Below are 461,373 nucleotides of genomic sequence, written 5' to 3'. Positions count from 1 at the left end.
CACCGGGACACGCCCCTCGGTGTCCGAACTGCACTGGTGGGAAGCCTTCGGAACGCTGAGATGGTTGGTACTGAGCAGGTTTCAGGCCGAACGTCACTTCGGTGGGGCGGAGCCGTCCCTGGAGTTGGCGGCAATCGGACGGCGGGTCTGCGAATCCGAGTACGACTTGCTCGATGTGCTGGGTTTGCTCGACGACTCCGTGCCTACTCCACCGCCCACCCCGCCCGGACCCACCGTGCACGGGCGGCCCAGCGTCACCGAGATCGTCGATCTGGTCACCGACACGCTGGCGACCGACATCGGCCCCACCCTCGAGGGCACGCACGAACGGCAGCGGTATCTCCTGCGGATCTGCGTCAACCTGCTGCGCACCGCGGGACGCGAACTCGACGCCGGGAACGGCATCGATTCCGTTCTCGGTGACGCCCTCGGTGCACTCGGGTGCGCCTCCGAGGCCGAGCTCGCCGCCCGGCTGCGCGAGGGAGCGGTGGACTGTTCGAACGACGAAGTGCGCCGGGCGATCTCGATTGCGGTGCTGGCCCGTCTGCGTGTGGCCGCTCCCCGGCACCTGAACCGATAGAACGCGAACAACAGGCAGTGCCCGGCGGATCCGTCCGCCGGGCACTGCCTGTTTTCGACGAAGCCGATGTCGGTCGTCAGTGGGAGACTGCCAGTTCCCGTGGATCCTCGTCGGCCGTCGTCGCCGGCCGGGTGTGTCGACGGGTTCCGGGAATCCTGCTCACCAGCGGCCCCAGCGCCCATCGGACCAGGCTGATCACCCCGTACGGGAGGACGAAGATGAAGACGATCAGCGCCGCCCCATAGGTCATACCCGCCGCCGATTGATTGATCTCCGCTGTCCACTGCGGCACGTACTGCACGAAGAACGCACCGAACACGACGCCAGGAACGGTGCCGAGGCCGCCGATGACGATCATGGTGATGAAGGCGATCGCCAACGGCAGCCCGAATGCCTCGGGGCCGACATACTGGACCACGAAGCTGTACAGCACGCCGCCCACACCGGCGAGGGCCGCGCTGAGCGCGAACACCGTCGTCTTCGTGCGGGTGGCCGGGACACCGAGGGTGGTGGCCACGGCTTCGTATTCTCGGATTCCGATCAGTGATCGCCCGATCCGGCCCGTGGAGAGCCGTCGCACGACGAGGTAGGCGATCAGCGCCACCGCCAGGCACAGGTAGTACACCCACTGGTCGCGTTCGAGCCCGCTGAATCCGGGCGGTTCGGCGCCGGCGATGTTGATTCCCGCCTGCCCGTCGGTGACGTGTTCGAACCGCTTGATCACCGCGGGGGTCACCAGCGCCAGACCCAGCGTGGCAAGCGCCAACTGGAGTCCGTACAGGCGAAGGGCGGGCAGACCGAACAGGTACCCGATGACGTAGCAGACCGCGAACGCGATCGGAAGGAGCAGCAGGTACGGGACGCCGTGGTTCTCGACCAGCACCGCGCTGAGGTAGGCGCCGACGGCGAAGAAGAAGCCGTGGCCGAGCGAGATCTGACCGGTGTTGCCGGTCAGCAGGTTCAGCCCCAACCCGACCACCACGTACACCAGCACCATGGAGCGGTCGAAGTTGACGTACGGCGCCGACACCAGCGGTGCCACCGCCGCTACGAGGACCACCAGTGCGACTGTGGCCCTTGCCAGCCACCGCGGTGGTTCGAGTTCGGCGCGGGGCCGGCGAAGCAGTTCGATAATTCTCATACCCGGGCCACCTTCCGCGCACCGAACAGGCCCTCGGGTTTGAGGAGCAGCACCCCGAGGATGAGGGCCAACGCCACGGCCTGTTTGAAATCGTGTCCGATCCAGGAAACGTAGGTTCCGGCAAGATTTTCCGCGACACCTACGCACAACCCGCCGACAAGAGCGCCGACCGGGCTGTCGAGGCCGCCGAGGACGGCGGCGGCGAATGCGTAGATCAGCGAGGCGACGAGCATGTTCGGTTGCAGGAACAGTTGCGGCGCCGCGAGGGTGGCGGCGAGGGCCCCGACGGCCGCGGCGAGGCCCCAGCCGATCATCAGCATGCGGCCGACGGGGACCCCGATCAGTTGCGCGGAGTCGGGGTTGGCGGCCGCCGCCCGCATCGCCAATCCGACCTTGGTGCGTTGGAACAGGACGAACAGCAGCGCCGCGACCACGCTGACGGCGCCGACGATCACCAGTGACTGCTGGGAGACCGCGACCGGACCGAGGGTGAGCACCCGTCCGGCGGCGATCGCCGGGAACTCCTTGCTCTGCACACCCCAGATCCACCCTGCGGCACTGTTGAGTACCAGCATCAGGCCGAGTGTGATGATGACCAACGGCATGTGGTTCGGTGAGGACGCCAGCGGCCGGATCAGTACTCGTTCGGCGGCGGCGCCACCGATGAAGGCCACCACCATCGAGCCGAGGACAGCGAGGAGCAGTGGCGCACCCCACTGGTGGAACTGCCACGCGAAGAAAGCCGAGAACATCGCCATCTCGCCCTGCGCGAAGTTGACGATCCCGGAGGCTCGGTAGACCAGGACGATGCTCAACGCGAACGCGCCGTACAGTGCGCCCCACGTGAGCCCGTCCACCAACTGTTGAAGAAATACATCCATGACCACTCTCCTGTGCTCAGTAGCCGAGGTAGGCGCGTCGCACCGACTCGTCGTGGGCCAATCCGGCGGCGGCGCGTTGGGTGACGACACGACCTGCGTCGACGAGCACCGCGGACGTCCCGATGTCGAGGGCCAGATGCGCGTTCTGTTCGACGACGAGGATCGTCGTGTCGGTTTCCTCGCTGATCCGGCCGAGCACGCGAAATACCTCCTGGGTGATGCGTGGTGCCAGGCCGAGGGACGGCTCGTCGAGGAGCAGCAACCGCGGGCCTGCCACGAGGGCCCGGGCGATCGCGAGCATCTGTTGTTCACCGCCGCTGAGCCCGCCCGCCTGTTGCCGACGTCGTTCCCGTAGCCGCGGGAAGAAGTCGTACCAGTGCTCGATCGCCCGGTCGGTGGCGGCGACCGAAGTGGTGTATCCACCGACGCGGAGGTTTTCCTCCACCGTCAGATCTCCGAACGTGCCTCGTCCCTGGGGGACGTGGGCCACGCCGAGTCGGGCGATCCGGTCGGTGCGCATGCCGGTGACGTCGCGGCCGTCGAGGGTGATGCGCCCTGTGGTACGCACCAACTGGCAGATCGATCGCAGAATGGTGGTCTTCCCGGCGCCGTTCGCGCCGAGTACCACGGTCACCTGCCCTGCCGGCACCTGGAAGTCGATGCCGTGCAGCACTTCCGCGCGCCCGTACCGGGCATGCAGGTTTTCGACGGTGAGCATGTTCATGCGGCACCGCCCAGGTATGCCTCGATGACCTCGGGATGGGCAGCGACCTCGGCCGGTTCGCCCTCGGTGACCTTCTGCCCGAAGTTCAGCACCACCACGCGGTCGGAGATCGACATCACCATGGCCATGTGGTGCTCGACGAGCAGCACCGAGAATCCCCGTTCGTCGCGCAGGCGTCGGACCGTGTCGGCGAGTTCGAGGACCTCCTCGTGGATCAGGCCGTTCGCCGGTTCGTCGAGCATCAGAAGTCGGGGTCGTTGCATCAGTGCGCGTGCGAGCTCGACCCGTTTGAGCGTGCCGTAGGGCAGGTTGCCTGCCAGTTCGCGGCCGACGTGCTCGAGATTCATCGATTCGAGCAGCGCCCAGGCCTCCTGCTGTTCGTCGGCCTCCTCCCGGCGGGTGCGCGGCAGTCCCAACGCGGTGGCGAGGAAACCTGCCCGGGTGCGTGAGTACGCCCCGGTAAGGATGTTGTCGAGCACCGAGAGCGTCGGGAACAAGCCGATGTTCTGGAACGTGCGCGCGATTCCGGCGTCGGCGACAGCGTCCGCCGACAGCGCGAGCAGATCGGTGGACCCGAAGGTGATCTGTCCCGAATCCGGTTGGTACAGCCTGCTGATGCAGTTGAACAAGGTGGTCTTCCCGGCGCCGTTCGGGCCGATCAGCCCGACGATCTGTCCGGGCTCGATCGTGAACGACGGTCCATCGAGGGCGACGACTCCGCCGAACCGCAGGCGAACGTCGCTCACCTGCAGCGCGGGCACATCCGGGGGCCCGGCGCTCATCGGTCGGTGCTGCGGGTGACCACAGCGTCGTAGTGCCAGCTGCCATCGCGGAAGGTCATCGGAGCCATCGAGGTGATCGCGTACGGGTAGTCCGCGCTGGTATCGAAGGTGACGCCGTCGATGGACAGGTCCGTGGTGACTCCGTGCAGGTTCTGGACGGAGTCGAGCAGATCGGCGCGGGTGCACCCCTTCATCTGTTCGAGGGCGGCGACCAGCAGCTGAGCTGTGTTGTACCCGGTCGCCGCGATGGTGTCGGTGGACTTGATCGCATCGGCGTGCCGCTCGGCGAATGCCCGCCAGTTGCGCATGCCCGGTCGCTGGTCGTGGTCGGTGCTGCTGGCGTCGTAGATCCAGGAGAAGGAGTGCACATCTTCGGCGGCGTCGAGACCGGCCGGGGCCAGGACGAAGTTGGTGTCGGTGGCACCGGAGTAGATGTAGGTCTCCGGCTTCCAGCTCAGCTCGTGAGTTTTCTTCAGGGACTGTGTCACGAAGCTGGCGGTGGCGAAGTTGACGAACACGTCGGCCCCGGAGTTCGCGAGGTTGACGACCTGGGAATCCACGGACGGTGTGGTCTGTTCAAACGACTGCTGCGCGACGATTCGCGCACCGCTGCCGTCGAGGGCGGATGTCAAGGCCGCGAGGCTGCCGTTGCCCATGCTGTCGTTCGGATACAGCACCCCGACTTTCGCTTGCGGGTGATCTCGCAGGATCTGCTCGGCGCGCTCGGCGACCTCCCAGCCGGTCTGCGGGTTGACCGCACCGGCGACCACGGGCCGTGTGTCGAGGGTGGCGAGCAGTTCGTCGGTGCCGGTCATGGGGAACACCAGCGGGACGTTCTTCTGCGCGAGATAGTCGACGACGGCGAGGGTCGACGCGGTGCCGATCAGGTTCTGGATCGCGAACACCTGCTGCTGTTCGACCAGCGACCGGACGTTGCCGACCGTGCGCGCCGGGTCGTACCCGTCGTCGAGTGCGGTGTAGACGATCTTGCGGGACTTGCCATCACCCATGGCGACGCCGCCCGTAGCGTTCAACTCGTCGAACAGGGCCGATGCCGCGGTCGCCTGAGGCCCGGCGATCGATTGCACCAAGCTGGTGCCGAAATGGATCTCGGTGTCGGTGATGCCCGGGTCGCAGTCACCTGCGGCGGTCGCAGTGTCGCGGCCCGAGCATGCGCTCAGGGACGCGGTGGCGCACAGGGCTGTCAGGCCCACGGCGAGGATGCGTTTCATGGTCGCTCCATGGTGGAAGGCGTGGAAGCCCGAAGTAAGTCGGGCTCAGGTATTTTCGGCAGGGCGCAGCGACGGCGACCGGGAGTCGTCGCCGCCGTGCGCTGTGTGGGGCCTAGACAGTTACGTGAGAGAAGCGTTCACGCAGGTCTCGTTTGAGGACTTTTCCGGTGACGTTCCTGGGCAGGGTGTCGATGAAGACGACCCGCCGGGGTACTTGGAATCCGCCGAGTTGCTCTCGGCAGGTGGTGATGATGTCGTCGGCGGTGGCGGTGGCGCCTTCACGGAGAACGACGACCGCACAGACTAGCTCTCCCCAGGTCTCGTCCTCGACGCCGATCGCCGCGGCCTCGGCGACGGCGGGGTGACGGTAGAGAGCCTGCTCGACGGTCAGAGACGCGACATTCTCCCCGCCGCTGATGATCAGATCCTTCTTTCTGTCGATGATGTAGACGAAGCCCTCGTCGTCTCGGCGGACCAGGTCGCCGGTGTGGAACCATCCGTCGGTGAATGCGGAGGCGGTCGCGTCCTCGTCGTGCCAGTAGCCGGTCATCACCTGGTCGCCGCGGATCACCATCTCCCCCACCTGACCGGTGGGCACGTCGCGCATCGTGTCGTCGACGATGCGGATGTCGACCAGGCGCATGGGTTTGCCTGCGGCGGAGAGTAGTTCGCTCTCACCACTTGCGGCACGCCGGTGCGCGTCGTAGTCGAGGTGCAGCACGTTGCCGGCGAGCTCCGTCATGCCCATGCCCTGGTAGAAGTCGCAGCGGAGGCGTTCGAGCCCCTGACGCAGTACCGGGGCTGGGATTGCCGACGAGCCGTAGCCGATTGCCTGTAGGGAGCTGAGGTCGTGGTCGTCGAGCGCGGGATCCTGGAGCAGAAAGTTGATCATGGTCGGTGCCAGGCCCGTCTGCGTGACCTGCCACCGTTCCACGAGACTCAGGAACGTCGCATTGTCGTACGTGCGGAGAATGCCGACGGTGCAGCCCATCAGGTGGTTGAGCAACGTCACGTACCCGCCGACGTGGCACAGCGGGAAGCAGAACAGGAAGACCGTGTCCTCCGGCAGTGCCCACTGCAGCGCCGACGACGTGATCCCGCTGACCAGGTTGCGATGACTGATCATCACACCTTTCGGCGTGCCGGTGGTGCCCGACGTGTACACCAGCCACGCAATGTCGTCCGGTGCCGGCCGCACCGCCGGCGCCGGCGCCGGCCCGTCGCCCACGAACTCGTCCCAGCCGAGGGTTCCCGGGGCGGTTCCGATGGAGACCACGGTGTGCACGGACGGGATTCGATCGCGAATCTGTGCGATAGTGCCGGCGAACTCCGCGGCCATGATCAGCACGGTCGCACCGGAGTGCTCGATCAGCACGGCGATCTGGTCGGGATGCAAGCGGAAGTTGAGGATGGTCAAGGCCATCCCGGCCATCGGCACACCGTAGTAGCAGTCGAAGTATTCGGTGCAGTTCGTGGACAAGATTGCGACCCGGTCCCCCGGAGCCGCGACGCCGAGCAACGCGCCTGCAAGCCTTCTGCTGCGGTCACACAGCTCGGAGTAGGTCACTGCCTCGTCCTCGAATCGCACCGCGATCCGGCCGGGATGTTTGCGCGCGCCGTACTCGACGATGTCGCTGACCAGCATTCAGTTTCTCCTAGGTACTGGTGAGGTGGCGGTGGAATCGGTGCTCACCGGATCGCGAGGGGGTTGATCGGCGATCCCACACCGCGAGTGAACTGTAGGGGCGGTCCGGCGTAGAAGAAGTCGTAGATGCCGTCGGCAGCGCAGGAGGCGGACAGCTCCTCGAAGTCGAGCAACTCGGCAAGGGTCATGCCCATGTCCCGGATGAGCACCATGTGAAGCTCGAACAACGCCCCGGGGTTCTCACCGGGCATCACCTCGACCGCCCAGTTGTCCGAGCCCACCACCGCGACGTCGCGCTCGCGCAACCAGGACGCGCACGACAGACTCAGACCCGGTTCACCGGCCATGAAACCCGCCGGGTCGTGATCGGCGAGAAACTTTGCGCGCCAACCTGTGCGGATCATCACGATGTCGCCCGAACCGATCTCGACGTTCTGAGCGGCGGCGACGGCGTCGAGTTCGTCCGGAGTGATAGCGGTCCCGGCCTCGAGCCAGTCCACACCGCGCGCCCGGGCCACGTCGAGCAGTACGCCGCGCCCGGCGATCCCCTTCGCCTGAGTATGAATTCCGCACTTGTCGGCACCCTTGACGGTGACGCCGGATCCCGGATGCCCGTTGTAGAGCTGATCGTCGTAGTGCACATGGGACAGCGAGTCGTACTGCGAGCCCGCCTGCAGCGGCATGAAGACATAGTCGTCGGCCCATTTGAAGCCGCCGGGAAGCACCTGCTCCTGCCCGTTCTCGGCCATCAGCCGGATCGGATTGATCCGATTGCCTCCCGGCTGCGGCCCGTCACCGTCGAGTGGGATGCCCAGTTCGAAGATCGTGCCGGTCCGAATCAACGCTGCGGCGGCCGCGACACACTCGGGCGTGATGAGGTTCGTGGTCCCCCGCTCGTCGTCGACGCCCCAGCGACCCCAGTTGCTCACCTGTCGGCCCAGCTCTCGCATATCGGATACGGACGTGGTCATCCTGCCTCCTCGGCAATCGAACAAAGTATGACGTGACAGTCATGTCAACTATGCGAATTGTGACCTCCAGCACCCCCGGTGTCAACACCGGAACTACGGAAGGGTCCGAGCCTGCCGGCCATGGAAACACGATGCGAGGAAGATGAGCTCATGGATGTGCCCCACCGTGTCGGCGTGCTCGTGTTCGACGGCGTGAAGATGCTCGACGTCGCCGGTCCATCCGAGGTCTTCACGGAGGCCAATCGACTCGGCGCCACGTACGAGTTGGTGCTGTGCTCTGTCGGGGCGGTCGACGTGACCGCGTCCACCGGGATGCGGATTTCCGTCGATGCCGATGCCGCGGACACAGGTCATCTGTCAACCGCGCTGGTGATGGGCGGCGATATTTTTCCGTCGACGCCGGTGAGCCCGGAACTCGCCGGTGCGGCCACCACACTGGCCGGCGATGCCGACCGGATGGCCTCGATCTGCACTGGTGCGTTCATCCTGGCAGCGGCAGGGCTCCTCGACGGCCGGCGCGCGACCACCCACTGGCAGCACGCCGCTACCCTTGCGCGCGGGTATCCCCGGATCACCGTGGAACCCGACGCCATCTTCGTCGAGGACGGCACCATCTTCTCCTCGGCAGGGGTCACAGCCGGCATCGACTTGGCCCTGGCTCTCGTCGAACGCGATCACGGCACCGAACTGGCACGAGCGGTAGCCCAGTCGCTCGTGGTGTTCCTGCAGCGACCCGGCGGTCAGTCTCAGTTCTCCCCCAGCTTGCGCGGGCCGCGGCCCCGCACCGGACAGCTCCGCAAGGTGGTCGATGCCGTGGCCGCAGACCCCACCGGTGACCACTCCATCACCCGACTCGCCGCGCGCGCCAACGTCAGCCCCCGGCATCTCACCAGGCTGTTCCAGGACGAGCTGGGCACCACCCCGGCCAAGTACGTGGAGCTGATCCGATTCGACACCGCCAAAGCCATGCTGGATGCAGGACACACGGTGACTTCCGCGGCTCAGCGCAGCGGGTTCGGCAGCCCGGAGACCTTACGACGCAGTTTCATCCAGCATCTCGGTGTGTCGCCCCGGGCGTATCGGCAGCGATTCCACTCCACCCAGCGCTGAAAGCAGCCGCCAGGGCATGTCCCGATCTGTGCGGAAGTGGGCCGGAATGCCGGTTTCCGCCGCGGTTGACGATGCCACTGTGAAGTAGAGCAGCCGCACCCCGCGGACCACTACTCCGGAAGCGAGAAACGCATGACCGACACTGTCGCAGGCATCGACATTCCCGACACCGCCCTGGTCACCGAGGCAACCGAACTGGTGCGGGAGGCCGCGAACCCGTTGATCTACCACCATTCCCGCCGCGTGTTCCTGTTCGGTTCCCTCCGAGCCCGTCACCAGAAGGTCACGTTCGATCCCGAGCTGCTTTACGTCGGAGCGATGTTCCACGACCTCGGCCTCACGACGAAATACCGCCGCACGGATCAGCGATTCGAGATCGACGGCGCCGACGAGGCCCGCAATTTCCTCCGCTCCCACGGAATCGGCGAAGACGAGGCAGACACCGTGTGGACGAGCATCGCACTTCACACCACGCCCGAGATTCCACTGCATATGGCACCGGAGATCGCGCTGCTCACCCGGGGAGTCGAACTCGACGTACTCGGTATCGGCTACGACGCGATCACCGACGAGGAACGCGCCGCCGTCGTTGCCTCCCACCCGCGGCCGAACTTCAAGAACGAGATCCTCGCTGCCTTCACGGGCGGTCTCGAAGACCGCCCGGACACCACGTTCGGCAACGTGAAGGCCGATGTGCTGGCACACTTCGTACCCGGCTTCGTTCGGGGTGACTTCGTCGATGTGATTCTGAATTCTGCTTGGACTGAATGATTTCCGTCCCGGTTCCTCAGTTGACACCGCCCGGCAGAAGACGTTGCAGCATTGCTGCTGCCGAAATCCAGTCCAGCTCCGCTATCTCGGCTGCGCGTTCGTCACCGACACACCCTCGAACTTTGGCTTCGAAATCTGTGACGGATGCCGGCCGGCCCGGATGGCCCGTGGGCAGTTCAACCACGGCCTCGAGATGTGATCCGTCACGGAGTTCGACGATTACCGTGCAGTCTCCATCGAGCACACCCTCCCCCACGGGCTCGGCAACCACGCTGACGCTGTCGAGGATGTTCCGAACTTCCGGCCGCTGCACGGCAGCGTCGGTGAAGCTCCCGATATCGGGGAACCCGTCCAGCAGGGCGGCCGCTATACCGTAGTTCAGCGAGAACTTGCCTTCCAGACCCGAACTCGGATAGTTGTGGATCAACGGCAGTACCGCGCTGCGCGGAGTGTGCAGCCGTATGCGGGCGATGTCGTCGATCGACAACCTACCCAGCGACCGGATCGCAGCGATCGGACGCTGGAGCGCGTAGCAACACGGGTGAAGCTTCAGCCCGAGACCATCCGGAATGATGGGACCTTCGACCTGCGGTGATCTCCGCCCTCCGACGAGCCGGAACCATTCACCGACTGCACGAGGGTCGGCGGTCGCGCCGGCTGCGGCGAGTCTGGCCGCTCGCACACCGGCCTGGGCAGCGAATCCGACCTGCATCGACTTGCCTGCGGTACCGAAGGCCTGGCGGACGCCACCTGCGCCGGGGACAGCGTGCGCCATCGCGATAGCGATACCGTCAGAATCGAGCCCCAGCGACAGCCCCGCCGCAACAGCAGCCGCGATGGCACCGACCGTCGCGGTGGTGTGCCATCCCTGCGTGTAGTGGTTCCAACCGAGCGCAGTACCCAGACGCGCCATCACGCCCGCCGCCGCCAGATACTCCCGCGCACCGCCGCCCGCCGCCAACGTGGCAGGAACGCAGACCACACTGATGTGCGTCGTGGATGGTATGTGCAGATCATCGAAATCGAGCACGTGTCCGACCGCTGCCCAACGCAACGCAGCAGGCAGACCGTCCGTCCACGCTGCTACCGGATCATCCATTGCAGCAAGGGTCACTGCAACGGTATCGACAAGCGCACGTCGAGCGAGTTCGAGTTCCGCGGGCCCCGGCTCGATGCCGGCGGCCCACCTTGCGAGATCGTGCGCGCTGACACTGGTTGATTCGTGCGGCGCAATCGCCATAGCCCACTCCTTTTCCGCACCGGAGCGCCCGGTGCGCTAGCTGAGCATTCAATGGCACACCATACCGTTGAACGGCACACGGGACAAGCAATCGTTCCTCGGTTCGGCATGAAGCCGCCCTTGCGTATCCGCGCCCGCCATCCCGTCTACCTGGCTTGTAGGCCAACACACTTCACCGCAGATGATCCTCGTGAACCAACCTTGACAGAGTGTGATCCGAGGCACGATACTCATTTTTCGAAACACTGTGCCGTTATGTAGCACACCAGGGTCGTTGCAGAGATCGAATCAATCGCGGAGCTTCCCCGATTCGGGGTTCGACGCCTCGGGCCCTGGACGGTCAGTGCCTCAAAACTTCGCCCACGACGTGAACCTCATCGAGCCACAGGCAGCCAGAAGCCCTGCGGAACCACGCGCAACGCCTTCAGAGAAAGACACTTCGCAATGAGAATAGAGACATCCGATAAACCGGCCATCTTGAACCCGAGGCGACAGCTGATTGCCGGCACCATCGGGCACTCGGTCGAGTTTTTCGATTTCCTCGCGTACTCGTACCTCGCGGTCTACTTCGCAACTTCCTTCTTTCCCTCTTCCGAATCCTCGGGATTGGTCCCGCTCCTGAGCGCCTTCGGCGTTTTTGCCGTCGGGTTCCTCGCCCGTCCGCTGGCAGGGCTCTTCATCGGACTCTTTGCAGATCGGTACGGCCGCCGGCGAGCCTTGAGTCTCACCATCAGCCTCATGGCCGGCGGCAGCCTGCTCGTCGCGGTCTGCCCCACGTACAGCCAGATCGGTGTCGCCGCGCCCATAATTCTCACTGTTGCCCGCATTCTGCAGGGGTTGTCCGCTGGCGGCGAGTACACGACTGCGGGTGCCTTCATCGTCGAATCCGCCCCCGACGGTCGACGCGGTTTCTATTCGAGCTTCATGTTCGTCGCGTCGGGCATGGGGAAATTGGCATGTCTGGCCTTCATCACCGCGTTCGTCGCGCTCATCGGTGAAGATGCGATGCGCGACTACGGTTGGCGAATCCCCTTCGCCGTTGGCGCCTTGGCCGCGGTCGTGGCCTGGTACATCCGCCGCGGAACTCAGGAGACGCTCGGAACTACCGTCTCCGACGACGGCGCGGCACCGGTGAGCCGCAACCCGCTCAATGCTCTGCAGCGTTACCCCAAACAGTCCCTCATCGTGTTTGCCATCGCAACCGGAATGGGTGTTGGACAATATTTTTGGGCTACGTACCTGACTACGTACTTCCAGATCCAGAACGGCGCCTCCGCCACCACCGCAATGACGGTCGGCATTATCACGCTGATTCTCTACACGATCGCACAGCCGGTGGCCGGGCTCATCTCCGACAGGTACGGGCGTAAACCATGCATGTACGCATTCGGCATCGGCACCATCATTGTGACGCCTTTCCTGCTGTCGATCACGAGTTCGAACTTTGCGGTACTCATATGCATTCAGCTCGTCGGGCTTCTGTTGCTCAGCTTCTGCACGTCGATCACGTCAGCTGTGATGGTCGAAAACTTCCCACCGCACGTGCGAGTGAGCGGCCTAGGCTTTCCCTACTCGCTCTCGGTGGCAATCTTTGGTGGAACGGTCCCGCTTGTGGCCACCGCACTGGCCAATTCCGGTTATTCCCAGTACTTTCCGTGGTACATCGTGGCCACTGCGGTTGTTACGCTCGTGGGCGCCATATCGGTACCGGAAACGTTTCGCAGCGACATTTCGGGCGAAGAATCCTGATCGGCATTCTCCCCTGCCCGCATAGCTGACGTTCGCGCAGACATGCGGTCGAAGTCCTCGGGAGATATTACGGATTCGCTCCTCCTCGGGCCCGCCGCACGGCCCGAGAAGGAGCCGTCGTAGTCCAGGCGTACATGGACGGCGGGGCGAGTCGTCTTCACTCCCAGCCACCCGTCCTCAACTTCTGCCGATGGTGTTTCGGTAGGTGTAGTGCTCGGGCAAGTAGTAGCTGACCGCCAGCTCGACTGCCCGACTGTCCGAATCGAAGTAGACGCGATCGGCGCGCAACAGGGGATGCTCGGCGGGGCAGTCGAGGTGATGGGCGATCTCCTCGGCTGCCGGCGCCACGGTGATCGACTGCACGAGTTCGACAACGGGAGACGCCAGGTGAGGTTCCAAGAGACCGATGATCGTGTGCACTCCGATCGCGCCCGGCTCCGTCCCCGCGCCGCCGCACAGGTGCTGCGCGTGAAGATCCGGCAGATGGACGGTCGTCATCGCGAACAGGATTCCCGCGTGGCGGCGTACATACGCGATCGTGGAGACGAGGTCACTGTCGAGGCGTAGACGGCTTGCGGCTTCGATGTCGGCCCTCCGTCGCAGAGGCGCAACGATTTCTGTTGTGGTACCAGCGGGAAGATTGGTCAGTTCTTCAATCGGTCCGAGCCGCCGGAGGCGTCTACTCCCCAGTTCGGAGACATAAGTGCCCCTCCCCGGAACGCGATACACCAGGCCATCCGCCACGAGATCGTAGAATGCTCGCCGCACGGTCTGCCGACTCAATCCATACTTTCCGGCAAGTTCGAGCTCTGTGGGAAGCTGTCGACCACCGTGGAACTGGCCCGCAGCGATTTGCTCGCGCAGCGCGTGGGACAACCGCCGATGCGCCGGCGCCTCTTCGTTGTCGCGGCCCATGAGCCCACACCGATCCGTTCCTGTCGCCCTTCGGCATCATTCATTGCCGCGACGCGCTGTCTTCCATGCCGATCCAGGGGGATCGTCCGCGAACCATCGTAGTGGAAGTTGGCACGTTATGCCATATATCGGCACACTCCGTCGAGTCCCGGCACGCCCATCCTCCCCACTCACGCCAGGGTCCCGGCCGACATCGGAGTACGCAGACCGGGCCGACGTCGATGCACCGACACCTCGCACCAGTACGGACGACAATTCCGCGGACGCTCACCGGACCGAGGGTTGACCAACACGGCTTCAGTACGGCATCCTGATTCATATCGGAACACTGTGCCGCATAGAGGCACGGATGAAGGGTTGAAGCCTCATGACTGCTGTAGTTGACGACCTCGGGTCGTCAGGAGCCGGATATCTCACCGACGAGCGGCTCGCGATCCAGGCGATGGCGCGGGAGTTCGCCGCCAAGGAAGTGCTGCCCGTGGCGAACGAACTCGATCCGGTCAAGGGCGAGATTCCGATGGAACTGCGCCGGAAGATGGCCGACCTCGGCTTCTTCGGTGTTCTGATTCCCGAGGAATACGGCGGGCTGGGCCTCGGGGTCTTCGAATACGCCCTGATCGTCGAGGAACTTGCCCGCGCGTGGATGAGCGTGTCGAGCCTTATCGCTCGCGGACAACAATTCACCGCGGGCTTCACCGAGGAACAGCGCCGACAGTACCTCCCGCGGATGGCCACGGGCGACTTCCTCAGCGCCTTTGCCTTGTCCGAGCCCGATGCAGGATCCGATGTGGCGGCGCTGTCGACTCGGGCCCGCAGGGAAGCTGACGGGTGGCGGATCAGCGGCCAGAAGATGTGGTGCACGTTTGCCGACGGAGCCGACTACCTCCAGGTATTCGCCCGTACGTCACCCATTGACCGCGACCACCGATCGCGCGGTATCAGCTGTTTCATCATGCCGAAGCCTCGCGGTGAGCTGCCCGCGGGAGTGACGGGCACACCGGTACGCAAGATCGGATATCACGGATGGCAGACCTGGGAGTTGTCGTTCGACAACGCCTACGCAGCGGGTGACTCCATGGTCGGCCCCGAAGGCGAGGGCTTCAAGGTCGCCATGGGCGATCTCGAGACCGCCCGGATTCATACCGCCGCCCGCGCCATCGGCGTGGCACGCGGAGCGCTCGAGGACTCCGTTGCGTATGCGCGGCAACGCGTCCAGTTCGGCCGTCCGATCGGTGACAACCAGGCGATTCGGTTCAAGATCGCGCACATGGCCACCGAACTGGAGGCGGCCCGATCGCTGATGTACCGGGTGTGCACCGAAGTCGATGCCGGCCGGCGCAACACCGTGGAAGCGTCGATGGTCAAGTACCTCGCTACCGAGATGGCCGAACGAGTGACCAGTGAGGCTCTGCAAATTCACGGCGGTGCCGGATACACCACCGATTTCGCTGTCGAACGGTACTGGCGGGATGCCAAGCTCACCAAGATCTTCGAGGGCACGTCCGAAATTCAGCTGAAGATCATTTCGGATTCGATCCTCGGAAGGCAGGCAAGATGAAAGAGCCGCCCGCCGGGCCACTGAGCGATGTCGTGGTGATCGACCTGACCACCATGCTGGCGGGGCCCTTCGCCACCATGGTCCTCGGCGATCTGGGTGCCGACGTGATCAAGATCGAACCCCCTCATGGAGATTTCATCCGAGAGCAGGGACCGTTCGCACCGGATGACGAACTACGCGCATTCGGTGGGTATTTCCAGAGCGTCAATCGCAACAAACGCAGCGTCGTTCTCGACCTCACCACCGAAGAGGGACGCACCTCGCTGCTCGAACTGGTCGCGCACGCCGATGTCGTCGTAGAGAACTTCCGCCACGGCGTCATGGACCGGCTCGGGCTGTCCTACGAGCGACTCCAGGAGAAGAATCCCCACCTGGTGTACGCGGCGATCCGCGGATTCGGCGACGAACGCACCGGTAGCAGCCCGATGCGGGACTGGCCTGCGTACGACATCACCGTCCAGGCCCTCAGCGGCTTGATGGAGATCACCGGCGAGCCCGACCGCCCCCCGATCAAGACCGGTCCCGGTCTCGGTGACACCGTGCCTGCGCTCTTCGCGGTGATAGGCCTGCTGTCGGCCGTGCACCGTGCTCGCCGCGACGGCGTCGGTGGCTTCGTCGATGTGTCGATGTACGACGCCATGCTGGCAATGTGCGAACGCACCGTGTACCAGCACTCCTACAACGGCGATGTGCCGACCCGGCAAGGAAACAGCCATCCCCTGCTCTGCCCGTTCGATGTCGTGCCCGCGGCGGACGGGTGGGTCAGTATCGCCGCGCCGGGCAACAATCACTGGCAGCAACTCTGCGCGGTAATCGGACGCCCCGAGTTGGCGACGGACGAACGCACGAGGGACAACGTCAGCCGACTGGCCAATCGTGACTTCACCATGTCTGCGGTGACCGCGTGGACGACCACGCGGACCAAGGACCAGATCGTGGAAATACTCGGCGGCAAGGTCCCGGTGGCACCGGTCAATACCATCGAGGACATCTATGCGGATCCCCACGTGCGTGCCCGCAACATGCTGGTCGAGGTCGATCATCCCGGCGTATCCCACCCGCTGACGATCGCCAACACTCCGATCAAATTCGCGGATGCGCCCCCGACCCACCTCCGGCGAGCACCGCTACTCGGCGAACATACCGATGAAGTGCTGGCCCAGTTCGAAACCACCACAGCTGCCTTCCAGCTCGAAGAAACAAGATAGGGAGATCATGTCCAGAACACAACGACCGCGGCGTTCCTGCCTCGCGGTGCCCGGTTCGAGTCCGAAGATGATCGAGAAGGCGAAGGGCCTCGATTCCGACCAGGTCTTCCTGGACCTCGAGGACGCGTGTGCTCCACTCGCGAAACCTGGTGCGCGCAAGACCATCGTGTCGGCACTCAACGAAGGCGGGTGGGGATCGAAGATTCGCGTGGTGCGGGTCAACGATCTCACCACCCATTGGACCTATCGTGACGTGGTCGAGGTCGTCGAAGGTGCCGGTGAGAATCTCGACTGCATCATGCTTCCGAAGGTGCAGTCGGCTGCCCAGATCGCCTGGCTCGACTTCACTCTGACCCAGATCGAGAAGACCATGGGTTTCGAGGTAGGCCGAATCGGAATCGAGGCCCAGATCGAGGACGCCGCCGGATTGATCAACGTTGACGAGATCGCAGCCGCGTCGCCGCGTACCGAGACGATCATCTTCGGCCCCGGCGATTTCATGGCGAGCATCAACATGAAGTCGCTCGTGATCGGTGAGCAGCCACCGGGATATGGGGTCGGTGACGCATTCCACTACCCGCTGATGCGGATCCTGATGGCCGCCCGGGCGAACGGGTTGCAGGCAATCGACGGACCGTATGTGCAGGTCCGGAACGTCGAGGGCTTCCGCCGAGTTGCCGGACAGGCCGCCGCACTCGGCTACGACGGGAAATGGGTGCTGCATCCGGCCCAGATCGACGCCGCCAACGACACCTTCAGTCCAGCTCAGGCCGACTACGACCACGCCGAGAACATCCTCGCCGCGTACGAGTGGTTCACCTCCGACCGGGGCGGCCGCAAGGGCGCCGTGATGCTCGGCGACGAAATGATCGACGAGGCGTCCCGCAAGATGGCGTTGGTCATCGCCGGCCAGGGCCGCGCCGCCGCCATGGAACGCCTCGACGTGTGGAAGCCGGAAATCGAAACCGTAGAGAGCGGTGTGTGAACAGTGACGACCACGGAAAAAGAGCAGAACATGCAGTTCGGCCGGTACTTCGAGGATTTCGAAGTCGGAGCAATCTACAAGCATTGGCCAGGCAAGACCGTCACCGAGTATGACGACCACCTGTTCTGCCTGCTGACGATGAACCACCACCCGTTGCACCTCAACTCCCACTTTGCCGAGGAAACAACAGAATTCGGCCGCAATGTGGTCGTCGGCAACTACGTCTACTCGCTACTGCTCGGAATGTCCGTACAGGATGTGTCCGGCAAGGCGATCGCCAACCTCGAAATCGAGTCGTTGCGGCACGTCAAGCCGACGTTCCACGGTGACACGATCTATGGCGAAACCGAGGTCCTGGAAGTCACGCCCTCGAAGTCCAAGGACGACCGGGGCGTCGTGTACGTCGAGACCCGCGGCTACAAGCAGGACGGGCAGATCGTCTGCATCTTCCGACGGAAAGTTCTCGTTCCCAAGCGAAGCTACGGCGACGTGCGCGGCGGCGAACAACCCGCTCGACCGCTGCCACACGCGTAGTCGACTCCGGTGGGAGCGCTCCCACCCGCAAGACAAGCGGCCGCCCTCACCGAGAGACCGGATGAGAGCTGCTGGGCGGCTGCGTGATACGCGGATCGAGGTTTTCGTCCCGCCGAGCTCCCATGCGGGCTGGATGTTCACCCGATGCAGGGAGGACCCTCAGCCCGCACGCCGGAGTTTCGACACCCCACCTCCGGGATGTCGCGATCCGGCGGCCCTTGACAGCGATCGCGGGAACGAACCAAGCTATCAACAGAAACACTGTGCCGTATATCGGCACAACCGCGGTGCGGCCGGACACCCGGGTGCACCACTCGGAATAGGAAGCACTATGCGAGAGCGTTACGAAACGTTCGTCGGCGGACAGGACGAGCGCAGTAAGAGTGGGCAGTACTTCTCCACTCGTGATCCCGCCACAGGCGACGTCATCGCCGAAGTCGCGCTCGGCGGGGCGGAGGATATCGAGGCAGCAGTTGCCGTAGCGCAGAGCGCCTTCCGCTCGTGGCGTGACACCCCGGCCGCCGCTCGCGGTCGCATTCTCCTCGAGGTAGCCCGCACACTGCGTGAACACGCGGACGAACTGGCCCGAATCGAAACACTGGACACGGGTCAGACGCTGTCGCAGTCGAAGGTGGATATCGAGACCGCCGCACGATACTTCGAGTACTACGGCGGGGCGGCAGACAAGGTCCACGGCGAAACGATTCCGTTGGGACCCGACTACCTCTCGTACACCCGCAACGAACCGTTCGGCGTGATCGGTGTCGTCACACCCTGGAATGCGCCGATCAACCAGGCCGCACGGGCCATCGCACCCGCATTGGCGATGGGCAACGTGGTGGTCCTCAAACCCGCCGAGGACACACCGCTCTCGGCACTCGAGATGAGCCGTCTCGCCGTCGAAGCGGGACTGCCCGCGGGGATTCTCAACGTCGTCCCCGGATTCGGCGCCGACGCGGGCGCTGCCCTGACCGGCCACGACAAGGTCCGCAAGATCGTCTTCACCGGCTCGGTGGAGACCGGCCGGGCGATCATGCGGGCGGCCGCCCAACGACTGATTCCGCTGACTCTCGAGTTGGGCGGAAAGTCCCCCAACATCGTCTTCGACGACGCCGACCTCGACGCCGCCGCCGCGGGCGCCTGGACCGCCTTCACCACCAAAGCGGGTCAGGTGTGTTCGGCCGGCAGCCGGTTGCTGGTGCATTCGTCGGTGCACGACGACCTGGTCGACCGGCTCGTTCAGCACGCCAGGACAACGGTCATCGCCCCGGGGATCGAGGACCCGGACATCGGATCCTTGGCCACGCGAGGGCAGTTCGACAAGGTCCGCTCGTATCTCGAACTCGGACCCAGCGAAGGTGCACGTGTCGCTACCGGTGGACACGTCGCCGACACCGGGCGGCTGAGCCGCGGGCTGTTCATCGAGCCGACCATCTTCGTCGACGTCGACAACACCATGCGCGTGGCACGCGAGGAGATCTTCGGCCCCGTGCTGACGGTGCTCCGATTCGATTCCGATGAGGAGGCGGTCGAGATCGCCAACGACAGCGACTACGGACTCGTCGCGGGGGTCTGGACCCGGGACCACGGCCGGGCTCATCGCGTGGCCGGCGCCATCGAGGCGGGGCAGGTCTTCATCAACCAGTACTTCGCCGGTGGTGTCGAAACCCCGTTCGGTGGCTACAAGTTGAGCGGTTTCGGCAGGGAGAAGGGCTTCGAGGCGCTCAAGCACTACTGCCAGCTCAAGACGGTCACCGCCCGCCTGTGACGGCGCTGCAACTGTGCCCGAGAGGAACGGACGTTCCTCTCGGGCACAGTTGCCGACACAGGGAACCGCAAATCCAGCCGACGAATCGCCGGACCTGCGAGGGGCACCACAGTCGACGCCCCCGTGCCGCTTGTGAGGCACGGGGGCGTTTCCGGGAAACACGGCAAACGAAGTTCGTCTCCACGGGTTAGATAAGGGCGTCCCGACCGGCTCCAGACGGGATCAGAGCAATGAACTCACATTCGCTGCAGTGTCGGAGACCTGCTTTCCCCACCAGGGCACACGATGCTCGTCGAAACGGGTCTCCGGCATCGAGATCCCGATGCCACCGACGGGGCATCCCCCCTCCCCCAGCACAGCCGCCCCGACGGCACACACTCCCATCCGGTTCTGATTGACGTTCACCGCATATCCGACGCTGCGGATCTCCTCGATCTTCTTTCGGATCGATTCGGGGTCGGTGTCTGTCTGCGGCGTCAGTTGCTGGATGGGACTGGAAAGAATTCGGTCGACCTCGTCGTCCGGCAGCCGCGCCATGATCGCCATTCCCCCCGACGTGTGCGGTAGCTGCCAGGTGCTGCCGACCTTGATGAAGGTGCGAACCGCCTGATGGGAATCCATGCGTTCGATCTGAACCACCCGCTCCGCACCATCGCGGACCTGGAGTGTGATGGTTTCGTTCGTCAGATCCCGCAGCTCACGCATCGGCTCGAGCGCCACCGTTCGCAAGTCGCCCTTGTCCCAGCCACGCCGGCCAACGGCCAGTGCGCGCGACGTGAGCTTCCATCTTGTGTACTCGCTCCCATCGCTGCGGATCCAGCCGGCGGATGCGAGCGCCTGAAGAGTCCGTTGCACGGTCGATTTCGGCAACTGAAGGGTGCGTGACAGTTCGCCTACCCCGACCGGCTGGCTCTCCGCCACAGCTTCGAGTACGCGCAAACCTCGTTCGATGCCCTGCACCTACTGTTCCTCTCCCTCGACCGCCGCTCCGCCGCGGTGCAACATTCCGTACTGTGCCGATTATCGGCACAGTATGTCGAAATGTCCAGCCTTGGTGTCCGCTACGGATTCACCGAAGCCGACTCTCGGCGGCCCCGCCGACGCCGACAGGCGGCGAACTGTCCGCGAGGATCTTGAAGACGCCCGTCGCCGTGGCCACCACCGAGTCGTTCACCCGCAGGTCGGAGTCCGCGAAGACGATCGATGCCGTGCGCCGCACGATACGGGGTGAGCTCGTCAAGAGGTCGCCGACCCGGACGATACCGAGGAAACTGACATTCAGCTGCACGGTCGCCATGTTCTGCGTGCCGGTTTCGGCGAGGGCAGTCGATCCGAGAGCGCGGTCGGCGAAGGCCATGATCAGTCCCCCTTGCACGACTCCTCGAAGGTTTCGATGCTTGACCTCGCACCGCAGTCCGTACTCCCGTGCACCGCCTTCACCGTGACGCAGCAGCAGTGGACCGATCAGCCCGATGAACCCGCCGTCGTAGACCTCGTCCCATACGACTTCGTTCACGCCGAACCTCTACTTCCATCCTGGCTTCGATCTCTCGTGCCCATCGACGCGAGTCGAGAGCTGATGGGCGGTGCGGAGCCGCCGACGGCGAGGTTGGAGGAACTCGCTCGCCGGCGGCCCCGCGAGGGTTGCGCCGGCCGCGCGCCCGTGACCACCACGAGCAAACGCAGGCCGCGCAACCGGTCAGTGGGTTACTGGGTAGCCGACAGCACCTTCGACGGCACAGCCGAGTCACGGATTTCCCACAGCACCGGCTTGATGCAGCGGAAGAACTGGGCGGCGTCCTCGCTCATCGGGAAGTGCCCGAGGCCCGCCATCGGGACGACCTTCGCACCCTCGATCTGCGCACCGAGTTCCTCGGCTTCCTCCGGTCCCGTCGCGAAATCGTATTCGCCGTTGAGGATGTACACCGCGGTCTTCGAGGTATCGATGTTCTGTGCCGTTTCCCGAAGATCATGCTCGACGCTGTAGTAGTGGAGATCACCCTTGAACACCGGCGGGGACCCCTGACTGTAGACCCAGGTCGTTTCCCTGCGGCCGACTTCTGGAGCCGTCGGCGAGGTGAGCGCGTACATCGCCGCCGGCTTGGAGTCGTTGCTGATCTCGGGGTGGAACCAGTAGTCGAGGTAGTAGCCGGGCGAATGCAGCGCCGCTTCGAGCCCGATCACGGCACGGAACACGCCGGGGTAGTGCAGGGCCAGATCGGGAGCGAGATTGCCGCCCATCGAGCTACCCATGTAGACCGCGTCCTCGCAGTCGAGCGCCTCGGCGAGGGCCACGACGAACTTCATGAAGAAGTCCTGGGTCAGGTTGTACTCCTGCTCCCACCATCGCACCGAGAGCGGCGGCAGCGACCGCCCGTGATACGGCAGATCCCAGGTGATCACGCGGAAGTGTGACGTGATCTCCTCGTCTTCGAGCAGATGACGATACTGGCGCCCGTCACAGCCGGCGGTGTGCTGGAGAAGTAGCGGGATTCCAGAGCCGCTCTCCTCGTAGTAGACCCGGTACTCGATGTCGTCGATCGTGAGATGGACATACCGCCCGACCGCCTTGTCGAACTTCGTCGTGGTCATTTCGCCTCCTCGGCGACGTTGGTGTAGGAACGCATGAGATCGAACAGTCGCCTGAGCGCGGCGTAGTAGGCGAAGAACATCTTCATGTCTCCGCCGTAACGGAAGTTGTGTCGGGTGACCGCCGAAAAGAGGTCCTGGTAGAACGGGCGAGGCACCCGCTGGAAGAACTTGCCCCATTCTTCGATCGGCGCCGAGATCTCGATGTCGTAGTTCCGCGCAACGGTCATGAGGTTGTTGCCCTCGGGCGGCGCGATGGAATCGAGTCGACCGTCACGGATCACCAGCACGTAGGTTTCATCGCCGATCTCCAACCGGACAATGGCATTCCAGAAGCGCGCCGCAATCTTGAATTCGGGATCCAAGTTGAGCGCCTCCGTGAACCTCTCCGTGTCCACAAATGGCATGGCCTTTCCCTTTCTAGGAAGTCGCTATTCGACCTGCGATCACACGCGGGCGGCGTGGGGTTCGCGAGACATGGCGCCCACAGACTCTCGTCGATCTGTGCCGTTGAGCGGTACGCCGTGTCACTTTCGAGTATGTGCACTGCCTCACAATTTGTCAATAAGGCTGGACGGCACCCCGGTGCCCGAACCGCCCGCTCCATAGCGGACCGAGCGAGCTTTCCGCACAGCGCAATCCGGGGCGGTCGGTTTGCGATGTCGCGGACTGGATGTAAGCCTTCTGCGACTGCCCGTTCACCCGAGGCGGAAGGTCCGGAGGGTTCGACATCAGAACGTCCATCTCATTATGCGGAACGACTGTTCCAGCATGTGGATCAGAGCGGTAGCGTCAGGACCGACGCCCACGTCCGCCCGCCGCACGCCTGCACCCGGGCTGGACGACTCATCCCACGCGGAATCCATCCCGCGTTCGAAGTTCGGAGATCTGATGAAAATCGCAGTCATTCCCGGGGACGGGATCGGACCCGAAGTCATCGACCAGGCAGTCAGGACCTTGCACGAGGTTGCCCCTGCCATCGAAACCAGCTACTTCGACCTGGGCGCCCGAAACTACCGGGCAACAGGTCGCCTGCTCGACCGGGAAACACTCCACGAGATCCGGCATCACGATGCGATCCTGCTCGGCGCGATCGGCGACCCGACCGTTCCCGCCGGCACGCTCGAACGTGGCATCTTGCTCGAAATGCGCTTCGCGCTAGATCATCACATCAACCTACGTCCGACGAAGACGATGCCCGGCGCGCCTCGAGTGCTTGCAGGAAATGCGAATCTCGACCTGCTGGTGGTTCGGGAAGGAACCGAAGGCCCGTACACCGGCAACGGGGGCGCACTCCGCGTCGGAACTCCCCACGAAGTCGCTACGGAAGTCAGCGTCAACACACGTTTCGGCGTCGATCGACTTCTCCGCGAGGCGTTCGAACGCGCCGCGGTCCGGCGGCAGCGGGTGACGATCGTGCACAAACCGAACGTTCTCGCGTTCGCCGGCTCCTTGTGGACGCGCGCTGCCGACGAACTGGCGACGCTGTATCCAGAAGTCGAGGTCGATCACATGCTCGTCGATGCTGCCATGCTGCATCTCGTCACAAACCCTGCCCGATTCGACGTCATCGCCACCGACAACCTGTTCGGCGACCTCATCACCGACCTCACTTCCGCCCTGGGCGGGGGTGTCGGGCTGGCGGCAAGCGCGAACATCGACGGCTCACGAAGGAATCCCGCCATGTTCGAACCAGTACACGGGAGTGCCCCGGATATCGCGGGTCGAGGTGTCGCCGATCCCACGGCCGCGATCCTCTCGACAGCGTTGATGCTGCATCACCTCGGGCTGTCGCATGAGGCGAACACCATCGACCAGGCAGTTCGGGACCACGTCGCATCCCGCGGACAACAATCCTGCTCCACCGAGGAAATCGGTGAGCAGATCAGGAGCCGAGTAGGTTCCGAATCACTCACACCGCCTCAGCGTCGGCCGGCTGCCAGTTCGCAATAAGTGCCACGAGACCGGGAAAGCGGTCGTCGAGGTCTTCCGTGCGGACTCGGCTGCGCCGCTCGAGCCCGTGCTGCCGCTGTCGGATGACGCCGGCTTCCCTGAGCGCTTTGAAGTGATGGGTGAGGCTCGACTTCGGCCGGTCGAATCCGAACCAACCGCAGGTGTGGTCGTATTCCTCCGAGCCGGTCAAGAGCCGATTGACGATTGTCAGTCGCAGCGGGTCGGCGAGAACGCCCATGACCCGCTCCAGACGTATCTCCGATGCCGCCGGTTCAGGCAGCGGCATCGGCAGGGAAAGCTCTTCGCTGTCGCTCATGCGATAGGTCGGCGCAAGATCAGTCATAGATCCAGCATAGCGCCAGTACGAATTTTGTCGTACCATCATGTACGACATTTCTCGTACTAGTACGACCGGTATCGAACCGGGTGCGGAAGAGGAGACAGCGATGGCACAGAGTTCGGCCGGCCCGAAGGAACTGAGGTGGTCCCTGGCCGCCGCAAGCACGGTGACAGCCGTATTCGTGCTGTCCAACGCACCCACACCGCTGTACACGCGCTGGCAAGCGGAATGGGGATTCAGTTCGGGAACCTTGACGATCGTGTTCGGGGCGTACATGGTCGGGTTGATCGGGACCCTTCTCGTCGCAGGGAAGCTCGCCGATCGATACGGGCGGAAGATTGTGCTCGTCCCAGGCCTGATCGCCGCGGTCACCGCAGCGGGGCTCTTCCTGTCGGCGACGAACGTACTGTGGTTGCTGGCGGCCAGGCTGCTCGCGGGGGCCGCAGTCGGCGCGGCCGTCACCGCGGGCATGTCGGCGACGATCGATCTCGCCCCCGATCACCGGCGCCGGACCGGATCCATGATCGCCTCCGCTGCAATGGTATTCGGTGCCGGACTCGGCCCCCTTCTGTCCGGGACGTTCTCCCAGCTCATCGACACACCCCAGTCCTGGATATTTGGAACCGTGCTGACAGTGACGGCGCTGACACTGGTCGTCGCGATACGGCTGCCACTCCACCGCGGATTCGCACCGGACGGTCCTGTCGAGCGTCTCTGGTCGTGGCCTTCCGTTCCGCGCCCGAATCGCCGTGAACTCGTCTGGGGAGCAGCTGCATTCGCCCCGGGTATTACCTCGACCTCCTTCTTCCTCTCCCTCGGCCCCTCGGTCCTCGCGACCGGCATCAACGCCCCCAGCCCGCTACTCGCGGGTGCGGCGGCATGCGGGATGTTTCTGGTAGCAACCGGAATCCAGTTCGCCCTTGCGCACCTGCGTACCAGAACCCATCTCGCGCTGAGTTCCTCCGCAGCGTTCGTCTCGATGGTGACGCTGACGGCGAGCGTCACCATCGCCGCGACACCGGCGTTGTTCGTCATCGCCGCACTTCTTGCCGGTGCCGCACAGGGCCTCGGCCAGCTTGCGGCACTGACGCTGATCGGCACCCGAATCCCCTCGAACCATCGCGCCGAAGCAAACGCGGCATTGAACATTGCCGGCTACATTCCTGCGGCTCTGCTACCTGTGGGAACGGGCTATCTGATCCAATTCATACCCTTCAGCGCAGCCGTCATCACGTTCGCGGCAGCCGTCATGGCATTCTCCCTCGCCGCCCTGATCACCGTACGAATCAGCACAGCCGGACACCTGCGTCCCGCCGCCTCGGACGAGCACGTGATGCGCGGGGAGACGAATGCCACCGCCGAGGAAGCACTACTCGGAGGGGCGCGGCCATGACACGGACGGTCGCGTCGCCGAGCGCCTCGTGTCTTCCGGTCGATGGGTCGGACCCGTCAACCCTTGTCAGGAGCTCGGCTGAGGGGCTTGACTGAAACCTGGGTCTCGATCGCCCCAGGTCGAACAGACAGGGAGGATGCACATGCCAACCCATCAGGCAGTTCACGTCCAGGCCCCCGGTGAGCCGCTGACACTCGTCGACGTCGAAACCGGGTCGCCCCCGCGCGACCACGTACGCATCGCGGTGTCGGCGTGCGGAGTGTGCGGCACCGACCACGCCTTCGTCAACGGCGCGTTCCCGGACATGTCTTGGCCCCTGACACCTGGACACGAGATCGCCGGAACCATCGCCGAACTCGGCGACGGCGTCGACAACTACGCCGTCGGCGACCGCGTCGCTGTGGGTTGGTTCGGTGGACACTGTAACCAGTGCATCCCCTGCCGTCAGGGCTCCTTCATTCATTGCGAGAAGTTGCAGGTGCCGAGCTGGCAGTACCCGGGCGGTTACGCCGAGTCGGTGACAGTTCCGGCCAACGCACTGGCCCGGATTCCGAATGAGCTGTCCTTCGCGGAAGCCGCACCCATGAGCTGTGCCGGGGTCACCACGTTCGACGCACTGCGCAAAACCAGGGCCGTCCCAGGCGACCGCGTCGCCATCCTCGGCATCGGCGGACTCGGCCACCTCGGTGTGCAGTTCGCCCGGGCGATGGGCTTCGAGACGATTGCCATCGCGCGCGGCGCCGACAAAGGCGACGACGCCCGTCAGCTCGGCGCCCACCACTACATCGATTCCACCGCCGGCGACGTCAGCGAAGCGTTGCGGGCACTTGGTGGTGTGTCAGTGGTTCTGGGGACCGCGGCGAACTCGAAAGCGATGGGTGATGTGGTCGGTGGACTGCTTCCGCTCGGTGAACTCACCGTCGTCGGTGTTACGCCCGACCCATTGCCGATCAGTCCCCTGCAGCTGATCACTCCCGGCCTCGATGTCACCGGGCACCCCTCCGGCACCGCCCGCGACGTCGAGGAGACGATGCACTTCGCGGTCCTGTCAGGTGTGCGGGCCCGAATCGAGGAACGGCCCCTGACTCGGGCGGCGGAGGCCTACGCGGCGATGGAGGAAGGACGTGCACGCTATCGGATGGTCCTCACCATGTGATCCTTCTCGGCAGGGTTGATCGCCTGCCTTCAGCGGAGTTCGTTGCCGCTCCGCCGTTCGATGCCCCAGGTGCCGGAAGGGCCGTGGAGCTTCTCGTATGCTGCCTTCTCGGCGTCATGACGTGACGCCTTCCTCGGGTTCTCCAGATCGGGCGGCAGCCCGTGCCTCTCGAGGCGTCGAGATCGGTTCTGCGCCATATACGACACTGCGTAGAACACGGCGAGGAGCACTCCGAGCAGAACCATGGAGGCTCGCAGTCCGAGCGGTCCCGGAAACAGGAAGAACGCGGCGAAGACCGGAACGAACGGGACCATGCTGCGAACGAGGTGCCGGGGAACCGCCCAGTCACCGACCAGGTCGTTGCGGACCCAGTCCTGCATGGAGTCGGGAAGTTTGCGGCCTACCGCGTAGCCCAGCCACTGTATGGGGCCGGGCCGGGTTCGTTGCGTGGTTCGCGACATGACGACTACCTGTTCACGTTGTGCTGAAGTCGAATTCGACATGATTGTCCTCATTGATCGAGCGCGCCCGCTCTGAGCGCAGCCTGATTGACGCGGGTGAGAACGTCGTGAAGTTCTTCGAGTTCGGCCAGGCTGACACCGAGCTTCTCGATCACGGCGGGCGGAATCTTCTCGGCTTCCGCACGTAGTGCAGCACCGGCTGCGGTCAGTTCGACATCCAATTGCCTCTCGTCGGCCCGGCTGCGGGTGCGCGTGATCAGCCCGGACGCCTCGAGACGCTTGAGGAGCGGCGAGAGGGTGGGTGAATCGAGTTGCAGCGCGGTCCCGATCTCCTTGACCGCCATCGGGGCCTTGCCCCAGAGCGCGAGCATGACGAGGTACTGCGGATGCGTCAGCCCCATCGGTTCGAGCAATGGGCGGTAGACGGCGAGCACCGCCCGGTTCGCGATCGCGAGCGCGAAACACACCTGCCGGTCGAGAGCGAGCAGATCGTCGCCGGCCTTCCCTTGCTGGATGTCTGCGGTCATGTCACCAGACTACCAGAATGATTCGTGCAATAACTAATATCGCACGAATCATTCTGGAGGTAGTCGACGATCGTCACGGTAGACGCGCAACGAGGGCATCCAGGTCGGTTCGCGGACCGGAGAAGAACGGCGTCTCCAGCCGAACGTGCCGGCGCGCGTCGGTCGCGCGAAGGTCGCGCATCATGTCGACGATCCGGGTCGGGTCCGGAGCCTCGAAGGCGAGGATCCACTCGTAGTCGCTCAACCCGAAGGAACTGACAGTGTTGGCCCGCACGTCCGGGTAGGCGCGAGCCGCTCGGCCGTGCTCGGCGAGCTGCCGTCGCCGTTCGGCGTCCGGCAGCAGATACCACTCGAGCGACCGGTTGAACGGGTACACGCACACGAATTGCCCCGGCTCCTCATCGGCCACGTACGCCGCGATGTGGCTACGGTTGAATTCGGCCGGCCGGTGGAGCGCGGCCGCACTCCACACCGTCGTACACGCTCGACCGAGTCGGCAGCGCCGGAAACCGGAGTAGGCGGCCTGCAATCCTTCGACGGTGTCGGCATGCGTCCAGATCATGAAGTCGGCATCTCCGCGTAGCCCTGCGACGTCGTAGATTCCGCGGATCGCGACACCGGACTCGGCGACCTCCTCGAAATAGGTCTGCATATCCTCCACGACCTCGTCACGCGCGTCCGGCAACGCGCCGGGGACCACCTGGAACACGGTGAACATCATGAACCGCACGCGTTGATTGAGTTCGGTGAAGCGATAACCGGTCAAGGCGGGCTACCTCTCGACCGGGACGCCGACCAACGAGCCGTACTCCACCCAGGAGCCGTCGTAGTTCCGAACCTCGGGGTAACCGAGCAGTTCGTGCAGAACGAACCAACTGTGCGCCGATCTTTCGCCGATCCGGCAATAGACGATGATGTCCTTCGTCTCGTCGAGGCCGGCGTCGGCGTACAGCGCGCGGAGTTCGTCCTCGCTGCGGAAGGTGCCGTCGTCAGCGGCAGCCTTGGACCACGGCACGTTGACAGCAGTCGGGACGTGCCCCGGAACCTGGGGTTGTTCCTGCGGGAACTGCGCCGGGGCGAGGATCCTCCCGGAGAATTCGTCGGGAGACCGGACGTCGACGATATTCTTCTTCCCGATCTGCTCGATCACCTCGTCGCGGTGCGCCCGGATTCCCGACACGGGCTCGGACGCCACGTAATCGGTAGCCGGTCGGGTGACCTTCTCGCTCGACAAAGGCCGACCGTCGAGCTCCCACTTCTTACGTCCGCCGTCGAGCAGCCGGACGTCCCGGTGGCCGTAGAGCTTGAAGTACCAGTACGCGTACGCCGCGAACCAGTTGTTGTTTCCGCCGTACAGGATCACCGTGTCGCCGTTGGCAATTCCTCTCCCGGACAGCAGCTTCTCGAACGATCGCCGGTCGATGAAGTCACGGCGCACCGGGTCTTGAAGATCGCGCTTCCAGTCGATGCGGACGGCACCGTCGATGTGGTTCTTCTCGTACTGCGCGGTGTCCTCGTCCACCTCGACAAGGACGACGTCGGGGTCCTTGCCGTGTTCGACAACCCAATCGGCGTCGACCAGAAAATTGCTTCTACTCATCGTTCATCCTTCGCATGGTTGGCAACTGTAGCGTGCACGTATCATTAATGCACGATCTATTCGTCTACGCTACAGTTTCGGGCACACAGTTTCGGAGGAGCACCGATGACAACAGCGAAGACCCGCCCCGCCCAGGCGAAGGCCCCGCGCGCGGAGGGGCAATGGGCCCAGGGCGACCGTGAGCCGCTCAACGTGAACGAGCAGGTCAAACAGGATGATGACGGTCTCAACGTGCGCAAGCGGATCGAAGACGTGTACTGCCACACCGGTGTCGCCGGCATCGACCCGACCGATCGGCGAAGCCGGTTCCGCTGGTGGGGGCTCTACACCCAGCGCGCACCTGGCATCGAGGGCGGCCGAACCGCCACGCTGCCGCCGGAAGAACTCGAGGACGAGCACTTCATGCTCCGCATCCGCATCGACGGAGGGGCTCTGACCACCGAACAGCTGCGCGTCGTCGGTGAGGTCTCCCGACTGTTCGCCCGCGACACCGCGGATCTCACCGACCGCCAGAACATTCAGCTGCACTGGATCAGGGTCGAGGACCTACCCGAAATCTGGCGGAGGCTCGAAGGGGTAGGCCTCACGACCGCCGAATCCGCAGGCGACACCCCGCGCGTCGTCCTCGGCTCGCCGATGGCCGGCATCGCCGTCGACGAGGTCCTCGACGCCACACCCGCTCTGCACGAGATCACCCGCCGATTGATCGCAAACCCCGACTACTCCAACCTGCCGCGCAAATTCAAAACCGCCATCTCCGGTCTCCAGGACGTGGTCCACGAGATCAACGATGTGGCATTCATCGGCGTCGAGCACCCGGAACACGGCCCCGGACTGGATGTCTGGGTCGGCGGCGGTCTCTCGACGAATCCGCGGATCGGCGAGCGCCTGGGCGCGTGGGTACCGCTGGAAGACGTGCCCGACGTATGGATCGGTATCGTCTCCCTCTTCCGCGACTACGGGTACCGGAGACTGCGGGCGAAGGCACGCCTGAAGTTCCTCGTCGCGGACTGGGGTGTCGAGAAGTTCCGCGACGTGCTCGAAACGGAGTACCTCGGACGCGCGATGCTCGATGGACCAGCACCCGAACCGCTCGACGAACCACGTGATCACGTCGGTATCCAGCGCCAGAAGAACGGTCTCAACGCCGTGGGAATCGCACCCGTCGTCGGCAGGGTCGGCGGCACCGTGCTGACCGATTTGGCGCGAGTAGCGGAAGCATCCGGATCCCGACGGGTCCGGATCACCCCGATGCAGAAGCTCGTCATCCTCGACGTGCCCGACGAACAGGTCGACTCGCTTCGATCGAGTCTCGAAACTCTCGGGTTCCCGTCGCGCCCGTCACCGTGGCGACGGAGCACCATGGCATGCACTGGCATCGAATTCTGCAAGTTCGGGATCGTCGAGACCAAGGCGCGAGCCGCCGCACTCATCGCAGAGGTCGAGGAACGACTGGCCGACGTGCAGGATCAGCTCGAGCACCCGATCACATTGCACCTCAATGGGTGCCCCAACTCGTGCGCACGTATTCAGGTCGCCGACATCGGCCTCAAGGGCATGATCGTGACCGACGTCGATTCCAACCAGGTCGAGGGATTCCAGGTTCATCTCGGCGGCAGCCTCGGGCTGGACACGAGCTTCGGGCGCAAATTGCGCGGCCACAAGCTTCCCGCCACCGAGGTGCCCGACTACGTCGAGCGGATCGTTCGACGGTACGTGGCCGGCCGCGAGGGCTCCGAGAAATTCGCGGCCTGGGTCCAACGCGCCGCCGAAGCCGATCTCGCGTGATCGGCTCGCACTGCCGGGCACCACGCAGTCGAAGCTGAGGGAAGTCCCGGAGCACCCGACCGTCGCGGTCTGCTACTTGCCGGCGTCGGTGAGGGGCTCGCGCTCGGGGACTGCGGCCGCATGGTCGTTGACCACGTGCTTCCACCACGAGTCGAGCGGGCTCGGTTCCGGCCACACGATCGCGTCGGCCGGGAGCGGCCCTGTACTTTCACGCGGGTGGCTCGATTCCTGTCGCATCAACTCGCCTGAGCGTGTCGGCGGGGCGGAAGCTGGTTGACCAGTTGCTCCCACTCTTCGAATCGGGTGGCTTCGGGCGAGCGACGACGGGGCGAGGGTCCGGCAGCGAGGTCGACCAGGCTCCGGGCAGCGCCGAGGACGGTGAGGTGATGACGCCGGGCGACGTCGAGGAGTTCGTCGAACGCCTGGGCGTCGCTGCAGCCGCGACCGGCTATCAGGATTCCCTTCGCCGTGCCGAGCAGTTCGCGTCCGTCGGGACGCCTACGAGGGATCAGGCGTGTCGGGCCGGGAGTCGGAGTGAGTGGTTCGGTGCTGTCCTCGATCATTCCGCGATGCTCCTTCGCTCTCGTGCATCGGCTGCCGGCCCGCCGGTGTGCCGACGATCCCGTCCGGACGCAAAATGTGAGTCACGTCACTGTCGATGCCTCAACAGTTGTAGCCGACGGCGCCGCGCCTGTCATCTAGACAAATGTCCAGCTGTGCCGTCACATGACAAAGCGCTCAGGTAGTGGCCACCAACAGATCTTCTCCACTCGACGGGCGCAGGCCGTCGGATCGACCGGCGAAGTAGCGCTCGGCGAGTGAAGTTCCCGCCACATGCTGCGCGCCGTCGAAGCCGGCCTAGCGGGCCAGGGTCAGCATTTCCTGCGGGGTGTAGAAACTGATGAACGGTGTTCCGGCCGCTCGTGCACCGCGCTCGGACGCCTGGAGTCCGGGGCGATCGGCGACGTCGAGAAGTTCGGTCGGCAGAAGGAACGTCATCGCCAGCGTCGAGCCGGCAGTGAGACCGGCGAGCTGGCGCAGGGTGGCCGCGGTGGCGTCTTTCGTGAGGTACATCGTGACGCCGGTCGAGACGACGACCGCAGGCAGGCGAGGATCGAAGCCCGCCGCAGCCAGCTGCTCCGACCAGGACTCGCTCGCCTCGAAGTCGACCGGCACCAGCCGCAGCCAGTCGGGAACACCCAAGCCGAGCTCGATCAGCCGTTTCCGCTTCCAGGTTTGGGGGCCGGGCTGGTCGACCTCGAACACCCGCATCCGGGAGGCGATCTCCGGCCTACGCTGGGCAAACGTGTCCAGGCCCGCCCCCAGGATGACGTATTGGACGACACCGCGGCCGGCCTGCTCGACAACCATCTCCTCGATGAAACGAGCACGCGCGACGATCGCCGCCCGAAACCCGCTGGTGCCGGCCGGGTCCATGTCCGGGCGAGCCCGCCAGCCCTCGTCCGGCGCCGCGAGCTGCAGGCCGATCTCGTCGACGAGAACGTGCGGTGGAGCGTCGACCTGTAGGTGCATCGCCCGCCACAGGGCAACTCGCACGGCCGTACTGTCCGGTCCGTCCGTCTGCTCGCCTGCCGTCGCCATGACGTTCTCGCTCCTCACGGTCAGTTCTCCGCCGGCCGACGCCGCGCCCAGCTAACGCCCGCCCCACTCTCAGCGTATATACCTCGTATGAAGCCTTCAGTGAAGCGAGCCATCGGCCTGTTCACGGCCACAGCAGCTGCGTTCCTCGCGTTCGCGACACCCGCGCAGGCGACCTCCCCCACCCCGGTCTACTTCCGCGTGGGAAACTTCAACTGCTCGATCGCACCCGACGACGTCGTGGGATGCGATCTGCCACAACCATTGCCGATGGACTTTCCGATCCTCGGCGAGTTCGGTTTGCCGTGGCTGGGACCCGTCCAGCATGTCGTCATCGATCGTCCCTGGCTTCCAGCTCACCCCATCTACCCGCCCGGCACCCCGTTCACCCTCCCCGGCGGCAACCCCGACATCTCCGAGGTTGCGACCAGCCAGAGCATGTACCAGAAGACGATCACCCACGGCGGAACCACCTGTCTCGCAGGCTTCATGGGCGACCTCACCTGCACCGCCAAGGGGCACAGCTTCGTCGTCACCGTCTACGGAATCCACGCGCATTGAACCGGTTCCACACCGAGCGGATGTCGACTACGTCCTACGCAACGTCACACGGCGAGGTGCCGGGCGAGGTAGGCGGCGGTGGCGGAGCCGGCCGTCTCGGCCACGACCGTCGGTGGCCCCGAGGCGATGATCCGGCCGCCGTTTTCTCCGCCGCCCGGCCCGAGGTCGATCATCCAGTCCGCCGAGGCAATGACCGGCATGTCGTGTTCGACGAGTACCACGGTATTTCCCGCCGCGACGAGACGTCGCAACACCGTCATGAGGCGGTCCACGTCGGCGGGGTGCAATCCAGTGGTCGGTTCGTCGAGTACGTAGAGGGTGTGCCCGGATCGGATGCGCTGCAGTTCGCTGGCGAGCTTCACACGTTGGGCCTCCCCACCGGACAGGGTGGTTGCCGATTGGCCGAGTCGCAGGTATCCGAGACCGACTTCGACCAACATGTCAAGGCTTTTCGCCGCTGCCGGAACGTGACTCAGGAACGCGCGGGCGTCGTCGACTGTCATGGCGAGAACGTCGGCGATCGTCCGGTCGTCGACGAGAATCTCGAGGGTCTCTGCGTTGTATCGTGCGCCCGCGCAGGCCGGGCAGGGAGCGGAGGCCTCGGGCAGGAACAGCATGCCGATGGTGATCGAACCGGCGCCCTCGCATTCTTCGCAACGGCCGCCCCTGACATTGAATGAGAATCGGCCCGGGTTGTATCCCCGTTCGCGGGCAACGGGGTTCGCAGCGAAGAGTCGCCGGATCACATCGAAGAGGCCGGTGTAGGTCGCGAGATTCGAGCGTGGAGTCCGCCCGATGGGAGCCTGGTCCACGCGCACCAGCCGGGTGACGTGCCCGAGCCCATGAGCGGCCACGACCGTCGGCCCGGTGTCGTTCTCGCGCTCGTCGGCCAGTACGACCGTGGAGTCGTCGGCTTCGTCTGCCCCGGCGTCGGTGCCGGCTTCGCTGTCGACACCGAGGTGTTGGGCGACGACGTCGGTGAGCACACGGCTCACGAGTGTGGATTTTCCGGATCCGGACACGCCCGTGACCGCGGTGAGCACCCCGAGCGGAATCCGCACGGTCAGATCACGCAGGTTGTGCATCGTGATACCGGCGAGTTCGATCCACCTGCCCGGACGTCCGGGCTCGGGGCAACTCTCGGGGGTTCCGAAAAGGAATCGGCGAGTCACGGATTCGGGGACGTGAGCGAGACCGTCCACCGTGCCGCTGTAGAGCACTCGGCCACCATGCTCCCCGGCACCGGGACCGACGTCGACGATCCAATCTGCCGCCCGGACGACATCGAGGTTGTGTTCGATGACGAAGACGGAGTTACCCGCCGCGCGTAGTCGCCGCACGGCGGCGACCAGCGCCTCGGTGTCGGCGGGATGCAGGCCTGCGGACGGTTCGTCGAGGACGTACAGCACTCCGAACAGACCCGATTGGAGCTGGGTGGCCAGCCGCAGGCGCTGAAGTTCGCCCGGCGAGAGGGTGGTGGTCGATCGGCTGAGACTCAGGTATCCCAGCCCGAGCTCGGTCAAACCCTCGAGGCGGCCGAGAAGATTGTCCACCAATGCCGCTGATGCTCGATCTGTTGCGTCACTTGCGGCGGATTCGCGGGATGCGACGACGGCGTCGAGGACGGCTGCCAGATCGGCCAGTGACAGATCCGTGGCGTCGGCTATGTCGAGGCCGGCGAACCGTACGGCCAACGCCTCCGGGCGTAGCCGTTTGCCATTGCATGCACTGCAGGGGCGGGACACCAGGTATCGGGCGACCTTTGCCCGCTGGGTTGCGCTCTTCGTCGTCGCGAAGGTGTGCAGAACGTAGGTGCGGGCACTCGAGAACGTTCCCTGGTAATCGCGCACCATCTTGCCCGGATCGCGCACGGGTGACACCGTGACCGTGGGTTGCTCATCGGTGGTGAGGATCCACTCGCGCTGGTCCTCCGGCAGCTCGGACCAGGGGCGGTCCACGTCGATGCCGAGTGTGTCCAGGATGTCACGGTAGTTCTTCCCCAGCCAGGCGCCGGGCCATGCGGCGACGGCGCCGCCGCGGATACTTCGGCTCGGGTCCGGCACCAGGGCATCGATGTCGACATCGTGGGTGCGGCCGAGCCCGTGACAGGCCGGGCATCCACCTTCGGGTGTGTTGGACGAGAAGGCGTTCGAGTCGAGGACGGGAGCGCCCGGCGGGTAGGTTCCGACTCGGGAGAACAGCATCCGCAGCACGTTTGAGATGTGGGTGAGGGTGCCGACCGACGATCTGGCGGAGGTGTGACCGCGGGCCTGCTGCAATGCAACCGCCGGTGGAAGCCCGGTGATGTCCCCTACCCTGGGTGCTCCGATCTGATCCATCAGCCGTCGCGCGTACGGGGTCACGGACTCGAGGAAGCGTCGTTGCGCTTCGGCGTAGATGGTGCCGAAGGCCAACGAAGACTTACCCGATCCCGAGACTCCCGTGAACGCGACGATGCAGTCCCGGGGAATGAACACATCGACGTGGGCAAGGTTGTGTTCGCTGGCGTCGAACACTTCGATTCCGCCGAATGCCTGGGCACGTAACGGTTCAGCCTGCGGTACGGGATCGAAGGTGGGCACAACTGCTCCAGGTGTCGGTTCGTGCTCGGACAGGTTACGTGCCAGTCTTCCTCGAGGGGTGGAACCATGTGTACCGGCGGCGCTCCCGCGGGGAGAGTCCGCCCAAATTCCATCGGCTTGCGCTGCGTGCGAACCCAATCGGCGGGATGCCTCGTGTCCTCGGGCCACTCGGCAGGTGATTGTCTGGCGGTGTAGTGGGTGGAGGTCAGACGATGTTCGTCTCACCTGCGCCGATACCGGCCTGCGCGAAGCGTCCCAGGGCGAAGGAGCTGATGTCGTATCCGGGCTCCTTGCCGTGGTAGAGGTCGCACACGATTTCACCGGTCGCCGGTCCCATCAGGAAGCCGTGGCCGGAGTAGCCGGTGGCGATGAGCAGGCCCTCGACCTCGGTGGAGCGGTCGATGATCTGGTTGCGGTCGGGGGTGACCTCGTAGAGGCCGGCCCACCCGGTGCTGATGCCGTAATCCAGTACGGCCGGCACCCGGGTCTCGGCGATCGCGCCCAGTCCCATCAGCCAGTCCTCGAGTTCGAACTTGAGGTTGAATCCCTCGCGCTCGTTCGGGTCGGACCAGCCGAGAAGCAGACCCTTGCCTTCCGGGTGGAAGTAGAAGTTCGACGGGAAGTCGATGGTCAGCGACGGCGAGGACTCGGGCAGCTCGGAGAGCGGCTCGGTGAAGGCGATCTGTCGACGGACGGGAACGACGGGGATGTTCACCCCGAGCATGTCGCCGATGCCGGCCGACCAGGCTCCGGCGGCGCAGACCACGGTGTCGGTCTTGATGCGTCCGTGTTCGGTCACCACAGCGGTGATCGTGCCACCTGTGCTCTCGATGTCGGTGACCGCGCAATGACGGATGATGCGGGCGCCGTGTCGTCGGGCAGCGGCGGCGTATCCCATCACGACCGATTCGGGGGTGGCCTTGCCGTCCTGGGGCGACCAGGACGCGGCGAGGAGTCCGTCTGTACTGATGAGCGGCGAAATCTCCTGCGCTTCTTCGGGGGTGACCATGCGGCTCGGAACGCCGTGTCGGTTCTGCAACGCGACGCTCTCGGTGAAGATGTCGATGTTCGTCTGGTCCGAGAGGAGGTAGAGGTAGCCGTCGCGGCTGAAGTCGATCTCCTGGTGGTACTCCTGCGCGAACCGCGAATACACGTCGAGGCCGCGCAGACCGATCGCGATGTTGGCCTCGTTGCTGAAGGAGGCGCGAACACCGCCGGCGGCCTTGCAGGTCGAGCCGCACGCCAACTCGTCCTTCTCCAGGAGGACGACGTCGGAGACCCCGGATTCGGCGAGGTGGAACGCAATGCTGGCGCCGATGACGCCGCCGCCGATCACGACGACGGATGCCTGCTCGGGGAGTTCCTTGCTCATGTCGTCCTCTTCTTTCCTTCGAGAATAGAGATGTAATGCCCGGGTCGGTCAGAATGCGGCGTTCTGCGGGGCACGCCCGCGGAGCAGCATGGCTTCGCGAACGCGCTCCTGGGCGGTGGCGCGGGCCACCTCGTGGGTGGTCCGACCCTGAGCCTTCGACGCATCGAGGGTGTCGATGGTGCTGGCGCGCAGCTTGTTCGAGATGTTGTCGAACACAGCTGCCGGTTCGGGACGGATTCCGGAGAAGCGGGCATCCATCGCCACGGCTGCGGCCACCACACCGCCGGCGTTGGCGATGAAGTCCGGAACCACGGTCACGCCGCGGTCGAACAGCACCGACTGCGCCTCGGGGCTGCTCGGCAGGTTCGCGCCTTCGACGACGATCTTGGCCGGCAACGTGCGAGCGAGATCGGCGTCGATGACGTCCTGCAACGCTGCCGGGATCAGGATGTCCGCCGTCACCGAGAGTTCTTCCCCGGCAGCGAGAGGCTTGGCGTCGGAGTACTGGTCGACGAGTCCGTCACCGTACTGATCGCGCAGGTCGAGCAAGGTGGCGACGTCGAGCCCGTCCGGGTTGTGGATGCCGCCCTGCGAGGTGGACACAGCGACGACGGTCGCCCCGAGTTCCGCGAGGCGCTTCGCGGACGCAGCTCCGACCGCTCCGAAGCCCTGAATGGACACGCTCAGCGAACCGGTGGACAGGCCGAGGGCTTGCGCAGCGGCGTCGGCCGACTCCGCGACACCGTGGCCGGTGACCCCGAGCTGGTCGTACGGGAGCCCGCCGAGCGCGTGGGGGGTGCCCACCGCGCCGCCGCGACCGCCGACCTCGTCGAGCATGATCGCGGCGTCCTTCTCGGTCAATCCCACGTCGAGTCCGAAAACGTACTCCTCGGGGACCTCGTTGCGCAGTGCCCGGACGAAGGCACGCAGGACCGCTTCCTTGGAGGAGGCGGTCGGGTCGGCCCAGATGCCGGCCTTGGCGCCGCCGTAGAACAGGTCGACCCCCGCCCACTTCCAGGTCATGTTGCGGGCCAGCCTGGCGACCTCGCCGACACTGACCGTGGTGGACATGCGGGTGCCGCCCTTGCCCATTCCGCGGGCGGTGTTGTCGATGACCAGAACGCCGCGCATGCCGGTGCGTGCATCGGAGACACACACGACCTTCTCCGGGCCCCATTCGTCGATCAATTCGAACATCGTCGTTGCTCCTCGTGCGATTCGAAAGGGGGGATGTCAGCCGAAGTTGACGCCCTGAGCCAGGGGCAGCTCGCGGGAGTAGTTGATGGTGTTGGTCGCGCGGCGCATGTAGGCGCGCCAGGCGTCCGAGCCGGATTCGCGGCCGCCGCCGGTGGTCTTCTCGCCGCCGAACGCGCCGCCGATCTCGGCGCCGGACGTGCCGATGTTGACGTTGACGATGCCGCAGTCCGAACCGTCGGCGGCGATGAACCGCTCCGCCTCACGCTGGTCGGTGGTGAAGATCGACGACGACAAACCCTGCGGGACGTCGTTGTGCAGGGCGATCGCTTCCTCGAACGTGTCGTAGGTCAGCACGTAGAGGATCGGGGCGAAGGTTTCGTCCTTGACGATCTCACTCTGGGTCGGCATCCGCACGATCGCCGGCTCGACGTAGTACGAGTTTTCGCTGCTCGGGCGGCGCTTGCCGCCGACGAGGATCTCGCCGCCCTGTTCGACAGCCTTGTCGAGAGCTGCGGTCATGTTGGCGTGGGACTTGCCGTCGATCAGCGGGCCCACCAGGGTGCTGTCGACGAACGGGTCGCCGATCGGGAGGCGGCCGTAGACCTGGGAGATCCGGTCGATCAGCTCGTCGGCGATGTCCTGGTGGACGATGATGCGGCGCATCGAGGTGCAGCGTTGGCCGGCGGTGCCGGCGGCGGCGAAGACGATTCCGCGGGTGGCGATGTCGAGGTCCGCGGACGGGGTGACGATCGCAGCGTTGTTTCCGCCGAGCTCGAGGATGGCGCGGCCGAAGCGGGCGGCGACGCGGGGAGCGATCTGCTCACCCATCCGCTCGGAACCGGTGGCACTGATCAACGGCACCTTCGGGCTGTCGATCAGGGCCTGGGTGTCGGCGGCGCTCGCCGAGACGAGGACGTTCAGGTTGGCCGGGGCGCCGGATTCTCTTGCGGCACGGTCGAACAGCGCCGAGCAGGCGGCGGCGGTGAGGGTGGTCAGCTGCGCGGGCTTCCAGATCACCGAGTCACCGCAGACGATGGCAAGAGCCAGGTTCCAGGACCATACAGCGGCCGGGAAGTTGAACGCCGAGACGACACCGACGACACCGAGCGGGTGCCAGGTCTCCATCAGTCGGTGTCCGGGACGCTCCGAGGGCATGGTGCGGCCGTCGAGCTGCCGGGACAGACCGACCGCGAAGTCGCAGATGTCGATCATTTCCTGAACCTCGCCGAGGGCCTCCGAGCGGATCTTGCCGACCTCGATGCTGATCAGGCTGGCGACGTCTTCCTTGTGCTCGGTGAGCAGTTCGCCGAGGCGTTTGATCAGGAATCCGCGGACCGGGCCGGGAACGGTGCGCCACTGCAGGAAGGCCTCGTGGGCGGCATCGATCGCGGCCTCGACGTCGGCGGCGTCTGCGGCGGGATAGTCGAAGAGGCTCTCCCCCGTGACCGGGGAGCGGGTGGTGATGGTGTTGTCGACCCCTGCGGTATCGAGTACGGCCGGGTCGACCCCACATCGCTGCAGGCTGGTGCGTGCGAGCGTGCGCAGTTCGTCGGTGGTGGGCAGGGCGATGGTCTCGGCGACAGCGGTGCTCATTTACTTGACTCCTTGGGTAGCGATGGGTGCCGGTTCTTCGATGGGTCCGCGGATTCCCAATTGGTTGGCAACGTGATCGAGGGATGCGCGGCGGATCCCGTCGTAGAGCGTGTACTGGTCGTGCAGTGTGCGGCCCAGAACTCCTTCCATCCAGGCGGCGTCGATATCGGTCGTCGACTGCGTGGTGTCCTTGTGTCCGTCCGAGGTCAGATTGGACTGGAAGATCCCGGCCGCGGATTTCGGCAGAAAATCCTCGTAGACGATCGGCTCCGGGCGGACCCAGCCCTGATCGATCAGATCCTGTAGTGATCGTCCGGGCACCGTGCCGTTGCGTTGCTTGTCGGTGTCGACCCGGTAGGTGAAGTACGCCAGATCGTGGAGCGCGAGCCCCTGTTCGGTGGCGGGCACCTGCTGGTTCCACAGCGCCGCAGCGATCTCGTTGCGTACCTCGGCCGACACCGGCGCGGTCGCGGCCGCCTCCCTGACGGCCTGCTCGATCTCGCAGGTCAAGCGGTCGTATACCTCGCGGCCGCGGACGGTGGCGGCGATGCCGCGGGCCTCGACCTCACCGAAACGCACTCGCAGTGAACCCTTCTGGACACTGCCGTCGGCCTCGCGGAACACCCGTGGTTCCGCGAGAGCCCGGAACGAGGTCTGCCGCAACAGCAGATCCGGACCGGCCCATCGCGGCGGACCCTGGATCGTGTCGATCATGTCGATCCGGCGACGCTCCATGCGGGCGTAGAGACCGTCGATGTCGAGCACACGCGGGGTCAGGTGGTTGATGTGTGTGCTGGCGACACCACCGATATCGGCGGCCACCGAGGAAACCTGCTCGAGTTCGCGGTACCAGGCGCGGTCGACGGCCTCGGTGGACAGCGTGAATGCCGCAGTGGCCAACGTCAGGAACATCTCGGCGTCACCGGAATTCAGCCCCCGGTACTCGGTGGCCCGGTCGGCGAGTACCAGCAGTTCGGCGGTGAACAGCCTGCGCTTGGCGAGGAAGCTTTCGAGGCGTTGCTGCAGATCGGCGCTGAAGAAGCGGCGATCCGAGGGCACCAGCATGGAGGTGAACACCCGGAAGGGGTTGCGCGCCAGTTCGTCCGGGCTCGTCGGACGGAAAGCCGTCGAGACGACCGGAACCGAACTGGCAGCGGCCTCGCGCAGGTCGTAGAACCCCACCGGGTACATGCCCATTGCCGCGAACACGCGGGCGACCTGGGCCATCTCCTGGGGGGTGCCCACTCGGATGGCTCCGTGACGTTCGGCGGTGATCCGGGCGATGGAACCCAGACGTTGTGCGCCCGCACCGAGATTCGACAGCACGGTGTCGTTGACCGCCTGCGATACCTCGAGCAACGTGGTGTATGCGGGAACTTCCTTCCCGTACATGTGCGAGAGACGGCGAGCGAACTCGGCGCGCAGTTCCCACTGCTGGGTGATCGGCATGGCGTGCAACTCCAGGGTCGACGAGGATCGGGTGAGATCGAGATCGTGGTCGCCGGCCGGCTCCGAAGAGCCCCGACGTGTCCGACGTTTCGTTCCGCACGTTCATCGTGGTCCGCGGAAATCAATAGCACCAGCGAAGAAAGTTAGCCACAACCGTTTAGAATCTCTATATGAATATGAGCTTGGCGCACCTCGTCGCACTTCGAGAGCTGGCCCGGCGCGGAACGATGGTCGCGGTCGCCGAGGAACTCGGGTACACCGCGGGCGCCGTATCGCAGCAGATCGCAGCCTTGGAGAAAGCCGTCGGCTCCCGGCTCGTCACCAGGGTGGGTCGCAATGTCGTGCTCACCGATTCCGGCACCGTCCTGGCCGAGCATGCAGTGAAGATCTTGAGCGCGGAACAGAGTGCCCTCGACGCGCTGCGCGCGGTGCACGACGACGTCGCTGCGCCCCTTCTTCTCGGCACCTTCGGTAGTACCGCTGCAGCGTTGTTGCCACCGGTGGTCGCCGCAGCGCAGCGCAAATACCCGCATCTCGCCCTGAGCAGCCGTGAACTCGACGTCGACGAGGCCGCCACCGCGGTCCAACGCGGTCAGGTCGACGTCGCCTTCGGGTTGGACTACCCCAATTCACCGATGCCCCGCACACCGGATATCGAGATGATCACCCTGCGCAGCGAGCGATTCGGGCTCGCCGTCTCCTCCGGCGCCTACGGCATCCGCACCGAAGAAACCATCGATCTGCGCGAGGCCGCGGAGTGGAACTGGATTCTGCCGCCTGCGGAGACTCAGTTCGGTCGCGCTGTCCGCATCGCCTGCCGCCAGGAGGGTTTCGAGCCGATCGTGCGGCACGAGATCGTCGATACCGCGGTATCTCTGGCACTGGCCGGGAAGGGGCTGGGGGCCGCTCCGGTCACCGACATGATGATCAGGCTCAACAGTTCGGTGCCGATCATCCGCGTCGACCTCGAGCAGGAGATCGGTCGGCGGATCGTCCTCATACGCCTCGCCGGCTCGGAGACCAGGCCTACGGTGCGGGCCATCACCGACATCGTTCGCGCCGCGGTCGACCCGGCGTCGACGGCGGCCGAGAAGATCTGATCGCCTGATCGGACATAGCAGTCAGCTCTGCTCGCCGTTGCGGCCCTCCTCGGTGCCGAGGTGCTCGAAGATGAAGCGCCCGAGGGTGAGGCCGACATGCAACTCGAGGCGCTGTGCACCCACCGAGAGATCGAGGCCCGTGATTTCCTCGATCTTCGCGAGGCGGTAGTACAGCGTCTGACGGTGAATGCCGAGGACACCGGCCGTTGCGCCGGTGTCACCGGCCTGGTCCAGGTAAGTCTGCGCGGTGACGAGCAGGTCGACGTTGCGGTGGTCGAGCAGGGCCCGCACGGACGGCGTGAGGACTGCATCGGCGACGACGCCGGTGGGCCCGCACGAGGACAGCCGGTAGACGCCGAGTTCCTCCCAGTACGCGATCGGTCCCATCGATCCGTCGTGCCGGGCGACCCGGACGCCGAGTTTGGCTTGCTGCCAGCTTCGGCGGGCAGATCGCAACCCCTGGTACGAACCCCCCACCCCGACCAGGGCTCCGGCACCCGCACCGCTTTCGGCAACCGACCGAACGGGGTCGACGGCGCCGTCGACGGCGGGAACCATGACCGCGGTCAGGGATCCGATCGGTGCCAGCAGAGTGCGTGTGCCGGGGGCGGGCAGGAGACCGTCGACGGCCAGCACGGTCAAAGCGCCACCGTCCGGAAAGAGCCCGGAGTCTTCGATGCGAGTAATCGCACGGGCGAAGGCCTTTCGGTCGCCTTCGAGGAGGTCTGCGACGGCGACCGCCATATCGTCACGGCCCCGGGCGGTGTGTGCGAGTTGAGCCCCGGCCTGGCCGGCCAGGGACATTGCGGCGGTGAGATCGCCGTCGGACACGGCGCTGTTCTCATCCGGCAGAACGAACAGATATCCGTACGCCGCGCCTGCGTAGCGAGCCGGAAGACAGATCCGCGGCGACGCTTCGATATCCGGATTCTCTGGCGTGATCACCGGGCGCGTGGTATCAGCAATCCCGAAGCTTTCGTACCACGCGCGCGCCTCCGGCGGGCAACTGCGGGTGAGGATCGACTGCACCCGATCCTTGTCGACGTCCGGCGACTGGGTGCTGTAGGCGATCAGCGAAAAGGCCCGGTCGACCAGGACGACCGATGCCGACAGGCGTTCGGCCACCTCGGTGACCACTTCATCGAGATTCACTTCACCATCTCCGTGAACAGCGTATTTCGTGAGCGATAACTATGGCGATCATTCGGAGTCGGCCATACATGTGTCTGACTGACGGGGCGAAAAGTTCTGGCACATGTCCCTAGCATGCTACGTGGTGGGCCGTTACGTTGATCACACACGAACGGAAGTTCGCCATCTCGCCGGGCCCTGGACGGCATTTCCGTCCTCGGCCCGTCACGGTATCGCGGCGTCCGATCACGCCTGCGACCACCGGGGCACAGTTCGCGCTTTCGATCTCGTGTCCGACTCGACCTTTGGAGCGTTTGATGTCCACTCTCGAACAACCGCCCGAGACGTTGCAGAAGTCTCTGAAACAACGACACCTCACCATGATCGCGATCGGGGGTGTCATCGGCGCCGGCCTCTTCGTGGGCTCGAGCGCCCTGCTACACACCTCCGGCCCCGCCGCATTCGTGTCCTACGCCATCACCGGTGTCGTCATCGTCCTCGTGATGCGCATGCTCGGCGAAATGGCCACCACCAACCCGTCGACCGGGTCGTTCGCCGGCTATGCGCGCAAGGCCTTCGGGGGGTGGGCCGGCTTCACGACCGGCTGGCTGTACTGGTTCTTCTGGGTCGTCGCGGTCGGCGCCGAAGCCGTCATCGGCGGCAAACTGCTGCAGCGCTGGATCGACCTGCCCTCCTGGGTGATGGCGGTCGTCCTGCTGTTGGCCATGGTCGCCACGAACCTCCGCTCGGTCCGCAACTTCGGCGAGTTCGAATACTGGTTCGCAGGAATCAAGGTCGCCGCGATCCTGCTGTTCCTCGCCCTCGGTGCCGCCTACGTCTTCGGGCTGTGGCCCAGCCATTCCGCCGATTTCTCCAACCTCACCGATCACGGCGGCTTCACCCCCAACGGCTGGACCGTCATTCTCTCCGGCGTCGTCGTCGCCGTCTTCTCCATGGTCGGCCCCGAAATCGCCACCATCGCCGCCGCCGAATCCGCCGAGCCGGAAAAGGCCGTCGCCAAGGCCACCAACTCCGTGATCGCCCGCATCGGCTTCTTCTACATCGGCTCCGTGCTGCTGCTCGCCATCATCGTCCCCTGGACCGACGTCGAGGTCGGCCAGTCGCCGTTCGTCGACGCCCTCACCCACATGGGCATCCCCGGCGGACCCGACATCATGAACGCCGTGGTGCTCGTCGCCGTACTCTCCTGCCTGAACTCCGGCCTCTACACCTCCTCGCGGATGCTCTTCACCCTCGCGCACAAAGGCGATGCGCCACAGAGCATCGCAAAGCTGGACAAGCACGGCGTCCCCCGCAACTCGCTGCTCCTTGCCACCCTCGTCGGCTTCGCCTGCATCGGTCTCGACTACCTCTCCCCCGACACCGTCTTCGCCTTCCTGCTCAACGCATCCGGCGCCACCATCCTGATGGTCTACCTCATGATCGCGATGTCGCAGATCAAACTGCGCGGCCTGATGACCCGCGAAGAGGTCGCGCAACTCCGCCTGAAGATGTGGCTGTTCCCCTACCTGTCGATCCTCGCCGCCGGCGGCATCCTCGCCGTGCTGGTGTCGATGTTCTACGTCGAATCGTCCCGCTCGCAGATCTCCCTGAGCGTCGGAGCCCTCATCGCGACGTTGATCGCCTACCGGCTTCGCCGGCGCATCAACCCGCAGAGCCCGCTCGCGAACAACATCTCCGCTCCCGCTCCCGGGCCGATCACCAGGCCCGCCTCGAAGTAAGACCCGAGAGGGGTGCTCCCGCACATGCTGTGCGGGAGCACCCCTCTCGAAGTTCGTCGTCGGAGGGACCACCGAGCGTCAGTCCTGTCTTCGCGCAGCATCGGCGTCGAGCTGCGCGGCGAGCAATTGCGCCAAGTGGTCACCGCGGCGATCGGTCAGATCCGACAACTGGGTCCGGCAGGAGTAACCGTCGGCCAGGATCGTGGTGTCCGCATCCGCCCCGGCCACGGCGGGCAGGAGCTGCTGCTCGGCGACCGCCACCGACACCTCGTAATGCCCCTTCTCCACCCCGAAGTTGCCGGCCAACCCGCAGCATCCGCCCAGCCGCTGAACCTGTGCACCGGCCCTCTCCAGAAGCTGCGCGTCCGGACTCCACCCCATCACCGAATGATGGTGGCAGTGCGGCTGTGCGACAACGGACTTGCCTTCGAGAGACGGCGGTTCCCACCCTCGGTCCGTCAACAGTTCCGCGAGGGTGCGGGTTGCGTCGGCGACCGGTTCGGCCGCCGACCTACCGAGCAGTTCCGCGGCGTCCGAGCGCAGCACACCCGTGCAGGACGGCTCCATTCCGACGATCGGAATTCCGGCCGCGGCGCTACCGGCCAGTGCGTCCACGGTGCGGCCGAGGATCTTCTTCGCCGCGGTGAGCTGCCCGGTGGAGATCCAGGTGAGCCCGCAGCACTGCTGCTTGTCGGTCAATTGCGGCCGGTAGCCGGCGGCCTCGAGAACCCGCACCGTGGCGTGTCCGACCTCGGGGGTGAAGTAGTTGGTGAACGAGTCCACGAACAGCAGCACCGGGTCGCCGGTGGTGGCGCGGTCGTGCTCCGTGGTCTTGAACCAGGACCGGAACGTCTGCTTCGCGAACGGTGGGATGGTGCGGCGCTTGTCCACCCCAGCCGACGACAACGCCAGCGGTCCGATGCCGGGAACCCGCATCGCGGCGTTGACCAGACCGGGTGCGTGGCCGGCGATCTTCGCCCAGCGCGGAAGCCATCCCAGCGAGTAGTGCGAGGCGGGGCGGATGCGGCCCTTGTAGCTCTGGTGCAGCACTTCGGATTTGAACGCGGCCATGTCGACACCGGTCGGGCAGTCCGAGGAGCAGCCCTTGCAGGACAGACACAGGTCGAGGGCGTCGTGCACCTCGGGCGAGCGCCAGCCACCGTCGATGTCGGTGCCGTTGATCATCTCCTGGAGCACGCGCGCACGGCCGCGGGTGGAGTCCTTCTCCTCGCGGGTCGCCTGATACGACGGGCACATCACTCCCCCGGTGGCGGTGTTGTCGGCCCGGCATTTTCCGACGCCGGTGCAGCGGTGCACCGCCTGGGTGAAATCTCCGTCGTCGTGGTGGTAGGCCAGGGCCAGGTTGCGGCGCAGGAGTGGGGCTGCGGGAATGCGCAGGTCCGCGTCGACCGGGCGCGGGTCGACCACAACACCGGGGTTGAGGATGTTGTCCGGGTCGAAGACGTGCTTGACGGCAGCAAAGAGGTTCATCGCGTCCGGTGAGTACATCAGCGGCAGGAGTTCGCTGCGGGCGCGGCCGTCCCCGTGCTCACCGGACAGGGATCCGCCGTAGCCGGCAACGAGTGTGCTGGCCGCGATCAGGAAGTCCCGGAAGATGCCGTCGCCGCCGGGCTTGTCGAGCTGCCAATCTATGCGCACGTGCATACAGCCGTCACCGAAGTGCCCGTACGGCAGTCCGGTGACATCGAATTCGTCCATCAGGGCGTCGAAGTCGCGTAGGTAGTTGCCCAGCATGGCCGGTGGCACGGCCGCGTCCTCCCATCCCGCGTGTGCGGGAAGGCCGGCAGGACTGCGGCCGGCGAGTCCGGCACCATCGGCGCGGATCCGCCACAGCTGGGCGGTGCGGCCCTCGTCGGTGACCACGAGGCTGTCCACGGCTCCGCAGTCGCGTCCGACCTGCCGGGCCCTGGCGATGGTCTCGTCGAGGTCGTCGCCGACGACCTCGACGAACAACCAGGCCGCCCCCGCGGGCAACGGCGGAACCGCATCCGGGCCGCGGCGCTCACGCACCACCTCGACGATCCGGGAATCGATACCCTCGCAGGCGGTCGGATCGAACTTCAGCACCAGCGGGGTCGCGTCACCCGCCGACGCGATGTCGGCGTACCCCAGCACGACCAGGACGCGGTGGGCGGGCTCGGACACCAAGCGGACTGTCGCGCGGGTTGCCACCGCGAGGGTGCCCTCCGTGCCGACCAGCATGCGAGTCACATCGAACCGATTCTCCGGCAGCAGGTGTTCGAGGGCGTATCCGGACACCTGACGGCCGAATTGTCCGAGCTCGGTGCGGATGGTCGCCAAACCGGCGCGGGTGACCTGCTGTAGTGCACTCAGCGCCGGGGAGGCTGTCACCTCACCGGCCGAACCCAGTTGCAACGACTCCCCCGTTCCGGTCAGAACGTGCAAGCCCTTCACATTGTCCGAGGTCCGGCCGTATCCGAGCGTGCGTGAGCCGCAGGCATTGTTTCCGATCATGCCGCCGATGGTGCACCGGGTGAACGTCGATGGGTCGGGCCCGAATCGGAGGCCGTACGGTGCGACAGCCTGCTGCAGCACCGTCTGAATCGTGCCCGGCTCGACGGTGGCGGTCTGTGCGTCGCTGTCGATCGAGAGCACCCGGTTCATGTGCCGGCTGAAGTCGATAATCAGTCCCGTCCCGACGGCGTTACCTGCAACGGACGTGCCGCCACCGCGAGAGGTCAGCGGCACGCCCTCTCGGCGGCACACCGCGAGGGCGGCAGCGACCTCGTCGGCATGGCGCGGCCGCGCAACGACCAGCGGTCGCACCCGGTACAGGGACGCATCGGACGAATAGGCAGCGCGGGTGGTGCCGTCGGAGAGAACGTCGCTCACTCCCGAACTGCGCAGCTCAGCGGCCAGTGTTTCAGCGGAGATCATTCGTAGCATGCTACAACTTCTAGCATGCTACGAACAGCCCCGTGTTGTTACAGTGGTCGGGTGGCAGACGAAGCGCTCGAACTCGAACCGCTCACCCCGTTCGCGGGACGACGGATGGAGCAGGCGATCGCGGCGGTGCGGGCGGCCATCGACGACGGCCGCATGAAACCGGGAGTGAAGTACTCGGTGTACCAACTCGCCGAGGGTCTGGGCATCTCCCGAACCCCGGTGCGGGACGCTTTACTGCGCCTGGAAGAAGTGGGAGTCATCAAGTTCGAAGCACGCCAGGGCTTCCGCATTCTCCTCCCCCAGCCGAAGGAGATCGCGGAGATCTTCGCAGTCCGGTTGGCCCTGGAACTACCCGCGGTCCGCAAGGCCGCAGCCGTCGCCGACCCCGCGCTCTCGGATGCACTGCAGCGGCAACGACGCCTGATGCAGGACGCCGCCGCCGGCGGCGACGAACACGAGTTCGCCCATCATGATCTCGGGCTTCACGACCTGATTCTCGACGCCGCCGACAACGCCCGAGCCCGCGCGATCGTCAAGACCCTTCGCGAGACCACCCGGCTACTCGGGGCCAACACCGCCGACAAGACCAGAACACTCACCGACATCGACGACGAGCATGCGCCCATCATCGATGCCATCATCACCGGGGACCCCGACGGAGCCGAAGCCGCCATGCGCGTTCATCTGGTCAACACCGGGAAACTCCTTGTCGCCCAAGCTGTTCTCAGCGACGACTCCGGCCTCTCCGTCGACGAGATCTGGTCCGCCGTCATCTCCTGACCAACGCATCAACCCTGCGGCGGCTTCTCCGGTGTCGCGCGCCGGTGCACGGCAAGTTGCAGTTCGAACAGCAGCCGGTCGGCGGCGTCCTGCAGACCGATCCCGATGATCTCTTCCACTCGGCGGATCCGGTACCGCAGCGTGTTGGGATGCACGCTCAGTACGGTGGCGGCATTACGAACGTCCCCGTGCTCGGCGAGGTAGGTCTCGGCGCTCTCGCACAGGTTGGAACCATGCTTGCGGTCGTACTCGTACAGCGCATCGACGCGCGGATCGTGCAGTTCCGGGTGTTCGCCGACGAGGTCGAGGATCTCCCCGAGCAGCACCGCGGTGCGGGATTCGGCGAGGGTGGTCACCCTCCCCTCCGGGAACGTCGCGGCAGTGCCGTCGAGGACCCTGTCGACCTCGATGCGCGCGGCGGCCACCTGCGCGAGATCGGGAACCGGAACGGCGATGGCGGCCCGCAGCACGATCGACCGCTTGGCCTCGAACTGGTCGACGAGCTGCCGCGTCCACGCGGTGACCCCTGCCGCGGACTTGTAGCGGGGAAGGAGCACGTAGGCGCGATCATCGATCACGGTGGCGACCGAATGGCGGCTGAACGAGCTCGCGTGCAGGCGGAGCATGCTGCCCATTCCGGCGAACTCGCCGGTGGCCGTCGACTTCTCCGAGCTGGTCGGCACGAAGCCCACGACAGCGGCCGCGCCGCTCATCGGCAAGTTCAGGGCGCTGGCCACGGAGGGAACGTCGACGCCCCCACCACGCGCACCGAACAACCGCTGGACCAGCAGCCCCTCGGTGGAGGGGGCGTTGAGACTTCGGGAGATGATCCGGGCTGCGATTGCCGAAGCGCCGCGCAACACGTCCACCGCATCGGGGTTGAACGGTGCGTCGCCCTGTTGCACCCAGATCGAACCGAGAAGCCGGGGTGCGGTCGAGGTGTCCTCGGTGGACTGGCGGATGCTGACCACCAGGCGTCGCTTGGTGGCGAGTTCCTCGTGCGCGGGCACGTCGATGACCTCGTCGCTTTCACGGAGCCGGTCGAATACTCCCCACTTCTGCAGTGTCCGCAGGTAGTCGCGCGGGCCCTCGCGGCCGAGGATCGACAAGGCTCGCAGTTCGTCTGCCGCTTCGTCGGACGCAGAGTATGCGAGCACCTTCGACTGGGCGTCCTCGATCGAGACCATCCCTCCGGCATTCTGGGCGACGATCTGCGCGAGGCCGAACAGGTCGGTGTCCGTGGCGAGCAGATCCGAGTCTGCCGGCGCGCCACGCCCGCGGCGAGAGCGGTCGAGCATGCGCTGGACCAGCGGGAACACGTGATCCCATCGGGCCTTCGGATGCACCGCCACGAGGGCGACGCCGGCGCGGCGCGCCGCCGCTTGCACTGCGCGCGACTCGTGCGCCGTCTTCGACATCACCGCTTGCGGCCGGTGCTCGCGCGCACGACCGGAGACGTCGTCGAACCAGCGCACGGCGTCGGCGTCGGCAACCCCCACATGGAGATACAAATCCTGCATCGGAGATTGCGATTCGGTTTCGACCGTCAGGTCGGAGCTGTCGACGAGCGCCACCGATGCGATGAGGACGTCATCGCCCGCGGGAGCGTCGATCAGTTCGACGACTGCGGTGTCGAGAGCACGGAGAAGCTCACGCAGCGTGATGGTTTCGGCAGAGGTAACGGGCGCCGCGGCTGCCGCGGCTGGGTTTCGATTTCCGGGAGTCACCGACATCGCTCCGTCCGAAAGGGGAGAACAGGTTTAGCCAACAGTACAACCATCAGAACTATTTCTTGTTCTCCTGGCTCATTATCTGAGCCCTGGCCCGGTGTTGACTACGTCTAGTTCGAGCGGCGGTCCCCTCGCCGCCACACCCCCGTAGGAGGTTCCATGGACGCCGTCACCACCACGCCCCAGCCGATCAACGAGCCGGTGGGCTCCTTCGCACCGGGCAGCGCCGAGCGTGCCCGCCTGCAGGCGAAGCTGGCCGAGCTGGGTTCGAACCCCACCGAGATCCACAACGTCATCGGCGGTGCGCACCGGCGCGGCAACGGCCCCGCGATCGACGTAGTGCAACCGCACCGGCACGCCGCGGTCCTGGGCACCTTCACCAATGCCGGCGCCCAGGACATCCAGGACGCCGTCACCGCCGCCACCGCCGCCGCCCCGGGCTGGCGGGCACTGTCGTTCGAGGACCGCGCCGCGGTGTTCCTGCGCGCGGCCGACCTGCTGTCCGGACCGTGGCGTGAAACCCTCGCCGCCGCAACGATGCTCGGCCAGTCCAAGACCGCGTACCAGGCCGAGATCGACACCCCGTGCGAACTGATCGACTTCTGGCGCTTCAACGTCCAGTTCGCCCGGCAGATCCTCGCCGACCAGCCGATCTCCTCCCCCGGCGTGTGGAACAAGCTCGAATACCGCTCCCTCGAGGGCTTCGTCTACGCCATCACCCCGTTCAACTTCACCGCCATCGCCGGCAACCTGCCCACCGCACCCGCCCTGATGGGCAACACCGTGGTGTGGAAGCCGTCGCAGACCCAGGCCGTCGCCGCGTACTGGACGATGAAGCTGCTCGAGGCCGCCGGCCTGCCACCCGGCGTGATCAACCTCGTCAACGGCGCCGGCGCCGCCGTCTCCGACATCGTTCTCACCGACCCGCGCCTGGCCGGAATCCACTTCACCGGGTCCACCGCCACCTTCCAGCACCTGTGGCGCCAGGTCGGCAACAACATCTCGAACTACAACAGCTACCCGCGACTGGTCGGCGAAACCGGCGGAAAGGACTTCGTCCTCGCCCACAGCTCCGCCAACCCCGACACCCTCACCACCGCCCTGCTCCGCGGCGCGTTCGACTACCAGGGCCAGAAGTGCTCCGCGGCCTCCCGCGCGTTCGTCCCGAAGTCCGTGTGGGCGAAGATGGGCAACGACTTCATCGAGAAGGCGTCGACGCTGAAATACGGCGATGTCACCGACTTCTCGAACTTCGGTGGCGCCGTCATCGACCAGCGAGCCTTCGACCGCAACGCCGACGCCATCGCCCGCGCCAAGGCCACCCCCAGCCTCACCATCGCCGCCGGCGGCCACGTCGACGACAGCATCGGCTACTTCGTCGACCCCACCGTCCTGCTCGGTGACGACCCCACCGACGAGGCCTTCCGCACCGAATACTTCGGACCGATCCTGTCCGTCCACGTCTACGACGACTCCGCGACCGGATCGTTCGAGAAGGTCCTCGACCTGGTCGACACGGGGTCCGCCTACGCGCTGACCGGGTCGATCATCGCCGACGACCGCACCGCAATCGCCCAGGCCACCGACGACCTGCGATTCGCGGCCGGCAACTTCTACATCAACGACAAGCCCACCGGCGCCGTCGTCGGACAGCAACCCTTCGGAGGAGCCCGTGCGTCGGGCACCAACGACAAGGCCGGCTCCCCGCAGAACCTCCTGCGCTGGGCCTCCGCCCGCACCATCAAGGAAACATTCGTCCCGGCCACCGACCACCACTACCCCCACCAGGACATCTGATGGCACCCTCCGATCTGCTCCGGCCCGCCCTGCTCGCCGCCGCCCGCTCCCCTCGCATGGAACGCACGGTCAGTCGCATTCCGATGACCAAGAGCCTCGTCGACCGGTTCGTCGCCGGCGAAACCGAGAATCAAGCGGTGGCCGCCACCACCGACATCCTCGACTCCGGCCGCTACATCAGCATCGACTATCTCGGCGAGGACACCACCGATCTCGGGCAGGCTTCCGGAACCGTGTCGCATTACCTGACGCTGCTGTCCTCGCTGGCGCAACTGGCCCCGGCCACCGACAACGGCAATGGGCCGCGCAACATCGAGATATCCCTGAAGTTGTCCGCCCTCGGACAGTTCCTGCCCCGCGACGGTCACGACGTGGCACTCGAGAACGCCCACAAGATCTGCACCGCCGCCGAGGAAGCCGGCGTCTGGGTCACGGTCGACGCCGAGGACCACACCACCACCGACTCGACCCTGTCGATCGTAGGCGAGCTCCGCGAGGACTTTCCCACTCTCGGCACCGTGCTGCAGGCCTACCTCAAGCGCACCGAAGCGGACTGCCGGGACCTCTCCGGACCCGGATCGCGAATCAGGTTGTGCAAGGGTGCATACAAGGAACCGGCATCTGTTGCCTACCAAGGCAAGCCCGCGGTCGACGACGCGTACCTGCGGTGCCTGCGGATCCTGATGAACGGCCAGGGCTACCCGATGGTCGCCTCCCACGATCCGGCCATGGTCGACGCCGCACTGGCGCAGGCGAAGGCCACGGGTCGCACCACCGACGAGTTCGAGATCCAGATGCTCCACGGCATCCGGGACACCGAGCAGTTGCGTCTGGTCACGCAGCAGCAACACGTGCGGGTCTATCTGCCCTACGGTGAGCAGTGGTACGGCTATTTCATGCGTCGTCTCGCCGAGCGCCCCGCCAATCTGGCATTCTTTCTCAGGTCATTGACCTCGAAGAATTAATCAGGCACGGGACGCCGTCGCGGTGCGGCCCTGATTGACCCTCGCGCTCGAACCCTGGTTCGCCCACAGCACCGACACAATCATCTACGACGATGACGGTCCTCCCAAAAACCAACCCGGCCGTATCAGCCTTCCTCGGCCGGTCGAAATTGCTCCGCCGTCGTTTGGGTTCCCTCTGACACGGGTAGGCGAAGCAAGTGTGCACTCTGCTGAGGAATACACAAGCTCGCCGACGACGCCCTGTCACCGATGATGCAGCACCGTCGATCGTGCTGGATGGGAGGACACGAGATGGCACGCAAAGATTCGCAACCCCAACTCAAAGACCAGGAAATGTACGAAGAACTCCGCGAGAAGGGCGATTCCAAAGAGAAGGCTGCACGAATCTCCAACGCCGCGGCCAGTCGTGGTCGCGAGAACGTCGGAAAGTCGGGCGGGAAGTCACCGTCGTATGAGGACTGGACGGTTGACGAGCTCCAGAAACGTGCCAAAGGACTGGGTTTGCAGGGCTATTCGACACTGAACAAGAAGGAACTCATCGACGAGCTCCGCAATCATTAGCCGTGCAGCTGCCCATTTGCGAGCCCACACGGTCCTGCGCGGCCTCACCAATTGCACACAGGAGGACAGGAGAACATCGTGCTGCTCGATGGGGTCAACCACATTGCCTGGATCTCGAAGGATGCCGCCCGGTTGGGCCGGTTCTACGCCGATGTGTTCGACGCCGACGTCGGACCCACACGCACCCACGGCGACGACGGCAAAGAAACGATGACCATCATCCGCATCGGCCCGCACACCGAGTTGAACATCTTCGTGATCGAAGGCAACACCGAGCCTGAGCGCCAAACACCCATGTGGGGACGGGGACGCATCGACCATGTCGGCCTGCAGGCCGCCTCACGCGAAGCATTCGCCACGATTCGGCAACGACTGATCGACAAGGCTGCCAGCGACGGAACCGTCAACGACTTCGGCGCCGTCCAGAGCATCTTCTTCCGCGACCCCGACGGACTCGAAGGGGAAGTACTGATCGCCAAGTCCTCCCAGTAGTACGCCGTGGACGGTGGCCGAAGGTCGACCCCCACGCCGATGACCCAGATTCCGACCTCGATCGCTGCAGCCCGTCGTAACGTGGGATCTCCACCGATCTGCCTGACCGACGCGAGGAGTGCTGAAGATGTTCGATCTCCAACCCGCCACCGACGTGATGGCCGCTCTCGTCGAGTCCGTGCGCGACGAGCAACTCACCGCACCGACACCGTGCCCGGAGCTCACCGTCGGTGATCTCCTCGACCACATCGACGGGCTGTCACTCGCGTTCACCGCCGCTGCGACGAAGACCCCGCCGGCCGGGGGCAGCCAGCCGCCCTCCGCCGACGTCGCTCGCCTCGGCACCGACTGGCGCACCCGGCTCCCGCAGCGACTCACCGCTCTCGCCGGAGCCTGGCGTGAGGAGACGGCATGGCACGGGATGACCCAGGCGGGTGGACTCGACCTACCGGCCGACATCGCAGGCGCGGTCGCGGTGGACGAGATCGTCGTGCACGGCTGGGACCTCGCCGTCGCCACCGGCCAGAACTTCCACTGCACACCGGAACTACTCGGCGCCGCATACGGGTTCGCGAAGTCGTCGGCCGACCAGAACCCCCACGGCACACCTGGACTGTTCGGGCCGCCGGTGACCGTTCCAGACTCCGCGCCACTGCTCGAACAACTGCTCGGCCTCACCGGACGCGACCCACAATGGGTTCCCGCCGCCACATAGCCGAGGGTATCGACCCCGAACGCGGCCGCTGCTCGAACTCGGCGATGGCGCCGAGGATCTGAAAGGACACCCGGCACACGTGGCCCGAGCCTGTTCCTCGGTGCTCACTGACGGTTTCCACGTCGTCTCGATCGACATGCTTGGACACGGCGACCGGCCGCGAAACGCACAGGACCAACGCTGGGTCGCCGATTCCGCCTGACCGGGGCGGAAGGCAGTCCGTCGTTCGACCGGATCCTCGCCGGCACAGCGCATCAGTGGCCGAACGCGCCGTCCCGGAATGCCAGGCGACCGTCGACGCCTTGCTGGCCCTGCCCGGAAATCGGCGAGCGCAAGCGCAGAGCTCGACGTGAAAGATGAGCTGAGGAATGTGTCATCCCACCTGACTCCAGATCTGTGCCAACGACTGCGCGACGTGTTCGTTCCGGATCTCGCCGTTCCCGTCTACCGCGTCCCGTCCGACCGGTACGGCGATGCATGCCGACCGGAGCAGTCGCGCTCCGACGTAACCCAATACGGTTTCCAGAGTGCTCGCCGCACCGTGGCCGCGCCCCGGCGCGGCGACGTTGATCCACGCCACCGGTTTGTCAGTCATCTCGGTTCCACCGACTATCCAGTCCAACAGGTTCTTGAAGCTGCCCGGCAGTGTGCCTGCGTACTCGGGTGTACAGAACAGCACGATGCCGGCATCCCGTATGAGCTGCCTCAGGGCGAACACTTCGTCGGGAAGCGGATCGTGGTCGTCGTCGGGGTTGAGCGCAGGAAGTGTCGACAATCCGCGGTAGATGGTCGTTGTCGCCGTCGGCGGAGCCGATTCGGCGATTGACGCGAGAGCGGCAGCATTGGTCGAGGTCGCTCTGGTGCTCCCTGAGACAAGCAGAATGTTCACGAGGTCGATGTTCGCACGATCAGGAAGATGGATGAACGACTCCACGGCGGGGTTTCGATGACTCTCGCAAATGCGTTGCAGCGCAAGCCGTCGAGTCAGCGAACCACATCTCGTATTCCTGTTGTATCCGCCCCCGACGGCATCCACCTCGACGTTTTTCACGCTCTTCGTTGCAGTGCGCAATGCAACAGTGTTGTGCGAGCCGCTGGTTCCGAGCCGACCACGTCCGACGGCCCCGTCGGGTGGCGTTTCCTGCACATGATCAGACACCGCCCACCCCGGACGGCCATGACCCACTCGATACAGGCAAGCCTCCGCTTCGAATGATAGATTCCTGGCATGCGGAGTGATCGCTCCGCTTTGTTGGGAGTATTTATGAGACCCGCTTCGCTGCGGACGCACTATCAGCTGACGTTTGCCGTTCTCACTCTGGGTGTAGGCGCCTTTGCGCTTCTGCAGTCACTGGTGATGCCGGTGCTGCCCACCCTCGAGTCGGAGCTGGGCACGACACAAGCCGATGTCACGTGGGTGCTGACTGCCTACCTGCTGTCGGCGTCGATCTTCACCCCGGTCGTGGGACGCCTCGGTGACATGCACGGCAAGAAGCGCCTGTTCGTGGTTGCACTCGTCGCGCTGGCGGTCGGGTCTCTGCTCGCAGCCCTCGCGACGTCGCTGTCGGTGATGATCGCCGCCCGGGTGATCCAGGGAATCGGTGGCGGTGTGCTGCCCTTGGCGTTCGGCATCATCCGCGACGAGTTCCCCGAGGAGAAGGTGGTGGGAGCAGTCGGCATCATCGCCGCTCTCACCGCTGTCGGCGCCGGTCTCGGCATCGTCCTTGCTGGTCCTATCGTGACCGTGCTGAGTTACCACTGGCTCTTTTGGATTCCGCTGATCATGGTCGTCCTGGCCGGGCTGGCCGCGCAGATTCTGGTCCCCGAGTCTCGCGTTCGCACCGCCGGGAGGATCAACTGGCTCACCGCCCTGCTGCTGTCCGGATGGCTCGTTACGTTGTTGCTCGGCGTGAGCAGGGCGCCCGCATGGGGTTGGGATTCTCCGATCGTCATTGGGCTACTAGTGGCTGCCGCGGTCATCGTGGTCACCTGGGTGGCCGCAGAATCGCGATCCGCCAACCCGCTGATCGACATGAAGATGATGCGAATCCGAAGTGTGTGGGCCGCCAACCTGTTGGCTCTGCTGATGGGGGTCGGAATGTACGCCGCATTCGGCTTCCTTCCGCAGTTTCTGCAGACTCCGGTGTCAGCCGGATACGGCTTCGGTGCTTCGGTCACCGAGTCGGGCCTGATGCTGCTGCCCGTGAGCGTGGGAATGTTCCTGCTCGGGCTCGCCTCCGGCCGCCTGGCGGCTCGATTGGGTTCGAAAAACCTGTTGATCGCGGGGTCGATCGTCAGTGCGATCGGCTACTTCGCGGTGGCGCTTCTGCATGAGACCGAAATAGACATCTACGTCGCCATGTCATTGGTCGGGATCGGTTTCGGCCTGGCCTTCTCAGCGATGTCGAACGTTGTCGTCGCAGCGGTGCCACCGGAACAGACCGGTGTCGCGAGCGGCATGAACGCCAACATCCGCACAATCGGCGGCTCGCTGGGCGCTGCATTCATGGCCAGCATCGTCACCGCCGGGGCGTCCTCCTCGGGGGTCCCGCAGGAATCCGGCTACACGAACGGATTCATCATGCTGGGTGTGGCAGTCGGCCTCGGCGCCGTTGCTGCCCTGTTCATCCCGGCAATGAAGCGGGACAAGATCACGCAACTCGAAGAGTCGACCGAGTTGCGACACCCGGAGCTCGCGATGGTCGCGGGAGGCACGCTGGTAGGCGACGAATCCGAGTGAGGTCCAACGTGAGCAGTCAGGCAGACGGCAAGGCACTGCGTCGCGACGCCGCGGAGAATCGGCAGCGGTTACTCGACGCGGCAGCGACCGTGTTCAGTGCGCGTGGCCTGGATGTGGGTGTCGACGAGATCGCCCGGGTCGCCGGCGTCGGCATCGGCACCCTCTACCGCCGGTTCCCCACCAAGGATGCGCTGATCAGTGAGCTCGTTCGACAGGTGCTCGAAGAGTTCGTGGCCCTGGCCAATGAGGCGCTTTCCGCGCCGGATGGTGAGGGCCTGGAGCAGATGCTCTACGGCAGCGGGACTCTCCTGGCCTCGAACCGCGGGTGTTTGTCTCGCATGTGGAGCGACGACGAGACCACGATCCTGAGGGACGAGTATCGACGGATCCTGTTCGAGCTCTTGGCGCGAGCCAAGCAGCACGGCCGCATCCGCGAGGATGCCACCGACGCCGACCTGGATCTCATCTTCTGGTCCGTACGCGGCGTCATCGCGACAACACGCGGGGTTACCGACACAGGTTGGCGTCGGATCATGGCAGTGATGATCGCGGGATTGCGACCCGGCGCGGACAATCTCGACGCGATCCCGATGAGCGCCCAGCACGTCGCGCAAATCATGGACCACTTGTGGGCTCGATAGGTGAGTGGGCACCGTTGCGTTCCCGCCACCACTGCGGCGCATCGAAGAAGTGGTCCGGCCATCCTGCTCAGTGCGGACGGATACACCCCATTCGGTGGAGTTGTCGGTCATCGCATTCTCGTCATGTCGTTTCCGTCAGACGGACAGCAGGACAACGGCCACGATCAGTGCTGGTGCCGTAGCCCCGTGGATCGCGAACGCCCCCTTCCGGTCGCCACCGTTCGACAGCACGATCCACATCTCGCCCCGCGGGGTCACGGCAAGTAGAGTTGGTCGCGGGCCGCGAAGGTGAAGACGATCGTCGATTGCGCCCGCGACATCGCCGAAACGACGGTCGGGCCGCCGAAACGACTCGTCGTCTCGCCAACGAGATCGAATACAGCCCACCGGTGCTCTACAGCCACTTCCCGGACTGCAGAGACGGCATCGTCAGCGCGGTCGCGCTTCCGAGACTTCACGTACGTCATGCTTCGCCGCGGTGAGTTTTCCCGCCGCCTCTGGTCTGTACAGGTATGAGTCGACACGAAGCGTGCGGAGCGGCCACCGTGTCCGCCGTGCGCCGACGGGCAGGTGCCACAGGCCAGCGGTGTACAGCTTCATGAACAGCAAGGAGAAAGTCTCATGACATCGACACCACCCTCCACGGGAGCCTCCAACGCGACACCGGCGCCGACGGACGGAACCACGAAGAAGACCCGAGTCGCCGGACTTGTCGTCAGCGTCCTCGTGGTGCTGTTCCTCCTGTTCGACTCGCTCATCCACATCGCGAACACCCAAATGGTGCGCGAGGCGATGGCCGATCTGGGTTTTGCCGAGAATCTCAACCGTGTCATCGGGGTGGTTCTGTTGGTGTGCCTGATCCTCTACCTCGTGCCCGCTACGTCGATCCTCGGTGCCGTACTGCTGACCGGATACCTCGGTGGAGCGGTCGCCACCAACATGCTCACCGAGCAGCCGATCATCAGCACCACCCTGTTCCCGATCTACGTCGGCATCTTCGTGTGGGGCGGGCTGTACCTGCGTGACGCGCGGGTGCGATCGATCATGCCCGTCCGGCGCACCTGACGACCTACCTGCATCCGGAGGCGTCTCGCAATTCGGCGTATGAATCTTCCATCGCCTCCGCCAGCCGGGCAACGTCGGGCAGCGCCTCAGGGTCGGTGCAGAGCCCGATACCGACGATCCCGGCGCAGGAGATCGCCGAGATCCGCAGTGCGTGGTGAGCGGCGGGTTCCGACGAGGAGAAGAGTCGCTCGACCCGGCGTCCGGAAACGCTGACCGGCACGCGCGGACCGGGGACGTTCGAGATCGACAGGCTGAACTCGCGCGCGCTGCCGGCGAGTCGCTGTGCGGCTTCCTCGACGCGCTTCACGCGGCCGAGTGCATGGAAAAGGTCGAAGAGCTCTCCGGCATCGTCGAGCAGTTTGCGCTTGCTGGTCTCGGCGTTGATCCGGTCGAGTCGGGTGAGCGGATCCGCCTCGCCCAGAGGGAGATCGACGTTCATGAAGGAATCACGGTTTCCGAGCTCACCCGCTCCCTCATCCCGGTGGTGAAGGCTGACCGGAACTTGAGCTCGAAGATGCGGGAGCGCCGCCTCGCCGGCGCCGAGCCAGCTGCGCAGGCCGCCGGCGACGATCGCGAGGAGCACGTCGTTGACGGTTGCGCGGGTGGGACGCGAGGCGCCGATTGCCTTCAGCTCCGGGAGCGGGGCGACGGTGAAGGCAAGCTCGCGGGCGGCACTGATCGGGCGGTCGAAGGGCGAGCGTGAGCCGCGATGGCCGAGCTCACGATGCACAGCCGCGGGCATCCGCAGCGCCTCGTCGACCCGCGAATGCTGCGGCGAAGCGGCGCGAAGGCCGGGTCGCTTTCCTCGCGGGGGCGGCTCGAGGTGTGGATCCCAGAGCACGTCGTCCAGGAAGCGAACCGCGCTGATCCCGTCGGCCATCGCGTGATGGATCCGGGCCGCGATCGCTTCGCGTCCGTCGCCGAGTGGGCCGATCAGATCGAACGTCCACAGTGGACGCTCGTGATCGAGGTGCTCGGACATCAGCTTGCTGACGACCTGCCACAGATCGCCGCGCGAGGCGCACCCGGGCCCTTCCCGGCGCCGGACGTGGTCGCTGATCTCGAACGCGGTCGCCTCGACCCAGCGCGGCTCCGGTCCCGAGGTGTCGATCCGCTGCATCGCCCGCGGCTGGCTCGAAAGCCGCTCCGCCACCGCGGTTCGCAGGGTCTCGAGGTCGAGCGGACCCGAGCCCGGCTCGAGAACGACGAGCTTGAGCGTGTGGCCGGTTATCACCGCCGATTCGAGCCCCAGGATGGTCGCATCGTCGGCGGAGAGCCGATCAGGATCCTCGCGGGTCACCTGGGCAAGTCTATTCGGGTGTGCACCTATCGGAACCCGGAATGCCGGTCTCGTAGCCCGGCATGGCCGCCGCCACCTGGCCGGCGGTGCGCTTGTCGCCGGTCGCGGCGGGGAACCAGACGGGTGTCACAACGGTGCGGTGATCGGTGCTTCGGGGGCGTGCGTGACGGTGGTGTGTCCATCCTCGAGGTACTCGGTGACGGCCTGGTCGATGACGGTGTTTCCACCCTGGATCCCCGCACCGTGATCGCCGCCGTCGACGGTGACGAGGTGCGCCCCCATGTCGCGGGCCAGTTGGACTCCGCCCTGATAGGGGGTCTGGGGGTCGCGCATCCCCTGCAGGACGAGCGGCGCCGTCGCCAGTCCCCGATTGCTCAAAGCGGGCAGCGCGGCGACGGGCGGCGCACCGGCACACGCGGGTCCGGCGCTGTAGCTGTACCCGATGAGGTCGAAGAGATCTCCGGTGACGAATGTGGAGAAGAGCCATCCCGGGATGCGGTCCGGCCGGGCCGCCACACTGTTCTCGTTGCACAGGACGAGTGTCTGCATCATCTGGGACTGGGCGATCCGCTCGTACTCCTGCTCCGTCAGGTCGTCCATCGCGGTACCGTCGGGAATCGCGTCCGGGCCGTCGCGGATCACCCGGGCCATGAGCGGCCAACTGTTCCGGGCGGGAAGCACCTGGCGCGTCATCACGTAGATGCCGGACGACATCTGGGTGCGCGACGGGTCGGCGAGGCTACGAACGAAGGCCTCGAACTGAACGCGTGCCGGTCCGGTGAGATCGACCCCGCCGCGGTAGGCATCCGCAAGGGCTTCCAGGCCGGGCGGTACGTCACCGACCTGGGCGGGTGGCGGCGCGAGCGTCGGGTTCCCGCCGGCCTCCTCGACGATCCGGTCCGACCACCGCTGATACACCTTCAGTGGCGTGTCACCGAGCCCGTAGGTGTCGTCGTGGGCGGAGATCCAGTTCATGAGGTCGTAGAAGCGATCCTTGTAGCCGCCGTTCTGCTGCCACAGCACGTCGTTCCACAGCCAGTTCTGGTCGACCGCGGAATCGAGGACCATGCGACCGGTGTGCTGCGGGAAGAGCGTCGCGTAGGTGGATCCGAGGATCGTGCCGTAAGAGAGGCCGTAGATGTCGATGACGTCCTCGCCGAGTGCGAGCCTGACCTGCTCCCAATCCTTCGCGGTGTTCTCGGTCGTCAGGTGCGCCGTGCTGCCCGGTGCAGCAGACTCGCAGGCGGTACGGATCGCTGCACCACCGAACCCGAGGCTCATCGCCGTCGTGTGTTCGGGGGCCAGCACACACTCGACGGCGCCGGCATAGGGAAGCCCGCGCGGTTGGACACCGATCACATCCCACTGTGCGCGGACCGCGTCGGGCAGGATCTCGACGAACATGCTGTTCGAGCCGATCGCATCGCCGCCGGGCCCACCGGGATTGGTGAACAGCACGCCACGGCGCGAGCCGGGATCCTCGGCGCGGTGGCGGGTGACGAGCACGTCGATCGTGCCGGCGGCGGGGTCCGCGTAGTTACGGGGAACGGTGACCGAGGCGCACTGATCGGATGCCGGATCAAGCTCGTATTCGGCCGGGCAGGACTCCCAGCGAAGGCCGGCACTCGGTGCCGGTTGCGCGGTGGCGAGCGGTACCGCCCCCACGGCGACTGTGGCGGTGAGGCCGCCGACGAGGGCGACAAATCGTGTACGCCGTGAGTACCTCGCGCCCGCGCGCTGCCTCGAGTCCAAGTGCCCGTCGATCCCCGACATACTTTCGCGGTCCCCCTCGTAGTCCCGTGTCGTGACGACAGTGGCGCCTGGGCCGCTCCGCAGCCAGTGCGCTCGCTATCGCTCAGCACCCAGTGTCTCAGACGCACCATCGCGTCGACCTGTTTGTCCTGTACACCGATCCCACCCGGGTCCGCGTGGTGTGGGCGCTCACCGCCGGCGAGCGACAAGTGAACGAGATCGCCGAGACTGTCGGGGCACCGTATCGACCGTCTCGCGGCACCTGGCCAAGCTCCGCGCCGCACACCTGGTGACCGCCCGCCAAGCCGGAACCCGAAAGCTCTACCGACTCGTCAACGACTATGCCGGAAGGTTATCGCCGACACCCTGGCCACCAGCGCGCAGCCACACGAGAATCCCCGTGAGACCCCGGCGGACATATTCGCGCGAAGCGTCCGAACCTGTGTGATTCCGCAGGCGCCCTACCCGCCCCTCCTGTTCCGATCTGCTCGAGAGAGAAGACCCGATGCCGCTCCCACCCGCCACGCGGGAAGAACATGACCTCCTCGGGACCCGCACTGTTCCCGGGACCGCCTATTACGGGGTGCACACCCTGTGGGCGGTCGAGAACTTTGCGATCACCGGAACCCCATCAGCGCCTACCCCGAATTGATCACCGCACTCGCCAGCGCCAAAGAGGCCGCAGCGCCGGCGAATCATCACCTAGGACTGCTCGACACCCGACGGATGACAGCAATCGTGCAGGCCTGCACAGACATCCGCAATGGGGCAGCTGCACGAGCAGTTCGTCGTCGATGTCATCCAAGGCGGCGCGGGCACGTCGACGAATATGAACGCCAATGTCCAGGGTGAAGCACCGTGTGACAAGCAGGTACCCAGGGCCGAACCCGTTCCAGTACGGGGGCAGACGCGTCTTCGGGGGTTGTGCTTGGCGTATCTCATGACTTTCTTTCCGCGGTCGGACAACCCCCCGACCGGTTCCGGAACGAGGGCGCACACGTGTGGTGGCAGGTGCGTGGCCGATCGCGACGAAAGGAGGCGCCGGCGAGGCAGTTATTCGGCGGCCGCGACGGTGAAGCCGGCGCGCGCGTTCCGAGCCCGGTGGCGTCCATCGTTGGCGGGGACGGGTCGATGCCCTCGGCCGGGCCGCCCGGTTGCCGCTGCGGCGAGTTGGGTCTCGAAATAGCCGGTGCCGCAGCCTACATCGAGGATGTGGGCGGCCGAGAATCCGCCCGATTGATTATATGCGCATATGACAATACGATCCGTGCTGACGCTGCAAAGAAAGGACACGCTGTCATGGGCCAGGGACACGGACACGGGATCTCGCCCGCGGACGCGACGAGCGCGTCCGGTAAACATCTGCGCAAGCTCTGGATCGCCGTCGCCCTCGGACTGGTCACCTTCGTCACCCAGGTCGTGGTGGGACTGTCGACGTCCTCGCTGGCGCTGCTGTCGGATTCGGCGCACGTGTTCACCGACGTGCTCGGCAGGACGTAAACTCGGCATCGTGAAGGCACCCATTGCCGACCTCGCGGACTTCACCGCACTGGAACCATTCTTTCGGATCATCGAACAGGGTCTGGACGGACTGATCGAGCCCGGACACTTCTTCGACCTCCTCGCAGAGGACATCGCCGTCGACTACGTGATCACCGTTCCCGGGTATCCGCGGCACATCGAGGGCCGTTCCGCGGTCGCCGAGCTATACCGTCCCTACGGCACCACCATCGTTCTCGACCGCTGCTTCGATCTGACCGTCCACCACGACGCCACCACCGGAGTCGTGGTGCTCGAGTACGCCTCCGAAGGTCACGTGGTCGGCACCGGGCATCGATATGCCAACCGATACATCTCCGTACTCACACTCCGCGACGGCGAAATCGCGCACTGGCGGGACTACCTCGACCCCATCGCCGTCTTCGACGCCCTCGGCTGGCCACCACACTGACCAGCCGCCCGGGCATCCTCAGACACTCGCCCCACCCCGCACCACGTCGCCGGCACGCACCACACCCAACGAGACTTACCCCGGAGAAACAATCTGGGGCCATGTCATCACACCAGGTCACAGCACTATTGCGCCCCAGAACCCATCGCCTCGATCCCCCATTCCATAACCACCTACGCATCGGCACAGGACCCCAGAATGAACAGCAGGGAACTCAGCAGCGGTTCGCGTCGTTTGGCGACGCCCGGGCAGGAGCGTGTCATCGTGTTCGAGAGATCCTCCGATCAAACCCGCCACGTGGTCACCCCTCGCCGCCAACGCCGTCCACACACACCATCACCACAACCTGCGTCGGCACCGAACACCTGCGCGCCCCAGATCCTCGACGCCGGCGGCCCCGGAGCGGCCGCACCGACCTCATGGGATGTCACCGCCGACCCTCCACAACAAACTCGACGACGAGACCGCGAAATCAGCCTGCCCCAGACATCCCTGCTCGGACACGGGGAGGGCGGCACCCACCACCTATTCCTGGCCCTCCTCACAGACCCCACCTCCGCCGGCGTACAGATCCTCTCCGACATCGCACACCTCAGCATCAGCGAGATTCGCGAGCACCTCCAGCGCGAAGCTGCCCACGCGCCAACCCAGTCGAGACCCCGCCCACCGCATCCCCATCCGGCTCAGCGACGACGAATACACCGGCGACCACAACGCCGCCGGCACAGCCGGCCAACCCCTCGAAACCTCCGATCCACGACCGCATCATCGACACCCTCAACCAATCCGAATAGCAGTATGTCAAGAGAAGGGGACCCCACATGTCACTCAATTCCGCGAGCCGTGTCGTTGTCCTCGGCGGCACCAGCGGCATCGGACTCGCAATCGCCCAAGCGGCTTCGGAAGCCGGGGCGGCCGTCGTCGTCGCTTCGCGCAACCCCGACTCGGTCACAGCCGCACTGAAGGAGCTGCCCGACAACGCGGTCGGGCACGCTGTGGATGCGTCGTCCACCAAATCCTTGCGCGCCTTCTTCCACGAGATCGGCCAGTTCGACCACCTCGCCTACACCGCAGCAGACACCCTCATCAGCACACCGCTCGAGGACTACACACCACAGAGTGCTCTCACCTTCTTCAACCTGAGGGTCGTCTACGCGTTCGAGGCCGTCCGGCTGGCCGTGCCACACCTGCGCCCCGGCGGATCGATCACCCTGACGAGCGGCACCGCCGCCTTCAAAGGCGGACCAGGCTGGTTGCTCGGATGCGCTGCCGCCGGCGCTATCGCGTCCAGTGCGCGGTCCTTAGCCGTCGAGCTGGCGCCGCTGCGAGTCAACGCCGTAGCCCCCGGCGTGATCCGAAGCCCATTGTGGTCCGGCATGACCGAAACTGAACAGCAGCAGATGTACGCCGACACCGGCGCCGCCCTCCCCCTCGGACGAGTCGGGGAGGTACAGGACGCCGCCAAAGCGTATATCCAACTCATGGATCAGGACTACGCCACCGGCGTCGTCAGCGTCATCGACGGTGGCACGTTGCTCGCGTGACTACGGCACCACCATCGTTCTCGACCGTTACTTCGATCTGGCCGCCCACCACGGCGCGACCACCGGGTTGTCTTGCGCGAATATGCCTCCGAGAGCACTTGGTGGGCAACGGAAGTCGATACTACAACCGATACATCTCCGGGCTCGCACTCCAGACTGCGAAATCTCGCACTCGCGAGACTACCTCGACCCGACCGCTGTCTTCGACGCCGTCGGTTGGCCACCACACTGACCTCCCGCCCGGGCACCCCACGCCTGGCCGCGGCAAAGCGCAGGATGCCCGCCCAGACAATCTCGCAACAACCGTCGCCAGATTGCGCCGGTAGGTATCGCCGGTGAAACGCTGCTCGTGTCGCGCCAGCCATCAGCGGCGAACGTCGTGTCCGTGGTGAGAGTTCCGGTCAGCATGCCGTGTGCCAACGGCCCGTACACCAGCACCTGGATGTCGCGGGCACGACAGTGGGGCAGCAACCCCTCCTCATTATCTCGCCGGAGCAGGTGGTACGGCGGCTGACCCTCTCCACCGGCAGGGCCTCACTGAACTCCTCCATCTGCGCGGTGTCATAGTTGAACACCCCGGCGTGCCCGATCTTGCCGTCGGCGACTAGTTCGGCCAACGCACCCGCCGTCTCGGCGGCCGGCACAGCCTGGTCGGGCCGATGCACCCCAAGCGCCGCCAGGCTGGCATCCACACCTCGGCGGAGCGAATCGGGCTCGCGTCGCGAACCAGCCCGGAGTCGGTCCTGCGCAAGCCGCCATTCGTGGCGATCACGAACTCGTCGCGCTCGGTGTTCAGTTCGTGGCGAAGTGCCTTGCCGAGGATCCGCTCGGACGCGCCGAAGCCATAGGCCTGCGCGGTGTCGAAGAAGTTGACCCCGGCGCGCGGGCACGGTGGATCGCCGCATCCTCGTCGAACCGGCCCCATTCACCGCCGAGCTGCCAGGTACCGAAGGCAATGCGCGAGACGTGCAGCCCGCTTCGTCCCAATGTCGTGGTCTTCATGTCGCTCTCCAAGTTTCGGTGAACACCGTCCCTGCCACGATTGCGCGCCGGCGAGCACTTGTCGCCACGGCCGGCACCCAAGCAGCCCTTCCTGCTAGCGGGAATACGTACCACTTCGTCAGCTCCCGAAACCCGGTCCCGGCGGGGTCTCTGGCGGCAGCGGATCCGATCGGGTGTGGCAGGATGCGTCGGTGCTGCGCTTTGGCGGCACAGAATTCCCGGTAGCGGGGATGCGTACCGGTAGCGTCCTAGGGCACACTGACGTCATGGTGCCGCGAATTACGCTGTTGCGCTGCTTCATCGTCGACGACAGCCCGACTTTCCGTGACGCCGCCCGGAATCTCCTCGAACTGGAGGGGATCACCGTAGTCGGCGTGGCGTCGACGAGCGCCGAGGCGCTCCGGCGCGTCGAGGAACTACGACCGGACGTCACGTTGGTCGACGTCAACCTCGGCGGGGAGAGCGGCTTCACCCTCGCCGAGCAGCTTCACCAAGACGCGCGATTTGCACCGTCACCGGTGATACTGATCTCCACCCACGACGAGCAGGACCTCGCCGACCTGATCGACGCCAGCCCGGCGGTGGGATTCGTATCCAAGTCCGCACTGTCGGCCGGCGCCATCTATGACCTGCTCGCTAGCCGAGACGGCGACGACGACGATCCCGCCGTGTCGGTCAGCGAGCCTCCAGGAAGGTGACCACCGCCAGGACCCGGCGGTGATCGTCACCGGTCCCCGGGAGACTCAACTTGGTGAGAATGCTGCGCACATGCTTCTCGACGGTCCCCTCCGCTACCCACAAACGGCGGGCGATGCCCGCGTTGGAACGTCCCTCAGCCATCAACGCCAGCACCTCCCGCTCCCGCACGCTGAGCACTGCTAGCGGATCGTCGCGCCGTTGGGCGGAGACCAATTCCTGAACCAGTGCCGGGTCGACTACCGATGCCCCCTTGGCGATCCGCTGCAGGGTGTCGACAAAATCCTCCACGTCAGTGACCCGACTCTTGAGGAGGTAGCCGATCCCGCGGCCACTGGCCAGCAGTTCCATCGCATGCTCGAGGTAGGCGTGCGCCGACAGGACCAGGATGCCGATCTCGGGGAACTCCTCACGGACCACCCGAGCCGCGTCCAGCCCCTCGGTGGTATGGGTCGGCGGCATCCGAATGTCGACCACCACCAGGTCCGCCGCCGTGGCGCGGACCAGATCGAGGAGTTGAACGGCGTCGCCGGCCTGCCCTACGACCTCGAACCCCGAGCGTGTGAGCAGACTTGCCACGCCCTCGCGGAGCAGGACGTCATCGTCGGCCAGAATTACCCGCAGCTGAGTCGTCACTGGACCCTCACCACCTTCCAACTGGGCGGTCCGGTGCCCGCCATCGGCATGATCACCACCGATGTGTGCGGGAACGGCCATGTCATCGACGGTCAGGCCCTGGCGGCGTTGCGCTTGTCTGAGCTCGCCCGAGTTCTGCGGCGGCCCCGGGCCGCCCCACAGGACTGCCTCCATCGCATGCTCGATGGCGGATCGAACGTCGTCGGGAATGCGTCTTCGCTCCAGGTCCAGATGGGGTGCGTCGGTGGTGCGCAGGAACTGGGTATCCACTTGCTCACCGACGCGGCGCTCGAAGGCCGCGTCCCCTGTGACGGCGCAAAACAGCGTGGCGCCGAGACTGTAGACATCCGGCGCCGGCGACGGGGCCTGGCCCTCGAGTACCTCAGGTGTCGTGAACCCGTGATGACACCAGTTGTGGTCTCGAAGCCCCCGGCGATTCGGGCATTCCGAAGACGGTGAGCTGCGGATCGCCGTAGTCGGTGAGCAGGATATTCCCGGGCTTGATGTCGCGACGGAGCGTGGCGAGGCGGGGCGCCGTCTCGAGAGCGCCGGCCATCCTGACCCCCAGGCGCAGCGTATCCTGCCAACCCAGTGGACCCTCTTTGCGGATCAGTGCGCCCAGGGAGTCGTGCGAGTGATACCGCATCACGATGTAGGGCAACCCCGATGTGGTGACGCCGACCTGAAAAACGTTGACGATATTCGGATGTCCGAACAATTTGCCCACGGCGCGACGCTCGCGGAAGAATCGTTCGAGGTTGTCCGGATCGGGCGCAGCTGAGGACCTCGATGGCCACGGCGCGGTCGAGTGAGCGCTGCCGGCACCGGCAGACGGTCCCGAAGTCCCGCCCGACCTCGTGGGCATCATCGAACCCGACCGCGGCCAGTTCCGCCGCGACCGATGGCGCGAGATCACCCCGAGTGTCCGGTGGGTCCAACTCGGCCATCGGCGACCTCAGGCCCGGTACTCGATGTCCGCAATCGCACACCCATGCACTCACCTCTCGAAGCGACGAAGGGCGGCCCTCCCCGCCTCGTGGTTCCAAGCCAAAGCTGGGGGCCTCGACGGTCCCGTCACGACGGCAGAGCCCTATGAACAAGTATGACGCAAAACTGGCCGCCACGATCATGAAGTCAGTCCTGTTCAGCTCGGATCGCGGCCGGGTTGTCCCAGAACAACCGCGCGGCGAGCCGAGCCTAGCGACGACGCCTGTATGGTCGCCCCGCCACGATCACCAGGACAGTGATCACGAGCGGCAGTAGAGGGGCGTAGCCGCGCGCGTACACGAAGAGCAGCCCTCCCCCGATAGCACCTGCGAGCAACCCCACGAGCACGCCGACCAGGCGCGGAATCTCGGACCTCGGCCGCGATCCTGCGAGAGTTTCTGCGAACGCGACCAACGTGAAGGTCCCGGCTGTCGTGAACACCCCCTGGACGCCGAGAGAACGGACCGCCGCGGTCTGGATCCCCATAGCCAGTGAGAACAGGACGATGAGAACATCGGTGATGACAGTCGACGGTTGCCCGGCCGTGGCAACCCACACGGCGAGGAATCCGGCCTCGGCGATCGCCACCACCGCTAACAACACCGACATACGTCGGGGCCACTCCCCAGCTTCCGGGAGCGCCAAGCCGTGATCCGCCAGCCCAGATAGGCCCCCGTAGCGTACGAAAACGACAGGCACGCAGGGCCCCTCGAGGTTCGCTATTCCGAACCCCAGAAACACCATGTTCCCGGTCATGAACGCCGAGAATATCTTTCCCAAGCCGAAATAGCTGATGGCGTCGACCGCTCCCGACGCGACGGTCAATGCTACGAGCAGCACGTCGCGACGGTGGAGACCGTTCTCGGTCGTTTCGGCTTCGACGCCCTGTGCGATAGTCGCTGACCGAGCACAAATCGTTTGCGACGCAGCATAGGTGGGCACACCGGCACATCGCACTGACTTGGTCATACTCGTCTGTCCGCTCTGTCGATGGGTCGCGGGAGTCCTCGTCATTCCGGTCGTCGCGAGTGCCCCGACAGCAGAATCTCGTTTCGGCGCCCCCATGTCGTCACCGCTGGCGCCCATTCGCGCCTCCGGCCAGCCGGAATGTGTCCATACCTGCTCGCATCCAGGCCAAGTTGTGGTGGGCGGCGAGGCCGCAGCCATCGATAGAAGCCGGTTATCGAACGTTCGCCAGCACGTATTGGACGTGCCCACCGACGCTCCGGCAGGCTCACAGGTAGCGACTGCATCGAAAGCATGCAAGGAGGTGGTTGTCATGGCCGATCCAGCCAGCGGAACCGTTCGCGAGTCGAATCGGTATCGGCGCCCGGCAATTTCGGGACTGTTCGATGTTCTCGATCAGCACGTGCGTGATCGTCCGGACGCGCGGGCTCTGGTGGTCACCGGAGATCGGATACCCGTGTCCTGTAGTGCCCTCGCCGCCTTGGTCGACGACGTGGCCGCACGCCTGGGCAGCACAGGGCTGCGCCGAGGAGATGCGGTTGGCCTTGTCTGTGCCAACACTGCCGAGTTCGTCGTCGCACTCCTGGGGGCGGGACGCGCGGGGCTGGTGGTCGCTCCGATCGACCCCACAATTCCTCGCCCACAGATGTCCACCCGGCTCGAGGGGCTGGGGGAACGGGCAATCCTCACCGGCCCACCCGCGGTCGACGCCGCTCCGGTCGCACAGTTCGACATCCCCACATGGGAACTCCGTGTGGACATCCCCGTCGCCGGGAACGCGATGGCCACCCTCGAACCGGCGCGGGTGTCGTGCGACACCCTCCGGGGACGGCATCCGGACTCTCGGACCACGACGCCCTCGTCCTGTTCACCTCGGGCAGCGCCAACCGGGCCAAAATGGTCCCGCTGACGCACACCAACGTGGCGTTCTCGGTGCGAGGCATCTGCGCGAACTACGAGCTGGGACCCGAAGACGCGACGGTCGCAGTCATGCCGTTGTTCCATGGTCACGGTTTGCTCGCGGTGCTGCTGGCCTCCCTGGCCAGCGGCGGATGCGTGCTGCTGCCGGCGCAGGGACGGTTCTCGGCCCGCACGCCCTGGGACGACTTGCGGGCCGTAGCCGCCACGTGGTTCACAGCGGTTCCCACCATCCATGAGATCCTTGTACAGCTGTCGGCGCGCGAGTACCCGGGCCCACTGGTCGTGCCGTTGAGGTTCGTGCGCAGCTGCAGCGCCCCGCTCAACTCGGCCACGGCGAAGATGATGGGGCGCACGTTCGGAGCACCGGTGCTGGCGGCCTACGGGATGACCGAAACCTCACATCAGGCGACCAGCGAGCCGCTGCCCCGGCGCGGGCTCGTCAAGCTCGGATCGGTTGGCCGGGCAACCGGGGTGGATCTTCGCGTCGTCGACCACGACGGGCACACGTGCCCAGCGGGCACCATGGGCGAGGTGTGGGTGCGCGGTCCGACAGTCGCCCGCGGTCATCTCGCCGACCCGGTCGAGACCGCACGCAGTTTCGTCGACGGGTGGTTTCGCACTGGTGATCTCGGCGCACTGGACGAGGACGGGTACCTGTTTCTGACCGGGCGCATCAAGAATCTCGTCAACCACGGGGGCGAGAAGATCTCGCCCGAGCATGTCGAGGCAATTCTCGCCGGGTGTAGCGGTGTCACCGAGGCTGCCGTGTTCGCCATCCCCGACGCCATCTACGGGGAACGCGTCGGCGCCGCCGTGGTCGTATCCCGGGCAGCGGGCGTCGGGGCGGAAGAGATACTGCGGTACTGCCGAAATCTGCTCTCCCCCTTCGAAATACCCGACCGCGTCGAGGTCGTTACTGCGCTGCCTCATACCGCAAAGGGCGCGCTCGACCGGCGGGCCGTACGGGACCAATTCGCGCTCTGACGCAAGGGGTGTCACCTGACGGGGGATTCGGTCGTCAGCGGTTGGTCGAAGAACTCGTCCAGCGACAGGCCCTGTGCCGCGGTCACGAACGCCCGGGCCGTCACCGAACCGGGCGTGGCCGCGTGGGTCGCCACCGAGATCTGCGCCCGGGCATCCGGGGCGACCAGGCGGACAGCTGTGGTCCTGCCGATCACCGGCATGGCCCGCAACCATGTGTGCGGCACGATGCTCGCCCAACCGCCGAGGCCCACCTGCGCATAGAGGGATGCGACCGAGTCCGTCTCCACCTGCGGGGTCACCCCGACGCCGGCTTCCGCGAACGCGCCGTCGATAACCTGACGAATCCGCATGTCAGGCGTCAGCAACGCCAGCGGGAGCTGCGCCGCCTCCGCCCAGGTCATGTGGGGGCCCTGGGGCATCGGCTGGTCGGCGGAGGCCAGCACGACGTACCTCTCTTCGTACAGCGGAATCACGTGCAAGCCCGCCCGGTCCTCGGGAGCGAAATGGGCGATCGCAGCGTCGAGGTCGAAGTCGAGCAACCGGCGACGCAGCTCTGTCGTCGACACCCGGGAGTCGACCAGCACTGTGGCCAGCGGGTGCGCCGAGCAGAACGCGGCCACGGGAAGCGACAGGGTCGTCGAGGCCGTGGGTTCCGCACCGAGCCGCAGCCGCCCGCCAATACCCGACTGCACAGCGGCCACCTCGGCCTTGAACGCCTCCTGCTCGGCGAGGATCCGCTTGGCCCACACCACGAGTCGTTCACCTTCCGGGGTCAGGCCCTGATAGTCGTGTCCCCGGCTGATCAGGGTGACGTTCAGCTCCCGCTCCAGCTTGGCGACCGACGCCGAGAGCGCGGGTTACGACACATAACAGGCGTCCGCCGCGCGCGCGAAGTGCCTCTCGCGCGCCACCGCCACGAAGTACTCCAGCTGACGGAACAGCATGTGCCACTATCCTTTTCCTGATCGTCTCGCCGGGGCCGAATCGCTGGTTCAGTGTCCCTGGGGTGCGGTGGTGCGTAGCGGGGTGCGGTAGAGGTCGGTGACGGCGGCGATGTCGGCGCCCTCCAGTCCGGACGATGCTGCTGTGTCGTATAGGTGCCGCACCACTGTGGCCGTCGGAAGCTCGAGGTCGGCGTCGCGGGCGATGTCGAGTGCCAATCCGGCGTCCTTGGCGCCGAGCATCGTTGTCCACCACCCGTCCGGTGAGCCGGTCAGCACCCCCTCGAACCGATTCTTCAGCCCGGGTGCCATCAGGGGGCTGGTGCCGAGCAGCTCCCGCAGCTGGTCGTCCTGCAGGCCGCCCGAACGCCCCACAGCGATCGACTCGGCCAGTGCGACCACCTCCGAGAGCAGCAAGAGGTTGGTCGCCAGCTTGGCGGTGACGGCCAGCGGCGCCGTGTCGTATCGCCGGACGTTGTCGGTCAGCGACGAGATCACTGCGCTCAGGCGGTCCGCGATGCCGGTGTCGCCGCCGACGAGGAACGTCGCCTGCCCCGCGCTCACTGCGGCGGGGCTGCCGACGACGGGCATGGCGAGGAACCGGGGGGAGAACACCTCGGCGAGTTCCTCGCTGAGCCTTCGTGACACCGTCGAGCAGTCGACGTAGATGGTCTGCGCACCGATCGACGACAGTAGCTCGCCGAACGCCACGGCCCTGATCGCGGCGTCGTCGGCCAGCATGGTGACCACGACATCGGCACCGTCGACCGCGTCGGCGACGCTCTGCGCTTCACTGGCGCCGGCGGACACGATCTCCCGGGCCTTGCCTGTCAAGCGGTTCCACACCGTCACGCGGTGTCCGCCTTCGAGCAGCCTCCCGGCGAGCGCACGCCCCATCCGTCCCATGCCCAACACTGCGATGTTCATCGGGGCTCCTGTGTCGCTGTCGTATCGAGTTCCCGAGCGCGCCGGTTCTGTGCCGGCGCACCGCCACAGCCTCTCCCACACCGCACGGCCACGTAATCGCTACTACCTGGAAGATCGGGATTCCTGCTAGCTGCACCCGAGGTGTCCTGCTGGCGGTGCAGACGTCGCGCCCGGTGTGGCGAACGATCGACTCGAATGATTGATCGGCCTTAGCCGACCTCGCTCGGTGACAAACCATCAGAACGAAAGGTGAGAACGATGAAGAGGATCACTGCCCGCGCGGCGGTTGCCGCTGCCGCAGTCGCAGCCTTGACTGCCCTCGGCGCCGGGACCGCCGCCGCCGCATCAACCGTCGATCGCGGGGCGGTGCCGGCGACCCGAGTCGTCCCCGGCTCTACCGGGCCTGTCACGGATGTTGCGGACACCGGCTTCCCGTGGGCCTGGCCCTGGCCGTCCGGACCTTTTGAGCCCGGCCGTCCGTATGCCAATCATTGGCACGGTGATTTCGGCGGCCACCGTGGGTGGTGACCGGCAGGCCCGTTGGGGCCGGCGACTATTCGCTGACAGTCGATTTTGACAGTCCCGCAGAGTAATTCGAGGAGCTTCGATATGGCCACCTCCCAAGAAGCCACCGCAGTCCCCACTCGTGCCGCATCGGAGGACGGCAGAGCGACCACCGCCCCACGGCCGGGTACGAAGTATGCGGTCGAGGCGATCGGAACATTCTTTCTGGTGTTCACGGTGGGGACGGCAGCCGGCAGCGGCAGCCCGTTCGCCCCGCTGGCAATCGGTGCGGCCCTGATGGTGATGATCTACGCCGGGGGACACGTCTCCGGTGGGCACTACAACCCGGCCGTGACATTGGCGGTGCTGGTGCGCCACCGGATCGGGCTGCGCGATGCCGCCGGATACTGGGTCGCGCAACTCGCCGCCGGCGTATTCGCCGCAGTGGTGGTACGCGAGGTCGTCGATCCCGCGCAGCCCACCCTCTCGGCGACGCTGCACCTGTCCGGTCACACAGTGGTGGCCGCGTTCGCGGTGGAGCTGTTGTTCACCTTCGCCCTCTGCTTCGTGATGCTCAACGTCGCCACCAGCAAGAGCCACCCGGACAACTCGTTCTATGGGTTGGCGATCGGATTCACTGTCGTGGCAGGGGCATTCGCGGTCGGCGCGATCTCCGGCGGGGCGTTCAACCCATCGGTCGCATTCGGCGCGGCGGTGATGGGAATGTTCGCCTGGCCGACCCTGTGGGTGTACCTGGTGGCCCAACTCGTCGCGGGCGCCGCCGCCGGCGCCGCCTTCCTCGCCATCAACCCCGACGACACATGATCTCCCCGCGACCGGGGCCCTCCCCGCTTCCCCGTTCCACAACCAGCCGAAAGACAGAACAATGACCAACACAGAATTCACACCGACGACGACCGATCCCGGTGGAGAGCGACGAGCACTCGCTTACCGTCGGCCCGGACGGACCGATCCTGCTGCACGATCACTACCTGATCGAGCAGATCGCGCAGTTCAACCGCGAACGCGTCCCCGAGCGCCAACCACATGCCAAGGGCAGCGGCGCCTTCGGCCGCTTCGAGGTCACCCACGACGTCAGCGCCTACACCAAGGCCGCATTGTTCCAGCCGGGCGTCGCCACCGACCTGGTGATCAGGTTCTCCACGGTGGCCGGCGAGCGCGGCAGCCCCGACACCTGGCGTGACCCGCGCGGCTTCGCGCTGAAGTTCTACACCAGCGAGGGCAACTACGACATGGTCGGCAACAACACCCCGGTTTTCTTCCTCCGCGACCCGTTGAAATTCCAGCACTTCATCCGCTCGCAGAAGCGCCGCGCCGACAACAACCTGCGCGACCACGACATGCAGTGGGACTTCTGGACCCTCTCGCCCGAGTCGGCGCACCAGGTGACCTGGCTGATGGGTGACCGCGGGATTCCCCGCACCTGGCGGCACATGAACGGGTACAGCTCTCACACGTACATGTGGGTCAACGCGGCGGGTGAGAGGTTCTGGGTGAAGTACCACTTCATCAGCGATCAGGGCGTCGAGTGCCTCACGCAGGCCGAGGCCGACACACTGGCCTCCACAGACGGGGACTATCACACCCGCGACCTGTTCGAAGCGATCGAGCGGGGTGATCACCCCCGCTGGACACTGAAGGTGCAGGTCATGCCGTTCGAGGACGCCAAGACCTACCGGTTCAACCCGTTCGACCTGACCAAGGTGTGGCCGCACGCCGACTACCCGCTCATCGACGTCGGCCGGATGACCCTGGACCGAAACCCAACCGACTACCACTCCCAGATCGAGCAGTTGGCCGTCGAACCCAGCAACCTCGTACCCGGCATCGGGGCGAGCCCCGACAAGATGCTGCTGGGCCGGATGTTCGCCTACCCCGACGCGCACCGGGCCCGGATCGGCGCGAACTACAACCAACTGCCGGTGAACGCACCCACCACGCCCGTACACAGTTACAGCAAGGACGGCGCGATGCGATACCACACCGTCTCGGACCCGGTATACGCGCCGAACTCCAAGGGGGGACCGAAAGCCGACACCCGGCGTTACGGCGAACCCGCGGGCTGGCACACCGACGGCGACATGGTGCGCAGCGCCTACACCCTCCGCGCCGAGGACGACGACTGGGGACAGGCCGGCACCCTCGTCCGCGACGTCTTCGACGACGCCGACCGAGAGCGACTGGTGAACAACATCGTCGGACACCTCCAGGACGGCGTCACCGAGCCGGTCCTGCAACGCGCCTACGAGTACTGGCGCAACGTCGACCAGGACCTGGGCGACCGGGTCGAGAAGGGCGTCCGCGGAGGATAGCCCAGATCGGACCGACAACGGATCGGCGTCGTCACCACAGCTCACCCGCCGCCGGATTGCGATCCACCAAGCGAATCCCCACCCCCACCACAACCCCTGGCGCGGAACGCGCTCGTACCGATCCGCGGCAGAACACAAGCGCCCACGAATCACTCGCCAGCGCGCATTTCAACCAAAAACATGGTGCAACGCCGCATCAGACGGTTGCACCCGAAGAAAGGAAACGTCATGACCACGTCACTCCGCCGGCCCGACACCGAGATGCGAGAGTTCAGTGCCCCGCCCAGCCTGCCGCAGAACCTGCAGAAGATCCTCGTTGACCTCATCGAACTGCACCTGCAGGGCAAACAGGCCCACTGGAATCTCGTCGGCGCCAACTTCCGCGATCTGCACCTCCAACTCGACGAAATCGTCGACACCGCACGCGAAGCAAGCGACACCATCGCCGAACGCATGCGCGCCCTCAACGCGCTCCCCGACGGACGATCCGACACCGTCACAGCGTCCACGACACTGCCCGCCCTACCGCCGGCCGACCTCAGCACCACCGACACGGTCGACCTCGTCACCTCCCGGATCTACGCCGCGGTCGACACCATCCGCTCGGTCCACGACGAGGTCGACGCCGCCGACCCCTCCAGCGCCGACCTGCTACACAGCATCGTCAACGACCTGGAAAAGTCCGCGTGGATGCTCAAATCCGAGAACCGGAAAATCTGAAGGTCACCCATGGCCAACCAAGGGAGGCGTGCGAACCCATCGGTAGGCGGTTCGCGGACTACGATTCCTAAAGTGCGTACAGTTCAGGAAGATTGACCACAATTGCTTCTTGAGTGCTACGTGCGATCACGATCACCGCGGGAGTCTCGGAATCCGGATTCTCTTCGCGATGCGGAACATACGGCGGGACGAAGATGTAGTCGCCGGGACTCGTGGCGATCCGCACTTCCCCGACGCCGTCGTGGAACACGAACTGCGGATGCCCGCTCCGCACGAAGATCGCCGTTTCGGACTCCCCATGATGGTGGTTGTCCGACACCGTCTCCGGCGACACCACGGTCTCCCCCATCCAGATCTTCTCCGACCCGACCGAGCGGCCACTGATCGCTGCGAATCTCTGCATTCCCGCGGTCTGGGCCGTCCCGGAACTCAGCTCAGAAGCCTTGATGTGATGCACCCGTGTACGCAGCGACGAATCGACGTACTCGTCGCTCGTCGACTGCAAGTCCGGATGGAACTCGTCACCGCTGCTCATAATCCTCGACCCCACGCGTCTACGAAGATGAAGCCGTTCCGAGTTTACCCGCCGCGGCACCCCGGACAAACCCCACCTCGGGCGCACCGCAGCGTTCTCGATACGCCGGCCGCTGAGTCACGAGGATCGTGCCAGATCCGCGTCCCGTCGGCGATCACCGCACCTGAGAACAGTAGTGCGTGGCCCAGATCTGTAGACCGTGTGGCCGGAAACCGGCAGCGCCAGCCGGGGCCACACCAGAAGAACTGATACCAACAAAACCCAGGAGGTCGTCATGACCGAAGTAATCGCCGAAATCGCAATTCCCGATTCGCCCCTGGCGAACGAAGCTACCGAACTGGTGCGGGAAACGGCCCCGACGCTGCTCTTTCACCATTCGCGTCGCGTCTTCCTGTTCGGATCGCTCCAGGGCCGACGGCTCGGGCGTACAGCCGATCCCGAATTACTGTACGTGGGTGCGATGTTCCACGATCTCGGCCTGACAGAGAAGTTCCGCGGCCACACCCAGCGATTCGAACTCGACGGTGCCGACGAAGCGGAGCGGTTCCTTACAGCACACGGCATCGCCGCAGTCGACGTCCGCACGGTGTGGGAGGCGATCGCATTGCACACGACCCCGGAAGTGCCGTACCGGCTCGCGCCGGAGGTTGCACTGGTCACCGCGGGGGTGGAGACCGACGTCCTCGGAATCGGACGAGACGACCTACCCGAAGAACTGATCGCGGAGGTCACTCGGGCGCACCCGCGGCCCAACTTCAAGCGGGAGATCCTTCAGGCCTTCACCGACGGCTTCAAACATCGCCCGAACAGCACCTTCGGCACCGTCAATGCCGATGTTCTCGAGCACTTCGTTCCGGGCTACCGCCACATCGATTTCGTCGAGGTAATCCAAGACTCGAACTGGACCGAATAGGTCGATCCCGGCGAGAAGAACCGGTGCCACGGGTGCGACTCGTTCCGGCCGCTCGGGGCACGGCAGCCCAGCGGCTCGCCCACCATGCCGGTACCGGTCGCGTGGACCGGGGCATTGCAGCTAGCAGGTACGGGAGGGGTGGTGCTGACCGGCAGCGCAGATGGGTATCAGCGGTGACGACATCGGCCCGCCAGGCGGCGATTCTGAAGGTCCCCGAAAGCAATTGCAGGAGTGCGGACATGATTCCATCCGGGCAGTCCACCGAGATCACCGGCGAGGAGGCCACCGCGGCCCCCGCCCCACGGCCGAGTAGGGGGTATGCGGTCGCATCGATCGGCACGTTCTTCCTGGTGTTCGCCGTCTTCGCCACCGAAGGCAGCGGCAGCCCACTTCCCTCACTGGCCCTCGGCGCGGTCCTGATGGTGATGATCTACACCTGGGGGCACCGTTCCGCCCGCCACTACAACCCCGCTGCGACGATGGTGGCACTCGCGCGGCACCGAATCGGCCTGCGCGATGCCGCCGGTTACTGGCTCGCACAGCTCGGTGCCGGCCTGCTCGCGGTGGTGGCGATGACCCACGACCGGTCACACCCCGGCGCCCGCGTCGGTGGTGGAACTGGTGTTCACCTTCGTCCTCTGCTGCCTCGTGATCGAAGTAACCCCCCCCGCACCCGACCGGACCACTCGTTCTTCGATCTGGCGATCGGGTTCACCGTGGTCGCGGGTGCGTTCACCGCCGGCGCGCTCGCTGGTGGCGCGTTCGACCCCGCGGTCACCCTCGCTGCCGGCGCAGGAACCGCCCCGCGGGATTCGCGCTCCCCACCCTCAACCCGTCGACACATGATTCTCCGTCGGTCCATCACAGGAATGGGTCTCGGCCTCGGCACCGCAGCCCCGGCCAACAACCCGTACCGGCAAGCCGTCACCAACCGGTGAACACCGACGCAGACCCCGACGTTTCGTGCGCCAGTAGCCGCAAGAAACGACAGAGCCGAGCAAGGTCCACCCGTGCCGGCACACCGAACCCGCCCGGGTTCGACTCACCACAGGAGTCAGGGCAATGACCACCACGCAACCCGATCCCACAACCACTGAGGCCAACATTCCGGTGCGGTGCGAGGACCGCCCGCCCGACCGTGCCCGACTTGTCACCGCCGCCGGCGTTACCGCAGCGACCGCGGAGCTGACCGCGGTAATCGGTAGCCACACACCTCGGGGACCGGTTACCGCCGTCCCACCGGGAATAGAGCGACGGACCTCGCCGCTGGATCCGAAGGCCGCGCGGTTGCTGGTCGGGCTCGCGCACCTTCCGACCATCGTCGCGGTCGGCCCATTCGACGACCCCGAGCACACCGAGCAGTTGGCCGCCGCGTTCACCGTGGTGCGGCGGCAATGCGAGGCGCAGCTCGTCCTCGTCGGGACCGGCGTGCACCGCGGCGCCGCCGTGCAGCGGGCCATCACCCACGACGCAAGGAATGGGATGCACCTGGTCGAGGTCTCCTCGGGGCATCGCTGGACGGAACTACTCGCCGCCGCCGATCTCGTGGTGCCCAGCACCACTTCGGGCGCGACGAGACTGCTGGAGGTACTCGCGTCAGGCCGGGCGGTGGTCACACCCGAACATCCGGACACCGTAGGGCTGGTGGTACCCACCAGCGCGGGACTGATCTACCGCCGCGGGGACGTGCACGGGATGACCCACGCGATACTGCGGCTCCTCACCACACCCGCGCTCCGTGACGGCATGGCCGCTCGTGCCCGTGAGGTCGCCCACCGGCACCACTTCAGCATATGAGGCAGCGACACTTCGACTACGAGATCAACTGCGCGGGGCCGCAGGACGTGGACGAATGAAGCGGCCGGACCCATCCACCGCTGAGCGGGGTACTGATGAACCGCATTGAACGAGCCCGCCTCTGCTACACCGACGGGGAAGGTCGTGAGCGTCAGCTGACATTGTCTGCAGACACTCGGCGGGTGACGGTAGGGCGCTCTCACCGATCGGGCCTCGCGTTGACCTGGGATCGTACGGTCTCCCGGCTGCACGCGGCTATCGAGTGGATAGGCACAGGCTGGTCGGTCATCGACGACGGACTGTCCCGCAACGGCACCTTCGTCAACGGGGAACGACTGGCCGGACGGAGACGGCTCCGATCGGGTGACATCATTCAAATCGGTGTCACCGCGGTCACCTTCGCCGGCCAGCACCACCCCGGTCCCGGCACTCCGCAGGTGCGGGCCTTCATCGCAGCACTAGCGAAACACCGCCTCATCTTCGACGAGGACGTGGCCCTCGCGTATCTGTCCGCCCTGGACGGTGCCGCGTCCGAGAACAATCAATTTCGGTATACCGACGAACGGCTCGAGCAGGAGGCGCACGACCTGGCCGATCGCGTTCGCCAGTCAATGCCTGACAGCGCCGCAGAACGCGACCACTACGCGTTCACACTGACCTCGACGGGAGACCTACTCGAGAAACTGTCCCGGTCGATGATGATCATGCTGGAGGCCCAAGCGGCCGGCGCTCTGCCCGCCGCACTCCCCTTCGCCGACCTCGCGAACATATACATCACCACGGTGCAGGAGCTGAGCAAGGCAATCACAGTGGACCCGCTCCCGGCCTGGACACCCGGAGGCGCCCGGTACCCGCTTATCGGCAGCGTCGTGATAGAGGGCATGGCAACACTATTCGAGGCTCTTGGATCCCTGCTACTCGACCACGGCTATCTGCCGACGCACGCACTCTGCGGTGAGGACCCCCTGGCACTTGCGACGAAGGCAATCGCACGTGCCTCCGCACTGCGGGAGCCTCGACGCTAGGGCTACCTGCTCTCGATCGACGGCCCGCCGACCGCACATCAGCCCACGATGCGGTCGCCTGCGGTCCACTGCCGCTACCGGCCACGCTCACCTCGCCGACACCAGCGACACCCTCGACGACATCGAAACCCCAGGCGACCGGTGTGCGAAAAGCGCCGGACGCGGTGACGGGGGCCTTACAGGTGGTGATGCCGATCGCCCTACTTTGTCGGCACCGCCACAAATCTGGAAACGGAAACCAAAGACCGATCCCCAATTTGGGACGAGTGCGTGCCGAAGGGCATTTTCAGCCTGATGCTACGAAGATCTCATCCTTCCACTCACTGCCCGCTCGTTGCCGTCCCATTGAACGGCGCGGGCCACGGCCCGCCGCTCGGGCACTGGAAGCGAGGACCCAGACCTTCCTATCGCTGCCCACACCTCAATTGCATTGCATAGTCCGGTATTTAGAACTTCGTGACGACCCCGCGAACGCCCGATCGAACGACGATACTCTGCTATTGCGACATAACAGCGCCAGCAGCATGAACCCCGACGCGGTCAGCAGGGCATCAGAGACCGCTGTCGCGTTGTCGTGACTGCCGAGGATGAGGTCGCGCGAACGGCGCCACGGCGACCCGAGCTCAGCGGCGAGTACCCCAGCCCTTCTTGGAAGTACAGCGCCTACGCCAGCCAGATGCCGATGAACCCGACGAAGTAAACGAGGGCGTCTAGGACGCGCACTTCGAAGACGAAGAGACTCCGCTCGAGGAAACGCTGCACGCCTTTGACTCGTTCGTCCTAGAGGACATGGTGCGCCACCTCGGCGCCTCCCACTACACGCGGGAGCGGCTCAACTCCGCCTTCGGCCTCCAGCGCACACACGGGCTCGCCTAGTTCACCCTCCTGTAACCGCACTACAACCTCGCCGAACGGGACTTCGAGCGCACGCTACTGCCCGTCGCCGATTCCTGGGACCTCGCCGTGCTGCCCTACTACGCACTGGCGAAGGGATTCTTGACCGGCAAGTACCGGCCGGGCAGGGAGTCGGCGAGTCCCCGCGCGCCGAGAAAACTTGCAACGAACGGGATGTTCACCGCCACGGGGCGGCACCATCGTCAAGGTTGCGACCACCTCCTTGATCGTCTGCACTGCCCTGGTTCCGGCGGACACACAGCCGTAGCTGACGAATCCAACAGGCTTGTAGGCCCTCTCGGTGTTCAGGTAATCCAACGCGTTTTTCAGCACCGCGTTGAATCCGTGGTTGTACTCGGGAGTGACGTACACGAACACATCGGCACGGTCGACGGTCGCACTCCAGTCCTTCGCGTGCTGATGGACGTACCGGCGATGTCGTGGATGATTCGTTTCGTCCATCATCGAGAGGTTCCCGTCACCCAAGTCGACCAGCTCCACCCTGAACCCGCGAGCTCGACCGCACACGAGGTCAACCGCTGTGTGTCGGGCCGCCGATCCATCCGGGACGGGTGCTGGCGATCACCACTTGACACGTCGGATTCGTTGCGTCTGACTCGACCATTACTGTCCATCCGGTCGAATCGAGGTCGTGCGGCTCGGATGAGACCCCTTGCCTATACCTAATCGGCGGAGGCCACTCCTCGGATCACGACAAATCGACAGGACTGTAACCACTCGGGCCAACAGGGACGCGACGACGAACACCAGAAAGAACACCGCCGACTCGACGGCGTTCTTCACCGTACTTGGCAGGTTTACTCGGCCAATCTGCGGGGATATGGACATGTTGCTTCTCCTGAATCCTCTCGGACACTTAGCAGATGGTTGTTGTGCAAAACGGGCGCCGAAAGTTCGCGGCGCGCCAGCGAAGTGGAGGACGGTGGCCCGCCGTGCAGCGAGGACGCGCGGCGCGGCGGACCAGCGAAAGGGACCACGGTAATTGACGTATGGCGCACCAGGCGCTGGTGCGTAGTTACCAGCTCCCGGTGCCCCAGCCTCCACCCCAGGCCGGGCCCCAGCCCCAGGCCGGCCCCCGGTCCCAACCCCCGTGATCGCCCCACCCGCCGTGATGCCCCCAGCCGCCGAAACGGGCCTGGCCGAAATGACCGGCCACGGCCGTCGGTGCAGTGGCAACCGCTGCCGGCTGAGCCGGCAGCGGATCCGCCGCGGCCGTCGGGGCGGCGGCGATGGCTACCGCGGCAGCGCCCGCCACCACTACCGGTGTGATGTAAGTCAGTTTGATTCGCATGGTGGCTCTCCTTCGATAGCTCCGCCTGAACGCTTTCCAGCATTGCGCCAAAGCGAACCCCTGTCGTCACCGCTGACACCCATCACTGCTCCCCACCAGCTGTAATTGCTGTTTACCTGCCAGCATGCAATGGCGCCACAGCGCGAAATGGTCTGTCCAGTCGAGTCCGTGTACTACGTAACCCGGTACCCGAACAGTGGAGCCACTACACCCGAGTCAACGCTGACTTTTTCGAAGAGCTCGGCTCGTCGGGCCGCGCATCCAAAGTCGGTATGCCGGTCAATGATCCGACGGCCGCCAAAGAATTGCCACCCATGGATGCCATCAATCGTGGCCGCACCCGTCGTCTGAACCGGTGATAATTCGCGTGAGCAGTGATGCAGTGAGGGACACACCATTCGGCATGTGCGGTCCTGACATGCCGAATGCCGCCGTCTGTGACGCCAGATGGTCGGACGGCTCCGGTTGCTGGCCACCAACTGGACACCGATCACATGGAGGTGTCGGCGTTCGATTCGGTCGTCGGCTCTCGCCTCGTCGTTCACGAGGCCAGTGTGTTCGGTCACGGTGGACTTTCGGATGGTGGGAGCTTCTACACCGTCAACGCCGACCAGTCGCCGATACCGCGCTCGCGCAACTCGACCGCCGCAGCCTCCAACGCGTCCCGGTTCGGCCAGGACCGCGGTAGATCGAGCACCAGGCGAGAAAGTCCCATGCGCCCCCGCCCTAGAGGGGCCACCGACCCCCGCCGCCGCCCGAACCACACGACGGTGTCTACGCGCCGCGGGCGCCCTCGACCACGGACTGCCGCAGCACGAGGCCATCGGCAGCCTCCGCACCGACACCAGCGGCGGCAGGTCCATGGCGTCGGCGAAGCGGTCGAAATCGGCTGTGATGCGCACCCTCAGCGACCGCAGCGGCCACGGGTAGGCCCCCAAGGACCCGCCAGGGCCGTGAGGTGGCCTGATCGCGCCTGCACGTGCACCCGGGGTAGGGCAATCTATCAAGAAGAGCCTGCGCGGACGATCCTGGGGGCTGACCGCCTGCTCGATGCCGGTGGATCGCCCTGACCGAGGTCCGCGATCAATTCGACAAGCCGATCGGCGCACCTAGTGGGCTCCGGCAGACGCCCCAATCCGAAACCGTCGATGATCACCACGTTGCCCTGTGTGAGTCCGGGGACTCCGAGAAACCACCCGAAGTGGCGATTCCAGGCCAGAACAGCCTTCCGTCCCAGGTAGTGGGGGATCTCGCAGGACAGCGTCAGGACGGCGTCGAAGGCGGGGATCTCGCACCAACAGACCGATTCGGCGTCCACCGTCGCAGCCACAGAACTTATGTATGCACAGACATCTGCTGAACCGGTGACCCGGACCTGACTGTTCACAATTCGACCCACTCTCGACAATCGCAGAACTCGGAGGCGGACGCGGTGCGCGGTAGCCGCGCTCTTACCCGCTGTTCGATGGCCCTATCTGAACTCGTTCCAGCATTGCGCTCGAGCGAACCCATGTCGTCACCGCTGACACCCATCACTTCTCCCCACCAGCCGGAATCCGTCCGTACCTGCCAGCATGCAGCGGCACTGAGCTCGACCGGCAACTATGCAGTCGGCGACCAGATGGCATCCGCATGCCGAGACGGCGCCATGCCTCGTCGGCGCCCGCGACGATCCGGGCACGGGATGCGGTGAGTTTGGCGCGGGTCTCGGCGTTCGCGATCGCGGCCGCGACGAGGTCCGCGAAGCCGGCGATGCGCGCCTCGGTGTCGGGTGGCAGGGGCTCGCGTCGCGTGGATCCGGCCGTGGCCGCGCCCACAGGTGGCCGTCGACGACGATCGGCGCTCCGACCCGACCGGTGCGGAATATTATCGCGGCGCGTTCTCCGTCATCCGGTTCAGTGTCGAATGATCAGCACCCAGGAATCGGGTCAACTCGCCTGCCGCTCCCGCAAACACCCCACCCGGATCGGATCCCAGGGCGACCAATGGCGCCACCCGCCGAAACGCGGACTGTAGCTCCGCGAGCACGCCCATCTCGTCGCGGTTGGCCTCAACCTCCCGACGGCGTTGATCTGCCTCGGTCGCGCGCGTTCGGACCAACCCCGCCACGGTGTTCGCGACAAGCGCGACGATCAGGACGACCGCGATGGCCACCCAGTTCTGCGCCCCGCTCGCACCAAGGTCCACGGGCCAGAGACCGAAGTAGTCGAAGGCGATGGCGCTCAAGCCCCCACACCGTCGAGACCACCAAGGCACCCAGAGGGAGACCACACCGGGCGTGCAATCGGCACCAAGCTTTTCGGAGGTGACGGGGCTGGAATCCTGCTGGCTAGAAGTGTTGATATCCGATGCCCCCAGCGAGGCATTCCACGCGCAGCCGATCCAGAAGGGCAGGCAACCAAGACTGAACCACCCTTGGCGATTCGCTGAAGAGTGACGACGAAATCCTCCACGTCGGTGACCCGACTCTCGAGGATACCCGCTCCCCGGCCACTGGCCAGCAACTCAATCGCGTGCTCGACGTCCGCCTGCCGTGGCCGGGTTGCAGCTAGCAGGTACACGAGCAGTGGGGCTGGCAGGGCGCCCTGATGGAGGCCAGCGCTGACGACACCGGCGTGCGGTCAGGAGATTCTGGAACTGCGCCAGATGACAAGCCGAGGAGGCTCGACATGGCCACATTCCCAGATGCCACTGCGGTCCCCGCGCTACGGCCGAAGATTAGATACGCGGTCGAATCGATCGGCGCGTTCTCCCTGGTGTTCACGGTCGGCGCCGCCGAAAGCGGCGGCAGCCCGATCCCCCCTCTGGCCCTCGGCGCGGTCCTGATGGTGATGATCTACGCCGAGGCGTACCGGTCCGGCGGCCATTACAGCCCGGCCACGACGATGCTGGCCCTGGTGCGAGGCCGGATCGGGCTGCGTGATGCCGCCGGGTACTGGATCGCGCAGCTCAGTGCCGGCCTGCTCGCCGTGGTGGCGGTGACCATGACCGGTCACACCCCGGCGGCCGCGTCGATGGTGGAACTGGTGTTCACCTTCGTCCTCTGCTACGTCGCGCTCGACGCCGCCACCCGCAGCCAGCCGGACAACTCGTTCTGCGGTCTGGCGATCGGGTTCATCGTGGTGGCGGGCACGTTCGCTGGCAACGCGATCTCCGGTGGCGCGTTCCACCCTGCGGTCACCGTCGCTGCCGGCGCAGGCACCGCCGCCGGATTCGCCCTCCTCACACTCAATCCCCCAACACATGATCCGGCCCCGCCGGACAGTGAGAAGAACCTGGCTATCCAACTTCGCCACCGCAGCCCCGGCCAACCCACACTCCGAACCGTCACCGACCGGTGACACCGACACAGACCCCGTGTTGAGCGTCGCTAGGAATGCCGAGGAGCGGGTCCGTCTCCGTCAGTGATGCTGCCGATCTGGGTGTCGGCGTCAGTGTGGGGTTGATCTTGGTGGTCTGCACCGTCAGTGTGACGAGGAACTGACGGGTGCACGGCGCCCCCGCTGAATTCTTGGCGGAGCTCACGGGGGCACCGTGCGTAGTGCGGAAGGCACTGATGGTCACGGTAGAGGTCGATCCTGTCCGCGTCGAGTCCCGCCTGTCGAGCGGAGAGATGTCCTGCCCGTCGTGCTCGGACGGGGTGTTGGCGGGGTGGGGTTTCGCCCGATCCCGCCCGGTGGCGGGCCTGGTCACCCCGGTGCGCCCACGGCGGGCCCGCTGTCGGGGGTGCGCGGTGACGCACGTGCTGCTGCCGGTGACGTTGCTGCTGCGCAGGGCATATCTCGCGGAGGTGATCTGGGCGGCGTTGGCGGCGAGGGCCCGCGGGAGCGGGCATCGCCCGATCGCACAGCGGTTCGGCATCCCGGACTCGACGGTTCGCGGCTGGTTGCGGGCGGCCGCGGCCCGCGCGGGTGCGGTGCGCAGCTGGTTCCTCGCGGTCGCGGTCACGGCGGGTGTCGATGTCACGGTGCCGAGGGCATCGGAGTCGGTGTGGGGCGACGTTCTCGCGGCGGTGGACGCGGCGCGAGCCGCGATCACCGCCCGGTTCGGGAGTGCCGCGGTCCTCGGCGCCGTGACGGCCGCGCAGGTCGCGGTCGCGGCCAGTGCTGGTCGGCTCCTCTCGCCCGGATGGCCGCTGGCCCCGGCATCGGATCCTGCAACACCAGTTGACCCTGCTGCGGAAGGAACCGATGCGTCATCGTCGCGGGTGTGACTGCCCGGCAACAGGTCCGGGCGGAACGAGCACCGGACGAAGGGAAGAAACTCCTTGCCTACCGACGATGAGAAGCGACGTGAGCGAAGCCAAGCGGTCGGGTTGTTCCGCTACCAATTGATCTGCCCGGCGCTCGATACCGGGTTGTCGACGAAGGCCCGGGGCCGGCTGGTGCGGGAGATCGCGAGCCGCGAACACACCGACCCGTTCGGGGCACGGGTGCGGTATTCGCGGGACACGCTCGACCGCTGGATCCGCCGCTACCGGGCCGGCGGCTTCGAAGAACTGATTCCCTCCCCGCGGGCGCGGTCGCCGCGGACCGACACCGCGACACTCGCGTTGGCGGCCTCGCTGAAACGGGAGAACCCGGCCCGCACCGCCGCCCAGGTGGGTCGGATCCTGCGGGCCTCGGCCGGCTGGGCGCCGTCGGAATCGACACTGCTGCGCCACTTTCACCGGCTGGAGTTGATCGGCCCCGCCGCCGGGAACGCCCCGACGGTATTCGGGCGGTTCGAAGCGGAAAACCCCAACGATCGGTGGACCGGGGACGCCCTGCACGGGCCGAGGATCGGCGGCCGCAAAACGTATCTGTTCGCCTTCCTCGACGATCATTCCCGGTTGATCACCGGCTACCGGTTCGGCTTCTCCGAGGACACGGTCCGTCTCGGGGTCGCGTTGGAACCGGCGCTGGCGGCGCGTGGCGTCCCGGGATCGGTCTACGTGGACAACGGATCGGCGTTCGTGGATGCGTGGTTGCTGCGAGCCTGCGCGAAACTGGGTATCCGGTTGGTGCATTCGACCCCGCACCGCCCCCAGGGGCGCGGGAAGATCGAACGGTTCTTCCGCACCGTGCGGGAGCAATTCCTCGTCGAGGTCGCCGACACCACCGCCGAGGACCTCACCGCCGCGGGTATCGATCACCGAACCGCATTGTTGGAGCTCAATCGGTTGCTGACCGGGTGGATCGAAACCGAATACCACCGGCGGGCGCACTCGGAGACCGGGCAGAGTCCGCTCGTGCGCTGGGAGTCCGGCTGGTCACGGCTGGGGCGGACACCGGCGATGCCGACGGCCGCCGATCTGACCGAGGCGTTCCTGTGGTCGGAGTACCGGACGGTGACCAAGACAGCGACGGTGTCGTTGCACGGCAACACCTACCAGGTCGATCAGGCCCTGGTCGGGAGGAAGGTGGAGTTGGTGTTCTCTCCGTTCGACCTGGAGACCGTCGAGGTCCGCTACCGCGACGCCTCGCACGGGCGGGCGGTGCCGCACACCATCACCCGGCACGTGCACCCGAAAGCCCGACCCGAAACACCGGAACCGCCGACACCGGTTGCGACCGGCATCGACTATCTCGCGCTGACCGCGAACCTGCACCACGAGCAGGTACGCAGCGATCGGCGGATCGGATATCACGCCCTCTACGGGCCCACCCACGACGACGGTGCCGGTGCCGGTGCCGATGAGAGCGGGTGGCCGGCATGAGTATCCAACGCCTGCAGTCGTACTACGGGTTCACGACGATGCCGTTCGGCCGCGGTCTGGCACCGGCGATGTTGCACCGGCACCCCGGCCACGCCGAAGCCGTCGCCCGGATCTCCTGGTGCGTTGACCAACACGCGCTCGGGGTGATCACCGGGGAGGTCGGCGCCGGGAAAACCGTCGCCATCCGCGCAGCGACCTCCGCGCTGGACCCGGCCCGGCACGTGGTCATCTACCTGCCGAACCCGTCGGTGGGAGTGCGGGGAATGTTGCATCACATCGTCACTGCACTGGGCCGGGTGCCGAGTTTCTACACCGCGACGCTGGCGCCGCAAGCCGCCGAGGCGTTAGCCGCCGAATACGCTGAGCGGGGTCGGGTGCCCGTAGTCGTGATCGACGAGGCGCATCTACTCGACAACGCGCAGATGGAAGCGATCCGGATGCTGACCAACCACGACATGGATTCGGGATCCCCATTCGCGGCGCTGCTGGTCGGGCAGCCGACCTTGCGGCACCGACTGCGACTCGGAGTGCTCGCCGCACTGGATCAGCGGATCGCGGTGCGTTACGCGCTGGCCGGGATGAGCCCGCCGGATTCGGCGGACTACATCACCCATCACTGCAAGATCGCCGGCCGGACGGATCCGTTGTTCTCCGACGACGCAGTCACGTTGATTCACAATGCGGCACGGGGATATCCGCGGGCGGTGAACAACCTGGCGGTGCAGGCGTTGACGGCAGCGTTCGCCGCGAAAGCATCCATCGTCGATGAGAAGTCCGCACGGGTGGCCGTCACCGAAAGTGGCCACGACTGAGTCACTGATTGTGCGACGTCACCACGCCGACGATGCCGTCACCATTCCGACGAAGGCCCTCCCCGCAACCGCGGGAAGGGCCCTTCTCATATCGGCATCATCGGCATCGACAGTGACGCCTTCCTCGGCACGTTCAGCGACGGACAACACCCCGACGTTCCGCGCGCCGAGGTGCCGCGAAAAGCGACAGAGACGAGCAGTGTCCACCCACGCCCAGCGCACTCAACTGATATGGACGCAGATTTGTCAAGAGGGCAGCAGGAGGCGGACGTCCAGGACCGTCGTCGTGGACGTCCGCCTCGGTGGCCCCGGATGAATCTGGTGGTTGGTGGCGAGCGTGTCGGTTATCGACGCGTTGTCGAAGTCTGATATGCGCGGGTTGGCTACCGCAAAGACAGTTGTTCGGCTGGAGTGGATCGCTGGTCTAACCTCGAGCGTGATCCCAACGTGCAGTTGAGGATTGCTCATAGTTGTCTCGCGGGTCACTCCCAGGCGCTGTTGTCACCAACCGTGTGATCATCCGGGACGTTCGTGGGGTCCTGCCGGCCCCCCGGTCAGTGCCTCATCGGTCGTCGCCGAGGAGCGGGGGCGAGGTTGGAGTCCCCGCAGCGCAAGCGAGGAGTACCGACCTTGCCGCCCGACGAGCAACGACCAGAATGGCCGCGGCGGGGGAAGGCGCCCCGTGGGTCAGTCGTCGAGCACGGCCAACGACCAGCACCACCCGGCGAGCTCGCGCGCGATGGCGGTGTTGGCCAGCACGGGACGCTTGCGGCGGGCGTCGAACCCGGCCCAGCGCTCGTGCAGGCGCCGGTTGCCCCGTTGCCCGCGGGCTCGGGCCGCCGGTGAGGCCTTGTCCCAGCGGCGCCGCAGATCCACCCCGGCACGATAGGGCTGTCGGTGATGCCAGGCGGCCTCGATCAGCAACCGGCGCGCGTGCCCGTTGCCGGTCTTGGTGATCGCCCCCTGCGAGCGGGAGGCGCCCGAGGACGACTCGGTGGGCACCAGTCCCAGGTAGGCGCCGATCGAGCGGCCGGTCAGCCGGTGCCAGTCCCCGATCTCGACCGCCAGCCCGAAGGCGGTCAAGGTGGACACCCCGCGCAGGCACCCGAGCCGGGTCACCACCGGGGTGTAGGCGCTGTCGGCGGCCATCCGGGTGATCGCGGCATCCAAACGGTCGCGCCGGCCGAGGGCGGCGAGCATGGTGTCGTACGCGGTCTCGTAGGCCAGTTGCAGCCCGGGCTCATCGAAACGCTGGCTGCGCAGCCAGGTGTCGTGCACCTGCGTCCACGCGTGCCCGCCGTAGTAGACGATTCCCTGCCGCAGAAGAAGTTTCGACAGCCGGTGCCGAGCCGCCATCAGATCCCGGCGCACGTCCTCACGGGCCCGCACCAGATCCCGGGCCGCCTCCTGCGCCACGCTCGGCACTGTGACCGGGGTGATCTGATCGAGGTGCAGCAATCTCGCCAGATGTCGCGCATCTCGCACGTCGGTCTTGACCCGATCTCCGGACGGGCGCTGCAGCTTCGAGGGCGCGGCCACCAGACACTCGATGCCGACAGTGTCCAGGAAACGGGCCAGCCCGAACCCGGTGGGCCCGGCCTCGTACGTCGCCTTCACCGGATCCGGCAAGGACCGGATCCACTCGAGTATGTCGCGATGATCGGGCGTCAATCGGCGCTCGAACAGCTCACCGGTCCGCCCGTCGAGGCCGCACGCGACGACCGATCGTGCGTGCACATCCAATCCGACGCTCGTACGCTGATTCATTGCTGGGGCCTCCCACATCTTGTGGCTCTACCGGCCAGGACCCGTTTCCTGTCGGCAACCCACGTTCACATGTGGAGTGGGCCCCAGCCCATACCCTCATACTGTCTAACCCGCCCGGGTTCGACCCCACCAACGCAGGCAGGGCAAATGACCAATACACAACCCGATCCCACAACCCCTGAGGCCGGTACTCCCGTGCGGTGCGAAGACCACCCGCCCGACCTAGCCCGTTTTGGCGCCGCCACCGGCGTCACCGCAGCGACCGCGAGGCTGACCGCGGTAATCGGTGACCACATCTTGTGCTGCGAGCTCCCCGCGGGCCGCGACACCGTGCCGTCGGCGTCCCCGTGATCCGCAATGGACGGGGCCGTTCGACACTGGCGCAGGCACTCGGGCTCCTGTCCGCGGCGCGCGAGCTCGCGGCGATTCCCTCGGATGAACACCACACCGCGATCCCGCTAAGCAACGAGTTTGGTCGCGCCGTCTCCCTGCACAGATGCCTGCAGAGCCGAGTGGTGCCGCCCCTGGGGCGGAATCCTACCGGCATCGGCCGTCCATCGGCCGCTCCAACTGGAACAGCCGTTTCAGCATGAAACCGGTTCTCAGATCGATACATGTATCTCATGTCATTGGGTGTCTCATATCTCTAGGAGCTGGTCGCCACCAGCTCGGCCAGTCCGTTCACCACACCCGAATGCTGGCAAAACACCCACCCCCACCCACCCACAACCGGCCCACTCGAGTCACAGCACAACGTGACCGAACGAAGTCGAACGGATACCCACCACCGGCATACCCACGCCAGGAGATACACGTTGAGCCAACAAAGTTCGAACAAAGCTCACGAGAAGATCACCGAACTGTCCTGGGAACCTACATTCGCCGACAGACACATCAACAACGGCGTCTGGGGTCCACGGGATGACGAAGCCGCGTTGCGTCGGGTTGCGACGCTGGTCGCGCGGGGGTTCACACCAACCGAGGTGTTCTCAGCGGTGGCGGAGGAGCTGGCCCGGGTGCCGGGTGTGGACAACACCGGCCTGTTCCGCTACGAGCCCGACAGCTCGGCCATCCTCGTCGCGAACCGCACCGAGTCCGGCGTGACGAAGGTGCCGGTCGGCACCCGCCTTTCGCTCGAGGACGAGCACGTCGCGGCGATGGTGTTACGTACCGGCCGCGCCGCCCGGATAAACACTGACGAGAACGCCGCCGGTTCCATCGCCGCGCACATGAGCAACTTGGGCATCCGCTCGGCGGTCGGCGCGCCGATCGCCGTCGACGGCTGCCTGTGGGGCGCGGCAGTCGTCGGGTCCACCCGAACCGAGCCCCTGCCACCCGACACCGAGGCGCGTATCGCAGACTTCACGGACCTCGTCGCGACCGCGATCGCAAACGCCCAGACCCGCGCGGAGCTCACCGCGTCCAGCGCCCGGATCGCCGCCGCCGACGCCCGAGCCGAGCAGGAACTGCGCGAACTCGCGGAAATTCAGGCCGCACTGCGGCGCCTGGCCATGCTGGTCGCGCGAGGGGAACCGCCCGAGGCGGTGTTCGCGGCCGCGACCAGGGAGGCTCTCCGGCATTTCGGTGGCGGCACCGCCAGGATGATCCGCTACGAGCTCGACGGAACGGCGACGCTCCTCGCCAACGAAGGCACGACGGGCCCCCACGTGCGGGTGGGGGAACGCTGGGAGGACTATCCGCCGACCGGGCTGACAGCAACCGTGCTGAGTACCGGCCGGGCCGCCCGTGTCGATGACTACGGCGACATTCCGGGCGGGGAGCCCTATCTCCGCGAGGGGCTACGGTCCGCGGTCGCCATGCCGATACACGTCAACGGCCGGCTGTGGGGGGCGATCGCCGTCGGGTCCGGGCAGGGGCCACTGCCGCCCGACACCGAGCACCGAATGACGGAGTTCACCGACCTGGTCGCCACCGCAGTCGCGAACGCACAAACCTTGGGCGCGCTGGAGGCGAGCCGTGACGAGCTGGCCCGCCTCCTGGACGAGCAGGCCGCGCTGCGCCGGGTTGCCACACTCGTCGCCCGCGGAATCCACCCGGTAGAGATCTTCTTGGCGGTCGCCGAGGAAGTGCGTCGGCTGCTTGGCGCGGACAGCGCGGGCATAGCCCGCTTCGAGCCGGACGGGGCCTCTGTCGTGGTCGTCGGCGGTGTCGGGGAGGTCCCGGTCACGTTGCCGACCGGGACGCGCGTGAAACTCCGCGACTACGTCGCCCCGGCGGTGGTCTGGCGGACCGGCCGTTCCGCCCTGGTCAACGAGAACCTGTGGAGCAATGCATCGGGCCGGATCGCCGAGGGCCTGCGCGGGTTGGGAATCCGGTCGATGGTGGCCAGTCCGATCATCGTAGAAGGCCGCATGTGGGGCGTGGTGAACGCGGTATCGACACGAGGACCTTTTCCTTCCGACACCGCCGACCGCATGGCGGACTTCACTGAGCTAGCGGGAACGGCGGTCGGAAACGCCGAGGGCCGAGCAGAGGTTGCCGCCTCGCGGACACGGATCGTCGCAGCCGCGGACGAGGCCCGGCGACGGATCGAGCGGGACCTGCACGACGGCGCACAGCAACACCTCCTCGCGCTGGCACTCCGGCTGCGTTCGGCGGCGACAGCACCCCACGAGAGCAACGAGATCCGTACCGAGATCACGAACGTCGCCGCGGGGCTCACGGACGTGATCGAGGAGCTGCGGGAAATCTCCCGTGGCATACATCCGGCCATCCTGTCCAGCGCCGGGCTGCGGCCGGCGCTGCGCGCGCTCGGGCGGCGCTCCACCATCCCGGTGCATATGGACGTGCGGATCGATGGCCGGCTTCCCGAACAAGTTGAGGTGGGCGCCTACTACGTCGTCTCGGAGATGCTCACCAACGCGACAAAACATGCGCGCGCCTCGGTTGTCGAGGTCGACGCGGAAGCGTCCGGAGGCACACTCCGGGTGCGCGTGCGTGACGACGGTGTCGGCGGTGCCGACCCCCAACGGGGCTCGGGGCTGGTCGGGCTGAAGGACCGTATCGAGGCGCTGGGCGGCACTTTCTCCCTGCACAGCCCGCCAGGCGGCGGCACGACGGTGTCCTGCGACCTACCCGGTCATGGCCGGCGGCGGTCAGCCGGATGCGGACCCTGACCCGTAACCGACAATCGTCGACCGCTGCCGCCGACCGGATGCACAGCGTGTGCAGGAGCGGATTCCCAGATTGCTGGATGTCCGGGCACACCTCCCGGGCGATGAGGATCAGCCGCTGATCTCCCTTATGGCATATCCCCCGTATATGCTCATCGGTGGCGCGGCGAAACCAACGGCACACCGTCGTCTCCGGGAGGTCCGTCGGCTCGGCGATACGGCGGAATCCCAATCCTTTCGCCTTGTAGGACAACGAGTTCCCGATGACTTCGGTGGCATTTGCGCAACGGGCCTGTAAGGCGTGGGCTGCAGGATGCGGGTGGTGCCCCGTCGCGGCCCCGGACACGCTGGGGGCGCACCGTCACCGTGGAGGCGCCCAGGGCGCGGACGGTGCCCACCCACCTGTGCTCCCATCGGCCACCGTGCCCAGGCAGGACGGGCACCACATGGCGCCCGCGTCGAGGTGCACGCCGGCATCCTCGGGCCGGCGAACGACGATCACAGCCGATGACTCCGCTCATCGTGGGATCAGCGTTTGGCTACCACACAGGATCGCTTAGGGCCAGTTCGTGTTGGGGTCAGCGCTTCTCGCGGAGCGCCGTCACAGCCGACGTCGAGGACGATGACGCCATCACGGCGCGATCCCGCCCGCCCGCCCGCTCCGACCGGTCTTGTCAAGGTGCTCCCGTTCGTCGACGCCATGATGGTGCAGACGACCAAGCGGAAGCCGGATACTCGTCTGCATCTGCGATGACGTTTCGCCCCCTGTGGTTGGCATACACAGAGACGTCAAACAGCAGGCCGACGAAACCCTATCCCGGGCCCAGGGCAAGCCGGCTGGGCCCGGTTCGGTGCCCCGATCCTGACCGAGATCGCCGACCACGCCATAATTCTGGCGGAAACACTGTGCAACAACAGCATACAGAAGCGTGAGCAAATTCCGACCACGGGAGGACCCTTCTCGTGGCCACCGGACCACCGGCCACGCTACCGTTGCCGGCCGACCTGCCTCCCTGCCTACCGGCTGCGGCTGCCGCACATCCGCCGCGCCGCCGCAGCGTTTCCCCGGCAAGCCTTCGACGCGTGGAAACCTGACGCCGTCTATGACAAACGCGCCCTTGCGATTTCATCGAATTCGCCACCCACAGGATTCGACGAACTGATGCCCCTTGGCCACAGCCACAGCCGATCAGCTCGTGCACCACGACGCCCACCTCTGCCAGACCAGCGGTGAGCCGATCCGGATGAGCCAAGCGCTCGCCGGCACAAGACCACCACTCATCTGAACAACACGGTGGGCAGCTTCGTGTCCGCTCATGGGCACATTCATACCGCCCGCGGACAGGTTCCATTTCCGCCCATGGGCAGGAAGAAGTCCCTTGACGCGGAGAAATACGTGTGATCTTCTGAGAGGGAGCGACGCTGTAGGCGCGAGACGCCGCGTGCTCGGCCTCTTCGTGCGTCAAGGTACCGGACTTCCGATGCGTCGGAGGTTGCGGGCTAAGGGGATCGCTCCTCCGGCAGTTCGGTAAGCGTTTGGGCGGTGGCACCCGATGTCGACGGCGACGAGGACAGGCTTCCCTCGAGGCGGGTCAAGATGCGGGCTGGATTGACTACGCAACTGCTGCTTGCTACTGGCGTTGTCGTGCTCGTCGTCACGGCGGCATACGTGGCGCTGGGCGTCGCACTTGCGGACTTGAGCCGGGCGAGGGCAGATGCCACCCATTCAGTGCAGGAGGTCAACGTGACCCGTGACGTGCGACGTCTGCTAATCGACATGGAGACAGGCCAGCGCGGGTTCATCATCACGGGCGAGCCCAGCTTCCTCGAACCGTGGGAAATCGGACGGCTGACGCTTCCGGAAAGGGTCGCAACACTGCGGGACATCGTGGACGATCCAGAGCAGGCGAAGCGAGCCGAACAATTGGAGACGGACTCCCTTGCCTACATCAGGGATTACTCGGTACCGCTGGTGGATGCTGCACGCCGCGGAGAGGGTTGGGTGCGAGGAATCCCGGCCAGCGAGGATGGCAAACGTCGAATCGACTCGCTGCGGCGCCAGCTTGAAGCATATGTCACAACTGAGTTCGCGCTGAGCGCGGCGGAACAGGCCGACGCCGACAACGATTACCGGCGAGCGACCGTCATCGTGGCAAGCGGACTCGCGGCCTCGGTGCTCGTGACTTTACTGATGTCGATCTACCTCTCCCGAAGGGTGGTTCGTCCGGTTCGCCGGACGGCCCTGACGGCTGAGCGGATCGCCGCCGGGAAGTTGGACGCACGCGTGCCAGAGACAAGCATGGCCGAGGTCGGTGTGCTGGAACGTGCGTTCAATTCGATGGCCGAGTCGCTGCAGCACCACGTGAGCGAGCTAGCCGCGCTTCGGCGCGTAGCAATGCTCGTCGCGCGCGGGGGGCCGTCGGATGAGGTGTTCGCCGCGGTCGCGCAAGAAGTCGGGCGGGTTCTGGGTGCCGAGATCACAAGGATCCTGCGCTTCGAAGCCGACGGCACCGCCACTGTCATGGCCACGTGGCTGCTCGCGGGCGAGCGCGTGCCAACCGGAAGGCGCATCCCGATCACCAACACCGTTGCTGCGCCGGTGCGGGAGACTGGCAAGGCGGCAAGGATCACTGAGGAGTCGCCCCCGGAATTACCTGGTTTTGTGTATTCAGCGGTGGGTGCCCCCATCATGGTCGGTGGGTCGGTTTGGGGGGCGATGACCGCCTTGTCCCGAGCCGACCGCCCCTTGCCCGACGTGGCCGCGGCCCGCATCGCGGAATTCACCGATCTGGTCGGCACCGCCGTGGCCAACGCGCAAGCTCGAGCCGATCTCGTGGCGTCGCGCGCCAGGATAGTCGCCGCGTCCGACGAGGCGCGAAGGCGCATCGAGCGCAATCTTCACGACGGCGCCCAGCAACGGCTGGTCGCGCTGGGGCTGCAAATACGGCTGGCAGAGGCGTCGGTGCCGCCTGAACAATCGTCGCTCAGGGAGCAGCTTAGTGACATCGTGTCCGGATTGAACGGCGTCTCAGCAGATCTGCAAGCGATATCCCGCGGAATTCATCCCGCGATCCTGTCCAAGGGGGGACTCGGTCCTGCGCTCAAGATACTGGCCCGCCGCTCGGCCGTCCCGGTCGAGCTCGACCTTGATGTTGACCGACGGTTGTCCGACTCAGTCGAAGTCGGCTCCTATTACGTCGTCTCCGAAGCACTGACCAACGCGGGCAAACACGCCCGAGCCTCCGTGGTGGAGATAGGCGTGGAAACCAAGGGCGCTAACCTCCACCTCTCGATTCGCGACGACGGCATCGGGGGAGCCGACGCCGCTAAGGGGTCCGGCCTGATCGGCCTAACCGACCGGGTGGAGACACTCGGCGGCACACTGGAGATCTCGAGTCCCCCGGGAGGTGGGACCTCACTGCTCGTCACGATCCCACTCGAAATCCAGTGATCGACGGCCGTTTAAGGGACGCGATGGCCTAAATGTGGTCTTCACACAAAGCTTGATGAGACCCCCCGATGCCGCACCGGGGGTCATCCGCCACCGCTGCTGCGGCGACGGCCCCCTGATCACCGACACCAAACCCGGCACCGACGATCTGCCAGCCTCGGCGCTGGCCTGGCCCGAGCGACACGGGTGGGCAGTGACCCCAGACCCGCTGTGCCCCAACCACTCCTGATTTCTGGGTTCGCGAGCGTCCCGTTCGGCCGTCCCAGCACGGTATCGGCACGGCCCGCATGGTGACGTCGGTTGAGGAGATGCCAGGGAATTGAGACAGATTGCGGTGGCATTTCCCAGACGGATGGGAAATCCGCAGGTCACAACTTTCTCGAGATGTCATCGGCAGCGAGACCTTGATATGGAGCCTAGTTCGTCACGCGGACAGGAAGACAGGAAGAGGGAGCGCCCATGACCTTCGTCATGGACGCCGCCTCTCATTGACCGGGGGTCGACCTGCGCTGGCGGTGGCGAGCGTGTAGATGTCGACGCGTTGTCACTCGGATGGTGGGTGGGCAGGCCGAAGGGGCCTAGTGGAGCCAGATCATGTCGTTGTGCTACTGGCCGCACCGTCGATGCCGAAGCAGAAGAAGAGGTCGCGGCACTTCGCCGGCGACTTCCCGTTCGAGCCGTCGCGGAGGCCGCGATCGGATCGGATGAAGGAACACCCACTCGTGGGGCAATCGTCGAGACTCTGAACCGCCTGAGCACCGACCAACGCGGCCTACGCGTCGTTGGGGGTTCGGCGTCATGACTTCCTGCAGAGCAACTGGCCACTGCATCACCGCGAGCTTGACCGACGCGGCGCTGTTCGTACGCGAAGCGGTCCGCCAGTGGAACACGGTCGGTGCTGTCGCTCCGAGCAGTGCCGCATTGGCCCGTGCACTGATCAACCCTGTCGGCCTACGACAGTGATCGGGCACTGTCTGTGCTGGAAGTCGGCGCCGGGACCGGTGCCGTCACCAGTGTGCTGATCCCACGCCCTGCCGGACCGTATTGCCTGAACATCGTGGAATCCAACCCACACTTCACCGATCGTCTCCGTGACCTGGTCAACAACTTGGCCGCACCTGACCTGCGGGCCATAGTGCACCCGACGTTCCTCGAGGATTTCGAGACCGCTGAATGCTCCGATGTGGTCGTCTCAGGGCTACCGTTGACCAACTTCAGTCCTACGCAGGTCGACCAGATCATGACCCGCTCGCTGGAGCGGGCGGATTCCCCACGTAGCATCGCAGGCGTGGCCGCAGCACTCAGATCGGTGACGGCGGGCGAGGAGCGCAGCCGACGCAAGACGATCATCGTACCTTCCGACATCGACTGGGCTGCAATCACACTCGCTCAGCGACCCACTGACGGATACCGAACGACGTCACCGCCACTGAAATCCCACCGCATAAGATGCCCGCGAGACACGGAACTCGCGACGGCGGCGAGACTCGCGCGCCTGGTCTAGTACCAACCCAGAATGCGCCGCGATACCCCGGCCACCGAAACCACTGGCAAAGGAATCAGAGATGAAGACGTACGACCTCCCCAACACCACCCTGCAAGCCTCGAGCATCATCCTTGGGTTCATGCGGATCGAGGCGCTCGACGACGAGCAGATTCGCACCCTCGTCGCGACCGCGCGCGATGCAGGCGTGACGGTATTCGATCACGCCGACATATACGGCAGCGAGTTGCACGCCTGCGAGCGGCGGTTCAGTGAGACGGTGTCGTTCTCGTCGTCCGAACGCGAGCAAGTGATCATTCAGAGCAAGGTCGGAATCCGTGCCGGCTTCTTCGACTTCTCTGCGGAGCACATCCTGCATGAGGTTGATAAGTCGCTCGCCGCCCTACACACGGACTACCTCGATCTGCTCCTGCTGCACCGACCAGACACGCTGGTGGAACCGGCGGAGGTTGCCGCAGCCTTCGACGCACTGCATTCGGCAGGCAAAGTACGGAACTTCGGCGTCTCCAACCACACACCGGGCCAGATCGAACTCCTGAAAACCGCAGTCACCCGGCCACTTGTCGTTAACCAGGTGCAGCTGAGCGTCACCCACGCGCCACTCATCGCCACAGGGCTCGCCGCGAACATCGGCGGACTCGACCAGTCCGTTGTCCGAGACAACGGACTGCTTGACTACGCCCGCATCAACGGCATCACCTTGCAGGCATGGTCCCCTTTCCAGAAAGGATTCTCCGATGGCGTCTTCCTCGGAGACCGCGAGAACTACGCAGAATTGAACAACGTGCTCGACGAACTCGCAACACAGTTTGGAGTCACACCGACCGGCATCGCCACAGCCTGGATTACCCGGCACCCGGCGAACATTCAGGTGGTACTCGGAACGACCAACCCGTCCCGCGTGGCCGAAGCCGCCGCCGGGTCGAACATCAAACTCAACCGCGAACTCAGTGGTACTCACGGATCTACACGTCGCGCCGGCCCATACACGTCCACCCTGCCCAAGCCCTGACCGGTCACCGGCAGCCGGCAGGAAGCACTGCTCTCACTCGCGCATGCCAGCATGCCCGCACCTGCGCTCATCACGACCCTCCGGTGCGCGGTCCCAGACGCACGCGCGGCTTCTACTGTCATACCACTCCTGCCCTTACCCGCCGCAGCGTGCTCACAACGCCTCCTCTCGTCACCTCTCGGCGTGCTGCTGCGGCCCAGCGCTGGCAAGGGCACCCGCACGTCACACTATACCAAACCGGACGCGCACCGCACAGCGTAGCACAGAGGACGAACGCGCCTTCATTGACACGCGCTGCCGGTCTGACAAAGCAGGCCACTCTGCTGGCATGATCACCAACGACACTCTCCCGCCCCACGCGTAGCCCAGTCATTCGATAGCGACTTCCGCATTCCGAAGTCTACGCGTCAATGAGCAACTCGACGCCGCCGCCCGGCACACCAGATCCCGTCGGCACCGCCGTCCCCGTCGACGTGTGCGCCCCGCCACACATAGAGCACCCAGACCCACCGGCCACGATCTCGATGACTTTGCGCGGCTCGACGCCCTCGACCATGGGCACGATCGACATACCTCGCCCCGCGGTCACACGCTGGTCCTTACCCCGGATCGTCGATCTCCATGGACAGACACCGTTCCCCACACCGGCGCATTCGCTCGCGCGAGAACCTCACTACGGACGGCCGCGCTCTCGCGCCCACATCGTCACCCGGGCCGCCCTATACACGCGCACACCGCGCCGACTGTCAGAGAGACCACTGCCGCCGCGCTGCAGCACAGCTAGGCACGTTCCACGACGCACGTGCACACAGCCTCGCGCGTCGTGCGTGGTCATGGACGACACCGTGCCTGAATACTCCGCTTGCCACCCGCACGTCCCAAAGCCACGACTCATGCGCAGCCTCGCCCGAAGCTGCCGCATCGCGCTCCGCGTCGCGCAGGTCGCATGCCATGGCCACGCTCGCGCACCGCCCGCACTTCACACACACGCCTGCTTCTGCGCCGCTTGACACGCACCAGCACGGGCCGCTGCACCTCTGCACGTCGCGCTGACTGGCCCCGCCGACTCAGTGGTCCGCTACCGATCCGTCGCCTGGCACCCGACACACAGCTGGCCGCGCTCCGCCGTCGGTCAGTAGCGGGGCGCGCGCTTGCGACTCCCACTGCACTCGTCCAGCGGCCCGGCCGCACAATCGCATCACGCGCGGGCGCCGTCCACCGGTTCCGCGCTCCACGCGCGAACCTCCACTAGCTCACGCACTCCCTTTGCGCGTGGCGCTCTGCACACAGCGTTCGTTGCTCGTCAGTGGACAGCGCGCCAACCGCGGCAAGCCGACATCGGGGCTCACGCAACCACCCTGCATCCTCCAGCGTGCGGCCTCGCCTAGCTGGCGGCACCGGCGATCTCAGCGCGTCTCACGCTCGCCACCGCAGCCTCCGACACGCATGGCGTCGCAAACCTGGTCATCGCGGACGCGCGCCTAACCAGCGCGCTGGAGGTGTGATCCCGCGAACGTCCCGGCCCTCACGCACACACACATCGCAGCAGCCACACTGCGGCGCGCAAAGCTGACGCCCACTCACCTCACGGCGCGACTGGCCGCTTCGAGCCGCGTCTGAGCTCACAATCACAACCCACAGTGCCAGTCGGCCAGCGACTGCGGCCGCCCCACCCAGCCGGCAGCCTCACTCGCTCACACTTTGGTCGCTCGAGACGCCCCAGCCGTCCCCGCGGCGTCAGCACACCGGGCCCGCGCGCCGGGCGCATAAACTGCCGGAGCCCACGCGTCACTTGCCCGACAAGACCCCGCTCCTCAGCGGCTCCACGCAGCACGGCCATGCCCATCGGCTGTGCCCTCGGAATGACCTCTCTTCCGCAGGTCACCCGACCTTCGCTAGGACGCCGCGAGTGTAATCCCTCGACGTCGCGCAGCTGCCACGACCTTCGATCCGCCGCTAGCCCATCCACGCGATCTAGCGCACGCTGCACGAGCCTCGCGGCTGGCCGCAGCACACACGCCTCTCACTCGCACTCGTACGCCCCTCACACGCCGGGACGTCGGACCGGAGCAGCCGACATAACGGCATCGTCGCTCCCGGCTCATCGCGTCGCTGACACATGCGCGCACTCTCACCCTGGCGCCACGGAGGGTCGCACTCGCTCCAGTGCTGACGGCTCGGTCGCAAGCTTGTGCAGCACAGCTAGACTCGCTCGAGCGCTAGTCTCGGTCCGCACTTCGTCGCAGTGACGAGTCGCACTCAGCTCGCGCTGCAATGCATCTGCACGTTTACGGCCTCCGGCCCGTACAGCACCTCCCGTGGGGTCGTTCCATCGCTAGTAAGATGCTCGCACACACCGATCCTAGAACTTGGCATGCCGATCTCACGTACCACCACCACCGCGGTCACTCTCGCTGCGCACCGCGCGCTGCCCGCGACAGACTCATGGCATCGATGATCGCCTCATCGCCCCACGTGGGCCGTTGCGCGAGTACGATGCTTGGCCGAGTCGAGCGACGTCTAGACCCACGCCGCGCTAGCGCTACCAGGCGTAGCCACAGCGCCTCGCACGACTATGCCGCCTTGGTACTCCTCTGGGCTGCTACACCAGTACGTGCATATGACCCACTATCGCACGCCCAGCCGTCAGTCACGCGAGCTCCAGCCCGTGCCATAAAGCAACGGATCTGCATTCACGACACCCCATCGCGTCCACCGACCACGGCCCGAGTGTGAACATCACGCAGATCATCGACCCCGCGACATGATTGAACCCTCAGTTCTTCGATCTTCGAGACGCTGCGGAGGCCGTCCCCACTGCTCCTCCAAGTAAAGCCCGACGCGTCGCAATCTCCTAGACAGATACGGCCGGATCGTTGCATGATCCGATCAATATTGCTCGGATCATGCCTAGAAATCCGCATCCATGGTTCACTCAGGAAATGCATCGCCTAGAAGAATTGCGATACCGGATCGCGCGACTCGCTGCGAGCAGCCCCGGCCCGTTGTGGATCGAGGGATTCACGGTGTTCTCCACCGAGTGTGTGACGGAACCACTGGGCACCGTCACCGAGCCGGTGTTCGCTCTGATCGCCCAAGGAGCGAAACGCTCGGCTCTCGGTGACCGCATCTTCGACTATCACGCCGGCCAGTACCTCGTCGTGACTGTCGACCTTCCCCTGACCTCACAAATTACCCATGCGACACCCACCGAGCCGTTCCTAGCGTTCGGGCTTCCGCTCGAACCCGCTCTCATTGCGCAACTGCTGATGGAAGCCGGCCCCGTCGGCGCCCGGCCGCACGACGGACCCGCCATCGCGACCAGCGACGCCGACGACAAGCTGCTCGACGCCGTCGTTCGACTGCTCTGCCTTCTCGACGACCCACGCGACATCCCGGTGCTGGCCCGCGATGTGCGGCGTGAAATCCACTGGCGACTACTCAACGGACCCCAGGCCGCACTCGTCAGACAGATCGGCCTGGCCGATAGCCGCCTGACCCTCGTCGCCCACGCGATCGAGTGGATCAAGACCCACTACGACCAGGTGATTCGCATCGACGATCTCGCCAGCGGTGTCGGCGTGAGCGTCTCCTCCCTCAACCGGCATTTCAGGGCGGCGACCGCCATGAGTCCGCTGCAGTACCAAAAACAGCTTCGACTCCAAAAGGCCCGCATCCAACTCATTGCGGCACCAGGCGACGTCGCCGCGATCGGCCACACCGTCGGCTACGACAGTCCCTCGCAGTTCAGCCGCGAGTACCGACGCATGTTCGGAGCCCCGCCCGGCCAGGACGCAGCACGCCTGCAAACCGTGGCATCCATTCAAGAGTAGATCCACTAAATCGTGCCAGCCCAGACGACGCCCGAGGACACCACAACCGAAGTGCAGGGGCGGCATTCGGGTCGACGACGTCGTGGTCGTCGATGATGTCGATGGCGCTGCTCACGCAGTGGTCTCCCTTGGTGATCCGATGGTTGCCGCGCACAGTAACCAGCCCGTTCTCCAGCAACGGCGATGATTGTCTTCTCACAGCCACCCACCACCACTAGGGTGTGTCTCCCAATGATTTGTGGTGTTGTGCTGCAGACTCTTCGGTGTGGCAGACGTTGTTGATCGGTTTGAGGTGTTGACGGACAAGCAGTGGGAGTTGCTCGCGCTGCTGTTGCCCAGTTCCGATGGGCTCCGGGGGCGGAAGTTCCGGAACAATCGTGTGGTGGTCGAGGGGATGCTGTATCGACTGCGGACCGGGTTGCCCTGGCGAGATCTCCCGTCGCATTTCGGGCCGTGGAAGACGGTGTGGAAGCGACATCGCCGATACGCCGGAGACGGAACCTGGGATCGGGTGCTGACGGCTCTGGTCGCGATGGCCGACGCCGGCGGGAACCTGGACTGGGCGGTATCGGTCGATTCCACAGTGGTCCGTGTCCATCAGCACGGTGCGAACGCCGCCCGCCACACAGGGGGATCTACCGAATTACACGAACCTGCGTGACGAGCCTGCCGATCACGGCATCGGCCGGTCGAGGGGCGGGTTGACCAGCAAGGCGCACCTGGCGTGCGACGGTCACGGGCGCCCGCTGTCGGTGCTGGTCGGCCCAGGCCAAGCCGGTGACAGTCCGATGTTCGCCCACGTGCTGGAGGGCATCTGCGTGCCGCGGCTCGCGGGCGGAGCGCACCGCACGCGCCCCGTCGAGGTCCGGGCCGACAAGGCGTACTCATCACGGGCAAACCGGGAACTGCTGCGAAGCAGAGGCATCAAGGCGGTGATCCCCGAGAAGACCGATCAGGCAGCGAACCGGGTGAACAAGGGCCGCGCGGGCGGGCGGCCACCGAACTTCGACCCGGAGTCCTACAAGGGGCGCAACGTGGTCGAACGGGCCTTCAACAAGGCGAAACAGTGGCGTGCGGTGGCCACTCGCTACGACAAACTCGCCCTCACCTACCGCGCCGGATTCCTGCTCGCCGGCATCGTCGAGTGGCTCAAGTTATTGGGAGACATGCCCTAGTACTCGACGCCGCCGGGAAGGTTCCGGTCAGTTGGGGAGGGTGAGTCTCGATACGATGCGTCGCTGCCGCCGCGCGCACGCCCGTGGGTCGAGGATCGACGACATCGCCACCGAGCCACCAGCCGCCGCCGTCGGCCGTTGCCGTCACCTTCGAGGATCGGGGTCCGTCATTTCTCGTCTGTTTCGATCCCGGAGGGTTCACTGTCCGCCGCGGACAAACGCTGGGGCGAACTCGAGCCCCGCGGAATATGTCGGACCACACTTCCCGCGCTCAGTGTCATGGATCACACGGCGAAGTGAAGGGGATCGAAACAGTGTCCGACATCGGCTATTTCACCTGGGACCTCGCGACGGCACACGGTGACGCACCGTGCCTGCGCGACGACCACATCGACCTCACGTACCGGCAGTTCGCCGATCGTGTGGATGCGTTCGCGACACAACTGAGCGAACACGGGGTCGGCGAGGGTGACGTCGTCGCGGTGATGCTGCCGAACCGGGTGGAGCTGCTCGTCGTCCTGATGGCGGCCTGGCGGCTCGGTGCGGCCGCGACACCCGTCGACCCCTCCTTCACCGCCGTCGAAGCGGAGTACCAGATCACCGACGCCGACGCCGCCCTCGTCGTGAACGAGGGATCGGACGCCGCGACCGCCGGTCGTCCCTCGATCGCGGTCGACGAGATGATCGCGTCCCAGCCTTCGGGCCCGACCCCGGGCTTTCGCCCGGCGGGGAGCGACGTCGCATTACTGATCTACACGTCGGGGTCGACGGGGCGACCCAAGGGCGTCATGCTCACCCACGAAAACCTGCATTTCATGAGTTCTTCTTTGGCCGAGCATCTTTCACTGACCACCGACGACCACTGCCTACTCATCCTGCCGCTGTTCCACGTCAACGCAATCTGCGTCAGCTTTCTCGCGCCGATGCTGGCGGGAGGGCAACTGAGCGTCACCGGACGGTTCTCCCCGGCCCGATTCTTCGACGATGTCGCCCGGTTGCGGCCGACCTACTTCTCCGCGGTCCCGACGATCTATGCGCTGCTCGCCTCGCAACCCGACGAGATTGTCTCCGACACGTCCTCGTTGCGGTTCGCCGTATGCGGCGCCGCGCCGATCTCCAAGGAACTGCTCGACCGCGCCGAACATCGCTTCGGCCTGGTGATTGTCGAAGGGTACGGGCTCACCGAGGGCACCTGCGCATCGGCGTGCAATCCGCCTGCCGGCGTCCGCATACCGGGCTCCGTGGGACCCGCACTGCCGGGACAGACTCTCGCGATCATGGACGATTTCGGCGCCCTGCTCCCACCGGGAGCGATCGGCGAGGTCGTCGTCCGCGGCGCCAACGTGATGCACGGCTATCTGGGGCGTCCCGAGGAGACCGACCGGACCATTGTCGATGGCTGGCTCCACACGGGCGACGTCGGCCGACTCGACGAGGACGGCTACCTCACCCTCGTCGACCGCATCAAGGACATGATCATCCGCGGCGGAGAGAACATCTACCCCAAGGAGATCGAAAACGCACTCGCCACCCACGACGGAGTCCTCGAGGCGGCCGTGGTCGGAGCGCCCCACGAGGTGTACGGCGAGGTTCCCGTCGCGTATGTCGTCGCCTATCCCGAAAGCCCAGTTACCGAGGGCGAGCTCATCGAACACCTCCGCGGCCGGCTCACGAAGGTGAAACTGCCCGCAGCCGTCCACGTCGTCGGCGCCTTGCCCCGCAACCCCGTCGGCAAGATCGACAAGCCGGGGCTCCGTAGCCGTCACCGACAGCAACCCCTCGCCACAGGCGGATGAGCAACCGGCTCTAGCCGCCACCACAACGAACATCGCAACTCGGGACGCCCCCGAGGCGATGACCCCTACCCTCCGCCCGCCCTATCCAGGAGCATCCGATGGGATTCAAAACCGGGAACTTTCCCGAAGTAGACCCCGCAACATTCCTCGATCGCCCCTTCTTCGACCGGATCCGAGCCATGTCGACCCACTGGGTCGACTACGGCTTCGGCACCCCGAAGATGGTGCACACCATCTACATTCTGAAACTGCTCGTCCTCTACCTCGCCGCCGGACTGTCGATTGCGACGTTCACGTCCGGATACAACGTGCTCGACGTCGGCGCGTGGTGGAAGGCACCGATCGTGTACCAGAAGCTCATCCTGTGGACACTGCTGGTCGAGACCGTCGGTCTGGGCGGTTCGTGGGGTCCGCTCGCCGGCCACTTCAAGCCGATGATGGGCGGCGCCCTGTTCTGGCTCCGGCCCGGCACCATCCGCCTGCCACCCTGGCCGGGGAAGGTGCCGCTGACATCCGGTGACACTCGCACCATCTTCGATGTTCTCGTCTACGCCGCAATCTTGGTCGACATCGTCCTCGCGCTCGGATTCGCCGGCGTGCACACACCGTCTGTCGACGCGGCACTGCCCGGCAACCACGGCCTGGTGAACCCCACCCTTCTGTTGCCGCTGATCGCACTGCTGGTCGTGATCGGCCTGCGCGACAAGGTCATCTTCATCGCTGCCCGAGGCGAGCAGTACTTCCCGGCCGTCGTCTTCTTCGGTGTCCTTCCGTTCGTGGACATGATCGTCGCGCTCAAGCTGCTCATCGTGTCGGTGTGGGTCGGCGCCGGCATCTCGAAACTCGGCCACCACTTCTCGATGGTCGTGCCGCCGATGCTGTCCAACACCCCCTGGTTGCCGTCGAAGACGATCAAGCGCGCCCACTACCGCAGCTTCCCGAACGACTTGCGGCCGTCCATCGTCGCCGGCGGCGTCGCCCACGTTCTGGGCACCGTCGTCGAGGTGGTCACGCCACTGGTGTTGCTGTTCACCACGAATGGCACCATCACCCTGCTCGCGGTTGCGTTGATGGTGGCATTCCACCTGTTCATCCTGTCCACCTTCCCGCTCGCAGTACCCCTCGAATGGAACCTGCTGTTCGCGTACGCGGCAGTCTTCCTGTTCCTCGGGTTCCCGAACGCCGCCGGCTTCGGGCTGGGGGATTTTTCCTCACCGCTCCTGCTCGCTGCGATCGTCGCCGCGCTGGTGTTCTTCCCGATCCTCGGCAATCTGCGCCCCGATCTCGTGTCGTTCCTGCCCTCGATGCGTCAGTACGCCGGCAACTGGGCGTCCGCCACCTGGGCGTTCGCCCCGGGTGCGGAGGACAAGCTCGACGAGTTCATCACGCGGCCCAGTCAGAACACCCGCACCCAGTTGCTGGCGACCTACCCGCCCGCGGTGGCCGACGTGGTGATGCACCAACTGCTCGGCTGGCGGTCGATGCACAGCCAGGGCCGCGCCCTGTTGTCGCTGATGAGCCGCCATCTCGGGGACGACATCGACACCTACTCGCTGCGTGAGGCCGAGTTCAGCTGCAACTCGCTGGTGGCCTTCAACTTCGGTGACGGCCACCTGCACAACGAGTTCCTGATCGCCGCACTCCAGCGGCGCTGCAACTTCGCGCCCGGCGAGTTCGTCGTCGCCTGGATCGAATCGCAGCCCATCCACAAGGGCATCCAGGAGTACAAGGTGATCGACGCGGCCCTCGGTGTCATCGAGCGGGGAACGTACAAGGTGTCCGATGCCATCGCCGAACAGCCGTGGCTGCCGAACGGTCCCATTCCGTTCGATGTGCAGTGGACGTTGGACATCGACGCCGATCGGGCGATCACCGATCCCGGCTCACTGTCGGAACCGAGGATGCGCAGCAAGCACGCCACCGATTCGTCACTCCATGGTGACGAGGGCAGCGGAGTGCGGCGGTGACCACGGCAGTTGTCGTCGGCAGCGGGCCCAACGGGCTCGCCGCCGCGGTCCACCTCGCCCGGCACGGCGTCGACGTCCAGGTCCTCGAGGCCGCCGACACCATCGGCGGCGGCACCCGCTCCGGCGAACTCACCGTCCCCGGCCTGCTGCACGACGAGTGCTCGGCGTTCCACCCGATGGGCGCCGGATCGCCGTACCTGCAGACCCTCGACCTCGGCCGATACGGCTTGACCTGGAAGTGGGCCGACATCGACTGCGCGCATCCCCTCGACAGCGGGAAAGCCGGTCTCCTGCATCGTTCCGTCGACGCGACCGCCGCCGGACTCGGCGAGGACGGCGGACGCTGGCAGCGCATGTTCGGCGGGCTCGCCGACGGCTTCGACGACCTCGCCGCCGACCTGATGCGTCCGATCGCGAACGTGCCCCGGCACCCGCTGAAGCTCGCGAGCTTCGGGCCCCGAGCCCTCCTGCCTGCCGCCGTGACGGCCCGCTGGTGGCGCACCGACAAGGCCCGCGCACTGTTCGGCGGTGCCGCCGCGCACGCCTATTACCGCTTGGACCGCCCCGCGACATCGGCGGTCGGCATGATGATCATCGCCGCCGGTCACCGATACGGCTGGCCGGTCGCCGAGGGCGGATCGCAGTCGATCACCGGTGCACTGGCGGCCATGCTCACCGACTGGGGCGGGAAGATCTCCACTGGCGTCCGGGTGGACGCTATCGCTGATATCCCTCCGGCGGACGTCGTCCTGCTCGACCTGGCACCGTCCGCTGCACTGCGCATCCTCGGTGAACATGTCCCCGAAAGGGTCGCACGGGCGTATCGCCGGTTCCGGCACGGGCCGGCGGCGTTCAAGGTCGACTTCGCGATCGAGGGCGGGGTGCCGTGGGCCGATCCCGACTGCGGACGCGCCGGGACCGTCCACCTGGGTGGCACTTTCGCCGAGATCGCGGCCGCCGAACGCGATGTCGCATCCGGGCGGATGCCGCAGCGGCCGTTCGTCCTCGTCGGCCAGCAGTATGTCGCCGACCCCGGACGATCGAACGGAGATCTGCATCCGCTGTACGCGTACGCCCATGTCCCGCACGGCTACACGGGAGACGCGACGGAGGCGATCACCGCGCAGATCGAACGGTTCGCGCCCGGGTTCCGGGACCGCATCGTCGCCACGGTCAGCAGCGGACCGGCGCGACTGGCCGCGTCGAATCCCAATTACATCGGCGGCGACATCATCGGCGGCGCCAACACCGAGACCCAGGTGGTGCTGCGGCCGCGCATCGCCCTCGACCCGTACAGCACCGGCGTTCCGGGAACCTACCTGTGCTCGGCCTCCACGCCGCCGGGCGCCGGCGCCCATGGGATGAGCGGATTCAATGCCGCCCAATCCGCAATGCGTTACCTGCGCAGACACGGTGGTGATGTGCTGTGACGGTGGAAGAGTCCGAGAAAAGGGATCGCCGTGGTGCGGCTTTTCTCGAGCGGCACGGTCCGCTCGCAGTGATCACTCTCAATCGTCCCGAGGTCCGCAACGTCGTCGACTCGGCCGTCTCCGCCGCGGTCGGCGCGGCTATGGAGACGTTGGCCGCCTCGCCCGACCTTCGGGTCGGCATCATCACAGGAGCAGGAGACACCTTCTGTGCTGGTGCGGATCTGGCCGCATTGACTGCCGGGCACCGCATCGACGCGCCCGGACACCCGGGATGGGGGTTCGCCGGCTTCGTCGGGCATGACGTAGGCAAACCGCTCATTGCAGCCGTGAACGGTTCGGCCTCGGGTGGAGGACTCGATCTCATCTTGGCGTGTGACGCAGTCATCGTCAGTTCTCACGCCTCTCTCGGGTCCCGGGAAATGGGACGATATGCGGACGGGCATCCCGACTCTGTAGGACTCGGCCGCCGAGTCCAGGCCGGGGCGGTGTTCCCTCGCGACCCGCTCGAGCCGGAGACGGCACTGCGATGCGGAATGATCGACAGGGTCGTCCATCCACATGAAGTACTGCCGGAGGCCATGCGGCTGGCGCGTGCGCTCGCAACGACACCTCCACCCCTGGATGGGATCGGCGCAGCGGTCATGCGTCGTCGCGCCGGCAGGAACACCTCCCGGCACCGCAGCGATCCTGTGGTGCCGGGCCCGCCGCCCACCCCACGACGAAGACGAACCGAGGAATCATGCTGGAACGACTGTACGCAGCCCTACTGGCCGCAGCCGGACTGTCATTCGGCGACTACATCGCCCTCGAGGACGCGGTGAGCGATCCAGACGAACTGCCGCGGACCGCCATCATCGCCCACCCCCACCTTTGACCGTCGGCTCACCCTTTGCCTGATCCGGTGTCAGGACCACCGGTCCCAGCCATTGGCACACGAGCAGGGCGAGTTCGACGGCCAGGCGATCCCCGGTGAAGTCTTCCCCTCGTTCCTCCGCGGCCCGCTTCACCCGATACTTGACCGAATTGTAGTGCAGATCCAGCTTTTTCGAAGCAGCGACGTTACTGAGGTTGCTTGCGAGGTAGACCTGCACGGTCTCACGTAGGCGGGCCGCGTTCTCATTGTCCACCGCCAGGCCGCGCAAGACGCTGCGCACCCACGTCCGGGTGGCCGCGAGGTCCTCTATCAGCAGTGCGACCGTCGACACTCCTGGGTCGTCGTACGCGGTCACGACGGGGGCATTCTTTCCTGCAGCGATAGCGAGCGCTCGTGCGCGTTGAGCACGCGTGTACGACTGCCGAAATCCTTCCGGGCCGTTGGTGACCCCGCCGACCGCCATGACAAGCCCCGGATGGCGGGCCTCGAGGAACTCGCGCAGTTCGCCGTAACCTCGCCGGGGAGCCGAGCGCGTACCGAGTGGGACCCATACCCATCCGGTGACGCGGTCGGCCGCCACGAACAACGGATCGGTCGCTGCGCCCATGAACCCTGAGAAGTCGTGTGCCGCCGACTCGATTCTGGCCAGCATGTCTCCCGGACCGGTATCGGGAACCCAGATGATGGCCGCCAGGTGATTCTGATGCAGCACATAGTTGAGGGCGGCGCTGGCCCCAGCGTCCGGGTGTTCGTTGCCCGCCAGGATTTCCTGGACTCGGACGGCACGAACGCTGCTCTGGTGGGCCAGCCACCGTTCGCGTTCACGCTCGTAGACTTCGACCACCTGCTGCGACACCCTGTCGATGTACACCGACATCACCGTGATGATGCGCTCGAGCACCGGAACACCCAGCTCCGGCTCGACCGCTTCCCCACCCAGCTCGTCGAACACCAACTCGAGAAGGTTGGTCTGTCCGAGTCGGTATGCGCGCACGAGCGCGTTCACGGGAACCCCTTGCTGAGCAAGACGTCTCGCGTATTCCATCGCGGCAGCCGGCGCTTCCAGATTTTCCGGTGCGATGTTGTGCTGCAGCGTGTGGAAGATGGTGTCGAGGTTTCCTTCGACACTCGCACCGAGCAGGTCGAACAGCTGCCGATCGGCACGCAGATCGGGAATCTCGCTGTACAGAACATCTGTGATATCGGCCGTCAACGTCACCAACCGCTGGTTGAGCGAGCCCGCGATCCGTGCGACCAACAGCGCGGCGCGCTCGTCGTGTGAAGCCATGCGAAGACAATAGAGCAGTCGACACCCCAGCATGACGATTTATCCAGAACGTCATGCTCAGCGTCTCTACCTGCACACTTCCGCCCATCCGACTGTCCACCTCCTCACCGACACGACATGAGCATGTCCCCATAGGACAAACGGCCCACGTTTCTTGATGCTTCGCGGACGTGGTCACCATCACAGGACTCTCCTATCGTGGAGAGCGCTCGGCCAACGCCTGCGAACTGCTCGGTGAGCGACGCACGGCACCCCGAGACTCCGTCGTACGGGATTGGTTCGAGCGTTACCGTCCAAGTTCGACAGGCGCGGAACGGCTTCTCACCCACAGCGTCAACTACGAAGGGATTACAGTGAACAACACGAGCTTCCGCGGGAGAACCGCCGTCATGTCCGGAGGAAGTCGTGGCATCGGACTTGCCATCGCCCGCGCGATCGCGAGCCGCGGTGGGAACGTCGTCCTGCTTGCCAAGACCGATACCCCCGACCCTCGACTGCCCGGGACGATTCACACCGCCGTCGCAGAACTGAACGAACTGGGCGGACACGCCGTACCCGTTGTCGGTGACGTCCGAAGCGATGGCGATATCGCCCGGGTCGTCGACGCCGCTCTCGACAACTTCGGCGGCATCGACATCGTGGTCAACAACGCCAGCGTGCTGGATATCTCGAAGACCGAGGACCTGCCGCTCAAGCGGTTCGATCTGATGCAACAGGTCAACGTGCGCGGCACTTTCGCGCTGACCCGGGCGTGCCTTCCGTACCTGCAGAGATCTTCCGCCCCGCACGTACTGACGCTCTCACCGCCACTGAACATGTCGCAGCATTGGCTGGGCACCCATCCGGGCTACATGCTGGCAAAATACGGGATGACGCTGGCCGCGTTGGGCATCGCCGCCGAGTACGCGAATCAACCCGTCTCCAGCAACTGCCTGTGGCCGCAGACGATGATCGCGACGGCAGCGGTCGGGAACCTACTCGGCGGCCACGACAGCCTGGAACACTCCCGCTCCCCCGAGATCATGGCCGACGCCGCGATCGAACTGCTCGGCCGTCCCGCCGGCACCGACAACGGTCGCACGGTCCTCGACGTCGAAGTACTCACCGAAGCCGGTGTCACCGATTTCACGTCCTACGGTGGAACCGCCCCGTTGACGATCGACATCTTCGTCGACGCTGCAGCGGAATGACGTCGCATTCTTCCACGTCAGGCGTCGTAACCGCCGCGGGTGTCGGCGTATCCCTGGCGCTCGCGTGCGACCTCACCGTCGCTACGGAGTCCAGCTACTCCTTCTTGCGTTCGGCAAGGTCGGTCTCATACCGGACGGCGTAGGCACCGCCCTCGTCGCCGCGTCGATCGGCCGCGCCCGTGCCATGAAGATGACTCTCCTCGCAGAACGACTCCCATCATGGACACGAACAGCAGACCGTACCAATCCATTTCAACCCGGGACTGGAAGGTGTGGTCGCGTTCACCAGCGACATCGCCGAACCCGACAAGGACGGCGGCGCCCTGCGCTACCGCGGCGTCGACATCGAAGAACTCGTCGAGGGGCACGTCACCTTCGGCAACGTGTGGGCCCTGCTCGTCGACGGCCGCTTCGGCCCCGGACTGCCCCCGGCCGAACCGTTCCCCTGCCCGTGCACACCGGCGACGTCCGCGTCGACGTCCAGGCGGGCCTGGCCATGCTCGCCCCCATCTGGGGATACCAGCCCCTCCTCGACATCGACGACGACACCGCCCACGTCCTGCCGATGATCGAGGACACCGAAAAGACCGGCGACGCCCGCACCCTGGTCAAGGGCATCCTCGACCGCAAGGAAAAGCTGATGGGCTTCGGGCACCGCGTCTACCGCGCCGAAGACCCCCGCACCCGGGTGCTGCGCGCCACCGCCCAACGCCTGAACGCCCCCCGCTACGAGGCGGCCGCCGCCCTCGAACAGAAACGCCTCGGCAAACTCGTCCGCCCCGCCGCCATCTACACCGGACCCGCACCCCGCACCCCCGAGTCCGTCGAGGGCTGGGACCAGATCGCCTCGACGTAGGGGTCGACAGCACTGACTGAGGCGCCTACTGGCGGCGGATGGGCCTTCGGGCCTCGATCATCGGTGCTGTTCCCGGTAGCGGCTCGGACTGATGCCGTAGGTCGCCGTGAATGCTCTGCTGAAGACGGACAGATCGATGAACCCGAACTGGGCAGCGATGTCGGTCAGGGATCGGGGGATGTTGCGTGGGGCCACCATCGCTTGGCGGCAGGCCTCGAGTCGGTGTTCGCGAATCGTGGCAGCAGCGGTTGCGTCGAAGCGCGCGAACACTCTGTGGACGGTTCTGGTGGAGACGAAGAAGGCCTGAGCGATGCCGGACGGGGACAGGTCCGGGTCGTCGAGGTGCTGTCCGATGTACTGCACCATGTTCGCGTACAACTCCCGCATGGCGGCATCTGGATCGTCGGGCTGACACTCCTCCTGCGCCGCGGTGATGGCCAGGTCGGCCAAACCGCCGGCGAGCCCGATCGCGCCTCCGGAGGAGACCTCCCCGTCGGCGACGAGAAGGCTGGACAACATTGGTGACAGTAACTGTCCTACCGGGGAAGTGGAGCTGACGGTCCGCGCTGTCAACTGCTGTGACTGGCTCTCGGTGAGCGACACCGAGGCGCGCGGCCAGGTGAACACGCGCAGGTGCCAGTCCGGATGCAGGTTCCAGGTAAAGGGCCGTGACGTCTCGTAGAGGGCGAAATCACCCGGACCGAGAATGCAGGTACGCCCGTCCTGGATGAGCTGTCCCTCACCTGCGACCACCATGCCGATCTGCATCAACTCGAGTGGGTGGCGGTTGGCAAGCCTCGCCGTTCGGCGGAAGGATTGCGATGTCGCGGTGACGTCGGCAGCCATCAGGTGCGCGAAATGCCGGGTGTGGACCGCGCCGGTGAACTGCGTGGGCTCGGCGGGATCGATGTCCAGCGCGACGAAGGTGTCGCGGATCGTGTCGATCCAGGTGCCGAGCGTACTGGTCCGAACCACCTCGCGGCGCTGCTGAGGTGTCGACCCGGCGCGCGACAGTGGCGGTTGCGGCACTGGTGTGTTCACGGGCCGGGAATCCGAGCAGTCCCCATCCACGAGGTCGCCATCAGGCGGTGGCAACGACGTCATGGACAGCTCCTTCTCCTCGCGTGAACCTCACGCTATGAGCGGCGAAACCGCATGTCAACGCGCGCTCGCCCATTTACGCGGAAGAAACACGATTTCCAACCCGTGACAAAGCCGAATACCTGTCGGGGTGTGACTCACGAACCTTGTCAGTTCCGGCGCCAGTGGCTCCGCCCCCGCGATGACGATGTCGCGGAGCGCAAAGCGGGCAGTCGCTGAGCGTCAAACATCACGCCTCGGAAACTCCTACCGTTCGAGTACGCCGGAAATCCCGGACGGGACCGATTGCCGGTTCCTCGTCCTGACCGCCGGCGGGTCGCCGGTGTAGACAGGAGGACAACATGAAGGCATCGCCGTTCGTCACTCGGTGGACCTCGACCGAGCAATCACGGTGGCCGTGATCTTCCAATCGCCGCCGCCGACGTCGTCGTATCAGTGTTGGTGGCCATCAGTTTCATCGCATCCGCAGCGATTCTCCAACGCCATCGGCACCGTCGGGCCTGTGCGGCCGGGCCCGAACGAAGAGACACAGCATGCCGCTACTACTGCTCGACGCTGCCATTGCACTTCTCCGAATGCTGATCCGCCCTTACCGTTGGCCGGCCGACCTGAAGGAGGGTGTCACCAGACTTGCGACGGCGCGCGCTGATCGACGGTCGATGGCCCTGCACGCATACTTCGCGGGTGCACACGACGAGCGCATGTGCGCCGATGATTTCGGCGGCACAGCTACGTCCCGCGGGGAATCCAGACTGAACACTCCGCCCGGTAGCACGTTCTGCGCCGAGTGTCGCTGATCGTCGAACTACCTGTCGCTCGTCGTCAAATTCACACCGGCACACGAAGGTAACGTCAATTTCGATCCGAGTTGCCGAGCGTTCTCGGCAAGCCCCAACTCGATGACTCAGGAGTCCTCATGGAATCTGCAATCAGCGACCACCTCACATGTCCGCGGAGTTTGACCCGGCGTGTGCCCGACGACTACCAACCCCCCTTCCCCATGTGGGTGGGACGTGCCGACGAGCGCTTGCAGCAGGTGGTGATGGCGTATCTCGGCGTGCAGTTCCGCGGCGACGAGCAACGCCCGGCCGCGCTTGCTGCCATGCGCGACATCGTCGCCAGTTTCGATCTGGGCGACGGCCCGCTGCACCACGACCTGACCCATCATGCGGACAATCAGGGTTACGAGAATCTGATGATCGTGGGCTACTGGAAAGACGTTTCTTCCCACACACGTTGGCTCCACAACCCTGCGGTGGCCGACTGGTGGGCATCGGATCAACGACTGGCCGAGGGACTTGGCTACTTCCGCGAGATCGTGGCCCCACGGGCCGAGCAATTCGAAACGCTCTACGCCTTTCAGGACCACCTCCCTGGTGTCGGCGCTGTGATGGACGGGATCAGCGGCGAGATCAACGAACACGGGTACTGGGGTTCGATGCGCGAACGCTTCCCGATCTCCCAGAATGACTGGATGCAGCCCTCGGGCGACCTGCGGGTGCTCAGCGGCGATCCCGCTGCCGGTGGCCGTGTCGTGGTACAGGGCCACGACAATATCGCGCTGATTCGGTCCGGCCAGGATTGGAAGGATGCCGAATCCGAAGAACGCGCCCTGTATCTCGAGGAAATCCTCCCGACCTTGCAGCAGGGCATGGATTTTCTTCGCGACAACGGCGAGTCGGTGGGCTGCTACAGCAACAGGTTCGTGCGCAACATCGATGTGGAAGGGAACTACCTCGATCTGAGCTACAACATCGGCCACTGGGGTTCGCTCGACAAACTCGAGCGCTGGGCAGAATCCCATCCGACCCACCTGCGAATCTTCACCACCTTCTTCCGCGTCGCCGCCGGCCTGTCAAAACTTCGGCTCTATCACGAGGTCTCGGTGTTCGACGGGTGCGACCAGCTGTACGAGTACATCAACTGCCACCCCCAGACCGGCATGATGCGCGACGCCCAACCGGTCAAGCACGTGAGGAGCACCACCTGATGACAGTCATCCGACCGAACGCCGATGCAATCGGCTCTGCCGCAGATCATTACGGCCTCCATTTCGACGCCGCGACTCGTCAGGAGTTCGCAAGCTTGGTCGATGGCGCGCTCGGCTCGTACGACGTGGTCGACGCCCTGTATGCGGACGAGAGCGTCTCGGCACCGTCCCGCAATCATGCGACACCTGATGCAAGCGACAATCCCTTGGGCGCATGGTATGTCACCACGAGCATCTCGACGACGACAGAAGGTCCGCTGACCGGCCGGCGTGTGGCGATCAAAGACAATGTGACCGTGGCCGGCGTGCCCATGATGAATGGATCGCGGTCGCTGGAGGGGTTCGTTCCCACCCGCGATGCAACCGTGGTCACCCGACTGCTCGATGCCGGCGCCACGTTGGCGGGCAAGGCGGTATGTGAGGATCTGTGCTTTTCCGGTTCGAGCTTCACCCCGGCCACCGGTCCGGTACGCAACCCGTGGGACCCTGACCGCGAGGCCGGTGGATCCTCCGGTGGCAGCGCCGCCCTCGTCGCAGCCGGTGATGTCGATTTCGCGATCGGCGGCGACCAGGGCGGGTCGATCCGCATTCCGGCCGCATTCTGCGGCGTGGTCGGCCACAAACCCACGTTCGGGCTGGTTCCCTACACCGGCGCCTTCCCCATCGAGCGCACGGTCGATCATCTCGGGCCCATCACCCGCACGGTCGAAGACGCCGCCCTGCTTCTGTCGGTGATCGCGGGCCGAGACGGCCACGATCCCCGCCAACCAGACGACCTCGTGGTGGATGACTATGCGTCGACCCTCGACTCCGGCATCGAGGGCCTGCGGGTCGGGGTCGTGAGTGAGGGCTTCGGGCACGCGGTCTCGCAGCCGGAGGTCGATGATGCGGTCCGCGCGGCCGCACACCGGTTCACCGACGCCGGCGGTGTGGTCGACGAGGTGAGCATTCCGTGGCACCTGCACGCGTTCCATGTGTGGAACGTGATCGCCACCGACGGCGGCGCCTATCAGATGCTCGACGGCAACGGTTACGGCCTCAACGCAGACGGCCTCTACGACCCCGAACTGATGGCGTACTTTGCACAGCGCCGAATCCAGCACGCTGATGCCCTGTCCGAAACCGTCAAACTCGTCGCCTTGTGCGGCCATCACGGTGTCACCGCATTGGGCGGATCGAGCTACGGCAAGGCCCGCAACCTGGTACCGCGCGCTCGCGCCGCCTACGATGCGGCGCTGGAAAGCTTCGACGTCCTGGTCATGCCGACCCTGCCCTACGTTGCCTCCGAACTACCGGCGCAGGATGTGGACCGAGTCACGTACGTCACCAAAGCCCTCGGAATGATCGCGAACACCGCCCCATTCGATGTCACCGGCCACCCCGCCCTGTCAGTGCCGGCAGGTCTGGTGAACGACCTTCCCGTCGGAATGATGATCATCGGGAAACGATTCGACGACGCCACGGTATTACGCGCCGGCCACGCATTCGAACAGATCCGCGGCGCCTTTCCCACGGCGACCGGCCAACCGGCTACCAGTGCACGTCTGAGTCTCGCCTGAGACGAGGCGCGTCCTACCCGCCCACTCACACCACCACTTCACAAGTATCAGCCCCTACAGAAAGTGGAAACAATGTCGGCAACGATCGAACACACACCAGACAACGCGGCACCACCGCAAGCGCCGGCGTCGGATCGCGCGTGGGCCCTGTTCCGTGCGCTCGACGGAAAGGGCCTGGTCCCAGAGGGTTACACCGAAGGGTGGAAGAAGACCTTCGAGGAGGACTTCAGCCCGAAACGCGGCGCCGAACTCGTCGCGCGAGCCTGGACCGACCCGGAATTCCGCAACCTGCTCCTCACCGACGGCACCGCCGCCGTCGACCAGTACGGCTATCTCGGACCGCAGGGCGAATACATCGTGGCGCTCGAAGACACCCCCACCCTCAAGAACGTGATCGTATGCTCCCTGTGCTCGTGCACCGCGTGGCCCATCCTCGGGTTGCCGCCGACCTGGTACAAGAGCTTCGAGTACCGTGCCCGCGTCGTCCGTGAACCTCGAAAAGTTCTGTCGGAGATGGGCACCGACATCCCGAAGAATGTCGAGATCCGCGTGTACGACACCACCGCCGAGACCCGCTACATCGTGCTCCCCCAACGGCCGGCCGGCACCGAAGGCTGGAGCCGAGAGCAACTGCAGCAGATCGTGACCAAGGACTGCCTGATCGGGGTCGCAGTCCCACAGGTCCCGGCCAACTGAACCACCGAACCAAAGGAGAGAGACCATGGATGGAGTACACGATCTCGCCGGTGTTCAAGGATTCGGCAAGGTGCCCCACACCGTCGACGCCGATATCGGCCCTACCTTCCACGCCGACTGGGAACACCTGCCCTACAGCCTGCTGTTCCTCGGAGCGGCGGACCTGGGGGCATTCAGTGTCGACGAGGTTCGCCACGTCGTCGAACGGATGGAACCCCGCCACTACATGATGACGCCCTATTACGAGAGGTACGTCATCGGCGTTGCCACCCTCATGGTCGAGAAGGGCATTCTCACCCACGACGAACTCGAAGTCCTCGCCGGTGGCCCGTTCCCGCTGTCCCGTCCCGCCGACTCGGCGGGACGTCCAGCCCGCACCGACACCATCACCTTCGAAGTCGGTCAACGCGTCCGGGTGCGCGACGAATACGTTCCCGGGCATATTCGCATGCCCGCCTACTGCCGCGGCAGGGTCGGGACCGTCACCCACCGCACCAACGACCAATGGCCGTTCCCGGACGCCATCGGCCACGGCCGCACCGACGCAGGCGAGGAACCGACCTACCACGTCGAGTTCGCGGCCGAGGACCTCTTCGGAGAAGACACCGACGCCGGCAGCGTCGTAGTCGACCTGTTCGAGGGGTACCTCGAACCGGCGGCCTGACCCTCTGCCCACACTGTCCCCAGCGGGCGTCGGCGGGCACGCACCTCGACTGCGCGTACCCGCCGACGCCCACGTAGCCGGGATCTCCCCGACCCCGCGGAAGGATTCAAAAGCCATGGCCGACACTCGACTTCCCGTGACCGTGCTGTCAGGGTTCCTGGGTGCAGGAAAAACGACCCTCCTCAACCAGATCCTGCGCAACCGTGAGGGCCGACGGGTGGCCGTCATCGTCAACGACATGAGCGAGATCAATATCGACAGCGCCGAAGTCGAACGGGAGATCTCGCTGAGCCGCTCACAAGAGAAGCTCGTCGAGATGACCAACGGCTGTATCTGCTGCACCCTGCGCGAAGACCTTCTCGCAGAAATCAGTGCATTGGCCGCCGATGGACGATTCGACTACCTCCTGATCGAATCGTCCGGCATCTCCGAGCCGTTGCCGGTCGCTGAAACGTTCACCTTCATCGACACCGACGGACATGCTCTGGCAGACATCGCCCGCCTGGACACCATGGTGACCGTCGTCGACGCCCACAGCTTCCTTCACGACTACCAGACCGGCGGCCGCGTCGAGGCCGACGCACCCGACGACGAACGCGACATCTCCGACCTTTTGGTCGATCAGATCGAGTTCGCCGATGTCATCTTGGTCAGCAAAGCCGACCTCGTCACCGTAGAGCACCTGACCGAACTGACCGCGGTCCTGCGCTCACTCAACCCCACTGCCCGCATACAGTCGATGTCTCACGGCGACATCCCGCTCGAGAGCATTTTGGACACCGGCCTGTTCTCCCTGGAGAAGGCCGCCCAGGCACCCGGATGGCTCCACGAACTCCAAGGCGAACACACTCCCGAGACGGAGGAATACGGAATCAGTTCCGTGGTCTACCGTGAACGCGCCCCCTTCCACCCCGGCCGGCTGCACCATTTCCTCACCAGCGAATGGTCGAATGGGCGTCTCCTGCGCGCCAAAGGCTACTTCTGGAACGCGCACCGATTCACCGAGATCGGCAGCATTTCCCAGGCCGGCCACGTGATCCGACACGGCTATATCGGACGGTGGTGGAAATTCCTGCCCGAGGCCTACTGGCCTGAGGACGAGTACCGCAGGGCGGGGATTCTCGACAAATGGGAAGAACCAGTTGGTGACTGCCGGCAGGAACTGGTCTTCATCGGCCAAGGAATCGACCCCGACGCACTGCGCCACCAACTCGACGCGTGTCTGCTGACCACCGCCGAGATCGAACTCGGCCCCGACACCTGGACGACATGGCCCGACCCCCTCGGTGACGGCCACAGCGACCAGGTCACCAGCACCGTTGCCCAGACACGCACCGCCTGACCCCAACCGGCAACATCTCGGGCGCGGCTCGGAGCGTCGATCCTGTGCCGAGGGAACGTCACGTCGTTCCTTCCGATCGCGCGGAGTTACCGGACAGCGCGAGCCGGCGCTCGGCGAGCGTCACGTGGTGCGCGAGGACGGGGCCGATGTCGGCGAGCCCTTCCGGGCTCGTCATCTGCTGGTGCGACACGGGAATGGCGTGTTCGTGGATCTCGCCGCTGATGTGCGGCCTCCACCCGGCGACGCCGGTGGGGGCATCCACAGAATCTGCCGCACCGAAATACAGCAGATCGAGACCGATCGGTGTCGACGGGCGATGCGCGAGGGCGAGGTCGACCGTGTGGGTGAACACCCGGTGGACGGCCTCGAGATCGTCCGCGGTCACAGCGGCGAACAGTCCGCCGGTGCGGCGCAGCGCTTCCACGGCACGATCCGTGGTCGGCGCCGCATCCTCGCCACCCGCGACCACCGCGCCGAACTCCGCCAGAAGTGCTGCCACGGTGGGCTTCTCCATCGGGCGACCGTATCCTCCGGTCAGGTGCGTGTCGAGCATCGCGAGGGTGGCCACTTCGTCGCCGTCACCCGCGAGTTGCACCGCCATCTCATGGGCGATCTGACCACCGACCGAATAGCCGACCAGGTGGTACGGGCCGTGCGGCTGCACCGAGCGGATCCGTTGGACGTACCCCGCGGCGAGATCCTTCAAGGAATCGACACGCAGGTCCGGGTCGGTGAGCGCCGGGGATTGCAGCCCGAAGACCGGACGATCGCCGAGATACTGCACCAGTCCGGTGAAGCACCAGGCCAACCCGATCGCGGGATGGATGCAGAATACCGGGCTGCCGGTTCCGGAGGTCCGCAGCGGCAGCAGCACGTCGAGCGACCGGTCCGCTGCGTCCTCCGCCCCGGGGTCCTCCGGCGCCGTGGCGATCATGTGCGCCAGGGCTTCCGGCGTCGGATGGGTGAAGATCCACTGCACCGGCACGGCGCGCGCAGACGATTCGGCAATCCGGGCGATCACGCTGGTCGCGGTGAGCGACGTGCCACCGAGCGTGAAGTAGTTGTCGTCGAGGCCGACCCGGTCCAGGCCGAGCCCCTCGGCGAACGCGGCGGCCACCACTCCCTCGGTCACGTTGCGCGGCGCCCGGTACGCGGCGCGCGCCGCAGTGAAGTCGGGCTCCGGCAGGGCGGCGCGGTCGAGTTTCCCGTTCGCGGTGACCGGCACGGCGTCGAGCACCGTGACGGTCGTGGGGACCATGTGCGGGGCCAACCGTGCGCGGGCGTGAGCCAGGACCGCGGCCGTGTCCAGTAGTGAACCCGCTGCGGGGACGACGTAGCCGGCCAGCCGGTCGCCGCTGGTGTTCACGACGGCGCGATCGATACCGGGGTATCCGAGGAGTGCCGATTCGATTTCGCCGAGTTCGACCCGGAAACCACGAATCTTGACCTGAAAATCCGAGCGACCCACATACTCGAGCACCGGCCCACCCACCGAACGCCGCCACCGCACCACATCCCCCGTCCGATACATCCGCTCCCCCGGCCCACCGAACGGATCCGCAACAAACCGCCCCGCCGTCAACCCGGACCGATTCCGATACCCCCGAGCAAGCGCCGGACCCGACAAATACAACTCCCCCGCCGCCCCGAACGGCACCGGCCGCAACCGCCCATCCAACACCAACTCACCGAACCCACGAACCGGACCACCGACCGTGACCGACTCCCCCACCACCAAACCGCCGCTCGCATTCGACATGATCGTCGCCTCCGTCGGCCCATACGCATTGAACATCCGCCGACCCGGAGCCCACCTCGCAACCAACTCCGGCGGGCACGCCTCACCCGCCACCACCAGAGCACCCAACGCCTCCAGCCCGACCGGATCGACCGACGACAACGCCGTCGGCGTCAACACCGCATGCGTCACACACTCCCGAACCAAGATCTGCGCCAACTCCTCCCCACCGTAAACCGTCGGCGGAACCACCACCAACCGCGCACCCATCCCCAACGCCCACACCAACTCGAACACCGAAGCATCGAAACTCGGTGACGCACAATGCAACACCCCAGCACCCACACCAACCCCGAAACCCGAACGCTGCGCAGCCACCACATTCGCCAACCCCCGATGCGTCACCACCACCCCCTTCGGCACACCCGTCGACCCCGACGTATAAATCACATACGCAGCCTGACCCACCCGCACCGGCGCACCCCGATCCACATCGGTCACCGCCCCCGCCGACACCGACACAACCCGCGACACGACCTCCGCATCATCGAGCACCACCCACCGCACCGAACCCGGCAACCGATCCCGCACATCCGAGACCGTCACCCCCACAACCACACCCGAATCCACCAACATATGCTCGATCCGCCCCACCGGATACAACGGATCCACCGGCAAAAACGCCGCCCCCGTCTTCGCCACCGCCCACACCGACAACACCGACTCGACCGACCGCGCCACCGCCACAGCCACCACCGACTCGGCACCCACCCCCGCCTCCAGCAACACCCGCGCCAACCGATTCGACGCCTCATCCAACTCCCGATACGTCACACGCCGATCCCCACACACCACCGCCACCGCATCCGGATCCACCCCCACCGCCGCAGCCAACAACTCCGGCAACGACACCTCCGACACCGACACCTCACCCACCACCGGAGTCAAGCACTCCAACTCCGCCACCCCGATCACGGCGATGTCGCCGATCGGGCGGTCGGGTGACGCCGTGACCGCGTCGAGGATGCGGACGAACTGGTCCGCGAACCCGCGCACGGTGCTCGCGTCCAGGATGTCGGTGGCGAAACCGAACGACGCGGACATTCCGGCGGGTTCGCCGGTTCCGTCGACGTTCTCACTCAGGGTCAGGTACAGGTCGCATTTGGCGACCTCGACACCGGCGTCGACGACCTCGACGGTGAGCCCGGGAAGTTCGAGGCGGCTCTCTTCGGTGTTCTGGAATTCGAGCAGCACCTGGAACAGCGGGGTGTGCGCGGTCGACCGCACCGGGTCGACCGCCTGCACCACCCGGTCGAACGGCACCTCCGCGTGCCCGAATGCCCCGAGGTCGGTCTCGCGGACGTGCGCCATCAGGTCGGTGAAGGAGCGCTCGGGTGCGACGCGGGTCCGCAGCACCACGGTGTTGACGAACATGCCGACCATCTCGTCCAGTGCCGCGTCGCCGCGACCGGCGACGGGTGTGCCCACCGCGATGTCCGCCTCGCCGCTCAACCGGCCGAGAAGGACGGCGAGTGCGGCGTGCGCGACCATGAACAGCGTCGAATCGTGGTCCCGGGCGAGGTCGGACAGCTTCCTGTGGAGGTCCGCGCTGATCGCGAACGGCACGGCGGCGCCGTGTGAGGACCGCTGCAGTGGGCGCCTGCGGTCGGTCGGCAGCTCGAGCAGCTCCGGCATCCCGTCGAGGGTCCGGCGCCAGTAGTCCAGCTGCTCCGAGATCGGCGAGTCCGGGTCGGTGTCGCTGCCCAGGGTGCGGCGTTGCCACAGCGCGAAGTCCGCGTACTGCACCGGCATCGGTGCCCACCCGGGCGGACGTCCGTGCGTGCGTGCGGTGTACGCGACCATCACGTCGCGGGCGAGCGGCGCCATCGACGATCCGTCCGCCGCGATATGGTGCAGCACCAGGACCACCACGTGCTCGTCCGGTCCGGTCTGCAACACCGCGATGCGCATCGGGACGTCGCGGCTCACGTTGAATTCGGCCGACGCCAGAGGCACCAGCTCGGTGTGCAGCGCCGCCTCGTCGGACACGATGACCGGGGTGAGGTCGAGGGCCACCCGATCCGCGGACAGCACCACCTGGTGCGGGCCGTCTGCGGACCCGGGATAGACGGTGCGGAGCGGCTCGTGTCGTTCGACGACGTCGCCGAACGCGGCGCGCAGAGCTTCGATGTCGAGTTCACCGGTCAGGCGCAGCGCGATCGGAACGTTGTACGCGGGCGAGGTGGTGTCGACCTGGTTGACGATCCACATCCGCTGCTGCGCGAGGGACAGCGGCACCCGGTCGGGGCGCGGGGCCGCAGTGAGGGCGGGACGCGCCGCGGTGCGGCGATCCGCGGAAGCGGCGCGGGCGGCGAGCCCCGCCACCGTGGGCGCCTCGAACAGTTCCCGGACCCCCAAGCCGACACCGAGCGCGGAGTTGATGCGGGCGACGACGCGTGTCGCGCTCAGCGAATTACCGCCCAGGTCGAAGAAGTTGTCGTCGAGCCCGGCCCGGTCGAGTCCCAGCACTTCGGCAAAGACACCTGCCACGGTGTGCTCGGTCTCGCTGGTCGTCGCGCGGAAAACGGTGCGGACGATCGCGAAATCCGGTGCGGGCAAACCCTGCCGGTCCAGCTTGCCCACCGGGGTGAGCGGCAGCTCGTCGAGGATCACGATCGTCACGGGAACCATGTGGGCGGGCACGAAGCCGCGTACATGGTCGGTCAGTTCGGCGACGTCGGGTTCACCGTCGCCGGACGGGAGCACGTAGGACACCAGGACGGTGTCCCCGGACGGGGCGGTCCGGCCGAGGGTCACCGCGAACGCGACGCGGGGATGCCGTGTGAGCGCTGCGTCGATTTCGCCGAGTTCGACGCGGAAACCACGAATCTTGACCTGAAAATCCGAGCGACCCACATACTCGAGCACCGGCCCACCCACCGAACGCCGCCACCGCACCACATCCCCCGTCCGATACATCCGCTCCCCCGGCCCACCGAACGGATCCGCAACAAACCGCCCCGCCGTCAACCCGGACCGATTCCGATACCCCCGAGCAAGCGCCGGACCCGACAAATACAACTCCCCCGCCGCCCCGAACGGCACCGGCCGCAACCGCCCATCCAACACCAACTCACCGAACCCACGAACCGGACCACCGACCGTGACCGACTCCCCCACCACCAAACCGCCGCTCGCATTCGACATGATCGTCGCCTCCGTCGGCCCATACGCATTGAACATCCGCCGACCCGGAGCCCACCTCGCAACCAACTCCGGCGGGCACGCCTCACCCGCCACCACCAGAGCACCCAACGCCTCCAGCCCGACCGGATCGACCGACGACAACGCCGTCGGCGTCAACACCGCATGCGTCACACACTCCCGAACCAAGATCTGCGCCAACTCCTCCCCACCGTAAACCGTCGGCGGAACCACCACCAACCGCGCACCCATCCCCAACGCCCACACCAACTCGAACACCGAAGCATCGAAACTCGGTGACGCACAATGCAACACCCCAGCACCCACACCAACCCCGAAACCCGAACGCTGCGCAGCCACCACATTCGCCAACCCCCGATGCGTCACCACCACCCCCTTCGGCACACCCGTCGACCCCGACGTATAAATCACATACGCAGCCTGACCCACCCGCACCGGCGCACCCCGATCCACATCGGTCACCGCCCCCGCCGACACCGACACAACCCGCGACACGACCTCCGCATCATCGAGCACCACCCACCGCACCGAACCCGGCAACCGATCCCGCACATCCGAGACCGTCACCCCCACAACCACACCCGAATCCACCAACATATGCTCGATCCGCCCCACCGGATACAACGGATCCACCGGCAAAAACGCCGCCCCCGTCTTCGCCACCGCCCACACCGACAACACCGACTCGACCGACCGCGCCACCGCCACAGCCACCACCGACTCGGCACCCACCCCCGCCTCCAGCAACACCCGCGCCAACCGATTCGACGCCTCATCCAACTCCCGATACGTCACACGCCGATCCCCACACACCACCGCCACCGCATCCGGATCCACCCCCACCGCCGCAGCCAACAACTCCGGCAACGACACCTCCGACACCGACACCTCACCCACCACCGGAGTCAAGCACTCCAACTCCGCCACCCCGATCACGGCGAGCGGAGTACCGGGGTCGGCGGCGAGCAGTTCGTCGATCAATCCGACGACGCCGGCGTGATGCGACCGTAGGTCGTCGTCGCGGTAGCGGTACGGGTTGGCCTCGAACTCGACGATCGTCGACGCCGGAGTGCCGCTCCGGTACACGTTCACGGACAGGTCCGGGACAGGACCGGTGGTGAGGATCCGGAAGTCACCGGTCAGCGACCCGAAGGTGAGATCCTGGTCGAAGAGCATCACGTTGATCATCGGTCCCGAGATCCTGCGGGCCTCGGCGGACACACCCAGCTCACGCAGAATGTCCTCGACGTTGCCGCGCTGGTGCCGCATTGCCCCCATCAGTTCGTGCTGCACCCGGGTCACGAGGTCGCCGACGGTGTCGTCGGATCGGACCTGCACCCGCAGGGGCGCGACGTTGGCGAGCATTCCGCCGGATCGTCGCAGTACAGCGGTGGTGCGCGCGGACAGGGGAATGTCCACGAGCACGTCCTGCCGTCCCGTCCGCCGCGAGAGGTAGCAGGCGAAGGCGGCGATCAATGCGGCTGCTGCCGTCGCGCCCGGCCGGCCGTCGGTGTCCTCGAGTCGTGCGACGGTATCGGCGGACAGCGCCGTGCGCACGGTCAGGCTGTGTGCGGCAGGCGGAGCCTCGATGTCGGTCAGGGAGGCGCCGTTCGTGCGTGTGTGGAGACGTTCGGCCCAATAGTCACGGTCGGACGAGAACCGGTGGGACGCCCGGTAGTCGCTTTCGAGGCGGTGCAGGGTGTGCAGGTCGGCTGCACGGTTCGGTTCGAGCTCGAGGCCTTGGACTGCCGCGGTGTACAGGGCGGCGACACGGTTGACCATCGTCATCGCCCCGTATCCGTCGAGGGCGACGTGGTGGATCCTGCTGTACCACAGGTGCCGCTCGTCACCGACCCGCAACAGCGACGATTCGCACAGATAGTCGTGCTCGAAATCGACTCGTGCCGTGTAATTCTCCCGCATCCACGCCTCCGCGGCGGCCATCGGGTCGGATGCACTGCGGAAGTCGACGATTCCCATGGCCGCGTCGGCAGGCGGATCGACCACCTGCTGCGGCTCACCGTCGACGACGACCAGACGCAGGAACACCGACTCGTATTCGTGGCCGGCAACGAGCGCTACCTCACGAAACAGATCGACGTCCAGCTGCCCGCGGATGTCGACGTACTGCGCGATGCAGATCGGGACGTCCGGGGCGAGTTGCTGCGCAAACCACAGCCCGTGCTGCGCCGCGGACAGCGGGAACGGATCGGATCGATGCTCTCGGTAGTTCGCTCGCGCAGCGTGTTCCATCAAATCACCAACCAGGGTGCTTGCGCCGCTGGATCGACGGCGGGACGCTCGGTCCTTGTGGGCAGGGGCAGCCGGATATACCGACGCCACTACGGTCCCGCGGATCGCCATGCGCGGAAACACACCCTAGGTGTGTGGTGTGGACACCCTGCACCGCCCGCACAACCCCACGACGAGGATGCCGGAGAACTATGCTTGGCCGTGAGCTTGTTCGAGGCGCGACGACCTGGAACGCCGCCGAGGAGGTCTGCGATAAGGCGATCATCCACACTCGGTTCGGCGGACCCGAAGTACTCGAACTCGCGCAGGTCCCGAAGCCGACACCCAAGGACGGCGAAGTCCTGGTGAAGGTCCACGCGACAACGGTGACAACAGCCGAATGCAAGATGCGCCGCGGCGAGCCGCTGTGGGGCCGGTTGATCCTCGGGCTGCGAAGGCCACGAAGGAAACTGCGGACTCTGGGCCTGGAGCTTGCCGGAGAGATCGAGGCCGTCGGCAAGGACGTCCGCCGGTTCCAGCCGGGCGATCAGGTATTCGGGTTCACCGGGTTCGACATCGGCGCCTATGCCGAGTACAAGTGCCTACCGGAAACCGCCTCGCTCGCACTCAAGCCGGTCAACAAGACCTACGAGGAGGCCGTCGCCGCCGTCGACGGTGCCACCACCGCACTGTTCTTCCTTCGGGACAAGGCGAAGGTGCGAACCGGCCAGAAGGTCCTCGTCAACGGCGCCTCCGGCAGCGTCGGCACCTACGCGGTGCAACTCGCCAAGTCGTTCGGCGCGGAGGTCACCGGAGTGTGCGGTCCGCACCACACGGATTTGGTGAAATCCCTGGGCGCCGACGACGTCATCGACTACACCACGGAGGATTTCACCGCCAACACCGCCGCATACGACGTCGTCTTCGACACGATCGGCAGGAACTCGTTCGCGCGGTGCAAGGGCTCGCTCACCGAGCACGGGTGCTACGTTCCCACGTCCGGGCTGAACAACAACGTGCTGCAACTCTGGACGTCGATCCGAGGCGGACGGAAAGTCGTCACCGGTATGTCCGTCCGCAAGAACGACGCTTTGGCGTACATCAAGCAGCTCCTCGAAGCGGACACATTGCGGATCGTCATCGACCGTAGCTATCCCCTGGAACGCATCGTCGAGGCGCATCGGTATGTCGACACCGGGCACAAGAGTGGCAACGTCGTCATAACCGTGGCCCAGACGGGCCTCCCCGGAGGTCGCGATCCCACCCTCACGCGTCCGACCACATGAACCAGCACTCGGGTACGCACGTTTACGAGATCGCGACCTGGGGGAATCTCGTAGACAAAGGACGGTGCCAGATGTTGAAATCCGAGAACCCCAACCCCGTGCGGCCCACCCGAAGCTTCCTCGACCGGCGCCGCGGGCCCTCCGACCGTGAACTCTTGACCACTGCCAAGGCGCTGCTGATCACCAGCCGCGGCTACAGTGATGCGCAGGCGTTCGACGAACTGCTCGACGTGGCACGACGGCACCACCTCTCCGTGCAGGGCGCCGCTCGGTGCCTGATCGACCTCACCAGCAACACCCGGCACCTCACCAGTCGCCGTCCGGGCACGTTCCCCGAGTGGGAAGGACTCCGCGGACAACCTTCGGGGCACCACCGGCCTTCGCAGCGCATGGCCAGCCTGCACGGGCGACACCATCCCCACCTCGCTACACAGATACGACCGTGACCAGCGCGGCTGTCGGCGCGCCGGGGTCGCCGGCAGCCCACCATGTTCCCGCGGCAGATCGCCGCCCGGCCTCTAGGCCGGCCTGTGTGGGACGGCGACCGTTGATCCCACCCACCGTCGGAGATACGCACGCAGTTCGTCCTGGCTACGCGGCGGGTTTCCGGGCGAGATGAAGAACGACTGCATCGTCCGCAGCTGATATTCGACGAGCTCACGCAGGTCGGCCTCGTCGTAGCCGTGCCGCTCCCAGTCGACGTCGAAGCGTCTGATCATCGTCATCCCGAAGGAGAGGGCTTCGTCGGACGTGATCCCCTCGGTGTGGGAATGAGAACCGGACAGCATGATGCCGAGCTGCGGAATGCGGGGCGCTTCGTTGAGCGTGTAGATCACGGCCTCGACCACAGCGTCAGCGGGGTCCTCGATACCCACGAGATGTTCTGTGAGGCGGTCGAGGAATCCGGCGACGGCGGCGATGGCTGCGGCTCGCAGGAGGGCGTCGGTGCTGGGAAAGTACCGGTACACCGTCTGCCGGATGACGCCGAGGGATTCCGCAACGTCGGCGATGCTGATCGCCGTATCTTTCCGGCTGATGAGCTCGACTGCGGCGGCGACGATTCGCCGGGACGCTTCCTCGTCACTTCCAGGCGGACTGCCACCCCACCCACGCCTGCCAGCCACTTCTTTCCCTACCTCTCACAACGCGCCGTTGGGCCCGAACGTCGTGCAAGGGCTGTCGGCGCACCGTCCGACCCGGACTCAGAGGTTACCGCGCACACATTCCCCTCCGCTCCGAAGCCCTGCTTCGCGGACGCTCTCGAGGGATTCGCCGAAACGTAATCATACAAGTTCATCGATGTGTGTATGTTGTTAAACGCTCGGGTCTCTACCTACCCAGAGGCTGCAGCCCACTCATGCCGCACGAGACGAGGTATCCCACATGACCGACCTGCACCCCCGAAAGATGGATTTCGCGTTCGACGAGCAGGACGTCCCGTTCCTGTGGAACCCCGACAACCCGGCCTGGTCGAGCATGTCGAACGCGATCTCGTTCCTGGCCGTCGGCTTCGAGAAGATGATCGTCAAGGCGATCATGCAGGCCAAACCACGGATGACCGATCCCGAGGTCGCAGAAGAGGCCATGGCGTTCATGCGTCAGGAGGGCCACCACTCGACCGCGCATCGCCAGCACGTCAAAGCGCTGATCAAGCGATACCCGGGGCTCCAGAACACCCTCGACGCCGTGATCGGCGAATACGACCTGCTCACCGAGGCGACCACTCTGAACTACCGACTCGCCTACACCGCGGATCTGGAAGCGACCTTCACGCCGGTGTTCAAACTGATGCTCGACAACGACGCGACCCTCTTCCGCCCGGGAGACGACCGGGTTGCGTCCCTGTTCATCTGGCACTTCGTCGAGGAGGTCGAACACCGGAGTTCAGCAATGATCATCTTCAATTCACTTGTCGGGGAAGAGCTGTACCGGATGCGGATGGCACCGTCGATCTTCACACATGTGATGAAGGTGATGCGGATCGCCTGCGCCGGCTTCAACCAGCATGTGCCGATCAAGGAGCGGAAGGTCGATTCGATGTCGATGTTCGCCACGCACCGCACGAAGCAGAAAGTGCTCACCTCGTTCGCGCCCTACCTGAGCAAAGGCGTCATGCCTCGTGCGTTCGACGACCTCCCGCGCGGTGAACAGCTGACCGCCCTCGCCGGCATCGTCCGTAGTCAGATGCCGAACCACGACCCCACCCACGCAAAGCTGCCCACGCTTGCCGACAAGTGGTTCACCCGTTACGACGCAGGCTACGACTGCACCCGCTGGTACACCGCAGAATCGCGCGAACGCCGCACCGATCCCGTCCCGGCGGTGGTCAACTGATGGCCGATCTCTGCTCCCCCACCTTCGATCAACTCTCGACAGCGCTCGGCTTCTCCTGCGCCGAGGCCGGCGGGCTCGTCGAGGTCCGTAACCCGTTGGCACTGGAGAACTGGACCCTGCCGGTTCTCGAGCTCACCATCGTGGTCGGGTCGGTGCTCGCGCTCGTTTTCGCGATCCTGCGCTGGCGCCGCAACGGCGACCCGACCACGATGGTGCTCTGGTTCGGGGCCACGGCGTACCTGTTCGTCATCGAGCCGCCGCTGTACTTTCCGGCGGCCTTCGGAATCGAAGAGCACGTAGACACGATGTTCGCGCACAACGTGTTCACCGTGGACTTCCTGTGGGGCCGACTGCCGCTGTACATCATCGCGATCTATCCGCTGATGGCGACGCTGGCCTTCGAGCTCGTCCGGATGCTCGGCGTCTTCCGGAAGCACGGCGTACTCGCCGGCGCGGTCTGCGTCGGCTTCGTGCACCACGCGTTCTACGAGATCTTCGACCAGCTCGGACCGCAGCTGAGGTGGTGGGAATGGTCGACGACCAACCCGGTCAACCAGCCCATGTTCGACTCGGTCCCACTGCCCAGCGTGGTGGTATTCGCGGCCCTGTGGCCGATGTCGCTGGCCCTGTGCGTTCAGTTCTTCGTGGGTCGCTACGCCGACCGGGGTCGGGACTTCGCCGGACTCGAACTGGTGTGGCGCACGATCGTGATCGGTCTCCTGGCGTCGGCGGGCACGTTCATCCTCCCGATCCCGGCGACGGTCCTCGGAATGGAGAGCACCACGGTCCGGGGAATTCTGTACGCGACCGAACTGGTCGTCGTCGTGCTCGTCGCGATCCCGATCCTGGTCCGGCAGTGGTCGCGGCTGCGCCGGGGGACGTCCGACATTCCCACTTACTCCAACGACTTCGTCCGTGTCTACAGCGTGGTCTACCTCGGCGTGATGGGCGTTCTGTGGGTGACCGCGTTGCCCAGCTACTTCGGCGCTGTCGACGGCGTCACGAGCAATGGCGATCCCATCGGAAATCTCTGGTATACCCTCGCCTGCTTCGCGATTGCGATTCTGTGCGTGACAGCCACCTTCACGGTGCCGCGGGGACCCGCTGACGGACGCGGCCCGGTCTCCGGTGAGGGTGCGGTGCCGAACGCGGTCCGATAGCCGCGACGACGGGGGTCGACTGGTTGGTCGGTGCGGGCCCCACCCGTGATCTGGCGGCGATTCGCGCAGACCGCGGGCCGGGATGCCGCGACTTACAAGGTGCCGAGGGCTTCACAGGCCTTTCGCACGCCTTCGCCGTAGGCGGGGTCTGCTTGGGTGCAGTTGGCGATGTGGCGCTCGATGACGGCGGCCGACGCTCCGGTGATGGCACGGGCGGTGTTCTCGAACAGCACGGTCTGCTGCTCGGCGCTCATGCTGCGGAAGAGGTTCCCGGGCTGTTCGAAGTAGTTGTCGTCGTCTGCTCGGTAGTCGAACCGGTCGGCGACCACGCCGACTTCGAGTGGCGGTTCGGCGTAGCTGCGCTGGTCCGCGAATCGGCCGTGGGAGTTGGGTTCGATGCTCGGGACGCTGCCCTGGTTCCCGTCGACGCGCATGGCACCGTCGCGGTGGAAGGAATTGACGTGGGTTGCGCCCCTGGGGCTGTTGACCGGGATCTGGTGGTGGTTGACACCGAGCCGGTAGCGGGCGGCGTCGCCGTAGGAGAACAGCCGGCCCTGCAGCATGCGGTCCGGTGAGAATCCGATGCCGGGGACGACGTTCGCCGGGGAGAAGGTGGCCTGCTCGACGTCGGCGTGGTAGTTCTCCGGGTTCCGGTCGAGTTCGAGTTCCCCGACCTCGATGAGGGGGTAGTCCTTCTTGGACCACACCTTGGTGAGGTCGAACGGATGGTAGCGGTAGGTCTGGGCGTCGGCTTCCGGCATGATCTGCACGAAAAGGGTCCACTTCGGGTAGTTGCCGTCCTCGATCGCGTCGAAGAGGTCGCGTTGCGCCGACTCGCGGTCGCCGGCGACGACGGCGGCGGCTTCTTCGTCGGTGAGGTTCTTGATGCCCTGCTGGGTGCGGAAGTGGAATTTCACCCAGGAGCGGTCTCCGGCGTCGTTGACGAACGAGAAGGTGTGTGACCCGAATCCGTGCATGTGCCGGTAGCCGTCGGGGATGCCGCGGTCGGACATCACGATGGTGATCTGGTGCAGCGCTTCCGGGAGATTGGTCCAGAAGTCCCAGTTGTTTTCCGCAGAGCGGAGGTTGGTCTTCGGATCGCGCTTGACCGCGTGGTTGAGGTCGGGGAATTTGAGGGGGTCACGGAAGAAGAAGACGGGGGTGTTGTTGCCGACGACGTCCCAGTTGCCGTGCTCGGTGTAGAAGCGGAGGCGAATCCGCGGATGTCGCGTTCGGCGTCGGCTGCGCCGCGCTCGCCGGCCACGGTGGAGAAACGCAGGAAGATTTCGGTCCGCTTACCGATCTCCGAGAATACGGCGGCGTTGGTGTGTGCGGTGATGTCGTGGGTGACGCGGAAGGTGCCGAACGCGGCCGAGCCTTTGGCGTGCATGCGGCGTTCGGGGATGACTTCGCGGTCGAAATGCGCGAGCTTCTCGAGAAGCCAGACATCTTGCAGGAGCATCGGACCGCGTGCGCCGGCGGTGAGGCTGTTCTGGTTGTCGGGTACCGGTGCACCGGCGACTGTGGTGAGTCCGTTCGGGTTGGTCATCGATTTCTCCTGTCTGACACCCGAGGCTGGGCGGGTGAATGTGGTTCGGCGAGAGCATCCCTCAGGGCAGAGCGCAGCGGTGTCTCAATTTGACATTCCCGGGGTCCGGGTCGTTCAGGGCACGATTCCGAATTCGCGGATCTTGCGGTAGATCGTCGCTCGGGACATGCCGATGGCGGTGGCGGCGGCCGTCTTGTCGCCGGCATGAAGCGCGAGCGCGTCCACGATCGCGTCCCGCTCGAGCGCCTGCATCCTGGTCAACGTTCGGCGTGTATGGAACGGCATGCGGGAGGCAGGGTGTCGAGTTCGACGATGCCGGACCGTCGCCGCCGGTAGGTGTCCTCGAGAACCTTCTTCAGCTGGGTGACGTTTCCGCGCCACGCCAGACGCGCGAGCTGATTCGAGGCGGCCGGAGCCAGGGTGAGGCCGGTGGCCCCCAGGGTGTCGAGCAGGCTGCGCACAAGATCGGGAATATCGTCCAGGTGGTGCCGCAGGGGTGGCACCGTGACCGATTTGGGGAACATGCGCAGCAGTGAACTGGTGTCGGTCGAGTCCTGGGGATACCGGGTAAGCGCCACCCACGGTCTGAGAGGTGGCTCCTGCGCGTGGGGGCCCTGCAGTAGGTCCGCGAGTGCGGCGAGATGAGCCTCGCTCATGGCGTGTGCGTGCAGTATTGCCAGATCGGATCCGCTGCCGAGTTCGACGGAGACCTGGGTGAGGAGGTCGTCGCCGCCGAGCTCGCCGGCATCGAGTACGGCAAGTCTTCGGTTCGGGACGAGTTGGTGCGCCGCTCGGATCAGGGCTGTCTTGCCCACTCCTGGTTCTCCGTCGACGACGAGCCAGTCCTGTCGCCGGCAGGCCTCGACAACCGAATGGACCGTATGCCGCCAGAGCGGGCTGGTGCCGGCGATCGAGGGCGGGGTGGACGCGTTCACCTTCGGGATGGAAAAACTGGGCGAAGCAACCTGTTTCGTGATCCGGACGATTCCTCCGGCCAGCCGGTCACCGGTGAATGTCGGCTCGTAACTCAGGCGTACGACCGTTCCGCTGGGCAGGTCGGTGAGGATCGTGATCGGTTTCGTTTCGCCGCCGATGTCTCGGGTGCGTTCGAGAATCGCCATCTGGTCTGGTGAGTCGAATTGTTGCCGCGTCAGCGAGTTCATCATCACCACCTCGTCACCGACGGCGACGACGGGTCGGCTGGAACGTCGGCATGCGGACCGGTAGGCACTGAAGATCGCCCGGTCCGGTTCGGTTGCGTCGTCCAGCATGCGCTCACGGAGGCGGGCCGCGGCGAGTGTGGCGAAGGACAGCAACAGGGTGTTGGAATTCTGCGCGGCGGTGGTCAGGTCCACGACCCCGAGGATCGCTCCGGTGATGGGGTGCGTCACCGGAGCCCCCGCGCAGGAGAAGGACCGGAGCGGGCCGCTGAAGTGCTGGTCTCCGTCCACCAGGAGGGGTCGGCCGACCTCGAGCGCGGTGCCGATTCCGTTGGTGCCGACCTGGGTTTCCGCGTAGCGAAAGCCCGGGGCGAGGTCGACTCGGTCGAGTGCGGTGAGCAAGGTGCTGTCGCCGGCGGTGCGGGAGAGCACGATGCCGTTCGATTCGGTGAGAATCAGTGATACCGGCTCGTTTTCGATGTCGGCCGCCAATGCGGGCAGCACGGATCGGGCGGCTCGCTCGAGCACCGTATCGGTGGTCGAGCGCTCGACGTATGCAGCGTTGGGCCGGTCGTCGTCGCCCAACGCCTGCCGAGATCGCGACCAGGACACCCGAAGCCAAGTGCTCAGACGAAGGTGGTCCGATCCCGTAGGCGAACTCGAGGCCGGAGCCAACTCGGAGTCCGAGTTCGAATTCCGCGTCGTGCGGTGGTGCGACGTGCTGGAGGGCTGTGGGGTCACTCGCTCTGGTCTCCTGTGTCGGCTGATCGAGGGTGTGAGGGTCTGCCGCGGCGCGGGGCAAGTGTAGGCAGCCACCGCCCACTCGGAAGTGACCTGCGTCTCACACTGAGACGAATGAGAGCTGGATCACGGGGTTCAATCAATTTCCACAACGTCCCCCCACAGTCGGCACCCGGCCGGCTCACGATCCAGGAGGCGCACATTGAGTAGGCAAAGCCTGACAAAGGCCCACGCGAAGATCACCGAACTGTCATGGGATCCGACATTCGCCACCCCGGCCACCCGGTTCGGCACCGACTACACCTTCGAGAAGGCTCCGAAGAAGGACCCTCTCAAGCAGATCATGCGGTCCTACTTCCCGATGGAGGAAGAGAAGGACAACCGCGTGTACGGCGCCATGGACGGTGCCATCCGCGGCAACATGTTCCGCCAGGTGCAGCAGCGGTGGCTCGAATGGCAGAAGCTGTTCCTGTCGATCATTCCGTTCCCGGAGATCTCGGCGGCCCGAGCGATGCCGATGGCCATCGACGCCGTCCCCAACCCGGAAATCCACAACGGGCTGGCGGTGCAGATGATCGACGAGGTACGTCACTCGACGATCCAGATGAACCTCAAGAAGCTGTACATGAACAACTACATCGATCCCGCCGGGTTCGACATCACCGAGAAGGCGTTCTCGAACAACTACGCGGGCACCATCGGCCGGCAGTTCGGCGAAGGGTTCATCACCGGTGACGCAATCACCGCCGCGAACATCTACCTGACCGTGGTCGCCGAGACCGCGTTTACCAACACCCTGTTCGTCGCGATGCCCGACGAGGCCGCCGCCAACGGTGACTACCTGCTGCCGACGGTGTTCCACTCGGTGCAATCCGACGAGTCCCGGCACATCTCCAACGGCTATTCGATCCTGCTGATGGCGCTCGCCGACGAGCGCAACCGGCCGCTGCTCGAACGGGATCTGCGGTACGCATGGTGGAACAACCACTGTGTCGTCGACGCAGCGATCGGCACCTTCATCGAGTACGGCACGAAGGACCGCCGCAAGGACCGCGAAAGTTACGCCGAGATGTGGCGGCGGTGGATCTACGACGACTACTACCGCAGCTACCTCATCCCGCTCGAGAAGTACGGCCTGACGATCCCGCACGACCTGGTCGAGGAGTCGTGGAAGCGGATCACCGAGAAGGGCTACGTCCACGAGGTGGCCCGGTTCTTCGCCACCGGCTGGCCGGTGAACTACTGGCGGATCGACACGATGACCGACAAGGACTTCGAATGGTTCGAGCACAAGTACCCCGGCTGGTACTCGAAGTACGGCAAATGGTGGGAGGAGTACAACCGCCTCGCCTACCCCGGCCGTAACAAGCCGATCGCGTTCGAGGAGGTCGGGTACCAGTACCCGCACCGGTGCTGGACCTGCATGGTGCCGGCCCTGATCCGCGAGGACATGGTCGTGGAGAAGGTCGACGACCAGTGGCGGACCTACTGCTCGGAGACTTGCTACTGGACCGACGCGGTCGCGTTCCGCAGCGAGTACGAGGGCCGGGAAACCCCGAACATGGGGCGTCTCACCGGATTCCGGGAGTGGGAGACCCTCCATCACGGAAAGGATCTCGCTGACATCGTGCAGGACCTCGGTTACGTGCGCGACGACGGTAAGACCCTCATCGGTCAGCCGCACCTCCATCTGGACGACCCGAAGAAGATGTGGACTCTGGACGACGTACGAGGCAACACCTTCCAGAGTCCGAACGTGCTGCTGAACCAGATGTCCGACGCCGAACGCAACGCGCACATCGCCGCGTACCGCGCCGGCGGCACAGTTCCGGCCTGATTCAAGGCCCGGTGGGTGGCGCCGCGGCCACTCCGGCGCCACCCACCGCTTCACCATTCACTTCACGAGTCCAGGAGAGACCCCGTGGCCGACAAGCACCGTATCAACTTCGAGCCCGTCGACATCGAGATGGAAGTCGGCGAAGACGAGTACATCCTCGATGCCGCGTTCCGGCAAGGCATCCACCTGATGCACGGCTGCCGCGAGGGACGCTGCTCGGCCTGCAAATCCTTTGTCCTCGACGGCGATATCCAGATGGAGGACTACTCGACATTTGCGTGCAACGACGCCGAGGTCGACGAGGGGCACGTGCTGCTGTGCCGCTCAACCGCATACAGCGACTGCACGATCGAACTGCTCAATTTCGACGAGGACGAACTCCTGGGCGGTGTCCCCATCCAGGATGTGCGCACCCAGGTGACCGGGATCGAGTCGATGACCAAGGACATCGTGTCGCTGCGACTGGCGCCCGTCGAACCCGCGGGGTACGAATTCAAACCCGGTCAATACTCCGACCTGCACATCCCGGGCACCGACGAGCATCGGTCCTTCTCCATGGCGACAACCCAATCGACGCCGGGGCACGTCGAATTCCTCATCAAGAAGTACCCCGGCGGCAAATTCGCCGGCCTGCTCGAGGACGGGATCTCGGTGGGTGACGAGATCGCCCTGACCGGTCCGTACGGGTCGTTCACCATCAAGGAAGGCCACGTTCTGCCGATGGTCTTCATCGGCGGCGGCGCGGGGATGGCTCCGCTGCTGTCGTTGCTGCGGCACATGAGCGAGACGGGCAACACCCGGCAGGTGCACTTCTACTACGGTGCCCGCACCCCGCAGGACCTGTTCTACCTCGACGAGATCCTCGAACTCGGACAGAGACTGAAGGATTTCAGTTTCGTGGCCTGCCTGTCCGAATCGATGGACCCGCCGCCGGTGGGTGCGATCACCGTCGAGGACGGCAACGTCACCGACGTCGTCAGCTGCAGCGAACCCGAGCTCGGGCGGGCCGAGGTGTACCTGTGCGGGCCGCCGCCGATGGTCGACGCCGCCCTGGCACTGCTCGAGGCGAAGGGCACCCCGCACGACCAGATCTTCTACGACAAGTTCACCAGCCCCGCCTTCGAATAAACGTCCTGGGAAACCACTTTCCTGCTTCACCGACAGAACTGAGAAACGAGATGACCGCAACCTCCGAGTCCAAGCAACGCAGCTTTCCGAAGATCGAGTTCACCGACTCCGAAGCCGGTGCGCTGGAGTTCCCCAGCTCCCGCAGCCGCTCGTTCAGCTACTACACGCCGGCCAAGAAGCGGTCGACGATGTACGAGGACGTGACCGTCGACGTGCAGCCCGACCCCGACCGTCACCTCTCGCAGGGCTGGATCTACGGCTTCGGTGACGGACCCGGCGGTTACCCACAGGAGTGGACAGCCGCGAAGTCGTCGAATTGGCACGCCTTCCTCGACCCGAACGAGGAGTGGGACCAGACCATCTTCCGCAACAACTCCAAGGTGGTCCATCAGGTCGAGTTGTGCCTGTCCAACGCCAAGCGTGCCCGAGTTTACGACGCCTGGAACACCCCGTGGCTGACGTTCATCTCCCGCAACCTGGGGGCCTGGATGCACGCCGAGAACGGGTTGGCGCTGCACGTGTTCACCTCGATCCAGCGGTCCTGCCCGACGAACATGATCAACACCGCCGTCGCGGTGAACGCCGCCCACAAGATGCGCTTCGCCCAGGACCTGGCCCTGTTCAACCTGGACCTGTCCGAGGCCACCGAGGACTTCGACGGCACCGCCCACAAGGAGGTCTGGCAGTCCGCACCCGAGTGGCAGCCCACCCGCGAGGTCGTCGAGCGGCTCACCGCGGTTCCGGACTGGTGTGAGCTGCTGTTCGCCTCGAACATCGTCTTCGAGCAGCTGGTCGGCACCCTGTTCCGCAGCGAATTGGTCATGCAGATCGCCGCCGGTAACGGTGACTACATCACCCCCACCATCGTCGGCACCGGCGAACACGACTACGACCGCGACCTCGCCTACACCCGCAACCTGTTCCGGTTGCTCACCCGAGACCCCGAGCACGGGGAGACGAACAAGGAGCTGTTCGGCGCCTGGCTCTCGATCTGGGTGCCACGGTGCCTCGACGCCGCCCGGGCGCTGCAGCCGATCTGGTCGCAGCCGGCCGACAAGGCGATCACCTTCGCCACCAGTTTCGACGCCGCCACAGACAAGTTCCGTTCCCTGCTCGAGGACCTCGGGCTCGACATCCCCAAGGAGTTGGACAAGTGAGCATGCAATTCGGATCGTCCACCGAGTTCTCCAACATGTGTGGCGTCACCTTGATGAACACCCCCATCGGCCGTGTCGTCGCGGAAGTGATGGGCGCCAAGGACGGTGTCGAGCTGACCGAGTACCCGTCGATGATCCGCGTCGACGGCCAGAAGCTGCTCGACTTCGACTACGAGGAACTCACCGACGCCCTCGGCCAGGAGTTCGACGGCTCCATCTTCGAGGAGATCAGCTCCACCCACTACGGGCGCATGGTCCACCTCGACGAGAAGACCCTGCTGTTCGCCAGCCCCGAGGACGCCGCCGAGTACATCGGATTCGACCTCACAGCACAGTAGATACGAACCGACATTGCACCGTGCCGGCGCCGCCCGACCGGACTTGGTGGGCGGCGCCGGTGGACTGAGAGGCATCCCAGGTTTCGGCGGGTGCGTCGTCAACCCTTCAGAGAATGAGATCGATGTGAAAGCACTTGTGTTCCAGGGCCCCGGCTCGATGTCGTGGACCGATGTACCCGACGCACACCTGGTCGACCCCACCGATGTAGTAGTGCGCGTCGATACGACGACGATCTGCGGGACCGATCTGCACATCCTCAAAGGTGATGTGCCCGCTGTTACCGCCGGCCGCGTGCTCGGGCACGAGGCAGTCGGCGTCATCACCGAAGTCGGGTCGGCCGTTACGTCACTCGCAGTGGGAGATCGGGTGCTTGTGCCGGCGATAACCTCCTGCGGCAAGTGCGGGCCCTGCAAATGCGCCATGCCCTCCCATTGCGCCTCCGTCGGTGGCATCGGGTGGATCTTCGGACACCTGATCGACGGTACGCAGGCAGAGTACGTGCGCGTGCCCTTCGCCGAGACGAGCGTGCACGTGTTGCCCGAGGCCGTCACGAACGAGCAGGCAATCTTCCTTGCCGACATTCTGCCCACCGGTTTCGAGATCGGGGTGCAGTACGCTCGAGTGCAACCTGGCGACACCGTCGTGGTAGTGGGTGCGGGCCCGGTCGGGCTGGCGTCGATGCGCACGGCAGGGCTCTACGGCGCCGCGACCGTCATTGCTGTCGATCTTTCCGAAGCTCGGCTCCAGCGTTCACTCGGCTTCGGTGCGGACGAGACCATCAACAGTGGCACGGTGGACGTCCGGGCCCGCGTCCTCGAACTCACTCACGGTCTAGGCGCGAACGTGGTGATCGAGGCAGTCGGGATCCCGGAAACCTTCGAATTGTGCACTGCCCTGGTACGTCCCGGAGGGAGCATCGCCAACGTCGGTGTGCACGGCAAACCTGTCGATCTACACCTCGAAGATCTGTGGATCAACAACATCACGATCACCACCGGACTTGTCAACGGCACCACCATTCCTACCCTCCTGGATCTGGTGGCCCACGAGAAGATCGACGTCGGGACGTTCAGCACTCACTCGTTCGGGCTCGAGCAAATGATGGACGCGTACGACGTCTTTGCACATGCAGACACCCACGACGCACTCAAAGTCACCATCAGCCGGTGAATTACGCAGCTGCGGCGAGCCGTGGCCCGATTCTTACCCATCGATTGAAACCGGAGCATCCAACATGTATGAGAAGAACGGCGAGAAGTATTTCATCGTGGACGGCCACGTACACGTCTGGGACGCCCGCGAGTCGAACCAGAAGAACGTGCACGGCAAGCAGTTCATCGATTGCTTCTACGACTATCACAAGAATCTCAGCCCCGAAGAGGTCGTGTGGGACTACGACACCTACACGTACTACGGCAGCGAACGCTTCGAGCGTGACATCTTCGTGGAGGGATACGTCGATCACGCGATCTTCCAAGCAACCTTGCTCAGCGACTTCTACCACAACGGATTCGGGCGAACCGACGAAGCACTCGCCCTGGTCGCCAAGCACCCCGGCAAACTGACCTACAACCACGCCTACGATCCCCGCCACGAGGAGGCCGGGCTCGAACAGCTCCGCAAGGATGCCGACCGGATGAACCTGCAGGGCGTCAAGCTCTACACCGCCGAATGGCACGGCGACTCCCGCGGTTACAAACTCGACGACAAGTGGTCGCGGCGCTACCTCGAGGAGTGCATCACGCTGGGGATCAAGAACATTCACGTCCACAAGGGTCCGACGATCCGCCCCCTCGACCGCGACGCCTTCGACGTCTCCGACGTCGACAAGGTCGCCACCGACTACCTGGACCTGCGATTCGTCGTCGAGCACGTGGGGTTGCCGCGGCTCGAGGACTTCTGCTGGATCGCCACCCAGGAGTCGAACGTGTACGGCGGCCTGGCGGTGGCCCTGCCGTTCATCCACACCCGGCCCCGCTACTTCGCCCATATCATCGGCGAGCTGCTCTACTGGATCGGAGAGGACAAGATCCTGTTCGGCAGCGACTACGCGCTGTGGACCCCGAAGTGGCTGATCGAGAAGTTCGTCGACTTCCAGATCCCCGAGGACATGCAGACCGAGTACGCCCCCATCACCGCCCCGCAGAAGCAGAAGATCCTCGGCCTCAACGCGGCGGCGCTGTACGACATCGACGTTCCCGCGGACCTCCGACTGGCCGAGCCGGCCGGGCAGGAAGGTGTGGAGGTCGCTGCCGGGGCGCGGGAAACCGTGTCGTCATGACCGCCGCCGTTGTCTGCACCGACCAGGACGTCCTGATGGCCCTGTCGACGGTCACCGACCCGGAACTGGACGAGCCGATCACCGATCTCGGCTTCGTCCGGTCGGTCACCCTCGACGACGGCGGGGTGACCGTGCACCTGCGGCTGCCCACCGCGTTCTGCTCGCCGAACTTCGCCTACCTCATGGCCTCCGACGCCCTCGACGCCCTGCGCCTGGTCGAGGACATCGGCGAGGTGCGGGTGCTGCTCGACGACCATCACGACAGCGACAAGATCAACGCCGGCCTCGCGGCCGACGCCGGATACGTCGGGACGTTCGGCGCCGAGGCGGAGGACAGTCTGCACGAATTGCGCCGAACGTTCCGGTCCAAGGCGCACGCCGCGGCGATGGAGCGGTGCGTCGAGGCGCATCTGAAGACCACCGATGTGGGTGTGAACGAGATCTACCGACTCACCCTCAGCGACCTCGCTCCCGGACAGGCCAAGGCCGCGCTGCTGCGTCGCCGGATCGGCATCGGGTTGAGCATCTGCCCGGCCAGCCGGGTGTTCGTCGACGACGACGGCAAGCGCATCCCCCCGGAGTCGGTGCCGATGCGGCTGCGCTTCGCCAAGTCGGTGCGAATCTCGATGGAAGGCAACGCCCACTTCTGCCGGGGCCTGCTCGCCACCCGTTACGCCGACAGCGAATCCGTCGGCGCCACACCGCGAATCACCAACCTCAGAACCAGGAGTCCGCGATGAAGGCCGTGCAAGTGGTGGGATACCACACCAAACTGCAGCTCACCGACATTCCCGAACCCACCATCGAGGGCCCCCTCGATGTCATCGTGCGCATCGGCGGCGCGGGCGTGTGCCGCACCGACCTGCACATCCTCGAAGGACAGTGGGAGGCGAAGTCCGGAGTCGCGCTGCCGTACACGATCGGCCACGAAAACGCCGGCTGGGTCCACGCCGTGGGCGACGCCGTCACCAACGTGACGGTCGGCGACAAGGTGATCCTGCACCCGCTCATCACGTGCGGACTGTGCCGGGCGTGCCGTTTCGGTGACGACGTCCACTGCCAGAACAGCACGTTCCCCGGCATCGACGTCAACGGCGGGTACGCCGAATATCTGCGCACCACCGCCCGCAGCGTGGTCCGGATCGACGACTCGCTCGAACCGGCCGACGTCGCCGCCCTCGCCGACGCAGGTCTGACCGCCTACCACGCCGTTGCCAAGGCCGCGAGAACGACTCGGCCCGGAGACGTGTGCGTGGTGATCGGGGCCGGCGGACTCGGCCACATCGGCATCCAGGTCCTCAAGGCGATCTCCGGCGTCACCGTGGTCGTGCTCGACCGCAACCCCGCGGCCGTCGAACTCGCCGTGAAGATCGGCGCCGACCACGGCATCGTCGCCGACGGCACCCACATCCAGCAGGTGCTCGACCTGACCGGCGGTCGCGGCGCCGAAGCCGTCGTCGACTTCGTCGGCGAGGGCGGCGCGACCCGGGAAGGGATCGCGATGCTGCGCCGCGCCGGGAATTACTACGTCGTCGGGTACGGCGAGAACATCGACGTCCCGACGATCGATGTGATCTCCACCGAGATCAACTTCATCGGAAATCTCGTCGGCTCCTACAACGACCTCCAGGAGCTCATGACCCTTGCCGCCCAGGGCAAGGTCACCCTGCACACCACCCGGTACCGGCTCGAGGACTTCCAGCAAGCACTCGACGATCTCGATGCCGGCCGGGTGCGCGGCCGGGCGATTCTCGTCCCGTAGCACTCCGCATCCTCCGCTCGAAGCACGAAAGGAACATCAGCCATGGCAAAAGAGCTGCGGTACAACACGGACGCCCGAGCGCGGCTCGAACACGGCGTCAACGCCCTCGCCGATGCGGTCAAGGTGACCCTCGGCCCCAAGGGGCGCAACGCGGTGCTCGAAAAGCTCACCGGACCACCGACGATCACCAACGACGGCGTGACCATCGCCCGCGAGATCCAGCTCCGCGAACCCTTCGCCAACATGGGTGCCCAGCTGGTCAAGGAAGTGGCGATGAAAACCAATGGTGTGGTCGGCGACGGCACCACCACGGCAACCGTGCTCGCCCAGGCGATGGTCCGCGAGGGTCTGCGGGCCGTCGACGCCGGCGCCAACCCCATGCGGGTGCGGCGCGGCATCGAGCGGGCCGTGTCCGCGGTCGTCGACTCCCTCCGCGAGCAGGCCTCCCAGATCGGGGGGCAGAGCGATCTGCAGCGGATCGCGACCCTCGCCGCCAGCGACGACGAAGTGATCGGGCACGCCATCTCGAGGGCCGTCGACTACGTCGGCAAGTCCGGGGTCGTCACCACCGAGGAGAGCGACACCCTCGGGCTGTCGGTCGACATCGTCGATGGCATCGAGTTCGATCACGGGTACATCTCCGGCTACATGGTCACCGACCCGGAGCGGATGGAAGCGGTGCACACAAATCCGCTGATTCTGCTGACCAACAAGAAGATCACCCAGGTCCAGGACATCATGCCGAGCATCGAGGTGGCCAAGCGCGCCGACCGCCCCCTGGTGGTACTGGCCGAGGAAGTCGACGGGCCGGCCCTGCAACTGCTCGTCGGCGGCAACATGCACAAGACGATGCAGTCGGTGGTCGTCCGGGCCCCCGGATTCGGGCACCGCCGCGTCGCCGAGCTCGAAGACCTCGCAGTGGCACTGGGTGGGCACGTGATCGCCAAGGACACCGGCATCGAACTGTCCGAAATCGGTGTCGAGCATCTCGGTTCGTGTGACCGCATCACCGTGACCGAAAACGAGACCACGATCGTCGGCGGGCACGGAGACCAGCGCCTGCTCGACGCCCGCATCGCCCAGCTCGAGTCCCAGCACGAGCGCGCCAAGATCGAAGCGGACCAGGAAAGCCTCGAACTGCGCATCGCCCGGCTCACCGGTCGGGTTGCCGTCATCCGCGTCGGCGGCGCGACCAGCGTCGAGCTCAAGGAGCGGATGTTGCGAGTCGAGGACGCCCTGGCCGCCACCCGCGCCGCGGTAGAAGCGGGCATCGTCTCCGGCGGTGGCACCGCGCTGGCGCAATCACACCGGGCTCTGGCCGACCTCGCCCTGGCCGGCGACGAGGCCATCGGATGCGACGTCGTGCGCCGCGCCCTCCCCGAACCGCTGCGCTGGATCGCGATCAACGCAGGATTCGACGGCGACGACGTCGTCGAGGTGGTCGCCGGTCTGCCGCTCGGGCACGGTTTCAACGCCCTCACCGGTGAATACGGGGACATGTTCGACGACGGAGTGATCGATCCGTTCAAGGTCACCCGCGCCGCCCTCGAAAGCGCGGCCTCGATCGCGGCACTTCTGATCACCACGGAAACCGCTGTCGTGGAAGAGGTGCTGGGCAATCCCGGTGCCATCATGGCACCCGGCTTCGGCGATCTCGCCGAAGGCATGGTTCGCCCGTCGAATATCTACTAGAGCAAGCCAGTGGGTCACCGCCTCGACGGTCTTACGAGGCGGTGACCCACTCCCCCGTTCCGGCGGTGAGGAATCCGTCCGAAAGAAAGTGAGTCATTGTGATTTTCATCGTGGTGAAGTTCAAGGTTCTCGACAAGTACCGGAACGACTGGTTGCTCGTCACCCAGGAGTTCACCGACGCGACCCGATCCGAACCGGGCAACCTCTGGTTCGAATGGCACCGCAGCGCAGACGATCCCGCCGAATTCGTGCTGATCGAGGCGTTCCGGGACGGGCAGGCCGGCTCGGACCACGTCGCCGCCGACCACTTCCGGAAGGGTTTGGACGCGATGCGCCCGGCGCTGAGTGAGACACCGCGAATCATCCATACCGACCTACCCGGCACCGACTGGTCCCGCATGGGCGAACTGGAGATCAGCCGGTAACCCGGTCCGGTGCACAACCTGACGAAATACATCACTGTGGAAGGACAAGCCATGACCGTGGTCAGGACCAGCCCCGCGGCACCGTTCGACCCCACCGAACTTCTCGATTCGGGGCGCGCGATATGACGCCCACGAAACCACATGTCCGGTCGAAGCGGGACGACGACATCGTCGTGGAGTTCGGAAACCGGTGGGCGTTGTTCGGCGGCGGCAGCGCCGAAGACATCTTCGTCACGTTCGGGTGGACCGAGGCACAGTACTTCGAACGCCTGCAGGTCTTGGCAGGGCGCCGTTTCCCGCCCCTCGACGACACCCTCCGGCAGCGTCTTCTCGCCGTGTGCGCCGCGCGGCTGCAGCGAGTTGATCATCCCCCTTCCCGAGCGGCGAAAGGCCACGTCGATAACCGCGAATCCCGGCCGACGACGCGGCCGTCCCCGCACTGACGTCGACCACCCCGTCTCATATTGAGACCCGTCTCACAACGAGACGACGTAGTCTCAACTACGTGAGCGGTGGAGAATCGGGGCGTAAACACAGCATGACCAGCAAGGATCTACAGAGGGCGCGAGAGCTGTTCCTCGCCGACGACGACCTCGACAGTTCCGTTCGCCAGCCCATCTCGTACTCGTGGCAGCGATCGAAGTCGCTCAAGGTGCGCCCGGATCAGCTCGACCTCCCGTTCGTGCGAGAGCCGAACCTGGACTGCCCTCTCGTTGCGGCCGCCGAACCCGTCTTGCGGCAGCTCGCGGACGGACTGGTCGACGAACCGGTGAGCGTCATCCTGACCTCGGCCGACGGAGTGATCTTGACCAGGATCACCGCCAGCCGAAGACTCAATCACACACTCGACGACGTCCAACTGATACCCGGTTACAGCTACTCGGAAGAATTCGCCGGCACCAATGGCATCGGCACCACACTCGAAACCCGTCAGCCCACCCTGGTGACCGGCGCCGAGCATTACGCCGACTGTCTCGGGCAACTGGCTTGCGCCGGTGTCCCGATCACCCACCCGATGTCCGGCGCCCTCGTCGGTGCACTCGACCTCACCGGCTGGGTCGAGGACGGGGGCCCCCTACTGGCCACCCTCGCCAAATCCGCCACGGCTCAGATCGAAGGCCGCCTTCTGGCACAGGCCAGTGCAGACCAGACCGCGTTACTCAACGCCTATCTGAAGGCCTGTCGGCGGTCACCCCGAACAGGAGTGTTGGCGCTCGGAGACGATGTCGTGCTCGTCAACCGAAAACTACGCGTGGCGCTGGATGCCCAGGATCAGGGCGCTTTGCTGGAACACGCCGTCGATCTGAGCGGCGCGCCCGCCACCCAACGACACATCGTCGCCCTGCCCAGTGGGCAGACGGCCCGGCTGTCATCGGTAGAGGACTTCGGGCCCGGCGCTCGGAGGCAGATGGCCTTGTTCTACGTACATCTGCTCGAGATCCCCACCTCGGGATCCCCTGCTCTCGAGAGCATCCGCGTCTTGCCCGGAATCACCGGCAGCAGCGCGTCCTGGCGCCGTAGTTGCCAGCAAATCGCCCGCTGCGCGCGCGAGCAACAGTGGGTCACCGTCTCCGGCGAAGCCGGAAGCGGCCGCGGATCAGCCCTCAAAGCTGCTGCCATCGAACATATTCCCATCCGCACACGGATCTTCACAGTGGCCGAACTCGCAGGCGACAGCGCCGGTCTGCCGGCACTCGAACAGGAACTCGGACAAGACCGATTCAGCGTCATCCTGCGCGACATCGACCTCCTCGGCGAGTCACAGCTGCGGACAGTCGCCGACCTCGTTCAAGGACGCGAACACGCAGGATGGATCGGCGCGACCATCGGCGGAACCGGTCACAACACCGACCTCGACAACCTGGTCCTTCCCCACTTCAGTCATACCGTCACCATGCCCGCGCTGCGTCATCGCATCGACGATCTTCACAGTTTGGTACCGCATCTGCTGAGGCAGCTCGGTCGCGGCGCGGACTTGTCGCTCTCGCCTGCGGCGATGCGTCAACTCTGCAAGTACAGCTGGCCCGGAAACGTCACCGAGCTCCGGCAGGTTCTGCACGAGGTGGTCCAGCGTCAGCGCTCCGGTGTCGTCGAGGTCGAGCAGCTACCCCCGATGTGCCGCGCTCTGAGCCGACACACACTCACACAGATCGAAGCCCTCGAACGCGACGCCATCGTGCGCAGCCTCGAAGAGAACCACGGCAACAAGCGGGCCGCAGCAACAGCTCTCGGCATCTCCCGGGCCACCATCTACCGCAAGATCAAGGAATTCGGCATCGACATTTGAAGTCGTCCGCCCCCCAGTGTCAGGAAATGAGACGGCCGCCACACCCAGTCCGGCGGATCATGAGGTCAGACAGAAGTTCCCACGCGGATCAGCAACTCGTTGACGGGCAACCATTTTCGAGTACAGGTACGCGACCGGGACCGACGTGAGGACGACCCATGAATACGAACCCATCTGCCGCGGCTACCCACTCGGCATTCCCCGGCAGCACCACCTCCCGGGTGTGGTTGGTCGCCGCGCTGGCGCACACTTGCGAACCTGCCGACCGCCCCGCGGTACGTGACGATCTGATGCGGACCTGGGTTCCGGAGCCGGGCAGCGGGTACCGCACCCACGACGGCCGTCGCCGGGCCACCTGGGCGCAATTGCACTCCCGGTTCGATCTCGTCGAGGTGACCCCATGACCACGTCCTGCGCGATCCGGCCCGCGCCGGGCCGCCACCGCTCATCAGGGCTGGTACCGGCCCAGTCGACCACCTTGGGTGATCGACTGGCCTGGGAAGACGCTGCCGAGGATGCGCGGCGGTTGTCCCCCGACGACCGGACCACGTGCCCGCTGCACCGACGGTGGATCCACCACTGCGTCGCGTCGCCGACGCACGTCAACGCCGTCACGCGACACAGGTGGTGCCGCCAGTGCGCCGTCCCGCTCACCGTCACTGTCGACGAAATCGCACAGACCGTCACAATGGTCTGCCCGTCCTGCGGTGACGGCGGCAGTCCCGCCACCACAAGGCTGGTGTCCGCGTGTTGCGCCAGCCTCGGCGAGGCGTCGAATCATCACACTTCGCGGACAGGCTCGTAGTGCTCCACGAGTGGGAAGGGCTCGTAGAAGTGGTGCAGCAACTCCTTCCATTGCTGGTACTCGCTCGACCGACGAAAGCCTTCGGTGTGGTCTTCAAGTTCTTCCCACTCGACCAGCAGGAGGTAGACATTCGGTCGCTCGAGGCCGCGTGACAACCGTAGTCGCAGGAATCCGGGCATCGACGAAATGATCGACTCGGCCTGCCGGAACGCAAATTCGAACTCCTCGACCCTCGCGGGTGCCACGGACAGCAGTGCGTGTTCCACGATCATCAGGACAGTATGCGACGTGATCGCATCCAACGCGTGGCGCAGGTCGAGCGATGCGCGGTGACGTCGCACGACGGGAATGCACCGCGGCGGATTCCGTCGCACAATCGAAAGGAGACGAACCACAACGGCCGGTCAGACCACCACCATCAGCGTCGGCGCCGACGGCAACCTCACCGGCCCCATCCGAAGCAACCGGGAAGACACGGTGGTGGCCGTGACCGCCGCGGGCGGGTTATGGGCGCTCGGATCGGGCGGCATCGTCCTCGTCCCGGCACTCGTACACGCGGTGTCGACCCGGACCCGGATGCGGCAATGGGTGTACGAATGGACTCGGCTCGACGCACCACCGCGATAACCCTGGCCCGTACTACCCGGAGGCAGCCGACTTCGAGAACAGCTCGCGGTGTGCGGCGACGTACTGCTCGACCGACTGCGCGGGCTCGCCGGTCACGTCCTCGACGTCGGTGGTCAGCCGGTTGTAGCGATCGTCGCGGTGCAGTGCGGCGACCGTGAGGAGGTGTTGCACGGTGTGCGAGGAGATGCCGGGCACCGCGCCCATGATGTCCACGAACGTTCCGTAGGGCAGATCGGATCCCGTTACCGGCCGACCCAAGCCACGGGTGTACTGCTCGGCGAGTCCGTCTATGTCCAGGACGGCGGGACCGGTCAGCTCGTAGACCTGCCCGACACGGCCTGCTGGATCCTGAAGAATGGCGGCGATGACACGGGCGACGTCGGTGGCGGCGACGGGCGACGTCCTGCCGGTACCGAACGGCAAAGCCAAAACACCGTGTTCGGCGACCGAACGGCTCGCCACGACGGTGAACAGCGGGTTGTCCAGGAAGACCGTGGGTCTGACATGGACGACGGGCAGACCGGACCAGTTCATGATGCGCTCGGCGAGCCAGTGCAGTCGTTGGTGCCGCGACTCCGCGGTGCTGGTCGACGTCATCTGCGACACCGTCATCTGCGACATGTTCACCAACGCCTCGAGGTCGCCCCGCTCGTCGGCAATCGCGCAGACGACAGCGGCGGCCTCCAAATAGTCCGCGGAGACGCTCATGTTGAAGAACACCCGCGTCACGCCCGCCAGCGCCGCAGCGACGTCTCCAGGTCGGGTCAGATCGCCAACGACGATGTCCGCTCCCAGCTCCCGTAAGGCATCGGCGCGGCCGTCGTCGCGATGAACCATCGCCCGCACGGGCTCGCCACTGCGCAGCAGCAGCTCCGCGACCAGCCGGCTGATGCTGCTGTAACCGCCGCCCACACCGGTCATCAGGAACGGCGCCCGGTCACTCATGACCGAATCTCGCTGTTCGCGTCAGTCGGGAGCCACGACTGCCCCGCTGATATGGAATGCGCGCTGCGGCCATCAGGGACCTCCTGGAATTTCGCTCTACTGCGACGTTACGACAGGAGAGCACGCACTAGCCACCCACCGAATAGGACACGTGGCTCCCGGATCGCTCGCGAACACACCCCGACACCGGAGCCGTGGGTGCGGTTCGGTGATCCGGCGGGCTCAGTGAAGAACAGATCCACCGGGATGACGGTGTGGCGCGGTAACCCGGCCCCGGGCAGGGTGGGTTGCCACAAGTTCCAGCCGCACCGTCGATGCGATACCCGTTGCCGTGCAGGGTTTTCAGGATCGGTAATGATCGTCGGACTGGGCGGTGTGCAGCGCGGTAAGGATGTGATCGACCGCGGCCGTTGTGCGTTGCGCGTCGCCGGTGGCCAGCAGGTCCAACAACGCACCCCGCAGTGCGGCGAGCACACTGGTCCGTTGATCGCGCGCACGAGCGGTGCCGCGCGTGTGTTCCGGTTGCGCCGAGGCGAGGACGTCCAGCCAGTCGGTCACGGTCGCCTCGGCGAATTCGTTCCATGGTCCGGTGGGGTCGGTCAAGGATCGGCCGTAGGCCTCGACCCATAGGGCGAGCATCGGCCGGTGTGCGTCGGCCACGAGCCACGACCACACCGTTCGGGCGACCTGGAAGATCGCCCCTGGATCGTCTTCGGCGTCGCGACGTATCTCGTCGAGGAAGCCCAGTTCGTCACGGCGGGCGCGCGCCAGTATCGCGCGTATCAATCCCTCCCTGCTGCCGAAGAGATACAACAGCACCCGCGGACTCGACCCGATTGCTGCTGCCAGGGGCCGCAAGGTGAGCTCTGCCAGCCCATTGGCCATGACGTAGGCGTGCGCGGCATCGAGCAGCTCGATATGACGGGCCGACGCCGAGCCGGCGGGCCGTTCATGCGCCACACGATCTCCGCGTTGTTCTCGGTTCACTAGAGTTCTCGTGACCAGCACTGTTCGACGAGGTCCTGTCCGAAGAGCCGGCTGCTCGTTTCGGAGTCCAGCTCGAAGCCGGCCGCCTGATAGATGCGCCGCGCCGACGACAGAGTGTCGACGGTCCACAGGCCGATACGGCGGTATCCGGCCTGCCGAGCGAAGTCGACGCACGTATGGACGAGTCGACGCCCGAGCGCGTGTCCTCGCGCCTTCGGGTCGACCACCAGCACACGCAGTTTCGCCGAGACGTCGTCGTCGCCGTGGGTACAGAACACGCAACCCACGCGGGCGCCGTCGAGTTCGGCAATCCATGCCGCTTCACGCTCGTCGTGATTGCGTGCGTACTCGGCCACCAGTTGCGCCACCAGCACCTCGATACCACTGTCCCAACCGAACTCGTTGGCGTACACCTCACCGTTGGCCTGGATCACCCACCCCAGATCGCCCGGCGCTCCCAGCGGTCGAATGGTGACCTCAGTGGCGGCCTCGCCCTCACCGGCCACGTGGGTCTGATGCATCACGTCCTCCTCGCTCCGATCGCACAACCAAGCACTGAAACGATCGTTTCAGCACTTTAGCATTGCAGCCCGGATCGCGGAACCAACGATCCACCACCGCCGGCCCCGCTCACGTCGATACAGCCCCCGCACCACCTGCCGCCGCACTCGTCCCGACCTCGGCGAACTCGACAGCCACGTCGGCAGCTGAGCCGACCTGCCCAATTCGGACACAGCGGCTCCCACCGAACCTGTGCGAAGCCGCCGCCGCGCGCCACCTCACCGACAGGTACGGCACCGATCCCGTCCGCTGGTAGCCGGTGCGTCACCTGATGCCCTCCTCACGGGCGAAACAACCGCCGCCGAAAGCGGTAGCCCGACCCACCAGCCCACCGCGAAGATCGCAGGGTTCCTTGCGGTGTCGAGGCAATGTGCCACGCTGTCGTGCGCTGCCCCGACGACGCACCGGTGCAGCGCACGCCAATTCCCGGTGGCATCCCGGCCGATCAGCAGGCAGCGCCGGTCGATCCCGGGCCCCGAAGATAGTCGATCAGCGTGTCGAGGACGGCTTCGAGATCCTCGACACTGCCCGTCGACCGCAGGACCTGCACCCCACCCTGAATTCCCGCGATGAATGCGGACGCGGTGCGCGGCGCACCCACGCCGGCCCGGATCTCACCTGCCGCCCGCATCGCCTCGATCCCTGCCGCGACTTGAAACACTGCCTGTACGCAGGCTTCTCATGCACGGTATTGGCTCGAGCGTTGATCATGCGTGAGCCGATCTTCGGATAACGTTCCCCGGCTCGTCGTCGAGGCGTGACGACCGCACATACCGATAGCGTGCCACGGAGCCCCTGCCGGGCGAAGGATAAACCCAGGGAACGGGCCCACACAGAGTCCGCCTCCGGCCACGGTTCGAAATGATCAGCTCGTGGGCCTGGTACCCGTGGCTCTACCCATCGGGGGTGAGGTGGTTAGTGGGCGACGCGGAAGGCGTGCTCGATGTTCGTGGGTATGCGACCGCGCGAGGAGATCTCATAGCCTTCTTGCACCGCCCATTGGCGGATCTCTCTGGCCGTGCTTGCACTCCGGGCATGTTTACGGGGACGGCGTCTCGGCGCTTCCTCCTGCTCGGGTGGGTAGGGCGCGGTGCTGTCGTCGGTCTCGCCTCTCCTCTCGACCTGCTTCTCTTCTTCGACCTCCGACAGCCTTCCGCCCTCACCTACCTGCTCGCCCGCCGCGGACTTGCTATCCGCCGCGCGCTCTTCTTCGCTCTCCGGCGGCTCGTCGACGTGGGAGTCGCGGATCTCGCCCGACCCGCGCGGGATTCCGGCAACCGCGTCCTCGTTCCCCGCCGGTTTCTCGCCGCTCGCTAGGAGTCGGCTGTTCAGCGATTCGATACGCGAGCTGGCCGCGGTGACTGCCGCGGCTTTCGCGGAGTTCATCAGGTCAGCCCGAATTGTCTCGCCGAGTTTGACGATCTCAGGGGAATCGGTCAGCTTTGCGGTCCAGCCCCTCAACAGGTATCCCGCCCCGGCGGCCGCCGACACCAGCCAAATGGTTTTCATCGTCTTCACCCACTGTGTTGGCACCTGGGCACCTCGGCGTCGCGGGCAGCTGGTGCCGGACGGGGGTGCGTAAGCCGTGCTTACCCCAGGCTGAGGCGCTTAATCATCAGCACGGAACGCCGACAGGCGGTCGGCGGCACCGATGCGGCAGATGGGGAGCCAGCGGTGTTCGAATACAACCGCGACACCCCGTTCACCTGGTGGAGGTGCTGTCCACGGGCATGGCGCCACCTAGGTCGAACCCGCCGAGGGCGAAGGCCGCTGCCGCGAACCGCCCTGGTGACCGCCGTCGCACAGCGACTGCACACGCCCGGACCCTTCCGCACGGGAGAATCACTGTCATGCACGCCCGTCGCCGCCCCGGTCACCTCACCGTCGTCCTCGCAGTCCTGCTGCTCGCTCTCGCCGCCGCCTGCGCACCCTCCACCGACCAACCCGCGGGACCGGCCACACCGCCGCCGGGACCGGAGATCACCGTGTCCCCGGCCGACGGCGCTGCCGCGGTCAACCCCACGGACCCGGTAGCGGTGAGCACCACCGGTGGCACCCTCGAGACGGTCACCATGACCAACGACGAGGGACGGGTGGTCGAGGGCATCTTCACCCCCGATCGCATGTCCTGGAAACCGGGAGTGCCCCTCGGCTACGGCCGCACCTACACCCTCGCGGTCACCGCGGTCGGCGACCAAGGTGTCCGGAGCGAGAAGACCAGCACGTTCTCCACGGTCACCCCCGGCAACCAAACCAAACCCACCTTCGTCACCAGCGGCGGGAACCTGCTCGCCGACGGCGGCACCTTCGGTATCGGCATCGTGATCGTCACGCACTTCGACGAACCGATCACCGACCGCGCCGCCGCTGAAAGAGCCCTGCACGTGGAGTCCACACCCCCGGTGACCGGATCCTGGTACTGGGCGGACGATCAGAACGTGCACTGGCGACCCCAGAACTACTGGGCGCCCGGCACCCAGGTCACCGTCCGCGCCAACGTCTACGGCATCGCGCTCGGCGAAGGCCTCTTCGGGCAGGAGGATGCGCAGACCTCGTTCACCATCGGTGATGCCCATATCTCCGTCGCCGACGACACCACCAAACAGGTCACCGTCACCGACAACGGGCAGGTGGTTCGCACGATGCCGACGTCGATGGGCCGGGGCGGCACCGAAGTCGTGGGCGGGCAGACCCTCTCGTTCTGGACCCAACCGGGCATCTACACCGTCATCGACAAAGCCAACCCGGTCATCATGGACTCCTCCACCTACGGACTGCCGGTGAACTCCCGCCTCGGATACAAGGAATCGATCAACTACGCCACCCGCATCAGCAACGACGGCATCTACCTCCACGAACTCGCCGACACCATCTGGGCGCAGGGCAACACCAATGTCTCGCACGGCTGCTTGAACCTGAGCCCCGACAACGCCCGCTGGTTCTACGACTTCTCCGTCCCCGGCGACATCGTCGAGGTCCGCAACACCGGCGGTGCTCCCCTCGAGCTGTGGCAGAACGGCGACTGGTCCGTCCCGTGGGAGCAATGGCAGGCCGGCAGCGCTCTGACCTGACCACACAGGGACGCGGCTTTACTCGGCGCGGGTTTCGAGCAGAGCCTCGAGGTTTCGCAGGTTGGCGGCGAAGTCCCGCCGCAGGCTCGCGGCCACCACCGGGTCAGCGAGGGCGAACAGCCCCTTCTGCTCCATCCGCATGCGGCAGCTCAGCCGGATTCCCTTGGCGGTCTCCTCGGTCAGGTAGGACACCTCGAAGCGGCCCGGGCCGAACGCACCGGTGAACGTGATCTCCACGTTCGGTTCGAAGTGAAGTCGAAGACCTCCCCGACGGGGCGGTCGATGACGATGCTGCCCTCGACGTCGATCATCACCGACCACCATTTCCACGCTGCTGCGTCACTGCAGGACCTCTGGTGCCGGGTGTTCCCTCCGGCGGCGGAGAACAGAAAGGCTTGATCAGTCGAGACCGACGATGGAGGCACCGCCCTTCGCCAGCCACTTGACCGGATCCACGATTTCCCCGTCCGAGTCTTCAATTTCGAAGTGCAGGTGCGGGCCGGTCGACTGGCCACGATTGCCGACGGTGGCGATCTGCTGTCCGGCCTTGACCCGCTGCCCCACCTCGACCAGGTTGTCGTTGTTGTGCCCGTAGGTGGTGATGGTGCCGTCGTCATGCCGGATCCGCACCCACAACCCGAACCCTTGGGCCGGGCCGGCGTCGATGACTTCACCGTCCGCGACGGCGACGATCGGGGCACCCAGTGTGTTCGCGATGTCGATGCCTTCGTGGCCGCGTCCGTTCCCGATGGTGGAGGTGACGGTGCCCGCGCTGGGTGCCACGAATTCCTTGGTCCCGGGGCGATTCCAGGTGCGCGGCCGCTGCGGGGCCGGCGTCGCGGCGGCCTCGGCCTCTCGCTCGCCGGTCGCGGCGGCGGTGCCCGTGTTCGCTTCCGGTGAAGGCCCCTCGGGTGAGGGCGCCTCGACACCGGCGGGGGTGTGGTCGAACGAGCCGGGGCCTGCGGATTCGGAGACGTCACCGAGTTGGAGTGCGGCAACCAGTCGGGGGCGATGCCGCCGTCGACGGCGCCGAGTTCGTCGGCGCAGGAGCCGAGCACATCGGATGCGGCGGATCCGGTCGCGGCGAATTCACTCAGACATCCGGCGAGCAGGTTCCGGGTGTCGCCGGACGAGCCGCTGGCATCGGCATTGTTCAGACCTGTGGCCGCGATGTTCGCGACGGTCTGCCAGCGGCTGGGATCGACCACCACGTCCGGTTGCGCGGCGTCGGTGGCCATGGTGACCGCGTCAGCCAGCGTCGCGGCGAGCACGGCGAGTCCGCGTCGCCGGGAGTATCGGCGGAGGCGGGCGGCGCTGCGATGACCACCGCGACCGCAGCCGTCGAGGCCCCCAGCGCCAGCGCGGGCAGCCTTCTCATGCCCACCGCAACTCCACGGAAGGGCCCGGCGGCCCCGAACGAGACTGAAGCGGCAACGGATGTTCCACCACCTACCTACCTGTTCACCTCGGCGGAACGACGCCCTGATGATCCTCATCGGCACCTCCCGCACGGCGGCGCGATGTCGCTGCAACCGGGTGAGTGCTCATGTCAGCGGTGCCACTGCACCGGGCTCACCCACAACCCCGTTGCGGGTGGGCCCTGCGGCGGCGGGGTACCGCGCACGACGACCCGGATGCGGATCGGGGTGGCCGGCCGGGTCGGAGCCTCCGGCCGTCGCCGAGGCTGGACATCGGATTCGGCCTCTGCCCTCTCGGTCACCGCCCGGTCATGGGCGGCGCGGTGCTCGGGATCGCGCAGCAGGGCGTAGGCGGACAGAATGCGCTGGAGGTGTTCGTCCGCCGCCGGATTGGAGGACCGGGAGCGTGTGCGGGTGTCGGGATGGTGTTCACGCAGCAGCCGCCTGTAAGCACTGGTGATTTCGGACTGGGACGCCGACGAGGACAGTCCCAGCACCTGATACGGATCCCGATTGGCGGCCGTCACGTCGTTTCGTTCCTGCGATGCGCCGGAGAAGAGGTGGTCCCGGGCATCGAGGTGCCGGAACCACCAGAACGGGCGAGCCCGACCCGCACGAAAGGCCCACCCGCTTTTCCTGATTCTCGTGAATGTGACAGGTGGGCACTGCCCCGCCCGGAACAGCCGACGAAGACCGTCTGCCACTAATGGCCGTGCGCCCCGGTCGATCCGACACAACCACCACGGATTGTTGTCGGGTGCGCGGTCGGCGCCGTCGTGTGGTCCTTTTCGTTGATCGGCGGCACCGGGCGGTGTGCCCCGGGTTCGCCGCGCCGCGCGCGAAGCAATGACAGGTGAAGGAGGCGGCAGCGGTCGAACCCCGTGAGCTGGTGCACTCGTCTGATTCATCACCCCGTTCCGAACGACATCACAGACGAAACATACTCTTGCGGATGGACTTTCCGGGTGCCGGTGGCGAACGCTGCGTGGCCCGGATCTCCGGGACCGGAGGAGCCGACACCGTCCACCCCATCGAAGCGGGAGGGAAGGGCTGCGGCGGACCGGCCGGCGCAGTCGCCAGCCGAGCGAGCAGGACCACGGCCTGCGGCGTGAGCGCGTCGGCGAGGATGCGATCCGAATCGGCCTCGAGCACTGCGTAGTCGAGCTCGTGCCACGGCCACACCACTTCGCGTGCGCCGCGCTCCGGAATTACGGTGGCGTTCACGTCGGTGACCATGTTCGCCAGTGTCATCGACAATTCACCCCTCCCGAGCCGTGTCATCTCAGTCGAGCGTTGACGGTCTCCCTGTCGACCGCGCTCAGGCGGTGACCGCCTTCTTCTCCGAATGCCCACTACTGATTTCGATCTTGCGGGGCTTGGCCTTCTCCGCGACGGGGATCGTCAACCGCAGCACCCCGGCGTCGTAATTCGCCTCGATCTTGTCCGCATCGAGGTTCTCCCCCAGGAACAGCTGCCGGCTGAACACCCCGCGCGGACGCTCGGCTGCAACCATCTCTCGGTTCTCGTCGAGCGCGGACCGTTCGGCACGCACCGTCAGAGTGTTCTTGTCGACGTCCAGATCCAGCGAGTCGGCATTCACGCCGGGTAGATCGAACTCCACCACGAACCGGTCCTGTTCACGCCAGGCGTCCATCGGCATCACCGCCGGACGGGCCGCGGTGCCGAGGATCTGCTGTGTCAGACGGTCGAGGTCGCGGAACGGATCCGTACGCATCAACATCGTGTCCACCTCCTGAAACACTCTCTTCATTCCACCAGGTAAACTCCAGCAGATGCTGTAGGTTTGGTATAGCATCTGTCATAGACCATGACAAGAGGTTGCGCGAGAAAATTCCCGATCGGAGCAGAAGTGCCCGAAAAATTCGAGCGGTACGACTCCGAATCACCGTCGCTGCGCGGCGTTTACGGCATTTCGGTAGCCGCCGAGCTGTCCGGATTCGGGGTCGCCGCGCTGCGCCTGTACGAGGACTACGGGCTGATCACCCCAGGCCGCACCGACGGCGGCACCCGCCGCTACAGCGACTACGACCTGGCCCGGCTTCGGCGCATCGCCGAACTCATCGAGGCCGGAGTCAACCTCGTCGGTATCGGCCGGGTTCTCGACCTCGAGCACCGCACGGACGAACTCGAACGCCACAACCGCCGCCTGCAAGCCGACAACGCGCAACTACGCGCCGAGCAGGATCCCGAGACCAGTACAGACCACACGAGCACCGCCGGTAACCCCGGCATCGGCAAACGCGAACACCACTGAAAGCGCCGGCGGCGCCGCTTCGGGCGCAGGACGGGCCGGGAATGGCATCAGCGACGGAATGATCGGTCACAATCGGTCGATAACACACCGAGAACAGCCGCACCGGAACGGTGAGATTCGATGCACGACAAGCGATTTCGGTCCATCCAGGTGGTGTGGGCTGGTTCCCCTCACCGAGGCGAGGGCGCCGCCGGACCCTCACCATTCGTTGGGGGTCGAGCGGCGGCCGGGCGCGCCCCCTGGCTACGGGCACCCCGACACATCGCCGAAGGCACAGAACTAACCGGCGGTCCTACGTACTGGGAACTTGGCCCGACCTATGCGGTGGTGACGTCGGTGGGTCGGGAAGATCGACATCGAGAACGAAGTCCAGCCAGGTGAGTGCGTCTGCCCGGGCTTCCGCCGGCGTAGTGATGTCAGGAGCCACCCTCCGCAGCACCCAACGCTCCGATGCCGGGTGCGGTTCAACGCGCACTCGGGACACCTCGCACGAAAGCCGGTACGTGCAGGGTGAGCACAGCCTCTGGGAACCCTGAACGACCACAGACCTTTTCGTCAGCCCTCCGGCTTCGGTGTGACCACGAAGTCGTAGGGGGCCATGGGGCCGAGGATGCGCATGGTGACCCGGTTGTCCCAGCGTTCGGCCAGGTCGCCGACCGTCCGTTCGAGTTCGCCTTGCCGGTCCACCTCGAAGAGGACCGCGAGCTGGACGGCGTCCTCATCGTGGGTGGGTTCGCGGACGGTGACGGTGTCGGTCAGCGGTGACAGCGCGTCGAGGGTGGTGCGGGTGTCCGCGTCCCGTTTGGCCTCGAGGGCTTGGCCGATGATCTCCCCTAGGGCCATTCTGGCGTCCCGGGTGAGCTCCTCGGGCTGGTCGCGGATCGTTTCGAGCAGGTCGGTGGCCTTCGGGCTCTCGTCGACGATCTCGCGGATGATGGTCTCCTCAACATAGCGGCCCTTCACCATGTACTGGGCGAAGCCCTCGAGCTCATTGAGAGCGGCAGCGAACTCGTCCTCGTGTTCGGTGAGGAGCTCGTTGATGACCGCGTCACGGTCGGACACGACGGCACCGAACCGCAGCGGCAGCACCGGGGCGACGTGCGAGGTGCCGTCGAGGATGTGGGCGTGGGCCTGCAGGTCCGCGGGGGTGCCCAGTCGTTGGTCCGGGTCGATCTCGCTGACCAACGCCGCGATGTCGCCGTGTTCGACGATCTCGATCGGGGCGTCGTGGACGCCGGAGGCGTCGTCCTCGGGTTGCACGTCCGCGGGCACGATGCCATACACATAGATCACCGCCGCCGAAGCACCCTCGTCGTTGTCGTTGTCGTCGGTGTCGTCGGCGGAGGTCATTTCCGCCTCCGCCGGGGTGCCGGTTCGCGTTCGCTTCCGGATCCGCTGAGCAGCTCACCGAGCGTCTCCCCCACGCCCTCGAGGACACCCTTGGTCTTGGACTTCGTGCTGCCACTGTCCTTGACATCGGACACGAGGTCGGACAGGCCCTTCGGTTCACTGCCGATCGCGAGCCGGTTCGCCGCCTCGGCGAAGCGCAGGTAGGTGTCGACGCTGGCGACCACGATGCGGGCGTCGATGGTGAGCAGTTCGATACCGACCAGTGACACCCGCACGTAGGCGTCGATGACCAGGCCCTTGTCCAAGATGGTGTCGATGACGTCCGCCAGGCTGCTCGAGCTCGGACCACCCGCTGTGGTCATTGCTGTGCTCCTCACTTCCGGCCCCCAGGTGTTTTCGCCTGGGCGCGCCGATCCCGACCGATCGCGAGTACCCCACCGACCGTCCTCTTGAACAGCGCCCCGACCACGGGCGTTCGCGGGTCGGCGGCGTTGGCCGATGCCGCCGACCGAGTGCGTACCGAGAACCCATGCGTGAAGGACGTGTCGTTCGAGACCTGCGCGACGCACCCTCCGGGCCCCCGGACACTGACCAGCGACCGGACACGATCGCGGCCTCACCCGAAGGTCGGCGCGTTTCCACCGTCCCACAACAGCTCGGTCACGTCCTGGAAGCAGACGAGCAATACCGGGTCGTCCGCACGTGTCAGCACGGACTTGCTGATCGCCGCCCGCACGGCAGAACCGTCTCGGTGCGTGAGCGTCACGATCGTCCCCGCCGACTGTTGCAGATCCTCTGCAACCGGCCGCGGAGGGGACGCCGTCGGGAGCAGATCTCGCATCGATCGCCCCGAGAGCACATCGTGCGGATACCCCATCATGGCCTCGAACGCGCGATTGACGTGCACGACGTGACCGTCGCGGTCGACAGCGAGCACCGGCACCGGGAGCCGTTCCAGCAGCACCAGCGCGGGAAGTCCTTCGAGGTAGCCCAGAGCGGTATCCGGATCCGCACGTCGTCTCTCCATAATGGTGTATCGAGGGTGCGGCCCCGCTGTTACCCCCGACGCTGAAACACCGGCAGCGGCGACGATCCTCGATCGGGCCACGTCGACACCCGGCCGCCGCCCCGTCCGCCCTCGCGGCCGAGGGTGTGAAGAGCAAACTCGGGCACACGACCGCGGCAGGCCTGTCCGGGACCGCGGAATCGGGATGACCACGCACCGCATCCGTCCCATCGCTACCGCACCGCGGATCCAGCGCGGCCCTGCCGGTGATTTCCCTAGGGTGATCCCGTCAACCGGTCGATGAGCGCCTGTTGCGCCTGCTCCTCCTCTTCGGCCGTGATCTCACCCCGGGCACGGGCCTCCTCGAGTTCCTCGAGCCCGCGGCGGATTGCCGCCGGATTGTGCATCTCCTCCTCGACCTGCCGCTGGATCAACTCCGCCAGCGAGATCACACCCTTCACCGGCTGGAGCGGCAGCGTGACGATGAAAGACAGCAATCCCGTGGTTCAGCCCTGCGCCGCCGGATTCTGGGTGACCACGAAGTCGTAGGCGGCCATCGGCCCGAGCAGCTTCAGCTCGACCCGGCCGTCCCACTCCTCGGCCAGTTTTCCCACAGCCTGTTCGAGTTCGTCCTGCCTGTCCACGTCGACGAGGACCGCGACCTGCACGGCCTCCTCCTCGTGCGTGGGTTCGCGGCGGTTGACGAAGTCGGTGAGGTCGCCCAGGGCATCGACCGTCTTGCGGGTGTCTTCCTCACGCTTGCCGGCGATCGCGTTGTTCACCACTTCCCCGAGCGCCATCCGCGCCTGGCGGCCCGCGTCCTCCGACTTGTCCCGGATCTCCTCACGCAACTGCGCCGCCTGCTCGTTCTCGTCGAGGATCTCCCGCAGGATCGCCTGCTCCGCATACCGGCCCTTGACCACGTACTGGGCGTTGCCCTCCAGTTGTTCGAGGGCCGCCGCGAACTCGTCCGCATGTGCCGAGAGCAGTTCCTCCTTCACGGCGTCGGCGTCGGTGAGCACCGCACCGAACCGCAGCGGCAGCACCGGCGCCACCCGGGACGTCCCGTCCAGCACGTTCGCATGGGCACGGAGGTCTTCGGGTTTGCCGATCGGACGGTCCACCGACACTTCGCTCACCAGGGCGGCGATGTCACCGCTCGCGACGACCTCCACCTTCCCATCCGCGATCCCGGTCGCGTCGTCCCCAGGTTCGACGTCGGCCGGGACGATGCCGTAGACGTACACCCCCGCCGTCTGCTTCTTGTCCGACTTTTCCGACTTCTCTGTGTTCTCGCTCTTCTGCTTCTTCGTCTGCTCCGATGTAGCCATCACCTGTCACCTCGAGTCGACTTGCGCGACACCCGTTCCCGTTCCGGTTCCTCTTGCCCGCCCAGCAGGCCGCCGAGCTTCTCTTCGATGGCGCTCTTCGTCTTCGACTTCGCGATCTTTTCCGTCCCGCCCGACACCAGATCGGACAGCCCCTTCGGCTCGCTGCCGATCGCGAGCCGGTTCGCCGCCTCCGCGAATCGCAGGTAGGTGTCGACGCCGGCGACCACGATGCGGGCGTCGATGGTGAGCAGTTCGATACCGACCAGCGAGACCCGCACATACGCGTCGATCACCAGGCCCTTGTCCAAGATGGTGTCGATGACATCGGCCAGGCTGCTCGAACTCGGCCCACCCGCTGTGGTCATCCTCCTCGCTCCTCCCTGCCCCGCTATCGCCCTCCGCAACGCCGTGTGCGGGCGGCTCGACCCGTGGCGGTATCGATCGTTCCTCGGCACGCTCTGCGCTCTCACCGCCGCCGCGGCGTCCAGCTCGCCAGTGGCATACCCGAAGTGGAGATGTAAGTGCGGACTACCGGACTACCCGGAACTCCGGAAGTTCAATCGATCAAAGACCGCCAGAGACTGAGTAATTCGACGACTACACCACTGCTCGAAACGGTCCGACCGGTCGGCCCTCGGGTGCCCGTTGGCCTGTTCCGACGTCGACATCACTTGTCCTCGCGAGTGGACTTGCGTGAAACCCGTTCGCGCTGAGGTTCTTCCTGTCCGCCGCCGAGGAGGTCGCCGAGTTTCTCGCCGGCGGCCCCGAGTGCGCCCTGAGTTTTCGATTCAGCGCCTCCCTCGCCGCCCCCAGCCAGGTCCGTCAGCCCCTTGGGCTCGCTGCCGATCTCGAGCCGGTTCACCGCTTCCGCGAACCGCAGGTAGGTGTCGACGCTGGCGACGACAACGCGGGCGTCGATCGTCAGCAGTTCAATACCGACCAGCGAGACCCGCACGTACGCATCGATCACCAGGCCCTTGTCGAGGATGGTGTCGATGACGTCGGCGAGACTGCTCGAGCTAGGTCCACCGGCCGTGGTCATGCGCGTGCTCCTGTCCTACGCCGCGGCGTTGCCTTCTTTGCTGTGGTCTTCTTTGCTGCGGTCTTCTTTGCAGGGGTCTTTTTTGCCGGGGCCTTCTTCGCGGGGGTCTTCTTCGCGGGGGCCTTCTTCGCGGCGGCCTTCTTTGCGGGGGCCTTCTTTGCTGCGGCCTTCCGGGGACGACGCCGCCGCGGCTCGGGACGCCGGCGCGGCTCGGGCTCCTCCTCGGGTTCTTCCTCCTCGTACTCGCCGGTCTCGTCCTCCGGCTCCTCCTCCGCCTCGGCGGTCTCGTCCTCCGGCTCCTCCTCCTCGTACTCCTCGTACTCCCCGGTCTCGTCCTCCGGCTCTTCCTCCGGTTCCTCCTCCTCCGCCTCGGCGGCCTCGTCCTCCGGCTCCTCCTCCTCGTACTCCCCGGTCTCGTCCTCCGGCTCTTCCTCCGGTTCCTCCTCCTCCGCCTCGGCGGCCTCGTCCTCCGGCTCCTCCTCCTCGTACTCGCCAGTCTCGTCCTCCGGCTCCTCCTCCTCCTCGTACTCGCCGGTCTCGTCCTCCGGCTCCTCCTCTTCCTCGTACTCGCCGGACTCGTCCTCCTGGTCCTGCGGCTCTTCGTCTTCGGCAGTCTCGTCGTCGTCCGGTTCCTCGTTGATGTCCTCGGACTCCTCGGGTTCGACGACCTTGCCGTCCCGGATTTCTCCGCGCCACCCCTCGATCTCGTCGGGATGGAGAACGGACTGGGTCATGACATGGCGTCCGAAGTGCTTCAACTCCAAACGCGCTCGCCGTCCCTGTGCACGCCACAGGTTTCCCGTCTTCTCGAACAATCCCTTCGGGTGGTACTCGAGGATCAGAACGATGCGGGTGAGATCCGGGGTCACCTCGTGGAACGTCACCGCACCGTCGATGAAACCCTTGGCGCCCTTCGAGCGCCACACGATCCGCTCATCCGGGACCTGCTCGATGATCGACGCTTCCCAGGTGCGGTGCGATAAGAAGATCTGAGCCTTCCACTCGAGCTTCTCGTCCGCCTCCTGCTCCACTCGCTCGACCTTCTTCATGAAGGAGGGGAAGTCCGCGAATTGGGTCCATTGGTTATACGCCAGTTGGACCGGGACACCGACATCGATCGTTTCGACGATATTGGTCAACTTGAGCTTCTTGCCCTTACCGCCACCGCCACCACCGGTGACCGCGTCCTTCACATCCGACGCCGTGTCCTTCACCTTGTCGGTCAGCCCGGAGAACAGTGACTTGCCGTCGCCCTTCTCGTCCCCGTCACCGTCACCGTCACCGTTGCCGTTGCCGGTGACCGCGGACAGCAGGCTTCCACCGCCGCCCTCGGCGTAGTCGGTCAGCCGGCCGGCCGCACCCTGCACCTTGTCGGACACGGTGGACATCGCTTTGTCGGTCACGGTGCCAAGCAGGCCCTGCGCCGCCTTCTTCAGCGGTGACACCGATGCGGCCTCACCGGACACGTTTTGGCGCAGCTTCTTCGCTGCACTGTCGAGATTCGAGGTCATCGCTGATCACTTCCGGGTGCGTCGTCGTACGGGTACGGAATCGGTCGTCGCCTTCGCGCGCGTCCTGCGGGCCCTGGCTCGGGCCAGATCGTCGTCTTCGTCGTCGTTGTTCGTCGACGACCGGGACCGTGACCGGGCGGGCCGGGAACTACCGCTGCTCGAGGTGCGGCGGCGTGGGGCCGGACGCTTGCGGGCGCGGGGCGCCTCCTCCTCGGCTTCGTCCTCCTCGGCGGTCTCGTCCTCCGTGTACTCGTCGTCGTAGTCGTCCTCGGGCTCCTCTTGACTCTTGCGCTTGGACCTCTTCCCGCCCGCGGCCTCGTCGCCACCCGATTGCAACCGGGAGTTGAGCGAGTCGATGCGGTGACTGGCCGCGGTGACCGCGGCCGTCTTCGCCGCGTTCATCAACTCCTTGCGGACCGTCTCGCCGAGCTTGGCGACCTCGGGCGAATCCGCGAGTAGCTTGCCGGCCTGACCGAGCACACCCAGTGAGCCAGAAGGAAACCGACTGGATGCTCCGGCGCCCGCGAGCATCAGCGCCAACTTCATCTTGTGCGTGCGGCCCAGCATGTACCCGGCACCCACGGCCAACGCCATCTGACCTTTGCCTGTCATCGCCCAACCCCTTTGTCGAGTAGATGTGGTGCACCTCGGCGCCGGCGTCGGCGAAAAGGGTGGGGGCCGTGGTCGGTGGGTGGTGCCTTCGTTCCCGCCGACTACCCCGCGTCGGCGACGCTCAATCTGAGCGAAGCCCTCGAGTTCCCGGAGGGTGGAGGCGAACTCGTCGTCGTGTTCGGCGAGCAGTTCGTTCGTCACGGCGTCCCGATCGGACAGGACCGCACCGAATGACCGCGGGGTCTGCCGGCCTTCCTGGTTACCCGCGTAGCGCAGTTGTCTGCGGGTACCCGCTGAGTACGCTGCCCGCGCCGCGAAGGCGGACCGGGCAGCCAGCCCCGCTCCGGCCGCCGAACCCCTTCGGCCGGGCGGGGCGCCCCGCCGCGGCGGGGCGAGGTCGAGTGCGCGGCCCCCACCTCCGTAACCTCGTGGATCACGCAAATACACACGAGAAACAAAGGCGCCGAGTAATTCTAAGTCACCCCGCTGCGCAATCGATTGCCCAGAACATTATGGGCGGTTGTTAATTTCCAGAACGTTATGGGCGGTTGTTAATTTCATTATGTGAGAAATTCGGGTTTTTTGCGAAACATTCCTCGACCCCAAGCGCGATAGGCACCGTAAGCGGGGGATCGACGATCCCGTGGATTCATCACCACGAGAGGAGTGAATTCTGATGGGCATCGGCCTGAGCTGACCGACGGAGCAAATCCAGGACAGCGGTGGCCCGGCTCACCTGGGGGCAGCCGGTCCACCGCGCTGATCAGCACGATCACCGGCTAGTTCGCCGCCAACCCCTACCGCCATCCTCGGCCGTGAAGTGAGCTCGGCCTACCGGTTCCCGGTCGGCAGGCGGCCGCGCAGTCGAGTCGATATCGTCACCCCGAAATTGGGGAGGCTAACCCGGAATAACTTTCGTGAAGCGCGGTTCGAGAATGTGGATCTCCGCGAGATAAGCGCGGCTCGAGGATGAGGGGCGCTTCGCAGTATGTGCGAATGATTTTGCCGACACGGATATCCGAGAGTCCCGTGTCTGCATTTCATCACCGCGCACGGGAGTGACGGGTTTCGGAAATTCCCGGCGCAGCATGTGCAACGGGCACACCCCACGGAGGCGGCGCGGACGAACACCGGATGCGGCGTCTTCATCAGCATCATCGGCCAGTGCGGCTTGCCCAAAACCACGCCCCGCACGCCAGTGAATCGGCAGGTGCCCCGGCGTGGGGCATCGGGACCGTGGAGATCTCCGCCTGGGCGTGTCACCGCCGCCGATGCCGCGACCCGGGAACCTTCTCGTGAAACGAATGCGGTAGCCGGTGCGACATAGCTATTCACTGAAAGGTGTTGTCCGAGAATGAAACCGACCAGTCGTGACTGAATTATTCGAACCGTATCGGGTGCCGGAGGGCGCCGCACAATCCGAGTTCCCCGAAGGGGTGACCCGATCCGAGACGGGATCGTTCCCGGGCGCGGCGACGTCGGCGCAGCTGGCCGCCGCACTGGAATGCGCGCCCGCCCCGATGGCGCTGTGGGAGTTCGGTTCGGGCCGAATCCGCTATCTGAACCCGGCCGCGGCCGCCCTGGTGGGGTTCCCGAAGGCCGGCGAGGTGTCCGCGCGCAGGGCCGCCGACCTCTGCACCGCCAGCGCGGTAACGCAGGCACCGGAGGTCTCGGCCGCCCTGACCGGACGGGGTCGGTGGTGCGGGCGAACGGAGTTGCGGAATTTGCGCACCGGGGCACCGATCCCGGCGGCCGTGTCGGTCTTCGTCACCGAACGCGACGAGAACGGGCACCCGCTGCTGATCGGGGTAATCGGCCGGGAGCCGTCCACCTCCGGCGAGCAGGAGCAATCGCTGCTCGCCGCCCTGGCGGCGGCCGACCAGCGGTGCCGGGAACAACAGGTACTCGCCGAGCTGAGCCGGCTGGCGGTCACCGCCGACCTCGACACTCTCCTGACCGCCGCGACCGCTGAGGTCACCGCACTGCTGGGGACGCGGTGCGCGGCGGTGGCCCGGGTGCCGGACACCGGCGGGGCGGCCCTGACGGTGCTTGGTTACCACGGACCCGGGCCGCGCCCGCGCACCGTCGCCGCCGGCCGCGGTTCGCTGACCGGGTACATGGCCACCGAGACGGCGGTAGTGTGCTGCCCGGACCGCGCCCGCGAGCGACGGTTCGCGACCGCGGACATGGCCGCGCACGGGCTGGGCGGCGGCATCGGCGTGCCGATCGGGCACGACCCGATCTGGGGGGTGCTGACCGCATACGGCATACGTCCGCGCCCCACCCGGGAATGCGAGGTGGCCCTCCTGTGCGCGGTGGCCGCGGTGCTGTCCACCGCGATCGACCGCATCGAGGCGGAGGAGCGATTGCGGCACCGGAGCCTGCACGACCCGCTCACCGGGTTACCCAACCGCACCCTGGCCCTGGAGCGTCTCAATTCCGCCCTCGACCAGGCGGCCCGCACCGGCGGCCGGGTGGCGGTGTTGGTGATCGACCTGGACAACTTCCGACACCTCAACGCCCGATTGGGGCACGCCGGCGGCGACGCCGCCCTGATCCGACTCGCCGACCGCCTACGGTCCGTGGTCCGGCCCACCGACACCGTGGCGCGCCTGGGCGGCGACGAATTCCTGATCCTGTGCCCGGCCGTCACCGGCCCCGCGGACGTGATCAGGATCGCCGACCGAATCGCCACCGTGGACCCGCACCCGGGTGACGGACCGATCACCGCGAGTATCGGTATCGCCGTCACCGGTGCCAACGTCTCCCCGCACGAGCTGATTCATCACGCCGACCGGGCGATGTACCGGGCCAAGGCCACCGGGCCCGGCCGCTACGCACTGCACCATCCCGATACCCACGGAACGGGCCGCTGAACCGCGCACACAACGCGAGAACTCGGGGACAAGCGTGGTCGGGCTACCGCACTACACCCGGGCTCACGGGTCGCGTAGAGCTGGGTGGCTGGGCCATATGCCAATTCTTCCCTGGTTGGCCGCGAGCCACGCCAAATCGCGCATGCCGCTCAGCTACTGCCGTGGGATGTCCCTATTCGAACGCGCGTCGACAGCGGTCGATCATGTCCTCGGCACGGCGTTGGAAATCGGTCACCTCCACCCCGTCGAGTAGTTCGCCGAGGACGTCGAGCTCGGTGAGCCACCAGCCCATCTCTTCGATTCCGTCTTGACGGCGGGGGCACTGGTGGCTGAACCGCAGAACCGACCGGGAGTGCCCGTCGCCGGTGATGTCCCACCGCAGCACGCTCTCCCCGCAGGCGTACTCGAGCAGGCTGGGCGGCCGGGCACGGCACGCCATGCCCGTGTCTCCACACTCGGGATGCAGCAGGCGGAGCACCCGCCACACCTCGTCACAGTCGTGGTGCAAACGGCGCTCCAGATGCAGCCGGTAGCGCCCGTTCTCGTCGACAGTGACGATATCGGTCATCGGCGGACATCCTCCGGCGCCCCGACCTTCGGATCAACGTGGTCTTTCGCGACGCGTACCCCGGTACGCGGGCGCGCAACCGACACATCCCCACCGCCCACGATGCGCTCGGAGTGTCGCTACATGGCACGAGCCGGTCACGGCGTGAGCGAATTCCCGCTGGTCAGGCCCGATGGTGTACCGAGGTGGGCGCTGAGTGCGACTGCCAACACCCCCCGAACGTATGCACTCCGCTCACGTCAGGGATGAAACCCGCCGCCGAGACCGCGGGGCACGAGTTCGAACCACGCGCTCGCTCCGCCGCGCACATGCGGATCCGGGTAGCACAGGGCGAGGCCCTGCGCATCGAACGCAGTAAACCACTCCTGCCAGGAAATGTGCTCGAGCGCGCCAGTGCGGACCCCGGCAAAGTCGATATGCAGAGCGCCTACGGCGTCGGTGGTCGCCGCCGTTCGTGCCGGTGCGCCGTGGTGCGCCTGAATCCAACCGCGGATCTCGTCGTGATCGGTGGTGATGTGCCGGTGTGAGGTCATCGGATTGGTCCTGGTCGGGAGCAGCTGTACGCGGGTGTTGCCTCGGATCGGTTTCGGGTTACCCGCGACAGCACGAGCTGAATCCAACCCCGGGATCGGCTGCGAGCCGCAAGCCGGCCCCTGACTTCCGCATCAATAATCCCCAGGCTGTGTCGGGGGCCGGTGCTGCGCAGGGTGAGCACGACCTTGGCAAGGCCGCGCTGCACGAGTTGTTGGATGACGACGACGGACAGGTCGTCGAGCAGGTGAACGTCGTCGACGGCCACGACTACGGGCTTGTCGCCAGCAGTGAGCGCTTTGATGACGGTATAGATGACCATCATCGGGTCGGCCTGCGAGATCGGTGCCCATTGAGCAAACGCTCCCAACGGAAGAGTTCGAGCCGAGGCCGTAGCGGTGACCCACCGGACGGCGTGCCGTTTGGCAAGTACGGCGACGGCGGCACTCGCCAACCGACTCTTGCCAACACCGGCACCGCCCGCCACAAGAACCCCAGAGCCATCACCAGAGCCTTCGATAGCCGCCCAGATGCGCCGCAGTTCCTCATCCCTGCCCGTAAGCGGCCAGACACCGTCCACGACGCAATCTTAACTACTGTGTGAGTAGGCGCGGGAAATCATCGATCCGTGACGCTTTGCGTTTTCCAGCGGTAGTTGGCGCGACGGACCCTCCTGAGCGAGCCGGTAGCTGTCAACGGTCGACACGAACTGCGAAATGCGTTGCTGCACAATAGTACCTGTTACTGACATCGGGTGACATCGGGTGACGGCGGCGGTCAGGCCGCGGACACCGGCCTCACCTTCCAAGGCAAAAGGACGGTGACACCGCCGCCGACGCCGGCGACTCGGTGACCGTCGAGGGAGGCACCGCTACCGCCCATCGTGTCACCGAAAGACGCTCAGAGAAGCCACGTGGGCCCCCTGGCTTGTCAGAGATCGAGAATGAGGTCGGTTTCGGGTTGCGAGCAGCACAAGAGGGTCGTGCCCGGGATCGGGGGTTCCAGAGGGTCCGGTCGGTATCGGACGGTCCCGGAGAGGACCGGGGTCTGGCAGGTGTGGCACACGCCGGTGCGACACGACCAGCGGGTCGGAACGTCGCATGCTTCGGCGAAATCGAGGACGGTGCTGTACTCGTCGCTCCATGGCACGGTGAGTCCGCTGCGGGTGAACGTGATGCGCGGCCCGGTGCCGACGGGTCCCGGGGGCTGGTGCGGCGGGGTGTGGGTGGAGTCGGTGAGTCCAGGGTTGATGGCCGGGAGTGCGCCGAACAACTCGGTGTGGATGCGGTCGGACTCCACACCGATGTGCATGAGTACCTCGCGGAGCGCGGCCATGAACGCGGTAGGACCGCACAGGTAGGTGACCACGTTGGGGGGCAGGCCCAGTGCGGCCAAGGCTTCGCGGTTGATGCGGCCGGGGACGGCCGGCGGAACCAGGTTCGCCGTCGGCCCCTGGGCGGTGTAGTAGACGTGTTCGTGACCTCGGTCGACGCTGGTCAGCAACCGGTGCGCTTCGGCTGCGAAAGCGTGTTCGGCGGCTGAATGGGCGGTGTGCAGCCACCAGATGTCGCGCTTGCTGTGGGCTGCGGCGAGTGCATGCAGCATCGCCAGAACGGGGGTCACCCCGACGCCGGCCGAGAGCAGGAGCACGGGCGTGGTGTCATCGTGGTCTTCGGTGAGAACGAAATCGCCACGCGGAGAAGCGACGTCGACGGTATCGCCGACACGTAACTGCGTGTGGAGATAGGTGCTGACGAGGCCCTGGGTCTCGCGTTTGACGCTGATGCGGTACTCGCTGTCCGACGGAGCGGCGGACAGCGAATAGTTGCGCACCGGTGGTGGGTCGGCGGCGCCGGCGACGCGGAGGGTGAGGTACTGGCCGGGTTTCGGCCGGGTCAGCGGGGCGTCGTCGTGTGGTGCCAGGTGGATCGACGCCACAGTTGTGCTCTCGGGAACAATCCGTGACACCCGCAGCGGTCGGAAGCCGGCCCAGCCGTCCGGTTGGGCGCCGGCGGGCGGCTCTTCGGCGCGCGTCGGGTGCTCTGCGGTGTCGAGCAGATCGCGAAACGATCGCTGCCAGCCGGGGCTGAGCGCGGGGATGTCCACTGCGTTCCGGAGTTGGCCGATGTCCCGGTCGGGTAGGTAGAGCAGTGCGTCGATCGCGGCGACGCTCATGCGGTGTCGGCCGATCCGGGTGCGGATGATCTCGTCGCCTGCATGCACGCGACCTTCGGTGATGACCCGGAAGTAGAACCCGGGCCGGTGGTGGGCAACCAGCAGCGCAGGCATCTCGGGTTCACCCAGGCGCATTCCGACCCGATAACAAGTGACGCGTGGCTGAGTGACCTCGAACTCGGCGTCACCGATCCGATAGCGGTCACCGATGTGCACCTCGTCGTCGGGTAGGCCGTCGACGGTGAAGTTCTCACCGAACTGGCCGTATTCGAGATCGTCGCGACCGAGATGACGCCGCCAGAAGTCGTAGGACTGACATTGGTAGACGAGCACGGCACGAATTTCTCCGCCGTGACCGCCGAGATCGCCTTGACCGTCGCCGTCGATGTTGAGCGTGCGGACCATGCGGGGGCCGTCGACGGGGTACTTGAAGATGCCGGTGTGGACGGTCCGGCCTTGCCAGGGCACGTCTTTCGGCATACCGACGTTGAGTGACTGCAGGCGTGCCACTGTGGTTGCCCCTTACTGTTTCGCGCGGAACAGGTAGCCGGAGGTGTCCATCGTTCGTGCCCCGGCCATCGCGATGAGCAGCTTCGTCATGTCGCAGAACATCCTATATCCGACCGTGATCTGCGCCACTCCCGGCCGACGGTCATGAAACAGCGTTCCGATCGATATCCGCGGCCGCGGAAGGACGTCGGGTCTGAGCGAATCGGTGGATCGGTGTGCGCTGAGGAACGAGCACGGTCAGGATGGCACCGACGACGGCCGGTGCGGCGAAAGCCGCCAGTTGCCAGTTGGTTCCGGTCCCGATCGCGACGAGGACGCCACCGTAGGTGGGGCCGACGATCGCCCCGATCCGACCCACACCCAAGGCCATACCCAGTCCTGTGGCACGGTTCGATGCGGGGTAGTGACTGCCGATGAACGTATTGAGAAGGATCTGGGTGCCGGTCGTGCCGACTCCGGCGAGCAACACCAACAAGTAGACGACGACCAACGGCGGAGTGGTGGTAACGAGCAGTAGTGCGATCGCGCCGCACAGAAAGAATGCTGCAGTGACGGGTTTGATCCCGTACCGGTCCGCGAGCACGGCGCCGCCGAGGCCACCCAGGGCGCCTCCGATGTTCAGGGTCAGGAGAAAAGACAGGGACGCGCCCAGAGGGTATCCGGCCGATTTCATCAGCGCGGGTAGCCAGGTCGCCACGCCGAACAACACCAGCAAACAGAGCAGAGTCATGCACCAGAACAACAGGGTCGCGAGAGTGCGGTGCATACCGAAGAGTGCGTGTAGGCCACGGTCCCGGCTGGGCGGGGTGGAAGTAGGGGCGGCGGTGCGTTCGACGCCATACCGGTCGGCAATCGCAGCCGCGGCGGCATGTTCTCCACGGAAAGCGAGGTAGGCGGGTGATTCCGGGAGGAACGCGAGCATCAGGGGCAAGAACATCAGCGCCGGCACCATGCCGGCGAGAAACATCGACCGGAAGCCGTGGGTGGGCACCAGCCACAGGGAAAGCACTCCGGCGAGTATGCCGCCGATGCAGGTGCCGACGAACCCCATGGCCACCGAACGGGCCCGGGCGCGGGGTTCGGCGAATTCGATCAGTGTGGCGGCGGCTGTGGGCATGAGGACACCGGCGCCGAGTCCGACGGCGAAGCGCCCCGCCCCGAACACCTCGGGGGTGGGTGCGATCGCGCACGCACCCATGGCTGTGGAGAACGTGACGACGGCGGCGAGGAGGGTGCGGCGGCGTCCCCACCGATCGGCAACCGCCGCGGCGAGGAGGGCTCCGACCAGCATGCCGATGCCGGTGAGCGAGCCCAGCATCCCGACGTCTGTGGCGTCGAGGTCCCAGGGGGCGTAGGTGAGCAGTGACGGAACCACTGTTCCGTACATGAGGAGGTCATAGCCCTCGAGGACGAGGGCCATCAGGCAGAGCCCGACAACGGGGGCTGCGGGTGAGATACGGGCACGCATCGGTTTCTCCGCTCGGAGGGTAAGCCCAGACCGACGACCGCGGTGACCTGCGGAAGAAGTCAGGTCACTGCGGCGCGAGGTCCGGCGTATCGAGTTGTGGTCGTCTATTTACGGGAGTCTGACTGCCAGCCACGCGCCGATGTCTCCGGCGGCGAGGCTGGCACCGGTGGGTGCGCCGTCGCGGATCGGTCCGCCGAAGTGGGTGCCGGCGACGCGGACGTGGGTTTTGTCCGTCGATCCGAGTGCATCGCACATCGTCTTGGCATCGTCGGGGAAGCAGGCTTGGTCTCCGGTGAGTTCGACGAACAGTGTCGGTGCAGTCACCGTCGGGGCGCAGCGCAGGAAGTCGGCGTTGCTGCTGAGCCCGGACCAGGTCGACAACCAGGCGTCCGGCCTATTACCACTCCTTCCTCCCTCCTCTCTACTACTAATACCTGTCATTTACCTTCTTTCCGACCGCTCCTATCCTTTCCTAATAATTTAACCCTCTCCTCACTCCTCCCCCTCTTATTATTATCTTACTCCCTTATATTTTACTCTTTTATCTCTATCCTTTCTCACCTCATTCCACCTTCTTTTATATACCCTCCTTCTCTCTAACCTTCTGTCAATTCTAAACCTTATTTTCCTCATTATATCTTCTTTTCATCTTACTATATTCCAATCTTAATCTTTATCATCAACCCTCTATCTACTCTTCCATAATTTATTAACTTAACATCCATAATTTTTCCCCCCCCCCCCCCCTCCCCCCTCTCATAAATTACAACCTGACCTGTGTGTGATCTCGACAGCGACGTAACATTCAAAATTACCTATACATTGTCCCCTCTGTTATCCCCCCATCTTACGCACTCCCCCCCTATTTCACCCTATCCACTATTTTAATTTAACTCCCCCTTGATCCTGCCAATACTTTTATATTTTGTTCTCCCCCCCCATCCCCCCTCCCCCCCCCCCCCTCCCCCCTACAAATTCCACCCTCATTTACCCCCCCCCTCCCACTATATATATAGATATTTTACATAGACCTCTACTTCCCCCCCTCCTCACACACACACGCTAATCCAACCTTCCTACCCCCCTCCAGCATGTGTTCTCTCCCTCGTCGCCTATTATTGTATCACATGTGTCCATACCCCCCCCCTTCTTTATCCACCCTATTCCCCCCCCCCCACCAACCCCCCCCCCACCCCTCCCCAATGAACCACCCTTCGTCCGCCGCCGCCCGATCATCTCTAAGCCAAGCCTGTCTCGTGACGCCGTTGGGTCTGTGTAGATTGGAGTGTACCCCCCCCCATGTCACCCCCCCCCCCCAGGGTGCTTCCGTCCATGTGATTGTCCCTACCCCCTACTATCACCCCCCCCCCCCCCCCCCGCCCCCCCCCCCTCCTCGCATTGCTCCCGCTACACGCCCCCCCCCCCCCCCCCCCCCCCCCCACCCCCACCCCCCCCCCCCCCCCCCCCTGCTCCCCCCCTGTACCGCCCCCCCAACAGATGACGGTCCGATCGAATTATGGCTTAGGCGGGTGCGTCAGCGCGACGACGGTGCGCGCGCCGGGCACCGTCCGCAGGACACCGGAGACCTTCGCGCCATCCGCGGTGGCGAGTTCGTGTACCGACGTGACGGTGGCGTCGGGGGCCTGCGCGGCGTCGATGTACCGTCCGGCGCCGAGCCGTTGGGTGCTCTCACTCATTGCGGCTCGACTCGCATGGCGTCCTTGTCCCACTGTGTAATGCGGGACTGCGCCAATCCTGCGACGCTGCTGTACCAGACGGCGTGGCGGCAGCCGGTGGCGCGGCGGTCGATGACGATGGCCGAGTCGGAGACGATTCGGAAATAGGGTCCGACGTGGTCGACGGTGACCTCCGGGTTGCGACCGGCCACCTCGGCGACTGCCGTGTTCTCCGGGACGTCGAGGATGAACAGGGTCGTCATCGTGTAACCATCTCCTTCGATTCCTGCTCCTGCTGCCAGGCCGCTGCCCGTTCGGTGATCAGTTCGGCTTTGCGGGTGAGCAGCGCGGCCATGCTGGGGTCCGGGCCGGTCACGATGTCGACGAGGGCGTCGATGGTCAGGTTGGCGTCGAGGTCTTCCTGCGGGGTGACCGGGCGCAGCGCCCGGGTAATTTCGATCATGTAGCCGTTGGGGTCGTGGGTGTAGATCGACTCGATCGTCTCGTGCTGGATCTGCATCTCCACCGGCCACGAGCTGTGATCCAAGCGCCGCCGGTATTCCATCAGGTCGTCTTCGCTGTCCACGTGGATTGCCAGATGGCGGGAGCGGATGAAGAAGATCGGGACGTCCTCCGCGAACCGGGAGTAGGAGTCGCCCTGCGGGCCGCCGTCGAACGGTTCGAGGCCGAAGTAGTAGAAGAAGGCCAATCGGTCGTCGTTGCCGATATCGAAGAAGAAATGGATGAAGTCGGGGTGTTTTTCCGGGCCCCAGCCGGCCGCGCAGATCGAGTGCACCACCGGGAACCCGAGAACGTCGCGGTAGAACGTGACGGTCGCGGCGGGGTCGAATGTCGGGTAGGCGACGTGGTCGACGCCTTTGACTGTGTGTTGCAGGTCGGACATGGTGAACTCCAATGGATTCGATGCTACTGAACAGCGGTGGCCGGAGCATCGGCACGCAGCAGACCGCCGGCTCCGGGAATGTCGACCGCAAGGTCGAGCGCCCGCAGCAGGCTGTAGGCGCCGGCGGTGGCCGCCGAGAGGACGGGCAGCCCGAACTCGTCTTCGGCCGATTGGACGAGGTCGAGTGAGGGCATCTGCACACACGCGGAGATCACCAACGCGTCGGCTCCGGCACGGTCGAGCGATCGGGCGGCGTCCATGACCCGGTGGCCTGGGATGCAGCCGACCTCCGCGTTGTCGGCGACTTCGAGGGCTCGCCAGTCCGTCACCTGAATTCCTTCGGCCTCGATGTACGCGACGACCTGTTCGGCGAGGGGACGCACGTAGGGGGTGACCAGGACGATCCGTTCGGCGTGGATGGCATGGAGCGCTTCGACGAGTGCGCCCGCGCTCGAGCGGATCGCCGCTTCCGAACCGCCGGTGGCCAGTTGCTCGGCAATCAGCCCCTCCACCCGCTGATGCTCTCCGGGCCCCACCGACATCAGGGCGACCAGGCACGCGTAGAGGATGGCGTCTACCCCGGCATCACCGAGTTCGAGGATGCACCGCTCGCGTTGGGCGTTCATCGCCCGTAGCTGTTCCGGGGACACGGACTGCATCCGCATCCGGCTCGAATGAAACGAGAACCGCGCGTGCGCATGCCGGTTGAGCAGTGCCGGCATTTCCGTCTCGACCGTCACATTCGAACTCGGTACGACGAGTCCGATGCGATGAATGCCCATGTTGTGGCCCTTCTGATGTGGAGTCGGACGTAGATTTACGCCTACGACGAGTATTCGACGCTGATGATGATTCGTCAAGCCCCGAGTGGCGCGGGTGTGGGTTCGTCATAACTTCCTCGCATCCGTGACGGCACTCACAGTTGGCTCTTGACATGTCATCATTCACGTCGAATACTCGACACATACGTAAGGAGTGTTCGAGGATGACCTCACACCGCCCCCTGAATTTCCCCCCAGCACGAAGGAGCGCAGCTGCAATGGCATATGTGATCGGAGTGGACGTCGGTGGCACGTTCACCGACGCGGTATTGGACGACGATGCCGGCACTATTCTCGCTGCGAAGGCCCCCTCGACACCGCCGGACTACTCCCGCGGCGTGATCGATGTCCTCGAGGTCCTCGCCGGGCAATTGGGCTGCCCGATCGAGGAAATGCTGGCGAACACCCACCACATCGCACACGGCACCACGTCGTCGCTCAACGCGCTCGTCATGGGCAACGTGCCCCCGGTCGGCTTTCTCACCACCAAGGGTCACCGCGACTCCATCTACATCATGAATGTCGAGGGCCGATACCTGGGTGGCTCACCGGAGCAGTTGCAAAATGTCATGGGGCAGAGCAAATCTCATGGCCTGATACCAAAGAAGCATGCCCTGGAAGTAACCGAACGACTCGACCGCGACGGCAACGTCGTCGTCGCACTCGACGAAGAATCCGCCCGTCGAGCCATCCGCACGCTTCTCGCCGACGGCATCACCGCGATCGCGGTCTCACTGCTGTGGTCGTTCCGCAACCCGACGCATGAACAGCGCATCCGTGAGCTCGTCCACGAGATCGACCCGACGGTGTTCGTGTCCCTGTCGAGTGAGGTGAGCCCGCGCATCCGCGAATTTGCCCGCAACGCGACAACCATCATGAGCACCCAGATCGGGCCCGGGCTGCGTGACTACCTCGGTTCACTGGAGTCGAAGCTGCGGGAACGCACACTCGCCGGACCCCTGCTGGTGATGCAGAGCAACGGCGGTGCGGTCGCAGCCGCCGAGGCACCGAAGAACGCGATCAGCACCGTCGGTTCGGTGCTGACCGGTGGCGTGGTCGGTGCGGTGTCCCTCGGCAAGCAACTCGGCCACCGCAACATCATTGCCACCGACGTGGGCGGCACCACCTTCCTCGTCGGCCTCGTCGTCGACGGCGAACCCGTCCGGGCGTCCAGCACCATCATCAACCACCACCCGATCAACGTCCCCACCCTCGAGGTGCACGCCATCGGATCCGGCGGCGGCGCCATCGCCTGGGTCGATCCCGGCGGCAATCTGCAGATCGGCCCGCACAGCGCCCAGGCCGTCCCCGGCCCGGCCTGCTACGGCCAGGGCGGCACCGAACCGACCAACGCCGACGCGAATCTGGTGCTCGGAATCCTGCCCGAACGCGGACTCCTCGGCGGCCGTAAGCCGCTGGACAAGGACCTCGCACGGGACGCGATCCGCACCAGGATCGCCGAGCCCCTCGGGCTGTCGGTCGAAGACGCGGCCGCGGCCATCTACGCCGTGCAGAACGCCCAGACCGGTGACCTGCTGCGCAAGACGGTGGTCGAGGCGGGACACGACCCCCGCGACTTCGTGCTCTACGCCTTCGGCGGTGCCGGCCCAGCCCACTGCGCCGCCTACGCCCGAGAGGTCGGCGTCAAGGAAGTCATCGTCCCGCTCGGCCAGGTGGCCTCGGCGTTCTCCGCCTACGGATTGGCCTCGTCCAACATCGTCCTCGCCGCTGAACTGTCCGACCCGGCCGCCATGCCGCTCGATCCTGCCCGTGCCGAGCGCAACTTCGCCCAACTCGAGTCCCAGGTTCTCGAGCAACTCAACCGGCAGGGGCTGACGTTCACCGGGGTGGAGATCGAACGCGAAATCGACATGCGCTACACCATGCAACTCGCGGAGGTAGCGACAGCGGTGCCTTCCGGCAGCCTCGACGCTGCCGGTATCCACGCTGCGTCGGATCTCTTCGAGCAGCGGTACGCCGAACTCTACGGAAAAGACAGCGGCTTCCGTGAGGCCGGAATCCAGGCCATCACCTACCGTGTGCGGGCCACCGGCCTCCTGCCGTTCTCCCCCACGCTGCCGGAGGTCAAGTCCGCGGACTCCGCCGATCCCACACCAGCACATATCGGAACCCGAAAAGTGTGCCTGGACGGCAGGATCGGCTACGTCGACACCGACGTCTACGACTACAGCAAGCTGCTCGCCGGACACGTCCTGCACGGGCCGGCCATCATCGAAGTCCCCACGACCACCGTCGTCGTTCCCCACGACACCACCGGCACCGTCGACCGCCTCGGCAACCTCACCATCGTCGCCCAGTAGGAGCACCGAAGATGACCATGCAAATCCCCGGCTCCGAAATCTTCTCGAGCCGACCCATCGATCCCGACGCACTCGCGCGATCGCTGCCCCCGACGCTGGCAGTCCACACCGTCAGCCAGGAGCACATCGACAACCTCGACCCACTGACCTACGAAGTCATCCGGCACCGGCTGTGGTCGGTCACCGACGAAATGGGCGAAGCACTCAAACGCATGTCCGGCTCCCCCATCGTCACCGACGCCAACGACTTCGACTTCGCGATCAGCGACGAAATCGGGCAGGAAGTGCAGGTCGGGCTGTACAACACCATGCTCGTCGGCGCCGTCGACCTCGCCATCTACTGGACCCTCCAGCACCGCGCGACCAACCCGGGCATCACCGAGGGCGACATGTTCCTGTGCAACGACCCGTGGGTCGGCGGCGGCCTGCACCAGAGCGACGTGATCGTCTACCAACCAATCTTCCACGAGGGCAAGCTCTTCGCCTGGACCAGCGCCATCTGTCACGAACCCGACCTCGGCGGATCCGGGCTCGGCTCGTTCGACCCCTCCGCAAAGGACGTGTTCTCCGAGTCGCTGCCGACACCCCCCATCAAGGTGGTCCGCGACTACGAGCTGCAACGCGACGTCTCCGACGCCTGGGTGCGGCGCTCGCGGGTGCCGATGCTCGTCGGACTCGATCTCCGCGCGAAGATCGGCGCCAACACGGTGGGCCGCAACCGACTGCTCGCGGTGATCGAGCAGTATGGCGCCGACACCGTCAAGGCCGTGATGAAGAGGATGATGGCCGACGCCGAGGGACGTCTGCGCGGCAAGCTCACCTCGCTGCCCGACGGAACCTGGAAGGCCACCGGCTACCAGGATCAGTCACACACCGGCGACCGCGGAATCCACAAGATCACCGTGGCCATGACCAAGGCCGCCGACCACCTCACCTTCGACTTCACCGGCACCGATCCGCAGACCGGCGTCATCAACTGCACTTACGCGGGCATGCGCGGCGGAGTCATGCTCGCCCTGCTTCCGATCCTCGCCGGCGACATCCCCTGGTCCGCGGGCGGGCTGATGCGCTGCTTCGACCTGGTATCCGAAGAAGGCACGATCAACAACGCCACCTTCCCCGCCGCGGTCAGTCGCGGACCGATCGGCCCCGCCTGGCTCACCGGCACCCTGATCGCCGAATGCCTGTCGCAGATGCTCGACCGGTCGGTCGATCTCGGCACAAGCGTCCAGGCCGCGTGCTGCGGCACCTGGGACACCGCCGTGATCGCCGGTCTCGACGAACGCCCCGAACAGTCGGTGCCGTTCCTCAACATCATGATGGAGCCGATGGCCGGCGGCTACGGGGCCCGCCCCACCGCCGACGGCATGGACACCGGTGGCCTCTTCTGCATCCCGATGGGCCGCATCCCGGACACCGAAATGACCGAATTCCTCTACCCGCTGCTCACCCTGTGGCGCCGCGAGGAACCCGACTCCGGCGGACCCGGACGCCAGCGCGGTGGCGTCAGTGCCTCCATCGCCATCACCCCCTACGGCACCAGCCTGCCGATGGGCCTGGTGCTCGCGTCAGCGGGCAAGGCCGTCGCCCAGAACAACGGTCTCGCAGGCGGATACCCCGGCAATACCGGCGTCGAGGTCCTCGCGCGCGGCACCGACATCGTCGAACAGTTCGCGGCCGGGCGCATCCCCGACGCCCTCGACGATCTCGGCGGCGGCCGTGAACTCGGAGCCTGCTACGCCGAGAGCTACGTGGCACCCGGTGAGGTGCTGTACATGCACTGGCAGGGCGGCGGCGGCTACGGTGATCCGTTGCTGCGCGACCCGGCCGCCGTGGCAGCCGACTTCCGCGAAGGCAAGGTCACCGAAAACGGTGCCGAGACCGTCTATGGAGTCATCCTCTCCGGCGGAGGCGCCGATGAGATCCGGACCTCGGATCGGCGGGACGAGATGCGCACGGAGCGCCGAGACCGCTCCGGCACTACTCGGTCCGATGCCCCCGTGCTCGACCTGGCCGGGGCTCGCAGACTCGACGACAACCTGGCGGAGGTCACGATCGGGGACACCCGCGCAATCGCCTGCGCCCAGTGCGGACGCCTCCTCGGAGACGACAAGACCAATGCTGCGCTGGACCTCGCCCGGTTCGAAGGTCCCTCCTCGACCGCCGGACCACAGGTGACCTCCGATCCGCGCGAGTACGTCGACGCCCCCGTCGTCTTCCGCCAGCTGTGCTGCCCCGGTTGCTGGACCGCCATCTACTCCGGCATCGTCCCCGCCGATCACCCCGATCACGCCCTGGACATCGCCCGCCTCCTCCCCGCGGTAGCGGAGCGATAATGTCGGCGAAACCTTCGATGACACTGGAACCAGGAGGGCGGCGGTGACCTTCTCGGATTGGGGCGGACGCCTCGTCACGTTCCCCGCCGACCGGGCCAGGCATTACCGCGAAAGCGGGATGTGGAGCGCCGATCCCACCGGCCGGCGACTGCACCAGATCGCCACCCGGTTCCCGGATCGAACGGCGGTGATCAGCGCGGAGGGCTCGATGAGCTTCGCCGAACTGGACCGGCGGACCGACCAGATCGCGGCCGGACTGGTCCGGCTCGGGCTCGAGCGACTCGATCCGGTCATATTCCAGCTGACCAATCGCCTGGAGACCGTCCTTGCCTGGTACGGCTGCCTCAAGGCCGGCCTGGTTCCCGTCGCGACTCTGGCCGCGCACCGCATGCACGAGATCGGGCACGTCAGCCGGAAGGTCGGCGCTGTGGGGCACATCGTCGAGGCCCGCACCGCGGGATTCGATCTCGTGGAGTTCGCACGCGAACACGCCGCCGGGCATCCCAGCATCCGGCACATCATCAGCGTCGGCGACGAGGCGGGTAAGACTCAGCCGGGCGTGACCCGACTGGAAGACATCGGCCCCGAGACCGATCCCGCCGCGGCCCGCGCCGTGGTCGAACAGATCGAAGCGCAGATCGACCCACTCGATGTCGTCGCGTTCCAGCTGTCCGGCGGTACCACCGGTGTACCCAAGGTCATTCCGCGCGTACATGCCGAATACTGGAACAACGCCCTGCTCTACGCGCGGCGGCTCGGCTGGGACGAACACAGTCGCGTGGCACACCTGATACCGATCATTCACAACGCCGGAATCTCGTGTGGGCTGCACGCAGCGCATTCCGTCGGCGCCTGCCTGGTCCTGGCCACCGCTGACGCTCCCACGGCATTCGAGTTGATGGCACGGACGGAGGCGACCGAAGTCCTCATCGGGCACGGCCACTACCAGGCAGTTCTGACCCCCGACTTCGACAAGGCCCGCGCATCTCTCCGACGGGTCGTACTGTCGGGTGCCAAAGTCCCACCCGAACTGTTCGAACGAGTCGACGACGGTGCGGGGCATTGGGCAGGCCAGCTGTTCGGCATGTCCGAAGGGCTGTTCACGGTGACCCCGCTCGACTCCTCCACGCACGCTCGCCTGACGACCGTGGGAACCCCGATCGCACCCGACGACGAAATTCGCATCCTCGAGCCGGGTACCGAGAACGAACTCCCTGACGGCGACGTCGGAGAACTGTGCTGCCGCGGCCCGTACACGATCCCCGGCTACTTCGACGCCCCGGTCCACAACCAGGATGCCTTCACCTCCGACGGCTTCTACCGCACCGGCGATCTCGCCGCGATCACCGTCATCGACGGCACGCGGTACCTGTCGATCGAGGGCCGAATCAAGGACCTCATCAACAGGGGCGGAGAGAAGATCAACGCCGAGGAACTCGAACTACTCTTGCTCGAGCACCCCCGCATCGCCGACGCGGCGGTAGTCGCCATGCCCGATCCCCGACTCGGGGAGAAAACCTGCGCATATCTGGTGGCCACCGACGGAGAACCATTGTCGATGAACGCCATTCAAGACCATCTGGCGCAGCTCGGTGTCGCGAAGTTCAAGTGGCCCGAACGGCTCGAATGGGTGCCGGCCTTGCCGCACACCAATGTGAACAAGATCGACAAGAAGCGGTTGCGTACCGAGATAGCCGCGACACTGCTCGCCGAAGCCGACGCACGCGGCGCGGTCGTGTAGATAACCCCGTCGACCGGTTCTGTTGAAGATCAACACCTTCGGGGCATGTCCACACGGGCATGCCCCGAAGTCGATCACTCGTCACACGACCTCGGCTGCACGCATCACATTGACTGTTCGACAGCAACGTAGAATACTCGACTTAAACGTCACAAAGACTGAAGGGTTTTGCCATGAATCTCGAGCGAGTCGCAGTTCTCGGAGGTGGACCCGGCGGCCTCTATGCCGCGAGACTGCTCAAACTCAGCCATCCGGACGCCGAGGTGACCGTGTACGAACAGAGCGCCCCGGACAAGACATTCGGATTCGGCGTCGGCCTCGCATCCCGCACACAGCGCAATCTTCGCGAGGCCGATTCGGCATCGCTCGAGGCCATCGTTGCCGCCGCACACCCGCACGACATGTCGATGCAGGTCGGCGAGCACATCGCCCACCTACCGAACGGAGACCTCCTCGCGATCGCGCGCACCTCCCTGCTCGAAGTACTGCAGCAACAAGCCCGACAGGCCGGCGTCCGACTGCACTTCGGCGAACGCCGGGACATCGCCGGCCTCGACGCGGACCTGATCATCGCGGCCGACGGCATCAACAGCGGGACACGCGCACAGTTCGCAGACCGCTTCGATCCACATATCGAGACCGGCTCCGGCCTGTACCTCTGGTGCGGAACCGATTTCGCTCTTCCGAGCGCACTATTCACACCGGTGACCACCGAGCACGGCACGTTCGTCGCGCACGCCTACCCGTACGCACCACACCGCAGCACCTTCCTCATCGAAACCGACGAGGACACGTGGCGACGGGCAGGATTCGATGTTTCCACCGAGCAGACAGCGCCGCTCGACAGCGACGAAACGTCACTGCACTACCTGCAGGAGGCGTTCGCCGACACCCTTCAGCACCACCCGCTGATCGGTAACCGCACCCGCTGGATGCGCTTCCGAACCATCTCGTGTGGGCACTGGCACAGCGGCAATGTCGTACTACTCGGCGACGCCGCCCACACCGCGCACTACTCCATCGGCTCGGGCACCAAGCTCGCCATGGAGGACGCCATCGCACTCGACCACGCACTCACCGCCTCCCCGAGCCTCGAGGAAGCGCTCGCGCACTACGAGCGAACTCGCCGCCCCGCCGTCGAATACCTTCAACACATCGCGCACCGCAGCGAACTCTGGTGGGAGTCCTTCCCGCAGCGGATGAACCTACCGGTCGAACAGCTTCTGATCGCCTACATGACCCGCGCCGGAAAGGTCAGTCTCAGCCGATTCCACGACACCGCGCCCATGCTCGTGAGGAAAGGCCTGTCGAGCTACGCGGACCTGCCGGCCGACGCGATCCCCGGCACAGACATCACGGACTGGATACTCGGGCAACCACTCGACCACGGTGACCGCCGATTCGAGCACCGGATCGCACCGGCGGACCTGCGGGGCGCCACCACCACGACAGTGCTCGACATCGACTTCGACTCCGCCTGGGGCCCGGAGGCCACCGCACTCATCGAGACCGCGCCAACCGCACGAACTCTCTGGCTCACCGGCCCATCTACCCGCTCATCGCTGCTCAGCAGGCTCGATTTCGCCGAACGTCTCGGTCACGACACAGATGCAGTCGTCGTCGTCGAGGCCCCCACATCCTGCCGCGCAGATGTCGCGGCAGGTTTGGCCAGCGTACGGATGCATCTCGCGTTCTTCACTGATCCGGCGACGCCGGACGCTGATCCGGCGTCGTCCGCGTCGCGGGTCTTGACATGAGTGCGCGACCAGTGGTCGGCGCCCGTTATCCTTCGGACATGACAAGCGAGGAGGCCGCGAAAGAGCGCCGACCCCGAGGCCGGGGCAAATCCCGTTCTACCGATCAGGCTGCGACCGAGAGCGCGGGCATCCGCAGCAACCCTCGCCGTGAGCTCGTGGAAAAGCAGATCATCGAGCAAGCCACTCGGCTGTTTGCCGAAAGAGGATTCGCGAGCACCACGCTGCAGGACATCGCCGACGCAACCGGCCTGACGCGGCCGGCCCTCTATCACTACGTGGCCAACAAGGACGAACTCCTCTCCCGCCTGGTCAGCGAGAGCACAGAGACACCGGCCGCGTTGCTGCATACCATCAACGAGCGCACCGATCTGGGTCCGACGGAAAAGCTCCGCGAGATGGCCACCGCCATCGCATTGCATCAGGCGCAGGCTCCAGATCGATTCCGGTTGATCATCCGATCGGAAGCCGAATTACCCGAAGACATCTCACGCAACTACGAGCAGAGCCGCCGACACGTGCTGAAGGAATTCATCCGCGTCGTCGAAGACGGCATCCGCACCGGCGAGATGCGACCGGTCGATCCGCGGACCGCGGCTTTGGCCGTCATCGGCATGCTCAACTGGATCGCCTGGTGGCATCAGCCGGGAAACGCGGACGACGACCGAGTCATCGCCACTCAACTCGCAGACATGGCAGTACGCTCGTTGGTCCACCAGGACCCGCAGTCGGCACCCCCGGAAGGTCCCGCACGAGCGATCGCCATGATCCGCCAGGACCTGAACTACCTCGAACGGCTGCTCGACGAATCACACCCCGACTGACTGCGCTCGGCAGCAATGGCCCTGATTCTGGCGGATCTCACCCGCGGCGCAGTGCCAGCACAGGGATCGTCCGGATGCCCGCCGTCTTTTCCGCGTATTCGGCAAAGCCGGGATACCGGCTCCCCTGCTCGGCGTAGATCCGATCCCGATCGTCACCGGTCACCTCGACGACACTCACCGGGTACTGCTCGGTGCCGCGTTCGATCTCTGCCTCGCCCGCGGTGACGAGGTTGTAGTACCAGTCGGGGTTGGTCGGGGCACCGGCCTTGGAAGCAAAGACGTAGATCGTGTCCGGATCTTCCTCTTCCAGTAGATACATCATCGGGCTTACCCGGTCCTGCCCGGTCTTACGGCCCCGGTGGTGAACCAGCACCACCGGGGCGCCCTCGAATGGGCCACCCACTCGGCCCTGGTTTGCCCTGGTTTGCCCTGAATTCTGCGATGATGTCCGCGTTCCAGTCGTTGGCGGTGCTCATCCTCCGAATTCTCCCAGCCGGGCGCAGGAACGGTCGGCATTTCAGGCCGACGTCGCCGTCTCGTGTCGCACTCGTTCCCGTGCTGACCGCTGTGGCGACCAGTGCGGTACCACCAATCCGACGCCACGCACATGCGCGCGTCAGTCGCCACCAGGCCCTCGAGGAAAATCAGTCCTGCTTGGGAACCCAGTGGTCGGTTGCGAGCTCGTAACTCTGTTTGAGCTCCCCGTACGCCGCTCGTTGGGCCTCCTCGCCCTCGCCGTACCGCCGGACGGCCATCTCGTGGGCCGCCGCGAAGGCTGCCTGCACCTCCTTCGACGATCGCCGCAGTGTCTGTGGGAGCTCGGTTCGGTTCACCGCTCCACTCCTTCTCGGTCGTGGCCGTGATGTACTCCTCGATTGTCCGCCCGGTTCCACCGTGGCGGTACCGGGTTGACCGGGTTTTCCGCATCTGCCTGCCAACGGTGTAGACCAGGGAAACACCTGGCACCGGGCACCGGTATGGGTAACAATGACCTCGAGAAACACGCAGCAACGCCAAATTCATTCTCGCCGAATGGAAGTCCGTACCGGAGGAGACTCGATGCCCGTTTCGCCACACACATCCTTACAGCACGTCCAGGATCGCACCACCGACCTACGCCGATGGTTGGATACCGGCGACAACACCGCCGCCCTGACGGCGTATCTCCGCGACGAACCCGTCGACCACCGGTGGCTCACCACCTACAAACGACTCACGCACGACCTGTTGAGGGCGGTCGACCACGCCTGTCCGCCCAGGGCGCCGCACCAAACGCCGACCTCGGACGTCGGCCGTCATCCGGACCGTCGATGAACGACGACCAACGCCGGGCACTCGAGCACGTACGCGACACCTGCGCCATGCTGCACAGCTTCCTGACCACCTACCCGAGCAACCGACCCCCCGAACGGGTCCGATCCGCCACCTTCGCGCAGCTCACCGACGACCTCCTCGACGCCGTTACCGCAGCACAGAACGCCGGCGTCCCCGAACAACGCATCTTCGACAGCATGTGACGACCATCCGCTGACCCCGGCCATATCCGAGGCCCATACCGGGTCGAAGTTCGGCGCTCTAGCTGGTGCCGAGCGCGGCATACGCATCGCCGGATGCGATTCCGGCTCGCATTCCGATTGCGCCGGCCTCCCCCCGATTGGCGACGTCGAGCTTCTTGAGCACGGCCGCGACGTGAAACTTGATCGTGCTCTGGCTGATCCCGAGTTCCTCGGCGATGGCGCGATTGCGTTTGCCCACCGCGAGGTGCGCAAGGACTTCGAGCTCGCGGGGGTTCAGGGTGGACAGAAGATGCTCGTCGGGACGGGCGGTGGGCGGGTCCAACGGAATGGTCAGCGTCACCCGACTCCCCCAACCGGCGATGGACTCGATGTCGATCCGGCCGCGCAACGTGCGCAGGCGTCCGGACAGTTGCCGAGTCAGCGCGTTGCGGTCGATGGCGCCCGGCCCCTGGTCGCGGACCTCGATCAGGACATTGTCACCGTCGCAGTCCCACGCGATCCGCAGCCGGGTCAGCACCGGTTGCGCGCCGAAGGCCAGCACGATGGCGCGGACCATCGCGCGTGCCGCATGCGCCACCTCACCAGGAAGCGGACGGCCGTCGGCCGGCGGGTCGACGTAGTCGACTTCGACCTCCCGATGCCGCAACAGAGGTCGCAATTCGCCCTGCAGCCTGGCGAATGCCGTGGTCACCGCTTCCTCGGACAGGGCGCGATCAGCGGCACCCGCCGACCGCAGCGCGATCAGAGCGGCCGACGCCGTTTCGCTCGCGGTGATGCGGGACCGCCGGTCGTCGAGGTCGTTCGACCGCAGGGTTCCCAGGATCGACGACAGGGTCGCCTCGTGCACCTCCGTCAGTTCCGCGATGGTGCGGGCGCGTTCACTCGACGCGGCCCGGGACTCGGCGAGATAGTCGGGGCTGGCCTGCGCCACCTGTTGCTGGATGGAGGTCGCGACGATCCCGAACATTGCCGCGATCTCATCGGGGTCGGGTGCGCCCGTCCGAGATGGCCGCGGGACCAGGACGAGCAGGGTGTCGCCGGTGTCGCGGATCGCCCAGACTCGGCGGCGTCCACCTCCCAGCGAACGGATTCCGGCGAAGACACCACCGGGTTCGATGGATTGTTTGATCTCGTCGAGTTCGTCGATGGTCACCCGGTCGACTATCTCCCGGTTTCCGGCGACCTTTCGGGGGCGTCCGGTGCATTCACGGGTGAAGATCACCAGAGCATCGTGCGACCACAACGGGCCCAGGAACCGGGAGAAGCGGGCCGCGATGTCCGGGAGCGGTCCCGTGATCACCTTCCGCATCTCCACCCAGGCGTCAACCTGCAACCGAACAGTGTGCTCCGCGCTTACCACGCATTCACCGTATTGCCAGGCACGGCGCAACGGCACTGGCCAAGCGGCCAGCCCGAACCGGCCGACCGACCGGGTGCCGCACCGCACCGCAGTCGGCAGCCTTGTTCTCACACCCAGAACGGCTATCACCGAGGAGGACCATGACCGTCACCGTCGAGCAGACACGCACACGGTTCAGTGACGGGCGCCGCATCGTGCTCGACGAGAACGAGCGACTGCTCAATTCCGTCGCCGCAGAGCAGTGGGACCGCGCCGGCTCGCTCATCACCACCGCGCGGGCAGTGTTCGTGATCGGCAACGGGCGCAGCGGCCTGGCCGTCCAGATGGCCGCGATGCGACTGATGCACCTCGGCCTGCGCGTCCACGTGGCCGGCGAGGTCACCGCCCCCGCCATCGGCGCCGGGGATGTACTGATTGCCGTGTCGGGGTCGGGCACCACCGCCTCGGTCGTCGGTGCGGCCGATACCGCGAACAAGGTGGGTGCCTCGGTTCTGGCAGTCACGACTTCCGCGGACTCGCCGCTCGCCCGGCGCGCCGACGAGGTCCTGGTCCTGCCGGCGGCCGACAAGCAGGACCACAGCGCCGCCATCACCCGCCAGTACGCGGGCAGTCTGTTCGAACAGTCCGTGCTCCTCGCCTTCGACGCACTGTTCCAGGCGCTGTGGCGCAACGAAGACCAGACCGCCGAGCGGCTGTGGGAACGCCACGCCAACATCGGCTGACCACGAATCCCACCAGAAGATGACCAGGAGATACACATGACGAAGCTGCAGGTTGCAGTCGATCTGCTCACCACCGCCGACGCGCTGGCCCTGACCAACAAGGTGGCCCCGTACGTCGACATCATCGAACTCGGCACCCCCCTGATCAAGAGCGCCGGCCTCAACGCCATCACCGCGATCAAGGCCGCCCACCCGGACAAGGAGGTCTTCGCCGACCTCAAGACCGCCGACGCCGGCTTCCTCGAGGCAGATCTGGCCTTCTCCGCCGGAGCAGACCTGGTCACCGTCCTCGGCGCCGCCGGCGATGCCACCATCAAGGGCGCCGTCGAGGCAGGCAAGAAGCACGGCAAGAAGGTCGTCGCCGACCTCATCGGCGTCGAGAACCGTGTCGAGCGCGCCCGCGAGATCTCCAAGCTCGGTGTCGCGTTCGTCGAGATCCACGCCGGACTCGACGAGCAGGCCCAGCCCGGGTACTCCATCCAGACCCTCCTCGACGACGGCAAGATCGCCGGTGTCCCGTTCTCCGTCGCCGGTGGCGTGAAGGTCGACACCATCGCCGCCGTCCGTGACGCAGGCGCGGAGGTCGCGGTCGCCGGTGGCGCCATCTACAGCGCCGAGGACCCCGCTGCGGCCGCGAAGGCGCTCGAGGAGGCACTGGCCAAGTAGCACGCGATCGCTGGGTGAAGGCCCTGAACACCACCATTCAGGGCCTTCACCCATTCGCATGACCCCATTTCGCCCGCATTCTTCTATCGTCGTTCGCTCATGGTCCGGTCCCGGTGCAGATAACGGAAAGGGGTTCTCCGCCGGCAATAAATGGCGGAGAACCCCGTGAGCGGTTGTGGCCGAGCGGTTACGTGGAGGTCGGTTCGAAGTGAAGGATCTGTACTCCCCCGGTGGCGAAGTGGGGTACATCGGCCTGAGCGGCCGCACCCTCGGGGGACGCGAGAGCCGCAAACATTTCCTCTGCGGAATCGAAATCCGCCTCGAAGATCGCGGCGAACGGTGTAGGTCCCTCCGCTGCCGCAATGTCTACCGTGTGGCGGATCGCGCGGACGCCCGGGAGCTTGCGGGCAATCGGCAGGTGGGTGTCCCGGTAGTACGCGCGGAAGGCGTCGTGGTCGTCAGGTCGGCCGTAGAGGACCATCAGGGTGTGCATTGTGTTCCTCTTCTCAGAACAGTGGTCAGGGCTGGACGGAATCAAGGGCGAGGTCGTAGTGCGTTCCGAGGGACATATCGTCGGTCACGGTCGATCGTCGGGCACCGGGTTCTGAGCGGGATCCCACTGGACCAGGAGGCGCTCAGGTCCCCGGAAGGAGGTGTTCGGCGAGTACGTCCACTCCTGACGCTCCACCAGATTCAGGTGCGGAAGCCGCTTGGTGGTCTCCTCGAGCATCACTCGCATCTCCATCCGGGCCAGAGCCTGCCCCAGGCAGAGGTGGATGCCCCATCCGAACGCCACATGCTCGTCGGCGTTCTGGCGGGTGATGTCGAAGCGGTCGCCGTCGTCGAACACGGCGTCGTCGTGGTTGGCCGATCCGGTGAGCACGAGGATGCGTTCACCGGCGGCGATGTCGAAGCCACCGATCGTCACCGGTCGGGTGGTCACTCGCCGCCAGGCCGGCACCGAGGACGCGTAGCGCAGGATCTCCTCGACGGCGTTCGGGATGAGTGAGGGATCGTTGCAGAGCAACTTCCACTGATCACGGTTCTCGAGCAACACCTTGAAACCGTTCGCGGTTGCGTTCGTCGTGGTTTCGTGGGATGCGTAGAGGTGACTCTGCATGATCGAGGCAAGGTACGTCTTGTCCCAGACGTCGTCGTTACCGGCCTTCTGCCATGCCTTGATCGCATTGCTCATGTAGTCGTCGCCGGGATTCGCAATCAACCGCTCGACGTGTTCGCGGGCGTACTGGAGGTAGGCGGCGAACTCGCCCGCCAACTCCACCTGCTGCTCATCGGTCGGGCGCCCCCAGATCCACAGCGCGAAGCGGGACGCGTAGCCGCGGGCGCGTTCGACCTCGGCCTCCGGTACTCCCATCAGCACGAACGCCGTCAGGGCCGGCACCCGGAACGTCATGTCCGCGACCATGTCTGCATTGCCGGTCTTGACCATCGCGTCGAGGCAGTTGCCGACGAAGCGGCGGGTTATCGGCTCGATCTCGGCAACCCTGTCGTCAGTGACGCCCTTGCGAAGCACACGACGCCGCTTGGTGTGCAGCGGTGCGTCCTCGTCGACGAGCATCGTCGAGGGCACGAAATCGACGGCTGCGAGTTTCTCCATCGCGGCCGGGCAGGGCGGTTTGATCAGCTCACCGGCTGCGGTGGCACTGTACGACTCGGTGTCCCTGAAGATGGCGACGACATCCTCGTATCGGCTCACCACCCAGTACCCGATCTCGGGACTGTAGAAGACCGGTTCCTCGTTGCGGGCGCGGGTGAACACGGCGTACGGGTCCTGCAGGTATTCCTCGTCGAACGGATTGAACTCCGCCGCGAACTGGCTCACCGGGCACTTGCCCGGCGACGCTGCCGAAACATGCGGCGCGGAGGTGGTTTCAGTCATGTCGATTCTCCTATGAGTGGGCGGGTGCGGTGGCACGCCGACTGCGACGAACCAGGGAATGTGTGGGATCGTGTGTGTCCGTCAGAGATCGAGGACGAGCCGTCCGGAACGGGCACGTGAGCAACAGATCATCATGACGTCGTTTTCTGCCTGCTCGTCCTCGTCGAGGATCTGATCGCGATGGTCGACTTCGCCCTCGAGGACCGCTGTCTCGCAGGAACCGCAGACGCCTTCGGCGCAACTGTTCGATGCCTTGATGCCACACGCGAGGACGGCGTCGAGGATGGTCTGGTCGGGCGCGACGGTCAGCGTCTTGCCCGACCTCGTGAGTTCGACTTCGAAGGCCATCTCGGCGTCGGGGTCGAGCTTCACGGCGGTTCCGGAGAAGTGTTCGACGTGCAGCTGTTTCGACATACCGAGCTCGGCGCAGCGGGCAGTGACCGCGTCGAGGAGGCGTTGCGGTCCGCAGCTGTAGATGTGCACCCCAGGAGCGAGGTGCGCTCCGAGGAGATCGTCGACATTCATGCGGGCGCCTTCACTGGACACGCACAACTGAACATTGTCCTGATCGCCGAGTTGATCGGCGAATGCCATATTCCTGCGGGACCGGCCGCCGTAGATCAGCCGATGTGGGCGTTGCCGTGACGTGGCGGCCCCCATCATCGGAAGTATCGGCGTGATCCCGATACCGCCGGCGATGAACAGGTACTCTTCGGCGGACTCGAGTGGAAAATTGTTCCGCGGATGCGATGTGGTGAGCGTTGCGCCCTTCTTGATCTCGTCGTGGATGTACTGCGATCCACCCCGGCTGTTCGGATCGCGCAGAATCGCGACCTCGTAACGAGATCGATCACCGGGATCGCTGTGCAGCGAATACTGCCTGACCATGTCGCCGGCTAGGTGAATGTCGATGTGCGCGCCTGCTTCCCATTCGGGAAGGTCCTCTCCAGCGCTATCGATCAAACTCAGCGTGAGCACGTCGTCACATTCGCGGCGGACCTCATCCACGATCAGATGCAGAACTGGCGTCGTATCGGATGCGACGGTGGACATACGAGCCTCCATGGCTTGGGAAGCGGGAAAGTCTGCTAACAGAGCGACTTTCAGTTCAGGGACCGAGGCTGTCACTGCAGATGGCAGTTGTGTTCGGCCTCACTGACGACGTTACGAAGTTGCCTGCGCCATATCTATCCCCACAGCGGCGCGGACTGTCCACTCAGCGACAGCGATATGCGCACCGGAGCAGATAATGCCGGTGGCATGCTCGACCCATGCGATAACCACCCCAGCAGAGCGCCGCGGGCCGACACCCCGATGTCCGCTGCTCCTCGGAGGCGTCGTGCGGACCGCTCCGCTGACTACTGCACGCAATGCCGTGCCATTGCGGTGAGGCGTGGAGGTGATCGGTCGGTCAGCGCCGTTCGGCGGGTGCTGGTCGGGCTGGTTTCCCACTACCCTTACCGACGAATCTACGCACCCGACCAGTCCTATCTATCCCGAAAGCGCACGACACCAACCATCCAGCGCCCATTCTCGACGCGGACCACATCATCATTGTGGTGGCGCCGGACGAGAAGCCGGGTGCGGCTCGTCAGCCGTACCGCAAGGTCCGCGAAGGACTGACCCCGTACATTTGCCGGTAATCCCGCGAGAATCGCCCATAGTGATAGAACCCCCACCGTGCCGCGACGCCGGCGACCGTCTCGGCGTCATGGCGCCCACAGACCAGATCCTCGTGCGCCCTTTTCATTCGGACGCCGCGGAGATACTCCATCGGAGTCGCATCCATGAACTCGCGGAATCCGCGCTGCAGTGCGCGCACGCTCAACCCGACCTCCCGGGCAATATCCGCCGGTGTCAGCGGCAACGCCGCGTGTGCATCGATGAACTCGACGGCATGCCGAATCGTGGCCGGTGCGGTCAACGCCGCAGGAGTCGCCAGATCATCCGCATACTGATGCTCGGTCAAAGACAGCAGCCCCACGACGATCGAGTATGCCAACGGCTCGGCCAGCATCGGGTTCACCATCATCGACCCGATGATCTGGCTCTGGTATGTGTTCAGAACAAGTGTGCGCCAAGCACTTCCATCGACACCAGTCAGATCGAGTCCACCGTGGATCCGGACCGGCCCGCAGACCTGCCGACCCAGCAGATCCTGCAGCGCAGTGTGTACGGCCACACGATCCAGCTTCATCGCAAACATGTTCAGCCGACTGTTCGGCGGAGTCAGGATCCGAGCATCGGAACCGGTCTGATAGACCACCGCACTGTTCTCTTCGACAACGGTGTGCTCACCATTCGACTCCGACAGGAGTCGACCCGACAACGGGATGTTCACGTGATAGCCCTCGATCGAGGGGCAGAAGAGGTCGCTGTTGCTGTTGTAGCGGATTTGGCCCGCAACCAACGGACCGGTCGCTACCGCTTTCAGATCCGCTTCGAACCGGGACACCGGCGCAACCCGCGTGAGTTCGTGAGGATGAAACACCTGGCCCACGCCTGCGGTCGCCTCCTCGACGTCTCCGCTGTGCAAGAGGATCGGCACGGATGGCCGGCCACTGCCCCGAGAGCTGTACGACGCGGTCATTTCTTCCGATCGCCTTTCCGTGGTCAGCAAGGTCGCCCGACGATCACGAGCCAAAGGCACTCCTCCCACTCCCACCGTTCGACATGCGCACACCTGACCGAACAGCGCCCCGGGAGTATGGTCTGTGTCACTATTTTATGTCAATGATCTCCGTGTTCCCTGCTCCGCAGACCGAAGCGCCGAGCAGGAGAGGCGACCGGGCCGGTGGACGGGTCTCACCGGCCCGGACGGGTCAGAGCGACCGCCACTCCCGGCCGGTCCGGCTGAGGATCCGTTCCGCCGACTCGGGGCCGGCAGAGCCGGACGGATAGTTGTCCGGGCGACCGAAGCCTGCCCAGTGCTCGAGGAGAGGATCGATGACACGCCAGGAGCATTCGACCTCCTCACGGCGAGGGAAGAGTGTGGCGTCGCCGCGCAACACGTCACAGATCAGCCGCTCGTAGGCCTCCGGCGCCGGGTCGAACACCGACCGGAAGTCCATCCCCAGGCTGACCGGCTGGATTTGCATACCGCCACCGGGGCGTTTGGCACCGATGTGCAGTTCGATTCCGTCGTCCGGCTGGACCCGGAACACGAGCACGTTCGAGACCGCCGCCGCCCGGGCAGCCGGTGAACCGTGGGCCGGGGGTATGAGCGTCACCGCGATCTCGGCGGTCCGCCGTGCCAGGCGTTTGCCGGTGCGGATGAAGAACGGCACGCCGGCCCACCGGCGGGTCGCGATGCCGACCGTCAGGGCCGCGAAGGTCTCCGTCGCCGAGTCGGCGGGGAATCCTGCCTCGTCAGCCAAACCCGGTACGGGAACGCCGTTCTCCACGCCCGCACCATATTGGCCGCGGGCCGATGTCTCGGCGAGCGGTCCGAGGAGCTCGGTGGCGGAGAGGGCCTTGATCTTCTCGGCGGCGATGCTGTCGGCGTCGAATGCGACCGGTTCTTCCATCGCGATCAACGCCAACAGTTGCAGCAGGTGATTCTGGATGACATCACGAGCGGCACCCACGCCGTCGTAGTACCCGGCACGGCCCGACACTCCGACACTCTCGGCCATCGTGATCTGCACGTGGTCGATGTGCCGGTTGTTCCACAACGGCTCGAACATCCCGTTCGCGAACCGCAGCGCGAGGATGTTCTGCACCGTCTCCTTCCCCAGATAGTGGTCGATGCGGTAGATCGACGACGGCGGAAACACTCTTTCCAGCGCGACACCGAGGCTCTGCGAGCTGGCGAGATCGTGCCCGAACGGCTTCTCCACCACCACCCGGCGCCACCCGTGCGCACTCCGATTCAGCCCGCAGATCGCGAGCTGGTCACACACCGACGCAAAAGAGGACGGCGGAACTGACAGGTAGAACACGTAATTGCCGGGCTTACCGCGACGGACGTCGAGCTCGCCCAGCCGGGCGGCGAGTCCGGCGAACGCCGCGGTGTCGTCGAACGATCCCTGCACGAAGTGGATACGCTCGGTGAGCGCCGCCCACACCGCAGGGTCGAATGGTGTGCGCGCGTGCGCAATCACCGCCTCGCGCAGCCGGGTTTCGACGTCTGTGCTGTCGCGGGCGAATCCGACGAGATCGAAGTCCGGTGGCAGCTGACCACCGTGTGCGAGGTCGTAGATTGCCGGGACCAACTTCTTGCGGGCGAGATCACCGGTGATCCCGAAGATCACCATCGACGCCGGTTCGGCGACGAGCCCGGTGTTGCCGATCGACGCCTCACCGACTCGGCCGCCCGAGCCGGCTGTCAGCGGGTCCCTCTCCTGCACTTCAGACACGGTCACTTCTGTTGCACTCCGTCTTTCGCTCCACCACACGCGCACTCGGACAATGCGTCGGATACCAGTGTCGACGGCGCGGCGATGCAATGCACTCGGCCGAGCGGCCAGTGACAGCTCCCCTTCCGGTCAGGTGAGACGGCCCCGAAACCCCCGTAGACATAGAACTCGGCACGATATTGGAAATCGAAGGTGGAACGGTGACGATGAAGCTGGGATTGGTCGGTCTGGGCCGCATGGGCCTGAACATGCGCGAGCGGCTGCGCGAACGCGGACTCGAGGCGATCGGATACGACCCGCACACCGCTGCCCGCGACGTGGACAGCCTCGAATCGTTGGTCGAGTCGCTTCCGGCGCCGCGGTCGGTGTGGGTGATGGTGCCTGCGGGTGCGCCGACCCGTGAGGTCATCGGGCAGCTCTCCCGCCTGCTCGCACCCGGCGACCTCGTCGTCGACGGCGGCAACTCCCGGTTCACCGACGACACGATCAACGCGGACGTCCTCGCCGGACTGGGCATCCGCTACGTCGACTGCGGCGTCTCCGGTGGGATATGGGGACGACAGAATGGTTACGCGCTGATGGCCGGCGGCGACGCCGCCGACATCGACCGGTTGATGCCGGTCTTCGACGCGCTGCGACCGGACGGTGACCGTGAGGACTCGTTCGTCCACGCCGGCCCGGTCGGCGCCGGCCACTACGCGAAGATGGTGCACAACGGCATCGAGTACGGGCTGATGCAGGCCTACGCCGAGGGGTACGAACTGCTCGCCGCCGAGGACTCGATCGCGGACGTGCCCGCCGTCCTGCGTGCCTGGTCGAAGGGCACAGTCGTGCGGTCCTGGTTGCTCGATCTTCTGGTGCAGGCCTTGTCCGAGGATCCCGGCTTGTCGTCCCTGTCCGGCTTCACAGAGGATTCCGGTGAAGGCCGCTGGACCGTAGAAGAAGCCATCGCACACGCGGTCCCCGCGCCGGTGATCTCCGCCGCACTGTTCGCGCGGTTCGCCTCCCGACAACACGATTCGCCCGCCATGAAAGCCGTATCGGCGCTGCGCAACCAGTTCGGTGGGCACGCCGTCCGACGTGCCGAACCCGCCGGAATCGCCTGAACAGTGGCGAACTCGGACCCACCTGCCCGGCAATTCACCGATTCGTGTCCTCGCGGCGGCCGACCGCGGACGGCGGCATTCCGAACTCACGGCTGAAGGCGAAGGAGAACGCTGCGGGAGATGCGTAACCGAGGGTCGAGGCGACCCGAGTCACTGGCTGCGAGCGCAGCAGCGGGATGGCCGCCAGCAACCGGGCCCGCAGGCGCCAGGCCGCCGGACTGATCCCGACCTCGCGTAGGAATCGCCGGGTGAAGGCACGTTCGCTCATCGCCACTCGGCCTGCCCACTCGGCATTCGTCACGCCGACCTCCGGCTTGCCGAGATAGGCACGACACAACGCGACCAGGTCCGCCGACGCGGGCAGAGTCAGGTGCAGGGGCAGCGACCTGAGAGTTGCCAGCTCGAACAGCAGCAGTGCCGCGATGGCACCCTCGCGACCGTCGCGGTCGTACTCGGCGGGTAGGTCGGCGGCGACGAGCAGCATTTCGCGGAGCAGCGATGACACCTCGACCACGACGCACTCCGTGGGCCACCACGGCACCGCACCCGGTTCGATGTAGAGACTGCTCGTACTCACACCGATCATCCGCACCCGATGCCGTGTGGCCGGCGGAATCATGACGCCCTGCGCGGTAGGAACCGTCCAGGTGCCGCTGCCGGTCTCGACAACCATTGTTCCGGTAGCGCCGTACAGGAACTGCGCACGACGGTGTTCGTGCCAGTCCAGCACGAAGCCGGCCGGATAGTCGGTCGCGATCGGCAGCACGTCCCGATCGACACCGTCGACCTCGCTGAGCGGGACATTCCTCACGACTCCAACCTACCGGCTGACTATCGAACGAAATCGTCCGACATTCGATTGTCGCCACCTCACCGATACGGTGAACTGGTCCGAGTGAATATGTTCGTGCTCGTTCTCATCGGCCTCCTCACCGGGTTGACCACGGTCCTGTTCGGTTTCGGGGGTGGATTCGTGACCGTACCGGTCGTCCTCTGGGCAGAAGCAGGGCTCGGTGACTCTGCCGCTCAGGTCGCGGTCGCAACCTCGGCGGCGGTGATGGTGGTCAATGCTGCGGTCGCCACCTCCGCGACATCCCGGACCATTCTGCGCCACCTGCGTGACTCGCGTTGCCTCCTGGCGCTTCTCGGACTCGGAGGTATCGCGGGCGCGTTGCTCGCTCGGCTCGTCCCCGGTGCAATCATCCAGTGGGGGTTCGTCACCTATCTTGTCGGGACGATCATTGATGTCATTCTGCGCCCGGGATTCTTCCGTCCGACGGCGCGCCGCACAATCGACTCTCGGCAAGAGTTCGCCATACCGACCTCGCTCGGGCTACCGATCGGCGCGAGCGCAGCTTTCCTCGGCGTCGGCGGCAGTGTCATGACAGTGCCTCTCCTGCGCCGCGCCGGACTGGGGATGGGTGTCGCTACCGCCCTCGCCAACCCGATGACCCTCGCCATCAGCGCGCCGGCGGCCCTGACCTTTCTCGCCGACAGCGGTCCCGGATCCCCGGCCGGGGCCGCCCTGGTCGGCTCCGTCGACGTGGGCGCGGCCCTGGCACTGCTCCTCGGCGCACTCCCCGTGATCGTCACGCTGAGGCGGCGTCCACCCCGCCTTCCCGACCGTGTCCACGCAGTCAGTTACGTGCTGCTCCTCATCGCGGTCACCATGACCACTGTGCTTGCAGCGCTTCGGTAACCGCACGGCGGACACGCGCGCGGAGCGGATCGGTGTCTGCGTCGTTCCTGGCAGGCAACCGGCGCGCCCCGCTGACGCAACAGAATCCGGCATGCCACCGATGTCACGTGACTTTCTCTCCCCAGTCGCGCAAGGATAGGTTATATATTATGTTCTATTCTACGCCTATGACAGCGCCAGCCGATATCCCCACCGTCGAGACGGACGAGGCCGCTGTCCTGGAGCATCTCCTGGCAACCCGGTGGAGTTGCCGCGCCTACCAGGACCGTCCGGTTCCCGAGGAGACGATCGATCGACTACTCACCATCGCGCAGCGGTCGGCATCGTGGTGCAATACGCAGCCGTGGCAGGCCATCGTGACCAGCGGGGAGGGCACCGAACGGTTCCGCGAGGCGATGACGAGCGGGGCGCGAAACAACCAGCCCAAGTTCGACTTCGACGCCCCAGCCGAGTACCCCGGCGCGTACCGTGAGCGGCGCCCGGTATCTCGTTCGGCTACGCCGACACCGACCACCCGGCCAACAACTACCGCACAGAGCGGGCACCCTTGAACGAAGTAGTGACACGGGTCGACGAGTAAACCATTGTGGCAGAGACTCTCTCACGCCTAACACGACATTTCGGATGTATCCGGGAGCCCGAGTCCGGCTTCAGTACACGAGGATCCACAGGCCGCTGAGACTCAGCAGTACGACGCTCACAGCCAGGAGGGCGCCGGCGCCGATTGCCGGCGTTGCGGACTCTGCCGCAAATCGCGTCATTCGGAGGGTGCGTGAGCGGTGCTCGTGAACCGTGACTCCTGCAACGAGAGTGCCCACGATCGCCGGGCCGACCAGCGCTGTGGCGTTGCCGGGCGGAAGCCAACGCAGACAGGCCACTACCAACCCGAGTATCGACACACTGGTACGCACGAAGGACAGCGACGTTCGTTCGGGTTGGAGCCCGGTGTCGGTCGGCTCGGGCGCACCCATTCAGGAGTTCACCACTCCGACGACCAACACGGTTGCGCAGATGACGAGCACCACACCGACAACCGGGGCCATCACCGGCACCGGCAGGGTACGGCCCGCACGCAATGCTCGCTCAGCGCTGATCCAGTGCACGAACGCGGCGATGGCAATCACGCCACCGGCAACAAGGAGCAATGCAGCCATCGCCACACGGATCGCCGGAGCAAGCAGATCGCCACCGAATGCCTCCAATCCGAGACCGGATGCAACGAGCGCCGTGGCTGTTCGCACCCAGGCCAGATACGTGCGTTCGTTCGCGAGCGTGAAGCGCGGATCGGGGTCCTCCCCGGAGCGGAACGGTGTCCAATTCGGCATCAGTCGACAGGCCCTTTCGACGTGTTGTGTCTTCTCGAATCGAGTTCGTCGTCCGCCGTCAAGGCCGCGTCGAGCAGGGTCGCTCCTGCTCCTTGAAGTTCGGCGATCCGCGCGTTGCGCCGCGCCAGGTCCGCGTGACACTGAACCACAAAGCTGCGTGCCGCCGGGTTCAGGGAACCGGGGCGATGCACGATTCCGAACGGGGTACGGATCTCAGGGCTCGTTTCGACCACGACGGCACCGAGTCGGTGCGCGGCAGTCGCCATCCGCAGCGGGAGAAAGGCACTGGCGGCGCCATTGAGGACGAGAGTCATCTGCGCGTGCCGGTTCGGCACCTGAGCTCTGACCACGGGGATCACCGATTCCCGTCGCAGTATCGACGTGACAATGTCATTCTCCCGGCGGGCCGAATTGCTCACCGCCAGCGGAACGTCATGAAGCCGAGCCAACTCGAAGGGCCCGCCCGTCTCCGACGAGGTGCCCGGTGGCCTCACCAGCAACAACCGCTGGACCCCCAGTTCCACCCGTTCGAGATTGTCCGTCGGAATCGGGAACGTGGTGAATCCGAGCTCACAATGCCCGGCCAGCACCTCGTCACACAGCTCTCGGGCGGCGGGAAACTCCGACAGGTCGATTCGGATGTCGGGGTACAGACGTGTGAACGACGCACTCCACGCGGCGACCGCCTCACTGGACATCTCCGGCATCGTTCCGATCGTGATGGACCCGACCTGCAGTTCACGGGCTCCCCGCATGATGTCTTCCGCAGCGACTACGTCACCGAGCACTCTGCGTGCGGGCTCGACCAGCAGTTGACCCGCCGGATTGAGGACGAGATTACGTCCGGTCCGGTGGAACAAGGTCAACTTCAGTTCGCGTTCGAGCTGGCGTATTCCCTGTGACAGGGTCGCCTGTGCGACGTGGAGGTGCTGGGCCGCGCGGTTGACTCCCCCGTGCTCGACGATGGCAAGGAAGTACTCGAGCTGTCGGAGATCCATCATTCCATCATCCCTTCAACGGAACAGTGGGCGGCATCGCTCACACTCGATACGAGTTGGGTAGCGCGCCGTCCGTCGCGACCTGTCGGATCATCGCCTTGGCCAGGTTTCGTTCATGGACCGGGGAGGATCCCTCGTAGATGCGCAGCGCACGAACATCACGCCACATCCGCGGCACAGGGTGCGCCCCGACGATGCCCTCACCGCCCAGTAGCTGAACGCAACGGTCGGCGACCCGGCTCGCCATCTCGGAGCTGTACAGCTTGGCGGCGGCGATGCGGTGGCGTGGGATGTCGCCCGCGTCGAACGCTCGCGCACTCTCCACTGTCAGTGCACGCCCGGCCTCGAGTTCGGCGAAGCCGGCTCCGAGTGTCGCCTGAACCGCGCCGAGATCCGCCAGCGGAGCACCGAACTGTCGGCGGCCGTTGACATGCGACGTCGTCTCTTCCAACATTCGAGTGGCCTGGCCGACACAGGTCGCGGCGACGTGCAAGCGGGCATGGTTGATGCCGCGCAGTGCCATTGTCAGCCCCGAGCCCTCGAGACCCCCGAGAAGATTCGCCGCGGGCACCTCGACACTGTCGAAGTAGACCTCACCGACCGGCGCCTCGGCGTGCCCGTTCATGATCGTGGGCAGGACCGTCCGCACGCCGGGCGAGGAGGCGTCCACGATGAGGGCTGAGACCCCGCCGGCGCCCTCGTCGGATTCGTCGGTCCGTGCGAAGACGACGAACGCGTCCGCCCAGGCGGCGTTCGTGATGTACCGCTTGCTTCCGTCGAGCACGTACACGTCGCCTCGACGCACGGCGGTGGTGCGCAGGTGGGCTGCATCCGAGCCCGCCGCTTCCTCGGTGAGAGCGAATGCCGTGACCAACTCGCCTGCGGCCATGGCCGGAAGCATCCGCCGGCGCTGTTCCTCGGTGCCGTGGTCGAGGATCGCCTGCGAACACAGTCCGATCACGGTCGAGAAGCGTGACCGGTAGACGCACGACGCACGGGTGAATTCGAAGGTGAGCTGGACCTGCTGCTCCATCGACCATTCGAGGCCACCGTACGCACGGGGGATGGAGATGCCGAACAGGCCGAGTGCCGCCATCCGCTCCAGGATTCGGGCGGGAACCTCACCCGCCTCGACCATCTCGTTCTCGGCGGGGATGAGTTCGTTTCGGGTGAAGTCGGCAATTGCCTTCCGGTAGGTGGGAAAGTCGTAGTCCAGGACCTCTGGGTCGATCATGTGCGGAACCTTTCGAAGTAGGTGTCAGTTGAGTGCGGAAATGCCAACGACGCAGCTGTCGAGCAGTCCGGCCACGTCTTCGTCCGTGTAGCCGAGTTCGTGCAGGACGGCCGCCGTGTGCTGCCCGGTGGTCGGCGCGGCGACCGATGCGGTGCGGCGACGGCCGTCGAGTGTGAAAGCCAGCCCGGGACTGGTGAACGACGCGCCGTCAGCGCCGGCGACGTCGACGAGGACGCCGGAAGCCACGACATCCTTGTCCTCGGCCAGGTCGTCGAAGGATCGGATTGCGCCGCATACGATCTGGGCGGACAGCAACCGCTCCACGGCCTGATCGCGCGTCATCGTGCCGAACGCCTCGGAGAGAGTCGTCAAGAGTTCGTGCCGGTGCGCGACGCGCGCCGGGTTGTCGGCGAACCGCGGATCGTCGATCATGTCCGCGCGGTCGATGAGATGACAGAGCGCAGACCACTTTTCGTCCGTGTAGGCCGAGAGCACGATCTTTCCGTCCGTCAGGGTGACGACATCCGCAGCCGGTGCGGCGTGCGCCTGACCATTTCCTTTGCGCCGCGGCGCCTGCCCCGTGATCGTGTACTCCCCCCAGTTCGCCGCCTGCATCGCGAGTGCCGCCTCCATCAGCGAGGTCTGAACGTGCGCGCCTCGACCGGTAGACGTTCGTTGGTACAGCGCGGCGAGGATGCCGGTGGCGAGTGCATTGGCCGCGGTGACGTCTGCGGCGGGCAGCCCCAGCCGTTGCGGCTCCCCGTCCGCTTCCCCAGTGACGTGCATCAGCCCGAACTCCGCCTGCGCTGCGATGTCGAGTCCCGGACGGGCGCTCGAGGGCCCGTTGACCCCGAATCCGGTCACGCTCCCGTGCACGAGTCGGGGGTAACGGCGGCTCAACTCGTCCGCTCCGATTCCCAGACGTTCGGCGGAGCCGTTGCGGAAATTCTGAACCAGCACATCGGCTTCGGCCAGCAACCGGTGGAGAATCACCCGGGCTTCTTCTCGGCTCAGATCGAGGGCGATGCTGCGTTTGTCCCTGTTGTAGGCCTGCACCATCGCTTCGCCGAACGTGCCGATGACCCGCGCCTGATCGCCGCGCAAGCTCTCGACTTTCAGGACGTCCGCGCCGAGATCCGCGAGGGTCTGGCAGGCGCTGGGTCCGGCGATGTACTGGCCGAGGTCGAGTACCCGGATGCCGGTCAGAGGTCCACTCATGGCGCTCACCGTGTCTCTCGCGCCGCGTGTTCGGCCGTCAGATCCTCGAGCCTGGCCTTGGCCCGCTCCGGGTTGAGCATCACGCCACCGACGACGCCGAGCACGCACACCGTGATGCCGACGAACATGAAACCGGTCGAGTAGCCCTGTGCCGCGCTGGGCGCATGCTCGACGATCAGTCCGAGGGCGTATGGGGCGACGATGCCCGCGACGCTGTAGGCGGCGATGATGCAGCCGAAGAACGCCACCCGCTGCCGCGCCGGCAGGAAGTCGGACGCACCCGCGAAGGCGACGGAGAACGCGACGCTGTTGACCGCAAACGCGGCAATCACGAACACCAACTGCAACGGTCCCGGCGCGAGCTGAGTGAAGATCACCATCGAGATGCCTCCGACCAGCAGGTACGCGCCGGTGAGGTAGCCGCGTGCGACCCGTGCGCTGTAACCCTTGCGGAGCAGCCGCCCGGACAGCAGGCCCGCCGAGAGCAGGACCGCAACCGCGACGACGTACGGCAATGTCACCAGCGTGCCGACGGTGCTCGCCGAGTATCCGAGCCCTTCGTTCATGTAGGCAGGCAGCCACGCCACCTTGAGCGAGGAGATGAGATAGCCGGCGAACGAGAGGAGGACGAGACCCCAGAAACTCTGCAACGTCAGCAGGCGCCGGAAGGGAACCACGATCTTGCCGTTGGGGTCTTCGATCTTCGCGACGCCCTCGACCGCAGCCTCCGTCCGCTTGAACGGCAACTTCTCCGTGTACCAGAACCACCCGATCACCCACAGCACACCCAGGGCAACGAGGACCGCGAATGCGGCGTGCCAGGACCAGGTCAGGATCACCCATGTCAGGACAGGGCCGGCCACCAGTGGGCCCACCGAGGAGCCGGCGTTGACGAGGGCGCCGGCCGTCGCCCTCCTGTCAGGCGCAAAACGGTCGGCGACGATCGACTGACATAGCGCGTGCGCGGGACCTTCGAAGAAGCCCAACGCAATTCGGCACACGAGGAGCACACCGAACGACGTCGGAGCGGTCAGGGGCAGCATGCTGACAATCCAGGTCACCATCAGCAGTCCGGCACCCCAGGTGTACGAGATCTTGCGGAGTACCGCGGTGAGGGTGACCGCACCGATGGCGAACAGCCAGAAGAAGGCACTGCTGAGCAGCCCATACTGACCTGCGGTGATTCCGAGGTCGTCACGGATCTGGTGGCTCGCCAGTCCGATCGCGGCCTTGTCGGCAAAGTTCAGCGTGAAGAACAGGAACAGCAGGACGACAATGCCCCACGCACGCCGGCTCGCACGACGCGGCGGCCGGTGCCCGGTGTCGCCCGGACTGGTTTCGATCGTCACCATGAATATCCTCCGGAAGTGTGAGCGCTCAGGCAGTGGATGGCCCCGATGGCATATGCAATGGAGACCCTGAAGCGGTACCCACAGCACAGCCGAGTCGCGGCGCAGCATCAACTGGCAATTCGCGGTCGGACCATACGGTTTTGCCTATAGGTTCTGGTCAGGTGCGTCCGGCGGGCCGGGACCGAGGGCACAACGCCGGCAGACTGGGGCACTGCCGCCACGGGCCCTGTGGGTTACGTTTCCAGCATGGACGTGCGGCAGATGGAGTATTTTCTTGCAGTCGTGGACAACGGCGGCATCAACAGAGCGGCCGAGGCCTTGCACGTCGCCCAGCCGTCGTTGTCCCAGTCCGTCCGCAAGCTCGAACAGGAGCTGAAGACCGAGCTGTTTCACCGCGTCGGCCGGGGCCTGGTTTTGGCTCCAGCCGGTGAGGCGCTGGTCGGGCCGGCACGGCAAGTGTTGCGAGAAATGGATGTCGCACGCGCGGCGGTCCGCGAGGTCCGCGAGGTCAAGCGCGGACGGATCGACATAGCCGCGCTCTCGGACATGTCGACGGATCCTCTGTCGGTGTGGGTCGCCCGCTTCAGGGTCAACCATCCCGACGTTCGGCTGCGCGTCGAAGAGCGCGATGACGTTGCGGGAGTCGCGGAACTCGTCAAGACCGGTGCGTGCGAGCTCGGCATGACGATGCTTCCGCTGCCCCGGGACGAGCTCGCGAGTCATCCCCTGGTCAGCCAGCATTTTGCACTGGTGTGCCCACCCGGAACGGAGGACGACCTGCCCGACCCCGCCCCGCTCGAGATGCTGAATGGCATCCCACTCGTCATCGGTGACCGTCATACCGCCAGTCGCGACTACATCGAGGAGATGCTGCGCAGAAGTGGAGTCGAGGCCAACATCGTCGTCGAGGTACCGCAGCGGGGAGCCGTGCTCCCGATGGTGCTGGCGGGAGCTGGAGCGGCGATCATGCCGCATCGGATCGCCGTCGAGGCACAGCAACGGGGAGCCGTCGTGAAGGAACTCGACCCTCCCCTGCGCCGGGACGTCGGAATCGTCCATCGGCGCGGCCGGCTCACCGAAGCAGCCTCGGCCTTCCTGGAGGAGTCCACGGAACTGGTGGATTCGTGGGCGAGGGCCATCGATCGCCGTATGCACGCAGGGCATTCGCGGATCGAGGCCGCCGCCCTCACTGTTGCGGCGATGGAGCGTCGCACCCTGGCCGAGTTTCGCAAGGCGTCGCCACTGCAGAGCCGAAGAGCTTCTTCGTCCTGAACCAACAGATAGGCAATTGCAGTCGATATGGGCAGATCTGCATCTTTGACGCTGCCGATTAGCGAACGTTAGATGTGATGCACGTCATCTCGAGGACGATCCCGCGATGACCGGCACTCCAGGAGGCGTTCGATGTCAGCTCATGTCAATTGTTCGATCAGTGACGGTGTCGCGACCGTGACGCTCACCAATCCTGCACGGCGAAACGCACTTTCATATCAGATGTTCGAGGAACTGGGAGACACATTTCGATCCCTCGAAGGGGCGGCGGAGGTCCGTGTCATCGTGCTCACCGGCGCCGGTTCGGCTTTCTGTGTCGGCGCCGACCTCGCAGCCGACCCACAGAAGCGATCTCTGCGCGGTGACTCGATCGAAAGCGACACCGCCCGGCTTCGGCTGGCAAGCCAGGTGGCGCAGCAGCTGTATCTGATGCCGCAACCGACCATCGCCGCCATCAACGGCGCCTGCGCCGGTGCCGGTCTGTCGCTGGCAGCGGCCGCAGACTTCCGGATCGCAGCGGACAGTGCCGTATTCAACACCGCATTCCTGACTGCCGGCTTGTCCGGCGACCTCGCCGGGATCTGGTTCCTCACCCGCGCCCTCGGCGGTGCGCGAGCGCGAGAGCTGTTCCTGGCACCGGACAAGTTCGGCGCGGACCGGGCCGCGGAACTCGGTCTCGTGAGTGAGATCGTGCCGGCCGACGGGCTCGACAAAGCTGCGCACGCACTTGCCGATCGGCTGACGCGCTGCGCGCCGATTGCCGTGCGGGCGATGAAGCAGAACCTGATCAATGCGCAGACAGCGCCGCTCGCCGACTACCTCGTCACCGAAGTCGATCGCATGGTCCGGTGTTTCCACACCGACGACGCCAAGGAGGCCGCAGCGGCCTTCCTGCAGAAGCGCCGACCCGCCTTCACGGGACAGTGACGCACCTCCCGCATGCCATGAACGGAGTTCACCCCTTGACGCTCAATACTTCTCGTCGACGACGATCAGTTGCTACAACGCCCTCCACGCCGGCTGCTTGGACGATAACGCTTCTGCTACTGGTCTTCATGCTGCTGAATTTCGCCGACAAGGCGGTTCTCGGTTTCGCGGGCGTCCACATCATGAAGGATCTGGGACTCACGCCCCAACAGTTCGGGATGGTGCAGAGCGCATTCTTCTGGCTCTTCGCCGTCGGCGCCATCGTGATCGGTGCACTGACTTCGAAGATCAACGTGCGCTGGCTACTGTCTGCGGTCATGCTCGTCTGGATCGTTACGATGTTGCCGTTGCTCGGTCCTGTCAGCCTCATTGTCCTGCTCGCCTGCCGCATCATGCTCGGATTCGCGGAAGGTCCCGCCTTCGCGCTGGCAACCCATGTCGTGCACTCGTGGTTCCCGCCGGAGAGGCGCGCCCTGCCCGCCGGCGTCGTGGCCGCCGGGGCATCCATCGGACCGCTCATCGCAGCACCCACCCTGACCTGGGTGATCGTCACGTGGTCCTGGCACGCCGCCTTCGGAGTGCTCATCGCGGCGGGCCTCGTGTGGTCGATCGCTTGGCTCCTCCTCGGCAAGGACGCCCCGGAATCGGTCACTACCCGGAATCCGGAGACCACTGCAGCGGCCGACCTTCCGGCGGAGGCGCCGTACCGAGTCCTGCTCACCACCGGAACAATCGTCGGCATCGCACTGCTGACCTTCTTCTCGTACTGGTCCACCACCCTGAAGATTTCCTGGCTGCCGCTGTTCCTGTCCGATGGTCTGGGCTACGACACGATCACCGCCGGACGGTTGATCACGCTTCCGTACGCGGTCGCGGCCGTAGCCTCGATCAGCGCGGGCCTTTTGTCGAACGCGTTGACCGCGCGCGGCGTCTCACGGCGGATCACCAGGGGATATCTGACCGGTGGTCTGGTCGTCGCCGCTGGAGTCTCGATGTTCCTGTTCACCACGATCGGTACCGGGCCGTTGCAGATGGTCCTCATTACGCTTGCATTCTCGTTGAACACCGCCGCGTACGCGGTGGCCTTCGTCGCCGTCGGCGACCTGGTGCACCCCAAGCAGCGTGGCACCATCCTCGGCTGCCTCGTCGCGTTCTACAGCATGGCCGGTGTCATCGCGCCACTCCTGCTCGGCCACTTCGTCGGCGACGCGGCGGACAAGGCGAGCGGTTACGGTCAGGGGTTCGCGATCACCGGACTGCTCATGGTCTTCGGCGGCCTGGCCGCCACGTTCTTGGTGCGGCCAGATCGAGATGCGGTCAAAATCTCTGCACGAGTGGAGGTGTCGAATTGAACCAGCCACTCGACGGTGTGCGGGTAGTCGACTTCGGGCAGTTCATCGCGGCTCCGGCTGCGACGCAGATCCGGGTCGACCTGGGCGCAGATGTCATCAAGGTCGAGCCGGTGACCGGTGAGGCGGCCCGGACGATCGGCCTCTACGGCGAGGCCATTCTGCGGACCTACAATCGCGGAAAGCGCGCCGTCGCCGTCGACCTCGCGACTCCGTGCGGACAGCAGCTCGCACACCGGCTCGTCGCCGATGCCGACATCGTCGTGCAGAATTTACGACCGGGCGTGATGGAGCGTTTCGGGCTCGGTGCTGCCGCCGTCCGCGCGGCGCACCCTCAGGTGATCTATGCGACGGTGAGCGGATTCGGGCTACACGGGCCATCGAAGCAACGAGCCGGCCTCGACATCGCCGCCCAGGCCGAGAGCGGAATCATGTGGGTCACCGGTGAAGCCGACGGCGAACCGCAGCGAGTCGGCTTCCCGGTCGTCGACGCTGCCGCAGCCCAAGTGTTTGCGCAGGCGATCCTCGGCGCCTACGTCCGCAGGCTTCGCTTCGGAACCGGGGACGAGGTGGAGGTCTCCCTGCTCGAGGTGGCAGTGCACCTGCAGGGACCCAACTGGGGTGAATACCTGCTGACCGGCAAACCACCGGTGCGCAGTGGTAACGGGCAACCGACCGTGGCCCCAGCAGCCGACATCATGCCCACACTGGACGGCGCGATCGTGCTGTCCGCCTATTCGGCATCGCACTTCGCGAAGCTGTGCGAACTGATCGCACGCCCCGACCTGGCACGGGACGAGCGGTTCGAATCCAACGCGGCGCGGGTCCGGAACCGATCAGCACTACTCATCGAGCTGCGTGCCGCCTTCGCGGATCAGAGCACCGACCAGGCGATGGACCTGCTCACCCCGAACGGGATTGTCGCCGGGCGCATCAGCAGCTACGACGAGGTGCGCAAGAACCCCGACGTGGAGGCCACCGGTCTCTTCATCGAGGTCGACGGTGCCGACGGCACACAGCACACCACACTGGGGGCACCGTGGAACCTGAGTAGCGTCCCCAGTTCGAGCCGTGCGGGTGCGCCGACCCTCGGTCAGCACACGGCGGAAATCCTCGGCCGGCTCGGCTACTCGCCGGAGGATATCGCGGATCTGCAGGCGCAGCGCGTGATTCACCTCCCCTAACACTTGCCATCTCGACAACGAGGACCGGCAATATGTCGACTCCTCCCCTACCCGTACCTGATTCAGGAGAGACCATGATCAGAGACATCTACACCGAGGACCACGAAGCGTTCCGGCAGACCGTGCGGCAGTTCGTCGGCAAGGAGATCGTGCCGCACATCCCCGAGTGGGAGGCGGCCGGGCTCGTGCCACGGGAACTGTTCAGAAAATCCGCTGAGATCGGCATCAACGGCCTGCAGATCCCCGAGGAGTTCGGCGGCGGCGGCGTCGACAGCTTCCGGTTCAATGCGATCGTGCTCGAGGAAAACGGCTACGCCGCAGCGACGTTGGGCGGCCTCCAGGTGCACCTGTGCACGGTGCTGCCGTACTTCCTGGAATTCGCGGACGAGAATCAGAAGGCACGGTGGCTCCCCGGGTTCGCCGACGGATCACTGGTCAGCTCGATCGCGATGACCGAACCCGGCACCGGTTCCGACCTGGCGGGCATCACTACCACCGCGGTGCGCGACGGCGACTCCTACATCCTCAACGGCGCGAAGACCTTTATCACCGGCGGTATCAACGCCGACCTCGTCGTGGTGGTGGCCCGCACCTCCGACGGCCGAGGTAACCGTCGTCAGGGGCTGTCACTGCTCGTCGTCGAATCCGGAATGCCCGGATTCAGTCGCGGACGCAACCTCGACAAGATGGGTCTCAAGGCACAGGACACCGCCGAGCTGCTGTTCGACGACGTCCGCGTGCCCGCGGCAAACCTGCTCGGAACCGAGGGAGAGGCCTTCACCATGCTGACCGCGAACCTGCCCCAGGAAAGACTGACGATCGCGGTGACCGCGCAGGCGACGGCCATGGCCGCCCTGCAGATGGCGATGGACTACGTCAAGGAGCGCAAGGTGTTCGGACAACGAGTCGCGGACTTCCAGAACACCAAATTCGTGCTCGCCGACTGCGCCACCGAACTCGAAGCCGGCCAGGCGCTCGTAGACCGCGCCATCACCGCTCTCGACGCGGGCACCCTCACCGCGGCCGATGCGGCGAAAGCGAAACTATTCTGCACGGAGATGCAGTCCCGGGTGATCGACCGGTGCCTGCAATTGCACGGTGGTTACGGCTACATGCGCGAGTATCCGATATCCCGGCTGTACACCGATGCACGCGTGTCCCGAATTTTCGGTGGCACGAGTGAGGTCATGAAGAGTGTCGTCTCGAAATCACTGGATCTCTGAGACGTCGACGAGGCCGCAGTTCGGCGACTGTCTCGCCCCGATGATCATTGTGCCGGGCCCGGGCTCACAGAAGGGGTGATCTCGTGCCGTAGCCGGCACCGCTCGTGAACGAACTCTGCACTGGCGGCGACGAAGTCGGCCTCACCGGTGAGCGGCGCAGCACTGCCGATCCGGAAGCTCACACGTCAGGGACGTCGGGTGCGACCTGGTCGGTATGGTGCAGCGTTCGCTCATTCGTCACTGAAGAGTGGCCGGTGGATCTCGGCGGATGTCGGAATGGGTGAATCACCGGTGCGCGGCGCCTCGTGGACGGGCTCTGGGGTGCTGTGGGTCAGCGTTCGCTGCGCGGAGAAAAGTGGAAGTTCGGACTTGTCGTGATCGATGGTCATTCGGTTCCTTTGTTTCAGGTGTGATGGGTGCAGCCGGCAGACGTGATGTCGGCCGGGGAAATCAGTGTTCGAAATGTTCCGCGGTCCGCGTGATGCCGTGGGCGCGGTCGGCGTGAACCTGGACCGGGCCGACGAACACAGACACACGTTCGGCTCGTCATCGGGCGTGGTGTCGGCGACGGATCAGAAAAGGCGACGTGCCCACCCTGGGCGATGGCCGTGCGGTGCACATCTGCGTACCGATGCACACAGCCTATACCACGACACTCTCCGGCCGTCGAAAAGACGTCCTGGGTCACCGACCGTCAACGATCTGTCTCCGTCCGCGGTCCTGCGTGTTCACGATCGCTGCCGCAGTCGACGCGATCGTCCGGTCGCCGTCGTGGGTCAGCCTGTCCAGTGCCCTCTGTGCTGCCGTGCCGGGAATCTCGGCAAGCGCCTGCGTGATCCGCAACCGCGTGGGCGAATCATCGGCGTTGTCGAGCTTGTCCTGCATGACCTCGACGATGTCGTCGGCCGAGGGTGACACCGTCGTCAACAGGCCCAGCACTTCGGCAGCCTCGACGTCGCGGCGCCCCTCGACGACCATCTCGATCAGGGCGGGGATGGAGTCGACGCTTCCGCGAGAACCGAGCGCGAGTGCTGCGTAACCGCGGACCGTGGCGTCCGAATCGTCGAGAGTTCGTCTCAGCTGAACCGTTGCCTCCGGGGTCTGGATTTCCGCTATCGCGGCAGTGGCGCGACGCCGGACGTCGACCTCCTCGGCGTCCAGACCGTTGGCCAGATCCGCGAGTCCCCGGCCGGCGACCCGCGCCAGCGACCACTGCAGCGCTCCGGCCACATTGGGGTCGTCCTCCGACAGGATGGCCTCGACCAATGCTTCGACGGGCAGCGACGAATTCTCGCTCTGAGACAGGATCGCTTGTTGACGACGTGCCGCGGACTCCGATTCGAGCGCGCGCAACAGACCGACGATGCGCAGGACCTCCTCCCACTCCGCCGGCGAGGCGGCGTCGACGCGTTCGAGCTTGCCGAGCAGTTCCTCCTCGGCGGCGATCCGCTGGCGCGTATGTCGGATGAGGTCTCCCACCAGATCTGCCGGTGCGAAATCAGGCTCGTCCAGTGCCCGCTTGGCCTCGTTCAACGACAGTCCCAATGTTCTCAAGCTCTCGACCTGGAAGAGCCGTCGGATGTCGTCGGCGGAGTACTCTCGGTAGCCGCCGGACGTGCGGCCCGTGGGCTTCACCAGTCCCAACCTGTCGTAGTGGCGCAACATCCGTGCACTGACACCACAACGCCGAGAGACCTCACCGATCAACATCCCATCTCCTCCTTCTACGTGTCCGGACCGACGACCGCGACACGCTTCGCCGTCTCGACCGCGAGGGTGAACCCGCTGTCGGGGTCATTACAGAGCTGCGTCGTCGCCTCCGCATGCGCACGAACCCGCGGATCTGAACTCGTCCCGGCTGCGTCGAGGACCGGTACGACAACGTCCCCGAGTGCCACCAGCGCACGGCTCAGACTGAGCTGCATGTGCTGGTCGCCCCGTCCGAGTTCCGTCGCCAGATCGGCCGCGAGCGCAGCCTCGTCGCCGGGCGGCACGAGTGCCACGGCCGCCCGCCACGCGCTGCGCGCGACGTCGTCGTGCTCGTCGTGCAGCAGTGCCGACACGGCGGGCCAGGCGAGCCGATCCCCGATCTTGGACAGGGTGTGCAGCGACTGACTGCGGGCCTGCGCGGTGTCGGAACCGAGCTCTCGGACGAGTCTCGGCACCGTGATCCCGGTCGGCAGGCGGCACAATGCCCAGGTCAGCATGTCGCGGACGAAGAAGTCCGGTTCCACGGCGCACCGATCGACGAGAGTGTCCGTGAGACGCGGATCAGGGCGCGTACCTGCAGAGAGCGCCGCCCGCAGCCGAACCGACGGGTCGGCTGCGGCCAGAGCGTCGACGAGGTGAGCATTCGACCCACCGTGGCTGGTTGTGTTCACGACAACCACCTCCTTCGTCGACCATTCGAGTCCTTGTCACTGTGTCAGGGTCAAGCCTCGTTTGTCAGAGGCGTCGATCAGATGGAGGGTGCGGTTGTGGCACAGGTGGTCCACCGAATAACAGAAACCCGACCGTGCCCTGCTGCGCAGTGCACCCTGCGTCGACAGTCCTGAAGGATGCGAATCGTCCCGACGACCGACTCGAACCGTCTTGGCGACAGGGGTTCTCGACTGTTTTCACCACCGCGAGGCGGCTCGTCGGGTCGGTCCGGCCGACCAAGCAGGTACCGGGTCGGTCAGGGCACCTTCGGCGGGTTGTCGGGGAGGAGAACGGCACCGATCTCGTTGCCGATCGGCACAGCATTGTTGTTGTTTGCGTTGGCCGTCGGTCCGAGCGTGACGTATACGACGATCGTGGTCTTTGTCTCCTTTTCGTAGAGAGCGACGCCGTTGTAGCCCCCGAAGGCCGGGTTCATGAGCAGCCAACTGCTCAAGTGAACGGTTCCGAATGCGAAGTACTTGTCCGCCGTCAGCGGGCCCAGCCCGGCGGTCTTGTCCGCCATCATCTCCGTGAACGCCGCGTCGGACAGCAGCTCACCGGTGCCGAGCGCACGAACCCAACGAGCGACTTCGGCCACGGTGGAGTTCATGTTGCCGCTGTTGAGGAACGCCGTGGGACTCCAGAACGTGGAGTCCTCGAAGACGCCCCGTTCGTTCGTATAGCCGTGCAGGGTCGGTTCAGCCATCTGGGGTGTCAGCATCACATTGCTCTCATCCATCCCGAGCGGCGTGAAAATCCGCTCCTTCAGCAGGTCGCCCAGAGGCTTTCCCGTCGCCTTCTCGAGTACCACCCCGAGCAGACACAGATCGCTGTGCGCGTAGGCAAAGCTGGTCCCCGGCTCGAACAGCGGCGGGCGGGAATTGGCCAAGTCGAAGATTTCCTGAGACGTAAAGCCCTTGATCGGATTTGCGTAGAAGATTTTCAGGAATTCCGGGTTGGTCACGTAGTCCGAAATGCCAGTAGTGCTGTTGGCGAGCATCCGCGGGGTGATCTTGTCGGCGCGCGGAAAGTCGGGCACCCACTTGTCGATCGGCTCGTCCAGGCTCAGCGTTCCTGCTTCGTTGAGCTGCAACAGTACTGTCGACAGCATCGGCTCCATCGGCTGGCCGACTCGCACTTGCATGTCACGCGTCGCGGGTACGCCGAGAGGAGACTCACCCACAGCTCCGGCGACGATCTCCTCGTCACCGCGCCATACGCCGAATACGGCGCCGCTGAGATCGAGCTCCGCCAGCTTGCCGCGAACAATATCGACGATCTTGCCGGTATCGGGATCGTCCGTGTGCACGACGTCAGGACCGTGCTCCGTCGATTGCTGTTCGCTGCTGCGATCCTCCGATCCGCACGAGATGGTGGCGAAGACGAGAACGATGCTGAGCGCGGTGGCCGTTCGACGCAGCCGGATACGAGTCGACATGCTCATGGGGTCGATCCCTTCGTGCGGAGGGTCGAGCGGGAGTCGCTGCTCAATGGGATTCTAGGCGGAGACTGTCGCAACCCAGGGAGGTTCCGACCGTTATTCGCAGGCCACCGTTCAGTCGAGTTGTGGAGTCGATCGGATATGCGGGACGTCCTGACCTGGCCTTCCGGAACCGAGGGCGACGTAAGCCGTTGAACGTGGGCTGCAGCTGGGTCTTCTCGTCCAGCTGTACCCCGAACATGAACCCCTGCACGCGCTCCCGATGCTCGGGAACACAGCGACAGGGTCGCCGCGACCGCAGGCGTCAGCGCGTCCGCCACAGTCGGCGCCTGTCAGCTCCCCATCAACCCGCGGTTGGGGATCTGACGAGATCACCCACCGCCCGCGGAATGACTCGGTGCACCGAGGCCGCGAAGCCGCATAATTGAGGTGCGAGGTGAGACCGTTGCGACAGACACCCTGGTTGACGACGACGATATTGCTCGGGTTCGTTGTTCTCCTGCTTGCAGTCCACACCGGCGGCGGTGCGTCGAGCGAACCCGGCAGGGACGCGGCGCGCATGCTCGATCCCGCCGGGCCGGTCCTCACCCTCACTCCGCCGCGCGGTCAGCCGGGCGACCGCATCCGGTACTACGCGACGAATCTCTCGACCTGCGGCGGACCGTGGGCGGTGGAGTTCGGCGATCGTGTCCTGGGCGAGACCCGTCAGGTCGGCAGCGTCGCCGACTTCCGCGCCGCGGTGCCGAACCGCGGCAGTCGCGGTTTCCAGGTGGCCGGGCTGCGGTGCCTGCCGATCCCGTCGATGGTGGTGCAAACGACGTTCGAGGTGCTCCCGGTGACACCCTCGTCGGAGCCGACCACCACCTGGACGCTGCCGCCACCACCAGAGCTGCCGACGCGGACGACGAGACCCACACCGACCCCCACCACCACGCTCACAGCTCCTGATGACGCGGAGCCGTAGTAGCGGCCGCACGCAACACTTCCCCCCTCGATGGCCACGCGTCGACCAAATGGGCCCACCCCACACACCACTGACCGGAACCGAAATCCGTTCCTCGTAGATATTGTCGGCGTCCCGTACCGTTCGCTGCACCTGCGGGTGACGTGACCACGCCGCTCCTGATCGGGGTGGTCCTCGGCGCCGACTACGTGGTGAGCAAGTCCCTTGTCACCGCACACGCCCCTCGCAGTTTCCGCGGCCGGCTGATGAGCCTGCTCGCGGTGGCCTGGGCACCGGCTACGTTGCCGCCTACCTCGTCGGCTACCTACTCACCCAGCTCGGCGGCGAGTCCTGGCGATACATGCTCGCCGCCAGCGCTGTTCCCGCTCTGCTGATCTTCTCGTTCCGCCTCGGCGTTCCGGAGTCCCCGCTGTGGCTGACCGCAGCCAGGATCGACGCAACGCTGATGCCTCACCTGCAGATCGAGCCGAGAATTTCGCGTCGGATCGCGCAAGAAGCGGGCACCTACTGGATGAATCGCTTTTCCCAGCCGGACTGGTATTCGGTGAGTGATTCGGGCGTCAGATCGGACGGGTTGGGCAGCGCGATGTCCTGGGCTCGCGCGACGCTTCCTTCGATGCCGGGAAGGGCGCTCGCGTAGCCGAGTGACAGCGCCTTCTGACCGGCGGGGGTCGCCATGAAGTTCGCCAGCACCTGCGCCGCATTCGGGTGCGGCGCCGCGGAGAGGACGTGAGTGAACCATGGAGTTCCCCACCGAGGATCGGGCAATGCCCAGTCCACCGGTGCGCCCGATTCCTTTTCCCGCACCAGGGGTTGCACCATAGGGGTTGCGACGATCTCGCCTGACGTCAGGGCCTGAGCGACCCCCAGTGCACTCGGGTAGATGCGTGGCTTCAGCTCTGCGAGTCGCTGGAGGAAATCTTCGCCGAAGTTCTTCTCGTAGAATCGGTAGAGATCGACGTACGAGGCGATACCGGACGGGTTGACGATTCCGATCTTGCCCTTCAACGCGGGATCGAGCATATCCGTCGGCTTCTGCAGACCACTCGGAAGTGCTGTCGTGTTCCATCCGAGAGAAAACACCGCCGCACTCGTCAAGAAGAACTTGTCGGAAATGATGCTCTTCTGCGGTTCGTACTCCGGCGCATCGAATGCCGGGCCGACGAGATCGGTCGAGTAGGTGCCCGACTCGGCGGCCGTCTCGATCCACGCGGCGTCCGTCAGCATGTGCACGTCAGCGGTTCCACGCTTCGTCTGATTCTCGACCTCGACCTTCGGGTTGATATCGGCGTCGGTTCCCCGGACGTATTCGAGGGAGATCTCGGGATACTCCTGCTCGAAGGCCACTTTGAGAGCGTCGAGATTGGCGGGCTTCTGGCTCGAGTACAGCAGCACACTGCCTTCGCCCTTGGCGGCTGCGACGACGTCGTCCCACGTGCCGGACACTGGTTGGTTGGCGCCGGAACCGCCGGATCCGCAAGCGGCGGAGGCGAAAGCAGCGATCACAGCGACCGCCATCAGCTTTATCTGCACACTTCTCATGACATGCAAGCCCTTTCGTATCGGTTCGACGAATGCGAACCTGCGTATTCGAGACGGAGCCAGGAGTCTCACACAGAAGGAACGCGTACGCCGCGAACGATCTGACCAGTGCAGCAACATGATCGGGACGTGCATGCATACGTGTGACCATGGATGCACGTTGTCCGCCGCCGGGGTTGCAAGAGCGGGCCGGTTCCCTCGTGTGAACGAACGGCAGTACGCTTGACTTGAATTGAAATCAGTTTGAATCTAGATAGGTCTAGGCGTGATGTCAATCGTCTGTCCGGACGGCGGTGACAGGCGCCTCGTCGCACCGGTGGACGAGTTCACCGGGACGAAGCGCCTGTCACCCTGCCGCCCGCCTCACCGACTTCCGCTTGGTCACGAGCATTGCCGCTGGGCGCCCAGACGATCGATGCGTCGAGGGCTTCGACGGTCGAGCCCTGCACGCGGAACGGGTTGATCTCGATGGATTCGAGTGAGTCCCCGAGCCGCTCGGCCAGGCTGGCGACGTTGAGGATCGCAGCCACCAACGCATCGAGGTCGACGGGCTCGGAGCCGCGGAACCCGTCGAGCAGAGCCTTGCCGCGCAGCTCCGACAGCATCTGTCGCACGTCGGTTTCGCTCACGGGAAGGGTCCGCAGCGCACTATCGTCGATGACGTGCACGAGGACACCACCAAGGCCGACTGCGAGAGTGAGCCCCCACTGCTGGTCGCGCACGACCCCGACGATCATCTCCACGCCTCCAGATCGCATCGATGAGATCAGAGCACCTTCGGACTGCGCGCCCGGTACTGCGAGCACCGCAGCCTGCACCTGGCGATACGCCTGTCGGACGGCCTCGGGCGAATCCAGGCCGAGGAGGACTCCACCGATGTCGCTTTTGTGGACGATATCGGGCGACACGAGCTTGACCACCAGGGGCGAACCGAGCCGACCCGCCGCTTCGACGGCCACCTCCTCGCCCCTGACATGGGCATACGGAACCGCAGGGACACCGTGCTCGACCAGGAGCGCCAGCGACTCAGCCTCGCTCCACACCCCACCGGCCCCCGCGAGGTCGGACAGGTCCGGTGCGCTCGCTGTAGGCAGGTGGTCCTGGCGAAGCCACTGCGACCACCAGATCGCATGGCCAGCCGCCTCGACCACGTGGTCAAGACCGGTCATGGCGAGCGGGATGCCAAGCTCCTCGAGATTGCGCACCGTCCCGGGGTCCATCGTCGCGATCGTCTGGTCCAGCAGGATCACCGGCGTGGCGGAACCGGCGAATGCCGGTGCGTCGATCCGCAGTCGCGCCTTGATCGCCTCGCCACGTTCCTCGGTGGGATGAACGTGGATCGCAGCGACGATCGCCACCGAAGGATCATCGGCGATCGCGAAGATCGAGTCGCGAAAGAGCTCTGGCTTCGCCGACGCTGCACCCGTCGAGTCGAGCGGGTTGCGCAGGGTGCAGAACTCCGGCAGCAACTCGGCGAGCCGCGCCCTCGTCGCGTCCGCGAGGACAGGAAGCCTGACACCCGATGCATCGGCCCGGTCGGCCACAAGGTCGCAGGCGCCGCCGGACATCGAGACGACACCCAGGTCACCTTTGGCCAGCGGGCCGGTACGTGACAGCAGCCCGGCCGTCATCACCAGCTGCTCCAAAGACCTGACCCGGATGACCCCGAACTGCCGAAGCGCCGCATCGACCAGACGGTCGTCACCGACGAGTGCACCGGTGTGACTCTGAGCGATCTCGGCGGCGAGCTCGCTCGAGCCGATCTTGAGCGCCACGATCGGCTTGCCGAGCTCGGCCGCCCGCCGCGCCAGACTTCGGAAGGTTCGGGCATCGCGGATCGACTCGATGAACATCGCCACGGAGCGGACCCGCTCGTCCTCGATGAGGATGGTGGCCATCGTGGTCGTATCGACCATCGACTCGTTGCCGGTTGAGATGACGTGGCTGACGCCGATGTTCTGCTGCGCTGCGAAGGCCGCGATCGTGTGTGCGGTCGCGCCGCTCTGCGACACGACCGCCATTCCGCCTGTGGTGAGCTCGGCCATCCGGCCGGACCACGCGGGCACCTTGTCGACGAGATTGATGAACCCCAGGCAGTTCGGTCCCACGCAGGTTATCCCGAGTTCCATAGCGAGCTCGGTGATCTGGTGCTGCAGGGCACGACCGTTGGCGCCGATCTCGTCGAAGCCGGCAGCTAGCACCACGGCGAAGCGGATCCCGGCAGCGGCGATGTCGCGCAGCGCGTTCGGGACGGCTTCGGCGGCCACCAGCAGCAGGGCGAGGTCGACCCGCTCGCCGATCTCGGAGCACGACTTGTGCGCCGACTGTCCGTGGACGGTGCCGCCCTTCCTGTTGACGAGATGCACCTGACCCCCGAACCCCAGCCGAGCGAAGTTGGAGAACGACCCTGCGGACCAGGCGGAGCGCTCCGACGCACCGACGATGACGACATTGCGGGGCGCGAGAAGCGCGCCATGGGAGTGGGTCCCGGTCATGTCAATCAGCGTCCTGTCCATTCGGGTTGTCTCTTCTCGGCGAAGGCGCGTGGCCCCTCGACGAAGTCGTGCGAGGCCAGCAACCGGTCGCGGCGGCCGTTGTCCTTGCGGAAGGCTTCGTCGATGTTCAGGAACTGGGCGTCGAAAACCGCCTCCTTGGTGAGCTGCACAGACAACGGCGAACATCTGATGATCCGGTCGGCCCACGCCTGTGCCGTCGCTATCAACTCCTCGTGGGGAACGACCTCGTTGATCAGCCCGATCCGATGGGCCTCGGGAGCATCGATCAGGTCGCCGGTCAAGAGCATCCCCATGGCCACCTTGAAGGGGATCTGACGTGCGAGCCGGTGAGCGCCCCCGGCACCGGCGAAGAGGCCGACCTTCGGCTCGGGAAGTCCCATGCGGGCATGCTCCGACGCCACGACGATGTCACAGGCCAGGATGAGCTCGAGACCGCCGCCGGCGGCGACACCGTTGACCGCCGCGATGATGGGCTTGGGGCAGTCGAAGTCGCGGGTAATGCGCCCGAACGGGGGGCGGGCCTCGCCCTGGACGTCGCCACCCCGCGCCGTACGCTCGGCCGTGACCTTGAGGTCGTTCCCCGCGCAGAAGGCGCGATCACCAGCACCGGTCAGGATCGCAACCCACACGTCTGGATCGTCGCGGAAATCTTCCCACGCCTCCTGGAGTTCGAGGTGCGCCTCGAGATGGAGGGCGTTCATCGACTCCGGCCGGTTGAGGGTCACGACCGCGACGCGGTCACGCTTCTCGTAGGTAATGAATTGATAGCTCATGAGACTCTCCGGAATCTGGGAACGGTGAACGGCTTCTCGGTGTGGTCGAAGACGGCAACGAGCTCCGACCCGATCGGCGTGCTCGCGGCGTTCTCGCCGACGAGCGAGGCGTTGAACCGGACGCCCTCCCGCGTTGCGACCGTTGCCAGGACGTACGGACCGGGAAATCTCGGGTGGGCCTGGTGCACGACGGACAAGCTGTACAACGTTGCCCTGCCGCTCGCGGCGCGCCACACAACGGTCGGCGCGAAGCAATGCAGACAGCGGTACTTCACCGGCCACATGTATCCCTCGCACGACTCGCAGAACTGCAGCATGAGCTCGCCACGGGCCGCGCCCTCGAAAAACGGGGCGCTGGCATCGTCGTAAGTGAGCTCCGGGGCGTCAGTCGGCATGTTTGCTCCAGATCGTTGTCGAGTGGAAGTTGAGGACGCCACCGTTGCCGCTGGCCAGGACAATGTCGTTCTTCGCCACCTGACGTTCGCCGGCCTGTCCCCGTGCCTGCATGATGGCCTCCGAAAGGGGGGTGAAGCCCCACATGTAGTAGCCCGACAGCTGCCCGCCGCCGGTGTTGGTGGGCAGCGAGCCACCGGGACCGAGCTTGCCGTCCGCGACGAACGCACCGCCCTCGCCTTTTTCGCAGAAGCCGTAGTCCTCCAGTGTCACCAGGACCGTGTACGTGTAGCAGTCGTAGAGCTCGAGAATGTCGACGTCGTCGCGCGTTATCCCCGCAAGCGCGAAGGCCTGCTCGCCGGCCTGCTGCGCGCCCGTGACGATCCCCGGGTCGCGTCCGGATATCTGGTTGTCCCCCGGCGCGGCTTGCGTCGCAGCCTTCAAGTGGATCGGCGGCTGCCGCAGGTCCTTCGCGCGTTCGGCCGTCGTCATCACGACGGCAACGGCACCGTTGGAGACCAGACAGCAGTCGAAGAGGTGGAACGGGTCGGCCACCATGCGCGAGGCTTGGTGGTCCTCGAGCGTCATCGGCTTCTGCATCTGCGCGTACGGGTTCATCTGTGCCCACTCGCGCTGGGCCACTGCGATTCCGCCGAGCTGCTCGCTCGTGGTGCCGTAGAGCTCCATATGCCGACGCGCGGCCAAGGCGTAGGGGACATTTCCACCGAACTCGCCATACACTGCCTTGAGGACATTCATCCCGTCCCAGACCCCGCGTGCCGCGTACGCGGCACCCGCACCGACAGCGGGCTTCAGTGGGGTGTCGCCGTATACCAGGACCACGTAATTGACCAAGCCCGCTTCCAGCGCAAGGCTGGCGTACTGGACCATCGAGCCGACTGTCGAGCCGAATGCCCTCATCGAGTTCATGATCGACAGATTCTCGAACCCCAGCGAAAACTGCAGGCGCGGGTCCATGTCCAGGTTTCCGTTGCCGTTGAGCAGCAGCCCGTCGATGTCGCTCTTCTGCAGTCCTGCGTCGTCGAGGGCTAGGCCGATCGCCTCAGCGGCGAAGTCCGCGCAGGTTCGCCCGTAAATCTTTCCCATGGCCGTTACGCCTAAGCCCACTACCGCGGTGTTCGCCGACCATCTCCGATGCGCAGTCACGCGACTGAAAGTAACTTTGCTGATCGGATCTGTCAAACTGAATTCGGTTTGGTAAGCACACCTGTAGGGTGCAGCAGCACGCTCTGCCGGTACTGCCCGATGAATCACGTTCCATACGAAGGAAGCTGCTCGATCAGCGGTTGCTCGGACGCGACCCTCGCCCGGAAACAACCATGTTCTTCGTGTCATCGAAGAACCCTCCGAGATCCGCGATAGCGTCCTCGTCGAGCTCACCGACGACACCGGGCCGGTGAAGTCGTGCTGTCGTAGTCCTCACGCCGAGGCCACCCCCGACGACGACCTCCCGCATCGATCGGTATCGCGGTGCGATACAGAACTGTCACCACGGCGTGCGCCGATACGATCGTGGCAAGACATCATTCGTCACTCGGATCGGCACTTGCGAATCGGCGCCGCACACCGACAATTTCCCAACCATGCTGCCGGCGCACGAATCCAACCTGGCTCACGAGATGCTTCAGGATCAGTACAACGTCGACTTCCTCGGCCGCGGCGCCGGGGTACAGCGAGCGCGAACTTGAAGATGCCCTCATCAGTCGGCTCACCCATTCCTCAACGAACTCGGTGGTGGCTTTTCCTTCGTCGGACGCCAGCACCAGCTCATAGTCGGGAACTACGAAGCATGAACTCGTTCCTGCCATCGGTCCGCTCGTCGGACCGAGAGTGTTCCGCGGTCTCCCCCACAGAAGAATTTGCGGCCCAACGTGAATGGCGATCGATCATCGAACGTCCTCTTCGGCGAACCCACTCCCGAGTCGGCGTTTGATCGCCGTCAGGTACCGCGCGGCGTCGGCCCCGTCGACGATGCGGTGGTCGTAGGACAGCGACAGGCACGCCATCGACCGGACATCGATCCGGAGTGCTCCGGCGGCGTCGCGGGTGGGGACGACACGGTCGACGACGGACCCGATCCCGAGGATGGCGGATTGTGGCTGGTTGAGGATCGGGGTATCGAACAGTGCACCGCGGCTGCCGGTGTTGGTGATGGTGAACGTGCCCCCGGACATGTCGTCGGGACGGATCGTTCCCGACCGCACGCTATCTGCGGAATCCGCGATCTGCCGGGCGAGCTCCGGGATCCGCAGCGCACCTGCATCTCTGATAACGGGCACCATCAGGCCCCTGTCGCTGTCGACAGCCATCCCTAGGTGCACCGCCGAGTGGTAGGTCACCTCGGTGCAGTCGGCATTCAGCGAGGAGTTGATCACCGGGTGCTCGTCGAGCGCCTCGACTGCGGCGGCGGCGAAGAACGGCAGGAACGACAGTTTCACCCCGGTCCGGCGGTGGAAAACCTCCTTCTCCCGGCTCCGCAGCCGCGCGACGGCGGTGACGTCGACCTCGACGACGGTCGTCAATTGGGCTGATGTCTGCAGGGATTCGAGCATCCGCCGTGCGATGATCCGGCGGATCCGGGGCAGTGTCCCGACGCGATCGGCAGTACCGGACACCGCGACCGGGTGGAGTTCGGGCGCGTGCTCCGGCATTGCCTTTTCGGCCCCGCCGTCGCTGATCACCGCGATGGCGCCGCCGGCCGCGACCAGTGCGTGCTCGGGAACCAGGATGTCCAGAACGATTCCGGCGGCCGGAGACGGGATCTCGGTGTCGACCTTGTCGGTGGCCACCTCGAGCAGTGGTTCACCCGCCTCGACCCGGTCCCCTCGGGCCTTGAGCCAGCGGGTGATGGTCGCCTCGGTGACGTTCTCGCCGAGCGACGGCAGCACCACCGTGGTGCCTGTCTGTGTCGTGGTCATTCGTGGTGTCTCTCTTGATCAGTCGACGAGGTCGAGCGCGGTGCGGACGACGCTGTCGGTGTCGATGCCGTGATAGCGGTAGACGTCGTCGAGGGAACCGACCTGCCCGAACCGGCTGACACCGAGCGCAGCCCCGGGAACGTGGTTGATCCCGGTCAGGAATGCGAGGGTGTGCGGGTGCCCGTCGAGGACGGTCACCATCGGTGCCGCCCGGTCGGCGGGGAACACCTGATCCAGGATCCAGGACGGGCCGTCGGCGAGGCCGCGGCGGGCCTGCACCGCCTCGAACAACAACCCGGGACTGGTCACACACACCACGTCCGCGGCGATGCCCTGCTCGGCCAACCGGTCCGCGGCGGTGAGGGTTTCGGTGATCACCGCACCCATCCCCACCAACGTCACCACCGGATCGTCGGTGCGGCGCAGCGTGTACGCGCCGGCGACGACCTGCCGGCGGCGGCGTTCCCGGGCGGCGGGGTCCGAGGGGACCGCGGCGAGGGTCTGATCGACCGGGCGGGTCGAGAGCCGCAGATACGACGAGGAGCCGTCCGGGCGGCCCAGCCGGCCGATGCTGTCGAGCAGCGTCCACTCGACGTCGATCGCGAACGCCGGCTCGTAGCTGACGCACCCGGGCTGCTCGAGGCCGATCGACGGGGTCTTGATCGACTGATGCGCCCCACCCTCCGCGGCCAGGGTCACCCCGGACGGGGTGCCGACCAGGATCGACTGCCCACCCGCGTAGATGCCGTAGGACCAGGGTTCGAGGGCGCGTTCGACGAACGGGTCGTACATCACCCCGATCGGGAACAGCGGCTGCCCCCACCGACTCCAGGTGGCACCGAGCTCACCCATCAACCCGACCAGGTTGGTTTCGGCGATGCCGAGTTCCATGTGCTGCCCGGTGGGCTTTTCCCGCCAGTGCATGATCGTCTCGGCGTCGTCGTCGAACCAGTTGCGCCGCTCGTTCGGCGACCACACCCCCACCTTGTTCAGCCACCCCGCCAGGTTGGTGGTCGAGGAGACGTCGGGGCTGACGGTGACGACGCGTTTCGCCGCCTCGGGTGCCTGCCGGGACAGGTCCAGCAGTGCCCGACCCAGTGCCGCCTGGGTGGTGGACGTCCCCGACGGGGTGCGGCCGATGTCGGCCGGCACCGCGGGCGGGGTGCCGAATTCGACCTTCTCCCGCCGCAACCTGTCCGCGGTCGCCGCACACACCCGGCCCGCCGCACTGTCGGCCTCGAACCGGGCCCACGGGTGCGCCGGGTCCATGCCCAACTCCGCGGCCAGCTGCTCGTACTGCTCCACCGTCAGCAGCGACGAATGATTCTGCGGATGCCCCTGCGTCGGCAGGCCGCGGCCCTTGATGGTGTAGGCGATGATCACCGTCGGGCGGGTGTCGTCGATCCGCCCGTAGGCGGCGCGCAGGGCGTCGAGGTCGTGGCCGCCGAGGTTGCGGATCGCTTTGAGGAGGGTGTCGTCGTCCAGCTCGGCGATCAGCGACGCGATCGCCGCGGCGTGGGGGCCGTCCCCGGGCAACCGGTCCCGGACCTGCGCGGCGTCACAGCGCAGCAGCCGCTGGTATTCGGGGTTGGGCATGTCCAGGATCCGGGTCCGCAGCGCCGGCCCACCGGTCCGGGTGAACAGCGACTCGAGCAGGGTCCCGAACTTCACGGTGAGCACCTGCCACCCGGCGGCCGAGAACATCGCCTCGAGCCGGCCGGCGGCGATGTTCGGCACCACCCGGTCCAGGGACTGCCGGTTCAGGTCCACGATCCACACGATCTCACCGAGTTCGGCAACGGAGGTGTCGAGGATCGCCTCCCACACCGCACCCTCGTCCAGCTCGGCGTCACCGACCAGCGAATACTGCCGACCCGTGCCCGCCGAACCGATCTGGGTATTCACGTAGCGGCGGGCGATGGCACCCCAGATCGGGGCCGTCGCACCGATCCCCACCGACCCGGTCGAATAGTCCACCGGATCGGGATCTTTCGACCTGCTGGGGTACGACTGCAGGCCACCGAACTCCCGCAACGTCGTCAGATACTTCTCGTCCAGCTCCCCGAGCAAGTAGTTGATGCCGTGCAGCACCGGAGAGGCGTGCGGTTTGACCGACACCCGGTCGCCCGGGCGGAGCTGCTCGAACCACAGCGACGTCATGATCGACACCATCGACGCGCACGACGCCTGATGACCACCGACCTTCAACCCCGACGGGTTCGGGCGAACCCGGTTGGCGTGGTGGATCATCGACGTCGCCAACCACAACACACGCTGCTCGATCTCCACGAGTGTGTCCGGCTTCATCGATGTGGAGGTGAGTTGGTCTGATGGGCCAATTGTGATCGTGGAGTTCATGAATTCGTCCTTGCCTCTGAGTTCCCGGCACCGGCCCGAGCTGCCGGCAGTCCGCCCCGACTGTGTGCTGGCCGAGTCGCAACTACAGTCCCCTGATGCGTGCCTTGTCCCGCTCCGGGTTCGCGAATATGACAACAATAATTGCGGCGACGGCGCCGATGACGCCGATGAGCTGGAAGGCCTGCGCATAGCCCTCCGCCTTCGTGGTGGCATTGTCAACCATGACGCCTGTCATGTAGGGCGCAATCAACCCTCCGATCGCCATGATCGCGAGGAACATTCCCATCGTGCCTGCCGTCTGCTGTGGAGGGCACAACTCGGATATCGCAGAGTTGAGTAGGGGTACCGTCGCTGCGACACAGGCATACCCGACCGACACGGTCGCAACTGCGAGTGCGGGGGTACCGATCTGGGGAAGGAAGACGAGTACCACTCCACCGACCAGGACACCGGTCGCAGGTAAAACGATACGCAAGGCTCGCGAGGTGGCCCCTCGCTGCAGCAGCCTGTCGGTGATTGTTCCAGCGGAGAGCATGAGGACCAGGCCCAAGACCGACGGGAGCGCGAACATCGATCCGGCCTGCAACGCGCTGTAGCCAAGTCCGACCTCGAAGTAGGACGGCAACCATGTCAGCACGACGGTGGACAGAGCGTAGATCGCCATGATGAGGATGGAGCATGAAACAAATGTGCGCGACAGCAGGATTCGAGACCACGGGACGCTCGGTTCAGTGGCCTCAGGCTGGATGTCGCCGGAGACGGAGGCCACCTTCTTTGTGTAAGGGCCCTCCGTCCAGGTGAGCATCCACACGACCATCCACACAGCGCCGAGCACCGTAAGCGAGACGATCGCCGCCCGCCAACCCATCTCGATGGTGATATACGCAAGGGCGGGTGCGAGGGCGATCTTTGCTACGGATGCGGCCCCGCCGACGAACGCACTCGGCAGCCCCCGCTTGACTGGCGGATGCCATGAGTAGGCAGCGGTGTGAACAAGCGCGGTACTCGGGCCTTCCGTCAGCCCAAGCAGCATGCGTGAGATGAGAAGAACCGTCATACTCGCCGCAAGCACGAGGGGCAACATGACGACCGACCATGCGGCGGCGAGGATCAGCAACGCCCAACGCAAACTGGTGTACCGGTTGATCACGCCGGCAAAGAAGCCACCGATCGTGAAGGCCAGGAAGAACATGCTGCCGACGAGTCCGACCTGGGCGGAGGTCAATCCCAACTCCCGCGCCAGCGGCTGAGCGATGATGCCGAGGACGGCTTTGTCTGCGTAGTTGACGACGTACAGGGCTGCGAGCAGAACTGTCATCTGCCAGGCGCGTGTGCGGCTGACGCCACTCGGGCGGGGCGGTGAATCGACAGGTGCCTGCCGTTCCGAAATGGATTCGTTGAGATTCACGAGAGCTCACTTTCGATGCGAAGCGAAGAGGTACTGGGGCGGAGAGCGTTTCCAGGTTTTGACGGGGACGGCGGATTCTCGGTGGCGGCTGATCCCGGAAGCGCGGATCGTTGCCGGCCACCGCGAGGCTGGTTGGGCGTTCGGCCGGGGAAGTTGACCGTACCCATGTCAGTTTGATGCACCTTCGGCTGCGCTTGCCGGCTAGCGCCCGAGTAGTGCGTCGGAGATGATCTTGAGTTGAATTTCGGATGTGCCCTCGAAGATCTTGGTGAGCCGCGCGTCGCGCCAATAGCGTTCGACAGCAAAGTCGGTGGTGTATCCGGCACCACCGTGGATTTGTATTCCTTCACTGGTGACCCGCTCGGACATCTCGGTCGCGAACTGTTTCACCATCGACGCCTTCACACTGGTGCGTTGGCCCGCGTCGACCTCGGCGCATGTTTGGTACATCAGCGCGCGGGCAGCTTCGATCTGCGTGGCCATGTCGGCGATTTTGAAGCGGATCACCTGCTTGTCGGCGATCGGTTTACCGAACTGCACCCGCTGGCGGGCATAGTCGATCGAGTCCTCGAGCGCGCCCCGTGCCAGGCCGATGGCTCTGGCTGCAGTGTGGATTCGAGCGATGTCCAGGTCACTCATGGCTATCGCGAATCCCTTGCCTTCCTCACCCAGCATCATGCCGGGTGCGACGTAGGCGTTGTCGAAGGACAGTTCCCAGGTCTTCCAACCGTGGTAGCCGATCTTTCGCACCGGGTTTCCGGTTACTCCTTCGGGCAATGCACCGCGTGGCTTCGGCATCAGGAAGCAGCTGATGCCGTCGGAGCGACGCTTGGGGTCGGTGCCGAGCGGGCCGGTCCGGGCGAACACCTGGAGGTAGTCCGATCCGTCTGCGAACGTGCACCACATCTTCTGGCCGGAGATCCGCCAGCCGTCGGCGTCGCGCTCTGCTCGGCAACGCATGTTGGCGACATCCGATCCGGCATCTGCCTCGGACAGTGCAAATGCGCTGAGGAAGTCCCCCGTGGCCATGAGCGGGAGGTACTTCGCACGCTGCTCGTCATCGAAACCCTGGGTGAACTGCTGGCCACGAGCGATGATGCTGGCCACGCTCATCCACCCGCGGGCGAGTTCCTCCACAACGATCGCGTACTCGAATACACCCATTCCGAGGCCGCCGTATTCCTCTGGGATCAGAATCCCGAAGAATCCCAAGTCGGCCATCTTGCGACGCAACGCTGCCGGAATTTCCCCGGCGACAGGGTCTAGTTCGTTGGCGACTGGGAGGACCTCCTTCGCGACGAACTCTCTGGCCAGTGCCTGAATGGCCAGTCGGTCCTCGGTCAGGTATGTGGCCCGTCGTCCCGCCGTGTCCGTGTCGGTACTCACCGCTACTACTCCTCTGTCTACCTAGCTTTGTCTGCCTGGATGATGTGTCGCGATCCGCACACGGGTGTCGAGTGGCGTGTCGGTTCGTGTCGGATAGGGATGCCATGTACATGCTCGGCGCAACCCCCTGAACCCTCAGCTCCGAACGATTCTTCACTTTTCCCGCTCACAGTGTCGCGTGTCAAGCGTCACACCGCGAAATACTCACATCACCCGAAGAATCGCGGAAATGCAGTCGACCGGAGACCTTGCCTGCACCGACCCGTGCCGCGTGGGGTAACACGTCCGCTCTCCCACGACGCTCGTCGGCACCCCCACGAGCGAAAGATGCAACACTGTAGTTCCAATTGATTCTTTACTTATTGTCGAACGCGGGTCAGTATGAACCCATGAATCTGAGTATCTGGCAGATATTCCGCGCACTCGCGGACGCCCACCCCCAGCTCGAAGCCGTGATCGATCACCAGCGAAGATTTACGTATCGCGACCTCGGGGAGCGAGCCACGCGACTGGCCAACGTACTGACCGAACACGGTCTCGGAACCCGTGTTCCTCGGTCCGAGCTGAACCCGTGGGAACTCGGCCAAGACACCGTGGCCCTGTTGATGCACAACGGCGTCGAGTACGCCGAGAGCCTGTTGGCCGCGTCCGCCTCCCGAGTGGCTTCGATGAACGTCAACTACGCGTACACGCCGGCCGAAATGGAGTACGTGCTCAACGACGGCGGCGCGGCCGCCGTCGTCTACCACGCCCGCCTTGCTCCGGTGCTTGCGGAAGTGCTTCCGCGACTACGGAGAGAACCTCTGCTGATTCAGGTGGCCGACGACTCGCACACGCCCCTCCTTCCGGGGGCACTGGATTACGAAGAAACACTGTCGGACTCGTCGACTAGACTGCGCGCAACCGAACACTCCGGCGACGACATCCAGATGATCTACACCGGCGGGACCACCGGAATGCCCAAAGCCGTGTTGTGGCGCCAGGACGATGTGTGGTCGGCCTGCCTCGCCCGGGGCGATCACCGATACGGGACCACGATCGACGAACTGGTGGCCTACGTCGGCTCGCGCGAGCGGGGCAAGATCGTGGTGTGCGTTCCAATGATGCATGGATCCGGCGCATTCCAGACCTTCAGTGGCCTGGTCTACGGCGACACCCTCGTCTACACCGGCGAACAGGGACACTTCCGGGCCGACGATGTTCTGGACACGATCGCACGCGAACGCGTAACGAGCCTGCTGATGATCGGCGAAGCCTACGCCAAACCGCTCGTCGCCGAACTCGCCACAGGACGCCACGACATCTCCAGCCTGCGCCTGGTGCTCTCAGGTGGCGCACCAATCACCCAACGAAGCAAGCAGGCGCTTACCGCCGCACTGAAGCCCGCCGCATTCATCGAATTGATGGCGGCCTCCGAAACGGGGAGCGCACTCGAACGGCACGATGCAACCGGAGCAGACCTCCCCAACGGCGTCTTCCGGCCTCGCCGGGGCGCCGGGGTATCCGTCCTCGATGTGACCCGCACCCACAAGCTCGAGGCGGGGCACAGCGAACCCGGATACCTCGCCAAGGCAGGCTCGCTGCCGCTGGGTTACCTGGGCGACCAAGCCAAGACCGAGGCAACGTTCACGACCCTCGACGGGCAGCGCTATTCCGTTCCCGGCGATCTGGCACGGCTACGCGCCGACGGACTTGTCGAGTTGTTGGGTCGAGATTCGGCAACCATCAACACCGGCGGCGAGAAGGTTTTCGCCGAAGAAGTCGAGGAGGCCCTGACTATGCATCCCTCCGTGGCGGACGCCGCGGTCGCGGGCAGGCCGAGTGAGCGCTGGGGCCAGGAGGTGACCGCGATAGTCGAGATCGCCGCCGGAATCGAGATCACCGACGAGGAAATCAAAGCCGCCGCTGCCGAATCCATCGCCCGATACAAGCTGCCGAAGAAGATCATTCGCGTCGACAGGGTGCAACGCACAGCGAATGGCAAGATCGATCGGCCGTGGGCAAAGAAGGTTGCCGCCGACGGCATGCTCTGACACAGACAGCCACGACTGGCCGGGAACCTCGTTCCCGGCCAGTCATTTTCGTGGAACGGTCAGCCCGCAACGCAGCGGATCACGTGCTGTTCGGTCAGTTCGTCGACTTCGGTCTCGGACAGCCCGAGCTCGGACAGCACCTCGCGGGTATGGGCGCCCAGTCGTACTGCCCCGGCAGGCTCGGCGGCCGGTGTGCCCAGAAACCTCGGCACGGGGGCCGGCTGCAGCATCCCGTCGGAAGCCCTGACGAAGGTTCCACGCTCCATGTTGTGCGGATGAGCGGCCGCTTCGGCGATGCTGAGGACCGGGCTGATGCAGGTCTCGGCGCCGTCGAAGACCGTCATCCACTCGTCACGGCAACGCGCTGCAAAGACCTCGGCGATTCGCGCCGTCATCGCCGGCCATGCCGCGTGGTTCATCTGGTCGGCCAGCAACGGTTCATTCGCCAGCCCCAGCCCGGCCAACAACGCCGAGTAGAATTGCGGTTCCTGACATCCGACCGCGACATAGCCGTCGTCGGCGCATCGATAGACCCCATACCAAGGTGCGTTGCCGGCAACGAAATTCGCTGTGTCACGGCCGTCCACCCAGCGGCCGAAGCTCAGCTCCCCGAATATTCCGGCCAGCTGTGACACCGCGCCGTCGACCATCGCCGCATCCACCACCTGCCCGACACCGGTCGCGCGCGCCGACAGCAAGGCCGCGGTCAGACCGTAGGCCAGCATCATCCCTCCCCCGCCCATGTCTCCTACCAGGTTCAACGGGATGATGGGCGGCCCTCCCGCCGTACCGGTGTTGTGGAGGACTCCACTCAACGCCAAGTAATTCACATCGTGCCCCGGTACCTGAGCGAACGGGCCGTCCTGTCCCCAGCCCGTCATCCTGCCGTACACCAGCGCGGAATTGGCCGCGCACAAAGCGGTGGGCCCGACGCCGAGCCGTTCGGCGACGCCCGGGCGGAAACCTTCGATCACTGCGTCCGCATCGACGGCCATCCTTCGGACGAGATCCACGCCCGCAGCAGTCTTCATATCGACGGTCACCGATCGCTTGTTCCGATGCAGTACGGGGAACGGTGTGCGCCGACCGGTGAGCTGAGGAGGATCGAGCCGGATGACATCCGCGCCTTGATCCGCGAGGAGCATTCCACAGTACGGAGCCGGGCCGATTCCTCCGAGTTCCACTATCCGCAGACCGGCCAGAGGTCCGGTTGGTCTCTTCGGTATCACAGCAAGCACCTCAACTTCTCCGACGGGGTACACGCGTGGGCCAGGGTGGGCAACCACGCGGGGGCGTAATAGGAAGCGGACTGCTTCACGTAAGTCGTCGCCCATGGCGGTCGTTGCTCGGACTAAACCGCCAGACCGTGACACTACACCCGATTGCTTTTATACATCCATCGCCGAATTTCGTCTTTCAAGAGCATCGACTCGACGCTCACTCGGATCGTTTGGCAAAACGACTCTTTACAAGAGTTGGTCAGATACCTAGGATTGCGCAGTAAGGAACCCGACACTGGCGCGAGTGGGACGCACACCCCTGTAACGCAACGAGCACACGTTGCGTTTGTCCCGTCCCGAAGCGACGGCCGATGCCGTTGGCGAACGTCGATGACGCTACGCAAGCCCTTCACTGCGCGGGTCTCATCGACAACCCGCGCTCTCGCCACGAGGGCAGAGGAAAGGTAGCTTTTCGATGACAGAGGTCACGACGATGAACTTGCCTCGTTCACTGACTTACCCGCATGTAGGCGTCGACGCGGCCGTCGACGCCGCCGGCCGCGCCTACGGCGATCGCATCGCCTTGCGCGACGGAGCCGAGACACTGACCTTCGCCGAACTCGCCGATCGGGTCCGGCGCGTTGCCGGCGGACTGCGCGAGCGCGGGATCGGCACCGGCGACATTGTCATGATCCACCTGCCCAACTCGATCTGGCACGAGGTCGCCTACTTCGGCATCCTCGCCGCCGGGGCCGCCGCAGCGCCGGTCAACCCGGCGCAGCCCCCCATCGCCCTCCGGCAACAGATGGCGGACCTGCGGGTAACCGCGGCAGTCACCGAGTCCAGCTGCGGAACACGACTGGCCGACGCCGGGACCGAGGACCTGCGACTGATCGTCCACATCGGTCCCGCCAGCCCCGGCCTCACTCCATCCCATCTCGTCGACTTCACCGAACTTCTTGCCGCACAGCCGATCATCGAGAAATTGACGACGCCGGACACACTCGCTCACCTGCAGCTCACGGGTGGCACGACCGGACGCTCCAAAGGGGTCCGGGTCCTGCATCGCAACATTCTTGCGCACGCCGTTCAGCAGGCGGCATGGCGAGCCGGCCATCAGGTCCGGATAGACAACTCCGAAGATCTCACACTCGAACCGCTGGCGTCCGTCGACGACTTCCCCCTCCATCCCGGCAGGGACGTGCAGGTATCCACCGCACCGATGTTCCACGGGCTGGCAATGGTGAGCCTGGTTCTGAACATCCTCTGCGGCACGACAACGGTCCTTTTCGGGCGGTTCCAGGACTCGGCATACCTCGCCGCCGTTGAGGAGCATCGAGCCACGTACATGACCGGCGCACCCGCGTTCTACCACGCTCTTCTGGCCGCCCCCGACCTCGAATCATACGACCTGAGTTCGGTCCGGCTGGCGTACGGCGGTGGCGCCCCGATGGACAGCAACACCCTGACCCGGCTTCGCCGGGCACTGCCCTGCGCCGTCGTCGCCGAGGGCTACGGGTTGAGCGAAGCAACCGGCAGCCTCGCCTCGATGCGGTTGACGCGTCCCTCCGAGAACCCCAAGGGCACGGTGGGCACGCCAACCCCCGACACTGTCCTGCAGATCCGCTCGGAGGACGGCCGAACACTGCTCGAACCCGGCGAGATCGGTGAAATCTGGGCGCGGGGACCGCAAATCACAGACGGCTACCATGGCGACCCTCAACTGACTGCGAAGCAGTTCGACGGCGGCTGGCTGCGCACCGGAGACCTCGGCCACCTCGATGACAAGGGCTTTCTGTTCCTTGCCGGCAGGGCCAAGGACATGATCATCTACAAGGGCTACAACGTCTACCCACAACACTTGGAAGAAGTTCTGGCCGACCATCCGGACGTCGCCGAAGTATCGGTGGTCGGCACCGCCGTCGAAGGGGTCGGTGAGACCCCCGTGGCTTTCGTCGTCGTCCGCGCCGGGGCCGAACACCGCAAGACGCTGCTCACCGAGTTGCTGGCACATGTTTCCGAACGGGTTGCGCCCTACCAACGAATCCACGCGGTGCACGTGGTCGATGCGATGCCGCTCTCGGCTACCGGAAAAGTGCTCAAGGCTGCATTGAGGGAACTTCTGCCACAACAAATCAACGAGATCAGGAGCTGAAGACACATGCGGGATGCAGTCATTGTGGACGCGGTTCGGACCGCAGTCGGTAAGCGGGGTGGGTCGCTGGCCCGGACACACTCGGCCTCGCTGGCCGCTCATGTCCTGGTCGCGCTGGCCGACCGCACAGGTCTGGAACCGGCTCTTGTCGACGATGTGGTCTGGGGCTGCGGCAGCGCCGTGGGAATGCAGGCCGGCTGTATCGCCCGCGGTGCGGTCCTTGCGGCGGGCTGGCCCGAATCCGTCCCGGGTGTGACGGTGGACCGCCAATGCGGTTCGTCACAGCAGGCCGTGCACCAGGCCGCCGCGGGCGTCGTGTCCGGGCAGTACGACATCGCGGTCGCCGGCGGAGTGGAAGTCATGAGTGCCGTCCCGCTCGGAGCCAACCGGCTGGACGGGAGCTGCGGTGAACCATACGGTCCGGATGTGTGGAACCGCTATGACGGCGTTCGGTTCCATCAGGGCGTGGGAGCCCAAATGATCGCCGATGAGTACGGCATCACGCGCACCGAGATGGACCAGCATGGATTCGACTCGCATGCCCGTGCCGCCGCAGCCCAGGACGAGGGGCGCTTCGTTGGACAGATTGCTCCGATCAAGGTGACCGGCGAGGACGAGCGCGTGTACGTTTTCGACGCCGACGAGGGTGTACGTCGCAGCACCACGATGGAGGCCTTGGCCCGGCTCGGACCCGCCTTCGGTGAGGGTGGCACCATCACGGCTGGAAATGCCTCGCAGATCTCCGACGGCGCCGCAGCTCTACTCATCACGACCAGTGAGCTGGCCCGGGCGTACGGCTGGACCCCAATGGCCCGGATCCACACAGCTGTGGTCGCCGGCACCGACCCTGTCACGATGCTCAAGGGTCCGATCCCTGCCACCGCCAAGGCACTCCGCCGCTCCGGTCTGAGCCTTCGAGATATCGGCGTCTACGAGATCAACGAGGCTTTCGCGTCGGTGTCCCTCGCGTGGACCCGGGCAACGGGGGCAGACTACGCACGTATGAACCCCCTGGGCGGAGCGATGGCCATCGGACATCCGATCGGAGGCTCGGGTGCGCGCATCATGACCACCATGGTCCATCACATGCACGACAACGGAATCCGTTACGGATTGCAGTCGATGTGCGAGGGCGGCGGGATGGCGAACGCCACGATTCTCGAACTTCTCTGACCCGCCGGAGCAGGACAGACACCAACACAAGGGGCGCTGGCCCACAAGGGAGAACCAATGACCGTCGTCTGGCCGAAGGGCATGCCCCACCATCTCGACTATCCGCGAGTGGGGATGGACGCGATTCTCGCGGGCGCGGCCCGCTCCTTCCCCGATCGGGTCGCCTTGCGCGACGGAGACGACACGCTCACCTATGCCGAACTGCACGACGCGGCGCTCCGCGTGGCCGGCGGACTGCGAGCCCGTGGAATCGCACCCGGTGATGCCGTCGCCCTGCACCTACCGAACTCGATGTGGTTCATCGTCGCGTACTACGGGGTTCTGTGTTCGGGTGCCGCAGTGGCACCTCTCAACACTGCTCAGCCCGCGACGATACTGAAGCAGCAGTTGACGGACAGCGACGTCAAGGCTGTCTTCATCCATCCCAGCACCTGGTCGGTGTTCGGTGGGAACACCGCTCCGGAGTCGGTGCAGTTCTTCGTCGGGGTTCCCGGCACTGCCGTTGCCCCTGCTCCCGCTGAGCAGGCGTCCCCCGAACCGGCGCTGCCAGGCAGCCTGGTCGCCCTCGAGGACTTGCTCGGCACCGATCCGTTGCTCGGCTACCATGCCGATCCCGAACTGGTGGCACACCTGCAATTGACCGGTGGCACGACGGGGCTGCCGAAAGCCGTCCGTGTATTGCACCGGAACCTGGTCGCCAACACACTGCAGATCGGGTGCTGGAAGTCGGCCGCGCTCCCGGATTTGGACGAGGCGGGCAGGATCCGACTGCGCAGTGTGCCCAACGCCCAGACCAGGTACACACTCGAACCGGGACAGAGCGCAACGCTCGCAATCGCCCCGTTCTTTCACAGCCTCGGTTTGGTGGGCTACAACGTCCATGTTCTGCTCGGCACCACTGTGGTCCTTTCCGGACGCTTCGACCCGGACTGGGTGCTCGATGCCTTCGGTCGCTTCGGGATCAATTCCATCGGAGGCTCGCCGACGATGTTCTATGCGCTGCTGCACAGCCCGGTGATGGCGAAGGCGGACCTGTCCTCCGTGCGGTTGCTCTCGTCCGGGGCCGGGCCGATCGATACCGAATCCCAGAACCGTCTGCGTACAGCTTTTCCGAACGCGCTCATCGCGGACGCCTACGGATTGAGCGAGGCGACCGCACTCGTGACGACCACCCCGCTCGGCGAAAACGCATCGCTCGTGCCAAAGGGCAGTATCGGTGTTCCAGTGTTCGATACCGAAGTCGAGATCCGGGCCGAGGACCGGCGCACCGTTCTCGCCCAGGGCGAGACGGGCGAGCTGTGGGTACGCGGACCGCAAATCACAGACGGATATGATCGCCGGCCCGACCTTACCGCCGAACAGTTCGTAGACGGCTGGCTACGCACCGGTGACCTGGGGAGCGTCGACGAGAGCGGTTGCATTTCGCTCGCCGGACGCGCGAAGGACATGCTGGTCTACAAGGGCTACAACGTCTACCCGCAACCGCTCGAGGAAATCCTCTGCTCGCACCCCGCAATCGCCCAGGCCGCGGTGGTCGGCAAGAAGGATCCCGCAGCCGGCCAGGTGCCCGTGGGATTCGTGGTGCTGCAACCGCCCTACGATGACGCAATCCATTGTAGCCAAACCTTTCTCGACGATCTGATGGCCTTTGTCGCAGCCAGGGTTGCGCCATACCAGAAAGTCCGTGAGATCTACGTGGTCGATTCCCTTCCCTCGACTCCGACCGGGAAGATCCTCAAGACCAAGCTCCGTGACCGTCTCGAGTGCAACAGCGGCAGCTGACCGCTTGCCCCTCACACACCCATCCCGTACGCACAACAAGGAAATGCCCGATGCAGCGAACGCTCTTCACCGAAGATCACCATGCCTTCCGCGAATCAATTCGCGGTTTCCTCGCCAAGGAGGTCGTTCCGTACTACGCCCAGTGGGAGCGGGACGGAATGGTACCCAGAGATCTGTATCGCAAGCTCGGTGACATCGGATACTTCGGCATCGCAGTCCCCGAGCAGTACGGCGGTGCTGGAATCAGCTCGTACAAGTACCAGGCCGTCGTCGCCGAGGAAGTATCCCGGGTGGGAGTCAGCCTCGGCGCGGCCGGCGCTCATCTTCTACTCGGCCTCCCCTACCTCCTCGAGTTCGGCACCGACGAACAACGTCGACGGTGGATGCCCGGATTCATGTCCGGCGACATCATGACGGCCCTTGCAATGACCGAACCCGGGGCAGGTTCCGATCTCGCCGGAATCCGCACCAACGCAACCCTGTCCGCTGACGGTTCCCACTACGTCGTCAACGGCGCGAAAACCTTCATCAGCGGCGGCGCCCAGGCTGACCTGATCATTGTCGTCTGCCGCACATCCCCGGCGGCTGCCGACGATCGGCGTGCGGGACTGTCTCTGCTGTGCGTCGACACCAAGAGTGAGGGTTTCGAGGTCGGTCGCACCCTCGACAAGATCGGTATGCGCACATCCGACACCGCCGAACTGTCGTTCACGGACGTCACCGTCCCCGCGGAGAACCTCCTCGGGGAGGAGGGCATGGCGTTCAGCTACCTCACTCACAACCTCGTCCAGGAGCGGCTGGGTTGCGGATACACAAGCTTCGCCCAAGCCGCGGCGGCAATCGCCTTCACCACCCACTATGTTCAGGAGCGCAAGGTGTTCGGCAAGCTACTGTCAAGTTTCCAGAACACCAAGTTCGTCCTCGCCGAATGTGCCGCCGAAGTCGAAGCCGCCCAAGCGATGGTGGACAAGGCAGTGGAGCTCTTCGACGCACACGCGCTCGGCGCGGCAGACGCCGCGAAGGTGAAACTGTTCTGCACCGAGGTCGCCGGACGGGTGATCGACAAGTGCCTGCAACTGCACGGCGGCTACGGCTACATCCTCGAGTACCCCATCGCCCGCCTCTACACCGACACCCGCGTCAGCCGAATCTTCGCCGGCTCGAACGAAGTCATGAAGACGATCATCGCCAAGGACATGTACCTCTAGACCGAGTGAGGACCCAAGTCCGTCACATACAGGTGTCGCCCCCGACCGGCGGTCGGGGGCGACACCTGTATGTGACGCGCCGCGTCAGGCCTTGCCGCCGTTGACGTTCAGGCACTGCCCGGAGACATAGTCTGCGTCCTTCGTGCACAGCATGTAGACGGCGGCGGCGGCTTCCTGCGGAGTCCCGGGCCGCCCAACCGGGATCGTGGCGGCGGCACTGGCAGCGAACTGTTCGCTGACGCCGACCTTGATCTTGCGGCCGTCGATGTCCACGAACGCATCCCCCTGCCCCACGACCGCCTCCGTCATTCGAGTGAGGATCCAACCGAATGCGACAGCATTGACATTCACCTTGTAGCGGCCCCATTCCTTGGCGAGCGTCTTCGTGAGCCCGATGAGCCCGGCCTTTGCCGACGCATAGTTGGCCTGCCCGGCACTGCCGAAGACACCCGACGCCGAGGAGATATTGACCACCTTGCGGTGGTACTCGGTGGGGTTCGAGCGGATGTACGGTTGCGCGGCACGCAGGATCTGGAACGGCGCCCTCAAATGCACATCGAGGATGGCGTCCCACTGCTCGTCGGTCATCTTCTGAATCACGGTGTCCCAGGTGTAGCCCGCATTGTTGACAATGATGTCCAACCCGCCGAAGGCCTCGATCGCGCTGTCGGTGAATCGCGTCGCAAAGCCCTCCTCGGTCACCGACCCGACACAGGCGACGGCGTCGCCGCCGGCCGCCTGGATGTCTGCGACGGTGTCCTTCGCCGGAATCTCGTCGAGGTCGTTGACAACGACCCTCGCTCCCTCGGAGGCGAGTTTCAGGGCGATTTCTCGGCCGATTCCGCGCCCGGATCCGGAGACGATGGCGACTCTGTTGTCGAGGGTTCCCATGGGTGTCTACTTTCCTTGCTCAAACGAGGGATGTGCGATGGTCCGTCCCGGACAGGGGACGCACCCAACCCTATAAGTAAATTGTCGTTAGTTACAATACCCTGGAGGTGCAGCGAGCATTTTTGGCGAAAAATAGTGGTATCGCACCCTTGGCGCACGACACTTGGGTCATGCTGGCGTAAAAGTACGTCTCAAGTAATGTATCGTTAGACTATATCTGCACAGGTGCCACAACCATGAGATTGCACGGGGAACACGCACGACACTCGAACCCACGACAGAACGTTGCTTTACAAACAAAGTCGAAACTCCTAGCCGGACAGCAAGTCACAGATACAACGACCATGGAGCGGCTCGTCTGTATTCGACTGTGTCGCATAAAGAACGGCCCGGCTGGACCAGCCGAGCAGTCACCGACCAGCGCACCCGCATGGTGGTCGAAGTCCGGGACGCTGCTGCCCAACCGAATGACACTTCGAATACTCTGAGACGCGAGGCTGCGTCGAGTCGGCGCAGGGGCCTATATTCAGGTCCGCAGAGCTACAGGAGCGGGAGCAGCATGACGCAGAACAACGGCGACACCTCGACCTCGGGGCCGTCCGGGGCCGGCGCAACGAATCGCGCCCGTCGCCCCAAGGACCGTCGCGCCACGATCGGGCGGGTTGCCGCGGACCTGTTCGCGGAGCACGGCTATGCCGGTACCGGTCTCGCCGACATCGCCGAACATGTCGGCATCACACCGGGTGCCTTGTATCGGCACTTCACCGGCGGCAAAGAGGACATCCTGCGAAGCATCGTGTCCACGTGTATGGACGCCTTCATCGCCGCGATAGGCGAACTCCCCGACCCGCCCGCCGAACACACGCGGACGGAAACGCGATTGAGCAAACCCATCCGAAACGCGGTTTCCCTCGCGCAGTCCCAGTCAGCCCAGGTGGCCATCACCCTACGCGAGTGGCACTCGTTGTCCGACACAGCTCAGCAGGAGCTACGCCAAAAAGAGCGGCACTTGGCGCAACTCTGGGAGGACGCCCTCCGTAACGCCGGTCCCGGTCCCGGCACCTCGCCGACCGAGGCAGCAGTTCGTCGGCGCGCACTCAACGGTGCACTCGCGAATCTCGCCCGGAGCAAGACCTCTCTGGCTCCGACACGGGTGGAGGATCTGTTCACGAATTCGCTGTTAGCCCTTGTCCTCACACCGATCGACCAACCTCCAGCGTTCGTCGAACCGACTCGACCCTCGGACTGGTTGCCACCCCGGTCACGACGCCAGGAGATCCGCGACACCAGCGCTTCCCTGTTCCGCATGTATGGCTACCACGGGGTGGGCATCGACGACATCGGCAAGGCAGCAGGGATCTCCGGCCCAACCGTGTACGGCACCTACTCGAGCAAAGCCGACATTCTGGTCGACGCATGCGACTACGCCTCCGGAAAGATCGCCTGCGCATTGGATGCGGCATTCGCCTCGGCCCGCTCCGCGGATGAGGCCCTCGTTCACATCGTGCGGGCTTACGCGGAGACCGTCTTCGACAACGCCGACATCATCTCTGTTCTGAATCGGGAGAGCGACGCCCTCCCCGACTCTGACCGAGCGCGGATCAGCAGACACCGTTCGGACTACCGGCAGGTCTGCGTCGCAGTCATCACCCAGGTTCGGCCCGACCTGAACGACGAAGAAGCGAGCATGCTGCTCGGCGCCGTGATCAATGCGATTCAGGAGATCGGACTGATGCGCCGCGGGCGCCCCACCGCCCACACGACCGGCGACCTGGCGTTGAAGTTCCTGCTCGCCGATCGTGCTTCTGACGCACACCCGCTCGCCGCCTTGCCCGGGGCCAACTGAGGACATTCCTGCGCGGACAGGGTCGAACGCACGCACCCGGGCGGACGCCGATCACCAGGTGCAGCCTCCGGCCGCTGTGTACCACCGGACCGGCCGCGACGGCAGACCGATCACCTCCCCGCGAGCGCGCAGCATGATCAAGTGAGCGAGCGTCTCACCGAGGGCGAAACGCTGGGACAGGGGACTGAAGGTCTCCCAGAGCCGGGACCAGGTCAGCACGGAACACAGTTCCCAAGCGGTAGAACCGGGATGAGCACTCACGGCTGCACCGAGCTCGATCAATCGCTCAGTGTGGTGCGAAGCCAGGAACTGAAGCCTGGAGGCCAGTCCGCGGAAGCGGTACTCGTGCGCGGGCAGGACCTCCTCGATGTCCGCCAGCCTCACCCTTTCGAGTGAACCCAGGTAGTCCGTCAGTGGATCCTCGGCCGCATCAGAATCCATCGCCGCGACCTGCGGCGTGATCCGGGGCAGCACGTGGTCACCGGAGAACAACACCCGCCGGTCCGGCGCATGGAAACAGGAATGCCCGGGGCTGTGCCCCGGGGTCCACACCACCCGCAGCTCCACACCGCCGACCTCGAGGGTTTGGCCGTTCTGGAGAAGCCGATCCGGCACGCCTCGACCGACGAACCGCCCCAGCTGCATCTCACCCGCAGCCGCACGCGCCTGCCCCTCCGGGCAACCGTGGGTCGTCAGCTGTTCCGCCACCCTCCGCTCCCAGGTGCCCCGATCAGTCGGAAGGTTCGCAAGGACCTCGGCGTCCCGGACGTGCATCGCAACCCAGGCGCCGGACACCCCCCGGATGCGTTCCGCGAGTCCGTAGTGATCGGCGTGGTAGTGGGTGACCAGCACCCCCTCGACATCCGCGGACCGATAGCCGGTGACCGCGATGCCCGCGACCAACGCCTTCCAGGTTTCCTCACTGTCCCAGCCAGCATCCACCAGTACCAACCCGTTGGCAGTCTCATGCGCGTAAACCAGGGTGTAGCGCAACGGGTTGTCGGGAATTGGGACGGGGATGGACCAGAGTCCGTCCTGGACCTGTTCAACCATGGGAAGCAGGTTCGACTGCCACGACTGCCACTGCTGCCGGCCGGTGATCTCGACCGTCACGGCGAATCCGTCCCACGGCTGTGGGCGGGAGCACGACCCGCGACCAGAGCGATCTGACGGGTCTGCGCGACCAGCGTCCCGTCCACGTCGTACACGTCCGCCACTTCGTCGAACCAGCGGCCGGAAAGCAGCCGGCCCGAGACGGACACGGCGAGAGGACCCGGAGCGGGCACGGCCCGCAGATAGGTCGACATCTGCACGGTCGGAGCCCAGCCGGGCAGGCCGAGGTTGTGGACGGAGGGAGGCAGCACGTCCGCCATGAGCAGCGCCGCCAGCACATCCGGTGCGCTGCCGTCCGAGAACTCCACCCACCCACGAAGATGGGCGTCGCCCATGCCGGTCCGGCGGGGAACCGGGTTGCCGCGGGTGGGCGCTGCAGCAGGGTCGTACCGGATGTCAACTCGCTCGACCAGGCCGGTACGACCCGGCTGACGCGCCAACGGCACGCACATCGCGTAGGGCGCGGGCACGGGATCGGGAATCTCGCGCCAGGCCGGAGTGCTGTCAGGGGTGTCCCCGACCACGATCAGCGTGTCGAGCACCACCGCGCCACGCTGCCACAGGCTGGCACGCACCTGTGCGACCTGGCGTCCGGCTTTGAGCACCTCGACGCGGATCTCCACCGGTCCCTCGTCCGGTGCCCGGACGAAGGACCCACTGACCGCATACGGATGGGGGCGACCGGTCACCGCCATCACAGCCCGCGCGGCAATCGACAGCAGAAGGCCTCCGTTGGGTTTACCGCGCGCACTCCACGCCGGATCGACCTGCGCCGCAAATCGTCCCGGACCAATGGACTCGACCGCAGTGGCCTCCAGGAAGGAACGTGCGGGGGCCGCGTCGACGGTATTCGTCTGTGTCCTCGTGAACGAACCGGGCATCTCGGACATCTCCTCGGTCCCGAATCAGGCTGCCGGAATGGGCTTGTCGAGGCCGATGCGCTGCGCCAGCAACTCCCGATGGTAGGCCGGGGTGCCGAGCAGAACCTGCGACGTCTTGGCCCGCTTGAAATACAGGTGCAGGTCGTGCTCCCAGGTGAAACCGATGCCACCGTGGACTTCGATGGATTCGACCGCGGTGTCCCAAAATGCCTGGGAGGCGTAAGCCTGCGCGATGCACGCAGACGACGGCAACTCGTCGGTGTCTTCGACGGCCTGCCACGCAGCATAGTGGGCCGCCGACTTGGCCAACTCGATCTGCGTGAACATGTCTGCGAGTATGTGCTTCACGGCCTGGAACGAACCGATGGCTCGTCCGAACTGGACGCGTTCCTTTGCGTACGCGACGCTCAATTCGAGGCACCGTTCCGCAGCGGCGATCTGCTCAGCGGCCAGCGCGACGGCAGCGGTGTCCAACGTCTCGACCAGACCGCCCTGCGCGCCACCATCCACACCGATGAGCCTGGCTGGGGTGCCGTCGAAGTCCAGTCGGGCCTGCTTGCGAGTGCCATCGAGCGTCGACAGCGCAGTGCGCTCGAGTCCCGCCGCGTCCGCGTCAACAGTGAACAGGCTCAGTCCCCGCTCGGTCCGCGCTACCACCACGATCAGGTCGGCGATACTCCCGTCGAGCACGAACGTCTTTCGACCGTCGAGCCGATAGCCGCCCTCCCGATCGCGACGTGCACTCATGGTGAGCGCGTCCAGGTCCCAGCTGCCACCCTCCTCCGTCAATGCGAGTGTGGCAATCGTCTGGCCGGATGCGATCCCCGGCAGCAGGTCCTTCTTCGCCGCATCGTCGCCGGAGTTCAGCAGCGCGTATGCCGCCAGCACAACGCTTGCAAAGTACGGGGACGGAATCAGCCCTCTCCCCATCTCCTGAAGGACGATGGTCAACTCGACGAGGCTGAAGCCGGCGCCGCCGTACTCCTCCGGAATGGCCATCGACTGCAGCCCCAGTTGCTCCGCCATCTGTTGCCATACCTCGGGCGCGTAGCCCCCGTCGGTCTCCGCCAGGCGCCGGACCTCGTTCATCGGGGCCTTCTCCTGGAGAAAGCGCCTCACGGTGCTGCGAAGCTCTTCCTGCTCCGCGCTGTAGACCCATTCCATGAATGTCTTCCTCTCACGATTCGTCGTTCGGGCGGGAGTCGGCCCGGGGGTCACGTCCCTGGTACCCGCCAGGGACGTCCACGCTCGTCCGGCACCGTCGGCGGCTACCGAGGGGCGTGCCACAGGGCTACACCAGGACGAACTCAGCGTCCCCTTCGAGTGCGGTCGAACCCGTCTGACGCATGCACCGCAGTTCGACGGTGACCCGGGTCCCGCCGTCCGCGTTGACGACGTCGGTCACGGTCGCCGAACACGTCAGCTCGTCACCGGGCCAAACCTGGTCGGCGAAGCGCACCTTGAAGCGCCGCAACTGCTCGACCCCCATCCAGTCGGTGAGGTACGTCGCCAGCAGTCCGGCCTGCAACATTCCAACCGAGAACACCGAGGGGAAACCAGTTGCCTTCGCGAATAATTCGTCGTGGTGCAGAGGATGGAAGTCACCCGAGGCACCCTGATACCTGACGAAGTCGGTCCGCGTCAGCGGGGCATATGTCTTCGGTTCGGCCTTGTCGCCGACCTTCAGTTCGATCTTTCCGGAATCGGTGGTAATGGTCATTTCAGCCCTCGACCTTCTTCGGTGCCTTCTCGGTTTCGACCAGGGTGCTGCGTGCCTCGGCGACCAATGCGCCTTGCTCGTCGCGGAACTCGGTGACGACAACACCGAACCGCATGCTGCCACCGCGCTTCCCCGGCTTCTCGTAGGTCTCGGTGACCTTCGCCTCGCAGGTGAGAACCTGCCCCGCCCGCGGAAGCGGACCGTGGAAGATGTACTCCTCCTCACCGTGAAGGATCCGTCGCATGTCGAAACCCAACTTGGCAATGCCGGACTCGGCAACCGGCTCCCACAATGTGCGCGAACTGACGAGGAAGGTCGGGGGGACGACGGGGCTTTCACCCTTGTGCGCTGGGTTCTTGGTCTTCACGGCACGGGAGAACTCGCGGATCTTCCCGAGCTCGATCGGCATGGTATAGCTCATGAGTACTGCTCCTTGGGTTTAGAGGGCGACCTTTTGGCGGTTCACCTTGACTCGGGTCGGCCAGACGGCGAGCTCGGTGGCGAGCTCACCCACCGTCCATCGCGACTCACGGTCGAGTTCGTGGGCGATGTGCCAGCCCTGGTAGAGGCCGACATGCCCACCGTGCACCGAGAACACCTGTCCGGTGAACGGGCAGTCCGCCGTTGCCAGGTAGCCGACCAGCGGTGCGACGTTTGTGGGATCGAAGCGGTCGAATCCGTTGGCCGCGGCCGCGTTGGCTATGGCCTCACCGAGCCCCGGGGTGGCGAGGACCGGTGCAGTACCGGCAACGGGCGCAATTGCGTTGGCGCGCACCCCGAACCGCTTGAGTTCGATAGCGGCAGAGATCACCATCATGGCGGTCCCGGCCTTGGCAGCCGAGTAGTTGAACTGGCCGGCGTTACCGTGCAGACCGGCGCCGGAAGTGGTGTTGACGATCGACCGGTCAGCCTCCTGACCTGCCTTCGTCTGCCCCCGCCAATACGTGGCGGCAGCCTTGGTGAGCGCGAAAGCACCCTTCAGATGCACGTCGATGACCGAATCGAACTCCTGCTCGGTCATGTTGACCAACAACGCATCCCGAATGAACCCGGCATTGTTGACGATTATGTGCAGGTCGCCGAACGAATCCACTGCGGCATCGACCATCGCCTTCCCGACCGCGAGGTCGGACACGCTGCCCTCGACTGCGACGGCCTTGCCGCCGGCGGCGATAATTTCGTCGACTACACCCTGCGCGCCGGCAATGTCGTTGACGACCACTCCGGCACCCTCGGCGGCCAGTAGCAGCGCCTCCTCGCGGCCGAGGCCGCCCCCGGCGCCGGTGACGACAGCGACACGTCCATCAAGTGTTTTCATGCTTCAGCCCACTTTCTTGTACACGGCGGCGACACCCGCGCCACCCAGTCCGAGGTTGTGTTGCAAAGCTGCGGTAGCCCCGGTGACCTGCCGTTTGTCGGCTTCACCGCGTAGCTGCCAGGTGAGCTCGGCGCATTGGGCCAGGCCCGTCGCTCCGAGCGGGTGGCCTTTGGAGAGCAGGCCGCCGGACGGGTTCACAACCCACTGGCCGCCGTAGGTGGTGCCGCCGGAGAGGAGAAGGTCGCCGCCCTTGCCCTCCGGGCACAGACCCAGGGCCTCGTACAGCAGGACCTCGGCCGGCGCGAAGCAGTCGTGCAACTCGACTACTTGGACGTTTTCCGGGCCGAGGCCGGACTCCTCGTACACCGCCTCCGCGATTTTCCGGTTCATGTGCCACCCGACGATTGCCTTGTCGGTCCCGTCGAAGGTGTCCGGGGTATCAGTGACCATGTGCATTCCGGCGATTTCGACAGCCTTGTCCCACAGGCCGTGCTGCTCGACGAAGCGCTCACTGGCCACGATCGCGGCCGCTCCGCCATCCGAGGTCGGGCAGCACATCATCCGGGTGAGCGGATCGCTGATCATCGGCGCGGCCAGAATCTCATCGAGCGAACGGGCCGTCCGGAACTGCGACCGCGGGTTGTTCACCGCGTGCGAATAGTTTTTGACCGAAACCTTCGCCCATGTCTCTGCGGGGGTGCCATAGGTCTCGGAATGCTCCTTCGCCGCGTTGGCGAACATTTGGGCGGCGATCGGTGTGGACTGGCGGCCCCGTCGCGTCCACATCGCCTTGATCTGCTTGCGCAACGGGGACGGGCGGTTGGCGAAGGCCATTTGAATTTCGCCGCTGTTCATTTTCTCGAACCCCACCGCCATCACGCAATCGGCTTGCCCGAACTTGACTGCTTCGCGGGCCATGTACAGCCCGGAAACGCCTGAGGCGCAATTGTTGTTCACATTGACGATCGGAATCCCCGTCATCCCGAGCTCGTAGAGTGCTCGGTTGCCGTAGCACGAATCGCCGTGCACGTAGCTGCCGAACGCTCGCTGCACGAGATCGTACGAGATCCCCGCATCATCCAAAGCGGCCTGACCGGCTTCTTTTCCCATCTCCGGGTAGTCCCAGTTCCGGGCCCCGGGCTTCTCGAACTTGGTCATACCGACACCGATGACGAAGGTGCGCTGAGCCATCTTCACTCTCCTACAGATTGTCGAAAGTACTGGAGCTCTCGAGAGCTCACGTGGTTGGTGGTTACGAACGGCCCGTTGCCGACGCCGGTGCCGGCTGTCGCGGTTCACGCGGCAATCCGAGTGCACGCTCGGCAATCGTGTTCTTCTGGATCTCGTCGGTGCCGCCGCCCAGACGGACACCCGGGAACGAGCACACGAACTCGGACCAGGCAAAAGTGCCCCACTCGCCGGTGTCGGCCACCAGAGACGGTCCCAGCATCGTCGTGGCCAGCTCGCTGACCGACTGCATCCATCGGGTCATCGTCAGTTTGGAAATCGACCCCTCCGGCCCAGGAACTCCGGCCTTCGCGTTGGCTGCCGCGCGATGCGACGTCCAAGAACGCATTCTGTTGACGGCGTAGACGTCTGCCAGGGACTGCCGGACCAGTGGGTCCGAATCGAGCCCCTGATGCTGCGCGGTCATCATCATCCGGCCGATCACGTCGGGCCCGGCGCCGCCGCCGCCCTCGGCCGCCGAGGCTCGCTCGAAGCCGAGTGTGGTCATCATGGCTTTCCATCCGCCACCGACCTCACCGATACGGGCCGTATCCGACACTCGCACACCATCGAAGAAGACCTCGTTGAAGCAGGCACCGCCGGTCATCTGCCGCAGGGGCCGGACGGTCACTCCGGGGGTGTCCATCGGCACCACGAACGCCGTGAACGCTGTCTTGTTGTCCACGTCCTTGGAGGTGCGGCAGATGACATAGCCAAGGTCGGCGAACTGCGCGCCGGAGGTCCACACCTTCTGTCCGTCGAGGATCCAATCGTCTCCGGCACGGTTCGCACGCAGCGCGATCGAACCAAGATCAGAGCCCGCACCAGGCTCGGAGAACAGTTGGCAACAAAGTAGGTCACCCCGACGGAGCTTCGGCAGCCATTGTCTCTTCTGTTCCTCTGTACCGAGCGTCAAGATCGTGGGCGCCTCGATCTCGAGACTGATCGACGCCACGTCTGCGACAGCCGGGATGGCGAAGCTGCGCTCGAGTCGCCGGAAGGCAGACTCGTACGCCCGAGGCAGTCCCGCTCCGCCGTACTCCGGCGGGTAGCTGATCGCGCCGTAGCCTGCGTCGAACTTCGCGCGCTGCCACGCCAGAACGGCATCGATCTGGGCGCGTTCCTCTTCCGGACAACTGTCGCGGAAGAGCGAGACCTTGTCGAGCCCACTTCCCCACACCAGCGCACCACGCGGTGGCCGCGGGTTGACGTTGCTACTCAGCCACTGCCGAGCCCCGTCGAGAAACTCCTCGATCTGGGGCACCTTAAGTTCTCCCATGCCAAACGACTTTTCACTTTTTCCGACGGATTGTCAAGGGTCGAACACCGGACCCTCGCAGACAGCGTGCCGCTGGACCATCGATCGGATGCGAGTTTCCTCTCGGAAATGGGTTCTACACTGGCATTGAGCCGACACGCGGTGATTGAACTCGGCAATTGAACAGCCGCGGACCCGCACGGCGAGCGTGCCGCAAGCACTCTGGAACGGGTATTCACATATTGTGGTGTTTGCTTGCGTGCATCGACGCGTACACGAGGACATCCGTATGCGACGCCCGGAGGATTGGCGATCCTTTGATCGGCTTCGTGACAGCTTTTCGACAGATATCGTCGAAACCACTCCCCCACCCAGGAAACGGCAAAAGCGGCCCCGCACCCATGCCGCCAGATGCCTCGCCGACTCGCTACACCGCGATGCCGGCCAAAACAGTAGGTCAGCTCCCGCGCGAGAGCCGGGTCGATGTCGGCGTGGCACAGCCGCGAGGACACACTGCCCTTCCCAGGGGCCGAGCGGGAAAGGTCTGGTCCGTCGTCGTTGCGCGTGACTCACCCCTGACGGGAGCGCGCGAGTTTGTCCGGTTCCGTCGACGCCGGCGGACCCGCCGCGCCGGCCGCCGACCGGGCGTTCACGACATGCAACGCTACTCACGAGGCCAACCATGGGAGCATGCCGTGCGAGATGGCCTGGCTCATGAACGCCATGCCGGGCAGTGTGCGGGCGGCTGTCGTCAGTGCCGCCTGTTCGCCAGTACCGGAAGTGTCGAGCGAACCTGTGTGACGAGATCCGTATCGATGTCGACGGTGAGGATTCCCGGGACGGAATCGAGTTGTCCCAGAACATCTCCCGTGGGCGAGGCAACGATGCCGTGGCCGACGCCCAGTGGCGCCGTGCCGTGGATCTTCTCGCCCGAGGCGGTCGGGTGAACATTCCGGCGACGACTGTGATCCCTGCTCGGGCGGCGCACTCGCGGACGGCGTCGGCCCGGACCGTCCAGAGGCTGCACGACGTGGGCGAGCGGACCACCGAAGCGTTGCATCGCGGCCTCGGGGAACACCACCAGCCGGGAACCTGCATCGGTGGCCGCCGTCACCTGCTTCTCCACCGTCGCCAAGTTGGCCGCGGGGTCAGTCGAGCTGGGGATCTGGGCGAGACTGATACGGAGCGTCACTGGGATGCTCCTCATTGAACACGCTCTGGTGTATACATATTGTATGCAGGAAATAGGTGGGATCGAGGGTTCGGCGACCGAGTTGTCGGGTCGCGAAAAGGCCTATCTGTACGTCAGGGATCAGGTGCTGACGGCGCCGGCGGCCACGGGTTCGTTCCTCAGCGAGCAGGATCTCGCGACGCGGATCGGGGTGTCCCGCACTCCCGTCCGGGAGGCGTTGCTGATGCTCCAGGCGGAGGGCCTCGTCGAGATGGTGCCCAAGCGCGGAGCGCACGTCCCGGCCATGTCGGGGCGGCAGATCGCGGAGTTGATGGAGTTGCGCGGCGTGCTCGAACGGCACGCCGCGAGCCGGGCGCTGGGGGCGGGACGGGTGCCGATCGACGCGATGCGTTCCGCGCTGGCCGAGCAGGAACAGTTCGCGAGCGATCCGAGTGCGGAAGCGGCCCGTGCGTTCATCGACTGGGACGGGCGTTTCCATCAGTTCCTCATCGATTCGGCCGGCAGTGAGCTGCTCTCGCGTACCTACGCCGGACTGCGCGCGCGCCAGCTCCGCGTCGGCATGACGGCCCTCTTCAGCGCGTCCGACCGGCAGCACAAGGTGTGCGCCGAGCACCAGGCCATCATCGACGCGTTCGAAGTCGGCGACGAGGGCCTGGTGCACGAGCAGATCAACAATCACCTCGAGGTTACGCTTCAGATTCTCTTGCGTGCCTAGCGTTCTCGATCGCCAGCATCGCATAGTGCTCGTCCTCGGTGGGATCGGGGTTACGTCCCAATGCGAGGCCGACCAGGGTCACCGCGCCGACGATCAGCACGTAGACGGCGATCGGCACCCAGCTGTCCGTCTCACTCAGCAGGTAGGTGAAGATCAGCGGTGCCATGGCGCCACCGAAGACGCCGGCGATCGTGTAGGCGAGTGAACTGCCCGTCGAACGCAACGCGACCGTGAACTGTTCGGTCACGAACGCGGCCTGCGGACCGTACATGAACGAGTGGAACCCCAACCCGACAACCACCCCGACGATGAGCAGCGGAAACGAGCCGCCACCGATGACGACGAAGAAGATGGCGCTCCAGGCGACACCGCCGACGGCGGCGGCGGCGTAGACCAGACGCCGGTTGATGCGATCCGAGATGGCCCCCGCAAGAGGAATCAGGCCGAGCTGGAATGCGGAGCCGATCAGGATCGCGGTCAGTACCTCGCCGCGATCGAAGCCGAGCTTCCGGGTTCCATACGTGATCGCGAAGACCGTGAACAGGGCGTAGATCACGTCGGGCGCGATGCGCGACAAGATGGCAGCAACAAGCGGACGGGTCTGCGTCGTGAACACCTCGCGGATGGGGGCCTCGGCGCGGTCGCCAGATTCTTGCAGTGCCTTGAAGACGGGGGTGTCCTCGAGCTTCAGGCGAATCCACAGACCGAAGCCGACCAACAGGGCGGACAGGAGGAAGGCAAGTCGCCATCCCCAGGACTCGAACTGGGCCTCGGTCATGGAGACGGTGAGTATGGCGAGTACGCCGTTGGCCATCAGGTTTCCGGCGGGAGGACCGATTTGAGCTGCCGACGACCAGAAGCCGCGTTGGCGTGGGTTTCCGTACTCACTCGATAGCAGGACGGCGCCGCCCCATTCGCCACCGACCGCCACACCCTGGGCGAATCGCAACATCACGAGAATGATCGGAGCCGCGACACCGATCCGGTCGTAACCGGGGAGCAGACCGATCGCGAAGGTCGTCACACCGATCAGGAGCAAGGTGATGACGAGCAGTTGCTTGCGTCCGATCACGTCCCCGAGGCGTCCGAAGACGAACCCGCCGATCGGTCTCGCCACGTAGCCGACGGCGTACGTGGAGAACGCCAGCAAGGTCCCCGTCAGGGGATCACTGTCCGGGAAGAAGATCTGGGGGAAGATCAACGCGGCCGCCGCCGAGTAGACCGCGAAGTCGTACCACTCCAGCGCCGTACCCGTGAGACTGGCGGCGAACGCCTTCGCCAGACCCTTCTTGTCGACGGGTGCGGGTCTGTCTGCACCGACGGAGGTGGACTCTCCGATCATGGCAACTCCTTGTGGGTTGGATTCTTGTCCCGTACGACTCGGCCCGTGCTGTGGTTCAGCTCACCGACGCCGTTGTACTAGTCACATACTTGCTGTATACAAGACGTATGCGCAACCCCTTCGGCGCAGAAAAAACAAGAAAGTAACAATCGGCCCTGGTCCCGACCGGAACCAGAGGCCCGGAGTCAGGAGCCTCTACCCATGTCGCAACTCACGTTCACCCTGCCGGACGGCACAGTCGAAACCGTCGAGGTCACGACACTCCTCAACGCCGGTTACGCCGGCCGGAACCAGGAAGAGGTGGCGTCACACATCGCTGAACTCGCAGAGTTGGGTGTAGCGGCACCCACGACCATCCCCGCGATGTACCCCATCTCCCCCTACCTCGCGCAGCAGACGACCGAGGTCTTCGTGCAGCACGGCCAGACCTCGGGTGAAGCCGAGTGGGCACTCGTGATCACCGACGACGATGTTCTGCTGACCGTGGCCTGCGACCACACCGACCGTGACCTCGAAGTGCACAGCGTGGCGTGGAGCAAGAACGCCGCACCCGATGTACTCGGTACCCGCGCATGGCGGCTGTCCGAGATTTCCGATCGCCTCGATGACATCACCCTGACGGCATGGGTCGGTCAAGGTGACGGCGAACCGTCCACCCTGATCCAGACCGGGACGCTGGCCGATCTCCTCGCTCCGAAATACTGGCTCGACGTCCTTCGGGAGCAAGGGTTGCACAAGCCGGGAACCGTGCTGGTATCGGGCACGATCTCCATGCGTCACGGGGTGAATCAGTTCGCCGATTCATGGAAGGTCACGATGCAGGATCCGGCCACAGCCGACGAATTGACCTGCAGCTACCGAACTGTGCGGATGCCTCAACCCATCGGCTGATCGTCGGGATCATGTTCGGTTGCGCTGTGTGGTCGAGGAAGTCGTCGTCGAAGAGTTCGTCGAACACCTCGAAGCCTCCTCCGCCCTGAACCTCTCCGGTATTTCGGTGGACGACAGCCTTCGCGGGTTCGCTCAGGTCGGCGGATTGCATCGGATTTTCCGATCCTGCGTTGTCGGCCGGGTGCAGATCCCAGGCGTGCGTGGGGATTAGGGATTCGGGCCGACCATCCCTCAGGCGGCTGCCACCGCGGCATCGCGGCGCACGGCGTCTACGCCGAGATGGGTTCCGGGGCGGGCCGCTACGCGAAGACCGGATTGACGTCCATGAAAATCCGGTAGTCGGCCACCCTGCCGGCGACGATCCGGAATGTATTCGCGCACGGCAGGCTGAGTTTGCGACCGTCGGCCCGTTCGTAGTGCACGGTCATGATCACCACGATACGGTCGGCCTCCACCTGCCAGAAATGTTCGATCTCGTGCCGGATGCCGTTGATGCGGCCGAGAAACGTGGCACACGTGACGGCGACGTCCGATTTGCCCGCCAGGCAGTCGGCGCTGCCGAACCGGAACGTGATGTCGTCGGCGAACAAGTCCGCCAGCGCATCGGCGTCACGCCGGTCCACAGCAATGAACAGGGTTCGGACCAGCTCTTCGAGCGAGTTGTCCACGGTGGTCATCGCGACTTGCTCCTTCGAACCTTGTGGTGGGCGGGCCGCGAACCACGCGAGAGCCTGTGGGCGATCGACGGCGTCGGGATTGATCGCCTGCTCGACGGGAACTCCCTGAAGTAGCCGTTTGACAGGGATCTCCAGACGTTTCCCGGTGAGCGTGCGGGGAAGGGCGGGGACCTCGATCACCTCGTCGGGGACGTGGCGCGGCGATACCCTGGTGCGAATGGCCGATCGAATACGTTCCACCAGTGCGTCGGTCAGCTCCGCTCCGTCGGCAAGGTCGACGAACAGTGGCATCCAGTAACCGCCGTCGGGCTGTTCGACACCGACTACGAGGGCGTCGCGGATGTCGGGAATCTGCTCGACGACCTCGTATATGTCGGCGCCGCCGATCCGCACCCCGAGGCGGTTCATGGTCGCATCCGAGCGGCCGTGAATGATCACCCCGCCCATACGCGTGAGGGTGACCGAATCCCCGTGACGCCAGATCCCTGGGTAGGTGTCGAAATACGCTGCCCGGCAACGCTCGTGGTTGCGGTCGCCCCAGAAGTACAGTTGCATGGACGGCATCGGTTGGGTGACGACCAGTTCTCCCGGCGTGGCCACCACCGGAGTCCCGTGTTCGTCCCACACCTCCATGGCGACGCCGAGCGCCCGGGCTTGGATTTCGCCGGCTCGCACCGGCAACGTGGGAACTCCGGCGGCGAAACCCGAGGCGATATGGTACCACCGCTCTGACTGGACAGCCACAGATGCGAACCAATCGCGTCGTAGACCCATGCGTAGGCGCTCGGCGGCAGAGGGGATCCGGTACCGCCGAGGTATCGCAGTTCGGAGAGGTCGAACTGCTCGCCGGGGCGCACGCCGGCACGTTGGCACGCAAGGAGATAGGCGGCGCTGGTGCCCATCACGGTGATATGGTGGTCGCAGGCAATGCGCCAGGAGGCGTCGGTGGCGGGCCAACTCGGATTGCCGTCGTAGGCAAGGATGGTCGCCCCGAGGAGTAGACCAGCTACCTGGACGTTCCACATCACCCAGCTGGTGCTGGCATACCACCAGAACCTGTCGCCGGGACGCAGATTCGCGTGCAGCCCCAGATATTTGAGTTGTTCGAGCAGCACGCCGCCGTGGCCGTGCACGATGCCTTTCGGCCTGCCGGTGGTGCCGGAGGAGTACAGCACCCACAGGGAGTGGTCGAAGGCGACCGGGGTGAAGATCGGTTCGGCCGGGTGCGCGATCACCTCAGCCCAGAGGGGGTCGCCCCCGCGGGCGGCGGGCGCCCCGCGGTGACTGATCCACAGCACCTCGCGCAGACTGGGGATCTGGTCACGGAGCGCGTTGACGGCGTCGCCGTGGTGGTGGATCGATCCGGAGTACCGGGAGCTGTCGGCGGCAATCAGGACGACGGGATCGAGCTGTGCGAGCCGGTCGGCGGCCCCGGAGGGGCTGTATTCCGGACCGCATGCACACCAGACGGCTCCGAGGCTGGCGCAGGCGAGGAACGCGACGACCGCTTCGGGGATGTTCGGGAGGTATCCGACGACCCGGTCTCCCGGTGTGACCCCGCAGGCGGCAAGCCAGTCGGTGACCGCGCCAACCTGTCCGCGGAGCTCGTTCCACGACAATGTGGTCTGCCGGCCGCTCTCATCGAGCCCGACTACGGCCGCACTGTCGCCGTCGATGTCGTCATGTTGGAGAGCATGAGCCGCGAAATTCAGTCTCGCGCCGGGAAACCACTGGGCGCCGGGCATTTCGGAGTACTCGAGGGCTTGCCGAGAGGGCCTGGTGGCGTGGATACCGACATCGAAAAAGTCCCAGATGGAGGTCCAGAAGTCCTCGAGCCGTTCGGTGGACCAGTTCCACAGTGCCGAATAGTCCTCGAAGGTCAGTCCCCGCGTTCGCCCAACCAACGCTGATATCGGGTCAGCACGCTGCCTTCGAGCAGGTCCTCGGGGGGCACCCAGAGCAGTTCCCCGGCGTCCGGAGTCGGGTTTGGTGCGTCATCGCGCACTGTGAGCCCCCCTCATCAGCGCCGCGAGATCCTCCGGAGCGAGGAAGGACGGTGGCGGAGGCGGGCCCCAGCTGTACAGCCCCTTCATGCCCTCGACAACGCCCGGCTTCCACAGTTGGTCGTCGACGACGCAGTCGATGTCGCTGTAGTACTCGGAGAAATTGCCTGCCGGATCCTTGAGATACCAGAAGAAGTTGGAACCGATGTGGTGGCGGCCGAGTCCCCACACGTGCCGCTCCGGGTTTCCCTCGAGCATGGCCGTGGCTCCGCGACCGACCTCGTCGACATCGTCGACCTCCCAGGCGGTGTGATGGAGGAAGTTCAGTGGCGCCTGTTGTACCAGGATGTTGTGGTGGTCCTCGGAGCACCGCAGGAAGCTGGCCAGCCCGGGGACACGGTCACTGACCTTCAGCCCGATGCCCTCGGTGAAGAAGCGCTGGGTGGCGTCCTGGTCGAGGGACCCGATGACCACGTGGCCGAGTTTGCGGGGTTGCACCGGGTTTGTGCGCTCGACTCCTGGCGCCCGGACGTTGGGGCGGTCGATGCGTCCCGGACCGTTGTACGGGGCCGGCTCGGTGCGCGGCTGCGCCAGACGTGGGCTGACCGTCACCCGGGTCCGCAGCGCGGCGACGGGTTCGTCGGCGACGAGTGTGTCGGCGGTGCGGGTAAAGGGCAGGGCGAGCGCGGTCAGTTGGACGCCGATTCTGTCGAGGTCGTCGGGATCGTCTACGCCGATGCCGATCTCGAGTAGCCGGCGTTGCCGCGACGGGACGAACCGGAGTTGTTTCCCGCCGTCGACGGTCGATAGGGCGCCGGCTTCGTCGGCGGTCAGACCGAAGTCGCGGTAGTAGCTGATCGCCGCAGCGACGTCGGGTACCCCGATCTGAAGCGAGGTCAATCGGTGCAGGCTCATCGGGTGCCCCCCAGTTCCATGGCGGAGAGGCCGGTGAAGGTGTGGCGCATCTCGCCGATTCCCTCGACCCAACTGACCAGCTCATCGCCGGGCCGCAGATACCGCTGCGGGGTCCGGGCGTGCCCCACGCCCGCGGGGGTACCAGTGAAGATGACGTCGCCGGGGAGCAACGGCAGCACCGACGACAGCCGCGCCACCAGTTCGGGCACCGAAAAGATCAGGTCGGTGGTCCGGCCTTTCTGGACGAGTTCGCCGTTGATCTGGCAGCCCAACTCGAGGTCGTCAGGGTTGAGGAACTCGTCCACGGTGACCAGTGCAGGTCCGATCGGTGAGAACCCCGGGTAGGACTTGCCGAGGCTGAACTGGGGCACCGGACCGGACAGCTGCAGTGTGCGCTCGGAGAGGTCTTGTCCGACGGTCAAGCCGGCGACGTGGTCCCAGGCCGCCGACTCGGGCACCTGGTATGCCTCACGGCCGATCACGGCTACGACCTCGACTTCCCAGTCCACCGTGGCGGCCGGGAGGTCGATCATGCCGCTGGGGCCGGTCAGTGAACCGGCGAACTTGGTGAATACGGCGGGGTGTTCGGGTGCGGTGAATCCGCTTTCGGCTGCGTGTTCGGAGTAGTTCAGGCCGATGGCGAAGATCTGGCGCGGCGCGGTGACGAGTTGTCGAACCGCGGTGGCCGCGAAAGGCTCCACGGTCTCTGTGTTCACGCCGTCGGCCCACCTGCGGAACTGCTCCCATTCCGTGTAGATCTGCTGTGGGTCGGCGGCGAAGCGACCATCGCTGGCGCGCTCGACGTCAATGGCCCCGCCGCCGGACAGTAGGGCCAGTCGCCCGTCGAGATTGGTGATGCGCATCAGGCTGCTCCCTCGGTGAGGTCGGTGGACAGAATTTGGTTCAGCGTGCCGGTCAGCACGGCCTTCGGGTCGTCGACTGCTTCCATGGAGCGGAAGGCGATGTAGCGGTCGGGCCGCACCAGTACCGCACCGGTGGAGGTGATTTCGCGGTTCTTCAGCCACGCACAGCGCACGTCGACGTAGTCGCTGTCCAACACACCCACTCGTACGGCGCGCAATGGCAGATTGTGTTCGGCGGCGAGCTTCTCGGCGGCCTCGACCCAGGCATTGCCGTCTTCGCCGGCGATGAGCAGGAAGTAATCGCCGTGGACCAGCGTGCCCAGCGGTAGGCGCTCCCCTTCGCGTTCGACCCAGGCGTGCGGCAACGGGTGTCCCGGTTTGGTGCTCGGCTCGTAGAGACGAACAGGGTCCAATGGGATGTAGGGGTCGCTGCCGTCGTCCACAACGGCCGCCGAGGAATAGGTGTACCCGAACTCGACGTTGTGGTGACGGAACTCGATGGTTTGTGATCCGATCGCACAGTTGAGTGCGTGACGCTTGTCCCGCGAGGCGGGCAGGTCATCCCACAGCGGGCGCAGTTCCGCCCAGTTCTCGTCGGCGGATTTGTCCGGCGAGAGCCCGAGTGCCTCGTCGATCTTGTAGTGATTCATCGCGTTGGCGATGGCGTTGTCGATATTGTGCTGATCGACGGGTTTGCGCTCTGCCTCGTAGGTATCGAGCAGGCCGTCGCCGGCCTGACCGCGGAGCACGGCCACGAGTTTCCATACCAGGTTGTAGGCATCGTGGACTGCGCTGTTGAGTCCCAGACCGCCGGTCGGTGGGTGACGATGTGCCGCATCGCCGAGTAGAAACACCCGTCCGTCTCGGAACCGGTCCGCGATCACCCCTTCCATCACCCATGCACTGATGCGGAAGATCTTCGGTGAGAAGTCCGCGATCCCCAGGGTGGCTCGCATCCGCTCGAGTACTTTCTCCTCCTGCATGGCGTCGGGGTCGTCGGTGGCGTACTGCATGTGGAAGACCCATTCCTCGGACTTGGGACCCCAGTGGTCCGGTCCCATCGGCACCAGGATTCCGCTCGCCCACGAGCCACCGAAGTTCGGATTGACCAGCCAGCGGATCAACACCTCGTCGTCGCCCAGCCACTGCGACAGGTCCGCGCCCATGTGCACGGAGACGAGCTTCATGATGTCGCGTGGCCCCGACATTTCGATGCCGACCGCCGCGCCGACGACGTGTCCCCCGTCGGCGCCGAGCAGGTAATCCGCGCGCACCGAGTATTCCTCCTCGCTGGCGCGGTCGAGGATCCTCGCCGTCACACCCTCGCCGTCCTGTTCCAGCGAGAGCAGCTCGTGATTGAATCTGATCTCGCTGCGGCCCAGTAACTCTGCGTGTTCTTTCAGGACTGGCTCGAGCCGGATCTGGGGAAGATTCGTGGTGCGGCAGGCGCTTGCAGCGATGTAGTCGGGGTCGGTATAGCCGCCACCCCACACCTCGAGCCGCCCGAGTTCGCGGCCGTAGTTCGCGTGGTCGCCCGACAGCCCGGCGTACCAAGCGGTCGCCTTCATGTTCTCCGGCGGTGTACCCCGCTCGTAGATCGCATCGGCCACCCCGACCTCGGTGAAGATCTCCATTGTCCGCTGGTTGAGCACGTGCGCCTTCGGCAGCCTCGATGTGTGCGGTGACCTGGAGATGAGCAGCGAATCCACCCCGTACGTGGACAACAGCATCGAGGCCGTCAACCCAGCGCCGCCGCCGCCGACGATCAGAACCGGAATATGCATTTCCGTCATGTGCGCTCGCTCCTTCAGCGATCAACAGCAGCCCCGAAGCCACTGAATGTGGTGTCCATCACAGAATGCCACCCAATGAACGATTACGCAATCAAAAATCGATTATTTACCCTTTAGTCGACTATCACCAGGACGATCGCGTACTATGCGGAAGTGACCGAATCGGCTGGCAAACAGACCCTGAGCGAGGGGGTCTACCTCTCCCTCCATCGCGAGATGCTCAACGGCCATCTCATGCCAGGGCAACGGCTCAAGGTCTCCGAGATCGCCGGCCGCTTCGGAGTCAGCCTGTCGGTTGTGCGCGAGGCGCTGACGCGACTGGCGGAGCACGGGCTGGTCGTTGCCAGCCCACAGCGCGGGTTTGCAGTAGCCGCACTGTCGGTCGACGATCTCCGGGACCTCACCCGTGCCCGAGTATTGGTGGAAGCGCTCGTGCTGCGCGAATCGATCGCCAACGGAAACGTCGCATGGGAAGCATCCGTCGTCGCAAGCCTGCACACCCTCGAGCGAACACCCTTGCTCGACGACCAGGGCGACATCAGCGACGAATGGACAGCAGCCCACCGCGCTTACCACCGGTCGCTGCTCGCCGGTTCGGGGAGCACCCGGCTCGAGTCCGTCGCCACCGCACTACGGGATTGCGCCGAGCTCTACCGTCAATGGTCGCGATCGTTGGCCCACGACGAGGACCGCGACATCGCGGCCGAACACCGCCACATCATGGAAGCCACACTCGCACGGGACGCCGACGCCGCGACCGCTGCACTGACCGAGCACATCGAACGAACGGCCACCGTCTTACTGCAGTATGCCGAGGGTCGGGCCGCCAGCGGGTCGGGAACCGCGCAATCGACGGGCGATGGCCATCAGATCGCCGGACCGCGGTTCTCGTCGGTGTGACTCGATCGCCGAGCGGAGCTCGTCAGCGCGTTCACAGCCGATCCGCGCCGCATCATCGGTATTGCGCTGTCCTCGAACAGGTCTCGGACCCTCCGCCGGCAAACCGGTGGATGCCGTAGCGGCTGAGCGTTCACGACGGTGTGTCCGGGGGAATCGCCATGAGCGTCACCGCTGGTCCGGGGTCGAGCATCGGCCGGAGTAGTCCGAGTGGAACGCACTGTCGGCGAACGGCACCAGTGCCGTTTCGAGAGCGCCGGCGAGTTTGACACCGGCCGCGAACGCCTCAGCCGCCGTCACGGCACCGTGTCTGGTAATCCAGGAACAAGGAAGTAGCGGCGATGGAAGGCTCACTGGTCCGCTCGAGGGCATCGTCAACCTAACTCGTACCGGCCTGACTGGTTGCGCGGCACCTAGGCGAGTTGCGTCCTGTCTACCCGCCGCATGTCTCGCAAGAATTAGAACACCAAGTTGCGAGTGAGGATCGTGATGGATCAATCCAAAACCAGCACCGACCGGGTAGACGTCGTCGGAATGTGGGTGACAGCAGACGGCTTCATCCGCCAGGAGTTGCGTGCCGATGGGCGCTACGACGAGGCGCGTGGCGCACGCCGTAGCGCATACATCGGAAGTTACACGGTGGCAGGGAACCATCTCGACTACATCGACGACCTTGGATTTACAGCAACCGGAGATATTCGTGACGGGGTCCTCTACCACGAGCATCTCGTCCTATACCGAGAGGACAAACAACCATGAGCGAGCGCAAGGTAGTCCTGATCACAGGAGCAAGCAGCGGGATAGGGGAGGCGACAGCGCGGAAGTTAGCGGCCGACGGCCACCAGGTTTTTCTCGGGGCTCGGCGCACAGAACGACTCGAGCACTTGGTTCGGGAGATTGGCGTTGGCGGCGGTGCAGCATTCCGCAAGTTGGACGTCACTGACGTAGCCGATGTCCAGTCCTTCGTGGAGGCTGCCCGTGATCATTTCGGCCGCGTCGATGTAGTGGTCAACAACGCCGGAGTCATGCCCCTGTCGCCGCTGGCCGCGCTGAAGATCGACGAGTGGAACCGGATGCTCGACGTGAATGTTCGCGGCGTTCTCAATGGCATCGCCGCAGCACTACCGGTCATGCGGTCACAGGGTAGCGGACATTTCGTCAACATGGCATCTGTCGGGGCATATGAGGTGGTGCCGACAGCGGCGGTCTACTGCGCGACGAAGTTTGCGGTGCGCGCGATCTCGGAAGGGTTGCGCCAAGAATCGTCAGGCGATGTCCGCGTTACCGTCGTCTCCCCGGGGGTGACGGAATCTGAATTGGCTGACAGCATTTCGGATGACACGGCGCGCGAAGACATGAAGGCATACCGCGCCGTCGCACTTCCGGCCGTGGCGATCGCCAATGCGATCGCGTTCGCCATCGATCAGCCGGCGGATGTGGACGTGAACGAGATCATCGTTCGTCCCGCCGCGAGCGCACAGTAGTTCGGTCGGACCGAGATGGTCGTCTCCTGACGAGACGGCCACCTCGATCCACTCACCAGTTCCGGATGTCTTCATGCCAGCGGTCCCAGCACCCGCAGAAGGCGGGAACTGGGGCACAGTAGCTGACGAAACCCAAATTGATTGCTCTCCAGCCCGATAACGTACTCGCGACCGTCAGCAGGTCCGTTCACTACGACCGACCGCGCCGCTGACGCTCCTACTCCCCGCTGTGAGCACAGCGGGGAGTAGACACGTGCGGCAGACGGCCGGACTGGTCCGATGCGGTCGCCTGCTGGCCGTGATGATTATTGCGAACAGTTCATGAAGAACGATGTCCTCCCTGTTCGCGGATGGCCTCCGAACGTAAGCTGACCGCTGCAGCCAACCCGCCTTCGTAAAAGCCGGTGATGAGCTGATGAGCCTGCTCGGCGGGGATTCCGTCGGCATCGAAGGCGGCGTCCCAGGAAACAACGGTCTCCCCCGACTCGCCGTCTTGGGTGACCGCGACAGTTGCCTGGTAATTACGTACGGGAATGGACCCTCCGACCATCGTGTAACTGTACGACTGCTCGGTCTGGTTGATCAGTTCTTCGATCGCCTCACCGCCACCTCGCAGGGCGACGTGCCGGACGCTGTTCCGGCTCTCGTCGCGTTCAGTGTGTTCGGCATCGGGATGCCATGCGTGGATGGCGAAGAAGTCTCCGATCCTCCCCCACACCAGCTTCTGGTCCAGCGGGGTGCGAACTTCTGCATGAACAGTCAACATGCTTCTCAGATCCCTTCGTGGGGTCGCTATCGGTCGTGTGGTGCCGGATTGCGCGCCAGCGACGCTGGATGCGTTGGTTGTGTTTCTACCCTTGCCGAAGACCCGCCCGTCTGTCGTGGGTGCATTGCACCCACCCACTACCAGGCGGTTCAGAACTAACATTGGGGAATGCCTTCCAGCGAACTTGGACATTTCCTTCGGTCACGTCGTGCTCAGATCTCACCGAAGGAGGCGGGAATTCACGGCTATGGCACTCGAAGAGTCTCTGGTCTTCGACGTGAGGAAGTAGCGATCCTCGCGGGACTCAGCTCCGATTACTACACCCGCTTAGAGCAAGGGCGAGAACGCAATCCATCCGCTCAGGTGCTCGATGCACTCTCGCGCGCGTTGCGGCTCGACGCCGACCAGGAGATGCATCTGTACCGGTTGGCCCGCCTGGTGCCGAGCGCCCGCAGGTCCAACGCACGGGAGTCGGTCAGTCCGAAACTTCTCCAGTTGATGGATACCTACAACTCGACTCCGGCATTCGTATTGAATCGGACACTCGACATTCTGGCGTGCAACGGGCTCGCCGAAGCGCTCTTCTCGCCGTTCACCGTTGCCGACAATCTGCTGCGGATGGTGTTCACCGATCCCGCGGGAGCGTCCTTCTATGCCGAGTGGAATCGCGCGGCACAGGCCACCGTCGCAACATTGCGTTTGGCCGTCGGCCACGATCCGGACGATGCTCGTCTCACCCAGTTGGTCAATGACCTGTCGGCGGCCAGCCCCGCGTTTCGCCAGTACTGGGAAGAGGGACATGTGCGGGGCAAGACACTGGATGCGAAGGAACTCGTCCATCCTGATGTGGGCACATTGAGTTTGACCTTTCAAGCCTTCGATGTGCGTGACAAGCCGGGCCAACAGTTGGTGATTTATCAGGCAGAGCCAGGGTCCCCCAGTGATCAGGCGCTGAAGTTGCTCGGTTCGCTCAGCGCGACCAGGGTCCGTGAGCGGCGGGACGCGGAACCAAGTTCTACCGACTGACGGACGCGCGACTACCGACCCCCAGCCCCTACTCCTTTTCGCCCAGCTCGAAGCCGGGCTGTGCACGGTGCCGAGACATTGACTAGTCGATCAGTGATGGCCACTTCGTCATCCGCTCACGGAGGTCGATCGCCTGACCATTCTCGGAGAACGTTCCGTCTCCGCGGTGATGGATCTCGCCCGTTCCCCGCTTCGATTCGTTCACCCAGACATGCTGGGCCTGGACAATCCAGAGTCCGTAGTCATCGACGAGGCGATCATCGACGACGCGGCATTCGATATTCGCGAAGCACTCTGCGACGAGGGGCGCCGCAACGGATTCCGAGGCCAGCGGGGTGAGGCCAAAGTGCTCCCACTTGTCGATGTCCGCACCGGATACGTTGCCGACATCGACGACCTGCGCAGCGAGTTCGACGGCTGGGATAGCAATGACGCACTCGCGGGTGTTGCGCAGCGTGTCGAAGCTGTAGTCCCACGGTCCGAGCACGAAACCGATGAGCCCACCATGTTGGACTGGCATATTGAAACCATTTGTCATCAGATTGTCATGTCGTCCGTCGGACGTCGAAATCATGATCACAGGGCCCGGTTCAATCAGTCTGTGCACCTTCGAAATCGGGAAATCGGAGAATGTATCCGGACCAATCATGTGGTTCTTCCTTTCGATCAGGGTTGGTTACCTACAGTTTTCAAGGTTCTGCCGGTGTGCGCATGGCCCTTTCACACCCCCCTTGGAACTTGACCGGTTGCCTTAGAATCAAGCCATGGCGAGCACAGAGTTGGGAGAGTTTCTGCGGGCCCGACGCGCGGCCGCATCACCGGATTCTGTTCCGTTTGCCTCCGCTGGACCTCGGCGAGTACCGGGGTTACGCCGCGACGAAGTGGCTATGCTGGCCGATGTCAGCCATGACTACTACCGTCGGCTGGAGCAAGGCCGTGAGCGCCACCCGTCCCAACCGGTCCTCGAGGGGCTCAGCAAGGCTTTGAATCTTACTTCCGAGGAACGTCGGCACCTCTACTCGCTGGCAGGTGTGGCGTGGCGGCTCGACGGTGCCGAGCTTCGCCGGGAGGTCGATCCCGCGTTACTGCGATTGATGGAGTCCTGGGAGCGTTCCGGCGCGTTCGTGCTCGATCCGATCTTGGATATCTCGGCGATGAATTCCCTGGCGGTGGCGTTGTTCGAACCGTTCGGTGATACGACGAACCTCGTCGAGATGGTCTTTTGTGACCCGACTGCCCGCGAGTTTTTCGTCGATTGGGAGGAGTCGGCGAAATCAACGGTCGCCAGTCTACGAGCGACCGCCAAGTTCTCCTCGACTCCTCACCGGTTCACCGATCTCATCGCCCGGCTCGAAGCCGCGAGCCCTCGTTTCTGCGAGCTGTGGGCTCGACACGAGGTTCAACCGAAGACTCATGAAGTCAAACAGCTGCGCCATTCCACCGCCGGTGAGCTCACGATCGAATTTCACGCATTCGGCGTCCCAAGCGCGCCCGGCCATCAACTTCTGGTGTACCAGGTTGAGCCCGGCTCGCTCGGCGAGACCCGGCTACTCGACCTGGTGGCACACCGCATCGATGCCGTTGAGCATGGCCCTCACCCCGCTGGAGATGAGGACCAACCGGCGACGTCAGTGGACTAGGCGCGCGATATCGGCCGAGTCGGCCCGACCGCACCCGACGGCGGCATCGGGGGTCATGCGATTAAGCGCGTAGGTCATGAGAGCGAGACCCGCCAGTCGAGGGCGGAAGTAACTTTAGTGGCTCGTCCTCGCCGGTCCCGGGTGCGATCAGCGCTGACCTCCGTCGAGTAGCTACCTCGCTCACCACACGCCCCATCGACACCATTCATCCGGTTATTTTTGCGCTCCAGCATGCCTGATTGACGTTGGGCGAAAACACGCACGATGAGTCAAAACATCTACCAATCCATATGTTCATCGACTTCACGGCGACCGCACCGATAATCCTAATGATGATACATACGGACAAATATGCATCAGTGTGCGCTTGCCTGGGTGTGGTGCACCTAGGCAGATCGCGGCCTGTTCGCCCACCCCGATCACGCCGACGATGGAACCCGTACCCCGAGGAACCACCCTCGAAAACACCACCACCACGGAGACACACCCCCATGAACCAGGTACTGACCGGAACCCCCCTCACCGGCCGCATCGCCGTCATCACCGGCGCCTCCAGCGGCATCGGCGAAGCCACCGCCGAACGACTCGCCCAACTCGGCGCCAAAGTCGCCCTCCTCGCCCGCCGCACCGACCGCATCACCACCACCGCCGACCGCATCACCGCCGCCGGCGGCACCGCCATCGCCATCACCACCGACGTCACCGACCGCACCGCCCTCAAGGCCGCCGCCGACCACATCACCACCGAACTCGGCCCCGTCGACCTCGTCTTCGCCAACGCCGGCGTCCAGCTGATCTCCGAAATCGTCGACCTCGAGGTCGACGACTGGGACACCCAGATCGACCTCAACATCAAAGGCGTAATGAACACCATCCAGGCCTTCATCGCACCCCTCGTCCAGGCCGCCGCCGACGGCAAACCCGCCGACCTGATCACCACCTCCTCGATCGCCGCCACCCGAGTCCTCGAAAAATTCCAGGTCTACTCCGGCACCAAGGCCTACATCAGCCAACTCACCCGCCTACTGCGCACCGAACTCGGCCGCAAGAACGTCCGCGTCGCCACCATCGAACCCGGCATGGTCGACACCGAACTCCCCGACCACGTCACCGACCCCGACGCCAGCCAACTCATGGCCGACCTCATCGACCAGATCGACGTCCTCCAATCCGAAGACATCGCCGAAACCGTCGCCTTCCTCACCGCCGTCCCCAAACACGTCAACCTCACCGAAATCACCATCCTCCCCACCGCCCAAGCCATCTAACCCACCCCACACCACCGTTCCCACCCCCTGACTACCTTGGGGGCGGGAACGGTCTGCACTTGATTGAGAGGGGACGAGGCGATGCGGGTATCCGACCCCGGTCGTCCAGTCTCTTTCCGGGGAGGCCTTACGTCAGGCGAACACTCGCGTGCGATTACGGCACGCTCGGGCGCCGAGCAAACGTCGTGTGCCCGGGATTACGGTTACCGCAGTAATTGAGGAAGTCGTAGCCGATGCCCCTTCATGGGACGGCGTAGGTCTCACGGTCGAGGACGTACCCCCGTACCGTTCGTCAGCGACAAGGCTCCTAAGTCTCCGATGACTTGATGATGCTGATCCGCAGCTGGACGGCCACGGCGAAGTACTGACAATGCCGGAAGCTCCTCGAACTGTTCGCGGAAGGGCAGTTTCGCGGTGTCGTCGGCGAGCGATCCGACTGGACGAGCGCCGGGCGACTCTGTCTCAGGCTCCTCGCCGCCGCAATTCCATGCGGTACGAGTACCGGCGCGGATTGAAGTGAGAGGATGTGAATTCGACGAACTTTCCGTCTGCGTCGTAGTAGAGACGCTCGATCAGCAGTATGGCTTCTCCTGTCTGGCATCCGATCAGTTCGGCTTCGTGCTCCGGGGCGTTCATGGCGGTGATCTCCTGCCGTGCGCCCATAATCGGCTTGGTGAGGAATTTTTCTGCGGCCCCGATCACGGTTCCCTCGCCGACCGACGGGACCCCGTCTGCCGCCAGTTTCGCACCGAGGTCGGGTTCGACATAGTGGCGTGTCAGGACAAAGGGGATCCCCTCGAAGGAACGGCGAACGGTAGCCTTGCTGACCTCGATGTACGGCAATTCCAATCGGGACGCGATGGAGGGCTCGACGACGACCGTGAATGGTTCGATCACCTCGGTGTTCGTGTCGGGCCAGACAATGATTTCGTCGAGGGATCCGATCGAACGGACGTAGCGGCCGCGGGTGTCCTGTTGGCGGCCGCTCACATAGGTTCCGCTGCCTTGCACACGGTAGATCAGCCCGTCGGAGAGCAGTATCTGCAGGGCTTCGCGCACCGTGTGGCGGCTGACGTTGTGGACCGACTGCAGCACGCTTTCGGTGGGCATCTTCCGTCCGACCGAGTAGACACCGGCCTCGATGTCGGTCCGCAACTTCTCGGCCAGCACTTTGTACGCCGGCACACCACGCTCCGCGGGAGTTACGTTGTTCGTCACCATGGGCCCCTCCTTCTCCCTGATGCGGCCGGCAGGGTTCCATCCACCACACTAGCGCTCGTCCGGATGAATCTTCAACAAGGGACACTCGGCGTTGGTGATTCACTGCGACACCAGAGTATTCGTGGCGACAGACTCCATCTCGACATTTGTAGCGCGAAAATTGATACTGATCAATCGAGTATGGAGGTGTGACCGCTTGCGATCACACCTCCATACTCAGTCCGTCCGGCGCCGGAGTCAGGCCGCCGACGGATGGCCGTCGCCAGAACACGACCGCGATACGGATGTCGGCCTTATCGCGGCGGTGCTGGTGCCCCGGCGCCGCCCGCATGTCGGCGGGGTGCGTCAGGCGGTGGTCGGTTCCACCTCCGTAAGCAGTTCGTCGTTGTGCTCGCCGAGCTGGGGCGCGGAGTCCGTGCGCGGTTCGTCGTAGGTGTCGGTCAGGAACGGTGTCCGGATCATCCGACGGCGACCGGCATGCAGATCGTCGATCTCGAGGAACATGCGCCGCGCGTCGAGGTGTGGGCACTGGTAGAGCTCGTCGATGGTCTGGGTTTCTCCGGCGGGAAGCCCGTGCGCGGCGAAGTGTTCGACGATCTCGCGGCGGGTGCGGGACCGTGTCCATCGTTCGACTTCGGGGCGGATCACGGATGCGAAGTTCTCGGCCCGGTGCATGACGGAGTCCAGCAGCGGATGCTCGAGCAGGTCGGGTCGCTCGATTGCCACACACAGCCGCCGCCACATCTCGTGGGTTGGCAGAATCAGTGCAACGTACCCGTCCTCGGCTTCGAGTGCGCCGAGTGGAGAATAACGATCCACCCCGCGCACTCGATGCTCGCCCGTGAAATCCCACAGCATGAGTTCGCGTTCGAGCAGGGACGCCACCGAGTCGTACATGCTCTGATCGACGAATGCCCCCGCTCCGGTCTGCTGGCGCCCCTGCAGAGCGGCGAGCACGCTGACGGTGGCCTGCACGGCAGTGAAGACGTCCGCGAAGCCGGTTACCGTCGGCAGCGGCGGGCCCCCCGGTTCTCCGGTCACCGCCATCAGCCCTCCGATCGCCTGGATTGCGGTGTCGAAGGCCGGTCGTTCGGCGAATTCTCCCCGATGTGTCGACAACCTCCCGTATCCGCTGATGGCGCAATAGATCAGGCGTGGATTGATCTCCTTGAGCGAGTCGTATCCCACTCCCATGCGGTCGACTGCCCCGGGGCGGAGGTTCTCCACCACGACGTCGGCGGTGGCCGCCAGGGCCCGGTATCGTGCTCGGTCACTCTCCGCGCTCAAGTCCAGGGTGACGGACTTCTTGTTGCGGTTGTAGCTCAGGAACCCGCCGCTCATGGACCCGGTCTCCGTCTGCTCGAGCGGATCGTAGATTCTGCGCGGATCGCCGCCGTCGGGCCGCTCGATCTTGATGACCTCCGCGCCCAGGTCGGCCAGCATCATCGCGCAGTAGGGGGCGGCGATGTACTGGCCCATCTCGAGCACCCGAATGCCGTCGAGGGGCCTCACGTCAGATTCCTTCGGTTCCGTGCGGGACGAGCATCGGCTTGATGTCCTCCTGCGCCCGCATCCGCGTCAGCGCCTCGGTGGCCTGGTCGAGCCGGTACCGGTTCGGGACCAGTGCACCGAAGTCGTACTTGCCGTGCGTGTTCTTCATGAATTCGAGAGCCTTGCGGTACTCGGCGATGTGTCCGGACCAGGTCCCCATGATGGTCAGCTGCTGTCGGGTGATGAAGCCGGGCCGGACCGGAACCTCCTTGCCGGGGCCGTCGATCTGGCCGGTCACCATGTAGCGGCCGCCTTCTTTGATCATTCCCAAACCTTCCGGGAATGCGGTGCGTGCACCGGAGAATTCGAAGACGACTTCGGCGCCGTGGCCGCCGAGCAGGTCGCGGACCGCGGCGATCCGGTCTTCGGGTTCGGGGTGTTCGGCGACGGAGACGAGGTCGGTGGCGCCGTATTGCTTGGCGATGGCCAGGCGGTTGTCGGGAGCGCCGATGGTGATGATTCGCCCGGCGCCGAGGTGATCGGCGAGGGCGGTCGCGAACAGACCGAGCGGGCCGGCGCCCTGGATGACGACGGTTTCCCAAGGGTTCATCTTGCCGATGCGCTCGAAGGAGTGCACGACCGTTCGCAGCGCGCAGCTGGCCGCTGATGCCCAGGAGGTTTCCACCTCGTCCGGCACCCGCACGCGTCCCGAGTTGGGGAAGACGTAGGCGTATTCGGCGAAGCCGCCGACCAGATACGGGGGACGTTCGCAGTTGGTGAACATGTAGTACTGGCGGTTGGTGCACAGGGTGGGCTGATTGTCGAACCGGCAGTGGTCACACTGGTTGCACGAGGCGTGGGTGAAGCAGATGCGATCACCGATCTCGAGCGGTGTACCGAAGGTGTCCCGCTCGGCGCCGTCACCGAATGCGATCACCTTGCCGACCATTTCGTGGCCGGGGATGACGGGCAGATCCAGCGCCTGGCTGCCGCCGAGGGAGCCATCCCACAGGTGCAGGTCCGATCCGCACACCGTCGCAGCTTCGATTCGGACCAGGAGTGCGCCCGGTTCGAGGGTCTGAGGCACGGGAATTTCGCGGATCTCGAGCGGCTCGCTGTGCTTGGTGAGCACCGCCGCCCGGCTGGTCTTGGGGATGTCGAAGGTGGTAGTCATCAGTTTGTTCTCCTCGTGGGCTCAGCCGAGTTTGAATGGGTCGCGGCTTTCGCCGGTGAGTTCGACCCAGATGGATTTGGTCTGCAGGTACGCGTCGAGGCCTTCTATGCCGTTTTCGCGGCCGATGCCGCTCTGCCCGAAGCCGCCGTAGGGGACGTTGTTGGCGAGCACACGGTAGGAGTTGACCCAGATCGTGCCGGCCTCGAGGCGGTGCGCCACGCGGTGTGCGCGTTGGATGTCTTTGGTCCACACCGCCGCGGCGAGTCCGTAGGTCGTGTCGTTGCCGATCTGGACTGCCTCCTCTTCCGAGGTGAAGGTGATGACCGACAGCACCGGCCCGAAGATTTCTTCCCGTGCCACGCGCATCGAATTGTCGACGCCGCTGAGGATGGTGGGCTCGAAGAAGTACCCGTCGGCCAGGTCGGTGTCCTGCGGGCGCTCTCCGCCGCACACCACCGTGGCGCCTTCGCTGACCCCGAGGTCGACGTAAGAGCGAACCTTCTCGAGTTGCTCGGCGAAGGCGATGGGGCCCATTTCGGTTTCGATGTCGAGCGGATCACCCATCTTGATCTGAGGTGCGCGTTGAGCGAGCCGTTCGACGACGGCGTCGCGGATCGATTCGTGGACCAGCAACCGACTTCCTGCGATGCAGGTCTGACCGGTCGCGGCGAAGATTCCCGCCATCACCCCATTGACGGCCGCATCGATGTCGGCATCGGGGAAGATGATGTTCGGGGACTTGCCGCCGAGTTCGAGGGTGACCTCCGCGATGTGGTCGGCGGCGCTCTTCATGACCGCGATTCCGGTGGCAGTCGATCCGGTGAAGGTGACTTTGTCCACCCCGGGTTCGGCGGTCAGCGCGGCTCCAGTGGCTCCGGCGCCGGTGACGACGTTGAACACTCCAGGCGGGAAACCGGCTTCATCAACGAGTTTCGCGAACTCGAGGGTGGACGACGGCGTCTGCTCGGCCGGCTTGGCGACAAATGTGCAACCCGCGGCCAGGGCGGGCGCGAGCTTGCTCGCCAGCAGGAACAGCGGGCTGTTCCAGGGCAAGATTGCGGCGACCACGCCGATCGGCTCGCGGCGCGTGTAGGTGAAGAAGTTCGTCTGGGGCGCGGAGATGGTGTCACCGAAAATCTTGTCGGCAGCGCCGGCGAAGAATTCGTAGGTCGCCGGTAGCCCGGCCATCTGGCCGCGTGTCTCGCGGATGACCTTGCCGTTGTCGGTGGTCTCGATGCGCGCGAGCTCCTCTGCGTGGGGCTCGATCAGCGCCGCCAACCTGCGGATAAGGACACCTCGCTGCGCCGCGGACATCGATCCCCACGGCCCGGACAGCGCCCGGCGTGCGGCCTCGACGGCCTTCTTCACGTCGGCCGGTCCGGCGAGTGGTGCAGTGGCCCAGGCCTGCCCGTTGTATGGGTTGACGGTCTCGAAAACCTCACCGGAAATCGCATCGACCCATTCGCCGTCGATGTACATCTTTCGGTGTTGGAGTTCGCTGTTTCGCCTCTCGGCGGTGGCAACGACGTTCTCGGTCATAGTGCTCTTTCTCGTTTCACGGCCGGACCGAGTGCCCGGCACTGTCAATTGGGGCCGCGGTATCGGCTTCGAGGTACCGCGCACATCAAGGAGGATGCGGGGAGGCCGTCCTCACGTTCCGACGGAGATTCCCGCCAATGCCGACCGGATCAACGGGTCGACGGAGGACGCCTGCGGCAACGTGGCCACGCTGTCGACAAAGGTCTCCAATTCCTTTGCCGCCAACGGAATTTCGGACACGAGGCGTTCGGCATTGCGCACGACGCCGTCCATGTGCCACGACAGCATCGCATCGGAGTCCTCGATGGCGTCGTGGACCGTGGTGCCGTCGATCTGGACCACGGTGGCGTGTGCGGTTTTCGCCGGGCGTCCCGGCTCGGCGACGAGGTCGATCTTGCCGATGAGGTCGAGCACCTGGGGATCGGTGAACTGTTGCAGCAGGTCGTAGGTGATATCGCCGTGGACCAGGCCAGTCGCGAAGGCGAATCTGGCGCTCATGAGTGTCTGTGAGGTGCTGGCGAAGGGCCCCCGCGAGGGCATGCCCGGATAGGTGGCTTCGCGTTCGTTCATCCGCAGCCGGATCGAGGCGACCTCGTCGGCGCGGAGGCCGGACTCGTGCAGCCGCACCGCGAGCATGGCCGGTGCCTGATTGAACGCACACACCGGGTACGGCTTGAAGGTGACGTCGAGGATGTTCCAGGACCGGCCGAGGTCGTGGGCGAGTGTTTCCGCCGTATCCCGCGATCGCGAGAAGCAGTCGAGGAATCCTGCTTCGGCTTCGAACGCCGTCCGGGACCCCGCGACACCGGTTTCGGCGAGTTGCGCTGCCATCAGCCCGCTCGTCGCCGCGATACCCGACTGGAAATGCCACTCGTCGGTTCCCGCACCGAACGATTCGGACGTGCCACCCGAGATCGATGCGGCGATCGCCAGTGCGGAAGTCATGCGTTCGCCGCTCAGGCCGCGGATCCGTCCGACGGCAGCGGCGGCAGCCACGGGCCCGAAGACCGCCGTCGCACGAAAGGGCGGGGTGGTCAGGTCCGTGAGCGGCCCCGACAGTGCAATACCCACCTCGTAACCCGCGACAACCGCCGCCAGCAGGGTCCGGCCGTCGACAGCGCTGGACTCTGCGGCCGCCAGGGCTGCGGGGATGACACTCACTCCCGGATGAAAAGTACCGTGCGTGTCTTCCTGCGCCCGGGCATGGAGATGCACTCCGTTGATGAAGGCCGCCGTCGAGGCCGGATGCCATTGCCCGGTCACCAGCGAGCGGGCGTATCCCTCCAGGTTCGGAGGCGAGCTCACTCCAGGGCTGGCTTGCTCGGCCTGTCGCCCGAAGCCGGCCGCAGACCCGGCCATCCCCACCGCCAACGCGTGAATGAGGCACCCTGTCGTCCGCTCGACGACCGGCCGTGGAAGCGCATCGACCTCCAGACCTGCGGCGAAGACACCGAGTCGTTCGGCGATCGTGCTGCCAGACATGCGCACTTCCCTTCCGTGATTCGTAGACAAGTCAATTGCGGTTCGTGTGGGAGCCGCCCGCGGACGCGGATCCGATCCCCGCCGGCGCCACAATTTGTCCGTATGACTTGAGACACTATTGCGAAGTCTTGCATCTGTCAATCACGACGCGAATGGAAACCGACCCGTTCCCGTTCCGCCCATGGACTAGACACCTGTCGGCATTAAATAGCCAGTTCACAGCATTTTCCTCGGCCAGTTCCCGCCCAGCGGCCGGACCGCAACTTGCGAGGGGTTGACGCAAGCACCGACCCTGACTAGCTTCAAGTCATCCGTACAACTGTGGCTCACTTCACTGCGAGCCGCCAGGCGGAGGATCATGGGCGCGCCAAAAGACCGATCAGATTCCCGCAGGACCAAATTCACGTCGTGGCGAAAGAAGTCCACGACGCTTCCCGAGGAGACCTCGATGACGAACCCACCCCCTGTATCGCCGTTACCCCCCACGATTCCGGGAGATGCACCGACGACTGATGCGCTGACCTCATCGGGGACGCTGGCACCCCACGTGTCTCGACGCGTGGCCGTCGCCGCGGGCATCGGCCACTTCCTCGAGTGGTTCGACTTCGCGGTGTACGGGTTTCTGGCCGCGACCATCGGGGCGCTCTTCTTTCCGTCCGGCAACGCCACTACGTCGCTGTTGGCCTCCCTCGCCGTTTTCGGCGTCGCGTTTCTCTTTCGTCCGCTCGGGGGGGTGCTGATCGGGGCCTTCGGCGATCGCGCCGGTCGCCGCGCGGCGCTCTCACTCGCAATCGTCGTCATGGGTATCTGCACCATCGGCATCGGCATCCTGCCGACCTACGCCACGATCGGCCTTGCCGCTCCCGCTCTTCTGGTGCTCCTTCGGTGCGCCCAAGGATTCTCCGCGGGTGGCGAGTACGCCGGCGCAGCTGCCTTCCTCGTCGAATATGCACCGGCCCGCCGACGCGGGCTGTGGAGCAGTGTGGTCTCCGCCGGCGCCGGCATCGGGGTCATGGCCGGAGGTGCGGTGACCTTGCTGCTGACCACCCTGCTGTCCGACGATCAAATGACGACCTGGGGTTGGCGCGTCCCCTTCCTCGTCGCCGGCCCGCTGGCCGTCCTCGGCCTCTACGTCCGGCTCCGGCTCGAGGACACTCCCGTATTCCAGGAGCTCCAGCGCGCTCACGAGGTCGAGCACGCCCCCCTGCGCAACGCCGGCAAGCACAGCCGATCCGGAATCCTCCTGGTGTTCGTCTGCACCGCGGTGACCGGCCTCGGCTTCTACTACCTCGCAACCTTCGTGGTCACCTTCCTCACTGTCGAGGTCCACATGACCAAGTCCGCCGCCCTCGAACTCGCGGTGCTCGGGTTGCTCATCTATTCGAGCATGTGCCCCGTGGCAGGGATGATCGGCGACCGTATCGGTCGCCGACGCACGATGCTGCTCGGCGCCGGTGGCATTGCGCTGACCGCGGTCCCCTGCTTCGTTCTGCTCTCGACCGGCACCTGGTACCTCGCCCTGATCGGCCTGGTGATTTTCGCGGCCTTCGAGGCCCTGGCCAATGTCATGCTCGGCGTTCTCATGGTCGAGCTCTTCCCGGCCCGACTGCGGGTGACGGGTAGCTCGATCGGCTTCAACGTCGCGCAGGCCCTCATCGGCGGGCCCGGCCCGTTCATCGCCACCGCCATCGCAGCTGCGGCAGCGCTCGTCGTCGCCCCCGCTCTCTACCTGGTCGCGATTGCAGCGCTGTCGTTCGTGCTTCTGCTGCGGTATCTGCCCGAGACCCGCGGGGTGTCGCTGTTCAGCGAGGAAGCACCCTCCGCGAGGAAATGACAGACAGGCGTGATTGTGGAGACGCATTCGTATCTCAGGCGTCCCGCGTACCGGCTCGTCGCCGAACAACTTCGGCGGCGAGCCGAACGCGGTGAGTACGCCGTGGGAGACAAGCTGCCCACCGAAGACCAACTTCGGCAGAGTTTCGGCGTCAGCAGACACACGATCCGACAAGCGATCGGTCACCTGGTCGAGGAGGGCATGGTGCACCGCATCCAGGGCAGTGGCACGTACTTGATTGGGCACGAGACGAACTCAGGTCGCTACCAGCGCGCAATCGGATCGCTCGACGAAATCATGAGCTGGCCCGGCACCACCACCCGGTTGCTCGAGCCTTTCCGACGGGGAGTGAGCGAGCCCGCGATCGCCCGCGACCTCGGCGCGGATATCTCAGACGTCCGCTGCGCACTCGTCCAACGCTGCTACAACCATGCGCCTTTCGCCTTGACCCGGCACTACATGGTTTCCTCATTGGCGGACAGCGTGATCGAGCGGGGAGTGTGGGAGACCGACAGCACGATCATTCAATCGGCAGAGCGATTACTACCCGAGAGCATTGTCTCCGCAACTCAGAATATCCACGCCACTCAAGCCGAAGAGGCGGAGAGCGAACTGATCGGATGCTCGGCGGGGGACGCGGTCTTGCTCATCGAGCGGCTGTACCACGATGCCGGGGGGCGGCCGGTCGAGTTCACCACCTCGCGACTCAATCCCCGCCGCTACAGCTACCGGATGGACCTGCGCCGGAGCCGCTGATGGGGCCCACGATCCGTGCCCGGTGTGCTACTGGGCCACCACGAAGCGATAGGCGCGACCATCACACCTGTTCACCTATCAGGAACGCACGAAGGAGGCAGTGTGGGCCTACAGCCGAACACCGACATCGGTCCGATCAACGTAGTCCGGGATCGATATGCCCCATCCGGACGAGTAATCGTCATTCTCACCGTTACGGCCATCACCGCTGTGGGACAGATGTACTCGGTACTGGCGCTACTACCGCAGATGGCCGCTACCTTCCGTGTCGACCCTGCGCACGTGACGGCAACCTCCACTGTGTTCGGCGTCGCCTATGCTCTCGGCTTCCTCGCCGCGGGGCCGCTGGCGTCGCGGTTCGGGCCGCATACCGTGATGACTGTCGGCCTGTTCGCCGCCGCGGTCACCACACTTCTGGCAGCGCTGCCGTCCACGCTCCTTCTGGAGTTGATCGCTCGCGCGGGGCAGGGCTGCGCAGCCGCCGCCTTCGCCCCGGCCGCGTTCACGTATATCGCCGAGAGCATCGATCCGCGCCACCGCCTACTCGCTTTGAGCTGCTTGACCAGCGGTTTTCTCGCCGCTGCGGCGGTCGTTCCCGTCGCTGCGCAGATGATCGCCGCTGCTGCTGGCTGGCGCGCGGTCTTTGTGGTCGGCGCAGGCGCGCTCGTGGTGACTACCGTGGCAGTTGCTACGTTGGTTCCGAGGGCGCGGCCGAGGGGCCACCCCTGTGGTACGCGGCTTTTCGGAGTCCTGGTGACGATTCTGGGCAGGTGGCGGCTGGTCGCGCTGTTCGGTGCTGCAGCCACTTTCCTCGGGGCGTATGTCAGCGTCTTCACCACCATCTCGCTGGTGGGGCCGCCTTCAATTGCCGGAAATCCCGAGGCCCTGCAGGTGCTGCGATTGGCCACCGTGCCGGCGCTGCTCGTCATTCCATTTCTGGGTCAGGTGCTGAGGCGGTGCCGACCGGCCCGCCGGGGCGCGGCGGCGATGGGTGTGGCGGCGATGTCTGCGGGCGGATCGGTTCTGTCAGATTCCCTGGTTACCTTGTCGATCACGGTGCTGGTGCTTGTAGCGGCCATCTCCATTGCGGCTTCGGCTATCGTCGAATCACTTCTGGCGCAAGTACATCCGGAAGAAACGGGCGGCGCAACGGCACTGTACGGATCCTTTACCTTCCTCGGTGCCAGCGCCGGTCCGGCACTCGCTTCGGGGATCAGCCCGTGGGGATTTGGCATCGGCATGCTTACGGCAGCCCTCTGGCTCGCCATCGGGGCGGGCCTGATCCTCTTCTCTGCCGCGGGAACCGTGGCCCGGCGGTCACTTCAGCACAACACCGACGATGCGGTGTCACCCCTGCGGTAGGGGGTCTCACGTCAGGCCGGCATCAGCCGCGAGCGCCGCAAACAAGAAATCGCGGGGCACGTCCGACGATCGCGGCGGATGAGTTGGTGGATGGTCGGTGTCGACGATGTGTTGGAGGGTGTCCATGACGTGTTCGCCCCCGTCGGCGAGGAACCGCACCAACCCGGCCTGCGAGCAGCGGGCTATCACCTCGGTGAGCACCTTTCCGGCCTCTTCGCTGCGGCCGGATGCGGCGAGGCAGCCGGCCAGCAGTCGGCGGGCCCGCAGCGCGGCCCGGTGGCGTTCGCTGTCCGCCAGGCGCTCTACCCACTCTCTGGCCCACCGGCATGCGAGGTCGGTATTCGCCGGGGATCCGGTTCGCACCAATCCCCGGATTGCCGCCTCCTCCCGGTACTGCGCGATCGCCTCGTCGAGACCGGACACTTGCTCGGCGCGTTCGGCATAGGTGAGGTCCGCAGGTTGTGCATCTGAGGACGGCAGGACGAGATCCAGGCGCGCCGCTTCGTTGACGACGGCGCTGTGGAGCCTCGGCAGCTGCATCTGCATGGAGAATCGTGCGCCCTCGTCCAGCCGTTGAACCGCCGCCGAACGGTCACCGCGAATCGCCTTGATTCGGGCTCCGACGACGTACCGGGTGATCTTCAAGTCGACGGCCCCCGCATGTGGTCCGAGGTCGAATCCGTCGTCGAGCAGTCGCTCGGCCTCGACGATCTGACCCTTCTCGTACAGAACTTCACCGAGCAGGCCCCCGGCCAGCCGAGCTGTGTACGACCGACGTCCATCCACTTGCTGAGCGATCTTCATCGCGGTTCGGAAACTCGATTCCGCCAAGCTCACGTCGAGTTGTTCGAAGGCGGCTATACCCACCCAACAGTGTCCGTGCACCGAGTTGTACGGTCCGTTGTTCCGCTGGTGATACGTTGCGGCCCATTGCTGAAGGGCATAGGCGGCGCGATAGTCCGCTCGGCAGATTGCGGCGAACGTCGCGACGTTCGCCGCGACGGATACGACCCACGGCCTGAGGTCATCGGGTCGATCGAGACACGGACGCACCAAGTCGTCGATGCGAGAGGCGCGGTCGGCGCGCAATTCCACGACTGCTCTGACCACCGACGCTTCGGCGGCCAGCGCGGGGGTGTCCGGGTCGCTGCGGTGGGTGAGCGCGGTATCGACGCGGTCGAGTGCCTGCAGAGCCGGGTCGGGGTTGTAGAGCAGGATGTTCGACCAGGCGGCGGCGAGCTGCAGCCGCGGATTCGATACCGCGCTGTCGATCGGCAGCTTGTCGACGAGTCCACGCAACGTCGACATCTGCGAGTGCTCGAGCAGATACGTCCCGTCGCGTTCGATCAGTTCCACCGCACCGGTCGTATCGCCAACACGCAGTGCGTGATCGACCGCTTCGCTGAGGAAGTGGTGCTCGGCGAACCAGGTGGAGGCGGAGCGATGCAACTGCGCCGATCGTCCGGGAAAGTCGGTGTCGAGGCGGCCGCGCAGGAATTCGGCGAACATGTGGTGGTAGCGGAACCAATGTCCTTCGTCGTCGACTCGGCGCAGGAACAGGTCGCGTTCTTCGATCAGCTCGAGCATCGCCTGTCCGCGTCGCACGTCGGTCAACGTCGAGGCGAGGTCGGCGCAGATGCGGTCGGGAATGGCGGTGGCCAGCAGAAATGCGCGTGTGTCCGTGTCGATGGAGTCGAGGACGTTCTCGGCGAGGAAATCTCCGATCGCTTGGTGGCGGCCCGAGAGGTGTTCGATGAAGCCGGCGGGGTCCGCGGACGAGCGCAGAGATAGCGACGCCAGCTGGATGGCGGCGGCCCACCCGTCGGTCGACCTCGCCAGGTTGGCGATGTCACTTGTCGCCAGGTCCACTCCCGATGTTTCGGTGAGGAAGGTGCGTGTTTCTTCTTCGTCGAATCGCAGTACTGCCGAATCGATCTCGACCAGTTCGTCGAGAACGCGCATTCGGCTCATCGGCAGTCCTGTTTTGCTGCGACTGGTCACGATGACCTGGATGTGGTGGCACCCGTTGTCCAGTAGGTACGTCAGCGTCGCCACACTCGAGGGTTCCGATACCCGATGCCAGTCGTCGACGACGAGGGCCAGATGCTGGTCCTGATCGTGCAGTGTATTGATCAGCGTTGTCAGCACGTGCGGGCATGCGTGGTCACCGTGTGCTTCGAAGGTGTCCCGCAAGTCGGTCGCCACGGCCGGCAATGCGGTGGTGACGGCTTCGATGAGATGTGCGAGGAACCACAGCGGATTGTTGTCGTCTCGGTCGACGGTCAACCATGCGGTGGCGATGCCCTCGTCGGCGAGCTGACGGAGCCACTGTGCCGCCGTGGTGCTTTTTCCGTAGCCGGTGGGTGCGTGAATCACGGCCAGGCGCTGCCGTCGATCGGTGTGGAGAGCCTGCATCAGGCGGGCACGGGAGACCAGGGTGCGGCTCGGTGGTGGTGGTCGGAATCTGGTGGCGGGCGTGGGAGGTGCCGAGTACCGACCGGAGGGTGTCGGCGTCCGCGAGTGCGGTGACGGGGATTGGAAACCGGATGCTGATGAATTGTGTTCCGGGTCGGCGCTCAATTCTGGCGCGATCCCCTCGGGTGCGCTGCTCTCGGAGTTGTGGTGGACGCGGCGTAACTGGTCCGCAAACTCGGCTGCCGCGCTGGGACGGTTGCCGCGATCGCGGTCCATGGCATGCTCGATCGCAGTGCAGAGTTCCTCGGGGATGTCTCCCCGCAAGTCACGTAGTAAGGGACCGGTCGGATTTGTGATGCGCCGGAACTGAGCGATCAGAGGCTCACCGCTGCGCCGTTCGAAGGCCGCGTGTCCGGTGAGCGCGCTGAACAGGGTCGCTCCGAGGCTATAGATGTCGCCGGTTGGGCTGGGGGGATGCCCGAGCAGAACGTCGGGGTCGGTGTAGGCGGGTGATCCGGTGACCACGCCCGCCGTGGTCTCGAATCCGCCGGTGATGCGGGCGATGCCGAAATCTGTCAGCTGCGGCTCTCCGAAGGTGTCGATCAAGATGTTCGCGGGTTTGATGTCTCGGTGCAAGATGGATTGCTGGTGGGCGGCATCGAGCGCGTCGGCCACCTTGATCCCGAGGTGCAGGACACGGGTCCAGGAAATCGGACCCGACTCGATCAGTGCCTGGAGGGAGCCCGGCTCGTGGTAGTGCATGACGAGGTACGGTTGGCCGGCGCCCGTCGTTCCGACGCGATAAATCGTGACTATGTTGGGGTGCCCGGACAGGCGTCCCATTGCTTTTTGCTCACGGAGAAAGCGGGCCACGCCTTCCGAGTCGTGATAGGTGGTGAGCACCTTGACCGCGACGACGCGATCGAGAGTCCGCTCTTCGCAGCGGTACACCACCCCGAAGCCGCCCCGTCCGATCTCGGTGGCGAACTCGCACCCCTCCGCCGCCAGCTCCGTGGCGATGTCTGGAGTCTGGTCGCGCTGTGTTGCCCCCGGATCGGTCTCGGCCATCTGTCACCTCGGACCGGCATCTGGTGCCTTGAATCGGCTCATCACCCACCTCGCCTACTGAATCGAGGATAATCTGGCCGTCGACCGAACTGGGCTGAACGCGGTCAAGTTGCAGGCCCGACGACCGAGGTGTGGCCGAGTAAGGTGTCAGGCAGAATTCGCAGCCTCGCCCGAGGCACTATCCGTCCTCCCCCACCACCCCTGTTGGGGTGGGCACTTGCCATTGAATCGAGGGCCAGAACCGTGTCAGCTTTCCAATCGGAGACCGATGTCGCTCCCGGCGCCGCATCTCTGGAGGGCCGTCGACCGGTGATCGAGGCCTGTGTGAACCTGGACGCCACCTCCCGGAACACGAAGGCCCTGGCCGCTCGGGCCGGGACGGCGTCGTTGATGGCGGTAGTCGAGGCTGACGCGTACGGCCACGGTGCGGTGCCGGTCGCGGTCACCGCCTTGGCGGCTGGGGCGCGGGAACTGGGGGTTCGGACGATCGATGAAGGGTGCGCACTTCGCCGGGCCGGTATCGGCGCCCCGATCCTGGCGTTCGCGCCGGTACGTGGGAACGGAGAGGACTGCCTCGACGCAGGAATCCGAACCGGCATCGCCGTAACGGTTGAATCCGCCGATCAGGTGGCGGCCGTGATGGCGGCGGCACGGCGCGGGACAACTGCGACGGTCCAGGTGGCCGTCGACTGCCGACGTCCCCCACAGCTGGTCCCGCACTGGGCAGAACTGATCCGGTCGCTACGCGCAGCTCAATCGGAGGGGACGGTGCACGTTCGCGGCATCTACTCGTCGACCGGCGACGACACTGATGCCGACGCTGTGGTGGATCGAGACCGCGCCCATTTTCTCGAGTACTTACGGTTCGCACGCGCAGCCGGGGTGACCTTCGATTCCGCCCATCTCGCCGGCGCGCAGGCGCTGCAGCGCAGTGACTTACGCTTCGACCTGGTCCGCGCCGATCTCGGTCTGTACGGCGTCGCGCCAACCGGTTCTGCCCTCGAAGCGGAACTGCTTCCGGCCATGACGTTGTCGGCGGAGGTGGCGCTGGTGAAGAAGATCGCTGCGGGCGACGGGGTCTCGTACGGGTTCCGGTGGGTGGCAGAGAGGGACTGTTCGATCGCACTGCTGCCGGTGGGGTACGCGGACGGGATTCCGCGTGCGCTGGGTGGCCGTATGTCGGTGCTGCTGGGCGGTAGGTGGCGCCCTCAGGTCGGGCGGGTGTGCATGGATCAGATACTGGTCTACCTCGGGACGGACACCGATGTGGTGGAAGGAGATCGCGCCGTGTTGTTCGGGGGAACCGCTGGCAGCACCGCGGGTGCGCAGCGGTGGGCTCACGCGCTCGGGACGACGCCCGCCGAGATTCTCGGCGGACTGCGTGGTCGGATCGAGTGGCGTTATGTCGGTGGCGCGCCGGGCTCCCCCGGCGCATAGCTCCGCGGATGCGGTGTCCGCGGAGCTACGGGCGTCCACGGAACTACTCGTGGGTGCCAGTCAGTTGTCGTGACGCACCGAGTCGGGGTTCCCGGTCGGTATCTGCCGGTCGCTGTTCGGCACCGTCGATCGCGCATGGTCGCCTGCTGAGCGCGATCGTCGAGAGGGCCCCAGCCACGCTCCAGAGTGCGAGCCAGGTACAGATCAGCCAGGTGGAGTGTGTCCAGCTGTAGAACAACGTCGCCATGAACGGGGCGGTGCCACCGATGACACTGACTGACAGCGCCTGACTCAACGCGACGCCGCTGAACCGGACGTCGACACTGAATCGCTCCGCTAGGAAGGCCGGCTGCGGGGCTTGCAGTGCCGAGTGCACCACCGCCAGCATGAAGGTGATACTCAAGAACGCGGCCCAGCCCGACCCGGTGTTCATCAGCGCGAACAGCACGAAACCTCCGAACAGAGCGGTGAAGCACCCGACGAGAAGGACGATGCGGCGGGAGAACCGGTCACTCAGATGACCGGATACCGGCAGGCAGATCAAGTAGACGATCGATGCGGCGAGCAGCGCATTGAGCATCGTTGTGCGGCTGATGTCCAAGATCGTGGTGCCGTACGAGACGGCGTAGGTGGACACCAGATAGAACAGGATGCCTCCAGGGGCGATGACGCCTGCGGCCAGCCCGACCTCCCGCCATTGATTGCGCAGGAGTGAGCGCACGGGGGTGCTTTGCTGGGCGGAGGCGGTCTGCAGTTCGGTGAAGTCCGGAGTTTCCTCGACGCCGAGGCGAATGAACATCGAGATGGCGAAGAGGACGGCGCTGAGCAGGAATGGGATCCGCCATCCCCAGGTGCCGAAAGCGTCGCCGGAGATGTGGTCACTGACGGTGATGGCGATGGTCGACAGCAGGAGTCCGCCGGGTACCCCCATCTGAACGGTGCTTCCGTACAGCCCGCGCCGGTGCGGGGGTGAATGCTCGACGAGCATCAGAGCAGCTCCACCCCACTCTCCGCCCATCGCGATGCCTTGCACGAATCGGAGGGCGACCAGCAGGAGCGGAGCGAACCAGCCGACTTGCTCGAATGTCGGAAGTACGCCGATCAGAACCGTCGCGGTGCCCATCATCAACAGCGAAAACACGAGCGTCTTGCGCCGACCGACCTTGTCCCCCATTCCGCCGAAGAGAACACTGCCCAACGGCCTGGCCAGGAATCCGACCGCGAAAGTCGCGAAGGAGGCGAGGGTCCCCGCTAGCGGGCTGTATGACGGGAAGAACAAGGGCCCGAACACGAGGGCTGCGGCGGTGCCGTACAGGAAGAAGTCGTAGTACTCGAGGGCAGTGCCGGCGAATCCTGCTGCGGTAACCCGCAGCATCTTTGTGGTGGAGCGTTTTTCAGTCACGCGCATGATGGGTTCCTCCAGGAAAATGGCTCGAGGGAGTAGTCGTGGTGACGTGTTGGCACGGGGGCTGGGAGTGGGCGACGTTCATGCGGAGAGTCCGCCGTCGATCACGAGTTCGGCGCCGGTGACGAAGCCGCTCGACGGGGAGACAAGGTAGGCCACGGATGCTGCGATTTCGTCGGTCTGGCCGAGGCGCCCGAGTGGTGTCGCGCTGACCACGGCCTCTCGTTGTGAGTCGGGAACAACGTCCAGCATGCTGGTATCGATGAATCCGGGATGAACCGAGTTGACCCGGACGCCGAACTGTCCGAGATCCACTGCGGCAGCTTTGGTCATACCTCGAACCGCCCATTTGGTTGTGGTGTAGGAGATTTGGTTGGGGTAGGCGCGGTGGGAGGCGATGGAGGAGATGTTGACGATACTGCCGTGGCGGGCTGCCTTCATCAGCCCCGCGACGGCGTTCATGCCGAGAAAGACTCCGAGTTGGTTGACCCGGTAATGGGAGTTGAAGTTCTCGGGACTGGTGTTCTCGATGTCGCCTTCCGGTTTGTAGATGCCCGCATTGTTGACCAGTGCCGTCACCTTGCCGTGCCGGTCGACGGTGCGGTCGATGACGTCCTGCCAGGATTGTTCGTCGGTGACGTCATGTGGGATGTAGTGACATCGTGGACCCAGTTCGTCGGCAAGTCGACGGCCGCTCTCGGCGCACCCGCCGGCGATGGTGACCGCACTGCCGTACTCGCTCAGTGTCCGGACGATGGCGGCGCCGATGCCGCGGCTGCCGCCGGAGATGATCGTGACGTCGTTATCGAGGGTGGTGGGTTTCATTCGGTGTCCATGTTCAGGGTCGTCGGTGGTGTGGGGTGGGCGAGGCTGTGCGGTCGGGCCTACCAACGCGGAAGGGCGTCAAGGAAGCTGGCCAGCGCCGTTGATACGGCGTCGGGGTTTTCCTCAGTCACCAGGTGGCCCGCGCCGGGGATTCGGGCGAAAGCTGATCCCGGTATCCGGGCATGCATCCGTTCGGCAGCTGCAATGTCGATGCCGTTGTCCTCCTCACCGTGCACGATGAGGGTCGGGATCTCTATCTCGGACAGGCGGGAGAGGCGTTCGCTCTTGCTGATCCACGAGTTGTATTCGCCCCACACCGACCGCGATGGTCTCGCTCGCCACTTGCGCACCCACGAATCGATCAAGTCAGGACGGTTCGCGACGGCCTGCGGGCCGAAAATGATAGGAATGAAAGTTTCTGCGAAGGTCGCGGGGATGGGGTCTTCGCTCTTCATGGGCAGGAACACTTCGGCGAACTGAGCCTTCTCCTCGCTGGTGTAGGCGTCTGCCATCGTGTCCATCAGGACCAGCCCGGCCAGCCGTTCTGGGTACTTCAGGGCCAACTCGATCGCCATGAACCCGCCCACCGACATTCCCACCAGCGCGAATCGGTCGACTCCTGCTCGCGCGGCCACCTCCAGGCAATCGGAGACCAGCGAGTCGAGGTCGTACGCGGTGGCGTATTCCGATGTTCCGGCCCTGCTGGTATAGGCGATGGTTCGGTAGCGATCGGCCAGAGCAGCGGTTTGCGCGGCGTACATGGTCCGATCCAGGAGCGTGCCGTGGCTGAAAAGCACTGCTGGGCCGTGTCCGTGATCTTCGACGTCGAAAACGTTCATCGGTTCTTTCCTTCGGGCCAGGGCATCGTGTCGCTCGGCCAGTGGCCGGTGGGGTAGCACAAGGGGATTTTGTTCGATGGCGGGGTCGCAATGCTCCGGTTGGTCCCGGTTGTGCAGCAACGCATGTCAGTGCACCAGGTCTTCGAGGTTGGAGTTGAGCGCCTTCGGCTGCGGGACCAGCCACAGGCCGACCAACGCGATCAGCGGCAGCACGGCACCGAAGACGATGACCAGCACATTCCAGCTGTAGAGGGTCAGCAGCGGGGCGACGACGAGTGCGAGAGTTCCGTAGCTGGCCCACAGCATGCCCGAACCCCATGCTCCGCCCGTGCCACGGACACGCGTGGGGAAGGCTTCCTGGAGAAAATTCGAGGATCCGCCCCAGAGACCGATGGTGATCAAGACGTACACGATGAACCAGGGCACGATCGTCGACGGTGTCGCCAGGTACACCATGAAGATGGCGCATACAGATCCGAGCACTCCGACGGCGGTGAGGGTGTAGTGGGCACCTTTGCCCCGTGTGAGGAAACTGGCGGCGAGGATGGTGACGATACCGAGCCAGTTCGCCCAGCTGATCGCACGGTTGGCCTCGAGGAACGAAATGTCCTTCGCTTGCATGAAGCTCAGTCCGAAGTAGGACATGATGGCGTATTGGGGCACGATGAAGAGGAAGAACACGGTGACGCCGATGGTGCGGCGACGCATATCGGCTGCCCACAGCTGAGCGAGCACACTCTTCTCCGTCTTAGCGACGTCGATGTGGAACCTGCTCGCCCCAGTTCGACGGGCATGCTGGAGATCCTGGAAGTGCGGTGTTTCCTTGATGACGAAGGAGACGGCGATACCGAAGACCAAGGGGAGTGTGCCGACGATCCAGAACACCGCCCGCCATCCCATGCCGGCGGCGATGTGTTCGGAGAAGAACGCCGACGATCCGAATCCGATGGCCCACCCCACTGGCACGGTCCCGGTCATCCATCCGCGATGCTTCGCGGGTACCGATTCCGCAATGAGTACGGTGGCCAGCCCCCAGGAGACATAACCGATGGTTGCGATCGACCGCATGACACCGAATGATGCTGTGTTCCAGGCGAAGCCAGTCAGAATCGTGAACGCCGAGCAAATCGCGATAGCCGCTATGAAGAGAGGCTTACGGCCGAACCGGTCGGTCATGGGGCCGATGAAGAACATAGCGATGACACCGCAGGTGAAGAATCCGGCTGCATAGATGTATCCGACAGCGCTGTCGGAGAATCCCAGGCTTTGCTGGACGAGGGGGTAACTGGTGGGGAAGATTGCGGCGTCGGCCGCGATGGTCGCGTAACCGAGCACGCCGAGCACCATGACGGCCCAGTGATAGGGCCTCAGCGGCCCCTCCGAGGCAGGAGTGGCTGGCGGTCTCTCGCGCAAACCATCGTCAACGGCTATTTCTGTCATCGGATCTCCTGGTGACGTCGAGGGGCGATCGAGGAGGAGGGGAACACGCTGTGGCGCGCGCCACAAAGTGTGCGTCTTTTTGTATCACTTATCAAGTCTTACGGCCAACGACTCGTCCCCTCTCCCCTGAAAGGACGGTTGAACTGGCGATGTTCGACAAGCCTGCCGGACGTTCACCCCACACCCGCTGAGAAGCGCACGGATAGTTGATACAATCCGAGCTTCGTGACGCGGCAGTGCTTAAGAAGGGGGTATAGGTGTCGACATCCTGTCCCGACTGCTATGCGCGCAACGAGACAGTTCCCGGTGCCGTGAGGTGTTCCGCTGTCCACCGCGCAGTGACGGCACTGCGATCGGACGAGCTGGACGACCAGGCCGCCCGTTGTGTGGCTCTCGACATCCTCAGTCAGCTCGTCGCGGTTCCAAAAGACATCCATGGCACCGGCGGTTCAGCATCCTGGCCATCATTGAGCGGCCGAGAGCGCGACGTGCTCGGGTGCCTGGTCGCGGGCTCGTCCAACCGCGATATCGGATAGCAGCTCTACATCGCCGAGAGCACCGTGCGCTTTCACGTCAGCAGTATCCTGCGCAAGCTGGGCGTGCGCACACGGGCAGAAGTCATTGCACTGGTGTTGCGCCAGCCGCGAATCGCATGCCCCACTCGCTGACACTCGCCCCGCCGTACCCGGCCACCTGCCGGCCAGGCCGTGAACGACGTAGAACTGACAAGTTTGTGCCTGCCACTAGGCGTCGTCGGCGAGGATCCCATCGCGCTTGAGCTTGGCGATCACGTACTCCCCCTCGAACTGGACATGTTCGCGAGATGCGGCATCCGCCGCTGTCGCGTCTCCACTCCTCAAGGCGTCCAATATCTTCTGGTGCCCCCGATTGGCTTCCGGGCTCGCCCCCGGGGGTGCCTCGTACACGGCCCGTGGCAGGTTCTTGGCCAGCTGCCGCAGCACCGACAACAGGCGCCGACTGCCACCGGTCTGGTTGATGAGAGCGTGGAACTCCCAGTTCAGGTTGTGCAATAGATCAGGATCATCGCTCGCCTGCATGCCCTCGTGCAGCTCCTGCAACCGGGCAAGCGTTGGTTGCGTGATCCGCGACGCTGCGCGCCGCGATGCGAGCCCCTGCACCATTCCGTAGATCCGGTAGTGATCGTCGATGTCCTCGCGCAAGATGGGAACGACGAAAGAACCACGATGAGGTTCGGAGTCGATCAATCCCTCGGCCTCGAGAGTGATGAGCGCTTCCCGAACCGGCAGGCGACTGACCCCGAGGTCCTTGGCGATTTGGTCCTGCGGCACTCGCTGCCCCCGGATCAGCGACCCGTCGAAGATCATGTTCTTGATGTAGTCGACGACCTGACCACTCATGTTCCGCCGCGAGACATGAGGACGAGCATCCTCACTCCTGCCACCGTTCCGTGCACGACGGTTCGACAGTTCGACCTCAGCGTCGGACGTGGCCATATCGACTCCTAATTTGATCAATCATCAACAATCGCTAGTGTAACGCGGTCGACGGAGGTAGCGGGCACATCGCCCTCGGCAACACGCCACACCCGCGCATTTCCCCCGTCGACGCACTACACCAGCGACCTGAACAGCAGGTTTTCAAAACTATCCCGTCGTCGGCCCGCCGAGTTCTGCATATCGCGTTTCCACACCGTCCAGGCCGTACTCGACTTCGTGGGCGTCTTGACGTAACGTGAGTCACACCTGATGTATCAAATATCCATTTGAGAGGCACGATGACAACCATCGCAACGACTGATCACCTGCTCTCCTCGGCTGTCGTCAAGCGTTTGGACGCGGCGCCGCACGTCTTCATCGACGGCGAACGGCGCGCAGCGCTCGGCGGCGAGGAGCTTCCCGTCTTCGACCCGGCAACCGGGCGCCAGATTGCGGTTGCGGCCTCGGGAGGGGTGGACGACGTCGCCGACGCGGTCGAGGCCGCCCGGCGCGCGTTCGCCGAGTCCGCTCCCTGGCGACAGATGAGCCCACTCGACCGCGGACGTATCCTCCACCGAATCGGCGATCTGATCTACCAGCACGCCGACGACTTCGCTCAACTCGAGGTCCTTGATGCAGGAAAGGTTCTCGGCGCAGCACGAAATATCGATGTCGAATTCGCCGCCCGAGCATTTCACTACTACGCCGGCTGGCCCACCAAGATTGTCGGTGCGACCGTCCCGGTATCTCATCCCAACATTCACATACGCACCGAACGTGAACCGGTCGGGGTGGTGGGCGCGATCACCGCGTGGAACTTCCCGCTTCTGCTGTGCGGATGGAAGATCGGTCCCGCTCTCGCGTCCGGGTGCACGATTGTCCTCAAGCCTTCCGAGGAAACGCCCCTGTCGGCGCTGTGGCTGGCGGAGCTGGCCACCGACGCCGGACTTCCCCCCGGCGTGCTCAACGTCGTCCCCGGCACTGGCGGAACCGCTGGGCAAGCACTGGTCACCCATCCCGGGGTGGACAAGCTCACGTTCACCGGCTCGACGAAGGTCGGCAAGCGCATCGCCCGCCAAGCCGCGGACGACGTCAAACGGGTGACGCTCGAACTGGGCGGCAAGTCCGCCAACATCATCCTTCCCGACGCCGATGTGCAGGAGGCGGTGAGCGGTTCTGCGGGTGGCATCTTCTGGCACTCCGGCCAAACCTGCAGCGCCCCATCGCGATTATTTGTACACAACGACATTCACGACGAGGTCATCGAGCGACTCACCACGATCGCCGGCCAGTTGAGGATCGGACCCGGCATCGAGGAGGGCGTCGACTTCGGGCCCCTGGCCAACAAAGCGCAACTCGAGCGTGTCCGGGGATACGTCGAGCGCGCAAAGGAAGAGGGCGCCACGATCTATCAGGGCGCGCAGATACTCGACGATCTGACCGGACACTTCCACCCCCCGACGATCATCGCCAACGCGACCGACGACATGGAATGCGCCCGTGAGGAGATCTTCGGTCCGGTCGTCGTCGTTCTCACCTTCGACCACATCGACGAGGTGATCGAGCGCGCGAATGCCAGCGACTACGGCTTGGCCGCGGGCATCTGGACGAAGAATGTGAACACCGTCCAGACGATGACCCGCCGACTGCAGGCCGGGACCGTCTATGTCAACGGGTGGGGGTTGACCGATCCGGCGGCTCCCTTCGGCGGGTTCCGCCAGTCCGGCTACGGCCGCGACCTGGGCCCGGACAGCCTCGACGGATACCTGGAAACCAAGTCCGTCTGGACCATGCACAGCTGAATTTCCCTCGAACGATCGGAAAGAACAATGAAGACACGCGCTGCCGTACTGACCGCGCCCCACGCCCCCTTCGAGATCATGGAACTCGACATCGACGATCCCGGCCCCGGGGAGGTCCTGCTGCGGATGTCCGCGGCCGGGCTGTGCCATTCGGATCTGCACATGATGGACGGAGATCTGTCGGTGCGCTATCCGATGGTGGGCGGCCACGAAGCGGCGGGCATCGTCGAGAAGGTCGGCCCCGGAGTGAAGAAGGTCGCGGTCGGTGACCACGTGGTCTGCAGCTTCACCCCGAGTTGCGGCATCTGCCGGTACTGCTCGACCGGACGCCAGAATCTCTGCGACGCAGGGTCCACGATCCTCGAAGGCAGCATGCCGGACGGCACTTTCCGTCTCCACAAGGACGGCACCGACTACAGCGCTTTCTGCATGCTCGGGGCCTTCTCCGAATTCGCGACCGTGTCCGAATACTCGGTCGTGAAGGTCGACGACTGGCTTCCCCTCGACTCCGCGGTACTCGTCGGGTGCGGTGTCCCGACCGGATGGGGAACCGCGGTCAACGCCGGCAACGTTCGCCCCGGGGACACGACCGTCATCTATGGGATCGGCGGATTGGGTGTCAACGCGGTTCAGGGTGCGGTGCACGCCGGTGCGAAGTACATCGTGTGCGTCGATCCCGTCGAGTTCAAGCGAGAGACGGCACTCAAATTCGGTGCGACCCATGTCTTCTCCAATGCCGAGGAAGCGCACGCGAAGGTCACCGAACTGACCTGGGGCCAGGGTGCCGACCAGGCCCTCGTGCTCATCGGAACCATGGACGAGGAAACCATCACCGCGGCATTCAACGTGATCGGGAAGGGCTCGACGGTCGTGGTCACGGGTGTGTCCAACGCCGCCAACCTCACCGTCCACGTGTCGGGCCAGGAAATGGTGTTCATGGAGAAGACCATCAAGGGCACCCTGTTCGGATCGTCGAATCCGCAGTACGACATCGTCCGGTTGCTGCGACTCTACGATGCAGGTCGGCTCAAACTCGACGAGCTCATCACCACCCGCTACACGCTCGACGAGATCAACCAGGGATATCAGGACTTGCGAGACGGTAAGAACATCCGCGGAGTCATCGACTTCTCACTCTGACGTCCCCCGGGGTGCTTCGACCCTTCCGGTCTCCTCGCATCAGAGACCGGAAGGGTGCCTTGGCGTGCCCGCGCGGCCGGTGGCTCCCGTTCTTCCTCGCATCGAATCCGCGGCGGCACACCGTTATCCGACGTTGCTACCCGGTTCTCGTCCGCCCTTGCGGAAACGTCGCCGGGCATGGCACAGTAAATTGTCCGTACGTATCAGTTATCACATTTTGGAGTTGTAGTGCAGCCACACCGGCCCACAGATAAGGCCGTACTTCGCGCGGCCACCGCGGTGGTCGGGGTCGGCACGACCAAATTCGGCAATCTCACGGGTTCCTCCGCCGACGATTTGGGCTTGACCGCCCTTCAGGCGGCACTCACCGATGCCGGACTGACTCCCGGCGACCTCGACGGCCTGATCGTGAACCGGGTCAGTAGTTACGAAGCAGTGGCCTCACGGATGGGAATCGAACCACGCTGGTCGGCGCAGCTCCCGGCGGAAGGACGCATGACCGGCATCGCCATCCAGATGGCGGTACTGGCCATCGCTACCGGGATGGCCTCCACCATCGCGCTGGTGTACGGCAACAACGGGCGCTCCGGTGGGCACACCTATGGAGGCGGCGGCGCGAGCGCCAGCGCGGCCGCCGAGGGATACGGCACCACCCCGGCGCTGACCCTGCCATACGGAATGACCTCTCCCGGAGCCTTTTACGCGATGATGTTCCAGCGGCACTGTGCGCAGTACGGCACCACCGCCGAACAGCTGGCGCAAGTCGCGGTCACCCTGCGAGACCACGCCTCGCTCAACCCGCGGGCCGTGTTCACAGACCCCATCTCACGCGAGATCTACCTCGAGTCCCGATTCATCGTCGAACCGCTGAAGATCTACGACTACTGCCTGATCAACGACGGCGGGGTGGCCATGATCCTCACCTCCGCGGACCGGGCCCGCGACTGCGCTCAACCGCCCGTCCATATCCTCGGGGTCGGACAACAAGGGCAGCTACGCAACTCTGACTTCCCCCCGGACGACTTCTGGCGTGAGGCGATCGCCAGCGCAGGGCAGCAGGCCTACGCAATGGCCGACTGCACCCGCGCCGACATCGACGTCCTGATGGCCTACGACAACTTCAGCCCCAACGTGCTCTTCACCCTGGAGGGCCTCGGATTCTGCGCACCCGGCGAGTCCGGAGCATGGATCCAGGACGGCCGAATCGGGCTGCGAGGTGAGCTGCCGATCAACACCTCCGGCGGACATCTGTCGGAAAGCTACATGCAAGGGTGGGGGTTGAACGTCGAGGCGATCCGCCAGCTGAGGAAGACCTGCGGCGATCGCCAGGTGCACGACGCGACGATCGCTCAATACCTGTGCGCCGCTCCCGTGGTGACCTCGGTCGTATACGGAGCACAGGCATGAGCCCCCGCTATTCGTTGACCGCCCATCACGAGGGGCTGGCCCGCCACGAGCTGTTGATCAGTGCCTGCGCGGCCTGCGGAACCCAGCAGTTCCCTCCGAAAGCGGTCTGCACTCGATGCGGTAACACAGAGACTCCACAGTGGAACGCGGTGACCGGAGAGGGCCACCTATGGTCCTACGCAACCTTCCACAAGACCTACCTGACCGACTTCCACCTGCCGAGTCCATACGTCGTCGCGGTCATCGAACTCGACGAAGGCACCAGGATCTACGGCAACCTCGTCGGCGTGCCAATGCCCTCCATCCGGATCGGGCAGCGAGTCCGCGCCGAATTCACCACCGACGACGGAGAGTCGCACCTGATCTTCGTCGCAGCCGACAAGGAAGGCACATGACCGACACAGCCCCCTCCCCCGGCCCGCTCCGTGGACTGCGCGTCGTCGAGATCGCCGCGCTCGGGTCGGCACCGTTCGCCGCGATGATGCTCGCCGACGCCGGCGCGGAAGTCCTGCGGATCAACCGGCCCGGCCAGACCACCGACGACGCCGGCATCCTCGGCCGGGGACGGACCACACTGAGCCTTGATCTCAAGGACCCCTGCGAACGCGACCGTGCCCTGGACGCCATCGATCGCGCCGACGTGCTCATCGAAGGATTCCGGCCGGGCGTGATGGAACGACTCGGGCTCGGACCCGACACCTGCCTAGGCCGCAACCCTGCCTTGATCTACGCCCGAATGACCGGCTGGGGGCAGGACGGACCGCTCGCCGATACCGCCGGCCACGACCTCAACTATCTCGCCCTGACCGGTGCCCTTCGGTCCATCGCCCGCCAGGGCGAGGCACCCGTTCCACCACTCAATCTCGTCGGCGACTACGGCGGCGGCGGGATGCTGCTGGTCACAGGAATACTCGCCGCACTCTACGAGCGGGTGTCGAGCAATACCGGTCAGGTCGTCGACGCCGCAATGATCGACGGAACCAGCCTACTGATGAGCGGAATCTGGAACCGCAAGGCCACCGGGAACTGGTCGAGCGAACCCGGCACGAACAGTATCGACAGTGGTTCACACTTCTACAACGTCTACCGGACCTCGGACGACGCCTTCATGGCCGTCGGCAGTATCGAGCCACAGTTCTACCAGCGACTGCTCCTCGGGCTCGGGCTCGCCGACGCCGACCTGCCGGCACAGCAGGACCGAGCACAGTGGCCGGCCATGAAGGACCGGTTTGCGCGTATCTTCCAGGCGAAAACGCGCGAAGAATGGACAGTGGTCTTCGCCGAACTCGACGCATGTGTGTCCCCTGTTCTCACTCTCGACGAAGCTGTGACCGACCCACACATTCAGTTCCGAAACACCCTCATCCGGGGAGAACGCGTCGAACCGGCCCCCGCTCCCCGATACAGCAGAACACCGGGCAATGCTGGCGGCCACGGCGAAAACCCGGAGCCTGCAACAACGTTGATGACGCGTTGGGCGTCGACCGATTGCACGACACCGGCGACGATCAGAACAGGACAACACTGATGGCTGCACCATCGATCACCACCAGAACAGTCGAGGACGGCCTGACACTCGCAGAGAACATCGGCTTCACCGAGGGCCCCGTGTGGACCACCGACGGCCGACTATTCGTCACGAGCGTCAGCCGCGGCGCGCTGTACGAGGTCTTCCTCGACGGCCGACCGGCCGTTGCCGTCGCCGAAACCGGTGGCGGACCGAACGGCATGACGCTCGGCTGCGACGGGCGACTGTGGATCACTCAGAATGGTGGCGAGGCGATGCCCACCAGGTCACGGCTGCACACCATCCCGTCCATCCAGGTCTGGGATCACCACGCTCCCGCCGCGCCGCGCACCATCCTCAGCGAGAACGTCCATGCTCCCTCGGACTGTGCGTTCGGGCCGGACGGCGCGCTCTGGTTCACCGACCCGAACGGTCACGGCTTCGGCGACGCAGCCCTGCCGGGCCGCGTCTGGCGATACGATCCCGCGGCCGATCACGCAACCGTCATTCTCGACGACGCCTTCTTCCCCAACGGCATCGCGTTCGGGCCCCACCCGGAACACCTGTACGTCGCCGAGACCGCGCGCGACCGGGTGCGCCGCTATGTGGTCACAGCTTCGACCGCGACCGTCGATCATGACTTCCCGGAGATCACCGTCCCAACCCCCGATGGCATCACCGTCGACGCACGCGGCGGGTTGTGGGTGGCGGGGAGCAAATCGGACACGGTTACCTACTTCGACCCGGCCGGGCAGCTGCGCGAGCAGTTGGCGATCGGTAAAGGAACGATGCCCACCAGTGTCTGCTTCGCCGGCGCCGCGCTCGACCGTCTCATCGTGACGGTCGCCAAGGGCGGGCGCGTACTCGCGTTTGCCGTCGACACACCCGGCTTACCCACCCCGCCTGCAGCTGTCCCCATCGTTTCGTCGCCTGCACAACCCGAGGAACTCCAATGACCGCATCAGCTCCTGCCGCTCACACCTGGGGCGCATTGCTGCACGAAATGGCCGACCGCTTCCCCAGACGCGCCGCAATCTCTTTCGAAGGGACCGACATCACCTTCGCCGACCTCGATCGCGAGGTCAGCAGATGGTCGAAGGCACTGCTAGCCATAGGAATCGGTCGCGGTGACTCGATCGCCATCTTGGCAGGCAATCGGCCCGAGTGGCTATATACCGCGATGGCCGGGGCCCGGATAGGCGCCGCCGTCGTGCCCATCAACACCTGGTACAAGACCGATGAACTCTCGTACGCGCTCGAACACGGCGACGTGAAAGCCCTGCTGTTCTTCGACCGACTGCGCGGTACAGACTATGTCCCCATCATCGCGGGCGCCGTCGCGGCGGTCACCGACTCACCCGGCCCCGACGGCGTACTCCACGACACCGCATTGCCGGCGTTGCGTCAGGTCGTCGAGCTCGGAGACCACCGTCTCCCGGCTGCGGTACCGCTGCACCAGTTCCTCGGGCGCGGAGAACAGATCAGCGACGCCGCACTGGCCGATGCCGAAGCCGCTGTCGAACCGGACGACCTCGCGTACCTCATCTACACCAGTGGCAGCACGGCCCGACCGAAGTGTGTCGCTCTCGAACACCACCACGCCATCGTCAATACCTTCAACATCGGCGAACGGCAGGCGCTCGACGAGCACGACCGGTCATTTCTCGCGACACCGCTGTTCTACGGTCTCGGTGTAATCCAGGCCCTCGGCGCGACCTGGACCCACGGCGCGTGCGTGGTCCTCATGGAGGTGTACGAACCCGGCCGAGCCCTCGAACTGCTCGAACGTGAACGCTGCACCGCCTACTACGGACTGGGCAACATGACCCGAAGCCTCGTCGACCATCCCGACCGCGCTCGCCGCCAACTCAGCCTCCGCAAGGGCGTCCTCGGCCTGAGCAAAGCCGACCGCCAACTCGCCCGCACCGAACTCGGACTGACCCTCGGCACCAGCATCTACGGATTGACCGAGTCCTATGGGTTGTGCGCGCTGACCGATGCCCACGACCCCGTCGAGCGGGCCGAGGGCACCATCGGCCGCGCCCTGCCCGACTGGGACATCCGCGTCGCCGACCCGGAAACCGACGACCCGCTACCGGCCGGTGAAATCGGACAGATCCTGATCCGCGGACACGTCATGCGCGGGTACTACAAAGATCCCGACCGCAATCGCGAGGTCATGACCACCGACGGCTTCTTCCGCACCGGCGACCTCGGATACCTGGATGAGCACGGGTACCTGCACTTCCATTCCCGGCTCTCGGAGATGATGAAGCCCGGCGGCATCAACGTCAGCCCCCTCGAAGTAGAACTACTGGTCGGGGAGATTGCCGGCGTCCGGGAAGTGCATGCTGTGGGCATCCCCGACATCGTGCGCGGTGAGGCGATCGTCGTCTTCGTCGACGCCGACCGCGACGACGTCACCCTCTCCCGGATCCAGGACCACGTCCGCGGCAAGGCCGCCAAGTACAAAGCCCCGCACCATGTGATCTACGGAACCAGCGCCGGCTTCCCGCGGGTCGCCAGCGGCAAGGTACCCAAGGCTCGCCTACGCGAACGTGCGCTCACCGAACTCGGGCTCGACGCCACCGGGATGCCCACCCCGGCGCCGCCCACTCCGCTCGTCGAGCACCGACACCGACGGAATCTCACATGAACTTCGAAATCGCCGAGGGAGACCTGCATGACATCGAGCGATATCTCCGCGGCTCACCCCTGCTGATCGTTGGTGAGGGCACCAACACGGTCCGGAAGAACACCATTTCAGCGCAGCTAGTTCAGAGAGGCGGAATGTAGCCCATGATTTCCACAGGTTCACCACTGAGAAGCGATGTCGTCAATTTGGAGCCGCAGGGCCTCAAGGGTATCGCCTGCCGGGTGTGCAGCCGACGCTCGTTCCCGGAGCGGCCGCTGTGCCCTCATTGCGGGGCTGACGCCGTCGACAACGTCCTGCTGGCCGGCCGAGGTCGAGTCGTCAGTTGGACCGTCGTCCACCAAGCCCCGCCCCCGTTGCAGACGCCGTACACCCTGGTGACCGTCGATCTCGACGACGGTGTCCGATTGTTGGGCGCGGCGACAGGTGCCGTCGAGATCGACGACGAAGTTGCTGTCGAGTTGTTCACATTGAAGACCGATTCCTCCGGAGAACCACTGTGGTGGTACCGCTTCCGGGGCACCGAGGAGAACCGATGAGCGAGACCTACATCGCCGGCGCCGGCATGGTGCGATTCGGCAAGTACCCCGTCGACATCACGTTCGAGAAACTTGCCGTCGGCGCCGCACGCGAAGCGATGTCCGACGCGGGCGTGAGCACCAAGGACATCGAATCCGTCTACGTCGGGCATGTCTTCGGCGGTCCGGTCGCCGGCCAACGCGTCGCGGCGCAAATGGGCCTCGGCGGACTCCCCGTATCCAACCACGAAAACTACTGCGCCAGCGGCGCCACCGCGATCCGCGAAGCCTGGATCGCAATCAAGGCCGGCCTGTACGACATCGTGCTGGTCATCGGCGCGGAGAAGATGACCGACCGCGTCTCCGGTGGGGTCATGCCCGATCCCACGGACCTCGATGCCATCAACGGCTTGGTCATGGCCGCCAATCACGGGATGAGTGCTCGGCGGTACATGTCCGACCACGGTGCCACCCGCGAACAGATTGCCGCAGTGGCCGTGAAGAATCACGCACACTCGGTGCACAACCCGTTCGCTCAATACCAGCGGCCGATCAGTTTGCAGGAAGTTCTCGACGCCCGCACCATTGCCGATCCACTGGGACTGCTCGATTGCAGTCCCATCAGCGACGGCGCCGCCGCAGTGGTGCTGTGCAGTGCAGCCGGTCTCGCCAAACTCGGGCGATCATCAGCTCCGCGCATCGCCGGCTGCGCCCTGGTCAGCGGCAAGATCGTCACTACCGACACCAACCTCAACGACGAGGACGTGTCACGCCGCGCGGGCGAACAGGCGTGGGACATCACCGGATACGGGCCCGAAGACATCGACCTGGTAGAAATGCACGACTGCTTCACGATCGCCGAGATCGTCCGCCTGGAAGGCCTCGGCGTCGTCCCCGTCGGCGAGGGCGGTAGGTGGGCCGAGAACGGTAACACCTCGATCGGCGGCAAACTCCCCGTCAACGCCAGCGGTGGCCTCCTCAGTCGTGGACACCCGGTGGGTGCCACCGGAGTCGCACAAATCTGCGAGCTCACCTGGCAACTCACCGACCGTGCCGGGCAACGCCAGGTCGACAAAGCGAACATCGGGCTTGCCTACTGCAAGGGAGGCACCGTCAGCGGCACCGACGGTGGCTCTGTCACAGTCCTGCTGGTGACGCGATGACCACCTCGGCGTTCACCACGATCGATCTCGCCGACACCACCGCTCCCGCCGACGCACCCGCCTCCTCGGTCGTGGTGCTCGTCTACCGCGGCACAGAGAGCGAGCCCACGCTCGATACCGCGGATCTCGAGCAGGCGGTGGCAGATCCGCTGATGGCTGCATTTTCCGCCGTTCAGCATCACTGGACGGCCATAACCGAAGCACGCAATCGCGGCCGGGTGGTCGTCCTCGCCCCGGCGTCGGCGGCATTGGGAGACCCGCTCAGGCCGTTGGACTGCGCGGTTACCGGCGCGCTGATCAGCTTCGTCCGGTCTGTTGCCATCGAGCTGCAGCGGCACGGCGGGGCCGCGAACGCAGTCTTCTACGACACCGATCCCAACGAACCGGCCGTAACCGAGCTGATCGCGGCACTCACCGCCGAGCACGCGGCTGCGGTGACCGGTCAGGAAATCTACGCCGCCAACGGCACCGACCTCGGAAGGCTGCACCCATGAACTCAGACGGCCAAAGACTCGCACCACGACCTCGGGTCGCCTTCATCACCGGCGCTGCAGGCGGTATCGGACGAGGCATCGCCGAACACTTGGCCGAACTCGGATACAGTCTCGGCCTTTCCGACATCTCCGAAACCGGACTGCGGGCAGTCGCGAGCGACATCACCGAGACCACCGGTGTCACTGTTTCTGCCCGCGCCGCGGACCTCGCCGACCGGGAATCCGTGCAGGCCGCGGTCGATGCCACCGTCTCCCGACTCGGTGGGCTCGACGTTCTGGTGAACTGCGCGGGAATCCTCAAGGACGCCCGAATCGAGAAGATGGATCCCGCAGTCTTCCGGCAGGTTCTCGAGGTCAATCTGTTGGGGATGCTGACCACCACTGCCGCCGCATTGCCGGCGCTGCGCCGCTCGGGAACCGGCCGCATTATTTCGCTGACCTCGCGCGCCTGGCTGGGCAACTTCGGCTCCACAAACTACGCCGCCTCCAAGGGCGGGATCGCCGGCGTGAGTAGAAGCCTGTCACTGGCTCTTGCAACCGACGGCATCACCGTCAACTGCATCGCGCCCGGGTTCATCGAAACACCGATGTCGAATTCAATGCCCGACGAGATCATCGAGCGAGTGCGCCAATCCATCCCGGTCGGCCGAGTAGGACAGCCCGTCGATGTGGCACGTGCCGTCGCGTTCCTCGCCGACACCGGATCCGGTTACCTGACTGGACAGAGCATTCCGGTATGCGGAGGACGAAGCATCAGCGGCTCCATGAGGAAGGCCCCCGCCTCGGCATAGCCGTTTGCCTGGGTGTGGTGCACCTAGGCAGATCGCGGCCTGTTCGCCCACCCCGATCACGCCGACGATGGATCCCGTACCCCGAGGAACCACCCTCGAAAACACCACCACCACGGAGACACACCCCCATGAACCAGGTACTGACCGGAACCCCCCTCACCGGCCGCATCGCCGTCATCACCGGCGCCTCCAGCGGCATCGGCGAAGCCACCGCCGAACGACTCGCCCAACTCGGCGCCAAAGTCGCCCTCCTCGCCCGCCGCACCGACCGCATCACCACCACCGCCGACCGCATCACCGCCGCCGGCGGCACCGCCATCGCCATCACCACCGACGTCACCGACCGCACCGCCCTCAAGGCCGCCGCCGACCACATCACCACCGAACTCGGCCCCGTCGACCTCGTCTTCGCCAACGCCGGCGTCCAGCTGATCTCCGAAATCGTCGACCTCGAGGTCGACGACTGGGACACCCAGATCGACCTCAACATCAAAGGCGTAATGAACACCATCCAGGCCTTCATCGCACCCCTCGTCCAGGCCGCCGCCGACGGCAAACCCGCCGACCTGATCACCACCTCCTCGATCGCCGCCACCCGAGTCCTCGAAAAATTCCAGGTCTACTCCGGCACCAAGGCCTACATCAGCCAACTCACCCGCCTACTGCGCACCGAACTCGGCCGCAAGAACGTCCGCGTCGCCACCATCGAACCCGGCATGGTCGACACCGAACTCCCCGACCACGTCACCGACCCCGACGCCAGCCAACTCATGGCCGACCTCATCGACCAGATCGACGTCCTCCAATCCGAAGACATCGCCGAAACCGTCGCCTTCCTCACCGCCGTCCCCAAACACGTCAACCTCACCGAAATCACCATCCTCCCCACCGCCCAAGCCATCTAACCCACCAACTGGAGCGAAGAGTCAGCACATGAGCGGGCGCAGCGCACGTGCCCGCCAGTCCTGCACTGGCGGGTACGCGCGAAGGAGTAAGTCCGTTGTCAGGACTGCGTGGTCAAGGTCTTGCTACCCGGTCCGGAATTTCGTCGACACCGCCCGGGCAGTCGCCACGCTCCGCACCGTCCCCCAGACGTGGGCGCCCACCGGGTGACAGCTCGGGCACAGTGAGAGCGGCATCCTATCGGCAGCGCGTGGGCTCCGAGGAACGGGGACGCTGCGGGATCCACCGTGCTGTTATCGCAGGCAATCGTTTCCGCATGGCGGTGTCATAGTCTGCGCACCATGCGATGGTGTGCACCGGCTCGCCACCCGCCTCATCGGGCGGGTAGCGAGCCGCGTGCGGTGTAGTGCTGTGCTGTGCCGAGTCGTTACAGTCCGGGCGCTGGTCCGAGGTCGGCCCGCAGCGCGGACAGGCGTCCGTACGCATTGTCCCGGTATGCGAGGAGTGCGTCCTTGCCCGATTCGGCGATGTCGAGCAGACCGCGACCCGACTTGACGCCGAGCCGGCCCTGCTCGACCAGGGTCGTGAGGACTTCAGGGACGGCGAACCTCTCCCCGAAGGCCTGCTCGAGAGTTTCGTAGGCACCTTTGTAGACGTCGAGTCCAGCCATGTCGCCGATCGCGAAGGGCCCGAAGAGGGCGAGGCGGAAGCCGAAGGTGTTGCTGACGACCGCGTCGACCTGCTCCGGTGTCGCAGTTCCCTCCTCGACGATCGCCAATGCCTCTTTGTAGAGCGCGAACTGCAGACGGTTGGCGACGAAGCCGGGAGCATCGGCAACCCGGGCGGTAATCTTCCCGAGGGATCGAACGAACAGTTCGGCGACATCGACTGTTTCGGTATCGGTGTAGGTACTGGCGATCAGCTCGACACCGGGGATGAACGTGGCCGGATTCATCCAGTGCACGCCGAGGAAGCGGGACGGTTCGTGGACTTCCTTGGCGAGTTCGTCGATGGGTATCGCGGACGTGTTGGTGCCGATGATCGCCTCCGGTCGAGCTGATCCCGATATCCGGCGCAGAGTTTCCAGCTTGACGTCGACGATCTCGGGCACCGCTTCGGTGATGTAGTCGGCGTCGGAGACTGCGTGCTCGATCGACGGTGCCGCACTCAGTTTGTCCGCAATCGCGGCGGCAGCGTCGGCCGGGAACAGGCCGAGAGATTCGTATTGCGCCGCCTGGGTGATCAGGCGATCTCGTGATTTCTCGGCGGTCGCCGCGTCGACATCGGCAAGGGCGACGGGATATCCCGCCAAGGCGAGAACGTGTGCTATTCCTCCGCCCATGTACCCGGACCCCACGACACTGGTGCGTGAGATCGTGTCTAGATTGGCCATCACTTCTACTTTCGAGTTCGGACTCCGGGAGGAGCGGCGGGGTTCGCCTGGAGAGTGCGACGTAGGTTGCCGGCGGGGCGCGGTTATCGGATGGTGTAGCCGCCGTCGATCGCGATGGTGTGGCCGGTGACGAGTGAGGCAGCGTCGCTGAGAAGGAAGATGACCGCGCCGACGATGTCTTCGGGCTCCCCGAAGCGCCCCATGGGGATCCGTGACCGGAGCTCTGCGGCCCAGTCCGGGCGACTGAGGGTCGACTCGGTCAGTTCGGTGCGAACGAAGGTCGGTGCCACCGCATTGACCCGGATTCCGCTCGACGCCCATTCCAGCGCAAGCACTTTCGTCAAGTGGATGAGAGCGGCCTTGCTGGTGCCGTAGGCGGCTCGTTCCTCGATGGCGACCAGCCCGGCCTGGGAGGCGATGTTGACCACCGCCGCGGGGGTCGAGGACGCGAGCCATGATGTGGCGAATTCGGTGGTGAGGAAGAAGCTGCCGCGCAGGTTCGTGTCCAGGACCGAGTCCCAGTCCTCGTCGGTGATCTCGATGGCGGGTTTGGGGATGTTGATGCCGGCGTTGTTGACGAGCAGATCGATGCCGCCGCTGGCATCGAGGAGTTCCGCGACACCACGCCGAATCGAGGCTGTGTCGGTCATCTCGAGTGTCACCGCAGGGGTGCCGTAGCGGGCGGAGACCGATTCGGCGGTCTCACGGCTGCGGGTGGTGCCGTAGACCACCGCGCCGGCCTCGGCAAGACCATCAGCGATGGCCTTGCCGAGGCCCCGACCAGCCCCGGTGACGAGGGCAGTTTTGCCCTTCAAATCGAAGGTGGTCATGACGACTCCCCTATTTGGTGAAGCGGTGGTCGGACCAGGAGAGCGCCTCTCCGCGATACTTGGCGGCGCGGACGTCGCCGGATCGGGCGTGGCCCTCGAAGTACTCCACGCGGGCCGCGCGACCGCACAGTTCACCGAAGAATGCGCTCGACTCGGGGTTGGTCACCTCCTGGTAGGTCACCGTGCGCAGGTACTTACCGACCCAGAGACCACCGGTGTAGCGGGCCGCCCCACGCGTAGGGAGCACGTGGTTGGTGCCGATGACCTTGTCTCCATAGGAAACACAGGTTCCTTCGCCGAGGAAGAGGGCACCGTAGTCGTGCATCTTCTCGAGCGCCTCGCGCGGGTTCCGGGTGAGAATCTGCACGTGCTCGGAGGCGTACTCGTCAGCCAGCGCGTACGCCTGATCCAGATCCTCGACGACCCGGACCTCGCCCCAGTCCCGCCATGCTGCCTCGGCGAAGTCGCGCGTGGGCATGTCGACCAGAATGGTATCGATGTGCTCGATCACGGCGCGGCCGAGTTCCTCGCTGGTGGTGATCAGGACCGCGGGTGAGTCGGGGCCGTGTTCGGCCTGCGAGAGCAGGTCCACGGCGACGATGAACGGGTCGGCGTGCTCGTCGGCGACGATGAGCACCTCGGTCGGGCCGGCGAAAAGGTCGATGCCGACCTCGCCGAACAGCTGACGCTTGGCCTCGGCAACGAAGGCGTTACCGGGACCGGCGAGCATGTTGACCGGGCGGATGGTCTCGGTGCCGACGGCCAGAGCGGCCACCGCCTGAATACCGCCGAGCAGGTAGATCTCATCGGCGCCGGCCAGCCGCATCGCAGCGATCGTCGCGTCCGGGACTTCACCACGAATGAGCGGGGTGCACGCCGCCACCCGCTCGACCCCGGCCACCTTGGCGGTGATGATCGTCATGTGCGCGCTTGCCAGCAGCGGGTACTTGCCACCGGGAATGTAGGCGCCGGCCGCTTGAATGGGAACGTTCTTCTGCCCGAGGAAAACACCTGGGAGCGTTTCGATCTCGAAATCTGTCAGGGACTCGAGCTGCTTCTGCGCCATCACCCGAACCTGCTCCTGCACGAAGGTGATGTCCTCGATCACCTGACGCGGCACCCGGGTGACGATCTCGTCGAGCTGCTCGGAACTGAGCAGGTAGCTGTCCGCCGAGTAGTTGTCGAACTTCTCCGAGTACTCGCGCACCGCGGCGTCGCCGCGCTGGCGGATATCCGCGATGACGTCCTCCACGGTCGAACGCACCGACGAGGTGCTCCCCCGCTCGACGCTCTCCCGTTGGGGCACCTTGAGGTCCACGGTGCGGATTCCAGACCTGTGATCTGCGGCAATCGTCATGGGAAGACTCCTCCATAGCGTGAATGGCGAACAGATTGCCCGCCGTGTCCAATCCAGTTGACGCAGGACATGTGGTCCCGGTCACGTGCCAGCACTGTATACGTATTCATTCAACCGTGCAACGCCCCAGGCAGCGCGTACAGGATTGCCGCCCCGAGGTTCACCTGCACCGCCTCGTAACCTGGGAACAATCTCGACTTCCTCGCAGGTAAGAGAGTTTGGGTATGTATTCAGAAAGTTTTGGAAACCCCTCGGAAAATTCGATGACTACGTATACACTCGTCCGTCGTAGCGCGGTCATATGTAACCTGCGCCACCCTCTAACCCTCGAGAATTGGAGCGCACATGAGTGTCGACGCGTCGACAGACCCACCGCAGAGCCAAACGACTTCAGCCCCGGCCGTCGATCCCGCCATGCGCCGACGGGCGATGGTGTCGTCGGTGCTGGGCTCGTGCATCGAGTGGTACGACTTCTACGTGTACGGGGTGGCCGCGGCGATCGTCCTCAACGGCCAGTTCTTCCCGAACGTCGATCCCTTCATGGGAATCCTGTTGTCCTTCAGCACCTATGCGATCGGCTTCGCCGCCCGGCCCATCGGCGGGGTCATCTTCGCGCACTTCGGTGATCGAATCGGGCGCAAGAAGATGCTCATGATGACTCTCGGTCTCATGGGCTTCGGAACATTCATGATCGGCTGCCTGCCGAACTTCGCGGCGATCGGTATCGCGGCACCAATCATTCTGGTGTTGCTGCGGATCGTGCAGGGACTCGGAGTCGGCGGCGAATGGGGCGGTGCCGCACTGATGGCGACCGAGTACGCGCCCGCGAAACGTCGCGGATTCTTCGGCTCCTGGCCGCAGATCGGTGTACCGGCCGGAACCCTGCTCGCCAACGGCGCCTTCTTCCTCGTCGTCGGGCTGCTGCCGGACGAAGCGTTCGAGGCCTGGGGCTGGCGGATCCCCTTCCTGTCGTCGCTCGCGCTGATCGCGTTGTCGTTCTACATCCGCAGCAAGGTCGCCGAATCGCCCGTGTTCGAGGAGATCAAGGCCAAGGGGGAGATCGAGAAGCTGCCCGTAGTCAAGGTCATCAAGACCCGCCCGCTGACGATCGCGCGGGTGATCATGATGCGGTTCGCCGAGAACGCGAACTACTACATCTACACCACGTTCCTGCTCGCCTACGGTCCCGCCATCCTGGTCGGCAAGAACGACATCCTGCTCGCGACGATGATCATGGCGGGCCTCGGCTTGTTCACCATCCCGTTCTGGGGTTGGATCTCCGACCGGTGGGGCCGCCGATACACAGTGCTGGCCGGGGCAGTGACGATGGCGCTGATGGCCTTCCCGTTCTTCTGGGGCGTGCAAACCGGTGACTTCCTGATAGTGCTGCTGGTGCTGATCCTGACCTGCAACGTCGGCCGGGACCTGTGCTACTCGGTCGAACCGGCGTACTTCACGGAACTGTTCGAGCCGAAGCTGCGCTACTCCGGCGCTTCGGTCGGCCCGCAGGTCGCTGCCGTCCTGGCCGGCGGATTTGCACCGCTCATCGCCACCGCACTCATCGGTCCCAACTTTGACCGCTATTGGCTTGTAGCCGTATACATGGTGTTGACCTCGATCATTACAATCGTTGGTGCGCTCTGGTCCCCGGAGACGGCGCCGCTGGTGCGGCTACGCCGAGGATTGAGCGAGGAGCACGACCCCACGACGGGGAGGTAGGCCGGGCTGTACAGGGGTGGAGGAGGACGACATGGTCACGAGTCGGGACGTAGCTCGCGTTGCGGGGGTATCCCAGGCCACCGTGTCCCGGGTCATGTCGTCCTACCCAGGGCTCGCCCCCGCCACGAGGGCAAAGGTCCTCGAGGCGATGGAGACCCTCGGATATGTGCCACACGCCGGGGCGCAGGCGATGAAAACGCGCCGAAGCAACGTCATCGGAGTCGTGGTCGCCGACCTGACCAATCCGTTCTACTCCGAGATCCTCGACGAACTCACCAAGGAATTGGACACCGCGGGAATGCGCGTCGTGGTGTGGAACGCCGGCGGTGGCAGTCACCACGACGCCCTGAAAGCGATCCGGGAACGCGCAGTTGACGGGGTCGTATTCACCACTGCGACCGAGGAATCCGTCGAACTCGAAGCGGCCGTCCAACAACGAAGCCCCATCGTGTTGATCAACCGAGTCGTCGATGGCCTCGACTGCGACAAGGTCACCAGCAGCAACCACTCCGGCGGCGCCGCTGTCGCCGAATACCTCGTCGCCCACGGCCGTACCCGGGTCGCATTCATCGGAGCTGACGACCGGGCGAGCACGTCCCGCGACCGCGCGAAAGGATTTCTCGCGCGAATGCGTGAACTCGGGCACCCTGTTCACTCCCGCAACCAGTTCCACGGGGACTTCTCCCATGAGTTCAGCGCAACGACGATGGGCACCCTGCTCGCCCGGAAGAACAAGCCCGACGCAGTCTTCTGCGCGAACGACTATCTGGCGTTCGGTGCACTCGACACGCTGAAGACGGCGAACCGGACATCGTCGGAGTGCTGGGTCATCGGCTACGACGACATCGAAATGGCATCGTGGTCCCTGTTCGACCTGACCACGGTCCGCCAGCCCAGCCGCGAAATGGCCCGTGTCGGTGCACAACTCCTGCTGCAACGCATCTCCACGCCAGATGCCCCGTTCAGGACGGTGGAGTTCCCCTGCGAACTGGTCATCCGCGGCAGCACACGAGACTGAGTACCCCGGACAGAACTACACGCTTTCCGGTAGCCCCTGCCCCCGACTCGGTCAACAGGTGCGCGATATCCGAGTTGGGCGCGCCGTGGTGGACACGGCCCCGTTCGGTGTCGACACGATTCCGTCCCGATCGCCTTTATACCGCGCTTGCAACTATCGGCTCAGGCAACTATCGTCGAACATGCAAGGTGCGGGCTTCAGCGAGCCGCCAGTCAGATCAGAAAGCACATCATGAGCATCTCTCCACTTCTTTCCTCACCCCTGGGCTTCGGAACCGCCCCCCTGGGAAACATGTTCCGCGACATTCCCGACGCGGAGGCCTCAGCGACCGTCCAAGCGGCATGGGACCAGGGCATCCGGTATTTCGACTCCGCGCCGTTCTACGGCGCCGGCCTCGCGGAGATCCGACTGGGAGAGGTCCTCGCGGACCATCCCCGTGAAGACTTCGTCCTGAGCACGAAGGTGGGAAGGGTCATCTTCGATGAAATCGAGGACCCCCACGACCGACAACTCGGCGAGAAAGGTGGGCTGTTCCAGCACGGCCGACCCAACAGAATGGTCAATGACTACACCGCAGACGCGACAATGCGCTCGATCGAAGACAGCCTCGGACGCTTGAAGACCGATCGTCTCGACATCGTCTGGGTCCACGACATCGCCCAAGATTTCTACGGCGACGAGTGGCTGCAACAGTACGAGAGCGCGCGCACTGGCGCCTTCCGTGTCCTGACCCAACTCCGCGAGGAGGGTGTCATCAAAGCATGGGGGCTGGGAGTCAACCGAGTCGAACCGCTGGGGATCACCCTCGACCTGGATGAACCACAGCCAGATGCGTTTCTGCTTGCCGGTCGGTACACACTCCTCGATCACGAGCGTGCATTGCAACGACTGATGCCCACCGCGCAGAAGCGGGGCGTGGACATCGTCATCGGTGGCCCGTACAGCTCGGGAATCCTCGCCGGCGGAAGCCACTTCGAGTACCAGCAAGCCCCCACGGAGATTGTCGAGAAGGTCCGAAGAATGACGACGCTCGCCGAGCAATACGGAATTAGCATCAAAGCGGCCGCCCTCCAGTTCGCCCTGGCGCACCCCGCCACCGCGGCCGTCATTCCCGGCGCCACCCGCCCCAGCCGAATCACTGAAGACATCGCCGCGATATCGGAGACTGTCCCGCAACGTTTCTGGGAAGACCTTCGCGAACAAGAACTCATCGCCCCGAACGCACCCCTCCCCCGCTGACAACACCCTCGAAGGAGAACCACCATGGCCCGCACGTCGACATCCATCGAGCTGCCAGTTCCCGACTTCAAGGTCTGGGAGCTGATTGGCGGCTTCGACGCTCTACCCGACTGGCTGCCATTCATCCCCTTCAGCAAGCTCAGCGAAGGTGGACGAGTGCGCACACTCACCACGCAGGACGGTGAGACCGTTATCGAACGCCTCGAAGCATTCGACAATAGCCGGCATTTCTACACATACTCGATTCTCCAGGCACCGTTCCCCGTCACGAACTACACGTCCACCCTCGCCGTTCACCAGAACGACGAGAACAGTTCGCGTATCGAATGGTCCGGTGAGTTCACTCCTGTGGGCATCAGCGACGATGAGGCCATCACCCTCTTCCGCGGAATCTATGCGGACGGGCTCACAACTCTCGCCGAAAAACTCGGTGACAGTGAGCACACCACCCAAGTCTGATCGGATCCATCGCAGCTCTCGTCGTCATGCTCGCGACATTCACATCCCGGCGAGTAGTCAGATTCCAGCAATCGTCTCCTCGTGCCTCACGTGTGGCTACGGCTTCGGCACAGTATCCGGCCAGCGGACCAGGATTGCGGTAGTCAAGCGCTGTCGTAGCAGCTACCTCACCCGCTCCCGAGGCGCAATCCGTGCACACCAGCCCCGATCTCCTCAACCATCCACAACACCGGGAAGACATACCATCATGGCAAATCAGCACATCCCCACGGTCACCTTGAACAACGGAATCACGATGCCCCAAATTGGCTTCGGAGTATTTCAGGTACCCGACGACCAGGCGACCGCAGCAGTGACAACAGCCCTCGAGGTCGGATACCGGAGCATCGATACAGCTGCCATCTACGACAACGAGCAGGGCGTCGGACGGGCAATCGCTGAGTCCGGTCTTCCTCGCAACGAACTGTTCATCACGACTAAGCTGTGGAACGCCGACCAGGGATACGACAGTACACTCGAGGCATTCGACCAGAGCCTCCACAAGCTCGGCCTCGAGTATCTCGATCTCTACCTCGTGCACTGGCCGACACCACGACGCGATCTCTATCTCGAAACCTGGCGGGCCTTCGAGAAGCTGCACTCCGACGGACGGGTTCGTGCGATCGGCATCTCCAACTTCGAGCCCGCACACATCGACCGACTCGTCGCCTCCGGCAATATTCCGCCGGCCGTGAATCAGGTGGAACTTCACCCCGCACTGCAGAACCGCGCGACCGTGGCGGCAAATAGACGCCACGAGGTCGTCACCGAGGCATGGAGCCCACTTGCTCACGGGGAAATTCTCGAAGATCCCCTGCTCGCCGACCTCGCCGCAAAGCACGATCGCTCACCCGCCCAGGTCGTGCTGCGGTGGCACCTCCAGCAAGGACGTGTAATCATCCCAAAATCTGTGACCCCGTCACGGATCGCCGAGAACTTCGACATCTTCGGCTTTCAACTCTCTGACGTCGAACTCGCCGCGATCGATACGCTGGAGCGGGACGGCCGTACCGGACCGCACCCCACAGAATTGAACTGATGGCAGAAATGACGGCACTCGAGAGGCTGGGCGACCGCGGGTCGATGCTCGGAAAGTAGCTCCGCTCGACAATGATTCGCGACAGTCGATCCCGCTCGTGTCCGTCATCCGGGAGCGAATGAGACGATGCGCTGCTGTTGCATCGGAGGATCCAGACGCTGGATCGGCGTGATCGAGGAATGGAACGAACCCAGACCAGGCGTTCTCTCCCACCGCCGGACGATCGCCGGATACTTTCGGACCCCAACTGCCGCTGACTCGGAAAAGCACTCCTTGGCCGCGGGCTCGGTGACATGCCGTGGGAGTCGGCGGCAGCAGGTCCCGCGACGTCTCGTCCCAATGAGCGAGGCGGCGCTGGGTGAGATCGACATTCAGAACTTCCAGGCCATCGACGGCGACTACGGGGGTCGCCTGAGGTGTTAACGCCGGTGGCGACGTAGTCGGGTCGGTTGGCACCAGTCCGTCCCCGATCTTGATGGAGTCCCCCGCTTGCGGGGAAGATGGCGTCGATGAACCTTCCCCAAGCCCTGTGGTCAGGATTTTTTCCGAGAGTGACAGGATGATTTCGTCGACGCCGTCAACCTCCGCTGTCGTTTCTTGACGATCTACGAATCGGATGAAGTATCAGTGTCAAGCGGGACCTGGATCTCGACCGGGCCGATCTCCGTGAGTACCGTTTTCGTTCGGCAGGCGTTACGGGAAGCCCAATGTTACGGTCCGCTATCTCGTGTTTCCTAGCCCCGACGCTCGTCAATGTTCGCCTCCAGCGCGCATTCGAGCAGATCCTCTCCTCCACAGCATGATTCGCTTTTCGCCGTCACATGGCGCAACCCGGCACCAAACGCGTACGTACCGACCCCGACTGCTGCGCAACACTATTCAACCGCACCGACATCAGAAAGGGGCTGCGGCGACCTGCTTGCACAAGCCTGATCGGAATGAACACTGGCGGGCCACACGCACATGCTCGACCGTGATGGCGCCCAGTCGCCAAGGTGAGGGTCCGTTCGCAGTTGCCCCCTTACGCTTCAGCATCGAGCATCGCCGCACTTCTATCAGAGTCTTATAGTTCAACCATGAACATTTGCGTCTTCCTCTCCTCCGCCGACCTCGACGAGCGCTATACCCGGCCGGCCCGCGAGTTCGCAGAACTCATCGGAAAGGGCGGCCATACCCTGGTATGGGGCGGATCCGACACCGGGCTGATGAAGGTGGTCGCCGACGGAGTACGCGAGTCAGGAGGCCGGCTCGTCGGGGTCTCGGTCGACTTTCTCCGGGACTTTGCAAGGAAGGACGCCGACGAAATGGTGATCGCCAAGGATCTCGCCGAACGCAAGGCGCTGCTGCTCGCCCGATCGGATGCGGTGGTGGTGATGGCCGGTGGCCTGGGCACGCTGGACGAGGCGACAGAAATCCTGGAGTTGAGGAAACACGGACTGCTCGACAAGCCGGTGACGCTGCTGAACACGGTGGGCTTCTACGACGGGTTGATACTCCAGCTCCGGCGGATGGAGGAGGAAGGTTTCTTGCCGGTACCCCTAGCGGAGCTGGTCTTCCTCGCAAGCGAGGGCGCTGGCGCACTCGCGCACCTGGAGGCGTCCGTCGGGATGCGGTGAGGTGACCGTTCCGAACCGAACACGATCGCACGACGCTTCGACCAACATGTCGAGGCCGTCACCGAACAACGAAGACTTCGATCGAACTGCGCCGGCCCTACTCGGCGCTGGATCGGAACATTGGTGCCTGGGGCGCGAACAGACTGCGCGAGCCGCATCAAGCCTACGGCAGCCCTGGCCTAGGGCATCACTCTGCACAGTGCGTCCAGCGCGCCTCCCCACGCACTGTCCGAGGGTGCCGCGTAGTTGACCACCAACCCGTCGCGCTCGGGCAACTGCCACTCGGTGTCCGCCATTTCGTAGCGGAACTGCGCGATCCCGCTGACCGCCAGGCCTTGCCGGGCCGCCGCCTCCACGACAGTGCGCTCGGTCCCGCGAGGGAGTTCGAGGACCGCTTGCAGCCCCGCGGCCATGCCCGTCACGCGGATGCCGGGGGCCCTCTGTGCCAGGGCCGCGACCAGTTGGTCACGGCGGCGCCGGTAACGCAGCCGCATCGAACGCACATGACGGTCATACGCGCCCGATGCGATGAACTCCGCAAGCGTCAGCTGCTCGAGCGCACTCGACATATAGTCACCGTTTGCCTTGGCCGTCACGATCTCCGGGATGAGTTCCTCTGGCAGCACCATCCAGCCGAGCCGCAGCCCCGGCGCCAGCGACTTGCTCACAGAGCCGAAATACACCACCCGGTCGCGGTCGAGGCCCTGCAGAGCACCCACCGGCTGACGGTCGTATCGGAACTCCCCGTCGTAGTCGTCCTCCAAGATCAGCCCGCCGGTGGTACGCGCCCAGTCGATGGCCGCCGTGCGCCGGTCCGGGCTCAGCGCGACCCCCGTCGGATACTGATGCGCCGGAGTCATCAAAACCGCGCCGATCCCTCGCAATCGCACCAAATCGTCGGTGCGCACACCATGTTCGTCGACATAGAGGGGCGGGGTACGAAGTCCTGCACCGGTCAGCAGGTCCCGATAGAGGTCGAGGCCGTACGACTCGACGGCCACCGCCTGCACCCGCCGCGCCCTGAGTGCCTGCGCCATGAGCGTCAGACCATGGTGGAAACCGGAACAGATGACGACCCGCTCCGGCTCGGCGTACACCCCACGGGCCCGCGCCAGATAGTCCGCCAGGGCGGTGCGCAGCTCGATCCGGCCGAGGGCATCGCCATAGCCGAACGCTTCGTGCGGCGCCGCGGTCAGAGCGCGGCGGGCCGCGGAGAGCCACTGCATGCGCGGAAAGTCCGTGAGGTCCGGCGAACCCGGCAGAAGTCCATACATGGGACGGCGCCGAGTCGGCCTCACACGGGCAGCTGCGGGCGCGGCCGCGCGCGGCTCGGCCCGCCTGGCCACCCATGTCCCGGAACCCTGCTGCGCACTGAGCCAGCCCTCGGCGACCAGTTCCGCGTAGGACTCGGTCACGGTATTGCGTGAGATACCAAGATCGGCGGCGAGCGAGCGGGACGCCGGCAGCCGGGTGCCAGGCGCCAGACGCCCCGTGCGCACGGCCTCTCGCAGCGCGTCCGTGAGGCCGGCGCGCAGCTTGGGTCCGTTCAGTTCCACATGCAGGTCGGCACCGCCCCCGGAAGGTGACGAACCCGCAGAATTGGTATGAAGATCTGGCATAGGAATGGACCCTACTCCAGTGCCACTCGGGACGTAGCGTTGCTGGCATGACGATGAACGAAGTACACGAAAGCACGGAATTTCTCCCCGAGCACGCACCCCGCCTGGACTGGGCAAAGCTCGCACCCGAGGCATACAAAGCGATGATCCGTCTCGACACGGCCGCGAGGCAGGGCGTCGAACCGACGTTGCTCAACCTGGTCAAGATCCGCGCGTCCCAGATCAACCACTGCGCCTTCTGCCTGGACATGCACAGCAAGGACGCGCTGGCCGCCGGCGAATCGGCGGAGCGCATCATCCAGCTCAACGCATGGACGGAGTCGCGGCACTTCTACACGGCGAAGGAGATCGCGGCGATCGAAATGACCGAGGCGATCACCGTACTCACGGACGGATTCGTCCCGGACGAGGTGTACGCGAAGGCCGCGAGCGAGTTCGACGAGACCGAACTGGCCCGACTCATCGTTGCGATCGCGACGATCAACACGTGGAACCGTTTCGGCGTATCCACCCGATTGGTCCCCGGTCACTACACGCCGGACTCCTAATTCACCGAGCGAGCGAACGCGACAGGGCGACCGGCGACCTCGCGGAGGGGCCTCGCGTCCGAATCCCGGTATCCGGGCGGGACCGTGTCCGAAAACGGCCAGGACCTGCCGCCCGGATACGTCCGGAATCCCCTTTCGGCACACCGACACTAGGAGAACATGGTGAGTACCGCTTCGACTCATCCACGCCGGCAGCCACTGGCGCGTGCCGCCGACGAGTTCGCGCTCACCGCAGTCCTGCTGTTCCTCGCAGTGACTGTCGTCCGGTGGTTGCGTGATCCGGGCTCCGCCCTCTACATCGCCGACCTGGACGTCGCACTTGCCATCATCGGGGTTGTCAGCGGGATCATCCTCACCAGTCTGATGTTCAGCCCACCCGGCAGACGCGCTGGCGGGCACCTGAATCCCGCCGTGACCATTGCCTTGTGGCTCATGAACGCCTTCCCTGGTCAAAGTGTTCCGCCCTACATACTCACCCAACTTGCGGGTTCAGCGGTGGGGACGGGGCTCGCGCGCCTGGTGTGGGGGCGTGCGGTCTCGTTCCCTCCTGTCGACTACGCCGCAATCAGGGCCGCGTCCACCTGGCAGCCCGCGTCCGTCTTTCTCGCCGAGATGGGCTCGATGATGTTATCGGACTGTCAGTCGGGCTGGTCATCGCATTCCTCGGTCCCCGCAGCGGGGGATCGATCAACCCCGCCCGCCAGTTCGGTCCTGCTGCACTCTCTGGGCGCACGACCGATCTATGGATTTATCTGGTCGCACCGGTCCTGGGAGCGGTTCTCGGGGCGTCGGTCGACCACGCACTCAACCGGCGGTTCCGCACACGCCGTGCGCTCGTGACGATCCCCACTGCTTTCGTCCCCGACCTGCGCAATCGCCGAGTGATTCAGCTGCAGCTGTTCAGGGACCGTTCCCGACGCGGAGATCCGTCTGCTCGCCACAAGCCATTTCGCATTGGAGACGCATCGTCAAGCGATCGCCGACCTCGTGCGGGACGTCCTTCATCCATCGCATCCACTGACCTCACAAGCTGGGACGTACCGATCCGCGTTCGCCCCGTTCCATTCTCGGCATCAGATGCCGGGAACAACTCAGAAAAGGGTTTGACATGAAGAATCTTGCTCGTGGTGCACTGATCGCGGTTGCGGCCGTCACTGTCATCGGAGGGTTCGGCGCCGGCGCCGCGTCGGCACATCCGGCAGACGCTCTGGACAATCCGGCATTGGTCCACCAGTCGTCGATCGACAACTCGTTCCCTCACCATCCTCACAACCCCATCGGCCCTCCCCGCGTCGGCCCCAACCCATTCGGTCACGAGCGGGGAGGTCCAACAGAACGTCCCAGGTTCAACCCGTTCCAGTGGAGTATCTGTCCCGGCATTTCTCCCCAGAGCCATTGCGTCCCTTAAAGGCCGCAGTGGTCGGCTGTCTATCGTGTTCCGGCCTGCACAGAGGCCCGCGCTTCCGAAAGGGCAGGTACCCGTATGACATCGTGCCGCGGTTGGCGGCGGCGGTTCAGTTCTAACTACAGTTTCGTATAGTCAGGAGTAATCATGAAGATATTTCTTGCCGGCGCATCCGGCGTGATTGGGCAACGGCTGATTCCCCGGTTGATTCAGGCGGGGCACGTAGTCGGCGGCATGACGCGCTCGCCCAGCAAAACGGAGCTATTGAGCCACCTCGGTGCCGAACCGGTTCTTTGTGATGTCTTCGACCGGGAGGCTGTCATCCAGGCGGTTCGTGACTTCAGGCCGGACGTCATGCTGAACGAGCTGACCGATCTGCCGGATGATGCGGCCCAGATCAGTGAACACGCAGATCTGAACGCTCGCATCCGAACCGAGGGAACCCAGAATCTGATCGAGGCCGCGCGGCGGAGCGGGTCGCCGAAGATCCTGGCCCAAAGCGTCGCCTGGCAACTGCCTGATGGGCCCGACGCTCAGGCGGTCGCAGAATTGGAGCGTTCCGTTCTCGCCGAGGGTGGCGTTGTATTGCGCTATGGACAGTTCTACGGGCCCGGCACCTACAACGAGCAGCAACAACCTGAGGCACCGCGGGTTCACATCGACCGAGCTGCCGAACGAACCGTAGAGGCGCTGCGCGAGCCAACGGGCGTCGTCGACATCATCGACTGAGCGCGCGACCGGGGTCCGGCTGACCATCGCGTTGTGGTGAATTCGGGGTAGTGAGTGGAAGTCGCGGCGATCATGTTCGGGTCGGCCGCGGATCGGTTGAACTGCGAACCCATGACGACACGAGTTCGAGCCCCCTGGCCGGCAACTCGAGGCCTCGGGTGATCGCGCCGCGGCCCCCGCTGTCATCCTTACCAACTGCACGCAGTCCACGACGATCAGACGCAGCTCCCACTGATCGTCGTCGAGGCAAAGCGCGAACCGGGCCGGGCGCCGGCAGGTACCAGTCGACGAACCCTTCGGGGTCGAGGTCGGCAAAGGGTTGTTCGTCGTGGACGAGCCGGCGCATCCTCTGACTCCCGCGGGTCACTTTCGCCAGAACAGGTGGTGGGTTACGCGGCTCGGGCTGGGTACGACCTCGAGGTGGAATCGGTCGAGTAGTTCGTCGGGTGACTCCCAGAGTTGCAGTCCGGATCCGAGTTTCACCGGTGAGACCGCCACGTGCATGGTGTCGACGAGGTCGGCGTCGAGGAACTGTCGGATGGTTCTGACCCCGCCGCCGAGTCGGACGTCCTTGCCCTGAGCGGCCTCACGCGCCTGCTCGAAGACGGCACCCGGGTCACCGCCGACGAAGTGGAACGTGGTGTCGGAGAGGGTGAAGGAGGGACGCTTGTGGTGGGTCATGACGAACACCGGAGTGTCGAGGCCGAACGGACTCTCGAGGCTCTGTTGGTCACCGGCACCGATACCGTCACTCGAGACGTTGAAGTTCTGGACTCTCAGTAGCTGTTTCACTCGTTCTCCCGCACTCTTGACGACAGATGCAAAGGTTGAGAATTCCCGCGTCCGAGAAACTCATCGTGCGGCGCTCCAACGAACGCACCTCGCGGCGGACTGTCACCGAGGTGGCAACGAGCGCGAACGGACGGTGCTCGAAGGTAAGCTCGTCAACTTCGGCAGTCCGTGATCACAGGACGCGCGGATGACCACGGGGGATCGCGAGGGAGGACGTATTCGAATGCGACGCGTCGTACGGGCCTTCTGGGGGCCGAGGCCGGAGCCGGTCGACACGCTGGCGGGACGGTGGCGGCAGACGTTGGAGCAAGTCACGGAGCTGCTGCCGAGGGCTGCGTCGCCGGTGCGAGGCGAGTGGCGGCAGGTTCACGCGTCGGGACCGGATACCGCCTGTACGCCGGACGAGCTGACGGCGATTCTTCTGGTCGCTCAGGGGGCGGAAGCGTGGTCGGATCTGACGGGGACCGGGTTGCGGTTGGTATGTTCCGGGGAGGTCGGATGGGCGGTCGAACTCTCCGGCGTGGCCGGTGGCGCCCCGCAGTTTCTGCTGCAGTCACTGGTTTTGGCGGTCGACGCACCCGAGGGTGCGGTCGTACCCGAATCTGAACTGCTCGCGATGCTTGCGTCGGTGTGGGAACCGGACTTCGGCGACGTCAGCGACGACGCCATTCTCGATGCCCTCGAAGACGACGCCGGATTCACCGTCGGCGATCCTGTCGTCGGCCGGTTCGGCTTTCTGTGCGCGGCCCGCGCAGTCCTGGTACCTGACGGCCTGGAGGCGGTTCTCCAGGATATGCCGGGCAGCGGCGTGCTGCTGCACATCGCAGCGCCGGGCGACATCCACACGGTGGTTCACGTATACGGCCGGCTACGGGACACCGGGGCACTCGAGCCGTTGCCACGGCCGCTGGACCGGCCAACAATGTGAGGTCGCGCGACACCGGCGGAGCCGACGTAGCCGGGATTCCGTCGGCGCCGTTGCGGAGGGTGGAGGTCGACGCGGTCAGGCGGCGCTCCGTTCAGCGACGGGTCGACGACGCAGACTCGGGGTCTGGATGGCGGGGGGCACGTACGCCTGGTCGAGCGTGCCGACGTCTGTGCCGGGCGGGACGATCTCGTCGATCCGGTCGAGGATGTCATCGGTGAGCGCGACATCGATGCCGGCGAGAAGGTCGTCGAGGTGACTCATCGTGCGCGGCCCGATGATCGCGCTGGTGACCCCCGGGTGAGCGATCGTGAACGCCATCGCGAGGTGTGTCATCGGCATTCCCGCGTCTTGTGCGAGCGGGATGAGCTGCTCGACGACGTCGAGGCGATGGGCGTCGCCGAGGTGTGTGAAGATTTTCGCACGGCGCAGGTCGTTGTGCTGCCCCCTGCGGACGCGGCCGGTGAGCAGCCCCTGCGCGAAAGGACCCCAGACCAGTGTGCCCATTCCGTAGCGCTGTGTGACAGGTAGCACCTCGCGTTCGATTGCCCGGTTGAGCAGCGAGTAGGGCGGTTGCTCGGTGCGGAACCGTTCCAGGCCACGCCGCTCAGCGGCCCACTGCGCCTCGACGATGTCGGACGCGGGCATCGTGGACGTTCCGATCGCACGGACCTTGCCGCTGCGGATCAGGTCGGTGAGCGCCGACAGGGTTTCCTCGATTTCGGTGGTCGGGTCCGGTCGCTGGATCTGGTACAAGTCGATGCGGTCGGTCTGCAGGCGGCGCAGCGAGTTCTCGACCGCGGTCACGATCCAGCGCCGCGAGGCGCCCTGCTGGTTGTGGTCGTCCCCCATGGGGCGGCTCACCTTGGTCGTGAGGACGACGTTGTCACGACGCCCCTCGAGTGCCCGGCCCACGACCTCTTCCGAGTCTCCGTACGCATCGGCGGTATCGATGAAATTGATCCCCGCGTCCAGGGCCTTATGGATGATGCGGGCCGAGTCGTCGGGGTCGGGGTTGCCGATGGACGTGGCGAACATCAAGGTGCCGAGCGCGTAGGGGCTGACCTCGATCCCTGTTCGGCCGAGCGTGCGGTACTGCATGTGTCCACACCTTCCTGGTGGGGTGATTCGGTTCCTGGGCGGCGCTCTGGGTGATCACCCTGGCGGGTCTGCGCCAGCACTCGCCGGGTTCGAGGTTCTGGCTTCCAGAGTGCGGCTATGTGGATGACGGCGGAAGGACGTCTCTATCCGGGGACCCGCCGTCCCTGGCTGCGCCCGCTGCCCGGGGCCATGATGGTGGCGTGGACAGAACCGAGCTGGCCGATTTCCTTCGCCACTGCCGGACCCGACTCACGCCCGCCGTCGTGGGACTGCCTCAGGGCACTCGGCGCCATACCCCGGGTTTGCGCCGCGAAGAGGTGGCGCAGCTTGCAGGGATGTCCGCCGACCACAACACCCGGCTGGAGCAGGCCAGGGGCTCACACCCGTCTCGCCAGATGCTCGCTGCCGTCGCCCGTGCGCTGAGGCTGACCACCGATGAACGCGACCACCTCTTCCATCTGGCCGGTGAAGAGCCCTCGCGAGACCGGCCTGCCACGGAGCACGTTCGCCCCGGCCTCCTCCTCGTCCTCGACCGTCTGGTCGACATCCCTGCTCAGGTGGTCAGCGATCGCGGCGACATCTTTGCGCAGAACGCCATGGCCAAAGCGCTCACCGGTGACGCATCGGCCCGCCCCCCAGCGGAGCGCAACGTCGTGTGGCGCTTTTTCACGGACCCGTCCGCGCGCGAGCTCTTCCCCGTCGAAGAACACGACAACGCCGCCCGGACGGCAGTAGCGGACTTGCGCGCCACGCTCGCCCGGCGCCCGGACGACGCGCGGCTGGCGAAACTCGTCAGCGAACTCCGCGCCAGGAGTGAAGAATTCTCCGCCCTGTGGGACACCCACCACGTCGCCGTACGCCGCGCCGACACCAAGCGCTTCTTGCATCCAGCCGTCGGCCCACTGGAGCTGGACTGCGAGGTACTCCTCAGCCCCGAGCACGATCAGCGCCTGGTCGTCTACACCGCACGCCCGGGTAGTGAATCCCACGAGCGGCTCGAACTGCTACGCGTGGTGGGCTTGCAGGACCTGACCCGTGGCTGAGACGCCACCCGAGACAACGCCACATCTGCCGACGATGCCGCTGTTCGTCCGCTACGACGGCGAGGTACCCAGACCAAATACGCCGGAACCGGCGCGTGAGGTGTTCTCATATCTATCGGGCCTCTCGGAGGCAGAAAGGTGGTGGCTCGCTACGCGAGTCCAGGTGCGCTATGACGGACAAGCCCGACTTCAAGAAAACCCTCGATGCCTACCAGGCTCCCCGAGGCGAGTTCCGGGTCGTCGACGTGCCCGACATGCAATACCTGATGATCGACGGTCACGGCGACCCCAACACCTCACCGGCGTTCAGCGACGCCGTCGAAGCGCTCTACCCCCTCGCGTACAAGTTGAAGTTCGCAAGCAAGCGTGACCTCGGCCGCGACTACGTCGTCCCTCCGCTGGAGGGCTTGTGGTGGGCCGAGGACATGGACTCCTTCACCGCGGTGCGGGACAAGTCGCGATGGGACTGGACAATGATGATCATGACCCCGAACTGGGTCGACGAGGCCATGTTCACCACCGCTGTCGAAAAGGCCGGTGCCAAGACCCGCCCGGCACGTCTCGACGACGTCCGACTCGAGGCGCTGAGCGAAGGGCGGTGTGTGCAGACACTGCACACCGGTTCCTTCGACGACGAAGCAGTCGTGCTTGCACAAATGCATGACGAGTTCATCCCCGGCAACGGACTGCGGTTGTCCGGCAAGCATCACGAGATCTACCTCAACGACTTCCGCAAGATCGCGCCCGAGAAGCAACGCACACTCCTCAGACAGCCGATCACCACCAATCGCGGGACCAGCTAACGATCGACACCGAGACGTGATGCACTCCGCGGGTCCGTCGCCAAGGACGGCGGCGCCTTCGCGTAGTCGCGCACTCGTTCGGCACCCGTCGACCAGGTCGGTGGTGGAAACGTCGGTGTCGCGGCTCTGAGGGATGCTCAGTCCTGTCAGTGCAGCAACCCCGAAGCGAACAGCCCCGTCCGTAGTGCCTCGTACTCGCCGTCGTCGAGGGCAAGTAGTGGGGACCTCACGGTTCTGTTCTGCAGCACACCGAGCAGTTGCAGCGCCCCCTTTACGGTCGTCGCGCCATAATTGGGGACACCCATGACCGCACGCAAGGCCGGCTGAAGACGGGCATTGATTTCCCGTGCGGTGTGGACGTCTCCCGCGAAGAATGCGTCAATCATCGTGCGGATCTCGTCACCTGCCACGTGACCGAGAACAGAGACAACTCCGCACGCCCCATACGCCAAGAAACCCAGAGTGAGGCTGTCGTCTCCCGAGTAGACCGCAAAGCCCAATTCGCGCAGCATGATCGCCTGAGTGGGGTCTCCAGCGGCATCCTTCACTGCGACCACGGACGGCCAATCCGCCATCGCCTCGAATGTCGACGGTGCCAGCTTGGTACCGGCCCGGCCGGGAATGTCGTAGACCATGACAGGAGCATCGACTGCATCCACTACGTACCGGAAGTGCTGCAGTACACCGCCCTGGCTCGGCTTGTTGTAGTACGGCGTCACCAGCAGCAGCCCGTCGGCACCGTGCGTGACAGCCTGCCTCGCCAATTCCAGCGTGTGCCGTGTGTCGTTCGTTCCCACCCCGGCAACGATCTTCGCGCGGTCGCCCACCGCATCCTTGACCACTCGCAGAATCCGACCATCCTCGGCGGTGGTGGTCGTCGCCGCCTCACCGGTCGTCCCCGAGACGACAAGTCCGTCGTGTCCATGATCGACTAGATGTATGGCGATCCGGGCAGTCGCCTCCTCGTCGATCTCGCCATCCACGGTGAACGCCGTAGCCATCGCGGTAAGAACGCGCCCGAACGGAGCCACCGGCGCTGACGAAACGGTCATCGCCCCAGTGTATGCGCGACGAACCGGCGACAACCCTGACGGGACTGATGTTTCACTCGTCACCATCCATGGCGGCACGGGCGACAGCCCGGCCCAGGCGTTCTACGAGGTCGGCATGCAGCTGATCAGTCATAACTTGATCAGTCTCCAGGAAAACCCGAACCGAGTGGCCCATTCGTGCCTCCGCGACCCGTCCCGATTTCAGAGCCGCGAGGACGTCTCCGAATTGCGCAGAGCCAATGAGATATTGACGCCGCTGGACCGTTCGTCGCGGCAACGGACCCCGACCACCACAACACAACACACCCGAACACTCCGATCAACCGCCCGTGGCCGCACCCCGCGGAACCAGATCACCCATCGGACGGTTGAGGTCCGCAATGCCGGGTACCCACCGGTCATGACCACCGAACACGTGCTGCGCCATCGTTCCCCGCGGGCGGAGGATTACCCCACCGTCCGGATAGTCGCGGACCGCGAAGCCCAGGTGATGCGGACGCTGGGGCGGGCGGTGAACATCCTCTCGGCCGGCGACGTGCCGTTCGCGGTCGGCGGGGACTGCGCCGTGTACGCCCGCGGCGGACCGCCACCCGAGCACCAGGTGACCATCATCGCCTCGGGCCAACACCTGACCGGCGCAAGGGCCGCGTTGGCTGCGGGTGGGATCCGGTCCATCGTTCCCTCCCGGCTCGGGTCACGCCAGCTCGTCGGCGGTGATCTCCGGGTCGCACTGCTGTATCCGGCCTGTACCACCGGCCCCGGGGAGGGACTCCTCGAGCGGGCCGAGACGATGCGGATCGGGCAGCTCTGGGCACCGGTCCTCAGCGGAACCGATCTGATGATCGACAAACTCCGTCATCTCGGTTCTCATCGGTGTGATTTCGTGCCGATGCTGCCGGTCGCCCGCGCATTGTGCGGGCAGGTCGACTGGCCCACCGTGGCGAGGGCCACTGCCGACCTCCCCTGTGCCCGGGCCTTTTTGGGGCTGCTCGACGACCTGGCGGTCACAGGGTCGCTGGAGGGGCGGACCTGACCCACAAGGGCCAGCTCCCTCCCCCGCACCAGTGTTCGACCCGGGCACAGTTCACGAACCGGAGGTTCAGTGGTTCGGGCTCACTGTTGCGCGGCCGCCAGCGTGGTGTTCAAAGTCTTGCTCGGCCTCATCACGGCGTCGGCCTTCTCGCTGTCCGGCTGGTAGTAGCCGCCGATGTCAACCGGCGAGCCCTGCACCTCGATGAGCTCCCGCACGATGGTCTCCTCGTTCTCGGTCAACGCCTCGGCAAGCGTGGCGAAACGTTCCGCAAGTTCCTTGTCCTCGGTCTGCGCGGCGAGTTCCTGTGCCCAGTACAACGCGAGGTAGAACTGGCTGCCCCGGTTGTCGAGCTCGCCGGTCTTGCGCGACGGGTTCTTGTTCTCGTCGAGCAGCTTGCCGGTCGCCGCGTCGAGCGTCGTGGCCAGGATCTTGGCGTGCTCGTTTCCGGTCTTGATGCCGAGATCTTCCAGGCTGACGGCCAATGCCAGGAACTCACCAAGCGAATCCCATCGCAGGTGATTCTCCTCCACCAGCTGCTTGACGTGCTTGGGCGCCGACCCACCGGCGCCCGTCTCGTACATGCCACCGCCAGCCATCAGCGGCACGATCGACAGCATCTTGGCGCTGGTGCCGAGTTCCAGGATCGGGAACAGGTCGGTGAGGTAGTCGCGCAGGATGTTGCCGGTCGCGGCGATGGTGTCCATGCCGCGGATCAGCCGCTCCAGCGTGTAGCGCATCGAGCGCACCTGCGACATGATCTGGATGTCGAGGCCCTCGGTGTCATGATCCTGCAGGTACAGCTCGACCTTCTTGATCAGCTCGTTCTCGTGCGGGCGGTACGGGTCGAGCCAGAACAGCACCGGCATGCCGGAGTTGCGTGCCCGGGTGACCGCGAGCTTGACCCAGTCGCGGATCGGCGCGTCCTTGACGGTGCACATACGCCAGATGTCACCAGCCTCGACGTGCTGGGTGAGCAGCACCTCACCGGTCTCGACATCCACGAAGTTGGCGTCGCCGTCCTCCGGAATCTCGAAGGTCTTGTCGTGCGAGCCGTACTCCTCAGCCTTCTGCGCCATGAGCCCGACGTTGGGGACAGTGCCCATGGTAGTCGGGTCGAACGCGCCGTTGGTTTTACAGAAGTTGATGATCTCCTGGTAGATGCGCGCGAAGGTGGATTCCGGCATCACCGCCTTGGCGTCCTTGAGTCGCCCGTCGGCGCCGTACATCATGCCGCCCGAGCGGATCATCGCGGGCATCGAGGCGTCCACTATGACATCGCTGGGCGAATGGAAGTTCGAGATGCCGCGGGCGGAGTCGACCATGGCCAACTCGGGACGGTGCTCATGGCAGTCGTGCAGGTCCTGAATGATCTCCTCGCGCTGCGTGCTCGGCAGTGTCTCGATCTTGTCGTAGAGGTCGACGAGTCCGTTGTTGACGTTGACGCCGAGTTCGTCGAACAGCTTCTGGTGCTTGGCGAAGGCGTCCTTGTAGAAGGTCTTGACCGCGTGGCCGAAGACGATGGGGTGCGACACCTTCATCATCGTCGCCTTGACGTGGAGGGAGAACATCACGCCCGTCTTGCGCGCATCCTCCATCTGCTCCTCGTAGAAGTCGAGCAAGGCCTTCTTGCTCATGAACATGCTGTCCATGATGTCGCCCTCGCCGAGGGTCAGCCCCTCCTTGAGGACGATCGTCTCGCCGCCGTCGGTCACCAACTCCATCCGGACTGTGCGCTGCCGGTCCAGTGTCATCGACTTCTCGCCGTGGTAGAAGTCGCCGTGCCGCATGTGCGCGACGTGGCTGCGCGAGGCCATCGACCACTCACCCATGCTGTGCGGGTGCTTGCGGACGTACTCCTTCACCGCCCGGGGTGCGCGGCGGTCGGAGTTGCCCTCACGCAGGACCGGGTTGACAGCACTGCCGAGGATCCTGCCGTAGCGCTGCCGGATATCGCGTTCCTCGTCGGTCTTGGGTGATTCCGGAAAGTCCGGAATCTGGTAGCCCTTGCCCTGCAGTTCCTTGATGGCGGCCAGGAGCTGCGGCACAGACGCGCTGATGTTCGGCAGCTTGATGATGTTGGTCTCGGGCAGTTGCGTCAACCGACCCAGCTCGGCCAAGTTGTCCGGGACGCGCTGCTCTTCGGTGAGGCGGTCGGGGAACTCGGCCAGGATCCGCGCCGGTACCGAGATGTCGCTGGACTCGACCTCGATGCCCGCGGCACCGGCGAAGGTGCGGACGATCGGCAGGAAGGCGTAGGTCGCGAGTAACGGCGCCTCGTCGGTCAGCGTGTAGATGATGGTTGGATGCTTATCGGCGCTCATGGTTGTTCTCCCGCGTCAGTTCGTTCCGAGGTCGATAGGCTCCTCGTGAGGCTATCGGTCTCGCGTCGAATCCAGGTTAGGTGCGACATCATCAGAGCATATTCAAGCGCCCGATTTTGATTCACTTCGACCATTCGGTTCACCATGCGAACACTCCGCGGTCAAGTGCGCATCGGTCGCGTTCACCGGGACCAGGCTGCGCGCCTCAACGTCCAGAGTCCGTCCTCCACCGGCCTCGCCGAAGCGTCGCCACCATTCACTCCACCGAGACCTGGCGGGCTACCGCGGACGACCGGATCCGGCGATCCGGGCGTCGGGGGGATCACCAATCCGCGATCACCGGAACGACGCGCTCGCCCAAGACCTCGAGGGGCGTGATCGACGCGACTTGCGGTACCCATCCGTGAACGTGGGTGATCTCCAGCTTCGCCAAGTCCTCGAGCTGCCCCAGAAGGTGGTCCACGTTCTGTCCGCCCGCACCCGGGTCGAGTGGGAACATCACGGTCTTTTCGATGGCGTCGTAGTCGGTTCCGAGAGCGTCGCAGTGGCTCTTCAACACCTCCAGCTTGTGCGCGACCTCGGGTCCACCGAACAGGTTGCAGGCCTGCGCGTACTGCGCGACCAGCCGAAGCGTCTTCTTCTCACCCCCACCGCCGATCAGGATAGGCGGGTGTGGGCGCCGCAGCGGCTGCGGCACGTTCAACGTGCGGCCGAGTTGGTAGTGCGTTCCCTCGAACGGTCCGTCGTTGTCGCTCCACATCTGCAGGCAGATCTGCAGTGTTTCCTCCAGTCGTTCGAAGCGTTCGGCCGTGGGCGGGAAGTGGAGCCCGAGTCCCACACTTTCGTCCTCGTTCCAGGCTGCGCCGATTCCCAGGTACGCACGTCCCTTGGACAGGACGTCGAGTGTGGTCACCGCCTTGGCGAGAAGGCCCGGCTCGCGGTAAACAGTGGCGGTGACCCAGGCCAGCAAGTCCACCTTCTTCGTGACGGCAGCGAGGTAACCGAGAGTGGTGTAGGCCTCGAGCATCTCGGTGTCGATCGGTCCCACCGGTTCGATCTGCCAGAGATGATCCATGACGCTGATCTTGCGGAAACCCACGTCCTCGGCGGTGACGGCAATGCGAGACAAGTCGTGCGCGAGGGTCGACGGGCCGTCCGGAAAGGTGAAGTCGGCGATGTGCAGTCCAAGTTCCATAGCACCACGTTATGCGTGTCGCCGACAACTACCCAGGGATCGTCAGTACCACCATGGCCGCCCGACAGCCTGGTAGATGATCTCGGTGTCGAGTCCGAGTGGGGTTACGAAGCTATGCCTGCGGACAGTTCGAGGTGTGCAACGTAGTCAATTTTGCACTCGCGCAGCGAGTTGCGCGGATGTCGGCGATCTGGATCTCCTATCCAGTGGCCGGCCCGCGAATCAGATCGCGGCCAACGGGTCCTGCGTGCCGCGCGACAGCTCATCATTCGCTCGCGCAACAGCGTCGCGCACCCAGTCGGTACCGGAACCGGGTCTTCGCCATTCCGAAGTTCACAAGGATCTCCTCCTCTGCAGCACCCCCGAATGGCGTCCACCTGCAGGCGAATTCATGGCGCTGCCGATCATGGATGAACCGGTGGCCACTCGTGCCCGCACCGGCCGAGCTCGCGTCGATCACGAACTCGAAATCGCTGTGCGTCATCGACCAACACTCGCCCGGGCTGCGCCTGGTGATCACTTCCACCAATCCCGCCTGCGATGCGGGACAACAATGTCATCGAAAGCCGCAGTGTCGTGGGCATCCCACCGGCGACGCCCCTCCTCGAGGCGACGAGCGGTACGGCGACGCTCACGACGGAGGTCACGAGAACGACCCTCGCCGTCGTAGCAGAGCGAGCACGAGCAGATCCCCGTGCCCGTGTACGCGAACGTCCAGAAGCAGTTCGTCGCGGGCAACCAGGCCCGATCACCCTGAAACCGGTCAGGGAGGTCGCAGACCTCGTGGCAGTCGGCGTGCCGCGGTTCAACGGAGAGTTCGCCACGGCGAAGACGAACCCAAACAGGTGAATGTGCATCGGTACGGGACAAGGCGGTGCCTTTCAGCGCTCATGCGCCCCGGCCCGCTACCCCCGAATGAGGACGGACCGGGGCGGCGGTTGCTGCACCGCGTCCCTCGCCCGCCGAAGCGGGCGTCGCCTTCCAAACCAACTCATACCGCCTATCCTTGCATCCACATACGACACACCGGACCCGAGAGCACTCGGACATCACAGACCGACTACGCGAGCAACCCCCGAACAGCGACAAGCCGCGCTCGCACATGCGCATCGCGCAGTACCGCCCGTCAGTTCTGGAACCACAGGGATGCGTGACCAGGGTCCACCAGTCACTGGGTGAAGCATCGCTGCAAGCACCCTTCCCCCGCCGGACGCGCTACCTGCCTCCAAGCCGGTTCCCAGGGACGGGCAGTCGTTCGCCCAGATGGGTCGATGTTTCTCGCTGCGTGCCGACTGGGGCTCCCGCACCTCGCCGCCGCTCATTCCATCGGACGAGACCTCGCCGGGCCCCGGCATCCAATCACTGAAAGTAGGGCGCATAGTCGCTGAATGGAACCTGGCCGGTGGCGCTCGACCGTATTGCGTCGGCGACCGCCGACGGAATGGGGGCCCAGTGGGCAGGCATCGCGGCCGCCAGCGAGGGGTTCAAAATGTAGAGCAGGGCGAAGTTCACAATCCAGAGCGGCGGCGCCATCGACATGCCGACCTCCGAACTGACCCCCTCCCTGGTGTTGGTCACCAGTTGTGCTGCGCCCGAAATCTGTTGCGCTGCGAAGCCATACACCGCTTGCACCGTGTACGCCGACCGGTAGAGCGCTATCAGGGTGTGTGTCGCACCGTTGTTCCTCAACCATGTGCCGACAAAACCGCCGGGAGCGATCAAGGAGTTCACCTGCCTCGTCGGCGCATCCGCGTTGGCCGGACTCTCCAGGAGTCCGCTGGTGTTCACGTAGAGCCCGTAGCTGGCCAGAACCGACGGTGTGGGGTGGCCGTCGACGTGGGAATAGAGGGGACGGCCGTTCGTATTGGTGAGGATACGGGCGCATGCATCGATCACCTCGGCAGCTTCTCGGCTGCCGCCGACCCCGCCGCCGGCGACGAGGTCGCGATACTGCTCCTCGGATAACGCGTCTGCCCTGTTGAGCCCCACCTGGCCGGCAATCTCGTCCGCCGCTTGCTGACCGAGGGGCTGGTTGAGCTGATCCGGGCCGGTCACCTGGGTCGGTGCCAGGCGCTCGTAGCCGGGTGCCCCGGCGAAGGGGATCGCGAACCCGGTGTCGACGGTGTCTGCGGCCGGTTCGCCGCTGGCTGTCTGGGTGGCCGACAGGGCGAGAAGGCACACTCCAACCAGCGTCAGTATCGAGATGGTCCTGCGGTGGGGGGTTGCTCCGCGTCGATGCCCCGGACCCGCTAACCCTGTGCCGCGCATACGTCAACCTCCCAGAACACCGTCGGGCGATCGAACACGAGCTTGAATTACAGTCAAACGTCGGCAGTGACGCCGTGTCAAGCCTCGCGCGAGATGCGCGTGCAGTCCTCTTCGTTGCCTCATACGAGAATGCGCACCTATGGCGGTCCTACCCGGCTGCGTGTCGCCGGCAGCAGCATCCATACCGAACATCATGGTTCCCTGCAGTGGACCGGTTCATCGATGGTCGCCCACGGACGTCGACTGGGCAGTTTCCGTGCACGACACCAGTCTTCCCGTCGGCAGCCTGGGGACGCCACGAACACGACTACACCCAGGTGTGCCCGTCCTCGAACGATCTGACGGGCACTAGCCGATGCTTCGGTGCGCGGAGTCTCAGTCGCCGATGTAGCCGGTCTCGGGGTTGATCTGACGGAGGAAGTCGCGGATCGACTCGCGATGCTCGTCAACCGTGTTCGGCTGGTGCGCGGCGGATGGGGCATTCGCTCAGTCTTGAATGCTGGAATAGGCAATGTGTTGAAAGCTGGAAAATCCGTACCCCGCGTTCGGGCCGGACTCCCAGTCATAGTCGCAGGCGCCTGGTTCCTCTGGACGTAGCCTCACGCGGAAAACCTCGCCATCGACCGTCACGGTGAACGGCCCATCGTCAGCCGTCGGTCGACTGTCACCTGCGGGCTCGTCGTGATCCTCGGTACGCACGAACGCATCTTCACATGCACCGAGCGTGTCGGATGGTGACTTGCGCCGGACACCGAGCTGTCGAGTGGTCTTCCGGTTCTCCCGATGGGCGTTCGGAGAACGATCGGTGGCTCACGTGGCGGTCAGGGCGATAAGCCACGTCATGTAATGCTCGACCACGCTGCCTCCGAGTTCACGAACAGCGGCAGCCGCACGTTCGGCCTCCTCGACGCTCCAGTCGCTGAACGTCGAGAACAGCTGGAACACTTGCCGGTCGTTCAGCTCGATACTCCACCGAAAGGTGCGGACAACATCAACGGAGAACAAGGCCGCCCGAGTCAACTCAGCGGACAGTTCTGCAACATCCTCCGCATCGATTCCGGGGCGCGGAGGTGCACCGCGATCCTGCACAATCCGCGCAACACGCTCCCTGAACGGCGTCCTGACATCGGGGACGCCGAAGACATTCCGCCACACCAGGAATATCCCTCGACGGGTTAACGCACGGTGAACCTTCGGAAGAACCACATCCAGATCCATCCAGTGAATCGACGTGGCCGCGACTGCGACATCAAAGCCGTTCTCAGGGAGCTCGACGTCTTCGGCCCGCTCGACAATGACCGCCGCCTCCGGGTTCGCGCTCCGAAGGCGTGCGGCGAGCTGACATCCAGGCTCCACTGCGGTGACGGTCAGGCCCGCGGCGAGCAGCGGTCCGGTCGCTTGCCCGGTTCCCGCTCCGAGGTCCAGGGCGCGGCGGCCAGGTTGCAGAACCCCGAGACCGCCAAGGGCGTTCCACAGGGCGGGCGGATATGGCGGCCGCGCCTCACTGTAGATGTCAGCTAAAGCCTCGAAGTGCATCGGGTCCACCACATCGACATTCTAGGTTTCCTGAGCCTGTCACCAGCCCGTGCGTCGGTCCACCTCGTAAGAGCATTAGCTGCGAGCGGCGCGGACGATCTGCGATGCTGGTCAGAAGTGACCGCGCGGGACACGAGAAGGCTCAAGATGACAGAAGCCCCGAGCAACGGCTCCACATCAGGTGACAAAGCGGTGTCCGTCCGTGCCGCCGCCATCCGAGCGGCGGCCACCACCCAAGCGCCGAAGCACAGGCAACTGCTGCAATCGGCCAAGGGTGGACGCATCCTCAGCACGATGATGCTCCGGGTCTTCGCTGTCTCGACACCCCCCGGCCACGGAGTACTCACTACCACTGGACGCAAGAGCGGCAAGCAGCGCCGCAACTACGTTCGCGCGATCCGGCGCCAAGACAAGGTGTACGTGGTGATGCTCCGCCCACCCGACCTGGCTATCGAGCGACCTCTGACCGTTTCATCCTGGGTGTGGAACATCCGCGGCAACCCGAATGTTCGCCTGCGACTGCGACGCCGAACATTCGTTGGCGTCGCGCGAGAAATCAGCGACCCGACCGAGCTGCAGCAGGCAAGAGACGCGATCTGCGAGACGGTTCACCTCGTGGACTTCGGCGAGTGCCGGCTTCATCTACGCGGGCGACCCTCCCGGGCCAAGATCAAGGATCTGCATCGCTATTGGTTCGACACCGGCATTCCACTCGTCATCGAACTCGCGGACCATTGAGGGCAGTAGGCATTCGCCCGCACCGAAGATAATGCACCTGCACACCGCTCCCCCGCAGTTGTTCGGGGCGGTCGCCGACACTGCAGGAGCTCCATGAGACGAACCTTCACCGCGACGAGTGCGCCCAGCGAATGCCGACAGTAGTCGGCGCTCGTCGCCTACATGGATCGCCCAGCGGGACAGCCGGACGCTCGACGTTCGGACGATCTGTCCCCGCCATCGTTCGACGGTCCTACATTCGTCGAGCGCCAAATTTGGGCGACGGGTTCCTGTGCTCGGCGTCCGTGGAACGTCCGGTTGTCGGGGTGGTGCGCGGGAGGTTCTCGGCGCCGATGTCGATGGGGGCGGTGTCCTCACAGAGGTGCGGATCGCCATCGAACACCATGGCTTTTCTGGTGTCACCGTAGCTGGGCCAGTCCGGAGTGCCGTGGGTTGCGAAGTCGATCCAGGTTCTGTGCATCGCGTAGGTGAGGGTGCCTGGCGCCGCGTCGCCGATGAGGCCGCGGCAGGCGTCGGCGGTGTCGAAGACGAAGGGGACGTCGAGGCCGTGCGCGGCGCCGTGGTGGGGTGCTCGCCACGCGAATTCATAGACGTAGCTGCGGCCAGGGTGGCGCAGCGCGGTGCGCCGGCTCGGGGATCGGAACAGCAGGTCCGTGTAGGCGGAGGTGAGGGCGTGCGCGGCGGTGACCGCCGGGTCGTGGAGGCCGTGACGGTCGAGGAGCGCCTCGGCGTCGGGATAGGTGGCGGCGAGCTCGGTGATGGCACGGTGGGCGTCGAAGCCCGCGAACTCGTCGGCACCGAGACCGAGGTTGGCTTCCTCGCGTGTGGTGCCGATGAGCAGAGCGACGTCGTGGGAGTGCGCGCTCGCGACTCCGATCGGGTCGGGCAGGACGTCGTCGCCGGTGGTGGGGAGGAACAGCGCGCGGCGGTGCCCCGGGTCGACACCGTTGGCGTCGCGCAGGTCTGGGCGCTGCTCGTTTCTGAGCAGAGCTGCCTGGGCACGGAACACCTCGGATTCCGGCATCGCTCGGAACGCGTCTGCCGTGGGGGGAATCGCGAGCCGCCGGGCGAGTGCATGCGTCAGCTTCTCGGTGAGTGCGAGGGGGCGGGCCATCTCGTCGTGTCCACTCTGGACGATCGCTCGTCGGAACAAGCCGGAGGCTTTCGGGGAGTGCAGGAGGAATGCGACCGAGGTGCCACCGGCGGATTCTCCGAAGACGGTGACGTTGTCGGGGTTCCCGCCGAATCCCGCGATGTTGTCGCGGACCCAGTGAAGTGCTGCGATCTGGTCGCGCAGCCCGATGTTCGTGCATCCACCGGACAGGGCAAGGAAGCCCTCCGTGCCGAGTCTGTAGTTGATGGTGACCAGGACGACGCCGTCGCGCGCGAACGCGGCTCCATCGAAGGCAGGGGCACTGCCCGAACCGATCATGAACCCACCGCCGTGGATGTAGACCATCACCGGCAGCCCACTGGTGCCCGGGTCGGGTGTCCAGACGTTGAGGTTGAGGTAGTGGCCGTCGCCGATGACCCATCCGGGCCCGGTCAGTGGCGCCAGATGCGTGTGGGCGGGGTGTAATCCCGGTTGCGGTGCGGTGGCACCATACTCGGTGGCGTCCCGGGTGCCGTCCCATCGCTCTGTGGGGTGCGGGGGTGCAAAGCGGCGGTCGCCCTGAGGAGCCGCGGCGTACGGGACCCCGAGGAAGCGGGCGTCCCCGTCGGTGCGGGCACCGGAGATTTTCCCTGCACCGGTGCTGACGGTGAGAACGGTCATAAGGGGCCTTTCGCGGCGGGGCGTTCCAACGGAGTCACGTCTGCTCTCAGCCTGCCATGGGCATCGACGTCCGGTCTGGAGTCGCGGCAGTCAAGTCGTGCCTGAGGTCGTGGTATACCTCGCGGGGGATGAACCGTTTCAGGCAACCGAGGACGTCCTTCCTGGACAGGCCTTCGGCTCGTCGGCGTTCCACATTACGCGGTCGTGCGAGGCCTCGGATCGCCCCAGAGTGGGGACCTCGTCGCGGCACGTTGTCGACGTGCGACTCTGCTTCGAGTTGGCGAACCGCCTCCCGGAGGGGCACCCTGCTGACCCCCAATTCGTCCGCGAGGGAGTAGACGGACAGCTTCTCCCCGGGTTGAAGCACGCCGAGCACGATCCGGTCCCGGATCCGCTTCGTCGGCTGGACACCACTCCGCACACAGCCCGGAAGATCTGTGCGGGAGGCACAGAAGCAGCTGCAGTCGACGGCTGTTCCGCGAATTGTGGGGATTCCGGGATGTGATGTACCGGTGTACAAAACCGACCAATTGCTCTGTGGACCACTGCCGACTGGGCGACCTTGTTTCCACGGACTTTGGTGACTTAAGGTGGAGTGCGCGCAATCGCGCGGCGTGTCGGGGTCTGGGCTGGTTGCGTTGATAGACAGGCTAAATAGCCCTCCTAAGGATTGATCATGTCCACCAGGCCCACAGTATCGACGATAGAAGGACCCAGCTGTCCCCCGGCTGGCTCGTCACCAAGAATGCACGAGCGGGCATCGCCGGCACTCAGCAGCTAGTTTTCCTCAGGTCGGCGGAGCCTCGCGGCGGGGCCGACGCATCGAGAGGTCTTGGTGGCAATCATCCCGCACCATCGCGGGCACGGGCGGACTTCACGGTATGGCGCCTCATCTCAAAAAGTCGGCCGATTCGCCTCCAGTCGGTGTATCACACGAGCTCCCCGTGATGGAGGAGGGCGCCACGGGGGTACACGCTCAGACGAAAGCTCCTGCAATAAGTTCGAGGGACCTCATCAAGTCGTTGCACCGCCGAGAGACAACGCAGTGTCGTATCCCTCACGCGCCGAGAGCCGGGCAAACGATGTTTACCAAGACGTTGTTGATCGACAATTACGATTCCTTCACATACAACCTCTACAGCTTTCTCAGCGACGTCAACGGGTGCCCGCCGACGGTGGTGCGCAACGACGTGGACTGGCGTGCGATCGATCTGGCCGAGTTCGACAACATCGTGATCTCTCCGGGGCCCGGTCGTCCAGCAATCGAACGCGACTTCGGCATCAGCTCGCTGGCCATTCTGCAGGGTGGGCTTCCGACACTAGGAGTGTGCCTCGGCCATCAGGGTTTATGCCAACTGTTCGGTGCGCGTGTCGTCCTGGCTCCAGAGCCGAGGCACGGTCGAAACTCAAAGATATTTCACGACCGAAGGGAATTGTTCGCGGGTCTCCCCTCGCCTCTGTCGGTCGTTCGGTACCACTCTCTCGCCGTCGAAGATCTCCCCGATGAACTGGAGGCGACTGCATGGACATCCGACGGGGTCCTTATGGGGGTAAGGCACCGTCTGCGCCCGCTGTGGGGGTTGCAATTTCATCCGGAGTCGGTCTGCACCGATCATGGGCATGAACTCCTCGCCAACTTCCGTGACCTCACCCCGACCCGCCGGAGAGGATCCGTCTCGAAGCCACGACGACGTCGGCCGCGGACCTTGTCGCCATACGTGGTCGAAACACGACGGATAGATCGTCGAGTCGACCCACAGACGGTGTATGAGCACCTGTTCGCAGACGGCCCCAACAGTTTTTGGCTCGATGGCAGCGCCACAATGGAACCGGACGCCCGCTTCACCATCATGGGCGACGCATCTGGCCCACGCGCCGAGTACGTCACGTACGACGTTGCGGACGGCACCGTCCTGGTGCACCGTTCCGGCGTTCCGGCCCACAAACGACGCGTGCGATTCTTCGACTATCTCGACGAACAGTTGCGGATCCGCGCGGTCCCGCCATCGCCTGACCTGCCGTTCTCGTTCAATCTGGGCTACGTGGGCTACCTGGGCTACGAGTTGAAGGCCGAAGCCGACGGCAGTGCGCAACACTCCGCGGACACACCGGACGCGGCCCTGGTCTTCGCCGACCGCGCAGTCGTGATCGACCACGTCGACGGCACGTGCTACCTACTGGCGCTCAGCGAGCACGCACACGAACCCGGAACCCGCGACTGGATGCGCCGTACGGCGCGGGTAATCAACCGGATGCCCGTCACGACCGACGATGCGCGTCCCGCGGAGCCACTCATCAGGTCGGCAGCAGACCCGCGCATGACGCTGCGCCACAACCGTGAAACCTACCTCGACAAGATCCGTACCTGTTTGGAAAACATTCGGGTCGGCGAGACGTACGAAGTGTGCTTGACGAACCACGCCCAGATCGATGTCGAGATTGACCCCGTCGAAACGTTCGCCTACCTCCGATCCATTACTCCAGTGCCCTACGCAGCACTCCTGAGGTTCGAGGCAGCGGACATACTCAGCGCCTCTCCCGAGAGGTTTCTGCGCGTGGGCGCCGATCGGGTCGTGGAATCCAAACCGATCAAGGGCACCCGGCCGCGGGGTGCAACCGCTGCGACGGACGACGCGCTCCGCCGGGACCTTCTGACGAGCGAAAAGGACCGGGCCGAGAACCTCATGATCGTCGACCTCGTGCGCAACGATCTCTCACGGGTCTGCACTCCCGGTTCGGTGCACGTACCGAGATTGTTCGACGTCGAAACCTACGCACCGGTCCATCAGCTCGTGTCGACGGTTCGGGGGACGCTGCGCGGTGACGCGACTGCGGTCGGGTGTGTGCGTGCCTGCTTCCCGGGTGGCTCGATGACCGGAGCACCGAAGATCCGCACCATGGAAATCATCGATCGGCTGGAGGAGGGGCCGCGAGGGGTGTACTCGGGCGCCCTCGGCTGGCTGTCGATCAACGGCACCGCCGACCTCAGCATCGTCATCCGAACAATGGTGTCCCGGAACGGGACAGTGAGCTTCGGGATCGGGGGCGCCATCGTCGCATTGTCCGACCCCGACGAAGAGTTTATCGAGACCCTGGTCAAGGCGGCCGCCATGCGCAGGGCCCTCACGATCAGCGCCGGCAGATCACACGCCCTCGCCCACCACGTTGGTCCGCGGACCTCGAGTGACACCATCGATCGAGCCGGGCGACGACTCTCGCGGGCCGAAGTGGGCGGTGTAGGGGTGTGGGTCTGCCCTGGTGTCCCGGCGCCCAGGGCCAATGCCGAACTTGTACTTGCCGAGGCCCTCGCCGATATTTCACATGTCACCACTCCGGTGGTCGTGGACCTGTGCACCGGTTCGGGAGCAATCGCCTTGGCGATCGCGCATGCCCGAGCCGATGCCGGTGTACACGCCGTGGATGTGGATCCGACGGCCCTGAACGTGGCGCGACGCAACATCGAACGTCAGATCCGCCTCGGCGAGAGCCCGATCGTGCTTCACGAAACCGCCGTCACCGCGCCCAATCTACTGTCCGACCTCGACGGAACGGCGGATCTGGTCCTCGCTCGTCCACCGTGCATTCCCGGGGACGAAGACCTTCCCTCACAATGCGGCGAGTACCACCGGCAGGCCCCAGTCGGTGGTACAGATGGGCTGAGGCTCGCCCGGCAAACCATTGTTGCGGCGGCACGGCTCCTGCACGCGGGCGGCAACCTCGTCGTCGAGCACCGACCCGGCCACTACACGACAGTGCTCGCACTACTCGACGAGAACAAGTTCTTCTCTAACGTGGCAACACATTTCGACCACGCGGGAGAAGCGATCTACACCACATGCGCGCGGACCTCCATGCAGCCCCAGCACACCGAGGTCGGGCCCGAGCCCAACCCTTGGACGCCTCCTGGCGCAAAGAGCAGATCGGAGAAGAGTCGTGGACGCCGTCCCGCCACTGGTTCCAGGAGTTGAAAAGCGCTCGGGGACCTGCCTTCCGTCGGAGGCATGCCGGTTATCTGCCGCGCAGAAGGGAATCTGGTTCGCCCAGCAACTGGCCGGCGAGCTCCCGATCACGATCGCGCAGTACGTCGAGGTCTTCGGCGAGTTGGATATCGATTTGCTCGAGACGACCAGCCGCGTGGCTGCCAGGGAGTTCGGTTCGGGGTTCCTACGCCTGGTCGATCACGACGGTGAGCTGTATCAACTGATCGACGATACTTCCGACAGCGGGATCCGGCGATTCGACCTTCGCGCGGAGGACGACCCGATCGTCGCCGCGCAGCAGTGGATGCGCCGCGAATTCAGCACCCCGATAGACCTCCTCCACGATGCGCTCGCCGTCTCGGCGATACTCCGAGTCGGCGATCGGCACTACCACTGGTACTCACGCATTCACCACATCGCGCTCGACGGCTACGGCGCCATGAATCTGGTGCAGCGTATTGCCGAGTTGTATACGGCCGCAGTAGCCGGTGTCGAAGCCCCGCCGCTCCGCGTGCTGGACCTCGCGCAGATCGTTGAAATCGATGCTGCCTATCGGAACTCGGATCGCTTCGAAGCGGATCGGCGGTACTGGGTGGAACGGACCAAGGGACTGCCGGAGCCTGCCAGCCTGGCCGGGCGGTCGGCGCCCGTCGAGGCGCATCCACGAGTGACCAGCGCGGCCTTGTCACACGACGTAGCCACAATGCTCGACTCGGTTGTCGCGAAGCACAACTCGAGTGCGGCGCCGGTCTTGGTCGCTGCTCTTGCTGGCTTCCTGTGCGGGATGACAGGGAGACCGGACATCGTACTCAGTCTGCCGGTTTCGGCCCGAACGACCGCACCGCTGCGACGCTCAGGTGGGATGGTGGCCAATGTCGTACCGCTCCAACTCGAGGTGGGCGCGGACGTGACGATCGGGACACTGATCAAGTCCGCCCAGCTCGAGTTGACCGGGGCGCTGCGGCGGCAGCGGTACCGGCGTGAGGACATCTGCCGCGATCTCGGCAGGGACATCAGCCGCAATCGCTCGTTTGGACCGACTCTCAACATCATGCCGGTCGACCGAGAGATCCGGCTGGGACCCCACCTCGGCCGACTGCACGTGTTGACCTCCGGGCTCGTCGACGATCTTTTCGTCAACATCTACCCGAGCGTGGGCGGCACTACGACACACATCGACTTCCAGGCCAACCCGAGCCTGTACGACGACGACGTTCTCAAACGTCATCACCACCGCTTGTTGTCCTTTCTCGAACGATTCCTTTCTGCCGATGCGGGGAGTCGGGTCGGTGACCTCGACCTCCTCGACGCCACCGAACGACGGAACCTGCTCGACCGCACCGGCGGCCCCGCACACCCGGCAACGACACTGCCACAACTGCTCGCCACCGCCGCAGCACACGACCGCACCGCACCAGCGGTGACATACGGAGACCACCACCTGTCCTACGAACAACTCGACACCGCCTCCTCCCAGCTGGCACGAATCCTGATCGCCGAAGGCATCGGCACCGAAGACACCGTCGCCATCGCACTCCCCCGCTCCCCCGACGCGATCCTCGCAGTCTGGGCAACCACCAAAACCGGTGCCGCGTTCCTCCCCATCGACCCGAACTACCCGAAAGACCGCATCACCCACATGCTCTCGGACTCCCGAGCCGCACTCGGATTGACCACCACCCAACACACCACCACCCTGCCCGGACCACTGCCGTGGCTTCTCATCGACACCCCCGACTTCGAAACCCACTGCAACACCATGGATTCAGGTCCGATCACCGACACCGACCGACTCCGACCCCTGCACACCACCAACACCGCCTACCTGCTCTACACCTCCGGCTCCACCGGCACCCCCAAAGGCGTCGCCGTCACCCACCAAGGGCTCGCCAACCTCGCCGCCGAACAACGCGAACGATTCACCATCACCCCCGACTCCCGCACCCTGGCCGTGGCCTCACCGAGCTTCGACGCCTCGGTCTTCGAACTGCTCCTCGCCGCCGGATCCGGCGCCACCATGGTCATCGCCCCACCCACCGTCTTCGGCGGCGACGAACTCACCCACCTCCTCCACACCACCCACGTCACCCACGCCGTGATCACACCGGCCGCACTCGCCACGATGGACCCCACCCACCTCCACACCCTGCACACCGTCCTCTCCGCCGGCGAGGCCTGCACCCCCGACCTGCTCACCCGCTGGGCCACACCCACCGACACCTCCCACACCCCCCGCCGATTCTTCAACGGCTACGGCCCCACCGAAACCACCGTGATGAGCAACTGCAGCGGACCACTGCCACCCGGCGGCCCGATCACCATCGGCGGCCCGATCCGCGGCACCCACGCCTACGTCCTCGACGACCGACTCCGCCCCGTCCCCACCGGCGTCACCGCAGAACTGCACCTGGCCGGAATCCAACTCGCCCGCGGATACCACAGCCGACCCGCACTGACCGCCGAACGGTTCGTCGCCAACCCCTACGGCCCACCCGGCCAACGCATGTACCGCACCGGCGACCTCGTCCGCTGGCACCCCGACGGCACCCTCGAATACCTCGGCCGCCGCGACCTCCAAGTCAAAATCCGCGGCCACCGCATCGAACTCGGCGAAATCGAAGCCACCCTCACCACCCACCCCGACGTAACCCAGGCTGTCGCCGCGGTGCACCACGATCCTCACACCGGGGACCGGCTGGTCGGCTACGTCGTCTCACGTGACGGCGCCCACCTCGACCCGGATCGTGTCCGCGCGATGGTCGCGGACCGCCTCCCCGACTACATGGTGCCCTCGCCGATAACCGTGCTGGATCGGTTGCCGTTGACGGCCAGTGGGAAGGTGGATCGGCGGGCGTTGCCGGCACCGGTATTGCCGGTGTCACAGTACCGGGCGCCGATGACGGTGGTGGAGGGGGTCGTTGCCGGGGTGTTCGCCGACGTCCTCGGCGTCGATCGCGTCGGGGTCGACGAGTCGTTCTTCGCTCTCGGTGGCGACAGCATCGTCGCGATTCAGTTGGTCTCGCGCGCGAAAGCCCGGGGCGTGGTGTTCTCCTCACGCGATGTATTCGAGCGCAGGACTGTTGGCGGCTTGGCCGAAGTCGCGCAGCGTCCCGAGGACTCCGGCCCGCCGGTGGTGCTCGAGGAGTTGCCGGGCGGCGGTATCGGGTGGATGCCGCTGACCCCGGTCGCGCGGGCGCTGATCGAGCGCGGTGGCGGCTTCGGTCGATTCTCGCAACACATGGTGGTGGAGTTGCCGCCCGGAATTGACCGCGGTGGGTTGGTGGCGACGGCCGCGGCCGTGCTCGCTCACCACGACATGTTCCGCTCGCGACTGGTCGGCGACGAGCGCGGCTGGGGCCTGGAAGTCGGTGGATCGGATGCCATCGATGTGGACGGCCTTGTTCGTCGGGTGGAGGTCACCGCCGATCTCGACGAGGAAGCCGCGGCGGCGTTGGCGTCGGCGCAACTGGATGCGGCGTTGGGGCGGTTGGCGCCGACGACGGGCGTGATGGTGCAGTTCGTGTGGCTCGATTTCCGGTCGGGAGGCAGCACCGCCCAACGGCCGGGCTGGTTGCTGATCGCCGCGCACCACCTGGTGATCGACGGGGTGTCGTGGCGAATCATCCTGCCGGACCTGGCCTCCGCATGGGCGCAGGTGACCGCTGGGCACACCCCGGTGTTGGATCCCGTCGGAACGTCGATGCGTCGGTGGGCGCACGCGTTGGTCGAGGAGGCGTCGACCCCGGCGCGGCTGGCGGAGTTGCCGATGTGGCAGACGCTGTTGCAGGCGCCCGACCCGGTATTGGGCCTCCGCCCGTTCAACGCGGCGATCGATGTGGGATCCACCCTCGACCGGGTCGAGTTGCGCATACCGGCGCCGGTGACGGCGTCATTGCTGACGACCGTGCCGACACTGTTCCACGGCGGCGTCGAGGACGGACTGCTGGCGGCATTGGCGTTGGCCGTCTGCCGGTGGTGGCGCGCGCGGCAGGTCTTCGAATCCTCGACACTGATCCAACTCGAGGGACACGGCCGCCAGGAGCAGATTGCCGCGGGAGCGGATCTGTCTCGGACGGTGGGATGGTTCACCACCGTGTTTCCGGTGCGTCTGGATATCGGGGCCGCCGACCTCGACGAGGCCTTCGCCGGGGGCGCCGCGGCCGGCCTGGCGGTCAAGTCGATCAAGGAGCAGCTCAGATCTTTACCGGACAGGGGTATCGGCTTCGGACTGCTGCGCTACCTGAATCGGGACACAGCCGAGCAGTTACGGTCGCTGCCGGTCGGCCAGATCAGCTTCAACTACCTCGGCCGGATGTCCGGCGGTGGTGTGCCGAACGAGATGCGGGGGGCGCAGTGGTCACCGTGTCGCCGTCTCGGCGACATCGCCGCTCCGGGAGATGCCGACCTGCCGGCGAACGGCGTCGTCGACATCAATGCGATCGTCACCGACGACGGCGAGGGTCCGGTGCTGGGCGCCACGTTCACATTCCCGACGGGTGCAATCGCGCGGACCGATGTGCAGGACTTGACGGAACAATGGTGTGCGGCGCTCGCCGCGCTCGCCACCCATGCGCAGACCCCCGACGCCGGCGGGCTGACACCGTCGGATCTACCGTTGATCACCGCACGTCAATCGGACATCGACCGCTGGGAAGCGGCGTATCCGGCCGTCACGGACGTGTGGCCCCTGACGCCGCTGCAGTCGGGTCTGCTGTTCCACGCGCTGTTGGCCGCGTCATCGGTCGACGTGTACTCGATGCAGGTCGTATTCACCCTCACCGGCCGGGTGGACGCCACCCGGTTGCATGCGGCGGCACAGGCGGTACTGGATCGCCACCCGAACCTGCGGGTGGCGTTCGTCGAGGCAGCCGACGGCATACCCGTCCAGCTGGTACTCGACAAGCTGCCGGTGCCATGGTCCGAGGTCGATCTACGCCAAGTCGACGACACCACTCGCCCGGACGCGTTGACGCGACTGCTGGCCGACGATCAGGCCACCCACTTCGACCTGACCGCACCGCCGTTGATCCGATTCACACTGGTCACGGTAGCCGAGGACCGATACGAGCTGGTCGTCGCCAACCACCACATCCTGCTCGACGGCTGGTCCATGCCACTACTGATGACGGACATGCTCGCACTCTATGCCGCCGGCGACGAGCCGTCGGCGTTGCCTCCCACCCGCCCGTATCGCAATTATCTGGAATGGCGCACCGAACAAGACGAGGCAGCGTCGCGGCAGGCCTGGGCGGCGGCGCTCGAGGGTGTCGAGGGCCCGACCCTGCTCGCCCCCGCCGACCCGGGCCGAGAGATCTCCTCCCGGGCCGGTGACGTAACCGCCGATCTCGGCGAGCACAAAACACGTGCCCTGTCCGAGTTGGCCGCCCGACTCGATGTCACCGTCAACACGGTGATGCAGGCGGCCTGGGGAATTCTGCTGATGCGGATGACCGGCCGCGACGACACCGTCTTCGGCAGCACCGTGTCAGGACGGCCACCCCAGCTCGCAGGCGTGGAATCGATGATCGGACTGTTCATCAACACCGTGCCGGTCAGGGTGCGAGCGGACCCCGACGAGTCGATCACCCAACTACTGACGCGGATGCACCGTGAACAAACCGACCTGCTCGACCACCACTACCTCGGGCTCACCGACATCCAGCAATCCGCCGGCACAACCGACGCCCTGTTCGACACCCTGACGGTGTTCGAGTCGTATCCCGTCGAACACGCCGCACTCACCGAACAGGCCGCCGCACTCGACGGCATCACCCTCACCGGTATCACCGCCAACGACAACACCCACTACCCCCTCGCCCTGAAAATCACCGCCGACACCCAAATCCGACTAACCCTGACCTACCTCCACGACCTGTTCGACGAACCATACGTCCAAGCCCTGCTCAACCGATACCTACGCGCCCTCGAAGCCATCATCGCCGATCCCGACAGCCCAGTCGGCGACCTCGACCTCCTCGACCCCGACGAAAAACGGAACCTGCTCGACCGCACCGGCGGCCCCGAACACCCCGCAACGACACTGCCACAACTGCTCGCCACCGCCGCAGCACACGACCGCACCGCACCAGCGGTGACATACGGAGACCACCACCTGTCCTACGAACAACTCGACACCGCCTCCTCCCAGCTGGCACGAATCCTGATCGCCGAAGGCATCGGCACCGAAGACACCGTCGCCATCGCACTCCCCCGCTCCCCCGACGCGATCCTCGCAGTCTGGGCAACCACCAAAACCGGCGCCGCGTTCCTCCCCATCGACCCGAACTACCCGAAAGACCGCATCACCCACATGCTCTCGGACTCCCGAGCCGCACTCGGATTGACCACCACCCAACACACCACCACCCTGCCCGGACCACTGCCGTGGCTCGTCATCGACACCCCCGACTTCGAAACCCACTGCAACACCATGGATTCAGGACCGATCACCGACACCGACCGACTCCGACCCCTGCACACCACCAACACCGCCTACCTGCTCTACACCTCCGGCTCCACCGGCACCCCCAAAGGCGTCGCCGTCACCCACCAAGGGCTCGCCAACCTCGCCGCCGAACAACGCGAACGATTCACCATCACCCCCGACTCCCGCACCCTGGCCGTGGCCTCACCGAGCTTCGACGCCTCGGTCTTCGAACTGCTCCTCGCCGCCGGATCCAGCGCCACCATGGTCATCGCCCCACCCACCGTCTTCGGCGGCGACGAACTCACCCACCTCCTCCACACCAACCACATCACCCACGCCGTGATCACACCGGCCGCACTCGCCACCATCGACCCCACCCACCTCCACACCCTGCACACCGTCCTCTCCGCCGGCGAGGCCTGCACCCCCGACCTGCTCACCCGCTGGGCCACACCCACCGACACCTCCCACACCCCCCGCCGATTCTTCAACGGCTACGGCCCCACCGAAACCACCGTGATGAGCAACTGCAGCGGACCACTGCCACCCGGCGGCCCGATCACCATCGGCGGCCCGATCCGCGGCACCCACGCCTACGTCCTCGACGACCGACTCCGCCCCGTCCCCACCGGCGTCACCGCAGAACTGCACCTGGCCGGAATCCAACTCGCCCGCGGATACCACAGCCGACCCGCACTGACCGCCGAACGGTTCATCGCCAACCCCTACGGCCCACCCGGCCAACGCATGTACCGCACCGGCGACCTCGTCCGCTGGCACCCCGACGGCACCCTCGAATACCTCGGCCGCCGCGACCTCCAAGTCAAAATCCGCGGCCACCGCATCGAACTCGGCGAAATCGAAGCCACCCTCACCACCCACCCCGACATCACCCACGCCGCAGTGACGGTGCACAAGGGCCCCGTCACCGAGCAATTGGTCGCCTATGTGGTGCCGGCCCCGGGCGCCCACGTCGACCCCGAGAGGCTCGCCGCGACGGTCGGTGCGCGCCTGCCTGATTTCATGGTGCCGTCGGTGTTCGTGACTCTCGACCGGATGCCAGTGAGCGTGAACGGCAAGATCGACCGCCGCGCACTACCCGCACCCGTACTACCGACACCCCGGTTCCGGCCACCGGCCACCACCGTGGAGGGGGTCGTTGCCGGGGTGTTCGCCGACGTCCTCGGCCGCGAGATGGTCGGGCTCGACGACGACTTCTTCACCCTGGGCGGCAACTCGCTGCTTGCGACGCAGGTGGTGTCGCGGCTGGGTGTGGCGATGGATGCGCGGGTACCGATGCGGGTGCTGTTCGAGGCGTCGTCGGTGCAGGCACTGTCGACGTGGCTCGCCTCCCGGGCGACGGCGGACGCACACACACCGCTGCTGCCCCGGCCCCGACCCGAACACATCCCGCTATCGTATGCGCAGCAACGCATCTGGTTCCTCAACCGGTTCGACCCACACTCACCGGTCTACACCATCCCATTCGCCGTGCGCCTCGCGGGAACAATCGACACCGCCGCACTGCTGGCAGCGATCGCCGACCTCGTCAACCGGCACGAGACCCTCCGGACGATCTACCCCGAATCCGAAACCGGCCCGCACCAAATGATCGTCCCGGCAGCCGAGGTCAGTAGCGGATTCGCCACCGCCGCGGTGACCGAGAACGAGCTCGCCGCACGACTGCTGTCGATGGCCTCCGCCGAGTTCGACGTCACAGAATCGGTGCCGGTACGGGCCGCCCTGTTCGAGACAGCCGACAACGAACACGTGCTCGCCGTGGTGCTGCACCACATCTGCGCCGACGGCTCCTCGATCGCCCCGCTGGCCCGGGATCTCATGGCCGCCTACACGGCCCGAACCGGCGGACACACGCCATCGTGGCCACCACTGGCGGTGCAGTACGCCGACTACACCCTATGGCAGCGCGAACTACTCGGCTCCGACGACGACCCCAACTCGGTGCTCGCGCAACAGCTGACCTACTGGCGTTCCACACTCGACGGTCTACCGGAACAGCTCGAATTGCCCGGGAACCGGACCCGGTCGGTGGTGTCGCACCGTGGCCGGACACACACGTTCACCATCGACGCACCCACCCACCGCGCGGCAGCCGAACTCGCACGACAACACACCGCGACCGTGTTCATGGTGGTGCACACCGCGTTCGCGATATTCCTGGCCCGGATGTCGGGCACCACTGACATCATCATCGGCACCCCGGTCGCCGGCCGCGGCGACCCGGCACTCGACGATCTGGTCGGCATGTTCGTCAACACCCTCGCACTGCGAACCCCGGTCGACGCCGCCAGCAGCTTCACCCAACTGCTCACGACGGTGCGAGAAACCGACCTGGCCGCATTCGAGCACGCCGACGTGCCGTTCGAACGGGTGGTCCAGGCCCTCAACCCGGCACGATCGACCACCCGACACCCACTGTTCCAGGTGATGCTCGTCTTCCAGAACCAAGAGCCCCCGAAGCTCGAACTGGCGGGACTGACCGCCCACATCGAGGACATCGACCACACCGCCACCCAGTTCGACCTCACGCTGACGGTGAGTGAACGCGTCGATCGCGACGGTGCCGCTCGAGGATTGACCGCCGCGCTGACTTACGCGCAGGACCTGTTCGACGAGGACACCGTCCGCGGATTCGCAGACCGGTTCACCCGGCTCCTCGAGGCAGCGGTCGCCGATCCGGACAGCCCGGTCGGCGACCTCGACCTCCTCGACCCCGACGAAAAACGGAACCTGCTCGACCGCACCGGCGGCCCCGAACACCCCGCAACGACACTGCCACAACTGCTCGCCACCGCCGCAGCACACGACCGCACCGCACCAGCGGTGACATACGGAGACCACCACCTGTCCTACGAACAACTCGACACCGCCTCCTCCCAGCTGGCACGAATCCTGATCGCCGAAGGCATCGGCACCGAAGACACCGTCGCCATCGCACTCCCCCGCTCCCCCGACGCGATCCTCGCAGTCTGGGCAACCACCAAAACCGGTGCCGCGTTCCTCCCCATCGACCCGAACTACCCGAAAGACCGCATCACCCACATGCTCTCGGACTCCCGAGCCGCACTCGGATTGACCACCACCCAACACACCACCACCCTGCCCGGACCACTGCCGTGGCTTCTCATCGACACCCCCGACTTCGAAACCCACTGCAACACCATGGATTCAGGACCGATCACCGACACCGACCGACTCCGACCCCTGCACACCACCAACACCGCCTACCTGCTCTACACCTCCGGCTCCACCGGCACCCCCAAAGGCGTCGCCGTCACCCACCAAGGGCTCGCCAACCTCGCCGCCGAACAACGCGAACGATTCACCATCACCCCCGACTCCCGCACCCTGGCCGTGGCCTCACCGAGCTTCGACGCCTCGGTCTTCGAACTGCTCCTCGCCGCCGGATCCGGCGCCACCATGGTCATCGCCCCACCCACCGTCTTCGGCGGCGACGAACTCACCCACCTCCTCCACACCACCCACATCACCCACGCCGTGATCACACCGGCCGCACTCGCCACCATCGACCCCACCCACCTCCACACCCTGCACACCGTCCTCTCCGCCGGCGAGGCCTGCACCCCCGACCTGCTCACCCGCTGGGCCACACCCACCGACACCTCCCACACCCCCCGCCGATTCTTCAACGGCTACGGCCCCACCGAAACCACCGTGATGAGCAACTGCAGCGGACCACTGCCACCCGGCGGCCCGATCACCATCGGCGGCCCGATCCGCGGCACCCACGCCTACGTCCTCGACGACCGACTCCGCCCCGTCCCCACCGGCGTCACCGCAGAACTGCACCTGGCCGGAATCCAACTCGCCCGCGGATACCACAGCCGACCCGCACTGACCGCCGAACGGTTCGTCGCCAACCCCTACGGCCCACCCGGCCAACGCATGTACCGCACCGGCGACCTCGTCCGCTGGCACCCCGACGGCACCCTCGAATACCTCGGCCGCCGCGACCTCCAAGTCAAAATCCGCGGCCACCGCATCGAACTCGGCGAAATCGAAGCCACCCTCACCACCCACCCCGACATCACCCACGCCGCAGTGACGGTGCACAAGGGCCCCGTCACCGAGCAATTGGTCGCCTATGTGGTGCCGGCCCCGGGCGCCCACGTCGACCCCGAGAGGCTCGCCGCGACGGTCGGTGCGCGCCTGCCTGATTTCATGGTGCCGTCGGTGTTCGTGACTCTCGACCGGATGCCAGTGAGCGTGAACGGCAAGATCGACCGCCGCGCACTACCCGCACCCGTACTACCGACACCCCGGTTCCGGGCGCCGGCCACTCCCCTCGAACAGACCATCGCCGACGTCTTCGCCGACGTCCTCGGCGTCGATCGCGTCGGGGTCGACGAGTCGTTCTTCGCTCTCGGTGGCGACAGCATCGTCGCGATTCAGTTGGTCTCGCGCGCGAAAGCCCGGGGCGTGGTGTTCTCCTCACGCGATGTATTCGAGCGCAGGACTGTTGGCGGCTTGGCCGAAGTCGCGCAGCGTCCCGAGGACTCCGGCCCGCCGGTGGTGCTCGAGGAGTTGCCGGGCGGCGGTATCGGGTGGATGCCGCTGACCCCGGTCGCGCGGGCGCTGATCGAGCGCGGTGGCGGCTTCGGTCGATTCTCGCAACACATGGTGGTGGAGTTGCCGCCCGGAATTGACCGCGGTGGGTTGGTGGCGACGGCCGCGGCCGTGCTCGCTCACCACGACATGTTCCGCTCGCGACTGGTCGGCGACGAGCGCGGCTGGGGCCTGGAAGTCGGTGGATCGGATGCCATCGATGTGGACGGCCTTGTTCGTCGGGTGGAGGTCACCGCCGATCTCGACGAGGAAGCCGCGGCGGCGTTGGCGTCGGCGCAACTGGATGCGGCGTTGGGGCGGTTGGCGCCGACGACGGGCGTGATGGTGCAGTTCGTGTGGCTCGATTTCCGGTCGGGAGGCAGCACCGCCCAACGGCCGGGCTGGTTGCTGATCGCCGCGCACCACCTGGTGATCGACGGGGTGTCGTGGCGAATCATCCTGCCGGACCTGGCCTCCGCATGGGCGCAGGTGACCGCTGGGCACACCCCGGTGTTGGATCCCGTCGGAACGTCGATGCGTCGGTGGGCGCACGCGTTGGTCGAGGAGGCGTCGACCCCGGCGCGGCTGGCGGAGTTGCCGATGTGGCAGACGCTGTTGCAGGCGCCCGACCCGGTATTGGGCCTCCGCCCGTTCAACGCGGCGATCGATGTGGGATCCACCCTCGACCGGGTCGAGTTGCGCATACCGGCGCCGGTGACGGCGTCATTGCTGACGACCGTGCCGACACTGTTCCACGGCGGCGTCGAGGACGGACTGCTGGCGGCATTGGCGTTGGCCGTCTGCCGGTGGTGGCGCGCGCGGCAGGTCTTCGAATCCTCGACACTGATCCAACTCGAGGGACACGGCCGCCAGGAGCAGATTGCCGCGGGAGCGGATCTGTCTCGGACGGTGGGATGGTTCACCACCGTGTTTCCGGTGCGTCTGGATATCGGGGCCGCCGACCTCGACGAGGCCTTCGCCGGGGGCGCCGCGGCCGGCCTGGCGGTCAAGTCGATCAAGGAGCAGCTCAGATCTTTACCGGACAGGGGTATCGGCTTCGGACTGCTGCGCTACCTGAATCGGGACACAGCCGAGCAGTTACGGTCGCTGCCGGTCGGCCAGATCAGCTTCAACTACCTCGGCCGGATGTCCGGCGGTGGTGTGCCGAACGAGATGCGGGGGGCGCAGTGGTCACCGTGTCGCCGTCTCGGCGACATCGCCGCTCCGGGAGATGCCGACCTGCCGGCGAACGGCGTCGTCGACATCAATGCGATCGTCACCGACGACGGCGAGGGTCCGGTGCTGGGCGCCACGTTCACATTCCCGACGGGTGCAATCGCGCGGACCGATGTGCAGGACTTGACGGAACAATGGTGTGCGGCGCTCGCCGCGCTCGCCACCCATGCGCAGACCCCCGACGCCGGCGGGCTGACACCGTCGGATCTACCGTTGATCACCGCACGTCAATCGGACATCGACCGCTGGGAAGCGGCGTATCCGGCCGTCACGGACGTGTGGCCCCTGACGCCGCTGCAGTCGGGTCTGCTGTTCCACGCGCTGTTGGCCGCGTCATCGGTCGACGTGTACTCGATGCAGGTCGTATTCACCCTCACCGGCCGGGTGGACGCCACCCGGTTGCATGCGGCGGCACAGGCGGTACTGGATCGCCACCCGAACCTGCGGGTGGCGTTCGTCGAGGCAGCCGACGGCATACCCGTCCAGCTGGTACTCGACAAGCTGCCGGTGCCATGGTCCGAGGTCGATCTACGCCAAGTCGACGACACCACTCGCCCGGACGCGTTGACGCGACTGCTGGCCGACGATCAGGCCACCCACTTCGACCTGACCGCACCGCCGTTGATCCGATTCACACTGGTCACGGTAGCCGAGGACCGATACGAGCTGGTCGTCGCCAACCACCACATCCTGCTCGACGGCTGGTCCATGCCACTACTGATGACGGACATGCTCGCACTCTATGCCGCCGGCGACGAGCCGTCGGCGTTGCCTCCCACCCGCCCGTATCGCAATTATCTGGAATGGCGCACCGAACAAGACGAGGCAGCGTCGCGGCAGGCCTGGGCGGCGGCGCTCGAGGGTGTCGAGGGCCCGACCCTGCTCGCCCCCGCCGACCCGGGCCGAGAGATCTCCTCCCGGGCCGGTGACGTAACCGCCGATCTCGGCGAGCACAAAACACGTGCCCTGTCCGAGTTGGCCGCCCGACTCGATGTCACCGTCAACACGGTGATGCAGGCGGCCTGGGGAATTCTGCTGATGCGGATGACCGGCCGCGACGACACCGTCTTCGGCAGCACCGTGTCAGGACGGCCACCCCAGCTCGCAGGCGTGGAATCGATGATCGGACTGTTCATCAACACCGTGCCGGTCAGGGTGCGAGCGGACCCCGACGAGTCGATCACCCAACTACTGACGCGGATGCACCGTGAACAAACCGACCTGCTCGACCACCACTACCTCGGGCTCACCGACATCCAGCAATCCGCCGGCACAACCGACGCCCTGTTCGACACCCTGACGGTGTTCGAGTCGTATCCCGTCGAACACGCCGCACTCACCGAACAGGCCGCCGCACTCGACGGCATCACCCTCACCGGTATCACCGCCAACGACAACACCCACTACCCCCTCGCCCTGAAAATCACCGCCGACACCCAAATCCGACTAACCCTGACCTACCTCCACGACCTGTTCGACGAACCATACGTCCAAGCCCTGCTCAACCGATACCTACGCGCCCTCGAAGCCATCATCGCCGATCCCGACAGCCCAGTCGGCGACATCGACCTCCTCGACCCCGACGAAAAACAGCTGATCCTCGAGGACTGGAACCACACCGATCATGCGACAACCACCGACACACTGGTGTCGATGTTCGGTGCGCAGGTCGCGCGCACACCCGACGCGCCCGCGGTGGTGGACGGAAACCGAACACTGTCCTACGCCGAGTTCGATGCACGCGTCAACCGTCTCGCCCGACACCTGATCACCCAGAGTGTGGGCCCGGAAACCATCGTGGCACTACGGATGCGCCGCTCCCTCGACTTCATCGTCGGCGTCTACGCCACCCTCACCGCCGGTGCAGCGTATCTGCCCATCGACCCCGACCACCCAGCCGAGCGCACACACTTCATTCTCGCAGTGGCACAACCCACCTGCATGCTGACCACCACCCACGACGACCAAGACGACCTGCCCGACCCGGTACCGGTCCTCCACCTCGACACCATCGATCTGTCACCGCTGTCCGCGGCGCCGGTGACCGACGCGGACCGCCGCGCACCACTACGCCCGCAGAACATGGCGTACGTGATGTTCACCTCGGGATCGACCGGCCGGCCGAAGGGGGTGACCGTGGCGCACACCGCGATCGTCAACGAGGTGCAGTGGGTTGCGTTAGATTACGGCTTCGGTGACCGTCTCCTGCAGAGCAACGCGGTGACCTTCGACGCATCGACCCCCGACCTCTTCGCACCGCTGCAGGTCGGGGGCTGCGTGGTCTTGGCAGGGCCCGAAGGCCAACGCGACCCCGACTACCTCGCCGAACTCATCCGCACCCAAGCGATTACCCACATGTCCTCGGTGCCGACGGTACTGACCGCCCTGATGGCCAGCCGATCACCCGACGTCCTCCGCGGCGTGCGGGTGATCTACCTCGGCGGTGAAACACTGTCCGGGCACACGGTGGCACGGTTGGCGGAGTTCGGTCCGGCGACGGTATGGAACCAGTACGGGCCCACCGAAACCACCGTCAGCGTCATCTGCCACCGCTGCACCCAGCACGAACAGAGAGTGGTACCCATCGGCACACCCCAGACCAACTGCCACGCCTACGTGCTGGACCACCGCTTGCATCCGGCACCGGTGGCAGTGGTGGGCGAGTTGTATGTGTCCGGGGTCCAGCTGGCCCGCGGATACCACAGCCGACCCGCACTGACCGCCGAACGGTTCGTCGCCAACCCCTATGGCCCACCCGGCCAACGCATGTACCGCACCGGCGACCTCGTCCGCTGGCACCCCGACGGCACCCTCGAATACCTCGGCCGCCGCGACCTCCAAGTCAAAATCCGCGGCCACCGCATCGAACTCGGCGAAATCGAAGCAACCCTGACGGCGGATCCCGACGTAACCCAGGCTGTCGCCGCGGTGCACCACGATCCCCGCACCGGGGACCGGCTCGTCGGCTACGTCGTCTCACGTGACGGCGCCCACCTCGACCCGGATCGTGTCCGCGCGATGGTCGCGGACCGCCTCCCCGACTACATGGTGCCCTCGCCGATAACCGTGCTGGATCGGTTGCCGTTGACGGCCAGTGGGAAGGTGGATCGGCGGGCGTTGCCGGCACCGGTATTGCCGGTGCCACAGTACCGGGCGCCGATGACGGCGGAGGAGGGGGTCGTTGCCGGGGTGTTCGCCGACGTCCTCGGCCGCGAGCGGGTCGGACTCGACGACGACTTCTTCACCCTCGGCGGCAACTCGCTGCTTGCGACGCAGGTGGTGTCGCGGCTGGGTGTGGCGATGGATGCGCGGGTACCGATGCGGGTGCTGTTCGAGGCGTCGTCGGTGCAGGCACTGTCGACGTGGCTCGCCTCCCGGGCGACGGCGGACGCACACACACCGCTGCTGCCCCGGCCCCGACCCGAACACATCCCGCTATCGTATGCACAGCAACGCATCTGGTTCCTCAACCGGTTCGACCCACACTCACCGGTCTACACCATCCCATTCGCCGTGCGCCTCGCGGGAACAATCGACACCGCCGCACTGCTGGCAGCGATCGCCGACCTCGTCAACCGGCACGAGACCCTCCGGACGATCTACCCCGAATCCGAGGCCGGCCCGCACCAAGCGATCGTCCCGGCAGCCGAGGTCAGTAGCGGATTCGCCACCGCCGCGGTGACCGAGAACGAGCTCGCCGCACGACTGCTGTCGATGGCCTCCGCCGAGTTCGACGTCACCACATCGGTGCCGGTACGGGCCGCCCTGTTCGAGACAGCCGACAACGAACACGTGCTCGCCGTGGTGCTGCACCACATCTGCGCCGACGGCTCCTCGATCGCCCCGCTGGCCCGGGATCTCATGGCCGCCTACACGGCCCGAACCGGCGGACACACGCCATCGTGGCCACCACTGGCGGTGCAGTACGCCGACTACACCCTATGGCAGCGCGAACTACTCGGCTCCGACGACGACCCCAACTCGGTGCTCGCGCAACAGCTGACCTACTGGCGTTCCACACTCGACGGGCTGCCCGAACAGCTCGAATTGCCGGGGAACCGGACCCGGTCGGTGGTGTCGCACCGTGGCCGGACACACACGTTCACCATCGACGCACACACCCACCGCGCGGCAGCCGAACTCGCACGACAACACACCGCGACCGTGTTCATGGTGGTGCACACCGCGTTCGCGATGTTCCTGGCCCGGATGTCGGGCACCACTGACATCATCATCGGCACCCCGGTCGCCGGCCGCGGCGACCCGGCACTCGACGATCTGGTCGGCATGTTCGTCAACACCCTCGCACTGCGAACCCCGGTCGACGCCGCCAGCAGCTTCACCCAACTGCTCACGACGGTGCGAGAAACCGACCTGGCCGCATTCGAGCACGCCGACGTGCCGTTCGAACGGGTGGTCCAGGCCCTCAACCCGGCACGATCGACCACCCGACACCCACTGTTCCAGGTGATGCTCGTCTTCCAGAACCAAGAGCCCCCGAAGCTCGAACTGGCGGGACTGACCGCCCACATCGAGGACATCGACCACACCGCCACCCAGTTCGACCTCACGCTGACGGTGAGTGAACGCGTCGATCGCGACGGTGCCGCTCGAGGATTGACCGCCGCGCTGACTTACGCACAGGACCTGTTCGACGAGGACACCGTCCGCGGATTCGCAGACCGGTTCACCCGGCTCCTCGAGGCAGCGGTCGCCGGGCCCGACAGCCCGGTCGGCGACATCGACCTCCTCGACCCCACCGAAAAACAGCTGATCCTCGAGGACTGGAACCACACCGATCATGCGACAACCACCGACACACTGGTGTCGATGTTCGGTGCGCAGGTCGCGCGCACACCCGACGCGCCCGCGGTGGTGGACGGAAACCGAACACTGTCCTACGCCGAGTTCGATGCACGCGTCAACCGTCTCGCCCGACACCTGATCACCCAGAGTGTGGGCCCGGAAACCATCGTGGCACTGCGAATGCGCCGCTCCCTCGACTTCATCGTCGGCGTCTACGCCACCCTCACCGCCGGTGCAGCGTATCTGCCCATCGACCCCGACCACCCAGCCGAGCGCACACACTTCATTCTCGCAGTGGCACAACCCACCTGCATGCTGACCACCACCCACGACGACCAAGACGACCTGCCCGACCCGGTACCGGTCCTCCACCTCGACACCATCGATCTGTCACCGCTGTCCGCGGCGCCGGTGACCGACGCGGACCGCCGCGCACCACTACGCCCGCAGAACATGGCGTACGTGATGTTCACCTCGGGATCGACCGGCCGGCCGAAGGGGGTGACCGTGGCGCACAGCGCGATCGTCAACGAGGCTCAGTGGGTGGTCGAGGCGTTCGATCACCGTGCCGGTGATCGTCTTCTGCAGAGCAACGCGGTGACCTTCGACGCGTCGACCCCCGACCTCTTCGCACCGCTGCAGGTCGGGGGCTGCGTGGTCTTGGCAGGGCCCGACGGCCAACGCGACCCCGACTACCTCGCCGAACTCATCCGGGCACAGAAGGTCACTCACGTGGCGTCGGTGCCGACGGTACTGACCGCCCTGATGGCCAGCCGATCACCCGACGTCCTCCGCGGCGTGCGGGTGGTCTACCTCGGCGGTGAAACGCTGTCCGGGCAGACGGTCGCACGGTTGGCGGAGTTCGGTCCGGCGACGGTATGGAACCAGTACGGGCCCACCGAAACCACCGTCAGCGTCATCTGCCACCGCTGCACCCAGCACGAAGAGTCGGTGGTACCCATCGGCACACCCCAGACCAACTGCCACGCCTACGTGCTGGATCATCGCTTGCATCCGGTACCGGTGGCGGTGGTAGGCGAGTTGTATGTGTCCGGGGTACAGCTGGCACGCGGATACCACAGCCGACCCGCACTGACCGCCGAACGGTTCATCGCCAACCCCTATGGCCCACCCGGCCAACGCATGTACCGCACCGGCGACCTCGTCCGCTGGCACCCCGACGGCACCCTCGAATACCTCGGCCGCCGCGACCTCCAAGTCAAAATCCGCGGCCACCGCATCGAACTCGGCGAAATCGAAGCCACCCTCACCACCCACCCCGACATCACCCACGCCGCAGTGACAGTCCACCACGACCACCACACCGGCGACCGACTCGTCGGATACGTCGTCCCCCGCGACCACACCCCCCTCGACCCCACCACAATCCACACCTTCGCCGCCGACCACCTCCCCGACTACATGGTGCCCACCCCCATCACCATCCTCGACGCACTACCCCTGACCACCAACGGCAAGATCGACCGCCGCGCACTCCCCGCACCAGCGCCGTTGAACCGGCAGTTCCGACCACCGGTCACCCCCACCGAACAGACCATCGCCGACGTCTTCACCGACGTCCTCAGCGTCGACCGCGTCGGACTCGACGACGACTTCTTCACCCTGGGCGGCAACTCGCTGCTCGCCATCCAGGTCAGTGCGCGGCTGCGCGAGGCTCTCGACGTCGAGATGCAAGTGACATGGCTCTTCACTGGAGCCACGGTGGAAGCGATCGCCAGTAGAGTCGAGGCGGTCTCCGACGGGTCTACACCTATTGTGCCGACCGGACCTTCGGCATTCGACGTCCTGTTCCCGATCACATCAGTTGGGGATTCCGACCCGATCTTTTGCATACACCCGGCTAGCGGATTGGCCTGGTGCTACGCAGGTTTGGGTCGATACACCGAACCGAGACGGCGAATCTACGGGCTGCAATCCCCCGAACTCGTCGAAGACGACCCGCATCCCCGTTCGATCGAACAGTTGGCGGAGCACTACGTCCGGGAGATCCAGGCCGTGCAACCAGATGGGCCATATCACCTGCTCGGCTGGTCCTTGGGCGGAGTTATTGCCCACGCCGTAGCCACACGATTTCGCCTTCTCGGGAAACAGGTCTCGATGCTGGCGATGCTGGACAGCTTTTTCCGCGAAGCGGATTCGACTGCAAACCAGGAATTCACTGTTGAAGACATCCTGGTCGAGCTAGCCGATCTGTTTGGATTCGGTGCCGAAGACTTCGATGCCGCGGGGGAAACCATGTCGGCTGAACAAGCGACCGAATTGATTCATCTGCGAACCGGGTCATTCGAGTTTCTCCAGCCATCACACGTGAAGCGGATCGTCGAATCCTTCAATGACGCGCCCCGGTTGGTCGCCGACTACCACCCCGCCGTGTTCGACGGAGACATGGTTTTCTTCGCCGCCGCAGCTGACGATATGACTCGGGAGGTTGCCGAAAGTTGCTGGCAACCATACATAACTGGTTCAATCGACTACTATCCCATCGATGCCACCCATATTCGTATGACCACGCCACGAGCTTTGGCGGACATTGCACGAGTTCTCAACACCTACCTCGTCGACGCTGCCGGTTAGTTGCGGTTCGACATCGGTGAGCGCCGCTCTGCCGGGTTGGTTAGCACGCCCATCAGGAGCGGGAGATGATCGGGCGCCAGGATCAGGAAATCCACCACTATCTCGTACAAGAGCGACTGCGTAGATCTCAGCGAGCATTTGAAAACCGTCAGGTTCGGGCGCGCCGCCTGATCATGGTCGCGATCATCGCGATGTCAACCATCGCTTTGCCAACGAAGCCACCGTAGGTGGAGTTGGCGGTGGCACCGTTGTTGCCATTCACCAGTGCGACTCGATGGCACTGTCCTGCGGCGATGGCTGTGATGGCTTGCTGTATTGCGGGGCCGGTCATTCTGCCCTCCGCAGGGAGGCTTGCCACCTAACGTGGGCGCAGGCTCATCATGGCCGCCACCGCCTCATAGCCCACTCGACATGCGATGAGACCGTCGACGTCGGAGGCCGGGAGGCCAGCCTCTGCTAACGCGTTGTCCAGTGCACAGGCTCCGAGCTGTTCAGCCGATTTTCCTGACAGTCTTCCGAATGTCGTTGCGCCGAGCCCAACGACAGCAGCAGCTCGATTGAGTGAATGCATAACCCTTCCTGTTCCGTTTCGTAACCCCGGTCTCGAGGTCGCTTCGAGGTTCCTTGCCATAGATGTCCATGTTGTCGGGTTGGTGCCGTCGGGCTTGTTGGTCGCCTGGAAGCGCCTGGCGAACGGGCGAGAGCGCTCCGATGAGGTTCATGGACCGGTGTCCTCGTCATGCGTGCTCCTTCAGTTCGAAAGCGACGGTGAGATGGTCGACGTCGTCAACCCCGCATCCGGGATGGAACGATATGTACTTCGTCGCCGATCTGCGGTTCCCCACCGGTGGCGAGTTGCAGCCGGGACAGGAGAACCACGGGACCGGGAAGCCTCACGAAGGCCAGGTGATAGGGAACTGTCACCCCGAGCGGGGCTTGGTGAACCGTGGTGAACGTCCCGGAAGGGGGCAGTTCGATCGGTTGGACGTCGGTGGAATAGCAGACCGGGCAGAAATCTCTGGTCGGGAAGGAGGAATGCCCGGACTCACATTGTGTGCCGACCAATGTGAATGGCTCCGTGGTGAACAAGTCCGGCATCAGCGCTGCGCCATTGCTCGACGACATCGTTTAGAGCGAGTGGCCGGATGGATGAGTCGCTGAGTTTCAGCTCCGTGCGACTCAGTCGCGGCGCAGCCGCGGAAACTTGATTCCGTTCTGGTCCAGCATTATTTCGCGTGCACGCACGTGCGGATCGGATGTAACTTCTTCGACAGCGTTGACGGGTGTCACACAAGCTTCGGCGCCGGCGAAGAGTGTTGTCCATTCAGCGCGAGTTTGGTGGCAAAGACGTCTGCGATGCGGCGTTTGGCCTCCGGCCATCGGGCCCGGTCATTTTGCAGGTCGTGCAGGTCGTGTTGGAGCCCGAGCACCCGCAGGAGGTTCGTGTAGAACCTCGGCTCGACGCTGCCCACGGTCATGTAGTGGCCGTCGCTGCTTCGGTAGCTGTTGTAGAACGGGGCACCGGAATCCATGTCGTTGGTCCCCGGAACCGGGGACCAACGACCCTCTGCTTTGCGCTGCCAGTAGGACGATGCGCCAAAGGAGAATCGTGTGATTCCAGGCTCGTCAGGGTCCGTCCGGGCAGTGATGAACGTACTGGACGGCGGGTTGGTGAACCCAGTTGGTTCCGTAAATCAGTCCCGCGAATGGGATCGGAACCACGAGGGCCAGCAACAGGCAGCGAGCTTTCCGCAGCGGTCACCGCCCCGACGACCGTCGCCACGAAGGTGAGCGCGGCGAGCACCCACAGTGCGCGGGCCACCACTACCGCATGTCTGATCTGGACGACCGAGCCACCAACGACCAGCAAGGCACCAAGCCAGAGGGGGCGGGTCCAAATGGTCATGGCGGCGCGGGTCCTCCCAACGTTCGACGGGCGTGAAGTCACATGGGCGCACAATCGGCCCATGCGGCTGATCGCGCCGATGTTGACCGCCCCAGGGTGAACCACCGGAGGCAACGGACGGCGCCTGGGCAGCGGAAATGAAGTGCGTCGGTTGGCGCATCCCGCGACAACCTGCCAGGGCAATGGGCCGGAGGCGGTGACCGCGGGCATGTTCGATATCCGGTGACGACGGTCCTGGGTCGGAATCCATCACGCGTGGGCGTCGTCCCCCGCGCTCCTGGTCCTGGTGACAACTCGGCGGGCCCACTTCTGCCGCGAATTGCCGCCATCACCGGCCCGACCGGAGGACAATGGAGTTCGCCGGAAACTTCACGCGTTGCCCGGGAAGGGAAACGGTCATGTCCGAGGAATCTGTGGTCAAACGCGGTGTGGCGCAAGGGTCCGCGATGGGTGGCGCGGTTCTGCTGGTTACCGTCGGTGTCCTCGAGCTACTCCAGGGCCTGTCCGCGATCTCCAAGGACGAGGTAATAGTCACCGGAGTCGACTACACCTACCAATTCGACCTCACCGCATGGGGGTGGACCCACCTGGTTCTCGGCGCGATCGTTACCGCCGCCGGAATCGCCCTGTTCACCGGTGCCGCCTGGGCGCGAGGGGGCGCCATGGTGATCTGCGCAATCTCGATCCTCGTCAACTTCCTCTGGTTGCCCTACTACCCAATGTGGGCGATCACGATCATCGCCCTCAACGCCGTGGTGATTTGGGCCGTCTCGACCTGGCACCCCGACAGAGACCGGAGCCGCACGGCCATATCGACCGGCGAGATAAACGGCTAGCGACAACGAACAGTGCGACAGGCATTTCCGCAACGGATGAGGACGACGATGGGACAGGAGATTCATCATGCGGATCGAGGGTTGCGGTCTCACGACACGACCTCGCGCCACGCCGACATCGACCGAGAATGACGCGTGGCCGCCATGACGTGGGCGCTGCCCGCGATCGCCGTGGTCCTGCTCGGCTTCGCGGCGATCTCCCGGCGCGTTGCGGGCACGCCGATCACCGCCCCGATCGTCTTCACCGTCACCGGGCTGCTGCTCGGCGTGGAGGCGGCCGGAGTGGTCGACGTGCACGCCACCGCCGAGATCGTCAAACTGCTCGCCGAGGTGACCCTGGCGTTGGTGCTGTTCTCCGACGCTGCGCACGTCGACCTGGCCGAACTCCGCACCGAGATTTCCTTACCGGCGCGACTTCTCGGTATCGGCCTGCCGCTGACCATCGCGGCCGGATTCGGTGCCGCCGCGATCGTGCTCGGCGATCTCGCCTGGCCCGAGGCGTTGCTGCTCGCAGTGATCCTCGCCCCCACCGACGCCGCGCTCGGTCAGGCCGTGGTCACCCTCCCCGTGCTGCCGATGCGGATACGCCAGGGCTTGAACGTCGAAAGCGGCCTCAATGACGGTATCTGTGTGCCGTTGTTCCTGATCGTGCTCGCGATCGCGCAAGCCGAAGCGGGTGCGATCGGCGACGGTGCGGCCGCCCGTCTGGTCACCGAGCAAATTGGTTACGGGGTCGTCGCCGGGGTCGGGGCAGGCGTACTCGCCGCCGCCGTCCTGGCGACGGCCAGTCGGCGCCACGCCCTCGATCCACTGTGGGCGCACACCGTGCCGGTGACCGCAGCACTGCTCGCCTACACCGCCGCCGTGCCGCTGGGCGGTTCCGGATTCATCGCCGCGTTCGTCGGCGGACTGACCTTCGGCGCACTCCGGCGCCGCGCCGACGTCGACGACGACGCCGGGCACATGATCGACGAAACCGGTGACCTGTTCAGCGCCGTGACCTTCATCGTCTTCGGCGCCGTGCTGCTCGGTCCCGCACTCGGTCGTCTCTCCTGGGCCGTGCTCGGATACGCCGTCGTGAGCCTGACCGTCGTCCGGATGATTCCCGTCGCACTGTCCCTTGTCGGCACCCATCCACGCGCCCCGACCGTGGCCTTTCTCGGCTGGTTCGGGCCCCGCGGCCTCGCCACCATCGTCTTCGCCATCCTCATCATCGAAGAACCGGGCGAACTACCCCACGAAGAACTGCTCCTGACCACCGCGGTGATCACGATCGCTCTCTCCGTACTGGCGCACGGACTCACCGCCGCTCCCCTCGCCGCCCGCTATGCCGCCTGGGCCCGGGCCCACCCCCGCCCGGAGAACCGACCTGCCCCAGATCCTCGAAGGTGATCCCCGCACCCTCAGCCGCGCGATGGATTCTCGGTGGGTGTGGAGTACCCCTACCGGTTCGACCTCATCGCCTGGGGCTGGATTCACATCGCCTCCGGGGTAGGAGGCGTACCGCGCTCCCAACTTCGCGACGGCATAGCCCTGCAGGTGGCCACCACCCCGGCCAGCAGGAACGACAGCCACACCGCGGAACCGGCCACGGCCCCGGCCTCTCCGAGGAGAGCGAAGATGCCGGCTCCGACCATCGAACCGACGCCGAGAAACGCGGCGCCGCGCACAGTCATGGCCCGGGCGCCTGCGGGGGCGGCCTCGCCTGCGTCACGTCCATCGAGCGGTTCACGGGCCAATGGCGGCAATGCCCTTCATGGCGTTACCGCCACCGTCTACGAGGGGCCGAGACCTGTCCGATCAGTCCGATATTGAACCGAGATAAAGAATTGAACTGCGCTGTCGTGCCCTCGTTTCCGAATCGAAAAACGTATTTGTTGGGCTGGGCGGGAGCACAATTCGATAGAGCGTGCGATTACGCAACGCGTGGGAGGTGAACCGTGTCGGCGCGGTGCCGATCGAGCGGAGGGCCCTGAGCAGCCGTCCTCGCAGGACGTGCGACGTGGCTGGTTCGCCGGAACGACTTCGGTTCCGTTGCGGAGATATTCGGAGGGCAGTCGACCATCCCGAGGTCACCGGAGGGCCTGATGACATCGATCGCGCATCCGATGCCGGCACCGTTCACCGCCGACGACTACGCCGCCCGTATGACGCGGGTTGTTCACGATTCCCTCGCCGTCGGCCTGGACGGTGTTCTCGTCACGCCCGGACCTGACCTGGTCTGGTTGGCGGGGTATCGGCCGACCGCGATCACCGAACGCCTCACGATTTTGGTGTTGTGCCCGGATCGTCAACCGACCATGGTGGTTCCCGCGCTCGAGCGGCCTGATGCCGAATCCGCGGAGGGTACGGCTGCGGTGTCGCTCGTCGAATGGGCCGATGGCACCGATCCGTATCCGGTGGCCGGTGCACTACTGGACCCTGCAGGCAGATACGGCATCTCCGACATGAGCACATCGTGCAGGCGTCTTTCGCCGGTAGGCGTGAACGCGAGGTCGCAGCCGAGCTGGCGGGGTTGCTGCGCCGATTCGGGCACGAGCAGGTTGATTTCACCGTCGTCGGATCCGGACCCAACGGCGCCAATCCGCACCACGAGGCCGGTGACCGGGTGATCGAACGCGGTGACACCGTGGTCCTGGACTTCGGTGGAAGCCGGTGTCGGATTCCGCTGCGTCGGTCATGGCAGGCCTTGAACTTGAACACTGCTGTCGCCTACGCCCTCAACGAACCTCATGCGGCGAATGCAGTGGTGCCCTCTTCCGTTTCGCCGCCGCCACTGACCAAACGCGAGCTACAGGTCGCCGAGCTGGTCGCTGAGGGCTTGACCAACAAAGCAATCGCCACCCGCCTGGTGATCTCGCCACGCACAGCGCAAGGACACGTCGAGCACGTGCTGGCCAAGCTCGGTTTCACCTCCCGCGCGCAGGTCGCCGCCTGGTTTGTAGACCGCGGCCCCGGCGAAGGCGGATGAGTGAGTTCTGGATCGCTTCGCGGCCTGGCAGGACGCGACCGGGACCGCCGCTGCCGCCTGAACCGCGAACAGCAGCACGAAAATCACCCAATTCATGCCCAAAACAACTACGCTGGCTCACCTTCCAGACAAGTTGACAGTGCCCCGAGCGCCGTCTTCCTATTCGGGAATCGCCGCTCGACACCGAGCGCTACTCCACCACAGCACGCCACTCGTCAGTGCGCTCAGGCGTTGCCTGCGCGAGTGCCTTCAACGTAGCTTCCCGATCAAAATTTCTGCCGTAGACCGGGGTTCCCGGCTGCTGACGCCAGGAATCTTCGACGGTGCCGGCGTCGACAGGGTCAAAGCCGAGCTGATTGATCAGGTCGAATACCACCTGCTTCTTCAGTGCGTCGTCGCCGGCGACGGGGAGCGCGATCCGGCCGCTCGACCCCTCCGGTAGGCCCTTCTCGAGAAGGTGCTTCCACCAGATTCCGTTGAATGCCTTGAACACCGGAACGCCGAGGTGTTCTTGCACCCATTCACTTTCTACCTGACCGTCTTCGATGGCGGCGATCAATCCGTCTCGCTGCTGCGGGTAGTAATTGTTGGTCTCGATCACCGGAGCACCATCGGCAGCGCCTGCGAGGATGCCGGTAGGAAGGTCCACGACGTTCTTCTGCGGGATGCTCACGATCACCAGGTCTGCACCCTCGGCGGCTTCGGTGTTCAGTACCGCCTTTGCACCGGTCTCCGCCTCGAGGTCTGCGAGGGTGTCGGGTGTCCGAGAGTTCGACACGCGCACATCGTGACCGAGCGCAGTCAGCCTGCGTGTCAGCGTGCCACCGATCTGACCAGCTCCGATGATTCCGATGCGCATATTCGTGTTGCCCCTTCGTCGAGTGCCGCGATCCTTCGCGACTGCTGCATGCGTCAACAACGGACACCGGCGGATAGTTCCGCATGGGCACATTCAGCTCGACCTGATTCAAATAATTGACAGTTCGGCTCAGACGGCCGACCCCGGTGCCGGACGCCATGCGCCGCCGGACTAACCGGTTCGCCCACCCGGTCGCAGAGTCAGGTGATGGTGTAGCCGAGCTGATAGGCAGCGACAACGCCGGCAGCGCAGGGAACGCGTCGGTGGCGCGTTCGGTGATCGCGATGCAGACACTGCCGGCGGACCGGCCGCGGTAGACGATCCCGCGGTGCCGGGCCCATGTGCCAGGCGTCGTGCCCTGCCCCGACAACACAGCGTCGGGGCCGGCAATTACGGCACGTATGGGGAGGAAACGGTTCAAAGGGGTGGACACAGCAGTAGCGCAATGGGCGGGACGCCGCGGATGACGTCTGACCGTCGCAGAAAACAGCAGATACGTCCAAACACACCTCGATCTGAGCGTGGACATGCAGTCGTCATCACCGGGGAGTGCCCCGAGCTCCGACGACTCTCCGGTGGCAGCTGGCAGATGCTTGCCTCCCATGCGGGGGCGGCAGGTGGAGGTCGTGGTGCGCACCACGACCGGGCGACGATTCGGGATGCTCTCCGACGGGTGCTCTACATCTTCTCGCCGGGCAGGTTGCTTGCCTGCTCGATCCAGGAACGGAGCTGGCCCTCGTCGAGATCGTCGTCTTCGCGGATGTCGACGTAGCGCACCTCGTCGTGCTTGGACGCCTTGGGCGGAACAGGGTCCAGCGAGGTCCCTCGGAAGAACTGAAGCTGGACGTACTTCGTGTAGCAGCGGAAGCTGAGGAACCAGCCCTCGCCGTCGTGCCCGTAAAACGGCTGGTTCCACTTCACGGCCTTGTGCACTTCGGGGACGGTCCGCACGATCAGGCGATCGAGCCGCTCGCCCAGCGAGCGCTTCCACTCGGGCATCGCGGCGATATAGGCCTGCACCGGTCCGTCACCCGCCCCCTTCGGGATCTGCGGGTTTCCACCGGAGAGCAGCTTCGGTTCGGAGCCAGCGTTCTTGTCCGCGTTGTTCCTACTGGTCGGCATCGATCCTCCATCGTCTGTGCTCGTCAAACGGCCGAGGTGGCGGTCTACGCGTCGAGCTGTGAGCGCCGCCCCCGGCGCCCGGCACCACGAAGGAGCCGCCCACTCGAAGCCGGCGGGCGTATGAGACACATTTCGTCGCCGTCCACCACTCGCGGAGACCGCAGCAGCGCCCACAAAACCCGCCGCGGCCCCGCAACTACAACTTACCTACGGTGAACTCGCGGAGCCGGTGCACCGCGCTCGCGTTGTTCACCAATAGCGCCGAGAGGGGCGGATGGCACCCCGCACCACTCGCACTGAAGGGCACGTCATCCGCCGCCGGGTCGGAGCGATTTGTCGACACGTAAACCGGCGGGAACCCGTGGGGAGGTCAACCAACCTGGGGACTGTATCGGCGGTCTCGAGGTGGAGCACATCTGTTCAGCGATCCAACGTCGGATCGCGTCGTGGGAGGTCATCCATTCACCATCTAGGGGGTACCCGCCGGGGTCGGCGCCCACTCATCCGCTTGCCGGGATTGCGTCCGAACGATGGGTCTTCCGAGGAAGCAGTTTCCACCCGTACTGGAGTCGCAGAACAGTACCTCCGGACGATCACGGGCCGTGGTCGCCTCCCCACCGACACCAAGCACATCCGAGTTGTATTGCGCTGTCCCGCTTGCCGTTGATGAATCAGGCTCGGCGACGCGGACTTCGGGCGTGATTGCGTCACTGCGATGGGTGGTTGCGATGGCAGCGGCGTAGACGGTGAGACGTCACGGCCTCCAGCCCACCACCGCTGATGACGCGCCGCGACCCACCGCTCGGTGGTGGAGTATGCCGGCGCCCGATTCACCGTCTACCCGGGAACGAAGCAGACATCCGGCTCATCGGCACAAACGATGCCGCGCGAGATCACGCTCCCACACACGTCCGTTCGGTCGCGGGGAATGCTGCCCAGATATCGAGCAAGCCGGCTCCCGGAGCCGGCTCTGTCGATCAGCAGGCAGCGCCGGTCGATCCCGGGCCCCGAAGATAGTCGATCAGCGTGTCGAGGACGGCTTCGAGATCCTCGACACTGCCCGTCGACCGCAGGACCTGCACCCCACCCTGAATTCCCGCGATGAACGCGGACGCGGTGCGCGGCGCATCCACGCCGGCCCGGATCTCGCCTGCCGCCTGCATCGCCTCGATCCCTGCCGCGACGTGGGTCCGCCACTGCGCCAGCAGTGTTCGGACCACCTCATATGCCCCCGGCGTTCCGCCCGCCTGGGCCAGCAGCGACCCGAGCGGACAATGCGCCCCCTGAGCGCGGTAGCGGGTGACCAACGCATCCCGCCACCTCAGCCACGCCGCCCACGAGGTCAGCGCGCCGAGGTGCGGTTGCTGATCGTCGAGGACCCGGCCCGCCTCGTAGACGGCGACGGCGAGCAGCAACTCGTCCTTGCCGCCCGGAAAGTAGTGGAACAGCTGCCCCTTGCTGGTTCCGGTGATCGCACGGATGTCGTCGAGCGTGACCTGACCGGGCTCACCACCCCGAAGATGAGTCGCGGCACCCTCGACGATGCGCGCTCTGGTAGCGAGCCCCCTCGCAGTGATCGGCATGTCCCGAGGGTAACGCAATTCTGGACCGGCCAACCCTCCATAACTCCACTACCAGCGAACACACCCAACTTTCTGGACTTGCTGGTCCAAAAAATACTTTCTACGGTCGGGACATGACCAATCACCTCAGCAACCGACTGCAGGGCCGCACCGCCCTCGTCACCGGATCGACCTCCCACATCGGGCGCGCAATCGCCGCCGCCTTCGCCGCCGAAGGCGCCCACGTCATCGTCTCCGGCCGCGACACGACACGTGGGAACGAGACCATCGCCGCGATCCACGCGAAAGGAGGCCGCGCGGACTTCCTCGCCGCCGACCTCGACGGCACCTCCGCCACCAGCCACGCCCTCGCCGAGCATGCACTGCGCCTGACCGGCGGACACCTCGACATCCTGGTCAACAACGCCGGCATCTTCCCGGCCTCCGGCACGATGACCGTCGACGACGACATCGTGGACCGCATCTACGCCGTCAACGTCAAGGCACCCCTCTTCCTGGTGCAGGCCCTGGCCCCACACATGACCGACAACGGTGGCGGCGTCGTCATCAACCTCGGCTCATGGGTGGCCCGCCTCGGCATCCCACACGGCCCCGTCTACGCCTCGTCCAAGGCCGCGATGGAAAGCCTGACCCGATCCTGGGCCGCCGAATTCGGGCCACGGGGACTGCGCGTCAACGCCGTCTCCCCCGGCGTCATCCGCCCCACCGGACCCGACACCGACTCCCCCGCCGACACCTTGATGCACTCCACACCCGCCGGCCGACCAGGCACCGCCGAAGACATCGCCGGCGCAGTGCTCTACCTCGCCTCCGACGACGCCCGCTTCGTACACGGCACAATCCTCGACGTCGACGGCGGACGCATCGGAGTCAACACCGTGTAAGTGCCCGCGACACGACGTCCTCGGGAAGGCCGGCTGCGGCCAGGAAATTCAACGCCTCGATCGCCGCAACATCCGAGTCCGTCACAAGGGTGGTCGGCAGCCGGATGTGCGCGCACACTCGGAGGCCTCGCACCGATCAGCCGGCTGCAACCAACCTGATAGCCGAGCACAACGGTGATCTGGAGTTGGGGCGGTCCCGACGCGTGGGAGATGGCTTGCTACTCGGCGGCCGAGGCGGCGAGAGGGTCATAGTCGGGCGCGCTGAGCAGGGTGTGGAGCTGACGCCGGCGCACACCCATGTTCCCGCCGTCGAAGATGGGCAGCACCACCGCATCCTGCAGCAGGCGTGCGAGCGGTAGATCGTGGTTGTAGCTGTCGATGCCGACGATCCGCATCAGGTCGGTGATGACCTTCACCGCGGTTTCGGAGCCGTAGATCTTCGCCTGCACGGCCAGTTCGAGGGCGCTGGGCAACTGGAGGTCGAGGGCCTGGCAGGCCTTCCAGCTCAGGTAGCGGGCCGCTTCGATGGCGATCTTGGCGTCGGCGAGGGCGTAGCCGACCGCCTGGTGCTCGATGATCGGGACCAATCCGGCGCGGCGCTCGGTCTTGGCGAAGTGCAACGTGAAGTCGAAGGCTGCGCGCATCAGCCCGACCCCGAAAACCCCGACCAGGGCGGCTGTTCCGGCGAAGCTGGCCTCCACTAGTTTGTTGCCCGACCCGACCTCGCCGAGGATGTTCTCGCGCGGGACTCGGACGTTGTCGAAGTGGAAGCGAGGGGTGAGGTGGCCGCGGTGCCCGAGGGTGTCGAAATCCTCGTCGGTGACAAGACCGTGCCCGGGTTTCGGAACCAGCAGTACCGAGGTGGCCCGCCCGGTCGGCCCATTCCCGTCGACGTCGGTCCGGCAGACGACGGTGAGGAAGTCCACCCCGCCACCGTCCCATCCGGTGGCGTTGCTGATCCACTGCTTGGAGCCGTTGATCACCCATTCGTCACCGTCGAGCACCGCGGTGGTGCGGGTCCCTTCGGCGGGGGCGGGATCGGCGAAGTTGGCGATCCCGCCGGGTTCGCTGTGGCAGAACGCCGCCAATGGGGCACCGGTTCCGGAGAGGAAGGGGGCGAGGGTCCGCTGGATCTGTTCCGGGCTGCCGCCGTTGAGCACGGGCAGTAGTCCGAGCAGGGAGGCGAACGTGGTGAGTGAAACGTTCGCGTCGACCGCGTAGAACTCTTCGGCGATCAACGCCATGTCGACCAGGCCGTTGCCTTCACCGCCGGCGGGTGCCGGGATGATCTTGCGGAGCCAGCCCTGGGTGACGACCTCCTCATATGCGGGCCGCGTCGCGGCGAACCGTTCCCGAGCCGTGGGCAGGTGTCGGATCTTCTCGGCGATGTCGCCGAACGTGTTCTCCGCGAATGCCCGGGCGGACAACTGCAGTTCGCGCTGCTCGGCGGTCAAGGTGAAATCGATGGCCATGCTGATCGTCTCCTGCTGGTGGTGGGTGCCGGCATCGAGCCGCACCGTCGATGTCCCCCGGGACCGGGAGGTGCTGGCCGCACGGGACACCGGAATGTGAACGACGTCACCATCCTGCGCTCTCCGTCGGGCACTGTCTTGGTGCCTGGCGCAGAGAAACTGGGACGGGGGCGAACTGCCGACTGCGTTACCGGAGCGGGTGGGCCGACTCGCCTGCGGTCATCGTTGCCCGGTACTCGCGGGGCGACTGCCCGAACGTCGACCGGAACAGCTTCGAGAAATACGAGGAATCGATCAGGCCCCAGCGGCCGGCGAGCGTCCCGATCGGGACCGAGCTCATTCTCGGGTCCCGAAGGTCCCGGCTCACCCGTTCGAGGCGTCGCCGTCGAATGCAGGACGTGACCGTGATCCCCTCCCCCTCGAACAGCATCTGCAGGTAGCGAATCGAAATGTTATGGGCGCCGGCGATGGTCGGGCTGCTCAGTTCGGGGTCATCGAGTCGTGCATCGATGAATGCCTTGATCTTCAGCAGCAGTGCGTGTTGGTGGGTCTCCGGCGGCACGTTCGATTCCGAGCCCAGTTGTTCGGCGAATGCCGCGGCGAGCAGGTTCAGCACGGCGTCGCCGAGATCAAAACTGGAGGCGAGCTGCCCGGTCTCCATCTGCTCGGCGACCGTCATCAAGAACGGCGACACCAGAGCGCCGATGCCCCGGCGCCCGGAGATACGGCGGGCCGTTACCACCTCGGAATCGCCGGACCGCAGCCGCAACAGCTCACGCGGGAACATCAGCACGAGCTGTCGAAAATCGTCCTCGAACGCCAGGCCGTATGGTCGGCGGGTGTCGTAAACGGCGAAGTCGCCGGGAGTCAGCGCCGCTTCCCGGCCATCCTGCGTGACCAGGCAGTACCCCCGCAGCTGCATGCCCAGCTTCAAGTAGCCCGGATCTGAACGACGAATCGTCGCCGCAGTCCGCTCGACCTCGACCGGGCCGCCGCTGACATCACTCACCTGCACGGTTCCTACCGACTGCCCCCGGAGGCCTCCGCGGAACCCGCCGTCCCGGCGCACCCGCGCCTCGAGGGGAACGAAGGTGCTCGCCACCGCGTCACACCAGGCGTCGAAACGATCGGCAGGCGACAACACGTCTGTGTGCACGATCTCTGTCATGGTCGTACCACCCACTTCGCCTCACCCGGCGACCTTCGGGACGAAATGCCCCGACGGGCCGAACCGGAGCACTAGGCAACGCATAATACCGAATGATCGTTCGGTGCGCTAGGCCGTCCGACCATACCCTGGCATGCGGGATACCGAGTGCGTCCACGTCACACAGGCTCTGCGCTGCGTTACAAGACACTGCGTTCGCCCCGGCGCACGATGGGGTTGGAGGCCTTGAGGGCGGCCAGGCGCGGTTCGCCAGTCGGCCTACAAGACTGCAAAACCACCCCGCCGCAAGGAGACCCAGCGTGACAATGTCAGCCGACCATTCGGTCGATACTCAGTTCGCAACCGAGCTTTTCATCGGAGGCCGGTGGCGTCCGAGCAGCGCCGGCACCTTCGTCAACCTCAATCCGGCCACCGAAGAACCCCTGGCGGATATCGCCGACGGCACCGCCGCGGACGTGGACGACGCGGTGCGTGCTGCCCGCGGCCAACTCGACGGTGAATGGGGTTCGTGGAGCGGGATCGACCGCGGCAAGGTCCTGAACCGGATCGCCGACCTGATCGAGCGTGACGGCGATCTCCTCGCCCGGCTCGAGGCACTCGACATCGGCAAGCCGGTCGGACAGCCGACAACTCTCGATATCCCGAACGCGGCCAACACCTTTCGCCACTTTGCCGGCTGGGCCGACAAGATCACCGGTCAGGCAATTCCCACCGCCGGTTACTTCGGCAAACCCACCCACTCGTACACCGTCCGCGAGCCGGTCGGCGTCATCGGGGCGATCATCCCCTGGAACACCCCGCTGATGATCACCGGCTGGAAGCTCGCCCCCGCCCTGGCCGCGGGGAACACTGTGGTGATCAAGCCGCCCGAGGCGGCGCCGCTGTCGATCCTTCACCTCGGTCGGCTGCTCGCGGAGGCCGGCCTCCCGCCTGGAACGGTGAACATTGTGCCCGGGGACGGGGCGGTGGCCGGGAACGCGCTCGTCGAACACCCCGACGTCGACAAGATCAGCTTCACCGGCAGCCCCGCCGTCGGTCGCCTCATCCAGGAGCGCGCGGCGAAGACCGTCAAGCGCGTCACACTGGAGCTGGGCGGCAAGTCCCCGCAGATCATCCTCGACGACGCCGATCTCGAAGCGGCGATCAATGGCACTGCAATGGGCTTGTTCTTCAACCAGGGCGAGACGTGCGCTGCCGGCACCCGCGTCCTGGTGCACCGATCGCTGTACGGTGCGGTCGTCGACGGTCTTGCGGCGGCGGCCGACGCGCAGGTGCTCGGCGACCCGTTCGACCCGGCCACGACGATGGGGGCCCTGGTGGACGCCAAGCAGCGGGACACCGTCCTGCGCTACGTCACCATCGGTACTGACGAGGGTGCCCGGCTGGCCGCCGGCGGCACCCGCCATCAGGGCCCGGGTTACTTCGTGCGGCCCACGATCTTCGCCGACGCGACCAACGACATGACCATCGCCCGCGAGGAAATCTTCGGCCCCGTCGGCACCGTGATCCCCTTCGACGATCCGGCCGAAGCGATCCGCCTGGCGAACCAGACCCAGTACGGGCTCGCCGCGAGCATCTGGACCCGAGACGTCTCCCGCGCCCATATCCTCGCCCGCCGGGTCCGCGCCGGGGCGGTGTGGGTGAACGGGTGGGCAGCATTGGATCCCGCCCTCCCTTGGGGCGGCATGAAAACCAGCGGCGTCGGACGCGAGCTGGGCTGGAGCGGCATCCTCGCCAACACGGAAGAAAAGGCCGTCACGATCGTGTTGTAGCGATCGCGAAGATGGGACCGACGCGTGTCCGGCCCATTCACAACGTGAGCCCGGGCGACCACCGCCGCGGACGTAGCCGCCCACAGTGGTCGCCCGGGTGTCGGCCATCCTGTGACGGCAGCAGGATGGGCGGTGGTGGCCCTTGACGGCTGCATGACGTCGGCCGCGGGCCTGCCCGATATGGTGTTGCACCAACTTCGCTGTGCCGGCGGGCTGCGGCCACGATTTGCGCTGAGGCGACTTTGTCACCGACGTGTGCGATGCCCACAATCGTCCAGCACCTTCCTGGCAGTCAGCTACGAGCAAACAAACTGCAGCAGAGAATGATTCGACCATCGAACCGGGACCACACAGGTGCGCGGCAGGAGGATGAACAGGGTGGAACGAGGATCTCCTGGTAGGACGCGGCGCGGCAGGCGCGACAGACTACGTCTCGGTGGCGCCGACTCAGGGCAGATCGATACCGAGTCTTCAGCATTGGTTGAATTCGCGCTGCGCTGGCTCCCGTTCGGCGGCCCGCGGGCCGATGACATTCTTGTGACCTTCGGCATCAGCACGCTGACCTTCGCTCGGCGGCTCCAGGAGGTCCTGGCCTCGGATCACCCGCCCCGCCTGTCGCTGGCGGAGCGAAACGGTCTGCGTGAGATGGCCGCCGCCCTCGGCCGTCCTTCGGAGCGGCCATGACCCTTGGGATCGGTATCTATCGAGGCCGTCGCGAGCTCAACTGAGCCTCGCGACTCCTCCTAGCGCTCCTCCAAGGTGGTCACGACCACGTCCGGGCAATCCCATAATGACGCCGGATCCATCTCCCCCCAGCAGATGACGCGTTTCGCGACGTAGCCGATACCTCCACTCGGGACCTCGCCGAAAACCTGGAAGGTTCGATAAATGCCCGCACTCATCTTTCATGCTGCGATCGCAATCGCCAGACTGCTGACACCCCGCGGGGTCATAGAGACAGTCCAACGCATGCTTACACATATCGCTGTCACGCGAGCCACTACGAGATGGCTAACCATGGCAGCCGAACAGCAAGAGGACTTTGGTTATCGTCCGTTGAGAGATGGACCGGCCGAGTCGAACGCCGCGTCCCAGTAAGCCGACCACTACGCGACTGGGGCAAGACCTGGAACGACCCGAAGCCATTCGTCTGGCCCAAGACCGCCGAGGAGGCACTCGATCCCCTCGCGAAACATATCTCACGAATTTCTTGACGCGGGATACCTGCGAGTAGAGCGCGACGCGCCAACCTTCTGCGCGTAGGCCGCCCCACGCGCGCCCCGCTTCGCCCCGGCCCAACTTTTGTTCGTCTGGGAACAAGACGTGGCGTCACAACCCAGAAACAATCGGTGATGCCACGCACGCAATCGCGGGACCCGGTTCCGGTCTGAGCCCAAATGCGAAGAAGCAATCCATCACTACACACAGAGATCGGTTGAAATCGATGTTGAACACAAACCTGTCCGGCAGCACCGTTGTCATCACAGGGGGGGCCGCAGGAATCGGCCTGGCCACTGCTGAGCTCGCAGCGCAACGCGGCGCCACGGTCGTGCTGACCGACCGTTCCGAGGCCACCCTCGAGGCAGCAGTGGAGAAGATCGGCCCCAACGCGGACTATCGGGTCCTCGATGTCACCGATACCACCGCAGTCGAGGACGTCATGGCATCGGTGGGCACCATCGACCACCTCTTCACCTGCGCGTCAGGGATCACAGTCGCCCCGTTTACCGAAATCACCGAGGAACAGATGCGGGACTTCTTCGAGGTCAAGTGGTGGGGGCAGTACCGGAGCGTCAAAGCCGCGCTGCCACACATCCCAAAGGAGACCGGTTCGATCACGCTGGTTTCCGGATACCTCTACCGCAAGGTCGACCCAGGCTATTCCGCGTTCGCAGCCGTCAATGGTGCGGTCGAGGCCACGGTCAAGTCTCTAGCGATCGAGCTTGCGCCGCTACGTGTCAACGCCCTTGCACCGGGGCCCGTTGACACCCACAAGCGCCGAATGAGCGATGCCGAGCACAGGTCCTATCGCGAGCAGGTCGCGGCATCACTTCCGATCGGCCGTCCTGGTGAGGTAGAGGAGCTTGCGGGTGCCGCACTGTTCCTAATGGAGAACACTTTCACCACCGGCATCACGCTCGATGTCGACGGCGGCAAGCGGTGAGCGACGCCGACACAATCTTCGCTGAGGTGCTGGCCGCCTGGGGGCGACGTTTCAATGCGGGCGACGCCCGCGGGGTCTCCGACATGTTCACCGCCAACGCGATCTTTCAGGGGCTATGCCCCGAGCCGAAGTTCGGCAAGGGCGAGATCCTGACGTACTACGAGAACGTCCCAGCCAGCACAACAGTTCTCGCCCAGCCCATCTCGGTGTATCGAATCGGTGAGGACTTCATCGGCGGAATCGCCGAAATCGTCTTCACCGAGCCCGACGGACGCCAAAGGCCGGTCAACCTGTCGATGCTTCTCTGCGCGGACCGCGGGGCATGGCTGATCTGTCACTATCACGTTTCGGATGGTCAGCCAGAAGATTGATCCCGTGCCGTATTCGCGAGGACGAGTTGATTCAGGCGTCCGAGCTCGTCACGGTCGCCCGGCGCGCGCACCACCCAGATACGGATGTGGCGAGCGCGAGGCTGGCGGAACTGCGGTGAAGGCGCGGTCGGTGCAGGCGATCAACTCCGCCTACCGCCCACCGCCCTGCGGCCCGTTCGAGAGATACTCCGATCAAGCCCGCCAGGTGGTCGTCCTCGCCGCCGGCGCCGCCCGCACCCACCACCAGAACTCCGTCGGCACCGAACACCTGCTCGTCGGGATCCTCGACGCCGGCGGCCCCGGAGCCATGACACGGGCATCACCCCAACACCGTTACCGCCGAGCATTTGACACTCGACCCACCAGGTCACGAGCGGACCCGAAGGATGGCGGGGCAGCACCGCGTGCCGCGGTATCGAACCGTCGATGTTCGTCTCCCCCGACAAGGAACGCGGTACCGCCCGAAGTCACCGCGAATCACGAGCCCGGCCGATCTGCCAGCACTGCCCCGTACTCACCCAGTGCCGCGAGCACGCCCTGACGACGGGCGAACCGTACGGAATCTGGGGCGGCATGACCGAAAACGACCGCAAACGACACACCAACCGAGCTCGCCGCGGCGAGCAACGACCCCTCGCGCCCCGGCACGCGACACCGGCCACCGCCGACGCCCTTCACCTGAGCTGCGCCCGGTAACCACCGCGTCCAGCGCGGCATCCCGACGACCCCACCACCCGACGGAGAACCCCGGATCGGCACCCGAATGCGTACCAGATCAACAGTTTTGGACAACCCACGTCCGGTGGAGCATCGCCGATCGAGACGCCCGAACGCGTCAACGACGCGATGCTTACGGCCTCGAAAGCGAGGACGGTCCCGTCGAAGCGACGGAAGCACCGATTGTCACCGGTCGGGATGACGGCTTGACCGCCCGGGTCGGCGAAGATCACCGACCGCACCGCCGGAAAATGTGCCCCCAACTGGCCAGTGAACCGGCCGCTCGGCTCGCGGTGGCCAAATCACACATCACCGGGCAGCGGCCGATCAGTCACTTGTGGAGACGCCTCCGGTGCGGGTATCGCCCACTCGACCGCTGTCCCCGGCCCCAGGTCGCGAAAGACCGCGTGACCGCCGAGCCGCTCGGCGCGGCGCCGAATGTTCGTCAGTCCGTCTCCATGCGCGGCTCCCGCCGCGATTCCGGTGCCGTTGTCGCTCACGGTCAACACGAGGCCGTCGGCGGCGGCGGTGACCCGGACACTGCACACGCTCGCCTGTGCGTGGCGGGCGACGTTGCTCAGGGCCTCGCGCAGGGCAGCCTGCAGTTCCGGCCCGGCCTCGCTGCCCGAATACCGGTCGACCGGCCCCTCCACACAGACATCCGGAGTGAAACCGAGCGCGGCGGCACTGTTGTCGACGATCTCGCTCACCGCGGCACTCAGGCTGCCCGCCTCCCCGGACCGCGCGGCCCCGGTGGACCCGGTGAGATCGAATATGACGGCCCGCAATCCACGCACGATGCTGTCGGTCTCGTCGATCAGCGGGTCCAGATCCGCCGACAAGCGTGGATGCCGGACGCCCAGCGAGGTCAGCGCCAGACCCAGACCGAACACACGCTGGAGGGTCATATCGTGGAGATCCGCCGCCATCCGGCCCTGTTCGTCATCACGTGCGCGGGCCCGCTCCGCCGCCATGAGTTGTTCGTTCTTCGCCAGCAGGCTGGTCCGCATCGTGTCGACCGCCCCGGCGATGATCGCCACCTCCCGGGGCCCGTCGGTGTCGATCTCCCGCCCGTAGTCGCCGCCGGCCACCGCGCCGATGTCGGCGAGAAGACGATCGATCGGCCGTGTCAGCAGCCGCCGCGTCAGATACACCGCGGTCACGGCCGTGACCACGGCGAGAACGAAGGCGACGACGGTCGCGATGTTCGCCAGCGCCTGCGCCGAGTGGACTCGCTCGACCTGCTCGGTGACCAGGACGTCGGTACGGGCACTCAATTCCGCGAGCCGTGCGCGCAGGTCGTCGAACAACTCCTTACCCGTCGCGGTCGTCGACTGGATCCGATCCGGTTCGCTCGCGTTGTCGCGGCGCGCAGAGATCTGCGGCTCCGCTGCCCGCGTCCGCCACATCTCGGCCGCCTCGGCGGTCCTCTGCAGCGCTGCCTGCGCGGCCGCATCCTCGGCGAGCAGCGTGTCCAGGCGAGTGTGCAGTGCGGCCGCGTCACGCCGGCCCGCGTCATAGGGTTCGAGGAATTGCGGATCGCCGGTGAGGGTGTACCCGCGTTGTCCCGTTTCCTGGTTCACATACGACGTGGTCAGCTCGGCCACCGCCCGCTGCGCGGGCCGCAGCTGCTCGGACAGGTCGTCGACAGATGCTCGTACCGCCAATCTCCCGTACACCGAAAAGGCTGTGGACACCGCGAACAGCGTCACCAGAATGCCTATAGCCAGCCACAGCAGCGTCCGCAACGAGACCCGCGCGGTATTCGCGCTCGAATCCGTCATCGCAAACCTCTCGGACTCGCAGAACCAGCCGAACGGCACCGGTATGCGCCGACACACATAAACTCCACAACCGAGTCCACCCTAGGCCCACACCCCGCCGGCAAGATCAGAATGGGCAACCAGCTGGTCCCGAGCGAGTCGGTCAAGTCCCGCGAGGTGGTGTACGTCGTCGTGCGATTCCTCGCCTGATGGTTATGCGGTCAGAGCCGCCTGTGTCACCGCCTGAAGTAGGTTCGGTATCGATGTCGTCGCGGTGAGCTCCGCGGGAGCGGGCCAGTACGTCGAGGCAGCGGCGAGCGTCGATCCATTCGTCGTGTTGGTCGGCGAGGACGGTCCGTACGAGCCGAATGAGGGCGGTGCGCGGGAAGATCCCGACGACATCGGTCCACCGCCGGATTTCGTTGGTGAGTCTCTCCCTTAACCGGCCTTCGCGGGGGGTCAATCGCAGATTGGTGATCTGGAGTCAGCGGTTGAGTCGGTGGAGGTGGTCGGTCAGGGCGTCTGCCACGCGGGGGTGGCGAGCAGCTTCGTCGGACCAGCCGCGGTCGCAGGCTTCGGCTTCGGCTTCGGCTTCGGCTTCGGCTTCGGCTTCGGCTTCGGCTTCGGCTTCGGCTTCGGCTTCGGCTTCGGCTTCGGCTTCGGCTTCGGCTTCGGCTTCGGCTTCGAGTGCCTGGATATCGGAGCGGTGCGCCTCGAGCGCGTCACGGAAGTCGGGTTCGGTGACGAAGTTGTCGCAGGTCTCGCAGATGTTGGCGTAGCGGCAGGCTCCTGCCGCTTCGTGTCGGGAGCAGTAGCCATGGGCGACGCGCGTTTTGAGCATCTCGCTGCCGAGCCAGCTGACGGTGTCCGGAACGACCGGCTAGCCGACCGGGGTGAGGGTGAACCGGCGGCGCACCTTGTCCATCGCCTGGTCGTAGGCTTCGCGCAACGTCGGCGATGCGAGGGTGGCGTTGCGGAGGGTCATCTGTGGAGTGACGTGCCCGCGCAACGCCATTCAACGCCTGCAGGCTCATACCGGCACGTCGTAACCGACACCGCCATCAGGAGCCGCAGTCAACGCCCAAGATCATGGCATCTCTCGCCGTTGGACTTCGCCTGCCCAGCTACGCCCGCATCGTTACACACCTCACAACTCACAACAACGGCACGTAACCCATTGGCGCAGCGCAGTTTCAGATTCTGTGGAAGCCAGCTGAGCATCAGCGACGAGCTCCATCAGACGGGCGATGATTCTCGTCAGACCGACAACCATCCCGGTGCCTCGCACACCTGCACGCACACCCGGGACCGACGACCAACCACCTCGGCGGGCGGCACCCCGACGCTCGTCTCCCGGCGTCACCGGCGGCAGGTCAGCGAGCAGACCGTCTGTCGGGTCGACGGTCGTCGGCGTACATGGCTTCGATTCTCGCCTTGATCTCGGCGGTGCTCATCACATCGCGCCGCCTCCGGGTGCTGGGAGTGGACACGAAAGTCGTCGGGATCGAGGGTGTCGCCATGGGAATTCTGCCTTCATGTGGGTGTGGGGCGGCCGCGGCCGCGTCAGTCTTGTCATCACGCACATATGTGATCTGATTCACAGGCGGAAGCGTTACATTACGTCGTTCCTTGCTTCATCGGCGCCCGCCATCCCATCGGCCCTACGGTCGAGCCGGTACCCATGCGGGTATGGATTCCGGCATCGGCGGCCGCGCGGTTCCGGAGGCTCGCCTGGCCGGGCATCTGCTGGCCCTGGTCACCGACCACGACGTCGACGCGTTGTCGATGGATCTGTGTCTGCTGATGCAACCACCGGACATGGACCCTCTCCGGGCCCCCTCTACAGCGGTGTGGGATCTGGGTAGTCCCCGCCCTGACCGACATGGTCATCGCCAAGTCGTCCGCGAGCTAAGACCACCGCCAGTCGCGCCCTCGGCCTCATGGACGTCCAGGGGCGCGAGTTCGCTCCGAACCTGAACATCACGTCGGACATTAACTATGAGATTGTGAATCCTGGGAAGTCCGCGTCGGGTTCCGTTATGTGCGCGGATGCTCGACTGTCCATCGAACGAGGCCGGTAGCCACCCGAGCGGTGATCTGGTGGAGAACGGCGTCCACGGGCCCGGTGGGCGTGGCCGAGCTACGTGAGAGCGCCGGAAACCTCGACGCGTTGGCGCACCGAAAGGTTCCCACCGTTCGCGCATTCGTCAACAGTCTGTCCTCGAGTGCCACGACGACCCGGTCACGCTCGTCTGCTCCACGACGTCACCGAACTGCCGTGGGATGGTGCTCCCACAACGGATTTCGGTTGACGCGTCGCGACGTCCCGTTCCGTAGGACTTCCGCGCGGGGACGCACCTGTCGGGTTCGGGAACCCTCCAGTGAGCTGCAGAAGCCCAACAGTGTGTCAGCGAGGGAGGCACCCCGCTGCGAGAGCCCGTCGCACCGGGCACCGCTGGTAGCCAGGTGGTCGAATAGAGACGGCGAGGCCGCTGCGCAATTCCGGCGTTGAATCCGGTTTCCGAGGTCGACCCGGGGGTACTTGCGAACTATGGGTGCACGAGCGAGAACGGACGGCCGGACACCGGTCACATCGCACAGTGGCGGCGCAGTCGGCAACGGCAGGACCACTGACGCCGGAGGCCTGGCCACGACCGCCACAACCAAGCCGAAGGCCCGGGCATCGACCGCGGCGAACAGGTTCGCGGCGACCGCCACCACCGAAGCGGGGCGGCTGCCGCGCAGGCGGCCGGCGCCCGCGACATCGACTGGGGGCACCTCGCGGCACAGCGGCTCGCGGGCGTCTGAACCGAAACCGCGACGAACGCGAACAGGCGCCACCAGCGAAGCAGCCTCGGGCACACCCCGTCGGCGGCGCGCCGACAGCGAGGCACCCTCCGGGCGTGCGCCGGCACGGGCCACCACCGCGAAGCCGACGGCTCGCACACATCCCCGAGGTGAGGGGTCCCGCACATCCGCGCACCCGCGGTCCACCGCACCGAACCGCACACGCCGACCGGAGTCGTCAGCGAAGGACACCGAACGCGGCGGGCCCGCCGACACGACCTGGAGCCGGGTGTTGCGGTCGGTCGAGGCCGCCATCGAATGGCTCAAAGCCCACATTCGCCGGCTTCAGGAGACGGTGCGAGACCGCGGCGCCATGCTGACGGAAAAGATCAAGCAGAAGATCCAGGAGTGGATGAACCCCCTCGTCGACGAGGTCGCGCACGGCGGGGTGGGCATGCAAGCCGGACTCGAGGGTGTTCGGGCCGCCCTGACAGGTAAGAATCCTGTGTGGGCCGCGATCAAAGGGCTGGTCTCCGGATTGAGCACCAAGGCCAAGGTCGCCCTGATTCTCCTACTGGTCCTCGGACTCCTGCTCGGGCCGGTACTGCTCGTAGTCCTATTGCTGGCCCTGCTTGTCATGGCGATCGTCGCGGCGGTGCGGGCCGCTGCACGCTGACCTGATCAACGGGCGGGCAGGGCCGATTCGTGAGCAGGCGGCGCACGACACAACAAGAAAAGAATTCATCGTGGCACTGCCCAACCAATGAACACCAGCGATCTTCCGTCGCTCACCGAACCCTCGCGTATCCGCCGCGCAAGGGATTTCCCTTGCACAGCAACATCTCCGAAGGAATCCTTCCGCACGAGTCGGCTCGGTTCATCCCGGCTGCTCCGGAGAGGCCGGAATCACCGAATTTCTGCACAACGGAAAATGGGTTTCCGTGAAGTCGGCCGGAATCGTGGTGTGCTGGTGATTGAGCGTTGCCGGGTTGGGGTAGTCGACAATGCGCACCCCTACCATGCACACGGTCTTGCGGCACATCTCCGAAACCGGTCCTGCGGCACATCTCCGAGGTTGGCGAGGTGCTAAGTGACTACTCGGCAAAAGGGGTTCAATGATGAACAACAAGACTCAGATGGCGGCCGCGATCGGTGCGGGCTATTTGCTAGGCCGCACCCGCCGGATGAAGCTGGCACTGATGCTCGCCGGGGCCGGTACGACCGGGCGCTTTCGCGGCGGGCCGCGGGAGCTGCTCACACTCGGCACCAAGATGCTCGCGAATTCCCCGGAGGTCGCCAAACTCGGCGACACGGTCCGGGGTGAGCTGCTCGGGGCAGCGAAGGCCGCAGCGGTCACCGCTGCCAGCCAGCGCATCGACTCGCTGAGCAACCGGCTCCAATCGGGCGGCCAGGAGATCACGGGCACCGTCAGCGATGCCGCGGACAACGTCACTGATGTCACCAAGGTGAGCAAATTCGGCCGCAAGAAGCACACTCGTTCGCGGGACGACGACGAGCAGCCCAGTACCGACGAACCGCCGGAGGACAACTCCGCCGGAGAGGAAGACGCGACCGACGACTACGAGGAGCAGGACGAAGACGAGGCCGACGAGGAACCGGCCCCACGTAAGCGGCCCACGCCGCGCCGCCGGGCCGGAGCGACCGGGAGCACCCGGCCCGCGAGCAGGTCGCGGACCGCGAAGTCAGACGAAGACGACGATAACGAAGAGTCTCCTGCCCGCAAACGCAGGACACGGGCCAAGGCCACGACGGACTCTGCGCCCGTCCGACGGGCAAGAAGGTGATGGCGATGACGAGCGCCGCAAAGAAACTACAAGAGGCCGTACCGGGTGACGGCAACGGATCGTCCAGCGTGCTGCAGGAGGCAATGCAGAGACTGGTCGGCACGGTCGCCGAGAAGGCACTGTCCTCGGTCTCGGACAAGGTGACGAACACCTCCGGGCGGCTCACCGACTACGCCGAGAACGGCGGCGAAGGAGGGCTGCTTGCCGCCCTCACCGGTTCCGAGCAATCGGATGACGATGAGTCACCGGACAAGTCCGACACCGGTGGCGGCTGGTGGGAGGGCGCCAAGCAGACGGTCAAGGACAAGGCGTCCGACCTCAAGGACGCGGTCACCGGCGGTGGCGGTGGCGGTAGCGGAAAAGGCAAGAAGCTGAAATTGACCAACATCGTCGAAACGATCGATGTCGGGGTCCCGGTTCAGCTGGCCTATAACCAATGGACCCAATTCGCCGACTTTCCGTCGTTCATGAAGAAGGTCGAACGGGTCGAACAGGAATCGGACGAAAAGCTCGAGTGGAAGGCGCAGATCTTCCTGTCGCACCGAACCTGGGAAGCGTCGATCCTCGAGCAGGTTCCCGACGAGCGGATCGTGTGGCGCTCGAAGGGCGCCAAAGGTTTCATCGACGGTGCGGTGACGTTCCACGAGGTGACCCCGGATCTCACCCGCATCGTTCTGATCCTCGAGTATCACCCGAAGGGATTGTTCGAGAAGACGGGAAACCTGTGGCGCGCACAGGGACGACGAGCACGGCTGGAATTGAAACACTTTGCACGCCACGTCATGACGCAGACCATCCTCCATCCTGATGAATTGGAGGGCTGGCGCGGAGAAATCCGGGACGGTCAGGTAGTCGAGCCCGAGCAGGACGAAGCGGAACAGGAAGACGAGCAGGACGAAACGCAGCTGGGCGAGGGTGAAGAGGACGAGGCCGAGGAGCCTGAGGAAGCCGAGGACGAGGCCGAGGACGAGGCCGAGGACGAGGAACCCGCCGAAACAGACGAGGACGAGTACGAGGAGCCGGAGGAAACAGACGAGGCCGAGGACGAGGAACCCGAGACAGAGGAAGACGAGGCTGAAGAGGACGAGGGCGAAGGTGAGGAAGCGGTCGACGAGGAGGCCGAGGAGGACGAGGCGCCGCCGCCGAAACGCCGTGGTCGCCCACGCAAGACCGCGGCCGCGAGTGAACCGCCGGCACCGCCGAAACGCCGTGGCCGACCGCGCAAGACCGCGGCCGCGAGTGAGGACACGGCACCGGCACGCCGTGGCCGCCCCCGCAAGACCGCGGCCACCAAGTCCGTCGGCGCGAAGCGAGGAGCCCGCCGATGACCACCGGCGGGCCCAGCTCGAGCAGCCTCGCCGACGTCATCGACACCATCCTCGACAAGGGCCTGGTCATCGACGCGTACGTGCGGGTCTCGCTGGTCGGGATCGAACTGCTGACCATCGACGCCCGCATCGTCGTCGCCAGTGTCGACACGTATCTGCGGTTCGCGGAGGCGGTGAACCGGCTCGAGATCGGCAGCGAACCCAAGGGCCTGACCGATCTGGTGGGGTCCGTGACCGAAGGTGGTGCCAAGTCGAAGACCAAGGGCGCGCTCGAGGCTGCCGGCGACAAACTCGGTGACCTCCTCGGCGGCGGACAAGAGGAGCCCGAGCGGGTGCCGCGTAAATCCAGCAGAGGGGACAGATGATGTCCACCACGAACCAGGCCACCGATGCCCCCGAGCAGCCGCGCACCACCGGCATCTACGTCTACGGCATCGTGCCCGCGGACGTGCGGACCGAAGACGACGCCGTCGGCGTCGACGACTCCCAGGTGAGCACCATCAGACACGGTGACATCGCGGCACTGGTCAGCGAAATATCGGTGGACCGACCCCTCGGAAAACCCGCGGACCTTCAGGCCCACGCACACCTGCTGGACGGTGCCGCGCGAGTGGCACCGGTACTCCCCCTGCGCTTCGGGGCCGTCCTCACCGACACCGATGCGCTGAAGGACGAATTGCTCACCGCGCACGCCGACGAGTTCGCCGCCGCCATGGAGCAACTCGAGGGCAAGGCCCAATACGTGGTGAAGGCCCGCTACGTCGAACACGCCGTCCTGTGGGACGTGATCGGCGAGAACGAGCAGGCCAGCGCACTGCGCGACACGATCCGCGACCAGCCGGAGGCCGCCACCCGCGACGCCCGGATGGCCCTCGGCGAGATCGTGGCCAACGCCATCGTCGCGAAGCGAGAGGAAGATACGGCCACGGTGGTCGAGGCACTCGACTCGCTGGCCGACCTGGTCAACGTCCGCGAACCCACCCATGAGGAGGATGCCGCGCAAGTGGCGGTCCTTGTCGAGGTCGCCCGCGGAGACGAGCTCGAGCAGGCGGTGGGCGCGTTGGCGGAGCGGTGGGAGGGCCGGGTGGAGATGCGGCTGCTCGGACCGCTCGCCGCCTACCACTTCGTGATGGCCCAGACGCCGGAGGGCTGAGGCGATGGGACCGTTGTCGTTCATCGTCACGCTGCCGCTCGCGCCGGTGCGTGGGGTGATCTCGCTGGCCGAGTTGATTCAGCGTCAGGTCGAGGAGGAACTGCACGATCCCGCCAGTGCCCGCCGCGCGCTCGAGGAGCTGGACGACGCCCGCGAGCGGGGTGAGATCTCCGCCGAGGAGGAAGAGCAGGCGCAGCAGGCAATCCTCGACCGGATGACCGGAACGGCACAGCCCGCCACTCCGGAGAAGGAGTGAAGAGGTCATGGCGCATCAGCTGCCACCGCCCCTGCCGGCGCAGGACATCGCCGAGCTCGCGGTGCGGGACATCACGCAGCTGACGGGCAAGAAACCGCTCGGTGCGACATCGGTGATGCCGACCGACGACGGGTGGACCGTGGAAGTGGAAGTTGTCGAGGATCGGCGTATCCCGTCTTCGACGGACATGCTCGCCCTGTACGAGGTGGTGCTGGATCTGGACGGAGAGTTGTTGTCCTACCGCAGAACCCGCCGCTACAGCCGTGGCGCCGGTGGGTCATGACCCTGGCCGGCGGCACCTCCGGACGCCTCCCGCAGAGCCCCTCTGGGGGGAATGGGGGCGGACATCAGTCGACCAACCTCGGGGAAATCCTCGAACGGGTACTCGAACTCGACAACCGAAACTCGAGGAGACGATCGCCGCACTCGAGTCCGACCGGTCGATGCGCCTCGGGGCGGAGTCGGGTACGCCGATCCAGGTGGAAGGCAGGCGCCGAGGCGACAACGCCTGAACATCCCGGACCGCTGGTCCCACTGCTGTCCATACCCCACAGTCGCGTCGAGACTTGGCCCCGCACAGGCCACTTCCCTCAACTCGACGAACCCGAACTCATCTCCCGCGCGCTCGACCACTTCCTCGGACCGACTCAGAATCCCCCGGTGACCCAGTGACCCGGTGACTCGGTGGCACCGGTGCGGGCACGGCCGGCGCCTGTGGCGGTCATCAGTGGCCCAGCGGCGTTGTAGCTCAACACCGCGGTGACGACACAGCACCCAACTTCGGTGGCATGGCCCTCCGACCCTCGGCAGCGGTTCCGGCGGTACCGTGACCCCGCCGGGGGGTTCGATCCGGCGGGGTACCAGGCCACCGCGCGGTGTGGGCGCGGCAACACCCTCAACGGTAACCGAGTCGTGGGCCGTTCCGGGTCCGCGCGGGAGCAGGCACCGTCGCCGGCGAGAGGTTTTACCCGCCCTGGTCGGCGGCAGCAAAGTGCCAGCGCGACAACTTCGGCCGCGTCTGGCGCATCACTGCGTTGAGGCAGACATTTTGGCGGAACTCGTCGGGCCGGCCCACCACAAGCTCGGGCTGACCTCCAAGGCGATGCAGGACGGCACAGGCATCACCGAACCCGACTACGGTGTCATCTTCGACGACATGGTGCTCGAAAGCGGCTGCACCGTCGCACGGCATTGCGGGCTCTTACAACCCGGCGCTGATCGATGCGCACCGGGGCAGCCAGCGGGTGAGGAGACTAGTGCGCCTTAGCCGTTCCCTTCCTGCGTGCGGCTGTGTCCGCTCGTGCTTCCGGTGCGGATTCGTCCCGGGACTCCGCCGCCGAGTCGCTGGGCGTCGTGATCCGTGGTTTGCGCCGTCTGCGCGGCTTCGGCTGTCGTTCTTCTTGGACCGCCTGAGACGAACGTCCGTCCTCGTCTTTTCCTTGGTCCGGTGCCTCGTCGACGGTGGAATCCTCGGGGTCCCGCGGGTGGGTGTGCCCGCGACGGCCAATCCTCTTCACCCCGGCGACCAAATGCCCGCCGCCGGCCACGACGTGCGCGCCGCCCGACCGGAGGCGGTCGCGGAACGAATCGACGTGCTCGCCGCTGGCCTCAGCCGTCGCGGCCGCCGTGTCGAGTAGCTCGTCCCGAACCGAATCGCCGAGATCCGCGATCTCCGGAGACGAGGCAAGGAACTCGGATCCCTGTGCGAGCAGATCCTCAGGCCCCTTGGGGGACCGCCCGCCCGCACCAGCGATCTTCACGGCCATCCTCAACTGGTGTGTGCGCCCCAGTAGGTACCCGGCGCCGACCGCTGAGGCAACCTCAACTTTGGTTTTGGCTTTCATTATTTTCATGATCAAACCCACTTGCTGTGTGTCGTCGCCACGCACTGCGTCGGGCGTCGGGAGTATGTAGAACTATGGCGCGTCGGTGCGCGCGAGGCGTATACCGCGACTACCCCGTGTGCCGGGTCCCCAATCGCACACTCCATCGGAAGCCCCTGCGCGGAGGTGGCCACCATCCCCGCGCACACGGCACCCGCCCCGGGCCAGGCGGGGTATCGAGCGCGTGACGCCGACCCTCAGTGGTCTGCGCGATGACCGGCGACCGCCTTGACCACGAAGTAGATCACCGCCCAGAGTAGGCAGGTCAGGAAGCTGAAGATCAGCCCTCCTCCTTCAACATCGACTCCGAGCAGGCTCAGCCGGAACCCACGTACGGCGACGCCGACGACGATGTTTGAGGAGGATCAGCGGGGCGCCGCCTCAACCGCGACATACGAGTATCGGAATCCGACAGCAACGTCTGGATTTCGCGCATTACTCGCAGAATTCGTGAGTTCTGAGCAGCTACGTGCGGCAGTTCTCAAAAGCTGCGTGAGAGCAACGAACCCGATGACGGCCCGCTTCTGCCGTGTTCCGGCCGCCCCCATTACCCGCCCGATTCGGGCGAGTACTACCTCGACCCCTCTCTCACACTTCGCGCGTACTGGCGCCGAGCCGATCAACGGGATCAGCAGTCCCGAAGTCCTCCCTCGTTCTGCGACCCCGATCGCTATTCGGTGTTGCTAACTACCGGTACTCAGTGATACTTTCTACCGGTAGTCAGCAACACAGACTAGATCGAAGGTGAGTGATGGGCAATCAGATGACGGAGATGCTCAAGGGCACGCTCGAGGGCATCGTCCTCGCGATTCTTGCCAAGCAGCCGGCATACGGCTACGAGATCACAGCACTGCTGCGGGAGCGGGGCTTCTCGGATCTCGTCGAAGGCACCGTCTACGCCCTACTCGTCCGCGTCGAGCAGAGGGGCTTCGTGGATGTGGAGAAGGTGCCCTCGGAGAAGGGGCCGCCACGGAAGGTGTTTTCGATCAACGGGCAAGGGCGCGAACAGCTCGACGAGTTCTGGAGGACATGGAGCTTCCTCGCAGAACGTATCGAACAGCTCCACGAAGGAGAGAAGTGATCATGGCCAACTGGATCGAGACCATCACCGGATCGTTCGAGCAGAAGAAACAGTACAAACAGCACAAAGCCCGCATCGATGCCCTTCCCGAGCCGTACGGCACCACCGCGAAAGCGCTGCAGCGGTACTTCATGTACTACGGCGGCCACACGGACGGCGCGACCCTCGTCACGATGATGGGCGACCTCGTCGAACTCTGGGAGCGGGCCGCCGTAGACGGCACGCCGGTACGCGAGATCGTCGGCGAGAACCCGGTCGAGTTCGCCGAGACGTTCGCCCAGGCCTACAGCGGCACGCAGTGGATCGACAAGGAACGCGCCCGCCTGACCAAAGCCATCGAAGACGCGGAACGAGGACAGCAATGACCACGGATGCAACGATCCGGGTCCACGGCCTGGAAAAGTCGTACAACGATCTGCGGGTGCTGCGCGGCGTCGACTTCGACGTGGCGCCGGGCAGCATCTTCGCCCTGCTCGGCTCGAACGGAGCGGGCAAGACCACGGTCGTGAAGATCCTCGCGACCCTGCTCGGGCAGGACGCCGGCACAGCCACGATCAACGGCTTCGACGTCGCCACGCAGCCGCAGAACGTGCGGGAATCGATCAGCCTCACCGGACAGTTCGCAGCCGTCGACGAGATCCTCAGCGGGCGGGAGAATCTCGTGCTGGTCGCCCAGCTGCGGCACCTGAAGAACCCCGGCAAGATCGCCGACGACCTGCTCGCTCGCTTCTCACTGACCGAGGCCGGCGGCCGGAAGGCGTCGACCTATTCGGGGGGCATGCGCCGCCGTCTCGACATCGCGATGAGCCTCATCGGGAACCCGCCGGTCATCTTCCTCGACGAACCGACCACCGGACTCGACCCCCAGGCGCGCATCGAGGTGTGGCAGACGGTGAAGGAACTCGCCGACAACGGCACGACGGTGCTGCTGACCACACAGCACCTGGACGAGGCCGAGCAGCTCGCCGACCGGATCGCAATCCTCCACCAGGGCCGGATCATCGTGAACGGCACCCTCGCCGAGCTCAAGGCCCTGCTGCCGCCCGCGACAGTGGAGTACGTCGAGAAGCAGCCCACCCTCGAGGAGGTCTTCCTCGCGATCATCGGCGACGACAGCGACAGCGTCGGTGCACACACCGTCCGCGACACCACTACGAACAGCGAGGAGCGATGATGACCACCACGAACTTCTACGGCGACACCACAGTCCTGACGGGGCGTTCGCTGCGCCACATCCTGCGCAGCCCCGACACCATCATCACGACAGCGGTCACCCCGGTCGCACTCATGCTGCTGTTCGTCTACGTGTTCGGCGGCGCGATCGACACCGGGTCGGAGTCGTATCTGAACTTCATGCTGCCCGGCATCCTGCTCATCACGATCGCATCGGGCATCGCCTACACCTCCTACCGACTCTTCATGGACATGCAGGGCGGGATCTTCGAGCGATTCCAGTCCATGCCGATCGCCCGATCCAGCGCGCTGTGGGCACACGTGCTGACCTCGCTGGTCGCCAACCTGATCTCCCTCCTGATCGTCATCGGCATCGCCCTCCTCATGGGCTTCCGCACGGGTGCGAGTGTGCTGGCGTGGCTCGCGGTCGCAGGCATCCTGATTCTGTTCACCCTGGCGTTGACGTGGGTCGCTGTGATCGCCGGTCTCTCCGCGAAAACCGTCGACGGTGCCGGCGCGTTCGCCTACCCACTCATCTTCCTACCGTTCATCAGCTCCGCGTTCGTGCCCACCGACACCATGCCCGGCCCGGTGGAGTGGTTCGCTGAAAACCAGCCGGTGACCTCCATCGTCGACACGATCCGCGCCCTGTTCGCACAGCAGCCCGTGGGCAACGACATCTGGATCGCCCTCGCCTGGTGCGTCGGCATCCTCATCGTCGCCTACGCCGCCTCGACGGCCATCTACCGACGCAAGATCAGCTAAGCAGGGGGCGCGCCGGTGATACTGGCCGAAATCGGGCGGCGGTGCCATAACCTCGACAGCGCTCGGCGACACCGGGGAGACAGTGATGGGCAAGTGCCCATGATCGCCCGCCCCACGGTAGGCGAACCTGCACCGACGTCATCCTCCGATCAGGCCCGACCACTGTTACACCGCGTGAAGGTCCACACCCCACACGCCACGGCAGCACCGCCGACTACCAACGTTCCAGGACCAGCCGCGCCACATTCGTGAGCGCCGCCAACCGGACTTGAACGTCGTGGCCGCCTTGGTGTCCCACACCGCGGTGAACCCCTTGGTCGCCGACTTCGGCGCACCAGCAGCCCACCCCAGGCCCCGCCCACCGCATCCCCATCCGCCTCAGCGACGACGAATACACCCGCGCCCACGCTGCCGCCCGCACCGCCGGCCAGAACCTCGAAACCTCCGCTCCACGAACGCATCACCGACGCCCTCAAACAACCCGAATAGCAGGTTCAAGCGCCGACAGCGAACCATCCGCGACGTGTCGCAAAGATCAGTTCAGATGGTCTTACGATGCGGATCCTGCAGTCCATCGTCCAGGTGGGCGGTATCCGCGAGAGCGACCACCGCCCTCCGCGGAGCCGCCACCCAGGGGTGATTTTCCGCCCCCTTGCGGGTCGCGGATCACCCCCTTCGGGGTGTTATCGAACGCCGGCTTCCGGCGAAAACTAGTGGTCGTCCGAGAACACCAAACCCCCGAACTTCAGGAGCCCACAGAATGTCCTCGATCACCACACGCACCGCAGCCGCAGCAGCCGTCGGCGTCGCCCTCGGATTCGGAGCCGTGCTGGCCCAGAGTGCCACCGCCGCAGCAGCACCCACCGATGGTGCCGCACCGCAGGCCCCATACACCGTCCAGGTTCGCGACCGCATCGGATGCGCCAACGCGTGGCCCATGGTCGCCTGCGATGCCCCCGACGAGGACGTACCCGAGCAGGTCGAACTCTACGAGCCGGGCACCACACTCACCGAGCCGGGCGGCGTCGAGCTCTTCGGCTCCTCCAGCGCTCCGTACCACGCCGCGAACTACCCCCTCGAACCCGACGACGGCGTGATCTCCCACCCCCTCGACCCTGACATGCCCTGGATGTGATCACCCGGGGTGCTCCGGCGCCGAGTCCCGCGCCGGAGCACCCCGGTGACGCGACGCCGAGAGGTTCCGTCGGTACATCGACCCTGCCGTAGCGCCCACAACGATGCGACCGGGGTCGACGTCTTCAGGGGCAGCCGCTCGTTACCGGGAATTCTTCTCGGCGACCGCGGTCGCCGGGTGCACCGCGATCAGGCCGAGGCCTTGGCGTCGCTTGCACAGCCGCGCCAGCTCGCGATACACGGCCTCACCAAGCAACTCGGTGAGCTCCGGCGCATACGACTGCCACACCGCCTCGGCGCCGACGTGCGCGTCCGGCGAGCCGGAGCAGTACCAGTTCAGGTCCGAGCCGCCCTCACCCCAGCCGCGGCGGTCGTACTCGGTGATCGTCGTCTTCAGGATCTGCTCGCCGTCGGGTCGCTCCACCCATTCCTGGGTGCGCCGGATCGGCAGCTGCCAGCACACGTCGGGCTTCACCTCGAGCGGCTCGATGCCGCGTTTGAGCGCCATCGAGTGCAGCGCGCACCCGATGCCACCCTCGAATCCGGGACGGTTGAGGAAGATGCACGCGCCCTTGAAGCGGCGGGTTCGCAGCGCCGGCTCGTCGTCGAGCTCGTCCTCCTCGATGTACCCCCTCTTCCCGAGACCCTGCTTCATGAACTGCCAGTCCTCGGGTCTGAGCAGCTTCACGGACTTGTGCAACTTCGCGACGTCCTCCTCGTCGGTGAAGAAGGCGCCGTGCGAGCAGCAGCCGTCGTCGGGTCGGCCCGCGATGATGCCCTGGCAGGCCGGGGTGCCGAACACGCAGGTCCAGTGCGAGAGAAGCCACGTCATGTCCGCGGCGATGAGATGCTCGGAGTCGTCGGGATCGAGGAACTCCACCCATTCCCGAGCGAAGTCGAGCGCAACCTCGGGGCTGGGCGTCATCTTGTACGACGGACCCGGAATACATGCTGCCACAAACCCCCACGGTAGCCCACCCACATAACAGTTGTGTGGTCCCTTCCGGGGACGCCCGCGCATGCGGGAAAATCGGGTGCGGTCGCTCGCCGAGGTCGATCTTTTCTTGGCGCCGGTGAGCCCGAATAACAGTTTGATCCGGGGAGCCGATCGTGGGGCTGCGCATTGTTGCCACGAGCACGAGGGTCCGACTCTTACCTTTCCCTGTTCGGCTCCTGCGGGCGACCGTGTTCATGCAATCGGTTCGGTGGGAAGGAGTTTCGTCATGGACGAGGTCGACGATGTCGAACTGCTCGTGGAGCGGGTCGCGGCGCTGGATCTCGGCAAAGCCGTTCTTGAGGCGTGTGTGCGGGTGCCGCACCCGCAGCGGCTCGGTAGGCGAATGCAGGAGCTGCGCGGTTACGGCACGACCACCGCACAGCTGCTGGCGATGGTGGCCTGGTTGCGGCACTGGCACGTGCAGCGGGTGGTGATGGAATCCACCAGCACCTACTGGAAGGGCGTGTACTACGTTCTCGAAGCCGAGGGCTTCGATTGCTGGCTGGTCAACGCCCGCGAGGTGAAGAACGTGCCGGGCAGGGCGAAGACCGACCGGGCCGACGCGGTATGGCTGGCGAAGGTGGCCGAACGTGGCATGTGCCGGCCATCGCTGGTGCAGCCGCCCGAGATCCGCCGGCTACGTGACCTCACCCGCTACCGCCGTGCCCTGGTGCAGGACCGCACCCGCGAGCAGCAACGGGTCGAGAAGCTGCTCGAGGACGCCCAGATCAAGATCTCGTCGGTGCTCTCGGACCTGCACGGCGCATCCGGACGGTCGATGATGCACGCCCTCATCGCCGGAGAGCGCGATCCGCGGACACTGGCCCGACTGGCCAAGAGCGGTGCGCGGAAGAAGACCGACCAGCTCGAAGAGGCGCTGCGCGGATTCTTCACCGACCACCACGCGACGATTCTGACGATGATGCTCGACAACAGTGACCGGATCGGCGACCAGATCGCCGCACTCGACGCGCTGATCGAGGACGCGATCAGCCCTTTCTCCCGACAGGCAACCCGCCTCGCTGACATCGTCGGCGTGAACACCGTTGCCGCCGCCGAGTTGATCGCCGAGACCGGGGTCGACATGACCCGATTCCCGTCCGCCGCACATCTGGTGTCGTGGGCGAAGTTCTGCCCGCAGACCCACCAGTCGGCCGGCAAGTCCACGAGCAAGGGCCGCGGCAAGGGCAACCCCTGGCTGGCCGGCACCCTTGGGCGCATCGCGTTCGCCAACTCCCGCGCCGACACCTTCCTGGGCACCCGCTATCGGCGCCTCGCGCGCCGCCGCGGCAAGCAGAAGGCGATCGTCGCCACCGGCAACTCGATACTCACCGTCATCTACCACCTGGGACGTGCGGGCCAGCACGAAGAGCCCGCGGCCCTGCTCCGCAGCCAGCGACAGCGCCGGGTCGAGCGCACCTCTCGGACCCAGACGCCAAATTCTGCGACCTCGGGCCCGGATACTACGAATCCCGGATCAACAAACACCGCCGCGCCCGCGACCTCGCCACCCAACTCCAGACACTCACCGGCCAGCACATCGCCATCCGCGACGGCAAAGCCGTCATCACCGACACCGTCGCCTGACCCCAAACTTCTTGCGGCAGAACACCATAACCCGGCTCCGCCCGGTGCCTTCGGCCTGCCCACTCACCATCCTATTTTCGGGTCAGACAAGGACTGATCAGGTCCCCGTCCGGCAGCAACGACGCCCGACCCGAATCGCGCCGATACACCTGTGACATCACCGCGTCGATCCGCCGACGATCCACCCCAGCCCCGGTGCTGCACAGCGGAAGCGCTGTCGAGCGGCACGGCCCAGGGCCCGGTGCTCGATGACCGGTGATCGCCTGCGTGTAACGCCGCGGCCTCCACCGCGAATAACCAGCGAACGTTTCTCGCATCTATTTCGGGGCACGGGAGGAGGCAACGACCTCCTGATGTCGACACCCTCGTGTGGGGCGTGTCGTCCGGTGTTTCGACGGTGCGAAGCGAAGAATCGACGTAGAACGCGACAGTCGAGGAGGGTGCGATGAACCCCAGTCGCATGCGCAGGCTCAGGCCGGTGCCCGACGCCGAGCCGCAGATGATGTTCCGCACCATCCACGGGTACCGACGCGCCTTTCGCCTGGCCGGTGACGGCCCCGCACTGCTGCTGTTGCACGGCATCGGCGACAACTCGTCGACTTGGACCGAGATCATCCCGCACCTCGCCGAGAATTACACCGTGATCGCACCCGATCTACTCGGCCACGGACGCTCCGACAAACCCCGTGCCGACTATTCCGTCGCCGCCTACGCCAACGGTATGCGCGATCTACTCTCGACCCTGGGAATCGACCAGGCCACCGTGATCGGACATTCGCTCGGCGGTGGCATCGCGATGCAGTTCGCCTACCAGTTCCCCCAGATGGTGGATCGGCTCATCCTGGTTTCCGCCGGCGGTATCACCGCGGACGTTCATCCGCTCCTGCGGCTCGCGGCGACGCCGATCGTCAATGAGGCACTGAAATTGCTGCGCCTGCCGGGAGCGGTGCCCGCGGTGCGCTGGGTGGGAACCCTGTTGACTCGACTGCACGGCACTCCCCTGCGCCCCGGTGCGGCGCTGCACGACACACCGGATCTGGTGCGTATCTTGACCGAACTTCCCGACCCCGCCGCGTACGAGGCCTACCTACGCACCCTGCGTGCGGTGGTCGACTGGCGCGGACAGACGGTGACCATGCTCGACCGCTGCTATCTGACGGCAAGTCTCCCTGTTCAACTCATCTGGGGAGATCGGGATACGGTCATCCCCGTCAGCCACGCCCACACCGCGCACGCGGCAATGCCGGGCTCACGCCTGGAGATCTTCCCAGGCGCCGGTCACTTCCCCTTCCGGGACGACCCCATGCGCTTCCTCCACACCGTCGAGAAATTCCTGACCGCCACGCGCCCATCGCCATTCGACGAGGCCAGGTGGCGGCAACGGCTCAACATCGGAACCGTCGAGACAGCTCTCACCCCCGACGTCTCGACGCATGCCGAGATCGACGCCGTCGAGACGATCTGCTCGCCCGCGTGGGGCGGAACGATCGCGGAGCTGAGCGGCGCGCTCCCGCCGTCACCGAGTGGGTGCGCCGCAAGCGGCGTCCCACAGTCCTGATCGGGATTCGCCGCGCACTGTTCCTTGCCGCGTCCGGCCATCGGGTGCCTACTCAGCGATCAGGGCGCGGTATCTGCGATCGAAGATCAGATCGATGTGTCCGGTCCGCGTGGCCTGGTGCCGGGTGCCTGTCGCCCCGAGGAGGCGCTTCCATATGCTTGGTGGTGCGCACGCCGTTCTCCGCAACATGGGTGTATGACGTGCGTCTCATCCCGACCGGCGTCCGACCCACGAGCACGCCAATGAGCCAGAAAGCCAGAGGAACGCAGTGAGCACAGCGGAACTGACGCAGTGGAACTCCGAGGAAGCTCTCGCGGAAGCGATGATCCCGATTATCGGCGGTCTGCACCGCAGGCATTCGGTGACGATTCTGCTGCACAGTCGCTCGCTGGTGAACAAATCGGTCATCAAGATCCTGCGGACCCATCGCTTCGCCCGACAGATCCGTGGCGACGAGCTCTCCGTCGAGGAGACGTTCCCCTTTCTCGAGGCACTGACCGGCCTCGATCTGCGGCCGTCGAAGATCGACCTCGGCCTGTTGGTGACCGCCTACCACGCCCACGGTGGCGGAGCGCCGATCCCCGAGTTCGTCGCGGAGAGCCTCGCCGACCTGGTCGGTGGTGCCCAGACGAGCCCCGCGCAGCCCCAGGATGTCGTCCTCTACGGATTCGGGCGTATCGGTCGACTCGTCGCGCGGCTGCTCATCGAGAAGGCCGGTTCGGGTAACGGCCTGAACCTGCGTGCCGTGGTCGTCCGGAAGGGCGGCAAGGACGACCTGGTCAAGCGTGCGTCACTGCTGCGCCGCGACTCCGTCCACGGTCAGTTCAACGGCACGATCAAGGTCGACGACGAGAACAACGCGCTCATCGCCAACGGCAACGTCATCAAGTTCATTCACAGCAACGATCCGACGAGTATCGATTACACCGAGTACGGCATCGACAATGCGATCCTGATCGACAACACCGGCATCTGGCGTGACCGCCACGGGCTGTCGCAGCACCTCCGCCCTGGTGTGGCGAAGGTGGTGTTGACCGCGCCCGGCAAGGGTGACGTCCCCAACATCGTGCACGGTGTCAATCACCGCGACGTCGATCCGAACGAACGCATCGTCTCGTGCGCGTCCTGCACCACGAACGCCATCGTCCCGCCGCTGAAGACCATGGACGACGAGTTCGGCGTCGTGCGGGGCCACGTCGAGACTGTGCACTCGTTCACCAACGACCAGAACCTGCTGGACAACTACCACAAGGCCGACCGGCGTGGCCGATCGGCGCCGTTCAACCTCGTCCTCACCGAGACGGGTGCGGCCTCCGCGATTGCGAAGGCTCTTCCCGACCTGAAGGCCAAGATCACCGGCAATTCGATCCGCGTGCCAACGCCGGACGTGTCCGTCGCGATCCTCAACCTTCAGCTCAGGCGCGAGTCCACCAAAGATGAAGTGTTGGAGCACCTTCGCCAGGAATCACTCACCGGAGCGTTGAGCCGGAACCTCGACTACACCGCGGCAACCGACGCCGTGTCGAGCGACTTCATCGGCTCGCGTGCGGCGTGCATCGTCGACGCGAACGCCGCGATCGTCGACGGCGACACCGCCATACTGTACGTCTGGTACGACAACGAGTTCGGCTACTCCTGCCAGGTGGTTCGCACCGTCCAGTACCTCTCGGGCGTGGAGTACCCCATCTACCCGGCGGTCGACGCGGCCGCGGCCGCTGAAGCGATCGTCTAGTGGCGTGAGCGCGCTCGGCCACTCAGACGCAGAGGCGCTCGCCCAGTCGGCTGCGGTTCGGTCACTCCCGGCCTCATCCTGCCTCGTGCGGTGGTGATCAGTTGCGCTAACCGGGTGGTGTCGAGACGAGCGCCGCGGTGCTCGCGGTGACAAGTGTGGGGTCAGTCGGTCCCTTCGACGTACGACGCCAGGTTCGCCAGCGAGGAGGCGATCCCGGCCTCGTGTACGTCTTGGTCGATGCCGGGTGGCACGTCGGTGGCGGTGACGGTCACCTCGGTCCCGTCACCGGCGGCAACGAGGTGCCAGGTCATCGTCATGGTGCCCGCGTACGACGGGTCGTCAGCGTCGAACACCGCCCGCTGCACCACCCGCTCCGATGGCACCAGGTCGGCGAATCCCACATCGACGACATCCGTCGCATCCGACGTCTTTCCGGGGCTGTCGACGGGGTTCAGGTAGGTCAGGACCATCCGGAACCCGCCACCAGGGCGGGGATCCCACCGCTCGACCCGCCCGCGCATGCCGTCCGGTGGTAACCAGGCCTCGAGGGAGTCCCGGTCGAGGAGGGCGCCGTACACAGTCTCCGGTGGTGCCGCGATCACCCGGCTGGCGCGGTCAGTCCTGTCCATCGCCCAATTCTAGGACCGAGGAAATTCCGTAGGGGCACCCACAATCTCCACGATGTCACCTATCCAGGGAGCGGGTCGTGCCCCAGCCCCTCCCCGAGAGTGCTCGCCGTCCCTCGACCGGCCTCGCACCGACTCTGATTGTGGCACCCCTCCCCGGATCGGATGAATCGCCTCGGGGACGGTACACCCTGAGGTCACGTCAGGTGGGCGACCCCGTATCCGGTACCGACCTGTCGACTCACCCAGCCGATTGCCACTACCGAGCAGAATGCCGCCCCGAGACATCCGACGAGGGGACCTGCATCCGGCGCCATATCTCAGCCGCCGCGGTCTGCACCGACAGCCGTATCCGCTGGTCCACGCCGATCTTGGCCACCGAACCGAAAACCGAGACGGCGGCGCCCTCCCCTCGGCCCATCGGCCCGATCGGCACGGCCACGCAACTGAATCCCTTCATACACTTCTCGTGCTCACATGCGACACGCAATTCACGCACCCGGTCGATGTCCGGCGAGCTGATTCGTGAGCACCCCGCACCAGCGAGCAATGCCTTGCCGATCGTTGAAGAGTCCGCGCGAAGACGGCTACCGACACGCGACCGGACACCTGGGGCGAGATCCCCGCCGATCTTCTCGAGGTAGATCACGTCCGTCCCTTCGAGGACGCCCAGGTGCACGATGCATCCGGTTACGCGGTGCAGCCAATGCAGACTGGGCAGCGCGGCCCGGCGAAGCGAATTCTGTTGCGCCGCCATCGACCCTAGTTCGATCATGCGCATACCCAGTTGGTAGTCCATGCGGTGACGGTGCACCCAGCGGAGGGCGACCATCTGCTCCAACGCGCGATGAACAGAGGATAGCGGCAGTCCCGTGGCGGCGACGATCTGCGACAAGTTCAGGCGTTCGACGCCGTCGAACGCGTCGAGGATCAGTGCCGCCCGCTGCAGAACTCCGGTCGGGCCATCGCCGGAACCGGAACTGTGCGCTCGCATCCGGTCTCCTTCCTCACTCTCCAGCACCCTGACGTAATTGCTTCTCCTCACGAGAGTTTCACGCGAGACCACCTCGTGCAAATGGTTGACACCAGCGCTCGCGGAGACGGAGATTCTTCCATCCACCGGGAAATCGGCTATCGGCCGGTGCATGGAATGCTCTGTAATCCGTCAATGCCCAATCTCATCTCCTTCACTCCCGGTGCGATGCTGGCCGGCCGACGTGCCGTGGTCACCGGCGGTGCCGCAGGCATCGGAGCGGCGGTTGCGCGGGCCTTCGCCGCGCACGGCGCCGACGTCCTTGTCGCAGACATCGAACCGATCGGTTCGCTCGAGTTCGACATCGCCGCAGGCGGCTCGATCACCTCGGTCGAATGGGATGTGCGCGCGACGTCGTGCCCCTCCGCACTCGTCGGGCACCGACCGGATGTGCTGGTCAACAATGTCGGCCACTATCTGCAGCCGCCACACACGTTCGCCACCAACACGCCGTCGCTGTGGGACGAGCTGCACGAGATCAACTTCGCTCACGTCCTGCGTCTGGCGCAGGCGTTGCTGCCGGGCATGACCGAGCGGCGTGACGGCTCGATCATCAACCTCACCACCGTCGAGGCCCACCGAGCGATTCCCGGCCACGCCGTGTACTCCGGGTACAAGGCCGCCCTGACGCAGTTCACCCGGTCGCTGGCCGTGGAGGTCGGCCCATCCGGCATCCGGGTCAACGCGATCGCTCCGGACCTCATCGAGTCCGTCCAGGTGCCCTACGCGACGCTCGTTCCCGAGGAAGACCGGGAGCTGTGGCCGACCTGGTCGCCGCTCGGCGGCCCCGGGCAGCCAGAAGACGTCGCCGGCGCCGCACTCTTTCTTGCTTCCGACCTGTCCCGCTTCGTCACCGGCGGCACCATTCACGTCGACGGCGGCACCCACGCTGCCGGTGGCTGGGTTCCCCGCCGCTCCGGTGGCTGGACCAATCGTCCCCGCAACCCCTGACCGGCGAAACACCGAAAGGCACCTCAGTATGAAGATTCTGATCATCGGCGGCACCGGCATGATCGGCGCCCACGCCGCCCTCCACCTGCGTGACCACGGCAATGACGTCACCGTAGCGGCACGGGGCCCGGTACCAGACGATTCGCCGGTCGCCGACTTTCCACGACTGGCGGGTGATTACACCATCCCCTCCTTCACCCGTGAGCAATTATCGCGGTTCGACGGCATCGTCTTCGCCGCCGGGCAGGACGTGCGACACAAGTCGCCCGGGGACGCCGAACAGCCTTTCTGGGAGAACACCCAGAGCGTCGGGGTACCGCGCCTGGCCAAGCGCGCCAAGCAGGCCGGTGTGGGCCACTTCGTGCAGGTAGGGAGCTATTACCACCAGCTGCGGCCAGCCCTCGCGTCCGTCAACCCCTATGTCTCGGCCCGGAAGGCGGCCGACGAAGGCGCCCGTGCGCTCGCGGACGAGTCGTTCACCGTATGCACACTCAATCCGCCGTCGATCATCGGTGCCGTGCCGGGCGCATCGGCCCGCCGCTATCGGCGGATGATCTCGTGGGCGGCCGGACACGAGCCGGCCATCCCCGACTTCGCCCCACCCGGCGGCACCAACTACATGTCCTCCGCTTCGCTGGCGCAGGCGATCTGGGGCGCTCTGCAGAACGCGGCACCCGGCACGGCGTATCTCGTCGGAGACCAGAACCTTACCTTCCGGCAGTTCTTCCAGATGGTCGTCGACGCCGCAGGCGGCAAGCGTGTCATCGCAGAACGCGACGAGGAACACCCCCTGCTACCGGACCCCGCCATCGTCCAAGGCCGCGGCAACACCCTGGCATACGAACCGGACCCGGAGCAGGTGCTCCGTCTGGGTTACGCCCGCAACGACTGCGCTCGTGCGGTCGAAGCACTCATCGATGTGGTCGTGGCAGCCACACACTGACAGCATCCGACGCTCGCCAAACCCGTCCACGATCGGGGTAAGCGGTACGACGCAGCTGATCGTCGCGGGCGTTGGCGGCCAACCTCATTCGGTCCAACGAGCTGGATTTCCGCCCTCGCCGGCGTCTTCGAGTCCGTAAGCCAGGCCCTGCACGGAATGCAGGGCGAGCGGCGTCGAAGTTCGGCGACGCGGGCGGACCGATCAGCCTGGACGGAATCCTTTTTGTGATGCGTGGCGGTGTGCGATCAGGACTGCCGGCCCTGTCTCTGCTCGATGATCCAGGCCGCGATCTGTGTACGGGAGGTGAATCCCAGTTTGGCGAGGATGTGCTCCACATGCCCCTGCGCGGTGCGTTGCGAAATGACGAGCCTGTCGGCGATCGCCTTGTTGGTCAAGCCCTCGGCGACAAGTTCGGCGACCTGCAACTCCCGCCGCGTCAGACTCGAAGGGTCCGATCCTGCGGAGACGCCGACCCTGTCCTTCTCATCGAGTGCGTATGCTGCCGCGTCTTCGAACCGCATCCCAACCCCGCGACGGAACTCCACCTCGAACGCGCGGTCACCGATCGCCCGGCGAGCCGTTTGCTCGACCCGTTCATGGACGGCGGTGAGATTCGGGTACATGGTGCTCGGAACCCCTACTGTCTCGGCGAGGGCCTCGGCGGCACCCATCAACGTGGCGGCACGCCTGGGCGCTCCCTCTTCCACAGCGATCCACGAGAGGACCTCGAGGCACCCGCCGAAGCTGATGTGGTCGTCCCCAGACCGAGCGAGCTGCAGCACCTGCGCAATCAACTTTTTCGCCGGGGAGTGCTCACCGCGCTCCCAGGACGCCACCCCTAGACCCCACAACGCCCATCCCCGATAGACGGACTCCCCTCGCGACTCCGTGAGCGCAACAACCTCCCGCCGGCACTCCTCGCTGCGCGTCCGGTTTCCGGCCGCGTCACTGGCCGTCGCGAGCCCGAGCAGCGACCAGATCAGATACAGCAGATTCCCGTCCTGACGGAAGACCGCGATCGAGGACTCGAAGCACTCGCACGCCGTGGCGTAGTCCCCGGTGATCAGGGCGTGATGACCGGTGGCATCGTCCATCAGCGCCGCGGCGGTGCGATCACCGAGCCGCTCCGCCACGGCGCCTCCGCGTTCGGCATAGAGCGCCGAAGCCTCCGGGTCGCCATGCAGTCCGGACAGCACACTGAGCACGTACAACGCCCTGATCCGCTCCACACTGGGTGCGCCGTCCTGGACCGCGAGAAGTTGCGCAAGCCATCGCATCCCCTCACGCAGCCGGCCCCGCACCCGCCAGTACGGGTACAACGCCGCTGCCATCCGAACTCCCGCATCCGCCTCGCTCGGCCCGATGAGACAGAACTGCAGTGCTGCAAGGATGTTGGGTTGCTCCGCGTCCAGGCGCACGATCCAGGCCACCTGCCGTGAACTGACCCAATCGGACTCCGCCCGCAGCACCACCTGTTCGTACCAGTCCCGGTGCCGCCGTAACAGCGAGCCGAACTCACCGGTCTCCTGCAGCCGTTCCGTACCGTAGTCGCGCAGCGTCTCGAGCATCCGGTACCGCACCGCCCCCGTGGCATCCACGTCGCGAATCAGGATCGACTTGTCGATCAGTGAGCCCACCAGATCCACAACCTGTTCTGCCGCCACGGGGTCGGTGCAGATGCCCTCGACGGCGTCGAGTTCGAAGCTGCCGGAAAATACCGCCAGCCGTCCCCACAACTCCCGCTCGGCCGGAGTGCACAACTCGTGGCTCCAGTCGATGCACCACTGCAGAGTCTGTTGCCGTGCCGGCGCCCCGCGACTGCCCGAAGTCAGCAGCCCGAATCGGTTCGTCAGCCGCTGCAGGAGCTGCTCCACGGACATCGCCCGCAGCCGCACCGCCGCCAGTTCGATCGCCAGCGGCAGACCGTCCAGGCGACGGCAGATCGCCGCGACCACATCCTGATTGTCCTCGGTGACAGCGAAGCCCGGGACCAACGACGCCGCACGTTCGGCGAATAGGTTCACCGCCTCGTAGTGCCCGAGCCCCCCACCGGCCGTCGACCGCTGGTCCGGTTCCGGCATCGTCAACGGCGGCACCCGGAGGACGGCTTCTCCCCCGATGCCGAGAGGTTCCCGGCTGGTCGCGAGAATCCGAAGTTCCGGGCAGGCACGGAGAAGGGCGATGGCGAGGTTGGCGACTTGGTCGACGAGGTGCTCGCAGTTGTCGAGGACCAACAGCACCTTCCGTGCCGTCAGGTACTCGACGAGCAGTGCCTGGGGCGGGCCGCCCCGACCCTCGCGCACGTTCAACGCCGAGAGCACCGCGTCGACGACCGCGTCCGGGTCGGGCAGTTCGCCCAACCCGACCAACCACACACCGTCGTCGAACACGCGAGAAGAATCGGCGGCCACCCGGAGTGCGAGCCTCGTCTTACCCACACCCCCGACACCGGTCAACGTCACCAGCCGCGATACAGAGAGCAATCGACGCACCTCGGCGATCTCCCGGCGACGACCGACGAAACTCGTCAACTCATAGGGAAGGTTTCCCGCGCTCGCCCTGCCACCGAGAGGCATGAATCCGCCACCTTCTCCCGTACCTGCGACCACGGTACCGCCGCCGCGGCGCGCGATTGGGGGTTCGTGACCGCACGGTCCTGGCTGTTCGACCACCCAACACCATCGGGCGCCCTGCCCGTCACCATCGCCCCTACTGCGGACATGACGTCGCCTACCTGCCCGGCGTGTCGGTGCACCGCATCACCGACACGCCCGCACCATGCCGCACACCCTGCGCCGGGTCGACACCGGGGACGAGGCGCTGACGGAACTGGAGGTCCTCGTCGGCGTCGATGACGACCTCGCCGGTGAGGCCACCCCCGTCAGCAACCGCATCCGCGGACTCCTGACCTCCATCCACCCTGCCCCTCGAACGGGTCCTCGAACCCCGCGTCACCCATCCGCCGTTCTCGAGATCCTCTCCAGACCCGCTGGAAAGCACCAGGCCGGGAAACGCAAGCCGCGCTGGACGCGCAGACGGTGCCCGGCAGCAAGGCCTCCGAGATCCTGCCGGAGCTCGCCGGCTCGTTGAAAGCGGTTTTGCTGCAACGTAAAAGCATCGGATGTGATCGTGGGGCTAGTGGCGTCTCACCATGCCGACAACACGCGTTCCGGCGTTGAAGACGGCCTTCATCGCACGATCCGCAACAGATCCGTCAGGCGGTAGCAGCTTGATCTGACGGGCGAACTCCATTTGGTCGTAGCGCACCGTGTTGGTGACGACCTTCCCGTCCTCGATGACGAAGTGATCGAATCCCTCGAAGTCGATTCGCCGCCCGGTCGCCGCGATGCCGACGAAGGTGCCGACGTGCCGTCCGGTCAGGTGCCAGTGAACCAAGACGTCTTTGCCGGACTCGGCAATCGAGACGAGCTCGAAGGCGAAGTCGGTGACAGCGGCGAAGACCTGGTCGAAGTAGGCGGCGATCTCGGCGGCCCCGCGACAGGTCCCGGTCGGGAAGTTCACGGTGGTATCGGTGGTCCAGAAATTGCGCAGGCTGTCGACGTCCTGGGCATTGATCCGGTCGAAAGCCCACTCGACGAGTTGTGCGTTGGAGACGTCGTTCGGTGGAGCGATAGGGGTCGTGGTAGGGCTGCGATCGGGCATCTCTACTCCCTGCACGTTGAAGCGCGGCACATGGACGGGCACTGCACGGGACTTCTTCCGTCAAGGCTAACGTCGCGCATGCGAGCAGTCGACTACTCGAAAACGTTGTCGGGGATGGTGCAGCCTCCGCCTCCGCGGCGATCTCGGACGCGCCCGACGTGAGAAATGACCCGGCAACCCGCCCCCAGGCCGCGGCCACTCCGCACTCGGACTTTGCCGAACTCACCGACGGCGCCGCCGTGATGACACCCATACCGGCGGCAGTTTCGTGTCTGCGTGCAGCACTCTCACCATCGCACTACTCGCAGCGATACCTCGTTCGATCAAGCCCAGCTCAACATGTAGTGTACCCTATCTATTAGTGCACTATTAATATGCGCGCACCTAAAGCGCCAGCCGCACGGCCGGCCATCGAAACAGGTCAAACGTGCACAGACCCGGACAAGACCCCTACCACAAGCGAGGACAAGGCCAATGAGGCAGTCCGACAGCATCTTCTACGAGATACGGGGTGCAAGCACATTCGACTCGCCTTGATGAGGAGTCGCACGAACCGCCTGGGCGTACCTGTTTCCTGAGCTCTGGACACCCCCGGCTCCGCACAGTCGCACAAGCTTCGTCCTCGGCCATGCCGTACGCGGCGCCTGGTCGAGCTGCATGACGAAAGGCGATTGCCTCGATGTCCTCGACATCCTCGATGCCGAACATCGTTCCGCGTTGAGCACATACTGTGGGCGCGAGGCAGATTCGATAATCAATTCACTTCTTTCGGCCGCCTGGTAGACGTGCCTACTCCAACGGAGGGCCGACACGGCCGCTCTGGGGGCGGTCGAGGAATATTCTCAGACGGTTACGGAGTTTGCACTACGGTGTTCAAAGCATTGGATAACGAGCCTCGGCAGATGGGGGCGTTGGATCGTGCGTTGGCCTCGCTGGACTGGCCAGTTCAGGCCGCACAGCGTGAGTTGCTGGCGCCGGGTGAACGAGTCGCGCGGGTGCATGACTCCGCCGGGTTCTCCTACATTTCTGCAGGAACTGCAGCTCTCCATGTTGGCAAAGAACGAACTGAGCTTTCCACCGGTGACCTAATCATCTACCCGCGAGCACACCGAGCTGAGATCCGCGCCAAGCGCGAATCCAACGTTATCAACGCATGGTTTCTGCCGTCCGGCGGCTCAGCTCAGACTCTCGGCACTTTCCCCAACACTCTGGTGGTGAGGGAGTTCTCTGTACGTGAACCGAATATGGCGATGCTCATCGAGGGCATGCTCAGCGGACAAGCTAACGCTTCCGATTTCAGTCGGGCAGGAGATGCAGTGGTGTGCAGCCTCATTTCCACCACCATCGTCTCGGCCGCAATCCGGCTTTGGGCGGAGCTTGGCTGCGCTCCCGAGCGGTGGCTGCATCAGGTGTCGGACCCGTTCATCGCACGCGCACTCGATGCGATCCATGAGAGCCCCGGGGATGCCTGGACTCTGCAGACCCTGGCTCGGGTGGCAACCATGTCTCGATCCGCCTTCGCGGAGCGCTTCACCACTCTGGTAGGTCGAACCCCGGCGTCGTATCTGACCGAAGTTCGAATGGAGACCGGTAAAACGCTTCTGATCCGTGACGGGCTGAGCATCGTAGAAACCGCTCACCGCCTCGGGTACGAATCTGAGGCCGGTTTCAGGCGCGCCTTTCGACGGCACACCGGGTCCGCGCCAGCTGTCTGGCGCGGACAACAACGGTCCCTCTTACTTCCTGCCCTATAGGTCCGGTTATGCCTCCGCGCTTGCTGCTGTCGTCGTCCTGGCCATTCGGAACAAGGTTCCACCCACGAGAGAAGCAAGTGCGGCGGCAATCAACGTCGCCTGGACTCCAGCGTTATCGGCAACCACGCCACCGAGTCCAGCTCCAAGAGTGATCGCAATCTGAAATCCGGTCACGATCAGCCCGCCTACGGATTCCATCCGATCCTGAGCGAGCCGCCCGATCCACGTACTGACCACTAGCAACCAAGCCCCAAATCCAATACCCCATGCTGTCGCACCCACCCCCACTGCCCAGAAATGTCCAGGGAAGAGCGCAACCGTAGCGATGCCAAAGCCGATGAGTGCGGGCACAACCAAACGCATCAGGTTCAGGTTCTTATCCACGAGCAGCCCGACGACGACGTTTCCGGCAAGGCCTCCGATACCAAACGCGGCCAACAATCCCGCGATTCCGCCCGCGCCGATGCCGGGAACTTGCTCGAATGCCAACCGAATATAGGTGAACGCGGCAAAGTGGCCAAGGACGGTGAGTACGTGCCCCACCAGACCCAACGACAGGCCGGGTACTTTGAGGGTGTCTGCCAATTCGCGAAACCCCGTGGTGGTGGCAGGGGCAATTGCCGGCAACACGGCGCGCAACGAGATAGCGACCAGCACCGACACGACGGCCACACCGACAAACACCACGCGCCAATCAAACACAGAGCCAAGGTAGACACCCAAGGGCACGCCGCCCACCGTGGCGACGGTGGTGCCACCGTTCACGAGCATAAGGCCACGCCCTAGGCGTTCCGGTGCCACCAGCTGGGAGACGATCGCCAGCGACATTGCCCAGAATCCGCTTATTGCGGCCCCAAGGATCAACCGGGCGACGAGCAACAGCACGAGATTGGGTGCGACGGCGACCAGAATGTTGGAAACCGCAGCGGTCAGAGCAACCCCAGTCAGAAGCGTTCGCCGGTCCAGCCGGGGAAACATCATGCCAACGACGGGGGCCACCAAGAACCCCATGAACGCGGTCGCGGTGACCGTCTGCCCCGCCTGACCCTCAGTGATGTCGAGTGAGGCTGCCATCTGCGTCAGCAGGCTGGGCGGAAGAAATTCAGCGAGCACCAGCGTAAAGCTGGTGGCCATGAGGATGAGCACCCCCGCCCACCCAGCGCGCTCAGAGCGGCGTGAGGGGAGGATTCTCGGCGCGGTGTTTGTTGTCATCCGTTGATTGTTCCGAGAATGCGCTACCCAATACGGGACCAATCGTCCACACAACAGAGCCAATGGTCCACGCAATTGTCGCCGGAGACCTGGTTCACGCCGCCCCGCACAGGACAATCCGAGCGTCGGCGGATCTGGTTCTGGCGCATGGGTTTAACTTTCTTCCGGGATGGTGCGTCCCTGGAATGCGGTCGCGAAAGCGTGCAACGCTCCTTTCCACCGAGTCCCGGGCCTGTGGCCAGACACAGGCACGCGAGTGCAGCTTGTTCGTTCGGGCGGTGCCCAGGCGCCCGCACCGCCCGACGGTAGCGAGCATTGAGATTCTCGGCCGCGTTTCGCCGAACAGACGACAAGTCTGATCTCGGCGTCGTACCTTGTCGGCAATTTTTCTGAGCGTTTCTTTCGAGACCGTTGCGCCTGGGGTACCTCCCGCATGCGGGGGCCAACGTCGTCGAAGTGGGAGACGAGTTCCCCGGTGGTCAGTCCTTGCCGACAGGGACAGGATGATATCGATGACGCCGGCCGAGCCTCGCTGTCGTGTCTTGGCGATCTGCCGATCGAAAGTGACAGTCCCCTACCCGGCGGCCCGGTGTTCTGTCGCTGATCGCCCGCCGTTCACTGGATCATGAGCGGCACTGCCAGAGGATCGGCCGGGGCCGACGCGCTGCGGTTGGCCGCGACGAGGTCCCACGCGGTCTGCCGTGGCGCCACGCCGTCCAAATTCCATTGCCCGAGCAGCAACGCCACCTTGGCCAGCATCTCAGTACGCAACCGCCGGAACGAGTCCTCGGGGTCGGTGCCGACCTGACCGAGTAGTACCCACCAGGCCCAGGCGACTGCTCCGGCATTGGCAACGAAGTCTGGGACCACCGGAATGCCCCGCCCGGTGAGCACCGCCTCGGCCCGCGGGGTTGTCGCGGCATTCGCTGCCTCGATCACGACTTTCGCGGCGACGTGGTCGACGTTATCCGTCGTGATCGCGTATGAGATCGCGGCCGGGACGAGGATGTCTGCCGCAGTGGCGATCACAGCCGCGCTCGGTAACCGCTGAACATGCGAGGGGACGCGAGAACGGTCAATCTCGCCGAAGCCGTCCCGCAGGTCGAGCAGCGCGGGAACGTCCAGGCCGTCGGGACAGTACAGCGTGCCGAGGGCGTCGGCGACAGCAATCACGCGCATACCGGCCTCGTACAGATACCAGGCCGCGCCGCCCCCCATGGTGCCGATGCCCTGGATCGCCACCGTCGTGTCGGCCGGAACCCAGCCACATGCTTTCACCGTACCGATGCAGGCCTGCGCGACTCCGTAACCGCCGATCACATCGCCCAGCAGAAACCCGCTGGGCACCGGGGCGTTCAACGCCGCCCGTACCCGGCGCAGAGTCCTCTGCGGATTTTCCGCACGGCTGATCGCCGCATGGTAGGACTGCTGAAGGCCGAGCCGCGCGAAGACGTCGTCGAGCAGATGCTGCGGCACTCCCAGATCCTCCGCGGTCACCCAGTGCGCGGCCAGCCACGGGCGCATCGCCTGACAGAACCGCTCCAGAACACCGACGGCACGGGGGTCCTTCCGGTCGAAGTCGATGCCACCCTTCGCGCCGCCGACAGGCAGGTCGAAAACCGCGGTCTTGGCCGCCATGCCTCTGGCCAGATCCTCCACTTCCGACATCGTGCAGCCTGCCCGCATTCGAGTGCCCCCGGTTGCCAGGTCGGACACCAATGTGTGCACGACGAGGTAACCACGAGCTCCCGTGATCGGATCAGACCACGTCACACGTAACAGGGGCTCACCGCTGCGCACGGTCGCCACATCGACCCGACGCTGCGTCGCAGTGTTCTCGCGGTAGTCATACGCTCGGTGCTCGGGGTTGCGCCCGAACCCGCATTCCGTCGTCGTGGTCACCTCGAGTTACCCCAATCGTCGTCAAAACGCATCTTCCACGACCACTCAGCCGATGACGCCAGCGTGCGCGCGCTGGTGACCAGGCGTCCAGTTAAGGATCGTGAATGATTGCGTTCACGCTTTCTACACAGGGCAACGCGTGGCAGGTTGGACGGTTCGGAATGGATGCATAGGCTGGAGGCATGGAGCTGTCTTTGCGCCGGTTGCGGATGCTTCGGGAGTTGCACCGCCGTGGCACCGTGACAGCCGCGGCGCAGGCCTTGCACTACACCACATCCGCGGTATCCCAACAGCTCACCCAGCTCGAACGCGACGTCGGCGCAAAACTATTCGAGCGGCGCGGTCGGCGGGTACAGCTCACCGAGATCGGTCTGCTCCTCGCCGAGCACGCAGAGGAGATCATGCGATCGGTGGACCGGGCGACGACTGCCCTGGAACAAACGCAGGACGGGGTCACCGCCCGATTGACCGGTGGTGTGTGGGCGTCCGTCGCGTCGAGCCTGCTGCCGAGTGCGCTGACGTTGCTGGCCGCCGAGCATCCCGGCATCGAGGTGCGAACGAAGGAACTCGCGCCGGAGGACACCGCAGTCGCGGTACGGGACGGCTCACTGGACTTCTCGTTCGTGATCAACTATTCCGACTACCCGATGCAATGGGACCCGGAGCTGACCAGAGTGGTGATCGCGGTGGAGCGGCTGCACGCAGCGCTGCCTCCGGGCACGGTATCCGCGAGAACCATGGCGCTGGCGGACCTCGCTGAGCATCCCTGGATCCTTGCGGGACCCAATTCGCATTTCGGCCGCGCGGTGCGCTTGGCCTGTCAGCGTTGCGGATTCGAACCCAGGATCAATCATGAGGTCGGCGAGCAGGCAACTGCACTCGCAATGGTTTCCGCGGGCCTGGGCGTCACCCTTGTCTCCGATCTCGGACTGACTCTGCGCCCGCCGGGAATGGACGTCGTCGCGCTCACCGAACCGCTCATGCGGACGATCTCCATCGCCCATCGCGGGACAGCAGCGCACCGACCGCCACTGCAACTGGTGATCGACGCCGTGCGTGCCGCGGCAGCCGCACAGGGACTCGCCGCGCGGGCGCCATACCCGTAGCCACAGACGACACACGCCGTACCGCACATGAACGGTTGAACCGGTCGAGGCACTTCCGCAGGATCCCACTGGGCAGGAGACGTCCAAGTCCCCTGCACGGCGCCGAATACAACCGTCGGATGAATGATCCCTACCCGCACCGCCGCCGGATTGCGACGCAGTGCACGTCAACTTCCCGCGTACTCGGTCTCGGTCTCGGTCTCGGCGCCACGGATCGTCCACCGGTCCCTCTACGGGCGTCCTCAGGCCAAACCGGAAGGATCACATCGCAAGCGTGGGACCGGTCGGACCGTTAGCTGCTTGGCCCGCCCGTGCGGCGGTGGTGGGGGTACACAGTCGCTAAAATACAAATATCGTCTTGGGCACAGTCCGATTCGGGAATGACCTGCCACAACCGCTCGATGAAACGGCGCGCGGTCATTCCGAAGCGCACAAGGATTTCCTCCTCGGTAGCACCACCGAATGGTGCCCACATCAGGGCGAATTCGATCAGGTGCTCCGCTTCAGGGTCGGGATGGTTGCGGGGTGCGGTTCGCTTGGATCCAAGCGGCGCGACGTCTCTGACGCCACCGGCGATACTCGCGAGAGTTCATGGATACTCACACTTTTAGTCGGGACTGAGAAATCCTCGAAAATCGGGGCCTCGCCACAGAGAGGGAAAGAATGAAAGCCATGCATACGCCGATGATTACACCCGGGCTAGCCCATTCGTTCGCACAGAATTGTGCCTCGGTGAAGTCGACAAGTACGCGGCGCACAGTCCAGAATTCGATGAACCAGCGCCAGGCGGCGTTGACCTAGATCGAACCGGAGTGACCTAGCTGGGACAGTGCCGAGTCCCAGGAGCCGGCTCACGCACGCTCCTCTACGAAGAGCAGCGATCACGCGGTCCCGGTCCACGCCGTCCTCACCCGACACAGATCAGTACACCCACGACCGCTACTGCGACCAGCGAGGCACCACCGCAGATCAGCCACGCCCGCGTTGCGAGCCGTCGCCACTGATCACACCGACCAGCCACCTCCGCGACCGCGACCGACCGCCCCAGGTCCGCATCGGAGTCCCGCCACTCCGAGAGGCGGCGGGCCTTCACATCCGCCCGTGCCGCCACACCGAACGAGACAGGGACCACCAGCAGCACAATCACCAGTAGGCCAACCAACGCGCCCATACCCGTCTCGAGCATCCGCTTTCCTTCCACGCCACACGACGCCCGGCGCAGGTGCCGCGCGTCGATCACGGCCACCCGGACCCACGGGCGCAGCCGATCCCCCGTCCGCTCCAGAGCCGAATTAGTGATGCACAATCTACGACGCGCGCGATCAACCACCGGCACCGGCGAAGGACCACACGTCATTGCGCCTACAGGCCGGGCATCGGGAACTTCCACACGGCCACCACAACCACGCCCATGACCAACCCGGCGTAGAGAACAGTTCCAACCACACTGACGCGCAACGTATTCAGCAGATTGGCGCCCAGGCTATCGGTGATCCGTGCCATCACAACTCTTCTTTCAGGTGCAGGAGTTCCGGATTGCCACGTCGATGACGTTGCACCGCATACACTCGACCGATTTCGGCACCTGCACATCGGCCGAAATACCGACACCCATACCCTTATTTGAGTTGGGAGGTTTGGTCTCGACTCAGGGTTGCAACCAACCATCCCCAAGCGCCAGGTTTCTCCCGCAGAATTCGCTGTGTTCTACATCACACGGCCGGTGTCCGATTTGAGTTTCCCCAGTATTTCGCTGCCCCGTCCAGATCGGGGAGGTTGTCGGGCACAGCTATTGCGGGGCCCGACTGGCAGGCGGCCATCAGCAACAATGATGGGCGAGCGGCTCCGAACCCATTCCGGACCACATTGTGGCGCTGCGAAATCGCACTTACTGGTCGGTAATTCGGGGTTGTCGGAAATTGTGCAATGGCATGGATCACACTCCCTGGACTTCCACGCTCCAGCTCACGAACATCATAGATGCGCCGCGCGTCACTACGCGCAGGTTGACCGTGTAGCGCCCCTGCCAGCTGATACCCATCGTTGGCGGGGGCTGCGCCTGGTTGTCCCCCGACACGATCCGCACCGCCATTGCTCCCGGACACTCCTTCGGCGCCGCGGCTCCTGGCCACTGTTGCCAGCCGCGACGAAAGTCACCGTCGCCCGATCGTGTCCCGCCGATTCCTGTGCGTGACCGGCATGCCGTCGCTGCTCGGGGCCTGTGTGCAGACCCTTGGTGCACCCGATACCGGAATCCCGATACGGTCACGATCACAGGACGACAGCACCCATACCCACACACAATCCACCGTCGAGGTTTTGGTATGCGTTGGCGAGGAGGCGGCGAGCACCTCCTGCCGCTGGAGGTCTTCACGACTCGCGGCAAGCCGTTCCACCGGACGCCGCCGGCGCCCGCGCGATCCCGCTGTCACCGAAATAGTCTCTTGTCCCACGTATTTCGTGTGACGGTGTCTGAAGCGTCCATTCGGACGAGGTCCGCACACGCCAGCGTGGTGGCCGGGTCGACGCCGGCCCGAGAATCCCCTGCCGAGCCGCAGCGGGCATCCGGCCCGTAACAAAACAGGTACCCCACCCCGCCGGATGGCCGGTTCCGGATATGCCCGAGACCACGACTATGGAAACACCCGATCAGTTCTTCCCACGCTAGAGGCCTCCATGCTCGAAAACCCCGCTCCACCGCCGAAGACGTCACCGGCAAGACCCACCCCACCCGCTGCGAAAACCAACAACCCCTGTCGAGCTCATCCCAAGCGAATCACCATCCGTGCAGCCCACAGGCGGCGGGCCGCGACTGGCGTTCCCGCAGGCTCGCCCGAGCTCGACTGGTTACGGCAGTCCCTGCGAGCCTGCGATCTACTCGCCAGCGTGCAATCCATCAGCCCCTCGGATCGGGCGCTCGTCGCCTTCGGCATCGAGTGGGCTCCCTACGGCGGCGCCGACTCCGAGGAACTGTTCATCAAATTCGGCGTACAACGGAGCAGGTTCCTAGTTCTACTCCAAGCCGCGATGGCTCCGAGGCCATCAGACCTCGAGCGTCTACGGATCCACAAGACAACCCTGTGCAACGACCTCCTCCGCGCCTGGAACGAATCGCCACCGAGGCCGCCATCGCTTACCAGTAGTCGGTAGGTCACTTCGGCAGATGGGCGCCCAGGCACCGGACGGGGCGACCGCATTTGTGGCGGGTGAGTGACACCGGTGTCGTCGTGCGGCCACAGCACCCCATGACCCCCGGCGTAGGTCACTGCGCCGGACCCTCTACCCTGGCGGATCCGAACACGCAGAGCATGAGGAAAGAACAGCCATGGCCACCGACTACGACGCACCGAGAGTCACCGAATCCGACGAGTCGACGGACACGTCCCTCGAACAGCTGACGGCCGGCAGGAAAGAATCCCAGTCACCCGCCGTGGACGTCGAAGACATCGACACCGCAGAGTCCTTCGAGCTACCCGGCGCCGACTTGTCCGGCGAAGAATTCACCGTCCGCGTCATCCCCAAGCAGGCGGACGAATTCACCTGCACCAGTTGCTTCCTGGTCCATCACCGAAGCCGCCTCGCCGACACGCAGCAGCTGATCTGCCGAGACTGCGCCTGAGAACAGCGACACCCGAGGGCCACGGATGTGTCGCCACTCGTCACAACACGGTGCACGCCGTAGCCCGGAGCCCCCACAACCGTCACGAGAGCGCACTGCTCTCGTGACGGTCCTGCCGTGTGCTCCGGCGCCTCCATCAGACAACCTCAGCGATCATTCCGGCACGCCGTACTTCTCGATGAGCGGGGCAAGTAGCTCCGCGGCGCGTGGCGCGGTGATGATGTCCTCGTCGCGTACTTTCGTGACCACCTTGGAGTTGGCGTCCTCATATACATGTTCGCCGATCATTTTCCCCTTCTCGTTGTACGGGCAACGAAGGCGAGGATGCGGCGGACGAGGTAGTAGGAGTCGGCGTCGCACGAGATCGGGATGACGAACAGCTGACAAGACTCGTCGACCGCCGGTTCACCGCACAGGCACGGAACAAGACCTGGCTCACTGGACACCGGTCGGACAGAAACGGAACTCGAACGTCGCTTCACCACTTCCCCGCCGTGACCCCCACACAGTCCGACAAACCAGATCGGCTATCCCGGACCTCGAGGACCGGGTTTGCGCCGAGAGATTCATTGATCAGGAATCGAGAAGCACCTACCCGCGGGCGGCACTAACGTCACTCGCATGAACATCGAATCCCTCACCCTCGAAACCCCCGACCCCACCACCCTGAAAGCCTTCCACGCCGCCCTCGGCGTGGATGAACACTCAGCGCCCGCGACACGGACGCACCGACCACCGGCTTCCGCGGTTACACCCTCTCCCTCGTCGTGTCCCAGCCGAACATCGTCGACGCCTACGTCGGGGCTGCCCTCGAAAATGGCGGCACCACAATCAAACCAGCCAAGAAGAGCTTGTGGGGGTACGGCGGCGTCGTACAGGGCCCCGACGGAGCACTATGGAAAGTCGCGACATCGTCGAAGAAGAACACTGGGCCGGCCACCCGGCACATCGAGGACCTCGTCCTGCTGCTCGGCGTCGAAGACGTCAAAATCAGCAAGCAGTTCTACCTCGACCACGGGCTGGAAGTGACAAGAAGCTTCGGACGCAAATACGTCGAGTTCGCCACCGGCCCGAACGTCAAGCTCGCGCTGTACGGTCGCCGCGCCCTCGCGAAGGACGCCGGCGTCTCCCCCGACGGCACGGGCGCCCACCGGATCGCCATCAGCAGCGATGCCGGACCCTTCACCGACCCCGACGGCTTCACATGGCAGACAGTGTGAACCGGAGAAGTCTTCGGGTCAGGGCGCGACCGAAACGACCTTGCCAACCCCGAGGCCGAATTCCGGGTGCTGTCCCGAGCCGACACTGAAAAACTTATGTGGCGTGGATCACATCACCACGATGCGACCCGCTGGCGGATCTACCATTTCCTCGCACCAGCACACACCAAATACAGGTCGCCGATGCAGTCTCCGCCTGCCGAATCCTCACTGGCTAGCGAGGATTGGCTCGCTACACCGCGATCCTCCGATCCGGTGGAGAAATTTCAGAATACTGTCAACGCCCGAGGAGACACTGGCCAGGCACACCACCTCAGGTACACCAGCGCGGACCCGGACCGCCCACTCGAGAGCGCTGTTTCCCGGATATCGCATCGCGTAACGAGCGCGATCAGGGATCGCGCGGCGGTGTCCTGTTGCACGTCCCGGCGAGGCCCGGCCGGAGCGGAGAACACTCCGACCGGGCCGCTTCGGCTCACCGGGGGCTTCACCGCACTCCCGGACGAGCCCAGGACGCGGACGTCACTGCAGCCGAGAGGTGTCGGATTCCGGCGACACGCGGAGGCCCGGGCTCGACGTCGTCAGCTCGGCCGACAGCTGCGAACCAGGAATCGCGCGGTCCCGGTCCACGCCGTCCTCACCCGACACAGATCAGTACACCCACGACCACTACTGCGACCAGCGAGGCACCACCGCAGATCAGCCACGCCCGCGTTGCGAGCCGCCGCCACTGATCACACCGACCAGCCACCTCCGCGACCGCGACCGACCGCCCCAGGTCCGCATCGGAGTCCCGCCACTCCGAGAGGCGGCGGGCCTTCACATCCGCCCGTGCCGCCACACCGAACGAGACAGGGACCACCAGCAGCACAATCACCAGTAGGCCAACCAACGCGCCCATACCCGTCCCGAGCATTCCCGTTCCTTCCACACCACACGCCGCCCGTCACAGGCGCCGTTCATCGATCACCCGGACCCACGGGCACAACCCCGTCAGCTCTATCGCGGAACTACTGCCTGGCGTTGCACTCCGACGACCGGCACCGGCGAAGGACGACAAGCCGAGCGCGCCTACATGCCGGGTACGGGGAACTTCCCTATGTCCGGGACGATTACGCCGATGCCCAGTCCGGCGCACTCAACGGTGCCAAAGACTGTGGCACGCAACGCATCCAGCAGTTCGGGCCACACCTCATTCCCGAGGTCCACGATTCTTCGCAGAAATTGTTGTGTTCTACGTCACAGCATGACGCCTGTTCTTTCGATCCCAAGCATGGCTGCGAGCAACTCGCCGCCGACTCCCGCCGATCGCAAACTCGGCAGCGCCACCTGATTCACATGCACCGTAGACAGCTCCGAAATTGCACTTACCGGTCGGTAATGAAGAGGTGCAGGAATTTGTGCAATGGCATGGATCACACTCTCTGGACTTCCATGCTCGGGCTCACGAAGATCACTGATGCGCCGCTCGTCACTACGTGCGGTTTGTCCGTGTAGCGCCCCTGCCAGCTGATGCCGATCGTTGGCGGGGGCTGCGCTTGGCTGCGCCACACGATTTCCGGCGTCGACACGGACCCTTCGCCGCTCGGGTCAGCAGACCGATAGGCACGATCACGACGAACTCCTCTGTCCGCACGGCAAGAAAGGGTCGCCCGCGTTCGCGATGGCACCGACCTCGTCGGCGACGCCACCGTTTCGGTCCGCGAGGCCGCCGCTGACTCGTTGGGTGCGGCCGGGTGGCTGACCCCTTCCATCCGCCTGCCCGACGGGCAGACCCCCCGCCGATCCCCAGCCCACGTTTGCCCGGTACGCCGCCGGGGGATGCTGCGGGGAAGGGCGACCCCGTCGTCGGATCACGCGAGAGAGGCATGTCGATGAACGCTGTCACGACCGGCATCGTCGCCGGTGCCGCGGGCACCACGATGCTCGACGCCGTCACCTACCTGGACATGGCGATCCGGGGCCGCCCCGCAAGCACCGTCCCGGAGAAGACGGTCGAGTCCGTTGCATCCGCTCTGGGCGTCGCGATACCGGGACGCGGTGACGCGTTCGCGGCGCGGCGGTCGGCGTTCGGGGCGCTCGGTGGGATCGCCGTCGGCACGGGACTCGGTGTCGCCGCGGCCCTTACCCGCCGGGCCGGCGCCCACCTGACCCCGACTGCCGGAACGATCGGGATCGGTCTCGCCGCGATGGCAGCCACCGACATCCCGATCGCCCTGCGCGGCATCAGCGACCCGCGGCAGTGGACCGCCCAGGACTGGCTCAGCGACATCGTGCCGCATCTCGTCTACGGCGCCACCGTCACCACCGTGCTGCGACAGCGGGAAGAGACCACGGGGCACCGGACCGACCCGGCGGCGGAACGGTCGAGCACCGTCCGGTCGGCCGTGATCGGCGTGGCGAGCGGTCTCCGCAGTTCCACCGGCATCGCGGCGGCGCTGCTGTCGGGTGCCCCGGGCTCAGTGCACCGGGTCCGCCTCGTTGGCGCGACTGCGCTCGTCGGCGGCGAGCTGGTCGCCGACAAGAACCCGAACGTACCGTCACGTCTCTCGCCGCCTGCGCTCACCGGACGACTCATCGCAGGCGGCGGGGGCGCCGCGGCGCTTTCCCGCCGCGACCGGGTCGACACGGCGTCGGCCCTGATCATCGGGACTGTCGGTGCCCTCGCGGGCTCGTTCGGCGGCGCGTGGTGGCGGCAGTGGGCCGGTAGGCGGATGCCGGACTGGCAGGCCGCGCTCGCGGAGGATGCTGTGGCGCTCACGATGGCGGCGGCTGCACTTCGTCGTCCCGCGCTGTCGTCGTCGGTCAGCGCATCGAGGTAACCCCGCGCCCGGGGCTGGATAGACCGCACAATTCTCCGTCATCGCTCGACCCGAGGTTGCGTTGTCCCCCGGATGGGGGACAACGCATTCATCCCTCGGTGTGCCCGGCTGGCGGACAGACGTCCGAGCTGCGGTGAGTCATCGTTATCAGGCGCCGGAAACATTCCGACGCAAACCAACCAGGGCTCCGGGACGCGAGAGCGGTGCAAACACGGGACACCGTCGCACTCACCCGAAGGCCACACGCCACATGCGGTACCCAACCTTTCTCACCTTCTACAGCCGACCAAAGGAGCACCATGGAGAACACCCGGAAGTTGTACATCGACGGCGAGTGGGTCGACCCGATCGGCACGGACACGCTCGACGTCGTCAACCCTGCGACGGAGCACACCGTCGCCACTATCGCACTGGGCGACGAGAAGGACGTCGACCGCGCCGTCACGGCCGCCCGCAGAGCCTTCGACAGTTATGGCTCGACGACACGTACCGATCGGATTGCGTTACTGGATCGGGTAATCGAGGTCTATGGGCGGCGAATGGGCGACCTTGCGTCGACGATCACCCAGGAAATGGGCGCACCGACTTCACTGGCCACGACCGCTCAGGCACCGTCCGGCTTGGTGCACCTCACCGCGGCCGTCGATGCGCTCCGTGAGTTCGAATTCGAGGAGAAGGTCGGCACGACAACGGTCGTGCACGAGCCGATCGGTGTCTGTGCGTTCATCACACCCTGGAACTGGCCTGTCAATCAGATCGCCGCGAAGGTTGCGCCGGCGCTGGCCGCGGGCTGCACGATGGTGTTGAAGCCGTCCGAGATCGCGCCACTCAATGCGATCATCTTCGCGGAGATACTTCATGAGGCAGGTGTCCCTGCCGGTGTATTCAACCTCGTCCAGGGTGACGGACCTACCGTCGGAGCCGCACTGTCGATGCACCCCGACATCGACATGGTGTCGTTCACCGGATCTACCCGTGCCGGCATCGAGGTCGCTCGCAACGCTGCGACAACGGTCAAACGCGTCGCCCAGGAGCTCGGCGGCAAGTCGGCGAACATTGTGCTGGACGACGCGGACTTCGACGAAGTCATCACCCGAGACGTGCTGGGTGTGGTGGTCAATTCGGGCCAGTCCTGTAACGCAGGTTCGCGCATTCTGGTTCCGTCGGACCGCATGGACGAAGCGATCGCGATCGCGAAAGCCGCTACCGCGTCGATCGTGGTCGGACAACCCGAGTCCGAGGGGACGACCGTGGGTCCGCTGGTGTCACAGGCACAGTTCGACAAGGTGCAGCGCCTGATCCAGACCGGCATCGATGAGGGCGGCACGCTCGTCGCTGGTGGGGTCGGTCGCCCAGCGGGACTGTCCACCGGCTACTTCGTCCGGCCTACCGTCTTTGCGGACGTGACGAACGATATGACCATCGCGCGAGAGGAGATCTTCGGCCCGGTCATGATGTTGATCGGCTACGAGGACGAGGCCGACGCAATCCGCATCGCGAACGACACCGCCTATGGGCTGTCCGGGATGGTCTCGTCGAGTGATCCGGAGCGCGCGCGGAAGGTCGCCAGGAAGCTGCGGACGGGAATGGTTCATCTCAATGGTGCCCCGCTGGTGTTCGATGCGCCGTTCGGCGGGTACAAGCAGTCCGGCAACGGCCGAGAGTTCGGCAAGTTCGGCCTGATGGAGTACCTCGAGGCCAAGGCGATCTTCGGCGACACCGAAGAATGATTGCCCCGGCGGGGTTCTCGCGGCGAAAGGTTGATGCTCGGCGTCGCCGGTCCTGCCCGACGCCCGCCGGCGTTGCGTATGGACGCGGCGGTGTCGGGCTGGTCGGTTGTCGTACAACTAGATTCGTCCGTGAAGGCGGGCCGTCGGCACGAAATCAAGAAGAGACGGGAGACCGATCGTGAATGCGGTCATGTGGATGGGCGTGGCCGGAATAGTCGGCACTGCGGTCTCACCGTGGATCACCGAACGCCTGCGCAGCAGGAATGCGCGCCGAGACCAACTCGTGAAGCTGCGGCTCGCGATCTACGCCGACCTGCTGAGAATGACAGCTCGCCTCGCGGCCACCGCAACGACATCGGCTGCATCGCACCCGAATGATGCGGGGCAGATCGGCGGCGACGGTTTCGATTCCCTGCTCGGCCAGGCGCAGGTCGTGGCCAGCGATGACGTCTACCGACGACTCAACGAACTGTCGCAGCTCACGGAAACGTTCAACCGGCACCTCGTGACGGCCGAGCAACGCCCGGTCTTTCCCCATCGGCAACACCTGCACGATGGCGCACTGAACGACCCGTTGCGCCTGCAGCATCGGAGAACACTGACCGATATCGCCGGCGGTATCGCGGTGGCTCACGGGAGAGTCCAGGACGCGATCCGCCACGAGATGAACCGGTGACGGTGCTCGATCGCATCCCGTCGCGGCAGACGTCGGTCACATCGCCGCCCCGCTCGAATCCATTCCGCTGCGCATCGAGAGGGCGTCCAGTTCGGAGTGCGAGAGTAGAGCTCTTCGAGAGCGATCCACCTGCCGCTACGCCCCGGGTAGGTTCAGGTTCGCCAGGGTGAGTGCCGATCCGAGCAGCATCAGGGCCCGCGAGGATCGCGGGTCGGTGCCGGTGAGATCGGCTATCTTGGCGAGCCGGTTGTCGATGGTGTTGGGATGGACCTGCAGCACCCGCGCGGTGCGCCTGCGATTGAAGTCGTTGTCGAAGTACAGCTGCAGTGTCTCGACGAGTTCGGGGAACGGTGTCAGTGGCTCGATGACCCGAAGTAGCGAGGTTCGCGCATCGGTGGGCTGTGCCAGTTGGTATTCGACCAGGAGGTTGTCCAGCACGCCGAGCGCACCGGGATCATTGCGTGCGCGGACCAGGTTGAGCAAGTTCCGCGCCAGCGCGGCCGCGCGCGGAAGATCGGCGGTCGCTGCGGCCGCGGATACCCCGCCTCGTACAGTCGCGCCGGCGACGGCCTCGAGCCTGGGCATCATCGCCTGGATCGTGGTGAGCCAGGCGGTGCTCGGGCCGGGGTCGGCCGGTATGAGGACCATGCCCTCGTCGCGTTCGAGCGCGGCAAGGACGTCACCGCCGAGGGTGCGCCGGATCTCCTGCTGGACTCGTCGCGCCTTGCGTCGACCGGCGATACGCCGCCCGACTTCGTCTGCTGCCGGCTCGGCGGGGTGCTCACCCAGGTGGAGCGCGAGGACGACGTAGGCCGGAGCGACCCGGGTGCCGAGTCGTTGCGCCAATTCGGCGCCCGGCCGCCCGGAGATCAATTCCCGGACGAGGTCGCGGGCGGCTTCGCGGGTCTCGGTTCCTACCGCCTCGAACTCCTGTTGGTGCGCATCGGACACCGTGTAGACGGCCCGGCGTGCCTGCGCGAACATGCCCTCCAGGAGGGCGCCCACTCCGGCGGAGTCAGCTGCCGACACTTCACTGAGGACGGCCTGGCAGATCATGTCGACGATCATCAGATAGGAGTCGACGAGATCCGTAACGGGTAGTCCGTCCTCGGCACGATCCTGTGCGGCTGCCGCAAGGGTATCGAGCTGTGTTTGTGCGTCCTCGTTAGCGCCCGCGGCTCCGCGCAGGAGGAACTGGCCGAAGATCCGGCAGTTACGCGCCATCACCGGATAGACGTGTTCGGTGGTGAATCCTTCGCCGTAGTGCGGCGAGCTCTGCGCGTACCGCTCCACCGCTTGCGCCGAGATTTCGGGGAGACGGCGTTCCGCTCGCCCGAGCGCTGCAAGCAGCTGCGGCGGGAGTGGTTGTGACATGTCACACCACCATAGTCGCGTCGGTGTGGAAAGCGGTGATTGTTCCGGGGATCGGCCGGTCGGAGACTGGGTACATTCCCCAGTTCGATGAGAGCTGGATCACAAGGGAGGCTGAACGTGTCGATTGGTGAAATCGAGTCCCGGCGTCCGGCGAAGGCAGCGCCCACCGCGCCGTCGACGCGACGGGCGTGGCTGGTGACAGGTCTGCTGTTCGTCTTCATGTTGATCAATTTCGCAGACAAGGCGGTCATGGGGCTCGCAGCGAAGCCGATGAGTGAGACGTTTGGACTCGATTCTGCCGAATACGGGCACGTCGCGAGCAGCTTTTTTCTGCTCTTCAGCATCTCCGCCGTGGTGATCGGCGTCCTCGCGAATCGCGTGCCCACTCGATGGCTGCTGGTGGGTCTCGCGGTGGTGTGGTCGCTCTCGCAGGCGCCGATGATCTGGACGACGTCGATCGGGGTGTTGTTCGCGTCGCGAATCGTGCTCGGCGCGGCGGAGGGCCCGGCATTCGGTCTCGCCAACCACTCGCTACACAAGTGGTTCGTCGACAGCCGGCGACAGTTGCCGAGCAGCGTCCTCGCGCTGGGAAGCAGTGTAGGCACTTTGCTGGCAGCCCCGGCACTGACGTGGGTGATAGTCCACCTCGGCTGGAGGGAAGCCTTCGCCGCCGTCGCGATCCTGGGACTGGTGTGGTGCGCCGCGTGGGCCCTCCTCGTGCGGAGCGAGGGACCCTACGGAGCCGAAGCGGCACCCGCACCGGCCGAGCCCGAGCCAGACGCCGCAATCGAGGATCACACCAGTTACTGGCGGATCTTCCTCTCCGGCACCAGCATCGGCAGCCTCGCGCTCGGCTTCGCGGCCTATTTCGGGTTGGCCATCTCGGTGGCCTGGCTGCCGCGCTTCCTCCAGGAATCCCGCGGATTCTCGATGACCGGGGCCGGAAACGCCACGGCCGTGTTCTGGGCCGTCGCAGGCCTGTTCATCCTCGGGACCGGGATACTCTCGCAGCGCCTCACCGTGGCCGGAATCACGACGACATGGTCACGGGGAATGCTCAGTGCAGCACTGGTATTCGGCGGCGGCGTGTGCACTCTTGCCGGCGTGATGGTGCACTCACCGATCGGCAGCCTGATCCTGCTCATGATCGGGCTCGGAGCGCCGACGTCGGTATTCGCGATCACGCAGACCCTCGCCGGCGAGATCGCACCGGTTCGTCAGCGCGGCGCGGTGCTCGGTGTCGGCGTCGGAATTTCGACGCTCGCGGGAGTCATCGCACCCACCGTGATGGGTAACCTGCTCGAGTCCGCCTCCGACACCGCGGCCGGCTACAACAACGGGTTCGCGGTGGTGGCCATGGTCTGCGTCGCCGCCGCACTGGTCGGCGCGACTCTCATCCGCCCCGGACGCGACGCGGCGCGCCTGCGGACGACCTCCTCCTCGTAAAGCCCATTCTTGCGCACTGCATCCACCGTCCCCACCATTCGAAAGGGCCACTGCTGTGCCCCCTTCCTTTCCTTCGCACCGTCTCCATACGCTGTTCGAACCCAAGTCCATCGCCGTGGTCGGCGTCTCTGCGACGCAGCCGCTGTCCTGGGGCAGACTGACACTCGACCGACTCCTCGCGTGCGGATTCAGCGGTGAACTCGTCGCGGTCGGACCGCAGGCGGTCGAGTCGCCGAGCGTGGTGTCGGTCAGATCCCTTTCCGAACTGAATGCGCCACCGGATCTCGTGGTAGTCGCGACCCCCGCCGACGCGGCGCCGGGCGTGCTCGCCGAGGCCAGTGCGATCGGCGTCGTCGCGGCTGTGGTGTTTTCCGCAGGATTCTCCGAGGCGGGCGACACATTGCGCGAGCAGCGTTTACGCGAGGCGGCGGGTGACATGGCCGTTCTCGGGCCGAACTGTCTGGGCATCGTCAACCATGCGGCGGGCATCCAGCTGTCCACCAGCGGATTCCTCGGCCGATCCCGGCGCACCGAGGGACCGGTGGCCATCATCACGCAGAGCGGGGCTCTCGGCTTCGTCCTCGCCGACCTACTCGAGAAGGCGGAGATCGGCTACACCTACTACGCGAGCGTCGGAAACGAAATGTGTTTGACCACAGCCGTCCTCGGACAGTATCTCGTAGAACGACCCGAGGTCGAGACGATCGTGCTCTACCTCGAGGGTGTGCGCGACGCAGCCGGACTCCGCGAACTCGGTGAGCGTGCCCGCACGCTGGGCAAGACCGTGGTGGCGTTGGCCGTGGGTAGCAGCGAGGGCGGTCGGCGGTCCGCACTGTCACACACCGCAGCGGTCGCCGGCGACTACACGCTCCTGTCCGCGCTCTGCACGCAGGCAGGGATTCTGCTGGTCCGGACCGACGACGAACTCGTCGACGCCGTGCTGTGCGGCCGGAAGGGCTGCCGACTTCCGGAATCGCCCGCCTTCGCGGTGCTCACCATGTCCGGCGGTGCCGGCGGCGTCCTCGCCGATTCACTCACCACGATGGGCGCCCGCATCCCACCCCTGTCAGAGCCGACGCGGCGGCGAATCGCAGAAATCGGGACAGTCGAGGCGGGCGATCTCAATCCGATCGATCTGGGTGGCAATTTCTTCCGTTCCCTCGACAGCTTCCATGCCCTCATCGGGGTGCTCGACGAGGCCGACGAAATCGACGCGGTCGTCGTCTATCTGACTTTCGGTGACTACTTCGTCGACAACTTCCGGGACATCGCGGAGACGTGCGCCGCCACGGCGACCCCGACATGGTTCATCTGGGCCGGGGCCCCGGAAGGAGAGATCACGCGTTCTCGACGCCCGGAGACCGTGATTCCGAGCATCGGTGCCTTCGTGCGCCGCACCTCGATGGCAGTTCGTCCCGCGTCGACGAAACCCGTCGAACAAGACCGGGGCGACCGGCGCTCCCCCGCACTTCGGAGGGTGCTCACCGAACTGCATGCGGCTCCGGTGTTGAGCGAGGCCGGGATCCGCCATGTTCCGATGGTTGCGGCGACCACCCCGGAAGGCGTCGTCGCCGCTATCGAGGCCGCCGACTGGGCGGGCACACGCATGGTGGTCAAGGGCGACTCGAGCCAGGCACCTCACCGTGCCCACCTAGGGTTGCTGCGCATCGATATCGCACGAGCGGATCTGCTGTCGGCGGCGGCCGAGATACACGCCCGCCTGAACAGATCCTGCGTCGACGACGAGGCGCGCCTCGTCGCCCAACCACTCGTCGAGCATCGTGCCGAGATCGCACTCGGCGCAGTGCGGGATCCGATCTACGGCACCGCCGTCGTCCTGGGCGCAGGGGGCGCCCGGGCCGAGGATCACTCGGCGCCGCGACACACCATCCTGCTACCGGCAACGCCCCAGGACATCGACGGACTCGCCACCTGGGCAAGCTCGGAGTTCGACTGCGACGCAGCGAGTATCGCCGCCGCCATCCGGTCCCTGATCGCAGTACTGCACGAACACCCCGAATACCACGAGATCGACATCAACCCACTGTGTGTCGTCGACGGCGGACTCGTCGCGGTCGACGCCCTGATCACCCTCACCGACACACCGTGAACACACCACACCATCGGAACGGAGCAACAATGACGACATCTCTCACCCGGCCTTCCTCTCCCGGCAGCATCGAGCGCATCGGACAGAAGGTGGGTACCGCGGCCTCCGTGGCCGTCGAGGCCTACCTGTGGGGTTACCCACTGGTCCTGATGAACCGCACGAAACGACTGCTCACCTGCCGCGATCATCGCGGTGCCGCACCGATCAACACACTTCGCCACCGCACCGCGCTCGCCACCGCCCGTGATCGAGAAATCGTCAAACCCAACAACGACACGATCTACTCGATCGGCTGGCTCGACCTCGCAGCCGGACCACTCGTCCTCGACGTCCCCGAGGTGCACGGGCGTTACTACAGCTTCCAATTCCTCGACGCCTACACGAACACGTGGGAATACGTCGGACGACGCACGACCGGAACACATCCTGGACGATTCGTCCTCGTGGGACCGACCTGGCGCGGCGACCTCCCCGACGGCAAGGTCCTGACGTCGCCGACGAACACGGTCTGGTTGATCGGCCGAACGATCGTCGACAGCCCGGAAGATCTCGCCGAGGTCGCCCAGCTCGTCGAGGGGTACCGGCTCTCCCCCGCCGTCGACGGGGACAGGGAACCGCGCTGGACCACCGGACCCATCGAATCGCCACATACGATCGGCGAGGCAGGCATCGAATTCTTCGACGAACTCTGTGCCGCCATGGAAACCGATCCGGCTCCGACCGGTGAGGAAGACACCCTCGCGCGGTTCGCGACCCTCGGCATCGCACCCGGACTACGCCCGTCGACCGACATCACCGACCCCGTCGCCCGAACCGCCCTCGAGCACGCCGTCACCATCGGGGATCGACTCCTCGCGGCGCGGCGCACGAAGAGCGAGCGCGCGTGGGACTACAACCTCGAGCTCGGTACGTACGGGACAAACCATCTGCTGCGCGCCGCCGTCGCCCGACACGGACTCGGAGCCCTCACCGCATCCGAAGCGATCTACGCCACCACGGAGATCGACGCGACCGGTCGACAGCTGACCGGCGCGCACGACTACCGACTGCACTTCGACAGCGCACACCTTCCCCCGGTCGACGCATTCTGGTCACTGACGATGTACGACGACGAGTCCTTCCTCGTACACAACCCCGCAGATCGCTATGCGATCGGAGATCGGACGACGGGTCTGACCTACGGCCCGGACGGTTCGCTCGAGATCATCATCCAGCACCGCCAACCAACGGATGCGACGGAGCGGGCGAACTGGCTGCCCGCACCGGGGGGCAACTTTCAGCTCACCATGCGCTTCTACGAGCCGCGCGAGGAAATGCTCACGAACCGCTACGTCATCCCCGCGGTCACACGCCGATGAACCGCCGGCTCGACACAGCGGTCTGTCACCAATTCGGCTCGCAGCTACCAATTCTCGCGTTCAGTCACTCTCTTCCGGTAACCGCGGCCGCGACCAACTGCGGGGCCATCGGGATCTGGGGCGCCACCCGGAACACACCCGAGGAGATCGACGAAGGACTCGCCTGGCTCGCCGCACGCTGCGGCGGACGCCCGTACGGCGTCGACCTCGTACTGCCGGCGAACATGCCCGAACGCGACAATCGGGAATTGCTGGAAACTCGTTTACCGCAATGTCATCGGGACTTCGTTGCGGCCCTTCGCACCAAATACGCGGTGCCGGACGACGGGCTACCCGGTACCCGATCCCGGTTCGTGCGCTCACAGGAAATGGCGCACGCACAACTGGGCGTCGTGCTCGCATCGGAAGCGCCGATCACCGCGATGGGCGTCGGCAGCCCACCCGAGGCCGTCTCGTCACTGCATGACGCAGGCAAGTCGGTGATCTCCCTCGTCGGCACCACCGAGCACGCCCGCCGCGCGCTCGACGCCGGCACCGACATGCTGGTCGCTCAGGGCTACGACGCCGGCGCGCACACCGGGGACATCGGGACCTTCTCACTGGTCCCGCAGATCGTGGACCTCGCCGGTGACATCCCCGTGGTAGCGGCCGGCGGAGTCGCCACCGGCCGACATCTCGCCGCGGCACTCGCGATGGGTGCATGTGGGGTGTGGATGGGAACCGCCTGGCTGTTCGCGAAGGAGCACGACCTCGATCCCCTCGTGCTCGCGAAGCTGGCCGCGGCGGACTCCGGCGACACGATCCGGTCCCGGGCCGACAGCGGCAAGACCCTGCGTCAGATCACAACGGCGTGGACCGACGAATGGTCCGAGCCGGGCGCACCCGAACCTTTGGCGATGCCGCTGCAGGACATCCTCGTCGGTGACCTGCTGGGCGCGGTGTCCCGGCACCGCATCGAGCCGTTGATGAAATCGGAAGCGGGACAGTCGGTCGGCTACTTTCGCGAGCGCACGGACGTGGCGAGCATTCTCGACGGCCTGATCACCGAAGCGGTGCACGTGCTCGATCGGCTCGGTTCCGATATCTGATCCGGACGTGCGGTGGCGGCGCAGGTGGGCGCGGACCCGGATCCGGGATTCACCCTCTCCAACGAGCGCACCTTCCTGGCGTGGGTCCGGACAGCGGTCGTCAGGCGGCGAGCTCACGGGGACGAGCGAAGACATCCACCAGCGCACCGTTGCGCCACACCGTGATCTCGATCTGCCGGTCGATCGCATCCTCGACCATCAACCGCTGAACGGCAGTCGTCGTCACGATCGGCTTGCCGTCGAGTTCGACCATGATGTCTCCCCGCGCAGCCCCGCCTCGGCGGCCGGGCTGCGCGGGGAGACACCGGCCACCTGTAACCCCGTCTTGGACCTGATCCGCCCCTGCAGCTTCGGAGGGAGCGGAACCTGCATGCCTGCGATCCCCAACCAGGCCCGACGGACCCGCCCGGCCGATACCGACGCGGCGATGATCTGCCTCGTCGTCGACCGACTCCACCAGACCCGAGTCTAAACAAGACCAACTTCGCGATCACCGGCTGTGCTGTTACCGCTGCCCGTCCGTTCGAACGCCACCCGGGCGCCGTCACAGCGTCCCCATCGGCACACAACCGGCAACCGTGGACCAGTCACCCAGCAACCGCCCGGGGTCTCCGGCGAGTCAATCCTCGCCGAGGAGGTCGTGGCCATGCCATTCTCGGACCACGCCACGAGTACTCATGGTTCCCAATGGTCACACACATCGCCACCGAAAAGGAGCCTTCGACCGTCGCGCGAAAGCAGGGTGAGCGCGCCCGGTCGCTCGTATCTCGATGGACGCTCGGCCGACCGATATTGCACACCTCGTCAGGGCCCCCGAGTTGGGTCGCACGCTTCGCGGGCCGCGATCATCCCGCCTCGTTCGACCGCCTCCGCGTCTCCTCGATGCGCTGCCGCTGCCGGACCCCGTACGCCGCCTCCTTGACGGCGGCGTCGTCCTCGAGACCCGACCCGAGCGCCCCACCTATGGTGGCGATGGACGCCAGCAGCCAGGTGAGCGTGAGGTAGTCGGAGAAGTTCACCCCGTGCCCGAGAATGGGGGACAGCAGTTCCGGGGGAAGAGCGAGGCACGTGGTGAACAGGAGCAGGCAGAACAGGGCCACGTGGAGGATGGCGACGCCGATGACCAGGGTGGCCACGGTCGCGGTGTTGTACAGCACCGATCGATCGCGCTCCTCCGGCGACTTCGGCCGCTCCCAGAGTTCGTGATCGAGGATCAGCCAGAGAATCATCGCCACGATCGACAGGACCGTCGCCGCACCCATACGCCATGGACCCATCGTGTCGGCGAACAACCAGATCGTGTCGGTGGCCAGCGCGATCGCGCCCGTGGCGAAGGCGCCGACGAGTACCTTCGACAATCCGGTGACCAGTCGCCACGGCCGGTTGGCCCGCACCATCCCCGACAGCAGTCGCAGCCGCCGCAGCCCCGAGGGCGCGAAGTACCGGATACCGTCCTCAATCTGCACACACGGGAACCGTCGCGCCGCGCCGGGGGGCATGAGTTCCGGTTCCCCGAGGACGCGGGCGATCACGAGTTCGGTGACAGTGCGGACGCGGTGCCCGATGTGGACGCCGCCCACCCCGGCGACGGAGATGAGCGCGAAGAGGTGGTCGGCGCTGACGTCGGCCACCACTGGCAGGGTGTCCTCGCGACGCGGTAGATCGGTGAGGTACACGACGATGTCCTCCCCTTCGGAGGACGGATCAACCGCGTGGATCACATCTGCGAAATCCGCTTGCTCGTCTGAGAGGTACGGCTTGCCGCGTACGCACGTCGTCCACCGACGCTCGAGGCGATCACGGCTTCGCAGGCGTTGCGGCAGGTACTCCGCGATGCGTTCCGCGAGAGCCGCAGGCGTGCCCGGATCCGCGATCAACAGCACCGAGACCTGCTCGCCCTCCGCACCAGATTGCCCTCCCCCCAGGTGCTCATTCGCATCCACCGCCTCCGCGTACCCGCCGGGCCTGCCCCCAAACTCCAGGCAGTGGGTGCGCGTGCATCACAGCGCCGCCGCGGATCGCCGCTGCCTCTGTCCGGTAGACACCACGAGCGTCCGAGGATGCACCGTCGACACGACTACGATCGGCTAGCCAACGCAACGTGCCGGGCCGCGACACAGATCCCGTCCACGCCCGTATTGGTCGTTCTTGGAATCGTCGTTCAGCTGGCGGGGCGGTCTGTCACGGTAACCGAAATCTGCTGGGTCTCGCCGCCGCGGAGCACGGTCAGTTCGACTCGATCGCCGGGGTCGACGGCACGGATCGCCGCGATGAAGTCCTCCGCCGACTCGGTGTCGTGACCGTTGACCGCGGTGATGACATCGCCCGGCCGGATACCCGCGGTCGCAGCCGGACCGAGCGGGACGACCTCGAGGACGACGACACCGCTGGTGCGGTCTATTGCCAGTTGTTCGGCGATCTGCGGGGTCAGCGTGCCGGGCTGAATGCCGACGTACGCATGCTGGGCGGTTCCCGAGGCCAGCAGCTGGTCCGCGACATCGACGACATTCGCCGCGGGGATGGCGAAGCCCAGAGCCACCGCACCCGCCGACGGGGGAATGTAGGCCTGGCTCATCCCCACGACCCGCCCTTGTCCGTCGATCAGCGCACCCCCGGAGTTACCCGGCGAGATCGCGGCGTCGGTCTGAATCAGGTCGACCAGCGGCGCCCCGGTGGAGGCCGACCCGGGGATCTGACGGTGCAATCCTGAGATGATCCCCGAGGTGACCGTGGCCTCGAACCCCAGCGGACTGCCCACGACTACGGCGAGCGCGCCGACCTCTGGCAGCGCTGTCTCGAACGTCGCCGCAGTCAGATCCGTGCGGTCCGCTTGAAGGACCGCGACGTCGGTCACGCGATCGACGGCCCGCACGTTCGCGGACACCTGTTGCCCGTCCGCGAACGCCACACTCACCTGCCTGGCACCCTCGACCACGTGGGCGTTGGTGACGATGGTGCCGTCAGTCTTGTAGACGATGCCGCTGCCCACGCCGGACCCGGTGAGCACGGTGACGACCGAGGCCTCCACCTGCCGGACCAGTGCCGGCAGGTCTACGGCAGGCCCCGCTGAGGGCGTCGAGGTGGTGGGAGCCGAGGCGCCGCATCCCGCGAGGAGGAGGACCACGATCGCGGCCAGCGGCGCCCAGATCGAGGAACGTACGGTCGACGGCACGCGCATCAGCGACCGCCTCCGTGAGGAATCGGTCTCGTACATGCACCTGCCGCGAGCGGGCCCACCCGATCAACATACCCCTGCTGCTCCCGTGGTCGGTGACTCCCGACCCGCGTCACATACCGATGGAAAATCTGCATCGACGATTACGGTGCGCGTGTCTCACTGCTACAGCGACGAGTCGTATACTGTTGTACTACTTTCACTTTCAGACCAGCTCCCCGGTTTACACCCGATTCGGTTGCGGTACACCGAAATTAAAGTTTCGTGGACTCCACCCGATGGGCTAATCCAACACCTGAAAAGTGGATTTCGTCACTGGTTCGATTCTGCGCCAAGGAATTAGGCCCACCGCCGAGAGCCTGATCCTCTACGTGAGGATGAAGAAGCTGTTATTCCCAGCGCTCCGCGACTGTACTGTCAGGGTGGAATCGGCTTCCTGCTTTCGACTTGCTGGGCCCTAGTCACTCACCTCCTTCGGCTGCGAAAATTTGCTATCGGGAGTTCTACTCATGGGATTCCCGGAGTAGTGGCTGATGCCCGGAGTGCGCGTACCGGCCGCCTCGGCGGGTCCGGCGGACATTTATGCCCTGGGTGGGGTGTGGACGCCACTGTCCCCCGTTGTGTGGACGCCCATTAGGCGAATCTTGATGACGCCCAGAGGCGGATGAGGAACTCTCAGGCGGTTGAGCCTCCATAAGCTCAAACGGTTGACTGACCGACCGAACGCCGAACTGGTACGCGCGGGCTCGGCGGATCCCAAGTTATTGACGCCTAGGGGGCGTGATGTCAGAGTCCAGTGGCGGGACCTCCGCGGTACGTCCGAGCCGACCTGCCCGCCAGGTGGTAGCAACGTTCGACAACTACGCCGACGCTGAAAGCGCCGTCGACTATCTCTCCGACCAGCATTTCACGGTAGACAAACTGGCCATCGTCGGTCGCGATATCGAGCTGGTCGAGCAGATCGTCGGCCGATTGAACTACGGCTGGGCCGCTCTGCGCGGCGCCGCCGCGGGCGCGCTGACGGGTGCGCTGTTCGGCTGGATCTTCGGGTTACTCGATTGGGTCCAGCCGCTGCTCACGGGCCTCGCGCTCGCCTTCTACGGGTTGGTGTTCGGTGCCGTTGTCGGTGCCCTGCTCGGCCTGCTCATGTATGCGCTGCAGGGCGGCCGGCGCGACTTCACCTCGATCCAGTCTTTACAACCACGTCACTACGAAGTTCTCGCCGATGTCGAGGTCGCGGACGAAGCCGTCCGCTTGCTCACCGGCCGGACCGATCGAAAGGAATGAGTCATGGCGACCGCTGTGGGTATAGACCTAGGCACCACCAACTCGGTCATCGCAAGCTGGCAAGGCGGCGAGCCGGTGGTGATCTCCAATGTCGAGGGAGCGCGGACGACGCCGTCGGTGGTCGCGTTCACCGAGAGCGGCGAGCGCCTGGTCGGCCAGCTTGCCCGACGGCAGGCGATCTTGAATCCGAAGGGCACGATCTACTCGGCGAAACGCTTCATCGGACGCCATTACGACGAGATCTCCGAGGAGGCCAAAGCGGTCAGCTTCGACGTCGTACCAGGTGACAACGGTGAGGCCCGATTCGACGTGCGGGGAAAGAAGTACGCGCCGGAGGAGATCAGTGCCCTCGTGCTGCGCAAGCTCGTCGACGACGCGAGCAAGTTCCTCGGTGAGAAGGTCAAGGAAGCGGTCATCACCGTTCCGGCCTACTTCAACGACGCGCAGCGCAACGCCACCAAAGACGCCGGCCGGATCGCAGGCCTCGAGGTTTTACGGATCATCAACGAGCCGACCGCTGCGGCACTGGCGTACGGCATGGACAAGCAGACCCACGAAACCGTACTGGTCTTCGACCTCGGCGGCGGCACCTTCGATGTGAGCCTGCTCGATGTCGGCGAGGGAGTGGTCGAGGTTCGTTCCACGGCCGGCGACTCCCACCTCGGCGGCGACGACTTCGACCGACGCCTGGTGGACTACCTCGCCGACGAATTCCAGCGTGCGGAGAACATCGATCTGCGCAAGGATGCGCAGGCATTGCAGCGCCTCTTCGAGGCCGCGGAGAAAGCCAAGGTCGAGTTGTCCTCGGTGACACAGGCCCAGGTCAACTTACCCTTCGTCACCGCTGACGCGAACGGTCCCAAGCACCTCACCACCACGATCATGCGATCGAAGTTCGAGGATCTGACGGCGGATCTGGTGGAACGCTGCCTCGACCCCGTGAAGCAGGCGATGAGTGACGCCAAGGTCACCGCCAACGACATCGACGAGGTGATCCTGGTCGGTGGTTCGACACGTATTCCGGCGGTGCAGGCGCTGGTTCGCCGGCTCACCGGCGGTAAGGACCCCCACATGGGCGTCAACCCGGACGAGGTCGTGGCGCTCGGTGCCGCAGTCCAGGCGGGCGTGCTCAAGGGCGAGGTCTCCGATGTGCTGTTGCTCGATGTCACCCCGCTGTCCCTCGGCGTCGAGACGCAGGGCGGGGTGATGACCAAGATCATCGAGCGCAACACCACGATCCCGGCCCGGCGCAGCGAAGTGTTCTCCACGGCGGAAGACAATCAGTCCGCCGTGGACGTCGTAGTGCTGCAGGGCGAACGCGAACGGGCCGCCGACAACCGGGTGCTCGGCCGGTTCCGGCTGGAAGACATCCGCCCCGCGCCACGTGGCGAGGCCCAAGTCGAAGTCACTTTCGATATCGACGCCAACGGCATCCTCAACGTCACCGCCCGCGACAAGGACACCGGCAAGGAGCAGAGCATCACGATCAGTGAGCAGGGCAACCTGGACCAGAGTGACGTCGAGCGCATGCTGGCAGAGGCCGAACGGAACCGGGGTGAGGACGAGGCGCTGCGCAAGGCGGTCGACGCACGCAACGCGCTCGACTCGGTTGCCTATCAAGTGGAACGGCGACTCGCCGAACTCGGTGACAGTGCGCCACCGCACGACAAGGCGCGGGCCGAGATGCTGATCGCCGACGCCAGGAAAGCCGTCAAAGACGGTGCTTCACCCGCGGAGGTAGAGCCCCTGACCTCGGAGCTGCAGCAGCTGCTCTACGGGCTCGCGCCGGTCCAGGACGGCGGCGACGGACACCAGGCCGGCGGCGCAGAGGCTGCGTCGTCGGATGACGACGACGTGATCGACGCCGAATTCGATCGAAGCTGAGGCACACGATGGAAAGGTCTGCAGATCATTCGACGACCGAGCCGGCTACCGACGGTACCGACGGGGATCAGACCGAGACGGCGCCGGATCGCACCGACACGGGGGCCGAGTTGGCTCAACTCGAGGACCGCTGGCGCAGGGCCCTCGCAGATCTGGACAACCTGCGCAAGCGGTATGCCAAGGATCTGGATCGTGAACGCGCCGCGGAGGTGGCGAAGGTTTCCGCGGCGTGGCTGCCGGTACTGGACAATTTGGAGCTTGCGCTGGCCCATGCGGGCAGCGATCCTCAGACCGTCGTCGAGGGTGTGAAGGCGATCCGGGATCAGGCGGTGCAGGTGCTCTCACGGTTCGGCTTCGAGCGCCACGACGAGGTCGGTGTGCCGTTCTCCCCGGAGCTCCATGAAGTGGTCAGTGTGGTGGCCCAACCCGACCTTCCCTCCGGGACCGTGGTCGAGGTCTTGCGCCCGGGCTATGGAGAGGACGGGCGGCAGCTGCGTCCCGCCGCGGTGGTCGTCAGCCGCCCCGAGGGGTGAGCACCGATGGCGCGTGACTACTACGAAGTGCTCGGGGTCCCGCGGGGCGCCGGCACCGACGAAATCCAGCAGGCCTACCGCAAGCTGGCCCGCAAGTACCACCCCGACGTGAACAAGGACCCCACTGCGGAGGACAAGTTCAAGGAGGCCAACGAGGCCTACCAGGTGTTGTCCGACCCGGACACCCGGAAACGCTACGACCGATTCGGTGACGACTTCCGGCGTGTGCCCGAGGACTACGACGAACGGGTCCGGGCAAGCGCCGGTGGGTACGGCGGCGGGTTCGGCGGCGGCGGGTACGGCGGTGGGGGCGGGGGCAGAAGGGTGCACTTCGGTCACGGTGTCGGTGGCGAGGGCGGCGTCGACTTCGAGGACCTCTTCGGGCAGATGTTCGGCGGCGGTGGCGGGTACGGGCCGATCCCCGGCGCCGATCAGGAAGCGGAACTGGAACTGCCCCTGGAAGAGGCGTATCGGGGCGGCAAACGCACTCTCAGACTGGACGGACGGCAGTACGACGTCGACATTCCGGCCGGTGTCCTGGACGGCCAGCGAATCCGGCTGGCCGGGCAAGGCGGCCGGGGCAACGGTGACGCGCCGCCCGGGGATCTGTACCTCGTGGTGCGGATCAAGCCGCATCCCCGGTTCCGCGTACAGGGCCGGGACATCTACGTCGACCTGCCCGTATCGCCATGGGAGGCGGTCCTCGGGTCGACCGTCGTCGTTCCCACCCCGGGTGGCGAGGCGAAAGTCAAAGTAGTGCCGGGCTCGTCGACGGGAAGGAAGCTGCGCCTGCGCGGAGAAGGAATGCCCAATCCGCGGGGCGCCAACGGCAACCTCTACGCCCAAATCAAGGTGATGGTGCCGTCGAAACCGACCGCACGCGAACGCGAGCTGTTCGAGCAGTTGGCCGCCGAATCGAACTTCGATCCGAGGAAAGAGACATGAGCACCCCGACCCCGGTCACCCAGTACGTATTGGTTCGCCGCACCGGATTGTCGCCAGATGCCTTCGCCCAACGTACCGGGCTGCACCCGGACCTGGCACGAAAGCTTGTGGCTCTCGGCCTGCTCGACGCCCACCGCGACACCGGCGGCGAGATGTCGTTCGAACCATCCGAAGTGGCCCACGCCGCCCGCATCCAACGGCTGCGGACCGGTCTGGGCCTGAACTACTCGGCAATCGGGCTCGTGCTCGATCTGCTGGATCGAATCGAGAAACTCGAAGCAGCTTCCCGCAGAAGGAGGACACCCCCATGGACACCGGCAGCCTGACTGAAAAGTCACGAGAAGCCCTGCAGGAAGCCCAGAACGTCGCGACCAGAATGGGTCACACCGAGGTCGACGGAGAGCACCTGCTGCTCGCGTTGGTCGATCAGCAGGAAGGGTTGGTACCCCGACTGCTCGAGCAGGCCGGCGCGAACGTCGATGCCCTGCGATCCGATCTGGAACGTGAACTGTCGCGTAGGCCGAAGGTCAGCGGCCCCGGCGCGACACCCGGTCAGGTGACGATCACCCAGCGCCTGGCCAAGCTGCTCGACGCCGCGGAACGGGAGGCGAAGCGACTCAAGGATTCCTACGTGTCGGTGGAGCATCTCGTGATGGCCCTCTCCGAGGAGGGATCGGCCAGTGCGGCCGGGCGGGTCCTCGCCAGTCATGGGGTCACACGAGACGCCTTCCTCACGGCGCTGACGAAAGTGCGCGGCAATCAGCGCGTCACCTCGGCCACCCCGGAAGGGGCGTACGAGGCGCTGGAGAAGTACGGGCGCGACCTCGTCTCCGAGGGGCGGGCAGGCAAACTCGATCCGGTTATCGGCCGAGATGCCGAGATCCGCAGGGTAACGCAGATCCTGAGCCGGAAGACGAAGAACAATCCGGTGCTGATCGGCGACCCCGGCGTCGGTAAAACCGCGATCGTCGAGGGCCTCGCCCAGCGGATCGTCCGCGGCGACGTGCCCGAGGGCCTGCGCGACAAGACGATCTTTTCGCTCGACATGGGTTCCCTGGTGGCCGGTGCGAAATACCGCGGCGAGTTCGAGGAGCGACTGCAGGCGGTGCTGTCCGAGGTGAAGGCGGCCGAGGGGCGCATCCTGTTGTTCGTCGACGAGCTACATACAGTTGTCGGTGCGGGATCAGTCGGCGGCGAAGGGTCTCTCGACGCCGGCAACATGCTCAAGCCGATGCTCGCCCGCGGCGAACTGCACATGATCGGTGCCACCACTCTCGACGAGTATCGCAAGCACATCGAATCCGATGCAGCACTGGAGCGACGCTTCCAGACCGTTCTCGTCGACGAGCCCAGCGCCGAGGATGCGATCTCGATTCTGCGCGGACTTCGAGAACGCCTCGAGGTGTTTCACGGCGTGAAGATTCAGGACGGCGCACTGGTGGCCGCCGTGACCCTCTCGCACCGGTACATCACCGACCGATTCCTTCCGGACAAGGCGATCGATCTGGTGGACGAGGCGTGCGCCCGGCTACGCACCGAAATCGATTCGATGCCCGCCGAACTCGACGAGCTCACCCGGAAGGTGACCCGGCTGGAGATCGAAGAGGCCGCGCTGTCCAAGGAAACGGACGCGGCCAGCAAGGCGCGCCTCGAAGAGCTACGTAAGGAGCTGGCCGATCTACGGGCCGAGGCCGACGCCCGGCACGCTCAGTGGGAGGCGGAGCGGCAGGCGATCCGGCGGGTGCAGGAGCTGCGGGGAGAGCTGGAACGATTGCGCCACGAGGCCGAGGAGGCGGAGCGCAACTACGACCTCAATCGGGCCGCCGAGTTGCGATACGGCGAGATCACCGCGCTGGAACGCAGGCTCGAGGCGGCGGAGGCGCAACTGGCTACCAGGCAGGGCCGGAATCCGTTGCTGCGTGAAGTGGTCACCGAAGACGAGATCGCAGAGATCGTGGCCGCATGGACGGGTATCCCGGTCGCCCGGCTGCAGGAAGGTGAGCGGGAGAAGCTGTTGAAGCTCGACGAGATTCTGCACGAGAGGGTCGTCGGTCAGGACGAGGCGGTGCAACTGGTCGCAGACGCGGTGATCCGGGCGAGGTCCGGTATCCGTGATCCGCGCCGGCCGATCGGTTCGTTCATCTTCCTGGGCCCGACGGGCGTGGGAAAGACCGAGCTCGCAAAGACGCTGGCCAGTGCCCTCTTCGACAGCGAAGACAACATGGTGCGCCTGGACATGAGCGAGTACCAGGAGCGGCACACGGTGAGCAGGCTCATCGGTGCGCCCCCCGGGTACGTCGGGTACGACGAGGGTGGCCAGCTCACCGAGGCGGTGCGCCGCAAGCCGTACTCCGTGGTGCTCTTCGACGAGATCGAGAAGGCCCACGCCGACGTCTTCAATACCCTGCTGCAGGTGCTCGATGACGGCCGGATCACCGATTCTCAAGGCAGGCAAGTCGATTTCCGGAACACGGTGATCATCATGACCTCCAACATCGGATCCCAGCATCTCCTCGAGGGAGTCACAGCCGACGGCGAGATCAAGCCGGACGCCCGGGAGCGGGTGCTGGCGGAACTGCGCGGGCATTTCCGTCCCGAGTTCCTCAACCGGGTCGACGACATCGTGTTGTTCACCCCGCTCACGCTGCCCCAGATCGAGCACATAGTCGAGCTGCAGCTCACTGATCTTCGGAACAGGTTGTCGGAGCGCCGGATACACCTGGATATCACGCCGGAAGCACGCCGGCTCATCGCCGAACACGGTTTCGACCCGGTCTACGGTGCGCGGCCGCTGCGACGGTACATCGCCCACGAGGTCGAGACCAAGATCGGTCGTGCGCTGTTGCGGGGCGAAATCGAACCGGGTGGCACCATCCGTGTCACGGTGGACGGCGGCGAGCTCGCCGTCGCGTATGCGGAACCCGCCGTCGCGGCGGCCTGAGAAGAGGTGTCGTCATGGAATCCGAGAAGGTGAAGTGCCCGCACTGCGGCAAGATCAACAAGGTGCCGGCGTCCGGGGACGGAAGACCCCGCTGCGGGAACTGCCACGAGCCGCTGCCCTGGATCGCCTCGGCAGGGGACGGCGACTTCGCGGAGGTCGCCGAGAAGTCCTCGGTGCCTGTGCTCGTCGATCTCTGGGCGACGTGGTGCGGCCCGTGCCGCATGGTCAGCCCGGCGCTCGAGCAGCTCGCCAGAGAACGCGCAGGTCAGATAAAGCTGGTCAAGGTCGACGTGGATGCTGCGCCCCAGACGGCCGAACGGTTCACCGTCCGCGCCGTGCCGACTCTGCTGGTGATGGACCGGGGTGAAGTCCTCGCTCGTCAGGCGGGCGCAGCTCCGGTACCCCAGCTGCGCACGTGGCTCGATCAGGCGCTCTCGGAAAATGCAGGCAAGGAGGCGAAGTCATGACTTATGTCCATGCCGACCCACACGTGACCGCGATCCGGGCCGTGGTGCCCCGGACCCCGCAGGGTTGCGAGGAATGTCTTCGCCTCGGCACCCCGTGGGTGCATCTGAGGCTGTGCCTGACGTGCGGACACGTCGGTTGCTGCGACTCTTCGCCGGGCAAGCACGCGAGCGCGCACGCTCACGCCATCGGCCATCCGATCGTCCAGTCGATGGAGCCAGGTGAAGATTGGCGGTGGTGTTATGTCGACCAGAACTTCGTCTGAGGAGGCCGCACCCGTCGGCGACAGTCCGCCGGTCGACGACGAGACTCCGGATGCGGTCGGAGCATTCCCGCGGCTGACGGACGACCAGGTCGCGAGCCTCGAGACCGGTGGCACGCGTCGATCGGTTCGCGCCGGTGAGGTGCTGATCCGAGAGGGCGCGCCCAGCAACGATTTCTTCGTCATCCTTTCCGGCAAGGTTGCGGTCCTCGACGAGGGCGACGGGGACGGCGAACGCCGGATACTGCGCGTGCACGGTCCAGGCCGCTTCCTGGGCGAGCTCGGACTGCTGGAAGGCCAGGTGGCGTTCTTCACCGCCGAAGCGATCGAGGACGGCGAGGTCCTCGTCGTCCCGGCCGAGCGGGTGCGCGAGCTGGTGGCCCACGATCCCGTGCTCAGCGATCTGATCCTGCGCGCCTACCTGGTGCGCCGGCACCTGCTGATCGGGCTCGGCTCGGGGTTCCGGATCATCGGCTCCTGCTATTCCCCGGACACGTTGCGGCTTCGCGAGTTCGCCATCCGAAACCGATTGCCCCACAGGTGGATTGATCTGGAGCGGGACCAACGGGCGGAGCAGCTGCTGCGCAGCCTGGACGTCGCCCCCGAGGACACTCCCGTCGTGATCTGGCACGGCGAGAAGGTGCTGCGCAATCCGACGAATGCGGAACTCGCACGCATCGTCGGGCTTCCGGTCCCGGACTCGGTCCCGGACGCAGCCCAGGACGTGTGCAACCTCGTCGTCGTGGGCGCCGGACCGGCCGGTCTAGCCGCGTCCGTGTACGGCGCCTCGGACGGGTTGAACACGGTGACACTGGAGTCGATCGCCGCCGGCGGCCAAGCCAGTACCTCCTCCCGGATCGAGAACTATCTGGGCTTCCCAGCAGGGGTCTCCGGCTCCGAATTGGCCGAGAGGGCCGTAATCCAGGCCGGGAAGTTCGGCGCCCGCATCCTGGTGTCGGCGGAGGTGACCGGTTTGGGATCCGAGGCCGGGAACCATGTGCTCAGGCTGGCGGACGGCGGCGCGGTTCGCGGCCGGGCCGTCGTGCTCGCCACCGGGGCACGATATCGCAAGTTGGCCGTTCCAGGGATCGAGGCACTGGAGGGGACGAGCGTGTACTACGCCGCGACCCATCAGGAAGCGCGGATGTGCGGCACCGACCCGGTGGCTATCGTCGGCGGCGGAAACTCCGCCGGCCAGGCCACCGTCTTCCTCGCCGACCATGTCTCCCATGTTCACCTGCTCATCCGCGGCGACGACCTCGGAAAGAGCATGTCCCGATACCTGGTCGACCAGATCGAGCACCACCCGCGCGTCACCGTGCACCGGAACACCGAGATTCGTGCGGTCCACGGTCAGAAGTACCTCGACGAAATCGTGGTCGAGGACAATCGCACGGGCGACCAGGACACGATCCGGGTACATGCCCTGTTCGTCTTCATCGGGGCGACGCCGCACACCGGGTGGCTGGCCGACGCGATCGCACTCGACGACCACGGCTTCGTCCTCACGGGCATGGACGCGGTCCACGCCCGAGGAGACGGCAACCGGCCGATCAGCGCCGGGCTGTCCAGGACGCTCGAAACCAGCCGGCCCGGCCTGTTCGCGGCGGGCGACGTCCGCCGTGGCTCGGTGAAACGAGTCGCATCCGCAGTCGGTGAAGGAGCGATGGCGGTACGCCAAATCCATGAATACTTCGAAAGGAGCTGACGACATGCCAGTGATGGGCACCGTGAAATTCCAGCGGTTCTTCCGGGCAGCGGCTGGACTACAGGTCGACCGGAACGACCTCAAGCGCTATACGGATTTCATCGACGACAAGATCTACGATTTGATCCTCATCGGCAAAGCCTCGGCAAAGGCAAACCTGCGTGACGTGATCGAACCGTGGGACCTGCCGATCACCAAGGGGCTGCAGGAGAGCATCCACCGGTTCGAAAAACTGGACGAGGAGATCGAACTACAGCCTCTGCTCGATCAACTGACGGCCCGGCCGCCCTTGGACGTGGCTCTCTCCGAGGAGACCGAGCAGCGACTGCCGCTGATCGCCGGAGGCTTGAGCGTGGCGCTGGCGCATACCTTCGTCACGGTCGAGCCGGACCGCAAGAACCCCGGCACCGCCGAATGGAACGTCGCCTTCGACATCTTCCACCTACTGCTCTGACCCCGGGACCCTACGTCCCGGCAAACCAGAGGGTTGCCGGGACGCGAGGCATTCGTCCGGAGTCACGTACTACCGGTTGTCGCCCACCACATCGTGTGATCGTACGGTTGAGATTTCCATGGACGATCGGGCAGCTGTGGCCGCCGGCGCTGTCTGTCCCTGCTTTGCGACAGTCGCAACCCGAGGCGGCCGCGCTTGGACGCCTTCATCGCATCCCCGGTCGGCGCCTGGTTCTCCGCCGACAAAACGCGGCGCTCGAGCTCGGCATACACAAGCTCTGGCAGCAGTTGCGCCGCTTTGGGGCATTGTCGACGAGCGGCTGCCGGACGGTCGTCAGGCCGGCGGCTCGCGCGCGTCGAGGACGAACAGGTCGGATAGCGCGACGACCGCCATCATCGGAACTCATTGGCAAGATGTGAGGGCCGCCGGACCCTGCGCCTGACGATTTCCGCGAGATCCGCTGTTGGTCGACCTGTCCGCCGTTCGCCCGCGTGATCAGGACAGTGTGAATGCCTTGTACCCGGCCGCGACGTTTTCCTCCCAGTGGTCGAAGTAGGAAGGAAGGCCGCCAGAGTAGTTGAGCATCTGGCTCGGTTTACCGGGAATGTTTGCCCCGTGATACCAAGACTTGGCCCGCGGAAAGAGCGACATGTGGAAGACTTCCTCCACGTGCGCCGTCCATGATTGCTCTGCGTCCTCGCTGGTCTCGAACCGCTGGTATCCGCCGTCGCGAACGTGGGTCAGGAAGTCGACAACGATCTCTCCCTGTACCTCCGCGCAAGTGGGCCCGTTGCAGAATCCGGCTGGGCTCTGCGGGCCGTACACGAACATCAGGTTGGGGAATCCCGCAGTGGTGAGTCCCATGAAGGTATCGAGCCGCTCGGACCACTTGCGGCTCAACAGTTGATCATTGGTTCCTCGGATATCGATCGACGTGATGCCACCGCGGTTCGCGTCGAAACCTGTCGCGAACACCAGGATGTCGAACTCGCGCAGACCGGACTTGGTCTTGACACCCGCCGGGGTGATCCGCTCGATCGGATCCTCGTTGACGTCGACGATGTCGACGTTCTCCTGGTTCACCACATCATAGAAGTTCTGCTCCAGCGAGGGTCGCTTCGTCCCGAACGGATGGGGCGGATCCTTCGGGGCAAGCTTCTCGGCCTTGACCGGATCGGTGACGCGCTGATGGACCTTGTTGCGCCAGAAGTCGTACATGGTGCGGTTCGCGCGTTCATCGAGCAAGATGTCTTGATAGTTGGCGAGCCATAGCTCGAAACCGCCGGTAGCCCACATCTGTTCGTAGGTGTCAGCTCGCTCTTCGTCCGAGACTTCGAACACGCTCTTCTGGATGAAGTCCATATCGAATCCGGCAAACGACCTCCGGCGCTGGGCAAATCGCTCGGGAAGGTGCTCCTTCAGCTTCTCCTTGAGCTGGCCTGTCAACTGTTGCTGCCGCATCGGCAGCGCAAGGTTGGGCGTCCGCTGGAAGATGGTGATCTGTTCGGCATCTGCGGCGGCCTCTTGGGTGACCTGAACGCCGCTCGACCCGGTGCCGATGATCCCCACGCGTTTGCCGGCCATGTCCAGACCTTCTTGGGGCCACAGAGCGGTGTGGTGAGATTCGCCGGCAAAGCTGTTGAGCCCTTTGATGTTGGGAATGTAGGGCTTGGCGCCGAATCCAGTGCAGATCACTACAGACCTGGCACGCAGCGTCCGGCCGGTATCGGTGCGCACTGTCCATTGGTTCCGCTCGCCGTCGAAGTCCGCAGACGTCACCCGGGTACTGAAGATGATGTCTCGAGACAGATCGAGCTTGCCGTCGACGTAGGCGAAATAATCGCGCACACCGGACCACGACGGGTAGAGCTCATCGTAACTCCAGTCCTTCCACAGGTCCTCGCGTGAGTACTGATAGATCTGCCCAGTGCTGTCGGTTCGAGCACCCGGGTAGCAATTCCAGTACCAGATGCCCCCAAGCGAGTCACCGGCTTCGACGACCTTCACCGAAAATCCGCGTGAACGAAGTTGATCGAGTTGATACAGACCCGCGAAGCCGCCTCCGACGACGAGAACGTCCAAGACGCCGTTCGTCTCGTCGAGCTCCCTCGGATCGATCGATATCGTGGCCATGCTGCCTCCTTGAGTGAAATGCCTGGGACCCGCGCCGAGGAGCAGATCGATGTGTGCCAGACCGGCCCGTTCGTATGACCGACATCACATACGCTAGGGCCGTTCGAGAACCCGGGACTGTCCGATATCGATCCACCGGACACGCGGAACGCACCGGGCACACGTGCACACACGCCTCGCGTGGCGAACGGCCAATTCATCAGAGGGCATCCACCCTGCGACTACAGCAACCGGTCTTCGACCGGAACAGTGCCTGTAGCGAATCCCCACACTCCTGCCCAACTCTGCACGTAGAGCATGGAACTCAGCTCCTGTGCCGGCATCCACGCCGACCTCGTGGCACCGTACCTTGTCCACCTCACCAGTGAGGAGCAGAAACAGCGCTGGCTCCCGAGGTTATGCAGTGGCGAGATGTTCGCTGCGACCGGCATGACCGAGACTCGGGTGGATCATCAGGCTTCGTTGAAGACGACCACGGCCAAGGACGGGAAGGCTGGATCCTTCACGGAGCCAAGGCATTCATCACCAACGGCTACTCCGCCGACCTGGTGGTAGTTGCCGCACGCACCGCCCACAAAAGAAGTCCCCCGGCATCACACTGTTCGCAATCGAAGCCGATATGAAAGGCTCAGCGACCTCGCCCACGCAGCGCAAATCCTCGACGAAATCGTTGAGTACTGCAAGAACCGCAGAGATTTTGGCAGTCGATCGGTCGGTTTCAGCACAATAAGTTCCTCCTCGCCGACCTCGTTACTCGGATCGAAGTCCCTCGAGCATTCATCGATCAGCACGCGTTTGCCCACGTGGGCGCTGAGTTGACGCCGATTGACGCTGCCAATGCCAATGGTGACGACGTGATCGCCCACTGCGTCCAAGTCCAATTCGGCAGGGCTACATGAACGAGTACCGGTTGACCCGCGCTTGGCGTGATGCTCGCGTCACCAAAGATCTGGGACCCGCAACACGGGGAGGGCCGTGGCCAGCGGTCTCACGGCCCGGTCATCGCGAAATTCCTCTGTTCGAGCAGCTCGTGGCTGAGGTCCCCCACCCCAGAACTGAGAGGTGCGTCGCATCGCACAAAGAAGGCGGTGACGGTGCACTTCTCTTCCACCTGCGCGGCCGTCGTTCAGTTGGCCGGCCGCGACGGGGTGGCGATGATCTCCTTGGCGGGCGCCCCCGAACCAGCCGTCGACCGTAAGAGAGAAGCGCCGGGTTCGCGAGGCCAGCGGCGCGGTGGAACTGCCCCGATCACAGCTGATCGGCCACTAGTGGGCTCGTCGACACTGCTCGGATTTCGTTGGCCGGTAGCAGTGACGATGAAAGGTGCTCCCGTATTCCGCGAGCGGCATCACAGCCTATGTCTCAGCGGCGCTACCGCTCTATCCAGTCGGTGTAGAAGTCAGGAAGGTCGGTGGATACGCGTCCGTTGAACTGGGGCTTCCTCTTCTCTCGGAATGCTTGGACACCTTCTTTTCCATCTCCGATACTGGTGTAGAACATGGCGAGTGAATCGATGCGGTGTGCCTCGGCGGGGTGATCGAGAAGCGCGTTGCGGTACATCATCTGCCGGGTCAGGGCGGTCGCGACACGCGACCGATCGCGAGTGAAGCGATGTGCCAGTGCAAGCGCGGCATCGAGAAGTTCGTCCGGCGAGTGGACCGAGCGAACCAGGCCGATCTCGGCCGCGTCGGCCGCGTCGAGGATGTCAGCGGAGTACACGAGGTCGAGTGCGGTATCGAGTCCGACGATCCTCGTCAGGAACCAGGTCGAGGCTGCTTCGGGTGTGATCCCGAGGCGGCCGAAGACAAACCCGAATCGTGCTGCTGTGGAGGCGAGTCGGGCGTCCATGGACAAGGTCAGGGTGGCTCCGATGCCCACGGCGGGGCCGTTTACGGCGGCGATCACGGGTTTGAGGCAGTCGAACACCGCAAGTGTGACCCGACCGCCGGTGTCGCGGACGCCGCGGGCAATGACCGGGTCCTGCAAGTCACCCATATCGTGGAGGGTCGGCTCCAATGTCTCGTCGAGGCCGAACACGTTGCCGTCGGTCGTGAGATCCATACCGGCACAAAACGCACGGCCCGAGCCGGTCACTACCACGGCGTTGACGTCGTCGTCGTCATTGACGGCCCGGAAGAGGTGCTCGAGCTCATCAGCCATGGTGATGGTGAAGGCGTTGAGCGACTCCGGTCGATTCAGCGTCACAATGAGCACGCCGTCGCGCAGCTCGAGGGCGATCGTCTCGTACTCGACATCCACGGTGCGGATCATCGGACGGCACCCGCAAGTTGGGGAAGTCTGTTCACGATCAGATCATGGGCTTGGTTGACCGTGCTGGTCACGATCTCCTCGCAGGTGAGGATCTCGTCGATCAGTCCCTGTGATTGCCCGGCCCACCACAAGCCGGCATCCACGTCACCGCCGGCCAGAACCTTCTGGCGACCGCGCACCCCGGAGGCCAGATCGGCGACGTCGTCGAATGTTGCGTTCGGAAGCGCGGAGATCTCGGAAATCCTCTCCGAGACGGAGTTGCGGGCGACGCGGGCGGTGTTGTTGAACTCTCGAAACACCAGTTGCGTGGATCGTTCGTCGTTGACGGTGATCTGGCGTTTGACGTTCTCGTGGACCGTCGCCTCTGTGCTTGCGACGAATCTGGTTCCCATGTTGATAGCGCTGGCCCCCAATGCCAGAGCCGCCGCCAGGCCGGCACCATCGGCGAATCCGCCGCTGGCGATGACGGGGATCGACAGTTTGCGCGTGGCGGCAGGGATCAGGACGAGACCGGGAACGTCGTCGTTTCCGGGATGGCCGGCACATTCGAACCCGTCGACGCTGACCGCGTCGACTCCAAGCTTCTCCGCCTTCAGCGCGTGGCGCACGGAGACGGCCTTGTGGATTACCTTGATGCCGGCGGCGGCGAAGGCGTGCAGATGGGGAGCGGGGTTGCTACCTGCCGTTTCGACGACGCCCACGCCGGAGTCGATGATGGCAGCGCGGTAGTCTTCGTAGGGAACAGGTTTGAGGGTTGGCAGGATCGTCAGGTTGACACCGAAGGGTCGGTCGGTCATGGACCGACACCTTGCGATCTCCTCGGCCAAGGCTTCGGGTGTCGGCTGGGAGAGAGCGGAGAGGAATCCGAGAGCACCCGCGTTTGCGACGGCGGCGATGAGGTCGGCAGTGCCGACCGCAGTCATGCCGCCACAGACGACGGGATGCTCCACGTCGAAGATCCGTGTGAAGGAGGTAGTGAACACCCCGGGGCTCCTTGGTCAGTTGAAATGTGAGATCAACGCCGGACCCGCTGCGGGAGAGGGTTCCACAGCGGGATCCGGAGGGTCAGGGGCGGCCGGCGTGTGGTACGTCCACTTCGGTGGCGAGCATGCGCCCCAGACGGGTTGCGGTGCGTTCGGTCTCGTCGAAATTCGGTGCGACGCACAAGAACAGGGTGCGTCCGTCGTCGCCGCCGAGCGCGACGGCGAACACCCCGTCGGGTGCGGTGCTGACCTCGTCGAGGATTTCGCCGCCCTTGGCGATCCGCACCGCTCGGTTGTTCGCGGCATCGGCAATCCACACGGCGCCTTCGGCGTCGAGGGTCAGACCGTCGGGCACGATCGTGGCGGCCTCGAGTCGTGTGCCGACGTCGGGCTCGGCACCGAGGTCTCCGTAGCCGGCCCATTCGATTCGCTCGCCGAGCGTGCCGTCCGGGTGGATGTCGAATGCCGAGATCCGATTGCCGAACAATTCGTTGACCAGCAGGGTTGAACCATCGGGAGTGATGACCATGCCGTTGGGGAATGACAGTCCGTCGGCGACGATCGAGGCGCTTCCGTCGGTGTCGACGAGGACGACAGTTGTGTGCTCGTGTGGCGCCCCACCCATGAGGTCGAATCCGAAGTTGCCCACGTAGGCCCTACCCTGGGCGTCCACGACCATGTCGTTGGCGTGGCCACCGCATAGGTCGTGGATGTCGGCATGCTCGACGAGTGTGCCGTCCGACTCTTGACGCAGCACCTTGCGGTCCTTCATCGACACGATCAGCAGCCGCCCGTCCGGTAGCCAGCCGAGCCCAGAGGGTTGGTGCGGGACCGTCGCGACAAGTTCGATGCTGCCGTCGGCGTTCACGGCATTCACGGTGTGGGTGTAGAAGTCCGCAAACCAGAGACGTCCGTCATGCCAGCGGGGGCCCTCGAGGTACGAGTAGCCGTCGACAACGGTTCGCAGCGTGTATTCGGTCATGGTTGTGCCCCTTTAGATTCGGAGTCGTTTCGGGCTCGGCATTTCAAACCCGCGGTTTCCACCACTGTTGTCGGCTGAGTGATCAAACGAATGTCCGAAAATGCAACACCACGGTGGGGCAAGGGATGACTCGTTATAGGACACCGTGTGCCCGACGGGGGGTACAGGATCGGCCTATTACGTGGTCGCAGAGTTGGCATCCACCGAGGACCCGACTTGGAGCGATCCGATGAAAGGCGGTAGGACCGGTGGATGGGCTCATGATGAGTAGTCAATTGTCGGTGGCGAGGCTGCTGTGGCGCGCCGAGAACGTGAATGGCGCTCGGATCAACACGGCCTGGACTTCGGACGGAGTTCGCAATTTCACGTACCGGGACCTGGTCTCCGATGTGAGGGATCTGGCCGGTGCGCTCGCATCGATCGGCGTGAAACGCGGGTCCCGAGTCGCAACCATGGCGTGGAATACCCGTCAGCACCTGGCGGCATACTTTGCGGTCCCAGCGCTCGGGGCCGTCCTGCACACGGTAAATCACCGCATGCCAGTCGAACACATGGCCTATACGATCAACCATGTTTCAGATGAGATCCTGATCGTCGACGAGGATCTCCTCCCGTCGGTAGAGGCGATGCGTGGCCGGATTCCCACGGTTCGCCACCTCATCGTTGTGGGCGAACCCGGTGCGATCGATGACTTCGACCAGGTCATTCCCTATGATCAGTTCGTTTCACGCGCATCCACCCACGGGTCCTTCCAGGAGATCTACGAAAACACTGCGGCGTCGATCTGCTTCACCTCGGGCACGACCGGGTCGCCCAAGGGCGTGGTCTACAGCCACCGGAGCATCGTGCTCCACGCCATGGCGATCAGCACCAAGGGCGGAGTCGAGATCGACGCGGAGCGGGCCTACCTGCTCGCCACCCAAATGTCGCACGTCAACGGCTGGGGTGTCCCCTACGCGGCGGCGCTCCAGGGCGCACGCCTGGTGCTTCCCGGACCGCACCCCACACCCGAGCGGTTCCTGGACTTGATCGATGGCGAACGGCCCGACACCTTCGTCGGCTCGCCAACGGTCGCCGCCCTCATGCGCGACGAGCACCTACGCCGAAACTGTGGCTACGACCTCTCGGAGCTGAAGACGATGTGGCTCGGAGGGCAGGTGCCGCCGGTCGCGCTGGCGCGGTGGTGGGCTGAGCAAGGCGCCCGCGTCGTGAATGGATGGGGAATGACCGAGACATCTCCGATGGGCACCTTCTCCCCCGGCGGCTCGATGCAGGGCAGGCCACTGCCGTTGTTCGAGCTCCGAGTCGTGGACGAATCCGGCTCACCGCAACACTGGGATGGTCAGACCGTCGGCGAACTGGAAGTACGTTCGCCGTGGGTCGCCCGGGAATACCTGGACGATCCACGAACGCCGGACAGCTTTCGAGACGGCTGGCTGCGCACCGGCGATGTGGCGACCGTTCACCCAGATGCCGGCCTGCAGATCAAGGACCGCGAAAAGGACCTCGTCAAGAGCGGTGGGGAGTGGATCTCCTCGATAGACCTCGAGAATGCGCTCATGCTTCATCCGTCTGTCTCGGAGGCCGCCGTCATCGCCATACCGGACGACACATGGCAGGAACGCCCCCTCGCGTGGATCCGGCTGGACGCCGACGTGACCGACGAGGAGCTCCGGACGTTCCTGGCGACAACACTTCCCCGATTCTGGCTGCCCGATCGTTTCGTGAGAGTCGATGAGATCCCCAAGACTGCAATGGGCAAGATCGACAAAGCCGACATCAGACGACAGCATCGGGAAAACACAGGTCAGCCCACATCGACAGACCAGGCGAGCACAGTCTCCGATGGTCGCGACCACAACGTTGCAGTCATCCCCACCAGGTCCGGTACAACGAGCGGACTGTAGCAAAACGGGACACACCCACAGATGTGAGCCAGGTTACATTGCAAGGAGGGTCAGCTCGGAAAACCCCCTGACCAGTGATGTAAGGTGGCTATGAGTATCGACAAGGCGGGCCGCGAGCCATTGAACGAACGTGAACGATTCTGGACATCAGCGCCATCACGAGAGAGCCAGGAGTTGAGCACCCTCCGACCCGAGATCGAGGCGTCATGGCGGCGGTGTGAAGTTATCGGCGTCTCGTCCGGCGATGGCGACCTTCCCTACACGCCGGACGTCGATCGTGACAGCCGGTTGAGGAGAGCCGCCGATCCCGTGATCGACAACCTCGTCCTACACCTGCAGGACGCCCCCGCAACCATCCTGCTGGCCGATTCCGCCGCTCAGATCGTCGACCGCAGGGCGGGTGACGCAGGGTTGCGAGCGCGTTTGGACCGCGCCTATGTGGCACCCGGTTTCCGCTATGCCGAGGAGGACACCGGCACCAACGGGATCGGCACCGCGTTGGAGGAGCGACGACCGTTCCAAGTCAGCGGTGGTGAGCACTTCCGTGAGGCGCTGCAGAGCCTGGCGTGCGTCGGTGTTCCTATCGTCCATCCGATCACCCGCACCGTGGAGGGGATACTCGACATCACCTCCAACCTGTCGGACTCCAACGCGTTGATGGGCGCCCTGGCGCAATCAGCAGTTCGCGAAATTCAGTCGCGCCTCTACGCCGAGTCCTCCGATCGCGAGCAACTGCTTCTCCAGTCCTTCCTGCAGGCCTCTCGACGCGGCTCCTCTGCAGTGGTGTCCTTGAATCAAGATGTCATCATGACCACTCCGATGGCCGCACAGATCATCGACACGTCCGACCAGGCGCTCCTGTGGGATTGGGCATGCCGAATGCTGGCCGGCCGAGACGAGTTCATCGGGGAAGTCAGGCTCGCCGACAACGTCACGGTTTCCGCAACTGCACGTAGAGTCGGAGACGCCCGAACGCCGGCGGGTATCGTCATCGAGATGCGGCCGCATCCCCGCGATACGAAGAAGTCGTCCGCCCGTCAATTGGCGTCGGCCTCCCCCGTCGAAAGACGCACGGAGACTGTCAAGATTCCCGGCCGCAGTTTGTCGACGAAACGACTGCAGACCGAACTCGAGCGACTCGCCGCGATCGACGCACCTGTGCTCGTCACCGGAGAACCCGGCGCCGGCAAGTTCTTCGCCGCGAGCGCCCTCCACCGGATGCAGGATGCCGACGGTCATTTCACCGTGTTCGACGCTGGTACCGCCTCCGTCGACCCCGACGCGTGGATTGCCGGACTGGTCAATTGGAACAAGGTCGACGGAGCCCTCATCATCCGGCATCTCGATCTCCTGCCGGAACAACTGGTCTCCAACGTCTGCGCGATCCTCAGCGAGGCCGTCGACAATCGCGCTCACATCATTGCCACCGCCGGCGAAGGGGTCCGTCAAGGCCCCGCCGGACGACTGTGCGATCACTTCATGCGCCGCATAGAGATCGATCCACTGCGACTTCGGTCCGAAGACATCGCCGACATCAGTGTCGCCTTACTACGTAAACATTCCCCGGACCGCAACGGCCTGCGACTGCAACCCACTGCTTTGCAACTGCTGGTCGCGCGGGACTGGCCGGGAAACGTCAGAGAGCTCGAATCGGTTCTGGCGTCATCGCTCCTGCGGTCGATGGGCTCCGACATCGGAGTGCAGCATCTGCCCGACGGATACCGCGACGGTGATCTACGCCGCCGAAATGCCTCGACGTCACTCGAATTGGCGGAGCGTGACGCGTTGCTCAGGGCACTCGTCGAGACCGACGGCAACAAACTACTGGCTGCGCAACGCCTGGGGGTAGCTCGCTCCACCCTCTACCGCAAAATGCGCGCCCTGGGAATCGACGGAAGCCGGTTCCTTCCGCAGTAGTGCCAGGCGATGACGGGACCGTGCCGATCGAGACAGAGCGTCAATCACCGGCTCGTGCCCAGGCCTCGAGCATGCGCCTCGCAATCGAGACTGCGCCGGGCAACAACACGCGCGCATCCGCCGAGCTCGTCCAATCCCCGGCAGCGAGAGCCTCCTGCACCTCCGCGCGGGTGCACCAGAGAGCCTCGCCGATCTCGCCATCCATGAAGACGAGCTCGTCTCGAGGGTCGGCCGTGGCATGGAATCCGAGCATGAGGGAGCGTGGGAAGGGCCAGGGCTGACTTCCGACGTAGACCACATCGGAGACGACGAGACCGACCTCCTCCGCAACTTCCCGTGCCACACAGCTTTCCAGGGACTCACCCGCCTCGACGAAGCCCGCCAGCGTCGAGAAGTTCCGTGCCGGCCAGTTCGCCTGCCGCGCCAGCAGTACTCGGTCTGCCCCATCGTGCACCAGACAAATGATCGCCGGATCGGTACGCGGATATTCCTCCCGGCCGCACGCCGTGCACACGCGTATCCACCCACCCGAGGTGATCGTTGACGGCGCCCCATCCCGCGCGCAGAAATGGGCGTCGCCCTGCCACGTCAGCAATGCCAACGCTGTGACATACCGGTCGGCGTCAGCAGCATCGAGGAGTGCTCCGTGTGAGCGCAGGTCACCGACCTCGACCTCGGTTCCCGCAGAAAAATCGTCAGCGAGGAACTCGTCCCGCACCGCCCACTCGTGGACCGTGCCACAGACGCCGAGCAACACGGCGCGCGCGGGAGGCTCGGAGTAGAGATCGGCGGCCGGTTCCAGCATCAGTTGTCTGTCGACAAGCCGGACTTGACCGCGACCGTTCACGCGAAGTATTCGGGCATCCGGCCACGCCTCCACCCACGCAGCCGCGTCGTCACGCACCGAGACGGGACGACTCAGGGCACCACGTGACGGGGCCTGCCCGGTATGTTCGACATACACCACTGGATCACAACTTTCGGAAACGAGCGACACTGTCGACCGGACCGTCGTTCGAGAAACGACGGTCCCGTCGCGTCTATCGCGAGGCGAATTCGATCTGAACGGACGAATACGATTCGGCCATCACCGAAATGAATTCCTGGACGAGGCGCACATGATCGGGATGTGCCAGGTATGTGCGAAAGTCGGGGACGTCTTCGAAGGTCGCGGAGATTGCGTAGTCGCCGCTGCCGGGCTTGAGGGCAAGATCCCTTCCGTAACGGTATTCCACGACCTCCGGAATATTCTCCGAGACTGCGCTCAGAGCTTCGTGGAATGACTGAATGTGCTCATCACTGATGTCCTGCTTCCATTTGAACGTCACAACGTGATTCAACATGGTGAGAATCCTCCCTGGATTCGTAATTCGAACGTGGCATGCTCGGAACCCGGATTGCGTCCCGGTCAGATCAGTACAGAGATTGCTCCGCCAATGCCACCGTCTCCGGAGCGTTCTCCACCATGGGGTAGTGCCCGGCTTTGCCCTTGACGGTCTTCAGGTACCCGTTCTTCAAGGCCGCCAACGTGTCCCCGAGATATTCGGCGGTGACGAACGGGTCGCTCTCACCCACGATCAGGGTGGCAGGCCCTTCGTAGGTGCCAATCCGATCGAGGAAGTCGGGACTGGTCCAGTTCTTCAGGTAGGACTCCCAGGTTGCCTGGTCCATCGTCGAGCGGTTGCGGTCGACGAGGTTCTTCAGATCTGTCTCGTCGATGTATGGTGCCAGCGCGCCACGGATGGCTGCACCCGGGTCTGCCCAGGCCCCGGCAAAGGAACCGTAGGTCGCTTCGTCGAGACGGGTACCTGCCGGGGAGACGGGCGTCAGTGCGACGACCGAGGTCACGCGTTCAGGTGCGAGGGTCGCCACCCGAAGCGCTGTGGTGCCCCCCATCGAATGTCCGAGAACGGAAAAGGTCGACCATCCGAGCTGATCGGCGGCGTCGAGTGCGACCGCGGCCATCCCGTCGATTCCGTCGGCCGGTGCTTCGGGACGGTTGACCCCGTATCCCGGAAAGTCGAGGTACGCGTAGGTGAAGCGGGACTGATCCGTCCGGGCGCGGGCGGTGAGCCATACGCTGCTGTCCAGCGCCCAGCCGTGCAACACCAGGATCCGATGGTCACCGCTTCCTTCGATCGCTGCAATCGCGTTCACTGCCGTTCCTCTCTGTCGGCGACGCTGAAATTCCAGCCGTCTGTTGATCACTCCGAATCAAACTAGAACCGCAGGGCGTCGGCGTGTCCGATTGTGAAACACACGCCCGTGACGCCGGGGGCGCGGATGCGTGTGTGATTTTCGGACACTCCCCGCGCCGAACGCACCCATAGGGTGGCTCCACCTGTCGGCTGAACAGACTTGCTCATGACATGAAGGAGAACACCATGGCACTCGATCCTGCGGTCAAGAATTTGATAGACACTTTGAACGAGCAGGGACTGAAGTCGTTCGAGCAGATGAGCGTTGCTGAAGTCCGTGGGGTCGTCGAGTCCTTCAGCGACCTCCAGGCACCGAACGCGGTCGTCGCTCGTGTCGTCGACACGGTCTACCCCGGCCCCGGTGGCGACCAGCCAGTGCGTCTCTACATCCCGGAGTCCGAAACACCTCTGCCGATCGTGGTGTACATCCACGGCGGTGGCTGGGTCGCCGGCAGCCTCGACGTCACCGAGCAGCCGTGTCGCGCGCTCGCCGCCGATGCGAAAGTCATCGTGGCTGCACTGAGTTACCGGCTGGCTCCCGAGCACAAGTTTCCTGCCGCACCCGAAGATGCGTTCGCGGCACTGAACTGGGTGGTCGAGCACGCAGCCGACTTCGGTGGCGACGGCACGCGCGTAGCCGTGATGGGTGACAGCGCCGGAGGCAACCTGGCCGCGGTCACAGCCCTCCGGGCACGCGACACCGGCGCCCCGGCACTGCGCGCTCAGGTATTGATCTATCCGGTGATCGACGGCACGGCACGATTCCCGTCGCGCGAGGAGAACGCCGAGGGGTACTTGGTCACCACGGCAGCCATCGACTGGTTCTGGGAGCAGTACCTGGCCACCCCGGAAGACGCCGAGAATCCCTACGCCTCCCCGGCCAAGGCCGCGGATCTGGCGGGGCTTCCCTCCACCCTGCTGTTGCTCAACGAATACGAGGTCACTCGGGACGAGGGCGTGGACTACGGCCGGAGGATGGCCGACCAGGGCGTCCCCGTGCAGGTCGAACTGTATGAAGGCCTTGTCCATGCCGTGTACTGGATGACCGGCGCCATTCCGCGTAGCGCTGAACTGCACGGTGCCGTCGTCGAATTCCTCGGCAAGCAGTTCGCCGGCTGACCACGGTGTCCCGGGTCGGCTGCATTACGGTCGTACGCTGCGATCGGACCAACTCCGGGCACCTTGCTCCAAGAGGGCGACCAGCCTGTCGCGCTCCTTCGTGATCACGGTGTGTGGTGCGATGACTCCGACGGCGGCGACGGTCTTGCCGTTCTCACGAACCGCGACCGAGACACCGTCGCCGTCGGTCGACTCGTTGGGGGAGGCGCAGATTCCGGTCTGTTCGATCTCCGGTAGGGCAGCGAAGAACCGCTCGACAGTGTCGCGATCCTCGTCGGGCAGAGTTTGGATGTACGCCCAGAGGTCCCGCTTCTCCATCCCGGCAAGCAGTATCCAGCCGCCGGAGGTACGGATGAGCGATCGCCTCACGTAATTCTCGGCGAGGTACGCGAACTTTGGGTCGGAAGAGCAGTAGTCGACGTAGAAGATGTTCGGACCGACGGCGATCGACAGCACGGTCGTCAAGCCGGAACTCGCGTGGACGTCTTCGAGGTCGGCGTGCGTGACCGTCGAGACTGGCTGCCGTCCGGCGAGGCGGTTGAGTAGATACGGGGCACTGCCGAGCGAGTACCGTCGCTCGTGCTCCTCGAGATAACCCGTCGCAACGAGGCCGTTGACGAGACCTTGCGTCGAACTAATCGGCGCGTCGAGCTCTTTGGCCATCCCACTCAAGGTGAGTCCGGTGCGGGATCGGGCTACGAGCTCGAGTATCGCAGCAATGCGGTCCACGGTTCGATGGCGACTGCGGCCTCGAACATTGAGGGTGTCATCTGATTGCATCACGGCACATTCTCCCTACAGGCACTGCTCCATCCGAGCGGTCACCACCACTCTATCTTACTTATATCTGTAATTCGCTCCCTTATTGCGGAAAACTGCTCAGGCTGACATAGTCCTTGAAGTGCTTCCTGTCGCAGCGAAAGAGGTTTCAGTGGAACTCACCCCCGGCGCTCTTCATGGTCTGCGCGTCATCGATCTGACGACCGTGATCATGGGCCCCTTCGCCACCGCAACCCTCGCCGACATGGGCGCAGACGTCATCAAGGTCGAGAGCCTCGACGGTGACATGAGCCGAGATATAGGTGCCCGCCGCCATGAAGGTATGAGCGCTCTGACACTCAACCTTCAGCGCAACAAGCGCAGCATCGCGATCGACCTCGCCTCCGTCGAGGGCCGCGAGATCCTCGACGATCTGGTGCGCAACGCGGATGTGTTGGTGACGAATCTACGGCCGCGCTCCCGGCAGAAGTTGGGCATCACCTACGAGCGACTCTCGGAGAACAATCCGGGACTGATCCTCTGCACCGCACAGGCGTACGGCTCCGAGACCGCCTTCCGGGACTACCCCGCCTACGACGACATCGTGCAGGCCGCGTCCGGCGCCGCGAAACTAGCGGAACTCATCGACGGAGAACCTCGTTATGCCCCATACGTCATCGCCGACAAGGTCGTCGGGCTCTACATCGTCATCGCCGTCCTCGCCGCCGCGATGGAGAAGAAGCGCACCGGCCTCGGCCAGGAGGTCGACGTGCCGATGGTCGACGCGATGATCGGCTTCAATCTCGTCGAGCACTTCGGTGGCCACACCTTCGTCCCCGTGGAAGAGAACTTCGGATGGGCGCGCGTGCTGACACCGGAACGAGTCCCGCACCAGACGGCCGACGGCTGGATCTGCATCATGCCGTACTCGGCGAAGAACTGGAACGACTTCTTCATCATCGCCGGCCGCGCCGATCTGGTGAACAACCCCCGCTACGCCTCGGTGAACGACCGCCACACCCACATGGGCGAACTTCTCTCGGCGATCCGTGAGGCCGTCCCGAGCCGGACCACGCGGGAATGGTTGGACTTGTGTCAGACACAGGGAATTCCCGCGTCCGACCTACTCGATCTCGCCCACGCACACGAGAACGCCTACGTCCTGGACCAGGGATTGATCACCAAGCGTGAACATCCCACCGAAGGCGAGTATTACGCCACCCGCACTCCGTTCGCGATGTCGCGCACACCGATTTCGTTCAGCCGACACGCTCCCCTGCTCGGTGAGGACACCTTCACGATCCTCGAAGATCTCGGTTACTCCGCCGACCGCGTCCATGCGCTGGCCGATGCATCCGTCGTCACGGCGACGTCGCCTCAGGCCACCTCCTCCTGAACGGAAGAAACATCATGACCAAGCTCAGACTGGTGCCCCCGGTCTCCAGTGATCCACACGCCATGGACGACTTACGGACCGAAGTCCGTGGGTTTCTTGCCGAGCAGCTCAGTGAAGGCAAGATCCGCCGACAGGTCGACTCCTGGTTGACTGGCTGGGACGAAGACTTCACACGTGCATTAGCCGCCCGCGGATGGCTCGGCATGACCGTGCCGGCCGAGTACGGCGGCCACGGTCGCCGCCACCTCGAACGGTTCGTCGTCACCGAAGAGTTGCTCGCCGCCGGCGCCCCCGTCGCCGCCCACTGGATCGCCGACCGGCAGATCGTCCCGTCGCTGCTGAAGTACGGCACCGAGGTCCAGAAGCACAAGTTCTTGCCGGCGATCACGCGCGGAGAATGCTACTTCGGTATCGGTATGAGCGAACCGGATTCCGGGTCCGACTTGGCCAGTGTGCGCACAAAGGCCACCCGGGTTGACGGAGGGTGGTCTATCACCGGAGCCAAGGTCTGGACCTCCGGTGCTCATCGCGCTGACGCGTTCATCTGCCTTGCCCGCACCGCCCAACTCGATCCCGCACATCGACACGATGGCCTCAGCCAGTTCATCGTCGATCTGCACGCCCCCGGAGTCGACATCCGGCCGATCATGTCGATGAACGGGCAGCACCACTTCAACGAGGTCCTCCTCGACGAGGTCCTCGTCGAGGACGAGATGGTCTTCGGCACCATCGACAACGGGTGGCAGCAGGTCACCTCGGAACTCAGCTTCGAACGCAGCGGCCCGGAGCGATTCCTGTCGACGTTCGTCCTACTCGCGAAGACCGCCGAACAGATGAAGCAGGGAACCTTACCGCGGCATTCGAATCTGGGCCGGTATCTCGCACGGATCGCCGGTCTGCACCAGATGTCGACCGCAGTGGCGGGCGCACTCGAGCGCCACGAACCCGCCGACACCGCCGCAGCCGTGGTCAAGGTCCTCGGGACGTCCACCGAAGGCGACATAGCCGACTTCGCCGACCTCCTCACCGATGAATCTTCGCCTCCTCGGTACACCTCGATGCTCGAGGACGCCATCGTCCAACGCCCGGGATTTACTCTCCGTGGCGGCACCAACGAAGTTCTGCGCGGCGTGATCGCGCGGGGATTGGGGATGCGCTGATGCACGCACCAACCACGGTCGACGCGGACCTCACCGACATGATGTCCGCGGTCTTTTCCGATCACCGGGAACGGACCGGGCCCGAGGACGGTATCGCCACGTGCGATCCCTCTCTGTGGGCACAACTCGACGAACTGGGTCTTGTCCGGCTGACCGGCCGCGAAGAGACCGGCGGCAGCGGCGCAGGCTGGTACGAGGCCGCGGAACTCTTGCGCGCCGCGGCATCACACGGGGTCCGAATTCCTCTCGCCGAACACGACCTGCTCGCCGGTTGGCTCCTCGAAGAAGCCGGCCTACCGATGGACAATGCGCGCCTCACCGCATGCGTACTAGACGAGAAAGGCGTCGCCCGCGGCGTGCCGTGGGCATCCCAGGCAGACAAGATCGTCACGGTCTGGCGGAAGAACGACACGTACGTCGTCGCCGACCTCGAGACAACACTTTTCGACATCACCTCCGGGTCCAACCTCGCCGACGAACCCCGCGACATCGTTTCCGCCGACACGATCGCATTGTCGGGCACCCCAGTGTCGGACTCGGCGATCCGACAACTCTTTCTGCGGGGCGCCCTCATCCGAGCGCTGCAGGTGTGTGCCGCCCTCGACCGCATCCTCGATCTCTCCATCGCCCACACCACCGAGCGAGTGCAATTCGGACGCCCACTGGCCAGATTTCAAGCCGTTCAAAACCTGGTGGCTGACATGGCAGCAGAAGCTTCCCTCGCCCGAACAGCGACCGAAGC

At 65.3% G+C, this 461,373-nt stretch carries 379 protein-coding genes and 34 pseudogenes (2 of these 413 running past the window's edge); 214 read left to right on the top strand and 199 right to left on the bottom strand.

The features are described 5' to 3' along the window. On the top strand, nt 1-580 hold the 3' end of the coding sequence (locus OYT95_RS37500) for a phosphotransferase family protein (RefSeq protein ID WP_268792317.1). Its footprint begins 788 nt before the window's first position; 580 of the gene's 1,368 nt are visible here — the last part of the coding sequence; its start codon lies off the left edge, out of view; the stop codon is at nt 578-580. Nucleotides 581-656: 76 nt separating this feature from the next. Here the strand turns inward: OYT95_RS37500 and OYT95_RS37495 are convergent, their stop codons facing one another. The 7 genes from OYT95_RS37495 to OYT95_RS37465 form a co-directional block, all read right to left on the bottom strand. Further along, entirely contained in the window at nt 657-1,721 is a 1,065-nt protein-coding gene (locus OYT95_RS37495; protein WP_268790485.1) for a branched-chain amino acid ABC transporter permease, read from the bottom strand. Further along, on the bottom strand, nt 1,718-2,602 hold the full coding sequence (locus OYT95_RS37490; RefSeq protein WP_112298314.1) for a branched-chain amino acid ABC transporter permease: 885 nt from the start codon (nt 2,600-2,602) through the stop codon (nt 1,718-1,720). Before OYT95_RS37490 ends, OYT95_RS37495 begins: the two co-directional genes overlap by 4 nt. A 16-nt stretch (nt 2,603-2,618) precedes the next feature. Next, complete coding sequence (locus tag OYT95_RS37485; RefSeq protein ID WP_112298315.1) at nt 2,619-3,326, bottom strand: ABC transporter ATP-binding protein; 708 nt, start codon at nt 3,324-3,326, stop codon at nt 2,619-2,621. Continuing rightward, nucleotides 3,323-4,108 (bottom strand): ABC transporter ATP-binding protein, encoded by a 786-nt coding sequence (locus OYT95_RS37480; RefSeq protein ID WP_112298316.1) that lies wholly within the window; start codon nt 4,106-4,108, stop codon nt 3,323-3,325. Before OYT95_RS37480 ends, OYT95_RS37485 begins: the two co-directional genes overlap by 4 nt. Then, complete coding sequence (locus OYT95_RS37475; protein ID WP_268790484.1) at nt 4,105-5,340, bottom strand: ABC transporter substrate-binding protein; 1,236 nt, start codon at nt 5,338-5,340, stop codon at nt 4,105-4,107. Before OYT95_RS37475 ends, OYT95_RS37480 begins: the two co-directional genes overlap by 4 nt. Nucleotides 5,341-5,452: 112 nt before the next feature. Continuing rightward, on the bottom strand, nt 5,453-6,985 hold the full coding sequence (locus OYT95_RS37470) for an acyl-CoA synthetase (protein ID WP_268790483.1): 1,533 nt from the start codon (nt 6,983-6,985) through the stop codon (nt 5,453-5,455). A 44-nt stretch (nt 6,986-7,029) separates the two neighbouring features. Beyond that, nucleotides 7,030-7,956 carry a cyclase family protein gene (locus OYT95_RS37465; protein WP_128638482.1) on the bottom strand — a complete coding sequence of 309 codons (927 nt, stop codon included), beginning with the start codon at nt 7,954-7,956 and terminating at the stop codon, nt 7,030-7,032. A gap of 150 nt (nt 7,957-8,106) precedes the next feature. Here OYT95_RS37465 and OYT95_RS37460 point away from each other — a divergent pair, with 150 nt between their 5' ends. Both OYT95_RS37460 and OYT95_RS37455 read left to right on the top strand, forming a co-directional pair. Then, nucleotides 8,107-9,066 (top strand): GlxA family transcriptional regulator, encoded by a 960-nt coding sequence (locus OYT95_RS37460; protein ID WP_268790482.1) that lies wholly within the window; start codon nt 8,107-8,109, stop codon nt 9,064-9,066. A 132-nt stretch (nt 9,067-9,198) separates the two neighbouring features. Next, nucleotides 9,199-9,837 carry an HD domain-containing protein gene (locus OYT95_RS37455; RefSeq protein WP_037239444.1) on the top strand — a complete coding sequence of 213 codons (639 nt, stop codon included), beginning with the start codon at nt 9,199-9,201 and terminating at the stop codon, nt 9,835-9,837. A gap of 16 nt (nt 9,838-9,853) precedes the next feature. Here OYT95_RS37455 and OYT95_RS37450 read toward each other — a convergent pair whose 3' ends face one another. Further along, a complete protein-coding gene (locus OYT95_RS37450) occupies nt 9,854-10,936 on the bottom strand; it encodes an MmgE/PrpD family protein (protein ID WP_268790481.1) in 1,083 nt (360 codons plus the stop codon). A 585-nt stretch (nt 10,937-11,521) separates the two neighbouring features. Between OYT95_RS37450 and OYT95_RS37445 the strand changes: the two genes are divergently transcribed. Beyond that, entirely contained in the window at nt 11,522-12,826 is a 1,305-nt protein-coding gene (locus tag OYT95_RS37445) for an MFS transporter (protein ID WP_128638479.1), read from the top strand. A 177-nt stretch (nt 12,827-13,003) separates the two neighbouring features. Here the strand turns inward: OYT95_RS37445 and OYT95_RS37440 are convergent, their stop codons facing one another. Next, nucleotides 13,004-13,741: a GntR family transcriptional regulator gene (locus OYT95_RS37440; protein ID WP_037239440.1), complete on the bottom strand. Its 738-nt coding sequence runs from the start codon at nt 13,739-13,741 to the stop codon at nt 13,004-13,006. 367 nt (nt 13,742-14,108) lie between these two features. Between OYT95_RS37440 and OYT95_RS37435 the strand changes: the two genes are divergently transcribed. From OYT95_RS37435 to OYT95_RS37415, 5 genes are all read left to right on the top strand, one after another. Further along, nucleotides 14,109-15,299 (top strand): acyl-CoA dehydrogenase family protein, encoded by a 1,191-nt coding sequence (locus OYT95_RS37435; protein ID WP_037239438.1) that lies wholly within the window; start codon nt 14,109-14,111, stop codon nt 15,297-15,299. Then, nucleotides 15,296-16,507 (top strand): CaiB/BaiF CoA transferase family protein, encoded by a 1,212-nt coding sequence (locus tag OYT95_RS37430; RefSeq protein WP_268790480.1) that lies wholly within the window; start codon nt 15,296-15,298, stop codon nt 16,505-16,507. Before OYT95_RS37435 ends, OYT95_RS37430 begins: the two co-directional genes overlap by 4 nt. A gap of 7 nt (nt 16,508-16,514) precedes the next feature. Then, nucleotides 16,515-17,492: an HpcH/HpaI aldolase/citrate lyase family protein gene (locus OYT95_RS37425; RefSeq protein ID WP_037239430.1), complete on the top strand. Its 978-nt coding sequence runs from the start codon at nt 16,515-16,517 to the stop codon at nt 17,490-17,492. Between the two features lie 3 nt (nt 17,493-17,495). Then, on the top strand, nt 17,496-18,026 hold the full coding sequence (locus tag OYT95_RS37420; RefSeq protein WP_217999473.1) for a MaoC family dehydratase: 531 nt from the start codon (nt 17,496-17,498) through the stop codon (nt 18,024-18,026). A 331-nt stretch (nt 18,027-18,357) separates the two neighbouring features. After that, nucleotides 18,358-19,794 (top strand): aldehyde dehydrogenase family protein, encoded by a 1,437-nt coding sequence (locus tag OYT95_RS37415; RefSeq protein ID WP_268790479.1) that lies wholly within the window; start codon nt 18,358-18,360, stop codon nt 19,792-19,794. A gap of 222 nt (nt 19,795-20,016) precedes the next feature. On the opposite strand, the gene OYT95_RS37410 is transcribed toward OYT95_RS37415, so the two are convergent. The 4 genes from OYT95_RS37410 to OYT95_RS37395 form a co-directional block, all read right to left on the bottom strand. After that, a complete protein-coding gene (locus tag OYT95_RS37410; RefSeq protein ID WP_037239426.1) occupies nt 20,017-20,754 on the bottom strand; it encodes an IclR family transcriptional regulator in 738 nt (245 codons plus the stop codon). A gap of 109 nt (nt 20,755-20,863) precedes the next feature. Then, on the bottom strand, nt 20,864-21,310 hold the full coding sequence (locus OYT95_RS37405) for a PaaI family thioesterase (protein ID WP_112298322.1): 447 nt from the start codon (nt 21,308-21,310) through the stop codon (nt 20,864-20,866). Nucleotides 21,311-21,501: 191 nt separating this feature from the next. After that, complete coding sequence (locus tag OYT95_RS37400) at nt 21,502-22,386, bottom strand: alpha/beta fold hydrolase (protein ID WP_037239421.1); 885 nt, start codon at nt 22,384-22,386, stop codon at nt 21,502-21,504. Then, complete coding sequence (locus tag OYT95_RS37395) at nt 22,383-22,790, bottom strand: hypothetical protein (protein ID WP_112298323.1); 408 nt, start codon at nt 22,788-22,790, stop codon at nt 22,383-22,385. Before OYT95_RS37395 ends, OYT95_RS37400 begins: the two co-directional genes overlap by 4 nt. A 484-nt stretch (nt 22,791-23,274) precedes the next feature. Between OYT95_RS37395 and OYT95_RS37390 the strand changes: the two genes are divergently transcribed. After that, entirely contained in the window at nt 23,275-24,336 is a 1,062-nt protein-coding gene (locus OYT95_RS37390; protein WP_112298324.1) for a 3-isopropylmalate dehydrogenase, read from the top strand. Here the strand turns inward: OYT95_RS37390 and OYT95_RS37385 are convergent. Continuing rightward, a complete protein-coding gene (locus tag OYT95_RS37385) occupies nt 24,296-24,679 on the bottom strand; it encodes an ArsR/SmtB family transcription factor (RefSeq protein WP_037239412.1) in 384 nt (127 codons plus the stop codon). The genes OYT95_RS37390 and OYT95_RS37385 overlap by 41 nt on opposite strands. A 103-nt stretch (nt 24,680-24,782) precedes the next feature. Between OYT95_RS37385 and OYT95_RS37380 the strand changes: the two genes are divergently transcribed. Both OYT95_RS37380 and OYT95_RS37375 read left to right on the top strand, forming a co-directional pair. Next, complete coding sequence (locus OYT95_RS37380; RefSeq protein ID WP_268790478.1) at nt 24,783-26,069, top strand: MFS transporter; 1,287 nt, start codon at nt 24,783-24,785, stop codon at nt 26,067-26,069. 142 nt (nt 26,070-26,211) lie between these two features. After that, on the top strand, nt 26,212-27,225 hold the full coding sequence (locus OYT95_RS37375; RefSeq protein WP_037239410.1) for an alcohol dehydrogenase catalytic domain-containing protein: 1,014 nt from the start codon (nt 26,212-26,214) through the stop codon (nt 27,223-27,225). A gap of 29 nt (nt 27,226-27,254) precedes the next feature. Here OYT95_RS37375 and OYT95_RS37370 read toward each other — a convergent pair whose 3' ends face one another. The 4 genes from OYT95_RS37370 to OYT95_RS37355 all read right to left on the bottom strand — a co-directional run bounded on the left by OYT95_RS37370 (nt 27,255) and on the right by OYT95_RS37355 (nt 29,813). Continuing rightward, nucleotides 27,255-27,686: a DUF5313 family protein gene (locus OYT95_RS37370; protein WP_268790477.1), complete on the bottom strand. Its 432-nt coding sequence runs from the start codon at nt 27,684-27,686 to the stop codon at nt 27,255-27,257. A 50-nt stretch (nt 27,687-27,736) separates the two neighbouring features. Beyond that, a complete protein-coding gene (locus tag OYT95_RS37365; RefSeq protein ID WP_037239406.1) occupies nt 27,737-28,213 on the bottom strand; it encodes a MarR family winged helix-turn-helix transcriptional regulator in 477 nt (158 codons plus the stop codon). 73 nt (nt 28,214-28,286) lie between these two features. Further along, a complete protein-coding gene (hemQ, locus tag OYT95_RS37360; RefSeq protein WP_268792316.1) occupies nt 28,287-28,934 on the bottom strand; it encodes a hydrogen peroxide-dependent heme synthase in 648 nt (215 codons plus the stop codon). A gap of 51 nt (nt 28,935-28,985) precedes the next feature. Next, the gene (locus tag OYT95_RS37355; protein ID WP_037239402.1) at nt 28,986-29,813 is read right to left on the bottom strand and encodes a sulfurtransferase; all 828 of its coding nucleotides are present in this window, start codon (nt 29,811-29,813) and stop codon (nt 28,986-28,988) included. 105 nt (nt 29,814-29,918) lie between these two features. Here OYT95_RS37355 and OYT95_RS37350 point away from each other — a divergent pair, with 105 nt between their 5' ends. Then, nucleotides 29,919-31,601: a nitrite/sulfite reductase gene (locus OYT95_RS37350; RefSeq protein ID WP_268790476.1), complete on the top strand. Its 1,683-nt coding sequence runs from the start codon at nt 29,919-29,921 to the stop codon at nt 31,599-31,601. A gap of 72 nt (nt 31,602-31,673) precedes the next feature. Here OYT95_RS37350 and OYT95_RS37345 read toward each other — a convergent pair whose 3' ends face one another. From OYT95_RS37345 to OYT95_RS37335, 3 genes and pseudogenes are all read right to left on the bottom strand, one after another. Beyond that, entirely contained in the window at nt 31,674-31,838 is a 165-nt protein-coding gene (locus OYT95_RS37345) for a hypothetical protein (protein ID WP_174233729.1), read from the bottom strand. Beyond that, on the bottom strand, nt 31,838-32,164 hold the full coding sequence (locus tag OYT95_RS37340; RefSeq protein ID WP_037239398.1) for an ANTAR domain-containing protein: 327 nt from the start codon (nt 32,162-32,164) through the stop codon (nt 31,838-31,840). The genes OYT95_RS37345 and OYT95_RS37340 overlap by 1 nt, the downstream gene beginning before the upstream one ends. Before the next feature lie 175 nt (nt 32,165-32,339). Then, nucleotides 32,340-33,134 (bottom strand): annotated as a pseudogene (locus OYT95_RS37335) (class I SAM-dependent methyltransferase). Between the two features lie 168 nt (nt 33,135-33,302). Between OYT95_RS37335 and OYT95_RS37330 the strand changes: the two are divergent. Then, complete coding sequence (locus OYT95_RS37330) at nt 33,303-33,761, top strand: hypothetical protein (protein WP_112298327.1); 459 nt, start codon at nt 33,303-33,305, stop codon at nt 33,759-33,761. 44 nt (nt 33,762-33,805) lie between these two features. Here OYT95_RS37330 and uvrA read toward each other — a convergent pair whose 3' ends face one another. The 5 genes from uvrA to hglS all read right to left on the bottom strand — a co-directional run bounded on the left by uvrA (nt 33,806) and on the right by hglS (nt 41,954). After that, a complete protein-coding gene (uvrA, locus tag OYT95_RS37325; protein WP_268790474.1) occupies nt 33,806-36,343 on the bottom strand; it encodes an excinuclease ABC subunit UvrA in 2,538 nt (845 codons plus the stop codon). 205 nt (nt 36,344-36,548) lie between these two features. Next, complete coding sequence (locus tag OYT95_RS37320) at nt 36,549-37,715, bottom strand: NAD(P)/FAD-dependent oxidoreductase (protein WP_268790473.1); 1,167 nt, start codon at nt 37,713-37,715, stop codon at nt 36,549-36,551. Nucleotides 37,716-37,763: 48 nt separating this feature from the next. Then, nucleotides 37,764-38,912: a Glu/Leu/Phe/Val family dehydrogenase gene (locus OYT95_RS37315; protein ID WP_128638468.1), complete on the bottom strand. Its 1,149-nt coding sequence runs from the start codon at nt 38,910-38,912 to the stop codon at nt 37,764-37,766. Nucleotides 38,913-38,948: 36 nt separating this feature from the next. Next, the gene (amaB, locus tag OYT95_RS37310; RefSeq protein WP_268790472.1) at nt 38,949-40,505 is read right to left on the bottom strand and encodes an L-piperidine-6-carboxylate dehydrogenase; all 1,557 of its coding nucleotides are present in this window, start codon (nt 40,503-40,505) and stop codon (nt 38,949-38,951) included. Next, complete coding sequence (gene hglS / locus OYT95_RS37305; protein WP_268790471.1) at nt 40,506-41,954, bottom strand: 2-oxoadipate dioxygenase/decarboxylase; 1,449 nt, start codon at nt 41,952-41,954, stop codon at nt 40,506-40,508. 170 nt (nt 41,955-42,124) lie between these two features. Here hglS and OYT95_RS37300 point away from each other — a divergent pair, with 170 nt between their 5' ends. After that, nucleotides 42,125-43,054, top strand: a complete 930-nt coding sequence (locus tag OYT95_RS37300) for a LysR family transcriptional regulator (protein ID WP_268790470.1) — start codon at nt 42,125-42,127, stop codon at nt 43,052-43,054. Between the two features lie 21 nt (nt 43,055-43,075). Here OYT95_RS37300 and OYT95_RS37295 read toward each other — a convergent pair whose 3' ends face one another. After that, nucleotides 43,076-44,206, bottom strand: a complete 1,131-nt coding sequence (locus OYT95_RS37295) for a PucR family transcriptional regulator (RefSeq protein ID WP_268790469.1) — start codon at nt 44,204-44,206, stop codon at nt 43,076-43,078. A gap of 296 nt (nt 44,207-44,502) precedes the next feature. Between OYT95_RS37295 and OYT95_RS37290 the strand changes: the two genes are divergently transcribed. After that, complete coding sequence (locus OYT95_RS37290) at nt 44,503-45,927, top strand: amino acid permease (RefSeq protein ID WP_037239356.1); 1,425 nt, start codon at nt 44,503-44,505, stop codon at nt 45,925-45,927. A 78-nt stretch (nt 45,928-46,005) separates the two neighbouring features. Here OYT95_RS37290 and OYT95_RS37285 read toward each other — a convergent pair whose 3' ends face one another. Then, a complete protein-coding gene (locus OYT95_RS37285) occupies nt 46,006-48,855 on the bottom strand; it encodes an FAD-binding and (Fe-S)-binding domain-containing protein (protein ID WP_268790468.1) in 2,850 nt (949 codons plus the stop codon). Between the two features lie 51 nt (nt 48,856-48,906). Between OYT95_RS37285 and OYT95_RS37280 the strand changes: the two genes are divergently transcribed. Then, nucleotides 48,907-49,635, top strand: a complete 729-nt coding sequence (locus tag OYT95_RS37280) for a GntR family transcriptional regulator (protein WP_268790467.1) — start codon at nt 48,907-48,909, stop codon at nt 49,633-49,635. An 8-nt stretch (nt 49,636-49,643) separates the two neighbouring features. Here OYT95_RS37280 and OYT95_RS37275 read toward each other — a convergent pair whose 3' ends face one another. Further along, on the bottom strand, nt 49,644-51,368 hold the full coding sequence (locus OYT95_RS37275; RefSeq protein WP_268790466.1) for a PucR family transcriptional regulator: 1,725 nt from the start codon (nt 51,366-51,368) through the stop codon (nt 49,644-49,646). Nucleotides 51,369-51,524: 156 nt separating this feature from the next. Between OYT95_RS37275 and pruA the strand changes: the two genes are divergently transcribed. The 5 genes from pruA to OYT95_RS37250 all read left to right on the top strand — a co-directional run bounded on the left by pruA (nt 51,525) and on the right by OYT95_RS37250 (nt 55,895). Beyond that, on the top strand, nt 51,525-53,162 hold the full coding sequence (gene pruA, locus OYT95_RS37270) for an L-glutamate gamma-semialdehyde dehydrogenase (protein WP_268790465.1): 1,638 nt from the start codon (nt 51,525-51,527) through the stop codon (nt 53,160-53,162). Beyond that, complete coding sequence (locus OYT95_RS37265) at nt 53,162-54,127, top strand: proline dehydrogenase family protein (RefSeq protein ID WP_268790464.1); 966 nt, start codon at nt 53,162-53,164, stop codon at nt 54,125-54,127. Before pruA ends, OYT95_RS37265 begins: the two co-directional genes overlap by 1 nt. A gap of 291 nt (nt 54,128-54,418) precedes the next feature. Further along, nucleotides 54,419-54,688 carry a DUF7218 family protein gene (locus tag OYT95_RS37260; protein ID WP_268790463.1) on the top strand — a complete coding sequence of 90 codons (270 nt, stop codon included), beginning with the start codon at nt 54,419-54,421 and terminating at the stop codon, nt 54,686-54,688. Nucleotides 54,689-54,766: 78 nt separating this feature from the next. Then, nucleotides 54,767-55,180 (top strand): VOC family protein, encoded by a 414-nt coding sequence (locus tag OYT95_RS37255; protein ID WP_112298844.1) that lies wholly within the window; start codon nt 54,767-54,769, stop codon nt 55,178-55,180. A 127-nt stretch (nt 55,181-55,307) separates the two neighbouring features. Next, the gene (locus tag OYT95_RS37250) at nt 55,308-55,895 is read left to right on the top strand and encodes a TIGR03086 family metal-binding protein (protein WP_037239144.1); all 588 of its coding nucleotides are present in this window, start codon (nt 55,308-55,310) and stop codon (nt 55,893-55,895) included. Nucleotides 55,896-56,268: 373 nt separating this feature from the next. On the opposite strand, the gene OYT95_RS37245 is transcribed toward OYT95_RS37250, so the two are convergent. Further along, nucleotides 56,269-56,784 carry an NADPH-dependent FMN reductase gene (locus tag OYT95_RS37245; protein ID WP_268790462.1) on the bottom strand — a complete coding sequence of 172 codons (516 nt, stop codon included), beginning with the start codon at nt 56,782-56,784 and terminating at the stop codon, nt 56,269-56,271. A 375-nt stretch (nt 56,785-57,159) separates the two neighbouring features. On the opposite strand from OYT95_RS37245, the gene OYT95_RS37240 reads away from it, so the two are divergent. Both OYT95_RS37240 and OYT95_RS37235 read left to right on the top strand, forming a co-directional pair. Beyond that, nucleotides 57,160-58,635: an MFS transporter gene (locus OYT95_RS37240; RefSeq protein WP_128638460.1), complete on the top strand. Its 1,476-nt coding sequence runs from the start codon at nt 57,160-57,162 to the stop codon at nt 58,633-58,635. 8 nt (nt 58,636-58,643) lie between these two features. Beyond that, nucleotides 58,644-59,276: a TetR/AcrR family transcriptional regulator gene (locus tag OYT95_RS37235; RefSeq protein ID WP_442972536.1), complete on the top strand. Its 633-nt coding sequence runs from the start codon at nt 58,644-58,646 to the stop codon at nt 59,274-59,276. 135 nt (nt 59,277-59,411) lie between these two features. Here the strand turns inward: OYT95_RS37235 and OYT95_RS37230 are convergent, their stop codons facing one another. After that, a complete protein-coding gene (locus tag OYT95_RS37230) occupies nt 59,412-59,534 on the bottom strand; it encodes a hypothetical protein (protein ID WP_268790460.1) in 123 nt (40 codons plus the stop codon). Then, complete coding sequence (locus OYT95_RS37225) at nt 59,531-59,743, bottom strand: hypothetical protein (protein ID WP_268790459.1); 213 nt, start codon at nt 59,741-59,743, stop codon at nt 59,531-59,533. Before OYT95_RS37225 ends, OYT95_RS37230 begins: the two co-directional genes overlap by 4 nt. A gap of 154 nt (nt 59,744-59,897) precedes the next feature. On the opposite strand from OYT95_RS37225, the gene OYT95_RS37220 reads away from it, so the two are divergent. Further along, on the top strand, nt 59,898-60,341 hold the full coding sequence (locus OYT95_RS37220; RefSeq protein WP_037239065.1) for a DoxX family protein: 444 nt from the start codon (nt 59,898-59,900) through the stop codon (nt 60,339-60,341). Between the two features lie 4 nt (nt 60,342-60,345). On the opposite strand, the gene OYT95_RS37215 is transcribed toward OYT95_RS37220, so the two are convergent. Together OYT95_RS37215 and OYT95_RS37210 are read right to left on the bottom strand one after the other, a co-directional pair. After that, nucleotides 60,346-61,641, bottom strand: coding sequence for a wax ester/triacylglycerol synthase domain-containing protein (locus tag OYT95_RS37215; protein ID WP_268790458.1), 1,296 nt, complete (start codon nt 61,639-61,641; stop codon nt 60,346-60,348). Nucleotides 61,642-61,767: 126 nt separating this feature from the next. Continuing rightward, nucleotides 61,768-63,414 carry an alpha/beta fold hydrolase gene (locus OYT95_RS37210; protein ID WP_328286528.1) on the bottom strand — a complete coding sequence of 549 codons (1,647 nt, stop codon included), beginning with the start codon at nt 63,412-63,414 and terminating at the stop codon, nt 61,768-61,770. Nucleotides 63,415-63,898: 484 nt separating this feature from the next. Between OYT95_RS37210 and OYT95_RS37205 the strand changes: the two are divergent. From OYT95_RS37205 to OYT95_RS37190, 4 genes and pseudogenes are all read left to right on the top strand, one after another. Beyond that, nucleotides 63,899-64,234: pseudogene (locus tag OYT95_RS37205) on the top strand (lyase family protein); the annotation flags it as partial. A 458-nt stretch (nt 64,235-64,692) separates the two neighbouring features. Then, nucleotides 64,693-64,884: pseudogene (locus tag OYT95_RS37200) on the top strand (cation diffusion facilitator family transporter); the annotation flags it as partial. 19 nt (nt 64,885-64,903) lie between these two features. Further along, the gene (locus OYT95_RS37195) at nt 64,904-65,344 is read left to right on the top strand and encodes a nuclear transport factor 2 family protein (protein WP_268790456.1); all 441 of its coding nucleotides are present in this window, start codon (nt 64,904-64,906) and stop codon (nt 65,342-65,344) included. Between the two features lie 821 nt (nt 65,345-66,165). After that, on the top strand, nt 66,166-66,888 hold the full coding sequence (locus OYT95_RS37190) for an SDR family oxidoreductase (RefSeq protein ID WP_268790455.1): 723 nt from the start codon (nt 66,166-66,168) through the stop codon (nt 66,886-66,888). 274 nt (nt 66,889-67,162) lie between these two features. Here the strand turns inward: OYT95_RS37190 and OYT95_RS44545 are convergent. After that, nucleotides 67,163-67,890, bottom strand: a pseudogene (locus OYT95_RS44545) (aldo/keto reductase); the annotation flags it as partial. Nucleotides 67,891-68,156: 266 nt separating this feature from the next. Here OYT95_RS44545 and OYT95_RS37170 point away from each other — a divergent pair. After that, nucleotides 68,157-68,588 carry a response regulator gene (locus OYT95_RS37170; protein WP_268790453.1) on the top strand — a complete coding sequence of 144 codons (432 nt, stop codon included), beginning with the start codon at nt 68,157-68,159 and terminating at the stop codon, nt 68,586-68,588. Here OYT95_RS37170 and OYT95_RS37165 read toward each other — a convergent pair. From OYT95_RS37165 to OYT95_RS37155, 3 genes are all read right to left on the bottom strand, one after another. Further along, complete coding sequence (locus tag OYT95_RS37165; RefSeq protein ID WP_037239146.1) at nt 68,566-69,222, bottom strand: response regulator; 657 nt, start codon at nt 69,220-69,222, stop codon at nt 68,566-68,568. The two genes, OYT95_RS37170 and OYT95_RS37165, sit on opposite strands and share 23 nt — an antisense overlap. A gap of 382 nt (nt 69,223-69,604) precedes the next feature. After that, entirely contained in the window at nt 69,605-69,949 is a 345-nt protein-coding gene (locus OYT95_RS44540; protein ID WP_328286527.1) for a protein kinase domain-containing protein, read from the bottom strand. A gap of 470 nt (nt 69,950-70,419) precedes the next feature. Next, nucleotides 70,420-71,049, bottom strand: a complete 630-nt coding sequence (locus OYT95_RS37155) for a DUF1275 family protein (protein ID WP_268790452.1) — start codon at nt 71,047-71,049, stop codon at nt 70,420-70,422. A gap of 439 nt (nt 71,050-71,488) precedes the next feature. On the opposite strand from OYT95_RS37155, the pseudogene OYT95_RS37150 reads away from it, so the two are divergent. Then, nucleotides 71,489-73,080, top strand: a pseudogene (locus OYT95_RS37150) (FadD7 family fatty acid--CoA ligase). Between the two features lie 11 nt (nt 73,081-73,091). Here the strand turns inward: OYT95_RS37150 and OYT95_RS37145 are convergent. Beyond that, a pseudogene (locus tag OYT95_RS37145) lies at nt 73,092-74,024 on the bottom strand (LysR family transcriptional regulator). 48 nt (nt 74,025-74,072) lie between these two features. After that, entirely contained in the window at nt 74,073-74,948 is an 876-nt protein-coding gene (locus tag OYT95_RS37140) for an NAD(P)-dependent oxidoreductase (protein ID WP_268790451.1), read from the bottom strand. A 609-nt stretch (nt 74,949-75,557) separates the two neighbouring features. Between OYT95_RS37140 and OYT95_RS37135 the strand changes: the two genes are divergently transcribed. From OYT95_RS37135 to OYT95_RS37125, 3 genes are all read left to right on the top strand, one after another. Beyond that, on the top strand, nt 75,558-76,277 hold the full coding sequence (locus tag OYT95_RS37135; RefSeq protein WP_268790450.1) for an MIP/aquaporin family protein: 720 nt from the start codon (nt 75,558-75,560) through the stop codon (nt 76,275-76,277). Between the two features lie 95 nt (nt 76,278-76,372). Continuing rightward, nucleotides 76,373-77,785, top strand: a complete 1,413-nt coding sequence (locus OYT95_RS37130; RefSeq protein WP_268792315.1) for a catalase — start codon at nt 76,373-76,375, stop codon at nt 77,783-77,785. Between the two features lie 228 nt (nt 77,786-78,013). Continuing rightward, nucleotides 78,014-78,505, top strand: coding sequence for a Dps family protein (locus OYT95_RS37125; protein WP_268790449.1), 492 nt, complete (start codon nt 78,014-78,016; stop codon nt 78,503-78,505). Between the two features lie 67 nt (nt 78,506-78,572). On the opposite strand, the gene OYT95_RS37120 is transcribed toward OYT95_RS37125, so the two are convergent. Then, nucleotides 78,573-79,040, bottom strand: a complete 468-nt coding sequence (locus tag OYT95_RS37120) for a cupin domain-containing protein (RefSeq protein ID WP_268790448.1) — start codon at nt 79,038-79,040, stop codon at nt 78,573-78,575. A 274-nt stretch (nt 79,041-79,314) separates the two neighbouring features. Between OYT95_RS37120 and OYT95_RS37115 the strand changes: the two genes are divergently transcribed. From OYT95_RS37115 to OYT95_RS37100, 4 genes are all read left to right on the top strand, one after another. After that, nucleotides 79,315-79,953 carry an HD domain-containing protein gene (locus tag OYT95_RS37115; RefSeq protein WP_268790447.1) on the top strand — a complete coding sequence of 213 codons (639 nt, stop codon included), beginning with the start codon at nt 79,315-79,317 and terminating at the stop codon, nt 79,951-79,953. A gap of 239 nt (nt 79,954-80,192) precedes the next feature. After that, nucleotides 80,193-80,891: an aquaporin gene (locus tag OYT95_RS37110; protein ID WP_268790446.1), complete on the top strand. Its 699-nt coding sequence runs from the start codon at nt 80,193-80,195 to the stop codon at nt 80,889-80,891. Between the two features lie 124 nt (nt 80,892-81,015). Then, entirely contained in the window at nt 81,016-81,750 is a 735-nt protein-coding gene (locus tag OYT95_RS37105; protein ID WP_037239103.1) for a glycosyltransferase, read from the top strand. Between the two features lie 182 nt (nt 81,751-81,932). Further along, a complete protein-coding gene (locus tag OYT95_RS37100) occupies nt 81,933-82,775 on the top strand; it encodes an FHA domain-containing protein (RefSeq protein ID WP_268790445.1) in 843 nt (280 codons plus the stop codon). 930 nt (nt 82,776-83,705) lie between these two features. On the opposite strand, the gene OYT95_RS37095 is transcribed toward OYT95_RS37100, so the two are convergent. Both OYT95_RS37095 and OYT95_RS37090 read right to left on the bottom strand, forming a co-directional pair. After that, the gene (locus tag OYT95_RS37095; RefSeq protein WP_268790444.1) at nt 83,706-84,134 is read right to left on the bottom strand and encodes an NADPH-dependent FMN reductase; all 429 of its coding nucleotides are present in this window, start codon (nt 84,132-84,134) and stop codon (nt 83,706-83,708) included. A gap of 571 nt (nt 84,135-84,705) precedes the next feature. Next, nucleotides 84,706-84,981, bottom strand: coding sequence for a hypothetical protein (locus OYT95_RS37090; protein WP_081792605.1), 276 nt, complete (start codon nt 84,979-84,981; stop codon nt 84,706-84,708). A 144-nt stretch (nt 84,982-85,125) separates the two neighbouring features. Here OYT95_RS37090 and OYT95_RS37085 point away from each other — a divergent pair. Beyond that, nucleotides 85,126-85,340, top strand: a pseudogene (locus OYT95_RS37085) (hypothetical protein); the annotation flags it as partial. Nucleotides 85,341-85,573: 233 nt separating this feature from the next. Here the strand turns inward: OYT95_RS37085 and OYT95_RS37080 are convergent. The 4 genes from OYT95_RS37080 to OYT95_RS37065 form a co-directional block, all read right to left on the bottom strand. Beyond that, entirely contained in the window at nt 85,574-85,696 is a 123-nt protein-coding gene (locus tag OYT95_RS37080; RefSeq protein ID WP_255221681.1) for a hypothetical protein, read from the bottom strand. Between the two features lie 288 nt (nt 85,697-85,984). Further along, a complete protein-coding gene (locus OYT95_RS37075; RefSeq protein WP_255221682.1) occupies nt 85,985-86,311 on the bottom strand; it encodes a DUF6292 family protein in 327 nt (108 codons plus the stop codon). 202 nt (nt 86,312-86,513) lie between these two features. Beyond that, complete coding sequence (locus OYT95_RS37070) at nt 86,514-86,798, bottom strand: hypothetical protein (protein WP_268790443.1); 285 nt, start codon at nt 86,796-86,798, stop codon at nt 86,514-86,516. A 49-nt stretch (nt 86,799-86,847) separates the two neighbouring features. After that, on the bottom strand, nt 86,848-87,207 hold the full coding sequence (locus OYT95_RS37065; protein WP_268790442.1) for a hypothetical protein: 360 nt from the start codon (nt 87,205-87,207) through the stop codon (nt 86,848-86,850). 443 nt (nt 87,208-87,650) lie between these two features. Between OYT95_RS37065 and OYT95_RS37055 the strand changes: the two genes are divergently transcribed. The 4 genes from OYT95_RS37055 (at nt 87,651) to OYT95_RS37040 (ending at nt 91,491) form a co-directional block, all read left to right on the top strand. Further along, complete coding sequence (locus tag OYT95_RS37055; protein ID WP_268790441.1) at nt 87,651-88,322, top strand: aquaporin; 672 nt, start codon at nt 87,651-87,653, stop codon at nt 88,320-88,322. A gap of 215 nt (nt 88,323-88,537) precedes the next feature. Beyond that, on the top strand, nt 88,538-89,194 hold the full coding sequence (locus tag OYT95_RS37050; RefSeq protein WP_268790440.1) for a helix-turn-helix domain-containing protein: 657 nt from the start codon (nt 88,538-88,540) through the stop codon (nt 89,192-89,194). 54 nt (nt 89,195-89,248) lie between these two features. Then, nucleotides 89,249-90,679: a DDE-type integrase/transposase/recombinase gene (locus tag OYT95_RS37045; RefSeq protein ID WP_268790439.1), complete on the top strand. Its 1,431-nt coding sequence runs from the start codon at nt 89,249-89,251 to the stop codon at nt 90,677-90,679. Further along, nucleotides 90,676-91,491, top strand: coding sequence for an ExeA family protein (locus tag OYT95_RS37040; RefSeq protein WP_268790438.1), 816 nt, complete (start codon nt 90,676-90,678; stop codon nt 91,489-91,491). The genes OYT95_RS37045 and OYT95_RS37040 overlap by 4 nt, the downstream gene beginning before the upstream one ends. A gap of 687 nt (nt 91,492-92,178) precedes the next feature. Here OYT95_RS37040 and OYT95_RS37035 read toward each other — a convergent pair. After that, nucleotides 92,179-93,258 carry an IS110 family transposase gene (locus tag OYT95_RS37035; protein ID WP_268789892.1) on the bottom strand — a complete coding sequence of 360 codons (1,080 nt, stop codon included), beginning with the start codon at nt 93,256-93,258 and terminating at the stop codon, nt 92,179-92,181. 815 nt (nt 93,259-94,073) lie between these two features. Between OYT95_RS37035 and OYT95_RS37030 the strand changes: the two genes are divergently transcribed. The 13 genes and pseudogenes from OYT95_RS37030 to OYT95_RS36970 all read left to right on the top strand — a co-directional run bounded on the left by OYT95_RS37030 (nt 94,074) and on the right by OYT95_RS36970 (nt 113,434). Then, on the top strand, nt 94,074-96,395 hold the full coding sequence (locus OYT95_RS37030) for a sensor histidine kinase (RefSeq protein ID WP_268790437.1): 2,322 nt from the start codon (nt 94,074-94,076) through the stop codon (nt 96,393-96,395). Between the two features lie 1,090 nt (nt 96,396-97,485). Further along, a pseudogene (locus OYT95_RS37025) lies at nt 97,486-97,678 on the top strand (ATP-binding protein); the annotation flags it as partial. Nucleotides 97,679-97,935: 257 nt separating this feature from the next. Continuing rightward, nucleotides 97,936-99,843 carry a CHASE3 domain-containing protein gene (locus OYT95_RS37020; RefSeq protein WP_052033553.1) on the top strand — a complete coding sequence of 636 codons (1,908 nt, stop codon included), beginning with the start codon at nt 97,936-97,938 and terminating at the stop codon, nt 99,841-99,843. A gap of 55 nt (nt 99,844-99,898) precedes the next feature. Beyond that, complete coding sequence (locus tag OYT95_RS37015) at nt 99,899-100,072, top strand: hypothetical protein (RefSeq protein WP_268790436.1); 174 nt, start codon at nt 99,899-99,901, stop codon at nt 100,070-100,072. Nucleotides 100,073-100,819: 747 nt separating this feature from the next. Then, on the top strand, nt 100,820-101,347 hold the full coding sequence (locus tag OYT95_RS37010) for a hypothetical protein (RefSeq protein WP_268790435.1): 528 nt from the start codon (nt 100,820-100,822) through the stop codon (nt 101,345-101,347). A gap of 61 nt (nt 101,348-101,408) precedes the next feature. After that, nucleotides 101,409-102,359, top strand: a complete 951-nt coding sequence (locus OYT95_RS37005; protein WP_268790434.1) for an aldo/keto reductase — start codon at nt 101,409-101,411, stop codon at nt 102,357-102,359. Between the two features lie 2,942 nt (nt 102,360-105,301). Continuing rightward, entirely contained in the window at nt 105,302-106,192 is an 891-nt protein-coding gene (locus tag OYT95_RS37000) for an AraC family transcriptional regulator (RefSeq protein WP_081792608.1), read from the top strand. 265 nt (nt 106,193-106,457) lie between these two features. After that, a protein-coding gene (locus tag OYT95_RS36995) for an IS5 family transposase (protein ID WP_268789290.1) occupies nt 106,458-107,367 on the top strand; the annotation gives its coding sequence in 2 pieces (ribosomal slippage) (nt 106,458-106,814 and nt 106,816-107,367; 909 coding nt in all). A 314-nt stretch (nt 107,368-107,681) separates the two neighbouring features. Further along, on the top strand, nt 107,682-109,163 hold the full coding sequence (locus OYT95_RS36990; RefSeq protein ID WP_268792314.1) for a class I adenylate-forming enzyme family protein: 1,482 nt from the start codon (nt 107,682-107,684) through the stop codon (nt 109,161-109,163). 98 nt (nt 109,164-109,261) lie between these two features. Then, nucleotides 109,262-111,130: a DUF3556 domain-containing protein gene (locus OYT95_RS36985; RefSeq protein WP_268790433.1), complete on the top strand. Its 1,869-nt coding sequence runs from the start codon at nt 109,262-109,264 to the stop codon at nt 111,128-111,130. Beyond that, a complete protein-coding gene (locus OYT95_RS36980; RefSeq protein WP_268790432.1) occupies nt 111,127-112,560 on the top strand; it encodes a phytoene desaturase family protein in 1,434 nt (477 codons plus the stop codon). Before OYT95_RS36985 ends, OYT95_RS36980 begins: the two co-directional genes overlap by 4 nt. Further along, nucleotides 112,557-113,114 (top strand): annotated as a pseudogene (locus tag OYT95_RS36975) (enoyl-CoA hydratase-related protein); the annotation flags it as partial. The gene OYT95_RS36980 and the pseudogene OYT95_RS36975, both read left to right, overlap by 4 nt. Nucleotides 113,115-113,299: 185 nt before the next feature. Then, nucleotides 113,300-113,434, top strand: coding sequence for a hypothetical protein (locus tag OYT95_RS36970; protein WP_255221683.1), 135 nt, complete (start codon nt 113,300-113,302; stop codon nt 113,432-113,434). Here OYT95_RS36970 and OYT95_RS36965 read toward each other — a convergent pair. Further along, a complete protein-coding gene (locus OYT95_RS36965; RefSeq protein ID WP_268790431.1) occupies nt 113,412-114,722 on the bottom strand; it encodes a PucR family transcriptional regulator in 1,311 nt (436 codons plus the stop codon). The two genes, OYT95_RS36970 and OYT95_RS36965, sit on opposite strands and share 23 nt — an antisense overlap. A 389-nt stretch (nt 114,723-115,111) precedes the next feature. On the opposite strand from OYT95_RS36965, the gene OYT95_RS36960 reads away from it, so the two are divergent. The 3 genes and pseudogenes from OYT95_RS36960 to OYT95_RS36950 all read left to right on the top strand — a co-directional run bounded on the left by OYT95_RS36960 (nt 115,112) and on the right by OYT95_RS36950 (nt 116,768). Then, entirely contained in the window at nt 115,112-115,912 is an 801-nt protein-coding gene (locus OYT95_RS36960) for an SDR family oxidoreductase (RefSeq protein WP_268790430.1), read from the top strand. A gap of 32 nt (nt 115,913-115,944) precedes the next feature. Further along, nucleotides 115,945-116,132, top strand: a pseudogene (locus tag OYT95_RS36955) (enoyl-CoA hydratase-related protein); the annotation flags it as partial. 25 nt (nt 116,133-116,157) lie between these two features. Beyond that, a pseudogene (locus OYT95_RS36950) lies at nt 116,158-116,768 on the top strand (citrate/2-methylcitrate synthase). Nucleotides 116,769-116,825: 57 nt separating this feature from the next. Here the strand turns inward: OYT95_RS36950 and OYT95_RS36945 are convergent. Further along, nucleotides 116,826-117,872 carry a helix-turn-helix domain-containing protein gene (locus OYT95_RS36945; RefSeq protein ID WP_268790429.1) on the bottom strand — a complete coding sequence of 349 codons (1,047 nt, stop codon included), beginning with the start codon at nt 117,870-117,872 and terminating at the stop codon, nt 116,826-116,828. Nucleotides 117,873-118,785: 913 nt separating this feature from the next. On the opposite strand from OYT95_RS36945, the gene oxdA reads away from it, so the two are divergent. The 5 genes from oxdA (at nt 118,786) to zigA (ending at nt 124,120) form a co-directional block, all read left to right on the top strand. After that, nucleotides 118,786-119,859, top strand: coding sequence for an aliphatic aldoxime dehydratase (gene oxdA / locus OYT95_RS36940; RefSeq protein WP_112298344.1), 1,074 nt, complete (start codon nt 118,786-118,788; stop codon nt 119,857-119,859). Next, nucleotides 119,859-121,418 (top strand): amidase, encoded by a 1,560-nt coding sequence (locus OYT95_RS36935; protein WP_268790428.1) that lies wholly within the window; start codon nt 119,859-119,861, stop codon nt 121,416-121,418. The genes oxdA and OYT95_RS36935 overlap by 1 nt, the downstream gene beginning before the upstream one ends. 72 nt (nt 121,419-121,490) lie before the next feature. Further along, a complete protein-coding gene (gene nthA, locus OYT95_RS36930) occupies nt 121,491-122,114 on the top strand; it encodes a nitrile hydratase subunit alpha (protein WP_037239134.1) in 624 nt (207 codons plus the stop codon). A 25-nt stretch (nt 122,115-122,139) separates the two neighbouring features. Continuing rightward, nucleotides 122,140-122,778, top strand: a complete 639-nt coding sequence (gene nthB / locus OYT95_RS36925; protein ID WP_037239135.1) for a nitrile hydratase subunit beta — start codon at nt 122,140-122,142, stop codon at nt 122,776-122,778. Nucleotides 122,779-122,893: 115 nt separating this feature from the next. After that, nucleotides 122,894-124,120 carry a zinc metallochaperone GTPase ZigA gene (gene zigA, locus OYT95_RS36920; protein WP_268790427.1) on the top strand — a complete coding sequence of 409 codons (1,227 nt, stop codon included), beginning with the start codon at nt 122,894-122,896 and terminating at the stop codon, nt 124,118-124,120. A gap of 58 nt (nt 124,121-124,178) precedes the next feature. Here zigA and OYT95_RS36915 read toward each other — a convergent pair whose 3' ends face one another. After that, a complete protein-coding gene (locus tag OYT95_RS36915) occupies nt 124,179-131,336 on the bottom strand; it encodes an amino acid adenylation domain-containing protein (RefSeq protein WP_268790426.1) in 7,158 nt (2,385 codons plus the stop codon). A 191-nt stretch (nt 131,337-131,527) separates the two neighbouring features. Between OYT95_RS36915 and OYT95_RS36910 the strand changes: the two genes are divergently transcribed. Beyond that, nucleotides 131,528-132,601 carry an NAD(P)-dependent alcohol dehydrogenase gene (locus OYT95_RS36910; RefSeq protein WP_268790425.1) on the top strand — a complete coding sequence of 358 codons (1,074 nt, stop codon included), beginning with the start codon at nt 131,528-131,530 and terminating at the stop codon, nt 132,599-132,601. A gap of 71 nt (nt 132,602-132,672) precedes the next feature. Continuing rightward, nucleotides 132,673-133,047 carry an ANTAR domain-containing protein gene (locus OYT95_RS36905; RefSeq protein ID WP_037231936.1) on the top strand — a complete coding sequence of 125 codons (375 nt, stop codon included), beginning with the start codon at nt 132,673-132,675 and terminating at the stop codon, nt 133,045-133,047. Nucleotides 133,048-133,119: 72 nt separating this feature from the next. Here OYT95_RS36905 and OYT95_RS36900 read toward each other — a convergent pair whose 3' ends face one another. Further along, a complete protein-coding gene (locus tag OYT95_RS36900; protein ID WP_037231934.1) occupies nt 133,120-133,725 on the bottom strand; it encodes a TetR/AcrR family transcriptional regulator in 606 nt (201 codons plus the stop codon). A 259-nt stretch (nt 133,726-133,984) separates the two neighbouring features. Between OYT95_RS36900 and OYT95_RS36895 the strand changes: the two genes are divergently transcribed. Together OYT95_RS36895 and OYT95_RS36890 are read left to right on the top strand one after the other, a co-directional pair. Continuing rightward, on the top strand, nt 133,985-134,935 hold the full coding sequence (locus tag OYT95_RS36895) for a metal-dependent hydrolase (protein WP_037231932.1): 951 nt from the start codon (nt 133,985-133,987) through the stop codon (nt 134,933-134,935). Then, entirely contained in the window at nt 134,935-136,095 is a 1,161-nt protein-coding gene (locus OYT95_RS36890) for a hypothetical protein (protein WP_037231931.1), read from the top strand. Before OYT95_RS36895 ends, OYT95_RS36890 begins: the two co-directional genes overlap by 1 nt. A 92-nt stretch (nt 136,096-136,187) precedes the next feature. On the opposite strand, the pseudogene OYT95_RS36885 reads toward OYT95_RS36890, so the two are convergent. The 3 genes and pseudogenes from OYT95_RS36885 to OYT95_RS36880 form a co-directional block, all read right to left on the bottom strand. Continuing rightward, a pseudogene (locus tag OYT95_RS36885) lies at nt 136,188-137,644 on the bottom strand (catalase). A 114-nt stretch (nt 137,645-137,758) separates the two neighbouring features. Further along, nucleotides 137,759-137,896: a helix-turn-helix domain-containing protein gene (locus tag OYT95_RS44845; RefSeq protein ID WP_442972576.1), complete on the bottom strand. Its 138-nt coding sequence runs from the start codon at nt 137,894-137,896 to the stop codon at nt 137,759-137,761. A gap of 5 nt (nt 137,897-137,901) precedes the next feature. Further along, nucleotides 137,902-139,416: a sigma-54-dependent Fis family transcriptional regulator gene (locus OYT95_RS36880; RefSeq protein ID WP_442972535.1), complete on the bottom strand. Its 1,515-nt coding sequence runs from the start codon at nt 139,414-139,416 to the stop codon at nt 137,902-137,904. Between the two features lie 331 nt (nt 139,417-139,747). Here OYT95_RS36880 and OYT95_RS36875 point away from each other — a divergent pair, with 331 nt between their 5' ends. From OYT95_RS36875 to OYT95_RS36815, 13 genes are all read left to right on the top strand, one after another. After that, nucleotides 139,748-141,382 (top strand): methane monooxygenase, encoded by a 1,635-nt coding sequence (locus tag OYT95_RS36875; RefSeq protein ID WP_037231929.1) that lies wholly within the window; start codon nt 139,748-139,750, stop codon nt 141,380-141,382. Between the two features lie 84 nt (nt 141,383-141,466). Then, nucleotides 141,467-142,510, top strand: coding sequence for an FAD-binding oxidoreductase (locus OYT95_RS36870; protein WP_128638446.1), 1,044 nt, complete (start codon nt 141,467-141,469; stop codon nt 142,508-142,510). A 50-nt stretch (nt 142,511-142,560) separates the two neighbouring features. Next, complete coding sequence (locus OYT95_RS36865; RefSeq protein WP_037231925.1) at nt 142,561-143,667, top strand: aromatic/alkene monooxygenase hydroxylase subunit beta; 1,107 nt, start codon at nt 142,561-142,563, stop codon at nt 143,665-143,667. Further along, nucleotides 143,664-144,005 (top strand): propane 2-monooxygenase effector subunit MimD, encoded by a 342-nt coding sequence (gene mimD, locus OYT95_RS36860; protein WP_009472934.1) that lies wholly within the window; start codon nt 143,664-143,666, stop codon nt 144,003-144,005. Before OYT95_RS36865 ends, mimD begins: the two co-directional genes overlap by 4 nt. Before the next feature lie 124 nt (nt 144,006-144,129). Beyond that, nucleotides 144,130-145,176 carry a zinc-binding dehydrogenase gene (locus OYT95_RS36855; RefSeq protein WP_268790424.1) on the top strand — a complete coding sequence of 349 codons (1,047 nt, stop codon included), beginning with the start codon at nt 144,130-144,132 and terminating at the stop codon, nt 145,174-145,176. 64 nt (nt 145,177-145,240) lie between these two features. Next, on the top strand, nt 145,241-146,287 hold the full coding sequence (locus tag OYT95_RS36850) for an amidohydrolase family protein (RefSeq protein ID WP_268790423.1): 1,047 nt from the start codon (nt 145,241-145,243) through the stop codon (nt 146,285-146,287). Beyond that, complete coding sequence (locus OYT95_RS36845; protein ID WP_128638444.1) at nt 146,284-147,027, top strand: iron-sulfur cluster assembly protein; 744 nt, start codon at nt 146,284-146,286, stop codon at nt 147,025-147,027. Before OYT95_RS36850 ends, OYT95_RS36845 begins: the two co-directional genes overlap by 4 nt. Beyond that, nucleotides 147,024-148,049 carry an NAD(P)-dependent alcohol dehydrogenase gene (locus tag OYT95_RS36840; protein WP_268790422.1) on the top strand — a complete coding sequence of 342 codons (1,026 nt, stop codon included), beginning with the start codon at nt 147,024-147,026 and terminating at the stop codon, nt 148,047-148,049. The genes OYT95_RS36845 and OYT95_RS36840 overlap by 4 nt, the downstream gene beginning before the upstream one ends. A gap of 42 nt (nt 148,050-148,091) precedes the next feature. Continuing rightward, complete coding sequence (gene groL / locus OYT95_RS36835) at nt 148,092-149,741, top strand: chaperonin GroEL (RefSeq protein WP_268790421.1); 1,650 nt, start codon at nt 148,092-148,094, stop codon at nt 149,739-149,741. A gap of 98 nt (nt 149,742-149,839) precedes the next feature. Then, nucleotides 149,840-150,166, top strand: coding sequence for a putative quinol monooxygenase (locus OYT95_RS36830; protein ID WP_037231914.1), 327 nt, complete (start codon nt 149,840-149,842; stop codon nt 150,164-150,166). 122 nt (nt 150,167-150,288) lie between these two features. After that, nucleotides 150,289-150,609: a hypothetical protein gene (locus OYT95_RS36825; protein ID WP_268790420.1), complete on the top strand. Its 321-nt coding sequence runs from the start codon at nt 150,289-150,291 to the stop codon at nt 150,607-150,609. Between the two features lie 95 nt (nt 150,610-150,704). Next, nucleotides 150,705-152,453, top strand: coding sequence for a sigma-54-dependent Fis family transcriptional regulator (locus OYT95_RS36820; RefSeq protein WP_268792313.1), 1,749 nt, complete (start codon nt 150,705-150,707; stop codon nt 152,451-152,453). Between the two features lie 158 nt (nt 152,454-152,611). After that, the gene (locus tag OYT95_RS36815; protein ID WP_268790419.1) at nt 152,612-152,857 is read left to right on the top strand and encodes a hypothetical protein; all 246 of its coding nucleotides are present in this window, start codon (nt 152,612-152,614) and stop codon (nt 152,855-152,857) included. Between the two features lie 376 nt (nt 152,858-153,233). On the opposite strand, the gene OYT95_RS36810 is transcribed toward OYT95_RS36815, so the two are convergent. After that, nucleotides 153,234-153,530, bottom strand: a complete 297-nt coding sequence (locus tag OYT95_RS36810; RefSeq protein ID WP_268790418.1) for an antibiotic biosynthesis monooxygenase family protein — start codon at nt 153,528-153,530, stop codon at nt 153,234-153,236. 76 nt (nt 153,531-153,606) lie between these two features. Here OYT95_RS36810 and OYT95_RS36805 point away from each other — a divergent pair, with 76 nt between their 5' ends. Continuing rightward, on the top strand, nt 153,607-153,885 hold the full coding sequence (locus OYT95_RS36805) for a hypothetical protein (protein WP_235214339.1): 279 nt from the start codon (nt 153,607-153,609) through the stop codon (nt 153,883-153,885). A gap of 12 nt (nt 153,886-153,897) precedes the next feature. Here OYT95_RS36805 and OYT95_RS36800 read toward each other — a convergent pair whose 3' ends face one another. The 5 genes from OYT95_RS36800 to OYT95_RS36780 all read right to left on the bottom strand — a co-directional run bounded on the left by OYT95_RS36800 (nt 153,898) and on the right by OYT95_RS36780 (nt 157,911). Continuing rightward, nucleotides 153,898-154,830, bottom strand: a complete 933-nt coding sequence (locus OYT95_RS36800; protein ID WP_268790417.1) for an NAD(P)H-binding protein — start codon at nt 154,828-154,830, stop codon at nt 153,898-153,900. Between the two features lie 342 nt (nt 154,831-155,172). Beyond that, entirely contained in the window at nt 155,173-155,790 is a 618-nt protein-coding gene (locus tag OYT95_RS36795; RefSeq protein WP_037231904.1) for a TetR/AcrR family transcriptional regulator, read from the bottom strand. A gap of 26 nt (nt 155,791-155,816) precedes the next feature. Beyond that, nucleotides 155,817-156,338: a GNAT family N-acetyltransferase gene (locus OYT95_RS36790; protein ID WP_052033116.1), complete on the bottom strand. Its 522-nt coding sequence runs from the start codon at nt 156,336-156,338 to the stop codon at nt 155,817-155,819. A gap of 485 nt (nt 156,339-156,823) precedes the next feature. After that, entirely contained in the window at nt 156,824-157,039 is a 216-nt protein-coding gene (locus tag OYT95_RS36785) for a hypothetical protein (protein ID WP_268790416.1), read from the bottom strand. Between the two features lie 254 nt (nt 157,040-157,293). Then, the gene (locus OYT95_RS36780; protein ID WP_245973240.1) at nt 157,294-157,911 is read right to left on the bottom strand and encodes an Lsr2 family DNA-binding protein; all 618 of its coding nucleotides are present in this window, start codon (nt 157,909-157,911) and stop codon (nt 157,294-157,296) included. A gap of 317 nt (nt 157,912-158,228) precedes the next feature. Here OYT95_RS36780 and OYT95_RS36775 point away from each other — a divergent pair, with 317 nt between their 5' ends. Beyond that, on the top strand, nt 158,229-159,449 hold the full coding sequence (locus OYT95_RS36775; protein WP_268790415.1) for a L,D-transpeptidase: 1,221 nt from the start codon (nt 158,229-158,231) through the stop codon (nt 159,447-159,449). An 18-nt stretch (nt 159,450-159,467) separates the two neighbouring features. Here the strand turns inward: OYT95_RS36775 and OYT95_RS36770 are convergent, their stop codons facing one another. The 5 genes and pseudogenes from OYT95_RS36770 to OYT95_RS36750 all read right to left on the bottom strand — a co-directional run bounded on the left by OYT95_RS36770 (nt 159,468) and on the right by OYT95_RS36750 (nt 162,608). Then, complete coding sequence (locus OYT95_RS36770) at nt 159,468-159,686, bottom strand: hypothetical protein (RefSeq protein ID WP_268790414.1); 219 nt, start codon at nt 159,684-159,686, stop codon at nt 159,468-159,470. 162 nt (nt 159,687-159,848) lie between these two features. Continuing rightward, nucleotides 159,849-160,827 (bottom strand): annotated as a pseudogene (locus tag OYT95_RS36765) (M23 family metallopeptidase). A 171-nt stretch (nt 160,828-160,998) separates the two neighbouring features. Further along, nucleotides 160,999-161,394 carry a J domain-containing protein gene (locus OYT95_RS36760; RefSeq protein WP_268790413.1) on the bottom strand — a complete coding sequence of 132 codons (396 nt, stop codon included), beginning with the start codon at nt 161,392-161,394 and terminating at the stop codon, nt 160,999-161,001. Between the two features lie 400 nt (nt 161,395-161,794). Beyond that, entirely contained in the window at nt 161,795-162,118 is a 324-nt protein-coding gene (locus OYT95_RS36755) for a hypothetical protein (protein ID WP_268790412.1), read from the bottom strand. A 67-nt stretch (nt 162,119-162,185) separates the two neighbouring features. Further along, a complete protein-coding gene (locus OYT95_RS36750; RefSeq protein ID WP_037231944.1) occupies nt 162,186-162,608 on the bottom strand; it encodes an Hsp20/alpha crystallin family protein in 423 nt (140 codons plus the stop codon). 87 nt (nt 162,609-162,695) lie between these two features. On the opposite strand from OYT95_RS36750, the pseudogene OYT95_RS36745 reads away from it, so the two are divergent. After that, nucleotides 162,696-163,103, top strand: a pseudogene (locus OYT95_RS36745) (MerR family transcriptional regulator); the annotation flags it as partial. A 594-nt stretch (nt 163,104-163,697) separates the two neighbouring features. Here OYT95_RS36745 and OYT95_RS36740 read toward each other — a convergent pair. The 9 genes from OYT95_RS36740 to OYT95_RS36700 all read right to left on the bottom strand — a co-directional run bounded on the left by OYT95_RS36740 (nt 163,698) and on the right by OYT95_RS36700 (nt 169,994). Next, nucleotides 163,698-164,492, bottom strand: a complete 795-nt coding sequence (locus tag OYT95_RS36740; RefSeq protein ID WP_128638433.1) for a GvpL/GvpF family gas vesicle protein — start codon at nt 164,490-164,492, stop codon at nt 163,698-163,700. Next, entirely contained in the window at nt 164,489-164,854 is a 366-nt protein-coding gene (gvpJ, locus tag OYT95_RS36735; protein ID WP_268790410.1) for a gas vesicle protein GvpJ, read from the bottom strand. Before gvpJ (OYT95_RS36735) ends, OYT95_RS36740 begins: the two co-directional genes overlap by 4 nt. A gap of 254 nt (nt 164,855-165,108) precedes the next feature. Next, nucleotides 165,109-165,519: a PAS domain-containing protein gene (locus tag OYT95_RS36730; protein ID WP_037231898.1), complete on the bottom strand. Its 411-nt coding sequence runs from the start codon at nt 165,517-165,519 to the stop codon at nt 165,109-165,111. Between the two features lie 254 nt (nt 165,520-165,773). Continuing rightward, entirely contained in the window at nt 165,774-165,995 is a 222-nt protein-coding gene (locus OYT95_RS36725) for a gas vesicle protein GvpG (protein ID WP_268790409.1), read from the bottom strand. Between the two features lie 9 nt (nt 165,996-166,004). Beyond that, on the bottom strand, nt 166,005-166,829 hold the full coding sequence (locus OYT95_RS36720; protein ID WP_268790408.1) for a GvpL/GvpF family gas vesicle protein: 825 nt from the start codon (nt 166,827-166,829) through the stop codon (nt 166,005-166,007). Continuing rightward, complete coding sequence (gene gvpJ / locus OYT95_RS36715; protein WP_268790407.1) at nt 166,829-167,194, bottom strand: gas vesicle protein GvpJ; 366 nt, start codon at nt 167,192-167,194, stop codon at nt 166,829-166,831. Before gvpJ (OYT95_RS36715) ends, OYT95_RS36720 begins: the two co-directional genes overlap by 1 nt. A gap of 302 nt (nt 167,195-167,496) precedes the next feature. Next, entirely contained in the window at nt 167,497-167,871 is a 375-nt protein-coding gene (gene gvpJ, locus OYT95_RS36710) for a gas vesicle protein GvpJ (protein WP_037231892.1), read from the bottom strand. Beyond that, a complete protein-coding gene (locus OYT95_RS36705) occupies nt 167,868-169,382 on the bottom strand; it encodes an SRPBCC family protein (protein WP_268790406.1) in 1,515 nt (504 codons plus the stop codon). The genes gvpJ (OYT95_RS36710) and OYT95_RS36705 overlap by 4 nt, the downstream gene beginning before the upstream one ends. A 6-nt stretch (nt 169,383-169,388) precedes the next feature. Then, on the bottom strand, nt 169,389-169,994 hold the full coding sequence (locus tag OYT95_RS36700; protein WP_268790405.1) for a hypothetical protein: 606 nt from the start codon (nt 169,992-169,994) through the stop codon (nt 169,389-169,391). A 75-nt stretch (nt 169,995-170,069) separates the two neighbouring features. On the opposite strand from OYT95_RS36700, the gene OYT95_RS36695 reads away from it, so the two are divergent. Next, nucleotides 170,070-170,228 carry a hypothetical protein gene (locus OYT95_RS36695; RefSeq protein WP_268790404.1) on the top strand — a complete coding sequence of 53 codons (159 nt, stop codon included), beginning with the start codon at nt 170,070-170,072 and terminating at the stop codon, nt 170,226-170,228. A 1,136-nt stretch (nt 170,229-171,364) separates the two neighbouring features. Next, on the top strand, nt 171,365-172,870 hold the full coding sequence (locus OYT95_RS36690; protein ID WP_268790403.1) for a sensor domain-containing diguanylate cyclase: 1,506 nt from the start codon (nt 171,365-171,367) through the stop codon (nt 172,868-172,870). Nucleotides 172,871-173,042: 172 nt separating this feature from the next. Here the strand turns inward: OYT95_RS36690 and OYT95_RS36685 are convergent, their stop codons facing one another. From OYT95_RS36685 to OYT95_RS36640, 10 genes and pseudogenes are all read right to left on the bottom strand, one after another. After that, nucleotides 173,043-173,438: a hypothetical protein gene (locus tag OYT95_RS36685; RefSeq protein ID WP_037231839.1), complete on the bottom strand. Its 396-nt coding sequence runs from the start codon at nt 173,436-173,438 to the stop codon at nt 173,043-173,045. A gap of 239 nt (nt 173,439-173,677) precedes the next feature. After that, a complete protein-coding gene (locus OYT95_RS36680) occupies nt 173,678-173,971 on the bottom strand; it encodes a hypothetical protein (protein ID WP_037231836.1) in 294 nt (97 codons plus the stop codon). After that, complete coding sequence (locus OYT95_RS36675) at nt 173,968-174,549, bottom strand: ATP-binding protein (RefSeq protein WP_268790401.1); 582 nt, start codon at nt 174,547-174,549, stop codon at nt 173,968-173,970. Before OYT95_RS36675 ends, OYT95_RS36680 begins: the two co-directional genes overlap by 4 nt. 350 nt (nt 174,550-174,899) lie before the next feature. After that, nucleotides 174,900-176,654, bottom strand: coding sequence for an MOSC and FAD-binding oxidoreductase domain-containing protein (locus OYT95_RS36670; RefSeq protein WP_268790400.1), 1,755 nt, complete (start codon nt 176,652-176,654; stop codon nt 174,900-174,902). A gap of 142 nt (nt 176,655-176,796) precedes the next feature. Continuing rightward, entirely contained in the window at nt 176,797-178,122 is a 1,326-nt protein-coding gene (locus tag OYT95_RS36665; RefSeq protein ID WP_268790399.1) for an MFS transporter, read from the bottom strand. A gap of 108 nt (nt 178,123-178,230) precedes the next feature. Then, nucleotides 178,231-178,515: pseudogene (locus OYT95_RS36660) on the bottom strand (alpha/beta hydrolase); the annotation flags it as partial. A 1,133-nt stretch (nt 178,516-179,648) separates the two neighbouring features. Beyond that, nucleotides 179,649-179,819: pseudogene (locus OYT95_RS36655) on the bottom strand (alpha/beta hydrolase); the annotation flags it as partial. Further along, nucleotides 179,816-180,061 (bottom strand): hypothetical protein, encoded by a 246-nt coding sequence (locus OYT95_RS36650; RefSeq protein WP_112298372.1) that lies wholly within the window; start codon nt 180,059-180,061, stop codon nt 179,816-179,818. The pseudogene OYT95_RS36655 and the gene OYT95_RS36650, both read right to left, overlap by 4 nt. Further along, nucleotides 180,058-180,702 (bottom strand): VOC family protein, encoded by a 645-nt coding sequence (locus OYT95_RS36645; RefSeq protein WP_112298848.1) that lies wholly within the window; start codon nt 180,700-180,702, stop codon nt 180,058-180,060. Before OYT95_RS36645 ends, OYT95_RS36650 begins: the two co-directional genes overlap by 4 nt. 23 nt (nt 180,703-180,725) lie before the next feature. Further along, entirely contained in the window at nt 180,726-181,484 is a 759-nt protein-coding gene (locus OYT95_RS36640) for a maleate cis-trans isomerase family protein (protein WP_037231830.1), read from the bottom strand. A gap of 257 nt (nt 181,485-181,741) precedes the next feature. Between OYT95_RS36640 and OYT95_RS36635 the strand changes: the two genes are divergently transcribed. The 5 genes from OYT95_RS36635 (at nt 181,742) to OYT95_RS36615 (ending at nt 190,499) form a co-directional block, all read left to right on the top strand. Further along, the gene (locus tag OYT95_RS36635; protein WP_037231828.1) at nt 181,742-183,844 is read left to right on the top strand and encodes a hydantoinase/oxoprolinase family protein; all 2,103 of its coding nucleotides are present in this window, start codon (nt 181,742-181,744) and stop codon (nt 183,842-183,844) included. Between the two features lie 11 nt (nt 183,845-183,855). Further along, the gene (locus OYT95_RS36630) at nt 183,856-186,180 is read left to right on the top strand and encodes a hydantoinase B/oxoprolinase family protein (protein WP_037231826.1); all 2,325 of its coding nucleotides are present in this window, start codon (nt 183,856-183,858) and stop codon (nt 186,178-186,180) included. A gap of 43 nt (nt 186,181-186,223) precedes the next feature. Continuing rightward, complete coding sequence (locus OYT95_RS36625; RefSeq protein WP_268790398.1) at nt 186,224-187,921, top strand: (2,3-dihydroxybenzoyl)adenylate synthase; 1,698 nt, start codon at nt 186,224-186,226, stop codon at nt 187,919-187,921. Nucleotides 187,922-188,094: 173 nt separating this feature from the next. Next, on the top strand, nt 188,095-189,678 hold the full coding sequence (locus OYT95_RS36620; protein WP_268790397.1) for an FAD-dependent monooxygenase: 1,584 nt from the start codon (nt 188,095-188,097) through the stop codon (nt 189,676-189,678). A gap of 38 nt (nt 189,679-189,716) precedes the next feature. Next, the gene (locus OYT95_RS36615; protein WP_174233730.1) at nt 189,717-190,499 is read left to right on the top strand and encodes a TetR/AcrR family transcriptional regulator; all 783 of its coding nucleotides are present in this window, start codon (nt 189,717-189,719) and stop codon (nt 190,497-190,499) included. A 37-nt stretch (nt 190,500-190,536) separates the two neighbouring features. On the opposite strand, the pseudogene OYT95_RS36610 reads toward OYT95_RS36615, so the two are convergent. Together OYT95_RS36610 and OYT95_RS36605 are read right to left on the bottom strand one after the other, a co-directional pair. After that, a pseudogene (locus tag OYT95_RS36610) lies at nt 190,537-190,975 on the bottom strand (nitroreductase family deazaflavin-dependent oxidoreductase). A 168-nt stretch (nt 190,976-191,143) separates the two neighbouring features. After that, nucleotides 191,144-191,332, bottom strand: coding sequence for a ChaB family protein (locus OYT95_RS36605; protein WP_009473096.1), 189 nt, complete (start codon nt 191,330-191,332; stop codon nt 191,144-191,146). Between the two features lie 226 nt (nt 191,333-191,558). On the opposite strand from OYT95_RS36605, the gene OYT95_RS36600 reads away from it, so the two are divergent. After that, nucleotides 191,559-191,813 (top strand): hypothetical protein, encoded by a 255-nt coding sequence (locus OYT95_RS36600; protein WP_235214329.1) that lies wholly within the window; start codon nt 191,559-191,561, stop codon nt 191,811-191,813. Beyond that, nucleotides 191,810-192,016, top strand: a complete 207-nt coding sequence (locus OYT95_RS36595; RefSeq protein ID WP_037231813.1) for a hypothetical protein — start codon at nt 191,810-191,812, stop codon at nt 192,014-192,016. The genes OYT95_RS36600 and OYT95_RS36595 overlap by 4 nt, the downstream gene beginning before the upstream one ends. Before the next feature lie 58 nt (nt 192,017-192,074). Here OYT95_RS36595 and OYT95_RS36590 read toward each other — a convergent pair whose 3' ends face one another. Then, nucleotides 192,075-193,325 (bottom strand): helix-turn-helix transcriptional regulator, encoded by a 1,251-nt coding sequence (locus tag OYT95_RS36590; protein WP_268792312.1) that lies wholly within the window; start codon nt 193,323-193,325, stop codon nt 192,075-192,077. A gap of 191 nt (nt 193,326-193,516) precedes the next feature. Between OYT95_RS36590 and hxlB the strand changes: the two genes are divergently transcribed. Both hxlB and hxlA read left to right on the top strand, forming a co-directional pair. After that, nucleotides 193,517-194,098 carry a 6-phospho-3-hexuloisomerase gene (gene hxlB, locus OYT95_RS36585; RefSeq protein WP_268790396.1) on the top strand — a complete coding sequence of 194 codons (582 nt, stop codon included), beginning with the start codon at nt 193,517-193,519 and terminating at the stop codon, nt 194,096-194,098. A 36-nt stretch (nt 194,099-194,134) separates the two neighbouring features. Then, on the top strand, nt 194,135-194,764 hold the full coding sequence (hxlA, locus tag OYT95_RS36580; RefSeq protein ID WP_268790395.1) for a 3-hexulose-6-phosphate synthase: 630 nt from the start codon (nt 194,135-194,137) through the stop codon (nt 194,762-194,764). Nucleotides 194,765-194,951: 187 nt separating this feature from the next. Here hxlA and OYT95_RS36575 read toward each other — a convergent pair whose 3' ends face one another. The 5 genes from OYT95_RS36575 to zwf form a co-directional block, all read right to left on the bottom strand. Next, nucleotides 194,952-195,257, bottom strand: a complete 306-nt coding sequence (locus OYT95_RS36575) for an EthD family reductase (RefSeq protein WP_037231804.1) — start codon at nt 195,255-195,257, stop codon at nt 194,952-194,954. An 84-nt stretch (nt 195,258-195,341) separates the two neighbouring features. After that, the gene (locus OYT95_RS36570; RefSeq protein WP_268790394.1) at nt 195,342-196,664 is read right to left on the bottom strand and encodes a cytochrome P450; all 1,323 of its coding nucleotides are present in this window, start codon (nt 196,662-196,664) and stop codon (nt 195,342-195,344) included. An 81-nt stretch (nt 196,665-196,745) separates the two neighbouring features. After that, a complete protein-coding gene (locus tag OYT95_RS36565) occupies nt 196,746-197,717 on the bottom strand; it encodes a PDR/VanB family oxidoreductase (protein WP_268790393.1) in 972 nt (323 codons plus the stop codon). 538 nt (nt 197,718-198,255) lie between these two features. Next, the gene (locus OYT95_RS36560; protein WP_268790392.1) at nt 198,256-199,212 is read right to left on the bottom strand and encodes an AraC family transcriptional regulator; all 957 of its coding nucleotides are present in this window, start codon (nt 199,210-199,212) and stop codon (nt 198,256-198,258) included. A 274-nt stretch (nt 199,213-199,486) separates the two neighbouring features. Continuing rightward, a complete protein-coding gene (zwf, locus tag OYT95_RS36555) occupies nt 199,487-201,028 on the bottom strand; it encodes a glucose-6-phosphate dehydrogenase (RefSeq protein WP_268790391.1) in 1,542 nt (513 codons plus the stop codon). A gap of 200 nt (nt 201,029-201,228) precedes the next feature. On the opposite strand from zwf, the gene gnd reads away from it, so the two are divergent. Further along, complete coding sequence (gene gnd / locus OYT95_RS36550) at nt 201,229-202,128, top strand: phosphogluconate dehydrogenase (NAD(+)-dependent, decarboxylating) (protein ID WP_112298851.1); 900 nt, start codon at nt 201,229-201,231, stop codon at nt 202,126-202,128. Between the two features lie 34 nt (nt 202,129-202,162). On the opposite strand, the gene OYT95_RS36545 is transcribed toward gnd, so the two are convergent. Further along, nucleotides 202,163-202,939, bottom strand: coding sequence for an AraC family transcriptional regulator (locus tag OYT95_RS36545; protein WP_268790390.1), 777 nt, complete (start codon nt 202,937-202,939; stop codon nt 202,163-202,165). Between the two features lie 90 nt (nt 202,940-203,029). On the opposite strand from OYT95_RS36545, the gene OYT95_RS36540 reads away from it, so the two are divergent. Both OYT95_RS36540 and OYT95_RS36535 read left to right on the top strand, forming a co-directional pair. Continuing rightward, complete coding sequence (locus OYT95_RS36540; RefSeq protein ID WP_268792311.1) at nt 203,030-203,827, top strand: sulfite exporter TauE/SafE family protein; 798 nt, start codon at nt 203,030-203,032, stop codon at nt 203,825-203,827. A 167-nt stretch (nt 203,828-203,994) separates the two neighbouring features. Then, complete coding sequence (locus OYT95_RS36535; protein ID WP_442972534.1) at nt 203,995-204,378, top strand: nitroreductase family protein; 384 nt, start codon at nt 203,995-203,997, stop codon at nt 204,376-204,378. Nucleotides 204,379-204,477: 99 nt separating this feature from the next. Here the strand turns inward: OYT95_RS36535 and OYT95_RS36530 are convergent, their stop codons facing one another. The 6 genes from OYT95_RS36530 to OYT95_RS36505 are packed head-to-tail and all read right to left on the bottom strand — an operon-like array spanning nt 204,478 to nt 209,954. Then, complete coding sequence (locus OYT95_RS36530) at nt 204,478-204,798, bottom strand: DUF202 domain-containing protein (protein WP_037231784.1); 321 nt, start codon at nt 204,796-204,798, stop codon at nt 204,478-204,480. Beyond that, nucleotides 204,799-205,152, bottom strand: coding sequence for a YidH family protein (locus OYT95_RS36525; protein WP_037231781.1), 354 nt, complete (start codon nt 205,150-205,152; stop codon nt 204,799-204,801). Further along, entirely contained in the window at nt 205,152-206,153 is a 1,002-nt protein-coding gene (locus tag OYT95_RS36520; protein ID WP_245973235.1) for a LysR family transcriptional regulator, read from the bottom strand. The genes OYT95_RS36525 and OYT95_RS36520 overlap by 1 nt, the downstream gene beginning before the upstream one ends. A gap of 37 nt (nt 206,154-206,190) precedes the next feature. After that, nucleotides 206,191-207,384, bottom strand: a complete 1,194-nt coding sequence (locus OYT95_RS36515; protein WP_268790389.1) for an acyl-CoA dehydrogenase family protein — start codon at nt 207,382-207,384, stop codon at nt 206,191-206,193. A 24-nt stretch (nt 207,385-207,408) separates the two neighbouring features. Beyond that, nucleotides 207,409-208,602, bottom strand: a complete 1,194-nt coding sequence (locus OYT95_RS36510; protein ID WP_245973234.1) for a CaiB/BaiF CoA transferase family protein — start codon at nt 208,600-208,602, stop codon at nt 207,409-207,411. A gap of 5 nt (nt 208,603-208,607) precedes the next feature. Next, nucleotides 208,608-209,954 (bottom strand): MFS transporter, encoded by a 1,347-nt coding sequence (locus OYT95_RS36505; RefSeq protein WP_268790388.1) that lies wholly within the window; start codon nt 209,952-209,954, stop codon nt 208,608-208,610. Nucleotides 209,955-210,200: 246 nt separating this feature from the next. Between OYT95_RS36505 and OYT95_RS36500 the strand changes: the two genes are divergently transcribed. From OYT95_RS36500 to OYT95_RS36480, 5 genes are all read left to right on the top strand, one after another. After that, entirely contained in the window at nt 210,201-211,226 is a 1,026-nt protein-coding gene (locus OYT95_RS36500; protein ID WP_245973233.1) for a LysR family transcriptional regulator, read from the top strand. A gap of 132 nt (nt 211,227-211,358) precedes the next feature. Beyond that, a complete protein-coding gene (locus tag OYT95_RS36495) occupies nt 211,359-212,153 on the top strand; it encodes an enoyl-CoA hydratase-related protein (RefSeq protein WP_112298390.1) in 795 nt (264 codons plus the stop codon). A 128-nt stretch (nt 212,154-212,281) separates the two neighbouring features. Continuing rightward, nucleotides 212,282-213,505 (top strand): MFS transporter, encoded by a 1,224-nt coding sequence (locus OYT95_RS36490; protein WP_268790387.1) that lies wholly within the window; start codon nt 212,282-212,284, stop codon nt 213,503-213,505. Continuing rightward, entirely contained in the window at nt 213,502-214,686 is a 1,185-nt protein-coding gene (locus OYT95_RS36485) for a CaiB/BaiF CoA transferase family protein (protein ID WP_268790386.1), read from the top strand. Before OYT95_RS36490 ends, OYT95_RS36485 begins: the two co-directional genes overlap by 4 nt. A 74-nt stretch (nt 214,687-214,760) precedes the next feature. Beyond that, complete coding sequence (locus OYT95_RS36480; RefSeq protein ID WP_268790385.1) at nt 214,761-215,909, top strand: acyl-CoA dehydrogenase family protein; 1,149 nt, start codon at nt 214,761-214,763, stop codon at nt 215,907-215,909. Between the two features lie 230 nt (nt 215,910-216,139). Here OYT95_RS36480 and OYT95_RS36475 read toward each other — a convergent pair whose 3' ends face one another. The 4 genes from OYT95_RS36475 to OYT95_RS36460 form a co-directional block, all read right to left on the bottom strand. Beyond that, nucleotides 216,140-216,298, bottom strand: a complete 159-nt coding sequence (locus tag OYT95_RS36475) for a hypothetical protein (protein ID WP_268790383.1) — start codon at nt 216,296-216,298, stop codon at nt 216,140-216,142. A 295-nt stretch (nt 216,299-216,593) separates the two neighbouring features. Next, complete coding sequence (locus OYT95_RS36470; RefSeq protein ID WP_268790382.1) at nt 216,594-217,619, bottom strand: MerR family transcriptional regulator; 1,026 nt, start codon at nt 217,617-217,619, stop codon at nt 216,594-216,596. Between the two features lie 14 nt (nt 217,620-217,633). After that, on the bottom strand, nt 217,634-218,299 hold the full coding sequence (locus OYT95_RS36465; RefSeq protein ID WP_268790381.1) for a HEAT repeat domain-containing protein: 666 nt from the start codon (nt 218,297-218,299) through the stop codon (nt 217,634-217,636). A 287-nt stretch (nt 218,300-218,586) separates the two neighbouring features. Beyond that, the gene (locus tag OYT95_RS36460) at nt 218,587-219,774 is read right to left on the bottom strand and encodes a serine hydrolase domain-containing protein (protein WP_037231767.1); all 1,188 of its coding nucleotides are present in this window, start codon (nt 219,772-219,774) and stop codon (nt 218,587-218,589) included. Nucleotides 219,775-220,234: 460 nt separating this feature from the next. Here OYT95_RS36460 and OYT95_RS36455 point away from each other — a divergent pair, with 460 nt between their 5' ends. Next, entirely contained in the window at nt 220,235-220,735 is a 501-nt protein-coding gene (locus OYT95_RS36455; RefSeq protein ID WP_235214318.1) for a hypothetical protein, read from the top strand. A 265-nt stretch (nt 220,736-221,000) separates the two neighbouring features. Continuing rightward, nucleotides 221,001-221,105, top strand: a pseudogene (locus OYT95_RS44840) (hypothetical protein); the annotation flags it as partial. A gap of 134 nt (nt 221,106-221,239) precedes the next feature. Here OYT95_RS44840 and OYT95_RS36445 read toward each other — a convergent pair. From OYT95_RS36445 to OYT95_RS36400, 10 genes are all read right to left on the bottom strand, one after another. Next, entirely contained in the window at nt 221,240-222,277 is a 1,038-nt protein-coding gene (locus OYT95_RS36445) for an ABC transporter substrate-binding protein (protein ID WP_268790379.1), read from the bottom strand. A gap of 326 nt (nt 222,278-222,603) precedes the next feature. Next, on the bottom strand, nt 222,604-224,772 hold the full coding sequence (locus OYT95_RS36440) for an acetate--CoA ligase family protein (protein ID WP_268790378.1): 2,169 nt from the start codon (nt 224,770-224,772) through the stop codon (nt 222,604-222,606). Between the two features lie 5 nt (nt 224,773-224,777). Beyond that, a complete protein-coding gene (locus OYT95_RS36435) occupies nt 224,778-225,566 on the bottom strand; it encodes an enoyl-CoA hydratase-related protein (RefSeq protein WP_268790377.1) in 789 nt (262 codons plus the stop codon). Next, nucleotides 225,563-225,961, bottom strand: a complete 399-nt coding sequence (locus OYT95_RS36430; protein ID WP_052033099.1) for a Zn-ribbon domain-containing OB-fold protein — start codon at nt 225,959-225,961, stop codon at nt 225,563-225,565. The genes OYT95_RS36435 and OYT95_RS36430 overlap by 4 nt, the downstream gene beginning before the upstream one ends. After that, nucleotides 225,951-227,126 carry a thiolase family protein gene (locus OYT95_RS36425; RefSeq protein ID WP_328286526.1) on the bottom strand — a complete coding sequence of 392 codons (1,176 nt, stop codon included), beginning with the start codon at nt 227,124-227,126 and terminating at the stop codon, nt 225,951-225,953. Before OYT95_RS36425 ends, OYT95_RS36430 begins: the two co-directional genes overlap by 11 nt. A 377-nt stretch (nt 227,127-227,503) precedes the next feature. Next, a complete protein-coding gene (locus OYT95_RS36420) occupies nt 227,504-227,788 on the bottom strand; it encodes a hypothetical protein (protein ID WP_268790376.1) in 285 nt (94 codons plus the stop codon). A 78-nt stretch (nt 227,789-227,866) separates the two neighbouring features. Beyond that, nucleotides 227,867-228,898, bottom strand: a complete 1,032-nt coding sequence (locus OYT95_RS36415) for a 2-oxo acid dehydrogenase subunit E2 (protein WP_268790375.1) — start codon at nt 228,896-228,898, stop codon at nt 227,867-227,869. Between the two features lie 18 nt (nt 228,899-228,916). Next, nucleotides 228,917-231,256, bottom strand: a complete 2,340-nt coding sequence (locus tag OYT95_RS36410; protein ID WP_268790374.1) for a transketolase-like TK C-terminal-containing protein — start codon at nt 231,254-231,256, stop codon at nt 228,917-228,919. An 82-nt stretch (nt 231,257-231,338) separates the two neighbouring features. Further along, nucleotides 231,339-232,574: an MFS transporter gene (locus tag OYT95_RS36405; RefSeq protein ID WP_442972533.1), complete on the bottom strand. Its 1,236-nt coding sequence runs from the start codon at nt 232,572-232,574 to the stop codon at nt 231,339-231,341. 291 nt (nt 232,575-232,865) lie between these two features. Beyond that, on the bottom strand, nt 232,866-234,050 hold the full coding sequence (locus tag OYT95_RS36400) for an acyl-CoA dehydrogenase family protein (RefSeq protein WP_268790373.1): 1,185 nt from the start codon (nt 234,048-234,050) through the stop codon (nt 232,866-232,868). Nucleotides 234,051-234,439: 389 nt separating this feature from the next. On the opposite strand from OYT95_RS36400, the gene OYT95_RS36395 reads away from it, so the two are divergent. Next, complete coding sequence (locus OYT95_RS36395) at nt 234,440-236,083, top strand: AMP-binding protein (protein WP_268790372.1); 1,644 nt, start codon at nt 234,440-234,442, stop codon at nt 236,081-236,083. Between the two features lie 59 nt (nt 236,084-236,142). On the opposite strand, the gene OYT95_RS36390 is transcribed toward OYT95_RS36395, so the two are convergent. Next, on the bottom strand, nt 236,143-237,228 hold the full coding sequence (locus OYT95_RS36390) for a CaiB/BaiF CoA transferase family protein (protein ID WP_245973231.1): 1,086 nt from the start codon (nt 237,226-237,228) through the stop codon (nt 236,143-236,145). A gap of 568 nt (nt 237,229-237,796) precedes the next feature. Here OYT95_RS36390 and OYT95_RS36385 point away from each other — a divergent pair. Genes OYT95_RS36385 through OYT95_RS36370 form a run of 4 tightly spaced genes read left to right on the top strand, consistent with a single transcriptional unit; the run spans nt 237,797 to nt 243,621 of the window. Further along, nucleotides 237,797-239,458 (top strand): class I adenylate-forming enzyme family protein, encoded by a 1,662-nt coding sequence (locus tag OYT95_RS36385; RefSeq protein WP_268790371.1) that lies wholly within the window; start codon nt 237,797-237,799, stop codon nt 239,456-239,458. A gap of 6 nt (nt 239,459-239,464) precedes the next feature. Further along, entirely contained in the window at nt 239,465-240,631 is a 1,167-nt protein-coding gene (locus OYT95_RS36380; RefSeq protein ID WP_268790370.1) for a thiolase family protein, read from the top strand. 57 nt (nt 240,632-240,688) lie between these two features. Beyond that, entirely contained in the window at nt 240,689-242,413 is a 1,725-nt protein-coding gene (locus OYT95_RS36375) for a class I adenylate-forming enzyme family protein (RefSeq protein WP_037231751.1), read from the top strand. A 50-nt stretch (nt 242,414-242,463) separates the two neighbouring features. Continuing rightward, complete coding sequence (locus OYT95_RS36370) at nt 242,464-243,621, top strand: acyl-CoA dehydrogenase family protein (protein WP_037231750.1); 1,158 nt, start codon at nt 242,464-242,466, stop codon at nt 243,619-243,621. A gap of 84 nt (nt 243,622-243,705) precedes the next feature. Here the strand turns inward: OYT95_RS36370 and OYT95_RS36365 are convergent, their stop codons facing one another. Further along, complete coding sequence (locus tag OYT95_RS36365; protein WP_037231748.1) at nt 243,706-244,512, bottom strand: SDR family NAD(P)-dependent oxidoreductase; 807 nt, start codon at nt 244,510-244,512, stop codon at nt 243,706-243,708. Nucleotides 244,513-245,071: 559 nt separating this feature from the next. Here OYT95_RS36365 and OYT95_RS36360 point away from each other — a divergent pair. After that, nucleotides 245,072-246,358 (top strand): TetR/AcrR family transcriptional regulator, encoded by a 1,287-nt coding sequence (locus OYT95_RS36360; RefSeq protein WP_037231747.1) that lies wholly within the window; start codon nt 245,072-245,074, stop codon nt 246,356-246,358. A 51-nt stretch (nt 246,359-246,409) separates the two neighbouring features. Here the strand turns inward: OYT95_RS36360 and OYT95_RS36355 are convergent, their stop codons facing one another. The 9 genes and pseudogenes from OYT95_RS36355 to OYT95_RS44835 form a co-directional block, all read right to left on the bottom strand. Beyond that, nucleotides 246,410-247,471, bottom strand: a complete 1,062-nt coding sequence (locus OYT95_RS36355) for an MBL fold metallo-hydrolase (protein ID WP_268790369.1) — start codon at nt 247,469-247,471, stop codon at nt 246,410-246,412. Beyond that, complete coding sequence (locus OYT95_RS36350) at nt 247,468-248,352, bottom strand: thioesterase family protein (RefSeq protein WP_162181193.1); 885 nt, start codon at nt 248,350-248,352, stop codon at nt 247,468-247,470. The genes OYT95_RS36355 and OYT95_RS36350 overlap by 4 nt, the downstream gene beginning before the upstream one ends. Before the next feature lie 24 nt (nt 248,353-248,376). Next, nucleotides 248,377-249,516, bottom strand: coding sequence for an acyl-CoA dehydrogenase family protein (locus tag OYT95_RS36345; protein WP_268790368.1), 1,140 nt, complete (start codon nt 249,514-249,516; stop codon nt 248,377-248,379). A 127-nt stretch (nt 249,517-249,643) separates the two neighbouring features. Beyond that, entirely contained in the window at nt 249,644-250,072 is a 429-nt protein-coding gene (locus tag OYT95_RS36340) for a MaoC/PaaZ C-terminal domain-containing protein (protein ID WP_037231744.1), read from the bottom strand. 1 nt (nt 250,073) lies between these two features. Continuing rightward, a complete protein-coding gene (locus OYT95_RS36335; RefSeq protein WP_037231742.1) occupies nt 250,074-250,493 on the bottom strand; it encodes an FAS1-like dehydratase domain-containing protein in 420 nt (139 codons plus the stop codon). An 18-nt stretch (nt 250,494-250,511) separates the two neighbouring features. Further along, entirely contained in the window at nt 250,512-251,390 is an 879-nt protein-coding gene (locus OYT95_RS36330; RefSeq protein ID WP_112298404.1) for an SDR family NAD(P)-dependent oxidoreductase, read from the bottom strand. A gap of 3 nt (nt 251,391-251,393) precedes the next feature. Continuing rightward, nucleotides 251,394-252,581, bottom strand: a complete 1,188-nt coding sequence (locus OYT95_RS36325; protein ID WP_037231741.1) for a lipid-transfer protein — start codon at nt 252,579-252,581, stop codon at nt 251,394-251,396. Between the two features lie 61 nt (nt 252,582-252,642). Next, entirely contained in the window at nt 252,643-253,896 is a 1,254-nt protein-coding gene (locus OYT95_RS36320; protein WP_112298405.1) for an acyl-CoA dehydrogenase family protein, read from the bottom strand. A 921-nt stretch (nt 253,897-254,817) separates the two neighbouring features. Further along, a pseudogene (locus OYT95_RS44835) lies at nt 254,818-255,082 on the bottom strand (nitrilase-related carbon-nitrogen hydrolase); the annotation flags it as partial. A 28-nt stretch (nt 255,083-255,110) separates the two neighbouring features. On the opposite strand from OYT95_RS44835, the gene OYT95_RS36310 reads away from it, so the two are divergent. Beyond that, nucleotides 255,111-255,782, top strand: coding sequence for a GntR family transcriptional regulator (locus OYT95_RS36310; RefSeq protein WP_268790367.1), 672 nt, complete (start codon nt 255,111-255,113; stop codon nt 255,780-255,782). Here the strand turns inward: OYT95_RS36310 and OYT95_RS36305 are convergent. After that, nucleotides 255,754-257,124, bottom strand: a complete 1,371-nt coding sequence (locus OYT95_RS36305) for an MFS transporter (protein WP_268790366.1) — start codon at nt 257,122-257,124, stop codon at nt 255,754-255,756. The two genes, OYT95_RS36310 and OYT95_RS36305, sit on opposite strands and share 29 nt — an antisense overlap. A 201-nt stretch (nt 257,125-257,325) precedes the next feature. Between OYT95_RS36305 and OYT95_RS36300 the strand changes: the two genes are divergently transcribed. Beyond that, the gene (locus OYT95_RS36300) at nt 257,326-258,015 is read left to right on the top strand and encodes a DUF2848 domain-containing protein (protein WP_268790365.1); all 690 of its coding nucleotides are present in this window, start codon (nt 257,326-257,328) and stop codon (nt 258,013-258,015) included. 299 nt (nt 258,016-258,314) lie between these two features. Here the strand turns inward: OYT95_RS36300 and OYT95_RS44535 are convergent, their stop codons facing one another. From OYT95_RS44535 to OYT95_RS36275, 5 genes are all read right to left on the bottom strand, one after another. Continuing rightward, nucleotides 258,315-259,139: a nuclear transport factor 2 family protein gene (locus OYT95_RS44535; protein ID WP_328286525.1), complete on the bottom strand. Its 825-nt coding sequence runs from the start codon at nt 259,137-259,139 to the stop codon at nt 258,315-258,317. Then, nucleotides 259,127-260,596: an AMP-binding protein gene (locus OYT95_RS36290; protein ID WP_328286524.1), complete on the bottom strand. Its 1,470-nt coding sequence runs from the start codon at nt 260,594-260,596 to the stop codon at nt 259,127-259,129. The genes OYT95_RS44535 and OYT95_RS36290 overlap by 13 nt, the downstream gene beginning before the upstream one ends. A 90-nt stretch (nt 260,597-260,686) precedes the next feature. Beyond that, entirely contained in the window at nt 260,687-261,610 is a 924-nt protein-coding gene (locus tag OYT95_RS36285) for a VOC family protein (protein ID WP_268790364.1), read from the bottom strand. Then, nucleotides 261,607-262,473, bottom strand: a complete 867-nt coding sequence (locus OYT95_RS36280) for a fumarylacetoacetate hydrolase family protein (RefSeq protein WP_268790363.1) — start codon at nt 262,471-262,473, stop codon at nt 261,607-261,609. Before OYT95_RS36280 ends, OYT95_RS36285 begins: the two co-directional genes overlap by 4 nt. Then, on the bottom strand, nt 262,473-264,266 hold the full coding sequence (locus OYT95_RS36275; RefSeq protein WP_268790362.1) for an FAD-dependent oxidoreductase: 1,794 nt from the start codon (nt 264,264-264,266) through the stop codon (nt 262,473-262,475). The genes OYT95_RS36280 and OYT95_RS36275 overlap by 1 nt, the downstream gene beginning before the upstream one ends. A 153-nt stretch (nt 264,267-264,419) precedes the next feature. Here OYT95_RS36275 and OYT95_RS36270 point away from each other — a divergent pair, with 153 nt between their 5' ends. After that, complete coding sequence (locus tag OYT95_RS36270) at nt 264,420-265,166, top strand: GntR family transcriptional regulator (protein ID WP_268790361.1); 747 nt, start codon at nt 264,420-264,422, stop codon at nt 265,164-265,166. Nucleotides 265,167-265,331: 165 nt separating this feature from the next. Here the strand turns inward: OYT95_RS36270 and OYT95_RS36265 are convergent, their stop codons facing one another. After that, nucleotides 265,332-265,463: a hypothetical protein gene (locus OYT95_RS36265; RefSeq protein WP_268790360.1), complete on the bottom strand. Its 132-nt coding sequence runs from the start codon at nt 265,461-265,463 to the stop codon at nt 265,332-265,334. A gap of 189 nt (nt 265,464-265,652) precedes the next feature. Here OYT95_RS36265 and OYT95_RS36260 point away from each other — a divergent pair, with 189 nt between their 5' ends. After that, a complete protein-coding gene (locus OYT95_RS36260) occupies nt 265,653-265,922 on the top strand; it encodes an Atu4866 domain-containing protein (protein WP_268790359.1) in 270 nt (89 codons plus the stop codon). Continuing rightward, entirely contained in the window at nt 265,919-266,647 is a 729-nt protein-coding gene (locus tag OYT95_RS36255) for an SDR family oxidoreductase (protein WP_268790358.1), read from the top strand. The genes OYT95_RS36260 and OYT95_RS36255 overlap by 4 nt, the downstream gene beginning before the upstream one ends. Nucleotides 266,648-266,966: 319 nt before the next feature. On the opposite strand, the gene OYT95_RS36250 is transcribed toward OYT95_RS36255, so the two are convergent. Beyond that, nucleotides 266,967-267,575, bottom strand: coding sequence for an SRPBCC family protein (locus OYT95_RS36250; RefSeq protein ID WP_268790357.1), 609 nt, complete (start codon nt 267,573-267,575; stop codon nt 266,967-266,969). A gap of 6 nt (nt 267,576-267,581) precedes the next feature. Here OYT95_RS36250 and OYT95_RS36245 point away from each other — a divergent pair, with 6 nt between their 5' ends. Further along, nucleotides 267,582-268,439, top strand: a complete 858-nt coding sequence (locus OYT95_RS36245; RefSeq protein WP_268790356.1) for a helix-turn-helix transcriptional regulator — start codon at nt 267,582-267,584, stop codon at nt 268,437-268,439. Nucleotides 268,440-268,521: 82 nt separating this feature from the next. Here the strand turns inward: OYT95_RS36245 and OYT95_RS36240 are convergent, their stop codons facing one another. Further along, entirely contained in the window at nt 268,522-269,088 is a 567-nt protein-coding gene (locus OYT95_RS36240; protein ID WP_268790355.1) for a flavin reductase family protein, read from the bottom strand. Between the two features lie 115 nt (nt 269,089-269,203). Here OYT95_RS36240 and OYT95_RS36235 point away from each other — a divergent pair, with 115 nt between their 5' ends. Then, entirely contained in the window at nt 269,204-270,079 is an 876-nt protein-coding gene (locus OYT95_RS36235) for a helix-turn-helix transcriptional regulator (protein ID WP_268790354.1), read from the top strand. 491 nt (nt 270,080-270,570) lie between these two features. Next, on the top strand, nt 270,571-271,347 hold the full coding sequence (locus tag OYT95_RS36230) for an SDR family oxidoreductase (RefSeq protein WP_268790327.1): 777 nt from the start codon (nt 270,571-270,573) through the stop codon (nt 271,345-271,347). Nucleotides 271,348-271,809: 462 nt separating this feature from the next. On the opposite strand, the gene OYT95_RS36225 is transcribed toward OYT95_RS36230, so the two are convergent. The 5 genes from OYT95_RS36225 to OYT95_RS36205 form a co-directional block, all read right to left on the bottom strand. After that, the gene (locus OYT95_RS36225) at nt 271,810-272,568 is read right to left on the bottom strand and encodes a GntR family transcriptional regulator (protein ID WP_268790353.1); all 759 of its coding nucleotides are present in this window, start codon (nt 272,566-272,568) and stop codon (nt 271,810-271,812) included. Between the two features lie 345 nt (nt 272,569-272,913). Beyond that, nucleotides 272,914-274,080 carry a CaiB/BaiF CoA transferase family protein gene (locus OYT95_RS36220; protein ID WP_268790352.1) on the bottom strand — a complete coding sequence of 389 codons (1,167 nt, stop codon included), beginning with the start codon at nt 274,078-274,080 and terminating at the stop codon, nt 272,914-272,916. 1 nt (nt 274,081) lies between these two features. After that, complete coding sequence (locus OYT95_RS36215; protein ID WP_268790351.1) at nt 274,082-275,233, bottom strand: zinc-binding dehydrogenase; 1,152 nt, start codon at nt 275,231-275,233, stop codon at nt 274,082-274,084. Nucleotides 275,234-275,254: 21 nt separating this feature from the next. Continuing rightward, a complete protein-coding gene (locus OYT95_RS36210; RefSeq protein ID WP_268790350.1) occupies nt 275,255-276,772 on the bottom strand; it encodes an aldehyde dehydrogenase in 1,518 nt (505 codons plus the stop codon). 111 nt (nt 276,773-276,883) lie between these two features. After that, nucleotides 276,884-278,254 (bottom strand): MmgE/PrpD family protein, encoded by a 1,371-nt coding sequence (locus OYT95_RS36205; RefSeq protein WP_268790349.1) that lies wholly within the window; start codon nt 278,252-278,254, stop codon nt 276,884-276,886. A 448-nt stretch (nt 278,255-278,702) separates the two neighbouring features. On the opposite strand from OYT95_RS36205, the gene OYT95_RS36200 reads away from it, so the two are divergent. The 3 genes from OYT95_RS36200 (at nt 278,703) to OYT95_RS36190 (ending at nt 282,206) form a co-directional block, all read left to right on the top strand. Then, complete coding sequence (locus OYT95_RS36200; RefSeq protein WP_268790348.1) at nt 278,703-280,088, top strand: MFS transporter; 1,386 nt, start codon at nt 278,703-278,705, stop codon at nt 280,086-280,088. 102 nt (nt 280,089-280,190) lie between these two features. Next, nucleotides 280,191-280,844 carry a GntR family transcriptional regulator gene (locus tag OYT95_RS36195; RefSeq protein ID WP_268790347.1) on the top strand — a complete coding sequence of 218 codons (654 nt, stop codon included), beginning with the start codon at nt 280,191-280,193 and terminating at the stop codon, nt 280,842-280,844. A gap of 102 nt (nt 280,845-280,946) precedes the next feature. Beyond that, nucleotides 280,947-282,206: an MFS transporter gene (locus OYT95_RS36190; RefSeq protein ID WP_268790346.1), complete on the top strand. Its 1,260-nt coding sequence runs from the start codon at nt 280,947-280,949 to the stop codon at nt 282,204-282,206. Between the two features lie 6 nt (nt 282,207-282,212). On the opposite strand, the gene OYT95_RS36185 is transcribed toward OYT95_RS36190, so the two are convergent. Then, the gene (locus OYT95_RS36185; RefSeq protein ID WP_268790345.1) at nt 282,213-285,689 is read right to left on the bottom strand and encodes a serine/threonine-protein kinase; all 3,477 of its coding nucleotides are present in this window, start codon (nt 285,687-285,689) and stop codon (nt 282,213-282,215) included. 243 nt (nt 285,690-285,932) lie between these two features. On the opposite strand from OYT95_RS36185, the gene alr reads away from it, so the two are divergent. Further along, nucleotides 285,933-287,126 (top strand): alanine racemase, encoded by a 1,194-nt coding sequence (gene alr / locus OYT95_RS36180; protein WP_268790344.1) that lies wholly within the window; start codon nt 285,933-285,935, stop codon nt 287,124-287,126. 43 nt (nt 287,127-287,169) lie between these two features. Here alr and OYT95_RS36175 read toward each other — a convergent pair whose 3' ends face one another. The 4 genes from OYT95_RS36175 to OYT95_RS36160 form a co-directional block, all read right to left on the bottom strand. Further along, nucleotides 287,170-288,534 carry an MFS transporter gene (locus OYT95_RS36175; RefSeq protein WP_268790343.1) on the bottom strand — a complete coding sequence of 455 codons (1,365 nt, stop codon included), beginning with the start codon at nt 288,532-288,534 and terminating at the stop codon, nt 287,170-287,172. 78 nt (nt 288,535-288,612) lie between these two features. After that, nucleotides 288,613-289,356, bottom strand: coding sequence for an SDR family NAD(P)-dependent oxidoreductase (locus tag OYT95_RS36170; RefSeq protein WP_268790342.1), 744 nt, complete (start codon nt 289,354-289,356; stop codon nt 288,613-288,615). Between the two features lie 59 nt (nt 289,357-289,415). Beyond that, nucleotides 289,416-290,195: an alpha/beta fold hydrolase gene (locus tag OYT95_RS36165; protein WP_268790341.1), complete on the bottom strand. Its 780-nt coding sequence runs from the start codon at nt 290,193-290,195 to the stop codon at nt 289,416-289,418. Between the two features lie 126 nt (nt 290,196-290,321). Beyond that, entirely contained in the window at nt 290,322-291,635 is a 1,314-nt protein-coding gene (locus OYT95_RS36160) for an MFS transporter (protein WP_268790340.1), read from the bottom strand. A 560-nt stretch (nt 291,636-292,195) separates the two neighbouring features. Between OYT95_RS36160 and OYT95_RS44830 the strand changes: the two genes are divergently transcribed. Next, nucleotides 292,196-292,303 (top strand): hypothetical protein, encoded by a 108-nt coding sequence (locus tag OYT95_RS44830; protein ID WP_268790339.1) that lies wholly within the window; start codon nt 292,196-292,198, stop codon nt 292,301-292,303. A 75-nt stretch (nt 292,304-292,378) separates the two neighbouring features. Here OYT95_RS44830 and OYT95_RS36150 read toward each other — a convergent pair whose 3' ends face one another. After that, entirely contained in the window at nt 292,379-293,110 is a 732-nt protein-coding gene (locus OYT95_RS36150; protein WP_268790338.1) for a GntR family transcriptional regulator, read from the bottom strand. Nucleotides 293,111-293,391: 281 nt separating this feature from the next. Between OYT95_RS36150 and OYT95_RS36145 the strand changes: the two genes are divergently transcribed. The 12 genes from OYT95_RS36145 (at nt 293,392) to OYT95_RS36090 (ending at nt 305,472) form a co-directional block, all read left to right on the top strand. Next, entirely contained in the window at nt 293,392-294,894 is a 1,503-nt protein-coding gene (locus OYT95_RS36145) for an aldehyde dehydrogenase family protein (protein WP_268790337.1), read from the top strand. A 27-nt stretch (nt 294,895-294,921) separates the two neighbouring features. Next, complete coding sequence (locus OYT95_RS36140; RefSeq protein ID WP_268790336.1) at nt 294,922-296,034, top strand: NDMA-dependent alcohol dehydrogenase; 1,113 nt, start codon at nt 294,922-294,924, stop codon at nt 296,032-296,034. Nucleotides 296,035-296,376: 342 nt separating this feature from the next. Next, a complete protein-coding gene (locus OYT95_RS36135) occupies nt 296,377-297,441 on the top strand; it encodes a thiolase family protein (RefSeq protein ID WP_268790335.1) in 1,065 nt (354 codons plus the stop codon). Further along, on the top strand, nt 297,438-297,836 hold the full coding sequence (locus OYT95_RS36130) for a Zn-ribbon domain-containing OB-fold protein (protein WP_268790334.1): 399 nt from the start codon (nt 297,438-297,440) through the stop codon (nt 297,834-297,836). Before OYT95_RS36135 ends, OYT95_RS36130 begins: the two co-directional genes overlap by 4 nt. Then, nucleotides 297,833-298,969, top strand: a complete 1,137-nt coding sequence (locus OYT95_RS36125) for a CaiB/BaiF CoA transferase family protein (RefSeq protein ID WP_268790333.1) — start codon at nt 297,833-297,835, stop codon at nt 298,967-298,969. The genes OYT95_RS36130 and OYT95_RS36125 overlap by 4 nt, the downstream gene beginning before the upstream one ends. Beyond that, nucleotides 298,969-299,904, top strand: a complete 936-nt coding sequence (locus tag OYT95_RS36120) for an SMP-30/gluconolactonase/LRE family protein (protein ID WP_268790332.1) — start codon at nt 298,969-298,971, stop codon at nt 299,902-299,904. Before OYT95_RS36125 ends, OYT95_RS36120 begins: the two co-directional genes overlap by 1 nt. Beyond that, on the top strand, nt 299,901-301,604 hold the full coding sequence (locus OYT95_RS36115; protein WP_268790331.1) for an AMP-binding protein: 1,704 nt from the start codon (nt 299,901-299,903) through the stop codon (nt 301,602-301,604). The genes OYT95_RS36120 and OYT95_RS36115 overlap by 4 nt, the downstream gene beginning before the upstream one ends. 143 nt (nt 301,605-301,747) lie before the next feature. Then, complete coding sequence (locus tag OYT95_RS36110; RefSeq protein WP_240960784.1) at nt 301,748-302,140, top strand: Zn-ribbon domain-containing OB-fold protein; 393 nt, start codon at nt 301,748-301,750, stop codon at nt 302,138-302,140. Then, a complete protein-coding gene (locus OYT95_RS36105) occupies nt 302,137-303,282 on the top strand; it encodes a thiolase family protein (RefSeq protein ID WP_268790330.1) in 1,146 nt (381 codons plus the stop codon). Before OYT95_RS36110 ends, OYT95_RS36105 begins: the two co-directional genes overlap by 4 nt. Beyond that, nucleotides 303,279-303,776: a hypothetical protein gene (locus OYT95_RS36100; protein ID WP_268790329.1), complete on the top strand. Its 498-nt coding sequence runs from the start codon at nt 303,279-303,281 to the stop codon at nt 303,774-303,776. Before OYT95_RS36105 ends, OYT95_RS36100 begins: the two co-directional genes overlap by 4 nt. Then, the gene (locus tag OYT95_RS36095; protein ID WP_268790328.1) at nt 303,773-304,567 is read left to right on the top strand and encodes an SDR family oxidoreductase; all 795 of its coding nucleotides are present in this window, start codon (nt 303,773-303,775) and stop codon (nt 304,565-304,567) included. Before OYT95_RS36100 ends, OYT95_RS36095 begins: the two co-directional genes overlap by 4 nt. 128 nt (nt 304,568-304,695) lie before the next feature. Beyond that, entirely contained in the window at nt 304,696-305,472 is a 777-nt protein-coding gene (locus OYT95_RS36090; RefSeq protein ID WP_268790327.1) for an SDR family oxidoreductase, read from the top strand. Between the two features lie 425 nt (nt 305,473-305,897). On the opposite strand, the gene OYT95_RS36085 is transcribed toward OYT95_RS36090, so the two are convergent. From OYT95_RS36085 to hisD, 3 genes are all read right to left on the bottom strand, one after another. Continuing rightward, on the bottom strand, nt 305,898-306,863 hold the full coding sequence (locus OYT95_RS36085; protein ID WP_268790326.1) for a 3-hydroxyacyl-CoA dehydrogenase family protein: 966 nt from the start codon (nt 306,861-306,863) through the stop codon (nt 305,898-305,900). Nucleotides 306,864-306,946: 83 nt separating this feature from the next. Beyond that, nucleotides 306,947-307,693: an SDR family NAD(P)-dependent oxidoreductase gene (locus tag OYT95_RS36080; RefSeq protein ID WP_268790325.1), complete on the bottom strand. Its 747-nt coding sequence runs from the start codon at nt 307,691-307,693 to the stop codon at nt 306,947-306,949. Between the two features lie 10 nt (nt 307,694-307,703). Further along, nucleotides 307,704-309,050, bottom strand: coding sequence for a histidinol dehydrogenase (gene hisD, locus OYT95_RS36075; protein ID WP_268790324.1), 1,347 nt, complete (start codon nt 309,048-309,050; stop codon nt 307,704-307,706). 345 nt (nt 309,051-309,395) lie between these two features. Between hisD and OYT95_RS36070 the strand changes: the two genes are divergently transcribed. The 5 genes from OYT95_RS36070 to OYT95_RS36050 all read left to right on the top strand — a co-directional run bounded on the left by OYT95_RS36070 (nt 309,396) and on the right by OYT95_RS36050 (nt 314,563). Next, nucleotides 309,396-310,769: an MFS transporter gene (locus OYT95_RS36070; RefSeq protein WP_037231731.1), complete on the top strand. Its 1,374-nt coding sequence runs from the start codon at nt 309,396-309,398 to the stop codon at nt 310,767-310,769. A 31-nt stretch (nt 310,770-310,800) separates the two neighbouring features. Then, nucleotides 310,801-311,787 carry a LacI family DNA-binding transcriptional regulator gene (locus tag OYT95_RS36065; protein WP_037231851.1) on the top strand — a complete coding sequence of 329 codons (987 nt, stop codon included), beginning with the start codon at nt 310,801-310,803 and terminating at the stop codon, nt 311,785-311,787. A gap of 231 nt (nt 311,788-312,018) precedes the next feature. Further along, complete coding sequence (locus OYT95_RS36060) at nt 312,019-313,026, top strand: aldo/keto reductase (protein ID WP_268790323.1); 1,008 nt, start codon at nt 312,019-312,021, stop codon at nt 313,024-313,026. 24 nt (nt 313,027-313,050) lie between these two features. Beyond that, complete coding sequence (locus OYT95_RS36055) at nt 313,051-313,485, top strand: SRPBCC family protein (RefSeq protein WP_268790322.1); 435 nt, start codon at nt 313,051-313,053, stop codon at nt 313,483-313,485. 247 nt (nt 313,486-313,732) lie between these two features. Then, complete coding sequence (locus OYT95_RS36050) at nt 313,733-314,563, top strand: aldo/keto reductase (protein WP_037231728.1); 831 nt, start codon at nt 313,733-313,735, stop codon at nt 314,561-314,563. 525 nt (nt 314,564-315,088) lie between these two features. Here the strand turns inward: OYT95_RS36050 and OYT95_RS36045 are convergent. After that, a pseudogene (locus OYT95_RS36045) lies at nt 315,089-315,351 on the bottom strand (transposase); the annotation flags it as partial. A gap of 288 nt (nt 315,352-315,639) precedes the next feature. On the opposite strand from OYT95_RS36045, the gene OYT95_RS36040 reads away from it, so the two are divergent. Further along, nucleotides 315,640-316,179 carry a TIGR00730 family Rossman fold protein gene (locus OYT95_RS36040; protein WP_268790321.1) on the top strand — a complete coding sequence of 180 codons (540 nt, stop codon included), beginning with the start codon at nt 315,640-315,642 and terminating at the stop codon, nt 316,177-316,179. 179 nt (nt 316,180-316,358) lie between these two features. Here OYT95_RS36040 and pdxR read toward each other — a convergent pair whose 3' ends face one another. Next, nucleotides 316,359-317,798 carry a MocR-like pyridoxine biosynthesis transcription factor PdxR gene (gene pdxR, locus OYT95_RS36035; RefSeq protein WP_268790320.1) on the bottom strand — a complete coding sequence of 480 codons (1,440 nt, stop codon included), beginning with the start codon at nt 317,796-317,798 and terminating at the stop codon, nt 316,359-316,361. Nucleotides 317,799-317,845: 47 nt separating this feature from the next. Here pdxR and OYT95_RS36030 point away from each other — a divergent pair, with 47 nt between their 5' ends. The 4 genes and pseudogenes from OYT95_RS36030 (at nt 317,846) to OYT95_RS36020 (ending at nt 320,480) form a co-directional block, all read left to right on the top strand. Continuing rightward, nucleotides 317,846-318,346: a carboxymuconolactone decarboxylase family protein gene (locus OYT95_RS36030; RefSeq protein ID WP_268790319.1), complete on the top strand. Its 501-nt coding sequence runs from the start codon at nt 317,846-317,848 to the stop codon at nt 318,344-318,346. A gap of 159 nt (nt 318,347-318,505) precedes the next feature. Beyond that, a pseudogene (locus OYT95_RS44825) lies at nt 318,506-318,820 on the top strand (aquaporin); the annotation flags it as partial. Next, nucleotides 318,772-319,458: an aquaporin gene (locus OYT95_RS44820; RefSeq protein WP_442972575.1), complete on the top strand. Its 687-nt coding sequence runs from the start codon at nt 318,772-318,774 to the stop codon at nt 319,456-319,458. The pseudogene OYT95_RS44825 and the gene OYT95_RS44820, both read left to right, overlap by 49 nt. A 440-nt stretch (nt 319,459-319,898) precedes the next feature. Further along, nucleotides 319,899-320,480, top strand: coding sequence for an NAD-dependent epimerase/dehydratase family protein (locus tag OYT95_RS36020; RefSeq protein ID WP_268790317.1), 582 nt, complete (start codon nt 319,899-319,901; stop codon nt 320,478-320,480). Between the two features lie 363 nt (nt 320,481-320,843). Here the strand turns inward: OYT95_RS36020 and OYT95_RS36015 are convergent, their stop codons facing one another. Beyond that, nucleotides 320,844-321,272, bottom strand: coding sequence for a dihydrofolate reductase family protein (locus OYT95_RS36015; protein ID WP_268790316.1), 429 nt, complete (start codon nt 321,270-321,272; stop codon nt 320,844-320,846). A 223-nt stretch (nt 321,273-321,495) separates the two neighbouring features. Between OYT95_RS36015 and OYT95_RS36010 the strand changes: the two genes are divergently transcribed. Next, nucleotides 321,496-322,200, top strand: coding sequence for a hypothetical protein (locus tag OYT95_RS36010; protein WP_268790315.1), 705 nt, complete (start codon nt 321,496-321,498; stop codon nt 322,198-322,200). Between the two features lie 75 nt (nt 322,201-322,275). Here OYT95_RS36010 and OYT95_RS36005 read toward each other — a convergent pair whose 3' ends face one another. After that, entirely contained in the window at nt 322,276-323,298 is a 1,023-nt protein-coding gene (locus tag OYT95_RS36005; RefSeq protein ID WP_268790314.1) for an aldo/keto reductase, read from the bottom strand. Nucleotides 323,299-323,498: 200 nt separating this feature from the next. Here OYT95_RS36005 and OYT95_RS36000 point away from each other — a divergent pair, with 200 nt between their 5' ends. Further along, entirely contained in the window at nt 323,499-324,341 is an 843-nt protein-coding gene (locus OYT95_RS36000) for a helix-turn-helix transcriptional regulator (RefSeq protein ID WP_268790313.1), read from the top strand. A 170-nt stretch (nt 324,342-324,511) separates the two neighbouring features. Further along, on the top strand, nt 324,512-325,144 hold the full coding sequence (locus OYT95_RS35995) for a GyrI-like domain-containing protein (protein WP_268790312.1): 633 nt from the start codon (nt 324,512-324,514) through the stop codon (nt 325,142-325,144). Nucleotides 325,145-325,290: 146 nt separating this feature from the next. On the opposite strand, the gene dapA is transcribed toward OYT95_RS35995, so the two are convergent. Then, entirely contained in the window at nt 325,291-326,196 is a 906-nt protein-coding gene (dapA, locus tag OYT95_RS35990; RefSeq protein ID WP_037231717.1) for a 4-hydroxy-tetrahydrodipicolinate synthase, read from the bottom strand. Nucleotides 326,197-326,596: 400 nt separating this feature from the next. Here dapA and OYT95_RS35985 point away from each other — a divergent pair, with 400 nt between their 5' ends. Beyond that, complete coding sequence (locus OYT95_RS35985) at nt 326,597-327,229, top strand: hypothetical protein (RefSeq protein WP_268790311.1); 633 nt, start codon at nt 326,597-326,599, stop codon at nt 327,227-327,229. Between the two features lie 80 nt (nt 327,230-327,309). Here the strand turns inward: OYT95_RS35985 and OYT95_RS35980 are convergent, their stop codons facing one another. From OYT95_RS35980 to OYT95_RS35965, 4 genes are all read right to left on the bottom strand, one after another. Further along, the gene (locus tag OYT95_RS35980; RefSeq protein ID WP_268790310.1) at nt 327,310-329,550 is read right to left on the bottom strand and encodes an NADP-dependent isocitrate dehydrogenase; all 2,241 of its coding nucleotides are present in this window, start codon (nt 329,548-329,550) and stop codon (nt 327,310-327,312) included. 322 nt (nt 329,551-329,872) lie between these two features. Continuing rightward, nucleotides 329,873-330,745: an LLM class F420-dependent oxidoreductase gene (locus OYT95_RS35975; RefSeq protein ID WP_268790309.1), complete on the bottom strand. Its 873-nt coding sequence runs from the start codon at nt 330,743-330,745 to the stop codon at nt 329,873-329,875. A gap of 1,359 nt (nt 330,746-332,104) precedes the next feature. Then, entirely contained in the window at nt 332,105-333,013 is a 909-nt protein-coding gene (locus OYT95_RS35970; RefSeq protein WP_037231713.1) for a hypothetical protein, read from the bottom strand. An 810-nt stretch (nt 333,014-333,823) separates the two neighbouring features. Beyond that, entirely contained in the window at nt 333,824-334,561 is a 738-nt protein-coding gene (locus OYT95_RS35965; protein WP_112298425.1) for a class I SAM-dependent methyltransferase, read from the bottom strand. 135 nt (nt 334,562-334,696) lie between these two features. Between OYT95_RS35965 and OYT95_RS35960 the strand changes: the two genes are divergently transcribed. Further along, nucleotides 334,697-335,287 (top strand): nitroreductase family deazaflavin-dependent oxidoreductase, encoded by a 591-nt coding sequence (locus OYT95_RS35960; protein WP_174233732.1) that lies wholly within the window; start codon nt 334,697-334,699, stop codon nt 335,285-335,287. A 232-nt stretch (nt 335,288-335,519) separates the two neighbouring features. On the opposite strand, the gene OYT95_RS35955 is transcribed toward OYT95_RS35960, so the two are convergent. Both OYT95_RS35955 and OYT95_RS35950 read right to left on the bottom strand, forming a co-directional pair. Further along, complete coding sequence (locus tag OYT95_RS35955; protein ID WP_268790308.1) at nt 335,520-337,061, bottom strand: carboxylesterase/lipase family protein; 1,542 nt, start codon at nt 337,059-337,061, stop codon at nt 335,520-335,522. Between the two features lie 46 nt (nt 337,062-337,107). Next, on the bottom strand, nt 337,108-337,428 hold the full coding sequence (locus tag OYT95_RS35950) for a GntR family transcriptional regulator (RefSeq protein ID WP_268790307.1): 321 nt from the start codon (nt 337,426-337,428) through the stop codon (nt 337,108-337,110). 715 nt (nt 337,429-338,143) lie between these two features. Here OYT95_RS35950 and pabB point away from each other — a divergent pair. Continuing rightward, nucleotides 338,144-341,029 carry an aminodeoxychorismate synthase component I gene (gene pabB / locus OYT95_RS35945; RefSeq protein WP_328286523.1) on the top strand — a complete coding sequence of 962 codons (2,886 nt, stop codon included), beginning with the start codon at nt 338,144-338,146 and terminating at the stop codon, nt 341,027-341,029. Then, nucleotides 340,995-360,692 carry a non-ribosomal peptide synthase/polyketide synthase gene (locus OYT95_RS35935; protein ID WP_268790306.1) on the top strand — a complete coding sequence of 6,566 codons (19,698 nt, stop codon included), beginning with the start codon at nt 340,995-340,997 and terminating at the stop codon, nt 360,690-360,692. The genes pabB and OYT95_RS35935 overlap by 35 nt, the downstream gene beginning before the upstream one ends. Nucleotides 360,693-360,840: 148 nt before the next feature. Here OYT95_RS35935 and OYT95_RS35930 read toward each other — a convergent pair whose 3' ends face one another. From OYT95_RS35930 to OYT95_RS35915, 4 genes are all read right to left on the bottom strand, one after another. Then, a complete protein-coding gene (locus OYT95_RS35930; RefSeq protein ID WP_156046740.1) occupies nt 360,841-361,023 on the bottom strand; it encodes a hypothetical protein in 183 nt (60 codons plus the stop codon). A 455-nt stretch (nt 361,024-361,478) separates the two neighbouring features. After that, the gene (locus OYT95_RS35925) at nt 361,479-361,790 is read right to left on the bottom strand and encodes a Zn-ribbon domain-containing OB-fold protein (RefSeq protein WP_255221712.1); all 312 of its coding nucleotides are present in this window, start codon (nt 361,788-361,790) and stop codon (nt 361,479-361,481) included. A gap of 81 nt (nt 361,791-361,871) precedes the next feature. After that, entirely contained in the window at nt 361,872-362,072 is a 201-nt protein-coding gene (locus tag OYT95_RS35920; RefSeq protein WP_255221713.1) for a CoA transferase, read from the bottom strand. Beyond that, a complete protein-coding gene (locus OYT95_RS35915; protein WP_052033586.1) occupies nt 361,979-362,224 on the bottom strand; it encodes a hypothetical protein in 246 nt (81 codons plus the stop codon). The genes OYT95_RS35920 and OYT95_RS35915 overlap by 94 nt, the downstream gene beginning before the upstream one ends. A gap of 772 nt (nt 362,225-362,996) precedes the next feature. Here OYT95_RS35915 and OYT95_RS35910 point away from each other — a divergent pair. Then, nucleotides 362,997-363,434: a DUF7144 family membrane protein gene (locus OYT95_RS35910; protein ID WP_052033587.1), complete on the top strand. Its 438-nt coding sequence runs from the start codon at nt 362,997-362,999 to the stop codon at nt 363,432-363,434. Nucleotides 363,435-363,578: 144 nt separating this feature from the next. Beyond that, nucleotides 363,579-364,826 (top strand): cation:proton antiporter domain-containing protein, encoded by a 1,248-nt coding sequence (locus tag OYT95_RS35905; RefSeq protein WP_037240186.1) that lies wholly within the window; start codon nt 363,579-363,581, stop codon nt 364,824-364,826. Nucleotides 364,827-364,909: 83 nt separating this feature from the next. On the opposite strand, the gene OYT95_RS35900 is transcribed toward OYT95_RS35905, so the two are convergent. Beyond that, on the bottom strand, nt 364,910-365,110 hold the full coding sequence (locus OYT95_RS35900) for a hypothetical protein (RefSeq protein WP_037240135.1): 201 nt from the start codon (nt 365,108-365,110) through the stop codon (nt 364,910-364,912). 411 nt (nt 365,111-365,521) lie between these two features. On the opposite strand from OYT95_RS35900, the pseudogene OYT95_RS44815 reads away from it, so the two are divergent. The 3 pseudogenes from OYT95_RS44815 to OYT95_RS44805 form a co-directional block, all read left to right on the top strand. Then, a pseudogene (locus OYT95_RS44815) lies at nt 365,522-365,827 on the top strand (aminopeptidase P family N-terminal domain-containing protein); the annotation flags it as partial. Then, nucleotides 365,806-366,027, top strand: a pseudogene (locus tag OYT95_RS44810) (hypothetical protein); the annotation flags it as partial. The pseudogenes OYT95_RS44815 and OYT95_RS44810, both read left to right, overlap by 22 nt. An 81-nt stretch (nt 366,028-366,108) precedes the next feature. Beyond that, nucleotides 366,109-366,405, top strand: a pseudogene (locus OYT95_RS44805) (response regulator transcription factor); the annotation flags it as partial. Between the two features lie 190 nt (nt 366,406-366,595). Here the strand turns inward: OYT95_RS44805 and OYT95_RS35890 are convergent. The 3 genes from OYT95_RS35890 to OYT95_RS35880 form a co-directional block, all read right to left on the bottom strand. Then, nucleotides 366,596-367,264, bottom strand: coding sequence for an NADPH-dependent F420 reductase (locus tag OYT95_RS35890; RefSeq protein WP_268790304.1), 669 nt, complete (start codon nt 367,262-367,264; stop codon nt 366,596-366,598). 678 nt (nt 367,265-367,942) lie between these two features. Further along, on the bottom strand, nt 367,943-368,386 hold the full coding sequence (locus OYT95_RS35885; RefSeq protein ID WP_037240137.1) for a DUF1801 domain-containing protein: 444 nt from the start codon (nt 368,384-368,386) through the stop codon (nt 367,943-367,945). Nucleotides 368,387-369,363: 977 nt separating this feature from the next. Next, complete coding sequence (locus tag OYT95_RS35880) at nt 369,364-369,969, bottom strand: TetR/AcrR family transcriptional regulator (RefSeq protein ID WP_268790303.1); 606 nt, start codon at nt 369,967-369,969, stop codon at nt 369,364-369,366. 113 nt (nt 369,970-370,082) lie between these two features. Here OYT95_RS35880 and OYT95_RS35875 point away from each other — a divergent pair, with 113 nt between their 5' ends. Beyond that, nucleotides 370,083-370,853 (top strand): SDR family NAD(P)-dependent oxidoreductase, encoded by a 771-nt coding sequence (locus OYT95_RS35875; protein WP_112298433.1) that lies wholly within the window; start codon nt 370,083-370,085, stop codon nt 370,851-370,853. 218 nt (nt 370,854-371,071) lie between these two features. On the opposite strand, the gene OYT95_RS35870 is transcribed toward OYT95_RS35875, so the two are convergent. Together OYT95_RS35870 and OYT95_RS35865 are read right to left on the bottom strand one after the other, a co-directional pair. Next, complete coding sequence (locus OYT95_RS35870; RefSeq protein ID WP_268790302.1) at nt 371,072-372,325, bottom strand: acyl-CoA dehydrogenase family protein; 1,254 nt, start codon at nt 372,323-372,325, stop codon at nt 371,072-371,074. Nucleotides 372,326-372,512: 187 nt separating this feature from the next. Continuing rightward, nucleotides 372,513-373,493 (bottom strand): helix-turn-helix domain-containing protein, encoded by a 981-nt coding sequence (locus tag OYT95_RS35865; protein WP_052033590.1) that lies wholly within the window; start codon nt 373,491-373,493, stop codon nt 372,513-372,515. 305 nt (nt 373,494-373,798) lie between these two features. Here OYT95_RS35865 and styD point away from each other — a divergent pair, with 305 nt between their 5' ends. Beyond that, nucleotides 373,799-375,265 (top strand): phenylacetaldehyde dehydrogenase StyD, encoded by a 1,467-nt coding sequence (styD, locus tag OYT95_RS35860; protein WP_268792304.1) that lies wholly within the window; start codon nt 373,799-373,801, stop codon nt 375,263-375,265. Nucleotides 375,266-375,742: 477 nt separating this feature from the next. Continuing rightward, nucleotides 375,743-375,949, top strand: coding sequence for a hypothetical protein (locus OYT95_RS35855; protein ID WP_052033591.1), 207 nt, complete (start codon nt 375,743-375,745; stop codon nt 375,947-375,949). Nucleotides 375,950-376,008: 59 nt separating this feature from the next. Here the strand turns inward: OYT95_RS35855 and OYT95_RS35850 are convergent, their stop codons facing one another. Continuing rightward, the gene (locus OYT95_RS35850; protein WP_156046742.1) at nt 376,009-376,167 is read right to left on the bottom strand and encodes a hypothetical protein; all 159 of its coding nucleotides are present in this window, start codon (nt 376,165-376,167) and stop codon (nt 376,009-376,011) included. Between the two features lie 542 nt (nt 376,168-376,709). Between OYT95_RS35850 and OYT95_RS35845 the strand changes: the two genes are divergently transcribed. The 4 genes and pseudogenes from OYT95_RS35845 to OYT95_RS35835 all read left to right on the top strand — a co-directional run bounded on the left by OYT95_RS35845 (nt 376,710) and on the right by OYT95_RS35835 (nt 378,496). After that, nucleotides 376,710-377,429 carry an SDR family NAD(P)-dependent oxidoreductase gene (locus OYT95_RS35845; RefSeq protein WP_037240156.1) on the top strand — a complete coding sequence of 240 codons (720 nt, stop codon included), beginning with the start codon at nt 376,710-376,712 and terminating at the stop codon, nt 377,427-377,429. Further along, complete coding sequence (locus OYT95_RS35840; protein WP_052033592.1) at nt 377,426-377,800, top strand: nuclear transport factor 2 family protein; 375 nt, start codon at nt 377,426-377,428, stop codon at nt 377,798-377,800. The genes OYT95_RS35845 and OYT95_RS35840 overlap by 4 nt, the downstream gene beginning before the upstream one ends. Before the next feature lie 139 nt (nt 377,801-377,939). Then, nucleotides 377,940-378,122 (top strand): annotated as a pseudogene (locus tag OYT95_RS44530) (Clp protease N-terminal domain-containing protein); the annotation flags it as partial. Nucleotides 378,123-378,226: 104 nt separating this feature from the next. Beyond that, nucleotides 378,227-378,496 (top strand): WhiB family transcriptional regulator, encoded by a 270-nt coding sequence (locus OYT95_RS35835; RefSeq protein WP_268790301.1) that lies wholly within the window; start codon nt 378,227-378,229, stop codon nt 378,494-378,496. Between the two features lie 323 nt (nt 378,497-378,819). On the opposite strand, the gene OYT95_RS35830 is transcribed toward OYT95_RS35835, so the two are convergent. The 3 genes and pseudogenes from OYT95_RS35830 to OYT95_RS44800 form a co-directional block, all read right to left on the bottom strand. Beyond that, nucleotides 378,820-380,301, bottom strand: coding sequence for a sensor histidine kinase (locus OYT95_RS35830; protein ID WP_268790300.1), 1,482 nt, complete (start codon nt 380,299-380,301; stop codon nt 378,820-378,822). A gap of 192 nt (nt 380,302-380,493) precedes the next feature. Beyond that, a pseudogene (locus OYT95_RS35825) lies at nt 380,494-380,719 on the bottom strand (transposase); the annotation flags it as partial. A 45-nt stretch (nt 380,720-380,764) separates the two neighbouring features. Then, nucleotides 380,765-381,121 (bottom strand): transposase, encoded by a 357-nt coding sequence (locus OYT95_RS44800; RefSeq protein WP_268790299.1) that lies wholly within the window; start codon nt 381,119-381,121, stop codon nt 380,765-380,767. Nucleotides 381,122-383,356: 2,235 nt separating this feature from the next. On the opposite strand from OYT95_RS44800, the gene OYT95_RS35815 reads away from it, so the two are divergent. The 9 genes and pseudogenes from OYT95_RS35815 to OYT95_RS35775 form a co-directional block, all read left to right on the top strand. Then, on the top strand, nt 383,357-383,743 hold the full coding sequence (locus OYT95_RS35815) for a hypothetical protein (RefSeq protein WP_037240207.1): 387 nt from the start codon (nt 383,357-383,359) through the stop codon (nt 383,741-383,743). Between the two features lie 442 nt (nt 383,744-384,185). Beyond that, complete coding sequence (locus OYT95_RS35810; RefSeq protein ID WP_037240210.1) at nt 384,186-384,872, top strand: hypothetical protein; 687 nt, start codon at nt 384,186-384,188, stop codon at nt 384,870-384,872. 5 nt (nt 384,873-384,877) lie between these two features. Beyond that, a complete protein-coding gene (locus OYT95_RS35805; protein WP_128642074.1) occupies nt 384,878-386,200 on the top strand; it encodes an SRPBCC family protein in 1,323 nt (440 codons plus the stop codon). Further along, the gene (gene gvpJ / locus OYT95_RS35800; RefSeq protein ID WP_037240165.1) at nt 386,197-386,565 is read left to right on the top strand and encodes a gas vesicle protein GvpJ; all 369 of its coding nucleotides are present in this window, start codon (nt 386,197-386,199) and stop codon (nt 386,563-386,565) included. The genes OYT95_RS35805 and gvpJ (OYT95_RS35800) overlap by 4 nt, the downstream gene beginning before the upstream one ends. After that, a complete protein-coding gene (locus tag OYT95_RS35795; RefSeq protein WP_037240215.1) occupies nt 386,565-387,353 on the top strand; it encodes a GvpL/GvpF family gas vesicle protein in 789 nt (262 codons plus the stop codon). Before gvpJ (OYT95_RS35800) ends, OYT95_RS35795 begins: the two co-directional genes overlap by 1 nt. Before the next feature lie 4 nt (nt 387,354-387,357). After that, entirely contained in the window at nt 387,358-387,609 is a 252-nt protein-coding gene (locus OYT95_RS35790) for a gas vesicle protein GvpG (RefSeq protein ID WP_037240167.1), read from the top strand. Nucleotides 387,610-387,616: 7 nt separating this feature from the next. Continuing rightward, on the top strand, nt 387,617-387,892 hold the full coding sequence (gene gvpO / locus OYT95_RS35785) for a gas vesicle protein GvpO (protein ID WP_037240169.1): 276 nt from the start codon (nt 387,617-387,619) through the stop codon (nt 387,890-387,892). Beyond that, nucleotides 387,889-388,121: pseudogene (locus tag OYT95_RS35780) on the top strand (hypothetical protein). Before gvpO ends, OYT95_RS35780 begins: the two are co-directional and overlap by 4 nt. Nucleotides 388,122-388,675: 554 nt before the next feature. Continuing rightward, a pseudogene (locus tag OYT95_RS35775) lies at nt 388,676-388,792 on the top strand (2-oxo-hepta-3-ene-1,7-dioate hydratase); the annotation flags it as partial. Between the two features lie 70 nt (nt 388,793-388,862). On the opposite strand, the gene OYT95_RS35770 reads toward OYT95_RS35775, so the two are convergent. Then, nucleotides 388,863-389,375, bottom strand: coding sequence for a hypothetical protein (locus tag OYT95_RS35770; RefSeq protein WP_255221715.1), 513 nt, complete (start codon nt 389,373-389,375; stop codon nt 388,863-388,865). Nucleotides 389,376-389,689: 314 nt separating this feature from the next. Then, nucleotides 389,690-389,848: pseudogene (locus OYT95_RS35765) on the bottom strand (GlsB/YeaQ/YmgE family stress response membrane protein); the annotation flags it as partial. A 395-nt stretch (nt 389,849-390,243) separates the two neighbouring features. On the opposite strand from OYT95_RS35765, the gene OYT95_RS35760 reads away from it, so the two are divergent. The 5 genes from OYT95_RS35760 (at nt 390,244) to OYT95_RS35740 (ending at nt 393,646) form a co-directional block, all read left to right on the top strand. Further along, the gene (locus tag OYT95_RS35760; protein WP_037240175.1) at nt 390,244-390,573 is read left to right on the top strand and encodes a PadR family transcriptional regulator; all 330 of its coding nucleotides are present in this window, start codon (nt 390,244-390,246) and stop codon (nt 390,571-390,573) included. Nucleotides 390,574-390,575: 2 nt separating this feature from the next. After that, complete coding sequence (locus tag OYT95_RS35755; RefSeq protein ID WP_200887677.1) at nt 390,576-390,938, top strand: DUF1048 domain-containing protein; 363 nt, start codon at nt 390,576-390,578, stop codon at nt 390,936-390,938. Then, nucleotides 390,935-391,747, top strand: coding sequence for an ABC transporter ATP-binding protein (locus OYT95_RS35750; RefSeq protein ID WP_037240178.1), 813 nt, complete (start codon nt 390,935-390,937; stop codon nt 391,745-391,747). Before OYT95_RS35755 ends, OYT95_RS35750 begins: the two co-directional genes overlap by 4 nt. Then, nucleotides 391,744-392,511 (top strand): ABC transporter permease, encoded by a 768-nt coding sequence (locus OYT95_RS35745; protein WP_328286522.1) that lies wholly within the window; start codon nt 391,744-391,746, stop codon nt 392,509-392,511. The genes OYT95_RS35750 and OYT95_RS35745 overlap by 4 nt, the downstream gene beginning before the upstream one ends. A 760-nt stretch (nt 392,512-393,271) precedes the next feature. Then, on the top strand, nt 393,272-393,646 hold the full coding sequence (locus OYT95_RS35740; RefSeq protein ID WP_112298436.1) for a hypothetical protein: 375 nt from the start codon (nt 393,272-393,274) through the stop codon (nt 393,644-393,646). A gap of 141 nt (nt 393,647-393,787) precedes the next feature. On the opposite strand, the gene OYT95_RS35735 is transcribed toward OYT95_RS35740, so the two are convergent. Further along, nucleotides 393,788-394,570 carry a hypothetical protein gene (locus tag OYT95_RS35735; RefSeq protein ID WP_112298437.1) on the bottom strand — a complete coding sequence of 261 codons (783 nt, stop codon included), beginning with the start codon at nt 394,568-394,570 and terminating at the stop codon, nt 393,788-393,790. A 298-nt stretch (nt 394,571-394,868) separates the two neighbouring features. Here OYT95_RS35735 and OYT95_RS35730 point away from each other — a divergent pair, with 298 nt between their 5' ends. The 3 genes and pseudogenes from OYT95_RS35730 (at nt 394,869) to OYT95_RS35720 (ending at nt 399,519) form a co-directional block, all read left to right on the top strand. Beyond that, nucleotides 394,869-396,326, top strand: a complete 1,458-nt coding sequence (locus OYT95_RS35730) for an IS110 family transposase (RefSeq protein ID WP_268790298.1) — start codon at nt 394,869-394,871, stop codon at nt 396,324-396,326. A gap of 348 nt (nt 396,327-396,674) precedes the next feature. After that, nucleotides 396,675-397,682: pseudogene (locus OYT95_RS35725) on the top strand (alpha/beta fold hydrolase); the annotation flags it as partial. Nucleotides 397,683-398,055: 373 nt separating this feature from the next. Continuing rightward, nucleotides 398,056-399,519: a glyceraldehyde-3-phosphate dehydrogenase gene (locus OYT95_RS35720; protein ID WP_268790297.1), complete on the top strand. Its 1,464-nt coding sequence runs from the start codon at nt 398,056-398,058 to the stop codon at nt 399,517-399,519. Nucleotides 399,520-399,680: 161 nt separating this feature from the next. Here the strand turns inward: OYT95_RS35720 and OYT95_RS35715 are convergent, their stop codons facing one another. Together OYT95_RS35715 and OYT95_RS35710 are read right to left on the bottom strand one after the other, a co-directional pair. Continuing rightward, a complete protein-coding gene (locus OYT95_RS35715) occupies nt 399,681-400,148 on the bottom strand; it encodes an SRPBCC family protein (protein ID WP_112298439.1) in 468 nt (155 codons plus the stop codon). 256 nt (nt 400,149-400,404) lie between these two features. After that, nucleotides 400,405-401,139 (bottom strand): IclR family transcriptional regulator, encoded by a 735-nt coding sequence (locus OYT95_RS35710; RefSeq protein ID WP_268790296.1) that lies wholly within the window; start codon nt 401,137-401,139, stop codon nt 400,405-400,407. Nucleotides 401,140-401,313: 174 nt separating this feature from the next. Here OYT95_RS35710 and OYT95_RS35705 point away from each other — a divergent pair, with 174 nt between their 5' ends. Together OYT95_RS35705 and OYT95_RS35700 are read left to right on the top strand one after the other, a co-directional pair. Continuing rightward, the gene (locus OYT95_RS35705) at nt 401,314-402,129 is read left to right on the top strand and encodes an SDR family NAD(P)-dependent oxidoreductase (protein WP_268790295.1); all 816 of its coding nucleotides are present in this window, start codon (nt 401,314-401,316) and stop codon (nt 402,127-402,129) included. A 28-nt stretch (nt 402,130-402,157) separates the two neighbouring features. Continuing rightward, entirely contained in the window at nt 402,158-403,072 is a 915-nt protein-coding gene (locus OYT95_RS35700) for an NAD-dependent epimerase/dehydratase family protein (RefSeq protein WP_268790294.1), read from the top strand. 245 nt (nt 403,073-403,317) lie between these two features. Here OYT95_RS35700 and OYT95_RS35695 read toward each other — a convergent pair whose 3' ends face one another. Then, nucleotides 403,318-405,648 (bottom strand): ATP-binding protein, encoded by a 2,331-nt coding sequence (locus OYT95_RS35695; RefSeq protein ID WP_268790293.1) that lies wholly within the window; start codon nt 405,646-405,648, stop codon nt 403,318-403,320. On the opposite strand from OYT95_RS35695, the pseudogene OYT95_RS35690 reads away from it, so the two are divergent. After that, nucleotides 405,607-406,200, top strand: a pseudogene (locus tag OYT95_RS35690) (IS110 family transposase); the annotation flags it as partial. The gene OYT95_RS35695 and the pseudogene OYT95_RS35690 sit on opposite strands and share 42 nt — an antisense overlap. 7 nt (nt 406,201-406,207) lie before the next feature. Here the strand turns inward: OYT95_RS35690 and OYT95_RS35685 are convergent. Then, a complete protein-coding gene (locus OYT95_RS35685) occupies nt 406,208-406,735 on the bottom strand; it encodes an ester cyclase (RefSeq protein WP_037227459.1) in 528 nt (175 codons plus the stop codon). 869 nt (nt 406,736-407,604) lie between these two features. Here OYT95_RS35685 and OYT95_RS35680 point away from each other — a divergent pair. Then, entirely contained in the window at nt 407,605-408,489 is an 885-nt protein-coding gene (locus OYT95_RS35680; protein ID WP_156046518.1) for a helix-turn-helix domain-containing protein, read from the top strand. Between the two features lie 6 nt (nt 408,490-408,495). Here OYT95_RS35680 and OYT95_RS35675 read toward each other — a convergent pair whose 3' ends face one another. From OYT95_RS35675 to OYT95_RS35670, 3 genes and pseudogenes are all read right to left on the bottom strand, one after another. Further along, on the bottom strand, nt 408,496-409,701 hold the full coding sequence (locus tag OYT95_RS35675; protein WP_268790292.1) for an MFS transporter: 1,206 nt from the start codon (nt 409,699-409,701) through the stop codon (nt 408,496-408,498). A gap of 153 nt (nt 409,702-409,854) precedes the next feature. Further along, nucleotides 409,855-410,073, bottom strand: a pseudogene (locus OYT95_RS44795) (transposase); the annotation flags it as partial. Nucleotides 410,074-410,316: 243 nt separating this feature from the next. Further along, nucleotides 410,317-411,603, bottom strand: coding sequence for a glutamate dehydrogenase (locus OYT95_RS35670; protein ID WP_268790291.1), 1,287 nt, complete (start codon nt 411,601-411,603; stop codon nt 410,317-410,319). A gap of 182 nt (nt 411,604-411,785) precedes the next feature. On the opposite strand from OYT95_RS35670, the gene OYT95_RS35665 reads away from it, so the two are divergent. Continuing rightward, complete coding sequence (locus tag OYT95_RS35665) at nt 411,786-412,709, top strand: LysR family transcriptional regulator (protein ID WP_037227136.1); 924 nt, start codon at nt 411,786-411,788, stop codon at nt 412,707-412,709. A 907-nt stretch (nt 412,710-413,616) separates the two neighbouring features. Here OYT95_RS35665 and OYT95_RS35660 read toward each other — a convergent pair. Together OYT95_RS35660 and OYT95_RS35655 are read right to left on the bottom strand one after the other, a co-directional pair. Continuing rightward, nucleotides 413,617-413,895: a hypothetical protein gene (locus tag OYT95_RS35660; protein ID WP_268790290.1), complete on the bottom strand. Its 279-nt coding sequence runs from the start codon at nt 413,893-413,895 to the stop codon at nt 413,617-413,619. A 176-nt stretch (nt 413,896-414,071) separates the two neighbouring features. Beyond that, complete coding sequence (locus OYT95_RS35655) at nt 414,072-414,212, bottom strand: hypothetical protein (protein ID WP_268790289.1); 141 nt, start codon at nt 414,210-414,212, stop codon at nt 414,072-414,074. A 1,822-nt stretch (nt 414,213-416,034) separates the two neighbouring features. On the opposite strand from OYT95_RS35655, the gene OYT95_RS35650 reads away from it, so the two are divergent. After that, nucleotides 416,035-416,328 (top strand): DUF4193 domain-containing protein, encoded by a 294-nt coding sequence (locus OYT95_RS35650; protein ID WP_268790288.1) that lies wholly within the window; start codon nt 416,035-416,037, stop codon nt 416,326-416,328. Nucleotides 416,329-416,481: 153 nt separating this feature from the next. Here OYT95_RS35650 and OYT95_RS35645 read toward each other — a convergent pair. Then, nucleotides 416,482-416,684 (bottom strand): annotated as a pseudogene (locus tag OYT95_RS35645) (hypothetical protein); the annotation flags it as partial. Between the two features lie 265 nt (nt 416,685-416,949). Between OYT95_RS35645 and OYT95_RS35640 the strand changes: the two are divergent. Then, nucleotides 416,950-417,548 (top strand): annotated as a pseudogene (locus OYT95_RS35640) (glyoxalase). Between the two features lie 637 nt (nt 417,549-418,185). On the opposite strand, the gene OYT95_RS35635 reads toward OYT95_RS35640, so the two are convergent. Continuing rightward, the gene (locus OYT95_RS35635) at nt 418,186-418,464 is read right to left on the bottom strand and encodes a hypothetical protein (protein WP_268790287.1); all 279 of its coding nucleotides are present in this window, start codon (nt 418,462-418,464) and stop codon (nt 418,186-418,188) included. Nucleotides 418,465-419,422: 958 nt separating this feature from the next. Here OYT95_RS35635 and OYT95_RS35630 point away from each other — a divergent pair. From OYT95_RS35630 to OYT95_RS35620, 3 genes are all read left to right on the top strand, one after another. Next, a complete protein-coding gene (locus OYT95_RS35630; RefSeq protein WP_268790286.1) occupies nt 419,423-420,370 on the top strand; it encodes a hypothetical protein in 948 nt (315 codons plus the stop codon). A 299-nt stretch (nt 420,371-420,669) separates the two neighbouring features. After that, nucleotides 420,670-422,100, top strand: coding sequence for an aldehyde dehydrogenase family protein (locus tag OYT95_RS35625; protein WP_268790285.1), 1,431 nt, complete (start codon nt 420,670-420,672; stop codon nt 422,098-422,100). Between the two features lie 178 nt (nt 422,101-422,278). Further along, on the top strand, nt 422,279-422,776 hold the full coding sequence (locus tag OYT95_RS35620; RefSeq protein ID WP_037227153.1) for a hypothetical protein: 498 nt from the start codon (nt 422,279-422,281) through the stop codon (nt 422,774-422,776). Between the two features lie 135 nt (nt 422,777-422,911). Here OYT95_RS35620 and OYT95_RS35615 read toward each other — a convergent pair whose 3' ends face one another. After that, the gene (locus OYT95_RS35615) at nt 422,912-424,150 is read right to left on the bottom strand and encodes a PucR family transcriptional regulator (protein ID WP_037227155.1); all 1,239 of its coding nucleotides are present in this window, start codon (nt 424,148-424,150) and stop codon (nt 422,912-422,914) included. A gap of 117 nt (nt 424,151-424,267) precedes the next feature. Here OYT95_RS35615 and OYT95_RS35610 point away from each other — a divergent pair, with 117 nt between their 5' ends. The 5 genes from OYT95_RS35610 (at nt 424,268) to OYT95_RS44790 (ending at nt 430,317) form a co-directional block, all read left to right on the top strand. Next, a complete protein-coding gene (locus tag OYT95_RS35610; protein WP_255221346.1) occupies nt 424,268-425,596 on the top strand; it encodes an MFS transporter in 1,329 nt (442 codons plus the stop codon). Nucleotides 425,597-425,711: 115 nt separating this feature from the next. Continuing rightward, the gene (locus tag OYT95_RS35605) at nt 425,712-427,706 is read left to right on the top strand and encodes an acetate--CoA ligase family protein (RefSeq protein ID WP_268790284.1); all 1,995 of its coding nucleotides are present in this window, start codon (nt 425,712-425,714) and stop codon (nt 427,704-427,706) included. Between the two features lie 29 nt (nt 427,707-427,735). Beyond that, entirely contained in the window at nt 427,736-429,064 is a 1,329-nt protein-coding gene (locus OYT95_RS35600) for a DUF1254 domain-containing protein (RefSeq protein WP_052032853.1), read from the top strand. Beyond that, the gene (locus OYT95_RS35595; protein WP_037227159.1) at nt 429,061-430,152 is read left to right on the top strand and encodes an NAD(P)H-dependent flavin oxidoreductase; all 1,092 of its coding nucleotides are present in this window, start codon (nt 429,061-429,063) and stop codon (nt 430,150-430,152) included. The genes OYT95_RS35600 and OYT95_RS35595 overlap by 4 nt, the downstream gene beginning before the upstream one ends. A gap of 12 nt (nt 430,153-430,164) precedes the next feature. Next, nucleotides 430,165-430,317, top strand: a complete 153-nt coding sequence (locus OYT95_RS44790) for a DUF202 domain-containing protein (protein WP_156046519.1) — start codon at nt 430,165-430,167, stop codon at nt 430,315-430,317. Here the strand turns inward: OYT95_RS44790 and OYT95_RS35585 are convergent. The 3 genes from OYT95_RS35585 to OYT95_RS35575 form a co-directional block, all read right to left on the bottom strand. Next, nucleotides 430,253-430,405: a hypothetical protein gene (locus tag OYT95_RS35585; RefSeq protein ID WP_235214294.1), complete on the bottom strand. Its 153-nt coding sequence runs from the start codon at nt 430,403-430,405 to the stop codon at nt 430,253-430,255. The genes OYT95_RS44790 and OYT95_RS35585 overlap by 65 nt on opposite strands. A gap of 592 nt (nt 430,406-430,997) precedes the next feature. After that, nucleotides 430,998-432,095, bottom strand: a complete 1,098-nt coding sequence (locus OYT95_RS35580; protein WP_037227162.1) for a membrane protein — start codon at nt 432,093-432,095, stop codon at nt 430,998-431,000. A 218-nt stretch (nt 432,096-432,313) separates the two neighbouring features. Beyond that, the gene (locus OYT95_RS35575; protein WP_037227164.1) at nt 432,314-433,330 is read right to left on the bottom strand and encodes a S1C family serine protease; all 1,017 of its coding nucleotides are present in this window, start codon (nt 433,328-433,330) and stop codon (nt 432,314-432,316) included. A gap of 780 nt (nt 433,331-434,110) precedes the next feature. Here OYT95_RS35575 and OYT95_RS35570 point away from each other — a divergent pair. The 10 genes from OYT95_RS35570 to OYT95_RS35525 are packed head-to-tail and all read left to right on the top strand — an operon-like array spanning nt 434,111 to nt 443,806. After that, complete coding sequence (locus OYT95_RS35570) at nt 434,111-434,614, top strand: general stress protein (RefSeq protein WP_037227167.1); 504 nt, start codon at nt 434,111-434,113, stop codon at nt 434,612-434,614. Between the two features lie 3 nt (nt 434,615-434,617). After that, the gene (gene dnaK, locus OYT95_RS35565) at nt 434,618-436,498 is read left to right on the top strand and encodes a molecular chaperone DnaK (RefSeq protein ID WP_268790282.1); all 1,881 of its coding nucleotides are present in this window, start codon (nt 434,618-434,620) and stop codon (nt 436,496-436,498) included. An 8-nt stretch (nt 436,499-436,506) separates the two neighbouring features. Then, complete coding sequence (locus tag OYT95_RS35560) at nt 436,507-437,031, top strand: nucleotide exchange factor GrpE (RefSeq protein WP_005259196.1); 525 nt, start codon at nt 436,507-436,509, stop codon at nt 437,029-437,031. A 6-nt stretch (nt 437,032-437,037) separates the two neighbouring features. Beyond that, complete coding sequence (locus OYT95_RS35555) at nt 437,038-437,976, top strand: J domain-containing protein (protein ID WP_268790281.1); 939 nt, start codon at nt 437,038-437,040, stop codon at nt 437,974-437,976. Continuing rightward, on the top strand, nt 437,973-438,302 hold the full coding sequence (locus OYT95_RS35550) for a chaperone modulator CbpM (RefSeq protein ID WP_112298454.1): 330 nt from the start codon (nt 437,973-437,975) through the stop codon (nt 438,300-438,302). Before OYT95_RS35555 ends, OYT95_RS35550 begins: the two co-directional genes overlap by 4 nt. Beyond that, nucleotides 438,284-440,917: an ATP-dependent chaperone ClpB gene (clpB, locus tag OYT95_RS35545; RefSeq protein WP_268790280.1), complete on the top strand. Its 2,634-nt coding sequence runs from the start codon at nt 438,284-438,286 to the stop codon at nt 440,915-440,917. Before OYT95_RS35550 ends, clpB begins: the two co-directional genes overlap by 19 nt. Before the next feature lie 14 nt (nt 440,918-440,931). Beyond that, entirely contained in the window at nt 440,932-441,384 is a 453-nt protein-coding gene (gene trxA / locus OYT95_RS35540; protein WP_268790279.1) for a thioredoxin, read from the top strand. Continuing rightward, nucleotides 441,381-441,647, top strand: coding sequence for a UBP-type zinc finger domain-containing protein (locus OYT95_RS35535; RefSeq protein WP_005259203.1), 267 nt, complete (start codon nt 441,381-441,383; stop codon nt 441,645-441,647). The genes trxA and OYT95_RS35535 overlap by 4 nt, the downstream gene beginning before the upstream one ends. Next, a complete protein-coding gene (locus tag OYT95_RS35530) occupies nt 441,625-443,352 on the top strand; it encodes an FAD-dependent oxidoreductase (protein WP_268790278.1) in 1,728 nt (575 codons plus the stop codon). Before OYT95_RS35535 ends, OYT95_RS35530 begins: the two co-directional genes overlap by 23 nt. A 13-nt stretch (nt 443,353-443,365) precedes the next feature. Continuing rightward, nucleotides 443,366-443,806: a DUF1931 family protein gene (locus OYT95_RS35525; protein WP_174233749.1), complete on the top strand. Its 441-nt coding sequence runs from the start codon at nt 443,366-443,368 to the stop codon at nt 443,804-443,806. Nucleotides 443,807-444,301: 495 nt separating this feature from the next. Here the strand turns inward: OYT95_RS35525 and OYT95_RS35520 are convergent, their stop codons facing one another. Then, nucleotides 444,302-445,939, bottom strand: a complete 1,638-nt coding sequence (locus OYT95_RS35520) for a flavin-containing monooxygenase (RefSeq protein WP_268790277.1) — start codon at nt 445,937-445,939, stop codon at nt 444,302-444,304. A 297-nt stretch (nt 445,940-446,236) separates the two neighbouring features. On the opposite strand from OYT95_RS35520, the gene OYT95_RS44520 reads away from it, so the two are divergent. Beyond that, on the top strand, nt 446,237-446,494 hold the full coding sequence (locus OYT95_RS44520) for an acyl-CoA dehydrogenase family protein (RefSeq protein WP_328286521.1): 258 nt from the start codon (nt 446,237-446,239) through the stop codon (nt 446,492-446,494). An 816-nt stretch (nt 446,495-447,310) separates the two neighbouring features. Here OYT95_RS44520 and OYT95_RS35515 read toward each other — a convergent pair. The 3 genes from OYT95_RS35515 to OYT95_RS35505 form a co-directional block, all read right to left on the bottom strand. Continuing rightward, the gene (locus OYT95_RS35515; RefSeq protein WP_128638346.1) at nt 447,311-448,210 is read right to left on the bottom strand and encodes a crotonase/enoyl-CoA hydratase family protein; all 900 of its coding nucleotides are present in this window, start codon (nt 448,208-448,210) and stop codon (nt 447,311-447,313) included. Next, nucleotides 448,207-449,193, bottom strand: a complete 987-nt coding sequence (locus OYT95_RS35510) for an NAD(P)H-dependent flavin oxidoreductase (protein WP_268790276.1) — start codon at nt 449,191-449,193, stop codon at nt 448,207-448,209. Before OYT95_RS35510 ends, OYT95_RS35515 begins: the two co-directional genes overlap by 4 nt. Before the next feature lie 82 nt (nt 449,194-449,275). Further along, a complete protein-coding gene (locus tag OYT95_RS35505) occupies nt 449,276-450,175 on the bottom strand; it encodes an SMP-30/gluconolactonase/LRE family protein (protein ID WP_268790275.1) in 900 nt (299 codons plus the stop codon). A gap of 260 nt (nt 450,176-450,435) precedes the next feature. Here OYT95_RS35505 and OYT95_RS35500 point away from each other — a divergent pair, with 260 nt between their 5' ends. Together OYT95_RS35500 and OYT95_RS35495 are read left to right on the top strand one after the other, a co-directional pair. Next, a complete protein-coding gene (locus OYT95_RS35500; RefSeq protein WP_268790274.1) occupies nt 450,436-452,082 on the top strand; it encodes a long-chain fatty acid--CoA ligase in 1,647 nt (548 codons plus the stop codon). 174 nt (nt 452,083-452,256) lie between these two features. After that, a complete protein-coding gene (locus tag OYT95_RS35495) occupies nt 452,257-453,999 on the top strand; it encodes a sigma-54-dependent Fis family transcriptional regulator (RefSeq protein WP_268790273.1) in 1,743 nt (580 codons plus the stop codon). Nucleotides 454,000-454,039: 40 nt separating this feature from the next. On the opposite strand, the gene nudC is transcribed toward OYT95_RS35495, so the two are convergent. The 3 genes from nudC to OYT95_RS35480 form a co-directional block, all read right to left on the bottom strand. Then, nucleotides 454,040-454,966 (bottom strand): NAD(+) diphosphatase, encoded by a 927-nt coding sequence (gene nudC, locus OYT95_RS35490; RefSeq protein WP_268790272.1) that lies wholly within the window; start codon nt 454,964-454,966, stop codon nt 454,040-454,042. A gap of 73 nt (nt 454,967-455,039) precedes the next feature. After that, on the bottom strand, nt 455,040-455,327 hold the full coding sequence (locus tag OYT95_RS35485) for a Dabb family protein (RefSeq protein ID WP_268790271.1): 288 nt from the start codon (nt 455,325-455,327) through the stop codon (nt 455,040-455,042). A gap of 85 nt (nt 455,328-455,412) precedes the next feature. After that, a complete protein-coding gene (locus OYT95_RS35480; RefSeq protein WP_268790270.1) occupies nt 455,413-456,156 on the bottom strand; it encodes an alpha/beta fold hydrolase in 744 nt (247 codons plus the stop codon). Between the two features lie 227 nt (nt 456,157-456,383). On the opposite strand from OYT95_RS35480, the gene OYT95_RS35475 reads away from it, so the two are divergent. Then, nucleotides 456,384-457,316 (top strand): alpha/beta hydrolase, encoded by a 933-nt coding sequence (locus tag OYT95_RS35475; RefSeq protein WP_268790269.1) that lies wholly within the window; start codon nt 456,384-456,386, stop codon nt 457,314-457,316. 24 nt (nt 457,317-457,340) lie between these two features. Here OYT95_RS35475 and OYT95_RS35470 read toward each other — a convergent pair whose 3' ends face one another. Continuing rightward, a complete protein-coding gene (locus OYT95_RS35470; protein ID WP_112298461.1) occupies nt 457,341-458,096 on the bottom strand; it encodes an IclR family transcriptional regulator in 756 nt (251 codons plus the stop codon). A gap of 151 nt (nt 458,097-458,247) precedes the next feature. Here OYT95_RS35470 and OYT95_RS35465 point away from each other — a divergent pair, with 151 nt between their 5' ends. The 3 genes in view from OYT95_RS35465 to OYT95_RS35455 are tightly spaced (at most 14 nt apart) and all read left to right on the top strand, a layout consistent with a single transcriptional unit that may run on beyond the window. Further along, nucleotides 458,248-459,471, top strand: a complete 1,224-nt coding sequence (locus tag OYT95_RS35465) for a CaiB/BaiF CoA transferase family protein (protein WP_112298462.1) — start codon at nt 458,248-458,250, stop codon at nt 459,469-459,471. Between the two features lie 14 nt (nt 459,472-459,485). Then, nucleotides 459,486-460,631, top strand: a complete 1,146-nt coding sequence (locus OYT95_RS35460) for an acyl-CoA dehydrogenase family protein (protein WP_268790268.1) — start codon at nt 459,486-459,488, stop codon at nt 460,629-460,631. Next, nucleotides 460,631-461,373, top strand: the 5' portion of a protein-coding gene (locus OYT95_RS35455) for an acyl-CoA dehydrogenase family protein (protein WP_268790267.1). 286 nt of this gene lie beyond the right edge of the window; the window shows 743 of its 1,029 coding nt (coding positions 1-743); it begins with the start codon at nt 460,631-460,633; the stop codon falls past the right edge of the window. The genes OYT95_RS35460 and OYT95_RS35455 overlap by 1 nt, the downstream gene beginning before the upstream one ends.

Origin of the sequence: Rhodococcus sp. JS3073 (assembly GCF_026810085.1) — a bacterium.
Lineage (GTDB): Bacteria > Actinomycetota > Actinomycetes > Mycobacteriales > Mycobacteriaceae > Rhodococcus_F > Rhodococcus_F wratislaviensis.
This window is presented reverse-complemented; position numbering and strand designations above follow the sequence as displayed.

Excerpts from the sequence above, each read along its gene's own strand:
- OYT95_RS37495 (WP_268790485.1), bottom strand. The coding sequence starts at position 1,721 with ATGAGAATTATCGAACTGCTTCGCCGGCCCCGCGCCGAACTCGAACCA.
- OYT95_RS37490 (WP_112298314.1), bottom strand. The coding sequence starts at position 2,602 with ATGGATGTATTTCTTCAACAGTTGGTGGACGGGCTCACGTGGGGCGCA.
- OYT95_RS37485 (WP_112298315.1), bottom strand. The coding sequence starts at position 3,326 with ATGAACATGCTCACCGTCGAAAACCTGCATGCCCGGTACGGGCGCGCG.
- OYT95_RS37480 (WP_112298316.1), bottom strand. The coding sequence starts at position 4,108 with ATGAGCGCCGGGCCCCCGGATGTGCCCGCGCTGCAGGTGAGCGACGTT.
- OYT95_RS37475 (WP_268790484.1), bottom strand. The coding sequence starts at position 5,340 with ATGAAACGCATCCTCGCCGTGGGCCTGACAGCCCTGTGCGCCACCGCG.
- OYT95_RS37470 (WP_268790483.1), bottom strand. The coding sequence starts at position 6,985 with ATGCTGGTCAGCGACATCGTCGAGTACGGCGCGCGCAAACATCCCGGC.
- OYT95_RS37465 (WP_128638482.1), bottom strand. The coding sequence starts at position 7,956 with ATGACCACGTCCGTATCCGATATGCGAGAGCTGGGCCGACAGGTGAGC.
- OYT95_RS37460 (WP_268790482.1), top strand. The coding sequence starts at position 8,107 with ATGGATGTGCCCCACCGTGTCGGCGTGCTCGTGTTCGACGGCGTGAAG.
- OYT95_RS37455 (WP_037239444.1), top strand. The coding sequence starts at position 9,199 with ATGACCGACACTGTCGCAGGCATCGACATTCCCGACACCGCCCTGGTC.
- OYT95_RS37450 (WP_268790481.1), bottom strand. The coding sequence starts at position 10,936 with ATGGATGATCCGGTAGCAGCGTGGACGGACGGTCTGCCTGCTGCGTTG.
- OYT95_RS37445 (WP_128638479.1), top strand. The coding sequence starts at position 11,522 with ATGAGAATAGAGACATCCGATAAACCGGCCATCTTGAACCCGAGGCGA.
- OYT95_RS37440 (WP_037239440.1), bottom strand. The coding sequence starts at position 13,741 with ATGGGCCGCGACAACGAAGAGGCGCCGGCGCATCGGCGGTTGTCCCAC.
- OYT95_RS37435 (WP_037239438.1), top strand. The coding sequence starts at position 14,109 with ATGACTGCTGTAGTTGACGACCTCGGGTCGTCAGGAGCCGGATATCTC.
- OYT95_RS37430 (WP_268790480.1), top strand. The coding sequence starts at position 15,296 with ATGAAAGAGCCGCCCGCCGGGCCACTGAGCGATGTCGTGGTGATCGAC.
- OYT95_RS37425 (WP_037239430.1), top strand. The coding sequence starts at position 16,515 with ATGTCCAGAACACAACGACCGCGGCGTTCCTGCCTCGCGGTGCCCGGT.
- OYT95_RS37415 (WP_268790479.1), top strand. The coding sequence starts at position 18,358 with ATGCGAGAGCGTTACGAAACGTTCGTCGGCGGACAGGACGAGCGCAGT.
- OYT95_RS37400 (WP_037239421.1), bottom strand. The coding sequence starts at position 22,386 with ATGACCACGACGAAGTTCGACAAGGCGGTCGGGCGGTATGTCCATCTC.
- OYT95_RS37395 (WP_112298323.1), bottom strand. The coding sequence starts at position 22,790 with ATGCCATTTGTGGACACGGAGAGGTTCACGGAGGCGCTCAACTTGGAT.
- OYT95_RS37390 (WP_112298324.1), top strand. The coding sequence starts at position 23,275 with ATGAAAATCGCAGTCATTCCCGGGGACGGGATCGGACCCGAAGTCATC.
- OYT95_RS37385 (WP_037239412.1), bottom strand. The coding sequence starts at position 24,679 with ATGACTGATCTTGCGCCGACCTATCGCATGAGCGACAGCGAAGAGCTT.
- OYT95_RS37380 (WP_268790478.1), top strand. The coding sequence starts at position 24,783 with ATGGCACAGAGTTCGGCCGGCCCGAAGGAACTGAGGTGGTCCCTGGCC.
- OYT95_RS37375 (WP_037239410.1), top strand. The coding sequence starts at position 26,212 with ATGCCAACCCATCAGGCAGTTCACGTCCAGGCCCCCGGTGAGCCGCTG.
- OYT95_RS37370 (WP_268790477.1), bottom strand. The coding sequence starts at position 27,686 with ATGTCGCGAACCACGCAACGAACCCGGCCCGGCCCCATACAGTGGCTG.
- OYT95_RS37365 (WP_037239406.1), bottom strand. The coding sequence starts at position 28,213 with ATGACCGCAGACATCCAGCAAGGGAAGGCCGGCGACGATCTGCTCGCT.
- hemQ (WP_268792316.1), bottom strand. The coding sequence starts at position 28,934 with ATGATGTTCACCGTGTTCCAGGTGGTCCCCGGCGCGTTGCCGGACGCG.
- OYT95_RS37355 (WP_037239402.1), bottom strand. The coding sequence starts at position 29,813 with ATGAGTAGAAGCAATTTTCTGGTCGACGCCGATTGGGTTGTCGAACAC.
- OYT95_RS37350 (WP_268790476.1), top strand. The coding sequence starts at position 29,919 with ATGACAACAGCGAAGACCCGCCCCGCCCAGGCGAAGGCCCCGCGCGCG.
- OYT95_RS37345 (WP_174233729.1), bottom strand. The coding sequence starts at position 31,838 with ATGCGACAGGAATCGAGCCACCCGCGTGAAAGTACAGGGCCGCTCCCG.
- OYT95_RS37340 (WP_037239398.1), bottom strand. The coding sequence starts at position 32,164 with ATGATCGAGGACAGCACCGAACCACTCACTCCGACTCCCGGCCCGACA.
- OYT95_RS37320 (WP_268790473.1), bottom strand. The coding sequence starts at position 37,715 with ATGAGCAAGGAACTCCCCGAGCAGGCATCCGTCGTCGTGATCGGCGGC.
- OYT95_RS37315 (WP_128638468.1), bottom strand. The coding sequence starts at position 38,912 with ATGTTCGAATTGATCGACGAATGGGGCCCGGAGAAGGTCGTGTGTGTC.
- amaB (WP_268790472.1), bottom strand. The coding sequence starts at position 40,505 with ATGAGCACCGCTGTCGCCGAGACCATCGCCCTGCCCACCACCGACGAA.
- hglS (WP_268790471.1), bottom strand. The coding sequence starts at position 41,954 with ATGCCGATCACCCAGCAGTGGGAACTGCGCGCCGAGTTCGCTCGCCGT.
- OYT95_RS37300 (WP_268790470.1), top strand. The coding sequence starts at position 42,125 with ATGAATATGAGCTTGGCGCACCTCGTCGCACTTCGAGAGCTGGCCCGG.
- OYT95_RS37290 (WP_037239356.1), top strand. The coding sequence starts at position 44,503 with ATGTCCACTCTCGAACAACCGCCCGAGACGTTGCAGAAGTCTCTGAAA.
- OYT95_RS37285 (WP_268790468.1), bottom strand. The coding sequence starts at position 48,855 with ATGCTACGAATGATCTCCGCTGAAACACTGGCCGCTGAGCTGCGCAGT.
- OYT95_RS37275 (WP_268790466.1), bottom strand. The coding sequence starts at position 51,368 with ATGTCGGTGACTCCCGGAAATCGAAACCCAGCCGCGGCAGCCGCGGCG.
- pruA (WP_268790465.1), top strand. The coding sequence starts at position 51,525 with ATGGACGCCGTCACCACCACGCCCCAGCCGATCAACGAGCCGGTGGGC.
- OYT95_RS37265 (WP_268790464.1), top strand. The coding sequence starts at position 53,162 with ATGGCACCCTCCGATCTGCTCCGGCCCGCCCTGCTCGCCGCCGCCCGC.
- OYT95_RS37260 (WP_268790463.1), top strand. The coding sequence starts at position 54,419 with ATGGCACGCAAAGATTCGCAACCCCAACTCAAAGACCAGGAAATGTAC.
- OYT95_RS37250 (WP_037239144.1), top strand. The coding sequence starts at position 55,308 with ATGTTCGATCTCCAACCCGCCACCGACGTGATGGCCGCTCTCGTCGAG.
- OYT95_RS37240 (WP_128638460.1), top strand. The coding sequence starts at position 57,160 with ATGAGACCCGCTTCGCTGCGGACGCACTATCAGCTGACGTTTGCCGTT.
- OYT95_RS37225 (WP_268790459.1), bottom strand. The coding sequence starts at position 59,743 with ATGACGTACGTGAAGTCTCGGAAGCGCGACCGCGCTGACGATGCCGTC.
- OYT95_RS37220 (WP_037239065.1), top strand. The coding sequence starts at position 59,898 with ATGACATCGACACCACCCTCCACGGGAGCCTCCAACGCGACACCGGCG.
- OYT95_RS37210 (WP_328286528.1), bottom strand. The coding sequence starts at position 63,414 with ATGTCGGGGATCGACGGGCACTTGGACTCGAGGCAGCGCGCGGGCGCG.
- OYT95_RS37190 (WP_268790455.1), top strand. The coding sequence starts at position 66,166 with ATGTCACTCAATTCCGCGAGCCGTGTCGTTGTCCTCGGCGGCACCAGC.
- OYT95_RS37170 (WP_268790453.1), top strand. The coding sequence starts at position 68,157 with ATGGTGCCGCGAATTACGCTGTTGCGCTGCTTCATCGTCGACGACAGC.
- OYT95_RS37140 (WP_268790451.1), bottom strand. The coding sequence starts at position 74,948 with ATGAACATCGCAGTGTTGGGCATGGGACGGATGGGGCGTGCGCTCGCC.
- OYT95_RS37135 (WP_268790450.1), top strand. The coding sequence starts at position 75,558 with ATGGCCACCTCCCAAGAAGCCACCGCAGTCCCCACTCGTGCCGCATCG.
- OYT95_RS37125 (WP_268790449.1), top strand. The coding sequence starts at position 78,014 with ATGACCACGTCACTCCGCCGGCCCGACACCGAGATGCGAGAGTTCAGT.
- OYT95_RS37120 (WP_268790448.1), bottom strand. The coding sequence starts at position 79,040 with ATGAGCAGCGGTGACGAGTTCCATCCGGACTTGCAGTCGACGAGCGAC.
- OYT95_RS37115 (WP_268790447.1), top strand. The coding sequence starts at position 79,315 with ATGACCGAAGTAATCGCCGAAATCGCAATTCCCGATTCGCCCCTGGCG.
- OYT95_RS37110 (WP_268790446.1), top strand. The coding sequence starts at position 80,193 with ATGATTCCATCCGGGCAGTCCACCGAGATCACCGGCGAGGAGGCCACC.
- OYT95_RS37105 (WP_037239103.1), top strand. The coding sequence starts at position 81,016 with ATGACCACCACGCAACCCGATCCCACAACCACTGAGGCCAACATTCCG.
- OYT95_RS37095 (WP_268790444.1), bottom strand. The coding sequence starts at position 84,134 with ATGATGGACGAAACGAATCATCCACGACATCGCCGGTACGTCCATCAG.
- OYT95_RS37090 (WP_081792605.1), bottom strand. The coding sequence starts at position 84,981 with ATGCGAATCAAACTGACTTACATCACACCGGTAGTGGTGGCGGGCGCT.
- OYT95_RS37080 (WP_255221681.1), bottom strand. The coding sequence starts at position 85,696 with ATGGGACTTTCTCGCCTGGTGCTCGATCTACCGCGGTCCTGGCCGAAC.
- OYT95_RS37055 (WP_268790441.1), top strand. The coding sequence starts at position 87,651 with ATGGCCACATTCCCAGATGCCACTGCGGTCCCCGCGCTACGGCCGAAG.
- OYT95_RS37050 (WP_268790440.1), top strand. The coding sequence starts at position 88,538 with ATGGTCACGGTAGAGGTCGATCCTGTCCGCGTCGAGTCCCGCCTGTCG.
- OYT95_RS37040 (WP_268790438.1), top strand. The coding sequence starts at position 90,676 with ATGAGTATCCAACGCCTGCAGTCGTACTACGGGTTCACGACGATGCCG.
- OYT95_RS37035 (WP_268789892.1), bottom strand. The coding sequence starts at position 93,258 with ATGAATCAGCGTACGAGCGTCGGATTGGATGTGCACGCACGATCGGTC.
- OYT95_RS37015 (WP_268790436.1), top strand. The coding sequence starts at position 99,899 with ATGAGACCCCCCGATGCCGCACCGGGGGTCATCCGCCACCGCTGCTGC.
- OYT95_RS37005 (WP_268790434.1), top strand. The coding sequence starts at position 101,409 with ATGAAGACGTACGACCTCCCCAACACCACCCTGCAAGCCTCGAGCATC.
- OYT95_RS37000 (WP_081792608.1), top strand. The coding sequence starts at position 105,302 with ATGCATCGCCTAGAAGAATTGCGATACCGGATCGCGCGACTCGCTGCG.
- OYT95_RS36985 (WP_268790433.1), top strand. The coding sequence starts at position 109,262 with ATGGGATTCAAAACCGGGAACTTTCCCGAAGTAGACCCCGCAACATTC.
- OYT95_RS36970 (WP_255221683.1), top strand. The coding sequence starts at position 113,300 with ATGCTGGAACGACTGTACGCAGCCCTACTGGCCGCAGCCGGACTGTCA.
- OYT95_RS36965 (WP_268790431.1), bottom strand. The coding sequence starts at position 114,722 with ATGGCTTCACACGACGAGCGCGCCGCGCTGTTGGTCGCACGGATCGCG.
- OYT95_RS36960 (WP_268790430.1), top strand. The coding sequence starts at position 115,112 with ATGTCCGGAGGAAGTCGTGGCATCGGACTTGCCATCGCCCGCGCGATC.
- OYT95_RS36945 (WP_268790429.1), bottom strand. The coding sequence starts at position 117,872 with ATGACGTCGTTGCCACCGCCTGATGGCGACCTCGTGGATGGGGACTGC.
- oxdA (WP_112298344.1), top strand. The coding sequence starts at position 118,786 with ATGGAATCTGCAATCAGCGACCACCTCACATGTCCGCGGAGTTTGACC.
- OYT95_RS36935 (WP_268790428.1), top strand. The coding sequence starts at position 119,859 with ATGACAGTCATCCGACCGAACGCCGATGCAATCGGCTCTGCCGCAGAT.
- nthA (WP_037239134.1), top strand. The coding sequence starts at position 121,491 with ATGTCGGCAACGATCGAACACACACCAGACAACGCGGCACCACCGCAA.
- nthB (WP_037239135.1), top strand. The coding sequence starts at position 122,140 with ATGGATGGAGTACACGATCTCGCCGGTGTTCAAGGATTCGGCAAGGTG.
- zigA (WP_268790427.1), top strand. The coding sequence starts at position 122,894 with ATGGCCGACACTCGACTTCCCGTGACCGTGCTGTCAGGGTTCCTGGGT.
- OYT95_RS36915 (WP_268790426.1), bottom strand. The coding sequence starts at position 131,336 with ATGGAACACGCTGCGCGAGCGAACTACCGAGAGCATCGATCCGATCCG.
- OYT95_RS36910 (WP_268790425.1), top strand. The coding sequence starts at position 131,528 with ATGCTTGGCCGTGAGCTTGTTCGAGGCGCGACGACCTGGAACGCCGCC.
- OYT95_RS36905 (WP_037231936.1), top strand. The coding sequence starts at position 132,673 with ATGTTGAAATCCGAGAACCCCAACCCCGTGCGGCCCACCCGAAGCTTC.
- OYT95_RS36895 (WP_037231932.1), top strand. The coding sequence starts at position 133,985 with ATGACCGACCTGCACCCCCGAAAGATGGATTTCGCGTTCGACGAGCAG.
- OYT95_RS36890 (WP_037231931.1), top strand. The coding sequence starts at position 134,935 with ATGGCCGATCTCTGCTCCCCCACCTTCGATCAACTCTCGACAGCGCTC.
- OYT95_RS44845 (WP_442972576.1), bottom strand. The coding sequence starts at position 137,896 with ATGCAGGCGCTCGAGCGGGACGCGATCGTGGACGCGCTCGCGCTTCAT.
- OYT95_RS36865 (WP_037231925.1), top strand. The coding sequence starts at position 142,561 with ATGACCGCAACCTCCGAGTCCAAGCAACGCAGCTTTCCGAAGATCGAG.
- OYT95_RS36850 (WP_268790423.1), top strand. The coding sequence starts at position 145,241 with ATGTATGAGAAGAACGGCGAGAAGTATTTCATCGTGGACGGCCACGTA.
- OYT95_RS36845 (WP_128638444.1), top strand. The coding sequence starts at position 146,284 with ATGACCGCCGCCGTTGTCTGCACCGACCAGGACGTCCTGATGGCCCTG.
- OYT95_RS36840 (WP_268790422.1), top strand. The coding sequence starts at position 147,024 with ATGAAGGCCGTGCAAGTGGTGGGATACCACACCAAACTGCAGCTCACC.
- groL (WP_268790421.1), top strand. The coding sequence starts at position 148,092 with ATGGCAAAAGAGCTGCGGTACAACACGGACGCCCGAGCGCGGCTCGAA.
- OYT95_RS36825 (WP_268790420.1), top strand. The coding sequence starts at position 150,289 with ATGACGCCCACGAAACCACATGTCCGGTCGAAGCGGGACGACGACATC.
- OYT95_RS36820 (WP_268792313.1), top strand. The coding sequence starts at position 150,705 with ATGACCAGCAAGGATCTACAGAGGGCGCGAGAGCTGTTCCTCGCCGAC.
- OYT95_RS36815 (WP_268790419.1), top strand. The coding sequence starts at position 152,612 with ATGAATACGAACCCATCTGCCGCGGCTACCCACTCGGCATTCCCCGGC.
- OYT95_RS36810 (WP_268790418.1), bottom strand. The coding sequence starts at position 153,530 with ATGATCGTGGAACACGCACTGCTGTCCGTGGCACCCGCGAGGGTCGAG.
- OYT95_RS36805 (WP_235214339.1), top strand. The coding sequence starts at position 153,607 with ATGCACCGCGGCGGATTCCGTCGCACAATCGAAAGGAGACGAACCACA.
- OYT95_RS36800 (WP_268790417.1), bottom strand. The coding sequence starts at position 154,830 with ATGAGTGACCGGGCGCCGTTCCTGATGACCGGTGTGGGCGGCGGTTAC.
- OYT95_RS36790 (WP_052033116.1), bottom strand. The coding sequence starts at position 156,338 with ATGCATCAGACCCACGTGGCCGGTGAGGGCGAGGCCGCCACTGAGGTC.
- OYT95_RS36775 (WP_268790415.1), top strand. The coding sequence starts at position 158,229 with ATGCACGCCCGTCGCCGCCCCGGTCACCTCACCGTCGTCCTCGCAGTC.
- OYT95_RS36755 (WP_268790412.1), bottom strand. The coding sequence starts at position 162,118 with ATGACACTGGCGAACATGGTCACCGACGTGAACGCCACCGTAATTCCG.
- OYT95_RS36750 (WP_037231944.1), bottom strand. The coding sequence starts at position 162,608 with ATGTTGATGCGTACGGATCCGTTCCGCGACCTCGACCGTCTGACACAG.
- OYT95_RS36740 (WP_128638433.1), bottom strand. The coding sequence starts at position 164,492 with ATGACCTCCGCCGACGACACCGACGACAACGACAACGACGAGGGTGCT.
- gvpJ (WP_268790410.1), bottom strand. The coding sequence starts at position 164,854 with ATGACCACAGCGGGTGGTCCGAGCTCGAGCAGCCTGGCGGACGTCATC.
- OYT95_RS36730 (WP_037231898.1), bottom strand. The coding sequence starts at position 165,519 with ATGGAGAGACGACGTGCGGATCCGGATACCGCTCTGGGCTACCTCGAA.
- OYT95_RS36720 (WP_268790408.1), bottom strand. The coding sequence starts at position 166,829 with ATGGCTACATCGGAGCAGACGAAGAAGCAGAAGAGCGAGAACACAGAG.
- gvpJ (WP_268790407.1), bottom strand. The coding sequence starts at position 167,194 with ATGACCACAGCGGGTGGGCCGAGTTCGAGCAGCCTGGCCGATGTCATC.
- gvpJ (WP_037231892.1), bottom strand. The coding sequence starts at position 167,871 with ATGACCACGGCCGGTGGACCTAGCTCGAGCAGTCTCGCCGACGTCATC.
- OYT95_RS36705 (WP_268790406.1), bottom strand. The coding sequence starts at position 169,382 with ATGACCTCGAATCTCGACAGTGCAGCGAAGAAGCTGCGCCAAAACGTG.
- OYT95_RS36700 (WP_268790405.1), bottom strand. The coding sequence starts at position 169,994 with ATGACAGGCAAAGGTCAGATGGCGTTGGCCGTGGGTGCCGGGTACATG.
- OYT95_RS36685 (WP_037231839.1), bottom strand. The coding sequence starts at position 173,438 with ATGACCGATATCGTCACTGTCGACGAGAACGGGCGCTACCGGCTGCAT.
- OYT95_RS36680 (WP_037231836.1), bottom strand. The coding sequence starts at position 173,971 with ATGACCTCACACCGGCACATCACCACCGATCACGACGAGATCCGCGGT.
- OYT95_RS36665 (WP_268790399.1), bottom strand. The coding sequence starts at position 178,122 with ATGCGTGCCCGTATCTCACCCGCAGCCCCCGTTGTCGGGCTCTGCCTG.
- OYT95_RS36650 (WP_112298372.1), bottom strand. The coding sequence starts at position 180,061 with ATGACGACCCTGTTCATCCTCGACGTCCCGGAGAACACGGCAGTCGCC.
- OYT95_RS36645 (WP_112298848.1), bottom strand. The coding sequence starts at position 180,702 with ATGTCCGACCTGCAACACACAGTCAAAGGCGTCGACCACGTCGCCTAC.
- OYT95_RS36640 (WP_037231830.1), bottom strand. The coding sequence starts at position 181,484 with ATGGGCATTCATCGCATCGGACTCGTCGTACCGAGTTCGAATGTGACG.
- OYT95_RS36635 (WP_037231828.1), top strand. The coding sequence starts at position 181,742 with ATGGCATATGTGATCGGAGTGGACGTCGGTGGCACGTTCACCGACGCG.
- OYT95_RS36630 (WP_037231826.1), top strand. The coding sequence starts at position 183,856 with ATGACCATGCAAATCCCCGGCTCCGAAATCTTCTCGAGCCGACCCATC.
- OYT95_RS36620 (WP_268790397.1), top strand. The coding sequence starts at position 188,095 with ATGAATCTCGAGCGAGTCGCAGTTCTCGGAGGTGGACCCGGCGGCCTC.
- OYT95_RS36615 (WP_174233730.1), top strand. The coding sequence starts at position 189,717 with ATGACAAGCGAGGAGGCCGCGAAAGAGCGCCGACCCCGAGGCCGGGGC.
- OYT95_RS36600 (WP_235214329.1), top strand. The coding sequence starts at position 191,559 with ATGCCCGTTTCGCCACACACATCCTTACAGCACGTCCAGGATCGCACC.
- OYT95_RS36595 (WP_037231813.1), top strand. The coding sequence starts at position 191,810 with ATGAACGACGACCAACGCCGGGCACTCGAGCACGTACGCGACACCTGC.
- OYT95_RS36590 (WP_268792312.1), bottom strand. The coding sequence starts at position 193,325 with ATGCGGAAGGTGATCACGGGACCGCTCCCGGACATCGCGGCCCGCTTC.
- hxlB (WP_268790396.1), top strand. The coding sequence starts at position 193,517 with ATGACCGTCACCGTCGAGCAGACACGCACACGGTTCAGTGACGGGCGC.
- hxlA (WP_268790395.1), top strand. The coding sequence starts at position 194,135 with ATGACGAAGCTGCAGGTTGCAGTCGATCTGCTCACCACCGCCGACGCG.
- OYT95_RS36575 (WP_037231804.1), bottom strand. The coding sequence starts at position 195,257 with ATGCACACCCTGATGGTCCTCTACGGCCGACCTGACGACCACGACGCC.
- OYT95_RS36570 (WP_268790394.1), bottom strand. The coding sequence starts at position 196,664 with ATGACTGAAACCACCTCCGCGCCGCATGTTTCGGCAGCGTCGCCGGGC.
- OYT95_RS36565 (WP_268790393.1), bottom strand. The coding sequence starts at position 197,717 with ATGTCCACCGTCGCATCCGATACGACGCCAGTTCTGCATCTGATCGTG.
- gnd (WP_112298851.1), top strand. The coding sequence starts at position 201,229 with ATGAAGCTGGGATTGGTCGGTCTGGGCCGCATGGGCCTGAACATGCGC.
- OYT95_RS36540 (WP_268792311.1), top strand. The coding sequence starts at position 203,030 with ATGTTCGTGCTCGTTCTCATCGGCCTCCTCACCGGGTTGACCACGGTC.
- OYT95_RS36535 (WP_442972534.1), top strand. The coding sequence starts at position 203,995 with ATGACAGCGCCAGCCGATATCCCCACCGTCGAGACGGACGAGGCCGCT.
- OYT95_RS36530 (WP_037231784.1), bottom strand. The coding sequence starts at position 204,798 with ATGGGTGCGCCCGAGCCGACCGACACCGGGCTCCAACCCGAACGAACG.
- OYT95_RS36525 (WP_037231781.1), bottom strand. The coding sequence starts at position 205,152 with ATGCCGAATTGGACACCGTTCCGCTCCGGGGAGGACCCCGATCCGCGC.
- OYT95_RS36520 (WP_245973235.1), bottom strand. The coding sequence starts at position 206,153 with ATGATGGATCTCCGACAGCTCGAGTACTTCCTTGCCATCGTCGAGCAC.
- OYT95_RS36515 (WP_268790389.1), bottom strand. The coding sequence starts at position 207,384 with ATGATCGACCCAGAGGTCCTGGACTACGACTTTCCCACCTACCGGAAG.
- OYT95_RS36510 (WP_245973234.1), bottom strand. The coding sequence starts at position 208,602 with ATGAGTGGACCTCTGACCGGCATCCGGGTACTCGACCTCGGCCAGTAC.
- OYT95_RS36505 (WP_268790388.1), bottom strand. The coding sequence starts at position 209,954 with ATGGTGACGATCGAAACCAGTCCGGGCGACACCGGGCACCGGCCGCCG.
- OYT95_RS36500 (WP_245973233.1), top strand. The coding sequence starts at position 210,201 with ATGGACGTGCGGCAGATGGAGTATTTTCTTGCAGTCGTGGACAACGGC.
- OYT95_RS36495 (WP_112298390.1), top strand. The coding sequence starts at position 211,359 with ATGTCAGCTCATGTCAATTGTTCGATCAGTGACGGTGTCGCGACCGTG.
- OYT95_RS36490 (WP_268790387.1), top strand. The coding sequence starts at position 212,282 with ATGCTGCTGAATTTCGCCGACAAGGCGGTTCTCGGTTTCGCGGGCGTC.
- OYT95_RS36480 (WP_268790385.1), top strand. The coding sequence starts at position 214,761 with ATGATCAGAGACATCTACACCGAGGACCACGAAGCGTTCCGGCAGACC.
- OYT95_RS36475 (WP_268790383.1), bottom strand. The coding sequence starts at position 216,298 with ATGACCATCGATCACGACAAGTCCGAACTTCCACTTTTCTCCGCGCAG.
- OYT95_RS36470 (WP_268790382.1), bottom strand. The coding sequence starts at position 217,619 with ATGTTGATCGGTGAGGTCTCTCGGCGTTGTGGTGTCAGTGCACGGATG.
- OYT95_RS36460 (WP_037231767.1), bottom strand. The coding sequence starts at position 219,774 with ATGAGCATGTCGACTCGTATCCGGCTGCGTCGAACGGCCACCGCGCTC.
- OYT95_RS36445 (WP_268790379.1), bottom strand. The coding sequence starts at position 222,277 with ATGAGAAGTGTGCAGATAAAGCTGATGGCGGTCGCTGTGATCGCTGCT.
- OYT95_RS36440 (WP_268790378.1), bottom strand. The coding sequence starts at position 224,772 with ATGACCGGGACCCACTCCCATGGCGCGCTTCTCGCGCCCCGCAATGTC.
- OYT95_RS36435 (WP_268790377.1), bottom strand. The coding sequence starts at position 225,566 with ATGAGCTATCAATTCATTACCTACGAGAAGCGTGACCGCGTCGCGGTC.
- OYT95_RS36430 (WP_052033099.1), bottom strand. The coding sequence starts at position 225,961 with ATGCCGACTGACGCCCCGGAGCTCACTTACGACGATGCCAGCGCCCCG.
- OYT95_RS36420 (WP_268790376.1), bottom strand. The coding sequence starts at position 227,788 with ATGGCAGGAACGAGTTCATGCTTCGTAGTTCCCGACTATGAGCTGGTG.
- OYT95_RS36415 (WP_268790375.1), bottom strand. The coding sequence starts at position 228,898 with ATGACCACGACACAGACAGGCACCACGGTGGTGCTGCCGTCGCTCGGC.
- OYT95_RS36410 (WP_268790374.1), bottom strand. The coding sequence starts at position 231,256 with ATGAACTCCACGATCACAATTGGCCCATCAGACCAACTCACCTCCACA.
- OYT95_RS36405 (WP_442972533.1), bottom strand. The coding sequence starts at position 232,574 with ATGACAGTTCTGCTCGCAGCCCTGTACGTCGTCAACTACGCAGACAAA.
- OYT95_RS36395 (WP_268790372.1), top strand. The coding sequence starts at position 234,440 with ATGAATCTGAGTATCTGGCAGATATTCCGCGCACTCGCGGACGCCCAC.
- OYT95_RS36390 (WP_245973231.1), bottom strand. The coding sequence starts at position 237,228 with ATGCTCCTCGCGGATCAAGGCGCGGATGTCATCCGGCTCGATCCTCCT.
- OYT95_RS36385 (WP_268790371.1), top strand. The coding sequence starts at position 237,797 with ATGAACTTGCCTCGTTCACTGACTTACCCGCATGTAGGCGTCGACGCG.
- OYT95_RS36380 (WP_268790370.1), top strand. The coding sequence starts at position 239,465 with ATGCGGGATGCAGTCATTGTGGACGCGGTTCGGACCGCAGTCGGTAAG.
- OYT95_RS36375 (WP_037231751.1), top strand. The coding sequence starts at position 240,689 with ATGACCGTCGTCTGGCCGAAGGGCATGCCCCACCATCTCGACTATCCG.
- OYT95_RS36370 (WP_037231750.1), top strand. The coding sequence starts at position 242,464 with ATGCAGCGAACGCTCTTCACCGAAGATCACCATGCCTTCCGCGAATCA.
- OYT95_RS36365 (WP_037231748.1), bottom strand. The coding sequence starts at position 244,512 with ATGGGAACCCTCGACAACAGAGTCGCCATCGTCTCCGGATCCGGGCGC.
- OYT95_RS36360 (WP_037231747.1), top strand. The coding sequence starts at position 245,072 with ATGACGCAGAACAACGGCGACACCTCGACCTCGGGGCCGTCCGGGGCC.
- OYT95_RS36350 (WP_162181193.1), bottom strand. The coding sequence starts at position 248,352 with ATGCCCGGTTCGTTCACGAGGACACAGACGAATACCGTCGACGCGGCC.
- OYT95_RS36345 (WP_268790368.1), bottom strand. The coding sequence starts at position 249,516 with ATGGAATGGGTCTACAGCGCGGAGCAGGAAGAGCTTCGCAGCACCGTG.
- OYT95_RS36340 (WP_037231744.1), bottom strand. The coding sequence starts at position 250,072 with ATGACCATTACCACCGATTCCGGAAAGATCGAACTGAAGGTCGGCGAC.
- OYT95_RS36335 (WP_037231742.1), bottom strand. The coding sequence starts at position 250,493 with ATGAGCTATACCATGCCGATCGAGCTCGGGAAGATCCGCGAGTTCTCC.
- OYT95_RS36330 (WP_112298404.1), bottom strand. The coding sequence starts at position 251,390 with ATGAAAACACTTGATGGACGTGTCGCTGTCGTCACCGGCGCCGGGGGC.
- OYT95_RS36325 (WP_037231741.1), bottom strand. The coding sequence starts at position 252,581 with ATGGCTCAGCGCACCTTCGTCATCGGTGTCGGTATGACCAAGTTCGAG.
- OYT95_RS36320 (WP_112298405.1), bottom strand. The coding sequence starts at position 253,896 with ATGGGAGAACTTAAGGTGCCCCAGATCGAGGAGTTTCTCGACGGGGCT.
- OYT95_RS36310 (WP_268790367.1), top strand. The coding sequence starts at position 255,111 with ATGCAGGAAATAGGTGGGATCGAGGGTTCGGCGACCGAGTTGTCGGGT.
- OYT95_RS36305 (WP_268790366.1), bottom strand. The coding sequence starts at position 257,124 with ATGATCGGAGAGTCCACCTCCGTCGGTGCAGACAGACCCGCACCCGTC.
- OYT95_RS36300 (WP_268790365.1), top strand. The coding sequence starts at position 257,326 with ATGTCGCAACTCACGTTCACCCTGCCGGACGGCACAGTCGAAACCGTC.
- OYT95_RS44535 (WP_328286525.1), bottom strand. The coding sequence starts at position 259,139 with ATGGGCGGGGTGATCATTCACGGCCGCTCGGATGCGACCATGAACCGC.
- OYT95_RS36285 (WP_268790364.1), bottom strand. The coding sequence starts at position 261,610 with ATGAGCCTGCACCGATTGACCTCGCTTCAGATCGGGGTACCCGACGTC.
- OYT95_RS36280 (WP_268790363.1), bottom strand. The coding sequence starts at position 262,473 with ATGCGCATCACCAATCTCGACGGGCGACTGGCCCTACTGTCCGGCGGC.
- OYT95_RS36275 (WP_268790362.1), bottom strand. The coding sequence starts at position 264,266 with ATGACGGAAATGCATATTCCGGTTCTGATCGTCGGCGGCGGCGGCGCT.
- OYT95_RS36260 (WP_268790359.1), top strand. The coding sequence starts at position 265,653 with ATGGATCAATCCAAAACCAGCACCGACCGGGTAGACGTCGTCGGAATG.
- OYT95_RS36255 (WP_268790358.1), top strand. The coding sequence starts at position 265,919 with ATGAGCGAGCGCAAGGTAGTCCTGATCACAGGAGCAAGCAGCGGGATA.
- OYT95_RS36250 (WP_268790357.1), bottom strand. The coding sequence starts at position 267,575 with ATGTTAGTTCTGAACCGCCTGGTAGTGGGTGGGTGCAATGCACCCACG.
- OYT95_RS36245 (WP_268790356.1), top strand. The coding sequence starts at position 267,582 with ATGCCTTCCAGCGAACTTGGACATTTCCTTCGGTCACGTCGTGCTCAG.
- OYT95_RS36240 (WP_268790355.1), bottom strand. The coding sequence starts at position 269,088 with ATGATTGGTCCGGATACATTCTCCGATTTCCCGATTTCGAAGGTGCAC.
- OYT95_RS36235 (WP_268790354.1), top strand. The coding sequence starts at position 269,204 with ATGGCGAGCACAGAGTTGGGAGAGTTTCTGCGGGCCCGACGCGCGGCC.
- OYT95_RS36230 (WP_268790327.1), top strand. The coding sequence starts at position 270,571 with ATGAACCAGGTACTGACCGGAACCCCCCTCACCGGCCGCATCGCCGTC.
- OYT95_RS36225 (WP_268790353.1), bottom strand. The coding sequence starts at position 272,568 with ATGGTGACGAACAACGTAACTCCCGCGGAGCGTGGTGTGCCGGCGTAC.
- OYT95_RS36215 (WP_268790351.1), bottom strand. The coding sequence starts at position 275,233 with ATGACTACCACCTTCGACATCCCCAAGACCAGCCGGGCGGCGGTGCTC.
- OYT95_RS36210 (WP_268790350.1), bottom strand. The coding sequence starts at position 276,772 with ATGACCGAGAACGTCGTTGCCACCGCCGAGAGGCGAAACAGCGAACTC.
- OYT95_RS36205 (WP_268790349.1), bottom strand. The coding sequence starts at position 278,254 with ATGTCTGGCAGCACGATCGCCGAACGACTCGGTGTCTTCGCCGCAGGT.
- OYT95_RS36200 (WP_268790348.1), top strand. The coding sequence starts at position 278,703 with ATGACGAACCCACCCCCTGTATCGCCGTTACCCCCCACGATTCCGGGA.
- OYT95_RS36185 (WP_268790345.1), bottom strand. The coding sequence starts at position 285,689 with ATGGCCGAGACCGATCCGGGGGCAACACAGCGCGACCAGACTCCAGAC.
- OYT95_RS36175 (WP_268790343.1), bottom strand. The coding sequence starts at position 288,534 with ATGCGCGTGACTGAAAAACGCTCCACCACAAAGATGCTGCGGGTTACC.
- OYT95_RS36170 (WP_268790342.1), bottom strand. The coding sequence starts at position 289,356 with ATGAAACCCACCACCCTCGATAACGACGTCACGATCATCTCCGGCGGC.
- OYT95_RS36165 (WP_268790341.1), bottom strand. The coding sequence starts at position 290,195 with ATGAACGTTTTCGACGTCGAAGATCACGGACACGGCCCAGCAGTGCTT.
- OYT95_RS36160 (WP_268790340.1), bottom strand. The coding sequence starts at position 291,635 with ATGACAGAAATAGCCGTTGACGATGGTTTGCGCGAGAGACCGCCAGCC.
- OYT95_RS36150 (WP_268790338.1), bottom strand. The coding sequence starts at position 293,110 with ATGGCCACGTCCGACGCTGAGGTCGAACTGTCGAACCGTCGTGCACGG.
- OYT95_RS36145 (WP_268790337.1), top strand. The coding sequence starts at position 293,392 with ATGACAACCATCGCAACGACTGATCACCTGCTCTCCTCGGCTGTCGTC.
- OYT95_RS36140 (WP_268790336.1), top strand. The coding sequence starts at position 294,922 with ATGAAGACACGCGCTGCCGTACTGACCGCGCCCCACGCCCCCTTCGAG.
- OYT95_RS36130 (WP_268790334.1), top strand. The coding sequence starts at position 297,438 with ATGAGCCCCCGCTATTCGTTGACCGCCCATCACGAGGGGCTGGCCCGC.
- OYT95_RS36125 (WP_268790333.1), top strand. The coding sequence starts at position 297,833 with ATGACCGACACAGCCCCCTCCCCCGGCCCGCTCCGTGGACTGCGCGTC.
- OYT95_RS36120 (WP_268790332.1), top strand. The coding sequence starts at position 298,969 with ATGGCTGCACCATCGATCACCACCAGAACAGTCGAGGACGGCCTGACA.
- OYT95_RS36115 (WP_268790331.1), top strand. The coding sequence starts at position 299,901 with ATGACCGCATCAGCTCCTGCCGCTCACACCTGGGGCGCATTGCTGCAC.
- OYT95_RS36110 (WP_240960784.1), top strand. The coding sequence starts at position 301,748 with ATGATTTCCACAGGTTCACCACTGAGAAGCGATGTCGTCAATTTGGAG.
- OYT95_RS36105 (WP_268790330.1), top strand. The coding sequence starts at position 302,137 with ATGAGCGAGACCTACATCGCCGGCGCCGGCATGGTGCGATTCGGCAAG.
- OYT95_RS36100 (WP_268790329.1), top strand. The coding sequence starts at position 303,279 with ATGACCACCTCGGCGTTCACCACGATCGATCTCGCCGACACCACCGCT.
- OYT95_RS36095 (WP_268790328.1), top strand. The coding sequence starts at position 303,773 with ATGAACTCAGACGGCCAAAGACTCGCACCACGACCTCGGGTCGCCTTC.
- OYT95_RS36090 (WP_268790327.1), top strand. The coding sequence starts at position 304,696 with ATGAACCAGGTACTGACCGGAACCCCCCTCACCGGCCGCATCGCCGTC.
- OYT95_RS36085 (WP_268790326.1), bottom strand. The coding sequence starts at position 306,863 with ATGGCCAATCTAGACACGATCTCACGCACCAGTGTCGTGGGGTCCGGG.
- OYT95_RS36080 (WP_268790325.1), bottom strand. The coding sequence starts at position 307,693 with ATGACCACCTTCGATTTGAAGGGCAAAACTGCCCTCGTCACCGGGGCT.
- hisD (WP_268790324.1), bottom strand. The coding sequence starts at position 309,050 with ATGACGATTGCCGCAGATCACAGGTCTGGAATCCGCACCGTGGACCTC.
- OYT95_RS36070 (WP_037231731.1), top strand. The coding sequence starts at position 309,396 with ATGAGTGTCGACGCGTCGACAGACCCACCGCAGAGCCAAACGACTTCA.
- OYT95_RS36065 (WP_037231851.1), top strand. The coding sequence starts at position 310,801 with ATGGTCACGAGTCGGGACGTAGCTCGCGTTGCGGGGGTATCCCAGGCC.
- OYT95_RS36060 (WP_268790323.1), top strand. The coding sequence starts at position 312,019 with ATGAGCATCTCTCCACTTCTTTCCTCACCCCTGGGCTTCGGAACCGCC.
- OYT95_RS36055 (WP_268790322.1), top strand. The coding sequence starts at position 313,051 with ATGGCCCGCACGTCGACATCCATCGAGCTGCCAGTTCCCGACTTCAAG.
- OYT95_RS36050 (WP_037231728.1), top strand. The coding sequence starts at position 313,733 with ATGGCAAATCAGCACATCCCCACGGTCACCTTGAACAACGGAATCACG.
- OYT95_RS36040 (WP_268790321.1), top strand. The coding sequence starts at position 315,640 with ATGAACATTTGCGTCTTCCTCTCCTCCGCCGACCTCGACGAGCGCTAT.
- pdxR (WP_268790320.1), bottom strand. The coding sequence starts at position 317,798 with ATGCCAGATCTTCATACCAATTCTGCGGGTTCGTCACCTTCCGGGGGC.
- OYT95_RS36030 (WP_268790319.1), top strand. The coding sequence starts at position 317,846 with ATGACGATGAACGAAGTACACGAAAGCACGGAATTTCTCCCCGAGCAC.
- OYT95_RS36020 (WP_268790317.1), top strand. The coding sequence starts at position 319,899 with ATGAAGATATTTCTTGCCGGCGCATCCGGCGTGATTGGGCAACGGCTG.
- OYT95_RS36010 (WP_268790315.1), top strand. The coding sequence starts at position 321,496 with ATGCGACGCGTCGTACGGGCCTTCTGGGGGCCGAGGCCGGAGCCGGTC.
- OYT95_RS36005 (WP_268790314.1), bottom strand. The coding sequence starts at position 323,298 with ATGCAGTACCGCACGCTCGGCCGAACAGGGATCGAGGTCAGCCCCTAC.
- OYT95_RS35995 (WP_268790312.1), top strand. The coding sequence starts at position 324,512 with ATGACGGACAAGCCCGACTTCAAGAAAACCCTCGATGCCTACCAGGCT.
- dapA (WP_037231717.1), bottom strand. The coding sequence starts at position 326,196 with ATGACCGTTTCGTCAGCGCCGGTGGCTCCGTTCGGGCGCGTTCTTACC.
- OYT95_RS35985 (WP_268790311.1), top strand. The coding sequence starts at position 326,597 with ATGACCACCGAACACGTGCTGCGCCATCGTTCCCCGCGGGCGGAGGAT.
- OYT95_RS35980 (WP_268790310.1), bottom strand. The coding sequence starts at position 329,550 with ATGAGCGCCGATAAGCATCCAACCATCATCTACACGCTGACCGACGAG.
- OYT95_RS35975 (WP_268790309.1), bottom strand. The coding sequence starts at position 330,745 with ATGGAACTTGGACTGCACATCGCCGACTTCACCTTTCCGGACGGCCCG.
- OYT95_RS35970 (WP_037231713.1), bottom strand. The coding sequence starts at position 333,013 with ATGCGCGGCACAGGGTTAGCGGGTCCGGGGCATCGACGCGGAGCAACC.
- OYT95_RS35960 (WP_174233732.1), top strand. The coding sequence starts at position 334,697 with ATGACAGAAGCCCCGAGCAACGGCTCCACATCAGGTGACAAAGCGGTG.
- OYT95_RS35955 (WP_268790308.1), bottom strand. The coding sequence starts at position 337,061 with ATGACCGTTCTCACCGTCAGCACCGGTGCAGGGAAAATCTCCGGTGCC.
- pabB (WP_328286523.1), top strand. The coding sequence starts at position 338,144 with ATGTTTACCAAGACGTTGTTGATCGACAATTACGATTCCTTCACATAC.
- OYT95_RS35930 (WP_156046740.1), bottom strand. The coding sequence starts at position 361,023 with ATGACCGGCCCCGCAATACAGCAAGCCATCACAGCCATCGCCGCAGGA.
- OYT95_RS35925 (WP_255221712.1), bottom strand. The coding sequence starts at position 361,790 with ATGCCGGACTTGTTCACCACGGAGCCATTCACATTGGTCGGCACACAA.
- OYT95_RS35920 (WP_255221713.1), bottom strand. The coding sequence starts at position 362,072 with ATGGCCGGAGGCCAAACGCCGCATCGCAGACGTCTTTGCCACCAAACT.
- OYT95_RS35915 (WP_052033586.1), bottom strand. The coding sequence starts at position 362,224 with ATGGATTCCGGTGCCCCGTTCTACAACAGCTACCGAAGCAGCGACGGC.
- OYT95_RS35910 (WP_052033587.1), top strand. The coding sequence starts at position 362,997 with ATGTCCGAGGAATCTGTGGTCAAACGCGGTGTGGCGCAAGGGTCCGCG.
- OYT95_RS35905 (WP_037240186.1), top strand. The coding sequence starts at position 363,579 with ATGACGTGGGCGCTGCCCGCGATCGCCGTGGTCCTGCTCGGCTTCGCG.
- OYT95_RS35900 (WP_037240135.1), bottom strand. The coding sequence starts at position 365,110 with ATGACTGTGCGCGGCGCCGCGTTTCTCGGCGTCGGTTCGATGGTCGGA.
- OYT95_RS35890 (WP_268790304.1), bottom strand. The coding sequence starts at position 367,264 with ATGCGCATCGGAATCATCGGAGCTGGTCAGATCGGTGGCACGCTGACA.
- OYT95_RS35885 (WP_037240137.1), bottom strand. The coding sequence starts at position 368,386 with ATGCCGACCAGTAGGAACAACGCGGACAAGAACGCTGGCTCCGAACCG.
- OYT95_RS35880 (WP_268790303.1), bottom strand. The coding sequence starts at position 369,969 with ATGCCGATCACTGCGAGGGGGCTCGCTACCAGAGCGCGCATCGTCGAG.
- OYT95_RS35875 (WP_112298433.1), top strand. The coding sequence starts at position 370,083 with ATGACCAATCACCTCAGCAACCGACTGCAGGGCCGCACCGCCCTCGTC.
- OYT95_RS35870 (WP_268790302.1), bottom strand. The coding sequence starts at position 372,325 with ATGGCCATCGATTTCACCTTGACCGCCGAGCAGCGCGAACTGCAGTTG.
- OYT95_RS35865 (WP_052033590.1), bottom strand. The coding sequence starts at position 373,493 with ATGACAGAGATCGTGCACACAGACGTGTTGTCGCCTGCCGATCGTTTC.
- styD (WP_268792304.1), top strand. The coding sequence starts at position 373,799 with ATGTCAGCCGACCATTCGGTCGATACTCAGTTCGCAACCGAGCTTTTC.
- OYT95_RS35850 (WP_156046742.1), bottom strand. The coding sequence starts at position 376,167 with ATGAGTGCGGGCATTTATCGAACCTTCCAGGTTTTCGGCGAGGTCCCG.
- OYT95_RS35845 (WP_037240156.1), top strand. The coding sequence starts at position 376,710 with ATGTTGAACACAAACCTGTCCGGCAGCACCGTTGTCATCACAGGGGGG.
- OYT95_RS35835 (WP_268790301.1), top strand. The coding sequence starts at position 378,227 with ATGTTCGTCTCCCCCGACAAGGAACGCGGTACCGCCCGAAGTCACCGC.
- OYT95_RS35830 (WP_268790300.1), bottom strand. The coding sequence starts at position 380,301 with ATGACGGATTCGAGCGCGAATACCGCGCGGGTCTCGTTGCGGACGCTG.
- OYT95_RS44800 (WP_268790299.1), bottom strand. The coding sequence starts at position 381,121 with ATGCTCAAAACGCGCGTCGCCCATGGCTACTGCTCCCGACACGAAGCG.
- OYT95_RS35810 (WP_037240210.1), top strand. The coding sequence starts at position 384,186 with ATGAACAACAAGACTCAGATGGCGGCCGCGATCGGTGCGGGCTATTTG.
- OYT95_RS35805 (WP_128642074.1), top strand. The coding sequence starts at position 384,878 with ATGACGAGCGCCGCAAAGAAACTACAAGAGGCCGTACCGGGTGACGGC.
- gvpJ (WP_037240165.1), top strand. The coding sequence starts at position 386,197 with ATGACCACCGGCGGGCCCAGCTCGAGCAGCCTCGCCGACGTCATCGAC.
- OYT95_RS35795 (WP_037240215.1), top strand. The coding sequence starts at position 386,565 with ATGTCCACCACGAACCAGGCCACCGATGCCCCCGAGCAGCCGCGCACC.
- OYT95_RS35790 (WP_037240167.1), top strand. The coding sequence starts at position 387,358 with ATGGGACCGTTGTCGTTCATCGTCACGCTGCCGCTCGCGCCGGTGCGT.
- gvpO (WP_037240169.1), top strand. The coding sequence starts at position 387,617 with ATGGCGCATCAGCTGCCACCGCCCCTGCCGGCGCAGGACATCGCCGAG.
- OYT95_RS35770 (WP_255221715.1), bottom strand. The coding sequence starts at position 389,375 with ATGGCCGTGAAGATCGCTGGTGCGGGCGGGCGGTCCCCCAAGGGGCCT.
- OYT95_RS35760 (WP_037240175.1), top strand. The coding sequence starts at position 390,244 with ATGGGCAATCAGATGACGGAGATGCTCAAGGGCACGCTCGAGGGCATC.
- OYT95_RS35755 (WP_200887677.1), top strand. The coding sequence starts at position 390,576 with ATGGCCAACTGGATCGAGACCATCACCGGATCGTTCGAGCAGAAGAAA.
- OYT95_RS35750 (WP_037240178.1), top strand. The coding sequence starts at position 390,935 with ATGACCACGGATGCAACGATCCGGGTCCACGGCCTGGAAAAGTCGTAC.
- OYT95_RS35745 (WP_328286522.1), top strand. The coding sequence starts at position 391,744 with ATGATGACCACCACGAACTTCTACGGCGACACCACAGTCCTGACGGGG.
- OYT95_RS35740 (WP_112298436.1), top strand. The coding sequence starts at position 393,272 with ATGTCCTCGATCACCACACGCACCGCAGCCGCAGCAGCCGTCGGCGTC.
- OYT95_RS35735 (WP_112298437.1), bottom strand. The coding sequence starts at position 394,570 with ATGACGCCCAGCCCCGAGGTTGCGCTCGACTTCGCTCGGGAATGGGTG.
- OYT95_RS35730 (WP_268790298.1), top strand. The coding sequence starts at position 394,869 with ATGGACGAGGTCGACGATGTCGAACTGCTCGTGGAGCGGGTCGCGGCG.
- OYT95_RS35715 (WP_112298439.1), bottom strand. The coding sequence starts at position 400,148 with ATGGACAGGACTGACCGCGCCAGCCGGGTGATCGCGGCACCACCGGAG.
- OYT95_RS35710 (WP_268790296.1), bottom strand. The coding sequence starts at position 401,139 with ATGCGAGCGCACAGTTCCGGTTCCGGCGATGGCCCGACCGGAGTTCTG.
- OYT95_RS35705 (WP_268790295.1), top strand. The coding sequence starts at position 401,314 with ATGCCCAATCTCATCTCCTTCACTCCCGGTGCGATGCTGGCCGGCCGA.
- OYT95_RS35700 (WP_268790294.1), top strand. The coding sequence starts at position 402,158 with ATGAAGATTCTGATCATCGGCGGCACCGGCATGATCGGCGCCCACGCC.
- OYT95_RS35695 (WP_268790293.1), bottom strand. The coding sequence starts at position 405,648 with ATGCCTCTCGGTGGCAGGGCGAGCGCGGGAAACCTTCCCTATGAGTTG.
- OYT95_RS35685 (WP_037227459.1), bottom strand. The coding sequence starts at position 406,735 with ATGCCCGATCGCAGCCCTACCACGACCCCTATCGCTCCACCGAACGAC.
- OYT95_RS35675 (WP_268790292.1), bottom strand. The coding sequence starts at position 409,701 with ATGACAACAAACACCGCGCCGAGAATCCTCCCCTCACGCCGCTCTGAG.
- OYT95_RS35665 (WP_037227136.1), top strand. The coding sequence starts at position 411,786 with ATGGAGCTGTCTTTGCGCCGGTTGCGGATGCTTCGGGAGTTGCACCGC.
- OYT95_RS35660 (WP_268790290.1), bottom strand. The coding sequence starts at position 413,895 with ATGCTCGAGACGGGTATGGGCGCGTTGGTTGGCCTACTGGTGATTGTG.
- OYT95_RS35655 (WP_268790289.1), bottom strand. The coding sequence starts at position 414,212 with ATGGCACGGATCACCGATAGCCTGGGCGCCAATCTGCTGAATACGTTG.
- OYT95_RS35650 (WP_268790288.1), top strand. The coding sequence starts at position 416,035 with ATGGCCACCGACTACGACGCACCGAGAGTCACCGAATCCGACGAGTCG.
- OYT95_RS35635 (WP_268790287.1), bottom strand. The coding sequence starts at position 418,464 with ATGCTCGGGACGGGTATGGGCGCGTTGGTTGGCCTACTGGTGATTGTG.
- OYT95_RS35630 (WP_268790286.1), top strand. The coding sequence starts at position 419,423 with ATGAACGCTGTCACGACCGGCATCGTCGCCGGTGCCGCGGGCACCACG.
- OYT95_RS35625 (WP_268790285.1), top strand. The coding sequence starts at position 420,670 with ATGGAGAACACCCGGAAGTTGTACATCGACGGCGAGTGGGTCGACCCG.
- OYT95_RS35615 (WP_037227155.1), bottom strand. The coding sequence starts at position 424,150 with ATGTCACAACCACTCCCGCCGCAGCTGCTTGCAGCGCTCGGGCGAGCG.
- OYT95_RS35600 (WP_052032853.1), top strand. The coding sequence starts at position 427,736 with ATGACGACATCTCTCACCCGGCCTTCCTCTCCCGGCAGCATCGAGCGC.
- OYT95_RS35595 (WP_037227159.1), top strand. The coding sequence starts at position 429,061 with ATGAACCGCCGGCTCGACACAGCGGTCTGTCACCAATTCGGCTCGCAG.
- OYT95_RS35585 (WP_235214294.1), bottom strand. The coding sequence starts at position 430,405 with ATGGTCGAACTCGACGGCAAGCCGATCGTGACGACGACTGCCGTTCAG.
- OYT95_RS35575 (WP_037227164.1), bottom strand. The coding sequence starts at position 433,330 with ATGCGCGTGCCGTCGACCGTACGTTCCTCGATCTGGGCGCCGCTGGCC.
- OYT95_RS35570 (WP_037227167.1), top strand. The coding sequence starts at position 434,111 with ATGTCAGAGTCCAGTGGCGGGACCTCCGCGGTACGTCCGAGCCGACCT.
- dnaK (WP_268790282.1), top strand. The coding sequence starts at position 434,618 with ATGGCGACCGCTGTGGGTATAGACCTAGGCACCACCAACTCGGTCATC.
- OYT95_RS35560 (WP_005259196.1), top strand. The coding sequence starts at position 436,507 with ATGGAAAGGTCTGCAGATCATTCGACGACCGAGCCGGCTACCGACGGT.
- OYT95_RS35555 (WP_268790281.1), top strand. The coding sequence starts at position 437,038 with ATGGCGCGTGACTACTACGAAGTGCTCGGGGTCCCGCGGGGCGCCGGC.
- OYT95_RS35550 (WP_112298454.1), top strand. The coding sequence starts at position 437,973 with ATGAGCACCCCGACCCCGGTCACCCAGTACGTATTGGTTCGCCGCACC.
- clpB (WP_268790280.1), top strand. The coding sequence starts at position 438,284 with ATGGACACCGGCAGCCTGACTGAAAAGTCACGAGAAGCCCTGCAGGAA.
- trxA (WP_268790279.1), top strand. The coding sequence starts at position 440,932 with ATGGAATCCGAGAAGGTGAAGTGCCCGCACTGCGGCAAGATCAACAAG.
- OYT95_RS35535 (WP_005259203.1), top strand. The coding sequence starts at position 441,381 with ATGACTTATGTCCATGCCGACCCACACGTGACCGCGATCCGGGCCGTG.
- OYT95_RS35530 (WP_268790278.1), top strand. The coding sequence starts at position 441,625 with ATGTCGACCAGAACTTCGTCTGAGGAGGCCGCACCCGTCGGCGACAGT.
- OYT95_RS35525 (WP_174233749.1), top strand. The coding sequence starts at position 443,366 with ATGGGCACCGTGAAATTCCAGCGGTTCTTCCGGGCAGCGGCTGGACTA.
- OYT95_RS35520 (WP_268790277.1), bottom strand. The coding sequence starts at position 445,939 with ATGGCCACGATATCGATCGATCCGAGGGAGCTCGACGAGACGAACGGC.
- OYT95_RS44520 (WP_328286521.1), top strand. The coding sequence starts at position 446,237 with ATGGAACTCAGCTCCTGTGCCGGCATCCACGCCGACCTCGTGGCACCG.
- OYT95_RS35515 (WP_128638346.1), bottom strand. The coding sequence starts at position 448,210 with ATGATCCGCACCGTGGATGTCGAGTACGAGACGATCGCCCTCGAGCTG.
- OYT95_RS35505 (WP_268790275.1), bottom strand. The coding sequence starts at position 450,175 with ATGACCGAATACACGCTGCGAACCGTTGTCGACGGCTACTCGTACCTC.
- OYT95_RS35500 (WP_268790274.1), top strand. The coding sequence starts at position 450,436 with ATGATGAGTAGTCAATTGTCGGTGGCGAGGCTGCTGTGGCGCGCCGAG.
- OYT95_RS35475 (WP_268790269.1), top strand. The coding sequence starts at position 456,384 with ATGGCACTCGATCCTGCGGTCAAGAATTTGATAGACACTTTGAACGAG.
- OYT95_RS35470 (WP_112298461.1), bottom strand. The coding sequence starts at position 458,096 with ATGCAATCAGATGACACCCTCAATGTTCGAGGCCGCAGTCGCCATCGA.
- OYT95_RS35460 (WP_268790268.1), top strand. The coding sequence starts at position 459,486 with ATGACCAAGCTCAGACTGGTGCCCCCGGTCTCCAGTGATCCACACGCC.